At 55.5% G+C, this 442,543-nt stretch carries 441 protein-coding genes, 5 tRNA genes, 4 pseudogenes and 2 riboswitches (1 of these 452 only partly in view); of the genes and pseudogenes, 239 read left to right on the top strand and 211 right to left on the bottom strand.

Features of this window, described 5'->3' with window-relative positions; genetic code table 11:
• Positions 1-610 precede the first annotated feature (610 nt).
• Positions 611-1,222 carry a protein-methionine-sulfoxide reductase heme-binding subunit MsrQ gene (gene msrQ, locus AAC636_RS02535; RefSeq protein WP_340300296.1) on the bottom strand — a complete coding sequence of 204 codons (612 nt, stop codon included), beginning with the start codon at positions 1,220-1,222 and terminating at the stop codon, positions 611-613.
• A 1-nt stretch (position 1,223) separates the two neighbouring features.
• Positions 1,224-2,129 (bottom strand): protein-methionine-sulfoxide reductase catalytic subunit MsrP, encoded by a 906-nt coding sequence (gene msrP, locus AAC636_RS02530; RefSeq protein ID WP_340300295.1) that lies wholly within the window; start codon positions 2,127-2,129, stop codon positions 1,224-1,226.
• 324 nt (positions 2,130-2,453) lie between these two features.
• Between msrP and AAC636_RS02525 the strand changes: the two genes are divergently transcribed.
• Complete coding sequence (locus tag AAC636_RS02525) at positions 2,454-2,936, top strand: fasciclin domain-containing protein (protein ID WP_340300294.1); 483 nt, start codon at positions 2,454-2,456, stop codon at positions 2,934-2,936.
• 58 nt (positions 2,937-2,994) lie between these two features.
• Here AAC636_RS02525 and clpB read toward each other — a convergent pair whose 3' ends face one another.
• Together clpB and AAC636_RS02515 are read right to left on the bottom strand one after the other, a co-directional pair.
• Positions 2,995-5,610 carry an ATP-dependent chaperone ClpB gene (gene clpB / locus AAC636_RS02520; RefSeq protein ID WP_340300293.1) on the bottom strand — a complete coding sequence of 872 codons (2,616 nt, stop codon included), beginning with the start codon at positions 5,608-5,610 and terminating at the stop codon, positions 2,995-2,997.
• Between the two features lie 117 nt (positions 5,611-5,727).
• Entirely contained in the window at positions 5,728-6,501 is a 774-nt protein-coding gene (locus tag AAC636_RS02515) for a hypothetical protein (protein ID WP_340300292.1), read from the bottom strand.
• Positions 6,502-6,645: 144 nt separating this feature from the next.
• On the opposite strand from AAC636_RS02515, the gene pyrF reads away from it, so the two are divergent.
• Positions 6,646-7,341: an orotidine-5'-phosphate decarboxylase gene (gene pyrF, locus AAC636_RS02510; protein ID WP_340300291.1), complete on the top strand. Its 696-nt coding sequence runs from the start codon at positions 6,646-6,648 to the stop codon at positions 7,339-7,341.
• 11 nt (positions 7,342-7,352) lie between these two features.
• Positions 7,353-8,606, top strand: a complete 1,254-nt coding sequence (locus AAC636_RS02505) for a DNA polymerase IV (RefSeq protein WP_340300290.1) — start codon at positions 7,353-7,355, stop codon at positions 8,604-8,606.
• Here the strand turns inward: AAC636_RS02505 and AAC636_RS02500 are convergent, their stop codons facing one another.
• Entirely contained in the window at positions 8,607-9,491 is an 885-nt protein-coding gene (locus AAC636_RS02500) for an N-formylglutamate amidohydrolase (RefSeq protein ID WP_340300289.1), read from the bottom strand. It abuts the gene before it with no gap.
• A 174-nt stretch (positions 9,492-9,665) separates the two neighbouring features.
• On the opposite strand from AAC636_RS02500, the gene AAC636_RS02495 reads away from it, so the two are divergent.
• Both AAC636_RS02495 and ykgO read left to right on the top strand, forming a co-directional pair.
• A tRNA-Val gene (locus AAC636_RS02495) sits at positions 9,666-9,740 on the top strand.
• Between the two features lie 63 nt (positions 9,741-9,803).
• A complete protein-coding gene (gene ykgO / locus AAC636_RS02490) occupies positions 9,804-9,929 on the top strand; it encodes a type B 50S ribosomal protein L36 (RefSeq protein WP_012177066.1) in 126 nt (41 codons plus the stop codon).
• Positions 9,930-10,133: 204 nt separating this feature from the next.
• On the opposite strand, the gene AAC636_RS02485 is transcribed toward ykgO, so the two are convergent.
• Positions 10,134-10,526, bottom strand: coding sequence for a DUF4329 domain-containing protein (locus AAC636_RS02485; RefSeq protein ID WP_340300288.1), 393 nt, complete (start codon positions 10,524-10,526; stop codon positions 10,134-10,136).
• Positions 10,527-10,793: 267 nt separating this feature from the next.
• On the opposite strand from AAC636_RS02485, the gene AAC636_RS02480 reads away from it, so the two are divergent.
• Both AAC636_RS02480 and AAC636_RS02475 read left to right on the top strand, forming a co-directional pair.
• Complete coding sequence (locus tag AAC636_RS02480; protein ID WP_340300287.1) at positions 10,794-11,837, top strand: saccharopine dehydrogenase; 1,044 nt, start codon at positions 10,794-10,796, stop codon at positions 11,835-11,837.
• A 13-nt stretch (positions 11,838-11,850) separates the two neighbouring features.
• Positions 11,851-12,993 carry a saccharopine dehydrogenase family protein gene (locus AAC636_RS02475; RefSeq protein ID WP_340300286.1) on the top strand — a complete coding sequence of 381 codons (1,143 nt, stop codon included), beginning with the start codon at positions 11,851-11,853 and terminating at the stop codon, positions 12,991-12,993.
• Here the strand turns inward: AAC636_RS02475 and AAC636_RS02470 are convergent.
• The 4 genes from AAC636_RS02470 to AAC636_RS02455 are packed head-to-tail and all read right to left on the bottom strand — an operon-like array spanning position 12,990 to position 17,056.
• Positions 12,990-13,718: an SDR family NAD(P)-dependent oxidoreductase gene (locus tag AAC636_RS02470; RefSeq protein WP_340300285.1), complete on the bottom strand. Its 729-nt coding sequence runs from the start codon at positions 13,716-13,718 to the stop codon at positions 12,990-12,992. The genes AAC636_RS02475 and AAC636_RS02470 overlap by 4 nt on opposite strands.
• A gap of 30 nt (positions 13,719-13,748) precedes the next feature.
• Positions 13,749-14,987: an MFS transporter gene (locus AAC636_RS02465; RefSeq protein WP_340300284.1), complete on the bottom strand. Its 1,239-nt coding sequence runs from the start codon at positions 14,985-14,987 to the stop codon at positions 13,749-13,751.
• Positions 14,987-15,751, bottom strand: a complete 765-nt coding sequence (locus AAC636_RS02460; protein WP_340300283.1) for a DUF1365 domain-containing protein — start codon at positions 15,749-15,751, stop codon at positions 14,987-14,989. Before AAC636_RS02460 ends, AAC636_RS02465 begins: the two co-directional genes overlap by 1 nt.
• 12 nt (positions 15,752-15,763) lie before the next feature.
• Entirely contained in the window at positions 15,764-17,056 is a 1,293-nt protein-coding gene (locus AAC636_RS02455) for an NAD(P)/FAD-dependent oxidoreductase (protein ID WP_340300282.1), read from the bottom strand.
• Positions 17,057-17,393: 337 nt separating this feature from the next.
• Here AAC636_RS02455 and AAC636_RS02450 point away from each other — a divergent pair, with 337 nt between their 5' ends.
• From AAC636_RS02450 to AAC636_RS02425, 6 genes are all read left to right on the top strand, one after another.
• Positions 17,394-17,909 (top strand): sigma-70 family RNA polymerase sigma factor, encoded by a 516-nt coding sequence (locus AAC636_RS02450; protein WP_445322551.1) that lies wholly within the window; start codon positions 17,394-17,396, stop codon positions 17,907-17,909.
• Positions 17,906-18,565 (top strand): ChrR family anti-sigma-E factor, encoded by a 660-nt coding sequence (locus AAC636_RS02445; protein WP_340300280.1) that lies wholly within the window; start codon positions 17,906-17,908, stop codon positions 18,563-18,565. Before AAC636_RS02450 ends, AAC636_RS02445 begins: the two co-directional genes overlap by 4 nt.
• A 70-nt stretch (positions 18,566-18,635) precedes the next feature.
• Positions 18,636-19,502: an MBL fold metallo-hydrolase gene (locus AAC636_RS02440; protein WP_340300279.1), complete on the top strand. Its 867-nt coding sequence runs from the start codon at positions 18,636-18,638 to the stop codon at positions 19,500-19,502.
• On the top strand, positions 19,499-19,714 hold the full coding sequence (locus AAC636_RS02435; protein WP_340300278.1) for a hypothetical protein: 216 nt from the start codon (positions 19,499-19,501) through the stop codon (positions 19,712-19,714). Before AAC636_RS02440 ends, AAC636_RS02435 begins: the two co-directional genes overlap by 4 nt.
• A gap of 7 nt (positions 19,715-19,721) precedes the next feature.
• Complete coding sequence (locus AAC636_RS02430; protein WP_340300277.1) at positions 19,722-20,372, top strand: RluA family pseudouridine synthase; 651 nt, start codon at positions 19,722-19,724, stop codon at positions 20,370-20,372.
• Between the two features lie 113 nt (positions 20,373-20,485).
• Positions 20,486-21,139, top strand: coding sequence for a peroxiredoxin (locus tag AAC636_RS02425; protein ID WP_340300276.1), 654 nt, complete (start codon positions 20,486-20,488; stop codon positions 21,137-21,139).
• A gap of 35 nt (positions 21,140-21,174) precedes the next feature.
• Here AAC636_RS02425 and AAC636_RS02420 read toward each other — a convergent pair whose 3' ends face one another.
• From AAC636_RS02420 to rpsO, 3 genes are all read right to left on the bottom strand, one after another.
• Complete coding sequence (locus AAC636_RS02420; RefSeq protein WP_340300275.1) at positions 21,175-21,810, bottom strand: L,D-transpeptidase; 636 nt, start codon at positions 21,808-21,810, stop codon at positions 21,175-21,177.
• 168 nt (positions 21,811-21,978) lie between these two features.
• The gene (gene pnp, locus AAC636_RS02415; RefSeq protein WP_340300274.1) at positions 21,979-24,114 is read right to left on the bottom strand and encodes a polyribonucleotide nucleotidyltransferase; all 2,136 of its coding nucleotides are present in this window, start codon (positions 24,112-24,114) and stop codon (positions 21,979-21,981) included.
• A gap of 252 nt (positions 24,115-24,366) precedes the next feature.
• On the bottom strand, positions 24,367-24,636 hold the full coding sequence (gene rpsO / locus AAC636_RS02410; protein ID WP_317656736.1) for a 30S ribosomal protein S15: 270 nt from the start codon (positions 24,634-24,636) through the stop codon (positions 24,367-24,369).
• A gap of 354 nt (positions 24,637-24,990) precedes the next feature.
• Here rpsO and AAC636_RS02405 point away from each other — a divergent pair, with 354 nt between their 5' ends.
• A complete protein-coding gene (locus tag AAC636_RS02405; RefSeq protein ID WP_340300273.1) occupies positions 24,991-26,487 on the top strand; it encodes a calcium-binding protein in 1,497 nt (498 codons plus the stop codon).
• Here the strand turns inward: AAC636_RS02405 and AAC636_RS02400 are convergent.
• From AAC636_RS02400 to rbfA, 5 genes are read right to left on the bottom strand one after another with little or no spacing between them, the layout of a single operon-like run.
• Positions 26,484-27,377 carry an alpha/beta fold hydrolase gene (locus tag AAC636_RS02400; RefSeq protein WP_340300272.1) on the bottom strand — a complete coding sequence of 298 codons (894 nt, stop codon included), beginning with the start codon at positions 27,375-27,377 and terminating at the stop codon, positions 26,484-26,486. The two genes, AAC636_RS02405 and AAC636_RS02400, sit on opposite strands and share 4 nt — an antisense overlap.
• Positions 27,378-27,391: 14 nt before the next feature.
• Positions 27,392-27,898, bottom strand: coding sequence for a DUF1643 domain-containing protein (locus tag AAC636_RS02395; protein WP_340300271.1), 507 nt, complete (start codon positions 27,896-27,898; stop codon positions 27,392-27,394).
• Positions 27,895-28,800, bottom strand: a complete 906-nt coding sequence (truB, locus tag AAC636_RS02390; RefSeq protein WP_340300270.1) for a tRNA pseudouridine(55) synthase TruB — start codon at positions 28,798-28,800, stop codon at positions 27,895-27,897. Before truB ends, AAC636_RS02395 begins: the two co-directional genes overlap by 4 nt.
• A 33-nt stretch (positions 28,801-28,833) precedes the next feature.
• Positions 28,834-29,613, bottom strand: a complete 780-nt coding sequence (locus tag AAC636_RS02385) for a phosphodiester glycosidase family protein (protein ID WP_340300269.1) — start codon at positions 29,611-29,613, stop codon at positions 28,834-28,836.
• A complete protein-coding gene (gene rbfA, locus AAC636_RS02380; RefSeq protein WP_317656742.1) occupies positions 29,597-30,016 on the bottom strand; it encodes a 30S ribosome-binding factor RbfA in 420 nt (139 codons plus the stop codon). Before rbfA ends, AAC636_RS02385 begins: the two co-directional genes overlap by 17 nt.
• Before the next feature lie 112 nt (positions 30,017-30,128).
• Here rbfA and dapB point away from each other — a divergent pair, with 112 nt between their 5' ends.
• Both dapB and AAC636_RS02370 read left to right on the top strand, forming a co-directional pair.
• Positions 30,129-30,938 carry a 4-hydroxy-tetrahydrodipicolinate reductase gene (gene dapB, locus AAC636_RS02375; RefSeq protein WP_340300268.1) on the top strand — a complete coding sequence of 270 codons (810 nt, stop codon included), beginning with the start codon at positions 30,129-30,131 and terminating at the stop codon, positions 30,936-30,938.
• Between the two features lie 56 nt (positions 30,939-30,994).
• Entirely contained in the window at positions 30,995-31,357 is a 363-nt protein-coding gene (locus tag AAC636_RS02370; protein ID WP_340300267.1) for a dihydrodipicolinate reductase, read from the top strand.
• 15 nt (positions 31,358-31,372) lie between these two features.
• Here the strand turns inward: AAC636_RS02370 and AAC636_RS02365 are convergent, their stop codons facing one another.
• Positions 31,373-31,558, bottom strand: a complete 186-nt coding sequence (locus tag AAC636_RS02365; protein ID WP_340300266.1) for a DUF1674 domain-containing protein — start codon at positions 31,556-31,558, stop codon at positions 31,373-31,375.
• A gap of 91 nt (positions 31,559-31,649) precedes the next feature.
• Here AAC636_RS02365 and AAC636_RS02360 point away from each other — a divergent pair, with 91 nt between their 5' ends.
• From AAC636_RS02360 to AAC636_RS02325, 8 genes are all read left to right on the top strand, one after another.
• Positions 31,650-32,933: an RsmB/NOP family class I SAM-dependent RNA methyltransferase gene (locus AAC636_RS02360; RefSeq protein WP_340300265.1), complete on the top strand. Its 1,284-nt coding sequence runs from the start codon at positions 31,650-31,652 to the stop codon at positions 32,931-32,933.
• Positions 32,934-33,285: 352 nt separating this feature from the next.
• Positions 33,286-34,875 (top strand): bifunctional phosphoribosylaminoimidazolecarboxamide formyltransferase/IMP cyclohydrolase, encoded by a 1,590-nt coding sequence (gene purH, locus AAC636_RS02355; protein ID WP_340300264.1) that lies wholly within the window; start codon positions 33,286-33,288, stop codon positions 34,873-34,875.
• A gap of 10 nt (positions 34,876-34,885) precedes the next feature.
• Positions 34,886-35,359: a signal peptidase II gene (gene lspA, locus AAC636_RS02350; RefSeq protein ID WP_340252909.1), complete on the top strand. Its 474-nt coding sequence runs from the start codon at positions 34,886-34,888 to the stop codon at positions 35,357-35,359.
• 45 nt (positions 35,360-35,404) lie between these two features.
• On the top strand, positions 35,405-35,920 hold the full coding sequence (locus tag AAC636_RS02345; protein ID WP_340252911.1) for a DUF3035 domain-containing protein: 516 nt from the start codon (positions 35,405-35,407) through the stop codon (positions 35,918-35,920).
• A 107-nt stretch (positions 35,921-36,027) separates the two neighbouring features.
• Positions 36,028-37,371, top strand: a complete 1,344-nt coding sequence (locus AAC636_RS02340) for a M16 family metallopeptidase (RefSeq protein ID WP_340300263.1) — start codon at positions 36,028-36,030, stop codon at positions 37,369-37,371.
• A 2-nt stretch (positions 37,372-37,373) separates the two neighbouring features.
• Positions 37,374-38,693 (top strand): M16 family metallopeptidase, encoded by a 1,320-nt coding sequence (locus tag AAC636_RS02335; protein ID WP_340300262.1) that lies wholly within the window; start codon positions 37,374-37,376, stop codon positions 38,691-38,693.
• Positions 38,694-38,739: 46 nt separating this feature from the next.
• A complete protein-coding gene (gene mutL, locus AAC636_RS02330) occupies positions 38,740-40,611 on the top strand; it encodes a DNA mismatch repair endonuclease MutL (protein WP_340300261.1) in 1,872 nt (623 codons plus the stop codon).
• A gap of 3 nt (positions 40,612-40,614) precedes the next feature.
• Positions 40,615-41,754: a DNA recombination protein RmuC gene (locus AAC636_RS02325; RefSeq protein WP_340252919.1), complete on the top strand. Its 1,140-nt coding sequence runs from the start codon at positions 40,615-40,617 to the stop codon at positions 41,752-41,754.
• 1 nt (position 41,755) lies between these two features.
• On the opposite strand, the gene AAC636_RS02320 is transcribed toward AAC636_RS02325, so the two are convergent.
• Positions 41,756-42,205, bottom strand: a complete 450-nt coding sequence (locus AAC636_RS02320; protein ID WP_340252921.1) for a GAF domain-containing protein — start codon at positions 42,203-42,205, stop codon at positions 41,756-41,758.
• Positions 42,206-42,334: 129 nt separating this feature from the next.
• On the opposite strand from AAC636_RS02320, the gene AAC636_RS02315 reads away from it, so the two are divergent.
• From AAC636_RS02315 to AAC636_RS02305, 3 genes are all read left to right on the top strand, one after another.
• Complete coding sequence (locus tag AAC636_RS02315; protein ID WP_340252923.1) at positions 42,335-42,679, top strand: STAS domain-containing protein; 345 nt, start codon at positions 42,335-42,337, stop codon at positions 42,677-42,679.
• 22 nt (positions 42,680-42,701) lie between these two features.
• On the top strand, positions 42,702-43,172 hold the full coding sequence (locus AAC636_RS02310) for an ATP-binding protein (protein WP_340300260.1): 471 nt from the start codon (positions 42,702-42,704) through the stop codon (positions 43,170-43,172).
• A gap of 211 nt (positions 43,173-43,383) precedes the next feature.
• Entirely contained in the window at positions 43,384-44,964 is a 1,581-nt protein-coding gene (locus AAC636_RS02305; RefSeq protein ID WP_340301070.1) for a gamma-glutamyltransferase family protein, read from the top strand.
• 2 nt (positions 44,965-44,966) lie between these two features.
• Here AAC636_RS02305 and hspQ read toward each other — a convergent pair whose 3' ends face one another.
• Complete coding sequence (hspQ, locus tag AAC636_RS02300) at positions 44,967-45,293, bottom strand: heat shock protein HspQ (RefSeq protein ID WP_317656758.1); 327 nt, start codon at positions 45,291-45,293, stop codon at positions 44,967-44,969.
• Positions 45,294-45,484: 191 nt separating this feature from the next.
• Between hspQ and AAC636_RS02295 the strand changes: the two genes are divergently transcribed.
• Positions 45,485-46,069 (top strand): transglycosylase SLT domain-containing protein, encoded by a 585-nt coding sequence (locus AAC636_RS02295; protein ID WP_340300259.1) that lies wholly within the window; start codon positions 45,485-45,487, stop codon positions 46,067-46,069.
• On the opposite strand, the gene AAC636_RS02290 is transcribed toward AAC636_RS02295, so the two are convergent.
• The 4 genes from AAC636_RS02290 to AAC636_RS02275 all read right to left on the bottom strand — a co-directional run bounded on the left by AAC636_RS02290 (position 46,066) and on the right by AAC636_RS02275 (position 52,231).
• Complete coding sequence (locus tag AAC636_RS02290) at positions 46,066-46,665, bottom strand: LolA family protein (protein WP_340300258.1); 600 nt, start codon at positions 46,663-46,665, stop codon at positions 46,066-46,068. The genes AAC636_RS02295 and AAC636_RS02290 overlap by 4 nt on opposite strands.
• A 55-nt stretch (positions 46,666-46,720) precedes the next feature.
• Positions 46,721-49,606: a DNA translocase FtsK gene (locus AAC636_RS02285; RefSeq protein WP_340300257.1), complete on the bottom strand. Its 2,886-nt coding sequence runs from the start codon at positions 49,604-49,606 to the stop codon at positions 46,721-46,723.
• A gap of 8 nt (positions 49,607-49,614) precedes the next feature.
• Positions 49,615-50,796 carry an aminotransferase class I/II-fold pyridoxal phosphate-dependent enzyme gene (locus AAC636_RS02280; RefSeq protein WP_340300256.1) on the bottom strand — a complete coding sequence of 394 codons (1,182 nt, stop codon included), beginning with the start codon at positions 50,794-50,796 and terminating at the stop codon, positions 49,615-49,617.
• Positions 50,797-50,878: 82 nt separating this feature from the next.
• Positions 50,879-52,231: an amidase gene (locus tag AAC636_RS02275; RefSeq protein WP_340300255.1), complete on the bottom strand. Its 1,353-nt coding sequence runs from the start codon at positions 52,229-52,231 to the stop codon at positions 50,879-50,881.
• A 91-nt stretch (positions 52,232-52,322) separates the two neighbouring features.
• Here AAC636_RS02275 and AAC636_RS02270 point away from each other — a divergent pair, with 91 nt between their 5' ends.
• A complete protein-coding gene (locus AAC636_RS02270; RefSeq protein ID WP_340300254.1) occupies positions 52,323-53,549 on the top strand; it encodes a UbiH/UbiF/VisC/COQ6 family ubiquinone biosynthesis hydroxylase in 1,227 nt (408 codons plus the stop codon).
• On the opposite strand, the gene AAC636_RS02265 is transcribed toward AAC636_RS02270, so the two are convergent.
• The 5 genes from AAC636_RS02265 to AAC636_RS02245 form a co-directional block, all read right to left on the bottom strand.
• On the bottom strand, positions 53,546-53,734 hold the full coding sequence (locus AAC636_RS02265) for a Trm112 family protein (RefSeq protein ID WP_317656765.1): 189 nt from the start codon (positions 53,732-53,734) through the stop codon (positions 53,546-53,548). The two genes, AAC636_RS02270 and AAC636_RS02265, sit on opposite strands and share 4 nt — an antisense overlap.
• A complete protein-coding gene (locus AAC636_RS02260) occupies positions 53,731-54,375 on the bottom strand; it encodes an LON peptidase substrate-binding domain-containing protein (protein ID WP_317656766.1) in 645 nt (214 codons plus the stop codon). Before AAC636_RS02260 ends, AAC636_RS02265 begins: the two co-directional genes overlap by 4 nt.
• Positions 54,376-54,402: 27 nt before the next feature.
• The gene (locus tag AAC636_RS02255; RefSeq protein WP_340262178.1) at positions 54,403-55,305 is read right to left on the bottom strand and encodes a co-chaperone YbbN; all 903 of its coding nucleotides are present in this window, start codon (positions 55,303-55,305) and stop codon (positions 54,403-54,405) included.
• A gap of 71 nt (positions 55,306-55,376) precedes the next feature.
• Positions 55,377-56,165, bottom strand: a complete 789-nt coding sequence (locus tag AAC636_RS02250; protein ID WP_340300253.1) for an exodeoxyribonuclease III — start codon at positions 56,163-56,165, stop codon at positions 55,377-55,379.
• Positions 56,166-56,362: 197 nt separating this feature from the next.
• Positions 56,363-57,049: a response regulator transcription factor gene (locus AAC636_RS02245; RefSeq protein ID WP_317656769.1), complete on the bottom strand. Its 687-nt coding sequence runs from the start codon at positions 57,047-57,049 to the stop codon at positions 56,363-56,365.
• Positions 57,050-57,222: 173 nt separating this feature from the next.
• Here AAC636_RS02245 and ribA point away from each other — a divergent pair, with 173 nt between their 5' ends.
• Entirely contained in the window at positions 57,223-58,320 is a 1,098-nt protein-coding gene (gene ribA, locus AAC636_RS02240) for a GTP cyclohydrolase II (protein ID WP_340300252.1), read from the top strand.
• 50 nt (positions 58,321-58,370) lie between these two features.
• Entirely contained in the window at positions 58,371-58,838 is a 468-nt protein-coding gene (locus AAC636_RS02235) for a L,D-transpeptidase family protein (protein WP_340301069.1), read from the top strand.
• Here the strand turns inward: AAC636_RS02235 and AAC636_RS02230 are convergent.
• On the bottom strand, positions 58,829-59,488 hold the full coding sequence (locus AAC636_RS02230) for a YggS family pyridoxal phosphate-dependent enzyme (RefSeq protein WP_340300251.1): 660 nt from the start codon (positions 59,486-59,488) through the stop codon (positions 58,829-58,831). The two genes, AAC636_RS02235 and AAC636_RS02230, sit on opposite strands and share 10 nt — an antisense overlap.
• A gap of 253 nt (positions 59,489-59,741) precedes the next feature.
• Here AAC636_RS02230 and AAC636_RS02225 point away from each other — a divergent pair.
• Together AAC636_RS02225 and AAC636_RS02220 are read left to right on the top strand one after the other, a co-directional pair.
• Positions 59,742-59,816, top strand: a tRNA-Lys gene (locus tag AAC636_RS02225).
• Positions 59,817-60,200: 384 nt separating this feature from the next.
• A complete protein-coding gene (locus AAC636_RS02220; RefSeq protein WP_340300250.1) occupies positions 60,201-61,613 on the top strand; it encodes an L-serine ammonia-lyase in 1,413 nt (470 codons plus the stop codon).
• Between the two features lie 6 nt (positions 61,614-61,619).
• Here the strand turns inward: AAC636_RS02220 and AAC636_RS02215 are convergent, their stop codons facing one another.
• Positions 61,620-62,609 (bottom strand): LacI family DNA-binding transcriptional regulator, encoded by a 990-nt coding sequence (locus AAC636_RS02215; protein ID WP_340263039.1) that lies wholly within the window; start codon positions 62,607-62,609, stop codon positions 61,620-61,622.
• Between the two features lie 160 nt (positions 62,610-62,769).
• On the opposite strand from AAC636_RS02215, the gene AAC636_RS02210 reads away from it, so the two are divergent.
• The 4 genes from AAC636_RS02210 to AAC636_RS02195 all read left to right on the top strand — a co-directional run bounded on the left by AAC636_RS02210 (position 62,770) and on the right by AAC636_RS02195 (position 66,019).
• Positions 62,770-62,846, top strand: a tRNA-Arg gene (locus AAC636_RS02210).
• An 81-nt stretch (positions 62,847-62,927) separates the two neighbouring features.
• The gene (locus AAC636_RS02205) at positions 62,928-64,169 is read left to right on the top strand and encodes a Coenzyme F420 hydrogenase/dehydrogenase, beta subunit C-terminal domain (protein WP_445322550.1); all 1,242 of its coding nucleotides are present in this window, start codon (positions 62,928-62,930) and stop codon (positions 64,167-64,169) included.
• A complete protein-coding gene (locus AAC636_RS02200; RefSeq protein ID WP_445322532.1) occupies positions 64,156-64,812 on the top strand; it encodes a ribonuclease HII in 657 nt (218 codons plus the stop codon). Before AAC636_RS02205 ends, AAC636_RS02200 begins: the two co-directional genes overlap by 14 nt.
• Positions 64,813-64,912: 100 nt before the next feature.
• Positions 64,913-66,019, top strand: coding sequence for a site-specific DNA-methyltransferase (locus AAC636_RS02195; protein ID WP_340300248.1), 1,107 nt, complete (start codon positions 64,913-64,915; stop codon positions 66,017-66,019).
• Positions 66,020-66,114: 95 nt separating this feature from the next.
• Here AAC636_RS02195 and AAC636_RS02190 read toward each other — a convergent pair whose 3' ends face one another.
• A complete protein-coding gene (locus AAC636_RS02190; RefSeq protein ID WP_340300247.1) occupies positions 66,115-67,248 on the bottom strand; it encodes an alkane 1-monooxygenase in 1,134 nt (377 codons plus the stop codon).
• 78 nt (positions 67,249-67,326) lie between these two features.
• The gene (mutY, locus tag AAC636_RS02185; RefSeq protein WP_340300246.1) at positions 67,327-68,427 is read right to left on the bottom strand and encodes an A/G-specific adenine glycosylase; all 1,101 of its coding nucleotides are present in this window, start codon (positions 68,425-68,427) and stop codon (positions 67,327-67,329) included.
• 66 nt (positions 68,428-68,493) lie between these two features.
• Here mutY and AAC636_RS02180 point away from each other — a divergent pair, with 66 nt between their 5' ends.
• Genes AAC636_RS02180 through AAC636_RS02170 form a run of 3 tightly spaced genes read left to right on the top strand, consistent with a single transcriptional unit; the run spans position 68,494 to position 70,809 of the window.
• Positions 68,494-69,024 (top strand): DUF721 domain-containing protein, encoded by a 531-nt coding sequence (locus AAC636_RS02180; RefSeq protein ID WP_340262199.1) that lies wholly within the window; start codon positions 68,494-68,496, stop codon positions 69,022-69,024.
• Positions 69,025-69,043: 19 nt separating this feature from the next.
• Positions 69,044-69,667, top strand: a complete 624-nt coding sequence (locus tag AAC636_RS02175) for a DsbA family protein (RefSeq protein WP_340300245.1) — start codon at positions 69,044-69,046, stop codon at positions 69,665-69,667.
• On the top strand, positions 69,664-70,809 hold the full coding sequence (locus AAC636_RS02170; protein ID WP_340300244.1) for a CaiB/BaiF CoA transferase family protein: 1,146 nt from the start codon (positions 69,664-69,666) through the stop codon (positions 70,807-70,809). The genes AAC636_RS02175 and AAC636_RS02170 overlap by 4 nt, the downstream gene beginning before the upstream one ends.
• Here AAC636_RS02170 and lpxK read toward each other — a convergent pair.
• From lpxK to AAC636_RS02140, 6 genes are all read right to left on the bottom strand, one after another.
• The gene (gene lpxK, locus AAC636_RS02165) at positions 70,781-71,773 is read right to left on the bottom strand and encodes a tetraacyldisaccharide 4'-kinase (protein ID WP_340300243.1); all 993 of its coding nucleotides are present in this window, start codon (positions 71,771-71,773) and stop codon (positions 70,781-70,783) included. The two genes, AAC636_RS02170 and lpxK, sit on opposite strands and share 29 nt — an antisense overlap.
• Positions 71,760-73,070 carry a 3-deoxy-D-manno-octulosonic acid transferase gene (locus AAC636_RS02160; protein WP_340300242.1) on the bottom strand — a complete coding sequence of 437 codons (1,311 nt, stop codon included), beginning with the start codon at positions 73,068-73,070 and terminating at the stop codon, positions 71,760-71,762. The genes lpxK and AAC636_RS02160 overlap by 14 nt, the downstream gene beginning before the upstream one ends.
• A 13-nt stretch (positions 73,071-73,083) precedes the next feature.
• Complete coding sequence (locus AAC636_RS02155; RefSeq protein WP_317656784.1) at positions 73,084-73,320, bottom strand: DUF4170 domain-containing protein; 237 nt, start codon at positions 73,318-73,320, stop codon at positions 73,084-73,086.
• A 56-nt stretch (positions 73,321-73,376) separates the two neighbouring features.
• A complete protein-coding gene (locus AAC636_RS02150; RefSeq protein ID WP_340300241.1) occupies positions 73,377-74,189 on the bottom strand; it encodes a 3'(2'),5'-bisphosphate nucleotidase CysQ in 813 nt (270 codons plus the stop codon).
• Complete coding sequence (locus tag AAC636_RS02145) at positions 74,176-75,540, bottom strand: TldD/PmbA family protein (protein ID WP_340300240.1); 1,365 nt, start codon at positions 75,538-75,540, stop codon at positions 74,176-74,178. Before AAC636_RS02145 ends, AAC636_RS02150 begins: the two co-directional genes overlap by 14 nt.
• 89 nt (positions 75,541-75,629) lie before the next feature.
• The gene (locus tag AAC636_RS02140; RefSeq protein WP_340300239.1) at positions 75,630-76,985 is read right to left on the bottom strand and encodes a hypothetical protein; all 1,356 of its coding nucleotides are present in this window, start codon (positions 76,983-76,985) and stop codon (positions 75,630-75,632) included.
• A gap of 150 nt (positions 76,986-77,135) precedes the next feature.
• Between AAC636_RS02140 and AAC636_RS02135 the strand changes: the two genes are divergently transcribed.
• From AAC636_RS02135 to AAC636_RS02125, 3 genes are read left to right on the top strand one after another with little or no spacing between them, the layout of a single operon-like run.
• A complete protein-coding gene (locus AAC636_RS02135; RefSeq protein WP_340300238.1) occupies positions 77,136-77,903 on the top strand; it encodes an SDR family oxidoreductase in 768 nt (255 codons plus the stop codon).
• Between the two features lie 19 nt (positions 77,904-77,922).
• On the top strand, positions 77,923-78,579 hold the full coding sequence (locus tag AAC636_RS02130; RefSeq protein WP_340300237.1) for an enoyl-CoA hydratase/isomerase family protein: 657 nt from the start codon (positions 77,923-77,925) through the stop codon (positions 78,577-78,579).
• Positions 78,576-79,772 (top strand): TIGR03862 family flavoprotein, encoded by a 1,197-nt coding sequence (locus AAC636_RS02125; protein WP_340300236.1) that lies wholly within the window; start codon positions 78,576-78,578, stop codon positions 79,770-79,772. The genes AAC636_RS02130 and AAC636_RS02125 overlap by 4 nt, the downstream gene beginning before the upstream one ends.
• Here the strand turns inward: AAC636_RS02125 and holA are convergent.
• The 3 genes from holA to AAC636_RS02110 all read right to left on the bottom strand — a co-directional run bounded on the left by holA (position 79,769) and on the right by AAC636_RS02110 (position 83,966).
• Positions 79,769-80,794, bottom strand: a complete 1,026-nt coding sequence (holA, locus tag AAC636_RS02120; RefSeq protein WP_340300235.1) for a DNA polymerase III subunit delta — start codon at positions 80,792-80,794, stop codon at positions 79,769-79,771. The genes AAC636_RS02125 and holA overlap by 4 nt on opposite strands.
• A gap of 14 nt (positions 80,795-80,808) precedes the next feature.
• On the bottom strand, positions 80,809-83,367 hold the full coding sequence (gene leuS, locus AAC636_RS02115; RefSeq protein ID WP_340300234.1) for a leucine--tRNA ligase: 2,559 nt from the start codon (positions 83,365-83,367) through the stop codon (positions 80,809-80,811).
• A 110-nt stretch (positions 83,368-83,477) separates the two neighbouring features.
• A complete protein-coding gene (locus AAC636_RS02110) occupies positions 83,478-83,966 on the bottom strand; it encodes a DUF3576 domain-containing protein (protein WP_340300233.1) in 489 nt (162 codons plus the stop codon).
• Positions 83,967-84,271: 305 nt separating this feature from the next.
• Here AAC636_RS02110 and AAC636_RS02105 point away from each other — a divergent pair, with 305 nt between their 5' ends.
• The 4 genes from AAC636_RS02105 to mtaB all read left to right on the top strand — a co-directional run bounded on the left by AAC636_RS02105 (position 84,272) and on the right by mtaB (position 87,865).
• The gene (locus tag AAC636_RS02105) at positions 84,272-85,144 is read left to right on the top strand and encodes a porin (protein WP_340300232.1); all 873 of its coding nucleotides are present in this window, start codon (positions 84,272-84,274) and stop codon (positions 85,142-85,144) included.
• Between the two features lie 92 nt (positions 85,145-85,236).
• Positions 85,237-85,710 carry an acyloxyacyl hydrolase gene (locus tag AAC636_RS02100; protein WP_340300231.1) on the top strand — a complete coding sequence of 158 codons (474 nt, stop codon included), beginning with the start codon at positions 85,237-85,239 and terminating at the stop codon, positions 85,708-85,710.
• Between the two features lie 53 nt (positions 85,711-85,763).
• The gene (gene dapF, locus AAC636_RS02095) at positions 85,764-86,609 is read left to right on the top strand and encodes a diaminopimelate epimerase (protein WP_340300230.1); all 846 of its coding nucleotides are present in this window, start codon (positions 85,764-85,766) and stop codon (positions 86,607-86,609) included.
• Positions 86,606-87,865, top strand: coding sequence for a tRNA (N(6)-L-threonylcarbamoyladenosine(37)-C(2))-methylthiotransferase MtaB (gene mtaB / locus AAC636_RS02090; protein ID WP_340300229.1), 1,260 nt, complete (start codon positions 86,606-86,608; stop codon positions 87,863-87,865). Before dapF ends, mtaB begins: the two co-directional genes overlap by 4 nt.
• Here the strand turns inward: mtaB and AAC636_RS02085 are convergent.
• The gene (locus AAC636_RS02085; protein ID WP_340300228.1) at positions 87,862-88,422 is read right to left on the bottom strand and encodes a TlpA disulfide reductase family protein; all 561 of its coding nucleotides are present in this window, start codon (positions 88,420-88,422) and stop codon (positions 87,862-87,864) included. The genes mtaB and AAC636_RS02085 overlap by 4 nt on opposite strands.
• 41 nt (positions 88,423-88,463) lie before the next feature.
• Between AAC636_RS02085 and argH the strand changes: the two genes are divergently transcribed.
• The 4 genes and pseudogenes from argH to AAC636_RS02065 form a co-directional block, all read left to right on the top strand.
• Positions 88,464-89,855, top strand: coding sequence for an argininosuccinate lyase (argH, locus tag AAC636_RS02080; protein ID WP_340300227.1), 1,392 nt, complete (start codon positions 88,464-88,466; stop codon positions 89,853-89,855).
• Positions 89,855-89,980, top strand: a complete 126-nt coding sequence (locus AAC636_RS02075; protein WP_340262243.1) for a hypothetical protein — start codon at positions 89,855-89,857, stop codon at positions 89,978-89,980. The genes argH and AAC636_RS02075 overlap by 1 nt, the downstream gene beginning before the upstream one ends.
• A gap of 157 nt (positions 89,981-90,137) precedes the next feature.
• Positions 90,138-90,608 carry a transcription elongation factor GreA gene (gene greA / locus AAC636_RS02070; RefSeq protein ID WP_317656815.1) on the top strand — a complete coding sequence of 157 codons (471 nt, stop codon included), beginning with the start codon at positions 90,138-90,140 and terminating at the stop codon, positions 90,606-90,608.
• A gap of 129 nt (positions 90,609-90,737) precedes the next feature.
• Positions 90,738-90,971 (top strand): annotated as a pseudogene (locus AAC636_RS02065) (hypothetical protein); the annotation flags it as partial.
• Here the strand turns inward: AAC636_RS02065 and AAC636_RS02060 are convergent.
• A complete protein-coding gene (locus AAC636_RS02060; protein ID WP_340300226.1) occupies positions 90,968-91,843 on the bottom strand; it encodes a molybdopterin guanine dinucleotide synthesis in 876 nt (291 codons plus the stop codon). The pseudogene AAC636_RS02065 and the gene AAC636_RS02060 overlap by 4 nt on opposite strands.
• Entirely contained in the window at positions 91,840-92,442 is a 603-nt protein-coding gene (mobA, locus tag AAC636_RS02055; RefSeq protein ID WP_340300225.1) for a molybdenum cofactor guanylyltransferase MobA, read from the bottom strand. The genes AAC636_RS02060 and mobA overlap by 4 nt, the downstream gene beginning before the upstream one ends.
• 66 nt (positions 92,443-92,508) lie before the next feature.
• Here mobA and AAC636_RS02050 point away from each other — a divergent pair, with 66 nt between their 5' ends.
• Together AAC636_RS02050 and AAC636_RS02045 are read left to right on the top strand one after the other, a co-directional pair.
• Complete coding sequence (locus AAC636_RS02050) at positions 92,509-93,228, top strand: AzlC family ABC transporter permease (RefSeq protein WP_340300224.1); 720 nt, start codon at positions 92,509-92,511, stop codon at positions 93,226-93,228.
• Complete coding sequence (locus AAC636_RS02045; RefSeq protein ID WP_340253016.1) at positions 93,225-93,557, top strand: AzlD domain-containing protein; 333 nt, start codon at positions 93,225-93,227, stop codon at positions 93,555-93,557. The genes AAC636_RS02050 and AAC636_RS02045 overlap by 4 nt, the downstream gene beginning before the upstream one ends.
• Here AAC636_RS02045 and AAC636_RS02040 read toward each other — a convergent pair.
• Both AAC636_RS02040 and mscL read right to left on the bottom strand, forming a co-directional pair.
• The gene (locus tag AAC636_RS02040; protein WP_340253018.1) at positions 93,554-94,018 is read right to left on the bottom strand and encodes an Lrp/AsnC family transcriptional regulator; all 465 of its coding nucleotides are present in this window, start codon (positions 94,016-94,018) and stop codon (positions 93,554-93,556) included. The genes AAC636_RS02045 and AAC636_RS02040 overlap by 4 nt on opposite strands.
• 64 nt (positions 94,019-94,082) lie before the next feature.
• Positions 94,083-94,508: a large conductance mechanosensitive channel protein MscL gene (gene mscL, locus AAC636_RS02035; protein ID WP_340253020.1), complete on the bottom strand. Its 426-nt coding sequence runs from the start codon at positions 94,506-94,508 to the stop codon at positions 94,083-94,085.
• Positions 94,509-94,749: 241 nt separating this feature from the next.
• Here mscL and AAC636_RS02030 point away from each other — a divergent pair, with 241 nt between their 5' ends.
• Both AAC636_RS02030 and rnhA read left to right on the top strand, forming a co-directional pair.
• The gene (locus AAC636_RS02030; protein WP_340300223.1) at positions 94,750-95,214 is read left to right on the top strand and encodes a DUF3429 domain-containing protein; all 465 of its coding nucleotides are present in this window, start codon (positions 94,750-94,752) and stop codon (positions 95,212-95,214) included.
• On the top strand, positions 95,207-95,656 hold the full coding sequence (rnhA, locus tag AAC636_RS02025; protein ID WP_340244250.1) for a ribonuclease HI: 450 nt from the start codon (positions 95,207-95,209) through the stop codon (positions 95,654-95,656). Before AAC636_RS02030 ends, rnhA begins: the two co-directional genes overlap by 8 nt.
• On the opposite strand, the gene fmt is transcribed toward rnhA, so the two are convergent.
• Both fmt and def read right to left on the bottom strand, forming a co-directional pair.
• Positions 95,657-96,574, bottom strand: coding sequence for a methionyl-tRNA formyltransferase (gene fmt, locus AAC636_RS02020; protein ID WP_340300222.1), 918 nt, complete (start codon positions 96,572-96,574; stop codon positions 95,657-95,659). It lies immediately after the preceding gene.
• Positions 96,575-96,576: 2 nt separating this feature from the next.
• Positions 96,577-97,113 (bottom strand): peptide deformylase, encoded by a 537-nt coding sequence (gene def / locus AAC636_RS02015; RefSeq protein WP_445322531.1) that lies wholly within the window; start codon positions 97,111-97,113, stop codon positions 96,577-96,579.
• Between the two features lie 226 nt (positions 97,114-97,339).
• On the opposite strand from def, the gene AAC636_RS02010 reads away from it, so the two are divergent.
• Positions 97,340-98,509, top strand: coding sequence for a MalY/PatB family protein (locus AAC636_RS02010; protein ID WP_340300221.1), 1,170 nt, complete (start codon positions 97,340-97,342; stop codon positions 98,507-98,509).
• Here AAC636_RS02010 and AAC636_RS02005 read toward each other — a convergent pair whose 3' ends face one another.
• Positions 98,510-99,406 (bottom strand): DMT family transporter, encoded by an 897-nt coding sequence (locus AAC636_RS02005; RefSeq protein WP_340300220.1) that lies wholly within the window; start codon positions 99,404-99,406, stop codon positions 98,510-98,512.
• 213 nt (positions 99,407-99,619) lie between these two features.
• Between AAC636_RS02005 and AAC636_RS02000 the strand changes: the two genes are divergently transcribed.
• Both AAC636_RS02000 and AAC636_RS01995 read left to right on the top strand, forming a co-directional pair.
• Complete coding sequence (locus tag AAC636_RS02000; protein ID WP_340300219.1) at positions 99,620-100,579, top strand: L-malyl-CoA/beta-methylmalyl-CoA lyase; 960 nt, start codon at positions 99,620-99,622, stop codon at positions 100,577-100,579.
• A gap of 102 nt (positions 100,580-100,681) precedes the next feature.
• Positions 100,682-101,641: an acetyl-CoA carboxylase carboxyltransferase subunit alpha gene (locus AAC636_RS01995; protein ID WP_340300218.1), complete on the top strand. Its 960-nt coding sequence runs from the start codon at positions 100,682-100,684 to the stop codon at positions 101,639-101,641.
• On the opposite strand, the gene AAC636_RS01990 is transcribed toward AAC636_RS01995, so the two are convergent.
• Positions 101,638-102,303 (bottom strand): lysophospholipid acyltransferase family protein, encoded by a 666-nt coding sequence (locus tag AAC636_RS01990; RefSeq protein WP_340300217.1) that lies wholly within the window; start codon positions 102,301-102,303, stop codon positions 101,638-101,640. The genes AAC636_RS01995 and AAC636_RS01990 overlap by 4 nt on opposite strands.
• A gap of 44 nt (positions 102,304-102,347) precedes the next feature.
• Entirely contained in the window at positions 102,348-102,713 is a 366-nt protein-coding gene (locus AAC636_RS01985) for an FtsX-like permease family protein (protein WP_340300216.1), read from the bottom strand.
• A gap of 31 nt (positions 102,714-102,744) precedes the next feature.
• Between AAC636_RS01985 and AAC636_RS01980 the strand changes: the two genes are divergently transcribed.
• On the top strand, positions 102,745-103,470 hold the full coding sequence (locus AAC636_RS01980) for a zinc-ribbon domain-containing protein (protein WP_340300215.1): 726 nt from the start codon (positions 102,745-102,747) through the stop codon (positions 103,468-103,470).
• Here the strand turns inward: AAC636_RS01980 and AAC636_RS01975 are convergent.
• Both AAC636_RS01975 and lysA read right to left on the bottom strand, forming a co-directional pair.
• Positions 103,464-105,896, bottom strand: coding sequence for a DUF4175 domain-containing protein (locus AAC636_RS01975; RefSeq protein WP_340300214.1), 2,433 nt, complete (start codon positions 105,894-105,896; stop codon positions 103,464-103,466). The genes AAC636_RS01980 and AAC636_RS01975 overlap by 7 nt on opposite strands.
• Positions 105,897-105,947: 51 nt before the next feature.
• Positions 105,948-107,213, bottom strand: coding sequence for a diaminopimelate decarboxylase (lysA, locus tag AAC636_RS01970; RefSeq protein WP_340300213.1), 1,266 nt, complete (start codon positions 107,211-107,213; stop codon positions 105,948-105,950).
• 137 nt (positions 107,214-107,350) lie between these two features.
• Between lysA and AAC636_RS01965 the strand changes: the two genes are divergently transcribed.
• Positions 107,351-108,337, top strand: a complete 987-nt coding sequence (locus AAC636_RS01965) for a quinone oxidoreductase family protein (RefSeq protein WP_340300212.1) — start codon at positions 107,351-107,353, stop codon at positions 108,335-108,337.
• A 3-nt stretch (positions 108,338-108,340) separates the two neighbouring features.
• On the opposite strand, the gene AAC636_RS01960 is transcribed toward AAC636_RS01965, so the two are convergent.
• The gene (locus AAC636_RS01960) at positions 108,341-108,658 is read right to left on the bottom strand and encodes a DUF2834 domain-containing protein (protein ID WP_340253046.1); all 318 of its coding nucleotides are present in this window, start codon (positions 108,656-108,658) and stop codon (positions 108,341-108,343) included.
• A 181-nt stretch (positions 108,659-108,839) separates the two neighbouring features.
• On the opposite strand from AAC636_RS01960, the gene AAC636_RS01955 reads away from it, so the two are divergent.
• The 3 genes from AAC636_RS01955 (at position 108,840) to AAC636_RS01945 (ending at position 113,115) form a co-directional block, all read left to right on the top strand.
• Positions 108,840-110,492, top strand: a complete 1,653-nt coding sequence (locus AAC636_RS01955; RefSeq protein WP_340300211.1) for an electron transfer flavoprotein-ubiquinone oxidoreductase — start codon at positions 108,840-108,842, stop codon at positions 110,490-110,492.
• A gap of 110 nt (positions 110,493-110,602) precedes the next feature.
• Positions 110,603-112,294: a tetratricopeptide repeat protein gene (locus AAC636_RS01950; RefSeq protein ID WP_340300210.1), complete on the top strand. Its 1,692-nt coding sequence runs from the start codon at positions 110,603-110,605 to the stop codon at positions 112,292-112,294.
• A complete protein-coding gene (locus AAC636_RS01945; protein WP_340300209.1) occupies positions 112,291-113,115 on the top strand; it encodes a 4-(cytidine 5'-diphospho)-2-C-methyl-D-erythritol kinase in 825 nt (274 codons plus the stop codon). The genes AAC636_RS01950 and AAC636_RS01945 overlap by 4 nt, the downstream gene beginning before the upstream one ends.
• A gap of 3 nt (positions 113,116-113,118) precedes the next feature.
• Here the strand turns inward: AAC636_RS01945 and AAC636_RS01940 are convergent, their stop codons facing one another.
• Positions 113,119-114,120 carry a polyprenyl synthetase family protein gene (locus tag AAC636_RS01940; RefSeq protein WP_340300208.1) on the bottom strand — a complete coding sequence of 334 codons (1,002 nt, stop codon included), beginning with the start codon at positions 114,118-114,120 and terminating at the stop codon, positions 113,119-113,121.
• 68 nt (positions 114,121-114,188) lie between these two features.
• Here AAC636_RS01940 and AAC636_RS01935 point away from each other — a divergent pair, with 68 nt between their 5' ends.
• The 3 genes from AAC636_RS01935 (at position 114,189) to AAC636_RS01925 (ending at position 115,449) form a co-directional block, all read left to right on the top strand.
• Positions 114,189-114,404, top strand: a complete 216-nt coding sequence (locus tag AAC636_RS01935; protein WP_317656846.1) for a putative signal transducing protein — start codon at positions 114,189-114,191, stop codon at positions 114,402-114,404.
• Positions 114,401-115,168, top strand: a complete 768-nt coding sequence (locus tag AAC636_RS01930; RefSeq protein WP_340300207.1) for a tRNA1(Val) (adenine(37)-N6)-methyltransferase — start codon at positions 114,401-114,403, stop codon at positions 115,166-115,168. Before AAC636_RS01935 ends, AAC636_RS01930 begins: the two co-directional genes overlap by 4 nt.
• Positions 115,169-115,284: 116 nt before the next feature.
• Positions 115,285-115,449, top strand: coding sequence for a YdcH family protein (locus AAC636_RS01925; protein WP_340244221.1), 165 nt, complete (start codon positions 115,285-115,287; stop codon positions 115,447-115,449).
• A 58-nt stretch (positions 115,450-115,507) separates the two neighbouring features.
• On the opposite strand, the gene phbB is transcribed toward AAC636_RS01925, so the two are convergent.
• The 4 genes from phbB to AAC636_RS01905 all read right to left on the bottom strand — a co-directional run bounded on the left by phbB (position 115,508) and on the right by AAC636_RS01905 (position 118,574).
• Entirely contained in the window at positions 115,508-116,230 is a 723-nt protein-coding gene (phbB, locus tag AAC636_RS01920; RefSeq protein WP_340262303.1) for an acetoacetyl-CoA reductase, read from the bottom strand.
• A 142-nt stretch (positions 116,231-116,372) separates the two neighbouring features.
• Complete coding sequence (locus AAC636_RS01915) at positions 116,373-117,548, bottom strand: acetyl-CoA C-acetyltransferase (protein ID WP_340300206.1); 1,176 nt, start codon at positions 117,546-117,548, stop codon at positions 116,373-116,375.
• Between the two features lie 267 nt (positions 117,549-117,815).
• Positions 117,816-118,304, bottom strand: a complete 489-nt coding sequence (locus AAC636_RS01910) for an EAL domain-containing protein (protein ID WP_340301067.1) — start codon at positions 118,302-118,304, stop codon at positions 117,816-117,818.
• 21 nt (positions 118,305-118,325) lie between these two features.
• Positions 118,326-118,574, bottom strand: a complete 249-nt coding sequence (locus AAC636_RS01905; protein ID WP_340300205.1) for a hypothetical protein — start codon at positions 118,572-118,574, stop codon at positions 118,326-118,328.
• Between the two features lie 72 nt (positions 118,575-118,646).
• Here AAC636_RS01905 and AAC636_RS01900 point away from each other — a divergent pair, with 72 nt between their 5' ends.
• The 3 genes from AAC636_RS01900 (at position 118,647) to AAC636_RS01890 (ending at position 121,662) form a co-directional block, all read left to right on the top strand.
• Positions 118,647-119,219, top strand: coding sequence for a DNA-3-methyladenine glycosylase I (locus AAC636_RS01900; protein ID WP_340300204.1), 573 nt, complete (start codon positions 118,647-118,649; stop codon positions 119,217-119,219).
• Between the two features lie 81 nt (positions 119,220-119,300).
• The gene (locus tag AAC636_RS01895) at positions 119,301-120,320 is read left to right on the top strand and encodes an NAD-dependent epimerase/dehydratase family protein (RefSeq protein WP_340300203.1); all 1,020 of its coding nucleotides are present in this window, start codon (positions 119,301-119,303) and stop codon (positions 120,318-120,320) included.
• A gap of 37 nt (positions 120,321-120,357) precedes the next feature.
• Complete coding sequence (locus AAC636_RS01890) at positions 120,358-121,662, top strand: UDP-glucose dehydrogenase family protein (RefSeq protein ID WP_340300202.1); 1,305 nt, start codon at positions 120,358-120,360, stop codon at positions 121,660-121,662.
• Positions 121,663-121,666: 4 nt separating this feature from the next.
• On the opposite strand, the gene AAC636_RS01885 is transcribed toward AAC636_RS01890, so the two are convergent.
• Positions 121,667-122,638 carry a KpsF/GutQ family sugar-phosphate isomerase gene (locus AAC636_RS01885; protein ID WP_340300201.1) on the bottom strand — a complete coding sequence of 324 codons (972 nt, stop codon included), beginning with the start codon at positions 122,636-122,638 and terminating at the stop codon, positions 121,667-121,669.
• 158 nt (positions 122,639-122,796) lie between these two features.
• On the opposite strand from AAC636_RS01885, the gene AAC636_RS01880 reads away from it, so the two are divergent.
• Both AAC636_RS01880 and AAC636_RS01875 read left to right on the top strand, forming a co-directional pair.
• Positions 122,797-123,246, top strand: coding sequence for an NUDIX hydrolase (locus tag AAC636_RS01880; RefSeq protein ID WP_340262322.1), 450 nt, complete (start codon positions 122,797-122,799; stop codon positions 123,244-123,246).
• Positions 123,247-123,252: 6 nt separating this feature from the next.
• A complete protein-coding gene (locus AAC636_RS01875) occupies positions 123,253-123,453 on the top strand; it encodes an Hpt domain-containing protein (RefSeq protein ID WP_340300200.1) in 201 nt (66 codons plus the stop codon).
• Between the two features lie 10 nt (positions 123,454-123,463).
• Here the strand turns inward: AAC636_RS01875 and ilvA are convergent, their stop codons facing one another.
• Positions 123,464-124,702 (bottom strand): threonine ammonia-lyase IlvA, encoded by a 1,239-nt coding sequence (gene ilvA / locus AAC636_RS01870; protein WP_340253079.1) that lies wholly within the window; start codon positions 124,700-124,702, stop codon positions 123,464-123,466.
• 131 nt (positions 124,703-124,833) lie between these two features.
• Between ilvA and AAC636_RS01865 the strand changes: the two genes are divergently transcribed.
• Positions 124,834-126,054, top strand: coding sequence for an argininosuccinate synthase (locus AAC636_RS01865; protein WP_340300199.1), 1,221 nt, complete (start codon positions 124,834-124,836; stop codon positions 126,052-126,054).
• On the opposite strand, the gene galE is transcribed toward AAC636_RS01865, so the two are convergent.
• The 4 genes and pseudogenes from galE to AAC636_RS12485 all read right to left on the bottom strand — a co-directional run.
• Positions 126,051-126,701, bottom strand: coding sequence for a UDP-glucose 4-epimerase GalE (gene galE, locus AAC636_RS01860; RefSeq protein ID WP_340300198.1), 651 nt, complete (start codon positions 126,699-126,701; stop codon positions 126,051-126,053). The two genes, AAC636_RS01865 and galE, sit on opposite strands and share 4 nt — an antisense overlap.
• A 41-nt stretch (positions 126,702-126,742) precedes the next feature.
• The gene (locus AAC636_RS01855) at positions 126,743-127,063 is read right to left on the bottom strand and encodes a GDP-mannose 4,6-dehydratase (RefSeq protein ID WP_340300197.1); all 321 of its coding nucleotides are present in this window, start codon (positions 127,061-127,063) and stop codon (positions 126,743-126,745) included.
• A 75-nt stretch (positions 127,064-127,138) separates the two neighbouring features.
• Positions 127,139-127,816, bottom strand: a complete 678-nt coding sequence (locus tag AAC636_RS01850) for a glycosyltransferase (RefSeq protein ID WP_340301066.1) — start codon at positions 127,814-127,816, stop codon at positions 127,139-127,141.
• Positions 127,817-127,879: 63 nt separating this feature from the next.
• Positions 127,880-128,053, bottom strand: a pseudogene (locus tag AAC636_RS12485) (glycosyltransferase family 4 protein); the annotation flags it as partial.
• Positions 128,054-128,657: 604 nt separating this feature from the next.
• Here AAC636_RS12485 and hslO point away from each other — a divergent pair.
• The 7 genes from hslO (at position 128,658) to AAC636_RS01810 (ending at position 137,215) form a co-directional block, all read left to right on the top strand.
• Positions 128,658-129,659 carry an Hsp33 family molecular chaperone HslO gene (gene hslO / locus AAC636_RS01840; protein WP_340300196.1) on the top strand — a complete coding sequence of 334 codons (1,002 nt, stop codon included), beginning with the start codon at positions 128,658-128,660 and terminating at the stop codon, positions 129,657-129,659.
• Positions 129,660-129,666: 7 nt separating this feature from the next.
• Positions 129,667-130,275 (top strand): CoA pyrophosphatase, encoded by a 609-nt coding sequence (locus AAC636_RS01835; protein WP_340300195.1) that lies wholly within the window; start codon positions 129,667-129,669, stop codon positions 130,273-130,275.
• Positions 130,272-131,438 carry a CCA tRNA nucleotidyltransferase gene (locus AAC636_RS01830; protein WP_340300194.1) on the top strand — a complete coding sequence of 389 codons (1,167 nt, stop codon included), beginning with the start codon at positions 130,272-130,274 and terminating at the stop codon, positions 131,436-131,438. The genes AAC636_RS01835 and AAC636_RS01830 overlap by 4 nt, the downstream gene beginning before the upstream one ends.
• Before the next feature lie 44 nt (positions 131,439-131,482).
• Positions 131,483-133,741, top strand: coding sequence for a ribonuclease R (rnr, locus tag AAC636_RS01825; RefSeq protein ID WP_340300193.1), 2,259 nt, complete (start codon positions 131,483-131,485; stop codon positions 133,739-133,741).
• A 47-nt stretch (positions 133,742-133,788) separates the two neighbouring features.
• Entirely contained in the window at positions 133,789-135,129 is a 1,341-nt protein-coding gene (locus tag AAC636_RS01820) for a lytic murein transglycosylase (protein WP_340300192.1), read from the top strand.
• A 71-nt stretch (positions 135,130-135,200) separates the two neighbouring features.
• Entirely contained in the window at positions 135,201-136,892 is a 1,692-nt protein-coding gene (locus tag AAC636_RS01815) for a Y-family DNA polymerase (RefSeq protein ID WP_340300191.1), read from the top strand.
• 104 nt (positions 136,893-136,996) lie between these two features.
• A complete protein-coding gene (locus tag AAC636_RS01810; protein ID WP_340253096.1) occupies positions 136,997-137,215 on the top strand; it encodes a hypothetical protein in 219 nt (72 codons plus the stop codon).
• Positions 137,216-137,275: 60 nt separating this feature from the next.
• Here AAC636_RS01810 and AAC636_RS01805 read toward each other — a convergent pair whose 3' ends face one another.
• From AAC636_RS01805 to AAC636_RS01790, 4 genes are all read right to left on the bottom strand, one after another.
• Positions 137,276-138,136, bottom strand: coding sequence for a D-amino-acid transaminase (locus tag AAC636_RS01805; protein ID WP_340300190.1), 861 nt, complete (start codon positions 138,134-138,136; stop codon positions 137,276-137,278).
• 6 nt (positions 138,137-138,142) lie between these two features.
• The gene (gene dgcA / locus AAC636_RS01800; RefSeq protein WP_340300189.1) at positions 138,143-139,117 is read right to left on the bottom strand and encodes an N-acetyl-D-Glu racemase DgcA; all 975 of its coding nucleotides are present in this window, start codon (positions 139,115-139,117) and stop codon (positions 138,143-138,145) included.
• Positions 139,114-140,115, bottom strand: coding sequence for an N-acetyltransferase DgcN (dgcN, locus tag AAC636_RS01795; protein ID WP_340300188.1), 1,002 nt, complete (start codon positions 140,113-140,115; stop codon positions 139,114-139,116). The genes dgcA and dgcN overlap by 4 nt, the downstream gene beginning before the upstream one ends.
• Positions 140,116-140,269: 154 nt before the next feature.
• On the bottom strand, positions 140,270-140,614 hold the full coding sequence (locus AAC636_RS01790; protein WP_317656878.1) for a hypothetical protein: 345 nt from the start codon (positions 140,612-140,614) through the stop codon (positions 140,270-140,272).
• A 204-nt stretch (positions 140,615-140,818) separates the two neighbouring features.
• Between AAC636_RS01790 and AAC636_RS01785 the strand changes: the two genes are divergently transcribed.
• The 3 genes from AAC636_RS01785 to cbiB are packed head-to-tail and all read left to right on the top strand — an operon-like array spanning position 140,819 to position 143,718.
• A complete protein-coding gene (locus tag AAC636_RS01785; protein ID WP_340300187.1) occupies positions 140,819-141,799 on the top strand; it encodes a glutathione S-transferase family protein in 981 nt (326 codons plus the stop codon).
• 33 nt (positions 141,800-141,832) lie between these two features.
• Positions 141,833-142,792: a threonine-phosphate decarboxylase gene (locus AAC636_RS01780; protein ID WP_340300186.1), complete on the top strand. Its 960-nt coding sequence runs from the start codon at positions 141,833-141,835 to the stop codon at positions 142,790-142,792.
• The gene (gene cbiB / locus AAC636_RS01775; protein ID WP_340300185.1) at positions 142,789-143,718 is read left to right on the top strand and encodes an adenosylcobinamide-phosphate synthase CbiB; all 930 of its coding nucleotides are present in this window, start codon (positions 142,789-142,791) and stop codon (positions 143,716-143,718) included. Before AAC636_RS01780 ends, cbiB begins: the two co-directional genes overlap by 4 nt.
• Here cbiB and smc read toward each other — a convergent pair.
• The gene (gene smc / locus AAC636_RS01770; protein WP_340300184.1) at positions 143,715-147,179 is read right to left on the bottom strand and encodes a chromosome segregation protein SMC; all 3,465 of its coding nucleotides are present in this window, start codon (positions 147,177-147,179) and stop codon (positions 143,715-143,717) included. The genes cbiB and smc overlap by 4 nt on opposite strands.
• A 216-nt stretch (positions 147,180-147,395) precedes the next feature.
• Here smc and AAC636_RS01765 point away from each other — a divergent pair, with 216 nt between their 5' ends.
• From AAC636_RS01765 to AAC636_RS01750, 4 genes are all read left to right on the top strand, one after another.
• Entirely contained in the window at positions 147,396-148,478 is a 1,083-nt protein-coding gene (locus tag AAC636_RS01765) for a TsoY family (seleno)protein (RefSeq protein ID WP_340300183.1), read from the top strand.
• 308 nt (positions 148,479-148,786) lie between these two features.
• The gene (gene rsfS / locus AAC636_RS01760) at positions 148,787-149,182 is read left to right on the top strand and encodes a ribosome silencing factor (RefSeq protein WP_340300182.1); all 396 of its coding nucleotides are present in this window, start codon (positions 148,787-148,789) and stop codon (positions 149,180-149,182) included.
• Between the two features lie 6 nt (positions 149,183-149,188).
• Positions 149,189-149,659, top strand: coding sequence for a 23S rRNA (pseudouridine(1915)-N(3))-methyltransferase RlmH (gene rlmH, locus AAC636_RS01755; protein ID WP_340262373.1), 471 nt, complete (start codon positions 149,189-149,191; stop codon positions 149,657-149,659).
• Between the two features lie 70 nt (positions 149,660-149,729).
• On the top strand, positions 149,730-150,020 hold the full coding sequence (locus tag AAC636_RS01750; RefSeq protein WP_340300181.1) for a hypothetical protein: 291 nt from the start codon (positions 149,730-149,732) through the stop codon (positions 150,018-150,020).
• A 3-nt stretch (positions 150,021-150,023) separates the two neighbouring features.
• Here AAC636_RS01750 and AAC636_RS01745 read toward each other — a convergent pair whose 3' ends face one another.
• Entirely contained in the window at positions 150,024-150,278 is a 255-nt protein-coding gene (locus tag AAC636_RS01745) for a hypothetical protein (RefSeq protein ID WP_340300180.1), read from the bottom strand.
• 126 nt (positions 150,279-150,404) lie between these two features.
• Here AAC636_RS01745 and AAC636_RS01740 point away from each other — a divergent pair, with 126 nt between their 5' ends.
• The 5 genes from AAC636_RS01740 to AAC636_RS01720 all read left to right on the top strand — a co-directional run bounded on the left by AAC636_RS01740 (position 150,405) and on the right by AAC636_RS01720 (position 154,932).
• A complete protein-coding gene (locus AAC636_RS01740; protein WP_340297983.1) occupies positions 150,405-151,304 on the top strand; it encodes a D-amino acid aminotransferase in 900 nt (299 codons plus the stop codon).
• A 1-nt stretch (position 151,305) separates the two neighbouring features.
• Positions 151,306-152,013 (top strand): sulfotransferase-like domain-containing protein, encoded by a 708-nt coding sequence (locus tag AAC636_RS01735; RefSeq protein WP_340300179.1) that lies wholly within the window; start codon positions 151,306-151,308, stop codon positions 152,011-152,013.
• A 23-nt stretch (positions 152,014-152,036) separates the two neighbouring features.
• Complete coding sequence (locus tag AAC636_RS01730; RefSeq protein WP_340300178.1) at positions 152,037-153,521, top strand: AMP nucleosidase; 1,485 nt, start codon at positions 152,037-152,039, stop codon at positions 153,519-153,521.
• A gap of 129 nt (positions 153,522-153,650) precedes the next feature.
• Positions 153,651-153,941 (top strand): HU family DNA-binding protein, encoded by a 291-nt coding sequence (locus AAC636_RS01725; RefSeq protein WP_340244157.1) that lies wholly within the window; start codon positions 153,651-153,653, stop codon positions 153,939-153,941.
• Positions 153,942-154,047: 106 nt separating this feature from the next.
• Positions 154,048-154,932, top strand: coding sequence for a DMT family transporter (locus AAC636_RS01720; protein WP_340300177.1), 885 nt, complete (start codon positions 154,048-154,050; stop codon positions 154,930-154,932).
• Positions 154,933-154,974: 42 nt separating this feature from the next.
• Here the strand turns inward: AAC636_RS01720 and AAC636_RS01715 are convergent, their stop codons facing one another.
• Both AAC636_RS01715 and aroC read right to left on the bottom strand, forming a co-directional pair.
• Positions 154,975-155,565: a hypothetical protein gene (locus AAC636_RS01715; protein WP_340300176.1), complete on the bottom strand. Its 591-nt coding sequence runs from the start codon at positions 155,563-155,565 to the stop codon at positions 154,975-154,977.
• A 166-nt stretch (positions 155,566-155,731) separates the two neighbouring features.
• Positions 155,732-156,832 (bottom strand): chorismate synthase, encoded by a 1,101-nt coding sequence (gene aroC, locus AAC636_RS01710; protein ID WP_340300175.1) that lies wholly within the window; start codon positions 156,830-156,832, stop codon positions 155,732-155,734.
• 96 nt (positions 156,833-156,928) lie between these two features.
• Positions 156,929-157,037: riboswitch (TPP riboswitch) on the top strand.
• Positions 157,038-157,092: 55 nt separating this feature from the next.
• Here aroC and thiB point away from each other — a divergent pair.
• The 3 genes from thiB to AAC636_RS01695 are packed head-to-tail and all read left to right on the top strand — an operon-like array spanning position 157,093 to position 160,290.
• Positions 157,093-158,079, top strand: a complete 987-nt coding sequence (gene thiB, locus AAC636_RS01705; protein WP_340300174.1) for a thiamine ABC transporter substrate binding subunit — start codon at positions 157,093-157,095, stop codon at positions 158,077-158,079.
• On the top strand, positions 158,055-159,608 hold the full coding sequence (locus AAC636_RS01700) for a thiamine/thiamine pyrophosphate ABC transporter permease ThiP (protein WP_340300173.1): 1,554 nt from the start codon (positions 158,055-158,057) through the stop codon (positions 159,606-159,608). Before thiB ends, AAC636_RS01700 begins: the two co-directional genes overlap by 25 nt.
• A complete protein-coding gene (locus tag AAC636_RS01695) occupies positions 159,601-160,290 on the top strand; it encodes a thiamine ABC transporter ATP-binding protein (protein ID WP_340300172.1) in 690 nt (229 codons plus the stop codon). The genes AAC636_RS01700 and AAC636_RS01695 overlap by 8 nt, the downstream gene beginning before the upstream one ends.
• 69 nt (positions 160,291-160,359) lie before the next feature.
• On the opposite strand, the gene AAC636_RS01690 is transcribed toward AAC636_RS01695, so the two are convergent.
• The 14 genes from AAC636_RS01690 to AAC636_RS01625 form a co-directional block, all read right to left on the bottom strand.
• On the bottom strand, positions 160,360-161,160 hold the full coding sequence (locus AAC636_RS01690) for a cytochrome c1 (RefSeq protein ID WP_340297992.1): 801 nt from the start codon (positions 161,158-161,160) through the stop codon (positions 160,360-160,362).
• Between the two features lie 18 nt (positions 161,161-161,178).
• The gene (gene petB / locus AAC636_RS01685; RefSeq protein ID WP_340300171.1) at positions 161,179-162,528 is read right to left on the bottom strand and encodes a cytochrome b; all 1,350 of its coding nucleotides are present in this window, start codon (positions 162,526-162,528) and stop codon (positions 161,179-161,181) included.
• A gap of 15 nt (positions 162,529-162,543) precedes the next feature.
• Positions 162,544-163,122: a ubiquinol-cytochrome c reductase iron-sulfur subunit gene (petA, locus tag AAC636_RS01680; RefSeq protein WP_317656923.1), complete on the bottom strand. Its 579-nt coding sequence runs from the start codon at positions 163,120-163,122 to the stop codon at positions 162,544-162,546.
• A 222-nt stretch (positions 163,123-163,344) separates the two neighbouring features.
• Positions 163,345-163,800 (bottom strand): GNAT family N-acetyltransferase, encoded by a 456-nt coding sequence (locus AAC636_RS01675; RefSeq protein ID WP_340300170.1) that lies wholly within the window; start codon positions 163,798-163,800, stop codon positions 163,345-163,347.
• Complete coding sequence (locus tag AAC636_RS01670; RefSeq protein ID WP_340253181.1) at positions 163,797-164,405, bottom strand: glutathione S-transferase family protein; 609 nt, start codon at positions 164,403-164,405, stop codon at positions 163,797-163,799. The genes AAC636_RS01675 and AAC636_RS01670 overlap by 4 nt, the downstream gene beginning before the upstream one ends.
• A gap of 19 nt (positions 164,406-164,424) precedes the next feature.
• Positions 164,425-164,916: an RNA pyrophosphohydrolase gene (locus tag AAC636_RS01665; protein WP_340300169.1), complete on the bottom strand. Its 492-nt coding sequence runs from the start codon at positions 164,914-164,916 to the stop codon at positions 164,425-164,427.
• Positions 164,913-166,241, bottom strand: coding sequence for a S41 family peptidase (locus tag AAC636_RS01660; RefSeq protein ID WP_340244138.1), 1,329 nt, complete (start codon positions 166,239-166,241; stop codon positions 164,913-164,915). Before AAC636_RS01660 ends, AAC636_RS01665 begins: the two co-directional genes overlap by 4 nt.
• Before the next feature lie 56 nt (positions 166,242-166,297).
• A complete protein-coding gene (locus AAC636_RS01655; protein ID WP_340300168.1) occupies positions 166,298-167,014 on the bottom strand; it encodes a murein hydrolase activator EnvC family protein in 717 nt (238 codons plus the stop codon).
• 27 nt (positions 167,015-167,041) lie between these two features.
• A complete protein-coding gene (locus AAC636_RS01650; protein ID WP_340300167.1) occupies positions 167,042-167,257 on the bottom strand; it encodes a hypothetical protein in 216 nt (71 codons plus the stop codon).
• On the bottom strand, positions 167,229-167,408 hold the full coding sequence (locus AAC636_RS01645) for a hypothetical protein (RefSeq protein ID WP_340300166.1): 180 nt from the start codon (positions 167,406-167,408) through the stop codon (positions 167,229-167,231). Before AAC636_RS01645 ends, AAC636_RS01650 begins: the two co-directional genes overlap by 29 nt.
• Positions 167,405-168,931, bottom strand: a complete 1,527-nt coding sequence (gene gpmI / locus AAC636_RS01640; protein WP_340300165.1) for a 2,3-bisphosphoglycerate-independent phosphoglycerate mutase — start codon at positions 168,929-168,931, stop codon at positions 167,405-167,407. The genes AAC636_RS01645 and gpmI overlap by 4 nt, the downstream gene beginning before the upstream one ends.
• A 31-nt stretch (positions 168,932-168,962) precedes the next feature.
• Positions 168,963-169,289, bottom strand: a complete 327-nt coding sequence (locus AAC636_RS01635) for a UDP-galactopyranose mutase (protein ID WP_340300164.1) — start codon at positions 169,287-169,289, stop codon at positions 168,963-168,965.
• A gap of 57 nt (positions 169,290-169,346) precedes the next feature.
• Positions 169,347-170,600 carry an NAD(P)/FAD-dependent oxidoreductase gene (locus tag AAC636_RS01630; RefSeq protein WP_340300163.1) on the bottom strand — a complete coding sequence of 418 codons (1,254 nt, stop codon included), beginning with the start codon at positions 170,598-170,600 and terminating at the stop codon, positions 169,347-169,349.
• Between the two features lie 4 nt (positions 170,601-170,604).
• Entirely contained in the window at positions 170,605-170,892 is a 288-nt protein-coding gene (locus AAC636_RS01625; RefSeq protein WP_317657298.1) for a YggT family protein, read from the bottom strand.
• A 183-nt stretch (positions 170,893-171,075) separates the two neighbouring features.
• Here AAC636_RS01625 and AAC636_RS01620 point away from each other — a divergent pair, with 183 nt between their 5' ends.
• Positions 171,076-172,422: an MFS transporter gene (locus AAC636_RS01620; RefSeq protein WP_340300162.1), complete on the top strand. Its 1,347-nt coding sequence runs from the start codon at positions 171,076-171,078 to the stop codon at positions 172,420-172,422.
• A 13-nt stretch (positions 172,423-172,435) separates the two neighbouring features.
• Positions 172,436-173,350, top strand: a complete 915-nt coding sequence (gene mepA / locus AAC636_RS01615) for a penicillin-insensitive murein endopeptidase (RefSeq protein ID WP_340298005.1) — start codon at positions 172,436-172,438, stop codon at positions 173,348-173,350.
• A gap of 11 nt (positions 173,351-173,361) precedes the next feature.
• Here the strand turns inward: mepA and AAC636_RS01610 are convergent, their stop codons facing one another.
• On the bottom strand, positions 173,362-174,189 hold the full coding sequence (locus AAC636_RS01610; RefSeq protein ID WP_317656943.1) for an LOG family protein: 828 nt from the start codon (positions 174,187-174,189) through the stop codon (positions 173,362-173,364).
• 136 nt (positions 174,190-174,325) lie between these two features.
• On the opposite strand from AAC636_RS01610, the gene dapD reads away from it, so the two are divergent.
• Both dapD and AAC636_RS01600 read left to right on the top strand, forming a co-directional pair.
• The gene (gene dapD, locus AAC636_RS01605) at positions 174,326-175,156 is read left to right on the top strand and encodes a 2,3,4,5-tetrahydropyridine-2,6-dicarboxylate N-succinyltransferase (protein WP_340253205.1); all 831 of its coding nucleotides are present in this window, start codon (positions 174,326-174,328) and stop codon (positions 175,154-175,156) included.
• Between the two features lie 245 nt (positions 175,157-175,401).
• Complete coding sequence (locus AAC636_RS01600; protein WP_340300161.1) at positions 175,402-176,307, top strand: LysR family transcriptional regulator; 906 nt, start codon at positions 175,402-175,404, stop codon at positions 176,305-176,307.
• An 8-nt stretch (positions 176,308-176,315) separates the two neighbouring features.
• Here AAC636_RS01600 and AAC636_RS01595 read toward each other — a convergent pair whose 3' ends face one another.
• Together AAC636_RS01595 and AAC636_RS01590 are read right to left on the bottom strand one after the other, a co-directional pair.
• Positions 176,316-177,110, bottom strand: a complete 795-nt coding sequence (locus AAC636_RS01595) for a GNAT family N-acetyltransferase (protein ID WP_340300160.1) — start codon at positions 177,108-177,110, stop codon at positions 176,316-176,318.
• A complete protein-coding gene (locus AAC636_RS01590) occupies positions 177,067-177,795 on the bottom strand; it encodes a competence/damage-inducible protein A (RefSeq protein WP_340300159.1) in 729 nt (242 codons plus the stop codon). The genes AAC636_RS01595 and AAC636_RS01590 overlap by 44 nt, the downstream gene beginning before the upstream one ends.
• 126 nt (positions 177,796-177,921) lie before the next feature.
• On the opposite strand from AAC636_RS01590, the gene map reads away from it, so the two are divergent.
• Positions 177,922-178,749 (top strand): type I methionyl aminopeptidase, encoded by an 828-nt coding sequence (gene map, locus AAC636_RS01585; RefSeq protein WP_340300158.1) that lies wholly within the window; start codon positions 177,922-177,924, stop codon positions 178,747-178,749.
• A gap of 43 nt (positions 178,750-178,792) precedes the next feature.
• A complete protein-coding gene (locus AAC636_RS01580) occupies positions 178,793-179,473 on the top strand; it encodes a JAB domain-containing protein (protein WP_340300157.1) in 681 nt (226 codons plus the stop codon).
• A 2-nt stretch (positions 179,474-179,475) separates the two neighbouring features.
• Here AAC636_RS01580 and secA read toward each other — a convergent pair whose 3' ends face one another.
• Positions 179,476-182,178, bottom strand: a complete 2,703-nt coding sequence (secA, locus tag AAC636_RS01575; RefSeq protein WP_340300156.1) for a preprotein translocase subunit SecA — start codon at positions 182,176-182,178, stop codon at positions 179,476-179,478.
• Positions 182,179-182,387: 209 nt separating this feature from the next.
• On the opposite strand from secA, the gene AAC636_RS01570 reads away from it, so the two are divergent.
• From AAC636_RS01570 to mutT, 3 genes are read left to right on the top strand one after another with little or no spacing between them, the layout of a single operon-like run.
• The gene (locus tag AAC636_RS01570) at positions 182,388-183,218 is read left to right on the top strand and encodes a peptidylprolyl isomerase (protein ID WP_340300155.1); all 831 of its coding nucleotides are present in this window, start codon (positions 182,388-182,390) and stop codon (positions 183,216-183,218) included.
• A 22-nt stretch (positions 183,219-183,240) separates the two neighbouring features.
• Entirely contained in the window at positions 183,241-184,500 is a 1,260-nt protein-coding gene (gene argJ, locus AAC636_RS01565) for a bifunctional glutamate N-acetyltransferase/amino-acid acetyltransferase ArgJ (RefSeq protein ID WP_340300154.1), read from the top strand.
• Positions 184,497-184,895, top strand: a complete 399-nt coding sequence (gene mutT / locus AAC636_RS01560; protein ID WP_340300153.1) for an 8-oxo-dGTP diphosphatase MutT — start codon at positions 184,497-184,499, stop codon at positions 184,893-184,895. Before argJ ends, mutT begins: the two co-directional genes overlap by 4 nt.
• Here mutT and hemH read toward each other — a convergent pair.
• Both hemH and AAC636_RS01550 read right to left on the bottom strand, forming a co-directional pair.
• On the bottom strand, positions 184,892-185,953 hold the full coding sequence (gene hemH / locus AAC636_RS01555) for a ferrochelatase (RefSeq protein ID WP_340301065.1): 1,062 nt from the start codon (positions 185,951-185,953) through the stop codon (positions 184,892-184,894). The genes mutT and hemH overlap by 4 nt on opposite strands.
• Before the next feature lie 66 nt (positions 185,954-186,019).
• The gene (locus AAC636_RS01550; protein ID WP_340300152.1) at positions 186,020-186,868 is read right to left on the bottom strand and encodes a methyltransferase domain-containing protein; all 849 of its coding nucleotides are present in this window, start codon (positions 186,866-186,868) and stop codon (positions 186,020-186,022) included.
• A gap of 44 nt (positions 186,869-186,912) precedes the next feature.
• Between AAC636_RS01550 and AAC636_RS01545 the strand changes: the two genes are divergently transcribed.
• From AAC636_RS01545 to AAC636_RS01535, 3 genes are all read left to right on the top strand, one after another.
• Positions 186,913-187,668 (top strand): ComF family protein, encoded by a 756-nt coding sequence (locus tag AAC636_RS01545; protein WP_340300151.1) that lies wholly within the window; start codon positions 186,913-186,915, stop codon positions 187,666-187,668.
• A gap of 18 nt (positions 187,669-187,686) precedes the next feature.
• Positions 187,687-187,944 carry a glutaredoxin 3 gene (gene grxC, locus AAC636_RS01540; RefSeq protein ID WP_340300150.1) on the top strand — a complete coding sequence of 86 codons (258 nt, stop codon included), beginning with the start codon at positions 187,687-187,689 and terminating at the stop codon, positions 187,942-187,944.
• A 63-nt stretch (positions 187,945-188,007) separates the two neighbouring features.
• Positions 188,008-188,463 carry a MarR family winged helix-turn-helix transcriptional regulator gene (locus AAC636_RS01535; protein ID WP_340300149.1) on the top strand — a complete coding sequence of 152 codons (456 nt, stop codon included), beginning with the start codon at positions 188,008-188,010 and terminating at the stop codon, positions 188,461-188,463.
• Here AAC636_RS01535 and ubiG read toward each other — a convergent pair.
• The gene (gene ubiG, locus AAC636_RS01530; protein WP_340262426.1) at positions 188,460-189,203 is read right to left on the bottom strand and encodes a bifunctional 2-polyprenyl-6-hydroxyphenol methylase/3-demethylubiquinol 3-O-methyltransferase UbiG; all 744 of its coding nucleotides are present in this window, start codon (positions 189,201-189,203) and stop codon (positions 188,460-188,462) included. The genes AAC636_RS01535 and ubiG overlap by 4 nt on opposite strands.
• A gap of 70 nt (positions 189,204-189,273) precedes the next feature.
• Here ubiG and pip point away from each other — a divergent pair, with 70 nt between their 5' ends.
• Positions 189,274-190,263 carry a prolyl aminopeptidase gene (gene pip, locus AAC636_RS01525; protein ID WP_340300148.1) on the top strand — a complete coding sequence of 330 codons (990 nt, stop codon included), beginning with the start codon at positions 189,274-189,276 and terminating at the stop codon, positions 190,261-190,263.
• Here pip and AAC636_RS01520 read toward each other — a convergent pair.
• Together AAC636_RS01520 and dapE are read right to left on the bottom strand one after the other, a co-directional pair.
• On the bottom strand, positions 190,258-193,167 hold the full coding sequence (locus AAC636_RS01520) for an error-prone DNA polymerase (protein ID WP_340300147.1): 2,910 nt from the start codon (positions 193,165-193,167) through the stop codon (positions 190,258-190,260). The genes pip and AAC636_RS01520 overlap by 6 nt on opposite strands.
• 56 nt (positions 193,168-193,223) lie before the next feature.
• A complete protein-coding gene (gene dapE, locus AAC636_RS01515; RefSeq protein ID WP_340300146.1) occupies positions 193,224-194,378 on the bottom strand; it encodes a succinyl-diaminopimelate desuccinylase in 1,155 nt (384 codons plus the stop codon).
• A 281-nt stretch (positions 194,379-194,659) separates the two neighbouring features.
• On the opposite strand from dapE, the gene AAC636_RS01510 reads away from it, so the two are divergent.
• Entirely contained in the window at positions 194,660-196,216 is a 1,557-nt protein-coding gene (locus tag AAC636_RS01510; RefSeq protein ID WP_340300145.1) for a Hint domain-containing protein, read from the top strand.
• On the opposite strand, the gene AAC636_RS01505 is transcribed toward AAC636_RS01510, so the two are convergent.
• From AAC636_RS01505 to AAC636_RS01495, 3 genes are read right to left on the bottom strand one after another with little or no spacing between them, the layout of a single operon-like run.
• A complete protein-coding gene (locus AAC636_RS01505) occupies positions 196,213-197,661 on the bottom strand; it encodes a cobyric acid synthase (RefSeq protein ID WP_340300144.1) in 1,449 nt (482 codons plus the stop codon). The two genes, AAC636_RS01510 and AAC636_RS01505, sit on opposite strands and share 4 nt — an antisense overlap.
• A 6-nt stretch (positions 197,662-197,667) precedes the next feature.
• Positions 197,668-198,288: a cob(I)yrinic acid a,c-diamide adenosyltransferase gene (cobO, locus tag AAC636_RS01500; protein WP_340300143.1), complete on the bottom strand. Its 621-nt coding sequence runs from the start codon at positions 198,286-198,288 to the stop codon at positions 197,668-197,670.
• On the bottom strand, positions 198,285-198,662 hold the full coding sequence (locus AAC636_RS01495) for a hypothetical protein (RefSeq protein ID WP_340263050.1): 378 nt from the start codon (positions 198,660-198,662) through the stop codon (positions 198,285-198,287). The genes cobO and AAC636_RS01495 overlap by 4 nt, the downstream gene beginning before the upstream one ends.
• A 121-nt stretch (positions 198,663-198,783) precedes the next feature.
• Here AAC636_RS01495 and AAC636_RS01490 point away from each other — a divergent pair, with 121 nt between their 5' ends.
• From AAC636_RS01490 to AAC636_RS01465, 6 genes are all read left to right on the top strand, one after another.
• Positions 198,784-198,972, top strand: coding sequence for a YgaP family membrane protein (locus AAC636_RS01490; RefSeq protein WP_340300142.1), 189 nt, complete (start codon positions 198,784-198,786; stop codon positions 198,970-198,972).
• A gap of 98 nt (positions 198,973-199,070) precedes the next feature.
• Positions 199,071-199,784: a monofunctional biosynthetic peptidoglycan transglycosylase gene (gene mtgA / locus AAC636_RS01485; RefSeq protein ID WP_445322530.1), complete on the top strand. Its 714-nt coding sequence runs from the start codon at positions 199,071-199,073 to the stop codon at positions 199,782-199,784.
• A 57-nt stretch (positions 199,785-199,841) separates the two neighbouring features.
• On the top strand, positions 199,842-200,513 hold the full coding sequence (gene fzlA, locus AAC636_RS01480; protein ID WP_340300141.1) for an FtsZ-binding protein FzlA: 672 nt from the start codon (positions 199,842-199,844) through the stop codon (positions 200,511-200,513).
• Between the two features lie 20 nt (positions 200,514-200,533).
• The gene (queG, locus tag AAC636_RS01475; protein ID WP_340300140.1) at positions 200,534-201,544 is read left to right on the top strand and encodes a tRNA epoxyqueuosine(34) reductase QueG; all 1,011 of its coding nucleotides are present in this window, start codon (positions 200,534-200,536) and stop codon (positions 201,542-201,544) included.
• Positions 201,541-202,398, top strand: coding sequence for an SDR family oxidoreductase (locus AAC636_RS01470; protein ID WP_340300139.1), 858 nt, complete (start codon positions 201,541-201,543; stop codon positions 202,396-202,398). The genes queG and AAC636_RS01470 overlap by 4 nt, the downstream gene beginning before the upstream one ends.
• A gap of 88 nt (positions 202,399-202,486) precedes the next feature.
• The gene (locus AAC636_RS01465; protein WP_340300138.1) at positions 202,487-202,981 is read left to right on the top strand and encodes a L,D-transpeptidase family protein; all 495 of its coding nucleotides are present in this window, start codon (positions 202,487-202,489) and stop codon (positions 202,979-202,981) included.
• A 548-nt stretch (positions 202,982-203,529) separates the two neighbouring features.
• On the opposite strand, the gene rlmN is transcribed toward AAC636_RS01465, so the two are convergent.
• Both rlmN and AAC636_RS01455 read right to left on the bottom strand, forming a co-directional pair.
• A complete protein-coding gene (rlmN, locus tag AAC636_RS01460; RefSeq protein WP_340300137.1) occupies positions 203,530-204,717 on the bottom strand; it encodes a 23S rRNA (adenine(2503)-C(2))-methyltransferase RlmN in 1,188 nt (395 codons plus the stop codon).
• A 74-nt stretch (positions 204,718-204,791) separates the two neighbouring features.
• On the bottom strand, positions 204,792-205,322 hold the full coding sequence (locus tag AAC636_RS01455; RefSeq protein ID WP_340300136.1) for an invasion associated locus B family protein: 531 nt from the start codon (positions 205,320-205,322) through the stop codon (positions 204,792-204,794).
• A 173-nt stretch (positions 205,323-205,495) separates the two neighbouring features.
• On the opposite strand from AAC636_RS01455, the gene AAC636_RS01450 reads away from it, so the two are divergent.
• Positions 205,496-206,518, top strand: coding sequence for an asparaginase (locus tag AAC636_RS01450; protein WP_340300135.1), 1,023 nt, complete (start codon positions 205,496-205,498; stop codon positions 206,516-206,518).
• Between the two features lie 125 nt (positions 206,519-206,643).
• On the opposite strand, the gene serA is transcribed toward AAC636_RS01450, so the two are convergent.
• Together serA and AAC636_RS01440 are read right to left on the bottom strand one after the other, a co-directional pair.
• Positions 206,644-208,239 carry a phosphoglycerate dehydrogenase gene (gene serA / locus AAC636_RS01445; protein WP_340300134.1) on the bottom strand — a complete coding sequence of 532 codons (1,596 nt, stop codon included), beginning with the start codon at positions 208,237-208,239 and terminating at the stop codon, positions 206,644-206,646.
• A 78-nt stretch (positions 208,240-208,317) separates the two neighbouring features.
• Positions 208,318-209,472 carry a phosphoserine transaminase gene (locus tag AAC636_RS01440; RefSeq protein ID WP_340300133.1) on the bottom strand — a complete coding sequence of 385 codons (1,155 nt, stop codon included), beginning with the start codon at positions 209,470-209,472 and terminating at the stop codon, positions 208,318-208,320.
• 293 nt (positions 209,473-209,765) lie between these two features.
• Here AAC636_RS01440 and AAC636_RS01435 point away from each other — a divergent pair, with 293 nt between their 5' ends.
• Positions 209,766-210,200: a MarR family winged helix-turn-helix transcriptional regulator gene (locus tag AAC636_RS01435; RefSeq protein ID WP_340300132.1), complete on the top strand. Its 435-nt coding sequence runs from the start codon at positions 209,766-209,768 to the stop codon at positions 210,198-210,200.
• Here the strand turns inward: AAC636_RS01435 and AAC636_RS01430 are convergent.
• Positions 210,197-211,003, bottom strand: a complete 807-nt coding sequence (locus AAC636_RS01430) for an alpha/beta hydrolase (protein ID WP_340300131.1) — start codon at positions 211,001-211,003, stop codon at positions 210,197-210,199. The genes AAC636_RS01435 and AAC636_RS01430 overlap by 4 nt on opposite strands.
• A gap of 182 nt (positions 211,004-211,185) precedes the next feature.
• Between AAC636_RS01430 and AAC636_RS01425 the strand changes: the two genes are divergently transcribed.
• The 16 genes from AAC636_RS01425 (at position 211,186) to AAC636_RS01350 (ending at position 226,950) form a co-directional block, all read left to right on the top strand.
• Positions 211,186-212,130 carry a metal ABC transporter solute-binding protein, Zn/Mn family gene (locus AAC636_RS01425; RefSeq protein ID WP_340300130.1) on the top strand — a complete coding sequence of 315 codons (945 nt, stop codon included), beginning with the start codon at positions 211,186-211,188 and terminating at the stop codon, positions 212,128-212,130.
• 16 nt (positions 212,131-212,146) lie between these two features.
• The gene (locus tag AAC636_RS01420) at positions 212,147-212,938 is read left to right on the top strand and encodes a metal ABC transporter ATP-binding protein (RefSeq protein WP_340300129.1); all 792 of its coding nucleotides are present in this window, start codon (positions 212,147-212,149) and stop codon (positions 212,936-212,938) included.
• A gap of 11 nt (positions 212,939-212,949) precedes the next feature.
• On the top strand, positions 212,950-214,128 hold the full coding sequence (locus AAC636_RS01415; protein ID WP_445322529.1) for a metal ABC transporter permease: 1,179 nt from the start codon (positions 212,950-212,952) through the stop codon (positions 214,126-214,128).
• Positions 214,125-215,042 carry a metal ABC transporter permease gene (locus AAC636_RS01410; protein ID WP_340300127.1) on the top strand — a complete coding sequence of 306 codons (918 nt, stop codon included), beginning with the start codon at positions 214,125-214,127 and terminating at the stop codon, positions 215,040-215,042. The genes AAC636_RS01415 and AAC636_RS01410 overlap by 4 nt, the downstream gene beginning before the upstream one ends.
• 73 nt (positions 215,043-215,115) lie before the next feature.
• Positions 215,116-215,316: riboswitch (cobalamin riboswitch) on the top strand.
• A gap of 143 nt (positions 215,317-215,459) precedes the next feature.
• Positions 215,460-217,286: a TonB-dependent receptor plug domain-containing protein gene (locus tag AAC636_RS01405; RefSeq protein ID WP_340300126.1), complete on the top strand. Its 1,827-nt coding sequence runs from the start codon at positions 215,460-215,462 to the stop codon at positions 217,284-217,286.
• Between the two features lie 28 nt (positions 217,287-217,314).
• The gene (locus AAC636_RS01400; RefSeq protein ID WP_340300125.1) at positions 217,315-218,094 is read left to right on the top strand and encodes an ABC transporter substrate-binding protein; all 780 of its coding nucleotides are present in this window, start codon (positions 217,315-217,317) and stop codon (positions 218,092-218,094) included.
• On the top strand, positions 218,091-219,089 hold the full coding sequence (locus AAC636_RS01395; RefSeq protein ID WP_340300124.1) for a FecCD family ABC transporter permease: 999 nt from the start codon (positions 218,091-218,093) through the stop codon (positions 219,087-219,089). Before AAC636_RS01400 ends, AAC636_RS01395 begins: the two co-directional genes overlap by 4 nt.
• Complete coding sequence (locus tag AAC636_RS01390; protein WP_340300123.1) at positions 219,086-219,850, top strand: ABC transporter ATP-binding protein; 765 nt, start codon at positions 219,086-219,088, stop codon at positions 219,848-219,850. The genes AAC636_RS01395 and AAC636_RS01390 overlap by 4 nt, the downstream gene beginning before the upstream one ends.
• Complete coding sequence (locus tag AAC636_RS01385) at positions 219,847-220,518, top strand: adenosylcobinamide amidohydrolase (RefSeq protein ID WP_340300122.1); 672 nt, start codon at positions 219,847-219,849, stop codon at positions 220,516-220,518. The genes AAC636_RS01390 and AAC636_RS01385 overlap by 4 nt, the downstream gene beginning before the upstream one ends.
• Positions 220,515-221,129 (top strand): MotA/TolQ/ExbB proton channel family protein, encoded by a 615-nt coding sequence (locus AAC636_RS01380; RefSeq protein ID WP_340300121.1) that lies wholly within the window; start codon positions 220,515-220,517, stop codon positions 221,127-221,129. Before AAC636_RS01385 ends, AAC636_RS01380 begins: the two co-directional genes overlap by 4 nt.
• Positions 221,126-221,533 (top strand): ExbD/TolR family protein, encoded by a 408-nt coding sequence (locus AAC636_RS01375; protein ID WP_340300120.1) that lies wholly within the window; start codon positions 221,126-221,128, stop codon positions 221,531-221,533. The genes AAC636_RS01380 and AAC636_RS01375 overlap by 4 nt, the downstream gene beginning before the upstream one ends.
• A 35-nt stretch (positions 221,534-221,568) precedes the next feature.
• The gene (locus tag AAC636_RS01370; protein WP_340300119.1) at positions 221,569-221,955 is read left to right on the top strand and encodes an ExbD/TolR family protein; all 387 of its coding nucleotides are present in this window, start codon (positions 221,569-221,571) and stop codon (positions 221,953-221,955) included.
• Positions 221,952-222,704, top strand: a complete 753-nt coding sequence (locus AAC636_RS01365) for a TonB family protein (RefSeq protein WP_340300118.1) — start codon at positions 221,952-221,954, stop codon at positions 222,702-222,704. Before AAC636_RS01370 ends, AAC636_RS01365 begins: the two co-directional genes overlap by 4 nt.
• 64 nt (positions 222,705-222,768) lie before the next feature.
• Positions 222,769-223,437, top strand: coding sequence for an ABC transporter ATP-binding protein (locus tag AAC636_RS01360; RefSeq protein ID WP_340300117.1), 669 nt, complete (start codon positions 222,769-222,771; stop codon positions 223,435-223,437).
• The gene (locus AAC636_RS01355; protein ID WP_340300116.1) at positions 223,434-225,884 is read left to right on the top strand and encodes an FtsX-like permease family protein; all 2,451 of its coding nucleotides are present in this window, start codon (positions 223,434-223,436) and stop codon (positions 225,882-225,884) included. Before AAC636_RS01360 ends, AAC636_RS01355 begins: the two co-directional genes overlap by 4 nt.
• Positions 225,874-226,950 carry a lipocalin-like domain-containing protein gene (locus AAC636_RS01350; protein WP_340300115.1) on the top strand — a complete coding sequence of 359 codons (1,077 nt, stop codon included), beginning with the start codon at positions 225,874-225,876 and terminating at the stop codon, positions 226,948-226,950. Before AAC636_RS01355 ends, AAC636_RS01350 begins: the two co-directional genes overlap by 11 nt.
• On the opposite strand, the gene AAC636_RS01345 is transcribed toward AAC636_RS01350, so the two are convergent.
• Complete coding sequence (locus AAC636_RS01345) at positions 226,947-228,452, bottom strand: alpha/beta fold hydrolase (RefSeq protein WP_340300114.1); 1,506 nt, start codon at positions 228,450-228,452, stop codon at positions 226,947-226,949. The two genes, AAC636_RS01350 and AAC636_RS01345, sit on opposite strands and share 4 nt — an antisense overlap.
• 150 nt (positions 228,453-228,602) lie before the next feature.
• Between AAC636_RS01345 and serB the strand changes: the two genes are divergently transcribed.
• Entirely contained in the window at positions 228,603-229,478 is an 876-nt protein-coding gene (serB, locus tag AAC636_RS01340) for a phosphoserine phosphatase SerB (RefSeq protein WP_340300113.1), read from the top strand.
• Between the two features lie 43 nt (positions 229,479-229,521).
• Here the strand turns inward: serB and gltB are convergent, their stop codons facing one another.
• Genes gltB through AAC636_RS01325 form a run of 3 tightly spaced genes read right to left on the bottom strand, consistent with a single transcriptional unit; the run spans position 229,522 to position 236,266 of the window.
• A complete protein-coding gene (gene gltB, locus AAC636_RS01335; protein ID WP_340300112.1) occupies positions 229,522-234,060 on the bottom strand; it encodes a glutamate synthase large subunit in 4,539 nt (1,512 codons plus the stop codon).
• Between the two features lie 58 nt (positions 234,061-234,118).
• Positions 234,119-234,826, bottom strand: coding sequence for a hypothetical protein (locus tag AAC636_RS01330; protein ID WP_340300111.1), 708 nt, complete (start codon positions 234,824-234,826; stop codon positions 234,119-234,121).
• A 6-nt stretch (positions 234,827-234,832) separates the two neighbouring features.
• A complete protein-coding gene (locus tag AAC636_RS01325) occupies positions 234,833-236,266 on the bottom strand; it encodes an NAD(P)-dependent oxidoreductase (RefSeq protein ID WP_340300110.1) in 1,434 nt (477 codons plus the stop codon).
• Between the two features lie 214 nt (positions 236,267-236,480).
• Here AAC636_RS01325 and AAC636_RS01320 point away from each other — a divergent pair, with 214 nt between their 5' ends.
• Complete coding sequence (locus AAC636_RS01320) at positions 236,481-237,284, top strand: undecaprenyl-diphosphate phosphatase (RefSeq protein ID WP_340300109.1); 804 nt, start codon at positions 236,481-236,483, stop codon at positions 237,282-237,284.
• Between the two features lie 3 nt (positions 237,285-237,287).
• Here the strand turns inward: AAC636_RS01320 and AAC636_RS01315 are convergent, their stop codons facing one another.
• Positions 237,288-238,268, bottom strand: coding sequence for a complex I NDUFA9 subunit family protein (locus AAC636_RS01315; RefSeq protein ID WP_340300108.1), 981 nt, complete (start codon positions 238,266-238,268; stop codon positions 237,288-237,290).
• A 196-nt stretch (positions 238,269-238,464) separates the two neighbouring features.
• On the opposite strand from AAC636_RS01315, the gene AAC636_RS01310 reads away from it, so the two are divergent.
• Positions 238,465-238,551: transfer RNA gene (locus tag AAC636_RS01310), tRNA-Leu, on the top strand.
• 175 nt (positions 238,552-238,726) lie between these two features.
• On the opposite strand, the gene AAC636_RS01305 is transcribed toward AAC636_RS01310, so the two are convergent.
• The 4 genes from AAC636_RS01305 to AAC636_RS01290 are packed head-to-tail and all read right to left on the bottom strand — an operon-like array spanning position 238,727 to position 240,740.
• On the bottom strand, positions 238,727-239,308 hold the full coding sequence (locus AAC636_RS01305; protein ID WP_340300107.1) for a PepSY domain-containing protein: 582 nt from the start codon (positions 239,306-239,308) through the stop codon (positions 238,727-238,729).
• 5 nt (positions 239,309-239,313) lie between these two features.
• Positions 239,314-240,045 carry a hypothetical protein gene (locus AAC636_RS01300; protein ID WP_340300106.1) on the bottom strand — a complete coding sequence of 244 codons (732 nt, stop codon included), beginning with the start codon at positions 240,043-240,045 and terminating at the stop codon, positions 239,314-239,316.
• 6 nt (positions 240,046-240,051) lie between these two features.
• A complete protein-coding gene (locus AAC636_RS01295; protein ID WP_340300105.1) occupies positions 240,052-240,321 on the bottom strand; it encodes a hypothetical protein in 270 nt (89 codons plus the stop codon).
• On the bottom strand, positions 240,318-240,740 hold the full coding sequence (locus tag AAC636_RS01290) for a hypothetical protein (RefSeq protein WP_340300104.1): 423 nt from the start codon (positions 240,738-240,740) through the stop codon (positions 240,318-240,320). The genes AAC636_RS01295 and AAC636_RS01290 overlap by 4 nt, the downstream gene beginning before the upstream one ends.
• A 165-nt stretch (positions 240,741-240,905) precedes the next feature.
• On the opposite strand from AAC636_RS01290, the gene AAC636_RS01285 reads away from it, so the two are divergent.
• Positions 240,906-241,418 (top strand): helix-turn-helix transcriptional regulator, encoded by a 513-nt coding sequence (locus AAC636_RS01285; RefSeq protein WP_340262544.1) that lies wholly within the window; start codon positions 240,906-240,908, stop codon positions 241,416-241,418.
• A gap of 21 nt (positions 241,419-241,439) precedes the next feature.
• Here the strand turns inward: AAC636_RS01285 and AAC636_RS01280 are convergent, their stop codons facing one another.
• From AAC636_RS01280 to AAC636_RS01255, 6 genes are all read right to left on the bottom strand, one after another.
• A complete protein-coding gene (locus AAC636_RS01280) occupies positions 241,440-241,835 on the bottom strand; it encodes a DUF2147 domain-containing protein (protein ID WP_340300103.1) in 396 nt (131 codons plus the stop codon).
• A 42-nt stretch (positions 241,836-241,877) separates the two neighbouring features.
• Positions 241,878-242,738 carry a TauD/TfdA family dioxygenase gene (locus tag AAC636_RS01275; protein ID WP_340262549.1) on the bottom strand — a complete coding sequence of 287 codons (861 nt, stop codon included), beginning with the start codon at positions 242,736-242,738 and terminating at the stop codon, positions 241,878-241,880.
• Between the two features lie 3 nt (positions 242,739-242,741).
• On the bottom strand, positions 242,742-243,545 hold the full coding sequence (locus tag AAC636_RS01270) for an SDR family NAD(P)-dependent oxidoreductase (RefSeq protein ID WP_340300102.1): 804 nt from the start codon (positions 243,543-243,545) through the stop codon (positions 242,742-242,744).
• On the bottom strand, positions 243,545-244,972 hold the full coding sequence (locus tag AAC636_RS01265; RefSeq protein WP_340300101.1) for an AMP-binding protein: 1,428 nt from the start codon (positions 244,970-244,972) through the stop codon (positions 243,545-243,547). The genes AAC636_RS01270 and AAC636_RS01265 overlap by 1 nt, the downstream gene beginning before the upstream one ends.
• Complete coding sequence (locus AAC636_RS01260) at positions 244,972-245,550, bottom strand: thermostable hemolysin (RefSeq protein ID WP_340262556.1); 579 nt, start codon at positions 245,548-245,550, stop codon at positions 244,972-244,974. The genes AAC636_RS01265 and AAC636_RS01260 overlap by 1 nt, the downstream gene beginning before the upstream one ends.
• Before the next feature lie 228 nt (positions 245,551-245,778).
• On the bottom strand, positions 245,779-246,408 hold the full coding sequence (locus tag AAC636_RS01255; RefSeq protein WP_340300100.1) for a MarR family transcriptional regulator: 630 nt from the start codon (positions 246,406-246,408) through the stop codon (positions 245,779-245,781).
• A gap of 211 nt (positions 246,409-246,619) precedes the next feature.
• On the opposite strand from AAC636_RS01255, the gene AAC636_RS01250 reads away from it, so the two are divergent.
• The 6 genes from AAC636_RS01250 (at position 246,620) to AAC636_RS01225 (ending at position 250,377) form a co-directional block, all read left to right on the top strand.
• Complete coding sequence (locus tag AAC636_RS01250; RefSeq protein WP_340300099.1) at positions 246,620-247,231, top strand: ribonuclease D; 612 nt, start codon at positions 246,620-246,622, stop codon at positions 247,229-247,231.
• A gap of 9 nt (positions 247,232-247,240) precedes the next feature.
• Positions 247,241-247,834: an LPS export ABC transporter periplasmic protein LptC gene (gene lptC / locus AAC636_RS01245; RefSeq protein ID WP_340300098.1), complete on the top strand. Its 594-nt coding sequence runs from the start codon at positions 247,241-247,243 to the stop codon at positions 247,832-247,834.
• An 8-nt stretch (positions 247,835-247,842) separates the two neighbouring features.
• Positions 247,843-248,337, top strand: a complete 495-nt coding sequence (locus AAC636_RS01240) for an LptA/OstA family protein (protein ID WP_340300097.1) — start codon at positions 247,843-247,845, stop codon at positions 248,335-248,337.
• A gap of 3 nt (positions 248,338-248,340) precedes the next feature.
• Positions 248,341-249,102, top strand: a complete 762-nt coding sequence (gene lptB, locus AAC636_RS01235; RefSeq protein ID WP_340300096.1) for an LPS export ABC transporter ATP-binding protein — start codon at positions 248,341-248,343, stop codon at positions 249,100-249,102.
• Positions 249,103-249,306: 204 nt separating this feature from the next.
• Positions 249,307-249,873, top strand: coding sequence for a ribosome hibernation-promoting factor, HPF/YfiA family (hpf, locus tag AAC636_RS01230; protein ID WP_340262571.1), 567 nt, complete (start codon positions 249,307-249,309; stop codon positions 249,871-249,873).
• Positions 249,874-249,912: 39 nt separating this feature from the next.
• A complete protein-coding gene (locus AAC636_RS01225; protein WP_340300095.1) occupies positions 249,913-250,377 on the top strand; it encodes a PTS sugar transporter subunit IIA in 465 nt (154 codons plus the stop codon).
• Here AAC636_RS01225 and AAC636_RS01220 read toward each other — a convergent pair.
• The 3 genes from AAC636_RS01220 to cysQ are packed head-to-tail and all read right to left on the bottom strand — an operon-like array spanning position 250,374 to position 252,426.
• Complete coding sequence (locus AAC636_RS01220; RefSeq protein ID WP_340300094.1) at positions 250,374-250,835, bottom strand: hypothetical protein; 462 nt, start codon at positions 250,833-250,835, stop codon at positions 250,374-250,376. The genes AAC636_RS01225 and AAC636_RS01220 overlap by 4 nt on opposite strands.
• Positions 250,832-251,632, bottom strand: coding sequence for a 3-deoxy-manno-octulosonate cytidylyltransferase (locus tag AAC636_RS01215; protein WP_340300093.1), 801 nt, complete (start codon positions 251,630-251,632; stop codon positions 250,832-250,834). Before AAC636_RS01215 ends, AAC636_RS01220 begins: the two co-directional genes overlap by 4 nt.
• Entirely contained in the window at positions 251,629-252,426 is a 798-nt protein-coding gene (cysQ, locus tag AAC636_RS01210) for a 3'(2'),5'-bisphosphate nucleotidase CysQ (protein ID WP_340262580.1), read from the bottom strand. The genes AAC636_RS01215 and cysQ overlap by 4 nt, the downstream gene beginning before the upstream one ends.
• A 131-nt stretch (positions 252,427-252,557) precedes the next feature.
• Here cysQ and AAC636_RS01205 point away from each other — a divergent pair, with 131 nt between their 5' ends.
• From AAC636_RS01205 to dnaJ, 3 genes are all read left to right on the top strand, one after another.
• The gene (locus tag AAC636_RS01205) at positions 252,558-253,361 is read left to right on the top strand and encodes an ABC transporter permease (protein WP_340300092.1); all 804 of its coding nucleotides are present in this window, start codon (positions 252,558-252,560) and stop codon (positions 253,359-253,361) included.
• A gap of 187 nt (positions 253,362-253,548) precedes the next feature.
• Positions 253,549-255,447, top strand: a complete 1,899-nt coding sequence (gene dnaK, locus AAC636_RS01200; protein WP_340300091.1) for a molecular chaperone DnaK — start codon at positions 253,549-253,551, stop codon at positions 255,445-255,447.
• Between the two features lie 76 nt (positions 255,448-255,523).
• On the top strand, positions 255,524-256,675 hold the full coding sequence (gene dnaJ, locus AAC636_RS01195; protein ID WP_340243995.1) for a molecular chaperone DnaJ: 1,152 nt from the start codon (positions 255,524-255,526) through the stop codon (positions 256,673-256,675).
• 30 nt (positions 256,676-256,705) lie between these two features.
• Here the strand turns inward: dnaJ and AAC636_RS01190 are convergent, their stop codons facing one another.
• Positions 256,706-258,967 carry an NADP-dependent malic enzyme gene (locus tag AAC636_RS01190; protein WP_340300090.1) on the bottom strand — a complete coding sequence of 754 codons (2,262 nt, stop codon included), beginning with the start codon at positions 258,965-258,967 and terminating at the stop codon, positions 256,706-256,708.
• Positions 258,968-259,086: 119 nt separating this feature from the next.
• On the opposite strand from AAC636_RS01190, the gene mutS reads away from it, so the two are divergent.
• A complete protein-coding gene (mutS, locus tag AAC636_RS01185) occupies positions 259,087-261,720 on the top strand; it encodes a DNA mismatch repair protein MutS (RefSeq protein ID WP_340300089.1) in 2,634 nt (877 codons plus the stop codon).
• Here mutS and AAC636_RS01180 read toward each other — a convergent pair.
• A complete protein-coding gene (locus AAC636_RS01180; RefSeq protein ID WP_317657063.1) occupies positions 261,717-262,289 on the bottom strand; it encodes a nucleotide exchange factor GrpE in 573 nt (190 codons plus the stop codon). The genes mutS and AAC636_RS01180 overlap by 4 nt on opposite strands.
• Before the next feature lie 10 nt (positions 262,290-262,299).
• Positions 262,300-263,364, bottom strand: coding sequence for a heat-inducible transcriptional repressor HrcA (gene hrcA / locus AAC636_RS01175; RefSeq protein ID WP_340300088.1), 1,065 nt, complete (start codon positions 263,362-263,364; stop codon positions 262,300-262,302).
• Between the two features lie 116 nt (positions 263,365-263,480).
• On the opposite strand from hrcA, the gene rph reads away from it, so the two are divergent.
• The 3 genes from rph to hemW are packed head-to-tail and all read left to right on the top strand — an operon-like array spanning position 263,481 to position 265,955.
• Complete coding sequence (gene rph / locus AAC636_RS01170; protein WP_340300087.1) at positions 263,481-264,194, top strand: ribonuclease PH; 714 nt, start codon at positions 263,481-263,483, stop codon at positions 264,192-264,194.
• The gene (rdgB, locus tag AAC636_RS01165; protein ID WP_340300086.1) at positions 264,194-264,805 is read left to right on the top strand and encodes an RdgB/HAM1 family non-canonical purine NTP pyrophosphatase; all 612 of its coding nucleotides are present in this window, start codon (positions 264,194-264,196) and stop codon (positions 264,803-264,805) included. Before rph ends, rdgB begins: the two co-directional genes overlap by 1 nt.
• Positions 264,792-265,955 (top strand): radical SAM family heme chaperone HemW, encoded by a 1,164-nt coding sequence (hemW, locus tag AAC636_RS01160; protein WP_340300085.1) that lies wholly within the window; start codon positions 264,792-264,794, stop codon positions 265,953-265,955. The genes rdgB and hemW overlap by 14 nt, the downstream gene beginning before the upstream one ends.
• On the opposite strand, the gene AAC636_RS01155 is transcribed toward hemW, so the two are convergent.
• The 6 genes from AAC636_RS01155 to rho are packed head-to-tail and all read right to left on the bottom strand — an operon-like array spanning position 265,952 to position 272,751.
• Complete coding sequence (locus AAC636_RS01155) at positions 265,952-266,875, bottom strand: ParB/RepB/Spo0J family partition protein (RefSeq protein WP_340300084.1); 924 nt, start codon at positions 266,873-266,875, stop codon at positions 265,952-265,954. The genes hemW and AAC636_RS01155 overlap by 4 nt on opposite strands.
• Positions 266,876-266,884: 9 nt before the next feature.
• Positions 266,885-267,676 carry a ParA family protein gene (locus AAC636_RS01150; RefSeq protein WP_340300083.1) on the bottom strand — a complete coding sequence of 264 codons (792 nt, stop codon included), beginning with the start codon at positions 267,674-267,676 and terminating at the stop codon, positions 266,885-266,887.
• The gene (gene rsmG / locus AAC636_RS01145) at positions 267,669-268,295 is read right to left on the bottom strand and encodes a 16S rRNA (guanine(527)-N(7))-methyltransferase RsmG (protein WP_340300082.1); all 627 of its coding nucleotides are present in this window, start codon (positions 268,293-268,295) and stop codon (positions 267,669-267,671) included. Before rsmG ends, AAC636_RS01150 begins: the two co-directional genes overlap by 8 nt.
• Positions 268,292-270,166 (bottom strand): tRNA uridine-5-carboxymethylaminomethyl(34) synthesis enzyme MnmG, encoded by a 1,875-nt coding sequence (gene mnmG, locus AAC636_RS01140; protein WP_445322528.1) that lies wholly within the window; start codon positions 270,164-270,166, stop codon positions 268,292-268,294. The genes rsmG and mnmG overlap by 4 nt, the downstream gene beginning before the upstream one ends.
• Positions 270,167-270,176: 10 nt before the next feature.
• Positions 270,177-271,478 carry a tRNA uridine-5-carboxymethylaminomethyl(34) synthesis GTPase MnmE gene (gene mnmE / locus AAC636_RS01135; RefSeq protein WP_340300080.1) on the bottom strand — a complete coding sequence of 434 codons (1,302 nt, stop codon included), beginning with the start codon at positions 271,476-271,478 and terminating at the stop codon, positions 270,177-270,179.
• A 1-nt stretch (position 271,479) separates the two neighbouring features.
• Positions 271,480-272,751: a transcription termination factor Rho gene (gene rho / locus AAC636_RS01130; protein ID WP_317657073.1), complete on the bottom strand. Its 1,272-nt coding sequence runs from the start codon at positions 272,749-272,751 to the stop codon at positions 271,480-271,482.
• Positions 272,752-273,279: 528 nt separating this feature from the next.
• Between rho and AAC636_RS01125 the strand changes: the two genes are divergently transcribed.
• Genes AAC636_RS01125 through dnaQ form a run of 4 tightly spaced genes read left to right on the top strand, consistent with a single transcriptional unit; the run spans position 273,280 to position 275,979 of the window.
• The gene (locus tag AAC636_RS01125) at positions 273,280-273,876 is read left to right on the top strand and encodes a Maf family protein (protein WP_340300079.1); all 597 of its coding nucleotides are present in this window, start codon (positions 273,280-273,282) and stop codon (positions 273,874-273,876) included.
• Complete coding sequence (locus tag AAC636_RS01120; RefSeq protein WP_340300078.1) at positions 273,873-274,706, top strand: shikimate dehydrogenase; 834 nt, start codon at positions 273,873-273,875, stop codon at positions 274,704-274,706. The genes AAC636_RS01125 and AAC636_RS01120 overlap by 4 nt, the downstream gene beginning before the upstream one ends.
• Positions 274,703-275,293 (top strand): dephospho-CoA kinase, encoded by a 591-nt coding sequence (gene coaE, locus AAC636_RS01115; RefSeq protein WP_340300077.1) that lies wholly within the window; start codon positions 274,703-274,705, stop codon positions 275,291-275,293. Before AAC636_RS01120 ends, coaE begins: the two co-directional genes overlap by 4 nt.
• Complete coding sequence (gene dnaQ / locus AAC636_RS01110) at positions 275,293-275,979, top strand: DNA polymerase III subunit epsilon (RefSeq protein ID WP_340300076.1); 687 nt, start codon at positions 275,293-275,295, stop codon at positions 275,977-275,979. Before coaE ends, dnaQ begins: the two co-directional genes overlap by 1 nt.
• Before the next feature lie 3 nt (positions 275,980-275,982).
• Here dnaQ and secB read toward each other — a convergent pair whose 3' ends face one another.
• The gene (secB, locus tag AAC636_RS01105; protein WP_340262623.1) at positions 275,983-276,489 is read right to left on the bottom strand and encodes a protein-export chaperone SecB; all 507 of its coding nucleotides are present in this window, start codon (positions 276,487-276,489) and stop codon (positions 275,983-275,985) included.
• Positions 276,490-276,544: 55 nt separating this feature from the next.
• Positions 276,545-277,006 (bottom strand): FxsA family protein, encoded by a 462-nt coding sequence (locus tag AAC636_RS01100; protein WP_340300075.1) that lies wholly within the window; start codon positions 277,004-277,006, stop codon positions 276,545-276,547.
• Positions 277,007-277,152: 146 nt separating this feature from the next.
• Here AAC636_RS01100 and AAC636_RS01095 point away from each other — a divergent pair, with 146 nt between their 5' ends.
• The 3 genes from AAC636_RS01095 to AAC636_RS01085 are packed head-to-tail and all read left to right on the top strand — an operon-like array spanning position 277,153 to position 279,357.
• Complete coding sequence (locus tag AAC636_RS01095; RefSeq protein ID WP_340300074.1) at positions 277,153-277,812, top strand: Tim44/TimA family putative adaptor protein; 660 nt, start codon at positions 277,153-277,155, stop codon at positions 277,810-277,812.
• A gap of 21 nt (positions 277,813-277,833) precedes the next feature.
• Positions 277,834-278,769 (top strand): murein transglycosylase A, encoded by a 936-nt coding sequence (gene mltA, locus AAC636_RS01090; protein ID WP_340300073.1) that lies wholly within the window; start codon positions 277,834-277,836, stop codon positions 278,767-278,769.
• Positions 278,770-278,772: 3 nt separating this feature from the next.
• The gene (locus AAC636_RS01085) at positions 278,773-279,357 is read left to right on the top strand and encodes a Smr/MutS family protein (protein WP_340300072.1); all 585 of its coding nucleotides are present in this window, start codon (positions 278,773-278,775) and stop codon (positions 279,355-279,357) included.
• 3 nt (positions 279,358-279,360) lie between these two features.
• Here the strand turns inward: AAC636_RS01085 and hslU are convergent, their stop codons facing one another.
• Genes hslU through crtD form a run of 4 tightly spaced genes read right to left on the bottom strand, consistent with a single transcriptional unit; the run spans position 279,361 to position 283,685 of the window.
• Positions 279,361-280,674 (bottom strand): ATP-dependent protease ATPase subunit HslU, encoded by a 1,314-nt coding sequence (gene hslU / locus AAC636_RS01080; RefSeq protein ID WP_340300071.1) that lies wholly within the window; start codon positions 280,672-280,674, stop codon positions 279,361-279,363.
• A complete protein-coding gene (gene hslV / locus AAC636_RS01075; protein WP_340262636.1) occupies positions 280,671-281,225 on the bottom strand; it encodes an ATP-dependent protease subunit HslV in 555 nt (184 codons plus the stop codon). Before hslV ends, hslU begins: the two co-directional genes overlap by 4 nt.
• A gap of 46 nt (positions 281,226-281,271) precedes the next feature.
• A complete protein-coding gene (crtC, locus tag AAC636_RS01070) occupies positions 281,272-282,147 on the bottom strand; it encodes a carotenoid 1,2-hydratase (RefSeq protein WP_340301063.1) in 876 nt (291 codons plus the stop codon).
• Positions 282,144-283,685, bottom strand: coding sequence for a 1-hydroxycarotenoid 3,4-desaturase CrtD (crtD, locus tag AAC636_RS01065; protein WP_340300070.1), 1,542 nt, complete (start codon positions 283,683-283,685; stop codon positions 282,144-282,146). Before crtD ends, crtC begins: the two co-directional genes overlap by 4 nt.
• 132 nt (positions 283,686-283,817) lie before the next feature.
• On the opposite strand from crtD, the gene AAC636_RS01060 reads away from it, so the two are divergent.
• From AAC636_RS01060 to dxs, 13 genes are all read left to right on the top strand, one after another.
• Positions 283,818-284,690 (top strand): polyprenyl synthetase family protein, encoded by an 873-nt coding sequence (locus tag AAC636_RS01060; protein WP_340300069.1) that lies wholly within the window; start codon positions 283,818-283,820, stop codon positions 284,688-284,690.
• Positions 284,691-284,693: 3 nt separating this feature from the next.
• Positions 284,694-285,845, top strand: a complete 1,152-nt coding sequence (locus tag AAC636_RS01055) for a methyltransferase (protein WP_340300068.1) — start codon at positions 284,694-284,696, stop codon at positions 285,843-285,845.
• 133 nt (positions 285,846-285,978) lie between these two features.
• Entirely contained in the window at positions 285,979-286,914 is a 936-nt protein-coding gene (gene bchC, locus AAC636_RS01050; RefSeq protein ID WP_340300067.1) for a chlorophyll synthesis pathway protein BchC, read from the top strand.
• A complete protein-coding gene (locus AAC636_RS01045) occupies positions 286,911-287,915 on the top strand; it encodes a chlorophyllide a reductase iron protein subunit X (RefSeq protein WP_340300066.1) in 1,005 nt (334 codons plus the stop codon). Before bchC ends, AAC636_RS01045 begins: the two co-directional genes overlap by 4 nt.
• Positions 287,916-287,921: 6 nt before the next feature.
• Entirely contained in the window at positions 287,922-289,508 is a 1,587-nt protein-coding gene (bchY, locus tag AAC636_RS01040) for a chlorophyllide a reductase subunit Y (protein ID WP_340300065.1), read from the top strand.
• Positions 289,508-290,986, top strand: a complete 1,479-nt coding sequence (gene bchZ / locus AAC636_RS01035) for a chlorophyllide a reductase subunit Z (protein ID WP_340300064.1) — start codon at positions 289,508-289,510, stop codon at positions 290,984-290,986. The genes bchY and bchZ overlap by 1 nt, the downstream gene beginning before the upstream one ends.
• Positions 290,986-291,204 (top strand): cytochrome PufQ, encoded by a 219-nt coding sequence (pufQ, locus tag AAC636_RS01030; RefSeq protein ID WP_317657094.1) that lies wholly within the window; start codon positions 290,986-290,988, stop codon positions 291,202-291,204. The genes bchZ and pufQ overlap by 1 nt, the downstream gene beginning before the upstream one ends.
• 213 nt (positions 291,205-291,417) lie before the next feature.
• A complete protein-coding gene (gene pufB, locus AAC636_RS01025) occupies positions 291,418-291,570 on the top strand; it encodes a light-harvesting antenna LH1, beta subunit (protein WP_213674587.1) in 153 nt (50 codons plus the stop codon).
• Between the two features lie 10 nt (positions 291,571-291,580).
• Complete coding sequence (gene pufA / locus AAC636_RS01020) at positions 291,581-291,736, top strand: light-harvesting antenna LH1, alpha subunit (RefSeq protein ID WP_340262652.1); 156 nt, start codon at positions 291,581-291,583, stop codon at positions 291,734-291,736.
• 139 nt (positions 291,737-291,875) lie between these two features.
• Positions 291,876-292,736: a photosynthetic reaction center subunit L gene (gene pufL, locus AAC636_RS01015; protein ID WP_340300063.1), complete on the top strand. Its 861-nt coding sequence runs from the start codon at positions 291,876-291,878 to the stop codon at positions 292,734-292,736.
• Positions 292,737-292,739: 3 nt separating this feature from the next.
• The gene (gene pufM / locus AAC636_RS01010) at positions 292,740-293,741 is read left to right on the top strand and encodes a photosynthetic reaction center subunit M (protein WP_340262654.1); all 1,002 of its coding nucleotides are present in this window, start codon (positions 292,740-292,742) and stop codon (positions 293,739-293,741) included.
• A gap of 1 nt (position 293,742) precedes the next feature.
• Positions 293,743-294,843: a photosynthetic reaction center cytochrome PufC gene (pufC, locus tag AAC636_RS01005; protein ID WP_340300062.1), complete on the top strand. Its 1,101-nt coding sequence runs from the start codon at positions 293,743-293,745 to the stop codon at positions 294,841-294,843.
• Positions 294,844-295,008: 165 nt separating this feature from the next.
• Positions 295,009-296,958, top strand: coding sequence for a 1-deoxy-D-xylulose-5-phosphate synthase (gene dxs, locus AAC636_RS01000; protein ID WP_340300061.1), 1,950 nt, complete (start codon positions 295,009-295,011; stop codon positions 296,956-296,958).
• Here the strand turns inward: dxs and idi are convergent.
• The 6 genes from idi to AAC636_RS00970 all read right to left on the bottom strand — a co-directional run bounded on the left by idi (position 296,955) and on the right by AAC636_RS00970 (position 303,373).
• Positions 296,955-297,476: an isopentenyl-diphosphate Delta-isomerase gene (idi, locus tag AAC636_RS00995; protein WP_317657098.1), complete on the bottom strand. Its 522-nt coding sequence runs from the start codon at positions 297,474-297,476 to the stop codon at positions 296,955-296,957. The genes dxs and idi overlap by 4 nt on opposite strands.
• Before the next feature lie 14 nt (positions 297,477-297,490).
• Positions 297,491-298,675, bottom strand: a complete 1,185-nt coding sequence (locus tag AAC636_RS00990; RefSeq protein WP_340300060.1) for a geranylgeranyl diphosphate reductase — start codon at positions 298,673-298,675, stop codon at positions 297,491-297,493.
• 1 nt (position 298,676) lies between these two features.
• The gene (locus AAC636_RS00985) at positions 298,677-299,969 is read right to left on the bottom strand and encodes a BCD family MFS transporter (RefSeq protein WP_340300059.1); all 1,293 of its coding nucleotides are present in this window, start codon (positions 299,967-299,969) and stop codon (positions 298,677-298,679) included.
• Positions 299,970-299,973: 4 nt separating this feature from the next.
• Positions 299,974-300,888: a chlorophyll synthase ChlG gene (gene chlG / locus AAC636_RS00980; protein ID WP_340300058.1), complete on the bottom strand. Its 915-nt coding sequence runs from the start codon at positions 300,886-300,888 to the stop codon at positions 299,974-299,976.
• Positions 300,889-300,985: 97 nt separating this feature from the next.
• Complete coding sequence (gene ppsR / locus AAC636_RS00975; RefSeq protein WP_340300057.1) at positions 300,986-302,422, bottom strand: transcriptional regulator PpsR; 1,437 nt, start codon at positions 302,420-302,422, stop codon at positions 300,986-300,988.
• 21 nt (positions 302,423-302,443) lie between these two features.
• Entirely contained in the window at positions 302,444-303,373 is a 930-nt protein-coding gene (locus AAC636_RS00970) for a cobalamin B12-binding domain-containing protein (protein ID WP_340300056.1), read from the bottom strand.
• Between the two features lie 301 nt (positions 303,374-303,674).
• On the opposite strand from AAC636_RS00970, the gene bchF reads away from it, so the two are divergent.
• The 15 genes from bchF (at position 303,675) to AAC636_RS00895 (ending at position 319,535) form a co-directional block, all read left to right on the top strand.
• Positions 303,675-304,154 carry a 2-vinyl bacteriochlorophyllide hydratase gene (bchF, locus tag AAC636_RS00965; protein ID WP_340300055.1) on the top strand — a complete coding sequence of 160 codons (480 nt, stop codon included), beginning with the start codon at positions 303,675-303,677 and terminating at the stop codon, positions 304,152-304,154.
• Complete coding sequence (locus AAC636_RS00960) at positions 304,151-305,434, top strand: ferredoxin:protochlorophyllide reductase (ATP-dependent) subunit N (protein ID WP_340300054.1); 1,284 nt, start codon at positions 304,151-304,153, stop codon at positions 305,432-305,434. Before bchF ends, AAC636_RS00960 begins: the two co-directional genes overlap by 4 nt.
• A complete protein-coding gene (gene bchB / locus AAC636_RS00955) occupies positions 305,431-306,963 on the top strand; it encodes a ferredoxin:protochlorophyllide reductase (ATP-dependent) subunit B (RefSeq protein WP_340300053.1) in 1,533 nt (510 codons plus the stop codon). The genes AAC636_RS00960 and bchB overlap by 4 nt, the downstream gene beginning before the upstream one ends.
• Positions 306,953-310,513 (top strand): magnesium chelatase subunit H, encoded by a 3,561-nt coding sequence (locus AAC636_RS00950; RefSeq protein WP_340300052.1) that lies wholly within the window; start codon positions 306,953-306,955, stop codon positions 310,511-310,513. The genes bchB and AAC636_RS00950 overlap by 11 nt, the downstream gene beginning before the upstream one ends.
• Positions 310,514-310,524: 11 nt before the next feature.
• A complete protein-coding gene (bchL, locus tag AAC636_RS00945) occupies positions 310,525-311,487 on the top strand; it encodes a ferredoxin:protochlorophyllide reductase (ATP-dependent) iron-sulfur ATP-binding protein (protein WP_317657109.1) in 963 nt (320 codons plus the stop codon).
• Positions 311,487-312,179 (top strand): magnesium protoporphyrin IX methyltransferase, encoded by a 693-nt coding sequence (gene bchM, locus AAC636_RS00940; protein ID WP_340300051.1) that lies wholly within the window; start codon positions 311,487-311,489, stop codon positions 312,177-312,179. Before bchL ends, bchM begins: the two co-directional genes overlap by 1 nt.
• Positions 312,176-313,597 carry a PucC family protein gene (locus AAC636_RS00935; RefSeq protein ID WP_340300050.1) on the top strand — a complete coding sequence of 474 codons (1,422 nt, stop codon included), beginning with the start codon at positions 312,176-312,178 and terminating at the stop codon, positions 313,595-313,597. Before bchM ends, AAC636_RS00935 begins: the two co-directional genes overlap by 4 nt.
• Before the next feature lie 26 nt (positions 313,598-313,623).
• The gene (gene puhA, locus AAC636_RS00930) at positions 313,624-314,385 is read left to right on the top strand and encodes a photosynthetic reaction center subunit H (RefSeq protein ID WP_340300049.1); all 762 of its coding nucleotides are present in this window, start codon (positions 313,624-313,626) and stop codon (positions 314,383-314,385) included.
• Positions 314,386-314,415: 30 nt separating this feature from the next.
• Positions 314,416-315,054, top strand: a complete 639-nt coding sequence (gene puhB, locus AAC636_RS00925; protein ID WP_317657114.1) for a photosynthetic complex putative assembly protein PuhB — start codon at positions 314,416-314,418, stop codon at positions 315,052-315,054.
• Between the two features lie 13 nt (positions 315,055-315,067).
• Positions 315,068-315,541, top strand: a complete 474-nt coding sequence (gene puhC / locus AAC636_RS00920; protein ID WP_340300048.1) for a photosynthetic complex assembly protein PuhC — start codon at positions 315,068-315,070, stop codon at positions 315,539-315,541.
• Between the two features lie 3 nt (positions 315,542-315,544).
• On the top strand, positions 315,545-315,841 hold the full coding sequence (locus tag AAC636_RS00915) for a hypothetical protein (RefSeq protein ID WP_317657116.1): 297 nt from the start codon (positions 315,545-315,547) through the stop codon (positions 315,839-315,841).
• A complete protein-coding gene (acsF, locus tag AAC636_RS00910) occupies positions 315,838-316,956 on the top strand; it encodes a magnesium-protoporphyrin IX monomethyl ester (oxidative) cyclase (RefSeq protein ID WP_340298161.1) in 1,119 nt (372 codons plus the stop codon). The genes AAC636_RS00915 and acsF overlap by 4 nt, the downstream gene beginning before the upstream one ends.
• Positions 316,953-317,792: a putative photosynthetic complex assembly protein PuhE gene (gene puhE, locus AAC636_RS00905; protein WP_340300047.1), complete on the top strand. Its 840-nt coding sequence runs from the start codon at positions 316,953-316,955 to the stop codon at positions 317,790-317,792. The genes acsF and puhE overlap by 4 nt, the downstream gene beginning before the upstream one ends.
• A complete protein-coding gene (gene hemA / locus AAC636_RS00900) occupies positions 317,789-319,000 on the top strand; it encodes a 5-aminolevulinate synthase (RefSeq protein WP_340300046.1) in 1,212 nt (403 codons plus the stop codon). Before puhE ends, hemA begins: the two co-directional genes overlap by 4 nt.
• A 91-nt stretch (positions 319,001-319,091) precedes the next feature.
• On the top strand, positions 319,092-319,535 hold the full coding sequence (locus AAC636_RS00895) for a c-type cytochrome (RefSeq protein WP_340300045.1): 444 nt from the start codon (positions 319,092-319,094) through the stop codon (positions 319,533-319,535).
• A 52-nt stretch (positions 319,536-319,587) separates the two neighbouring features.
• On the opposite strand, the gene bchO is transcribed toward AAC636_RS00895, so the two are convergent.
• Genes bchO through crtA form a run of 4 tightly spaced genes read right to left on the bottom strand, consistent with a single transcriptional unit; the run spans position 319,588 to position 323,883 of the window.
• The gene (gene bchO, locus AAC636_RS00890; protein ID WP_340300044.1) at positions 319,588-320,457 is read right to left on the bottom strand and encodes an alpha/beta fold hydrolase BchO; all 870 of its coding nucleotides are present in this window, start codon (positions 320,455-320,457) and stop codon (positions 319,588-319,590) included.
• Positions 320,454-322,163, bottom strand: a complete 1,710-nt coding sequence (locus AAC636_RS00885; RefSeq protein WP_340300043.1) for a magnesium chelatase subunit D — start codon at positions 322,161-322,163, stop codon at positions 320,454-320,456. Before AAC636_RS00885 ends, bchO begins: the two co-directional genes overlap by 4 nt.
• Positions 322,160-323,164, bottom strand: a complete 1,005-nt coding sequence (gene bchI, locus AAC636_RS00880) for a magnesium chelatase ATPase subunit I (RefSeq protein WP_340300042.1) — start codon at positions 323,162-323,164, stop codon at positions 322,160-322,162. The genes AAC636_RS00885 and bchI overlap by 4 nt, the downstream gene beginning before the upstream one ends.
• Positions 323,161-323,883, bottom strand: coding sequence for a spheroidene monooxygenase (gene crtA, locus AAC636_RS00875; protein WP_340300041.1), 723 nt, complete (start codon positions 323,881-323,883; stop codon positions 323,161-323,163). The genes bchI and crtA overlap by 4 nt, the downstream gene beginning before the upstream one ends.
• Positions 323,884-324,053: 170 nt before the next feature.
• Between crtA and AAC636_RS00870 the strand changes: the two genes are divergently transcribed.
• From AAC636_RS00870 to tspO, 3 genes are read left to right on the top strand one after another with little or no spacing between them, the layout of a single operon-like run.
• Positions 324,054-325,643: a phytoene desaturase gene (locus AAC636_RS00870; RefSeq protein WP_340300040.1), complete on the top strand. Its 1,590-nt coding sequence runs from the start codon at positions 324,054-324,056 to the stop codon at positions 325,641-325,643.
• Complete coding sequence (gene crtB / locus AAC636_RS00865) at positions 325,640-326,662, top strand: 15-cis-phytoene synthase (RefSeq protein ID WP_340300039.1); 1,023 nt, start codon at positions 325,640-325,642, stop codon at positions 326,660-326,662. Before AAC636_RS00870 ends, crtB begins: the two co-directional genes overlap by 4 nt.
• 18 nt (positions 326,663-326,680) lie before the next feature.
• On the top strand, positions 326,681-327,151 hold the full coding sequence (gene tspO, locus AAC636_RS00860) for a tryptophan-rich sensory protein TspO (protein WP_340300038.1): 471 nt from the start codon (positions 326,681-326,683) through the stop codon (positions 327,149-327,151).
• Positions 327,152-327,198: 47 nt separating this feature from the next.
• On the opposite strand, the gene infB is transcribed toward tspO, so the two are convergent.
• Genes infB through rimP form a run of 4 tightly spaced genes read right to left on the bottom strand, consistent with a single transcriptional unit; the run spans position 327,199 to position 332,533 of the window.
• On the bottom strand, positions 327,199-329,688 hold the full coding sequence (infB, locus tag AAC636_RS00855; protein WP_340300037.1) for a translation initiation factor IF-2: 2,490 nt from the start codon (positions 329,686-329,688) through the stop codon (positions 327,199-327,201).
• Positions 329,685-330,323, bottom strand: coding sequence for an RNA-binding protein (locus AAC636_RS00850; protein ID WP_340300036.1), 639 nt, complete (start codon positions 330,321-330,323; stop codon positions 329,685-329,687). The genes infB and AAC636_RS00850 overlap by 4 nt, the downstream gene beginning before the upstream one ends.
• A 23-nt stretch (positions 330,324-330,346) precedes the next feature.
• Complete coding sequence (nusA, locus tag AAC636_RS00845) at positions 330,347-331,942, bottom strand: transcription termination factor NusA (RefSeq protein WP_340300035.1); 1,596 nt, start codon at positions 331,940-331,942, stop codon at positions 330,347-330,349.
• A gap of 6 nt (positions 331,943-331,948) precedes the next feature.
• Positions 331,949-332,533 carry a ribosome maturation factor RimP gene (gene rimP, locus AAC636_RS00840; RefSeq protein WP_340243892.1) on the bottom strand — a complete coding sequence of 195 codons (585 nt, stop codon included), beginning with the start codon at positions 332,531-332,533 and terminating at the stop codon, positions 331,949-331,951.
• 168 nt (positions 332,534-332,701) lie between these two features.
• On the opposite strand from rimP, the gene AAC636_RS00835 reads away from it, so the two are divergent.
• Positions 332,702-333,208: a GNAT family N-acetyltransferase gene (locus tag AAC636_RS00835; RefSeq protein WP_340300034.1), complete on the top strand. Its 507-nt coding sequence runs from the start codon at positions 332,702-332,704 to the stop codon at positions 333,206-333,208.
• Here AAC636_RS00835 and AAC636_RS00830 read toward each other — a convergent pair.
• Both AAC636_RS00830 and zapE read right to left on the bottom strand, forming a co-directional pair.
• Positions 333,205-333,822, bottom strand: a complete 618-nt coding sequence (locus AAC636_RS00830; protein WP_340300033.1) for a TetR/AcrR family transcriptional regulator — start codon at positions 333,820-333,822, stop codon at positions 333,205-333,207. The genes AAC636_RS00835 and AAC636_RS00830 overlap by 4 nt on opposite strands.
• A gap of 63 nt (positions 333,823-333,885) precedes the next feature.
• Entirely contained in the window at positions 333,886-334,968 is a 1,083-nt protein-coding gene (zapE, locus tag AAC636_RS00825) for a cell division protein ZapE (RefSeq protein ID WP_340300032.1), read from the bottom strand.
• Positions 334,969-335,097: 129 nt separating this feature from the next.
• Between zapE and AAC636_RS00820 the strand changes: the two genes are divergently transcribed.
• Positions 335,098-336,345, top strand: coding sequence for an MFS transporter (locus tag AAC636_RS00820; protein WP_445322549.1), 1,248 nt, complete (start codon positions 335,098-335,100; stop codon positions 336,343-336,345).
• Here AAC636_RS00820 and AAC636_RS00815 read toward each other — a convergent pair.
• From AAC636_RS00815 to AAC636_RS00790, 6 genes are all read right to left on the bottom strand, one after another.
• Positions 336,342-337,265, bottom strand: a complete 924-nt coding sequence (locus AAC636_RS00815) for an ornithine cyclodeaminase family protein (protein ID WP_340300031.1) — start codon at positions 337,263-337,265, stop codon at positions 336,342-336,344. The genes AAC636_RS00820 and AAC636_RS00815 overlap by 4 nt on opposite strands.
• Positions 337,262-337,888 carry an HAD family hydrolase gene (locus AAC636_RS00810; protein ID WP_340300030.1) on the bottom strand — a complete coding sequence of 209 codons (627 nt, stop codon included), beginning with the start codon at positions 337,886-337,888 and terminating at the stop codon, positions 337,262-337,264. Before AAC636_RS00810 ends, AAC636_RS00815 begins: the two co-directional genes overlap by 4 nt.
• 17 nt (positions 337,889-337,905) lie before the next feature.
• Positions 337,906-338,853 (bottom strand): AEC family transporter, encoded by a 948-nt coding sequence (locus AAC636_RS00805; protein WP_340300029.1) that lies wholly within the window; start codon positions 338,851-338,853, stop codon positions 337,906-337,908.
• A gap of 40 nt (positions 338,854-338,893) precedes the next feature.
• On the bottom strand, positions 338,894-340,168 hold the full coding sequence (locus tag AAC636_RS00800; protein ID WP_340300028.1) for a bifunctional folylpolyglutamate synthase/dihydrofolate synthase: 1,275 nt from the start codon (positions 340,166-340,168) through the stop codon (positions 338,894-338,896).
• A gap of 2 nt (positions 340,169-340,170) precedes the next feature.
• Positions 340,171-341,085 (bottom strand): acetyl-CoA carboxylase, carboxyltransferase subunit beta, encoded by a 915-nt coding sequence (gene accD / locus AAC636_RS00795; protein ID WP_340300027.1) that lies wholly within the window; start codon positions 341,083-341,085, stop codon positions 340,171-340,173.
• Positions 341,086-341,146: 61 nt separating this feature from the next.
• Positions 341,147-342,061, bottom strand: coding sequence for a CPBP family intramembrane glutamic endopeptidase (locus tag AAC636_RS00790; RefSeq protein WP_340300026.1), 915 nt, complete (start codon positions 342,059-342,061; stop codon positions 341,147-341,149).
• 156 nt (positions 342,062-342,217) lie between these two features.
• Here AAC636_RS00790 and ilvD point away from each other — a divergent pair, with 156 nt between their 5' ends.
• The 4 genes from ilvD to AAC636_RS00770 all read left to right on the top strand — a co-directional run bounded on the left by ilvD (position 342,218) and on the right by AAC636_RS00770 (position 345,942).
• Positions 342,218-343,951 (top strand): dihydroxy-acid dehydratase, encoded by a 1,734-nt coding sequence (gene ilvD / locus AAC636_RS00785; protein WP_340300025.1) that lies wholly within the window; start codon positions 342,218-342,220, stop codon positions 343,949-343,951.
• Positions 343,932-344,792 (top strand): hypothetical protein, encoded by an 861-nt coding sequence (locus AAC636_RS00780; RefSeq protein WP_340300024.1) that lies wholly within the window; start codon positions 343,932-343,934, stop codon positions 344,790-344,792. Before ilvD ends, AAC636_RS00780 begins: the two co-directional genes overlap by 20 nt.
• An 87-nt stretch (positions 344,793-344,879) precedes the next feature.
• Positions 344,880-345,656 carry a DUF6478 family protein gene (locus AAC636_RS00775; protein WP_340300023.1) on the top strand — a complete coding sequence of 259 codons (777 nt, stop codon included), beginning with the start codon at positions 344,880-344,882 and terminating at the stop codon, positions 345,654-345,656.
• Between the two features lie 16 nt (positions 345,657-345,672).
• On the top strand, positions 345,673-345,942 hold the full coding sequence (locus AAC636_RS00770; RefSeq protein WP_340300022.1) for a hypothetical protein: 270 nt from the start codon (positions 345,673-345,675) through the stop codon (positions 345,940-345,942).
• Positions 345,943-346,019: 77 nt separating this feature from the next.
• Here AAC636_RS00770 and pheT read toward each other — a convergent pair whose 3' ends face one another.
• The 6 genes from pheT to pyk all read right to left on the bottom strand — a co-directional run bounded on the left by pheT (position 346,020) and on the right by pyk (position 352,273).
• Positions 346,020-348,428 carry a phenylalanine--tRNA ligase subunit beta gene (gene pheT / locus AAC636_RS00765; RefSeq protein ID WP_340300021.1) on the bottom strand — a complete coding sequence of 803 codons (2,409 nt, stop codon included), beginning with the start codon at positions 348,426-348,428 and terminating at the stop codon, positions 346,020-346,022.
• 251 nt (positions 348,429-348,679) lie between these two features.
• Positions 348,680-349,750: a phenylalanine--tRNA ligase subunit alpha gene (gene pheS, locus AAC636_RS00760; RefSeq protein ID WP_340300020.1), complete on the bottom strand. Its 1,071-nt coding sequence runs from the start codon at positions 349,748-349,750 to the stop codon at positions 348,680-348,682.
• Positions 349,751-349,905: 155 nt separating this feature from the next.
• A complete protein-coding gene (gene rplT, locus AAC636_RS00755; RefSeq protein ID WP_317657149.1) occupies positions 349,906-350,265 on the bottom strand; it encodes a 50S ribosomal protein L20 in 360 nt (119 codons plus the stop codon).
• A gap of 12 nt (positions 350,266-350,277) precedes the next feature.
• Positions 350,278-350,478 carry a 50S ribosomal protein L35 gene (gene rpmI / locus AAC636_RS00750; protein ID WP_317657150.1) on the bottom strand — a complete coding sequence of 67 codons (201 nt, stop codon included), beginning with the start codon at positions 350,476-350,478 and terminating at the stop codon, positions 350,278-350,280.
• A gap of 112 nt (positions 350,479-350,590) precedes the next feature.
• On the bottom strand, positions 350,591-350,794 hold the full coding sequence (locus AAC636_RS00745; RefSeq protein WP_340300019.1) for a hypothetical protein: 204 nt from the start codon (positions 350,792-350,794) through the stop codon (positions 350,591-350,593).
• Positions 350,795-350,824: 30 nt separating this feature from the next.
• On the bottom strand, positions 350,825-352,273 hold the full coding sequence (gene pyk / locus AAC636_RS00740; protein WP_340300018.1) for a pyruvate kinase: 1,449 nt from the start codon (positions 352,271-352,273) through the stop codon (positions 350,825-350,827).
• Between the two features lie 195 nt (positions 352,274-352,468).
• On the opposite strand from pyk, the gene AAC636_RS00735 reads away from it, so the two are divergent.
• Together AAC636_RS00735 and AAC636_RS00730 are read left to right on the top strand one after the other, a co-directional pair.
• Positions 352,469-353,239 (top strand): N-formylglutamate amidohydrolase, encoded by a 771-nt coding sequence (locus AAC636_RS00735; RefSeq protein WP_340300017.1) that lies wholly within the window; start codon positions 352,469-352,471, stop codon positions 353,237-353,239.
• A gap of 23 nt (positions 353,240-353,262) precedes the next feature.
• Entirely contained in the window at positions 353,263-353,559 is a 297-nt protein-coding gene (locus AAC636_RS00730) for a DUF1244 domain-containing protein (protein WP_340262765.1), read from the top strand.
• Here AAC636_RS00730 and yaaA read toward each other — a convergent pair.
• Genes yaaA through AAC636_RS00705 form a run of 5 tightly spaced genes read right to left on the bottom strand, consistent with a single transcriptional unit; the run spans position 353,556 to position 358,915 of the window.
• A complete protein-coding gene (gene yaaA / locus AAC636_RS00725; protein ID WP_340262768.1) occupies positions 353,556-354,329 on the bottom strand; it encodes a peroxide stress protein YaaA in 774 nt (257 codons plus the stop codon). The two genes, AAC636_RS00730 and yaaA, sit on opposite strands and share 4 nt — an antisense overlap.
• 52 nt (positions 354,330-354,381) lie before the next feature.
• The gene (gene recQ, locus AAC636_RS00720; protein ID WP_340300016.1) at positions 354,382-356,424 is read right to left on the bottom strand and encodes a DNA helicase RecQ; all 2,043 of its coding nucleotides are present in this window, start codon (positions 356,422-356,424) and stop codon (positions 354,382-354,384) included.
• A 60-nt stretch (positions 356,425-356,484) separates the two neighbouring features.
• Positions 356,485-357,144, bottom strand: coding sequence for an HAD family hydrolase (locus AAC636_RS00715; protein WP_340300015.1), 660 nt, complete (start codon positions 357,142-357,144; stop codon positions 356,485-356,487).
• Positions 357,114-357,707 (bottom strand): 16S rRNA (guanine(966)-N(2))-methyltransferase RsmD, encoded by a 594-nt coding sequence (gene rsmD, locus AAC636_RS00710; protein ID WP_340300014.1) that lies wholly within the window; start codon positions 357,705-357,707, stop codon positions 357,114-357,116. The genes AAC636_RS00715 and rsmD overlap by 31 nt, the downstream gene beginning before the upstream one ends.
• Positions 357,707-358,915 (bottom strand): NAD(P)/FAD-dependent oxidoreductase, encoded by a 1,209-nt coding sequence (locus tag AAC636_RS00705; RefSeq protein WP_340300013.1) that lies wholly within the window; start codon positions 358,913-358,915, stop codon positions 357,707-357,709. Before AAC636_RS00705 ends, rsmD begins: the two co-directional genes overlap by 1 nt.
• A 92-nt stretch (positions 358,916-359,007) precedes the next feature.
• On the opposite strand from AAC636_RS00705, the gene AAC636_RS00700 reads away from it, so the two are divergent.
• The gene (locus AAC636_RS00700) at positions 359,008-359,496 is read left to right on the top strand and encodes a peroxiredoxin (protein WP_340262779.1); all 489 of its coding nucleotides are present in this window, start codon (positions 359,008-359,010) and stop codon (positions 359,494-359,496) included.
• Between the two features lie 37 nt (positions 359,497-359,533).
• On the opposite strand, the gene AAC636_RS00695 is transcribed toward AAC636_RS00700, so the two are convergent.
• The 3 genes from AAC636_RS00695 to AAC636_RS00685 all read right to left on the bottom strand — a co-directional run bounded on the left by AAC636_RS00695 (position 359,534) and on the right by AAC636_RS00685 (position 361,573).
• Positions 359,534-359,833, bottom strand: coding sequence for a 4a-hydroxytetrahydrobiopterin dehydratase (locus AAC636_RS00695; protein ID WP_340262782.1), 300 nt, complete (start codon positions 359,831-359,833; stop codon positions 359,534-359,536).
• Positions 359,830-361,017, bottom strand: coding sequence for a GNAT family N-acetyltransferase (locus AAC636_RS00690; protein ID WP_340300012.1), 1,188 nt, complete (start codon positions 361,015-361,017; stop codon positions 359,830-359,832). Before AAC636_RS00690 ends, AAC636_RS00695 begins: the two co-directional genes overlap by 4 nt.
• A gap of 88 nt (positions 361,018-361,105) precedes the next feature.
• Positions 361,106-361,573 (bottom strand): RidA family protein, encoded by a 468-nt coding sequence (locus tag AAC636_RS00685; RefSeq protein ID WP_340300011.1) that lies wholly within the window; start codon positions 361,571-361,573, stop codon positions 361,106-361,108.
• A gap of 216 nt (positions 361,574-361,789) precedes the next feature.
• Between AAC636_RS00685 and AAC636_RS00680 the strand changes: the two genes are divergently transcribed.
• Positions 361,790-362,626 (top strand): MlaA family lipoprotein, encoded by an 837-nt coding sequence (locus AAC636_RS00680; RefSeq protein WP_340300010.1) that lies wholly within the window; start codon positions 361,790-361,792, stop codon positions 362,624-362,626.
• 14 nt (positions 362,627-362,640) lie between these two features.
• Positions 362,641-363,243 (top strand): MlaC/ttg2D family ABC transporter substrate-binding protein, encoded by a 603-nt coding sequence (locus AAC636_RS00675; RefSeq protein ID WP_340300009.1) that lies wholly within the window; start codon positions 362,641-362,643, stop codon positions 363,241-363,243.
• Here AAC636_RS00675 and AAC636_RS00670 read toward each other — a convergent pair whose 3' ends face one another.
• Complete coding sequence (locus tag AAC636_RS00670) at positions 363,244-365,418, bottom strand: transglycosylase domain-containing protein (RefSeq protein WP_340300008.1); 2,175 nt, start codon at positions 365,416-365,418, stop codon at positions 363,244-363,246.
• A gap of 246 nt (positions 365,419-365,664) precedes the next feature.
• Between AAC636_RS00670 and AAC636_RS00665 the strand changes: the two genes are divergently transcribed.
• Entirely contained in the window at positions 365,665-366,003 is a 339-nt protein-coding gene (locus tag AAC636_RS00665; protein WP_317657167.1) for a P-II family nitrogen regulator, read from the top strand.
• Positions 366,004-366,034: 31 nt separating this feature from the next.
• Complete coding sequence (locus AAC636_RS00660) at positions 366,035-367,363, top strand: ammonium transporter (RefSeq protein WP_340300007.1); 1,329 nt, start codon at positions 366,035-366,037, stop codon at positions 367,361-367,363.
• A 103-nt stretch (positions 367,364-367,466) separates the two neighbouring features.
• On the opposite strand, the gene trxA is transcribed toward AAC636_RS00660, so the two are convergent.
• From trxA to regB, 7 genes are all read right to left on the bottom strand, one after another.
• Positions 367,467-367,787, bottom strand: a complete 321-nt coding sequence (trxA, locus tag AAC636_RS00655) for a thioredoxin (protein ID WP_340253718.1) — start codon at positions 367,785-367,787, stop codon at positions 367,467-367,469.
• Positions 367,788-367,849: 62 nt separating this feature from the next.
• Entirely contained in the window at positions 367,850-371,305 is a 3,456-nt protein-coding gene (addA, locus tag AAC636_RS00650; RefSeq protein ID WP_340300006.1) for a double-strand break repair helicase AddA, read from the bottom strand.
• Positions 371,302-374,280, bottom strand: a complete 2,979-nt coding sequence (addB, locus tag AAC636_RS00645) for a double-strand break repair protein AddB (protein ID WP_340300005.1) — start codon at positions 374,278-374,280, stop codon at positions 371,302-371,304. Before addB ends, addA begins: the two co-directional genes overlap by 4 nt.
• Complete coding sequence (locus AAC636_RS00640) at positions 374,277-375,956, bottom strand: phosphotransferase (RefSeq protein ID WP_340300004.1); 1,680 nt, start codon at positions 375,954-375,956, stop codon at positions 374,277-374,279. The genes addB and AAC636_RS00640 overlap by 4 nt, the downstream gene beginning before the upstream one ends.
• Positions 375,953-376,483, bottom strand: a complete 531-nt coding sequence (tsaE, locus tag AAC636_RS00635; protein ID WP_340300003.1) for a tRNA (adenosine(37)-N6)-threonylcarbamoyltransferase complex ATPase subunit type 1 TsaE — start codon at positions 376,481-376,483, stop codon at positions 375,953-375,955. The genes AAC636_RS00640 and tsaE overlap by 4 nt, the downstream gene beginning before the upstream one ends.
• Positions 376,484-376,576: 93 nt before the next feature.
• The gene (locus AAC636_RS00630; protein WP_340300002.1) at positions 376,577-376,867 is read right to left on the bottom strand and encodes a hypothetical protein; all 291 of its coding nucleotides are present in this window, start codon (positions 376,865-376,867) and stop codon (positions 376,577-376,579) included.
• A gap of 158 nt (positions 376,868-377,025) precedes the next feature.
• Positions 377,026-378,450, bottom strand: a complete 1,425-nt coding sequence (regB, locus tag AAC636_RS00625; RefSeq protein WP_340300001.1) for a sensor histidine kinase RegB — start codon at positions 378,448-378,450, stop codon at positions 377,026-377,028.
• A 93-nt stretch (positions 378,451-378,543) separates the two neighbouring features.
• Between regB and AAC636_RS00620 the strand changes: the two genes are divergently transcribed.
• Entirely contained in the window at positions 378,544-379,227 is a 684-nt protein-coding gene (locus tag AAC636_RS00620) for an SCO family protein (RefSeq protein ID WP_340300000.1), read from the top strand.
• Between the two features lie 139 nt (positions 379,228-379,366).
• Entirely contained in the window at positions 379,367-379,924 is a 558-nt protein-coding gene (locus AAC636_RS00615) for an ActR/PrrA/RegA family redox response regulator transcription factor (protein ID WP_340243822.1), read from the top strand.
• Positions 379,925-379,927: 3 nt separating this feature from the next.
• Here the strand turns inward: AAC636_RS00615 and AAC636_RS00610 are convergent, their stop codons facing one another.
• Positions 379,928-380,527, bottom strand: coding sequence for an HD family hydrolase (locus AAC636_RS00610; protein ID WP_340299999.1), 600 nt, complete (start codon positions 380,525-380,527; stop codon positions 379,928-379,930).
• Positions 380,528-380,690: 163 nt separating this feature from the next.
• Here AAC636_RS00610 and ahcY point away from each other — a divergent pair, with 163 nt between their 5' ends.
• Both ahcY and AAC636_RS00600 read left to right on the top strand, forming a co-directional pair.
• Positions 380,691-382,076, top strand: a complete 1,386-nt coding sequence (gene ahcY, locus AAC636_RS00605) for an adenosylhomocysteinase (RefSeq protein WP_340299998.1) — start codon at positions 380,691-380,693, stop codon at positions 382,074-382,076.
• 157 nt (positions 382,077-382,233) lie between these two features.
• Positions 382,234-382,574: pseudogene (locus tag AAC636_RS00600) on the top strand (DUF2853 family protein).
• Positions 382,575-382,800: 226 nt separating this feature from the next.
• Here the strand turns inward: AAC636_RS00600 and AAC636_RS00595 are convergent.
• The 4 genes from AAC636_RS00595 to tsaD are packed head-to-tail and all read right to left on the bottom strand — an operon-like array spanning position 382,801 to position 385,521.
• Positions 382,801-383,217: an EVE domain-containing protein gene (locus AAC636_RS00595; protein WP_340299997.1), complete on the bottom strand. Its 417-nt coding sequence runs from the start codon at positions 383,215-383,217 to the stop codon at positions 382,801-382,803.
• On the bottom strand, positions 383,217-383,489 hold the full coding sequence (locus AAC636_RS00590) for a YciI family protein (RefSeq protein ID WP_340299996.1): 273 nt from the start codon (positions 383,487-383,489) through the stop codon (positions 383,217-383,219). Before AAC636_RS00590 ends, AAC636_RS00595 begins: the two co-directional genes overlap by 1 nt.
• A gap of 5 nt (positions 383,490-383,494) precedes the next feature.
• Positions 383,495-384,433, bottom strand: coding sequence for an NAD(P)H-dependent glycerol-3-phosphate dehydrogenase (locus AAC636_RS00585; RefSeq protein ID WP_340299995.1), 939 nt, complete (start codon positions 384,431-384,433; stop codon positions 383,495-383,497).
• Positions 384,430-385,521, bottom strand: coding sequence for a tRNA (adenosine(37)-N6)-threonylcarbamoyltransferase complex transferase subunit TsaD (gene tsaD / locus AAC636_RS00580; RefSeq protein ID WP_340301061.1), 1,092 nt, complete (start codon positions 385,519-385,521; stop codon positions 384,430-384,432). The genes AAC636_RS00585 and tsaD overlap by 4 nt, the downstream gene beginning before the upstream one ends.
• Positions 385,522-385,612: 91 nt before the next feature.
• Between tsaD and AAC636_RS00575 the strand changes: the two genes are divergently transcribed.
• The 4 genes from AAC636_RS00575 (at position 385,613) to AAC636_RS00560 (ending at position 389,434) form a co-directional block, all read left to right on the top strand.
• On the top strand, positions 385,613-386,341 hold the full coding sequence (locus AAC636_RS00575) for a uroporphyrinogen-III synthase (RefSeq protein ID WP_340299994.1): 729 nt from the start codon (positions 385,613-385,615) through the stop codon (positions 386,339-386,341).
• Between the two features lie 113 nt (positions 386,342-386,454).
• Positions 386,455-387,714 carry a COG4223 family protein gene (locus AAC636_RS00570; protein ID WP_340299993.1) on the top strand — a complete coding sequence of 420 codons (1,260 nt, stop codon included), beginning with the start codon at positions 386,455-386,457 and terminating at the stop codon, positions 387,712-387,714.
• Between the two features lie 13 nt (positions 387,715-387,727).
• Entirely contained in the window at positions 387,728-389,299 is a 1,572-nt protein-coding gene (locus tag AAC636_RS00565) for a heme biosynthesis protein HemY (RefSeq protein WP_340299992.1), read from the top strand.
• Between the two features lie 59 nt (positions 389,300-389,358).
• Positions 389,359-389,434, top strand: a tRNA-Thr gene (locus tag AAC636_RS00560).
• A gap of 141 nt (positions 389,435-389,575) precedes the next feature.
• Here AAC636_RS00560 and AAC636_RS00555 read toward each other — a convergent pair.
• The 3 genes from AAC636_RS00555 to AAC636_RS00545 form a co-directional block, all read right to left on the bottom strand.
• Positions 389,576-390,289: a hypothetical protein gene (locus AAC636_RS00555; RefSeq protein ID WP_340299991.1), complete on the bottom strand. Its 714-nt coding sequence runs from the start codon at positions 390,287-390,289 to the stop codon at positions 389,576-389,578.
• A 253-nt stretch (positions 390,290-390,542) separates the two neighbouring features.
• Positions 390,543-390,965, bottom strand: coding sequence for a hypothetical protein (locus tag AAC636_RS00550; protein ID WP_340299990.1), 423 nt, complete (start codon positions 390,963-390,965; stop codon positions 390,543-390,545).
• A 576-nt stretch (positions 390,966-391,541) separates the two neighbouring features.
• Complete coding sequence (locus tag AAC636_RS00545; protein ID WP_340299989.1) at positions 391,542-392,942, bottom strand: amidase; 1,401 nt, start codon at positions 392,940-392,942, stop codon at positions 391,542-391,544.
• A 189-nt stretch (positions 392,943-393,131) separates the two neighbouring features.
• Between AAC636_RS00545 and AAC636_RS00540 the strand changes: the two genes are divergently transcribed.
• Positions 393,132-394,172, top strand: coding sequence for a glycosyltransferase family 4 protein (locus AAC636_RS00540; RefSeq protein ID WP_340299988.1), 1,041 nt, complete (start codon positions 393,132-393,134; stop codon positions 394,170-394,172).
• Positions 394,165-395,049 (top strand): UDP-2,3-diacylglucosamine diphosphatase, encoded by an 885-nt coding sequence (locus AAC636_RS00535; protein WP_340299987.1) that lies wholly within the window; start codon positions 394,165-394,167, stop codon positions 395,047-395,049. The genes AAC636_RS00540 and AAC636_RS00535 overlap by 8 nt, the downstream gene beginning before the upstream one ends.
• Here AAC636_RS00535 and aroQ read toward each other — a convergent pair whose 3' ends face one another.
• The gene (aroQ, locus tag AAC636_RS00530) at positions 395,050-395,487 is read right to left on the bottom strand and encodes a type II 3-dehydroquinate dehydratase (protein ID WP_340243793.1); all 438 of its coding nucleotides are present in this window, start codon (positions 395,485-395,487) and stop codon (positions 395,050-395,052) included.
• A gap of 150 nt (positions 395,488-395,637) precedes the next feature.
• Between aroQ and AAC636_RS12480 the strand changes: the two are divergent.
• Together AAC636_RS12480 and AAC636_RS12475 are read left to right on the top strand one after the other, a co-directional pair.
• Positions 395,638-395,850 (top strand): annotated as a pseudogene (locus AAC636_RS12480) (flagellar motor protein MotB); the annotation flags it as partial.
• 60 nt (positions 395,851-395,910) lie between these two features.
• On the top strand, positions 395,911-396,234 hold the full coding sequence (locus tag AAC636_RS12475) for a FlgD immunoglobulin-like domain containing protein (protein ID WP_445322527.1): 324 nt from the start codon (positions 395,911-395,913) through the stop codon (positions 396,232-396,234).
• A gap of 6 nt (positions 396,235-396,240) precedes the next feature.
• Here the strand turns inward: AAC636_RS12475 and ubiB are convergent, their stop codons facing one another.
• Both ubiB and ubiE read right to left on the bottom strand, forming a co-directional pair.
• The gene (gene ubiB, locus AAC636_RS00520; RefSeq protein WP_340299986.1) at positions 396,241-397,770 is read right to left on the bottom strand and encodes a 2-polyprenylphenol 6-hydroxylase; all 1,530 of its coding nucleotides are present in this window, start codon (positions 397,768-397,770) and stop codon (positions 396,241-396,243) included.
• Between the two features lie 3 nt (positions 397,771-397,773).
• Positions 397,774-398,538, bottom strand: coding sequence for a bifunctional demethylmenaquinone methyltransferase/2-methoxy-6-polyprenyl-1,4-benzoquinol methylase UbiE (ubiE, locus tag AAC636_RS00515; protein WP_340299985.1), 765 nt, complete (start codon positions 398,536-398,538; stop codon positions 397,774-397,776).
• Between the two features lie 88 nt (positions 398,539-398,626).
• Here ubiE and mutM point away from each other — a divergent pair, with 88 nt between their 5' ends.
• The 8 genes from mutM (at position 398,627) to gyrB (ending at position 408,258) form a co-directional block, all read left to right on the top strand.
• Positions 398,627-399,493: a bifunctional DNA-formamidopyrimidine glycosylase/DNA-(apurinic or apyrimidinic site) lyase gene (mutM, locus tag AAC636_RS00510; protein ID WP_340299984.1), complete on the top strand. Its 867-nt coding sequence runs from the start codon at positions 398,627-398,629 to the stop codon at positions 399,491-399,493.
• 64 nt (positions 399,494-399,557) lie between these two features.
• Positions 399,558-400,334 carry an enoyl-CoA hydratase gene (locus AAC636_RS00505; RefSeq protein ID WP_317657209.1) on the top strand — a complete coding sequence of 259 codons (777 nt, stop codon included), beginning with the start codon at positions 399,558-399,560 and terminating at the stop codon, positions 400,332-400,334.
• A 160-nt stretch (positions 400,335-400,494) separates the two neighbouring features.
• Positions 400,495-400,764 carry a 30S ribosomal protein S20 gene (gene rpsT / locus AAC636_RS00500; protein WP_317657210.1) on the top strand — a complete coding sequence of 90 codons (270 nt, stop codon included), beginning with the start codon at positions 400,495-400,497 and terminating at the stop codon, positions 400,762-400,764.
• Between the two features lie 618 nt (positions 400,765-401,382).
• The gene (gene dnaA / locus AAC636_RS00495) at positions 401,383-402,759 is read left to right on the top strand and encodes a chromosomal replication initiator protein DnaA (RefSeq protein WP_340299983.1); all 1,377 of its coding nucleotides are present in this window, start codon (positions 401,383-401,385) and stop codon (positions 402,757-402,759) included.
• Positions 402,760-402,897: 138 nt separating this feature from the next.
• Entirely contained in the window at positions 402,898-404,016 is a 1,119-nt protein-coding gene (gene dnaN / locus AAC636_RS00490; RefSeq protein WP_317657211.1) for a DNA polymerase III subunit beta, read from the top strand.
• Between the two features lie 39 nt (positions 404,017-404,055).
• Positions 404,056-405,132: a DNA replication/repair protein RecF gene (gene recF, locus AAC636_RS00485; protein ID WP_340299982.1), complete on the top strand. Its 1,077-nt coding sequence runs from the start codon at positions 404,056-404,058 to the stop codon at positions 405,130-405,132.
• 8 nt (positions 405,133-405,140) lie between these two features.
• Entirely contained in the window at positions 405,141-405,767 is a 627-nt protein-coding gene (locus AAC636_RS00480; RefSeq protein ID WP_340299981.1) for a LysE family translocator, read from the top strand.
• 73 nt (positions 405,768-405,840) lie between these two features.
• Positions 405,841-408,258, top strand: a complete 2,418-nt coding sequence (gene gyrB / locus AAC636_RS00475) for a DNA topoisomerase (ATP-hydrolyzing) subunit B (RefSeq protein WP_340298251.1) — start codon at positions 405,841-405,843, stop codon at positions 408,256-408,258.
• 37 nt (positions 408,259-408,295) lie between these two features.
• Here the strand turns inward: gyrB and AAC636_RS00470 are convergent, their stop codons facing one another.
• The 7 genes from AAC636_RS00470 to dapA form a co-directional block, all read right to left on the bottom strand.
• A complete protein-coding gene (locus AAC636_RS00470; protein ID WP_340299980.1) occupies positions 408,296-408,874 on the bottom strand; it encodes a hemerythrin domain-containing protein in 579 nt (192 codons plus the stop codon).
• Positions 408,875-409,116: 242 nt separating this feature from the next.
• A complete protein-coding gene (locus AAC636_RS00465; protein ID WP_317657216.1) occupies positions 409,117-409,740 on the bottom strand; it encodes a queuosine precursor transporter in 624 nt (207 codons plus the stop codon).
• Between the two features lie 68 nt (positions 409,741-409,808).
• The gene (locus tag AAC636_RS00460; RefSeq protein ID WP_340299979.1) at positions 409,809-410,999 is read right to left on the bottom strand and encodes an amino acid aminotransferase; all 1,191 of its coding nucleotides are present in this window, start codon (positions 410,997-410,999) and stop codon (positions 409,809-409,811) included.
• A 9-nt stretch (positions 411,000-411,008) separates the two neighbouring features.
• Positions 411,009-411,566 carry a GNAT family N-acetyltransferase gene (locus AAC636_RS00455; RefSeq protein WP_340299978.1) on the bottom strand — a complete coding sequence of 186 codons (558 nt, stop codon included), beginning with the start codon at positions 411,564-411,566 and terminating at the stop codon, positions 411,009-411,011.
• Entirely contained in the window at positions 411,563-412,411 is an 849-nt protein-coding gene (gene sseA / locus AAC636_RS00450) for a 3-mercaptopyruvate sulfurtransferase (protein WP_340298255.1), read from the bottom strand. The genes AAC636_RS00455 and sseA overlap by 4 nt, the downstream gene beginning before the upstream one ends.
• Before the next feature lie 86 nt (positions 412,412-412,497).
• Entirely contained in the window at positions 412,498-412,974 is a 477-nt protein-coding gene (gene smpB, locus AAC636_RS00445; protein WP_340299977.1) for an SsrA-binding protein SmpB, read from the bottom strand.
• A gap of 18 nt (positions 412,975-412,992) precedes the next feature.
• Complete coding sequence (gene dapA / locus AAC636_RS00440) at positions 412,993-413,865, bottom strand: 4-hydroxy-tetrahydrodipicolinate synthase (protein ID WP_340299976.1); 873 nt, start codon at positions 413,863-413,865, stop codon at positions 412,993-412,995.
• Positions 413,866-414,071: 206 nt separating this feature from the next.
• Between dapA and AAC636_RS00435 the strand changes: the two genes are divergently transcribed.
• Positions 414,072-416,051: a lytic transglycosylase domain-containing protein gene (locus AAC636_RS00435; protein WP_340299975.1), complete on the top strand. Its 1,980-nt coding sequence runs from the start codon at positions 414,072-414,074 to the stop codon at positions 416,049-416,051.
• Here the strand turns inward: AAC636_RS00435 and AAC636_RS00430 are convergent.
• Positions 415,966-416,928, bottom strand: coding sequence for a DMT family transporter (locus AAC636_RS00430; protein ID WP_340299974.1), 963 nt, complete (start codon positions 416,926-416,928; stop codon positions 415,966-415,968). The two genes, AAC636_RS00435 and AAC636_RS00430, sit on opposite strands and share 86 nt — an antisense overlap.
• Positions 416,925-417,602 (bottom strand): tRNA (5-methylaminomethyl-2-thiouridine)(34)-methyltransferase MnmD, encoded by a 678-nt coding sequence (gene mnmD / locus AAC636_RS00425; RefSeq protein WP_340262879.1) that lies wholly within the window; start codon positions 417,600-417,602, stop codon positions 416,925-416,927. Before mnmD ends, AAC636_RS00430 begins: the two co-directional genes overlap by 4 nt.
• Positions 417,603-417,682: 80 nt before the next feature.
• Between mnmD and AAC636_RS00420 the strand changes: the two genes are divergently transcribed.
• Positions 417,683-418,741: an NAD(P)/FAD-dependent oxidoreductase gene (locus AAC636_RS00420; RefSeq protein ID WP_340299973.1), complete on the top strand. Its 1,059-nt coding sequence runs from the start codon at positions 417,683-417,685 to the stop codon at positions 418,739-418,741.
• Here AAC636_RS00420 and AAC636_RS00415 read toward each other — a convergent pair.
• Positions 418,738-419,277, bottom strand: coding sequence for an NADPH-dependent FMN reductase (locus AAC636_RS00415; protein ID WP_340299972.1), 540 nt, complete (start codon positions 419,275-419,277; stop codon positions 418,738-418,740). The two genes, AAC636_RS00420 and AAC636_RS00415, sit on opposite strands and share 4 nt — an antisense overlap.
• 58 nt (positions 419,278-419,335) lie before the next feature.
• Between AAC636_RS00415 and AAC636_RS00410 the strand changes: the two genes are divergently transcribed.
• The gene (locus AAC636_RS00410; protein WP_340299971.1) at positions 419,336-420,988 is read left to right on the top strand and encodes a thiamine pyrophosphate-dependent enzyme; all 1,653 of its coding nucleotides are present in this window, start codon (positions 419,336-419,338) and stop codon (positions 420,986-420,988) included.
• Between the two features lie 192 nt (positions 420,989-421,180).
• Positions 421,181-422,584, top strand: a complete 1,404-nt coding sequence (gene leuC / locus AAC636_RS00405; RefSeq protein ID WP_340299970.1) for a 3-isopropylmalate dehydratase large subunit — start codon at positions 421,181-421,183, stop codon at positions 422,582-422,584.
• A 59-nt stretch (positions 422,585-422,643) separates the two neighbouring features.
• Here the strand turns inward: leuC and AAC636_RS00400 are convergent, their stop codons facing one another.
• Complete coding sequence (locus tag AAC636_RS00400) at positions 422,644-423,723, bottom strand: HupE/UreJ family protein (RefSeq protein WP_340299969.1); 1,080 nt, start codon at positions 423,721-423,723, stop codon at positions 422,644-422,646.
• A gap of 98 nt (positions 423,724-423,821) precedes the next feature.
• Between AAC636_RS00400 and AAC636_RS00395 the strand changes: the two genes are divergently transcribed.
• The 7 genes from AAC636_RS00395 to AAC636_RS00365 all read left to right on the top strand — a co-directional run bounded on the left by AAC636_RS00395 (position 423,822) and on the right by AAC636_RS00365 (position 430,419).
• On the top strand, positions 423,822-424,619 hold the full coding sequence (locus AAC636_RS00395) for a DUF4198 domain-containing protein (RefSeq protein ID WP_340299968.1): 798 nt from the start codon (positions 423,822-423,824) through the stop codon (positions 424,617-424,619).
• 73 nt (positions 424,620-424,692) lie between these two features.
• Positions 424,693-425,298, top strand: a complete 606-nt coding sequence (gene leuD, locus AAC636_RS00390) for a 3-isopropylmalate dehydratase small subunit (protein WP_340299967.1) — start codon at positions 424,693-424,695, stop codon at positions 425,296-425,298.
• Positions 425,299-425,512: 214 nt separating this feature from the next.
• Positions 425,513-426,124: a hypothetical protein gene (locus AAC636_RS00385; protein WP_340299966.1), complete on the top strand. Its 612-nt coding sequence runs from the start codon at positions 425,513-425,515 to the stop codon at positions 426,122-426,124.
• Between the two features lie 30 nt (positions 426,125-426,154).
• Positions 426,155-426,388 carry a hypothetical protein gene (locus AAC636_RS00380; RefSeq protein ID WP_340299965.1) on the top strand — a complete coding sequence of 78 codons (234 nt, stop codon included), beginning with the start codon at positions 426,155-426,157 and terminating at the stop codon, positions 426,386-426,388.
• Between the two features lie 60 nt (positions 426,389-426,448).
• Positions 426,449-427,555 (top strand): 3-isopropylmalate dehydrogenase, encoded by a 1,107-nt coding sequence (leuB, locus tag AAC636_RS00375; protein WP_340299964.1) that lies wholly within the window; start codon positions 426,449-426,451, stop codon positions 427,553-427,555.
• A gap of 181 nt (positions 427,556-427,736) precedes the next feature.
• Entirely contained in the window at positions 427,737-428,705 is a 969-nt protein-coding gene (locus tag AAC636_RS00370; RefSeq protein ID WP_340299963.1) for a DMT family transporter, read from the top strand.
• Positions 428,706-428,775: 70 nt separating this feature from the next.
• On the top strand, positions 428,776-430,419 hold the full coding sequence (locus AAC636_RS00365) for an ABC transporter permease (RefSeq protein WP_445322526.1): 1,644 nt from the start codon (positions 428,776-428,778) through the stop codon (positions 430,417-430,419).
• 140 nt (positions 430,420-430,559) lie between these two features.
• Here AAC636_RS00365 and AAC636_RS00360 read toward each other — a convergent pair whose 3' ends face one another.
• Complete coding sequence (locus AAC636_RS00360) at positions 430,560-431,579, bottom strand: extracellular solute-binding protein (RefSeq protein ID WP_340299962.1); 1,020 nt, start codon at positions 431,577-431,579, stop codon at positions 430,560-430,562.
• A gap of 176 nt (positions 431,580-431,755) precedes the next feature.
• Between AAC636_RS00360 and AAC636_RS00355 the strand changes: the two genes are divergently transcribed.
• The gene (locus AAC636_RS00355; protein ID WP_340299961.1) at positions 431,756-432,931 is read left to right on the top strand and encodes an MFS transporter; all 1,176 of its coding nucleotides are present in this window, start codon (positions 431,756-431,758) and stop codon (positions 432,929-432,931) included.
• 91 nt (positions 432,932-433,022) lie between these two features.
• Positions 433,023-434,045: an aspartate-semialdehyde dehydrogenase gene (locus tag AAC636_RS00350; RefSeq protein WP_340299960.1), complete on the top strand. Its 1,023-nt coding sequence runs from the start codon at positions 433,023-433,025 to the stop codon at positions 434,043-434,045.
• Between the two features lie 52 nt (positions 434,046-434,097).
• Here the strand turns inward: AAC636_RS00350 and AAC636_RS00345 are convergent, their stop codons facing one another.
• Genes AAC636_RS00345 through AAC636_RS00335 form a run of 3 tightly spaced genes read right to left on the bottom strand, consistent with a single transcriptional unit; the run spans position 434,098 to position 436,111 of the window.
• Positions 434,098-434,409, bottom strand: a complete 312-nt coding sequence (locus tag AAC636_RS00345; RefSeq protein ID WP_317657240.1) for a P-II family nitrogen regulator — start codon at positions 434,407-434,409, stop codon at positions 434,098-434,100.
• A gap of 4 nt (positions 434,410-434,413) precedes the next feature.
• Positions 434,414-435,403 carry a sodium-dependent bicarbonate transport family permease gene (locus AAC636_RS00340; RefSeq protein ID WP_340299959.1) on the bottom strand — a complete coding sequence of 330 codons (990 nt, stop codon included), beginning with the start codon at positions 435,401-435,403 and terminating at the stop codon, positions 434,414-434,416.
• Between the two features lie 57 nt (positions 435,404-435,460).
• Positions 435,461-436,111, bottom strand: coding sequence for a carbonic anhydrase (locus AAC636_RS00335; protein ID WP_340299958.1), 651 nt, complete (start codon positions 436,109-436,111; stop codon positions 435,461-435,463).
• A gap of 142 nt (positions 436,112-436,253) precedes the next feature.
• Between AAC636_RS00335 and AAC636_RS00330 the strand changes: the two genes are divergently transcribed.
• From AAC636_RS00330 to AAC636_RS00320, 3 genes are all read left to right on the top strand, one after another.
• On the top strand, positions 436,254-436,628 hold the full coding sequence (locus AAC636_RS00330; RefSeq protein WP_340299957.1) for a hypothetical protein: 375 nt from the start codon (positions 436,254-436,256) through the stop codon (positions 436,626-436,628).
• Positions 436,629-436,703: 75 nt separating this feature from the next.
• A complete protein-coding gene (locus AAC636_RS00325; protein ID WP_340299956.1) occupies positions 436,704-438,113 on the top strand; it encodes a leucyl aminopeptidase family protein in 1,410 nt (469 codons plus the stop codon).
• Positions 438,114-438,116: 3 nt separating this feature from the next.
• Positions 438,117-438,965: a C40 family peptidase gene (locus AAC636_RS00320; protein WP_340299955.1), complete on the top strand. Its 849-nt coding sequence runs from the start codon at positions 438,117-438,119 to the stop codon at positions 438,963-438,965.
• A gap of 7 nt (positions 438,966-438,972) precedes the next feature.
• Here AAC636_RS00320 and AAC636_RS00315 read toward each other — a convergent pair whose 3' ends face one another.
• Complete coding sequence (locus AAC636_RS00315; protein ID WP_340299954.1) at positions 438,973-439,311, bottom strand: DUF2794 domain-containing protein; 339 nt, start codon at positions 439,309-439,311, stop codon at positions 438,973-438,975.
• 99 nt (positions 439,312-439,410) lie between these two features.
• On the bottom strand, positions 439,411-440,280 hold the full coding sequence (locus AAC636_RS00310; RefSeq protein ID WP_340243737.1) for a branched-chain amino acid aminotransferase: 870 nt from the start codon (positions 440,278-440,280) through the stop codon (positions 439,411-439,413).
• A gap of 204 nt (positions 440,281-440,484) precedes the next feature.
• Between AAC636_RS00310 and AAC636_RS00305 the strand changes: the two genes are divergently transcribed.
• The 3 genes in view from AAC636_RS00305 to AAC636_RS00295 are tightly spaced (at most 1 nt apart) and all read left to right on the top strand, a layout consistent with a single transcriptional unit that may run on beyond the window.
• Positions 440,485-440,994, top strand: coding sequence for a MarR family winged helix-turn-helix transcriptional regulator (locus tag AAC636_RS00305; protein WP_317657248.1), 510 nt, complete (start codon positions 440,485-440,487; stop codon positions 440,992-440,994).
• A gap of 1 nt (position 440,995) precedes the next feature.
• Positions 440,996-441,709, top strand: a complete 714-nt coding sequence (locus AAC636_RS00300; RefSeq protein WP_340299953.1) for a response regulator — start codon at positions 440,996-440,998, stop codon at positions 441,707-441,709.
• A protein-coding gene (locus tag AAC636_RS00295) for a histone deacetylase family protein (RefSeq protein ID WP_340299952.1) crosses the window boundary here: on the top strand, positions 441,709-442,543 show its 5' portion. It continues 101 nt past the right edge of the window; only the first 835 of its 936 coding nucleotides appear in the window; it begins with the start codon at positions 441,709-441,711; the stop codon falls past the right edge of the window. The genes AAC636_RS00300 and AAC636_RS00295 overlap by 1 nt, the downstream gene beginning before the upstream one ends.

Here is a 442,543-nt window from a genome sequence, read left to right as displayed (position 1 = left end):
GTGCTTATGGTTTCATAAGAAACCGAAAGCCGTACAAACAGTGAAGCTGACACTCACATCATCGACCGAAGTCTAGTGAGCCGATATGCAGATTGTTGATCCATCGAATGAACCAAACCGCCCACATATCTCTTCAGTAACCAGCAATTTCAAAGAGCGAGAGACAAAATTTAACCGACTGCGCTAATTCTTTCTAACGCTGCCCGCCTCATTTATCTCAATTTTTGTTAGCCTTTAGGTCTGTCTGGCTGCTGCCGTTCGTTCCGTCTGGCGTCCCGTTAGCGCCTCAGCGCCGCCGGTGAGGGGGTATTTACGTATCGGCGCGGGTGGCCGCAAGGGCTTTTTTTCAGAAAGATGACATTTTTTGCAATTTTCTTTGAATATTTCTATTTTTCAATAGGTTAGCTTTTCACAAATCCTGCAATTTCTTTGAATTCGGTCAGAGTCCCTCATCCACGCTGTGGCTCGGACCATAGAATTTCTGGCCGTTTATCCCCACGCTTGTGGTTCCTTGCGCAATGACCGCTAGATTTAGCTTATCATTGCGCAGCACAGTCAACCGAACACGACTCGTGCGAGTCGGGATCTCGTAGAATCCCCCCGATTCACCCTAGGCCGTCTCCGATTTTCTGCCTCGAAGGCGCAAAGACAGTAGGAAAAGCAGAATCGCGGTATAGATCAGCGGCTCGAATTGCAGGCCTTTGACCAACCAAATGAAATGAATCGCCGCAAAGAGCGTGGCCAGGTAACCCAAACGATGCAATTGGCGCCAACGGATCACCCCTAATCGCCGCAAGGCGTAATCATTTGATGTCAGCGCAAGCGGGATCAACAAAAGGAGTCCTAGCATGCCCAAGGTCACATAGGGCCGCTTTATAATATCCGCGACAATCGCATCCCATGCGCCCAGATCCAGAATCGCCCAAACTAAGAAATGCGCCAAAACGAATCCAAAGGCGCTGACGCCCAAAGCGCGGCGAAACCGCAAAAGGGACAGCCCCGTGAATTGGCGCAGCGGTGTAACGGCCAAAACAGCAATCAGCATCTGCAGCGCCAATAGCCCGTAGCGATGCTCCAGGGCCTCAATCGGCTCGACCCCAAGCCCGCCCGTTGCGGCAAGATAAAACAACCACGCGGCCCACAACGCGCTCACTATATATATGGCTGCTGTGGGGACGCGCCGCAGCGCGCCATTTGCGCGACTAAGATCAAGCAAGCGCATCTTAATAATAGGCCGCCAAATCCATTCCCTCGTAAAGGGATGCCACCTCGGCCTCGTATCCGTTGAACATCAGTGTTGGCTGCCGCCCTGCAAACAACCCTGCGCCCACCCGCCGTTCGGTGGCTTGGCTCCAGCGCGGGTGATCCACCTCAGGGTTCACATTGGAATAGAAGCCATATTCACGCGGATTGGCGCGATTCCAGCTGGCGAATGGCTCATCGCGGGTCAAGGTGATCCGACTAATCGATTTGATCGACTTGAAGCCATATTTCCATGGAACCACCAAACGGATCGGCGCGCCATTCTGATTGGGGATAGGGCGGCCATAAATCCCCGTGGCCATAATCGTCAGCGGATGCATCGCCTCGTCTAGGCGCAAACCCTCTCGATACGGCCAATCCAAAACAGGGTAGCGCAGGCCAGGCATCTCGTCTGGTCGCATGACAGTTTCAAACGCCACATAATTTGCGCCCTCCTGAACACTGACCCGTGTCAGAATATCTGCAAGTTCGATCCCATTCCATGGAATGACCATCGACCACGCCTCGACACAGCGAAAGCGATAGATGCGTTCTTCAACCTCAAGACCATCAATCAACTCGGCCAGATCATAGGTTCCAGGGTTGTCCACCAACCCATCCACCTCAATCGTCCAAGGCGAAGTTGTCAGGCTGCCTGCATTATTGGCAGGATCCTCTTTGCCCGTGCCGAATTCGTAGTAGTTGTTATAAGAGGTAATCTCTTCCCAAGAATTCGGGATAAGCTCCTGCGCGTTTGCCCGACCAAGGCCAAGGGCGGTTGCACCAATCAAACCTGCCGCACTCGCCATGATTTGGCGGCGGTTGATATAGGCCGCATAAGGCGTGGCATCTGCAATGCTCAGATCATTTGTCCAACGTCTTGCCATCAGCTTACCCTTTCTGTCGTCACGGTTTGCGAAGAACATGGACGCAGATGCGCCATTTCCCAAGCCTTGTTGCACGATCTCACGAAACTGTTTGCAACGCGTGATCGCACTTCCATTCACATAGGCTCACACGCAATCACATCAAATTTATTGGAAGATCAAAATGCGCCGCGCTTAGGCGCGATGCGCCGCGCTTAGGCGCGATACGCCGCGCGTCAAGTCACGCGCATTCACATCTGCATTATTGTTATCTCTATTTTTGCATCCATTTCGCAGCGAGACGGCAACCTGAACTTTAACCCCATATTGATTAAGAGGCTAACCATGTTCAAACGCACTGCACTTGCACTTGCCACAACCGCAGCTTTTGCCACTTCGGCTTTTGCAATGGGTCACTCGAAGGATATCGTTGACACGGCCGCAGCCGCAGGCAGCTTTACCACGCTTCTGGCTGCTGCCGAAGCCGCGGGTCTGGTTGAGACGCTGAAAGGCGAAGGCCCTCTCACCGTGTTCGCACCAACAGACGAAGCGTTTGCCGCCCTGCCCGAAGGCACAGTTGAAACCCTCCTCTTGCCAGAAAACCGTGATCAGCTTGTCGCAATCCTGACCTATCACGTCATCGCAGGCGCGGTGATGTCTGGGGATCTTTCTGATGACATGACTGCCGCAACCGTTCAGGGCGCAGATATCACCATCGACCTTGATAATGGTGTAATCGTCAATGACGCCAATGTTGTTACCGCAGATATCGAAGCGTCAAACGGCGTGATCCATGTCATCGACAAGGTGATCATGCCTCCAATGTAATCCGCAGCACGGATTGCGCATAAAGAAGGCCCCGCAAGATGCGGGGCCTTCTTCGATCTTAATGCACCACGGCATCATCAGGTTTGGGGCGATTTGTGGCCGCCACCCTGTCACCGATGATCAGGCCATCCGCGCATGCACTGACAACAACCCGCGCGCCATCCTTGACCTCACCGGCCAAGATCATCTCTGCCAACCGGTCTTGCAGGCTGCGTTGGATGACCCGCTTCAAGGGCCGCGCCCCGAAGACAGGATCATATCCTTCGGAGGCCAACCAATCCTTGGCCGCATCATCCAGATCAACGGTGATTTTACGCGCAGCAAGGCGTTTCGCCAAAAGCCCAAGCTGGATTTCAACAATCCCACCCATATCGGCACGGCCCAAACGATCAAACACAATCATATCGTCTAGGCGGTTTAAGAACTCGGGGCGGAAATGTGCCCGCACCGCATCCATCACATCGCGCTTGGCGCCCGCAATGTCCCCACCATCTGGCAACTGACTGAGCGCTTGCGCCCCCAAATTTGACGTCAACACAATCAAGGTTTGTTTGAAATCAACGCGCCGCCCTTGGCCGTCAGTCAGGATACCATCATCCAAGACCTGCAACAGGACATTGAACACCTCGGGATGTGCTTTTTCGACCTCATCAAAGAGGATCACCTGATAAGGTCTGCGGCGCACGGCTTCGGTCAGAACGCCGCCTTCGTCATATCCGACATATCCAGGAGGCGCGCCGATCAAACGTGCAACCGCGTGTTTCTCCATGAATTCGGACATATCAATCCGCACCATCGCCTGATCATCGTCAAAGAGATATTCAGCCAAGGCTTTGGTCAATTCGGTTTTCCCTACACCCGTTGGCCCAAGGAATAGGAATGACCCAAGCGGGCGATTTTCATCCTGAAGCCCTGCCCGCGCGCGCCGCACCGCACGACTGACGGCAGAAACCGCCTCGCGCTGGCCGATGACGCGGCGGCCAAGCTCCTCCTCCATCCGCAAAAGCTTTTCCCGCTCCCCTTCCAACATTTTGGACATGGGGATCCCCGTCCAACGCTCGACCACAGCGGCAATTTGCTCGGGGCGCACAGCCTCTTCGACCATGACATCTTCTTCAGCATTCTCAGCCTCGGCCAATTGCCGCTCGAGATCAGGGATCACCCCGTAGGACAATTCACCTGCACGACCCAAATCGCCCCGCCGTTTGGCCTGATCCAATTCAGCCCGCGCTTGATCAAGCGCCTCTTTCAGCTTGCGCGCTGCATCAAGCTTGTCGCGCTCGCCCTGCCACTGTGCCGTCATTTGCGCAGATTGCTCCTGCAAATTGGCCAATTCTTTCTCAAGCTTTTCCAACCGTTCACGGCTGGCGCTGTCTTCTTCTTTCTTGAGCGCCTCAGCTTCGATCTGCATTTGCAGGATTTGACGATCAAGCGCGTCTAATTCTTCGGGCTTACTGTCGACCTCCATCCGCAAACGGCTTGCAGCCTCATCAACAAGGTCAATCGCCTTATCGGGCAAGAATCGGTCCGTGATATAGCGTTTCGACAAGGTGGCCGCGGACACAAGCGCCGCATCTGAGATCCGCACCCCGTGGTGAAGTTCATACTTCTCTTTGATCCCGCGCAGGATAGAGATTGTGTCTTCCACCCCAGGTTCTTCGACCATCAAAGGTTGGAACCGCCGCGCCAGAGCGGCATCTTTCTCAACATATTTGCGATATTCATCGAGCGTGGTTGCACCCACGCAATGAAGCTCGCCACGGGCAAGCGCAGGCTTGATCAGATTGGCCGCATCCATGGCACCATCAGATTTGCCCGCCCCGACCAGAACGTGCATCTCGTCAATAAAGAGGATGATTTCACCAGATGCAGCCTCGATTTCTTTCAAAATCGCCTTCAGCCTTTCCTCGAATTCACCGCGATATTTCGCACCTGCAATCAGCGCGCCCATATCCAAAGCCATCAAACGCTTATCGCGCAGGCTTTCGGGAACGTCACCATTGATGATGCGCAAGGCAAGGCCTTCGGCAATCGCGGTTTTCCCGACACCCGGCTCTCCAATCAGAACGGGGTTATTCTTGGTGCGGCGGCTGAGAACCTGCATCGCGCGGCGGATTTCCTCATCGCGCCCAATGATCGGGTCAATCTTCCCGTCCCGCGCAGCTTGCGTCAGATCGCGCGCATATTTCTTGAGAGCCTCATAGCCATCTTCAGCTGAGGCCGTATCAGCCGTGCGACCCTGACGGATGTCATTGATCGCAGCGTTCAGGGATTGAGCATTGACCCCGCCCGCCTCAAGCGCAGATTTCGCTGGCGATTTCACAAGGGCCAAGGCGGTCAAAATCCGCTCAACAGGCACGAAACTATCGCCCGCCTTGGTGGCAAGCTTTTCGGCTTCGTCCAAAACCTTTACGGTTTGGCTGTCTATATAAACCTGCCCCGCATCCCCTGTGACTTTGGGTAATTTGGCCATGGCGGCATCATTAGCGGCGCGCACTTCGCGCGCATCGCCCCCTGCCTTGGTGATCAGATTGCCTGCCATACCCTGCTCATCGTCAAGCAGGGCTTTCAGCATGTGCTCTGGTGCCAATTTTTGGTGATCTTCGCGCTGCGCCACTGTTTGAGCGGCCTGAATGAACCCGCGCGCACGGTCTGTGAACTTTTCAAAGTTCATCGTCTGTCTCCTTCATCTAAGCACCCGTCTCACACCACCCGCTTTGCGGCATGATGCATCTTTCGGGCCTTCTCTTTAAACTTGGGAGGTCAGCGCGCCTTGTTCAAGGGTTAAGGCTCAATCGCGAATGCGTTCTGACAAAAGTTTTGCGGGCCGCAAGCGCTCCGCCGCCTCAAAGCGCGAGAATGTTTGGTTGACGCAATTCGTCACTGCGGCAAGCTCATTCATATACCCCATCAATTCCGCTGTGCGGGCCGCCTCAACCAATTTAACTGCACGGGCGGGGTCATGGGTTTCCAACTGGACATAAAATAGAGGCTCCCCCAGCCTCAGCACCAAATATTTCTCCGTTTGGTGCCATTCGAACGCCCACATCAGCGGACGCGGCCAAATATGCAGCGGAAACCGCCCCCCAAAAATCGTGCCCGGAAGGGGGTCTGTGCGGTAGTGGGCAAAAGCGGCAAGTTGAGTCAGATAGATGGGCTCATCCGCAATGAAGCAGTAGGGCAGCGCAAGCTGAATGGTCGGGCGATCAGCATAGCGCCATTCCGCCTCGGACACCAAGGTCACCACTTGGGCAATCTTATTGCCACGGATTGCGCTGCTCGTGCCTGCGCGATTGATCAAGACGGCCTTCCCATCTTTGTCACGCCCAAATCCTAAATGCAGATCATAGGGGCAGCGCACCATAAAGTAGCGGCTTTCCATCTGAACCACGGCAGGGCAGCGCGCTGCTGATTTCGCATGCGCACGGTTGGCCCCGCGAGAGGCCACGCGTTCGGGCGCATCAAAAAGCACTGCGCCTTTTTCTTCGGTCAAAAACCACCCCACACGCGCAGGGCCCTGTTCGGGCTTTGCATCGTCACGCGACACTTCAATCGACAATTTCATGATCTGACGTTCCGTCCAGTTTAGCTATCTTGAGAATGAAGCTTGCAGAAGGGCGCGTCAATGCTGTCTTGGTCGGGCAATTGACCCACGGGCCAAGCATCGCTACCACGGGACTGGAGCCCAACCCATGAATAAGGACGTCCAATGACCGCTGCATCTGACCGCTTGATTGTTGCCCTTGATGTGCCACATGCGGTGGCGGGTTTAGAATTGGCCGTCAAACTTGGCAATGCAGTCAGCTTTTACAAAATCGGCTTGGGGATGCTGACGGGCGGCGGGCTTGCGTTGGCACAAGAGCTGAAAGACGAACACGGCAAGCGCATCTTCCTCGACATGAAGCTATTCGATATCGGCGCAACAGTCGAAGCGGCGGTGCGCGGGCTTGCCCAATTCGACCTCGATTTTCTGACTGTGCATGGTGATCCCCATGTGGTGCGCGCGGCAAAAGAAGGCGCTTCTGGTCACAAGACCAAGATACTGGCTGTGACCATCCTCACCTCACTGGATCGTGCGGATTTAGACGCAAGCCTGATCACCGCAGGCGACATTCCCGATCTGGTCACAACCCGCGCTGCGCGTGCCTTCGAAGCGGGCGCAGATGGGGTTATCGCCTCACCACAGGAGGCCGCAATGATCCGCGCCCTGCCCGAGGCCGCAGGACGCCTCATCATCACCCCAGGTGTGCGCCCCGCAGGCAGCGCGCTTGGCGATCAAAAGCGCGTTGCCACACCAGCCCAAGCCATCGCGGATGGTGCCGATCACATCGTGGTGGGTCGCCCAATCTGGCAAGCCGCCGACCCCGCTGCAGCCGCCCGCGCCGTGTTGGCGGAGATTGGCTAAGGGCGCCGCCCATGCCCGCCCTCTGCCGCGATTGTCTGAGCGAGTTTGAGGCAGGCAGCCGCTGCCCCGACTGCGGGCGGCCAAATGTGATCTCTCATCCTGAACTGTTCGATCTATCCATCGCGCATATGGATTGTGACGCATTTTACGCTTCGGTGGAAAAACGGGACAATCCCGACCTTGCGGATAAACCCCTAATCATCGGTGGCGGGCGGCGTGGTGTCGTCTCAACTGCCTGTTATATTGCCCGCATCCGTGGCGTGCGCTCTGCCATGCCGATGTTTCAGGCTCTTAAACTTTGCCCTGACGCGGTGGTGCTGCGGGGGCGGATGTCGCATTACGCGGCAGTCTCGCGCGAAATTCGCGCATTGATGAACGAACTGACCCCCGCGATTGAGCCGTTATCCCTTGACGAGGCCTTTTTGGATCTCTCGGGCACGGGCAAATTGCATGGTCACCCGCCCGCTGTGATGTTAGCGCGCTTGGTCAAACGAATGAAAACCGAATTGGGGCTGACGGGGTCGATTGGCCTCAGCCATAATAAATTTCTGGCCAAAATCGCCTCTGACCTCGACAAGCCACAGGGCTTTGCGGTGATTGGCCAAGCGGAAACACAAGATTTCTTGACCCAAAAGCCCGTGTCGATGCTGTGGGGAATTGGCGCAGCCGCACAGGCGAATTTGCAGGCGGCGGGCATTCACAAAATCGGTGATCTGCGCCGTTGGCCCAAAGATGAATTGATCGCACGTTTCGGCGCATGGGGCGCGCGACTGCATGATTTGTCTTTCGGACGGGACAACCGCAAAATCTCGGCTACGCGCGAGGTGAAATCAATCTCAAACGAAACCACCTTTCCCAATGATCTCCGTGATCCTGATTTGCTCGATGGACATATCTGGCGTCTGGCAGAAAAGCTATCGGCACGCGCAAAGGCGCAGGGGCTTGCAGGGCGTGTTGTGGTATTGAAATTGAAAACCCATGATTTCAAAACGCTGACCCGCCAGACCGCTCTGCCCGATGGCACGCAAATGGCAGACCGCATTTATGCGCAAGCCGCGCAATTGCTTGCGGCTAATCTGAAATTTGCGCCCTTTCGACTGATCGGTTTGGGGCTGGGGGATTTGATCCCCGAAGCTCAGGGGGATCGCGCAGGCAATCTGCTTGACCCACAAGAGGCCAAACGCTTCCAAGCGGAACGCGCCTCGGATGAAATTCGCAAAAAATTTGGCGATCAAGCGATCGTAAAGGGCCGCGCGCTGCGATGATCACTCAGCGGCAAGGGGCTGCGCGTCAGTTTCCTTAAAGGCCTCAATGACCTGAGCCAAAGCCGCTGTGACCCGCATACGGGTATCTTCGAACCCATCATTTTGGGCAATCGCCGCCTCATCCATATAAAGAGCGCGGTCAATTTCGATTTGCACAGCATGAAGCCCGCGGCTCGGCTTGCCATAGGCTTGGGCAATATACGCCCCTGCAAAGGGCGTGTTGCGCGCCACAGTGAACCCTTGCTCTTCAAAGGCGGTATGGACAAGATCAACAATCTCACGATCTGCGGCACCACCAAACCGATCCCCTATAATGAGATCGGGGCGCTTACTTTTGCTGCCCACCAAAGCTGCGCCCAAGGCGTCATGGGGCATGGAATGCATATCCAGCAAAATGGCGCGGCCAAATTGCGCGCGCGCCGCAGCCATCAAATCACTCAGACAGGCGTGATAGGGATGCCAAACACGGGCCAGACGCGCCTCAGCCTCAGCGAGGGTGATCTTACCGCGATAAATGCTGCGCCCATTGGCCACCACGCGCGGAATCACCCCAAGCCCTGCCGCAATGCGTGGCGATGCCGCCCCCCGCGCCACCCCGAAGATGACAGCGGGATCCAATTCATCCGCATTGCGATTGAGATCAACATAGGCACGCGGAAATCGAGCCTTTAAAAACGGAACCCCAAATTCAGCAGTGCGTTCCGCCAAAAGATGCACAAACGCATCTTCGGAACTGCGGATTTGGTGGGGATCAATATCAATCGCGCCCAGAAACTCTGCAGGATAGACATCACCAGAATGCGGCGAAGCCACAACAACAGGGGCCAGATGCACCTCTGGCAAGGTCAAATCATAGGCGGGACTGCTATTTTGTGCGTTTCTCATGTGTTGGATATAGCCCAGTTCTGGAAAATACCAAAAGCCCTTGAACCGCCCCGCGATTCCTTTTAAAGACCGCGCTACTGCGGAACGGGCTTGGCTCGTGACGTCCGTTTTTCTGTTTCATTTGGCTTTACCTTAAGGCCGCGTGGAACAAGCGGTGCGATCCGTAAGGACATCGGGCGGTTAGCTCAGCGGTAGAGCACTACGTTGACATCGTAGGGGTCACTGGTTCGATCCCAGTACCGCCCACCATCGGCACAATCCCGTGCCAAACGAACAAAGGCGCACCGCCGCGCCGCGAGAAGGAGAAGACCCATGAAGGTCAAGAATTCGCTCCGTTCGCTCAAGCAGCGTCACCGCGATTGCCGCGTCGTGCGCCGCAAGGGCCGCGTCTATGTGATCAACAAGACGCAGCGCCGCTTCAAAGCCCGTCAGGGCTAAGCCAAGCGCAAGAGCTTATGATCTAATGAAAAACGCCGCCCTCTTTTGGGGCGGCTTTTTTCTTTGAGCCTACCAACCAGATTGGCGATCTTCTAATTCGTCCAAACTATAGCTGTCTTGGATTTGATCTGAGACATCCTCACGATAACGCGGATCTTGGCCCATGCAATTCGGCCCACAGATCAGATAGGCGACCCCATCCCCTCAGTCATTGAACCATAGCCGCCCCCCCGGTGTGGCGACATATCCATTGACGCCTTCGTCTATGTCGCCCGCGAGATCCTCAACGGACGGCACCTCACTATCGGCATCAGGATCATAGCCTGCATGGGTGTGGAAGGATGCCGTAACCTCGACAAAGCGGCTTTCATCCCCACGCGACAGACAGGAATCCGATGTCCCCCGTGTCACCTCGGTCGCCATATAGGTGCCATCGGGCATCAGGCCAATATAGCAGCAATATTCACGATTCTCCGCGAAAGATCGGCTTTGCAGTTCTAACAATATCTCGCGCGCCGCCTCCATCTCGCCCGCAGGTTGGGCCGTGGCCATGATCGGACAAAGGCCAAAAGCCCCAAGCATCACTATGTGCCGCATCTTCATTTTTCATAAAACCCCAAGAAACCCCTCTTGTCGCAAATTTGCGGCCCGCACCAAAATGGGGCAAGTTTTCTGCGACACGGCACACCAAACGGCCCCACAATTCCCTAAAAAGAGGCATAAAAAACACAATAACACCGCCGCAGATACGATGATGCGCCGTCTTGCAACTCGCCCGCGCATATGCGCTTTTGTGCCAAAAGCGCGGTTACCGCAAAAAGCTGGCTCGCCTAAAGACAGACCCGCATTTGGAAGGAAGAGGGCATGACACATATCTGGCTGCGCGCCGAAGAACGCGAAAGCGAGGAGCGGGTGGGACTAACCCCCGAAGGCGCTGCCGCACTGATCGCCAAAGGCATGAAAATTACGGTTGAAGAAAGCCCTGCGCGCGTGATCCCTTTGGAGGGGTATATCAAGGCAGGCTGTGCAACCGCACCCTTTGCCTCATGGGCTGATGCCCCCCAAGATGCGATCATCTTCGGCCTCAAAGAATTGCCAGAAACCGATCAACCCCTGCACCATCGTCACATCATGTTCGGACATGCCTATAAGGGCCAACCTGCAGGACAAAGGTTGTTGAAACGATTCAAGGCGGGCGGCGGCACGCTTTACGATTTGGAATATCTGGTCGATGAAAATGGCCGCCGTGTAGCCGCCTTTGGATATTGGGCGGGGTTCGCGGGCGCGGCATTGTCGCTGAAGGCACTTATTGCACAACCCAACGTCATGGGGCCGATCCAAGGCTATCCCAACAAAGACACTTTGATTGCCGAATTGCAGCGTGAGATGACAGCAATTGATCTGCCCCGCGCCATCATCATCGGTGCCTTGGGGCGGGTCGGGACAGGCGCGCGCGATCTTTGCGCGGCACTTGGTATTCCAGTGACTGCTTGGGACATGGCAGAAACGGCCTCAGGCGGGCCATTCCCAGAAATTCTGGATCATGAAATGTTTCTCAATTGCATTCTCGCGGATCCTTCTGTGCCCGTATTTGTGCCGCAAAGCGCCAAAGAGGCCCCGCGCACATTGCGCGTCATTGGGGATATTGCTTGCGATCCAAGTTCCGATTTCTCGCCCATCAAGGTCTATGATCATGTCACCACATGGGGGGAACCTGCGTTGCGGGTGCATGATGCGCCACCATTAGATGTCACGGCGATTGACAATCTACCCTCTCTCTTGCCGCTAGAAAGTTCGGAAGATTACGCCGCGCAGCTTTTGCCATCTTTGCACGGGTTAGGGGATTTGACCCAAGGCGTGTGGGGCCGCGCCAAGGCCCGCTTTGACCACCATATCGCACAAGTTTAAGGGAGTTTAGATCATGACAATTCATTGGTGTGGAACAGGTCTGTCCTCCATTCCAGGCCTGCGCCATCTGATTGAAACCGAAGGCGATGTGGTCGTGTGGAACCGCAGTGTCGACAAAGCTAAGGCCGCTGTGGGGGATATCGCAAAAGACATCCGCGCGTTTGATATAGCAGCCCTCACCGAAGCCACGAAAAAGGGCGATGTGGTAATCTCAATGCTGCCTGCCGATATGCATGTGCCGCTTGCCACAATGGCGATTGCGGCAGGGGCACATTTTGTCTCCTCCTCATATATCGCACCTGAAATGCGCGCATTGGATGAGGCGGCACGCAAGGCTGGGGTTCGCGTGATCAATGAAGTGGGCCTTGACCCTGGCATTGACCATTTGATGGCCCATGCCCTTATGCATGACTATCGCAACAGTGCTGCTTTTGACCCGCAAAATGCGCATGATTTCATCTCTTACTGCGGCGGGATTCCCAAAATCCCGAACCCGTTTCGCTACAAATTCAGCTGGTCGCCGCTTGGCGTTCTCAAAGCACTGCGGTCGCCTTCGCGTTCCATTGCCGATGGCAAAGAATTGAACGTCTCGCGGCCTTGGGATGCGATTTCGCACTACACCGCACCCCTTGAAACGCCACAGGAATTTGAGGTCTATCCAAACCGCGATAGCCTGCCTTTCATGGCCGAATACGGGTTTGAAACCAATTGGAATGTGCAGCGCTTTGTGCGCGGCACTTTGCGGCTTGATGGGTGGTCTAAGGCATGGGCGCCCGTGTTCCGCGAAATAGAAACCCTCGAGGGGGCGGCGGGCGATGCGCGGCTGCGCGAGATGTCTGACCAATTCTGGCGCGAAAATTCCTATGAGGCAGATGAGCCAGACCGAGTTGTTTTATGCGTCTCTCTCAAGGCTGAGGTCGCGGGAACTGCGCAGTGGCACAAAACCTATGTGATGGATGCATGGGGCGATGCGCGTGGCACAGCGATGGCGCGGCTTGTCTCAACCCCTGTCGCACTGGCCGTCAAAGCGGCAATCACAGGGGCCGTGCCTGCGGGCGTGTCCGCAGCGCCGCATGATATCGGGCTTGTCCGCGACTGGATGGAGGTTGTGGGAACCCTTGCCCAAAGCCTGTCTGTGGTCGACCATCTCGCCTAGAAAATGCGGTAATAAAGCCAATCGGGGAAGAACTGACTGACCCTGAAAAACGCGCCAAAGCCCCATGGAAAACTGCAACTGAATTTCTTGCGCCGCATATGGCGCAAGAAAATATCTGCCGCAGGGGCGGCGTCCATGATGAACGGCATGGCAAAATTGTTCTTATCGGTCAGCCTTGTGCGGATGAAACCAGGGTTGACCAGTTGCACTGCAACATTGCTGCGCCGCATATCCACACGCAGGGATTCCGCCATATGCATCACCGCTGCCTTCGATGCGCCATAGCCCGTGGCCGAAGGGAGGCCACGAAAGCCCGACAGACTGCCCGTGATGACGATATGACCTGCATCCTTTGCCACGAATTGCGGCACGACATGGCCCAAGACGCGCGCCGCACCCATGACATTGATATCCATCATCGCCAAGACTTGGTCACTATCCCAAGCGCTGGCATGCATCGGCCAATAAACGCCTGCAAGATAGACTATCCCATCTATATCGCCGACATACCTAGCGGCTTTGGCCACGCTTTTCGCATCACTGACATCCATGGGCACAACCCGAGATGGGCCGTTTAGGCGTGTCGCAACCTCGTTAAGCCGCGCCTCAGATCGGGCGGATAAGATCACCTCCGCGCCCGCGCCAGATAATTTTTCAGCCAAGGCTGCACCCAATCCTTCGGATGCGCCGACAAGCCAATATGTCTTTCCTGCAAAATCTCGCATAAAATCCCCATCTCTCTCGCGAAGGTAAACCTAGCGCGCGCGTTCTTTTGGCAAAGGTGTGATGCTCAGAATCGTGATCGCAAGCAGCTTGAGCGCGCAAGGAACCGCCGCATAGAGCAGCACCAAGCGCGACAATGCCGCTTCGGGATTGGTGGCACCCGCCTCAAACCCTGCGGCCTCCAACAGGGGCAATAGGGTAACGGCGGCGAAGGCCAAGGTGAATTTGGTCGCGAAGGACCACAATCCGAAGGCTGCGCCCGCCTCGGGTGCGATTTTGGACAAATGACGCGAGAAAATGGCAGGCAGGATCGTCAAATCTGCCCCAAGCGCTATGCCCGAAGCCAAACAGATCAAAGCAAAAGCGACCACATCGCCCGCCCCCAAAGCGAGGGTGAAGGCGAAGGCCAAAATCGACAAAGCCATACCAAACAACAATATAGGCTTGGCCCCAAAGCGCATGGCGGCCCGTGTCCAAAATGGGGCGGAAAGCGCGGCAGCAAGGAAGAACAATAACAAAAGCGGCCCCTCCCATCCAAAGGCCTGCAACACCCCTTCAACGTAGAACAGGAAAAGGGTGGAGGTCACCGCGACTGGGGCGGCATTGATCAAAGCAATGCCCAACAAACGCCGCGCCGTCTGATCGCGCAAGATTGTGCCAAAGGCGGTTGGTGGTGTCGCCGCCGCCTGCCCCCAGTCAGGGCGCATCAAAACATAGGCAAGGGCGCAAAGACCCACAAAGCCAATCGCAAAACCCGTAAACGGGTTGGGCAAGAAGCTTGCCAATGCAATCGGGGCAACTGACGCCAAGCATACCCCTAACAACCCCCCCATTTCGCGCCATGTGGCAAGGCGCAAATGACCATCGTTTCCAAGCCGTTCGGCGGTTTGCACACCCTCGGCGTAAAAGCAGATCGTGAGGAAGGAGAAAGACGAGAATAATCCGATTAAGGTCAGCGCAAACCACCACATAGGGGCAATCGGGGGCGCAATGGCAAAGAGGCCATACATGGAGGCGGCAAGGATCGTCACAGCGCCCGCCACCATGCCCCCCCGATAGGCGCGAGTGGTGCGTGCCAACCATCCCAAAGCAGGGTCTTGCACCACATCAGACAACCGCAAGCCAAAAAGGATGCCCCCCAGCGCCGCAAGGCCCAAGCCATATTCATCGACATAGAATTTAGGGGCATGGATATAAATGGGCAGGCCCGCGCTCGACAGCATGGCGGCAAAAACTGCGTAGCCCGCCAAGGGCGCGCTGCGCTTAACCATCAAGACACCTCGCGTTCGGGCGGCTCAGGGCGCGGGCGATAGGGCGCGCCCTTGATCCATAATTTCAGCGCCTGCCAATGGATCAGACCCAAAACCCTGCGCGATCCAAAAGGCCGCCGCCATAAGGCGCGCAAGATATCGCCATTGCGCAACGGACGGCGCGCGCCGGTCAGCGTGGCATAAAGCCCCTCATTCCCCGTGGCATAATCAATGAAAATCCCCACCCGATCCGCACGAATATCAAAGCGGAATTCATAACCGCCCTCAATTTCTTGGAAGGGCGAGACGTGGAAGATCTTTTTCGCCCGCAAAATATCGTGACGGGTGATTTCCTCGAGATCTTCGCGATGGCAAAGATAGGAATGCCGATCACCGAAAGTATTAGACACTTCGGCAATAACAACGCGCAGGCGCGCTTGGGTATCATAGGCCAGCCAAAAACTGACAGGGTTGAACACATGACCCAAGAGACGCGGCTGCGCCAAAAGCATCAGTTGCCCTTGGGTCTGCTCGGCCAATCCATGCGCGGCCAAAACAGCGCGCGCCCAACTGGCCCCCGCTCCGTTTTTGGGCGCACCGCCATGGTCAAGATCCCGTAAGGCCGCAAGATTTCCCTTGTTCCGGCCAAACAATGCGGGGGCAATCAGATCATCCGCCTCTGCATCAAGCATCACGTAATCAATGGAATATCGAAACGCATTTTCCACAGCGCCCCTGCGGCCATGAAACGTTTCGCCTGCGATATAATCCACCGATGATGACACTGCTTTCTCCCGTCAGGCCGCCGCGACCATGCGATCCCGTTCGGCCATGGCATTGACCACATCAATCGCACTGGCCAACCCGTCCTCATGGAACCCATTTTTCATCCACGCCCCGCAGAACCAAGTATTTCCGGTGCCATTCATGGCCCGCACTGTGCCTTGCGCAGCTAATGCGGCCAAATCATAAACGGGATGACGGAAGGTTGCTGTGTCATAGATCAAATCATCTGCAATTTCACCGCGGCTGTTCAATGTCACAAACAGCGGGTCAGATTTTGGGATGGGTTGCAGGCGGTTCATCCAATAGGTCAGATCAATTGGGCCACCGCTATGGCCTGCGCGCTCGGTGTAATTCCAACTTGCCCATGTGACTTCGCGTAAAGGCATCGCGCGGCGATCTGCGTGCAACACCATTTCGTTGGGCTGATAGCGGACTGCGCCAAGGGCGGCTTGTTCTTGCGCGGTCGGATCCGCCAAGAGCGCCAAACTGTCATCAGAATGTGTTGCAAAGACCACCTCGTCAAAGCGCTGCCATTGGCCATCGCGGCGGATCTCAACACCGCCCGCCACGCGCTTGACCTTGTCCACGCCTGCATTGGTGACGATGGTCACACCACGCTCGCTCAACGCGCGCTCAAGCCGCGTGACATATTCAATAGAGCCGCCATGCACAGTCCACCATTGGTGTTGGCCTGACGCCTGCAGCAAGTTGTGGTTCTGGAAAAACCGCACAAGGGCCTGGGCGGGGAAATCCATGATCTCCTCTTTTGGGGTCGACCAAATCGCGCCAGAAATTGGGGTCAGATAGTAATCGCGAAACCACGCGCCCATACCCAACTCATCCATGAACTCGCCCAAGGTTTGTGAGCTGTCATTGGCCAAACTGGCCGCCTGCGCATTGAAGCGCATGATGTCGGCCAACATGCGCAGATATTGCGGCCGCATAAGGTTTTTGCGTTGCGCGAAGAGCGCCTTAAGCGAATGCAGGCCATATTCAATCGCCCCGCCCCCGATTGAGGCCGCAAAACTCATGTCACTCTCGACAACAGGAACCTTCAACTCTTCGAACAAACGCACCAAATTGGGATAGTTGACGTAGTTGAATACGATGAACCCCGTATCAACAGGCTGATCGCGGTGGCGGCCTGCCACCACAGTGCGGGCATGCCCTCCAAGGCGATGCTCCGCTTCAAACAAGGTTACGTTGGCATTTGGCGCAAGGTAATAGGCGGCCCCCATCCCAGAGATCCCTCCCCCGATGACGGCCACAGTGCGAGGGGGGGCGGGAGGTGTTTCAAATGGCACGGATGTTTTCCTTGTTAGTGTTCTTTCTCTGTCTAGCCAAGTTTACGCCCCCTGTCGCGCCTTGGATTAAAAATTGCCTCAATTTTTTCTAAGCGTGCGTCAAAGTTCGAAGGGCGGACGGCCCTCACGATAATTTTTTGATCCAACCCTGTAACCTGCGCGTAACCGTGTTATGCTCGACCTTGATGTTCATAATTTGACGGCAGGTAACCCTCGCGATGCACATTGCGCGCAAGGTCGGCATGAGTCAGCCCCCGCTGATGCGGAACCGCTGATGTCAAAACCGCTGACCCCTCCCCCCCTCAAAGCGCAGTCCTGCGAATGGATCGCCGAAGTGATGGCGATTGCGCAAGATCGTGATCAATCGGCCTTCGCTGCTTTGTTTCGGCATTTCGCGCCACGCGTTAAGGCCTTTTTGATCAAGTCAGGCGCGGATGAGGCGCTAGCGGAAGAATGCATGCAGGATGTGATGGCCACTTTGTGGCGCAAGGCACATCTGTTTGATCCCGCACGGGCCTCGGTTGCGACATGGATTTTCACCATTGCGCGGAACCGCAAGATTGACCTGTTGCGCAAATATGCACGACCAGAGCCAGAAGATTTACCATGGGGGCCAGAGGCAGAACCCGACCAAGAAGATGTTCTTGCCCTCCAACATGAGAGCCGCAAACTGGCCGAAGCCCTTAAAAGACTACCTCAGAAACAAAGAGTTTTGATCGAAAAAGCCTATTTTGGGGATCTCAGCCATGGCGAGATTGCAACGGAAACAGGCCTGCCCCTTGGCACGATCAAATCGAGAATTAGGTTGGCGCTAGAGAGATTGCGTCATAATATGAGCCAAGCGACCAAATGACCGAAGTAAAACACCATATCAGTGACGACTTTTTGATCGGCTACGCAGCAGGCAGTTTGCCTGCGGCTTTCGATCTTGTTGTCGCCACTCATGTCTCGCTCAGTGATGACGCCCGCGCAAGGCTGCATGCCTTTGATGCGGTTGGCGGCTGCATCCTAGACGAAATGGACGAGGCCCCCCTTGCACAGGAAAGCCTTTCCAAAACCCTGAGCCTTATCAATGAAAACGCCGCATCAGAAGCGGCCAGCTCGCAAAATCACACTCGGCCAGAAGATGGCATTTTCCCTGCCCCGCTGCGCGATATGATTGGGTGCGATCTGGCAGATGTGAAATGGCGCCCGATTGGAATGGGCTGCAAGCAAGCGATTATCAGCGAAGGCAAGGACGCCACCGCGCGGCTTTTGTTCATTCCAGCGGGCCAAGCGATGCCCCGCCACACACACCGCGGAACCGAAATGACCTTGGTGCTTCAAGGGGCCTATCGTGATGAAACCGACCGTTTCGGGCGTGGTGACATCGAAATTGGTGATGAAACCATGAACCACACCCCTGTGGCTGAGGCGGGTGAAGATTGCATTTGTCTGATTGCCACTGATGCGCGCCTGAAATTTGAAGGCCTCTTGCCGCGTATCGCGCAAACATTCCTGCGCATCTGATCAACTGGCCGCTTTCCATTCACGCCCTGCTTGGCTAGGCAGGGGCGTGAACAGGCGAAAGGGCGCTCTCATGTCCAACAAAGTCGTGCTTATGGGTGTAAAAGGCGGGCCTGCAATTCGCCCCAATGGCCCAATGCCCACCTCTAGCTTGCTTGAGATTGCAGGGCGCAGCTGTGTTGTGGATTGCGGACTTGGTGTGTCCAAGGGGCTTGTGCAGACAGGGCTTTCGCTCAAATCGCTTGATCTGATTTTCATCACCCATCTTCATTCAGACCATATTTTGGAATTGGGTGGATTGATCCACACCGCTTGGACATCTGGCCTTGCCACCCCTGTCCATGTTTACGGCCCCAAAGGCATTGGCGCAGTATGGGAAGGGTTCCTTGCGTCCCTCGCTTTCGATATTGACCTACGCATTGATGATGAGGGCCGCCCCGATTTGCGTGGGTTGGTGACGATCACCGAATATGATGAGGGCATCGTGGCAAATCTGCCAAATGGCCTAGTGGTGCGCGCGTTGCGGGTTGATCACCCCCCCATTCTTGATTGCTTTGCGCTACGCTTTGACAGCCCTGACTGGTCAGTCTGTTTTTCAGCCGATACCGCATATTTCCCACCTTTGGCCGATTTCGCCCGTGGATGTGATCTCTTGATCCACGAAGCCATGCTTGAGGCAGGGGTGGATCGCTTGGTCGCCCGCACCACGGGCGATGGGGCAAAACTCAAAGCGCATATTGTGCGCGCCCATACAGAGGCGCGTGATGCTGCCGAAATTGCACAAGCTGCTGGCGTGCCGCGTCTGGCCCTGCACCACCTTGTGCCCGCAGATGACCCCGAGATCACAGCCGATCACTGGCGCGCGGCCTGTGCAGATGCGTTCTCAGGCGAAATCATCATCGGTTACGATGGATGTGTAATAGAAGGGCCAAACCCATGAGCAAAAAGCGCAAATTCGGGCCCGATCGTGCCGAGCTTTGGTTTCGCTTCTGCTTTTCCTTGGTGGGTGTGGCCGCGCTTGGCGGTGCTGTCGCGTATCGCGGCCTGCCATCTGGCCCCGCAATGGCAGAGATTGGCATCATTGCGGGTGGGTTTTTCATTGGCAGCGCGATTTGGTCAGCATGGCGTTTGATTACGCGCGATCATCCCTAAGCCTCCCATGACCGAATTCGTCTACAGCCCCCCAAACACGCCCCTTGAATTGATCCATGAGGATCATGAACTGCTGGTCGTCAATAAGCCCGCTGGTCTTTTATCTGTTCCAGGCAAGGGGGATCATCTGAAGGATTGCCTGATCACCCGCCTTCAAGCCGCCTTTCCTGAGGCCCTGTTGGTGCATCGGCTGGATATGGATACCTCTGGCGTGATTGTCTTCGCGCGCACCCCCGCTGCGCAGCGCCATTTGGGGCTGCAATTTGAAAAGCGGATGATGAAGAAATCCTACCTCGCCTTGGTCTGGGGCCAAGTTGACCGCAAAGAGGGCGTGATTGATTTGCCCCTGATTGTGGATTGGCCAAACCGCCCCTTGCAAAAAGTCTGCCACGAGACGGGCCGCGCAGCGGTGACGGAATGGAAGGTCTTGCGGCATGACGAGACAAGCACACGGATGCGGCTGTTCCCCCAAACGGGCCGCTCGCACCAATTGCGTGTCCATATGCGGGAATTGGGACATCCAATTTTGGGCGATCCGTTCTATGCTACAGGGCCTGCACGCGACTTTCCGCGTCTCATGTTGCACGCAGAAACCCTGCGTCTGCGCCACCCTGATGGCGGGCGTAGCATGACCTTTCGTGCGAAAAACCCGTTCTAGGAACTGCGGCGCTTTGCCATGCCATAATTAGAATAATTCTAAAGATTGGGTCTGTAAGGCGCGAGGTAGCTTTCCTATATCGAGGGGGTAACGGCAAAAAAGGAACCTCCCCCATGGGCTTACGTATCAATGACATTGTCCCCAATCTTGAACTGACCACCGATCATGGCACCTTTAAATTCCATGATTGGATTGGCGATCAATGGGCCATTTTATTCTCTCACCCCAAAGATTTCACACCCGTCTGCACCACGGAATTCGGCGCAGTCTCGCAGCTTGGCGCAGAATGGGCCAAGCGCGGCACCAAAGTTATTGGCCTTTCCGTGGACAGCGTGGAAGAGCATGGCAAATGGAAATCAGACATTGAAAGCTTTGCTTCCGCCAAGGCCGAATTTCCAATCATTGCAGACCTTGATCTGACCGTGTCCAAAGCCTTTGATATGCTGCCAGCCGAGGCCTACCTGCCCGATGGTCGCACCGCCGCAGATAGTGCAAGCGTGCGCTCGGTCTTCATCATTTCGCCTGACAAGAAGGTGCAAGTGATCATGACCTACCCCATGTCGGTTGGGCGCAATTTTGCCGAAGTTTTGCGCGCTCTGGATGCGTTGCAAGCCACCTTCGGACAGCCAATTGCAACACCTGCAAATTGGCAACATGGCCAAGATGTGATCGTGGCCCTCTCGCTCAATGACGATCAAGCGCGTGAAAAGTTTGGCGAGATTGATGTGAAATTGCCTTACCTGCGCACCACGAAACAGCCAAGCTAATCAAAAAAGCCCCCGACACTCGGGGGCTTTTTATTTTACGCGGCAGTGCCGTTGCCTGTGATGGCGTAATTCGGTCTGTGCAGATGCACGACCGTTCCAATCTGCAATTTTTCATAAAGCTCGATGACATGCGCGTTGACCATACGCACGCAGCCCGATGACGCGCTGGTGCCAATTGACCAAGGCTGTGGCGTGCCATGAATGCGCAAATAGGTGTCACGATCCCCGTCATAAAGATAAAGCGCGCGCGCACCCAATGGGTTTTCTGGCCCACCGGGGACACCGCTTGCAAATTCTGCGTAAAGGTCTGGTTCGCGCGCAATCATCGCGGCTGTCGGTTGCCAACTGGGCCATTCAACCTTGCGGCGGATCGTATATTGCCCAGGCGCTTGCAGGCCCGAACGGCCAACAGCCACGCCATAGCGCATAGCCGTGCCATCATCGAGAATGTGGTATAGATATTTTGCAATCGGGTCGACATGCACATGACCTGGCACCATGCCACCCTTATGCACAATCCGTGTCGGCATCAGCCGGGGATGTAACCCCCACGGGTTTGGGCCTTGTGGTTCGGGGCGCTCAATCGTCTCGTCAAAGCCTACGGCATCTTGTGCCACGGCTGGGGTCGCAAGAAAAGCGGCGCTGCCTGCAAGAAACTGTCTGCGATCCATAGCAAAATCCATCGTTATGGGGCCAATTTATTAGCCGAAATATGCCGCAACTGCCCCTAGTGACACAAGAACATCACGCATTGGGGCGGTTAACATTTGCGTCAGTGACGCCTTGGTAAAAACCCCCGCAACCAAGGCTGCGGGGGTTTTCTTAGTCTCAGGCGGGGCTTACTCCGCTGATGCTTCTTCTTCGCTGCGTTCTTCGCCAGTCTCTTGGTCAACCATTTTCATGGCCAAACGCACTTTGCCGCGGTCGTCAAAGCCCAAGAGCTTCACCCAGACCTCTTGGCCCTCCTGAAGAACATCGCTTGGATGGTTCAGACGGCGGTTTTCGATCTGGCTGACATGAACGAGACCATCGCGCTTGCCGAAGAAATTCACGAAAGCACCGAAATCAACGATTTTGACAACTTTGCCTTTGTAAACCTTGCCTTCTTCAGGCTCAGCTACGATGGAATAGATCATATCATAAGCCACTTTGATGGCGTCTTGGTTCGCACTTGCGATCTTGATGATGCCATCATCATTGATATCAACCTTGGCGCCCGAGGTTTCCACGATCTCGCGGATCACTTTACCGCCAGACCCGATCACGTCGCGAATCTTGTCGGTTGGGATTTGCATGGTCTCAATGCGTGGGGCATGTGCCGAGAACGCATTGGCCGAAGACAATGCCTTGGCCATTTCGCCAAGGATATGCATCCGCCCTGCTTTCGCCTGCGCAAGCGCCTTTTTCATGATTTCAGGGGTGATCCCTGCAACCTTGATGTCCATCTGCAGCGAGGTGATCCCCGCTTCAGTGCCTGCCACTTTGAAATCCATGTCGCCAAGGTGATCTTCATCACCAAGGATATCGGTCAAAACAGCGTAGGAGCCATCTTCTTCCAAGACCAGACCCATGGCTACGCCCGCAACAGGGGCTTTCAACGGCACGCCTGCATCCATCATCGACAGGGAACCACCACAGACCGAAGCCATTGAGGAAGACCCGTTCGACTCTGTGATCTCAGAAACAACGCGGATCGTGTAAGGGAAATCGGTTGGCGCAGGCAGAACCGCCTGCAACGCACGCCAAGCCAACTTACCATGGCCGATTTCACGGCGACCTGGTGAGCCAACACGCCCAACCTCGCCCACAGAATAGGGGGGGAAGTTGTAATGCAGCAGGAAGTTTTCTTTGAAATTGCCATGCAGCGCATCGATGAATTGCTCATCATCGCCTGTGCCAAGCGTGGTCACAACCAAGGCCTGAGTTTCACCACGGGTGAACAGCGCCGAGCCATGCGTGCGGGGCAGAAGACCCGTTTCGCTGACAATCGAACGAACCGCATCCAAGGCACGGCCATCAATCCGCTTGCCGTCTTTCACAACCGAACCACGCAGAACCGAAGATTCCAGCTTCTTCAGTGCCGAACCAAGGTTTTCATCTGCCAATTCTTCTTCGGAAAGCTGCGCTTTGATCGCTTCTTTTGCGGCGGATACAGCGGCAACGCGGTCTTGTTTATCAAGGATCGCATAGGCGTCACGCATCTGCGCTTCGCCCAAGGACTTCACCTTTTCATACAGCGCGCTGTAATCGGGTGGGGTGAAATCAAACGGCTCATTCGCCGCAACTTCTGCCAGATCAATGATCAGATCAAGCACGGGCTGCATTTGCTCATGGGCAAATGTGACCGCGCCGAGCATTTCATCCTCGGTCAGTTCATAGGCCTCGGATTCAACCATCATCACGGCGTCTTTGGTGCCCGCCACAACCAGATCCAAACGCTGGTCGGGGTTGTTGCGCAGACCCTGCATATCGTCAACGGTCGGGTTCAGGATGTATTCCCCATCCTCAAAGCCAACGCGGCAGCCTGCAATCGGCCCCATGAAAGGCACGCCCGAAATGGTCAGCGCTGCAGAAGCGGCGATCATCGCAACGATGTCGGGATCATTCACCAAATCATGGCTGAGAACCGTACACATCACGAGAACTTCGTGCTTGAAGCCCGAAACGAACAAGGGGCGAATGGGTCGGTCGATCAAGCGCGCGGTCAGCGTCTCTTTTTCGGTAGGACGCGCTTCGCGCTTGAAAAAGCCACCAGGCACCTTGCCTGCGGCGTAGTATTTCTCTTGGTAATGCACAGTCAGCGGAAAGAAATCCTGACCTGGCTTAGCTTCTTTGGCGAAGGTCACATTTGCCATAACGCTGGTTTCCCCAAGCGTTGCGATCACTGTGCCATCTGCCTGACGGGCAACCTTGCCCGTTTCTAGGGTGAGGGTTTCCTCGCCCCATTGAATCGATTTTTTCACTTCGTTGAACATCATCATTTCCTGTGTGGAAGCACTCCCAAGCCTTCTCGGGTCTTCCGTTTCATTGGCGGCCCCATTGCCGCCGACCCCCTTCATCATCCCATGCGCCGGGGTCGTTGCGTCACGTCTCAGATGCGCGCCACATAGCGCAGATTGTGCGATATGAAAAGCATAGACAGAAATCGCGCCTGAAATATCCAATGATCAAATGAAAAACGCCCGCTGACGGGATCAGCGGGCGCTTCAAACTGATAAAGGCAAAGATTAGCGGCGGATACCTAAACGCTCGAGGAGCGACTGGTAACGCGCTTCGTCTTTCCCACGCACATAATCAAGCAACTTACGGCGCTGAGCAACAAGCTTAAGCAAGCCGCGGCGCGAATGGTTGTCTTTTGCGTGAGTTTTAAAATGCTCAGTCAGCGTAGTGATGCGCGATGTCAGGATCGCGATCTGCACCTCGGGGGAACCAGTGTCGCCCTCTTTGGTGGCAAATTCTTTGACCAAACGGTTCTTTTCTTCAGCAGTAATCGACATCGGGCTCTCCTTTACATTAGAGGGTTGCAGCACAGGCCGGGATGTCGTCCAGCAAGGCCATTTCCCCACAGCGCAAGCGCCATGGATTGCGGCCACATAGGGGGGAATCGCGGAAATGAAAAGGCTTTTTTGATCTGTGCCGCCCAGGTCCGTTAACCTTGAGCGCAAATTTTCATCCAAAACCGCGGGGATTTATGGCATCTTCGGGCCTCGCCATACGCCGTTCATCGGCGCTTGGCATCACGCATCTGCTGCTGCCATAGCATCAAATTTTGCCATTAGGGCAAGGTTCGCGCCACATCACGCAAATCCGGTGATCTTTTGAGGGTATCGCATAATGTGCGGGAGTGGGTGATGCTTGCGCTTACAGGTTTGATCAGTTTGATCGCGGCGGGCTATGCCGCTGCAGGTATGTTTGACCTGCAATTGGATGAGGCCGAAGACTGGCCTGCGGAAAATGATCCGCAGATCACACCCCTGACCCTAAATTCTGCCCCGCTTGGGTTTTTGATCATGGGGGGCGAACAGCCTGACGCATTGATCGGCAGCGATGGTAACGATGAAATTCTCGGCGAGGATGGTGATGACATTTTGCTCGGCGGTTTGGGACGGGACGTTCTATATGGCGGCACGGGCGATGACCTGATTGGTTTAGATCGCGATGATGTAGCGTTTGGTGGCTTCGGTGCAGATACATTCGCGCTGTCCATTGATCCGCTCAATGGCTCCGATCAGCTTCCGGAAATCGCTGATTTCTCCCGCGGCGCCGATAAATTGGTGGTGAATTTAGCAGGCGACTGGGGCAGCGCCCCGAGCGTCACCTATGACAACACTACCCTTCCTGGAAATATCACGCTCTATGTCAATGATATGCCGGTTGCATTTCTCAGCGACATCTCCGACCTATCCGTTGATGACCTTGAATTTAATCTCCCCGATGGCGTGAGCATCGCCGACATTGCGCCGCGTTTCCCTGATCTGCTTGGGCCGAACACGCCACCTGCGCCCACTGGGCCAGTTTCTTCCCCAACACTTAATCTGCCAGAGGCCAATACCCCAGACCCAAGCCTCTCCGATTTGATTGACGAAAGCCTCGCACCCGCCGTTGAGGCGCGCGCCGACATGGCCGACAAGCTTGGCCCCGTCTCAAACGATGCAATAACGGGCAGCGATGGGAATGACACAATCACAGGCGGCCTCGGCAATGATGCAATATTTGGAAATGACGGCAATAACATCCTCCAAGGCGGGGAAGGTGCGGATGAGTTGGTTGGGGATGGCGGTGATGATGGTATCCTTGGCGGCGCGGGAAATGACTTTATTGACGGCGGCGAAGGCAATGATGCGCTGATCGGTGAAACGGGGGATGATTACATTCTCGGCGGTGAAGACGATGACATCATTCTCGCGGGCCTCGGCAATGACAGCCTCACGGGCGGGGCAGGTCATGATCTCACTCTGGGCGGCGCTGGCAATGATGGCATTGACGGGATCGTTGATGAGGCCGCAGGGGGCAGCGCTGACGATTTATCAGGCGATGAGGGTGACGACACCATCATCGCAGGCGCGGGCGATACCGTATTCGCGGGCAGTGGCGCAGATTTAATTATCGCGGCACCCTTGCTGCAACAGGCAGGCACCGCCGCACATATCCTAGACTTCGACCCTCAAGAGGATCGGATTGAACTTCTCTATGATCCGACCACAAACCCTGACCCAAGCCTTGAACTGCGTGAAATAGATGGCAGGACAGATGTCTATCTTGATGGCAATCTCGCCCTAGCCCTGGGTCAGATAACGGGCCTAAATCCCGACAATATCCATCTGCGCGCAATTGGCGGCATGTCCTAAAGAAAATGCGCCCGTAAGGCGGCCAAAACCGCCTCGGGCTGTTCTTCGGGCATGAAATGGCCTGTATTGGCCACGGCCTGCCCCGTCACGTTTTCCGCCCATGCCCGCCAGATCCCCAAAGGATCACCCGTGCGCGCGGGAAAGCCTGCCTCAGCCCAGAGAAAGCAGAGAGGCGCCGTGATCATCCGACCCGCCGCCCGATCTTCTGCATCCAATCCGCGATCAAAAAATGCGCCCGCGCGGTAATCGTTGCACATTGCTGCAATGCGCGCAGGATCAGCCGCTTGGGCGCGATAGGCGGCCAAAGCCGCGTCAGAAAAGGCGCTTAGATCTTTGGCATATGTCCACGAGGCCAATGTCCAATCCATATAGGCCGGCCCATCTGTCGCGATCATCCGCTCGGGCAAAGGGGCGGGCTGCGCCAGGAACGTCCAGTGATAGGCCTTCATCGCCAATTCCGCATCCCATGCCGCCCAAAAATCAACGGTCGGAACGATTTCCAAAATCGCCAAACGCTCAAGCCTATCAGGATGATCCAAAGCAAAGCGATAGGCCACGCGTGCGCCGCGATCATGCCCCGCAATATGGGCCTTTTCGATGCCGAAATGATCCATCACGCCCGCCACATCCAAAGCCATCTCACGCTTGGAGTACATGCGATGTTCTTCATCGGCGGCGACAACTTCACTCTCACCATAGCCGCGCAAATCAGGGATGATCACATGAAAATCGCGGGCCAAATCGAGCGCGACTTTTGACCAGCACATATGGTTTTGAGGATAGCCATGCAGCAAAATCAAGGGCGCACCATGACCGCCATGATGCACTGAAAGCGTGATCCCGTTGGTTTTGATTTGTTCCTTCACAAAACCTGAAATCGCGCTGTCCATCGGTGCCTCCAAGATCAATTCCACAAAATTGGCGTGGTCGAATAGGGAATATAGAGCGGGTGTTTGGGATGACCTTCCTTCGACAATCCCAAATGGTAAAGCGGTTTTTCAACTTGGCGCAGCAATGCCGCCACCTGCGCCCCCCGCCCCAAAAACGCCCCATGCGCCCCCCATGCACAGATGATCTGATGCGCTGCAGTTGCGCATTCTAAAATGGCATCATCATTGGCAGGCCCAATCGGATCAGCGGCGGCACGCATCGCGCGGGGGTCTGTGTCGCGCCATGCGAAAATATTCACCACTGTGAAGCTGCCAAACCCAAGCGCGCGCGCACGGCGTTCGCAGCGCTCGACTGTGGGGTCGTTTTGCGTCTCGGTCGCGGTGGAGGGGTTCAGCATCACAAACCCCACGCGCTGGCCGTCCCCCTCCCAAATCCGCGTGAGGCTATAGCGATAGGCCTCGCAATCGGAATAGACCGCCTCTGACGCGGCATCACCCTTTTGGAACGCGCGGCGGATCACAGGTTGAACACGCGGCTCGGATGCAGCTCGCCCCCCATATACCGCCCAATGGCAACAGGCCGCCCCTCAAAACTGGCCCATGCTTGATCACCATAATTGGGTGCAGCATCCATCACCTGCCCAGGGTTTCCAACCCGCAGGCGCTGCGCGCCTTCTGAGGTTGCGCGCAAATGTGGCAAACCGTCCAACGCATGTTCGAGTGGCAAGAGAGCCGCATCAAGCGCCGTGGTTTTTGCGGCCAATTCAACCTGTTCCAAGCTCACAGCATCGTCCAAGTCAAAAGGCCCCGACCACAGACGGCGCAACCACGCAACATGGCCGTAACAGCCCAATGCGGCACCCAAATCGCGCGCAATCGCGCGCACATAACCACCCTTGCCGCAGACCATCTCTAAGACAGCAGACTCAGGGTTTTTGCGCGAAACCAGATCAAGCGTCTCAACGTAAAGCGGTCGCGCGGATAGTTCCAAATCTTCGCCCGCGCGCGCCAAGGCATAGGCGCGCTGGCCATCTATTTTCACAGCTGAATACTGCGGCGGAATTTGCGTGATATGCCCCCGAAACGTGGCTAGGCCCGCACGAATGTCGTCATCACTCGGCCTCAACTCAGAGCGCGCGGTCACCTCGCCCTCGGCATCATCAGTATTGGTCGCCGCGCCAAAGGTGACTTCAAACTCATAGGCTTTGAGGGCATCGGTGATGTAAGGCACCGTCTTGGTTGCTTCGCCAAGCGCCACCGCCAAGAGACCTGTCGCCTCAGGATCAAGCGTGCCTGCATGGCCCGCTTTATTCGCATCCAACGCCCATTTCACTTTGTTCACCACAAAGTTGGAACTCACCCCCGTAGGTTTATCGACAATCAACCAGCCTGAAATGTCGCGTCCCCGTTTGCGCCGTGCCATGCGTGATCCTTCCAAAATCCAAGAGGGGTCGCGTTACTCTAGGCCTGTTTGCGCGTCAACCACAGCCCCTAAGATCGGCCCAAGGGGCAAACCGAAATCCGCGCGCCCCAATTGCGGTGCATAGAAGCGGGATACGTTTCCGTCCAAAAACAGCGCGTTGTTGATGGCGAAATGATCCTGAAACACGCGGGCAAATTGGTGGAATGTGACAGGCGCATCAGAAATCACCGCCACGACATATGTCCCCTCCATCCGAACGCCAACGCCGTTGCGAATATATCGCGATGTGCTGTCGGGCAAAAAGGCGGGATGCAACGCACCATCAATCACCAACATCGGGCCAGATTGTGTCGCATATTCGCAAACGGGTGGCGCGGCTTCAAAGTTGCGCGCCTCAATCACCGCGGCCTTCCCTGCATTCAGGCAGAAAACGCCATTTGGCAGAAGGCCAAAATTACCTGGCCCGTCAGATGTTATGATCCGCATCTCCTCTTGGCCTTGCTCAACATAAAGACCGACAGGTCGGCGATCAGGGTGATACATCCCGCCATTCATCGCAAAGGCCAAAACCTGATTTTCAGGTAAGCTGTCTGCCACATTGAGGAAAGAACCAAAAATCTCGCCCGCACCATCGCGTAGAAAGAGCCGCATCTGAGCGCGGGTCAGATCAATTTCACAAGCGGTGAAGGGCGTTTCTTCAAAGCGAAAATCCGCGCAAGATACAGGCGCCTGATCCGCCCATAGGACTGCAGGCCCGCCTCCGCCCAGCGCACATAAGGCGCCCAAAAGCAGTGATTTAATCTTCCCCGTCATCGCGATCTGGGGCCTCGACATCGCGGCGCACTTTTTCATCGGCAAACATACGGCGCGTCTCGTCCATGCGATCAAAGGTTTCATCAATCAAAAACCGCAGGTCAGGTGCATATTTCAGCGTCATCTCACGACTGATGGCGCGGCGTAATTCGCCCGTGTTGCGCCGCAGCGCTGTCAGGGCTTCCTCGCGCTGACCACCGCCTAACGGCATCACGTAAACATGCGCCACTTTGAGGTCTGGGGTCGCGCGCACTTCGCCCACTGTGATTGACAGGCGATTAAGCTCGGCATCATGCACTTCGCCGCGGTTCAGCACATCGGACAGAGTGCGGCGGATCAATTCGCCCACGCGCAACTGGCGCTGTGACGGGCCTGGCCCCTCATGGAACTTGTTTTTTGCCATCCGCACTCTCCTAAGTCTCTCTCGCATCTAGGCGATCATGGCCCGCCTCGCAAGCGCGGGCTTTCCGATTTGCATCGCTTGGGGTAGAGGGAAGGGAACACAGGAGGATGGCATGAGCGAGTCAATCGGGATCATCATTACAGGCGCATCAGGCCGCATGGGGCGGATGTTGATCGAAACCGTAGAGGCCAACCCCGCCACCCATTTGGTCGGCGTCACCGAACGCCCAGGCCATACATGGATCGGTCAGGATTTGGGCGCAGCCATGGGGCGCGGTGAGATGGGTGTGCCAGTCGTGGACGACCTTCTTGAAATTTTGCCCAAAGCCAAAGCCATCATCGACTTCACATCGCCTGAAGCCACGGTGGCGCATTCAGTTTTGGCGGCCCAAGCCCGTGTGGCCCATGTCATTGGCACAACGGGCATGGATGATGCAGCGCTTGCAAAACTCAAGGCCGCCGCCCGCCATGCCACCATCGTGCGCGCAGGCAATATGAGCCTTGGGGTCAACCTGCTCGTGCAGATCACCAAACAGGTGGCCGCTGCATTGGATGAGGATTTCGACATTGAAATCGTGGAGGCGCATCACAACCGCAAGGTTGATGCCCCTTCTGGCACGGCCATCATGCTCGGCGAAGCCGCCGCAGAGGGGCGCGGGGTTTCCCTTGCAGATGTCCGCGATGCAGGCCGTGACGGGATCACGGGCGCGCGGGAGGCGGGCGCAATAGGTTTTTCTGCCATTCGAGGCGGCGATATTGTCGGCGAGCATGATGTGATCTTTGCGGCGGCAGGGGAACGTCTTATCCTGCGCCATATTGCAACGGATCGCTCCATTTTTGCGCGCGGCGCCCTTAAGGCCGCTATTTGGGCACAAGACCAAGGCCCAGGTGAATTTTCTATGCTGGATGTGCTTGGACTGTGATCTAAGTCGCTCTATCTTTCGTAACACAGCGATAGATGTTGGTTACGGAGCAGACTATGCTGAACAGATTGGCGCTCGGCACAATGCTTGGTGTCTTGATTGTGGCGAATGCCGCAGCGGCGGAAGGCTTTACGCCCGTGACGGATCGGGCAAGGTTCGTTTCTTTGATCGAAGGGCGCGAACTTACCCGTTTTGGCATTCGATTGACGGTTGAGCCTGATGGCGACATCACGGGACGCGCCTTTGGACGCCCAGTTACGGGGGATTGGGCGTGGCAAAATGGCTATTTCTGCCGCAATCTCAGCTTTGGCGCAGAGCCACTAGAATATAATTGCCAATTGGTGGAGGAGCGGGAGGGCACCCTGCGATTTACGGCTGATGAGGGCGCGGGCATCTATGCTGACCTGACACTGCGCTAGGTGGCAGGCCCCGCATCAAAAGTCAATGGCGATGCCTTTTTTCTCCCAATCGCCATAGCGCACGGGTTCGGGGCCATCGCGCCCCCCAAGCTCCTTGGGCAATTCTACCGCTCCCGCCTCAGCGCGGCGGGCTTCCGCCTCAGCCAAGGCCCTCTGTGCAGCGGGCGGCAGGTCACGCTTGTCCGTCTTAGTCTCACTCATAGCGGCCTCATAGCGCAGCAAAAGGGCTGCATGATTGATCTCTGTCTCCCCCGTGATATACGGCAGCGAAACCCAGAGACAAGGATAGAAAATGGCGCGGACACGCGAAGAGGGTCGCCAAGACACCCAAGGTTTAGGCCCCCGCAAGGCCGCATTGGCCATTTTGCGCGCGGTTTATCTTGACCGCCAGATGGTCGCTCATCTCGACCAACCGCGGGGTCTTGCCCCCGAGGATCGCGCCCGCGCCGAGCGTTTGGCCCAAACGGTGCTGCGCCACACAGGCCGCATTGACACCTTGCTGTCTGACTATCTCGAGCGCCGTCCACACCCATTGGCCCAAAATATTTTGCGTCTTGGGGTTGCAGAATTGTTGCTTGATGAAGCCGAAGCCTATGGCGTGGTCAACGCGGCTGTTGCCATCGCCAAACAAGGCCGCGCAACAGGCGGCGCGGCCGGTTTGATCAACGCTGTCCTGCGTAAGGTCGATCAAGAAGGGCGCGCAAGATGGGCACAACTGGCCCCACAAACTTTGCCCGTTTGGTTGCGCAAAGCAGTTGGGGGGGCATGGGGCGAAACCGCAACCCGCGCGATTGAAGCCGCGCATGAGGCAGCTGCGCCAATTGACATCACCTTACGCGACCAAAGCGCCCCCTTCGAGGCAGGTGAACCCTTGCCCACAGGCAGCATCCGATTGCCGCGCCAAACCCAAATATCCACGCTAGGCGGCTATGAGGCGGGTGCGTTTTGGGTGCAAGATGCCGCCGCCGCCCTTCCTGTGAAACTCTTAGGCGATGTGTCAGGGCAACCAGTGCTTGATCTGTGCGCAGCACCTGGCGGCAAGACCATGCAGCTTGCAGCAGCAGGGGCGAAGGTCACCGCTCTTGATTTGTCGAAACACCGTATGGGCCGCGTGCGTGACAATCTACGCCGCACAGGCCTGTCGGCGGATATGGTCACGGCTGACGCGTTGGAATTCGACAGTGGCCCTTGGCCTATCATCGTGCTTGATGCACCCTGCTCGGCGACAGGAACAATAAGACGGCACCCTGACCTACCCTTCGTCAAATCCGCCCGTGAAGTGGAAGCGCTGACAAAGCTGCAAATGCAAATGCTTGATCATGCTATATCGCTTTTGGACACAGGCGGGCGCATGGTGTTTTGCACCTGCTCGCTCTTGCCCAATGAGGGTGAAAACCAAATCAAAGCCGCGCTGAAACGACACGCTAATCTCGCCGTCTTGCCACTTGCTCCCAAGGCGCTTGGGGTTGATCCCGCATGGATCAGTGCCGAAGGCGGTCTGCGTATCTTACCGCATTACTGGCAAGATCGTGGCGGAATTGACGGATTTTACATGGCGCTTTTGCAAAAGCGGTGACAGCGCAGGTTCAAGCCGCTACACAAGACAGACCGCTTGGCCAGCTGCTTGAATTATACGCATAATGACATCACTCCCGCTCCCGATCAGGGGATCGCAATCGGTGCCTGCCCTATCCGTGTCGCAACCTCATCAGGCTGCGGGCCGTGTTCATTTGAGGCTCAGCATCGCGGATTTGCGCCCTTCGGTTTACTTTGACCCCGACCATCGAAATCCGCGCGCGACAAAACAGGTGGTTCTCTTTTCCACGCTGGCAGATTATGGGGGCGCCATCGGATGGTGTTTTCTGCGCGCCCAATAGCACGGGGGCATCATGCGACCCCGTGATTGATGCAAATGCCAAGGAAACTCCATGACCGATCTCGCCCCCCTCTCCCGCGCCCTGATCTCTGTTTCTGACAAGACAGGTCTGATTGAGTTTGCCACGGCCTTGGCCGCACGGGGGGTTGATCTTTTGTCGACAGGCGGCACAGCCAAAGCCCTGCGCGAGGCAGGTCTTGCGGTGCGTGATGTTTCCGAGGTTACAAAATTTCCTGAAATGATGGATGGCCGCGTCAAAACCCTGCACCCGATGGTGCATGGCGGCTTGCTAGCTTTGCGTGACAATCCTGATCACCAAGCCGCCATGGCCGAGCATAACATCGCGCCGATCGATCTATTGGTGGTCAATCTCTACCCGTTCGAGGCGACTGTCGCCAAAGGGGCAAGCTACGAAGACTGCGTTGAGAATATCGACATCGGCGGGCCCGCGATGATCCGCGCTGCCGCAAAGAACCACGGTTTTGTCAGCGTTGTGACCGATCCCGAAGATTATACTGCCCTTCTGGCCGAGTTGGATGCGCAAGGCGGCCAAACCACGCTGCGCTTCCGCCAAACTTTGGCGCAGACCGCCTATGCTCGCACCGCCGCCTATGATGCGGCTGTCTCAACTTGGATGGCAGATGCTTTGGGGGATCCCGCACCGCGCCGCCGTGCTGTGGCAGGGCGCTTGGTGCAGTCGTTGCGTTACGGCGAAAACCCACATCAAGCGGCGGCCTTTTATACCGATGGAACAGGCCGCGCGGGCGTTGCCACCGCGAAACAGCACCAAGGCAAAGAGCTGTCCTACAATAACATCAACGACACAGACGCAGCCTTTGAATTGGTCAGCGAGTTCTTGCCCGATGGCGGCCCTGCCTGTGCGATTATCAAACATGCCAATCCCTGTGGCGTTGCCCGCGGCGCAAGCCTGACCGAGGCCTATTTGCGGGCCTTTGACTGCGACCGCACATCGGCCTTTGGGGGGATTATCGCCTTCAACCAACCGCTTGATGGTGCGACCGCAGAGGAAATCACAAAGATCTTCACCGAGGTTGTCATTGCCCCCGGTGCAGATGAGGAAGCGCGCGCCATTTTCGCCGCAAAGAAAAATCTACGCCTCTTGACCACAGATGCGCTTGCAGACCCAAAAGCAGCCGCGATGACCATCCGCCAAGTTTCAGGCGGGTATCTGGTGCAAGATAAAGACAATGGCCAAATTGATCTGAGCAATTTGAAAGTCGTGACCAAACTCAAACCATCCGATGCGCAGCTCACTGATTTGCTGTTCGCATGGAAAGTGGCCAAGCACGTCAAATCGAACGCGATTGTCTATGTCAACGACGGCGCCACTGTTGGCATCGGCGCAGGCCAGATGAGCCGTGTCGACAGTTCGCGCATTGCCGCGCGCAAGGCGCAGGATATGGCCGACATCCTTGGTCTTGCGCAAAGCCCTGCGATTGGTTCAGTTTTGGCCTCTGACGCTTTCTTCCCCTTCCCCGATGGTCTGCTTTCGGCTGCAGAGGCAGGGGCCAAGGCGGTAATCCAACCGGGCGGCTCCATGCGCGATGACGAGGTGATCGCTGCCGCCGATGAGGCAGGCCTTGCGATGGTCTTTACAGGAATGCGCCATTTCCGTCACTAAGGGGGGCATGATGACCCGTTTAACACTTATTGCCGCACTGTTTTGGATCATCCTTGATCAGGCCAGCAAATGGATCATGCTTTTAGTGCTTGATCTAGATCGTGTCGGACAGGTCTCGGTCATGCCGCCCTATCTGAATTTCATCATGGGTTGGAACCGCGGGATAAATTTTGGCCTCTTCGCCAACAGCCCCGACCTTCTGCGTTATGGTTTGATTGCTTTGGCGCTTGCGGTTTCCGCGTGGATGATCCTGCTGGGCCGCAACAGCCAGAGCAAACTCAGTGCGATTGCGGCGGGCTCAGTGGCAGGTGGGGCTTTGGGAAATGCGTTTGACCGCCTCTATCACGGGGCGGTTGTGGATTTCCTGAACATGTCCTGCTGCGGGATCAATAACCCCTATACGTTTAATATCGCAGATATCGGTATATTTGCGGGTGTGTTCGGGTTGCTCTTGTTTTCGAATGACGAAAAGCCCAAGGTATGAGAGAAGCCTTGGCATGACGTGGTGCTTTGTGCCATGGAGGATTTTATGAGCCGCAAACCGCATATTCTCCTGACCTTTTGCGCCCTGATGGGCCTTGCCGCCTGTTCACAGGGCGACCCATCTTTGATGAATTTACGCGCCAACCAATCTGGCCCAGATGAATTTGCCATTTTGCCAACACGCCCCATTGAAATCCCAACGGATTTGGCGGCGCTGCCTGAACCAACACCCGGTGGCACAAACCGCACCGACCCGACCCCTGAGTCAGATGCGATTGCCGCGCTTGGCGGAAATGCAGCGCGCGGCGGTGGTGTAACCAACAGCCTTTTGGCCCACGCGACACGCTTTGGTATTGAAGAGGGCATCCGCGACCAATTGGCTGCGGAAGATTTGGCCTTCCGCCGTGACAATGATGGGCGGCTCTTGGAGCGGGTCTTTGGCGTGAATGTCTATTACCGCGCCTATCGCCCGATCTCCTTGGATCGTTATGCCGAACTTGAGCGTCTGCGCCGTGCGGGCATTCGCACCCCCGCCGCACCCCCCGAGCCGCAGCCGCAGTAAGCCCGCATTGATCATCACTTTGTGACCGCGCCCTTGCGCGCGGCTGATTGAACCCTGTGCAGCGGCGGCCTATCTGTTTTTGCACATAGGCCAACCTAGGAGGAGTTATGCGCAGGATCATTGCGGCTTTAGTGGGGCTTGCATTGCTGCCAATCGGCACAGGCTACGCGCAAACCTCTGGCGATGTGACGAGCTTTACCTTGGACAATGGCATGGATGTGGTTGTGATCGAAGATCACCGCAGCCCCGCCGTTGTGCATATGGTCTGGTATCGCACCGGTGCGGCAGATGAACCTGAAGGCAAATCAGGCATCGCGCATTTCCTTGAACATTTGATGTTCAAAGAAACAGAAACCCGCGAAAGCGGAGAGTTTTCGCGCATTGTCGAAGAAAATGGCGGCGATGATAACGCGTTCACCTCGTGGGATTATACGGCCTATTTCCAACGCGTGGCCGCTGACCGCTTGCCCTTGATGATGGAGCTTGAGGCCGACCGCATGGCCAATCTGCGCCTCAACCCTGATGAGGTAGAGACAGAGCGCAGCGTGATATTAGAAGAACGCGCACAGCGCACAGATAGCAATCCAGGCGCGCTGTTTAACGAAGAATTCCGCCAATTGGCCTATCCAAGCCACCCTTACGGCATTCCGGTCATCGGGTGGCGGACGGAAATGGAGACGCTCAGCCGCGAAGATGCGTTGGCCTTTTACGAAACCTATTACGCCCCAAATAACGCCATCCTTGTTGTGGCAGGTGATGTGACCCCTGAGGAGGTGCGCAGACTGGCGCAAACCCATTACGGCGCGCTCGCTTCTGCAGAATTGCCCGCCCGCGCACGGGTCGAAGATGCCGCCCTTCCACAAGATCAACGATTTGAATTTGCCGATGAACGTGTCGCGCAGCCTTATGTGATGCGCAGCTATCGCGCGCCCGAGCGCGACCATGGCGCGCAAGAAGACGCCGCAGCCCTCAGCCTGTTGGCTGAAATCTTGGGGGGTGCCCCTTCTACCTCCGTCTTGGGGCGCGCCTTGCAATTCGACACACAGCGCTCGGTCTTTGCGACTGCCTATTACTCGGGCCTCAGCCTTGACGACACGCAATTCACCTTGATCAATATGCCAAGCGCGGGCGTCACCCTTGCAGAGGCGGAAGCCGATCTGGATCACGTCATTGCAGAGTTTCTAGAGCGCGGGATTGATCCAAACCAGTTTGAACGGATCAAACTTCTATATGAGGCCTCGGATATCTATGCGCGCGATAATGCTTCGGGGCTTGCGCGGCTTTACGGGATGGCCCTGACCTCAGGGCTTGAAGTGGAAGATGTCCAAAACTGGCCAGATGTGATTGCGGCCACCACGATGGACAATGTTATGGATGCGGCGCGGGCACTGTTTGCAGATGCGCCACGCGTGACTGGCTATTTGACCCAAGCACAGGCGGCGGAGAATTAATCATGCATTTCGTCAAACATATCTCTGCCGCACTTTTTGCTGTTATCTCCCTCGTCACACCGCTGCGTGCGGAAATTCAAATTCAGCCCGTCCTCAGCCCCAATGGCCATAGCGCATGGTTGGTTGAAGATCATTCAATCCCCTTTGTGGCGCTTGATATTCGCTTTGAGGGCGGCACGAATTTGGATGAACCTGGCAAACGCGGGGCGACCTATATGATGACAGGCCTGCTTGAGGAAGGCGCAGGTGATCTCACGGCACAGGGCTTTGCCGAGGCTGTGCAGGGCTTGGCCGCAGAATTTTCATTTTCATCCTATCGCGATACTGTGGCCATCAGCGCACGCATGCTGACGGAAAATCGCGATGCGGCGGCAGCACTTTTGCACGAGACGTTAAGCAATCCTCGCTTTGATGCCGATGCCATTGAACGGGTGCGGGGGCAAATTCAGTCAATACTCGCAAGCCAAGCGCAAGACCCAAATGCAATTGCAGGCCAGACATTTAATGCCTTGGCCTTTGGCGACCACCCTTATGCTTCCGCCGAAGAAGGTACCCCAGACAGCATTGCGTCCTTGACTCGCGATGATCTGATCACGGCCCATCGCAATGCTTTGGTCACATCACGGGTGTCCATTGGCGCATCGGGCGACATCACTGCCGAGGAATTGGGCGATCTCATTGACCGCCTTCTTGAGGGGCTGCCACAGACAGGGCCTGCTTTGCCGAGCATGGCAGGGTTTTCACCAAACACACGCCAAGCCGTGATTGACTATCCAAGCCCGCAATCCGTGATCCTTTTTGGGATGGAAGGGATTGCGATGGATGACCCCGATTTTTTCCCTGCCTTCGTGTTGAATGAAATCATTGGGGGAGGGTTCCGCGCGCGGCTGATGGAAGAACTGCGCGTGAAGCGTGGGTTGACCTATGGGGTTGGCACAAGCCTCTCGACAGCCGATTGGCAGCCCATGTGGCTTGGACAATTCTCCTCATCAAACGCCACCGTTGGCCAAGCATTAGAACTGGTCGATCAAATCCTGCGCGATGTCGCAGAAAATGGCGTAACTGACGAGGAATTACTGCGCGCCAAACGCTATATGACGGGGGCCTATCCCCTTCGCTTTGACGGAAATGGATCCATTGCAGGGATCATGGCAGGGATGCAGCAAAGCGGGATGCCGATTGACTATATCGCGAACCGCAATGCCTTCGTTGAGGCGGTCACATCTGAGGACATCGCCCGTGTCGCAAAACGGCTTTTGGATGTTGATAAAATGCTAACCGTGGTTGTGGGGCAACCCGAAGGACTGAACACCGCCCCCTGACGCGTTCCATTTCCGAATCGTGCAGGCGCGTGCTACTGATAGTGGCATGGGAAAGCCTGACCACAACATAAATGCCAATGAAGCCGTAGCGCGCCCGGTGATCCGCCAGCTTGATGAAGCGGCAATCAACCGAATCGCGGCAGGCGAAGTCGTGGAGCGGCCAGCCTCCGCGGTCAAGGAATTGGTGGAAAACGCGATCGATGCAGGGGCACGGCGGATCACAGTAGAAATCGCACATGGCGGCAAAACCTTGATCCGCGTTAGTGATGATGGCTGCGGCATGGGGCCTGAAGATTTGCCCATGGCCCTCTCTCGCCATGCGACATCTAAGATTGACGGCTCAGACCTGTTGAATATTCAAAGTTTCGGCTTTCGTGGCGAGGCGCTGCCCAGTTTGGGCGCGGTTGGCCGCCTGACCATCACCAGCCGCGCAGCTGGTGAGGATGGTCATGAGATCTCTGTCTCGGGTGGACGGCAAGAGCGGATCAAACCCGCCTCCATGTCACTTGGCACGGTGGTAGAGTTGCGCGATCTGTTTTTCGCAACCCCCGCGCGACTGAAATTCCTCAAAACCGAACGCGCCGAAACCCAAGCAATCACCGATGTGATCAAACGCCTCGCCATGGCCGAGCCCAGCGTTGGGTTCCAATTGATTGATTGCAGCGATGGCCGCCGCACTCTGTTTTCCGTTGATCCCGAAATAGGGGATCTCTTTGATGCGCTTTCCAGTCGATTGGGCCAAGTAATGGGCCGCGATTTTGTGGATAACGCCCTTCAGATTGACGCATCGCGCGAGGAAATCCGCCTCATCGGTCTAGCAGCCCTGCCAACCTATTCTCGCGGCTCTGCGGTGGCCCAATATCTTTTCGTCAATGGTCGCCCAGTGCGCGACAAGCTTTTGATCGGGGCGCTGCGTGGGGCTTATGCCGATTTCCTCAGCCGCGATCGCCACCCTGCTGCGGCTCTCTTCATCGAATGCCCGCCTGAACGGGTGGATGTGAATGTGCATCCTGCAAAGGCGGAGGTGCGGTTCCGTGAAGCGGGTGTCGTGCGGGGGTTGATTGTCTCGAGTTTGCGCCATGCCTTGGCCGAGGCGGGCCATCGCGCATCAAGCACAGTGGCCGCAGAAACCTTGGGCGCCATGCGTCCCGAGGGTGGCGCGCCGCAGCAGCTCTATCAAGGTGGCTACTCGGCACCACAAACGCGGCCCAGCACCTATCGCAGCGCCGATGCGTTTCAAGCGCCTGAACAGGTTGGCCTCGCTGAAACAGCCCCCCAATTTGACGCCCCATCCCACCGCGTAGCAGATCCTGATCCTGCGCCCTCTTTTGCCGAAAAGAACCATCCTTTGGGGGCGGCCGCGGCGCAACTGCATGAAAATTACATCATCGCTCAAACCGCCACGGGCCTTGTGATCGTGGATCAACACGCCGCCCATGAACGCTTGGTTTATGAGCGGCTGAAAAAACAGATGGCCACCAACGGCGTGGCGCGGCAGGCTTTGCTGATCCCTGATATCGTGACCCTTGGGCCTGATGCCGCCATTCTTTTGGATCACGCTGACAGTCTTGCACAATTTGGTCTGATCATTGAGCCCTTTGGCGAACGCGCACTTGCCGTGCGCGAAACCCCTGCCATTCTGGGTGCGGTCAACAGCGAGGCACTGCTGCGCGATATTTTGGACGAGATTGCCGATATGGGCGAAAGCCAAATGGTGCAGGCTCGGATTGAGGCGATCTTGTCACGCGTGGCCTGTCACGGATCCATCCGTTCGGGGCGTGCAATGCGCGTGGAAGAAATGAACGCGCTTTTGCGCGAAATGGAGGCCACCCCGCATTCCGGTCAATGCAATCATGGCCGCCCCACATATGTGGAACTTGCCTTGAGCGATATTGAAAAACTTTTTGGTCGCAGGTAAGTGATGCAACTTGATCTGTCCAATCCAATAATCCTTGGCGCACTCATTGGAGGGGTGATCCTCATCGCCCTTTTTTGGGTGATCCTTGTAGGGGTGAAAGCGGCCAATCGATCGGCTGCAATGATGGAACCCTTGGCCCGCAACCTTGGCGGTCTTGAAGCACGGGTGCAATCTCTTTCTGATGGGCAACAGCAACTATCGGGCGGACTTGCGCAGGTGGTTGATCTGCAATCCAAGACCCAAGCACAGATGTTGCAAGCCATGGAGCGCCGCCTTGAGGAAGTGCAAAAGGGCATGAGTGAGACGCTGCACGGCACATCAACGCGCACCGCCCGTAGTCTTGGGGAATTGCAGCAGAAGCTCGAACAAATCGATCGGGCGCAGGCCAAGATTGAGAAACTGTCAGGCGATGTTTTGGGCCTTCAGGACATTCTTTCGAACAAGCAAACGCGCGGCGCATTTGGCGAGATCCAGCTCAATGATATTGTCTCAAAGGCGCTGCCCAGTGACAGCTATGCGTTCCAAGCGACCCTCTCAAACGGAAAGCGCGCCGATTGCTTGATCCATCTGCCTAAACCCCCCGGCCCGATTGTGATCGACAGCAAATTCCCGCTAGAGGCCTATGAGGCATTGCGCGCAGCAAAGACCGCACAAGAAACCCAAGACGCCGCCCGCGCCTTTCGCACATCTGTGCGCGGCCATATCAAGGCAATTTCTGAGCGCTACATTCTTGAGGGTGAAACTGCCGATGGCGCGCTGATGTTCCTGCCATCCGAAGCGGTTTATGCCGAATTGCACGCCAATTTTCCTGAGATTGTCCGCGAAGGGTTCGCGGCACGGGTCTGGATTGTATCCCCCACCACTTGCATGGCCACGCTCAACACGATGCGGGCGGTTCTCAAAGATGCACGGATGCGCGAGCAAGCAGGCGCGATCCGCAAGCAACTGGGCCTGTTGCATCGTGATGTGGAACTGGTGTTCGAGCGGGTGAATAAGTTGAACACCCATTTCGGGCAGGCGCGCAAAGATATTGATGATATTTCAATCGCCGCAGAACGCGCGGGCAAACGGGCGATCAAGCTTGATAATTTCGATTTCGAGGAAATCGCCCCTGACCCAATGCCACCGCTTCCCGATAAGTAGATCAACTCCGCGCGAAAACATCGGCGAGAATTTTGGTTAATTCCTGCACATCCGTTTCGGTAAAGGCATCCGCCTGATCGCTGTCGATGTCAAAAACCGCGATTAACGCGCCCTCGGCATCAAAAACGGGCAAGACCAGTTCGGACAAGGTGCTGCTTGAACACGCAATGTGATCTGGAAACGCGTTCACATCTGCCACCAATTGCGGGACGCGACTGCGCGCGCAGGCCCCGCAGACCCCGCGCGAGAACGGGATCACCAAGCACCCATGCCCCCCCTGATAGGGGCCAATTTTAAGAGTTTCGGGCGCTGTGACGCGGTAGAACCCAACCCAATCAAACCGCGCATCGGCGTGATACACCTCACAGGCGATGGTGGCCATCAGGGCGATTTGTTCAGTTTCACCATGGGTCAGGCTGTCAATCGTTGCGGCTAGGGTCGGATAATCCATCGGGGGCCTCTTAATGCTTCGCCTCGATATAGGCCATCCTGGGCGGCGAAGAAAGCTGCGCTTGGTAACCTTTCAGCAAGGAATTCGGACTAGCCTTTTGGTTGTGTTACCCTCTCCATAGGTGATGAAATGGATGTGCGTCTGGATATTGAACCCATCCCTAACGGGTTGATCGTAAAGGTTTGCGCCAGTCGGGTGGATGCTGCCGCTGCCTTGGCCTTCCGTGATGCCTGTCGACAAGCCACCGCAAAAACCGAAGGTGCACGGGTCATTTTAGATATGGAAGATGTGACCTTCCTAGATTCCAGCGGTCTGGGCACGCTTGTTGCCATGCGCAAATCCCTTGGGCAGGATCGGCAACTTGAACTGACAAGCCTCTCCCCATTGGTCGATAAGGTGTTGCGCCTGACGGCGATGGATAAAGTCTTTGCAATTCACCCAAATAAGACCGCAGCGCTGAACCATAGCGCATGACAACAGGGATAGATACTCAAGCATGCGGGGGCGCTACGATATGATGTGGAGTTTGACAAGCCATCCCCAGTCGGCGCGGCAAACATTGGCACAGATTTGCACCTATCTGCGCGAATGCGACCTTGATGAAGGCCAATGCCTAAACGTTGAGTTGGTCTTGGCGGAAGCGCTGAACAATATTTGCGAACACGCTTATGCAGGGGCCGATGACGGACGCATTTTAACGGCGATTTCCTGTCGGGGCGCACAGGTGCAGTGTCATATCACCGATAAAGGGCGCGCGATGCCGAACCTGACACCCCCTCTTGGTGGATTCCGCGACCCTGACAGCTTCGCCTTTGATGACCTGCCCGAAGGTGGATTTGGCTGGGGCCTGATCCGCGCGACTGCGCAAGACGTCCAATATGAACGGCGCGATTTAGAAAATCATCTTTTCCTAACCATTGCGGCTGAATTGGAACAAAGCCCGCAATTGGCCTGTGGGCTTGTCTAAATTTAGCCAACACTGCCACAAAATCACCTTGGTCTGATCATAGCCGCGGCCAAATTCGCAGCCATTAAAGCAGGGTAGCGCTTATGCTTCCCCCGATGGTGCGTTTTTATCGCCCTCACTTGTTACGCATCATCGGGGTTCTTGACCACTTGCAGCGCCCCCCATTCCCGCTAGTTTTGCTAAAATCTTTTCGGCAGGAGCAGGGACAATGATGCGTGATTTCCAGAGGCAAGGGCGCTCAGCCTTGATTACCACCCAAGGGGCGGTTGCAACCTCGCACCCGCTCGCCGCCAAAACGGGAGTGCAAATCTTGGAACAGGGCGGCAATGCGATGGATGCGGCCATTGCCACAGCGATCCTCTTGGGGCTCTGTGAGCCACAATCAACAGGGCTTGGCGGCGATTTATTCGCCATGGTGTCCTATGAGGGGCAGAAGGATATTATTGGCCTGAATGCATCGGGCCGTGCGCCAAAGGCGTTGGACCCAGCAGCGCTGCGTGCGGCAGGGCATCGCTCTATTCCGCTCGACAATATCAATGCTGTCACCGTGCCAGGGGCCGTTGATGGGTTTTGCCGCCTTCACCAAGATCACGGGACATTGCCGCTTGAAGACATCCTCGCCCCTTCGATCTTCTACGCTGAACATGGCATTCCCGTTGCACCGCGCGTGGCTTTCGATTGGGACGAGGCACGCGATACGCTCCGCGGTCGGGCCCGCGACATGTATATGTGGAACGACCAACCGCCCCAAATTGGCGCGCTGTTCACGGCCAAGGGGCAGGCTGAGGTGCTGCGCCGCATCGCGCGCGAAGGTCGTGCAGGGTTCTACGAAGGCGAAGTGGCCGAGGATTTGGTTAACTCCCTGCGTGCCCTTGGCGGCAGCCACAGCCTAGAAGATTTCGCAGCCACAGCCTGCGATTACGTCACCCCAATCTCGACCCGCTATCGTGATCATGACTTGATTGAATTGCCACCCAATGGTCAGGGCGCAACCGCGCTGTTGTTGGCCAATATCCTTTCCCAGTTTGACCTCGGCGCGATGGATCCTTTCGGTGCGGCCCGCGCCCATATCGAGGCCGAAGCAACCAAACTGGCCTATGATGCACGCAATCGTTTTATCTCTGATCCTGATCACCTGACCCGTTTGGATCATATGCTGTCAGATCAAACCGCACAGGCCTTGGCAGGCTTGATTGATCCCACGCGCGCGATGGCTGACCCACATCAGGCCTCGGGCGCAGTGCATAAAGATACGGTATATCTCAGCGTGGTTGATAAAAACCGCATGGCCGTCTCAATGATCTATTCGATCTTCCATTCCTTTGGCTCGGGCTATGCTTCTGATAAGTTTGGTATTTTGTTTCAAAACCGCGGCGCGGGCTTCTCACTGCAAGAGGGGCACCCGAATGAGGCCATGGGCGGCAAGCGTCCCTTGCATACCATTATTCCCGCCTTCTTACGCTACCCTGACCAAAGTTTGATGCCCTTCGGGGTCATGGGCGGCGCATATCAGGCCACGGGCCACGCGCGTCTGATCACCAATATCATCGACTATGGGATGGATATTCAAACTGCGATTGATGGTGCGCGCAGCTTTGCGGATCAGGGTAAATTGCAGCTTGAGCGGGGATATAGCCCGCATGTGGCCGATGATTTACGCAAATTGGGCCATGAGCTGATCGACCCCTATCGGGCCATTGGCGGCGCGCAAGCCATTAAAATTGACGCAAGCTCAGGGCTTTTGATCGCAGGTTCGGATCCCCGTAAAGACGGTCTTGCCTTGGGGTATTGAGATCAATTCAGCTGGTAATCCAAAGGATAGGCCCCGTTCTGAAACTCACCGAACAATTCGGGCAGATCGGGGTGATCCACGGGTTCGCCCGTATCGTCAATCTCAAGGTTTTGTTCGGAAACATAGGCCACGTAGTAGCTATGATCATTTTCCGCCAGAAGGTGGTAAAATGGCTGCTCCTTGATGGGCCGCTTATCTTCGGGGATGGAGTTATACCATTCCTCAGTATTCGAAAACTGGGTGTCGATATCAAAGATCACCCCGCGAAACGGGTGCTTCTTGTGGCGCACGACCTGCCCAAGATTGAATTTAGCATGCCGTTTGAGCATCTAGACCCCCTATGATCCAACGCGCACCGTAATCCTGTCGCCCTTATTTGTCCATGACCCGCAGTGCAGATCAGGCGAAACAGATTGTTGAAACAAAGGATGCCGATCATGCGGGAATTTATTTTCATTTCGGCGCAACTGGCGTATGATTTCCCCATAAAAAGAGAGCAGTCCAATAAAGGATCAGGCATATGAACCGCTTTGCGTTGCTTCCGCTGGTGTTGGCGCTCGGCGCCTGCGTGGGATCAGCCACCCCACCACGCAATGTGGATAATGCCTGCGCAATCATCGAAGAACGCCCCTATTATCTAAGCGCCATGCAGGCCACCGAGGCCAATTGGGGCGTCCCTATCGCGGTTCAGATGGCCACGATCTACCATGAAAGTAGTTTCGTCAGCAACGCACGAACCCCGCGCCGCTATGCACTTGGGGTCATCCCTGCAGGGCGGCAAAGCTCAGCGTTCGGTTACAGCCAAGCCCTTGATGGGACATGGGATGAATACCGCGATGACACAGGTCGGCGGTTTGCCAGACGCACCGATATCTCCGATGCCACCGATTTCATGGGGTGGTATATGAACCGCTCGCGCGAAAGAAACGGCATCGCGCTGACGGATGCGCGCAACCAATATCTGGCCTATCATGAAGGTCATCGTGGTTATTCACGCGGCACCTATCGCAACAAAGCATGGCTTATGCGCGTGGCAGATCGTGTCGAAGCGCGCGCCGCGCTCTATGATCGGCAACTGGCAAGCTGCACCGCGACCCAAGGCTAGCGGCTGCGCTGTTCCGCCTCAAAGGTCGGGCTGAACAGAAAATTCGAATAATCCTGCCCAAAGATGAAATCACCCAGCGCGACCACAACAGTCTCGCCATATTCATTGCGGGTCATCCATTGCACAAGGCGCACAGGCGCATCCACAAAGACCAGCGTCAATTCCCCCGCCTCTGGGCGGTCTTGATCACGGGCCACCACGCGGGTGGTGCCATCTTCGGCTTCTCGATGATCAACCACCAAATCCGAAGTCGCGAGAGACACGTTGCGACCCAAAATCAAATCAAGCGGGGTGACGCTTAACGGATATTGCAAGGGCTGCGCATCGGTCAGGTCTTCAAAAATTGCAACTTGCCCGCCGCCCACAACGACCAGAACATCGCTATTATCATACTCAAATCGCGCCCGCCCTGGGCGGTGCATGAAGAGACGCCCCGTCACCTCGGTGCCATCGGCGTTATACTGCGTGAATGGGGCTTCCGCTGTGCGAATGCCTGCAAAATAAGCCGACAAATCTGCCAAGGAAATCGGGGCCGCCGCCGCGGGCAGGGCAAAGAGCGCGGCCAAAACGGCCATGGTCACAATTGGTTTTTTCATGCCCCATCCATAGCGCGAAAGCACTCTCAATGACACGTCACATTTCAGCGAGGGCTCAGCCCTGTTCAGGCACTAAAATCTCACGCTTGCCGACATGGTTGGCGGTTGAGACAAGACCTGCCTCCTCCATCTGTTCGACCAAACGTGCGGCCTTGTTATAGCCAATTCCAAGCTTGCGTTGGATGTAGGAGGTCGAGCATTTCCGATCGCGCACCACCACGGCCACAGCCTGATCATACAGCGCATCTTCGCCGTCCGTATTGCCGCCAAGACCAAGCACCAGATCAATATCGCTTTCTTTGTCCTCATCAGGGCCATCCAAAACGCTGGCCGCGTAGGCGGGAGGGCCAAAGGATTTCAGATGACGCACGATTTCCTCGACCTCTTCGTCACTGACAAAGGGGCCATGAACGCGGGTGATTTTGGAACCGCCCGCCATGTAAAGCATATCGCCCATACCCAAAAGCTGCTCAGCGCCCATCTCGCCCAAAATGGTGCGGCTGTCGATTTTTGAGGTCACATGGAAGGAAATACGCGTTGGGAAATTGGCTTTGATCGTGCCTGTAATCACATCCACCGAAGGGCGTTGTGTCGCCATGATCAAATGAATGCCGCTCGCCCGCGCCATTTGTGCAAGGCGTTGAATGCAAGCTTCGATCTCTTTGCCTGCAACCATCATCAGATCGGCCATTTCGTCCACGATCACGACAATGAACGGCATGACCTCGGGCTTGAACTCTTCGGTTTCGAAGATAGGCTCACCCGTATCCTCGTCAAAGCCCGTTTGGACAGTGCGCTTGAACATTTCGCCTTTGGACAGAGCATCGCGCACGCGGCCATTATAGCCTTCGATATTGCGCACCCCCATTTTCGACATTATGCGATAGCGCTCTTCCATCTCACCCACGACCCATTTCAAAGCGACAACCGCCTTCTTGGGGTCAGTCACAACGGGGCTGAGAAGATGCGGAATGCCGTCATAAACCGACAATTCCAACATCTTGGGGTCAATCATGATCATGCGACATTCTTCAGGGCGCAATTTATACAACAGCGAGAGGATCATGGTGTTAATCGCCACCGATTTCCCCGAGCCTGTGGTGCCCGCAATCAGCAAATGCGGCATCTTGGCGAGATTGGCCACAACAGGCTCGCCGCCGATTTCTTTACCCAAAGCCAAAGGCAGCTTGTGATTTCCATCGCCAAAATCACGGCTCGACAAGATTTCGCGCAAAACCACTTTTTCGCGGTGCGAATTGGGCAATTCGATCCCGATCACAGAGCGCCCTGGAACGGTTGAGACCCGCGCAGAGAGCGCCGACATTGAGCGGGCAATATCATCAGCCAGACCGATCACGCGGCTGGCCTTTAGGCCTGGTGCGGGCTCCAACTCATACATCGTAACAACTGGGCCGGGGCGGACACTGACAATCTCACCTTTGACGCCGTAATCATCCAACACGTTTTCCAACATCCGTGCGTTTTCTTCGAGGGCCTCATCGGACAAATGAAAGCGTTCAATGGTGGTCGGGCTAGACAACAAAGAGAGTGGCGGGAATTCATATTCCATCTCGCGCGCCTCTAAGGGCAAGGAGGGCTGCGCATCCGCCATTGCCTGACGAGAGGGCGCGGCGGCCCTTTTGGGGCTGTGCTGCACCACGCGCCGCGCTTCTGCCCCAGTGCGGGCAGGATGCGAGGCAACAGGCGTATAGTCCTCATCTTGCGGCGACACGCTGAAGCTTTCATCATCGTCAAAACCATCGGCGAAAATATTGTCGCTGTCATCCTCATCGGCATAAGGGTCATAGTCTTGCGCAATCTGTGGATCCACCACACGCGCAGAGGTAGAAAGCGGAGGAACCTCGCGATAAATCTCGCCTGCAATTTGCGAGGGGCTTTGTGCAGTCAATGGTGGCGCCACGCGCTTGGCAGGATTGGGAATGCCATCGGTGACCCGCAACGCCTCAGGCCGTGCAGAGGTCGCACGATTGCGCACCGCGTTTGAGATTTTTTCGCGCAGGCGCGCATTCTCATCGGTCACAAGGGGCGGTTGCTGCGCCACATCTGCGGTGCGATCTTCGCCACCGCGGATGGCGCGCAAAATGGGCACGCGGTCAAACAATCCTTGTTGCGCAGGGGCTTCGGGCGCTGCGGCTTGAGGGGTCGAAAATGGCACCTGCAGCGCATTATCGTCATCCACCAATAGATCATTGGAGGAATATTGCGCCGCGCTACGCGGACTTGGCGCGCGCATGCGCCCGCCGATTTGGCCGCTCATTTGGCTGACGCCGCGACCGATACCTGCCGCCATTCCCGAAGCGCCATTGCTGGCGTGGAAAAGCGCAATCAATCCACCACGGGTAAAGAGGCGCAGTTCAGAGCGCGTCACCCCAAGCGCATAACCTGACAAACCAAGGCTTACCACGCCCATAGCGATCCCCAAAACGGCGATAGACATATTCATCGAAACGGGCAGGATATTGACCAAAACCCCCATAACAGTGTCGCCAAACAGCCCGCCCAAACTAAAGCTGTGCTGCCATCCCGAACCAGGAGGGAAGCTGACCATGAATACAGAACAGGCAGCAATCGCAAATGGCAGCATAATCAAGCGCGACAGCGCGCGCTCTTCGCCTTTGTGCAGGGTCAAGCGCAGACCCCAAACAACCAAACCCGCCGCCATCAAATAGGATGCATAGCCAACAATCATGATCAGAATTGCAGACATGGACGCCCCAAAGCGGCCAAGCAGGTTCTGTGGCGGCGTATCTGTTGCAACCATCCAATTTGGGTCATTTGGCGTATAGCTGACCAGCATGGCCCCAACCGCAAGCCCTGCAAGCACCAGCATAAGGCCAAGCAGTTCCTTGCCACGCCGTTCCAATGCCTCTTGCATCGGGGCGTCCAGAAGGGGGTCACGTTGTCTGGTTTGATACGCCATTCTTCACCTCACTGATACAAACAGCCATGCAGGCGCAAAAGCCCGCGCTGTAATTCTTGTTCTTCTGCCACCAAAGCCACGCGCAGGCGGTCTTGGCCTATGGCCTGACCCGCAACAGCGCGCGACAAATACGATCCAGGCAAGCAGCGCACGCCCGCCTCGCGCCACAGTTTCAAGGCTGCGGCCTCATCATTCTCAACAGGCAGCCAAAGGAAAAACCCCGCCTCAAGCGGCTGATACCCTGCGACATTGCCAAAAATCTCATCAGCCATTTGGTATTTACGGCGATAGATGGCGCGGTTTTCTTCCACATGGGCCTCATCGCGCCATGCAAGGGCAGCAGCCGCTTGCAGGGGCAAAGGCAAAGGGGCGCCTGTGTAATTCTTCAACTGCTTCATCGCTGCGATATTGCCAGAACCCGATGCAGCAAAGCCCGATCGCAATCCTGGAAGGTTTGAGCGTTTCGACAGCGAATGAAACACCACAACCCGATCAGGGTCTGCGCCCATGTCATGGGCCACCTGCAAAGCACCCACAGGGGGGATTTTGCGATAAATCTCGCTGTAACATTCATCCGCGAAAATTCGGAAATCATGTTTCTCGGCCAAGGCAATCAGATCACGCCAATAGGCCTCGGTGGCAACCGCACCTTGCGGATTGGCCGGCGAACAAAGATAGGCAATGGTCACGCGATCAAGAAGGGCCGCAGGCAGCGCGGCATAATCAGGCAAATCGCCCGTTTCAGCGGTTGCAGGCACATAGATTGGCTCTGCATTAATCGCGAGGCTTGCCACCGCATAAACCTGATAAAACGGGTTTGGCATCAAAACAGCGGGTTTTTGCCCCGCCTTTTCCTCAACCCCAAGCGCAAGAGCCGCATTGAACAAACCTTCACGCGTGCCGTTCAGGGCGAGGATATGCTGGTCTGCGTCAAGGTGAACACCGTAGCGGCGCGCGATCCAAGCCACAATCGCCGCGCGCAAATCTTCGCCCCCCTCATTGGGGGGGTAACGGCCAAAACCCTCAAGCGCCTCAGAAATCGCGCGTCCGATGAACTCAGGGAACGGATGACGCGGCTCACCGATAGACATGTTAATCGGATCGCCGCCCGCCTGATGGACGTCAAGCAATTTCCGCAAACGCGGAAAGGCGTATTCTGGCAGGTTCGAAAACCGCTCGGGAAACACCATGACTGCCTCAAATATCGGGGTCTGTTTTCGCCCCTTTGACAGTCAAATTAACCTCTTATGACGCAAACGTCCAGAAAAAGGATCAGGCTTGCAATGCGGCCTCTGCCGCCGCCCCAAGACGCAGAAGCCGTTCCTCCTGACCTGCGGGGCAAAGCAGCATTACCCCCGTAGAGGGCACCCCAGTGGGCAATGTAAGGCCGCAAGACCCCATCAAATTTCCAATTCGCGTGTTGCGCAAAGCCAGTAGATTTTCGGTGACATAATACTCCTCGTCCACCATCAACCGCGCGATATTGGGCGGCAAAATCGCGACAGTGGGCACAATCACCGCGTCATACCCTGCCGTCTCACGATGGAAATCTTCGCGCAAAGCCTCAAGCTTTTGCCAAGCTGCGATATAATCACTCGCCAAAACATCCGCCCCGCCACGGAAGCGCTGCAATATGGGGCCAAATATCTTTTCAGGATTGGCCTCAATCATTTCGCGCCAAGTCGCATAGGCCTCAGCAGCAAAAAGAATGGGCGAAAGCGCCATCGCCGCGTCAAGTGCCGCTGATTTATGCCGCACAATCTGCGCCCCTGCCGCAGCAAAGGCTTCAAGCGCACGAGCAAAGCCTGCGGCGGGCGCATCGCGCACATCCTCCGCATATGGTTCCATCACCAAAAGCCGCCGCCCTGCAAGGCTTGCGTTCTTGAGGTCAACGGCGCGCAGGCCCGCCAGAACGGCGAACACCTCGGCGCAATCTTCGACCGAGCGCGCAAGCGGGCCAACTGTGTCAAATTTCGCGCAAAGCGGAACAACCCCACGATTGGACAGGCGTCCATGGCTCGTTTTCAAGCCAACCAAATCGTTGAACGCAGCAGGCACCCGCACAGAACCGCCTGTGTCAGACCCAATGGCAACGGCAGCCAACCCAAAGGCCACCGAAGCGGCGGCACCAGAACTGGAGCCACCCGGCACGGCGTCTGGGTCATTGATGTTGGGCGGCGTTGCAGGCAAAGGATCAAGCCCTTCGCCAAACATCGGGTTCAACCCAAGGCCAGAAAACGCCAATTCTGACATATGGGTTTTGCCCAAACATACGCCCCCCGCCTGCGTGGCGCGGGCCAAAACATCGGCATCTCGTGTTGGAACGCGCCCCGCAAGCAAGCGCGAGCTGGCCTCAGTCGCGACATTGGCGCTATCAAATAGATCTTTCCACGAGACAGGCACCCCGTCCAGAATGCCCCGGCGCACCCCGTTGCGCGCCCGAGATCGGGCTGCTTCGGCCTCGGCTAGGGCGCGGGCCTCGGTCAGACGGGCATAAATACGCGCGCCTGCGGGATGCGATTTTATCGCGCTCAAATAGGTTTCGGTCAGACCCACTGGATCAATCGAGCCTTCGCCAATCGCGCGCCCTTGTTCACTTGCCGTGCGTGTCAACCATTCGCGCATCTTCATCCCTTTGCCGCTTTTGTCTCGCATGGGCAGAGTAATGACGCTATGCCGCGTGGACAATTCCATAAATTAGCCCATCATAACCTGCATGACATGTGACACAGATATTTTGATTGTAGGTGGCGGGCTGAACGGGCCGACCCTTGCGCTTGCGCTCGCGCAGTCAGGGTTTCGAAGCATCGTGATTGATGCAAATTCCCGCCCGAAGCGCGAAGCGGATACGTTCGATGGCCGCGCCTATGCTTTGGCCCGTGCATCGCAAAAAATGTTGGCGGCTTTGGGGTTGTGGGACGCTGTCGCAAAACAGGCGCAGGCCATTTCCGAAATCAAAGCCTCAGACGGTCATGCAGGCCGCGGGGCAGCGCCGCACTTCCTACATTTCCAAGCGGCAGAGATGGAAGAAGGCCCTATGGGCTATATGCTTGAAGACCGCTACCTCCGCCGCGCGCTGATCGCGGCGATGGAGGCCAATGATAAGATTACGCATCTCAGCGACAGCATGGTCGTAGATCAAAGCACCGATGGGGCTCTGGCCGAGGTTACATTGGCCGATGGTCAGCGTTTACAGGGGCGAATTTTGATTGGCGCGGATGGTCGCGCGTCAGGTGTGGCGGCACGCGCTGGCATTCGCCGCCAAGGTTGGGATTATGGGCAAACCGCCCTTGTCTGTGCCGTCAAACATGAATTGCCCCATAACGGCATTGCACATCAGTTCTTCATGCCATCGGGGCCTTTGGCGATCCTACCTTTGCCTGACAATCGTTGCTCTATTGTCTGGAGCGAAAAAACCGCCCGCGCCGCCCAAATTGCGCGCGCAAATGACGCTGAGTTTCTCAAGGCACTGCGCCCCGCATTCGGTGACTTTCTGGGTGAGATCGAATTGGCGGGCGTGCGGTTCAGCTATCCGCTGAAGCTCACCTTGGCCGAGCAGTTCATTGCCCCGCGCCTTGCCCTTGTTGGCGATGCGGCGCATGGCGTGCATCCTATCGCAGGTCAGGGGCTTAACCTTGGCTTTCGGGACATTGGGGCATTGACCGAAGTGCTCCACGAGGCACGACTGCATGGCGAAGATATCGCCTCGGAACTGGTGTTGGAGCGGTATCAGCAATGGCGGCGCTTCGACACCACCGCGCTTGCGCTTGGGATGGACACAGTCAATCGCCTGTTCTCAAATGACAACCCTGCCCTTCGGCTGATCCGCGATATCGGCATGGGCCTTGTCAGTGCAACGCCCGCGTTACGGCGTGGGTTCATGCGGCAGGCGGCAGGTCTAACGGGGGACTTGCCACGCCTCTTGCAGGGCGAGGTGCTTTAACCCTCAATCTCACGGGCTTCGTTCTCTAGCATGATTGGAATGCCTTCCTTAATCGGAAATGCCAATTTTGCTTTTTCGGAGATCAATTCTTGACGCTCTGCATCATAGCGCAGGCTCCCCTTGGTCAGCGGGCACACCAATGCCTCAAGCATATGTCTGTCAAACACGGGGCTGTCTGCGCTCATTGCATGGCCTCATCGGATGATCCACCCCGCAAGGCAAATTCGATCAAGGTTACAAGCGTCTCGCGCCGCGTAGACAGGGAGGGCGCCTCAAGCAAGGCTTGCTTTTCTTCTGGGTCAAAGGGGCATAGCATTGACAGCGAATTGATCAGCAATTCATCTTCGGCATCTTTCATACTGTCCCAATCGGTCGACAGTGACATGGCCGCAAAATAGCGCTCCAACAGATCCATAAAGACGGGACGATCAAAGCCCTGATCCTGCTCGACCTTGCCCAAATCATTCTCAAAGCCTGCCCAATCGACATCACCTTTGAGATACGGGGTAAAGCCTGACTGTTCGCGTTGCAGGCGAAAGCGCGAAATTCCCGTCAGCGTAATCATATACCGCCCATCCTCGGTTTCCGAGAATTGGGTCAGACGACCTGCGCAGCCAATGCTGTGCAACCGCTTAGCACTGCCTTTGGGCACCTCAAGCGGTTGGATCATACCAATCAATCGGTCGGGCGTGCGCATGCAATCTTGCAGCATGGCCAAATAGCGTGGTTCAAAAATGTGCAATGGCAATCGCGCCCGCGGCAGCAGCAACGCGCCGGGAAGTGGAAAGAGCGGTATCGTATCGGGCAGGTCGCTGTGATGGATCATGAAGTATGAAATAGCGGCCAAATGCGATCAGGCAAATATCATCGATGACAATCTTCTGCGGCCCTTTTGCACCAAAGGATCCGTGGGCTTAAGCGCATCGAAGATTGTAAAGAGCTGCGCCTTGGCAGCCCCGTCATTCCATTCGCGATCACGGCGGAAGAGATCAAGCAATTCTTCAATCGCCGCCTCCGCCTGCCCTGCCGCATAGAGCGCCTTTGCGTAATCGAACCGCGCTTGCAGATCATCAGGGTTGGCCGCCACGGCGGATTGCAACTCGGCCAAGGGCCCTGCCTCATCGGCTTGGCGCGCCAAGGCGATCTGCGCGCGTGCGGCCTCAATCTCGGGCGCGGCGGCGATTGCGGGGGCGGCGTTATTCAGCAAGGCCTCCGCCGTGTCCAAATCGCCCATCGCGATATGAGCGCGCGCCAAGCCACCCATGGCGGCTGCATTTTCAGGTTCTTCGCCCAAAATCGCCGCAAAGGTCTGCGCCGCATCGGCAACGGCCCCTTGAACAAGCATTTCTTCCGCGGCCTCAAGCGCCTCGCCCAAGCCACCATCGCCTGCAAGGGCGGCGATTTTTTCAACGAAGCGCTGCACATCCCCTTGCGAAAGCGCCCCTTGGAACCCGTCCACGGGTTGTCCCTGCCAAAACGCGTAAACGGTAGGAATAGACTGCACCTGCAATTGGCCCGCGATCATCTGATTCTCATCAACATTGACCTTGGCCATGCGCACCGCGCCCTTTTTGGCCTGCACCGCCGCCTCAAGCTGTGGCCCAAGCGTCTTGCAAGGGCCGCACCATGGCGCCCAGAAATCTACGATGACAGGAACCTCGCGGCTGGCCTCAACGACATCGGCCATAAAGGTCTGATCGGTGACATCCTTGATGACATCCGCGCCTGCGGGCTGTGCTTGACCAAATTCCAACATTTATTTCTCCGTCACTGATGAGATCTGCGCGCGCCCTCTATATGCGCGCTTCGAGCCCATTCTCCAAGGGGTCAGAGATCAATTGTCGCAAAAACCGGGGCGTGATCCGATGGCTGCTCCCACCCGCGAGCGGCGCGCAGGATTCGGCTTGAATGCGCAGCATTGGCGATATCTGCGGTGGCCCAGATGTGATCCAAACGGCGGCCTTTATCCGCCTCGTCCCAATCACGAGCGCGATACGACCACCAACTATAGAGCAACCCTTCGGGTATATCCTTGCGGGTGACATCCACCCAATTCCCCGCCTCTTGCACTTGGGCCAGATGATCCACCTCAATCGGCGTGTGACTGACAACCTTTAACAGCTGTTTGTGGCTCCAAACATCGTCTTCACGCGGCGCAATATTCAAATCGCCCACAAGGATAGATTTTTGCGGGGCATCCGCACGAAACGCATCGCGCATCTCCGTCAGAAAATCGAGCTTTTGGCCAAATTTTTCGTTGACCTCCCGATCGGCAATATCGCCCCCTGCGGGAATGTAGAAATTATGGATGACCACCCCATTGGGGAGGCGCGCCGCCACATGGCGAGCATGACCAAGCCCAGCCCAGTCTCGCGCGCCCGCCTCTTCAAGCGGCAGCTTGGACAGGATCGCCACGCCATTATACCCTTTCTGACCACGCGCGACCATGTGGGTATAGCCCAGCGCCGCAAAGCCTTCGGTGGGGATTTTTTCAACAGGGCTTTTGCATTCTTGCAAGCACAAAACATCCGGCGCTTCTTCACGCAGCAGTTTCAGCACCAACTCTTCGCGCAATCGCACCGAGTTGATGTTCCATGTTGCAAGTGTGAACGCCATTTTGCCATGCCCTTTGATGAAACCTGTCCCCTCTCCTAAGGGCTTGAGGGGCATGGTGCAATGCGAAGGAAACTGAAAAAGGCCCCCGCTTATGCAGGGGCCAGTCCAACAGGGAGAAACCACGGGGGGGGCGCGGGGGCTTGGGCAATCCCGCAAGGTTCCCCGTGCGACATCACAGCTGCAAATCTGATGCCAAGTCAGGCAACCAATCGGTAACCGCCGCCTTCGGTGACCAAAAGCTGCACATTGCTGGGATCGGGTTCGATCTTTTGACGCAAGCGGTAGATATGGGTTTCCAACGTATGCGTGGTGACCCCCGCATTATACCCCCAAACCTCGTGTAGCAGCACATCACGGGCCACGACCCCCTCTTGTGCGCGATAGAGGAATTTCAGGATATTCGTTTCTTTTTCCGTGAGGCGGATTTTCTTTTTATCTTCCGTCTCGAGCAATTTCATCGCGGGCTTAAAGGTATATGGCCCAAGTTGGAAAATCGCATCTTCAGATTGTTCGTGTTGGCGCAGTTGCGCGCGAATGCGCGCTTGCAACACCGAAAACTTGAACGGCTTGGTGACATAATCATTTGCGCCCGCATCGAGGCCCAAGATCGTATCAGCATCGCTGTCATGGCCTGTAAGCATAATGATCGGGCATTTGATCCCTTGCTTGCGCATCAAGCGGCACAAATCGCGGCCATCCGTATCGGGCAGGCCCACATCCAAGATCACCAGATCGTAAATTTCCTGCTTGGCCTTTTCCATCGCTTGCGCGCCCGTGCCCGCCTCGAACACATCGAAATCCTCAGTCATCACGAGCTGTTCTGACAACGCCTCGCGGATATCTTCGTCATCATCGACAAGTAGGATTTTTTTCAGGTTCGCCATGTCAGCCCTCCAAAGGCAAAATTGTGCCTGTCTCACATGGGTGTGATATACCCTATTTGAAAAGGGTTTGAAAAATATCCTCACGGCTCTGTGTTGTTCTGTGGCCAATTGTTTCAAATTCTGACAATCGGGGCTAAAGCTAATGCCCAGACCATAAGATCAGGACGGACAAGATGAGCCTTGCGCCAACCGCCAGTGAAATCGCCGCCCGCGCCCGCGCTGATTTGCGCGCAGGCTTGCCTGTGGTGTTTAGCGATGGCGCAAAGGGGTTGATCGCATTGGCCTCGGAGACAGCAAGCACGGATCGGGTAGAAGATTTCCGCGCACTTGGCGCGCCCTTTATCGTGCTGTCCGATTGGCGGGCGCGCATCTTGAATCTGCCACTTTATGAGGGCGATATCGCGCGCATCGCATTGCCCAAAGATGCAGGCAGCCGGATCCTAAAGGCACTGGCCGACCCGAAGGATGATTTGGATCGCCCGATGAAAGGCCCGTTCCAAAGCCTTCAAGGGCCGGAACACGGCTCGGCGGATGACGCGCGCACCGCCATTCATTTCGCCAAGTCGGCACAGCTTTTGCCCGCGATGCTTTGCGTGTTTCGGGATGACGCCGTGGCGATTGCACGGGAACATGGGCTGACCGTTCTGCCATTCTCGGTGGCGCGGTCACAATTGGCAGAAAGCCAACCCTTTCACGCCGTAGCCGCCGCGCGTCTGCCGATGGTTGCCTCTGAGGCGGGGCGCCTTCATGTGTTTCGGCCCGATGATGGCAGCGCCGAGCATTACGCCATTGAAATTGGTCGCCCTGATCGGGACAAACCCGTTTTGGCGCGTCTACACTCTGCCTGCTTTACGGGCGATGTATTGGGCAGTCTCAAATGTGACTGCGGCCCCCAACTTCACGCGGCATTGGCACAAATGGGCCAAGACGGCGCGGGTATCCTTCTCTACCTCAATCAAGAGGGGCGCGGGATTGGTCTGGCCAATAAAATGCGCGCCTATAGCCTTCAGGATCAAGGGTTCGACACAGTCGAAGCCAATCATCGTCTTGGGTTCGAAGATGATGAGCGTGATTTTCGTCTTGGAGCAGAATTGCTGGAAAAATTGGGTTTTGCCTCGGTGCGCCTGATGACCAACAACCCTCGAAAAGTTGAGATGATGCGCCAATCAGGCATAGAGGTCACAGAACGCGTGGCGCTCCATGTCGGCCAAAACGCGCATAACGCGCATTACTTGGCGACCAAGGCCGCGAAATCAGGACATTTGCTGTGACCCTGCCCGGCCCCAAAGACCTTGTGATCACCCATCAGGGTGCGCAGTTTATGGGACGGCGCTTTCCCTGCAGCATCGGGCGCGGCGGGATGAGCCGCAGCAAGCGCGAGGGCGATGGGGCCACCCCAGTCGGCATTCGCCGCATCGTTGGCTGCCTCTATCGCGCCGACCGCATGGCGCGCCCTTGTGATTGGGCCCTCAAAATTGGGCCGCGTGATCTGTGGTCAGATGATCCGCGCGATGAAGACTATAACCTCATGGTGCGTGCGCCCTACGCGCACAGCCACGAGAAACTGCGGCGCGCAGACCCGCTTTATGATTTGGTGCTGATCACCGATTGGAACTGGCCCTATGCGGAACGCGGGCGTGGCTCTGCGATTTTCATCCACCAATGGCGGCGCGCGGGCTATCCGACCGAAGGATGTGTTGCGTTCTCCCGTGCAGATTTGCGATGGATCACTGCGCGCATTACCTACGAAACACGTTTGATCGTGCGGGACGCGAAAAGCTATCCGTGAGGGGCGACACGCGCGCCGAATATGGCAGAGCCCACACGAATATGCGTGGCCCCTAACCGCAGCGCTGTTTCATAATCTGCGCTCATTCCCATCGACAATTCCGAAAGCCCGTTTCGCGCAGCAATCTTGCCCAAAAGGGCGAAATGCAGGCTTGGCTCCTCGTCCACGGGCGGGATGCACATCAAACCTTTCAGCGGCAAATCCATCGCGCGCGCAGTTTGGATAAAGGCATCTGCATCGGCAGGTAGGATGCCCGCCTTTTGCGGCTCGGCGCCTGTGTTGACCTGAATGAACAGATCGGGACACTGGCCCATCTCCTGCGCCATATCGGCTATGCGGCGCGCCAGTTTTTCGCGGTCGACTGTGTGGATCGCGTCAAACAGTTCCATCGCGGGACGCACCTTATTGCTTTGCAATGGGCCAATCAGGTGCAGATCCACCCCCTCAAATTGGGCTTTGAAATCGGGCCATTTGCCCTGCGCTTCTTGCACGCGGTTTTCACCAAAACTACGATGGCCCGCTTGCAGCACCGCCTCAACCCGCGCATTTGGCTGGACTTTCGAGACAGCGATTAGTTTTGCCGCACCAGGCGCGCGCCCCGCTTCGGTCAAAATTCGCGCCACATCTACATGAATATCCTCAAGCGCCATTTTACCCTCACCCGTCACCAAATGAAAAAGAGCAGGCCAAAGCCCGCTCTTTCCCTAGCAGATAATCCGTGAGGATTAGAAGCTGAATGTCAGACCGAAATCTGCTGTATTTCAGTAGACGCAGTATACACCAATTTAAACAAAACCGCCCGCGCAATAGCATAGAAATTGTAGGCTGATTATTATAATGACACTTATTCAGGTTTTTGGCTTGACGGGGGGCAGTCTCGTTTATATTACGCGGGCCTCAGGCGGGCCCGTAGCTCAGTGGTAGAGCAGTTGACTTTTAATCAATTGGTCGGAGGTTCGAATCCTCCCGGGCTCACCAATAGCCAGATATGACGCGTATCTGCTACCCCCAACCCAGACAGTCAGCGGCATTAATGTGCGCAGTTTATCTCACGAAAATTGATGTGTTGGCCGGCGTATTTCCCGCCTGGTCACTCTCAATCCGTTTAAAGTTGATGCCTCCAAACAAAAACTGTAGGTGCAGCCCACTGCCTTGCTAGAGGCTGGGCCTCTGACAAAGCGGATGCGCTCATAGGCTTGCGTCCCCATCGCAGCGCTATGAGCGGGCAGGGCATGATTTCTGATCACACGCCTTAGCGATTGGTCGCGCAGCGTGAGAAACGAGTCGGATTTATCACCATAGAAATCAGAAAAAATCGCATATCTTGACCCAAGGCGCAGCGCAGATCGGGGCAATTGCATTATGTTTCTGTCAGTTTTTGATATTTTCAAAATTGGGATTGGCCCCTCCTCCTCCCATACGATTGGGCCAATGAATGCCGCTGCGCAATTTCTCGACCGCCTGCGCCATGGCACTCGAGAGCCCGGCGCCGGCGAGGTGGCGGCCTTGTCATGTCATTTGCACGGATCGCTTGCCTTTACTGGCAAAGGTCACGCCACTGACCGCGCTGTAATTTTGGGCCTTGCTGGGTTTCGCCCCGATAAACTTGACCCAGACCAGGCGGATAGCGCCATTGCAGCGATTAAATCAGCAGGGCATGTTACCCCTGACGGGCTGCCGCAACTGCGCCTCAACCCAGAGGAAGATATCATCTTTGACTATGGCCCCGCCCTAGTGGGGCATGCCAATGGTATGATCCTCCGCGCTTATGACGCCAACGGGGCGCTCTATATGGAGGAAGTCTTTTACTCCATCGGTGGCGGTTTCGTAATGACCGCAAAAGAATTACAGGCGGCCAAAGCCGCCCGCAAGAATTCACTCGCCGCCCAAAAGGCGGATGCAGGATACCCCTATCCCTTTGGCACAGCTGAAGAAATGTTGATTATGGGGGCAAAGGCGCAGAAATCTATTGCGCAGATGAAATGGGAGAATGAATGCCACGGCGCGCCGCGCGCCGAGGTGCAAAAGCGCCTTGAGGCAATCCGAGATTCGATGCTGTCCTGCATTGAGCGCGGCTTGCGGATGGAGGGTGAATTGCCCGGCGGTTTGCGGGTCAAGCGCCGGGCAAAGGCGATCCATGATCAGTTAAAGGCAGAGGCGGGGCGCAACATCACCCAACCCCATACAATCAACGATTGGCTTTCGGTCTATGCAATGGCCGTGAACGAAGAAAACGCGGCAGGGGGCCGAGTGGTTACCGCCCCCACCAATGGGGCGGCAGGCGTGGTTCCAGCAGTTTTGCATTATTATCTAACCCATTGCATCGGCGCGACCGAAAAGGGCGGGTTGGATTTCTTGATGGTCGCGGCGGCAATTGGCGGGTTGATCAAGCATAATGCCTCGATCTCTGGGGCCGAAGTTGGCTGTCAGGGCGAGGTCGGATCAGCCGCAGCCATGGCCGCAGCGGGGCTTTGCGCGGCACTTGGCGGCACCAACGAACAGATTGAAAACGCTGCTGAAATCGCGCTTGAACATCACTTAGGCATGACCTGTGACCCCGTGGCAGGATTGGTTCAGGTGCCCTGCATCGAACGCAACGGCCTCGGTGCGATCAAGGCTGTATCGGCCGCTTCATTGGCGCTGCGGGGCGATGGCACCCATTTCATGCCGCTTGATAATTGTATCGAAGCCATGCGGCAAACGGGCCATGATATGAACCTGAAATATAAAGAAACTTCGCTTGGGGGCTTGGCCGTCAATCTGCCTGAATGCTGAGGCGGGTCAGCCGCGCTGACGCACGGTGTCACCCGCCAAGAATTCTGGTGACAATCCGATATCGGCCCCCGAAAGCGCGCGCCCTGCAATGATTTTGGCCGCCTCACGTCCAATATCTGCGCGGCGGCTGTCCATGGTGGCGATGCGCAAGGGCAGCCCGTCCAAAATGGCAAAGGAATTGAACCCCGCAATGCCAATTTGATTGGGAATATCATATCCCTTTTCCAACAGGTAAAGCAGGCCGCCCGCCGCGTTCATATCCGTATTATAATAGAGGAAATCAAGATCAGGGCTGCGGCTTAGCAAATCTTCGGTCATCGCGCGGCCTGTGCCAAAACCCGAGGGGCCTGCATAAAAAATCTTATCCGCCAAGGAGAGACCCGCCTCCTTCAGCGCATCCTCAAAGCCCTGCTGCCGCTTTTGCGACCGAAAATCGCGCAAAGAGCTAGAACCCAGATACCCAATTTTGCGATAGCCACGGGCAAGGATTTCTTCGGCCATGGCGCGACCTGCCGCCACATGTGAGATGCCTACGCGGGCCGCCACACTTGGGCCGTCAATGTCCATCACCTCGACAACAGGAATCCCCGCATTCTCCATCATCTTCCGCGCGGCATCTGTATGTTCCAACCCCGCTACGATCAGACCAGAGGGCCGCCATGACAGCATTTCGAAAATGACTTTTTCTTCCTGCCCTAAATCATAATTTGAGGTGCCAACAACGGGCTGCAAATCCGTTTCATGCAGACCCTCACCAATGCCTGTAAGGACATCAGGGAAGACCATGTTGGATAGAGATGGGATCACCACGCCAACCAGATTGACGCGGTTCGATGCCAAAGCGCCCGCGATTTTATTGGGCACATATCCCAAGGCGCGGGCAGCTTCAAAAACCTTGCTGCGCGTGCGCTCAGAGACATCCCCCCGATTGCGCAAGACGCGGCTGACGGTCATTTCCGAAACCCCCGCTGCCTCAGCCACATCGCGCAAGGTCATCTGGGGCTTGCCATCAAAGGGATTGCGTCCGCGCACGTCTGGTATCCTGTCTTCGGTCGTCTGGTTCCTATTGATACGCCGAACTATCCCTATTTGCCAAGCGTTCGGTTTTTTGGCTCGACTTGCGCGCCATAGCAAATTCCAGCAAAAAAGCAGACATGGCCCCGTGGCTCAACTGGATAGAGCAATCCCCTCCTAAGGGATAGGTTACAGGTTCGAGTCCTGTCGGGGTCACCATGCAATCTGTCTATTTTGATTGACAGTCTGGCTGTCGCGCCTGATCATTGATCTTGGACCATAGGAAAGTTGACAAAGATCATGTTGGATGCGCAGCGGGGAACACTCGCGCCTAAACTTGGTAAAGGGCCGCGTGCGGGGCTTTGCACCGATTGCGGGGTCAGTCGCATGTCTGATGATCGCGCCTGCGGGCGGGCCTGTCAGTTTATCGCCCCAGATTATCCGCACGCCGAAGTCCGCATTCATGGGCGTATAAGTGACCCTGCGCGTCATGAAGAAGCGTTTTTTGGTGTGACCGAAGCGATGTATCGCGCAAGGCTGACCCCTGTGGCCGAAGGCGCGCAGTGGACGGGCATTACCATTGCGCTCGCGGAAACCTTATTACGGGCGGGGGCGATTGAGGCGGTCATCACAGTGGCGCCTGACCCAGACGATCAGTGGCGCCCTGTGCCTGTGTTGGTCACCGAACCAGACGACTTATCCGCCTGCCGCGGAATGCGCATGGGCTTTGCCCCAAGCGTGGCCTTGTTAGAACTCGCAAAGGTGCGCGGGATCACGCGCTTGGCCTTTATCAGCATCCCCTGTCAGACCTATGCCCTGCGTGCGCTTGAGGCCGAGTATGGGTTCGAGCGGCTTTATGTCATCGGCACGCCCTGTTCGGACAACACCACAACCGCGCGGTTTCATGATTTCCTTGCGCTGCTTGATGCCAAGCCAAATAGCATCAGTTATCTTGAGTTTCGCGCGGATTACTCAGTCGAGCTACGCTTTTCAGATGGGCGCCCGCCCCGTTTCGTGCCTTTTTTGAAATTGCCAATCTCGCAATTGCCTGCGGATTTCTTTCCAATGACCTGCAAGACCTGTGTCGATTACACGAACCGCTTGGCCGATATCACGGTGGGCTATATGGGCGGCGATGGGGCGCAATGGATCTTGGTGCGCAATGCCCGTGGCGCAGAGATGCTTGATGGCATCAAAGATCGGCTCTGCCTGTCGCCCTTGACCGATAAGGGGGATCGCACAAGCGCGGTCAAAGGCTTTTTGGCCAATACGGAGCGTGCGGCGGGCGGTTTGCCCCTGCGGCGGATGCCCAACTGGCTGCGGCCATTGGTGGCCTATCTGCAGCCTCGTCTTGGGCCGCGTGGCTTGGAATTTGCCCGCGCGCGGGTCGAGATGAAGGCGATTGAAACCATCTTACATTTGCGCCGCAGTCATCCTGCCAAGATGAAGAATATGGTTCCCGCCCATGTCTGGAGCCTTGCTGCGCGCTATGGGGTGGGGCCCAATCCATCCGAGATTGCGCGCGAGGATGGTAATCCGTAATCTCGCGACTATGACCAAACCCAATCTCGCGCCAGATTTCAGTTTTGAGACGCAGATCGGCGGCCTTGTTGCGGGCGTGGATGAGGTGGGGCGCGGCCCATTGGCGGGGCCTGTTATGGCCGCAGCAGTTATCCTAAACCCAAGCGATATTCCCGAAGGTTTGCATGATTCCAAAACGCTCAGCCAAAAGCGGCGCGAGGCGCTGTTCGATGAGATCGCCGCGCGGGCCGAGGTCAGTATCGCAGAGGCGAGCGTTGCCGAGATTGATGAGCTGAATATTCGCAACGCCACTTTTTTGGCCATGCGCCGTGCGGTGCTTGGTCTCTCCCGCTGTCCAGATCATGCGCTGATTGACGGCAATGCCATTCCCCCTGATTTGCCCAGCCCTGCTACTGCAATCATCAAAGGTGATGCCCGTTCTGTTTCGATTTCGGCGGCTTCTATCATGGCCAAGGTAACACGGGATCGGCTGATGGTGACATTATCGCAACAGTTTGCGGGCTACGGCTGGGAGAAAAACGCGGGCTACCCCTCAAAAGCCCACCTTCAAGCCCTTCAAGATATTGGGGTGACCCCGCACCATAGACGTTCATTCAAGCCCGTCCACAATATCTTGTATCAACATCATCTTGTAAGTCGTTGATTCAAAAAATAAATTGACGGCGAATCAGTTTCGACTCATCTTAGGCCTCAAGATGAGCGTCAAAAAATGGCGCCGTGACGATTAAAAGTCAGAGGCAGTGATGAAGACGAAAACCAATCCCGCGGGGGCGCATGCCCTGCCGCTTAACCAGATATTGGCTGGTGATTGCATTGATGTGATGAACAGCCTTCCTGAAGGTTCGGTCGATCTGATTTTCGCCGACCCGCCTTACAACCTTCAGCTCAAGGGTGATTTGCATCGCCCCGACAATTCGCTTGTAGATGCGGTGGATGATCATTGGGATCAATTCGACAGCTTCCGTGCCTATGACGAATTCACGCAAACCTGGCTCGCTGCGGCGCGCCGTATCCTCAAGCCGAATGGCGCGATTTGGGTGATTGGCTCGTATCACAACATTTTCCGCGTGGGGGCCGAACTGCAAAACCAAGGCTATTGGTTGCTGAATGATGTTGTTTGGCGCAAATCCAATCCGATGCCCAATTTCCGCGGCAAGCGTTTGACAAATGCCCATGAGACGATGATCTGGGCTTCGAAATCTGACGCAGCGAAATACACGTTCAATTATGAGGCGCTCAAATCCCTAAATGAGGGGATTCAAATGCGCTCTGATTGGCTTTTGCCGATTTGTAATGGCGGTGAGCGTTTGAAGAACTCGCGGGGCGAAAAGGCACATCCAACGCAAAAGCCTGAATCGCTGCTGCACCGCATTTTGATTGCCTCAACAAATCCAGGCGACGTAGTTCTTGATCCTTTCTTTGGCACTGGGACAACGGGCGCCGTTGCAAAGAAATTGGGGCGCGATTTCATCGGCATCGAGCGTGAGGAAGAGTATCGCGAAATCGCCGAAAAGCGTATCGCCAACACGCGCCGTTTTGACAGTGATGCGCTTGAAACCAGCCTCAGCAAAAGATCGGAACCGCGTATTCCCTTCGGTCAATTGGTCGAGCGGGGCTTGCTGCGGCCTGGTGAGGAATTGCACAGCGGTAATGGCCGCCATCGTGCAAAAATTCGCGCCGATGGCACGCTTGTCGCTTTGGACACCAAAGGGTCGATCCACCAAGTGGGGGCGAAACTTGAAGGCGCACCTTCGTGCAACGGGTGGACATATTGGCATTTCCGCCGTGACGGGAAAACCGTGCCGATTGATCACCTTCGTCAACAATTGCGTTCCGAGTTGGGCGAGTAACGCCACCTCCAAAACAGCTTTCGATATACCGCCCGTGCCTGTGGCTTTTGCCTCGGGGGCACGCACCTTACCCTCGCCCATCAGGCGGGGGTTTTTTATTCCGTTTGAAGCAGCCCTTTCGAATAGGGCGTCCAATGCTTGACTTGCGGAGAATGTTGCTTGCGCCAAGCGCGCACCTTGGGGTTCATAACCCGCCGCCACAAAGGCGGGCAGAGGGCCAAAATCCCCATTACAGGATAGCCATAAGGCAGTTGCGGCGCGGCATCGTGATCATAGGTTTGTAACAGCGGATAGGCCCGATCTGGACGATAATGATGGTCTGAGTGACGCTGCAAGTTGATCAGCAACCAATTCGTGGCCCGATGATCCGCATTCCACGAATGGCGGGGTTTGACATGTTCATATTTCCCCGCGCCTTTGTAGGCCCGCGTGAGGCCGTAATGTTCGATGTAATTTGTGATTTCCAAATGGAACACCGCAACAAAGGCCTGCACAGCGAAGAAAGCAAGGCCCCATTTCCCGCCAATGGCATAGGCCAATCCCATCATGCCTGCCTGCAATCCCCCGTAACGCCAGAACGGATTGCTTCTATGCCATAGTGCAAGCCTGCGCTTTTCGAGGCGCTGCGCTTCGGCCCGCCATGCAGATTTGAACGACTGGATCAAAACACGGGGGAAAAAGCGGTGAAACCCCTCATTATATCGCGCAGAAGCAGGGTCACGCGGGGTGGCCACATGGATATGATGCACCAAAAGATGTTCGGTTTTGAAATGCGAATAAAGCGTCACCGCCAGTAGGATATCGGCCAAGCCACGTTCCAACCGCGCGGGGCGGTGCATCAATTCATGGCTGTAATTGATACCAATCATTCCCGGGACAACACCCAAAGAGGCCGCCAACCCGAATTGCTCGGTAAGCGTCAGATGTGCAGGATTGGTGGCGAGATATGCAATCAACCCAAAGACCAATCCGAATTGTGACGGTGCCCAGATCAAGGTGATTGCGCGATACCAAAACAGAGAGTTGAGGCGCGCGGCCTCATCAGGGTTGGTTGGATCGCGGCCGAATACTTGATCCAACAGCGGAAACAACCACCAAGTGGCCGCAAGCACCAAAAGGATGCTCCACCCGCCCCATTGGCTGACTGCGACCAAAAGAGGGATGAGCAGAAGCGAGACCCAAAACGGGGCTACATCACGAAGCGATGCCAAATAATTTGACCTGAACATGCCTCTACCTCACAGCTCATGCTGTCATCCTGAACGTAGATATAGAGAAATATTATATATGAAAATATACAATTATGCTCAGGGTGAAGGCCGCGTGTCGATGCGGCAAAGGTCAAACGCTTTGCGCATCACTGTTGGCATGTCCGCAACGCGGAACTTGGCGCGGGGCAGGAAATAACCTTGCTGCGGGCTCGCGTTTTCAGAGGCATGGCACAGATGCACGCGCAGGCGCAGATGGAAATGGGTAAAGGTATGGCGCACCTCTTGGCCCATGTCGTGCCATTCGCCCTCAATGGGAGGCGCAAGCGCCTCCACGATCGGCGTCGCGGGATCATCTACCCCCGCCCAAGGGCTGGTGACAAAGCCAAGCATCCCCCCCAAAAGACCCGTTTCGGGGCGTTGCTCGACCAAAACCGCACCATCGGGCCGAAAGGCTAAGTAAATATGACCAACCCGCGTTGGTTTGGGCTGTTTTGGCTCCTTTCGCGGCAATTCCGCCGCAATGCCCGCTTTTTGGGCGGCGCATTGAGTCATGATCGGGCAAATGCCACAGGCGGGGCTGCGTGGTGTGCAAATCGTGGCACCCAAATCCATGACGGCTTGCGCGTAATCCCCCGTCCGCTGTGCAGGGGTGAGGGCGTCGGCATGGGCTTTCAACTCAGGCTTTGCACGGGGCAGCGGGGTTTCCACTGCGAAGAGGCGCGCCATGACACGCTCTACATTGCCATCCATGACGACTGCGCGGCGGTCAAAGGCAATCGCCGCGATCGCAGCGGCGGTGTAAGGGCCAATTCCGGGAAGCGTCAAAAGCGCCTCTTCGGTTGTTGGGAATATCCCCGCGTGTTGATCAGTAACCACGCGCGCGCATTTGAGCAGGTTGCGCGCCCTTGCATAATAGCCAAGCCCCGCCCAAGCCGCCATGACATCCGCATCTTCCGCTGCTGCAAGATCCTCAATCCGAGGCCAGAGAGAGATGAACTTGGTAAAGTAGTCACGCACAGCTGCCACGGTTGTTTGCTGTAGCATCACCTCAGACAACCACACATGGTATGGGTTTGGACGCTCCCCTGATTTGCGCGCCGCGGGCCCGACCCGCCACGGCATATCGCGCGCATGGTCATCATACCACGCCAACAGGTCACGCGAGAGGTCATCCGTTATTTCAATCTCGTCACACAAGCTTTATCACCCTGTCTTCGGTTTTGATTGGTCAATCTGTCTCATACCCCCTAAATTGACCCGCAGATGAGAAAAGCAAGCGATCATATCCCGCCCAAAGAGGCAAGCCGCCGTAACCGTGGGTTTGAACCCGCGGCTAAGCTTGTTATGGCGCAAATAAAAAGCCCCGCAGAACGGCGTGGTTTCGCTGAGGCACGACTGATCACCCAGTGGCGGGAGATCATGGGGCCTGAGTTTGCAGATATCGCGCGCCCTGTAAAACTTTCCCATGGGCGTGATGGGTTTGGGGCCACCTTAGTGCTTTTGACGAGCGGGGCGCATGCCCCAATTCTTGAGATGCGCAAAGAAGATATCAGAACAAAGGTAAACGCGGCTTATGGTTATAATGCTGTGTCCAAAATATCCTTGACCCAAACGGCGGGACAGAGCCTTGCGCGTGACTTCATCGCACCACGCCCCCGGCCAGAATTGCCCCAAGAGGCAATAGAAATCGTGAACGCCAAGGCCAAGGCCGCAGCAGCGCACATCACCGATGAGGGGTTGCGCGATGCTCTTGAACGTCTGGCGCAGCGCGTCATAAGAAAACAGACATCCTAATTTACAGAGAGAGAATATTATGGATCGCAGACAGGCCTTGATCGCAGCATCCGCAGCGGCTTTTGTATCCGCCCTTCCCAGATTTGGCATGGCTCAAGACGCAAGCGCCGCCCCTGAGATTGCGGATTTTGCTCTTGGTGATCCTAATGCGCCTGTCGAGTTGATCGAATATGCCTCATTCACCTGTCCGCATTGCGCCACTTTTCACCTACAAGTTTTGCCTCAGCTAAAGCGCGATTACATTGAAACAGGCAAAGTGCGATTGGTTTATCGTGAAGTTTACTTTGACCGCCCAGGTTTGTGGGCGGCCATGGTGGCGCGTTGCGCAGGCGAAATGCGCTATTTTGGCGTGGCCGATATTGTTTACCGTACGCAGAGGGAATGGACCCAAGGTGATGCTGCGACCATCGCGGGCAATCTGCGGCGCATAGGTCTTTCTGCGGGTTTGACGGATGCAGAATTGGACGCCTGCATGCAGGATGCCGAAACCGCGCAGGCCATGATCGATAATTACGAAGCCAATCGCGTAGAATATCCGATTGAGGGCACCCCCGCCCTGGTCATTGACGGCACGCTGTATGGCAATATGGCCTATGAGGACATCGCGTCGCGGATCGAAGACGCGCTTGCCCGCAACCAATGAACAGAACCCCCCTTGCAGGTGTCAAAGTTCTAGAGCTTGCCCGCATTTTGGCGGGGCCATGGGCGGGGCAGGTTTTGGCAGATTTGGGCGCCGAAGTGATCAAGGTCGAAAGCCCCGATGGTGATGACACGCGCCATTGGGGCCCGCCCTTTATCTCTCGTGAGGGAGATGAAAGCGCGGCTTATTTTCATGGAACCAATCGCGGCAAAAAATCCATCATCGCGGACTTTAAATCTGCCAAAGACCGCGACCGCATGATTGCTTTGGCGCGCGAAGCGGATGTTTTGATTGAGAATTTCAAACTTGGTGGCTTGGCCAAATTTGGCCTCGATTACCCAAGTCTGGCCCGCGAAAACCCTGCATTGATTTATTGCTCGATCACGGGGTTCGGCCAAAATGGGCCATATGCGCATCGCGCGGGCTATGATTACATCATCCAAGGCATGTCTGGGCTGATGTCTGTTACAGGCGACCCCGAGGATCATCCCCAAAAGGTTGGCGTTGCCGTCACGGATATTGTCACTGGTCTTTATGCCTCAAACGCCATTTTGGCTGCGTTGCATATGCGCGCGCGCACAGGCCAAGGGCAGCATATTGATATGGCGCTTTTTGATGCCGCGACCGCGATGATGGCCAATCAAGCAATGAATTATTTGGCAACGGGGCAAGCCCCCAATCGTATGGGCAATGCCCATCCCAATCTCGCGCCTTATCAAACCTTTCCATGCGCGGATGGCTGGATCATCATCGCGGTTGGCAATGATGGGCAATTCCAAAAACTATGCGAGATTTTGGACTGTGCGGAGTTGGGACAGGATCCGCGATATCGCACCAATGCAGATCGTGTGAAGAACCGCGACAGCCTGAACGCCGCGCTTGAACTTAAGACGCGCAGCCTTAGCAAATCTGCCCTAATAGAGGCGTGCGAAGTGAAATCTGTGCCTGCGGGGCCGATCAATTCACTTGCAGAAACCTTCGCCGATCCGCAGGCCGTGGCGCGCGGGTTTCGCCTTGATCTTGAGGGCGTGCCAAGCACGCGGCCGCCTTTTCATTTTTCGGGGGCTGATTTGGCGCTTGAACGTCCCGCGCCGAAATTGGGCGAGGATGATGGCATCACGGGCTTTTCGAAAAAATCCCGCTAAGGCGATCCCGCAAAGGGTAGTCTTGGTCTAGCCGCAGGCGCACAGGCACCGTCAACACCTCACGCCGCAGCGCATCAGGCAGGCGCACCGCATCTTTTTCGGTTGTGACAGGCTGCGCCCCAAGGCTTTGCGCATCGCGCAAAATCCGCGCCATCAAGGCATCGCTTAAAGGTTGGTGGTCGCTGAGGGCCTCAGCCCGCAATATACGCGCACCCATTTTGCGCAATGTGGCAAAGAACTTTTCAGGATGACCGATCCCTGCAAAGGCCAAAACGGGCATATCTTGGAAGGACATCCCCATATTTAACGGCGCCAGATGGCCCGTAAGATGGGGGCAAAGGAGGTCTGGATGGCGCATTGAAAACGCCGCCTGCTGATCTGCCTCGCCAATGGATAGAACAAAATCCGCACGCGCAAGGCCTGTTGCAATCGGCTCACGCAGCGGGCCTGCGGGGATGACCAGACCATTACCAAATCCACGCGCGGCATCCACCACAATCAAGGACAGATCATAAGCCAGACTTGCATTTTGAAACCCGTCATCAAGGATCAAAATATCGGCCCCCGCCTCAATGGCCGATTTGGCACTTTGCAGACGATCTTGGCCCACCCATACAGGCGCAAAAGCTGACAAAAGCAAGGGTTCATCACCACAGTCAGCTGCGCTGTGACGGGTCGGGTCTACGCGTGTTGTTTGGGTGAGTGTTCCACCATACCCACGGCTGAGAATGTGGGGGGTGGCGCCAAGCCCTGCTAGGATTTCCCAAATGGCAATCACTGTGGGCGTTTTCCCAGTTCCGCCTGCGGTCAAATTGCCAACACAGACCACAGGCACGCCAAGTTTCGCCCGAGCGCCTGTTGCCAATTTGCGCGCCGTGCCTGCCGCATAAAGCGCGCTCAGTGGGCGCAAGGCATAGGCCACTGCATTAGGCTGCGCGCGATACCAAAATCTAGGTGCTTGCATTGCGCTGATCCGCTTCGCGTTGTTCCAACCGCTGTAGGATAGCATTGAGGGCACGATCCGTCACCGCAGCCCCTGTTGAGGATACTTCCCATGCGGCATTGGCCATAGCGGCTGCCCGTTCTGGGTTCATCAACTCATCCACTGCACGGGCGAGGCTTTCGGAATCGCGCACCTGCCGCGCGGCATCGACCGCCTGCAAGCGATCAAAAATATCGGTGAAATTGCTGACATATGGCCCATAGAGAATGGCCGACCCAAGGGCCGCAGGTTCAAATGGATTATGCCCCCCGATATCAACCAAAGAGCCCCCCAAAAAGGAAATCGGGGCAAGCCGATACCAAAGGCCCAACTCGCCCAAACTATCTGAAAGATACACTTGGGTGTCGCGATCAGGCAGAGCGCCAGTGCTGCGCTGTGCAAATGTCCAGCCATCGCTTTCTAAGAGTTTCGCAATATCTGCGCCGCGCTCAGGATGGCGTGGCACGAGCAACAGAATGGCCCGCGGGTTTGACCGCAACACGGCCCGATGCGCGGCCAAGACCAAGTCCTCTTCGCCCGCATGGGTGGAAGCCGCCACCCATGCGGGGCGGGTGCCAAGGCGCTGCGAGAGATCTTGGCGCTGCGCCTCATCATGGGGAAGCGCCGCCGCACCTTCCTTGAGGGTGCCTGTCACTTCGATGCGAGATGGCAACAAGCCCAACCCCCGCAATCGAGAGGCGGTCAGATCATCTTGCGCTTGCACCAAATCAAAGCGCGACAGCAGCGCGCGGGCCATTCCGCCCAACCACCGCCAATTGCGCGCTGACCCTTGCGAGATGCGCGCATTGAGCAACATCATCGGGCATCCTTGCCGATGCGTCTCAACGATCATGGCAGGCCACAATTCGGACTCTGTCCAGATGGCGAGGTCTGGCTGCCAATGGTTCAGAAAAGATTGAACAAAACCTACAATATCCAAAGGCACGAATTGATGGATTACATCAGCAGGCAAACGCCGCCCCATGACAGCCGCAGATGTCAGGGTGCCTGTCGTAACCAGAATCGTGAGGTCTTCGCGCTCTTCACGGATGCGGCGGATCAGCTCAAGAAGGGAAAGCGCCTCGCCGACAGAGGCCGCATGAAACCAGATCAATGGCCCATCGGGCCGCGCTTGACTGGCAATACCGCGCCGCTCATTGATACGCGCCGCGTCCTCTTTGCCGCGCGCCAAACGGCCCGCCAAAATCCGTTCCGCCAAACCCGTAGCATGACGCGAAAACAGAAGATAAAGCCAAAGCAGCAAGGAGCGTGACCGCATCTGATGCAATCCCTTACTCGCTTTGCGCGGAATTGGCCTGCTCCTCATCGCGCAGGCGATGCAAATGGGCGATGAAGTAGCGCATATGCGCATTGTCCACTGTGCGCTGCGCTTCAGATTTCCATGCGTTATAGGCGCTGTCATAATCAGGGAAAATTCCCACGATATGAATATCGTTCACATCGCGAAACTCCGTGCGGGCAGGGTCGACCAATTCGCCCCCAAATACCAAATGCAGACGCTGTGCCATAGATTATTTCCTTAACAAGAAGCCTTGAAAACCTGCGCGCACCCTAAGGTTTTGGCTCAGGCGGTCAAGCCAGTTTGACCCGAAAGCCGCGCCATGAATTTATCCACCAAGGCGCGTGATCCTGCAAAAACGCCCGCACTTCGCGGGTCGGGGCGGTTAAAGCGCAAATCCTGCCCCTCTCGGTCGCAGACCTTGGCACCTGCCTCGGCGGCAATAAGACTGCCTGCGGCGCTGTCCCATTCCCAAGTTGGGCGAAAGGTCAGCATCCCATCATAGCGCCCTTCGCCCACAAGGGCCAAACGATAGGCGAGAGAGGATCGAAAATGGCGGCTCACAGGTGGCGCGCCATGTGGCCAATAGCGCGGTTCAAAATTGACCTTGGTGGTCAGAATGCGCGCGCCCGCTTCTTCGGCATGACCTGAAATGCGCAAGGGCGTCTCATTGCACAGCGCGCCCCCATCGCGCGCAGCGGCATAAAGCCTGCCGACAGCAGGCAGATAGACCACCGCCGCACGCACGAGCCCATCTTCTACAACGGCCAATGCATGCGAGAAATCACCAGAGCCATCCATAAAGGCGCGGGTGCCATCGATGGGATCAACGATGAAACCCCGCTTCGCGGCCAGACGGGCAGGGTCATCATGGCTTTCTTCCGACAACCACCCGTAACTGGGACGCGCGGCCTGAAGATCGCGCGCCAACATCTTGTCGATTTCCAAATCCGCTTCTGTGACGGGGCCTGCCCCTTCGGATTTTTCCCAAGCCTTGGGGTCATTTTGCCAATAGCGCAGGGCAATCTCGCCTGCGGCACGGGCCGCTTCTATCAATAGGGTCAGATCATCGCGATCTTGCCGCTCAGGCCCCTGCAATCGTCATCTCCTCTACCAGAAGCGAGGGGATAACCCGCGACAGATGCGGGCGCGCATCATTTGCTGCACGGATCGTGCCAAGCATGTCGCGCAAATTTCCTGCAATGGTGCATTCATTAACCGCATAGGTGATTTCGCCGTTTTCAACCCAAAACCCTGACGCGCCACGCGAATAATCGCCTGTGGTTGGGTTGATGGAACTGCCGATCAAGGATGTCACCAATAGCCCCGTTCCCATCTCACGCAACAGCGTCTCACGTTCGACCTCTGGCCCGACCAAGGCGAGATTCCCAACGCTTGGCGAAGGCGGGCTAGTGAGACCGCGCGCGGCATTGGCGGTGCTGTCCAGACCCAATTTTCGCGCGGTCGCCAGATCAAGCACCCATGAGGCCAGCTTGCCATCTTGTATGAAGGCGCGCTTTTGTGCCGCCAAACCTTCGGCGTCAAAGGGGCGCGAGCCGCCTGCACGCTTGCGCAAAGGGTCTTCCAGCAGATCAAACCCAACAGGCAAAACCGCCTCACCCAATGCATCGCGCAACCAACTCGACCCGCGTGCAATCGCGCTGCCATTGATCGTGGCCAAGATGTGACCGATGAGGGTTGAGGAGACACGTTCATCAAAGAAAACGGGATATTTCCCTGTTTTTGGCTTTCGCGCCCCTGCGCGCGCAGCAGCACGCATCCCAGCTTCACGCCCTATTTCTTCGGGGCTAATCAGATCACTGCGGAAAATGCGGCCATCCCCGTAGTAATCCCGCTCCATGCCTGTGCCTTCGCCTGAAATTGCCACGCAGGAGAGGCCATAATCACTGCGGACGTAGCCGCCGGCAAACCCGTTGCTGCCCGCAAGAAAGATCGTGCGATGGCTGTAGCCTGCATTTGAGGACTGAATTTGGGTGACTTTGGCAACGGCACGGGCCGCAGCCTCGGCGCAGCGGGCTTCATCCTCCATCTCGGCGGGCAGAGGTGCCGCGCCGTCATCGCTCAACTCAAGACCTGATGCATCGCGCTTTGAGCTTAGTTGCGCGGGATCGGCCAAGCCAACGGTTGGGTCTTCGGGGGCAAGCCGTGCCATAGTCACCGCGCGCGCGGCCATGTCACGCAGCGTGTCTGGGCGTAAATCTGCTGCCGAAACACAAGCCTGCCGTTGGCCCACCATGACACGAAGGCCCATTTCCGTGCCCTCGGATCGTTCTGCCTGCTCTAACGCGCCATTGCGCAAGCTCACTGTTTGCGAGACCCCTTGCACCACCATCGCATCTGCCGCATCCGCACCCGCAGATTTGGCAATGTCCAAAATCTGTTCCGCCAGATCCCGCAGCGCCGCTGTGTTCGAAGGGCTGTCTGTCATCGCAAAGCATCCTTTCTGGCCAAAACAGCCCGTCAGGGGCTATGCGTGACCTAAGCGCTGCAAGGACGCAGCGCAAGAACCCTTAACCTTTATTGCAAAGGCATTCCGCCAATCATGATCTTTCCCTCTTGGGTCAGATCAATTGCGCTTTCAAGCTGATCTTGGTCTTCGGTTCGGGTGGCGAAAAGATCAATTGCGCCTGCGATCATCGCAAATTGGCTTGGATCAAGATGGCCTGACTGGGTCATCGCCTCCAGAAAGGTGAAAAGCCCGCGCGCGCTGATATCCACCCGCGATGGCCCTGCGCCAGATGTCAGATCAAGCCCACCTGTCGCACGGAAATCAAGGCCTGCACCCGTGAGGTTGGCCCTGTTAATTTGCAGCCGCGCCAATGACAAAGGCAGACGGATCCCAGTTTCGGGGGCAGGCCCCAGACCACCTGCAAGATCGAGCTCAATCGCACCAGTTTCGCGGGGCAAAAGACCTGCGCGATCTATCCAATCCCAAACGGGGGGTTCGGGCATGGCATCTGCCACTGACACTGTGATGGCAAACGGCCCGCCCTCGCGGTTCAATAATGGCAGATTAGCGGCCAAGCGGCTTGGCCCAATGCGCCACAAAATGGGGATTTCTTCGCCAAATTCGGCCCCCAAAAACACGCTATCGGTGCTGAGGCTTGCGCTAAGACTTTCGTCTGTTTCCCTGTAGCTGAGATTACCCGCCCCAAGCGCGAAGCCAAGCCGCCCTGCTTGATCCAGCCCCATCGGCTTTGCAAAAGCAGAAATCGGATTTCTGGCCACCAGTCCATTGGCCGCCTCAAACCCAAGTGAAGCTGTCTCGCCCCAGCCGTCAAGGGCAAGCGCAGCCCCCTCAAGCGCGAATTGGGCCAAAGCCCCGTCCCCGATTCCGCCTTGCACTGTGCCAAGGCCAAAACGATGCGCAATGGGTGTTTCCGAAAATACAGATTGTCCTTCAAAAGTAGTGCTGCGCAGGGTAAATTCACCCGCTTGGATCAACACGCCGCCCAAAGCCTGAAAGGCCAATTCTTCTGCTTCTGCATCCCACGTTAGCGTGATGCCGTTTGCACTTTGCACCGTCACCTCAGGCAATGCAGGCAGATCCACCACCAGATCCCGCGCGGGCCGTTCTGTAGGGGTCAGAGCGATCACAATCGTCTCAGGCAGTGTGATCACCACATCACCTTCCGCGTTTAGGGCAAAAAAAGCGCGGGCCGTTCTCATGCTTGTATCTACGGCCGAATGCGGATCATCCGCTTCGATAATTTGCAGGTTCTCTACCAACACCTGTGTGCCGATTACCTGTGGCGCGTCAAAGGGAAACTCATGCCCTGCATCTGCGGCGATTTCGCGGAACGTCTCAAGCGCCATGTCAACGGGCGCGAGGCTTTGTGCAAAGGCAGGCAGAGAGGACAGGACAAAAGCCATAGATAGAGCTGGACGCCAAATATATTTTGAATTCATCTTTGACATTCACAGGCCCAACGGCGACACCGACAGTATGTCCCAATGTTTCGCCCCCTGCGCTTAAGGTCAAGCGCCGATCCGCCTGCCCAAGAAATAGAAAGCCCCGCGATCATGTCTCATCTTTTTGAAACCGACCTATCGAGAAAAACCGTTGTAATCACAGGCGCAAGCCGTGGGATTGGGGCAGACACTGCCGCGCTCTTTGCGCAGTCAGGCGCAAAAGTTGCATTATTGGCGCGCTCAGGAGCGGATCTAAAAAACGTGGCAAACTCAATCGGTGAAGGGGCGCGGGCCTATCCCTGTGACTTAAGTGAGATAGGCAAGATTGCCCCGCTCTTTGACGAGATCAAAGCCGAGCTTGGCCACATTGATATCTTGATCAACAATGGCGCGCTGATTGCGCCCATCGCGCGCATGGGGGAAGCAGATTTGCAGGCGTGGGATAATCTGATGCGGGTGAATGTCACAGGGTTATTTGCAACCACACAGGCCTGTTTGCCCGATATGGTGGCGCGCGGTGCAGGCACAGTCATCAATATTTCGTCAGGGGCTGCGAAAAATGCGTATGAGGGGTGGAGTGCCTATTGTGCGTCAAAGGCGGCTGTGGCGATGCTGACACAAAGCCTTGATTTGGAATATCGTGATGCAGGTATCCGTGCGCTTGGGCTGTCACCGGGGACTGTCGCCACGCAGATGCAACGCGATATTCGGGCAAGTGGGATGAACCCTGTGTCGCAGATTGATTGGGCTGACCATATCGCGCCGCATTGGGTGGCGCGCGCTCTCTTGTGGATGACCACATCCGAAGCGGATGGGCATCTGGGCCAAGATATCAGCCTGCGCGATCCCACTTTGCGGAGCAAATTGGGGCTTGTGTGAGGCGAAAAGGAATTTTGCGATGATCAGGTTAGAGAGTTTCCCAGAAAGCTTGCCCCAAAGCCAAGCACCGCTGTGGCGCGTGACGCTTGATCGTCCCGACAAAGCGAATGCCCTGACCGAAGATATGCTTGCCACCTTGGTCAGCATCGCCAAACAGGCACAGGCGCATCCCAACTTGCGCGCGTTGGTTATTACAGGGGCGGGCGAAAAGGTCTTTTGTGCAGGTGCGGATTTGGACGCGGCCCGCGCGGGTCTAGCTACCTCGCCCCTCTGGGAGGCGTTGTCAGGCGCGATTGCCGCGCTGCCTTGCCTGACGATTGCGGCTCTGAATGGCACATTGGCAGGCGGCGCTATGGGGATGGCATTGGCCTGTGATCTGCGCCTCAGCGTTGATCGCGCCTCATTTTTTTACCCTGTCGCAAAACTTGGGTTTTTGCCGCAGCCCTCAGACCCCAAACGTCTGACTGCGCTCATAGGCCCTGCGCGCACAAAATTGCTGCTGCTGTCAGGCGCAAAATTTACCGCAAAAGAGGCCCTGTCCTTTGGGCTGATTGACAAGATCGTGCCACAAGAGGCGCTTTGGCAGGAGGCGCAACATATGGCCGAAGCCGCGATTTCGGGCAAAGCCGAGGTGCTGCGCGCCATCAAGGCGATGATCCCTGACGGCACGGCATGACGGGCGGACGCGACCCTATCACATTGGACGTGATGATCATCGGCGCGGGGCCGAGCGCGCTGATGGCTGCCGATTATTTGGCCCATACTGGGCGGCGGGTTGTTTTGATGGAGGGCAAAGCCTCCCCTGCGCGTAAGTTTCTCATGGCGGGAAAATCAGGGTTGAACCTCACAATGGATGAACCGCTTGAGGCGTTTCTTGCGGCCTATGGGCCATCGGTTGCGCCGCTTGCGCCGATGATCCGCGCCTTTGGCCCTGAAGAAGTTATACGCTTTACCCGCGATACATTAGGGCAGCCGATCTTTACAGGCAGCTCACGGCGTGTGTTCCCCAAGGCGATGAAAGCCTCACCCATGCTGCGCGCCTGGTTGCAGCGCTTGGGCGGGCAAGGCGTGGAGATTTGGCGCAATTTCACATGGGATGGATGGGGGTCAGACGGGGCGTTTCGCTTTTCTACAGCAGAAGGGCCGCGTGAGATCACAGCCACCACAACACTCTTGGCCCTTGGGGGCGCGAGTTGGCCGAATTTAGGCGGGCGCGGCGAATGGCTTGAATATCTGAGCGCGCGCGGGGTCGAAACGGTTCCGTTTGAGCCAATGAATATGGGGTTTCATATCAACTGGTCAGACCATATGCGCCCGCATTTTGGTCATCCGCTCAAATCCTTGATCTTGCGCGCGGGCGAAAAATCTGTGGCGGGTGAGATCGTGATTACCGCCAAAGGCATTGAGGGCGGCGGGGTTTACGCCCTCTCGCGCGAGATGCGAGAGGGGGCGATGCTCAGCCTTGACCTCTGCCCTGACCGCAGTCTGGACGATGTTGCAGCGCGTCTTAAAAAAGGGGGCAGGCGTAAAGACAGTTTGTCGAATATCCTGCGCAAATCCCTTGGGATAGACGGGGCAAAGCGCGCAGTTTTGTTCGAAATGTGCAAATCCCTGCCCACTGAGCCGAAAGCGCTGGCAGAGCGCATCAAAGCCTTGCCCATCCCCCATAGCGGTCCGTTTGGATTGGATCGCGCAATCTCTAGTTCGGGCGGGGTCGCATGGTCTGCGCTAGACGATACTTTGCAGCTTCGCGCCCTACCAAATGTCTATTGTATCGGCGAGATGGTCGATTGGGATGCGCCTACGGGTGGCTATTTGCTGACAGCCTGTTTTGCCACGGGCCTTTGGGCGGCGCGTGCAGCAGCCTAGCGGGCGTTGCGCGGCATCATGGCCAAGCGGATGAGACTGCGCTCCATCACTGCCAATTGCGGGGCTTGTGAACTTGAGCGGAGGGTCAAATCCGTCTCGATCAGGCTTTGCACCGCATCCTCAAGGCGTGTAACGCCCCAAGCCTGCGCTTGTTTGACCATGCGATCCCTGCGCGGGCCAAAGACCCCTGTTTTCGGAGAAAACCCCGCCGCTGGCCCCTGTGGATGACAGGCGGCCATATGCAGCGTGCGAAAATGGCGCAAGGCCGCGATACAAAGTGCAACCGCCGTGACCCCCTGACCACCAAGCCGTGCCATCAGGGCGCCGACACGCGCATGGGCGCCTTCGGCAGCGGCGTGTAAGATTTCGTCAATCTCCGCATCAATCGTGGCAGGCGCCAATGCAGCAACCTCCGCCGAAGAGAGAGGGCTCTCATCGCCCAGTTTATAGAGGGCCAGCTTTTCCAAGAGCTGCCTGAAATCGCCAGGATCAAGCGCGCGGGCGAGGGCGACCAAGTCACGAGAGGCATCTTGCGCGATTGCAGATAGCCCCGCCTTTTTCAATTCGGCCTCGACCTCAGCCTGACTGGGCGGATCATCATAAACGGCGATACAAAAAGCCGATTTTTGGGTTTCAAACAATTTTCTTAGCGCCGAGCGTGGTGTCAGTTGCCCCGCTGTCACAATGATTTGGGCGTCACCTGCGCCCCGTTCGTTTATGGCGGTTGTGATCGCGGGGGCGGCGGCATCTGTTGCATCTTCGACAAAGACGGCGCGCGGGCCTGGAAAGAACCCTGTCGCCTTAATCGCGTCCAAAAGAGCCGCAGGATCACTGCGCAAAGATGCCCCCATCATACGGGTAAGGCGCATTTCACTTTCGGCATCTGGCCCCAAAAGCTTGGCAAGCAGGTCTTGGCGCTTAATTGCCACCCGCATCGCATCTGCCCCATAAATCAGAACGCCTGCCGCCCCTGTATCGGGGCGGGTGATAAACCGCGCCGCCTCTGAGGTGGAAAGCTTCATCGGGTTACACTGCCTTAAATAACGACATTCACAATCCGCCCTGGCACAACAATCAGCTTGCGGGGAGCGCGACCTTCAAGCGCCTTTGCCACAGCCTCATCCGCAAGAACCAATTTTTCAACCTCTTGTTGCGGCATATCTTTCGCAACGGTCAGTTCCGAGCGGCGTTTGCCGTTGATCTGGATGGGTAAGTTGACGGTATCGGACACCAACATCGCCTCATCGGCTTTGGGCCACGGTGCGGTAGCTACCAAACCAGACCCGCCCTGGCGCGCCCAAATTTCTTCGGCCAAATGTGGGGTCATTGGTGACATGAGCTGCGCCAAGGTCAGGATCGCCTCACGCTGTGCGGCGGCCGAGGCGTTCGATTTCGCCAAAGTGTTGGTAAAGGCATAAAGTTTGGCGATCGCCGCATTAAAGCCAAAGCTTTCAATGCCGCTTGTCACATCAACAATGGCGCGATGCATGGCGCGCATTAGGTCTTGATCGCCTGAACCTGCCGCATCTTTCGGCATATCCGCGATTTTTTCGCTCAAGGCCCAGACACGGCCCAAATGTTTAAACGCGGCTTCGGCCCCCGCAGCCGTCCATTCCACATCACGCTCGGGCGGGCTGTCAGAGAGGACAAACCACCGCGCGGTATCGGCGCCGTATTGGGCTATGATCGCCACAGGATCGACCACGTTGCGTTTCGATTTCGACATTTTGGCAGAAGGGATGATCTCAACCTCCCGGCCATTCTTTAGGAAACCTTTGCCTTCGCGCAGCTCGACTTCTTCGGGGAAGTGATAGACGGGGCGACCATTTTGATCGCGGGTTTGATAGATCGCATGGGTTACCATGCCTTGGGTGAACAGTGCGTTGAACGGCTCGGCGCATTTTGCGGGCAAATGCCCCGTCTTTTGCATCGCGCGCGCGAAGAAGCGCGAATAAAGAAGGTGCAAAATCGCGTGCTCAATCCCGCCGATATATTGATCTACATTCATCCAATATTCGGCCTCGGCGGCATCGGTGGGTGTTGCCGCGCGCGGCGCGGTGAAGCGGGCGTAATACCACGAACTGTCCACGAATGTGTCCATCGTGTCGGTTTCACGCTGCGCAGGCGCACCGCAGCTAGGGCAGCTGCAGTCGCGCCAGGTCGGGTGACGATCCAGCGGGTTGCCCGGAATGTCGAAACTGACATCGCGCGGCAGTTCGATGGGCAGGTTTTCCTTTTTCTCAGGAACAATCCCACAGGTGGCACAATGCACCACAGGGATTGGACAGCCCCAATAACGTTGGCGGCTTAAACCCCAGTCGCGCAGTCGGAACTTGGTCACGCCTTGGCCCCAACCCCTCGCCTCAGCGAGATCAATTGCGGCATCCACTGCGGTGTCACCTGTTTGCACCGCCTCGCCTCCAAAGCCGCGAATATAGCGCACACGCTCGGCTTTGGTTGGCACGAAGGCTTCGGCCAAAGGGGCTTCTTCCGCGCCCTCGGCCACAAAAACGGGGGTGATCGGCAGATCGAACTTGCGCGCAAATTCAAAATCGCGCTGGTCATGGGCGGGGCAGCCGAAAATTGCGCCCGTGCCATAATCCATCAAAATGAAATTCGCGATCCAAACAGGCAATTCCCAGGACGGATCAAGCGGGTGGCGCACACGCAGGCCCGTATCACGGCCCTTTTTCTCGGCCTTTTCCAAGGCTTCGGCAGTTGTTCCACCCTTACGGCAGTCTTGGCAGAATGCGGCAATCTCAGCGTTTTCTGCTTCAAGTGCTTTGGCTAACGGATGATCGGGGGAAATGCCCACAAAACTGGCCCCCATCAGCGTATCCGGACGGGTGGTGTAAACATTGATCGTGTTATGACCATGCGCGGGCGCGGTCAGCTCAAAGCCGAATTGCAACCCGCGGGATTTGCCGATCCAATTCGCTTGCATCAGGCGCACTTTTTCGGGCCAATCGTCTAAACGATCCAATGCGCCAAGCAAATCATCCGCCATGTCTGAGATTTTGAAAAACCATTGCGTCAGCTCACGCCGTTCTACGTCAGCACCTGAACGCCAGCCTTTGCCATCGATGACCTGTTCATTGGCGAGAACCGTCATATCGACCGGATCCCAATTCACCACCGCGTTTTTGCGGTAGACCAAGCCCTGCTCTAGCATATCGAGAAACAGCGCTTGCTGTTGTCCGTAATATTCAGGATCACAAGTGGCAAATTCCCGATCCCAATCAATCGACAGGCCCAAGGGTTTCATCTGGCCGCGCATTGTGACGATGTTTTGATATGTCCAATCAGCAGGGTGGCCGCCATTTTCCATCGCTGCATTTTCGGCAGGCATTCCAAACGCATCCCACCCCATAGGATGCAGCACGTTAAAGCCAGTGGATGATTTGAACCGCGCAATGACATCACCCATAGTATAATTGCGCACATGTCCGATATGGATGCGCCCCGATGGGTAGGGGAACATCTCAAGCACATAATATTTTTCGCGCGCGGGATCGCATTTGGCCTTAAAGATTGCGGCCGCATCCCATGCCTGCTGCCATTTCTCTTCAATCTGGGACGGATCGTAGCGCGACATTGCGAACTCCTGAAACATGAGGCTTTCGGGGCCAAGCGGGTATAGTCGGGCGCGTGTTTATGCCGCCCGCCTGAAGAGGTCTAGAGGTATAGCGTGAATTCGCCGCGTGATTACAGGCTCGAGTCGCGGATGCGCAATTGGCGGGCGCGGGTCAAGATCGCATCTTCAATCTGTCGCGTGGTTTCGCGGCTGACAGGGCCACCACGCGTGGCCACTGCAACGCGCAGCGCACGCGCATCCAATGAAGGGTCGCTGACATAGACCGTTGCACGATAGGCCGTGCCACCGCCTGGTGGCGTGCCATAGCCAAAATTGATGATGCCGGAGAATGGGTCAGCTGATTCTATCGGAAGGAAATCGAACACCTCGAGGCTGGCAATCCAAATGAAGCGGTTCACTTCGACCGTTACGTTTGGATCATCAACGTTCTCAAACATATCCCATATCGTTTCTCGCCGATTTTCTTGCTCTGCAACTGTCGCATTTTCAACGACCTCGCCGTCATCGGTGCTGACTCGTCCGGTGACTAAGCTACATGCGCTTAGGACCGTTAAGGTGAGAGCCAAAAAACCTGATCGTCCGAAGGTCCATACCGCCATTTTACATTGCCTCTACTTTGATGTGGTACGGCGCATCTGTATAGCTCAGAAGCCATGGCGCGTAATAAATCTTATGTCGCTCTTCGTAACTGAGCAAAGACTTCGCAGCAATACCCTTGATCCCTCGAATTTTTACAGACCCTCCAGGACAGTGTTGCATCTCTGCATCACCACTTACGCAAGATTGTCAGTAAATGGCTGATTTCGTTGTAATCGTATTAAGAGTGGGCGAAGACAACCGTGTACATAGTGTGGACGCACCGCACGATGACGTTAATAGAAAAACAGAAATTGAGGAATAAACCATGAAAAAGGTTCTCCTGGCTACTTCTGCTCTCGTTGCCTCTGCAGGCATCGCATCTGCAGACATCACACTGACCGGTTCCGCAGACTTCGGTATCAAAGACACCGGTGCTAACGGCACTGATGCTTACATCCACAACGAAATCGATATCAACGTTGTTGCTTCTGCAACCACAGATGCAGGCTACACAATTGGTGCATCCTTTGACATCGACGATCAAACTGGCGCAACTGCCGGTTCTGTTAGCGATCAAGAAACTTACATCTCCGGTCCTTTCGGTAAAATTACCGTAGGTGACGTATCCGCTGCAGCCGATGGTCATGGCTTGGCTGATGTTGGTTTTGACTCGTTGGGCGTTGATGACGACGTGGAAGACATCCGCGCACTCGGCTCAGCAGATGTTGTATATTCCACAACATTTAATGACATGAGCGTAACGATTTCTTACGCGATGGGTACAACTGCTGCTGGCGCGGCGTCAGATGGCGACTATGGCATTTTGTTGGGCTTCAGCAACAGCGGCCTCGGCGTAACACTTGGCTATGATGTTGATGACAGCGCAACAGCAAATGATTCCCGCACATCGCTTGGGTTGACCTATGCCGTAGGCGGCATCAATTTTGCTGGTTTCTTTGCTGACAACAGCACCAACTCTGCAACAGGTTTCTCTGCCTCCTACGCTTTGGATGCTAACACGACTGTTAGCGCAGTGTATGGTTCTACTGACGTTGCTGCGGACAAGTCTGACTTCGGTATTGGCTTCAAAACCAATCTCGGCGGTGGCGTTTCCCTTGCAGGCGGTGTCGGTCGTGTTGACGCAACAGCTGGCACAAGCACAACTGTTACCGACCTCGGGTTCAACGTAGCATTCTAATCCTATTGGATTATTTGCATCGGAAAGAGCGGGTTTAGGCCCGCTCTTTTCTTTTTATGAAGGCTCCAATTATCAAAAAAGTGAGTTCATGCATGCACAACCACCTTATAAGCGCTCTCACAGCTCTACTTGCTACTTGCGGCATAGCATATGCAGATACTACTGTGCTTGGTGCTGTGCGTGACATTCATCGCGGCGGCTATGGAGGGGTCATTGAGTATCATTGGACCGATACCTTAGTTGCAAAGCCTGAATTTTCTGCAGGTTGGGCCGGGGCAGTACATAATGAATCTGACGATGATAGCTGGATCGGATTTGGTGTTAGTGGTGAGTACTCACTCAGCGATAGAATGTTTATCGAAGGCAGCTTCATGCCGGGATACTACAGCCAGGGAGCTACAGACTTAGGCGGCAACTTGCACTTTCGTTCCACACTTGGTGTTGGAATGAATATTTCGGATAACTATGCAATTTCATTTGCGCTGAGCCACTGGTCGAACGGCAGTATCGAGAGATGGAACCCGGGGACTGACATGGCGATGATCCGTCTATCGATCCGACATTAAACGGAAAAAAATTCGAGTCCCATTCGTCGCGCGCTTGCGCTATAGGCGCATCCATGTCTGAGCCGCACACATATATCGGCCTGCCCTTCATGAAAATGCACGGGCTTGGCAATGATTTTGTCGTCATGGACGCGCGCAAGCGCGAGGTCACCATGACGGCTGATTTGGCGCGCGCGCTTGCAGATCGTCATCGTGGGGTGGGGTTTGACCAATTGGCCTTGATCAAAAACGATCACGAGGCGGATTTAGCACTGACCTTTTACAATGCCGATGGGTCCCTCTCTGCAACCTGTGGCAATGCCACACGCTGCATTGCGGCCTATGAAATGGCGGCACAGGGCCTTAATCAAATCCGCCTGCGCACAGAACGTGGAGTTCTGATTGCGCAGGATCGCGGCAACGGCCTGACCGCTGTGAATATGGGGGCCCCGCTGTTGGAGTGGCAGGATATCCCTTTAGCCGCGGCGATGGACACGCTGCATCTGCCCCTCGAAGGTGATCCTGTTGGGACAGGCATGGGCAACCCTCACTGCAGCTTCTTTGTTGAAGATGCCGAAGCGGTGGATTTGTCCGCCCGCGGCCGACAAGTCGAACATCATCCGCTGTTCCCCGCGCGTACCAATGTGCAATTCGCCTCGCTCCTTGGGCCAGATCATCTGAGGATGCGGGTCTGGGAACGGGGAACAGGCATAACCCTTGCCTCTGGCTCATCCTCTTGCGCGGTGGCGGTTGCAGCGGCGCGGCGGGGTCTGACAGGTCGGGCGGTAAAACTGACCCTTGATGGCGGTGATATTTGGATTGAGTGGCGCGAGGATGGCGTTTGGATGACAGGGCCAACGGCCCATGTATTCACCGCTGAATTGACCGAAGATTTCATAAGTCGCCTGCAAAACCCATGACAAAGCCACCTGAATTTCGAACGCTTGGGTGTCGGCTCAATGCCTATGAAACCGAAGCGATGACCGATATGGCCACCGCAGCGGGCCTCAGGGATGCGGTGATCATTAACACCTGCGCCGTAACGGCCGAGGCCGTGCGCAAAGCGCGCCAAGAAATCCGCAAGGTGAAGCGCGACAATCCAAGCGCGCGGATCGTGGTGACGGGCTGCGCCGCACAGACCGAGCCCGAAACCTTTGCCGCAATGGGCGAAGTTGACCTCATCATTGGCAATCGCGAAAAGATGGAACCTGCAACATGGGCCAAGCTCAGCGGCCCTGATTTCATCGGCCAAACCGAAAAGGTCATGGTCGATGACATCATGTCCTTGCGCGAAACAGCCGAGCATCTGATTGACGGCTTTGGCACCCGCGCGCGCGCCTATGTGCAGGTTCAAAATGGCTGTGATCATCGCTGCACCTTTTGCATTATCCCATTTGGGCGCGGCAACTCACGCTCCGTGCCCGCGGGTGTAGTGGTGGATCAAATCAAACGCTTGGTCGACCGCGGCTATTTAGAGGTGGTGCTCACGGGGGTTGATCTGACCTCATGGGGGGCGGATCTCCCGCAAGCCCCCCATTTGGGCGATTTGGTCATGCGTATCTTGAAACTTGTTCCTGATCTGGCGCGCCTGCGGATTTCCTCTATCGACTCCATCGAAGCTGATCCAATGTTGATGGAGGCCATCGCCAACGAACCCCGCCTGATGCCTCATCTGCATCTGAGCCTTCAACATGGCGATAATTTGATCCTCAAGCGTATGAAGCGCCGCCATGCGCGCGAAGATGCCATTGCCTTTTGCGAGGAGGCGCGCCGCCTGCGGCCTGAGATCAAATTTGGCGCAGATATCATTGCAGGTTTCCCGACAGAAACCGAAGCACATTTCGAAAATTCCCTCAAATTGGTTGAGGAGTGCGGGCTAACCTGGCTCCATGTGTTTCCGTTCTCATCGCGCCAAGGCACGCCAGCGGCACGGATGCCACAATTGCAAAGCGCCACAATCAAAGACCGCGCGGCACGGCTGCGCGCCGCTGGGGATCGGGCCCTCGCCCAACATTTATCGGGCGAGATTAGCAAAACCCATCAGATTTTGATGGAAAATCCCCATCTTGGCCGCACCGAAGACTTCACTGAAGTCAGCCTCAATGAGGCGCAAGAAACAGGTCAGATCATCGCCGCCACAATTTCAGGCCACAAAGACGGACGGCTTTTAGCCTAGATTGCTTCCGCCAAAAGTGCCTCGAAAAAGGCAAATGCCTCCGGGCTGTCCCAATGGGCATCTCCCATCAGCCGCGCAATCTCGCGTCCTTCGGGATCAATCACCAGCGTAATCGGCAAGCCCATCACCGACATTTGGCGCGCGATCTGTTGGTTGATGTCACGAAACATCGGCAGATGTTCTACGCCAATTTCCTCAAAAAATCTGCGGATCGCCTGCGGGGAATTGCGCCCCGTGGCGAGCGTGACCACTTCCAACTGATCTGAGCCAAACTGACGTTGCAATGCCTCTAGGCTTGGCATTTCTTCACGGCAGGGCGCGCACCAACTGGCCCAAAAATTGAGAACCACATATTTCCCGCGATAATCGCTCAAGCGCCCTTCAACTTCATCCTCATCAACAAAAGGCAAATCCGACACAGGCACAGGCTCTGAGGCGATTACCAGACCGCGCATATCCCCATCACGGGGCAGCTGCGAAAGATCTTGCGCAAAGGCGGCATTTGCACAGAAACCCAAGGCAATGTAGAGCAGGGCAATGATACGGCGCGGGAGCATCCTAGCGGCATCCTTTCTTTGATCGGCGGATAAAACAGAACATGGCACAGAAATCTTCAAACGCAATGTGGGGCGGTCGCTTCGCCGCAGGGCCAGATGCTTTGATGGAGGCGATTAACGCATCCATCGGTTTTGACCAACGGCTCAGCGCGCAAGATGTCACTGGCTCACGCGCCCATGCTGCTATGCTCGCCGCCCAAGGCATCATCAGCAGTAAAGATGCCGAGACGATCAGGGAAGGCCTGCTCACGATCTTGTCAGAAATTGAGAGCGGCACATTCGAATTTTCTACCGCCCTTGAGGATATTCACATGAATATCGAAGCGCGGCTTAAAACCCTGATTGGTGAGCCCGCAGGACGTCTCCATACGGCGCGGTCACGCAATGATCAGGTCGCTACCGATTTTCGCCTATGGGTGCGGGATCAAATGGATGCGGCCATTGAGGGGCTGCAGGCCTTGATCCGCGCGGCATTGGCGCAGGCCGAAGCGGGCGCTGATTGGGTAATGCCTGGCTTTACCCATCTTCAAACCGCGCAGCCCGTAACATGGGGGCATCACATGATGGCCTATGTCGAGATGTTCGCCCGCGATTTATCGCGTTTTCAAGATGCGCGCGCGCGGATGAATGAATGCCCACTTGGTGCGGCCGCCCTTGCAGGCACATCTTTTCCAATTGACCGCCACATGACCGCAGAAGCCCTAGGTTTCGATCGGCCTATGGCGAATTCCTTGGATGCGGTTTCAGATCGCGATTTCGCCCTAGACTATCTCGGGGCGGCTGCCATTTGCGCGATGCATCTGTCGCGCTTGGCTGAGGAATTGGTGATCTGGTCTTCGGCACAATTCCGCTTTGTGACCCTGTCGGATCGGTTTTCAACAGGCTCCTCCATCATGCCGCAAAAGAAAAACCCTGATGCGGCGGAATTAATCCGCGCCAAAATCGGGCGGATCATGGGGGCGAATGTGGCCTTGATGACGGTCATGAAAGGTCTGCCCTTGGCCTATTCCAAGGATATGCAGGAAGACAAAGAGCAAGTCTTTGATGCCGCCGACAACCTCATGATCGCAATGGCCGCAATGGCGGGGATGCTGGGCGACATGAGCGCCAATAAAGACGCACTAGAGCGCACCGCCGCATCTGGCTTTTCAACCGCAACTGATCTCGCCGATTGGTTAGTGCGGGAATTGGGTCTGCCATTCCGTGAAGCGCATCATGTAACAGGCGCGCTTGTCAAAATGGCCGAAGATCGGGGCTGTGATTTACCTGATCTCAGCCTTGCGGATATGCAAACAGTGCAATCCAACATCACTGCGGCCGTGTTTGATGTTTTGGGGGTTCACAACTCGGTTGCCTCGCGTCAATCCTATGGCGGCACCGCACCCGATCAGGTGCGCCTGCAAATTGCACGATGGAAAGAAAGGTTGGCGTGATGGGGCGCTCTTTTGCATCATGGATTAAGCTGGGGCTATTGGCCCTGACTTTGGGTGGAACTTTGGCCGCCTGCGGCGCAGATGGCCCGCCTGAGCCGCCAAACGAAAACGCAGTGACCTACTAAGCCTGCTTGGCGTTTGGGTCATTTTCTTGCGCCGCGTGTGGCGTTCTGCGTCTTGCCCGTTGAAACTAGGGCAAAGAGCCCCTAACGTCTGGGGTCAGACTGCTCATTTTAAGACGATTGACCATTCCAAGACCTAAGTTTGAGGCCCCGAGTTCCAATGGAAAAAATACCGATGACCCCGACAGGGTATAGCGCCCTTGATGCCGAGCTGAAGCATCTGCGTAGTGTTGAGCGCCCTTCTGTCATCAAGGCGATTGCTGAAGCGCGCGAGCATGGGGATTTGTCGGAAAATGCCGAATATCACTCGGCCCGCGAAAAACAGTCCTTCATCGAAGGTCGCATCAAGGAATTAGAGGGGATTTTGGGCCTTGCACAGGTCATCGACCCCAAGACCCTGTCTGGCCCGATTAAATTCGGCGCCACGGTTGTGTTGATTGATGAGGATACTGAGGAAGAAAAAACCTACCAGATTGTCGGCGAATCTGAGGCCGATATCGAAAAAGGTTTGCTCAATATCAAATCGCCCTTGGCCCGCGCTTTGATCGGTAAAGATGAAGGCGATAGCGTAGAGGTCAAAACGCCCGGTGGCAGCAAGGATTACGAGATCACGAAGGTGACCTACGTGTGATGATCCCCGCAGCAGTGCCTCAACCCAGATTGACGCTTGCGCATCGCTTCACGCGGGACAAGCAGATTTGGGTGGGCCGTGCGGTTGGTTTTCTTCAATGCGCCGATGGCGCGATGTCCTTTGGACTGCGCGATTGCATCGCTTGGCGGTATTCGAGATCGGTCTTCCATCGCGCTTTCCACTGGTCGGATGCGGCAAGACACAACCTTCCGCGAAGCAGTGCATCAGTATTTGCGCGAATTTGATCGCGTTTTCTGTCAGTTCGAGCAGGCTGCAACCGATGAAGATATTGTCAAACTCAGTGCCACCCGCAGCGCACGGGCCTTTATGTTGCTCGGGCGTGTGACTGGGATTTTTGACTAGGGCCCCAAGGCCGCATGGATCGCAGAGCGCAACAGCACCTCATGCCCCGCACCCAAAACACCGCCCTCCTCGGCATCACCATCGACAAGCATTTTTGCAAGATCATCAGGGGCCAAAGCGGCCAAACTCGCGGCAATCACCCGCACCTGTGCGGCATCTGGGATTTCGCCCGCTAAAGCATAATGTGCGATCTCTTTCGCCATCAAAGACGGCCAACATTCTGCCAACACGATAGGCCGCTCGATCCCGTCATAAGGCGCCACGGCAAGCGCCGACCCAAACTGCCCGCGCAAGGACTGCAATCTTGCGATCCCAAGGATCGCCTGAGATCCCACAGATCCCGTGGTGTAAAGCTTCCACCCCGGCTGCATTTTGCCATAGGCCAATTCAACTTTGCGCCGTTCTGGCAGATGATGTCCTTGGCGTAGGTCGCGCGCGGGCAGATCAGGGCAGGCCTGTGTTTTTGGCACGCACCAAAAGGGGCCAACCCCAGGAAAACGGCGGTTAAGCGCGCGGGCCACATCGAACCGATTATTCGCGTTGTCTGGCCCATCCTCAACCATCTGTGCAAAAAGCGGCCAAACCGATAGCGCATCGGCCTTGCCTGTCAGGTGCTTTGCAAAGCCCGCAGGGTAGGCGAAGGAAAAGTCAAAGGTCGCCAAGATGCGTTCATCCCGCATAAGGGTGTCTGTCATCAGCTGCTCAAGCGCGGCCATCGCATCGGCGCGCGTGCGATAATAGCTCACCTGTGGCGTTGCACCATGCGCCGAATGGGCAATGAAAATCGCGTCCTTCGTGGGGGCTTTGGGGCTTGGGGTGGCCCGTGCCGACCAATCGACCACCACGATATGATCAAAGCGTCCCGCGCTCACAAGGCCATCTCAGCGGCCTGTTCCAAATCAGCCTTTGTATTGATGTTGAAAAACACCTGTTCATGTGCATCAAGAGGGGCGGAAACCCCGCCCAATCGCGCCATGACATCGCGCATTTTGCGGCCACCCCCGCGCAATTCTGCCGCCAATGGATCGGCCAAATCAACATCCCATAGCGCAAATGTTGGATGTATGCCCCCGCTTTGATCCTGAGCAAAAACCAATGTGCCATGCCCTTGTGCGGCGCATAATTGCGCCACGATATCGCTTGGAAAAAACGGGCTGTCTGAGGCAAAGCTCATCACCCGCTGCGCCCCATGCATCTTGGCCGTGCGCAATGCCGCCAAAACGCCGCCAAGTGGCCCCATCGCGGCGAATGCGCCATCAGCAACCACATCAAGCCCAAGATCAGCATAAAGCGCGGGGTCGCCATTGGCGGAGAGGATCAAATGATCCACCTGCGGGCGCGCGCGGTCAATAACATGCGCATAGAGGCTTTGGCCCCGCAGCAGCAGCCGTCCCTTGTCCTGCCCGCCCATGCGGCGCGCTTCCCCGCCTGCCAAGATCACGCCACAGATCATTGCTTTGCCCTTATCCATCCGCGCAGATTGCATCCTTCGCCCATCAAGGCTAGATCGCATGAGCAGAAACGACAATGGTGCAAGATGCGCAAAACCCCCTCAGACTCGGCCTATCTCTCTGGGATCATTGGTGGATTGCCGTTCCTATTGGTGCTCCTGCCATTTGGTCTGTTATTTGGGGTTCTTGGCACAGAAGCGGGTCTGCCCCTGTCGCAAGTCATGGGATTTTCTTTCCTTGTCATTGCGGGTTCGGCCCAATTCACCGCGCTGCAGCTGATGACGGAAAATGCGCCCGTCTTGGTGGTTTTGGCCTCTGCTTTGGCTGTTAATCTGCGCATGGCGATGTATTCAGCCTCGATCACCCCGCATTTAGGGGCCGCGCCTTTATGGCAGCGTGCGCTGTTATCCTACATGTTGGTCGACCAAACCTATGCAATGGCCATGCAAACCTATGAGGCACAGCCTGAACGCTCGGTCAGATGGAAAGTGGTCTATTTCTTCGGACTTGCGACCCCGATTTCCCCCCTGTGGTATGGCGCGACCTATGCAGGTGCAGTCTTAGGGGCAACCATATCACCTGAATTTGCACTCGATTTCGCAGTTCCGATCACCTTTCTTGCATTGGTAGCCCCCGCCTTGCGCACACTTGCGCATATCGCGGCGGCAATGACCTCGGTGGTTATGGCGGTCTTACTAAATTGGATGCCCTATAACCTTTGGTTGATGGTCGCAGGGATCACCGCCATGATCGTTGGCGCAGAGGTGGAACGGCGCATGAGCCGTGCAAAGGCGAAGCTGACATGAGCGCCTATTCCGAAACTACAGTCTGGCTGATCATCGCTGCGCTTGGCTGCGGCACCTATCTGGTGCGGCTGTCCTTTTTGGGAATTTTGGGTAACCGCGATCTGCCAGAATGGGTCTTGCGCCATTTGCGCTATACACCAGTGGCGATCCTGCCCGCATTGATCACGCCCTTGGTGCTATGGCCGCAAGCCACAGGTGGCGCGCTAGATGCCCCGCGATTGAGCGCGGCAATGGTGGCCTTGAGCGTGGGGCTCTGGCGCAAAAACGCCATCGCGGCTGTCTTTGCAGGCATGACCACGTTATACGGCGTGGGTTATTTCCTCGGCTAAATCGGCAAGGCAGTGGTTGAAAATACGTTTTTCAGAGCAAAGCTCGATTGCATCTTCGATACCCCTGGCAAACGGGCCAGATATTCGCGATGCACGCGCGCGAAATCTTCGCTGCCGCGTGCCACCACCTTTAGAAGATAATCCGCGCTGCCTGCCATAAGATGGCATTCCAACACATCTGGCACCCGCTTCACGGCCTGCTCGAAGGCCTGCAAAACCTCGTCTGCCTGTCCTGACAGGCTGATTTCCACAAAGACGGTTGTCATCCGACCAATCGCGCGGTGATCCACCAAGGCGACATAATCTCGGATGATCCCCTCCTGCTCCAAGCGCGTGATCCGCCGATGACAGGACGAGGCGGACAAATTCACCTGTTCGGATAGCTCCGCATTGGTGATGCGGCCGTTCTTTTGCAAAACTTCCAAGATTTTGCGATCCGTGATGTCCAACTCAAAACCCATATCATCTCTCGCTAAAACGGCTTGCGCCCCGCCATGGTGACGGGGACGCATGTTTTATTCGTGCTTACTTCTTGGCCAGAGCATCACGGATTTCAATCAGAATGTCCAATTCGCTTGGGCCTGCAGGGGCTAAAGCGGCTTCTTCCTTCTCTGCTTCTGTCATCGATTTGATGCGGTTGACCAAACGCACCAGCATGAAAACCACAAAAGCTACGATCAAGAAATTGATGACCGCCATCACAAATTTCCCAATCGCAAAAACAGGCGCGCCTGCTTCGAGCGCCACGGCAAGCGAGGTATAGTCATTTCCGTCTAAGGCGTAGAACCAACCCGAGAAATCAATCCCGCCCGTAAATATAGCGATCAATGGATTGATCAAGTCGCCCACGAGTGACGTTACAATCGCAGTGAAGGCAGCCCCGATGATAATCCCCACAGCCATATCCATAACATTGCCACGGGCAATGAAGCTTTTGAATTCTGCAAACATATCTTTCCCCTTCTTGGGCGCAGAGCGCCCTCTCCGTTTTTGAACCCATCCTGCCGCCGCATAGGTTTGCGGCAGATAGGGTCAGATTAGAGACAGCGGTACCAATGGAACAATGGGGTTTGTGCAAAGTTTCAAAGAATTCCAAAAGCTGCGCGATGCCCGCCACTGGCAATCGAATGCTCAGCCATGGATGGCCCAAATGCGCTTGCGCGCTGCGCAAAGATGCGGGACAAGCTGAGATATGAGCAGCAGCGATCACATACCAAAGGCGGCATTATATTTAGGCTTAGCGGGGGTTTTGCCCTTTGCCTATGCCGTGCTGTGCTTGGTGATCCCCTCCGCCGCTCCCCTTGGCGACTGGCTTCTACCGAATTTCGCACCCGATATGCTGCTGCGCAATTATGGGATCGTGATCCTATGTTTTATGGCGGGGGTCATATGGGGCTTTGCTGTGCATGCGCCATCACCGCAGATGATGGGATATGGCCTTGCGGCATCCACGATCCCCGCATTGGTCGCGTTTTTCCTTGGATTTGGCCCAACCCATCAGGCTTTGCCAATCCTGATCATGGGCTTCTTGGCGCTTTTGCCCCTTGATGCATGGGCGATGCGTGCGGGCCTTGCACCGAACTGGTGGCTGCGGTTGCGCGGGCTTTTGAGCAGCCTTGTCATTTTGTGCCTAACACTGGGCGTCCTCTATGCCTGAGCTGTTCGCCTATACGGATGGGGCCTGTTCAGGCAACCCTGGCCCTGGTGGATGGGGTGCGCTGCTGCAAGCCAAGACTGGCGATGCCGTTGTCAAAGAACGCGAGCTCAAAGGTGGTGAAGCAGACACCACCAATAATCGAATGGAGCTTTTGGCCGCGATCAACGCGCTTGAGGCGTTGGAGCGTCCAAGCACGATTACCGTGGTGACAGATAGCGCCTATGTCAAAGGCGGCATCACCGAATGGCTGCGCAGTTGGAAACGCAATAATTGGCGCACCGCCACAAAAAAGCCTGTCAAAAACGAAGACCTTTGGCGGCGTTTAGATGAGGCGGCAGCGCGCCATCAGGTAACGTGGACATGGGTCAAGGGCCACGCAGGCCATCCCGAAAACGAACGCGCCGATGCCTTGGCCCGTGCGGGCATGGCCCCTTTCAAATAATCATAAGCCCAAAATTGTCCCTGGGGGCAAATCTGTGCCACGCAAGAAATCGGCAGCGGCCATGCGCGGCTTGCCCTCGGGTTGCAGTTCGGTGATCTCGATCGCGCCCGTGCCGCACGCGATTGTCAGGCCATCAATGACCGACCCTGCGGCAGCCCCATCGGGCCGCGCCTGCGCCCTTCGGCAGGCAAGGAATTTTAACCGCCGCCCCGAATGCGTTGTCCATGCACCAGGAAAGGGTGAAAGGCCGCGAATTTGGCGGTCAATCTCTGCGGCATCATTCGACCAGTCTATAGCAGCCTCGGCCTTGTCGATCTTTTCGGCATAGGTCACGCCTTCTTGCGGCTGCGGAACAGGGGTGAGACTGTCAAACTCGGCAAGCGCGGCAACAATCGCCTCAGCGCCAAGCTGCGAAAGACGATCATGCAGCGCGGCCGTGGTATCCTCCGCGCCGATTGACAGGGTGCGGGTCAATAAAACTGGCCCCGTATCAAGCCCCGCCTCCATTCGCATAATGGAAATGCCTGTCTCATCATCCCCCGCCATAATCGCACGATGAATAGGGGCCGCGCCACGCCAACGCGGCAAAAGCGAAGCATGGATATTCACACAGCCCAAGCGCGGCGTATCAAGCACCGCCTGAGGCAAGATCAAACCATACGCCACAACCACGGCAATATCGGCAGCCCATGCTATGAATTCGGCCTGTGCCTCGGCATTGCGCAAGGTTTCAGGATGGCGCACTGGCAGGTGCAGATCTTCGGCCAAAGCCTGAACAGGGGTCACGCGGGGTTTCTTGCCGCGCCCCGCGGGACGGGGTGGCTGACAATAGACCGCGGCAATCTCATGCCCCGCCGCAATCAAGCCGCGCAAAGGCGCACAAGAAAATTCGGGCGAGCCCATGAAAACAATGCGCAAAGCTACACCTTATCGCGCGCGATATCGCGCTTGAGCTTTTGCATTTTTCGGGTGATCAGTTGCCGCTTCAAGGGCTTGAGATAATCGATAAAGAGAACTCCATCGAGGTGGTCAATCTCATGCTGCACGCAAGTGGCCCATAGCCCCGTAAATGTCTCGCGCTGCAAAACGCCATCGCGATCCAACCATTCCACTGTCACATCGCGCGGACGCTCGACATCAGCATAAACATCTGGGATCGACAAACAGCCTTCCTCGTGGATGTTTTTTTCATCCGAGGATTCCACGATCTTGGGGTTGAACATCGCGGTCGGGCGGGGTGTTGCCCCTTCCTCTTTGACGCAATCCATCACGATCACGCGCTGATCAATCCCAATTTGTGGCGCAGCCAGACCAATACCGGGCGCGTGATACATCGTCTTGAGCATATCATCTGCAAGAGCGCGCAACTCATCCGAGAGGTCGGGCACATCTTGTGCGATCTTTTTCAGACGAGGATCAGGATGGATTAATATTGGGTAAATCATGGCCTGTGGCATAAGCGAATTCTGCGCCCCGCGCAACCAGCGCGGCTTGGATTTGCACAGGGCAGGCGCGCCTGATAGGCTGATGTGAGAAATCTGGTAAAAACAGAACAAATATTCTAATTATACGGAAATTATAAAGACATTGTTCTAATAAATTTATTTGATTTAGAACATATGTCCATTTATATGATATATCGAAGAACGCGACGCACATGCCGCCAAAGAATGGAAAACACCGATGAACTTTGACGAAATCATCAATCGCCAAGGCACCCATTCATTAAAATGGGATATGATGTCGTCAATTTATGGGATTGGCCCAGAAGATGGGTTGTCTATGTGGGTGGCAGATATGGATTTCCGCCCGCCCCAATCCGTGCAAACCGCGCTGCAAAACATGCTCGATCATGGCATTTACGGCTATTACGGCGATGAACGCGCCTATCGCGCCGCCATTGGATGGTGGATGGCAAACCGCCACGGCTGGGAGATTGAGCCCGACTGGATTTTCACCACCCATGGCTTGGTCAACGGAACGGCCCTTTGCGTGGATACCTATACGCAAGAGGGAGATGGCGTGGTTCTAATGACGCCCGTCTATCATGCCTTTGCCCGCGTGATCCGCGCTGCCAATCGTCAGGTGGTCGAATGCCCCCTTGCACTGATTGAAGGCAAATATCACCTCGACATCCCCGCATGGGATGCGGCGATGACAGGGCGCGAGAAAATGTTGATCCTCTGCTCCCCCCATAATCCAGGCGGCAGGGTTTGGACTGTTGAAGAATTGCAGGCAATTGCCGATTTCGCGCGTAGACATGATCTAATCTTGGTTTCAGATGAAATCCACCATGACCTGATCATGCCCGGCCATACCCATACGCCAATGGCGAAAATTGACGGGATCATGGATCGTTTGGTGATGATGACCGCGACCACCAAAACCTTTAACATTGCGGGTGGCCATTCGGGCAATGTGATCATCCCTGATGCTGAGCTGCGCAAACGCTTTGCCGCGCGCATGGGCGCATTGGGGATTTCGGCCAATTCCTTTGGCCTTGCAATGGCCGAGGCGGCCTATAGCCCCGAAGGTGCAGAATGGGTCGATGCGCTTTGCGCCTATCTTGCGAAAAACGCAGAAACATTTGATGCAGGCATCACCAAAATTCCAGGCCTAAAGCCCATGAAATTAGAGGCGACCTATTTGTCATGGGTCGACTTTTCGGGAACTGGCATGAGCCATGAAGAATCCATAGCCCGTGTGGAAGGGGACGCGCGGATCGCCACCAATTACGGGTCAAGCTTCGGCTTGGGTGGCACGCCATTCCTGCGATTTAATCTCGGCATGCCCCATGCGCAGATTGAAGAGGCGGTTGTGCGGATGCAAAAGGCTTTTGCTGATTTGCAATAGTCACGCAGCGCGGGCTGCACGCCCCCGCGCAAAGCGCATGTGCAGCAAATATGTTGCCAGTGAGGCCACCACAATCGCACCGCCCACCATCATCAAAGGGGTCGGCGCCTCGCCCACGCCAACCCAGACAAGGATAGGGCCAAGCACTGTTTCTAACAGCATCAAAAGGCTGACATTGGCCGATGCCGTATATCGGTTTGCCAGCGTAAGCAGGAAAAAACTGGCAGGCAAAATCACCGCGCCTGTCACCAAAATCAAAAACACATCAAAGCTGCTTGCCCCGCTTGGCACGCCGAAGGCCCACCCCACCATGCCCGACACAAGAGCCCCAAGGCCCATACCGAGTAAAATCGGCAATTGATGGTGCTTGCGGATCAGAACAAAGGTCATGGCCAGAAACCCACCCATAGACAGGCCCATCAAGCCGCCCCAAAGCGTGGCTAAATCGAAGGGCAGGCCCGCATCGGATTTGCCGAATATCGCCAGAGCAATCCCGAAAAGAACCGCCCCAATCGTCAACCATGTGGCGCGGGTCGTAGGCTCGCCCAATATCAAATGAGACAACACCGCCGAGAAAATCGGAACGGTTGCAACGCCCATCAACACCACAGTGACGGGGGCCACCGCGATGGCCACGCTGAAAAGCGTCCCATTCAGCGCCTGACACAAAACCAACAAAGCACCTGCGCCCGTGGCAAGGGCTGACACTTCAACAAGATGCCGCCCACGCGCGGCTATCAGCCAAGCCGCAATCAGCACCAAACCCATCGCCGTGCCGCGCCAGCCCAACATCTCGAACCCGCCCATACCAGACAAGCGCATCAGCAACGTATCAGGCGCGATGATCAACGCGCCCGTTAGTGCAAGAAATAAGCCATACGCAGGATGCTGTTTCATTAGGTGGCTCCGCAAAATCTTTACTTCGCCGCTATAGGCCTGATCGCGTTCAGCGGCAACGGCACGGGGGTAAACGGGGTCTAATTTCCAGAAATTTCTATTTTGCCGCAGTGCAGCACTTGCGGAACTCCGCGTAATATCATACCCAAAGATCAACAAAAAACGAAACTTCCTTGCGCGATCCTAGCGCATCATCCGCCGAAGGAACATCTGATGAGCTTCCGCCTCCAGCCCCAACCTGTGGCCCGCCCAAACCGTTGTCAGCTTTTCGGGCCTGGCTCGAATGTGAAACTTTTTGAGAAAATGGCGGCCTCGGCAGCGGATGTCATCAACTTAGATCTCGAAGACTCCGTTGCCCCCAGTGACAAAGAAGCGGCCCGCGCGAATGTGATCGAGGCCATCGGTGCAGTTGATTGGGGCAAAAAGATCCTCAGCGTGCGGATCAACGGGCTTGATACGCCCTATTGGTATCGGGATGTGGTTGATCTGCTGGAAAACGCGTCCGACCGTCTGGATCAGATCATGATCCCAAAGGTGGGAAATGCCGCTGATATTTACACGGTCGATGCGCTTGTTTCAGCGATTGAAGCCGCCAAAGGCCGCCAAAAGCGGATAAATTTCGAGGTCATTATCGAATCTGCGGCAGGCATTGCCCATGTTGAAGAAATCACCGCCGCATCGCCCCGCCTTGTCGCCATGAGCCTAGGGGCTGCGGATTTCGCGGCCTCAATGGGCATGCAGACCACGGGCATCGGCGGCACGCAGGAAAATTACTATATGCTGCACGATGGGGCGCGGCATTATTCTGATCCATGGCATTGGGCACAGACCGCGATTGTTGCCGCCTGCCGCACCCATGGCGTCTTGCCCGTAGATGGGCCATTTGGCGATTTCTCGGATGATGAAGGCTATCGCGCGCAGGCCCGCCGCTCGGCCACTTTGGGTATGGTTGGAAAATGGGCCATCCATCCCAAGCAAATCGCACTCGCCAATGAGGTGTTCACCCCGTCAGAGGCAGCGGTGGCCGAAGCGCAAGAAATTCTGGCCGCTATGGAAGACGCTAAGCGCAGCGGCGCAGGGGCGACTGTCTATAAGGGCCGCTTGGTCGATATCGCTTCGATCAAACAGGCTGAGGTGATTGTCAAACAAGCACAGATGATTGCTCAAGGCTAATCAAGCGCGCTTGTTCGTTGCATCTTTGGTCAGGCTTAGCCATATAGGCATAAGCCAGTAACGACCCATGCCGCAGACGCGGCCATGCCCTGCGGAGGTGTGATGAACTATCTCGATTTCGAAAAACCCTTGGCCGAGATTGAAGGCAAGGCAGAAGAGTTGCGCGCAATGGCGCGTGGCAATTCTGAAATGGATGTCGAGGCAGAGGCAAAAGCGCTGGATAAAAAGGCGCAAGATATCTTGAAGGATCTCTATAAAAACCTCACCCCTTGGCGCAAATGCCAAGTTGCGCGTCACCCCGACAGGCCACATTGCCGCGATTACATCAACGCGCTGTTCACCGAATATACCCCGCTTGCCGGGGATCGGAACTTTGCCGATGACCACGCCGTGATGGGGGGGATTGCACGATTCAATGATCGCCCCGTTGTGGTGATTGGTCACGAAAAGGGCAATGACACCAAATCACGCATTGAACATAACTTCGGCATGGCGCGGCCCGAAGGCTATCGCAAAGCCGTGCGTTTAATGGATATGGCTGATCGATTTGGCCTGCCGGTTGTTACTTTGGTCGACACCCCTGGCGCCTATCCTGGAAAAGGGGCTGAGGAACGCGGCCAATCTGAGGCCATTGCGCGGTCAACGCAGAAATGCCTCGAAATTGGTGTGCCTTTGATCAGCGTGATTATTGGCGAAGGCGGATCAGGCGGTGCCGTGGCCTTTGCCACCGCAGATCACCTCGCCATGTTGGAACATTCGATTTACTCGGTCATCAGCCCCGAGGGCTGCGCCTCAATCCTCTGGAAAGACGCCGAACGGATGCGCGAAGCCGCAGAGGCCTTGCGCCTAACTGCACAGGACTTGCAAAAATTGGGCGTCTGCGACCGCATCATCCCCGAACCAATGGGCGGCGCGCAGCGCGACAAAGCGGCAACCATCGCGGCAGTTGGTCAGGCCATCGAGGCAATGCTTGCCTCAACAAAGGGCATGGATCGCAAAAAGCTGATTTCTGCACGGCGCAAGAAATATCTTGATTTGGGCTCGAAGGGCTTGGCAGCTTAAAGCCCCGTTTCGTCCATCAGTGCATCTGAGGCGGCCTCAATCTCGCGTTCGAGATGCGCCATCACCTGCTGCACATCTTGCCCTGCGGGGATCGGTGGCAAAAACTCAACCACCGCAAGACCGGATTTGCGTGCAATGCCGATGCGAGGCCAGAACAGGCCGACATTGGTGGCCGCAGGCACACATGGCATTTTTGTGCGTTCAACCAATACGCCCACCCCAACCTTATAGGGCTTACTGACACGTGGGGCCACGCGGGTGCCTTGCGGGAATATGATCAACTGCCCCTCATCGCCCATGCCCGCCAGCACACCATCGACCATAGCTTGAATGGCCTGCCCCCGCTTGCCGCGGTCAACCGCAACACAGCCAAGCCGCGCTGCATACCAGCCCAAAAAAGGCGCGTTTTTGAGGGATTTCTTCATAATGAATCGCGGGCGCGGAAGCACCGAGGTCAGGATGATAATATCAAAAAAACTTTGATGCTTTGAGGCCACAATCACCTCACCCTGAGGCACATCCCCCCGCACTTCTGAGCGCAGACCAACCAACAGCGCCGCCGTCCACCGCACGTAGCGCGCATAAAACCGCACGCCTGCCACAGCGCCTTGTCGCGAGACAATCGCCCATGGGGCGAAGGCCAGCGCGACGAACGGGATCATCAGATACATCTGACCAACAAAGATCAGGGATCTTACCCACTGGATCATGGCATGCCTCGCAAAGTTCGGAAGGCCGCAGCCTTGGTCGCTTGGAAAGACACAAAAGCGATCATCACGGGAATAATCAAGGGCAAGAGCCACTCAAGGCCCGAAAAGCTCAGACCCACCATAAAGCTTTGCGCGCTTGCTTGATTTGGAAAAACCAACAGCGCGCCTATCCCAAGCGCGGCGCCGCACCCGCCCCCAATCAAACTGCGCAAGGCAAATCTTCGCACGAAGGCCCCCGCGATATAGGCATCACGTGCACCAACCAATCGCAAGACGCGCATCACGGCCTTGGATTGCCCATGCAGCATTGCTAAATGGGGAAGAATACCGCCATATAGAGGCGGTACGCGGCCCCCGTGCAAAGATTGAACTCAAAGGGATTATACCACCCATATGCGCCTGACTTGTCCAAATTGCGGCGCGCGTTACGAGATTGATGACGCGCTAATCCCTGCTGAAGGGCGGGATGTGCAATGTTCCAATTGTTCAACAAATTGGTTCCAGTCTGGTGCGGTTGCGGTTGACCCGTTGAGCGCAGCACCTGCAAGCCCTGAACCTGCAGGCCCCGCGCCAGAGGCCCCACGCCGTGAGCTTGACCCAAGCTTGCGGGCACTCTTACGCGAAGAGGCGGAGCGCGAAGAACGCCTGCGCCGCGAAGAAGCCGAAGGTTTGGAGCGGCAGGATGAAATGGCGCTGCAAGACCCTGCGCCGACCAATGCCGCCGCGCCAGAGCCGCGAACCCCAGAACAGCAAACCAAAAACCGCGCAACGCTGTTGCCAGATATTGAGGAAATCAACGCTGCGCTTCAACCGCAAAAGGCTGCGCCACGCCCCGCGCCGAAACAGAAAAGCGCAAGCCAAGCAACGGCACCTGACGCAGCACGCCGCAAGGGTCGCAATGCAGGTCTATTGCTGAGCTTGGGACTGGGCATGATTGCAATAGGCGTTTACAGCAATGCCGCCCAGTTGGGCGAAGCTGTGCCCACCGCCGCGCCTTATCTAACCCAATTTGCCAAAGGTGTCGATGCACTGCGCGACCAAATCCTAGACTGGCTGCGCGAAACTTTGCCTGCGCTTGAGGCACAGATTATAGCCTTGATCGCCTCTTTCACTCAGTAAGGCTCAATCAGACGTCTGAGATAATCACGCTCTTGGTCTGGGCGCGTGGTTTCACCCGAGCGGCGGCGCAGTTCCTCAAGCAATTCCTCTGCACGCCGCGCGGCCTCTTGGCGGGACAATGGCCCGCCTGCCACACCTGCCCCTTCGCCCCCCGTGGCGCGACCAAGCGGGTCGGTCAATGGGCGCGCAGATCCTTGCTGCTGTCCACCTTGCTGCGCCTCACCCATCTGTGGCGCATCATCCTCGCGGGGGGCGCCACCCTCATCGGCAAAGGCGCGCCCCAACTGATCCATACCCTCGCGCAATGCATCCATAGCGTCCGCCTGACGATCCAAAGCACCCGCCATATCGCCCTCTTCCAAAGCGCGCGCCGCATCACGCATCGCGCGTTCCGCCTCGTCTAAACGATCCCGCGCCGCTTGGCCTTCTTCACGCCCTTGGCCCGGCAAGTTTTCTGCCTGCTCACGCAAGCTTTCGCGCAATACCTCTTGGCGATCGGCAAGGGATTGTTCCCCATCTTGGTCAGAAGGCTCGCCCTGACCAAAACTATCTTGGAAGGACCGAAAACTATCATCCGCCAAACCCTGCTGTTCACGCAACGTGTCGCGCAGATTTTCCATTGCGCGTTCGCCCGCGGAACCCTGCCCCTGCCCTTGGGTCACTTCCATATTTTCAAGCATTTGTGACAAGGCATCTAGCATCGCCTGCGCCTCGGCCATGCGCCCTTGCTCCATCAACTCCTGAATTTGATCCATCATCTGGGACAGATCATTCATCGACAACTCCATCCCCTCTTGTCCCTGATCGGGGCTGTCTGTGGGGGTGTCACTGGGTTCGGCAGATTGCGCCAATTCACGGATGTAATCATCCATGGCACGCTGTAAATCTTCCATCAGCTGAGCGATTTCTTCGTCACTGGCCCCGCGCCGCATCGCCTCGGATAAGCGTTCTTGCGCTTGGCGAAGGGCCGCTAACGCATCATCTAAATCAATCTCCTCGAGATCTACCGCCACCTGCCAGAGGATTTCCGCCAATTCATCACGGGTTTCACGAGCCAAGGGCGCAGGGGCCGCCTCTATGCGGCGAATGACACTGCGCAGGGGCAAATAGGTTGCCTCATCCTCCAAATAGGTCTGCGGCGCATAGGTGATGGCGCGCAAAACCTGCTCCACGCGCGGCGCATTTTCAACCGACCACAAAAGGTCACGGCGCTGTTCAATGAGGCTCGCCGCGAGCGGGTCAAAAAACCTTCGGGATGGCAAACGTGCCACCTGCAAGGTCGCGCGACCCGTTTGGCCCAAATCATCTTCGACTGTGACCGTGAGGGTCACCGGTAAGTTCGCCAAAACGGATTTTGAGAGATCTTCGATCAAGGTTTCCGAAAAAGCCGCCCGATCCCCCGAAAACGGCATCGGCAAATCAAAAACCAAATCATCGCGGAGTTCAGGCGGAACGTTCAGCCCATAGCGCCGCGTCACAGCTTCTAGATCAAGCGATAGGGTGGCCGCCCCGCCTAGAACCGCAAAATCATCTTCCGCGCGATAGGCAATCGCTGTTTGATCAGGGGCCTCAAGCTGCGGCACCCCTAATATCGTGACGCTTGGTGGTGCATCAGGGGTCACGATAAACCGCCATGCTGCGTCACCAATCGCGACATCCCCTGATTGCGAGATGATCAGATCATCGGCTAAAGCACCTGCCTGATCGCCAAAGCTATGGGTGACCTCCATCGCATCTGCGCTGTCATATATGCGCAAAATCAGACGCGTGCCCGTGACAACTTCGATCGCGCTTGCATCCGCATGTGGCAAATCCTGCAGGTAAAGCGTGGGTAGCCCTGTGTAACGCGGCGGCTCAACCCATGCTTCCCAACTGGGGCCTACACCAATCTGTGATCCTTGAGACGGTTGCACCTCACGCGCAGGGTTGCCAAAAATCAGCGCCATCGCCAAAGCGGTCAGCGCAATTAAGCGCAGCGCATAAGGATCACGGCGGGCTAAGTGTGGAGCGGGTTTAATCGGCTCAAACCCCGCAAGATCACGCTGCATCCGCGCCAAATGCGCCTGCCACAGAGCCGCAGTGCGGATTTGACCACGACCAACCGAAATCTCATCCAAATATGCGCTGATCGGGCGATGAGGGTGGCTGTGGTCAAGCCGCGCAAGGGCTGCATCACGGCGGGGCCATTGAAATGCGGCAACCCCGCGCCACACCGTTGTGACAAGTAAGCCCGCCAAAACAATCCAAATCGCAGGGTACAAAAGAGCCGCCCCCGCGAAAACCCAAACCGCATAGGACAGCGCAACAAGAGACAAAAACGGCCAAAAGGCACCCAAGCCGCGCTCCCAGATCAAGGCGGCCCATGTCAGGCGCAGGGGCCAGCGGATCTGCTGCATTACCTGTGCGGTTTTGTCGATCTCGTTCATCAGCCCCATCATCTGCGGCCTGATTCCAACCCAATCAGGCGGGTTCTGGCATTATAGCCATTCAGGAACGATATCGCGGTTGATGATTTCGTCAAACTCTGGACGTTTGCGGATGACGCTGAATTGATCATCTTTCACCAAAACCTCTGGGATCAGAGGCCGCGTGTTATACTCGCTCGACATAACCGCGCCATAGGCCCCTGCCGACCGAAAGGCCACAAGATCCCCCGCGACAAGTTTCGGCAAATTGCGGGCTTTGGCGAATGTGTCGCCTGTCTCGCAGACAGGGCCAACCACGTCATAGGGGCGCTGCTCGGCGGCAGCTTCGGCCTCAATCACGGGGATGATGTCATGCCACGCGCCATACATCGCAGGGCGGATCAGATCATTCATTGCCGCATCCAAGATCAAGAAATCGCGCCCCTCGCCCGACTTCACATAGATCACCTCGGACACCAAAATCCCTGCATTTCCTGAAATCAGGCGGCCAGGTTCGATTTCAACCTCAACACCCAAATCCCCAACACAGCGCTTGATCAAAGACCCGTATTCAACGGGCAAAGGCGGCGCAGAATTTGACCGCTCATAGGGGATACCCAACCCACCCCCCAAATCTAGACGGCGGATATTGTGCCCATCCGCACGCAAGGCGCGCGTCAAATCGGCTACTTTGTTATAGGCCAACTCGAATGGGGAAAGGTCGGTGAGCTGGCTGCCAATATGCACATCAACCCCGATCACATCTATAGCGGGCAGACTTGCCGCATAGGCGTAGACCTCACGGGCACGGGCAATGGGGATACCAAATTTATTTTCAGATTTACCTGTGGCGATCTTTTCGTGCGTTTTCGCATCAACATCGGGATTAACACGAATGGTAATCGGTGCCGTCACGCCAAGGCTCTGTGCGACCTCGGACAGAACGGCCAGTTCAGGCTCTGACTCCACGTTGAATTGCCGAATGCCGCCTTCGAGAACAGTGCGCATCTCTGCGCGGGTCTTACCCACGCCAGAAAACACGATTTTCGATCCATCAACACCCGCAGCGCGTGCGCGGGCATATTCGCCGCCAGACACAACATCCATACCCGCGCCCAAATTGCCCAAATGGCGCAATACCGCTTGGTTCGAGTTGGATTTCACCGCGAAACAAACAAGATTGTCCAAGCCCGCAAGCGCGTCTTTGAACAAACTATAATGGCGGGTCAGCGTGGCGGTAGAATAGAGGTAGAACGGCGTGCCAACCTGAGCGGCGATTTCGCGCACGGCAACATCCTCGGCATAAAGCTCGCCGTTCTTATAAAGAAAATGATCCATTGCTCGACCTCCGCACGGCATCTTTTGGGTGCGCCTCGCGCTTATCACCCTTGCGCGCGGTTTCAAACCCTCTCTGGACAGGTAGGGGTCTGCGCCCTAGGTTCCGTGCAACGATATTTCTCCAAAGGGGAACGCATATGAGCGATCTGGCAAAAACCATCATCATCGAGGCACATGGTGGATCTGAGGTCTTGAAGTTGGTTGAACGGCCCGTGGGTGACCCACAGACGGGCGAGGTTAAAATCCGCCACAAAGCCGTTGGGCTGAATTTCATTGATGTTTATCAACGCTCTGGCTTGTATCCAATGGCGCTGCCCCATGCTTTGGGTATGGAAGCCGCAGGGATTGTCGAGGCGGTTGGCGCAGGTGTAACCCATCTCAAAGAAGGCGACCGCGTGGCCTATGCCGCGCAACCGCCCGGGGCCTATACCGAGGCCCGCGTCATGCCTGCCGCACAAGTCTGCCCTCTGCCAGATGCGATTTCCTTCGAGGAGGGCGCGGCAATGATGCTGAAAGGTCTGACCGCGCATTACCTGTTTCGCCGCACCACCGAGATCAAGCGCGGGGATCGGGTGTTGTTCCACGCGGCGGCAGGCGGTGTTGGTTTGATTGCCTGTCAATGGGCACGCTCCGAAGGGATCGAATTGATCGGAACTGCAGGGTCTGACGCGAAATGTGCGCTGGCGCTTGCACATGGCGCGACCCATTGCATCAACTACAGCACCGAAGACTTCACCGCGCGCACCCGCGAGATCACTGGCGGGACAGGCGTTGATGTGGTGATGGATTCCATCGGCGCCGCCACATTTGAAGGCTCGCTTGACTGCTTGCGACCCTTGGGGATGATGATTTCCTTCGGCAATGCCTCAGGCCCTGTCCCGCCCGTATCCCTCGCGACATTGGCAGGCAAAGGATCGCTCAAAATCACACGCCCCACATTGTTCACCCATATCGCGGATCACGACACCTGCCAAACCATGGCGCGCGAGTTGTTCGAAAAAGTCACAGCAGGTGATGTGACAATCCGCATTGATCAGCGATTTGCGCTTGAGGACATTTCCAAAGCCCATGATGCGCTAGAAGCGCGGGCCACCACAGGATCAACCATCCTGACGTTGGATTAAGCCTCAGACTTCGTGGCGGGAGCGCAAGAACAAATAAAGCGGCAGGCCGCAGCTGACCCCGATCCCGTAAATAGCGGGGATTGCCAAAAGCGACACCCAATCGCGCCGCGCAATCCCCTCAACCAATATCCAAACGGTCAGGGTGACAGCGGCAATGGTCAAATCCCAGACCAAGCCCGATGAAGCATCATTGGCGTGCCACGCATCCACCATCGCCATAATCGACCAGTCATTCGCGGCCAACCAAGGCAGGAAATATTGCATTGGCAAAATCGTTCCCAAAATAGCAAAGCCTAGGTAGATCATTCGCAGTTTCGACATTCGGCTTCCCCTTTTGCCCATCTTCTGCGCAGCAGATAGCACGCGCGCAAGTTTTGCAAATTATTCAGTCGTAACGCGACAATATATTGTCGCGTATCAATTGACCCCCTGACCCAGATCGCGCTACCTGTTCCTGACAATTTACGCCCAGACCACCCGACTGTCGGAAGGAACGAGACCCATGGCGGATATAGAACGCGAATCCGTAGAATATGATGTCGTCATCGTTGGCGCAGGCCCATCAGGCCTATCTGCCGCGATCCGTCTCAAGCAACTTGACCCCGATCTCAGTGTGGTCGTGCTTGAAAAAGGGTCAGAGGTTGGGGCGCATATTCTGTCAGGTGCGGTGCTTGACCCCGCAGGGCTTGACGCGCTGATCCCTGATTGGAAAGCCAAAGGTGCGCCTGTTACCGTGCCTGTGCGCGAAGATAATTTCTACATGCTCGGCGAAGCGGGCGGCATTCGTCTGCCCAATATGCTGATGCCACCCTTGATGAACAATCACGGCAATTACATCGTTTCGATGGGCAATGTCTGCCGTTGGTTGGCCGAGCAGGCCGAAGGCTTGGGCGTTGAGATTTTCCCGGGCATGGCCTGTTCTGAATTGGTTTATGCGGATGACGGGTCTGTTAAAGGGGTCGTTGCGGGCGTGTTTGGTCTGAATGCGGATGGCACCCCTTCAGACGGCTTTGAACCGGGTATGGAACTGCACGGCAAATATGTCTTCTTGGGCGAAGGCGTGCGCGGCTCGCTGACCAAAGAGGTCATTTCAAAATTCGCCCTTTCCGAGGGCAAAGAACCGCAGAAATTCGGCCTTGGGATGAAAGAGATTTGGGAAATTGACCCCGCTAAGCACCGCGAGGGGACTGTGACCCATACGATGGGTTGGCCGCTTGGGAATAATGCAGGCGGCGGCAGCTTTGTATATCATCTTGATAACAATCAAGTTTATGTGGGTTTCGTGGTGCATTTGAACTATGAGAACCCGCATCTCTACCCCTACATGGAATTCCAACGCTTCAAACATCATCCGATGATTGCTGAGTTGTTGAAGGGTGGAAAACGTGTTGCCTATGGCGCGCGCGCGATTTCCGAAGGCGGCTATCAATCTATGCCAAACCCTGTCGCGCCAGGTGTTGCGATTTTGGGCTGTGGCGTGGGCCTTGTGAACGTGCCGCGTATCAAGGGCAACCATAACGCAATGCTCTCGGGCATTGCGGCCGCCGAAGCGGCGCATAGCGCGATCAAGGCGGGCCGCTCAAGTGACAGGCTGGACGATTACGCCACGGCACTCACCGATGGCCCGATTGGCAAAGACCTAAAGCGCGTGCGCAACGTCAAACCGCTCTGGTCAAAATTTGGCCTTTTGGGCGGCCTGAGCTTTGGTGGTTTGGACATGTGGGTTGCGAACCTGACGGGGTTCAATCTTTTTGGCACAATGCGTCACGGCAAAACCGATGCCGCCGCAACGGGCAAAGCCAAGGATTTCGCGCCAATCGATTATCCAAAACCAGATGGGGTTTTGTCCTTTGACCGCCTGACCAATGTCAGTTTCTCAATGACCAATCACGAAGAAAGCCAACCCGCGCATCTGCGTCTTGCGGATGCCTCGGTGCCGATTTCAATTAATCTGCCCAAATATGCCGAACCTGCACAACGCTACTGCCCCGCAGGGGTTTACGAAGTTGTGGAGGAAGCGGGTAAAGACGCGCGCTTTGTGATCAATTTCCAAAACTGCGTGCATTGCAAAACATGCGACATCAAAGACCCCTCGCAAAATATCACTTGGGTCACACCGCAAGGTGGGGATGGGCCAAATTACCCGAATATGTGATTGAAAATCGGATTAAGTCAGCAGGGCGCGGCATCTTTATCGGGTGTCGCGCCATTGTTTTCATCCGATCAAGCCCCTAATCTCAGTCACATATAGACGGGAGCCACCCTATGCGTCACCTGACAGCCTCAGCCTTGATCCTTGCCCTGTCTTTCGGCGGGCAAATACACAAGGCCGAGGCGCAGATTGTGAACCGTGACACAAGCGCGGGGGCCTATCTCGCTGCGCGCCATGCGCTGAACGAAAGCAACTATCGGGTTGCAGCGAATTATCTGGATCAATTACTAGCCTTAGATCGCACGAATGGGGATTTGGCCATCAATGCGATCCTTTCCCATGCGGCCTTGGGGGATTGGTCACGAGCCGCCGAGATTTCAACCACCATAAAGGACGACAATCCAAGCCGTGAATTGGCAGATTTGGCGATCTTGGTCGACCTTTTGCAGAGCGGCGATGTTGAGGCCGCATTCACCCGCATCCGTGCTGAGCGGGGCGCGGGTCTATTGGTGGACGATCTGATTGCGGGCTGGCTTTACCTTGCACAGGGCCAAATGGATCTCGCAAGCGACAGTTTTAATGGGCTTGCGGGGGATCAGGGACTTGCCGATCTCGCCTATTACCACTTGGCCCTCGCCCGTGGTGCGGTCGGCGATTTTGAGGGTGCCGCACAGATTTATGAGGGCGTGGAATTCAATCTGGGCGCAGCAGGATCACGCATCCTGCGGGCCTATGCGCAAACCTTGGTGCAACTTGACCGCGCGGATGACGCTGTGGCGATGTTGGACGGCATCTTGTCCCAAAATCGTGATCTCAGCCTTGCGGCCCTGCGGGATGACATCGCGACCAATCCAACCCGCAGCTATGATTTTGTCGTCACCCCGCAGCAAGGTTTGGCGGAGGTTTTCTTCACATTGGCCGAGGCCTTAGGGCGCGAGAGCGGGCCGACCCTGCCGCTGATTTACGCACGAGCGGCCTATCACATTGACCCCAATTATCTGGAGGCCGCGCTTTTAAGCGGTGATCTGTTGGTGGAAACGGGCCAGTTCGAGCTGGCGGTTGAGATCTATGGTGCCGTGCCTGCAGATCACCCCTTAGCCCTTGAGGCAACGATTGGCCGTTCTGATGCCTTTGCACGCACAGGCCGCAGTGATGAAGCGATCACAACCCTGCAAGACCTGATTGCCGCAGAGCCACAGCCCTTTGCCGTTCATGCACAGCTTGGCGATTTGCTGCGCCGTGACGAGCGGTTCACCGAGGCCGCAGCGGCCTATAGCCAAGCGGTAGAGCTGATTGATCAAGAAGATCCAAGGTTCTGGTTCCTGTTTTATGCGCGCGGGATTTGCTATGAACAAACCGATGATTGGGATGCAGCCGAAGCAGATTTCCGTAAGGCGCTGCGCCTAAGCCCTGACCAAGCGTCCGTGTTGAATTACTTAGGCTATTCTTTGGTAGAACAACGCCGCAATCTAGACGAGGCGTTGACGATGATCGAACGTGCGGTCGCGCTAGAACCCGAGTCTGGCTATATCGTAGACAGCCTTGCTTGGGTCTATTTCCGCCTTGGTCGCTATCAGGAGGCAGTCGCGCCAATGGAACGCGCGGTAGAATTGCTGCCCACTGACCCGATCGTCAATGATCATCTGGGCGATGTGTATTGGAAGGTTGGCCGTCAACGCGAGGCGCGGTTCCAATGGGAACGCGCGCTGTCCTTTGAACCGATCGAAGAAGATGCTGAGCGGATCAGACTGAAACTTGAGCTCGGTCTGGATGCGGTTCAGCAACGCGAGGTCGAAGGGAAATGACCCTGCGCCCCGCACGCGCCAAGCTCAATCTGGCTTTGCATGTGGTGGGCCAAAGGGCGGATGGGTATCACTTACTCGACTCGCTTGTGTGCTTTGTTGAGGTGGCAGATTACCTTGAAATCAGCCCAGCAGAGGAAGTTACCCTCACAGTTTCAGGCCCTTTTGCCGAGGGTGTGCCCACCGATCAGCGTAATTTGGTGCTGAAAGCGGCGGGTCTTTTCCCGCGCATAAAGGGCCAAGGTGCTGCAATCCATCTGGTCAAAAACCTGCCCCATGGCGCAGGTATTGGCGGTGGGTCTGCCGATGCGGCAGCCACTTTGCAGGGGCTTGCAGACCTATGGGGATGCGATCTGCCCCCGCGCGATGGGATTCTATCTTTGGGCGCAGATGTGCCAGTGTGCCTTGAAACTGCGCCCGTTTATATGCGCGGCATTGGCGATGAAATCACCGCCGCGCCCACGCTGCCGCCACTTTGGGCGGTTTTGGTCAATCCCAATCTGCCACTGGCCACACCATCTGTATTTGCCGCGCTGACCACCAAGACCAATCCCGCACTGTCGGCATGGCATGATGATTTTTGGACTTGGATCGCCGCGCAACGCAATGATCTACAAGACCCCGCCATCGCCCTTTGCCCAGAGATTGGCACTGTTTTTGCAGAACTGCGCCGCACCAAAGATATGCGTATGGCCCGTATGAGCGGATCAGGCAGCACCTGCTTTGCCCTTTATGACAGCGCGGTTGCCGCTGAAAAGGCCGCCGCAGACCTCGCGGCCAACAAGCCGCACTGGTGGGTCAAAACGGGTGCAGTTCTTCGTTAAGGATTACGCGATCCGCGCAACCACATAATCCGCTAAGTCGCGCATCATATCGCGCAAGGGATGATCAGGAAGGCCGGCCAAAGATGTCTTTGCGTGATCCGCAAACCGCAAGGCCTCAACGCGGGTTTCTTCAAGCGCACCATGGCGGGTCAAAATGGCAAAGGCCTGTTCCAAATCCCCTTCGCCCTGATCCCCGCGTCCAATCGTGCGCGCCCAGAATTCACGCTCGGTTGCATCGGCCTTAGCAATCGCACGAATGACGGGCAGGGTCATTTTCCGCTCACGGAAATCATCGCCCGTATTCTTGCCCATGGCCCCCGAAGCACCGCCCCAATCCAAAAGATCATCAACGATCTGGAAGGAAACGCCCAACGCATCGCCATATTGGGCAAGGGCCTCACGATCTGCATCACCGCGCCCCGCCAGAACGGCGCCCGACTCGGTGGCCGCCTGAAACAGGGCGGCAGTCTTGCCGCGGATCACCTGCATATAGGTGTCCTCACTGGTGGTGATATCCATCGCGGCGGTCATCTGCAGAACCTCGCCCTCCGCAATCGTTGCCGCCGCATTGGAGAGAATTTCCAAAACATCCAAATTTTGCGGCTCGACCATCAACTGAAATGCGCGCGCAAATAGATAATCGCCGACCAAGACCGAAGATTTATTATCCCAAAGCAAATTCGCAGTCGGACGACCACGGCGCTGGTTGCTTTCATCGACCACATCATCATGCAAGAGCGTAGCCGTGTGGATAAACTCTACGGTCGCGGCCAATTTAATATGGCCCTCGCCTTCGTATCCGCACAGATTGGCCGCCGCCAAAGTCAGCATCGGGCGAATACGCTTTCCGCCTGCATCAATCAAATGTGCCGTCATCTCGGGAATGCGTGGCGCGTGCCGCGAAGCCATGCGTTCACGGATCAACTGATCCACAGCGCCCATTTCCGCCTCAAGATGGGCGGCCAAACGCTCATGCGGTTTTGCACTGGCATGGTCTAGCGACATGAATTCTCTTTCTCCCGTGACCCGCAGCCTCTCTCGACAGACGCGATCGGGGGGCCTAAATCAACCTGATGCATGAAGTTCTGCGCAGCAACGATCCAACGGTCATCGCCTTTGCCTCCGTCATCTTATCTGGCGAGGGTATAGAGGTGTTCGAGTTTGACGTAAATATGAGCCTGCTTGAAGGCTCCATTGGCATATTGCCGCGCCGATTGATGGTGCGGCGGCAGGATTTGCACATGGCGCGCATCGCATTGCGCGATAATGGTTTAGAGGTCAGCCCATGAGCGTGCCTTTCTCGGACGATGATCTGACCTGCGATGGTTTTTTGGATGGCGCGCTTCAGATCTACCAGCCAAGCACAGGCTATCGCGCCGCCACAGACCCGATCTTTTTGGCGGCAGCCTGTCCGGCGCGCGCGGGTCAATCGGTGTTGGAATTGGGCTGCGGGGTTGGCACAGCCAGCCTAGCCTTGGGAAAGCGTGTTGCTGACTTACGCATGGTCGGGGTTGAGCGGCAGGAAAACTATGCGCAGCTTGCACGGCGCAATGCCGACAATGCCGCCCTTCCCTTAGAGGTCGTGGTTGCGGATTTAACCACCCTGTCACGGCATCTCACTGAAACTTTTGATCATGTCATGGCCAACCCGCCTTTTTTCGCGACAGGGGATGGAACAGAGGCCAAGGATGCAGGGCGTGAAGCAGCACGGCGCGAGGAAACAGGGTTAAACAACTGGATCAGTTGCGCAAAAAAACGCCTAAAGCCACAAGGATGGCTGACCCTCATCCACATCGCTGAACGTCTGCCAGAAATATTGGCGGCCCTTCAGGCCGAGAAATTTGGCGCGATTTCCATTTTGCCCCTGCAATCCCGCGCGGGGCAAACCGCAAAGCGCGTGGTGATCCGCGCGCGCAAATTGGCGAAAACACCTGCCACCCTCTGCCCGCCCTTCATCATTCATGCGGGCGCGGCCCATGAAAAGGATGGCGATGACTATTCGGATGCCGCCCGCGCTGTTCTGCGCCAAGGTGCGGCGATCAACTGGCCATAAGACCAGCATCGGCAAACTGCCGCGCATCATGACAGTTTTATGAAGGGAATGCGTGACACGACTCAAAATCCGTGGTGCACTGATCCTGTCGAACATCAACGAGAGGAGATTTGACCATGTCACTGAACGGACATTTGCAGCAACTCAAGAAGAAGCACGAAACCCTCTCCAAACGCGTGGAAGAAGCGCAACGAAGTCCAAGCATGGATGGATCAGAAATCCGCGAGCTGAAAAAGCAAAAGCTTAAAATCAAAGAAGAAATTGCCCGCCTAAACGGCTGAGCCAAAAGAAAACCGCCCCCCACCAGAGTGAGGGGCGGTTTTTTCATCAGCTTCGTGATTACACGAAGAACTGCGCCCCATTGGCAGAGATGGTAGACCCGTTGATGAACCCTGCATCATCAGATGCAAGGAAGGTCACGCAGCGGGCGATTTCGTCAGGTTCACCCAAGCGACCCGCTGGGATGCCTGCAACGATTTTCGCGCGCACCTCTTCAGGGATCGCCATAACCATTTCGGTTGCAATATAGCCGGGGCAAATCGCGTTGGCCGTAATGCCTGCGCGCGCGCCTTCTTGGGCCAGCGATTTCACAATCCCCAAATCTCCCGCCTTGGTCGCGGCGTAATTCACTTGGCCGAACTGGCCCTTTTGGCCATTGATCGAAGAGATCACAATGACACGGCCAAATTTGCGCTCGCGCATTCCAGGCCAAATCGGATGAACCGTGTTGAACACACCCGTCAGGTTAGTGTCGATCACCTCATGCCATTGTTCGGGCGTCATTTTGTGGAAAGGCGCATCGCGGGTGATACCCGCATTGGCGACAACAACATCAATTGGGCCAAGATCAGCCTCAACCTTGGCGATACCCGCAGCGGAATCTTCGTAAGAGCCAACATTCCATTTATAGGTTTTGATGCCTGTGGCCTTGGTGAATTCCGCAGCTTTCTCATCATTGCCCGCATAGGTTGCAGCAACCTCATAGCCTTCGGCCTTTAAACGCTTGGAAATTGCCTCTCCAATGCCGCGGCTGCCACCTGTCACTAATGCTACTCTTGCCATATCTTCCTCCGATCAGGCCTAGGTCTGTGTAACGCTGTTACGATGGATATGCTGCGCGCGCAACATTGTTTCGCATATGATTTTGCGGATGCAAAAAGGGGCGCCCGAAAGCGCCCCTTGCGAAATACCCCAATAAGTTACCTCAGGGGCGTTCAAGGCACATGGCCACACCCATGCCGCCGCCGATGCACAAGGTCGCCAGACCTTTTTTCGCATCACGGCGCTGCATTTCGAACAAAAGCGTGTTCAGGATACGACAGCCAGACGCACCAATCGGGTGGCCAATGGCAATCGCGCCGCCATTCACGTTCACAATATCAGGGTTCCACCCCATATCCTTGTTCACAGCGCAGGCCTGCGCAGCAAAGGCTTCGTTGGCTTCAACCAAATCAAGATCAGCAGCAGCCCACCCCGCTTTGTCCAATGCCTTACGTGACGCATAGATCGGGCCAACACCCATGATCGAAGGGTCAAGACCTGCAGTGGCATAAGAGGCAATGCGCGCCAATGGGGTTAGACCGCGCTTCTGCGCTTCTTCTTCTGACATCAACAACACCGCGGCAGCGCCATCATTGAGGCCCGAGGCATTGCCCGCTGTCACAGAGCCGTCCTTTGCAAATGCGGGACGCAAGCCTGCCATCGCTTCGACTGTTGCGCCATGGCGGATATATTCATCGCTATCGACAACGGTTTCACCCTTACGCGTTTTCAGCGTAACAGGGGTGATCTCATCCACGAATTTACCTGCCTTTTGCGCCGCCTCAGCCTTGTTCTGGCTCGCAGCCGCAAATTCGTCCTGAGCCTCGCGGCTGATTTGCCATTGATTGGCGACATTCTCGGCGGTCTGGCCCATGTGATAGCCATTAAACGCGTCCCACAAACCATCACGAATCATTGTGTCGATATAGGCCAAATCACCCATTTTCTGGCCCTGACGCAGGCAGGCTGCATGGGGGCTCATCGACATATTTTCTTGACCACCAGCGGCAACGATTGCAGCGTCACCCAGCATGATGTGCTGTGCCCCAATTGCGACTGAACGCAGGCCCGAACCGCAGACCTGATTGATGCTCCATGCGGCCGCTTCCTGTGGGAAACCCGCATTAATATGCGCCTGACGCGCGGGGTTCTGACCTTGTGCCGCTGTCAAAACTTGCCCCAAAATTGTCTCGGACACTTCGGATTTATCAATCCCTGCACGGGCCACAATGGCCTCAAGCACAACGCGCCCAAGTTCATGGGCAGGCGTATTTGCGAATGATCCCAGAAAACTACCTACCGCTGTGCGTGCAGCAGAAACAATCACCACGTTGGTCATTAGACGTCCTTTCCTGACCTATCCCTGCCGACCCCGTGGCGGAGAGGAGAGGGCCGCGGGGCCGAAATTCTTTCCTCCGGTTCTAGTGATAGGCCTTCATCGCTCAACCGACAACAGACTTTGTTGTCGCGCTTGCTAGACATCTGCGCAATTGACAGATTAACGCGACCCAGGGCGCACCCGCCGTGGCGCAGCAATAGAGGGGTGAATAGGGGCGGTTTCCTTCAGCCACGGCTTTTCCAAACTGGGCACGGCATATACATATCCTTACAACCCATCAAAGCCCGCCCGCGACAGCCAATCGGCATCGGCAGGGTTCTCAATCCCTTCCGCCACAATCAGCATATCAAAATGGCGTGCCACGGATTGGATCGCAGAACATAAAACCTGATTGTCGGGATCATCGGCGACATGCGCCACGAATTGCGCATCAACCTTCAGAATATCAAACGAGAAGTCCCGCAAATAGCGCAAGGCAGTATTCCCTGCCCCAAAATCATCCAAGGCAAAGCTGACCCCCTTCGCGTGCAGATCCCGCATAAACGGCGTCACCAATTCAGGCATCTGCATCGCGCTTGTCTCAGTGATCTCAAGGATCAAACGTTCCAAATCTTGCGGATGGGCAGCAATATGAGCGGCCAGAATTTTATGAAACGGCGCATAGCCGATAGAGCGGGCTGACATATTCACCGCAAGACGCAGATGCGGCGCTTCATGTATCGCTGCAAGCCCCATCGCAAGGGCCGCGCAATCCAGCCTGCGGCCAAGTTCTGTGGCCTAAACCTCCATGATAAAATCGCGGGCGGGGATCAGCCGCCCCGCCTCATCAAATAAGCGCACCAACCCCTCGTAAAAGGCAGGGCCTTTCCCATGGGCCCGCATAATCGGCTGAAATGCCAAGGCGACATCCCCCCGCCTCAAAGCCCCTTCGACTAGGGCGATTGCCCCGCGCCGCATATCGGTCATGGCAACCGCGAAAGGGCTGGCCAAATCAGGATTTGCAAAATCACTGCGCGGCACGGTCATGGTTATCTCCAATTGCTGCCTTGTAGATGTGCCGTGCCAACTCTTAATGTGAGGTGAACAAAAGGGCAGATTATGGATGATCAAACGATAATTCGCTGCACATGGTGTTTGGGCGATCCCGACTATATCGCCTATCACGACCAAGAATGGGGGCGGCCCCTCTATGACAGCCGCGGGCTGTTTGAAAACTTGTGTCTTGAAGGGTTCCAAGCAGGCCTAAGTTGGATCACGATCCTGCGAAAGCGCGAGAATTTTCGCGCTGCTTTTGCAGGGTTTGATCCCCATGCACTTGCCAAATGGGGTGCAGCGGATATTGAGCGATTGATGCAAGATCAAGGCATCATTCGCCACCGCGGTAAAATTGAGGCCACCCTTACAAATGCACAGGCCTATCTCAAACTTGAGGCTGAGGTTGGCTTTTCAAAATTTATCTGGGGTTTTGTGGATCACACCCCGCAGATAAACCGCCCCCAAACCCTTGGTGATGTTCCAGCACAAACCGCAACCTCTGCGGCGCTGTCCAAGGCCCTAAATCAGGCAGGGTTCAAATTCTGCGGCCCCACAACAGTTTATGCCTTTATGCAAGCCAGTGGGCTTGTGAATGACCATTTTGCAACCTGTGCCTTTGCGCTAAATATCACATAGCCCCCAAAAGCGCGGATTTGTCTCTTGGAGGTTCAAGGCTTTCCCTGTTAGGGAAACCCAAACGACAATCGAGGACATGACATGGCCACACGGCGCGCTTTGGTAACAGGTTCTTCTGGTTTTATCGGGTTTCACCTGTCGCAGCGTCTATTGGCCGATGGGTGGGAGGTTCTGGGCCTAGATGCCATGACCGATTACTATGATGTCACCCTCAAAGAACGCCGCGAGGCGATGCTGAACCAGTCGCCCAATTTCCACGTTGTGCATGATCAGGTTGAGGGTGCGGGTGTCATGGATGGGCTCATGGCCGATTTCCATCCTGACGCGGTGATCCACCTCGCTGCGCAAGCGGGGGTGCGTTATTCCATCGACAACCCCGAAAGCTATGTCGAAGCCAATTTGATCGGAACCTTCCGCGTGCTTGAGGCCGCGCGCCATCACAAGCCCGCACATTTACTGATCGCCTCGACCTCCTCCGCCTATGGCGCGAACGAGACGATGCCCTATGCCGAAACGCAAAAATGCGACACACAGATGTCTTTCTATGCGGCAACCAAGAAATCCAACGAAGTGATGGCGCATTCCTATGCCCATCTCTTTGACATCCCCACCACATTGTTTCGGTTTTTCACGGTCTACGGCCCATGGGGCAGGCCTGATATGGCGCTGTTCAAATTCACCAAGGCGATCCTCGAAGGTAAGCCAATTGATGTCTACAACCATGGCGAGATGGGCCGTGATTTTACCTATGTCACTGATTTGGTTGATGGGATTATGCGTCTGATTGATGCCATCCCGACCCGCCCCAACGCGGCTACTGAGATTGCTGAAGGCGATAGCCTTTCACCTGTTGCGCCCCATCGCATTGTGAATATCGGAAATTCACAATCAGTGCCTTTGATGGAATTCATCGCCGCCATAGAAGCGCGTCTTGGGATCGAGGCGCAAAAGAATTTCATGGATATGCAAGCAGGCGATGTGCCTGCCACGTGGGCTGATGCGAGCCTTTTGATGCGCTTAACAGGCTACAAGCCACAAACCGCAGTGCAAGACGGGGTTGCCGCGTTTGTGGACTGGTATCGCGATTATTATCGATGCTAGGACGAGAACAAGATTGGCCAAAAAAGGACATTAAACCATGCGGATTGCGATGATTGGCACAGGCTATGTTGGCTTGGTTTCCGGGGTCTGCTTCTCGGATTTTGGGCATGAGGTGATCTGTGTCGACAAAGCCCCAGAAAAAATTGCTAAACTGAATAAGGGTGAGGTTCCAATTTATGAGCCTGGCCTTGAGGATTTGATGGCCCGCAATGTCGAGGCGGGGCGGCTGTCCTTTACAACGGATTTGGCGCAAGCTGTGGATGGGGCAGATGCTGTGTTTATTGCTGTTGGCACGCCCACGCGGCGGGGCGATGGCCATGCTGATCTCACCTATGTCATGGCCGCCGCCGAAGAAGTCGGGCGCGCGCTAACAGGCTACGCCGTGGTGGTGACGAAATCGACTGTGCCTGTTGGCACCAACCGCAAGGTGCAAGAGGTTGTGGCACAGGCCAATCCAAAGGCGGAGTTTGATGTTGCCTCAAACCCCGAGTTTCTTCGGGAAGGGGCCGCAATTGACGATTTCATGAAGCCAGACCGCGTTGTGGTTGGCGTGCAATCAGAGCGCGCAGCCAAGGTTATGGCCGAGATTTATCGCCCCCTGTATCTGCGCGATTTTCCAATCGTGACCACCGATTTGGAATCGGCGGAAATGATCAAATACGCGGCCAATGCCTTTCTTGCGACCAAGATCACCTTCATCAATGAAATCGCCGCGCTTTGCGAAAAAGTCGGCGCAGATGTGAAGGAAGTCTCAAAAGGTATGGGGCTTGATGGGCGCATTGGAAATAAGTTTCTACATGCAGGGCCAGGGTATGGTGGGTCTTGTTTTCCCAAGGACACCCAAGCCTTGGCGCGGATCGGTCAGGATTTTGCAGCCCCCCAACAGATTGTGGAAACAGTGATCCGAGTGAATGACGCAGTTAAATTGCGCATGATCGAAAAACTGCGTGATCTGTGCGATGGCAGCTTCAATGGCAAGAAAATCGCTGTGCTGGGCGTAACCTTCAAGCCAAACACCGATGATATGCGCGATGCGCCTTCGCTTACCATTGTGCCCGCTATTGTGGGCGGTGGCGCGACCGTGCGTGTGGTCGACCCGCAAGGCCGCCGCGAAGGGGAACATCTGTTGCCAAATGTGACATGGTGCGATGACCCCTATACCGCTGCGGAAGCCGCCGATCTTTTGGTGATCCTAACCGAGTGGAACGAGTTCCGCGCGCTGGATTTAACCCGATTGTCCAAGGGCATGGCGCAGGCGCGCATGGCCGATTTGCGCAATATATACAGCCGCCAAGATGCGCTAAGCGCAGGCTTTGCCACCTATGACGCGATAGGACGCTAAGGGTTTAAGCCAAACCCGCCCGCAGGCAATCGTGCAAGTGCAACAGACCGACAGGGCGTTTATCCGTATCAAGGGCGAAAAGGGCCGTGATTTTATGCGCAGACATGACCGCCAAGGCCTCGGCGGAAAGGGCATCTGGGGCGGTCACGCGAGGGGATTTGGTAGCGACATCACCAGCCGTGCAGGACATTAGCCGCGCCATGTTGCGCCGCAAATCGCCATCCGAGATCACCCCATCAAGGCGACCTTCGCCGTCCAAGACCCCCACGATACCAAAGCTTTTCTCGGTCATCACCAACAGGGTCTCAGGCATCGGGGTGGTCACCTGAACCAAGGGCAAGGCCGCCCCCTCATGCATCAATTGCGCAACTTTTGACAATTGTGCGCCCAGTTTCCCGCCGGGATGAAACGTGCGGAATTGATCGGGTCGAAAACCGCGCTGCTCCATGACACAAACGGCCAATGCATCGCCCAAGGCAAGTGTCAGGGTCGTTGAAGTTGTCGGTGCCATCCCAATCACACAAGCCTCAGGCGCGGCAGGCAAGGTCAAGCGATACTGCGCCGCCCGCATCAATGTGCTGTCTTCGCGCCCTGATATGCCAATCATCGGGATTGAAAACCGCGCCACATGGGCCACGATATCGCCCAATTCAGCCGTTTCACCTGAGTTTGAGATCAAAATCACCAAATCCTCAGGGGTGATCATTCCTAAATCACCATGGCTTGCCTCAGCAGGGTGGACAAAAGCCGAAGGTGTGCCAGTCGAAGCAAGGGTTGAGCTGATCTTGCGCGCAATATGCCCCGATTTTCCGATACCAGATAGGATCACACGGCCTTTCGTGGCCAGCATGGCCTCAACTGCGCCGTCAAAATCAGCAGGCAAATGCGCGGCCAAAGCCATCACCGCATCCGCCTCAATTTTCAAAACGCGGGCGGCGGTGTCGCGGATCGCGGCCAATTTATCTTGCTGTGTCATAATCTCTTGCCCGATCTGGTTGGTGTGGCGTGCTGTGGTCTGACTTAGACAAAAAATCAAGCTTTGCACAGGGTCTGACATGCATTTGAGGGGTTTTGAGAACGGGATACACCTGTCAAAGTCGTGCTCAAAGCAAGTCGCACCTGAGGGGGGATAAAATGAACCGCCGTTTTGGCAATTGGCCAGATCCAAACCAGTATCACCGCCCCCGCGCAGGGGCCTATGCGATTATTGATGCAGGTGATGGCATTCTGGCCACATTCCAAGAGGATCCAGACCCCGAATTTCAATTGCCTGGAGGCGGGATTGACGCAGGCGAAACCGCCATCCAAGCCTTGCATCGCGAAGTTTTGGAAGAAACGGGATATCGCATCCATGGAATTCGCCGCTTGGGGATGTTTCATCGCCATACATTTATGCCCGATTATGGCTATCACGCACATAAACAATGCCACATCTTCTATGCCCAACTGGGGCGCCGCATGGGGGAACCAACAGAGGCAGGCCATAGCGCGATTTTCCTGCCGTGGGACGAGGCTGAAACGCTATTGGCCGTGTCAGGGGATCGGCATTTTGTGCGGCAACTCCTGGCCCATTATGGCCGATAAGCCAACATGGCGGCAGCGCGTGCATTTCATGCGTTGCGCGGGGCGGCCAGTAATCGTGGCCTAACCAGCTTTTGCGAATATTGCCACAGACTTGAACATCGTGAGTGGCTCGCAACACAGGCCGATCTCGACAGTTTGACCCGACTGCTTTCGACCGGTCTTGCGGCGCTGGCGCACCATATCCCCCAACTTGGCGCCGAGATTTAGACCGCGCTTTTCAAATCAAAAACTCAGCTAAAACCTCGTCATTGGTAATGTCGCGACAGGCAAATCCACGCGCCTCAATCCGCGCCATTAGATCAGGAAAATGCGCGGCGTCTTTTGTTTCAATCCCAATTAAAACCGACCCGAAATTGCGTGCGGATTTCTTCAAATACTCAAATCGCGCGATATCATCATCTGGGCCAAGCAGGTTCAAAAATTCGCGCAGGGCCCCGGGGCGCTGCGGCATACGCAAGATGAAATATTTCTTGACGCCCAAGAAGCGCATTGCGCGCTCTTTGACTTCGGGCAATCGCTCGAAATCGAAATTTCCGCCAGAGGTCACACAGACCACCGACTTACCCGCAATCTCATCGGCAATTTCAGGCAAAACATCAATCGACAAGGCCCCCGCAGGTTCTAGCACAATGCCTTCGATGTTGAGCATCTCTTGAATCGTCACGCATATCCGGTTTTCAGGTGCCAAATGCACGCGTTCAGGCTTGATATGATTGAGCCGCGCAAAGGTTTTTTCACCAATCCGCGCAACAGCCGCGCCATCGACAAACGTATCTTCAATTTTGACCGTCTTTGGCGCGCCCTCGGCCAATGCTGCGGTCAGACTTGGGCCGCCCACAGGTTCAACCAAGGTCACTGCCTGATCACGCCCGAGATACGACAACATACCCGCTGACAACCCCCCGCCTCCTACAGGCAGCACCAAGCAATCGGGGGCATGGCCCAGTTGCTCGACCATCTCAACAGCCACCGAAGCCTGCCCCTCAATCACATCTTCATCATCAAAAGGTGAAAGGAAATGAGCACCTTCGCGCGCGCAAAATCCCTGCGCTGCGGCCAATGTCTCATCAAAATAATCGCCAACCAATTCAATGCGCACATTGGCCCCCCCAAAGGCACGGGTTTTGGCGATCTTCTGCTGTGGCGTGGTGACGGGCATGAAAATCACACCCTCAACCCCAAAATGCTGGCAGACATAGGCCACGCCTTGTGCGTGATTGCCCGCACTGGCGCAAACGAATTGCCGGCGTGTGGCATCCACGGCCAAGGCCTTGCGCATTGCGTTAAAGGCACCGCGAATTTTATACGAGCGCACAGGACTAAGATCCTCGCGCTTGAGCCAAATATCCGCGCCATAGCGCTCTGACAGATAAATATTTTTCTGCAAAGGCGTGGGCGCAAACAAGGCGCGCATAGCCTGTTCGGCAGCTTTGGCATTATTTTTAAAATCATTCATTCCCTAGGCCTGCCTTAAAGATTGCCCCCTGTCTAGCCTGCGCAATGCGCCAAGCGGATACTGCACCAACTTGCGTCCCTCGCCAAAACCCGTTATCGCGCGCCAATCCCTTTCAAATTCGGAGCTAAACGATGTCTGCGCCCAAGAAAGTTGTTCTCGCTTATTCAGGTGGTCTCGATACATCCATCATCCTGAAATGGCTGCAGAGCGAATATGGCTGCGAGGTCGTGACCTTTACCGCCGATCTGGGTCAAGGCGAAGAACTGGAGCCCGCACGCAAAAAGGCCGAATTGCTGGGCGTGTCCGAAATTTTCATCGAAGATCTCCGCGAAGAATTCGTGCGCGATTTTGTTTTCCCGATGTTCCGCGCCAATGCGCTTTACGAGGGGCTTTATCTTCTTGGCACATCCATCGCGCGCCCGCTGATTTCCAAGCGTTTGGTTGAAATTGCCGAAGCCACTGGGGCCGATGCGATCTCGCATGGGGCAACGGGCAAGGGCAATGACCAAGTGCGTTTTGAATTGGCCGCCTACGCGCTTAACCCAGACATCAAAGTCATCGCACCGTGGCGGTTGTGGGATTTGACCAGCCGCACAAAATTGCTGGATTTTGCAGAAAAAAATCAAATTCCTATCGCCAAGGACAAACGCGGCGAAGCCCCATTTTCAGTGGATGCAAACCTGCTGCACACCTCTTCTGAAGGGAAAGTTCTCGAAGACCCCGCACAAGAAGCGCCCGACTACGTCTATCAGCGCAGCGTCCATCCTGAAGACGCGCCTGACACGCCCGAAATGGTGGAAATCACGTTTGAGCGCGGTGATGCAGTTGCAATCAATGGCACCGCAATGAGCCCTGCCACAATCCTGACCAAGCTTAATGAATTGGGCGGCAAGCACGGCATTGGCCGCCTTGATCTGGTTGAAAACCGCTTTGTTGGGATGAAATCGCGCGGCATTTATGAAACACCAGGCGGCACGATTTTGCTTGAGGCCCATCGCGGGATTGAGCAGATCACCTTGGATAGCGGCGCGGGCCATCTGAAAGATTCCATCATGCCGCGCTATGCGGAACTGATCTATAACGGCTTCTGGTTCAGCCCTGAGCGCGAAATGCTTCAAGCGCTGATCGACAAAAGTCAGGAGCATGTATCTGGCACTGTGCGCATCAAACTCTATAAGGGAGCGGCACGCACTGTGGCGCGTTGGTCTGATCACAGCCTATATTCCGAGGCCCATGTGACCTTCGAAGAGGATGCGGGCGCCTATGATCAAAAAGATGCGCAGGGCTTTATCCAGCTGAACGCGCTGCGCTTGAAACTGTTGGCCGCGCGCAATCGCCGCCTAAAAGGTTAATCGTTCCTGCGCTCTTGGGCCTGCATCCAAGCCCAAGAACTGGCGCACATCTCATCTAGCCCGCGCTTTGCTTCAAACCCAAGCAGATCGCGGGCTTTTTCTGTTTTGGCACAAGAAATTGGCACATCCCCCTCACGGCGCGCGACAATCTCATAGGGCAACTGGCGGTTCGTAGCGCGCTGATAGGCGGCGATCATTTCCAAGACCGAATACCCCCGCCCCGTCCCAAGATTGACCAAATGCCCGTGCCCCTGCCGCAACTGCGCCAAAGACAGAACATGGCCTTCGGCCAAATCTTCAACATGGATATAATCCCGAACGCCCGTGCCATCGGGCGTGTCATAATCATTTCCAAAAACCGAGATTTTTGCCAATGCGCCAGTGGCCACCTTGGCAATATAGGGCATCAGATTGTTTGGAATATCCGCAGGGTCTTCGCCAATCAGCGCCGAGCCATGCGCCCCAGCGGGGTTGAAATAACGCAAAACACCCACCGCCCATTCCGGATCAGCTGCGCACAGATCTTGCAACATTTCTTCGCAGATGATTTTGGTGCGCCCGTAAGGGTTCATCGCGCGGCGTGGCGCAGTTTCGGGCGTTGGGGTTTCATCAGGCTCACCATAAACTGTGGCGGATGACGAAAACACAAGGCGCTTACACCCTGCCCGCTCCATTGCGCCGAGGAGGTTCAAAAACCACCCACGTTATTATCAAAATACGCCAATGGCTTGGCAACGCTTTCGCCCACCGCTTTATGGGCAGCCAAATGAATCACCCCGCCAAATTCATGTGCCTGAAAGGCCTGATCAAGGCAGGCACTGTCGCGGATGTCCCCCTCAATAACGCTTGGGGCAGTGCCCATAATCTGCGCCAAACGCACAGGCACATCGCGGCGGGCGTTGTTAAAATTATCGAATATGACGGGGGTATAGCCCGCCTCATGCAAAGCGACCACGACATGCGAGCCAATATAGCCCGCCCCACCTGTTACCAGAATTTGCTCTGCCATGGATCACCCGTGCGGAAACTGCGGTATTGTCAATCCTGCTGTCAGAAAACACCCGCGCGGTCAAACCCCTGATCGCTATTTGGCTTTGGGCAAAGTGATCGCTTTGGCCTTTGGAACCAGCGCATTGATCTGGCGCAGATGCTGAGGCAGGCAGACTTTTTCAAAGTCATAGGACTTCACCACTTGGGCACGGGCGGCTTTGCTGTGTTTCTCACCGAGTTTGTAATCCGACAAAAGTTGGATCGCCTTTTCGGCGATCTCATCAGGGTTCAATAAATCCGCTAAAAGCCCCGTCTTGCCATCTTTAATCACCTCGCGCACGGGAGCCGTGCCAGAGGCCACAATAGGGGCCTGCATCGACATCGATTCAAGCAAAGACCAGGACAAAACAAAGGGCACCGTCAAATAGATGTGACAGCGCGAGAGCTGAATAATGGTGCGATAATCCGCATAAGGCACACGGCCTAAAAAGTGGACACGCGACCAATCAAGGTCTTTGCCCACTTCTTCCTCCATTTGCGCGCGATATCCCCCTTGGATATCCGATTTCTTGCCATATGAGGCCTCATTGCCACCAATGATCAACGCCCTTGCATTCGGCCGCGCCGCTAGGATTTTTGGCAAAGCGCGCATGAAGTGGTGGAAACCGCGCACAGGCTCCAAATTGCGCGCCATATAGGTGAAAACCTCATCCTCTCGCGTCAGTTTCTTCGCAAGCCGAGACAGCCCGATTGTGGCATCTGGATCAGCCATAAGCCTGTCCGTTCGGATGCCATCGTGGCAGGTGTAAAATTTAGAATGGAAGCTTTTGGGAAAGGTATCGTGCTGCCATTTCGTGGGCGTAACCGCTTGATCAACTGTTTCCAAATTGGCAAAGTTCATCGCGTTGCGCGCATGCATAATATAGGGCGTGTCTTTGGAAGACGGATATTCAGGATCAAAGCCAACGCTGCCGCCCTCATTGAGAAAGAAATATTCAAAATATCCAATGACAGGTCATGCGGGCCAAACCTGACGCACAAAGGTCAACTCACTCCAGCCGATATGTCCCAAGATGATGTCGGGTGTGAACCCTTCGGCCTTTATCGCCTGCATCGCAACGGCCGCGCCACAGCCATTTCCACAACATTCTTCCCAATATTTACTGAGGGCATAGGCGCCTTCAGAGGGTCTGTGATGGGTTGGATAGCTGACAATCTTGACCCCATCGCGCGGTGCAATGCCCTGTCTTTAGGTCAGAAACACAATTTCATGCCCACCTTGTGCAATCAACCAAGACAATATTTCTCGATACTGACCGGGATAATTTTGGTGAACCATCAAAATTTTCATATGCGCCTTACCCCGTTCGCAGCCTGAGGCGGTTTTTGCGCAAGCCACGCGCAATGAGAGCCAAATCAAAGTTATGACCCGCAAATGACCATCGAAATTTGCCCAGATTGTGGCAGCCGCATGGCGGCTTTGCGGCCCAAATCGTGGTTTGGGTCTTGCCCTTGGACGACCTATATGAAAGCAGACCGCGGTTGACGGGGCGCGGCCTTTGGCTGACCCTGACAAAAAAGGCGCGATAATTTTAGGCGAAGGACGAAAGAGAATGAGTGTTGGCGCGGATGCCGCTTGGGATGATGTGGTTTTACCATTTCAATTAGACGCTTCCGATATTCGGGGGCGCGTGGTGCGCCTTGATCAGACGCTGGATCAGATTCTTAGCCAACATGATTACCCGTCAGGTGTTGAGGCTATGGTTGCCGAGATGGTGCTTTTGACCGCCTTGATCGGACAGACCATAAAACTGCGTTGGAAATTGTCGCTACAATTACGCGGTGATGGCCCGCTGCGTTTGATCGCGACAGATTTTTATGCCCCTGAAAGCGAGGGGAAACCCGCCCGCATCCGTGCCTATGCGAGTTACGACAAAGACAAATTTGACAACAGCGCCGCACCCTTTCCACAGGCGGGCAAGGGCTATTTCGCACTTCTCTTGGATCAAGGCACGGGCAGCGCGCCCTATCAGGGCATCACACCTCTGACGGGCGATGCCTTGCGCAGTTGTGCCGAGGCTTATTTTGCACAATCCGAACAGTTACCGACACGGTTTATGTTGGGCTATGGTCGCTCCTCCACCCCAGGGCAGGAGGGAGAGAATTGGCGCGCAGGCGGCGTGATGCTTCAGCATATGCCCAAAGCAAGCCCGCATGTGACTGGCGAAGGCGGATCAGGGGAAGCGGGGCTTTTGGCCGCAACCGATCTTCTCAATGAGGATGAGGGCGAAAATTGGAACCGCGCCAATATCCTTCTTGATACTGTAGACACGTTTGAATTGATTGGCCCCTCTCTCAGCCAGACGGATCTCTTGCTGCGCTTGTTCCATGAGGAATCTCCACGCGTCTTTGATCCGCTACCAGTGCGGTTTGGCTGCACCTGTTCGGAGACGCGGGTGCGTCAAAGCCTGTCGATCTATTCGGCCAAAGATATCGCGCATATGACCACGGAAGACGGGCAGGTCTTGGCCGATTGCCAATTCTGCGGGGCGCATTATGAATTCGACCCCGAAACCCTTGGGTTCGAGGCGACAAAACCCGTGCCAGAGGCGTAAACGGCCAATGGCGGGGGCGGCGGGAAAGATCACTCTAGATCAGGTCATGGCGGCGCTTGAGCGGCCCGCCAAACCATCCTCCGATTATGATTTGAGCCCTGACATCAAATTACCTGCAGGACGCAAACTGCGCCCTGCCGCTGTGCTTTTCGGCATCGAAGCCTTTAGGGCCACGCCACAGGTTGTATTGACCAAACGCGCCTCGCATTTGGCCCATCACCCTGGACAAATCGCTTTTCCAGGCGGCAAGCAGGACGAAACTGATGCTAGCCTCGATCACACCGCCCTGCGCGAGGCGCATGAGGAAATCGGTTTGCCTGCGGCACAGGTCAATGTCCTGTCCCATCTGTTGCCACATGAAACAGTCACGGGCTATCTGATCACCCCTATCTTGGCTGAAATCACCGCGCCCTTTACAGCAATGCCAGAAGCGAACGAAGTAGACGAGGTGTTTCGCGTCCCACTTTCCTTCGTGATGGAGCCGCGGAATTTCCGTATCGAGGCCCGCCGCTGGCAGGGACAGTGGCGCAAATTCTATGCCGTGCCCTATGGCCCCTATTACATTTGGGGCGCGACCGCGCGGATATTGAAATCTCTTGCGGATCGGATCACATGAACCAATCCCCCATCATATCCGCAGATTGGCTTTCCAATAGCACCACGCAAGCGGCCTTGGCACTTTTGAGCGATGCGGGCCACCAAGCCTATGTTGTGGGGGGTGCGGTGCGCAATCACCTGATGGGTCACGCGGTGGGGGATATTGATATCGCCACAGATGCAACCCCACAGCAGGTGATCGAATTGGCGCAAGGGGCCTCTGTAAAATGCGTGGAAACGGGCGTTGAACATGGCACCGTAAACCTGATCCTATCAGGGGAAAGTTATGAAGTGACCAGCTTTCGCCGTGATGTCGAAGCCCATGGCCGCCGCGCGACCGTAGCCTTTGGCACAAGCCTGACCGAGGATGCCATGCGGCGGGATTTCACGATCAACGCACTCTATGTTGATGCAGGCGGCGCGATATCTGATCCCACGGGCCAAGGCTTGGACGATCTACGCAAGGGTCTTTTGCGTTTTATCGGGTCGGCGCATCACCGCATCCGTGAGGATTATCTTCGTATTTTACGCTTCTTCCGATTTCATGCGCATTATGCATCGCCAGATGCAGGGTTTGATCCCGACATACTCGCGGCCTGTGCGGCACTGGCAGACGGGCTAGACCAGTTGTCGCGCGAACGGATTGGGGCAGAGATGATCAAGCTTCTCCGCGCCCAAAACCCCGCACCCGCCTTGGCCGCGATGGAGCAAACGGGAATTTTACACCACTGCATCACAGGCGCAAATCTGCGCGCCTTAGGGCCAGTTTTGCATTTTGAGGCCGAGCGCGGCTTTGCACCTGATCACGCCCTTAGGCTTGCCGCGATTGGGGGTGAAGATCTGCAAACGGAACTCCGTCTGTCCAAATCTATGGCCCAAAATGTGGCAGTTTTGCGCGAAACAGCTACGGGCAACATAGCGGGCGGGGAATTGGGCTATCGCCATGGTGAGACAATGGCTCATGCGGCGCTGATGCTGCGCCATGCCTTCTTTGAAACCCCGCTTGATCTGTCGGAATGGGCAGCCGCAACATTGGGCGCACAGGCGGAGTTTCCAATTCGCGCAGCCGATCTCATGCCCAAATTGCAGGGGCCAGACTTAGGCAAAGCCCTTGCGGAGTTAGAAGCACGTTGGATTGCCTCAGGCTTTCGCCTGACCCGCAGTGATCTTTTGGCGCTTTAAGATTACCCCATGACGGCAGGCCCACACCATGCTAGGGCAGTGCCATGAGCGCGATCCCATCAAAAAGCGAAATCCTGCAATGGATTTCCGATCATCCACACGCCAGTTCAAAACGCGATATCGCGAAGGCTTTCGGTATCAAAGGGGCCGCGCGCATTGATCTGAAGCGCCTTCTCAAAGAGCTTGAAGAAGAAGGCCATCTGCGCCGCGCCAAGAAAACCTATGCCGACCCCGATAAATTACCACCCGTGGCCATCCTGACGGTTTTGGCCGAAGATAGCGCAGGGGATCAATTCTGCCGTCCGATGGAATGGCAGGGCGAGGGGGACGCGCCAAAAATTCTATATGTTCCCCGTGAGGCTGATCCTGCCTTGGGTGACGGCGACCGTATCCTTGCTCGTTTGCAAGAGGTTCATGGCAAAGATCACAGTTACCTCGCGCGCCTCATTCGGCGCATCGGCACCAATCCCCGCAAATTCATTGGTATTTTCCGCACGACCTCGGAAGGTGGGCGTATTTTGCCCGTCACCAAAGGCTCAGATAAAGAATGGCGCGTGGCCTCAGATGCCACCTTATCCGCAAAAGATGGCGAGTTGGTCGAGGCAGAGCTTGCAGGGCCAAAGTCCCGCATGGGCCTGCCGCAGGCGCGCATCGTGACACGGCTTGGCGATCCAAGCGCGCCGAAGGCGGTCAGCCTTATTGCAATCCATGAACATGGGCTGCGCGATAATTTCCCAGACGAGGTCATCGCAGAGGCTGACAAAGCCAAACCAGCGTCAAAATCAGGTCGCGAAGATTTAACCAATCTGCCTTTCGTGACCATCGACCCCTCAGACGCGCGCGACCATGATGATGCCTGCTATGCGCATGCAGACCCTGACCCGAAGAACAAAGGCGGTAATGTAATCTGGGTCGCGATTGCCGATGTCGCACATTATGTGCGCGCGGGCAGTGCGCTTGATCGCGAGGCAAAAAAGCGCGGCAATTCTGCCTATTTCCCGGATCGCGTTGTGCCGATGCTGCCTGACCGACTGTCGGGGGATCTTTGTTCTTTGCATGAGGGCGTTTTGCGCCCCTGTCTTGCCGTGCGCATGATCATTGATGCAACGGGTGAGAAAAAGGCGCAAAGCTTTCATCGCGGGCTTATGCGCTCGGTCGCATCTTTGTCCTACGAAGAGGCGCAGGCCGCCCAAGACGGCGCCCCAACCCCGCGTTGCGAGGCTTTGATGGAGCCTGTCATCGCGCCCCTCTTTGCGGCTTATGAGGCACTCAAAACGGCGCGGGCGCGCCGCCAACCACTTGACCTTGATCTTCCAGAGCGGCGTATCATTCTCTCCGAAGAAGGCGAGGTTGAAAGCGTGGCCTTCCGCGACAGGCTAGACGCGCATCGCCTGATTGAAGAATTCATGGTTTTGGCCAATGTCGCCGCAGCTGAAACTTTGATTGCGAAAAAATCGCCGCTGTTGTTCCGCGTTCACGAAGAACCCGATCCCGACAAGCTGGACGCTTTGCGCGAGACGGCCGCCACAGCGGGGCTTGTTTTGGCGAAAGGTCAGGTGTTGATGACCCGCCATCTCAATGCGCTTTTGGCGCAGGCCGAGGGCACGGATCACGATGAGCTGATCAATATCTCAACCTTGCGCTCAATGCAGCAGGCCTATTACCACCCCGAAAATTTCGGCCATTTTGGCCTTGCTCTGCGGGCTTATGCCCATTTCACATCCCCCATTCGCCGTTATGCCGATTTGATCGTGCATCGGGCGCTGATCTCGTCTCACGGATTTGGCAACGATGGCTTAAGCGCCGAAGATATCGAAACGCTGGACGCCACCGCCAAACAAATCTCGGAAGCTGAGCGCCGCGCGATGGTGGCCGAGCGAGACACGACCGACCGTTATCTGGCCGCCTATCTTAAGGATCGCGTGGGGGCGGAATTCACAGGTCGTATTTCAGGTGTGGCGCGGTTCGGCGCCTTCGTGAAACTGGACGAAACAGGCGCAGACGGCTTATTGCCCATGCGCAGCTTGGGCCGCGAGTTTTTCCATTTTGATGCAGACACCCAGACATTGATGGGTGCGGATACGGGTTTAACCTTAGGCATTGGGGATCGCGTCTTGGTGCGCCTGACGGAGGCCTTGCCCATCACAGGCGGCATCGGTCTTGAGCTACTAGAAATTCACGGCACGCAACACCGCCCCAACACGGGCGGCAAACGCGGCAAGCGCAGCTTTGGCGGGCGTAGATCGAGCCAAGCTGAAGCCAAAAAGCGCAAATTGCGCAAATTAAAAAAGCGAAAATCCTAATCTCGATTGCCCCTAGGCGGAATGCATTCTGCGCGCTAGGTTTGTCCATGAGCGGCAAAACCAAGCGCCAGCGGGCTGTTGCTGGTCTGTATCGGGGAAGAAAAATGCAGGTGAAGCAAAACGCCTTGCAATGGTGCGCGCCTATGGCCGCCATTTTCATATCGCTTGGCACAGAGGTAAGCTTGGCTCAGGGATTAGCGGTCAGCAGTTCACCCTTGCCTTACCCACGACCTGCCACGCTCAGCACCCAATCCAGCCCTGCACCCCGCGAAAGTTTTTCTCAATGGCGCGCAGATTTCGCATCCCGCGCCGTGGCACAAGGTATTTCGCCCGCAGTGGTAGATGCCGCCCTTGGCCGAATGACCCCGTTAGATGAGGTTGTGCGTCTTGATGGCAATCAATCCGAATTTGTGCGCCCCATTTGGGACTATCTCGACAGCGCCGTTTCCACGCAACGCATCGAAGGCGGGCGGGCCAATTATCAAAGGTGGCGCGAAGATTTGGCGCGGATCGAGTCTCAATTTGGCGTTCCTGGAGAGGTGGTTGTCGCCATTTGGGGGGTCGAGACATCCTATGGCAGTTTCCGTGGGAACACAGACACATTGCGCGCATTGGCCACGCTGGCATGGGAAGGGCGCAGGCGCGCCTATTTCGAAGCCGAACTTCTCGCTGCTTTGCAAATCCTAGAGATTGGGGCGGTCAGCCCCCGCGCCTTTGCAGGGTCATGGGCAGGGGCAATGGGGCATACGCAATTCATGCCAACCAGCTATCTGGCCTATGCGGTCGATTACACGGGAGATGGTCGCTCAGATATTTGGGGCGATGACCCGCGCGACGCCTTGGCCTCAGCCGCCAATTTCCTGAGCGAAGCAGGATGGCGGCGCGGGCAACCTTGGGCGTCAGAGGTGCGGTTGCCACAAGGATTTGACTATCGCCTTGCCAGCCGTGAGGAAAAACGCGGTGCCAGTTTTTGGCGCAACCGCGCAGTCACGCTCGCGGATGGCACGCCCCTGCCAGATCATTGGCCCTCTGCGCTGCTCCTCCCCGCTGGGGCGAATGGTGTGGCGCTTATGGTCTACGATAATTTTGGTGTCCTAGAGCGCTATAACCCCGCTGACAGCTATGTGATCGCGCTAGGTCATTTGTCAGATAGGATCGTGGGGCGTTCAAACGGATTTCGCGCCACATGGCCCCGCAATGACCGCGTCCTAACGCGGAGTGAGCGTGCAGAATTGCAAACACTACTCACCGCGGCAGGGTTTGATACAGGCGGGGTCGATGGGCGGATTGGCCCCAATAGCGTGGCAGCAATCCGCGCCTATCAAATTGCCAACGGCCTCCTACCTGATGGCTATGCCAGCCCCGATCTTTTACGCCGCCTGCAATAGGTGGGACTCGACTCTTTCTGGAGTGTGGACTAAATAAGAACAAAATGTGAACATTTGATGGATGATTTCGAATGTCCGCCCCCGCCCCCCAAATGGCCCGTACCAAAACGCGCCGCATTTTGTCGATCTATTTGCCGCATCTTGCTGCGGAGCAAATCTTGCGCCTACATCGCGGCACGAGCCTGCAACCACTTGCCGTGATTGCGGAAGCGGGCAATCGGCAAGTTCTCTCCTCGCTCTGCCCCAAAGCACAAGCCGCAGGGCTTTATCGTGGACAGGCGTTAAGCGCCGCTATGGCGCTATGTGCAAATCTGATCACCCGCAGTCAAAACCCTGCGCAAGAACAAGCCTTTCACAAGGCGCTGTGTCGATGGGCAGAGAAATTTTCGCCTTGGATCGCGGCGGAGGGGACAGATGGTCTGGTGATGGATATTTCTGGCTGCGCTCATCTTTTTAGTGGTGAAACCGCCATGGCCGAGACCATTTGCGCCGACCTCGCGGCATTGGGGCTAAGTGCGAAAATCGGGCTTGCCGATACGCGCGGGGCAGCTTGGGCCTTGGCCCGCTTTGGACATGGTCGTGGCAGAGCGCAACAAGCCCGTGGTGATGCCATCAGCCAAGAAGCGCGCGCTACGCGGGCACGCGCCGCTTTGCGCAGGCGTGACATGAGCCCAAAATTTGCGCCACTTGCCCGCCAAAGCAAAGAGGCGTCTATTCATATCGCACCCCCGTTAGAAACCCGCGCGGCAGTTTTGCCCTTGCCTATCGCCGCTTTGAGGCTTGGGGACGAAACGATAGACGGGTTGGCACGGCTTGGCCTGCATCAGATTCACCATCTGCTTGCGCAACCCCGCGCAGGTCTGGCACGGCGCTTTGGCCAATTTTTGCTCCAGCGCCTTGACCAAGCTTTGGGAAGTCTTGCCGAACCTGTCTCGCCCGCGCGCAGCACGCCCTATTTCGCGGTGCGCATGAGCTTTCCCGAACCCATTGGCACAAGTGATGATCTTCATGCAGCGATCCTGCGTTTAACCGAAGCGCTGTGTCAAAAGCTCGACAAAGCAGGGCGAGATCTGCGCAGCCTACGTCTTGATCTTGCCGAAATGACCGAAGCGCGCCGTCATATCACTTTGCGGCTTGCGCGCAGCCATACCGATGCGCGCACCGTTTACAGCCTGTTGAAATTACAGATGGAACAAGGCCTCAAAGATTTAGAACCTTCTACAGCCTTTGATATGATACGCCTTGAGGCGCTGCAAACCGAGGCGCGCAATGCCATCGCACATCAAGGCGGGGATAGTTCCGCGCGCGCCCATGCGGCGCGCAGCGCCTTGGACGATCTGATCACGCGCATTGGCACAAGGATTGGGCTAGAAGCAATCACCCGACCCCATCCGGCAGAAAGCCATCTGCCCGAAAAATCACAGAAGTCTCTTGCGGCCGCATGGTCAGACCCGTTTGGGAGCCTATGGCCACGCGCGCATCTTCCGCGCCCTTTAACCCTATTCAAGCCCGAATTTATTGATGCCCCCGACAGCCCAGAACCGCCATTTCGCTTTGCATGGCGGCGACAAAATTTCACTGTGAAATCCTATATCGGCCCTGAAAGAATCGCGCCAGAATGGTGGCTTGATGACCCCAATTGGCGCACTGGATTGCGGGATTATTGGTGCATTACCACCGAGCAAGGTGCCAGATTATGGCTTTTTTATGCCCATGGGGGCGCGATAACAGGCGGTTGGTTTGCCCAGGGTGACTTCACCTAAAAGGCGAAACTCAAATAATTTCAATGCATTGCTGATTTGCGAACAATCCGTTTCCAAGGATTGGATTTTTTTATTTTGTTAATAATGTCTAAAAATATAAGATTGTGGCCGATTTCACTGCGAACGAAACGCTACAAGTGCTGCTGACCAATGCAGATGGTTCTTCGGCTGATCTGACAGGGGCGAGTTTGCAATTGGTGGCAGACGGCGCGAACACCAATGTTCTTGTGTCCTTTGGTGGTGGGCCAGGCACATTGGTGGCGACCTTGCAAAACATTACGCCTACGCAAATTACCGCGGGATCAATTACCCTCACAAATTAAGGTACAATTCACTCCAACTGAAAAGGGCGCGATCTCTCGCGCCCTTCTTTATTGGCCTTTTCAGATTGCCGCTTTACGGCTTTCTTCAAGGTAAATCTCGCGCAAACGTGTCGCCACAGGGCCAGGTTTTCCTGTGCCAATAGGCGTTCCATCCAGTTCAACCACAGGCATCACGAAGGTTGAGGCCGAGGTGATAAATGCCTCATCTGCCGCTTGCGCCTCGGCGACTGTGAAGGGGCGTTCTTCTACCTTCATCTGTGCTTCACGCGCGAAACGCAGCACCGCTGCGCGGGTGATCCCATGCAAAATTTCAGTGCCAAGATTGCGGGTGATGATCGTGCCATCCTTGATGATATAAGCATTGTTTGACGTGCCTTCTGTCACAGCACCATCTTCCACCATCCACGCATCGTCACAGCCAGCCGCCTTTGCCATCATCTTGCCCATGGACGGGTAAAGGAGCTGCACAGTCTTAATATCGCGCCGCCCCCATCGCTGATCTTCAATAGAGATCACCTTCATCCCTGTCTTTGCCATTGGGCTTTGTGCCAAACCTGGTTTGGACTGGGTGAACAGCACCAAGGTTGGCTCTGTCTCGGGAGCAGGATAGGCAAAATCGCGATCATTGGGTGCGCCGCGAGTGATCTGTAGATAGATCATACCATCGACCAAGGCATTGCGCGTCACCAGTTCGCGATGAATTTCAAGCAAGCGGTCACTGTCGCATGGCGCGCGCATACCCAATTCGTTCAAGGAACGGGCAAGGCGTTTTGCGTGGCCTTCGAAGTCAATAAATTTGCCATCCAAGACGCTGGTCACCTCATAGACGCCATCGGCAAACAGAAACCCCCGATCAAACACCGAAACTTTGGCCTGATCCTCGGGCAGATATTCGCCATTCACATATACGATGCGCGTCATCTCAACTCATCCCCATAATTCTGGACGCGCAGGATGCACCCCGTCTGCGTCAAATGTCAAAGCGTGCTCACGGTCTTCTGCCAGAAGAAGCGGCCCGTCAAGATCGGTAATTGCCGCGCCTTGTGCCACGAGAAGCGCAGGGGCCATAGCAAGAGAACTGCCAACCATGCAGCCCACCATAATCCCATAGCCCTCCGCCACAGCCGCATCGCGCAACGCAAGCGCCTCTGTCAAACCGCCTGTTTTATCCAATTTGATGTTCACCATATCGTATTTGCCCACCAGATCAGGCAGGCTCGCACGATCATGGGCGGACTCATCGGCGCAAACTGGCAAGGGGCGGGCGATTTCAGCCAAAAGATCATCGGCACCCGCAGGAAGCGGCTGTTCCACCATCTCGACCCCGAGACGGATCAGATGCGGCGCAAGATCACTGTAGCTGTCCACAGTCCATCCCTCATTGGCATCCACGATGATCCGCGCGCGTGGCGCACCACGGCGCACCGCCTCAAGACGCGGCATGTCATCGGACGTGCCCAATTTAATCTTAAGCAGCGGGCGGGATTGGTGGCGCGCTGCCGCAGCCTCCATGCGCTCGGGCGTGTCAAGCGACAGGGTATAGGCTGTAATCTCAGCGCGCGGCGCGGTCGCAAGCCCCGCCAAATCCCAAACGGGCCGCCCCGTTGATTTTGCTTCCCAGTCCCATATCGCACAATCGACTGCGTTTCGCGCGGCCCCTGCGGGCAATGCGTCCTGCAAGCTTTTACGATCAATCCCTGCAGGCAGCCCCTCTATTTGCGCCACGACCGAGGCTATGCTCTCGCCATAGCGCGCATAGGGCACAGATTCGCCCCGCCCCGTGATCCCATCGCGGCTGATGTGGACTGTGACCACCTGCGCCTCACTACGCGAGCCGCGTGAAATCGTAAAAACCTCGGCCAAGCGAAAGGTTTCGGGCGTGGCCGTGATGGTAAAACTCATATCGCCTCCAATGCGTCACAAAGACGTGCAGCACCTTGGCGGAAAGGATCGACAGCAGGCAAGCCCATGCGCTTTTCAGCCTCTGCAAGATAGGCCAAGGCTTCATCCTCGCCAAATGCCGCTGTGTTGATTGAGATCCCCACCACTTGCGCCGCTGCATTAGACTGGCGTGCAAGTGTCAGGGCCAGATCACGCAGCGCCTCAAGGCTTGGCATTTCATAATCGGGCAGACCACGCATATGGGGGCGGGTTGGTTCATGGCACAAGATCAACGCATCGGGCTGACCCCCATGCACCAAAGCCATGGTCACACCAGAATAGGAAATGTGGAACAGGCTGCCCTGTCCCTCGATCATATCCCAATGATCTGGGTCATTATCAGGGGTTAACCATTCCACCGCCCCTGCAATGAAATCCGCAATGACCGCATCCAAGGGCACGCCTTCGCCTGTAATCAGAATACCTGTCTGGCCCGTGGCGCGGAAACTGGATTTCAACCCGCGCGCCTTCATCTCGGCATCCATGGCCAGCGCCGTATACATCTTCCCAACCGAGCAATCCGTGCCAACGGCAAGGCAACGCTTGCCGCTGCGTTTTACGCCATTAGCGATGGGATATTGCACATTTGGCACCCGCACATCATGCAGACTGCGCCCTGTCGCCTTGGCTACGGCGACCAAATCAGGCTCATCACGCAACAGATTGTGCAACCCAGAGGCCAGATCAAACCCTTCCTCTAGGGCCGCGATCAAAACCTTTTTCCATGCAGGCGAGATCACCCCGCCACGATTGGCAACGCCAATCACGAGGGTTTCCGCACCAGCGGCGCGCGCCTCGGCCAAAGTCATATCGGGCAAGCGCATATCGGCCTGACACCCTTCCATGCGGAATTGGCCTATTGCGTTCTCAGGACGCCAATCACGAATACCTTGCGCCACTTTGGCCGCCAAAGGGTCGGGCGCATCGCCCAAAAACAAAAGGCAAGGGGTCTTGATCATCTTGGCTCTCCGACAAAGAGGTGAAGCTTTGTCACAGGATAATCCAAGCCGTCAGAAATTCTTTCGCAAAATCACGCGACCTGCACGCAATTTTCGCACGAATTTCTTGAAAAATAGACCACAAGCGGCGGTTTATTGCGTTATTTCAGTCGAATCAGGTCAAGTATCCCGAAACCTGTGGCGTCACTTCTTCAAAATCCAAAGCGGCGCGATCAGAGGCGGCGGTGTTGCGCTTGAATTCATAGCGCATCAAATCACCATCTTGTTCTGAGGCGATAATTAACGCCTGACATTGGTGACGAGAGCCTTCGTAAACATCCACCAAACCGCGCAAATGCGGGGTGGTTTCCGCGTCAACCGCGAAACCTGAGGGCGTGAATTCTAGGATTGCATAAACATCATCCCCGATCTGAACCGAACGGGTCGCGCGGCGCTTGAGATCGCGCATCTTCGCGTGGCGCAGGCCATCTACGACATCTTTGGGCAAAAAATCGTTCATAACACACCTATCAACTCTCACTGTAACATGGATCGTGCTTGGTTTTGGTCAACATCGGGTTAACCAACCTGCAAATTCGTTGCCAATTTGCAACATGGGTTCTGTGCATATACGCAGAGTGCCTCTGCATGACCTAGGGTTGGACGAAAAGGCCACACGCATTAGGTCTGAGGCAACAGGAAACAGCGAGACGAGGCGGAACCAATGGGTCTTTTGATCGATGGCACATGGCAAGATGTTTGGTATGACACCAAAAAATCAGGCGGCGCATTCCAGCGCAGTGTGGCCTCGTTTCGCAACTGGGTGACCGAAGATGGCAGTGCAGGCCCCTCAGGTGAAGGCGGCTTCAAGACAGAATCGGGTCGCTATCACCTTTATGTTTCACATGCGTGCCCTTGGGCCAATCGCGCCATGATCTTCCGCGCCATCAAGGGTCTGACTGACCATATCAGCGTCAGCGTTGTGCACCCCGATATGCTCGGGGATGGGTGGACATTTTCCACAGATTTTGACGGCGCTACGGGGGATACACTCTACGGCCTGCCTTTCGCCCGTGATGTCTATCTCAAAGACACACCCGACATGACGGGCCGCGTTACAGTTCCAATCCTTTGGGACAAAGAGCGCGAGAAAATCGTCTCGAATGAGAGTTCGGAAATTATCCGAATGTTCAATTCGGCCTTTAACGGGATCACAGACGACACGCAGGATTTCTACCCCGAAGAACTGCGCCAAGAGATCGACCAAGTGAATGCGCGCATTTATGACGAGGTGAATAACGGCGTCTACAAATCAGGGTTCGCGACCTCACAGGCGGCCTATGATGATGCTGTGCATACGCTTTTTGAGGCGCTCGATTGGTTGGATGACGGCCTCAGTCGCAACCGCTATCTGATCGGCGCACGCATCACCGAGGCCGATTGGCGGCTGTTTACCACGTTGATCCGATTTGATCTGGTCTATCACCTGCATTTCAAGTGCAACCGCAAGCGGATCATCGATTACCCCAATCTTTGGGGCTACACGCGCGAGCTATATCAATGGGCGGGTGTGGCAGATACGGTGCATTTTGATCATATCGTGCGCCATTACCATTACAGCCACGATATGATTAATCCCGCACGCATCCTGCCGATTAACCCTGTGCTGGATTTCAACGCCCCACATGAGCGCGACCACCTCTAGGCGGGGCGGGACAAATCGCCTATCTAAGGCGGTATGACGACCAAAACCCAACATAGCCGTGACCATGGGGGCGGCATTGATGCCGCGGCTGCCCAATATGGTGGGGCGCGCGCAGATTGGCTTGATCTTTCAACAGGGATCAACCCCTGCCCCTATCCAATCGGTGACCTGCCTGCCGATGCATGGCGCGCCCTGCCCGATCAAGGGGCTGAGGCCGCGCTGATTGCCGCCGCGCGCGCATTTTGGTCGGTTCCCGCATATCTTGATATTCTGCCAACACATGGCGCCTCTGCAGCAGTTGCGCGATTGCCCACGATTTTTCGGGATCTGGACAAATCCGTGCAGATCACCATGCCCACCTATAATGAATGGGCGGCCAGTTTCGAGGGTGCAGGTTGGACGATATCCCAAGGCAGCGCCGCGCTTGAGATCTATGTCCACCCCAACAACCCCGATGGTCGCCTCGCGCCTGCACCAGTCAGTAACAAAATCCGCATCTATGATGAAAGTTTCTGCGATGTGATGCCTGAGGCAAGCCACCTGCCCAAAATCGCAGAAAACAGTCGCGATATTGTGCTTAAAAGCTTTGGGAAATTCTGGGGCCTTGCAGGTCTGCGCCTTGGCTTTGTCATCGCCGCCCCCGACACGATTGCCCGTTTGCGGGCGCTCATGGGCCCATGGTCTGTTTCAGGCCCCGCCCTTGTGATCGGGGCGCGGGCCTTGCGTGATCCCGCATGGGCCGAAGATACCCGCCGCAGATTGGCGCAAGATGCGGCGCGGCTTGATGCGCTGATGGCGGCGGCAGGTGCAAATGATCCGTGCGGCACAAGCCTGTTTCGACTGTTCCATGTTGGCAACGCTGCGGCCCTGCAATCCAAGCTTGCGCAGCATCACATCTGGACACGCATCTTTTCCTATTCCACCTCTATGATCAGACTGGGCTTACCCCATGCACCCGAAGACTGGACAAGGTTGGAAAAGGCATTGGCATGATCACGGAAACCGCTGCCCTCTTGGTTCTGGCGCTTGGCCTTGATGCCCTATTTGGCGAACCGCGCATGCTGTGGCAGCGCATCCCCCATCCTGCCGTGGTGATGGGGCGGATCATTGCTTGGGCAGATCGCCGCTACAACACCGAAAACGCGGCTGCACGCAGCGCAGGCGTGACGGTTATGGCGCTTCTGTCCCTTGGCGCTTTGGGGCTTGGGGCCACAATCGCGCTCTTGCCCTATGGAGAGGTGATCTCAATCCTGCTTGCAGCCATCCTTATCGCACAGCGCAGCCTCATATCCCACGTCTTGGCCGTGCGCGATGCTTTGGGCCTATCGCTGCCCGAAGCCCGCCGCGCGCTCAGCGATATCGTAGGGCGGGACACGGCTGAATTGGGTGAAAGCGAAATCAGCCGTGCCGCGATTGAATCTGCGGCTGAAAATTTTTCAGACGGGGTGATTGCACCTGCCTTTTGGTTTCTTATCCTCGGGCTACCTGGCGTGTTGCTCTACAAACTCGTGAACACAGCCGACAGCATGATTGGCCACCGCACCCCGCGACATGAGGAATTTGGGTTTGCTGCCGCCAAGTTTGACGACATCCTCAACTACATCCCTGCCCGTCTCAGCGGGGCACTGATTGCCGCTGTTTGCGGCAAACCTGCGGCTGGGGCGGTGATGCGCGAGGACGCCTCAAAGCACCCAAGCCCCAATGCAGGATGGCCCGAAGCCGCAATGGCAGGCGCGCTTGATATCACATTGGCAGGCCCGCGCAGTTATCATGGGCATCTCAGCGATCACCCAAGCCTGAACGCCGCAGGACGGGCAGAGGCCACACGCAGCGATATTTCGAACGCGGTTACGATCCTTTGGAAATCATGGGCCGCATTTGTGTTTGCTGTCTTACTTCTGGCGGTCTTGGCCACCTAGGCGACCAAGGCCTCAGCCTTTTTCAGATCAACACTGACCAATTGGCTGACACCTTGCTCGGCCATTGTGACGCCGAACAAGCGATCCATCCGCGCCATCGTCACAGCATGGTGCGTGATGATCAAGAAGCGCGTTTTGGTGCGGCGGGTCATCTCGTCCAACATATCGCAGAAACGGGTCACGTTGGCATCGTCCAAAGGCGCATCCACCTCGTCCAACACACAGATTGGCGCAGGATTGGCCAAGAATACCGCGAAGATAAGCGCAAGCGCGGTAAGGGTTTGTTCCCCCCCCGACAACAGTGACAAGGTCGAGAGTTTCTTGCCCGGCGGTTGGCACAGGATCTCAAGCCCCGCTTCCAGAGGGTCATCGCTTTCGACCAAAACAAGCCGCGCTTCACCACCGTCAAAGAGGTGACTAAACAACTGTCCGAAATTGCGATTGACCTCATCAAAGGCTGTCAAAAGACGCTCGCGCCCTTCTTTGTTCAAGGCCGCAATCCCCGAACGCAGCTTTGAAATGGCAGCCTCAAGATCCTGCTTTTCTGACAGCAACGTGTCATGCTCGGTTTGGACTTCGCGCGCATCCTCCTCAGCCCGCAGGTTAACCGCACCAAGCGCATCGCGCTGACGGCGCAGGCGCATAACATCGCCTTCAAGCTTTTCAGCCGAGGCCATATCGGTCGGGTCTGTCTCTAATTGCTCTAACAACGCGTCAGGGGTGACTTCCATCTCCTCATAGATGCGCTCTGCTGCATGGGCAACGGATCCTGCCGCACCATCGCGCCGCGCTTCGGCAGCCGCACGGGCTTCGCGGGCATCCGAGGCGCTGCGTTCGGCATCACGCTCGGCAGATGTCGCGGTGCGCGCAATACCTTCTGCAACGCCCAACGCATCTGCGGCAGCCGCCTTGCGTGCCTCAGCATCTTTGATCTTTTGCGCCAATTCTGCGCGCTGGCCCGCAAGATGGTCGGGTTTGTTCTTCGCATCTTGCAATTGAGCCTCGGCCTCAATGCGGCGGGTGTTCAACTCTGCCATGCGGGACTTGGCGGTATCAAGACGCTTTTGCCACCCATCTACTTCGCTTGCAATTTGGTCAATGCGGCGTTCCCGCGCTTCGCCTTCTCGTTTGATCTCGTCATGCGCCGTGCGTTTGGCCAACATCGTCAAGCGCGCAGCCTCGACTGTCGATTTCGCGCTTTCAACCCGCGCGCGCATTGTCGTGAGGTCTTCAAGGGCTTTTTGCCCCACCTCAGCTTCAACCAATTGCCGCTCGGCACTTGCGGCTTCCTCGCCATGGCGGCTGACGGCTTGGTTCAATGTCTCAAGACGACCCGCCAAAATATTGCGCTCTGCTTCGGCGCGCGACAAGAGGCGGCTGGCTTCGGCCATCGCGCTATCGGCGTCACGGCGCGATTGGCGGGCAGTTTTATCTGCCTCGCTTGCAGCAGTGAGGCGTGCTGAAATTTCGTCATGACGGCTGCGGGCGGCATCGGCGGCATCCTTGGCCGCAGTCAATTCCTGGTCTAACCTTTCCAGTTGATTGACCTGCTGCAAGCGCCGTGCAGCCGCGCTTGAGCTGTCCTCAGATGCAAGGCTATAGCCGTCCCACCGCCAGAGATCACCCTCACGGCTGACCAAGCGCTGACCTGGCAAAAGATCCTTTTGCAACCGCGCCCCATCTGCCGCATCGACAATACCGACCTGCGACAAACGCCGCGCCAATACGCGCGGCGCGCGGGTGACATCGGCCAAACAAATCGCTCCTTGGGGCAAGGGTTGGGGATTGGCATATTGATCCAGACCAAGCCACCCCGTCAGCCGTGTTGCCAGACCATCTGCGCGGATCGGGGCCTTGAGGTCATCGGCCAAGGCCGCCCCAACGGCGGCCTCAAAACCCACATCCACCTTCACATGATCCAGCAATTGCTCCGCCGCGCCCTGCTCACGCTCAAGCAGGCGGCGCAATGCGCGCACTTCGGACTCAAGCGTGCTGAGCGTGCCATTGGCCTCAGCCAAAGCCGCGCGGGCCTCGCCCTCTTCGCTTTGTGCGGTGGCGCGATCTGCTTCGGCCTGTGCCAATGCAGCCTCAGCTTGGTTTGCTTGCTCTGTCGCACTGGCCAAAGCGGTTTGTGCTGTGTCTACATCGTGGTTCACCTCGGCCAAGCGCGCTTCGGCTTCCGCCGCCGCAAGCCGTGCCTTTTCCGCCTCGGCGCGGTTCCGCTCAAGGGCCGCGCGGGCGTCAGAAACAATGCGCTCTGCGGATTGATGGCGCGCTGCAAGACGCGCCGCGTCTTCTGTCAGCTGACTGAGGCCCGTTTCACAATCGGCCAAAACCTCAGCGGCATCAGCGGCCGCAAGTGACGCTGCCTTCAGCGCCTCATCATGGCCTTTACGCGCCTCAAAGAGGGCTTCGCGCTCCTCCATCAGCTTGGCCACTGTTTCGCTTGCATCCGTGTTAAGGCTGTCCTCGCGACCAATGTCACGGGTCAGTTGTTCAATCCGTGCTTCCAAACCTTCAATCGCTTGACGAACACGGAAATCTTCGGCTTGCAGCGTTTCGCGCTCTACAGTCAGCCGCTGCAAAATTGCGGCGGCAATTGCCTCCTCCTCCCGTTTGGGGGGAAGGGCGGCTTCGGCCTCCTCACGCGCTTGGGCGGCCTTGACCGCGGCCGCCTCAGCCCGCGCCGCAGATTGCACGGCCAAGCGCAAGGTTTCCTCAGCGCGTGCGCGGGCCTGATCTGCCTCTCGCCACCGCAAATATAACAGCATCCCTTCGGCTTGGCGCAGCTCTGTCCCGATCTCGCGATACCGCGCGGCTTGGCGTGCCTGCCGAGCAAGCGAGGATAATTGCCCCGCCAGTTGTTCAATCACATCATCAACACGGGTGAGATTGGTTTCTGCACCCTTCAGCTTTAGCTCGGCCTCATGACGGCGCTGATAGAGGCCCGAGATACCCGCAGCCTCTTCAAGAACCCGCCGTCTTGCGCGTGGTTTTGCGTTGATCAGCTCCGAAATCTGACCCTGCCGCACCAAGGCGGGGCTATGCGCGCCTGTTGAGGCATCCGCAAACAGCATCTGCACATCGCGCGCACGCGTGTCTTTGCCATTGGCCTTGTAGGCGGATCCTGCATCGCGGGTAATACGGCGCACGACTTCAAGGGTGTCATCCTCGTTAAACCCTGCGGGTGCGAGACGGTCTTGATTGTCGATGCTAAGGGATACTTCTGCGAAGTTACGCGCAGGCCGCGTGGCCGCCCCCGCGAAAATCACATCTTCCATACCGCCGCCGCGCATCGCCGAGGCGCGGTTCTCGCCCATGACCCACCGCAACGCTTCCAGAAGATTAGACTTGCCACAGCCATTGGGGCCAACCACGCCCGTAAGACCGTCCGAAATCACCAATTCGGTCGGGTCAACAAAGCTTTTAAAGCCGTTCAAGCGTAATCTGGAAAACCGCACAGGCAGACCCTTCGGTGATTCTTATTCAGTGTTACTGTCTCGCCGCTGCCATCGCAGAGTCAATCACGAACCCCACGATGTGGATAAGTTTAACCAGTTTTCCACAAGATATAGTCAAATTTAGCCAATTTTCTGCCCTGCGACATTTTATCAATTTCTAAACTAAACCGACTAGTTCAGAAATCAGTTGACAAAGTTCATCAAAGGGGACTAGCAATGTCACTCGCTCAAAATCGATATTCACCGCTCTACTTCCTTGCTTCGCTAGGTGCGGGGGGATTGGCCGTTACGTTTTTTATGTGGCTGATGTTTTGGGTGCCGCATCCTGACCAACCCGTTCCGATCTTCGAAAACAACTTTGCGGTCTTGACGACAGGGTCAATTTTGAAGCAGGCTATGGTCTTGGGCGCCATGGCGGGGATCGCAGTTTTTGGGTTCTTGAACATCAAGCTGTTGATCTGGAACCTTGGGCGCTTATCTACGTTCCGCGCAGCGGCGTCTTATTCAGATTTTGCCGCTTTAAACGCAGGGAGCCAAGTTTTGGCGCTGCCTCTTGCCTTGGCGATGACGGCTAATGTTGGCTTTCTGCTGGGTCTTACCTTTGTCCCAGGGCTATGGAGCATTGTGGAATATCTATTCCCCGCAGCCATGGCCGCCTTCTTGATGATCGGCATTCTGGCATTCCGCATGATCGCTGATTTCCTCAAGGCGCGCTTTGCCAATGGCGGTTTAAAATGTCCCGCGAACAACTCCTTTGCCCAAGTTCTGCCCGCATTTGCGCTGTCTATGATCGGTGTTGGCCTTGCTGCCCCCGCCGCAATGTCGAACCTACAACTGACGGCAGGGGTCTCGATTATTCTGGGAACCTTCTTCATCACGGCGGCGCTGTTGATCGCTTTTGTCGCCGCGATACTGGGTCTCCGCTCAATCATGGAGAACGGCCTGAATGTTGAGGCCACCCCCACGCTGATGGTCATCATTCCGCTGATCACTGTTGTTTCGATTGCGATGATGCGGATCTCGCATGGCCTGCACGTTCATTTCGACATCCATGGCGGTGCGGGTGAAACATTTACCTTCCTGACACGCATGCAGTCGATTGAAGTTCTGATCGCACTCTTTGGCATCATGGCCTTGACCAGCGTGGGCTATCTCGGCCGCTTCATTAATGGCACCGAAGCCGCTGCAGGCTCATACGCCCTTGTTTGCCCTGGCGTTGCAATATCTGTCTTGGGTCATTTTTGGATCAACAAAGGTCTGGTCGCCACAGGCATGATTGCAAAATTTGGCGCAGCCTAGTGGGTGGTCAGCGCATTGGCCCTTGGCCTGCAATTCGCAATGATCGCCTTGGTTCTGATCCTTGCGCGCAAACATTTCGCGAAGAACAGCGCCGCAGCACTTGCGCCCGCTGAATAAACCACACCCCACGAGGTTACGGGCTGCGATGCACATCGCGGCCCGTTTCATTTGTATAAATCCCATATTATCCTTTGCATTGAGATCATCCCCAAGCAGTGGTATCCTTGGAGTATTCGTCAGCGCCAGATGGTTGCCCATCTTAGACTGACGCCATGAAACGGAGGGCCTTCGTCCTGACTGGACCGAGAATGGCGGTAACTGACACCGCAGAGATTGCGCCGCATGCCGACACGCATGCACCCCGCATTGGAGGCAAGGATTTGCTAGACCAAGTGCTTGACTCTCTGAGCGATGACAAAGCTGAAAACGTAATCACGATCGAGCTGGCGGGGAAATCCTCGATGGCCGATTATATGGTCGTGGCTTCGGGGCGTTCGACACGGCAAGTGGCCGCTATAGCGACCAATTTGGTGGATCGCCTCAAGCAAGATTACGGGCTTTTGTCCAAAACCGAGGGCAAAGATGCAGGTGATTGGGCTTTAATCGACACGGGCGATGTGATCGTTCATATCTTCCGCCCGGAAGTGCGGGATTTCTACCAGATCGAAAAGATGTGGCTGCCCAATGGCACGGCGCAGGCCTAATCGGCCATGCGCGTGTCCATCTGTTGTGTTGGTCGCCTGCGGCAAGGCCCCGAACATGATCTGATTACCGATTACCTCACGCGATTTGATCGCACTGGCCGCGCACTTGGCCTGACCTTAGGCGATGTCATTGAGGTGGAAGATAAAAAGAATCAGGGCATGAAAGCCGAAGGCGACTTGCTGCGCCGTGCTTTGCCAAAATCCGCGCTGATCTGGGCGCTAGACGAGCGGGGCGAGACCCTAAGCTCTCCAGAATTCGCCACAGGTCTTGGCCAAGTGCGTGATCAAGGAACAAGCGATTTGGCGCTGATCATTGGCGGGGCAGATGGCATTGAGCCAAACCTGCGCGGCGAAGCCGCACGGCGTATTTCCTTCGGCCGTATGGTTTGGCCGCATATGTTGGTGCGGGTGATGCTGTCTGAACAGCTTTACCGTGCCGCATCAATCCTTGCGGGCGCGCCTTATCACCGCGTCTGAAACCTTTCTTTAAGCAAAATATCCGAACTTGGCCGCGATTGAGATTTCGCGCGAGAGGCCAAGATTGGCGATGACCTGCCTGACACCCATGTTGCATTTGGGCAGCCCTGCACCCACGGGCCAGCACCCAAGGCCAGACGGGGATATGCCGCCTAAGGGTCGGTTGGTGGCGGTGATTGCAACGCATAATCGCCTCGCGTCTTTATCGCGCGCGCTTGATGCACTTCTGGAAAGCACATCTCGTGATCTGGCCGAACTGCGCGACTATTGCGATGCGGCGCTCATTCTAGAGGCGGGAAAGCTTAACTACTATGCAGACCTGAATGAGGCCATCAAGGCGCATAAGGCCATGCTGTCGTAGCGCTCAGATATCCCGCAAACGGGGCGCGTTCGCGTTCAGATCGCCTGTTGCGGGCAAGATCTGCGGGCCTTTGCACACCAGATCACAGGGCGCAATGTGCCCGAAGACAGGCATTTGCCCCTTCAACAGAGATTGCACAATCACCGCACCGCGATCCTGAGGCGAAACCATCTGCAACACAAATGCCAGCCCAATGGCGACACTCAAAGCGACCAGTTTAAACCCACTGCGCAGTGATTTATTGTCAGTCCGTGTCATAGCCTGCCTCCCATTGCTTTGGGAAAATGTGGAAACTGCCCGCACTAAACTGTGATTGATATTGCACATCAAGACGGCATCCTGTCTCCTCACGCGAAGGTGACTAGGGCAAGGGCAAGGCAAATCATGGTCAGCACACATCAAAGCGAAGAAGACGCGCGCAATGAACATATTCTGATCTGGATCAACGGAGCGCTCAAACCGCGCGCCGAGGCAATGGTCAGCGTCTATGACAGCGGCTTTATGCTTGGTGATGGCGTTTGGGAGGGGTTACGTCTCTATAATGGGAAATGGGCCTTTTTAGACGATCATATGGATCGCCTGTTTGAGGCTGCCAAAGCGATTGATCTTGATATCGGCATGACCCGCGCCGCGGTGATTGCGGCCCTCGAACACACCCGCCGCGCCAACGAGATGCAGACCGATGCCCATGCCAGGTTGATGGTCACGCGTGGGGTCAAGATGCGCCCCTTTCAACATCCTGCCCTGTCGCGTTCTGGCCCGACTGTTGCGATCATCATGGAGCATTCCAAACCCTCCATCCCGCGCCCCATTCGTCTGGCCACAGTGCCACATCTGCGCGGCTTGCCGATGACGCAGGACCCCAAGCTAAACTCTCATTCCAAATTGAATTGTATTCTCGCTTGCATCGCCGCGGAAAAGGCGGGAGCAGATGAGGCATTGATGTTAGACATCCATGGCTTTGTGAACACCACAAATGCGTGCAATTTCTTCATCATTCGCAAGGGCGAGGTTTGGACAAGCACAGGCGATTATTGCATGAATGGGATCACACGGCAGAAGGTCATTGACCTGTGCCGCAACAATGACATCCCCGTCTTTGAGAAAAACTTTTCCTTGGTGGAAACCTATAGCGCAGATGAGGCATTTTTGACGGGCACATTCGGCGCGCAAACCCCTGTAGGCAAGATTGACGGCCGCGTCATCGGCACAGGCGATTTGGGGCCACTGACCACGCGCATCCGCGCGCTTTATAAAGACATGATTGATCAAGGCACAGAATAGAATGACAAAAATTGCCATGTGGTCGGGGCCACGCAACCTTTCGACTGCGATGATGTATGCCTTTGGGGCGCGCGCCGATTGCGCGGTTTGGGACGAGCCATTCTACGCCCCCTATTTGGCAGAGACAGGGCTCGACCACCCGATGCGATCCGATATCCTTGCCGCGCATGAAAGCGATGCCAAGATCGTGGCACGGCGCTGTGCAGGTAGCCCGCCTGACGGAAAAGAGCATTGGTATATGAAACACATGCCCCACCATATGTTAGATGGGTTTGACCTGACTTGGGCTGAGGGCTGCGTGAATATGCATTTGATCCGTCACCCCGCCCGCGTCATTGCCTCCTACCTCGCCAAACGCGATATGCCGAGCTTGCTTGATATCGGCTATCCTCAACAATGGGCGCTTTATCAACGCCTCCCTGGCCCAATTTTCGACAGCACAGATATTCGCGCGAACCCAGAGGCCATGTTGCGGATGATCTGCGCAGCGGCCGGCCTTCCATTTGACGCGGCAATGTTATCTTGGCCTGCAGGGCCGCGGGCCCAAGATGGGATCTGGGCCAAGCATTGGTATGGGGCTGTGCATCGCTCAACTGGGATTTCTGATCCCGAAGGGCCATTGCCTGATTTGCCCAAAGAATATCATGGGCTGCTGACCGAGGCGCTTGAATATTACGAACAAATGCGCAGTCTAAAACACACACGCTAAGGTTAAATCAGGGGGAGTGCGCGATGCGAAAATCAGCCAAAGACGAACAAATCCTATCCCCCGCCGCACCTCACCCCAAGTATTTCAGTAAGGCCGCAGACGCAGTCGCCGAATTGCAACTGCTGTATCAGGCGGCCACAAAATTCCTTTACGATGCCTTTTCCGAGGCCCTAAACGCCCCGCGCGAGAACACCCGCTATCGCGCCTTTTATCCCGAGATACGGATTGCCACGACAGGTTTTGGCAAGATCGACACCCGCCTTTCTTTTGGTCATGTCGCAGAACCGGGCACCTATTCCACAACGGTCACGCGCCCCGATTTATTTGCCAATTACCTGACACAGCAAATCGCCCTTCTGATTGAAAACCATAATGTTGAGGTCGCGATTGGGGTATCCTCTACGCCAATTCCGCTACATTTTGCAGTGCTGACGGATCCCAATCTCAACGTCCCGCAAGAGGCAGCGCTAACCTTTCCCTTGCGCGATATGTTTGATGTGCCTAATCTGGGCGGCATCCATGACGAGATCGTCAATTCCTTTGGCTTTAAGCATCCAGACGGATCGGGGCCGCTTGCACCCTTTACCGCCGAACGGATCGACTATTCTCTGGCACGGCTCGCTCATTATACAGCGACTGATCCCGTGTATTTCCAGAACCATGTTCTGTTCACCAATTACCAATTCTATGTTGACGAATTCATTGCCTATGCGCGGGCAATGTTGGCCGACCCAAACAGTGGCTACACCGCCCTCGTTGGGCCGGGCAATCAAGTTTTGATGACGGCTGAGGCAGAGCTCACACATCCCGCAAAAATGCCCCAGATGCCAAGCTATCACCTCACCCGCAAAGACAATGCAGGTATTAGTTTGGTTAATATTGGGGTTGGGCCTTCAAACGCAAAAACCGCCACTGACCATATTGCAGTTTTGCGACCCCATGCATGGTTGATGGTTGGTCATTGTGCAGGTCTGCGCAACACGCAGGCGCTTGGCGATTATGTCTTGGCACATGCCTATCTGCGCGAAGATCATGTTCTTGATGATGACCTGCCCGCATGGGTTCCCATCCCCGCATTGGCCGAAGTTCAAATTGCCCTTGAGGATGCGGTGGCAGATGTTGCGCAAGTGTCTGGCTATGAATTGAAACGGATCATGCGCACAGGCACGGTCGCCACAATCGACAATCGCAATTGGGAATTGCGCGATCAATCTGGCCCCGTAAAGCGCCTCAGCCAAAGTCGCGCCATCGCACTTGATATGGAAAGCGCAACAATCGCCGCCAATGGATTTCGCTTTCGGGTGCCTTATGGCACGCTGCTTTGTGTCTCGGATAAGCCGCTGCATGGCGAATTAAAGCTGCCCGGAACGGCCTCAGAATTCTATAAAACCCAAGTGACGCGACATTTGTTGATCGGCATTCGCGCCATGGAAAAATTGCGCGAAATGCCGCTTGAACGCCTTCATAGCCGAAAATTGCGGTCTTTTGAGGAAACGGCTTTCTTATAAATATATAAATTTCTGTCAAGATGCATGTTTTCTGCACCAGTTTGTCTACTAATTGTTGTGTCCCTCCACAATATTAGGGTAATTTCGCACCAGCGAGCCCAAGGGTTCGGGGAGTAAAGGAGATAAAAAATGGCACAGAAACCGATGACAAAGACGCAGCTTGTTGCCGCGCTTGCCGACGAAATGGGCAGTGACAAGAAAACCGCAGCAGCCGCTTTGGATGCAGTGACCGCAGTGGTCACCAAAGAAGTCGCAGGCGGTGGCGCAGTAACCCTTCCTGGGATTGGCAAAGTATACTGCCGCGCACGTCCCGAGCGTATGGTGCGCAACCCAGCAACGGGTGAGCAGATCAAAAAGCCTGCCGACAAGGTTGTGAAGGTCACAATCGCAAAGGCATTGAAGGACAGCGTAAACGGCTAAGTTTTAGCAGTTTCGAAATTTTAAGGGCCGCCTTCTTGGGCGGCCCTTTTTCTTGGGCAGGTTTCATGCTTCTGTGTCGCAAGCAGGTTTCGGCAGGATGCATGACATGGATTTTCGTGCAATTGGAATGGGGCTGATTTTCGCCCTCATATGGTCTTCGGCTTTCACCTCTGCGCGGATGATCGTTGAGGCCGCGCCCCCCCTCTACGCATTGGTTCTGCGCTTTGGATTAGCGGGTCTGATTGGTGTGGCCATTGCCAAGTCTCTCGGACAACACTGGAAATTTTCAGCCAAGCAATGGCGCGGCATTTTGATTTTTGGCACCTGCCAAAACGCGATCTATCTGGGCCTGAATTTTATCGCCATGCAAACGGTCGAAGCGGGGCTTGCAGCCATTATCGCATCCAGTATGCCGCTGTTGGTGGCGACTGCGAATTGGACGTTTTTTCGCGAAACCCTCCCAAAGCTAGGGATTTTCGGCCTAATTGCGGGCTTTACTGGGGTGGCGCTGATTATGTCACAGCGATTAACAGGCGGGGCGGATGTCATGGGCCTTGCACTCTGCGTCATAGCTGCCGTGGCGCTGACCATCGCAACATTGGCCGTGCGCAGTGCCTCAGCCTCGGGCGGAAATGTGATCATGACCGTTGGCTTGCAAATGGCGGTTGGCTCGATTGTCTTGCTGCCCTTTGCCTTAATCTTTGAAACGCCAGAATTTGACATGTCGCAGCGTCTCTTTTGGGCCTTCACTTATACAACTTTAGCCCCAGGTCTTTTGGCAACGTGGATTTGGTTTTTGTTGGTCGCCCGCATTGGCGCAACCCGCGCCGCAACGTTTCATTTCTTGAATCCGTTTTTCGGCGTGGCGATTGCCGCGGCGCTTCTTGGGGAACAATTATCTTTGGCCGACCTCATTGGGGTTGCCATTATCGCAGGCGGGATCTTGGCGGTGCAATTGGCCCGCGTCACCCCAACGCCGCCAAGCAGCTAGGCCCCTTCAAGCGGCGTTTCGCTGACAATGACGCGCAGATTATCAATAGCAGCGATAGGGCGTATCCGTATCATCGCTGCCAAATAGGCTGATTTCTCTCTCTGCGTCATAGCTGCTGACCGCAATGCGCAAAGATAATCTTGTGGTGTCTTCCTCCGATTGCGCTGACCCATCGGGTTTGGGATGCGCGTCAAGCAATTGAAACCGCGTGCCTGTTGGGCTCTGCCGCGCGATCTCGATCACGGGGGCGTGCGCCTCGCCTGTAATGCGCAAGGCTGCATCGGCAAAGCTCAGTTCAACCGCTGCACCGTCCCATCCGTCAAGAAGCCATAGGTCTAACTCAAGCACAGCATTGCGAAAACCAAGTGGCAAAAGGATTGGTTTTTGGATCACCAACCCTGCTGCAACAGGGCCCAGAATACCGCCCGTTATCACGGATTGATTTGATTGAGCCGCACCACTAAAGCCGCCTTCGTTAAACTCGAAATCTTCGAAAGAGACCAGTCGGTCGTCTTGCGAGAACACCCGCAAACCCGCCGTGCTGTCATTGGTGCTTGCCCAGACATCGGGGGTCGGGCCGATCCGCCAAACCATCCCAATGAGGAGGCCAAGCGCCATGAGCGCGATGATCATCGTTCTTCCATACACCGGAAAGGATCTCGGAAGTGCCCATGTTCGCTTGGCCTGTCGCATAGTTAACCTCTTACTCGTTTACCCCCTCAAGATCGCAAGGAAACTTGGTTAAAAAGCGGCAAGGCCAAGAAAATTTTACGGAATTTGAAACTAATCTAAGAAACGATCAGCCGATGGTGCCACGATTTGCGCCGATTTGTCCGCGATGCAGCAACAAATGATCCAGAACCACACAGGCCATCATCGCTTCACCCACGGGAACAGCACGAATACCCACACAAGGATCATGCCGCCCTTTTGTGATGATCTCAGCCGATTCGCCCGATTTCGTGATCGTTTGGCGCGGTGTCAGGATTGAGGAGGTGGGTTTCACTGCAAAACGCACAACCACATCTTGGCCAGTGGAAATTCCACCCAAAATCCCGCCCGCGTGATTAGAGGCGTATTGTGGGCCATCTGCGCCCATCGTGATTTCATCCGCGTTTTCACTACCCCGCAAAGCAGCGGCGTTCATGCCCTCGCCAATCTCAACACCTTTCACGGCATTAATTGACATCATCGCTGCGGCCAAATCCGTATCAAGCTTGCCATAAATCGGCGCGCCAAGACCTGCGGGCAAACCGCGCGCGACCACCTCGATCACCGCGCCGACACTGTCGCCCGATTTACGAAGACCATCTAAATAGCTTGCCCAATCTGCCGCCGCCTTGGGGTCAGGCGTCCAAAATGGGTTCTGCTCAATCTGATCCCAGTCAAACCGCGCACGGTCAATCTGATGTGGGCCCATTTGCACCATGAAGCCCGTAATTTGCAGATCAGGCAGCAGCGTGGCCAAAACCGCGCGCGCAACCCCGCCTGCAGCCACGCGTGCAGCGGTTTCTCGCGCGCTTGATCGCCCACCCCCGCGCGGATCGCGGATACCGTATTTTTGCCAATAGGTGATGTCGGCATGGCCTGGACGGAATTTTTCGGCAATTTCAGAATAATCTTTCGACCGCTGATCCGTGTTGCGGATCATCAACTGTATCGGCGTGCCTGTCGTCTGGCCCTCGTAAACGCCCGAAAGAATTTCCACCTCGTCAGGTTCGCGGCGTTGCGTGGTGTATTTATTCTGCCCTGGTTTGCGGCGATCAAGCCAATGCTGCAGCATTGCGGCATCTATCGCGACACCTGGGGGGCATCCGTCAACAGTCGCGCCAAGGGCTGGCCCGTGGCTTTCGCCCCAAGTGGTAACCCGAAAAAGATGACCGAATGTGTTCATCGACATTGGCGTGACCTACATAATTTTAGCCTTCACAGGGGTTAGCCTTCCTGAGGCAAAATGCCAAGACCCTTGCCCTTCGCAGAAAACCTGCCTAGATCAGTCCTTGTCTCGGGGTGGCCCGTTATTGGGCCTGAGATGCGCAATCCTGCGTAGACCCGTTGAACCTGAACCGGTTAGGACCGGCGGAGGGAAGGCTTTGGAACAGGGGGCAATTTGCCCAAGCTCCATCTTCACTTCGCCCGTCGCAATGGAGGAGTGAGGAAATGAAACACACCATCATAGCAGCGGGTATGAGCATCTTTGCAGGGGCGGCTATGGCCGAAAACCCTGTTTTGCATGTCTATACCTATGATTCATTTGTCGCTGATTGGGGGCCTGGGCCCCAGATTGAGGCTGCTTTCGAAGAAAACTGTGGCTGTGATCTGCAATTCGTCAGCGCGGGCGATGGCGCAGCACTGCTGTCGCGGCTTCAGCTTGAGGGAAGTAGCAGCGAAGCGGATGTGGTCTTAGGCCTTGATACAAACCTGATGGCAGCCGCACGCGATACAGGCCTATTCGCCGCGCATGATATCTCCGCAGGGGGGCTGACCCTGCCAATCGCTTGGGATGATGCAGAATTTCTGCCCTTTGATTGGGGCTATTTCGCCTTTGTCCATAATGCTGATCTGTCCAATCCCCCCAAAAATTTTGAGGAATTGGCGACAAGTGATCTGCGCATCTTGATCCAAGACCCACGCAGTTCGACCCCAGGTTTGGGCCTCGTTTATTGGATTGAGGCCGCTTATGGCGATGGTGCTGCGCAGATTTGGCAGGATTTGGCGGATAACATCGTCACGGTTACACCAGGATGGTCTGAGGCCTATGGCCTGTTCCTAGAGGGTGAAGCCGATATGGTGCTTTCCTACACAACATCCCCCGCCTATCACCTCATTGCTGAGGAAGATCCCAGCAAATCTGCCGCTGCCTTTGACGAAGGGCATTATATGCAAATTGAAATTGCAGGCATCACTGCGGCAAGCGATCAACCCGATTTAGCGCGTGCGTTTATGACCTTCATGCTGTTGCCCGAATTCCAATCCGTAATCCCCACGACAAACTGGATGTATCCTGCGGCTTTGCCCGCTTCGGCGCTGCCCGATGGGTTTGAAACCTTGATTGCCCCTGAAAAAGTGCTGCACTTCTCGGGGGATGAGGCTGCGGCGCTTCGCGATGCAGCGATTGACAGATGGCAAACCGCACTAAGCCGCTAAGTGCCTTGGTTTGGGTCGGGACGGGCGCTTTGGCGCTTGTCCTGACCGTGACCCTTGCCCCGCTTGTGGCAATTGCCGTCACGGCGGACGATGGGTTTAAATTACGCGCAGCTGACTGGGCCGCAATTCGCTTTACGCTCCGTCAGGCATTCCTATCCGCAGGCCTGAGCCTTGCAATTGCCATTCCACTGGCCCGCGCTGTTGCGCGGCGGAGGTTTATTGGCAGGGGCATTTTCATCAGCCTTATGGGTGCCCCATTTATCCTTCCCGTCATCGTTGCCGTGATCGGGCTGATTGCCAGCTATGGGCATAACGGGTGGCTTGCGCGCGCCTTACAGGTCATTGGCCTAGACCTCCCCGAAATTTACGGGCTGCACGGCGTAGTTCTCGCGCATGTGTTTTTTAACCTCCCCCTTGCCGCGCGCTTGATCCTGCAAGAGTGGCAAACCATCCCACAGGAACGCATACGCCTTGCACAATCTTTGGGGCTTAAGGGCGGCGCTTTTTTTCGGCATATCGAATGGCCGATTGTGCGGAGCACTGCACCGGGCGCTTTTGTGGTGATTTTTCTACTCTGTTGCTCAAGTTTCGCAGTCGCGTTGATCTTGGGCGGTGGCCCGCGTGCAACCACGATTGAATTGGCCATTTATCAGGCTTTTCGATTTGATTTTGACCTTGGGCGCGCCGCAAGTTTGGCTTCCGTGCAGGCCCTGCTGTGCCTCGGCCTCGGCGCGTTTGCGCTGCGGCTGTCAGCCCGTGGGACGGGGCTTGGCACGGGGCTGGATCGCGCATTGGCCCTGCCCACTGAGGGGCGCGCGTTTGTCGATACTCTGGTGATCGTGGCTGCGGGTGGATTTCTCGCATTGCCCTTGGCGCGGATCGTAATCCTTGGCCTGCCAAATCTTACAGAACTACCCACAGCCGTTTGGATTGCGGCGCTGCGCTCGCTGATCATGGCGTTATCTGCGACCGCTCTGTCGATTGCGATGGCGCTGCCAATCGCCTTTGCCTTGCTCCGCTTGCGCCGCGCCGCAATGTTTGAGGCTCTTTGCCTTCTTGCCTTGGTGATTTCACCTTTGGCTCTTGGCACAGGATGGTTTTTGATCCTGCGCCCACTCACCAATCCCGTGACATGGGCCTTGCCCGTCACTATATGTGTCAATGCCCTGATGGCACTGCCCTTTGTGCTGCGTTCCGTTCTGCCCGCCCTTCGTGAAGCTGAAGCAAGCCAAGCCCGCCTTGCCACGGCGCTGGGCCTTGTCGGCTGGCACAGATTTCGACACGCGATCCTGCCGCGCCTTGTCCGTCCATTGGGCTTTGCAGCGGGTTTATGTGCGGCATTATCAATGGGGGATTTGGGCGTGATCGCCCTATTCGCGGCACCTGATCAAGCCACTTTGCCCCTAGAGATGCTGCGCCTGATGGGGGCCTATCGTATGGCGGATGCCCAAGGGGCTGCATTGCTGCTCTTGATCCTAAGCCTTGGCTTGTTTTGGATATTTGACCGTGGGGGCCGTTACCATGTTTGAGATCACAAACCTAACCTATCGCAGCGAGGGCTTTGAATTGAACGCCGCCTTCCGCGTGGAGCGAGGGGAACGGCTGGCCTTAATGGGGCAATCAGGCGCGGGGAAATCCACGTTGATCAGCCTCATCGCAGGGTTTCTCAGCCCAAATCTGGGAGAGATCTGGTTTGACGGCGCAAACCTCACCCAGTGCGATCCATCCAAACGGCCAATTTCAATCCTGTTTCAAGACAGCAATCTTTTCCCTCATCTGACTTTGCGGGAAAATCTAGGCTTGGCCCTCTCGCCGCGATTGGCGTTGAACGCGGCGATGGAGGCGCAGATCAGCGTCGCTTTGGCACAAGTGGGTCTGCGCGGCTTTGAGAGGCGCCGCCCCGCAAGCCTGTCAGGAGGTCAACAATCCCGTGCAGCCATTGCGCGCGTCCTTTTGCAAAATCGGCCAATCTTGCTGATGGACGAGCCGTTTGCAGCCCTAGATCCCGCTTTGCGGCGCGATATGGCGGAATTGATCCGCAGTTTGTGCCGCGATTTGGGTCTGACCTTGATCCTCGCCTCTCATGATTTCACGGATGCCGAACGGATGTGTGACCGCGTTATGCTTTTGTCTGAAGGGCAGATTACAGAAGATTGCCCCATCGCAGGCCTTCGCGCCGCACCCCCTGCGGGTTTGGTGCCATGGCTGTAGGCAAAAGAAAAAAGCGCCTCTGGGATCAGAGGCGCTTTTAGGTTTCTATCGTCCCTTCGGGGGCGTGGCTTATTTCGCCGCGCCCGCTTTGGCGCGCGATTTGATCGGCGCCCAGAGTTTCTTATTGGTCAGATACAGCATCACAGCGAGAATGCCGAGCATGATAATCGCGGTAAAGCCAAGCTGCTTACGCTCCATCATGCGGGGTTCTGCTGCCCAAGTCAGGAACGATGCCACATCTTTGGCCATGCTTTCGATATCATTGGGTGAGCCATCGGCAAACTCAACCGCACCATCCCACAAGGGAGGGGCCATGGCGATCAAGCCGCCAGGGTAAGTTTCGTTCTCATAAAAGTATGCCCCATACTGCTCTACCTCTTCGCCCGTATAATGGGTCAGAAGAGATGCAATATATTCCGGGCCGCCGATACCGTTAAACAACTGGTTGAGACCTAGGCCATATGGTCCATGAAAACCAGCGCGTGCCTTGGCCATTAGGCTCAGATCAGGCGCACCTTCAAAACCCGACTGGGGAAAGTGGTCATTCGGGGTCGCAGTGCGCCAATCATCAATCGATGGGTCATACACCTCGAACTGTTCCGCATAGGCGCGAGCCTGTTCGGGGGTATATCCCAAGCCATTTTCATCGGCGAGGTTACGGTAGGCCACATATTGCAGACCATGGCAGGCAGAGCATACTTCCGTGAAGACCTGAAGCCCACGCTGAAGCTGATCTTGGTCATAGCGACCGAATAGTCCTTGGAACGAGAATTCATAATTCTCGACATGGCCCGATGCACCTGCTGCAAGTCCCGCTCCGGTCGAGAGGCTCAGCGCAGCGATTGTGCTGATCACAAGTTTCCTGAACATGTCAGACTATCCTTTCTCTCATTCAGCAGGAATTTTCGCAGAGGCGGGGCCAGTGCCCACGCTTGCGTTGCCGTAATGGCTGTTGAAATCCTCTTCGATGGTCGAAGGCGGTATAGTTGGCTTTTCCAGAACCCCGAGAAGCGGCAGGATCACGAGGAAATAGGCGAACCAATAGGCCGACCCGATCAAAGCGATGTAGGGGTAAATCCCTTCTGCAGGCATTGCACCCGCCCACATCAGCACGAAGAAGTTGATCACGAAAACCCAGAACCAAGGCTTAAACATTGGGCGGTAGCGGCCAGAGCGCACCGAAGATGTATCAAGCCATGGCACCAAGGCCATCACAATGATCGCACCAAACATGGCGAGAACACCGAAGAATTTCGCGTCAACAATCCCGCCTGTCAGGAACTCCGCCGCAATCACAACCCAAACTTCACCGTCAAAGGCGCGCAGGATCGCGTAGAAGGGCAAGAAATACCATTCAGGCACGATATGTGCAGGCGTGACCATTGGGTTTGCCTCGATATAGTTATCGGGGTGACCCAGATAGTTCGGCATAAAGCCCACGATGGCAAAGAAAGCCACCAGAACAACCGCCAAGGCGAACAGGTCTTTGATCACGAAATAGGGCCAGAATGGCAGCGTGTCGGCTTCGGCCTCTTTCTTAGAGGCGCGGCGCACATCAACACCTGTTGGGTTGTTGTTACCCGTGGTGTGGAAGGCCCAAACGTGAACGATCACCAGACCCAAGATCACGAATGGCAACAGGTAATGCAGCGACAAGAAGCGGTTCAGCGTGGCGTTGTCCACCGCAGGCCCGCCCAAGAGCCATGTCTGGATCGCTTCGCCCACAAAGGGGATCGCGCCAAATAGGCCCGTGATCACGGTCGCGCCCCAGAAGGACATCTGACCCCAAGGCAGAACATAGCCCATAAAGGCTGTTCCCATCATCAGCAGGTAAATCAGCATACCGACAATCCATGTGACTTCGCGTGGCGCCTTGTAGGAGCCGTAGTAAAGACCACGGAAAATGTGCAGATAAACCGCGATAAAGAACAAAGACGCGCCGTTTTGGTGGATATAGCGGATCGCCCATCCCCCGTTCACGTTGCGCATAATGTGTTCAACGCTTGCAAAAGCGAGATCGACATGTGGAGTGTAATGCATCACAAGGATGATCCCTGTGACAATCTGCATGACCAAGCAGAACACAAGAACGATGCCCCAAATCCACATCCAATTCAGGTTCTTGGGGGTTGGGATCATCAATGTGTCATAAAGAAGGCCCACGATGGGAAGGCGCGAATGCAACCACTTCTCGGCGTTGGACTTCGGTTCGTAATGGTCGTGGGGAATGCCAGACATCGGTCGTTTCCTCCGTTAACCGAGCAAAATTGTTGTATCGTCTACGAAAGACGCGTTCGGAATGTGCAGGTTCTGCGGCGCGGGGCCTTTGCGGATACGGCCTGCCGTGTCGTAATGCGAACCATGGCAAGGGCAGAACCAACCGCCGAACTCGCCTGCGCCATCACCCAAGGGCACACAGCCCAAATGGGTGCAAACGCCCTGCATCACCAACCACTCGCCTGTGTTCTCACCCTCAGGGGTGGTTAGGCTGCGGTTTTCGTCATGCGCATCCGATCCTGCCGCGATGTTGGGGTTGCGGCTATCGGTATCGACAAGGTCATTCATGTCAACAGCGCGCGCCGCTTCAATCTCATCCTGCGTGCGGCGGCGGATGAAAACGGGCTTGCCGAGGAACAGAACGGTCAGCTGCGTTCCTTCCTGCACACCCGAGACATCAACGCGCATCGTGGATGCGGCTTGAACGTCTGCCGAAGGGTTCATTTGATTGACCAGCGGCCAGACGGCGGCGCCGGTTACAACAGCACCTACACCGCCTGTCGCATAGTACAGAAAGTCGCGGCGTGTGCTGGACTGGTCTTCTGCGTGTGACACTGAAAGCGTCTCCCTTGTCAGCGACCCACCAAACGGGGCCAATTGAATCGAAGCCACAGGAATCCCCGGCAGCTTTTCTCGGGCTGTTTATGCAATGAAATGATAAGCGTCTAGCGGACAAACGCGCGCAGTTTGGCCGAAATGTCGCGGTTTGTGATGAATTTTCAACCTCTGCGCGAAAAACATGAAGGTTTCACTCGAAAAAAATTTCGCAAAGCCCGCCTATTTCCCGAAGTTTAGGGACATTTTTCGGTGCAAAATACCCGATCCATCATCAAATTCGGGGCCTGTGGCGGTGAATCCCAGGCGCTCATAAAAGGAAATCGCGCTCAATTGCGCGTCCAATTCCATATGGTGCGGATCTGGTTCCGCGGTGATGTGGCGTATATGCGCCATCACAAACCGCATAAGTGCCGCACCATGGCCCGCGCCCCGCGCATCAGCGACAACCGCGATGCGTCCGATCCGCCACGCCTGCCCTGTGCGATAGAACCGCCCTGTCGCCACAGCCCGCCCCGCCAGACGACCCAAAACATGAGTGGCTTTTGCGTCAATCGTATCAAATTCCTCTGCAAGCGGCACAGATTGCTCGACCACAAAGACAGCGCGGCGGATCTCGTAGCACAGATCCAAATCAGCCTGTGTTTGCACAAGGCTAAATTCGGGCGAACCACTCATCCAACTGGGAATGTGTCTTTGAAAGAGGAACGCGCGCTTAAACGATCAAAAAAAGCGGTCAAATTCGGGCGTGTCGCGCGCCAATCAAATTGGCCTTGGCGAAAATCAAGATAGCCCAAGCCCGCACCAACCGCGATTTGGCCCATATCAAGCACCTGATCAAAACTCGGCACTTGGGTTTCGAAATAATCAAGCGCGCGCTCTACTTTGGCCCATTGGCCTTCATACCAAGGCTCATACCAATGTGTTTCGGGGCGGAAGCGTTTTTCATACACCATGGCCACCACAGCCTCGATCATACCATCTGCCGCCGCTTCGGTGGTCAGCACCTCCCAAAGGCGGCTTTCGGGATAAAGCCCCGCTTGCGCATGTTGATCCAAAAAGCGGGTGATCACACGGCTGTCAAAAATCGGGCTATCCCCTTCGCGCAAAAGCACAGGAATACGTCCTGAAGGATTGGCGGCATTGAGATGGGCATCCCCGCCCATGGGTGAGGCTTTGACAGTTTCGAACACCACATCTGTCATACCCGCCTCTTTGACCATCACAAGAACCTTCCGCACGAAGGGGGATGCAGCAGAGCCGAGAACCTGAAATTGCGCCATTTGTCTTGTCCCTTTGGGCTTAGATTAAACCAAATTCTTGAAACACGGCGGCATAGATATCGCGCTTGAACGGCACAACCTGCCCCAAAAGATCCTGCGCCCGCATCCATTGCCAATCGGAGAATTCAACATCCTGATAGCTGAGGTCAATCGCGTCATCGGGGGCGGTTAATTCAACCATAACCCAATGCTGCTTTTGTCCCCGAAATTTGCCGCCCCAACGATAGGGGATCACTTCTAGCGGCAGATCGTAGGTCAACCAATCAGCGGTCCGCCTTACAAACCGCGTTTGATCTTCTGAAATGCCAGTTTCCTCAAGCAATTCACGGGCAGCGGCTTGGCGAGGGGTTTCACCCGCATCAATACCGCCCTGCGGCATTTGCCATGCAGGTTTGTCCATGTCCGCGCGCGTGCCCGCGAAAACACCACCCGCGGCATTGACCATCACAATGCCAACACAGGGCCGATAGGGCAGCGATGCGATATCAGCAGGCGACAGCGCCGCGCTCATCGGGCGTTTGGCCCCAAGGCGTTTAGCCCCGTCAGAATATCAATCGCATAGGCCAATTGATAATCCTGATTGCGCAGGCGTGCGGTTTCCTCGGCAATCGCTTGCTCCTCATCGCGAAGACGCTGCTCATCTTCGGTCAGGGTGGTGTTGCGCAAGGCACCGCGCAAATCGGCTTCGGAACGGGTGAACCGATCTTCGGTCGGCGCATCTTCAACAGGGTCGCGCTGTTCCACCAGAATATCAGGGGCCACGCCCAATGCCTGAATCGAGCGGCCCGAAGGGGTGTAGTATAGCGCAGTGGTCAGTCGAATGGCCCCCTCGCCCTGCACAGGCATCACGGATTGCACCGACCCTTTGCCAAATGTGTTTGTGCCTACGACCACAGCGCGGCGATGATCTTGCAACGCGCCCGCCACGATCTCGGAGGCTGAAGCAGAGCCGCCATTGACCAGAACCACCATCGGCAATCCGTCAATCAAATCCCCTGCCGTTGCATTGTAGCGATCCCCATCCGCGCCATTGCGGCCACGGGTGGAAACGATTTCGCCCTGTTCCAAAAAGGCATCGGACACACGAATTGCTTGGGTCAATAGACCCCCAGGGTTGTTGCGCAAATCAAGCACGACACCGTTCAGATTTTCGATCCCGCCAAGCTCTGCGATGACATCAGACAAACCCTCCTCCAAATTGGGGTAAGTTTGATCATTGAAGGTCGAGACGCGCAAAATCGCGGTGTTCCCCTCTAGGCGCGTGCGCACGGCGGTAAGACGGATGCGGTCGCGGATGATGGAAATGTCAAAGGGTTCATCAACCCCCTCCCGCACGACAGTGATGACAATCTCCGAACCAACAGGCCCACGCATCAGATCAACGGCTTCTTCCAATGTCAGGCCAAGCAGTGCCTCGCCATCCACATGGGTAATGAAATCACCCGCCTCAACGCCCGCCTCCATTGCAGGGGTGTCATCCATTGGCGTGATGACGCGCACAAACCCGTCTTCTTGGGTCACTTCAATGCCCAGACCACCAAACTCGCCACGGGTCTGCACTTGCATCGAGTCGAAATCACGCGGCGGCAGATAGCTTGAATGCGGATCAAGCGAGGTCAGCATGCCATTGATCGCCGCTTCGATCAGCGCGGATTCATCGACCTCCTCAACGTAATTCGAGCGGATCCGCTCAAACACGTCTCCAAACAAATCAAGCTGCTCGTAAACGCTGCGCTGCTGTTCTTGCTCTTGCGCCAAGAGCGGGGCGGCAAATTGGGATGCCAAGATGACCCCAGCAACCGCGCCCCCTAAGCCCGCAATAACCAGTTTCTTCATCTTTATCCGTCCTTTCCGACCGCGTATCTGGCGCGGCGCACTTATTCCCAATTAAATCATGGTTGCGGATCAATCGCGCCGCCATCCTGTCTCACTTCAATATAAATAGTTTCTGAAAGCGCAGCGCCAGTCTGATCTGGTGTCTCAGTGATCAAATCTGCGCGCGCGCCTGCGGCGCTTGGCATCATTCCCAAGGGTGCGCCCTGTGCAATCACAGTGACCGCAGTCACATAAAGATCACCAAGCCCCGCGAGAATCATCAAAATATTGCCCTCAGGTTCAAGGATCACCACATTGCCATAGTCCAACAAAGGCCCCGCATAGCGCACTGTTCCAAACCACGGGGATGTCACAAGCGCCGCAGGGGCCGTGGCCAATAACAAACCGGGGCGGCTGATGCCTGCCGCATCTTGGTCCTCGAACCCATTGAGCAAAACCCCCAACACGGGCAAAGGCACTGCGCCGCGTGCATCACTGAACCCGCGCATAGCGCTATCTTCGGGCGCAGGGGCTTGCGCCAATAGATCAAGAAACGCGTCCAATGTGTCGACCGCTTCGACAATCTGGCGCAATGCGTCTTCGCTCAGCGCAAAGCGATCAGGGGCTTCACGCCTTTCCGCCACTGCGGCGGCGAGACTGGCGCGGGCGGTTTGCACTTCGGACAAAGCCACCTCCATCTGCAGCACCGCGCCCGATTGCAAACGGGACAAGGTGGCGATCTGTTCCAATTCCTGCCGCAACGCAATCGCTTCAGCCGCCAGCGCTGGGGTCACATCCGCAAGCACCATCCCCGCACGGGCCTAAGCAACAGGCCCATTGGGGTGCATCAAACCAACGGGGCTTGGCTCGGCTGCGATCCGCTGCATGGCCATCAACAGCCCTGATAATTCGGCGCTCTCAGTATCCAAACGCGATTCGATTGCCCTTTGTGAAAGCGCCGCACGGCGCACGGCCTCGCGCAGGGTCAATAAACCATGTTCATAGCCCTTAATCGTCTGCGGCCACAATGCGATCACTGGCACTCTCGGCATTGGCAAGGGCTGTGGCCGCGGCTTCCAATTCAAGGATAGCCGCTTCAGCCGCCTCGCTTGGGTCAATCTCCGCATGCAGCGCCACAGGCGCGCAAATCAAAAACACCGACAAGAGAAGGCTAAAGCGCGCTCTCATCGCAACAGCGACTGCCCCGTCATTTCAGGCGGTTGCGGCAGGCCCATTAGGGAAAGAACAGTTGGCGCCAAATCCGCCAACCGACCATCTGCAAGGCTTGTGCCTTCGGGCGCGCCATACACCACAACAGGCACGAGATTGACGGTATGTGCCGTATGAGGGCCACCTGTCACAGGGTCGATCATTGTTTCGCAATTGCCATGATCTGCCGTCGCAATCATTGCACCGCCTTTAGCCTCAAGGGCCGCCAAGGCCGCGCCAAGGCCCTGATCCACCGCCTCGCAAGCAGCGATTGCAGCGCCCAAATCCCCCGTATGCCCCACCATGTCAGGATTGGCGTAATTCACCACGATCAGGTCATACTCCGCATTAATCGCCGCAACCAAATTTTGGGTCACCTCGGCGGCGCTCATCTCGGGTTGCAGATCATAGGTCGCCACTTTTGGCGAGAGCGGCATAAACCGATCCTCCCCCTCAGCCGCACTTTCTTGGCCGCCATTGAGAAAGAAGGTCACATGAGGATATTTCTCTGTTTCAGCAATCCGAAATTGACGCAAACCATGGGCCGCAACCCATTCACCGAGCGTGTTTTTCAATTCCTGCTTGGGAAAAACCACCTGCATATAGCGATCATGGTCCGTCGAATAATTCACCATCCCCAATCGCGCCGAGAGATCAGGGCGAGGGCCACGCGCAAATCCTGTGAACTCAGGCGCGCAAATTGCGGCCAATATTTCGCGCGCGCGGTCTGCGCGGAAATTCACAAAAAACAGACCATCGCCTGCCGCCATGCCAGAATAGTCACCGATCACTGTTGCGGGCAGGAATTCATCGGTTTTCTCAGCCCCATAGCCTTGATCAATCGCCGCCTGCGCGGACGGGGCTTTTGCGCCTTTGCCTTCGACCATTGCGCGATAGGCGGTCTCGACCCGTTCCCATCGATTGTCGCGATCCATCGCAAAATAGCGCCCCGTGACAGTTCCAATGCGCGCGCGGTCGGGCAATCCCGCCTCAAGCCCCACGATCTGTTCTTTTGCGGATTTCGGGGCAACGTCCCGCCCATCGGTGATCGCATGGATCACCACCTCTAGCCCCGCATCTGCACAGGCCTGAACAGCAGCCAAAATATGCGCCTGATGGGCATGCACACCACCGGGGGAGGCAAGCCCCGCAATGTGAGCGCGTCCCTTCGCGGCTTTCACAGTCGCGATGAACTCTTGCAACGCTTGGTTGCGAAAGAAGGAGCCATCCTCAATCGCCAGATCAATTTGGCCCAAATCCATGGCCACCACGCGACCTGCACCGATATTGGTATGGCCCACCTCGGAATTTCCCATTTGCCCTGTTGGCAAACCAACATCCGGGCCGAAGGTCACCAAGGTCGCATTGGGGCAGGTAGACATCAGCCGATCAAAGTTTGGGGTTTTGGCCTGCAACGGCGCGTTGCCTTCGGCCTCTGTGCCGATGCCCCACCCATCCAAAATGCACAAAATCACGGGTTTTTTCTGGGTATTCACGCACATTGCGGTGCCTTTCTGCCAACCTACCCTGTTTCTAGGATGGGTTGGGCAGAGAGGCAAGTTTCAACCTCAGGCGCAAAGACGGGGGGAGCTGCCCCATGCGCAATGCGGCCACTGCCGAGCGCGCTAAACTGCGCGCTTCGCGGATAGCAACATCCATGTCTAAATAGCGATAAGTGCCAAGGCGACCCGCAAAACTGACGCTATGTTGACCCAAGGCCGTCGCGATATACCGCCCAAGCTGCGCCTTCTCGCGCGCAAGGCGCACAGGGTAATATGGGGTATCATTCGGCCCCGCCTCCGCACATTCACGCGCAAGCGTGGCCCCTGAGAACCCTGCACCAACCACCAAAACGGGCATTCTGCGCCTCCATATTGCCGAGGGCAGAATGAGGGTCAGGGGTTAATGGGCCATGAATCAAAGAAAAGAGCGTGCCGCCGATAATCCGCCAATCGCCAAATTGGGCTGCCGCCCCTCAAGGAGATCAGCCACAATCCGCCCCGTCACACCCGCCAAAGTGAGGCCCAAATGCTGGTGGCCAAAGGCGTGGATAATCTTTGAGGAGCTTGGGCTTGGCCCAATAACCGGCAAGGCATCAGGCAAGGTAGGCCTGCACCCCATCCATGTGGCATCAGGCGCGGGCAGATCGCCCCATAACTCGGCCCCTTTGCGCGCGATATAATCCAAACGGCGCGGGTTTTGTGGTGCGTTCAGGGCCGCAATCTCAACGGTTCCCGCCAAACGCAGACCTTGTGCCATAGGGGAGGTGTAGAACCCACCCTCAACCCAACCAACGGGGCGCGAGGCATAATGGCCAAGATCTTTATATATCAGGTGATAGCCCCGTTCGGTTTGCAAGGGCAGATGCTCCGCTCCGCCGCCTTTGATCTGCGCCGAATAGGCCCCTGCGGCCAGAACAACCCGCGCCGCAGTGACATCATCTTGCCCAAGATGCACTCGCGCCTGCACGCCTTCATCGCTGAGTTCGGTCACCGCTTTGGCGATCGTCTGCCCGCCCAATTCGGTAAATTTCTGATGCAGTCTTAGCGTCAAAAGCAGCGGATCGCGGATATGGCGCGCGAGCGGATAATAGACCCCACGCGCGGGCTGAAAGGCCAAGGCAGGTTCCATCGCATGTGCTTCGGCCCCGCTTAATTCCTCAAAGGGAATGTCTTGGTCGCGGCGAAACTTGAGGCCTGCCCGATCTGCATCGGCGGCAGTCGCGCTGCGCCAGACTGTCAATTGCCCATTTGCAATAATCAAATCCTCTGCCGCGGCGGCCTCAATCAGCGGGTTCAACCCCGCATCGGCATGGGCCAACAACGCCGCCAATTCCTGCGCAATCTGGCGGGATTTCGTAGCGCGACAATTGGCCAAGAATTTCATCATCCAGATCGGATGGCGCAGCGCATGACCCCAAGACAAAGCAAGCGGGCTGTCATTTGAAAACAGATAATAGGGCAGATTTGCAAAGACGGATGGGTCGTTGACGGGCAGGCAGGCATAGGTGGCTAAAGTGCAGGCATTGCCCGAACTCGCCCCTGATCCAACAGCAGCAGGATCAATCAAGGCCACCGATTGCCCACGCATCTGCGCCCAAAGCGCGCTGGCCACGCCCACCACACCCGCGCCAACAATAACGGCGTCAAAATGGGACCGGGGCGTGGACATAGGCCTACATGAACATCATGGCATTGTTGCGCAGGATGATCTCAAGCGCGTAGATCCCCAAGATCACAATCAGCGGTGCTAAATCTAGCCCACCCATTTGGGGTAAAACACGGCGAATGGGGCCATAAATCGGCTCAAGGAGGTTCGAAAGACCTTGCCAAATTTGATAGACCAAAGGCTGCCTAATGTTCAGCACACCGAAATTGATCAGCCAGCTCATGATAATATGGGCGATGATGATATAGGTCGCCACATTGAGCAGCAGCATCAAGATCATGAAGAGCGAAGTCACGGCAAAGGCCCCTTCCATCGGAAATCCCAGTTCGAATGATCTAAGCCCTGTCCAACCTAAGCGCAAGGGATCGGGCATTTTTGCCGATTTTTAAGCTGCTTTTATACCATTCTTTCGGATTCCCTTTGCCAAATCTAGAAAGCCCTCCACAGTAACGATAATAGAACGGCCATGGCGGGCAGGATGACCGAAAGTAAGAAACGCATCTATGGATGGTGGGCGTTTGACTGGGCAAGTCAGCCCTATAACACGCTGCTTCTGACCTTCATTTTCGCGCCCTATATCGCGCAAGTCTTAGGCGATGGCACCCACGCCCAAAGCCTTTGGGGCTATAGCATCGGGGCGGCAGGCCTATTGATTGCCATCGCTGCGCCCATATTAGGCAAAATCGCAGATCAAACTGGGCGCAAATTGCCATTCATTTGGGTGTTTTCCGCCTTTTACGTCATCGGCGCATGGGGCAGTTGGTTTGCTGCACCCGATGGAATGCAAATCTGGGTGGTTTTGATCCTCTTTGCCCTCGGCCTTTTTGGGATGGAATGCGCCACGATTTTCACCAATGCGCTGATGCCTGACCTTGCCCCACGCGCGCAAATGGGGCGCATCTCTGGGACAGGGTGGGCCCTTGGGTATCTGGGCGGATTGGTGGCGATGATCCTGATGCTCGGATTTTTCGCCGAAAACGCCGAAACGGGGCGCACGCTTTTTGGCCTATCACCCGCTTTTGGTCTGGACGCCGCCGCGCGCGAAGGGACACGCGCCGTGGGGCCCTTTACCGCGCTTTGGTATGTGATCTTTATGATCCCCTTCTTTCTTTGGGTGCGAGAACCGCACAGGCCCAAGCCGCACTCTGGCCCAAGCCTTGGTCAAACCATGCGCCAAGCACTGCCCGAGCTTGCACGCTCGCTGAAATCCTTGCGCCATCATCCAAGCCTGCTGCGCTATCTGCTCTCATCTATGTTCTACCGCGATGCGTTGAACGGTCTTTATGCCTTTGGCGGCATTTATGCGGCGGGTGTCTTGGGTTGGTCGATCACAGATATTGGAATTTTTGGGATTCTTGCCATCATCTCGGGGGCCGTTGCGGCATGGATAGGCGGCAAATGGGATGATCGTTTCGGGCCATACCAGATCATTTGGTGGTCAGTTCTCTGCCTAACCGGTCTATCTCTTCTCATCCCCTTTATCGGGCGCGATAGCCTATTTGGTCTTGCGCTTGCCGAAAGCTCAAACCTGCCAAGCCTGATGTTCTACCTGATCGGCATCGGCATTGGCGCGGCAGGTGGTATCGTGCAAAGCGCATCCCGCCATATGATGCTGCGCCAAGCGGATCCTGCCGCAATAACCGAGCATTTTGGCCTTTATGCCCTCGCAGGAAAGGCCACAGCTTTCCTCGCCCCATTTCTCATTGCGGTGATGACCTCCCTCACCAACAGTCAAAATTGGGGTGTAACACCGCTGATTATGCTATTCTTACTGGGGTTATGGTTGTTGCGCGGGGTGAATGCCGATCCGCGGCAGCATGAATAGGGGAAATCGGGCCATGCGCAAATATATCGCCTCTATAGGTTTGTGTCTCATCGCCATTACGGCCTGCGCCCCAAGCGCACCGCCTGTGGCCAATGATCTGCCGCAGGTGACACTCTCAAGTGCCGATCTGAGCCGCGAAGCACGGCTTGTCTTTGGCAATCTGCCAACGCCCACCACAACAACCGCAAATGTGTTCGGCGCCTATGCAGGGGGATGCGTGGCAGGGGCCGTGCAACTGGCCGAAACAGGGCCGACATGGCAGGCAATGCGCCTGTCGCGCAATCGCAACTGGGCCCACCCTGACACAGTGACGTTCGTCCAAGACCTAAGCGTAAGAATGGCGGCTGCAACCTCTTGGAGCGGTCTATATATTGGCGATATGAGCCAGCCGCGCGGCGGGCCTATGCTGTCAGGCCATGCCAGCCATCAATCGGGGCTTGATGCGGATATCTGGCTCTTGCCCGCGCGCAATCTGAACCTATCCCAAGCCGCGCGTGAAAACCTGTCCTCTATTTCGATGCAGGCGCAACGCGGGGCAGCCGTGAATGAAAATTGGACGGAGGAACACGCCACGCTGATCCGCCTTGCCGCCAGTGATCCGCGCGTGTCGCGCATTTTCGTCTTTCCAGCCGCAAAGGTCTGGATGTGCGAAAATGAGACAGGGGATCGCAGCTATCTGCGGAAAATCCGGCCGTGGTTTGGCCATCACTACCATATCCATTTGCGCCTAAACTGCCCGCTTGGCGCAAGCGATTGCGAGGCGCAAGATGCGCCTCCTGTGGGGGATGGCTGCGCGGATGCGCAGGCTTGGGTCAACAATATTTTGAACCCGCCGCCCCCTGACCCCGATGCGCCTGATCCCGCACCACGCCGCGCCCTGAGGCTTGGTGATTTGCCTGCGCAATGTCAGGCAATCAGTCAGTTGTAGCGCCCGAAACCTTAACGGCCTGGAATGCCGCCGCGCCGTCCTGATAGGGGCCATGTGTCGATGACGTCTAACGCCTCTTCCGCGGTTTCCACGAAGCGGAAGAGGTCGAGATCCTCAGGTGAAATCGTGCCGATCTCGACCAGCATGTCCCAATCGACAAGGCGCGTCCAATAATCTCGGCCAAACAGCAGCACGGGCACCTGCTCCATTCGCCCTGTTTGGATCAAGGTCAGGCTTTCGAACAGCTCATCCATCGTGCCAAAACCGCCTGGAAAAATCGCAAGCGCACGCGCGCGCAGCAGGAAATGCATTTTGCGAATGGCAAAATAGTGAAAATTAAAGCTCAACTCAGGTGTGACATAAGCATTAGGGGCCTGCTCGTGGGGCAGCACGATATTAAGCCCAACAGAAACACCGCCCGCCTCATGCGCGCCGCGATTGCCCGCCTCCATCACGCCCGGGCCACCGCCCGTGACAATGACATTCTCACCGCGCGCACCGCGCTGGGTGATTTGATAGGCAAAACGGCGGGCCTCCTCGTAATAACGAGCCATTGCCGCAATCGCGGGGGGTTTGCCGTCTGTGGCGTCAGGCGCAGGAATGCGCGCACCGCCAAACAGAACAATGGTTGACCGAATGCCTTCTGCATCCATCCCCATTTCGGTCTTTAAAAGCTCAAGCTGAAGGCGCACAGGGCGCAGCGCGTCCTGACACAGAAAATCTGGGTCTGCGAAGGCAAGCCTATAGGCGGGACTTTGGGTTTGCGGCGTGTCTGGCGTGCGGTCGGCTTCGCGCAGATCCAAACCTGCATCCCGCATCAGATGTTTCTTGCTGCTCATTGCTTGTCTCCCCCTGTTCTGGCCATATTTATCTCATACCAATATTCGCACCATGCGGCCAGAGGGCGGCGCGTTGCGCAAAGCCCCCCTTGGCGCTATAGCGCCTGTCAAACAGCCCGAGCTAAGGATAAAGCCTATGACCGATATTCAGAAACTGGAAACGGCGATTGAAGCCGCGTGGGACGCGCGCGACAGCATCACGCCTGCAACCACTGGCGAAACCCGTGATGCAATTGAAGAAACCCTCAGCACCCTCGACCAAGGCAGCTTGCGCGTTGCAGAGCGCGGGGGTGATGGCACATGGCATGTCAATCAATGGGCAAAGAAAGCCGTTCTTTTGGGCTTCCGTCTGAAGGACATGGAAATGCAGTCGGGCAGCCCTCAAGGCGGCAGTTGGTGGGATAAGGTCGACAGCAAGTGGAAGGACTGGTCAGACAGCGATTGGAAATCCGCAGGCTTCCGTGCAGTTCCAAATTGTATTGTGCGCAGGTCTGCCTATATCGCGCCGGGCGTTGTTCTGATGCCGTCCTTCGTAAACCTTGGCGCCTATGTCGACAGCGGCACGATGGTTGATACATGGGCCACGGTCGGGTCTTGCGCGCAGATCGGCAAGAATGTCCATCTGTCGGGCGGCGTAGGTATTGGCGGCGTTTTGGAGCCAATGCAGGCAGGCCCCACCATCATCGAAGATAACTGCTTTATCGGCGCGCGCTCCGAGGTAGTCGAGGGCGTGATCGTGCGTGAAGGCTCGGTTCTAGGGATGGGCGTCTTCATCGGCCAATCCACCAAGATCGTGGATCGCGAAACAGGCGAAGTCTTTTACGGCGAGGTTCCACCTTATTCGGTGGTTGTTGCAGGCTCTATGCCCTCAAAGAACGGGATCAACCTCTACTGTGCTGTCATCGTAAAACGCGTTGATGAGAAAACCCGCTCTAAAACGGGTATCAACGAGCTGCTGCGGGACTAAATCGTGAAGTAGGTATCACATTCAAAACGGGTCGCAGGTGCGGCCCGTTTTTTTGTGGCAATTGTTAACGATGCGGCAACAAAATCGGCAGGATTACGGCAAATCACGGAAATTACGCCCAAATTTGCCTTTTTGCCCTCAACACTCCCTCATAATTCCCGCCTTTAGTCCGTTCTTTTCCCCAATAGCGCCCCATTTGGAAACGATGCTGCGAGGGAAGTCGAACAATGCCCAAAGGACGAAAGATGGACAGATTGACCGAAATGGAAGCCTTCGCAATGGTTGTGAACCAAGGCGGCTTCACCGATGCGGCGCGTAAGATGGGTATCTCGAAATCCGCCGTGTCCAAGCATATTTCATCGCTCGAATCCCGTTTGGGTGCGCGGCTTTTGAATCGCACCACCCGCCGCGTCAGCCCGACCGAGATCGGTCTGGCTTATTATGACCGCGCCTGTCGCGTTATCAATGATGCGGGCGATGCAGATGCGATGGTCTCCTCTATGCAGTCTGCACCATCGGGGCTGTTACGCGTGACCGTCCCCACTGATTTTGGGTCTGGTCATCTCTCGCCCCTCATTGGCGGTTTCCTCAAAGCCTATCCGCAAGTGTCCGTGAGCATGGTTTTGGAGAATCGTCATGTAGAACTGATTTCAGAGGGGTTTGATGTCGCTATTCGCATGGGTGAGATGGAGGACAGCACACTCAAAGCCCGCCGTATCTGTGACACCACAATGCGCATGATTGGATCCCCTGCCTATTTCGCGGCACATGGTCATCCCGAACGGATTGAAGACCTCAATGAACATCGCTTGCTGCACTTCTCGAATGAAGCGCAGGGAAATGTTTGGAAACTCTTGGGCCCATCAGGGGAGCGGCGTTTTGTGCGCTCCACAGGCGCATTGACCGTCAATGATGGGCAAGCCTTGTTGAAAGCGGCAATCGGCGGTTTTGGTATCGCCTTTTTGCCAAGCTTCCTCTTCGGCGAGGCGCTGCGGGCAGGCGAAGTGGAAGAAGCGATGCCACATCTGCCAATGGAAATACAAAGCCTGCACGCAGTCTACCCACCTGGGCGCTATACACAGCTCAAATTGCGCGCCTTCATTGATTTTCTGGTTGATCAGTTCAAAGACAAAGGCCCAATGGATTGGTGATCAATCTCTCAGGCATCTTCGGGGTGGATTCGATAGTGATAAGCACCGACCACCTCGAAGCCCATGGATTGATAAAGCCCATTTGCCGCTTGATTGGCCTTGGTCGTCACAAGTGTTAACCACTGCGCCCCTTCCGCCTGCGCCCAATGCGCCATGTGCCACATAACACGCCGCCCCACGCCCTGACGGCGGGCCGATTGGGCGGTTTCGACCGCGTGCAGCATGGCGATATCTCCATCACAGGCGATAAAGCCAGTCGCTGCAATGCGATCCTGCTGCCGCGCAAAAACTGTGGTTTTCGGGGTGGGCGCCCGCGCCATCACATCTAGGCGCGCGGGCCCTATCCCGCCATCAGCCCAAATTGCCGCTTGCGCGGCCAAGGGCGGCCAAAGAGCAAAGCACTCAGACAGCGCAGACAGATCCCGCCCGCGCAGATCCATCGCGTAAAACCATACGGGATCTTTGACCTGATAGCCGCGCGCCCCAAGGGCGGCATCCAAAGCGGATTGGCTTTCGCGAATAATAAATAAGCGCGGCTGCCCCATAGCCTGCATACGGGCCTCGGCCTTGTTGAGCGTTGTCTCATCGAGCGCATCTTGGCCGTCCCAACTGGCCGCAGATACACGACTGCCGCCGCCTGCCCCCTCACGAAAGGTCAAAAGCCCATCAGTTTGGTAAGTTTTGGCGGGCCAAGTGGCATCTAACGCCATAAACAAACGGCCCTCATCAGGCAGCATGTCGGAACAGGCCGCGCCCATATCAAACGCCCTGCGGAAAAGCGCGCGCCATTTCTGCGATGGCACGTTGAAGCATCCCCTCATCAGAACTGCGCAGCACGATATTTGCCCCATACACCCCGTTCAATTGATAGGGGTAAGAGCCGATTGAAACATCGGGAAATTGGGCCGCAATTTGGCCCAATGGCCCTGCAATATCGCCTTCACCCATCTCTAGGCGGATGCTGTGACTGATCAAGGGCGCGCCACCTGTCAAGCGCGGCATGACCGAAGCCACCATCGCCTGAAAGACCGAAGGCACCCCCGCCATCACATAGACATTTTCGATCTGAAACCCGGGTGCGGTGGAGACGGGATTGTCGATCAAAGCCGCGCCATCAGGAATACGCGCCATGCGCAGGCGGGCTTCGTTTAACTCTTGCCCGCGGGCATCATAATGGGCTTGCAACAAGGCCCGCGCATCCGCCCGCACATCAATATGCACGCCAAAAGCCCCCGCAACCGCATCAGCGGTGATGTCGTCATGCGTTGGCCCAATACCGCCAGAGGTGAACACATGATCATAAGACCCGCGCAGCGCATTGAGGGCCTCAACAATGCCCGGATGATCATCCGAGACGATGCGCACCTCCTTCAGTGCAATCCCTTTTGCGGTCAATTCATTGGCCAAATGGTGCATATTCGCATCGCGTGTGCGTCCCGATAGGATTTCATCCCCGATCACCAACATCGCTGCGGTTGGTTGTGCCATTTTGAGAACCCCCACTTGTCATGCACCCTGCCTGCGGTATAGGCCAAGCCCTGTCATGCCGCAACGCGTCATCGCGTGGCGGGCTTGGCTAGAATTCAAGCGCCAAAAACCGTAATCTGGTGCGAGATGACAGGAGCAGATGTTTTGGACGATTTCAAAGGCCGCGTGACCAAAGACGGAATTCGCATTCACGATGATGCAGGCTTTGCTGGGATGCATGCAGCGGGCGCACTGGCCGCGCGCATTCTTGACGACATCGCGCCCATGGTAGAGCCAGGCGTCACGACCGAAGCCTTAGATCAAGCGATTGAGGATATGGTCAATGCGGCGGGCGCGAAATCTGCAACCATCGGATATCGTGGGTATAAACACGCAAGCTGCATCTCGGTCAACCATGTGGTCTGCCACGGCATCCCCAGCCCCAAAACCCTTAAGGATGGGGACATCCTGAACATTGATGTGACCGTCATCGTGGATGGGTGGTTTGGCGACACAAGCCGCATGTATGTGGCAGGCAATCTGAACCGCAAAGCAGAACGCCTGATCCAAGTGACCCATGACGCCCTCTTCAAAGGGATTGAAATCGCGCGTCCTGGGGCCACGTTCGGGGATATTGGCCATGCGATTCAAACCTATGTCGAAGCCAATCGCATGAGCGTGGTGCGTGATTTCTGCGGTCATGGGTTGGGTCAGGTCTTTCACGCACCGCCAAATGTTCTTCATTATGGCCGCGCGGGCACAGGCCCCGTCTTGGAAGAGGGGATGTTCTTCACCATTGAGCCCATGGTGAACCTTGGCCGTCCCGAAACCAAAGTTTTGGCAGATGAATGGACAGCTGTGACACGGGATAAATCCCTGTCCGCACAGTTTGAACATTCAGTTGGCGTGACAGCGGACGGGTTTGAAATTTTCACCCTGTCACCCTCTGGGAAATTCCACCCCACGTGGCGCTGACGCGTTTAATCGCTGATTAACCATTCTGATGGATGGTGCGGGTATGACAAAACCCGAGTTGACCCTTGCCCATGACCGCACCGTGCCCCCGCCGAAATTGCGCAGGGTTGCAGTTGATGCAGCACAGCATGATCTTCTCGCACGGCTATTGGCGGCGGCAGCGCCAAACGCACCCTCTGCGCGGATGGCGGCCACGCTGTTACGGCAACATGGCAGCCTTGCACGCGTTCTGTGCGCCAGTGACCAACGCCTGAAATCCGTCACCCATATGACCGAAGATACGATTGCCCATTTACGCCTAACGCAGGCTGTGGCGGAAACGATTACCCGCAAACAGCTTGATGACCGCCCGATCTTGGGCTCATGGCAAACTGTGATGGATTATTGCCGCGCGACCATGGCGCACCGTGATGTTGAGGAGGTGCGGGTTTTCTACCTTGACCGCAAAAACCACCTCATCGCCGATGAGCAGCACAGCCGCGGCACCGTGGATCACGCGCCCTTCTATCCCCGCGAAGTTATCAAGCGCGCGCTTGAGATGAGCGCCTCAGCACTGGTGGTGGTTCACAATCATCCGTCAGGCGACCCGACCCCAAGCACAGGCGATATTGCCCTGACCCGACATTTGGGAGAGGCAAGCAAAATGATGGGTCTGACCCTGCATGACTATATCATCATCACGCCAAGCCGCGAGGTCAGCTTTCGCGCGGAGGGTCTGATTTAAAATCAGGCCAAACGCCCGTGACAATGCTTGAACTTCTTTCCCGATCCACAGGGGCAGGCATCATTGCGGCCAAGATTGCCCCATGTTTCAGGACGCGTCTCATCAAAGCCTGTATCATTACCGCTTGCTTTCGCTTCAGCCTCATCCGCGGCTTTCAAGGCGGCTTGCTGCTGCGCTGCGGCCTGTGCTTGCAATTGACGGATCAATTCTGCCTGCTGCTCGGGGCTGAGCGGTTGGATGCGGCCAAGTTTCTGCGTCACTTCCTGACGAAGCCCATCTAACAGGCCCTCGAACAATTGGAACGCCTCGGATTTATATTCGTTCAACGGGTCGCGCTGCGCATAACCACGGAATGCCACGACTGAGCGCAAATGTTCCAATTTCAATAGGTGATCGCGCCATTTCTGGTCGATTGTCTGCAACAATACCTGTTTTTCGATATTGCGCATCTGCTCGGCACCAAAGGCAGTGGCTTTGTCGCTCATGAATTTTTCGGCGGCTTCCTCAAGGCGTTCAATCACCACGTCCTGATCTACGCCGTCTTCTTCGGCCCATGCGGGGATCGGAAGATCGAGTGACAATGTCTCACGGCAGGCCTGTGCCATCGCCTCAACATCCCACTGATCTGCATAGGATCGCGGTGGCATATAAGTGTCGACCATATCAGTGATCACCTCATAGCGCATATCCTTGACGATATCCTCAATATCATCGGAGGCCATGATATCCATGCGCTGGCCAAAGATGACTTTGCGCTGTTCATTCATCACATCATCGAATTTCAGCAACTGCTTGCGGATGTCGAAGTTGCGCCCTTCAACCTTGGCCTGCGCGCGCTCCAAGGATTTGTTGACCCAAGGATGCACAATTGCCTCACCTTCGGCCAGACCGAGCGTGGTCAACATCTTTTCAAGACGTTCTGACCCAAAAATCCGCATCAGATCATCTTCGAGCGATAGGTAAAACGCTGAACGACCCGGATCGCCCTGACGGCCCGAACGACCGCGCAACTGGTTGTCGATACGGCGGCTTTCATGACGCTCTGTTGCCAGAACATACAGACCACCTGCCGCCTTCACGGCTTCTTCATCGGCTTTGTGGGTTTCTTCAATTTCAGCGCGCAGTTTTTCAGGGTCAGCATCAGGATTTGCGGCGATGGCATCCATCACCTTCAACTCGACATTGCCGCCCAGTTTAATATCGGTGCCGCGCCCCGCCATATTGGTCGCAATAGTGATCGCGCCCAATTTGCCCGCATCTGCCACAATCTGCGCTTCCTGCTCATGCTGACGCGCGTTCAAAACATTATGCGGCAACTTTGCCTTGGTCAAAAGGCCGCTCAGCATCTCAGATTTCTCAATCGAGGTTGTGCCGACCAAAACAGGTTGACCCTTTTCATGCGCTTCGCGGATCGACTCTACGATGGCGTTATATTTCTCGGCGGCGGTGCGATAGACCTGATCATGGTCATCAATCCGCGCCACAGGGCGGTTGGTTGGAACCTCAACAACGCCAAGTTTGTAAATTTCAAAAAATTCTTCGGCTTCGGTTGCCGCTGTGCCCGTCATGCCGCCCAATTTTTTGTAGAGGCGGAAGTAATTTTGGAATGTCACCGAAGCCAAGGTCACATTCTCAGGTTGGATCGCAACGCCTTCCTTGGCTTCGATGGCCTGATGCAGCCCATCAGACAGGCGCCGACCTGGCATCATACGGCCCGTGAATTCATCGACCAAGACCACCTCATCGCCGCGCAACAGATAATCGCGATCTTTTAGATACACCTTTTGCGCCCGCAACGCGCAGGTCGCGTGATGCACAAGCGATGTGCTTTCAGGGTCATAGAGGCTTTGCCCCTCAGGCAAGAGGCCCGCTTCGGCAAGGCGCTGTTCGAGAAAGTCATTGCCTTCCTCGGTCAGGGTCGCGTTGCGCGTTTTCTCGTCCAGCGTATAGTGCTCTTCGGTCAGCTCAGGGATCACCTTGTCAATCGCCACATAAAGATCGGAACGATCTTGAGATGGGCCAGAAATGATCAATGGCGTACGCGCCTCATCGATGAGGATCGAGTCAACCTCGTCCACAATCGCGAAATTGTGACCACGTTGCGCCATCTCAGGCAGCGATCCGCGCATATTGTCCCGCAAATAATCGAACCCAAGCTCGTTATTGGTGGCGTAGGTGATGTCGGCGGCATAAGCCTCGCGCTTTTCAGCTTCGGGCTGGCGCGGGTAAACCACGCCCGTTGTCATGCCAAGCGCGGCGAAAACCTTGCTCATCCATTCCGCATCTCGCCGTGCAAGGTAATCGTTCACAGTGACAACATGCACGCCTTCGCCACTCAGAGCGTTGAGATAGGCGGGAAAGGTCGCAACCAAAGTTTTCCCTTCGCCTGTCTTCATCTCGGCAATATTCCCTTGGTGAAGGAAAATGCCGCCCATCAACTGCACATCAAAGGCGCGTAAACCCAAAGCGCGCTTGGCGGCTTCGCGGCAATTGGCAAAGGCCTCGGGCAATAGCGTATCAAGGCTCTCACCATTGGCATGGCGCTGACGAAATTCTTCCGTTTTTGCTATCAGCCCTGCATCATCGAGGGCGACAAACTCAGGCTCAAGTGCGTTGATCTTTGCAATAAGCGGCCTTTGAGCTTTGACCAATCGATCATTTGAACTGCCAAAAATCTTCTTTGCGATAGATCCAAGCCCAAGCATGCAAAACGCCTTATGTCAGAATTGATCCACGCGATGGCAGACCCAAAAGAATGTGATCTCCGCTCGGGTTGTTTGCATCCGCGCGGCGGTCTAGAAGACCCATCAAGGAAGCTGTGCCAACGTCCCCAACCGCAATGGGACATAAGCGCCCGCTTTTGGCCTGTCAACGTGGGCGCGAAGGATTACGCCCGTAATAAAAGGACTGTTCTATGAAACGCCTGCTTGTCTCCGCCGCAATTTCCCTCTCCCTCGCAGCCCCAGTGGCGGCGCAAGACGCCAGCACAGTCTTGGCAACGGTCAACGGCACCGACATCACTTTGGGTCATTTGATTGCAATGCGCGCGATGCTGCCCGCGCAATATCAAGAATTGCCAGACGAGGTTCTCTATAATGGAATGTTGGATCAGCTGATCCAACAGGAGGTTGTCGCAGACTCGCTGCGCGGCTCGGAAGACGCGCGCACAAAACTGACCATGGAAAACGAAGATCGTGCGTTTTTGGCCAGTGTCGCCATTGATGCGATTGCCTTTGACACAATCGCAGATGCGGATGTCCAAGCCCTCTATGACGCAAATTTCGCGGATGCAGGCGGTGATCAGGAATGGAATGCAAGCCATATTCTGGTCGCAACCGAAGAAGAGGCGCAAAGCCTGATTGATCAATTGAATGATGGCGCTGATTTTGTTGCTTTGGCGCAAGAATTCTCAACAGGCCCCTCTGGCCCAAATGGCGGCGCTTTGGGGTGGTTCGGCACGGGCATGATGGTGCCAGAATTTGAAACTGCCGTAGCAGGCCTAGAGGCGGGGGAAATTTCCGCGCCTGTCCAAACCCAATTTGGTTGGCACGTTGTGAAACTGAACGAGTCGCGCATCAGTGCGCCCCCCGCGCTAGAAGATGTGCGCGCCGATCTTGAGGAAGAACTGCGCCGTCAGCGCGTTGACGCCTATCTTGCGGAATTGACCGAAGCGGCCGAGATCGCGCGGCCAGAGGTTGAGATTGACATGAGCCTCATCCGCAACATTGATCTTTTGACACAGTAACCCCTCTCACATAGGCCCGATCATGGCAAAAGCCCCGCTTCCTGTCTCCCCCCTCGCCCCAAAAGGTGGGTTTCCTGCATTGCCCCGCATTGATGGGGTGCGCTTTGCCAGTGGCGCGGCGGGGGTGCGGTATCAAAACCGCACCGATGTCATGTTGGTCGAGATTTGTGCAGGGGCATCAGTCGCAGGTGCCTTTACCCGATCCTCCACGCGCTCCGCACCTGTCCTCGATTGTGAGCGCAAGTTGGCCGCTTTGGGGAAAAGCAGCGATCAAGGCTTTGGAATTGTTGTAAATTCTGGAAATTCCAACGCCTTTACAGGCCGCGCCGGCGATCAAACGGTCGAGGCGGTAACCGCCGAGGCGGGCCGTGTTTTGGGTATTCCTGCCACTCATGTGTTCAGCGCGTCAACGGGGGTGATTGGTGAGCCCTTCGCCCCCGAAAAAATTACGCATATCTTGGCGGAATTGGCGGGCAAACTGGATGCTGACGGGGCAGATGGTGCGGCGCGGGCGATTATGACCACCGACACTTTCCCCAAAGGCGCGACAGAAACCCTGACCCTCTCGGGCCATGAGGTGAAAATCGCGGGCTTTGCCAAAGGCTCGGGCATGATCGCGCCAGATATGGCCACAATGTTGGCCTATGTCTTTACCGATGCCGCGATTTCGCGTGGCGCGCTGCAATCCATGTTATCGCAAGCCACCAAACGCAGCTTTAACGCGGTGACAGTGGACAGCGACACCTCAACCTCGGACAGTTTGATGGTGGCCGCGACAGGCAAGGCAGGCAATCCCCAGATTGCCGATTTGGACAGCACAGATGCAAAGGCGTTTTATGCGGCCCTTGAGGCGGTTCTCAAAGACCTTGCCTTGCAATTGGTGCGCGATGGGGAAGGCGCAACCAAACTGATTGAAGTGCAGGTCACAGGCGCGGCAAATGACGCGGATGCAGATCGTGTTGCCCGCGCGATTGCCAACAGCCCACTTGTGAAAACCGCGGCGGCAGGCGAGGACCCAAATTGGGGTCGTGTTGTCATGGCGGTCGGCAAATCTGGCGCAGTCGCAGATCGTGACCGCCTGACCATCAAGTTCGGTGATATTTTGGTGGCTGAAAATGGCTGGGTCAGCCCCGATTACAGAGAAGAGCAAGGGGCCGCCTATATGAAACAGCAGGAATTGCGCATCACCGTGGATATGGGCCTTGGCATGGGGGCGGCCACAGTTTGGACCTGCGACCTGACCCATGGCTATATCAGCATCAATGCGGATTATCGCTCATGAAAACGGTGCTTGTCTCTGCAGCGGCGTTGATTGATGGCGAGGGCCGTGTGCTTTTGGCGCAACGGCCTCAGGGGAAATCCATGGCCGGTCTTTGGGAGTTTCCGGGCGGTAAGGTTGAAGAGGGCGAAACCCCCGAGGCTGCCTTGATCCGAGAATTGCACGAGGAATTGGGCATTGAAACGTGGCAAAGCTGCCTTGCGCCGTTATGCTTTGCCAGCCACAGCTACGAGAAATTCCATCTGCTTATGCCGCTTTTTGCCTGCCGCAAATGGGGCGGTATCCCGCAATCGCGCGAAGGGCAGGCGCTGAAATGGGTACGCGCAAAAGATTTGCGCGACTACCTGATGCCACCTGCAGATATCCCTTTGATTCCGATCCTGCGCGACTGGCTTTAGCCGCCAATCCACCCTTTGAGGTGATCCTGCGCGACAGCAACCAATGCCTTGATATGCGCGTCATCATCGTTGAGGCAGGGGATATAGGTAAACTGCTCGCCGCCTGCCTCTTCAAAGCTTTCGTGGATTTCTTCGTTGATCTCTTCCAAAGTCTCGATGCAATCGGCCGAGAATGCAGGGGCAATCACCGCAATCTTTTTCTTGCCCGCTTCGGCCAACCGCGCCACTTCTTCGACTGTGTAGGGCTTGAGCCACTCTTCGGGGCCAAAACGGCTTTGGAATGTCGTGACAATCTCACCGTCAGACCAACCCAAACGCTCTTTCAGCAGGCGTGAGGTTTTTTGGCACTGGCAATGATAGGGATCGCCCTCCATCAAATAACGCTTGGGGACGCCGTGATAGGAGGCCACCAAGACATCGGGGCGGTCTTCAATCTTTGCGTAGGACCGCTCAACCGACTGCGCCAAAGCCTCAATATAGAGCGGATGCTCGTAATAGGCCTCGACTGTGCGCACGGTCGGTTGCCATTTGATATCCGTCAGTGCGCGAAAGAATTGGTCGCAAGCTGTGGCCGAAGTCGCGCCCGCATATTGAGGATAAAGGGGGAAAAACAAGATTTTCGTGCAACCTTTTGCAACCATTTCATCCACTTTGGATTTGGTCGATGGGTTGCCATACCGCATACAGAAATCCACCTCGACCTGATCGCCATAAAGCGCCGCCATTTCAGACTTAATCTTTGCGGTCTGATCTTTGGTAATGGTCATCAGCGGGCTTTCGTCCTGCTCTTCATTCCAAATAGATTTATAAGCCGCCCCCGAAGAAAACGGACGCTTGGTCAAAATCACCAATTGCAAAAGCGGTTGCCAAATCCACGGGCTGTAATCAATCACGCGGCGATCTGAGAGGAATTCGTTCAAATAGCGGCGCATTGACCAGTAATCATAATGATCTGGCGTGCCCAAATTTGCCAAAAGCACACCGATCTTGCCGAACTTCACCTTTGGGTGATCAGCGGGTGCGTGCGGCGTAGCAGCTTCAGTCGCGTTTTGCATCATATTCATCTTTTATCGCACTTCTTTCTTCAGCCTGACTAACCCAGACAACAAAAAACGGCCACCCTTTTACGACCCGTTTTCCACAGGTCGGGCGGTTTCATCAAATTCGGTCACGCCAAGCGCGTCTGCCAATCTCGCCTGCGCCGAACCAGGTCGAAGCGGCTTTTGTTGACTGGCATCTGGTTTCCATCCTGAAAGGAATACGATCTCAACAGTGGATCGGATGCGATTTTCTTCGAATGGATAAGTTTTTTTGTAAATTTCATCGGCGCACGTGAATAAATCACGCGGGGGGGCGGCGCGGTGACGCGCGTCAAGCACATTGGTTTCCCCCATATCGCGCAAATCGCCAATCAGGTGAAAAATATCTCGATAACTGATGGTTTTGCGCAATGTATCGGCCACAGGCAGGGCAAAACCCGCACGCCCCAAGAGCCCGCCCATATCACGCAAGTCCCCCATCGGGGCCACGCGCGGCGACAAGCCGCCCATTACAGCAATTTCGGCTTGGCGCAGAACATCTCGCAATTCGGTCAGGCTTTCACCGCCAAAAAACACCCCGAGAAACAGCCCATCAGGTTTCAGCGCACGGGCCGCTTGCACAAGTTGCCCCACGGGATCATCGGCCCAATGCAACGCCATCGCGTGGATCACCAGATCATGGGCCCCTTCGGTCAAGCCCAAGTCCTCTTGGGGCAGAACGCGAGGGGCTTCGGGCATAAAATCTGCCCAATACGCCACAAAAGGCGCAATCAAAACGGGCGCGGTAAAGCGCCTGTTAACGTCTGCCAGTCTTTCTTCAAGCTCAAGCTTGACCTCGTCATGCAAGAACCCAGCCCGATCCAATCGCGCACGGGCGCGGGCACGGGCCAAGGCCTGCGGGTCGGTCAATTTTGGCGGAAGGGGTTCAGTCACGACTATGGTCTCAGGCTTTTTGAAAACTTAGAGGGGTTATGTAAGTGTTCGCGTCCCGTTTGCAAATCCTTGATCGGGCCAAAACATGGGCCTTTCCACCTGATTGCCTGCGCTGCGGTGACAGGGTTGAAATCCCTTATGGTCTTTGTGGCCCCTGTTGGGCGGAGGCTCAATTTATTGGCAAATCCTGCTGTCACGCCTGCGGCGATGAATTGATTGGAGAGGAGGCTGCGCCGAGTGATCTTTGTGATGCATGTCTCATGCGCCCGCCGCCATGGGATGCAGGCCGCGCCGTGCTGCGATATGAGGGGACAGGACGCGCGCTTGTGCTTGCGCTCAAACATGGCGACCGCGCCGATATTTGCCGTGCGGCCAGTTCTTGGATGGCCGAGAAGGCGCAAGAGTGGCTTGGTCAAAACCCACTTCTGGTTCCCATCCCCCTACACACGTTGCGTTTGCTGCAGCGGCGGTTCAATCAATCCGCTCTCCTCGCGCAGCATATCTGTAGAACGCCCCAGTTCCGTGAACACGCAATCACCTGCCTGCCTGATGCGTTATATCGTCTGCGCAGAACGGCCTCCCAAGATGGGCTGGGCGCGGAAGCCCGTTTTGCCAATTTAGACGAGGCGCTGGCCCTAACCCCGCGCCATAGTGAAAGGTTGCGGGGACGGGCGGTCATTTTGATTGATGATGTGATGACCTCAGGCACGACCCTTTGGTCTGCAACCCACGCCTTGCGCTTGGGCGGCGCAGGGCCGATATATGTGCTGGTTATGGCCCGCGCGACAAAAGCAGCGTAGCAGATAGGAGACAGGCAGATGGCACAGATTGAAATCTACACAAGCCCACTTTGCGGCTATTGCCACGCTGCCAAACGCCTTTTAGCAAGCAAGGATGTCAGCTTTGTCGAGACTGATGTCAGCCGTGACCCAAAACTGCGCCAAGATATGATGGCACGCGCCCATGATCGTCACACTGTGCCGCAGATTTTTATCAATGACCAACACATAGGCGGTTATGATGATCTCGCGGCACTTGAGCGTCAGGGCAAGCTTGATCCATTGCTTTCTGCTTAAATTTCTAGTGTTTTTAACGATTTCCCTTGCACCAAAAGGCTGGCATAGGGTCTAGTCCGCGCCATGAGTGACACCAGTGATCCCCTCTCTATCGCGCTGTTCAGCGAATTGTTCATGGCTGATCAATTGGCCCGAAACCGCCTGTCCAAGGCGCTGCCAAAAGGTATGGAACTGAGCCATTTTTCTGTGCTGAACCACTTGGCCCGTGCCAATGAGGAGCGCACACCTGCTCAGCTTGCGCGGCTGTTTCACGTCACCCGTGGTGCGATGACCAACACGCTGAACCGCTTGGAATGGGCGGGACATATCCATATCCGTCCCGATTGGGACGATGCCCGCCGTAAATTTGTGACCATCAGCCCCGCGGGGCGTTCCGCGCGCGATGCCGCGCTACAGGCGATTGCACCTATTTTGTCGGATACGATCGAAGCCATCGGTGCGGCCAAAGTTCGCGCAGCCCTGCCTGTTTTGCGCGAGATGCGGGTGCGCCTTGAAGATGATACCGACCTGCGCGGTTAGGGGCGAATGGATGCGGTGACGTAATTCACTGACAAATCGCGATCCGAGATCGACCAACCCCAAGAAATCGGATTGAACACATAGCCCTTGCGATCCACGGGCCTCAGCCCTGCAATCTCGATCATTTTGAATAACTCATCGGGCGTGATGAATTTTGACCATTCATGCGTGCCTTTTGGCAGCCAACGCATGATATATTCCGCGCCCACAATCGCCATGGCAAAGCTTTTGGGATTGCGGTTGATGGTTGAGCACAGCATCAGCCCGCCTGATTTCAGCAAATCATGGCAAGCAGTCAAATAGGCCTGTGGATCGGCCACATGTTCAACCACTTCCATATTGAGGACGACATCGAATTGCTCACCTGCTGCGGCAAGGGCCTCAGCGCTTGTGTGGCGATAATCAATCGTCAGGCCTGATTGCTCGGCATGAACCCGTGCCACAGGAATGTTGCGCTCAGCCGCATCTGCACCCACCACATCGGCGCCAAGCCGTGCCATGGGTTCAGATAGAAGCCCACCCCCACAGCCAATATCCAAGAGACGCAGCCCCTCTAAGGGTCGCTCAACCGTTAGATCCCGCCCGAATTCGGCCGCGATCTGGCGCGTGATATAGTCAAGCCGCACAGGGTTCATCATGTGCAACGGTCGGAATTTCCCGTTTGGATCCCACCATTCGGCGGCCATCGCCTCGAATTTTGCGATTTCCGCAGGGTCAATTGTGCCAGTCTTGTCCGTCATTCTATGCTCAAAGCCTTGCCAAGGGGTTTGGGACTGTTAGGTTGGGTCTTATGTCCTATATAGGAAGCTTATGGATAAGTTCACGGGCCAAAAGCGCGCAGTGCAGCATCTCTTTCCGCCGATCGACCCGTTCGATCAGCGAATGTTGGATGTTGGCGAAGGTCACCAGATTTATATGGAGCAATGCGGAAACCCAAACGGCCCTGCCGTTGTGGTGTTGCATGGCGGCCCAGGCGGCGGGTGTAGCCCTGCCATGCGGCGCTATTTTGACCCTTCGGTCTGGCGAATTATCCTGTTTGACCAGCGCGGTTGTGGCCGCTCGCGGCCCCATGCGGCTATCCGAGGCAACAGCACATGGCATCTGGTCGAAGATATTGAGCGCATCCGCAACACACTTGGCATTGAAAAATGGGCCGTATTTGGCGGCTCTTGGGGTGCGACCCTTGCCTTGATCTATGCGCAAACCCATCCGCAATCTGTGGCCTATTTGGCCTTGCGCGGTGTATTTTTGTCGATGCAACGCGAGTTGGATTGGTTTTATGGCGGCGGCGCGGGTCAATTCTGGCCAGAACAATGGCAGCGCTTCGTTTCGCTGATCCCCGAAGATGAGCGTGGCGATTTAATTACCGCCTATAACCGCCGCCTTTTCTCAGGCGATATGATGGTGGAAACCCGTTATGCGCGGGCTTGGGCCGCATGGGAAAACGCACTGGCGTCTATCGAAAGCGATGGCCAAGGGGGCGATTGCCCCGCCGATTACGCCCGCGCCTTCGCGCGGCTTGAGAACCATTATTTCGTCAATCGCGGCTTTCTCGAAGAAGACGGACAGATTTTAAAGAATATGCATCGCATCGCCCATATTCACGGCGTGATCGTGCAAGGGCGCTATGACATGATTTGTCCGCCCCAATCCGCCTATAGCCTTTCCGCGCGTTGGCCTTCGGGTCGTTTGCAGATGGTCAAGGCTGCGGGCCATGCCCTGTCTGAGCCTGGTATCAGCCAAGAATTGGTGCGGGTGATGAAATCTGTGGGCGCGCACGCCACAAAATTCGGCCTATAAGCGCGCCACCCAATTTGGGCTCAGTTTTCCACGCAAAAACGCAACGGGGTGACGTTTCAACGTCAACCGCAGGCTCGCGTAATCTTCGATCACGGCTTCACCTTCGGTCATCTGTGGCAAATTTGGCGTGGCCTCGTTATGCGCCTCGCCCTCAAGGTCACGGGCAAAAAGCGGCAAATCTTGTGCAGGGCCAAGCCCGCGCAATTCCCAAAGTGCCGCGCGGCGATCAAACCCAAGCGCGGCAAAAGCATCTGCCTCGGCCAAGGCCCGCAAAGGTTTTTGCGACAGACCCGCACGACGCCATAAATCACGCGGACTGAGATAGCCGTTGCCACGCGCGGCAATGACCCAATGCGCGTCCTCCTCGGACAGGCTTCTGATCTGCCGCAGCCCCAATCTTAGTGCAAGCGCGCCTGTCCCCTCTGGTTCGAGCGTGTGATCCCATGCGCTGAGATTGACACAGACAGGTCGCACCTCCACGCCATGCGCCTGTGCATCACGCACAATCTGTGCAGGCGAATAGAACCCCATCGGTTGGCTGTTCAGCAAAGCGCAGGCAAAAACGGCAGGGTAATGGCATTTGATCCATGCGCTGGCATAAACCAAAAGCGCGAAACTTGCGGCATGGCTTTCAGGAAAACCATAGGCGCCGAACCCTTCGATCTGCGCAAAGCAGCGCGCGGCGAAATCGGGATCATATCCGTTATTCTGCATGCCTCGCAAAAACCGCGCCCGAAATTCCGAGACATGACCCTTTTTCTTGAACGTGGCCAAGGCACGGCGCAGCGCATCGGCCTCGGTCGGGGTGAAACTGGCCCCGACAATTGCGATTTGCATTGCCTGTTCTTGAAACAAGGGCACGCCCAAGGTCTTGCGCAACACTGCGCCCAACGCATCAGAGGGAAACTCGACCGCCTCCTCCCCATTGCGGCGGCGAATGAAGGGATGCACCATATCGCCCTGAATAGGCCCAGGTCGGATGATCGCCACTTGGATCACCAGATCATAGAAAGAACGTGGGCGCATACGCGGCAAAAAATTCATCTGCGCGCGCGATTCCACCTGAAACACACCCAGACTGTCTGCTTTGCACAGCATATCATAGACGCGGCCATCCTCGGCGGGCAGGGTGGCCAGATCAAAATCCCGCCCATAATGACCCCGCAAAAGATCAAAGGATTTGCGCAAACAACTGAGCATTCCCAAGGCCAAAACATCGACCTTCAAAATGCCCAAGGCGTCAATATCATCCTTATCCCATGCGATGATGGTGCGATCCTCCATCGTGGCATTTTCTATGGGCACAAGCGCATCAAGCCGCCCTTCGGTAATCACAAAGCCCCCCACATGCTGGCTGAGATGGCGGGGGAAGCCGATAATCTGGCCCACCAAATCCATCACCAAGCGCAAATGGGGGTTATCAGGATCAAGACCGATTTCGCGCAGTCGGGCATCCTGCAATTCACCTGACCCCCATGATCCCCAAATCTGGCTTGAAAGTGCGGATAGGATATCTTCGCTCAAACCCATTGCGCGGCCAACTTCACGAATGGCACGCTTGCCGCGATAATGGATCACTGTGGCGCAAATCCCTGCACGGTGACGACCATAGCGGGTGTAAATCCATTGAATCACCTCCTCGCGGCGTTCATGCTCGAAATCAACATCAATATCGGGTGGCTCATCACGAGCCTCTGAGACAAATCGCTCAAACACCATCGTGCCAATTTCAGGAGAGACAGAGGTCACGCCCAAAGCATAACACGTGATGGAATTGGCCGCAGACCCGCGCCCTTGACACAAAATCCCACGCCCGCGCGCGAAAGCGACAATATCATGCACTGTCAAAAAATAGGGCGCATAACCAAGCTTATCGATCAGCGCCAATTCATGGGTCATGAGGGTCTGCGCACGCTCAGGGATACCCCTTGGATAGCGCCATGCAAGCCCCTTCCACGCCAATCGTTCAAGGCGGGACTGTGGGGTTTCGCCATCAGAAATCTCGGATGGGTATTCATAGCGCAATTGATCCAGTTGAAACTGGCAGCGCCGCGCGATCAAGCGCGTTGCCGCAAGAGCGCGGGGATAATCGTGAAACAAGCGGCGCATCTGCGACAGGCTGCGCAACCGCTGTTCGGCATTGACCTGCGCATGACGTCCGAGATCAACCAAACGAATGCCTTTGCGAATGGCGCTAAGGACATCCACCAAACGGCGGCGGCGGGCGTGATGCATCATCGGCGCACCAGAGGCCACAAGCGGCAGGGATAACGCCTCTGCCCGCCGTGCAATCGCGGCAAAACGTAACGCGTCCTGCCCGTCATAATAGGGGCTAAGGGCAAGCCAAATATGCCCCGCGAACCGCGCCGCCAATTGGGGCAGCGCATTATGCCAAGCCCCTGCATGATGCGGTGGGAAATGGGCGTTTCGATCACTGAGCACAACCAATTCCAGCCCTGCTGCATGCGAAAGCAAATCCTCGAGAGCAAGCAAGCACTGCCCTTTTTCTGCGCGCAACTGACCCTTGGACAGAATACGGCACAGATTTCCCCAACCTTCCCGCGTGCGGGCGAGGGCAACAATCTCTAGCCCATCAGGGAAAACCAATCGCGCGGCAGGCAAAAGCCGCGGACAGGTGAAAATTGGTGCGCGCGGGGCGGAGGGAATATGGGCGGGGCGCGGTGGCCCGTGCAAATCAGCATCCGCCGCGCGCCGCGCCGCAATCTCACGCGCGATACGGCGCAATTCGCTATGCGCCCGCACGATGCCCGAAACCGAATTCACATCAGCAATCGCCAAAGCATGAAGCCCCAAATCTGCCGCGCGCACAGTATATTCTTCAGGATGCGATCCACCCTGAAGAAAAGAAAAATTGGACAATGCGGCAAGCTCTGCGAATCCCATACCGCAAAGATATTCACGTTTTGTTCTTTTTTCGAGAGGGATTTTTGAGGCCAGCCTTAGCCTTCGAAATAGCGGCGCAAAATGTCGGAATAGATCACGGTCAGGCCTTGGATATCTTGACAAGATACCCGCTCATCAACCTCATGCATCCGATGGCCGACAAGACCAAATTCCACCACGGGGCAATGGCGCTGCACAAATCGGGCATCCGATGTGCCGCCTGTGGTCGACAAAATAGGCTGAAGTCCAGTTTGCTGCGCCACTGCCGCCGCGATCAGGTCAGAGAACGCGCCAGGCTCGGTCAAAAACGCCTCGCCCGAAATACGGGTTTCGCAGGCAATATGAACGCCATGCACAGCCGCAACTTCGGCGCATTCACGTTGCAACCATGCATCCAAAGATGCGCCTGAATGCAAATCATTAAAACGAATGTTGAGCCGCATTTCACTGCGCGCAGGGATCACATTGCTGGCGGGATTCCCTGTCTCAATCGCCGTAATTTGTAGGTTGGACGGGTCAAAATGCGCTGTCCCCTCATCCAGAACATGGCGCGACAGACGATCCGCAAGCGCGGCCATGGCAGGCATTGGATTTTGCGCCTTATGCGGATAGGCGACATGGCCTTGCTTGCCCGCCACTGTAATCTGCGCATTGATTGACCCGCGCCGCCCGATTTTGATCATATCGCCCAAGGTTTCTGGACAAGTCGGCTCGCCCACAAGGCAAACCGACATCGCTTCGCCTTGAGACTCCATCCACTCCAAAAGCGCCACTGTTCCATCCGTGGCGGGGCCTTCCTCATCGCCCGTAATGGCCAGAATAATCGCGCCATCAGGCGGGGCGGTTTGCACCATATCGACCGCAGCCGCGACAAAGGCCGCAACGCCCGATTTCATATCGGTCGCGCCACGCCCATAAAGCCAATCCCCCTCGCGCACCGCGTCAAAGGGCGGGTGGCTCCAATCCGCTTCGGCCCCAATTGGCACAACATCGGTATGTCCATTAAAGCCAAAACTGCGCGCATGACCTTTGGGCCCAAAGCGCGCAAAAAGATTTGCTGTGCCATTTCGATCTACGCGGCGGCACTCAAACCCTGCCGCCTCTAACACAGTTTGCAACAGCGCCAATGCGCCGCCCTCCTCTGGCGTGACAGAGGGGCAACGCAGCAAATCTGCGGTCAATAGAACAGGATCAAGGCGGGTGTCGGCCATATCCGATTTCTCCAAAGGCGTCAGGCGTTAGGGTTACGCGCCCCTTGGCCAAGAGACAAACAGAAAACTGATATCTTGGTCAAACCACTATATGCAGAAGAATTACAGGGCGCATCGCATAAATATATTAACAATAGAGATAATTTTGTGATAGCATCATACCAATAACAATAAGCCGAGGCAGGCCGAGCGGAAAATCCGCTGTAAATCAGACGGACATGAAGGTGCTTAGGGGCGCCTGATTTGCCTGAATTTACCATGCCTTGGCATGGGCTAGGGGTATGGGAAGCGCACAGGAACTGGCGCTCAATACAGGCGCATCTGCGCTCAAAATGGCGTATACCATCTTCCACGATGACGTTTCCATCCTGGATGCCCGCTATTATGGCAATAATGCCTCGTCAGCGATTTGGATGGGGGGTGACAGCACCTCATCGCGCCTGACCTCATCCGATACGGGCGTTGTTCTGTCTACGGGCTTTGTCAGCGATTTAACCAATGGCTCAGGGGCCACCAACCAATCCCTTGATACGACAGGCATAACGGGCGGCGGGCGTGATACCGATTTTGAAACCATCGCCGCGCGGCGCACATATGACGCAAGCATCTTGGAGGTGGATTTTATCCCCGACAATGCGCAAATGTCGCTGCAATTTACCTTCGCCTCAGAAGAATATCTTGAATTTGTAGGCTCGATTTTCAATGATCAGGTCGGCATTTGGATCAACGGCACCAAGGTCACGTCCCCTGTCTTTACCTTGGCCTCAATCAATTCTGTTTCTGACAACTCTAACAGCACGCTCTACATCGACAATGCCAGCGGCACCTATAATACCGAAATGGATGGGTTCACCGCCACGCTTCGCGTGAGTTTCCCTGTCTCGGTCGGTGCGATCAATACGCTCAAAATTGGCATCACCGATGTTGGTGATCCAACCCTTGATTCAGCAATCCTCATCGCGGGTGGCAGTATTCAAGGCATGGCGCTGAGTGCTGATGACAGCCTGCGCATCGCACAGCGCGCCACCAGCACTTTAGATGTTTTGGCCAATGACAGCGCAACAATGGCTGTCACCCAAATCAACGGCCAAGACATTCGCGCGGGGGAAACAATAACCCTTGCCTCTGGTCATCAGATCACACTCTTGCCCGATGGCAAATTGTCGGTCACAGCACCCGCCCTTCCCAAGGGTGACACAGTTATCCGCAATTTCACCTATACCGCGACCAATTCAGACGGCATCACCGACACCGCCTTTGTCACAATCACCACTGTGCCTTGCTTTGCCCGCGGCACAAAAATCAGAACGACCGAGGGGGATATTGCGATTGAAAAGCTAAGGGTCGGTATGATGGTCGAAACCCATGATGATGGCCCGCATCCAATCCGTTGGATTGGATGCCGCAAAGTGCCCGCGATCGGCAATCACGCCCCAATTGTCATTGAGGAAGGCAGCCTTAGGTTTCACGGCACGCTGGTGTTATCGCACCAACACCGTGTGCTTGTGCGCGATATTCGCGCACAATTAATGTTCGGCGAGGAGGAGGTCTTGGTTGCGGCCAAAGATTTGATCAATGATGTCACGATCTATCGCCACGAAGGCGGGGATGTGGAATATTTTCACATCCTGTTTGACCACCACCAGATCATCACATCCGAGGGGCTTTTGACCGAAAGCTTTTACCTCGGAAAACAGGTCTTGCCCGAATTTGATGATGCGATCCGCGCCGAATTGTTCGACCTCTTTCCTGCCCTGCAAGAGAGCTGTGGCGCGGGTTATGGCGAATTGGTGCGGATGCCGCTGCGCAGCTATGAGGCGCGGGCAATGATGGCCTAGCGGGCCAGATCAAAAATGGCATCAACATCCAAATGCGTCTCCAGATGCTGTGCCAAATCATCCAAGACTGCACCGATCTGCGCCCGATAGCCGCCCGTGCTAATCTTGGCACCAAGACCCGCGAAGAACGCGGTGCGAAACCCGTCCTCTTGGAAAAGCCCGTGCAGGTAACTGCCCATTACCCGCCCATCGGCACTTATCGCGCCATCCTGGTGACCGGCCAAAGCAGCGAAGGGACGGGTGCAATCAGGGCCTGAGGTTTCGCCCATATGGATTTCATAGCCCAAAACGGCGGCCCCCGTTGGAACATGGTGCGCCGCGCTGAGCGCCAGACGCTTTTGGGGTCGCATGAGGGTTTCAATCTCTAACAGACCCAAGCCGTCAGTCACCCCAACCGCGCCATCAAGCCCCTCAGGGTCGCTGATCCTGCAGCCAAGCATTTGATAGCCGCCACATAGGCCCAAGATCGCGCCGCCGCGCCGCCGATGTGCGGCCAGATCAACATCCCAACCCTGCGCGCGCAAAAATTCCAAATCGGCCCGCGTGCTTTTTGATCCAGGCAGGATGACCAAATCAGCATCCGCTGGAATCACACGCCCCGCTTCAACCCAAGTGAGGCGCAGCTTGGGATCTTGGGCAATCGGATCAAGATCATCGAAATTTGATATCCGTGGAAATGCGAGGGCCGCAACATGAAACGCGCCATCATGGGTCGGGGTTTTGCCCAGACCTACACCATCCTCGGCGGGTAATTTCCAAGCATCCCCAAACCAAGGCACCACTCCAAACCCAGGCCATCCTGTTTGCTCGGCAATATAGCGATAGCCCTCATCAAAGAGGCGCGGATCACCCCGAAAGCGGTTGATCAAGAACCCCGCAATTTGAGCGCGATCTTGGTCATCCAATACGGCTTTCGTCCCAACGATCTGTGCAATCACCCCACCACGATCAATATCGCCTGCGAGGATCACGGGGATATTTTCAGCACAGGCAAAGCCCATATTGGCTATATCACCTTTACGCAAATTGACCTCGGCAGCGCTGCCTGCCCCTTCGACAATCACAAGATCATGCTGCGCGGACAGCCGCGCAAAACTGTCTTGCACGGCCGCCAAGAGGCGCGGCTTCAACCCTTGGTAATCCTGCGCCTCGGCGCGGGTCAGACGCGCGCCTTGCACCACAATCTGCGCGCCTGTGCTGCTTTCGGGTTTGATCAGAACAGGGTTCATATCAACATGAGGCGCAAGATCTGCGGCCTCAGCCTGCACCGCCTGTGCGCGACCAATCTCGCCCCCTTCAGGGCAGACAGCCGCATTGTTCGACATATTTTGTGGCTTAAACGGCGCAACATTGATACCGCGCTTGCGCGCAGCACGGCACAGCCCCGCAACAAGCAATGATTTGCCCACATTCGACCCTGTGCCTTGGATCATGACAGCGGGCATAAGACCTTAGAACTCCACGCCTTTTTGCGCAACAATGCCTTGCTCACGGAATGGATGCTTGACCTCGGTCATCTCGGTCACAAGATCGGCAATCTCAATCAATTCGGGCTTGGCATTGCGACCCGTCAAAACAACATGGGTCATTTCTGGCTTCTCCGTGACCAAAAACTCTACCACCTCTAGGATCGGAAGATAATCATAGCGCAGAGCGATATTGATCTCGTCTAGAACAACCAATGACATATTGGGGTCTTTGATCATCGCTTTGGCTTCTTCCCAACCCGCACGCGCCGCTGCAATATCGCGCTCGCGGTCTTGGGTGTCCCACGTAAATCCTTCGCCCGACACAACAAACTTGCATTCATTCGCGAAATGTTTGCGTAGGAATTCCTTTTCGCCTGTCACCCATGTGCCTTTGATGAATTGCACGACACCGCAAGTCATCCCATGGGCGATACAGCGCATAATCATCCCAAAAGCAGACGAGCTTTTGCCCTTGCCATTGCCTGTATGAACAATCACCAGACCTTTCTTCTCGCGCTTTTTCCCCGCCATCATACGATCGCGCGCGGCCTTAATCTTCTGCATCTTTGCCTTGTGGCGCGCGTTAAGGTCTTCCTCGCTCATGTCTCATCATCCTCGGCAAAATAAGGTGTCATCTGCGCGACTATGACCGAGTTTTCTTCCAAAGCGCGCATCATCAAAGCGCGTTCTTCTTCATCAATCTCAAGCCCCTGCGCCTCGCGTTCGGTCAAGGTGCCATAGCCCGTGACCTCAAGCGGGTTCATATCCGCCGTTTTCAGCACTGCAACCGTCTCGCGCACCGCTTCGGCCTCGTCCACGCCTGACGCATAGCACAACAGCCCCGCCCCCGTTGCGCTGGCAGGCAGGCCATCCCCCTCGCGGCGACCTAGTTCAACAACAAGCGTATAAACATCCTGCGCGCGCTTAGGCTTGGCAGCGGCATCTTTGCTTGGCTTTGGTGTATTCTCTTTGCTCATGGCTGCGGCATGGCCTGATTTCACAGCACAAGTCAAGCAAACCAGCGCATGTGACATGGTCACAGACCATCAGGGGCCAGTATGCGATGATCTCGCGTCGGCTATAGAAAGGAGTTTATATATGACTCGCAATGCTGGGATGATCGACCGCGCGCTTCGCGTGATCGTAGGCGTGGCTCTTATTGCCATTGTATTTGATGGCCCGCAAACCGCTTGGGGTTGGGTGGGTCTGGTACCTCTCTTGACAGGTTTGGTGGGCAATTGCCCTCTTTATACGATCTTGGGCATCAAGACCTGTAAGGCCTGCTAGGGCGTTTTCCGCCAGACGAGACAAGGTAAAACTGTTTTACCTTGCGGGCTGATCCGCGTAGTTTGCCCAAAACCAGATAAATTGGCAGAGCAAGCAGGTTGGCCCGCAAACGCAAAGATAAAAAATCCCACGAAGATCGTGGCCTGACGCGGCGCGTGGGTCGCGTTTTGTGGCGTGTTGGGTTTTGGGCGGTCGCCCTAGTGCTGCTGTGGATCATTGCCTATCGCTTTCTTCCTGTGCCAACCACGGCCTATATGCTCAGTGAGGCGCGGCGCATCGGCACAATCGACCAGACATGGCGTCCGCTAGAAGAGATTTCCCCAAATTTACAACGGGCCGTGGTCGCGGCAGAGGATGCAAATTTTTGCGCCCATTGGGGGTTCGACATGAGCGCAATTCGTGACGCAATTTCAGATGGCGCACAGCGCGGCGCATCCACGCTCAGCCAACAAACTGTGAAAAATGCGTTTTTGTGGCATGGCCGAAATTGGGGGCGCAAGGCGCTTGAAGCGGCGCTGACCCCCGCGGTCGAGCTGATCTGGCCAAAATCGCGGGTGTTAGAGGTCTATCTCAATATCGCGGAATTTGATGCGGGCATTTTCGGGGCAGAGGCCGCCGCACAGCATTATTTTGGGGTGAGTGCCGCTGATTTGACATTGGCACAAGCCGCGCGCCTCGCAGCGGTGCTGCCAGCACCAAAGGATCGATCTGCTGCAAACCCCTCCCCATGGCTGTTGGAGCGCGCTGCAAGCATTGCCGATGGGGCGGCGACCATCGCCAATGATGGGCGCGATGATTGCTTTGCGAATTGAATTCCCCACCCAGACAGGGCAAAACCTTCGCAACCAATGAGTTAGAGCAAAACCCAAATGAACACGCCGCGCCTCTACCACTTCGCCCTATCGCCCTTTTGCCGCAAAGTGCGCTTGGTTCTGGCGGAGAAAAAAATCGAAGTCGAATTGGTGGAAGAACGCTATTGGGAAGGCTCGCCGGATCACATGCGCCGCAACCCTGCAGGTAAGGTGCCCGTTCTCAAGATTGACGGCGTCTTCCTGAGTGAAAGCCAAGCCATTTGCGAATATCTCGAGGAAAAGCATCCTGAGCCAGAACTGATCCCAGAAGACATCAAAGCCCGCGCCGAAGTGCGCCGCCTGTGTTTCTGGTTTGATGATAAATTCCACCATGATGTGACCAAGAACCTCGTCTATGAACGCGTGAACAAAAAGCTGATGCGCGCGGGATACCCTGATGGGCGGGCGGTCAAAACTGGCGCAAGCCAGATCAAATTCCATCTGGATTACATGGCATGGCTGCTAGATCATCGCCGTTGGTTGGCGGGAGATCGCATGACCTTGGCCGATTTCACCGCAGCGGCGCACCTATCTTGTCTTGATTACATCTCCGATGTGGATTGGAACCGATCTGAGATCGTCAAAGACTGGTATGCAAAGGTCAAATCGCGGCCTGCATTTCGTTCCATTTTGGCGGATCAAATCTCGGGTTTCCCGCAGCCGCCCCATTACGCGAATTTGGACTTTTGAGCGCACTGAAGCAGACCCTAATGACCGAGGCCAAAGCCATAGGTTTTGCCAAAATTGGTGTTTGTCGACCCACAGATATCGCTGAAGCAGGGGCGCGGTTGCACGCGTTTGTGGCGGCAGGGCATCATGGCCAAATGGAATGGTTGGCGGATCGCATTGAGTGGCGTTCTGATCCAAGCGCGCTTTGGCCCGAAGCGAAATCGATGATCATGTTGGCTGATCTTTACACGCCAAACCATGACCCACTTGCGATTTTGCAAGAGAAATCTCGCGCTGCGATTTCGGTCTATGCGCAAAACAAAGACTATCATGATGTCGTCAAGAAACGGCTCAAACGCCTCGGGCGGTGGCTGCTGGAACAAGCAGGCGAAGACCATCAGATCAAGGTATTTGTTGATACGGCCCCCGTGATGGAGAAACCACTTGCGCAGGCTGCAGGGCTGGGGTGGCAGGGCAAACATACCAATCTCTTGGCGCGGGATTTGGGCAATTTCTTTTTCTTGGGTGCGATTTTCACAACGGTTCCTCTCGAACCAGACAGCCCAGACGTCAGCCATTGCGGAAGTTGCACAGCCTGCCTTGATATTTGCCCAACACAGGCCTTCCCCGCGCCCTACCAATTGGATGCGCGGCGGTGCATTTCTTACCTCACAATCGAACATAAAGGCCCGATTGATCCTGACCTGAGATCAGCTTTGGGAAATCGTATTTATGGCTGCGATGATTGTCTGGCCGTTTGCCCTTGGAATAAATTTGCTCAAACGGCGACCGAGATGCGCTATGCCCCGCGCGATGATCTGCGCGCGCCCAATTTAGCGGAGTTGGTGCAGCTCGATGATCAAGGGTTCCGCGATAGGTTTTCAGGATCACCGATTAAACGCATTGGGCGGGATCGGTTTGTGCGCAATGTGCTTTATGCAATTGGCAATAGCGGCGATTCAGGCTTGATTGAAATGGCGCGCAGTTTGGTGGATGATCCTGACGCGGCCGTATCGGATGCCGCCAAATGGGCTTTGGAGCAACGACCATGATCCTCTTGTCTTTTGGCCACGGCTATAGCGCAAGCGCGCTTGAACGACGATTGCTGCCACAAGGCTGGGAGATTATCGCCACGACCCGCGACCCCAAAAAGGCAGGGGCACTGCGCGCGCGGGGGTTATCTGCTCGGGTTTGGGGGCACGATGATCTCTCTGGCGATATCGCGCGTGCTACTCATATTCTATCATCCATTGCCCCTGAGGGAGGTCGAGATCCTGTTTTGGGCGCATGGGGCGGGGCGCTTGCACCTTGCTTGGATGGAAAAGCATGGATTGGGTATCTGTCGACCACGGGCGTTTATGGCGATCACGGGGGGGCGTGGGTGGATGAAACCAGCCCGCTCACCCCCAACACGGATCGCGGACGCGCCCGCATTGCGGCGGAAAGCGAATGGGCCGCCGTTTGCCGCCAAACCAAGGCGCCGTTACATATTTTCCGTCTTGCAGGAATTTACGGCCCCCATCGTGGCCCGTTTGAAAAACTGCGAAACGGTACAGCGCGGCGCATTATCAAAGAGGGACAAGTGTTTTCACGGATCCATGTTGAGGATATCGCGATGGCGCTAGAGGCCTCGATGACGGCGCAAAAGCGTGGGGCTGTTTACAATATATGCGATGACATGCCCGCCCCTCCCGAAGATGTGATTGCCTATGGCGCCGAGTTACTGGGCCTGCCAATTCCACCTGCAATCGCGTTTGAACACGCCGATTTGGGGCCGATGGCAGCCAGTTTTTATTCAGAAAATAAGCGGGTCAAGAATGACCATGTCAAAACTGATCTTGGCCTTTCATGGCTTTATCCCGACTATAAATCAGGGCTAAAGGCCATTCTTGCGGCGGGGGGGTAATCTTTAGCGCGCAAAATTTCAGTTTTGCGAGCGCCCAAATTCAAGTATGCGCAGCCACAAGAGCAGCTTTTCATATTTCAGGCCCGTCATGAGTATACGCCGCGGTTTTATCGTGTTTGTCTTTGCCACTGCCCTGAGCGGGTGTGTGTCAAAATCAATTCCGACTTATACAGGCCCTGAGGTAACGCGCATTGTCCTCGACAAAAACGAGCGCGAATTGACGCTGTTCCATAATGACCAAGTGCTGCGCAGCTATGATGTGGAACTGGGCTTTGCACCCGAAGGGCATAAGCAATTCGAAGGCGATGGTCGCACGCCAGAAGGGCGATATTACATCGATCGCCGTAATCCCAATTCAGCCTTTTACCTGTCAATCGGGCTAAGTTATCCGAACGCCCAAGACCGCGCCTTCGCGCGCGCGCGTGGCCGATCACCTGGGGGCGATATCTTCATCCACGGAACCCCAGCGGGCGTGATGTTTCGCAATGATTGGACGGCGGGGTGTATTGCTGTCTCAAACGCTGAAATGCGCGAGATTTACTCAATGGTGAACTTGCGCACGCCAATTGATATCCTCCGTTGAGGCAAGAACCATTTATGTGTTGGTTTAGTGGCATGCAGGGGCGCCATAGATCGAAAATGTCATCTCTGATACTTCCGCCCCCCTAACACTCAAACGGTCTAACCAGGAAAACTTGAAACACAGGTCAAATTGACACTCTATTGAAAACGCTGTTGCTAATTTGACGACGCGCAACACTATAGGTGGTTTTTTGCCAAAATTACGTTGATAATTATGTGTGTTCATGTACGTATAACGCTGGAATTAGCGTTAATAACAGGTCTGATGCGTCACAACACCCATTTAAGCGTAAGTTTGAACATAATATGACAAAACTCGCATTCGCAGCATTTCTCTTATTTGTTGCAGGTGGCGCTGTTGCAAATAGTACTTCCGCTCCATCAATGGACCCTCGAGCTATTGCGAATGACACTTCGTCTTCTGCTGGTGGCGTTCTCGTTCCAGTTCTTTCTCTGATTTTGCTTGCAGCAGCAGCTTCAAACTAATTTTGCCTTCGGCTGCAGAACAAAGGGCGGCTTCCTGGTCAGGGAGCCGTCTTTTTTTGTGCCTTAGGCTTCGCCAATCTCGGCGGCAATTTCAGCGCGTGATTTGCGCGCGCGTTCAGTTGCAGATTTCAACTGACCACAGGCCGCCATGATGTCTTCACCACGGGGCGTGCGAATGGGGCTGGCATAGCCCGCCTTGTAAATAATATCTGCAAACCGCTTAATCCGCGCCCAATCTGACCGCTGATAAGGTGCGCCAGGCCATTCGTTGAACGGGATCAAATTGATCTTCGCGGGGATGCCTTTGATCAGCTTGATCAACCGGTGCGCATCTTCATCACTGTCGTTCACATCCTTGAGCATCACATATTCAAACGTAATCCGCTCAGAATTCGAGGCCTTTGGATATTTCCGCAAGGCCTCAAGCAACTCCGCGATAGGCCATTTCTTGTTAATCGGAACAAGACGATCGCGCACCTCGTCTGTCGTTGCATGAAAGCTGATGGCCAACATACAGCCGATTTCCTCGGCACAGCGTGCAATTTCTGGCACAACGCCACTGGTCGAAAGGGTAATGCGGCGGCGGCTTAGGCTGATCCCTTCGCCGTCCATTGCGATTTTCATCGCATCGCGCACCGCATCGAAATTATAGAGCGGCTCACCCATGCCCATCAGCACGATATTTGAGATCAAACGCGGCCGCTCGCCATAGGCCTCGCCTGGACGCGGCCAATCATCCAAATCATCGCGCGCCATCATGATCTGCCCAACAATCTCAGCCGCCGTCAGATTGCGCACCAGTTTCTGCGTGCCCGTGTGACAGAAAGAACATGTCAGGGTGCAGCCAACTTGGCTTGAGATACACAATGTGCCGCGATCTTCTTCGGGGATATAGACGACCTCAACCTCATGGCCGCCCGCAATCCGCGCCAGATATTTCTGCGTGCCATCGCTTGAGATTTGACGGCTGACCATTTCAGGCAGGCCAATGTAAAAATTTTCCGCCAATTCAGCGCGATAAGACTTGGCGAGATTGGTCATCCCGTCAAAATCCCGCGCCCCCCAGACGTAGACCCATTGCCAGATTTGATTAACCCGCATCTTGGCCTGTTTCTCGGGCGTGCCTGCTGCGATTAACGCCGCGCGCAATGCATCACGGCCGAGGCCAACGATATTTGTCAGGCCTGGTTCAGGCAGTTTGCGAGGAATGGTCAAAACATCCTGCGTGATCGGGGCGCTGGCTTGGGTCATTTTCTTTGTCCTTTGAGGCGGCGGCACACATAGCCGCAAATCCGCCTCAAAGCAAATCAAAGAACATGTTTGGCTTAATTGCCTTGGCAGCGTGTTTCCGCATCCTCAACCGCAGCGGTAAAGCCCAAGAGCGAAAATGTGTCCTCTGTCTGCGTGCCGCGGCTAGAACGAGCTGTCAAAACCGCTTCTGCGCCGCGCTTCATCGCGGTTACAATGGATTGGTCATCCTGCGGGGATGCGGCCCATGCCATCTCACCTTGGGTAAACAGCGAATAGGAAGCATCGCCAATTTCCATCTCAACAGTGGAATTTTCGGCAAAAGGATAGCCGCCGGTAAAGGATACCTCAAACCGGCGATCTTGATTCGGCCAGAAACTGACAAACAGCAAAATTTCGCCGCGGTTCACCGAAACTGGGTTTCCGTCACGCGTATTGACGGTTTCGCGCGGCGCACTCACAACCCAACACAAGGCAGGGTCAGATTGGACAAAGACACTCCAATCCGTTTGCGCGTTAACACGGTTATCCGATGTCTCTTGTGCGATGGCTGCGGGCGTGAAAGCCAATGCTGCTGCCACCAAAACTGCTATTATACGACCAGCCATTGCCGATACGCCTCCTGATCTGCTTGTTACTGCCTCAAGCGCGAGATGTATGTCGCCATCATCCCTTCTATTGCGCCTTTACCATTACTCGGACGCAGAATAACCTGAAATCACGATCACGCGAAAGCCCTTCGCGCGTGAAACTCCAAAATCTTGATCAAAAGGAAGCGCTCATGCCCCAGCCAGATGATACGGCGGAAATTCTCGTTGAATTGCATCGCGGCCCTTTTGCCGAAAGCCAACATCGCGGCCATGCTGTTGTGGTGGATCATGCAGGGACAATTTTGGGGGCGTGGGGCGATCCGTCCAAAATTATTTTGCCCCGCTCAAGCAGCAAGATGATCCAAGCCTTACCTCTCATTGAAAGCGGTGCGGCGGATCACTTTGGCCTGAGCCAAGCGCATCTGGCTTTGTCTTGTGCCTCCCATAATGGGGCAAAGGTGCATACAGATATGGTCGCAGGATGGTTGGATCATTTGGGCCTTCAAGAGGCAGATTTGCGCTGTGGCCCACAAATGCCCGATGATCGCGCCGCGCGAGAGGATTTGATCAAATGCGACTGTGCGCCAGATCAGGGGCATAATAATTGCTCGGGCAAACATTCAGGATTCTTGACTCTGAACAAACATTTGGGCGGCGGCAGCGAATATATTGAAGCTGATCATCCCGTGCAAAAAGCGGTTCTTGAAGCCTTTGAAGATGTGACAGGCGAAACCAGCGCAGGCTATGGGATTGATGGCTGCTCTGCCCCAAATTTTGCCTGCTCCCTTTTGGGGCTTGCTCGGGCGATGGCGCGTTATGCAGGTGCAAACCCTGATGGCGCGGCCCGCGAGGCGGCAATGGCAAAACTGCATCGCGCTATGGCCACCCACCCCATTTTGGTTGCGGGTGAAGGGCGCGCCTGCACGAACCTGATGGAGGCGATGGGGGGCCGCGTTGCGGTGAAAACAGGGGCCGAGGCCGTTTTTGTGGCAATCATTCCCGAAAAGAAAATCGGCATTGCATTGAAAATTGAAGATGGTGGCACCCGCGCCTCAGAAGCCGTAATCACGCAATTGCTGATCGGGGCGGGTGTGTTGGATGCAGCCAGCCCCGTTGCAAAGCGCTTAACCCATGGCCCAATCACCAATCGCCGTGATGTCGAAACAGGTTTTATTCGCCCTGTCGCAAGCGTCAAAGATTGGCGGTTATCCTGAGCCTTTGCCCAATTTTTAGGTAAAAAGGTCTGCGTTGGTTTGTACAGATTTATACAAAAAACTACTGAAAAACCCGCCTCCCAAGACGGGAGGCGGGACAGAAATTTCCAGATATCTAGTGCAGATTAATGTGCGCTGAAGCGAAGTGGGCGCACCTGTTGGAACAACCCAGTCGCTTTGAGTGCGTTAACCGCAGCAGCGGGGGGTTGTTCGTCCAGATACAGCATCGCAATCGCCTGATGCCCTTTTGAGGCGCGGCCCAAGGTGAAATTGGCGATATTGACGTTCATCTCACCCATCGTGCGGCCCAATGTGCCGATGATGCCTGGAACGTCCTCATTGGTGGTATAGAGCATATGTTCACCGATCTCAGCATCAATGTTGATGCCTTTGATCTGAATGAAACGTGGCTTTCCATCCGAGAACACCGTGCCTGCAATAGACCGCTCTTTCGAGGCTGATTTCACATTGAGGCGAATATAGCCGTCAAACACACCCGATTTATCCTGTGTGACAGTCGATAACTCAATGCCGCGCTCTTTGGCGATAATCGGTGCGGACACCATATTCACGTCAGGGTTGGTCGCCTTCATGACACCTGCAATCGCGCCACAATTCAGTGCCTTGAGGTTCATATCTTTTACAACGCCATTATAGGTGACTTCGATTGTCTCAATCGCGTCTTCGGTCAACTGACCGACAAAGCTGCCCAAATGCTCGGCCAGCTTCAACCATGGCCCCATGACACGCGCTTCTTCCGCCGTCACAGAGGGCATGTTCAGCGCATTGGTCACGGCACCTGTCAGCAGATAATCAGCCATCTGTTCGGCCACTTGCAGCGCCACATTTTCCTGTGCCTCAGTCGTGGCAGCGCCCAAGTGCGGGGTCACGACCACGTTTTCAAGATTGAACAATGGGTTCTCGGTTGCAGGTTCTTCTTTGAAAACGTCAAAGGCGGCGCCTGCCACATGGCTTGATTTAATCAATTCAGCCAAAGCAGCCTCATCCACCAAACCACCGCGGGCGCAGTTGATGATGCGCACACCTTTCTTGGTTTTGGCCAAATTCTCAGCCGATAGGATATTTGCCGTCTTTTCGGTGAAGGGCACATGCAGCGTGATGAAATCAGCGCGCGCCAACAGCTCGTCCAGTTCTACCTTGGTGACACCGATTTGCGTGGCGCGTTCTTCAGAGAGGAACGGGTCATAAGCCACAACCTTCATCTTGAGGCCAAGCGCACGTGAGCAGACGATCGCCCCAATATTACCCGCGCCAATAACGCCCAAGGTTTTGCCTGTCAGCTCAACCCCCATAAAACGGGATTTCTCCCATTTGCCAGCATGGGTTGAGGCGTTGGCCTCAGGGATTTGACGGGCAACGGCAAACATCATCGCAACCGCATGCTCTGCAGTGGTGATGGAGTTGCCGAACGGCGTATTCATCACGATGATGCCTTTTTTCGAGGCTTCGGGGATATCCACATTATCTACGCCAATCCCTGCACGGCCAATGACCTTTAGGTTATCGGCAGCCGCGATGATCTTTTCAGTAACTTTGGTCACAGAACGAATTGCCAAACCATCATATTGGCCGATGACCTCAAGCAGCTTGTCTTTGTCTTTGCCAATGCTTGGGTCAAAGGTCACATCAATGCCGCGATCTTTGAAAATCTGAACGGCTGCATCCGAGAGTTTATCGGAAATCAATACTTTAGGAGCCATGATAGGGCCTCATATGTTCGAAATGGGAAAGGGTCTGGCCGCAGGGATCACACCCGCATTGCGGCCAGAAAAAGGGGTTTAAGCCGCAGCAAAAAGCGCCGCGATTTCGGTTTCAAACGCCCAATCAAGCCATGGCAGCATGGCTTCGATATCGGCGGTTTCCACCGTGGCACCGCACCAAATACGCAGACCCGCAGGCGCGTCTCGGTAGGCCCCGATATCGAGCGCGATACCTTCTCCTTCGAGACATTTTGCAACCGCCTTGGCGAAGGCTGCGCCATCCGTGATGCGCGGATCCGTGAATTTCAGGCAAACGCTGGTGTTCGAGCGTGTCGCAGGATCTTCGGCCAGATTGTCAATCCAATCGCGAGACGCGCAGAAATCGAAAATCGCCTGCGCATTCGCGTTGGCCCGTGCCATCAAGGCAGGCAGCCCACCGATGGATTTGGCCCAATCAAGCGCGACCAAATAATCTTCAACGGCGAGCATGGACGGGGTGTTGATCGTTTCCCCCTTAAAGATACCCTCAATCAATTTGCCGCCTTTTGTCATGCGGAAAATCTTGGGCAATGGCCATGCAGGTGTGTAGCTTTCAAGCCGCTCAACCGCGCGCGGGCTGAGGATCAACATGCCATGGGCCGCTTCACCGCCCATGACCTTCTGCCAAGAGAAGGTGGTGACATCGAGCTTGTCCCACGGCAAATCCTGCGCAAAGGCCGCCGAGGTTGCATCGCAAATGGTCAAGCCCGTGCGATTGGCAGGGATCATGTCGCCATTGGGCATCTTTACACCCGAGGTCGTGCCGTTCCATGTGAACACAACATCCGTGTGATAATCGACCGCGCCCATGTCAACGATCTGGCCATAATCGGCGTTCAGAACAGTCGCATCGAGTTTCAGTTGTTTGACAACATCACTGACCCAACCTGCACCGAAGCTTTCCCAAGCGACCATTGTGCAGGGGCGCGCACCCAAGAGCGACCACATGGCCATCTCAACCGCGCCTGTGTCAGAAGCGGGCACGATGCCAATGCGATAGTCAGCAGGCACGCCCAGAATTTCACGAGTCTGGTCAATCGCGGCGGCAAGCTTTGCCTTGCCAATCGCAGCACGGTGCGACCGACCCAAAGGGGCGTCAACCAGTTTATCCAATGTCCAGACGGGGGGTTTGGCGCAGGGGCCAGACGAAAAACGCGGATTAGCCGGCCGCGTTGCCGGAGTGGTCAAAGCCATGATGTGATACCCTCACAGATATATGCCCCTCGTTGGGGAGGGGTGTCCCACCCGCGCTGCTATACCTATGTTGCACGGCGTGCAAGTCGGAAAATAAATCAAAAGAGTCGCAGTTGATGACTGGCGCAAACGGCCAAAAGCGGAGATACGCAGCGCAAAAATAAACAAGTAACCCAATGTCTCTAAATTGTGACAATCATATGTCAGATTTAATTTACAGTTTTTCCTTGCGCCAACGGGGTATTTCGCGCTAAAGATGAGTAGTAGATGCTTATTCACGCCTTGGGTGCAAAGTGGAAGATTTCTCACAAACACGCCAGTTTAGCCTCAAAGATTTTGTGCCTTTCCAAATGGCTGTCATCGCAAGCGCCCTGTTTCAGAACCTGATGCGGGATGTAGATTTACAGGTTCCAGAATGGCGCATCATGATGGCTTTGCCTGAGAATCAACCCTGTTCCTCGCATGATCTATGCATTTTGACCGCGATGGATGCCGCACGCGTCAGCCGCGCACAGCGCCGCCTCGAAGATCTCGATATGATTAATGTTTCGACCGATGCAGTGGATCGCCGCCGTTTGGTGGTGCGCCTGTCCGAAAAAGGGAATGAAGAAATCCGCCGCCTTCAAGCCGCCGCTCTAGAAGCCGAAACCGATCTTCTAGACCGCCTCGGCCCAGATGAACGCGCCCAATTGCGCACAGCCGTCTCTGATCTTTACGCGCGCGGCTAATCAGCCAAGATTTGCTGCAACAGCCGCCCGTCTGGCCGCTCCAATTCCTCGATCACATCGAAATGATGCAAGCCCGCTAGATGCATCGCTTCAATGTCAACACCAGCGCCATGCCAAATATTCGCCAAAAGATCATTTTGACGGATGAATTCGGGCCGCTCATCGCCCCCCACGGCGGCAACGAATCGCGCGGTCTTTCGCGGCAGCAACAATGCGGGGCTTTCGCGCATGGCTTCCTCTAGGGTCAAACGCAGGTCTTGGTTGATCTCTGTGTTCAGCAGAGGGCGTAAATCATGCACGCCCGAGATTGCCATCACCTGAACCACGCGAGCGGCGACTGTGTCGGGCAAAACGCCTTCGCACATCATGCGAGTGGCCAAATGCCCACCTGCCGAATGGCCCGTGATTCGGATTGGCCCCTCCACCAAACCCGCTGCATGGCAAACAGCGCGCATCATTTCATCGGCGATTTGAGCAATCCGCGCCTCGGGTGCGAGCGTATATGACGGCAGGGCCACCGCTTGCCCCGCGTCTCGCAGGGCGCGGGCCAAATGGCTAAATTCACGCGGCGAAAACCGCCGCCAATAGCCGCCGTGAATAAAAATTGTCAGACCTTTGGGGGCGCCATCGGGCATGAACAGATCAAAATACTGGCGCGGGCCTGTCCCATAGTGATGCGTGACGGGCGGATAGGCCGCGCGAAAACTGGCTGCGGCCTCTGTCCAACGTGTGATGAACCCATCTGCATCGGGAATATAGGCCCCGTTTTGATAGGCATCATCGAAATCTGTAATCTTAACCATGGCCGCCTCGTCTGCGTGAATTCGCCTCACTTTTGCACAGGATAAGAAATTGGCAAGGGCAAGCACTAGTTGCGAGTCATTCGCAACCTCTTGACTTTTTGCGAATGATTATCAATATCATCTTTTGTAGCAGCAATGATGGCCCGCAAGGGCCTATGTCTTTCGATACTGGAGAAACCTTCATGCGTTTCCTACGCATTTTGACAGTGATGCTGCCCTTTCTGGCCACCCCCGCCCTTGCGCAATCTGCACCCATCAAAGTGGTCGCTACCACAGGGATGATCGCAGATGCCGCCAGTCAGATCGGGGGGGATTTGATCGAACTAAAAACCCTCATGGGTGCGGGCGTTGATCCGCATTCTTTTCGGCAAACCCGTTCGGATATTCTAGCATTAATGAATGCGGATCTGATCCTATGGAATGGGCTTTATCTTGAGGCGCAACTTGAGCCGCTCCTGCTTGATCTTGCGCAATCCCGCACCGTTGTCGCGGTAGCAGAGGCTATCCCACAAGACAGATTGCGCAGTCATCCAGAGTATGAGGATCGATTTGACCCGCATGTCTGGATGGATCCGACCCTATGGCGCACAGTTGTTTTAGCCGTGCGCGATGCATTGAGCGCGTCATATCCCGAAGGCGCGGCGATATTCGAAGCGAATGCCATACAGCATTTGGCCGAAATTGATCGCCTAACCGCATATGCCCAAAGCAGCCTCTCAAGCGTTCCCGAAGCAACACGGGTTCTGGTCACAGCCCATGATGCCTTTGGCTATTTTGGCCGCGCTTTTGATTTAGAGGTTTTGGGCATCCAAGGCATCTCGACCGCATCAGAAGCAGGGCTTTTGCAAATCTCAACCTTGGTCGATACGCTGGTGATGCGCCAGATTGGGGCCATTTTTGTTGAAAGCTCTGTATCTGACCGCAATATTCGCGCCCTCCAAGAAGGTGCGGCTGCCCAGGGTCACGCGGTCGCCATCGGGGGCGAGCTTTATTCAGACGCGATGGGGCCAGAAGGCAGCTATGAAGGCGCCTATATCGGGATGTTGGATCATAACATCACCACCATCACCCGCGCCCTTGGGGGCACAGCCCCTGAAGGTGGGATGAATGGCGCATTAACCCCTTAGCGGCAAGGAATTGACCATGTTACGGCTTCATCAGAACGACCAACCCCTCGACCCGCAAAGCCCGCTGGCCATACGCGGCCTCAGCGTCAGCTATGGGGAAAAGCCCGCGCTTTTCTCGGTCGATCTCACGGTGGCGCCCCGCTCGATGACGGCCATCATCGGGCCAAATGGCGCGGGCAAATCGACCTTACTTAAAGCTGCGCTGGGGGTCGTTCCGCGTCTCTCGGGGCAAGTGTCGATTTTCGGACGCGCACTGGCCTCTGAACGCCACCGCATTGCCTATGTGCCACAGCGCGCCAGTGTCGATTGGGATTTTCCTGCGAATGTGCGCGATGTGGTCTTGATGGGCCTTTATGGAAAAATAGGGCTTATGCGCCGTATCCGCCGTGACGATCAGGCCATAGCCGAAGATGCTTTGGCACGGGTCGGGATGCAGGGCTTTGCCCATCGTCAAATCGGCCAATTGTCAGGTGGACAACAGCAGCGGGTCTTTCTGGCCCGCTCCTTGGCCCAGAATGCTGATCTTTACCTTTTGGATGAGCCTTTTGCAGGCGTTGATGCTGCGACCGAAGCGGCCATCATTTCGGTTCTCAAAAAGCTGAAAGATGAGGGAAAAACGGTTGTTGCGGTGCATCATGATCTTTCAACTATAACCGCATACTTTGACCATGTCGCGATGATCAACACACGCCTCATTGCAGAAGGGCCTGTGGCCCAAGCCTTTACCACCGCCCATTTGCAAGAGGCCTATGGCGGGCGATTGGCGACAGCGCAAATTGATCGATTGCGGGAAGCGGGTCACTATTAGACATGGGTATCATGGCCTTCACACTGACCTATAATGTCGCTTTGGTGATGTTTGGCGCGGGCGTGTTGGGCCTTGCCGCAGGGGTGACAGGAACATTTATGTTTCTGCGCAAACGCGCCTTGCTATCAGACGCGATCAGCCACGCCACCCTGCCTGGCCTCTGCGGGGGGTTTATGGTGATGGTCGCCTTGGGCGGCACTGGGCGCGCATTAGAGGGCTTATTGCTTGGCTCTGCGATCAGCGCGGCACTTGGCCTATTGGCGGTTAATTTTCTGAAATCCCGAACAAGATTATCCGAGGACGCCGCAATTGGCGCTGTCCTGTCGAGCTTCTTTGGGTTGGGGGTCGTCATGTTGACCCTGATCCAAAACATGAGCGCGGGCCGCCAAGCAGGCTTAGACCAACTCTTACTTGGCTCGACCGCTGCAATGCTGCGTGAAGATGCTGAAATGATTGCAATCGGGGCAGCGTTGGTTTTCATGGTGGGTCTTGTTCTTCATCGGGCGATGACCCTCACGGCGTTCGATGAAAACTTTGCCCGCGCGTTGGGATTGAACGTGCCCCTGATTGATGCGGCGGCCATGGCATTGGTTTTAGCCGTAACTGTTGCGGGGTTGAAAATCGTGGGTCTGATCTTGATCGTTGCGTTGCTGATCATCCCCCCTGTCACCGCGCGTCTCTGGAGCAACCGCGCCGCTTATATCTGGCCCATTGCAGGCGCAATTGGCGGGGCATCGGGCGTGATTGGCGCGGGCCTTTCAAGCCTTGCTCCCGATTTGCCCACTGGCGCCATTATCGTTTTGGTAGCAGCCGGATTTTTTCTCATTTCGCTTTTGGTTGCGCCGGCACGCGGGGTCTTGGCCTCCGCGATGCGGCACCGCAAATTTCAACGCCGCGTGCATCGCAGACAGGGCTTGCTTGCCTTAGCCCAAGGCTATCGCATTCTGGAGCCCTATACCCGCAAGCTTTTACAGCGCGAAGGTTATGTGCGTGCCGATGGGGTGATGACCGAACGCGGCCAGTCTGCAGCCACAGCAGCACAGCGCGATGAGGCGCGTCTGGCCTATTTGCGCAGCAAACCCGATTATGCCGAATTTTTGTCGCGCCATGACGGATTGAGCGACCTATCCCGCGCCTTCACCCGCGATGAGTTGGCCCATATCGACACGAGACTGGAGGGCGCGTCATGAGCGGCGCTGAATTCGTGCCCCTTTCGCTTCCACCGATTCTCATCGGCATTTTGGCGGCAATCGCCTGCGCCCTGCCTGGAAATTTTTTGGTGCTGCGCAAGCAGGCCTTGATTGGCGATGCCATCAGCCATGTGGTTCTGCCAGGGATCGTGCTGGCCTTTTTGGTGACACAAGCCCTAGACGCTTGGGCGATGCTTTTGGGTGCAGGTGCTGCGGCCCTCTTCGCGGTCGTGATGATTGATGTGATCAAACGTGTCTCGCGCATTGAGGTGAGCGCAATCATGGGCGTGGTATTCACCACCTTATTTGCGCTTGGTGTTTTACTTCTCGAGCAAAGCAGCGCGTCTTCTGTTCATTTGGATGTCGAACACGCACTGATGGGAAACCTTGAAAGCCTGATCTGGCTTGAGGCGCGGGGATGGGCCTCGCTGCTTGATCCTGTAGCGCTTGCGGGCCTGCCACCAGAACTGCCTCGTCTGGCCCTGACTTTGGCGCTGATTATTGTGCTTTTGATCCTCTTTTGGCGGCCTTTGACCCTATCAACCTTTGATGAAGGCTACGCCGAAAGCCTTGGCTTACCCGTGCGCGCCATCAGTCTTGGCCTTGTGATGGTCGCTGCTTTGGCCGCCGTCACGGCTTTTGATGCCGTAGGCTCTATCATCGTGATCGCGATGTTCATATGCCCCGCCGCCGCTGCACGTTTGATGACCGATCGTTTACGCAGTCAAATTTGGTGGAGCGTGGGTTTTGCCACGCTCTCGGCAAGTCTGGGATATGTTTTGGCGGGATATGGCCCGCTTTGGATCGGCCTCGAGAACTCCGTCAGCGCCGCGGGTATGATTGCAGCAGTTTCGGGATTGATCTTGGCGCTTACCGCCGTGTTCGGCCCAAAACGGCGCGCAGCAACAGCCTAAGCCTAAGACAGTTTGCCGCCGCTTTCCCGAGGCAGACAGTCGCTTTCACCCTTGAGTTGCAGGGCTCCAAAGGTTACACCGATCTCGCTTCGGTCTCAGTGTTAGTGACAACATTGGGTGAAAAGGGAACGCGGTGTAAATCCGCGACTGCCCCCGCAACTGTAAGCGGCGAGTGCGATCGGCATATGCCACTGCGGCCCCAGATGGGCCACGGGAAGGCCCGATCAAACAATGACCCGCGAGTCAGGAGACCTGCCGAGGTGATCACCCTGTCCAAGCGCGGTGGGCGCAGCGGGCAACGGACAATTCCGTAGTGGTGGCACAAATCGCCGTCTGCGGAAGGGCCAACCCTCCAATGACCATTCACTTTTGCGCAAGGCATGTGCCTTGCCACCCATTTGTAATTGGAGAGCCAACATGCGCCCCTCTTCCACTCTGAGCCTCGCCGCGCTTTGTGCAGGTCTCGCAGCCACACCCTTGGCCGCACAAAATGTATTCACCCTTGATGAATTGGTCTTTTCTGCAAGCCTCACAGATGTAGCGCGGGATCGGACGGGGGTGCGCGTCAACCGGATCTCAAGCACAGAAATGTTTAGACGCGGACGGCTGCAATTCTCTGAGTTTTTAGAATCTTTACCTGGCGTAAACATAACGCAAAATGGCCCCATTGGCACCTCGGCAACTATACGGGTTCGAGGACTGGACTGGAATTATATCCCCGTAAGAATTAACGGAATTGACGTGACGGACCCGTCTTCAGTGCAAAGCCGATTTGATTTTGGAAAGCTAACTTCAGCCGGTATCGCATCTGCAGAAGTCCTTTATGGAGCCCAATCTGCGATCCTCGGCTCTGGCGCAATCGCAGGTGCGGTCAATATTACCACAGTCGAGGCACCAGAAGAGATTGGTAGTGAACTAGGCTACAGCGCCGAAGTGGGCAGTTACAATACGGCCCGCACTGGGCTTACCTACGGTACTCGTTTCGAAAGTGGGTTTTTAGCGATGAGCCTCAGTCATATCAGTACTGAGGGATTCTCTGCAGCTGATGAAAATGTTGGAAACACAGAAGCCGATGGATTTGACTCGATTGACTTTAGCCTGCGAGGTGAGTTTCAAGCTTCAGAAATTTTTACCCTTGGTGCAAGCCTAGTCCTGCAAAATTCTAATTTTGAATTTGATAGTTCGGGCGGCGCTGGAGGAGATGCGCCACGTTATCAAGATTTTCAAATGAACGCAGGGCGTATATTTGCAACGGCCGCTCTAGACAGGTCCGTGCACGAATTTGGGATTGAGGGATCAAGAACTTCAAGAACTGATCCACTCTCAGGAAGTCGAATAATCTTTGAGGGCGAACGAGATAAAGCTACATATCTTGGTTCATACGATTTGAGTGCGGGAAATGTTTTAAGCATTGGAGCTGAGACAATGTCTGAACGATACTACTCAGCTACGGCTTCATCCCCGACCTACGCGGATTATCAAACACACTCAATATTTGGGGAATTACTATTTTCTCCAGTTTCAGCGATCGATATGTCTATCTCTGCTCGGCTTACAGACAACACAGATTTCGGCTCCAAGACGACTGGCCGTGTTGCCGTTGCCTGGCGAGCAGGTTCCAACACACTTGTTCGCACATCCATATCTACGGGTTTTCGGGCTCCATCTCTAAATGAAATGTACGGACCATTTGACAGTACACCCAACCCCGACCTGCAGCCAGAGACAAGCCAGTCCCTTGAATTTGGAGTTGAACATCAATTGGGGCACCTGACAGCCGATTTCGCAGTTTTTCAAACAAAGATCACCGACTTAATTTCTTGGAGCAGCGGCTATTCGCAAGTACCCGGCACAAGCCGTTCTGATGGCTACGAACTTGGGTTGTCCTATTCTTTTGTAAATGATGCTCAGATCGGGGCGAATTTCACTTCGACCGATGCACGGGCTGCTAATGGCAGCAGACTTAATCGGGTGCCGCGCCGAGATCTAAGCTTGTCTGCATCTACTCCGATCAACCATAACATGAATGCAGCAATTTCTCTACAATCTGTATCCGATCGACTTGAATCAGGAATACGGTTTGAAGATTATACTGTTGTAAACGCAAACATCAGCCACAGCTTGGCCAACGGTGCGGAACTTTTCTTGCGTATCGACAACGTTTTTGACGAAGAATACCAAACCACTCGCGGTTACGGCACATCGGACCGCGCACTCTATATCGGGGTTCGTGGCACGTTTTAGGCTGATATCGCTTTGCATGGCGGCGCTGATGGTTACCAGTGCCGCCGATGCCCAAACCGCACCTTTGCGTGTGGTGTCTATGAACCTTTGCACCGATCAGCTGGCCATGATGCTTGCTGATGAGGGGCAGTTGATCTCGGTGTCCGATATCGCGACCGATCCCAATATGTCACCTATGGCAGAGGCGGCGCGGGCCTATCCAATCAACCACGGGCAGGCAGAGGAAATCTTCCTCATGCGCCCTGATCTGGTCGTGGCGGGGCGATATTCCGATCCTGTGGTCTTGGATATGCTGCGCCGCCTTGGCATTGCCACAGCGCAGATTGATATTGTCTCCAATCTTGATCAGGTCAGCGACCGCATTCGCGAGATGGGGGAAATTCTTCACCAAACCGCCCGCGCGGGCGAGTTGGCAGGTGCATTCGAGGCAGATTTGGCACGATTACGCGCGGCCCCGACTGGCCCGCGTGCAGCGTTTTACTACCCCAACAGCTATAGCCTTGGCACAGGCACGCTCAGCCATGAAATCATCACGATTGCAGGGTTTCGTCACATTGCCGAAGAAATGGGGCGCAGCCGATCAGGGCGGCTTGATCTGGAATTGTTAACATTGGCGCAGCCCGATCTGCTCATCCATGCCGAGCTTTATTCAGGCAACTCCCGTTCCGAAGAGGTCATGTCACATCCCGCCCTCGCCCATCTTGGCGCGATGCGCACGCAATCCAATGCGGATTGGGTCTGTGGCACCCCTGTCGTCCTGCGCGCGATCCAAGATTTGCGCGGCTTTCGCGCGAGGATGGAGGGATGAGCGGGGTGTCGCAAAAACTGCTTTTCACGGGTCTTGGCCTGATTGTGGGGCTTTTGACCTTGGCTTCGCTCTTGATCGGCCCCGCCGGGTTTTCTATGGCCGACAGCCTTTCCGCGCTCTTTGGCGGCACAGGCGATGCTGTCAGCCTTGTCATGCAAGAAATCCGCCTGCCGCGCGCCTTACTTGCGATCATGGTTGGGATAAGTTTGGGGCTCTCAGGGGCAGCCTTGCAGGGCTATCTGCGCAATCCCTTGGCCGAACCTGGATTGATCGGTGTATCCTCCTCGGCCGCGTTGGGGGCAGTGGTCACCTTACAAACGGGTCTGGCCACACGGATGATGTTTGCTTTGCCGTTTTTTGGCCTGTTCGGGGCGGGCGTTGCCGTGGTGCTGCTGCTGCTTTTGGCGGGGCCACGGGGTGGGTCACTTACCCTTATCCTTGCGGGGATCGCAATCAGCGCTTTGGCGGCGGCCCTCACATCACTTGTTTTGAACCTGTCACCCAACCCCTTTGCAACTTCTGAAATCGTCTTTTGGATGTTGGGATCACTGGCAGACCGCAGCTTTTCTCATATCACCATTGCCCTGCCCTTTATGGCATTGGGATGGATATTGATCTTGTCAACGTCACGCGGGCTAGACGCGCTGATCTTAGGCGAAGATGCGGCCGCATCCTTAGGGATCAACCTGAACCGCTTGCGGTGGGTTTTGGTTTTGGGGGTCGCAGCCTGCACAGGGGCGGCGACATCCGTGGTTGGGGCGATTGGGTTTGTCGGGCTTGTTGTCCCGCATATCCTTAGGCCATTTGTGGGCGCACGCCCCTCACGGCTTCTGCCCGCATCGGCGCTTGGGGGCGCGGCACTTGTCTTGGCAGCAGATATCGCCGCGCGCATCATCTTGCCTGATCGTGACCTAAAATTGGGTGTGGTCATGGCCATCATCGGCGCGCCCGTTTTCCTGCATTTGATCTATCGCACAAGGCGGGCCGAGCTATGACCACATCATGTCTCAGCTTGCAGGGTTTTACGGTCTATCGCGGGGAATGCCCTGTTGTGGATCAGGTCAGCACTGAATTGCGGGCAGGCGATTTGGTTGGCCTGATTGGCCCCAATGGCGCAGGAAAGACCACCTTGATGCGCGGCGCGCTTGGACTTTTGCCGCATCAAGGCCACTCATCGCTGAGCGCATTGCCCGCCAATGCGCGCGCCCGTGCTGTCGCATGGCTGCCGCAAACCCGCGAAATTGCATGGCCTGTATCAGTGGAAACCTTGGTCATGTTGGGCCGCGTTCCACATTTGGGCGCGGGGCAATCCCCACGCGGCGAAGATCACGCCGCCGTCTCTGAGGCCTTGGCCGCAATGGATTTGACGGGGTTTGCCACCCGCCCCGCCACGGCGCTGTCAGGCGGTGAGCAGGCGCGCGTGCTCATGGCGCGGGCACTTGCACAAAACTGCCCGCTGATCATGGCCGATGAACCCGTTGCAGGGCTTGATCCGCGTCACCAGATTGCCACGCTGGCGCATCTGCAAAGCCTGACGCAAAGCGGCAAGGCCGCGCTGGTCTCGCTGCATGATCTGGGCCTTGCGGCGCGGTTTTGTGACCGATTGATACTCATGGATCGCGGCCAAAAAATTGCCGAAGGCCCGCCCGAGGATGTGTTGACCGAAGATCATCTTCGCCGTGTTTTCGGCATCACCGCGCATATTACCCAATCAGAACAGGGACTGATCTTCCAAGCCTTGGAGGTTGTCGAATGACCGCGACCCTGACCCATCCATGGCTGATTTGGGATCTCGGCAAACCGCATGCCTGTCTCAGCTTTGCCCCCTATCGGGGCGGTTTCGTCTCTGCCCAACAGATTGCGTGGCGCGAGGTGCGCAATGCAGATTTGCCGCCCGATTTTGATGTGATCTCGTGGTTGGAGGGCCAAGTTGACGAGAGACTCGACCAAGCGGATCAGGCAATCGCGATGCTGACATCGCGCGATATCCGCTTTCACCATTTTGACACGGCAGTGGTTGGTCAGACAAAAGCAGAGGCATTGGTGACCCTTGGCCTATCAAATGCCGAACGCATCGGCCACCGCCGCCTTGCCCGCCCCGAAGAGTATGGCACGATCAACGTTGCTGCCCGTCTCAATCGGTGCCTAAGCGAAACCGCGATGATTGAAGCACTGACCATCATGGCCGAGGCGCGCACAGCCGCCGTCATGGAGGCACGCTATGAGGTCATGGTCAGCGGCGCGCCCGTCATTGCCACAGGAACAGGCACGGATTGCCTGACCTTGGCCTGCGTCCAAGGCGAAGATCTGCAACACACGTATGCAGGACTGCACACAGAAATCGGTCACGCATTGGGACGCGTGGTTTATGATGCCGTGCGGACAGCCTGCGACACCTATCTCAGCGAAGAGGCAACGGCATGATCGAATTACTTCTCAAAGGCGGCCCAATCCTTATGTTGATTGCAGCGCTTTCGGTGGTCAGCCTCGCGGTGATCCTGTGGAAGATCAGTCAGCTCTTGCGCCTTGGCGCGCTTCGCTCAGGGCAAAACACCGATGCGGCAATCTCGCGGTGGTGCGCAGATGAGGATGTCAGCGCCGTGCTTGCGGCGCGCAGCGGGATGCGCGCAGAATTTGCCCGTGATGCAATCCGCCTGCGCGAAAGCCCCGACTGGGATGAAAGCAGCCGCAAGGAAGAAATTGCCCGCATCGCCCGCGCGCGGCTTCAAGAGATCAGCGCAGGGTTGCGTGCCCTGGAACTGGTTGTGACGATTGCGCCACTTTTGGGGCTGTTGGGCACGGTTTTGGGCATGATTGACGCGTTCCAAGCCCTTCAGCTTGAGGGCGGGAATGCCGACCCTGCCACGCTTGCAGGGGGGATTTGGGCCGCCCTTTTAACCACCGCCGCAGGCATGGCCGTGGCGATCCCAGTTGCGATGTGCCTGACATGGTTCGACACCATCCATGACAAAATGCGCCACAGCTTTGAAGATATCGCCACGCGTATTTTTGCAATCAAAAGCCCCGCGGCATGAGGTTAGACTTTCACCAACCCCGCATCGGCAGACGCAAGGTTAGCCTTGCGCCGATGATTGATGTGGTGTTCCTGTTGTTGATTTTTTTCATGCTCGCCGCACAAATGGGCCGCGACAGCACCGTATCTATGCGTCCCGCCGCACCCGCCGCAAGCACCACCATGATTTATGAAGGCCCGCCGCGTTTGGTTACACTCGGGGCCGATCATCTAATGCTAAATGGGCAGGTCATAGATGCCGTTGGTCTCATCCCCGCATTGCACAACCTGATCCAAGAAGATGCATCCGAAGCCGCACAAAAAATCATTCTGCGTCCTGAGGCGGGTGCAACGGTTCAACAGTTGTTATCCTTGATGGCCGCGTTGCGGGCGGGCGGTTTAGACAATCTTGCGGTGATTGAATGAGACTTGACCCCGCACAAGGCCGCAGCAGACGACACTTGGCCGATCTTGATATGGTGCCGATGATCAATGTCGTCTTTTTGCTTTTGATTTTCTTTCTCACCAGCGCAACCTTACGCGCCAAGGCGCCTGTGGAACTGACCCTGCCCGTGTCACCCTTAGCCGAAGCATCAGATTCCGCGCGCGAGGCGGTGCTGTATATCGCGGCGGATGGTTTGTGGCACTATGGTGCCGAACAGGGCCGCGCGGCTGTGTTGGCGGAACTTCGGTCGGCTCTGTTACAGGGTGCAGAGACTGAATTTACCCTGAAACTTGCGCTGGATGCCACCTTACCTGCCCAAGATTTGGCGCGCGCTTTGGTGGATTTTGCCGCGATTGGTGTGGGGCGTGTCGACCTCATCACCCGCGCAGGGGGTGCCCCATGATCCGACTTGGCGCGCAAATATTTGGGTTTCTTACCCTATCGCTTGGGCTGCATCTGGGTGCTGCAACTTGGATTGGCGCAGGGGCGCCGCAAAACATGGTCGGGGATGAAGCGGCAGGCGATCACGGGCATGCGCAACTGTCGCTTTCGGCGGCCCCACAAGATTTGGCGGCCCTTGTTGATCAATGGTCACGGCCGCCCGAACTCAGCCAAGTCATACCAGACGTCCCACCGATGGCCGCACCGCTTGCGCCCATGCGCCCAGAAATTGCTCCGCTTGCACCGCCAAACCTGACCGAAAGCCGTCCTGATTTGGCACCGCAACTGCAAGAAGCGGCACCCGCGCTAGAACCTGAGGTTCCAAACGCACCAACGCCCACCGCCCCCGCACCGCGCCCTGCAACACGCGCAAGCGGTGGGGCCGAGACCGCACCAACCACCACAACCGCCGCCACAAGCAGCGAAGATCAGGATGTGATCATGCGCTTGATGTCCCATTGGGGCAGCGGAATTTTGCGTCAATTGGAACGCAGCCCTAGCCGCCCACGCGGACGCGGCGCAGCAACCTTGCGGCTTGTGATTGATGCCGATGGCCGACTTCACGATGTTCGAATTCTGGCAGGCACGGGCCAAGCTGATTTGGACACAGCCCTCTTGGCTTTTGTGGCAGAGGCAAGCCCATATCCACCCGCCCCAGATGGGATTAGCGCCGCACGATATAATTTCGATCTGCCCTTGCGCCTGCGCTAGCCCGCCGCGCTGTGCAACGGGGCAAAACGGCCTATGTTTTGTCACGACAGCTCACGGGTGAATTATGCTATTAGAACTGCGCAATGTCTCAAAATCCTTTGAGAGCGGTGAAGGTCCGGTCACTGTCTTGAACGACCTGTCCTTACAACTGCGCGCAGGCAAGAGCCTTGCATTGACGGGGGAAAGCGGGGCGGGAAAGTCTACCCTGCTTCACTTGGTGGCAGGTCTAGAACGGCCCGATCACGGCGAAATTCTGATCAAGGGCCAAGATATTACGAAATTGGATGATGGGGGCTTGGCCGCCATTCGGCGTCAGTCGATTGGTCTGGTCTTTCAACAGTTCAACCTGATCCCCGCTTTGACCATTGGTGACAACCTTTCCTTTCAAGCGCGGCTCGCGGGTCGATATGATCGCGATTGGATCGCGCATCTGTCACAAAACCTAGGCTTAGAGACGCTTTTGACGCGCTATCCAGAGGAGATTTCAGGCGGGCAACAACAGCGTGTTGCCGTTGGCCGTGCCTTGGCACTGCGCCCTGACCTTATCCTTGCGGATGAGCCAACGGGAAACCTTGACGAAGAAAATGGCCAAGCGGTGCTATCACTTTTTTTACGACTGATCGCAGAAAGCGGGGCGGGTCTTTTGATGGTCACCCATTCAGCACGGATTGCCGCCGCCTGCGAGACGCGCCGACATCTCTCACGCGGGCAGTTGCAGGCATTCGATCCATGAACCGCGCCTTGATCCTGACCACCCTATCGGCGCTTTTGGGCCATTGGCGCAGACATCCTTTGCAGGTTTTTGCGCTGATTGCGGGGCTTGCACTGGCAACGGCACTGTGGTCGGGGGTTCAGGCCCTCAACGCTGAAGCGCGCGCAAGCTATGCCCGCGCCGCGAATTTATTGGGACAAGATCAATTTGACCGCATCTTGCGCCAAGATGGCCGCGCTATGGATCAAGCGATCTTTTCCGAATTGCGCCGCGCAGGCTATCTTGTTTCACCGATTCTTGAGGCACGGCTTGGCTCTGGCCCGAATGCCTTACGTGTGCTTGGGATTGACCCGCTAACCTTGCCAGTCGCAGCACTTCCCGAACGCCTGCAATCTGGCAGCATCCCCGTGACGGATATTCTTCTGGGCGGTCAGGTGTTGATGACATCAGACACGGCATCCCGCGGCCTGCCCCCTGATTTGACCGAACACGCGCGCACAATCTTGGGCAATGCCAGCTATGATGACACGCTCGCAACGGCCTTGGTCATCGGCGACATCGCAACAATCGCACAGCTTGTGGGTGAGATGGGGCCAACCGCGTTGATTGTCTCAGCACCCCAGCCTTTTGGCCTTGTGTCGATTGACACTTGGCTTGCCTTACGCGGTGACTTGATCCTTCAGCAGGCCGAAACCAGCAATGATCTGGCACGGCTGACAGATAGCTTTCATCTCAACCTAACGGCCTTTGGCTTTCTTGCCTTTGCTGTGGGTTTGTTCATCACCCACGCCACCATTGGTCTGGCCTTTGAGCAACGCCGCACAAGCCTGCGGGCCTTGCGCGCGCTTGGCGTGCCATTGGGTGGGTTGATTGTGCTTTTGGCTGCGGAACTTGGGGTTTTCGCACTTGGGTCAGGCATCCTTGGTCTTGGTTTAGGGTATGGTTTGGCCGCAACTCTTTTGCCAGAGGTTTCCGCAAGCCTTCGGGGGCTATACGGCGCCGATATCGGCGCAGTGATGCAATTTGATCCGATGTGGGCCGTTGCTGCCCTAGCCATGTCCGTGATCGGGGCCGCGATTGCGGGGGCATCTGCGCTTTGGCGGGTGGCGCGCTTGCCGATCTTGCGATCAGCGACACCGAATTCATGGGCACAAACCAGTGCCGCCTTACGCCTTATCCAAGCCCTTTTAGGGCTAGGCCTTTTGGCCCTATCTGGCCTTGTTGTGATCTTTGGCAGCGGCCTGATGATGGGTTTTATCGGTTTGGCTGCGCTCTTATTGGGGGGCGCATTGGTTTTGCCCTTTGGCCTATCGGTGCTTTTGGCGGGCATCGCAACACGGGTCAGGGCCCCGTTCATGCACTGGGCCTTAGCTGATATGCGTCTGTCTTTGCCTGCCTTATCCCTATCTTTGATGGCGCTTTTATTGGCGCTTTCAACGAATATTGGCGTATCCACCATGGTTGGCTCGTTTCGAGCAACCTTTACAGGCTGGTTGGATCAACGGTTGGCGTCCGAGTTGTATTTGACCACCGCTTCACCCGAACAAGCAGCGCGTGTCACCGACTATCTAACACCGCGTGTTGACGCGATTTTGCCCTTCGCCCTAGCAGATACGCGATTTAGAGGATTGCCCGCCGAATTGCATGGGCTGGTGGATCACGCCACATATCGGGATCACTGGCCATTTCTCGAGGCCCTGCCTGACGCGTGGTCACAGATGGCCGAAGGCCAAGCTGTTGTGATCAACGAACAACTCGCCCGCCGCGAAGGGTTGGAGCTGGGTCAAGATTTTGATGTAACCCCAAGCCTCACCCTGCCAATCCTTGGGATTTATTCAGATTATGGAAACCCCGAGGGGCAGGCGATCATTGGACTTGATCTGTTTAAGACGCTCTTCCCCGAATCCCCGCCTTTACGCTTTGCGCTGCGCACTGATCCTGCAACGGTCACAGATTTAGCGGCTGACATAACAGAGGCTACAGGCCTCTCTCCGCAATCCATGATCAATCAAGCGGCGGTGAAAGACATCTCGCTGCGGGTGTTCGAACAAACCTTTCAAGTGACCTACGCGCTGAATGCGCTGACCCTTGGGGTGGCAGGGTTCGCCATGTTCACAAGCCTCTTGACCCTGTCTGAAATGCGTCTTGCGCAAATAGCCCCGATTTGGGCTGCAGGACAACGGCGGCGGAACCTTGCCTGGGCCGAATTTTTGCGGGTTATCGCCTTTGCCAGCTTCTGCACCATTTTCGCGCTGCCTTTGGGTCTTGCTTTGGCACATTACCTTTTGGCCATCATCAATGTTGAGGCCTTTGGATGGCGCCTGCCACTGCAAATCTTTCCTGCGGATCTGATCAAACTATGCGCTTTGGCGGCAGCGGCTGCCGCGATTGCCGCCCTATGGCCCGCATGGCAATTGGCGCGTCTCTCACCCCATCGGTTGCTTGGACTATTCGCCCATGAACGCTAGGTCGCTACTTGCATTGGTTTTTATATGGATTGCCCCTGTCGCCCATGCTCAGGGTTTCGCGGGGCTTGGCCTCAGCGCCGAAGGATATGCGGCGGTCGATCCGAACCGACCGATCACATTTCCACAGGATCACACGGCTCACCCCGATTATCGTATCGAGTGGTGGTATCTGACCGCCAATCTAACCGATGCCGCAGGAAACCCGCTTGGGGCGCAATGGACTGTGTTTCGCAATGCAACCCGCCCCGCTGATGGCCAAAGCAATGTGTGGGAAGACGGGCAAATCTGGCTCGGCCATGCCGCTGTCACCCTGCCTGATCAGCATTACCACAGCGAACGCTATGCCCGTGGTGGCACAGGCCAAGCGGGGGAATTACTAACCAAAAATCTGCTTGAGGTCTGGATTGATGATTGGGGGTTACAGTCTCTAAACACTGCATCAGAGACAGATGTACTTGACCAGATCATTGTCAGCGCGCGCGGCGACACATTCGCATATGACCTCACCCTCACGGCTCATGGCCCGCTCGTGCGCCACGGGGTGAATGGGTTTTCGGTGAAATCGAATGAAGGTCAGGCAAGCTATTACTACTCACAACCGTTTTACGAGGTCAGCGGAACTATCACCTTGCCCGATGGGGCAAGGCAAGTGTCAGGACAAGCATGGCTTGATCGCGAATGGTCATCGCAACCATTGGCGGCGGATCAAGCGGGATGGGATTGGGTGTCGCTTCATTTTGAAACGGGTGAAAAGCTCATGGGTTTCTCATTGCGCAGCCGCGATGAGACCCGATTTACCTCGGCCACATGGATCTCGGCAAATGGCCAACCCACCGCTTATGGTGATGGCGCACTCCGCATGACGCCTATTGTGACACATGAGGTGGCAGGGCGGATTTTGCCTGTCGGGTGGCACATCACCCTGCCAGAACAGGGTCTAGATATCCGCACGAACGCGCTCAATCCCGATGCATGGATGGGCGGAACAATCCCTTACTGGGAAGGGCCGATTTTTAGCACAGGCAGCCATCTAGGGCGCGGATATCTGGAGATGACGGGGTATTAACCCACCTGAAACAGCGGGAAGCTGGCTGCCAGCGCCCAAGCCAAAGACAGCCCAAGCGCCAAACCCATGCCAAGAACTGCCGCCTGTCCCCGCCCCAATCGGCCATAGACAAAGCCAAAACTGGCATAAAACAATAGGATCACAGGCAAGATCAGGATCAAAAACAACATCCGATCAAAATCCAATGCGACCGCAAGGCTAAGCGATGCCAAAAAGACAAAACGCACCAAAATCCGTTTCCATATCGGCGCACGGGCGGCGGAAATCAGCGCCGCATCCGCAATCATCGCGGGCAATGCGCCGAATAAAATCATCACAAATGGCAACAGGCGTGCGCCCCCTGCCCAAAAACTGCCGACATAGCGATCCAGGTAAAGACCCATAAGACCAAGTGCGACAGCGCCAAACCCGATCCCAATCCACAGGCTGCGCAAAACCCGGCGCGGCGTTAGAAAAATCACCGAACCATGACCTGTGATCAACAAAATCGCAATCGCAAGTCCCCCATAAAGGGCAAGGTGCAGCGCAAGGTAATCGGCAAGAATGACAGGCAAAAATGGCAGAGATGCCCCCCGTAAAACCACAGGCGTTATGAGGGCGGGCAGAAGCGCCGCCAACCAAAAGGCGCGCGGCGCAATTGGCAAAACCCGCCTTGGTTTTCCGCTAAATCCCAATGTCGCAAGCCCACTGAGGGCCATCACAATCCCCGCAAACCCGCCCAAAATTATTGCACCATAGGGCGCGATAGAGGGCGGGCTTGCGCGGGTGATGCCAAATTCTGCATCATACCACGCAATCACCTCGGCAATGGCCGCGCGGGAATAGAGAATGCCGACATGCCCGGTCATCGGCGCAACAAGGGCCGCGCGGGCAAAACCTGTCACATCGCGAATGCGATCACCTTCGCTTGCTCCGATTTGTTGCATCATCGATTGCGCCGCCGCGCGCAATCCTGCCTCCCATTGGCCATTGATAATTAGGAGCGAGCGCGGCTCGTCAGGCGTAATCGCCAAGGAAAAGACCGATAATGCAGCGGTGGTCGCAACACGCGGATCCTCTATCGCTTGGCGGATGATGATATCACTGGCCATCGAATGGCCCAAATAGGCCAGCCGGTTTGCCTGCCCGACCGCGTCAATGGCGCGATCCGTGACGCGGGCCAGTTCCTCCATCAAATAACGGGTTGTGCCATCTATCGCGGTGACATCGCCGCGCATCGGTTGGCGATTGCGGCCATGCCCCTCAAAATCGAAACTAAAGGTCACATAACCCGCTTTGGCCAAAGATATTTGGTCGGCCTGCATCAGTTGGCGTGACCCTGCAAAACCATGCGCAATTATAATGACCGGCCCGGTGGATGCAGGGCGCTGCATCCAAGTCACTGGGGTATCACCCCATAGCATCTGCTGCTGCACGATATCTGCGCGATCCCGCTCGAGGACGATCACGGCGCTCAATGCGAGAAGCGCGCCCAGTATCAGGCCAATCACAGCGCGGATCATGCCAAGTCTGCCCCTTACCAAGCCAATCTTTGGCCCAAGCTAACGCAAAATTGCCGCTTGCGCACCCAAAGTGATTGTTGACTGGCCAAGACCAAGGACATTTCCTATAGGGTCAATGGACTTTCGCCATATCCCCAAAGAGACAAAGCCATGTTTGTTGTCACATTAATCACCAATCCCGCAATCCATTTGGAACCAGAATTGGTGGCAAGCCTCCGCAATGCATTGGGCGGCGGTGATGCGGTGTGGCTGAACCCAAACACTGCGGCAGAATTCACTATTTCGCAAGCGCCCACCAATTTCGAAGACATCTGGGCCAGCCTTCAGGCCGAAGGTGTGGATATGGTTTTGCAACCCCAAGAAGGGCGGCGCAAGAAAATGCTGCTGGCGGATATGGATTCGACCATGATCCGCCAAGAATGCATTGATGAATTGGCCGCCGAGGCGGGTGTTGGCCCGCGCGTGGCCCAGATTACCGCCCGCGCGATGAATGGCGAATTGGATTTCGAAGGCGCGCTTCGCGAACGTGTGAGCCTGCTCAAGGGCCTCGATGTCGCGGTGATCAACCATGTTTTAGAAAAGCGCATTCACCTTATGCCGGGCGGCCCCGTTCTTTTGGCTACTATGAAGGCAAATGGCGCCTATGCCGCGCTTGTATCTGGAGGGTTTACGGCCTTCACGGCGGCCATTGCAGATAGGCTTGGGTTTGACGAACACCGCGCAAACACGCTTTGCGCCGAAGGCGGTCAGCTAACAGGCAAGGTGACTGACCCAATCTTGGGACGCGAGGCCAAAGTGGAGGCCTTGAATGACATCACAGCACGGCTTGGGATTACCCCTGCCGATGTCTTGGCGGTCGGCGATGGCGCAAATGATTTGGGGATGCTGCAACTTGCAGGGGCGGGGGTCGCATTACACGCGAAACCTACAGTGCAAGCGCAAGCCAAGCATCGGATCAATCACGGTGATCTAACGGCGCTTCTTTACATGCAAGGCTACGCGGCAACAGATTTTATCAAGGCCTAAAGTAAAACCGCGCGCAAATCTCTTTGCGCGCGGTTTTTTTGGTTTATTCAGCAGGCACAGCCGCCGCTTCAAGGCTGATCGGATGGGCCAGCTTATTGAGCATTTCCTTGGGGCAAACCTGCAAGAATTTTGCCTTCTCACTCTCCCAATTCTTAAGGATCATATCCGCTTTCTGCGAGGCCGTTTCCGCATGATGGCGGGTGATCAGATCAAGCAACTGCTCTTCCCAATGTGCGACTGTGACAGGGCAAGTCACCAATGTCTCAGGGTTCATATTTATCAAAGCCTCGCCGCTTTGGTCATAGAGATAGGCCATACCGCCCGTCATACCCGCGCCGAAATTGGCCCCAATTGACCCAAGGATCACGGCAACGCCGCCCGTCATATATTCACACCCGTTCGAGCCACAGCCCTCAACCACGACTTTGGCGCCTGAGTTACGCACCGCAAAGCGCTCACCCGCGCGACCCGCTGCAAAGAGATAGCCATCGGTGGCGCCATAAAGAACAGTGTTGCCGATGATGACGTTTTCAGAGGCCTTCAGAGGGCTGACTTGAGCGGGTTTCACGACAATCGTGCCACCCGACAGGCCCTTACCCACATAGTCATTGGCATCACCCGACACCTCAAGCTTCAATCCGGGCGCTGCAAAGGCCCCTAAGGACTGCCCTGCCGAACCCTCCAATTTCACCGTCAGGTGATTTGGTTGAAGGCTGTTGCGCATCCCGAATTTCTGCACGATGTGGCTAGATGTCCGCGTGCCAATGGTGCGTAGCGTGTTCTGCACAGCGTAGGACAGTTGCATCTTTTCGCCATCTTGCAAAAAGCGCGCGGCATCCGCCACGATCTGTGCGTCCAACGTGTCAGGCACAGAGTTGCGCGGCTTATTGCGATCATAAACAATCTTATCCGCCCCATCGATTGTGATCAGCATGGGGTTAAGATCAAGATCATCAAGATGCGCCGAACCACGGCTGACCTGTGTCAACAAATCGGCGCGGCCAATGACGTCATCAAGACTGCGCGCACCAATCTCTGCCAGAATCTCGCGCACTTCTTGCGCGTAGAACGTGATCAGATTGACAACCTTATCTGCGTTTCCTGTGAATTTTGCGCGCAAGCTTTCGTCTTGCGTGCAAACGCCCACGGGGCAGGTGTTCGACTGGCACTGGCGCACCATGATACATCCCATGGCAATCAACGCAGCCGTGCCGATACCATATTCCTCGGCCCCCATCATGGCTGCCATGACAATGTCACGACCTGTGCGCAGGCCACCATCGGTGCGCAAGGTGATTCGATCGCGCAGGTTGTTCATCGACAAGACCTGATGCGCCTCGGTCAGGCCCATCTCCCATGGCAGACCCGCATATTTGATCGAGGTCGCGGGGCTTGCACCCGTTCCACCATTGTGGCCTGAGATTAAGATGACATCCGCCTTTGCCTTGGCGACACCCGCCGCAATCGTGCCAACGCCCGATGAGGCCACCAATTTCACGGTGACTTTCGCGCGGGGGTTGATCTGCTTGAGGTCATAGATCAGCTGCGCCAAATCTTCGATGGAATAGATATCGTGATGCGGCGGCGGCGAGATCAGCGTCACACCTTTGGTCGAGTGACGAAGGCGCGCAATCAAATCTGTCACCTTCATACCAGGCAACTGACCGCCTTCACCCGGCTTGGCGCCTTGTGCGACCTTGATCTCCAACTCCTCGCAATGGTTCAGATATTCCGCTGTAACGCCAAAGCGGCCCGATGCGACCTGTTTGATCTTGGCGCTTGGGTTGTCGCCATTGGGCTCTGGTGTGAAATGTGCGGGATCTTCACCGCCTTCACCACTATCAGATTTCGCGCCAATACGATTCATCGCCACGTTGAGCGTCTTATGGGCCTCGGGGCTAAGCGCCCCAAGGCTCATGCCCGGCGTGACAAAGCGCTTGCGGATTGAGGTGATGGATTCCACTTCTTCAATCGCAATGGGCCGACCCAAAGGCTTAATGTCCAACAAGTCGCGCAAATGAATGGGCGGGTTGGCGCGCATCTTGGCGGAATATTGTTTCCACAATTCAAACGAGGCTTTGTTGCAAGCCATCTGCATCATATGCATCGACTGCGCTTCCCAAGCGTGGGTTTCCCCCGAACGGCGGGATTTATAGAAACCGCCAATTGGAAGGATTCCATCGCCCTGCAACCAACCAAGCGCGTGAACTTCTTCACATTTTTTCTGAAGACCCGAAACTCCAATGCCCGAAATGCGGCTCGTCATGCCGGGGAAATATTCCGCAACCATGGCGCGGCTCAGACCCACAGCCTCGAAGTTCAAACCACCACGATATGAGGAAATCACTGAAATCCCCATTTTGGCCATGATTTTCAACAAGCCTTGGTCAATCGCGTTACGATAGCGTGCGACCGCTTCGGTCAAAGTGCCCTCCAACAGACCGCGCTCAATGCGATCCGCCAGCGAATCCTCTGCCAAATAGGCGTTCACTGTAGTTGCCCCACAGCCCACCAGAACCGCAAAATAATGAGGGTCAATACATTCCGCTGATCGGATGTTGAGCGAGCAGAATGTGCGCAAACCCTTGCGCGTCAGCCACGAATGCACCGCGCTTGTCGCCAAGATCATTGGCATCGCGACTTTTTCTGCGCTTTGGAACCGGTCAGTCAACACGATATGCGCAGCACCCGAACGCACTGCATCCTCGGCCTCTTGGCGAATGCGCTCCAGCCCATCACGCAAGCCATTTTTATCCGCACCCGCAGCAAAGGTCGCGTCGATCGTCACCACGGCATCGCCAAAATGCTTCACCATCGCGTCAAATTGCGCATTGCCCACGAAAGGACTGTCGAGAACCAAAATCTCGGTTTGGCTGCTATCTTCGTCCAACACATTCTTCAGGTTGCCGAAGCGCGTCTTAAGGCTCATCACCCGATATTCGCGCAAACTGTCAATCGGAGGGTTCGTCACCTGACTGAAATTCTGGCGGAAGAAGTGGCTCAATGGGCGATATTTCTTCGACAAAACCGCGCTTGGCGTATCATCGCCCATAGAGGCCAAGGCCTCTTTGCCATCTTCGGCCATTGGTGCAAGGATATGTTCCAATTCCTCAATCGTATAGCCCGCGGCCACCTGACGGCGGCGCAGATCTTCGCCTGAGAAAATCGCTGTTTCCGTAAGGCCTTCGGTTTCCTTGGCCAAATCCGTGATCTTGCCAACCCAGTCGCCAAACGGGCGCGCCGCAGCCAAGGCATCCTTGATCTCGGTATCGTGGAATAGCTTTTGCGTTTCCATATCGACCGCAATCATCTGACCAGGCCCAAGCGCGCCTTTTTCGATCACGCGCGCCTCGTCAACAGGCACCATGCCTGCCTCGGAGCCCGCAATCAGCATCCCATCGCCCGTCACCACATAGCGCATTGGACGCAGACCGTTTCGGTCAAGACCCGCACAAACCCAACGTCCATCGGTCATTGCAAGGGCGGCGGGGCCATCCCATGGCTCCATCACCGAATTGCAATAGGAATACATATCCTGCCATGCCTGCGGTAATTCGCTGGCGGTTTGGCTCCAAGCCTCGGGAACGAGCATGGTTTTTGCCATTGGCGCGTTGCGACCTGCGCGCACCAAAACCTCGAACACAGCGTCCAAAGCGGCAGAGTCAGACGACCCTTGCGGGATAATCGGCTTAATATCTTCGGCCATATCCCCAAAATAGGTGGATGCCATGCGAATCTCATGGCTCTTCATCCAGTTCACATTACCCTTGAGCGTGTTGATTTCGCCATTATGGGCCAACATGCGGAATGGCTGCGCCAACCACCATTGTGGGAATGTGTTGGTTGAATATCGCTGGTGGTAAATCGCGAAGGCGGATTCAAACCGCTCATCCTGAAGGTCGGGATAGAATTCCGATACCTGTTCCGCCAACATCATACCTTTGTAGATGATGGAACGGCAGGAAAGAGAGCACAGATAAAGTTGTCCCACGCCTGCGGCCGCAGCAGCTTTTTCAATGCGGCGGCGGATGACGTAAAGCTCGCGCTCGAATTGTTCGTGATCGATGCCCTTTTCGTTCCGGATCAAGATTTGCTCAATCTCGGGCCGCGTTGCATTGGCCTTTTCACCAAGGCAAGCGGTATCAACAGGCACATGACGCCAGCCGTAAATATAGTGCCCCATCCGCAAAACTTCGGTTTCGACAATCGTGCGGCACCGCTCTTGCGCGCCAAAATCCGAACGCGGCAAGAACACCTGACCGACAGCAATCAATTTGTCAGAAGCAGGCTCATGGCCTGTGCGGCGAATTTGATCATAGAAAAACTGCACAGGGATTTGCATATGGATGCCTGCGCCATCACCTGTCTTTCCATCGGCGTCCACAGCGCCGCGATGCCAAACGGCCCTAAGCGCGTTGATCCCGTTTTCCACCACGCAGCGTGAAGGTTTGCCATCGACAGCAACGACCAAACCTACGCCACAAGAGGAATGTTCCTCCTCAAGGGAATACATACCATGCTCAGCCATAAACGCGCGCTTGGCCTCTTCTGCGGCCACCCATTCGGCATCAAACTTGGTCATCACTCATACCTTTCTTTCGGAAGGGGCATCTTCGGGATGCGCGAAACGGGCCGAGGCCCTAGGATAAAACATCACCGCAATCATAAAGCGGCAGTGCATTCAGAAATCCCACCTCATTGGGACGGGCAAAATCAACGGGGCTTGCATCATAGGAGATTTCTTCCCCGCTTGGCAGGATCAGTGTCTCGGTGCCGCCAAAGAACATCCGCAAAGAAGGGCTTACATATTGGTTGCCCACAGTGCTGCGTGTGCCGTCTGGCGTGGTTTCGGTATAGGCAAATTCCGTGCGTGCCAAAACTTCACCGTCAATCTCAACTGGGTCTCCCGTAAGAGCGTCAAAACCGCTGTAATCGCGGGTAAAGGGCGCGTCCCTTTCTGAGACAGACAGCGAAAACGTGAAACTGTCCCGCCCTGTCTCAAGCAATTCGCTAAGGCTTGCGGGGTCAATTTCAGGTTGGACCAAGTGCGACCGAAGGCCCGTGCGAAGATCAAGCGATTCAAGCCACCGAAACTCACGATCCGTATGGGATAGCGACATTGGCCCATCGACATCTAGGCTGAGGCGCCAATGCTCGCCCGCAGGATCACCCTCACAGGTCCAATAATGCGAGACCATGCATCCGCGGCTTTGAACCGTGAGGAAGGCTTCGCACCCCGCAGGCGGTGTGATTTGCGCCGCTTGCGCCATCGCCGCAACACCAATGACCCCGCCTGCCGATGCGAGAAGGGTCAAGTGACGTGCGATGCTATGCGCAAGACGGGCCATATCGGATCACTCAGCCGCTATCACGCCGTGGCCTGCAACTTTTGCGAGGATCGCATCCGCCGCTTCACGGCCATCACGGATCGCCCAAACAACAAGGCTCGCCCCGCGCGCAATATCGCCAACGGCATAGACGTTTTCCAATGCCGTTTCATGGCTACGGAAATCGGTCTTTACCGTCCCCCAACGGGTGACAGGCAAATCTGCGCAATTCCAAAGCGTGGGAAGATCTTCTGGCTCAAAGCCCAAGGCCATGATCACCAGTTCCGCGTCCTCAACATAATCGGCACCCTCAATCACCTCGGGGCTTTGACGGCCTGTCGCATCAGGCGCGCCGAGGCGCATTTTGTGAACCTCGACACCTTTTACAGGATTGCCAACAAAACCTTTTGGCGCGGACAACCAGACAAATTCCACGCCCTCTTCTTCGGCGTTCTGAACTTCGCGTTGGCTGCCGGGCATATTCGCGCGGTCACGGCGATATAGGCATTTCACAGAGGTCGCACCCTGACGAATCGCACTGCGCACACAGTCCATCGCAGTATCACCACCGCCGATTACGACAACATTTTTGCCTTCGGCATTCAATGCGCCAGTGTCAAAATCAGGCACAGCATCGCCAAAGCTTTTGCGGTTGGACGCGGTGAGATAATCCAATGCTTTGACGATCCCCGAAGCCTCATGCCCCGCAACGTCCAAGTCGCGCGATTTATAGACGCCTGTCGCGATCACGATGAAGTCGTGCTTTTCGCGCAGCGCCTCAAAGGTGATGTCGCGGCCAATATCGGTGTTCAACTCGAACTTGACCCCGCCTTTTTGTAAAAGCTCATTGCGGCGCATCACCACGGGCTTTTCCAATTTAAACCCTGGAATCCCGTAGGTCAAAAGCCCGCCTGCGCGGTCATAACGATCATAGACTGTCACCTGAAGCCCTGCGCGGCGCAGACGATCTGCGGCCGCCAAACCGCCTGGCCCTGCGCCAATGATGCCCACGGATTCTGCCCGTTCGGTTGTGGCGGCAATGGGCATCACCCAACCTTCATCCCATGCGGTATCGGTGATATATTTCTCGACCGAGCCGATGGTGACCGTGCCATGCCCGGATTGTTCGATCACGCAATTGCCTTCGCACAGGCGATCTTGCGGGCAGATACGCCCACAAATTTCAGGGAATGTGTTTGTGGCTTGGCTGATCTCATAGGCCTCGCGTAAGCGCCCTTCGGCAGTCATGCGAAGCCAGTCGGGAATATTGTTGTGAAGCGGGCAATGCGACTGGCAATAGGGCACGCCGCATTGGCTGCAACGGCCTGCTTGCTCCGCGGCTTTTTGCTCGGCATACTCGGCATAGATCTCGCGAAAATCCGCACGGCGTTCTTCGGCGGATCTCTTCTCGGGCGTTTCTTTAGCCACGGAGACAAATTTTAACATCGGTTGCTTAGCCACGGAACTTCTCCCACCTTCAACGCGCTTCTCATATTCCGAAAGCGCACCACATAAAAGACAGCAATACTAACCTAAATAATGCTGTTTTCATTTCTGGCGGCCAATTTGCAACTTTGATTTACGAAAATAGGTATTGCACCATTACCTATTTCAAAAAACATCACATTAATTCAAGTCTTTAGAGAAGACTCGTTTTTATTGGGACATAGAACTCATGAGCCTGTTTTATCTTTTTATTCTCGCTACCATCCAAGGGATCACGGAATTTCTGCCGATATCCTCCTCTGGTCACCTGATTCTATTGCCCGCGCTGATGAATCATGCCGACCAAGGTCAGGTGATTGATGTCGCCGTGCATGTCGGCACCTTGGGCGCCGTAATCTTGTATTTCTGGGCCGATGTAAAAGAGGCGCTGTTTGGATTTTTCCGCCTCCTGCGCGGCCAGATTGACACACGCGGCGCGTTTCTCGCGCTGTGCCTAATCATATCCACAGTGCCCGTGGTTGTGGCAGGATTGGTGTTCAAGCTTACAGGCCTCTCTGACCTGCTGCGCTCAACTGCGGTCATCGGATGGACGATGCTCGGATTCGGAATTTTGCTTTATTGGGCAGACCGCACAGGCACAGAAACGAAGCCTGCCACGGCATGGACGCTAAAAGATGCGCTGGTTATGGGGTGTGCGCAAATTCTTGCACTAATCCCCGGCACATCGCGCTCGGGCATCACCATCACTGCCGCACGAAAACTAGGCTACGGGCGCGAAGATGCGGCACGGTTGTCGATGCTCATGTCAATTCCAGTGATCATCGCCTCAGGCGCACTATTGGGGCTCGAGGTCATTGGCACAGCTGACATGGCCGCCGCACGCGATGGTGCCATCGCCGCAGGGTTCGCCTTTGTCGCGGCGCTTTTGGCCCTGTCTGTGATGATGCGCCTTTTGAAAACCATCAGCTACACGCCCTATGTGATCTATCGGGTGATCTTGGGCGTGGTGCTGTTGATGATCGCGTATAGCTAGGGCTTATCGCAGCTTAGATGCGCTATCGCGGATTGCTGCATATTGGCCGCCATCGCGATAAGGCCACAAATATTCTGGCAAAACCGTATCAAGCGCAGTCGGTGTAACGCCAAAATCTGCCAAGGTTTTTGCCTTTGGCGACACGACATTATCCCGCTTGAGCTGACGGAGCTGATCACGGGTGAGGACACCGTTGGTGAAAAGGCCAAATGTCACCGCCTGCGCCATATCAAGGCCAAAGGCCAAAGGCGCCGCAGCAAGGCTTGGGACACTCAAGATCACACGGCGGCGGCCAATCACCTTGAGCATCTTTTCAATCAACGCGCGGAAGCTCAGCTGCTCTGGCCCGCCCAATTCGTAAATTCCGCTAAACCGATCATTAAGAATGGCGGTCACAGCCGCTTGGGCCACATCATCCACATAGACAGGCTGAAATTTGCTGCCCGCCCCCATCAAAGGCACGAAAGGCGACAGCCGCGCCATGGCGGCAAAGCGGTTAAAAAACTGATCTTCAGGCCCGAACACAATCGAAGGCCGCAAGATCACCGCCTTTGAGAAAGCCGCCTTAACGCCTGCTTCACCTTGGGCTTTGGATTGCGCGTAAAGGCTATCGCTGTCTGCATCCGCACCGATAGCGGACACATGGACAAGCCGCGCGGCGCGCTCCTCTTTCGCAATCCGCGCAATGCGTGCAGCCCCTTCGGCCTGAACGGCATCAAACTTGTTTTTCCCTGATTCAACGAGAATACCCACGCAATTCACAACCGCATCGGCCCCTTTGATCGCGGCACGCACCGAAGCATCATCGCGGATATTGGCCAAGACAGGCTCGACCTGACCAACCACACCATAAGGGCGCACAAAACCTGCTTCATTAGGGCGGCGCACGGCAACACGCACGCGCCAACCTTCCTTAGCCATACGTCTTGCGATGTAGCGCCCCACAAAACCTGAGCCGCCAAAAATTGTCACAAGCTTGGACATCGTTCTGCCTTTCGGTCGTCTGGTCTGGATTTGCGCGATTGATACGCGGCAAACCCAAGCGAAACAAGGCGCAATTATATCACGCTCAAGCGTCACATGCGCGCAATCCACATCACCCCATCCAAATCTGCCACAGCCATGCAACAGCCGTTGACAGCACCCATGCCGATATATAACAGACAGCCTCACGACACTGGCCCAGGTGGCGGAATTGGTAGACGCGCTAGCTTCAGGTGCTAGTGTCTGTATGGACGTGGAGGTTCGAGTCCTCTCCTGGGCACCAAAAAACGATTGAAAATATAATAAAACCAATTTTTTATAGGTTTATTAACTCCATACATCCACCCTTTTATCCACCTTTTTTGTTGCGCGTCCCACGCGCGCGCGGCTGCGTGTTTGCTCCCGCGCGCGTGCGCGCCGCTCCCGTTTGTGTGCAGTAGGTTAGTTTCATGCGGGGCTTATTTTGGCCAAAGGCCACCCAAAGCGCGCAAGTAGCGCTTGTGCCGTGGGAAGCCCCAGATAAACAAACCTGAAAATCCAAAAATAATCAGGGCCCAAGCGGTTATATCCGCTAAGATTGTGCCAAAGCGTGTATCGACCCAACCCAGATTGTGGAAGGTTGATAAAAATCGGCCCCAATAGATTTTGCGATGCAATCGGGTGCCATCAGGCGCAAAGGTTGTGCGGGTGAGACGGGTTTTGTGGTAGAAATGCCCTGTATCAGCGGCGACAATCAACTGTGCCCGTTCACCCAAAAACTGATAGGCACGAAAGCCATGATAGGTGGTTTGGTTGGCATCTGTGATGACAAGATCGGGAAAGTGATCTTCCACCACGGCCAGCGCCTGCGCCGCTGACATCGGTGCGTCAAGCATAGCTTCGGACAGGGCGGTCTCGTCATATGCGCCTGAGGGCAGCAGAGTTAACACCGCTTGTTGGTGATTGAAATAAAACCCCGAAAACCCAAACAAGATGATCCACGGCAAAATCAGCAACCCAAGCCAACTATGTATAGTTCGAATGAAGCGAAAAACACGCATTGGATTTACCCCTCTAGGGTTTCAGAGTGAAAATTCGTCAGCGATTTCGAGACTGAAAAGGCTTTGATCCGGGCCAAGAGTTGCGTCAAAGGAACTGGCGCAGGGGTCGGGGTCAGCTCGACAATTTCATCGGGGAAAAAGGCGAAGCCTGCAGGCGCGATGTCAAAAGCATCCCGCCGCGAATAGGCGATGGATTTGCCGGCGATGAAGCGCCGCCCAAGATTAGTGTCAAGTTTGGGCAGGGGGCGGCGCATCCTGAGCGGCAGACCAAGACAAATGAAGCGATTTTTGCTGCGATCCCAGAGCAGGAGGTCATCCGCGAATATGCGATCCCCGCAATAGGCGTGGTGAAAGGATAGGGTGGATTTACCAACGCCCTTTTTGCCGAATGCGATTTGTGTTGCCCCCTTTATCCCAAATGCGGCGCAATGCAAAAGCGTGGCATTTGGGGATTGTGCGGCACAACAATAGGCAAGATCCAAACAAAGATAATTCAGCGCATCAATCGGGTCTGAGCTGTGATTGATAATCGTCTGGGTGCGACCAGAAATCTTAAGCACCGCATCACTCTTGGTCACTATGATGTCCAATCGTGGTGGGTTTGTCGCCTCCACGATCTGCCAACCCGTAAGGCAGGTTTCAATTAACTGTAAGAAGGGGGCAGGGCAGCGCAAGTAAAGGCAAAAATCCCCGCCTTTGATCTTCGCTGTCCTTATAGTGCCCCAGTCTAGTGTCACGGCAGATTATCTCCACTCGCCGCCGCGGATCTTGCAGAAACTTTCTGTGTGAAAACGACCTTCCGTTTCGACATTGACAACACGGCAGAGGCGGCTCCCATCTGTTCGCGTAGACACAATTTCAAAGCGGCCCGCGCCTGATGCGAGGGCCCCGCTATAGCCATCAAGTTGGCTGTCCAATGCGGTGTAGAGGTTGGGCGTGGCGCTGCGATTAAATGTCGTTGCGACACATGCCGACAAAAGCGCCACGCTTAGGATCAGGACAGCCGCCCTCATTGGAAATCCGCCAAGACATTGGCCAGATTATCCATCGAAACAGGTTCAAGCCCGTCATCATTCAGGGACTGGTCAATATTTTGTGTTTGTCGAAGGCGCAAAAGATCGTCATTGGACGAACTGCCGCTAAGCGTGTCATCAGGGCCAGAGGGGCTATTAGGTGCAGAGCCGCCAAAGCTACCAGAGGTTCCATTGCTACTGTCACTTGAGAAACTACCAGAGGTGCCATCATCATTGCCACCAAAGCTGCCTGACGAGCTGCTGTCAGTTCCACCAGAGCTACCTGACGAACTGCTGTCAGTTCCACCAGAACTGCCGCCGCCATCGGAACTTGCGCGGGCTTGGCCTGCCAACATTGCTGTTATAGGCAAGGCTGCTGCGCCGCCCAAGAGAAGTTGTAAAGCTGTGCGTCTGATCATTTTGATACCTCGTAAATTACGTGCCTCGCGGCAAATTGATAGGTATTGAGTTAGAACCCACATTGAATTTTGTCGTTAAACTTTAGTTTAATGGCGTCTAACTAGAGTTTGATTGAGCTATGAGCCTTAGCAATCGGCGCGAGAATGCAAGTAAAGGTAATGAATATGAAAAATAACAAAATCCTGATCCTGGCCTCTGGTGCTTTGATGGCGATTAGCAGCATATTTTTCATTACCGATGTGGTAGAAGATTTTAATTCGCGTTTAGGTGCCAACTTGCCTTACTCTGACGCTGAGTTAGTGCATCTAATATTTGAGCTCACAGCCGTTTTGGCACTTGTGCTTGGGTTAGTCCAAATGGCGATGCATCTTCGAAGCTTGCAGCGCATAAACCGTGACCAAGCTAATTCCCTTCACCATTTGCGTGAAGATTTTGATGCGTTAATCCGCCAGAAATTTGATAATTGGGGCCTTTCTAAAACAGAGGCTGATATCGGTCTCTTGATAGTGCGTGGTATGAATAATGACGAGATTGCTGAAGCCCGCGGCGTGAAATTGGGGACTATCAAGTCACAGACCCACTCCTTGATGGGTAAGGCGGGTGTAAAGTCACGGGTTGAGCTTTTATCACTTTTCGTAGACGAGTTTATTGAGGTTGGCGTAAGTCCAAGAAAGTAGCCTCTTTTCTTGCACATTTGGCTACTCGACCCGCACCCATTCTCCGCCATTACGGCAGATCAAGCCACCAAGGACGCAGCCGTTTACAGTGATCTGGTTCGTCGCCAATTCAAGCCGCGATTTATATTCTTTACCGCGATCAGGTGCGTAGATGCGTCCCTCATAGGTGCCATTGGCCGCAGGGGTTAGATCCCATACTATCATCGTGCCGATCGTGTCGGGCGTAATGGCTTGGCCTGCGCTGTTTTCGGCCCGCTCCAACCTGCCGCAATAGGCCGCATCGCAGGCACTAATTCTGATATAGCCAACATCCCCATGATCATCGGGAGCGGTGCGCCATAGCCCTTCGATCGGGTCAGCGGCGGCCACACCTGTGGCCAAAAGAAAGATCATTGTCGCGTGTTTAAGGTATTTCATGTTGGGAAGTCTCCTAAGGCTAAAGGTCGAGCTCTGCGCGTGTCAAACGCTACCCATTCCAATAAAGAGTTGGCGGTTTGTATCCACGATCGCGCGCCGCCCATGCATCACGCGGGTGTTGTCCAAGATGGCAATATCGCCATCTTGCCAGTTAATCTCGTGGGTATGCGTCTCAGCCAGCTCAGCCAATTGGCCAATTTCCTCTGCGCTGACCACGTCATCTGCTGCGAAGTAGTAGCGTGGGGGGGCATAGTTATGAGATGGGCCAAGCACTGCATTGGCAAATCCCTGACCCCCGGACAGGTTTGAGGGGCGCACGGGCGATACGGTCAGGCGGTAATTCATACCGCCATCTTTCAAGAGGTCAAAATCTTGGTTTGGAATAAAGGCGCGGAATTCCTCAATATGACGTTCGGTCACTTCGTCAGGGCTAGAAATTGCGGGATGCTCGTTAGCAAGATAGCGTTTCCAAAGAGCCTCAGGCAAATAGCGTTCAACCACCATCGGTTGTTGCCAACGGGCTTTTTGATCCTCGGTCATGTCTTCAAACACGGCACGCCCGTCACAAATTGTTGTTTGCGAGCCTTCAAAGGCGGCGATTGGGCTGTAGAAGGCAACAATATCAGGGCAAACAGGTGTGTTGCCGTTTTCCGTATGCAGACCGATAGGCCCCGTGCCTGCATCAACCTTTTGCGTGTTTTTGTCGCCATATTCGCGGGCGGGGTCAAACGTGATCTTCTTGCACAAGGCGGTCGTGAGGGCACTGAATTTGGACATATCAGCGTCAAACCCGCGGAGAATGACCCACCCGTCACGGGTGAGATCTTCGCGCAGCTGTGTCAGAACAGCTGGGTCGGTGAGGGTTTGCGCCTCGGCTGTGGGGCGGATGATATTATAGCTCATGGATCAGACCTTTTCGTTTTCTGACGGCACATAGGGCAAGGGATGCGTGGGGATCCGTTTGGACTGCTTGATGAGGGCGTTATCCACCACCGCGGGAATGAGCGCATTGAGCCCTGCAAAAATCCGTTCAGCCATGCCTGGGTAAACAGTGCTGCGCCGTTTGGTGATGCCGCGCCATGCTTTGCGCGCGACGTGTTCGGGACTATCTAATTTCATCTCAAAGGGTGCGATGAGGTGGTCAAATTGCGATTGTGCCGGTGTCCGTGTGGCGCGCGGCGCGATATAGCTGACGGTGATGGAATATTCCTCTAATTCGCGGCGAAGTGCATCGGACAGGCCGCGCAAGGCAAATTTGCTCGCGGAATAGCTGGTAAAATAAGGAAACGCGATCATCCCAAACATTGAGCCAATATTGGCGATATGCCCTTTACGGCGCGCCAAGGTGGGGATCAGGTCACGCGTGAGCAAGATGGGCGCGATTAGGTTTGTATTCATCAGGCGCGTAATGTCTTCATCTTGTTGATCGGTGATCCGTCCTACGCTCAGGCAACCGGCATTGTTGATCAGTAGATCCAACCCATCCCCGATTGCATCACAGAGACGAAGGCGATCTTCGGGGCGGGTGATGTCAGCATCGATCACAGCCACAGAAACGCCTCGGATCTGTGCCGCTGTTTCCTCAAGTGCATAAAGACGGCGACCAACCAAAACCAGATCGTAGCCTGCTCGCCCCGCTTCGAGGGCAAGTGCGCGGCCAATGCCAGAACCTGCGCCTGTGATGACAGCTAAGGGTGGATGGGACGACATTAAGCATATTCCTTTGCTGGGTAGGTGAGGGGAAATTTCGGGGCGGTTTTCGACAAGTCCGACAGCATATTACGGGCAATGCCGCCGCCTGCTTTCAATAGATTTGGTAGATTGGCAGGAACTATGATCACCGAAGTTGGGCGGGCGTAGCTTGGCAATGCTGCGAGATGGGTTGCGATATGCTCTGGGGTGATGTCCCCGCGCAAAGCAGCAAGAATTTCCAACTCGCCTTGTGGGGTCTGCCATAAACCTGCTGCAACAATGCGCGGATCTGCACCAAGGCAGGCTTCGACCCATTCGGGGTTTATATTGCGGCCCGCCGGGGTGACGATCAGCCAGTCCTTGCGGCCCTCGATGATAAGATGCCCATCTTCAATGCGCCCCAAATCGCCTGTGCGCCATGGGGTTTCAGGGGCAGGGGCGCCAAGATAGCCCTCCATCACGCTTGGGCCAGACACAACGATTTCACCGTTATCAATCCAAGCGTTCACACCTGATAGGATTTTTCCAACTGTGCCGTGACGCAAAGCGCCCACACGGTTCATCGCCACGACCGAGCCGCATTCTGACAGGCCGTAACCTTCGTAGACGGGAAGTCCGAGATCGGCAGCCTGTTCGAGCAATGTGGGGGCAGTATGCGCGCCCCCGACTGCGACAAAGCGAAAGCTGTCGGGCGCTTTGATGCCTTTGGATTTTAGATATGCCACGAGGACTGATAGCAGAGCAGGCACGAGAATGGTTGTGCTGGGTTTGCTGGTTGTCATCGCCGTGATCACGGGCTGTGGATCGCCGCCCGACAGGGCTCCGAGCGCCGCTGCGCAAAATTCAATGCGCGCGCCACATAAGAGCGGCAAATAAAGACCCGCGATTTGCTCCAAAAGCTGCGCCATTGGCAAAAGTGAAAGATGCACATCCCGCGCATCAGGCGCGATCGCATCGCGTAGCCCTGTGATCACGGTTTGCATTTGTGTTTCGCCGATAACCACACCTTTAGGCGTCCCTGAAGAGCCTGAGGTGAAGATGATCCGCTTCGCGCCCTCGATTGGCTGAAAATCCTCCAGATAATCATGCGCGGCAGGTGGCGCGGGTAGGGTAATCTGCGGAAGGTCAGGCTGGTCTTGCCCAATAACCGCGGTCAGGCCTGCGGCTTGGATGATATGCGCTTTTTGCGTGGCGGAGAAAAACGGGGGCAGATGCACGCTGATGTGACCGCACGCGGTTAGCGCCAGATCTGCTAATGCAGCCTCTATTGGATCATATGTGGCAATGCCAATCACCTGTTGTGGCCCCTGCAAATAGGGGCGGCAGGCGGCAAGGAAACCCTGCAAAGCGCCATAAGTAATTGTTCGCGCCCCTTGCCCAAGTGCGATGGCCTCAGGCCTTTGTCTGGCCGTGGTGGCGATGGCTGCAAAGACTGACGCGACCATTACACAGCCCTCGCCGTGGTCAGGTCGTGACCCGCGACTTGGGCAGGATCACGGAACGCACAGACCCAAGGGTCTTGCTCGTAATAGCTGCCCCATTGGGACGCATGCGGCACGCAGGTAGCTTCAGCTTTGCTGAGCAGGATTGGGGTGATTTTAGCGCGCGACAAAAGCCGCCTAATCTGGCGGGTGGCCGTGAATATACCCCATCCAATCTGCTGTGACTGACCCCATTGGAACACTGTGCGCAAGGTTGGATAAATGGCGAAAGGTGACCGACAGGCAAGCCCCCCGACCTCTAGGACATCGTGCGGTTGAACATTGCATCCCGTTTGCAGGCTCAGGCGTTCATGAATGGGTTGGTCAAGATAATGCTGTGAAAAGAACCCTTCGTCATGGGTGCGAATGCCCGCTGCACAGGTGATTTGGTCGGCGTCGGCCATGGTTAAAACCAAGCGCGGCGGTCGAAAGGATATCTCTGCGCCAAATGCCGCACGATAGCTGTCACGCATATGCACGAGCCCGGATTCATAAAGCGGTGCAGTGCGGATATTATTTTGTTCAATCAAAAGTGAATTCACGACATGGCCTCCATTTGGCCGAAAAACTCATCGGTTGAGTTGCGTCGTATTGATTTGACGATTGAGAGTGAATTTGGCTATTGGACTGTGGTTATGTTTTGATCAAATATTCAAATTTATAACTTCAGTTCATACGTTGTGAAATTTGGTTGGCGACGTTACTATGTTTGTAAATCGTCCACCCTGCCAACCTTACCAAATCTGCCAACCAATAGTTGGCAGGTATCTTCAAGACGTTGCCATCGACGCGTCACGCTGATCTTTCTCCACCAATCCTCGTTCGATTAGCTTGGCGACCGCCCGAGAGACCGATCCTTTATCTGTGTCCAGGGCGTCAACGATTGCCTTTTGCATGCATCTTGGATGCTGCTTGATGAAGGCGTAGCATTTCTCTTGAAACGACCCGAGCGTTGCAACCTCTGGAGTGCCTTGGAAACTGAAGCCAGGGCTGTCCCAGCGGTATGCAAACTCACCGCCTTCAACTTCCTTGCCTACAACATGGGCGATTATATCTTTGGACCCAGGCCGCTGTTCTAAAACAATAGCGGTTTCAATCGTGGCACCAATCCCTTGCGAGCCCATTATGCGTTCGATCGGTGTTGACGGATTGCCGCTATCTTTGCGTGTGTGGTGAACATCCATGAGCGCGAGGTCGAGATCGTGTGCTAGCCGCCGCATAGGAGCAATTTCAGCCTCTGTCTCCTCATAGTTTTTTTCTGACAAGCTGGCGCGGCGGATAGAGGCTACTGTATCAACGATGATGCATTTTAGATCAGGCATTTCCGTTTTGATTGCCCTTAAAAACTCCAGACCGCTTTCGCCTCGCGGTAATGATACGTCGTTTACGAGGCAAGCCATCAGATACAGAGTGTGAAGCGGGAATGGACATAGGGCTTTGATCCGATCGCTCAGCGTGTAGCCTCTGCATCACTGGGCATAAATTCACAGATCATTGCCTTGACCCCAATGGGCACCGCCTATACCCAATTTTTATTCGTAATCAGATGGGAAATGGGCAAAGATGGCCGCTAGAGGGCATCACCATATCCGCCCGTGAAAGGCTAGACACGTGACCATCCATACTTATCTTGGCGACCTTCCTGACGGTCTGAAACTGGGGCCGATTGTGGCGATTGATTGCGAGACAATGGGGTTAAACCCACATCGTGACCGCCTGTGTTTGGTGCAATTGTCTGACGGGGATGGAAACGCGCATCTGGTGCAGATCACCCAGGATCAAACAGCAGCCCCAAATCTTTGCGCGCTTTTGACGGATCCGAACACGCTGAAATTATTTCATTTCGGGCGTTTCGATATCGCGGCAATGTATCATCGCTTTGGTGCTTTGGCCGCCCCTGTCTATTGCACAAAGATCGCCTCAAAACTGGTGCGCACCTTCACAGATCGGCACGGGCTGAAGAACCTCGCTCAAGAATTGATTGGCGTGGATATGTCAAAATATCAACAATCCTCTGATTGGGGGGCAAGCCATTTGACCGATGCCCAAAAGGATTACGCGGCCTCGGATGTGCTGTATCTGCACCAGATCAAGGATAAACTTGACGCCATGCTCGCCCGTGAGAACCGCCAAGAGATGGCGCAGGCGTGTTTTGATTTCCTGCCAACCCGTGCCAAGCTTGATTTGGCGGGATGGCCAGAGATTGACATCTTTGCGCATTGATCCAACCCCATGCCCCAAGGTGCCACCTATTCTCGGATCATAACATTCAGCAAGTTGGTTCTTCCGCTTGCTGCTTTGGTGGTGTTATCTCTGATGTTTCTGTTTTCGGGGCGCCCTGATCCGAACCAAGCTTTGCCTCTTGCCACGCAAAGCGCCGATGGCCAATTGGGCCAGAAAGGGATGACCAACCCCCGATTTGCGATGGTTACAGGATCTGGCGCTGAGGTGGAATTGATCGCATCTTCCGCTGAGCCAAGTGATGGAGATGCCAATCAAATTCTTGCCACCAATGTAACGGCAGAAATAACGCGGTTAACAGGCGGGCGCGATCAAATCACGGCTGATCAAGCCTTGTGGAATAGCCAAACCTCTGACACACGTTTAACTGGAAATATTGTTGCAACATCACCCGAAGGCTATAGGCTAGACACTGAGGAATTATCTATAAATGCCGCATCTGGTGACATTATCGCGCCCGCAGCGGTTTTGATCACATCGGACGGGATTCGCCTTGAAGCGGGGCAAATGGCAATCACTGGCCCGTCAGATCATCAGGTTGTGCATTTTCAGGGTGGCGTGCGGCTGCTATATGAGGGGAAATAGGGGGGCATATGCGGCAATTCTTCATCGCTATTTTCTTGATGGCCATAGGCCTACCTGCGCAGTCGCAGACACACGTGGGCTTTGGCGGCACCCCGCATGACAGCAGCGCCCCAATCGAAGTTGTCTCCGACAGTCTTGAGGTCGATGACACTAACGGAAATGCAATATTTCGCGGCAATGTGATCGCTGTGCAGGGCGATTTGCGCATCTCAGCGGCTGAAATCCACGTCCTCTATCAAACCAATGCCGAAACCGGCGGTCAAAACGATATCGACCAAGTGCAAGCTCTGGGTGGGGTTTTGATTACCCGCGGTGTGGACGCGGCCGAGGCTGAAACCGCCACCTATTTCGTAGCTCGCAACGAAATGGAAATGATTGGCAATGTTTTGGTCAGTCAACAAAGCGGTGTTATTGCGGGCGAGCGGATGCTACTTGATATTGCCACGGGGCAAGGCACGGTGGATGGGCGTGTGCGCACAACTTTGCAGGGGGCAAACCAGTAAGTCATGGCAAAGCGGGTGTCATTAAAGGTCGAAGAGGGCGCAGCGGGTTTGATCGTTTCAAGCCTCCGCAAAAGCTATCGCCGCAGACCCGTCATTCGTGATGTTTCCATGGAATTGCGCAGAGGTGAGGTCGTGGCATTGCTTGGGCCAAACGGGTCGGGCAAAACCACAAGTTTCTATGCAATCGCGGGCTTGGTCACGCCTGATGGTGGCAAAGTAATGTTGGATGGCCACGATGTGACGCGGTTGCCAATGTATCGCCGCGCACGGGCGGGCATCGGATATTTGCCACAGGAAATGTCGATTTTCCGCGGCCTATCAGTTGAGGCAAACATTCTATCAATCTTGGAGATATCCGAGAAAGACGCCGTAACACGGCGCAAACGGCTTGAAGATTTGCTGAGCGATTTCTCGATTGAACATTTGCGCCGCGCGCCCGCCCTATCCTTGTCAGGTGGGGAACGGCGGCGGGTGGAGATCGCGCGCTGCTTAGCATCAAATCCGCGCTATGTGTTGCTGGATGAGCCCTTCGCGGGCGTTGATCCGATTGCCGTGAACGATATCCGCAGCCTTGTTGCCGATCTCAAAACGCGCGGCATTGGCGTTTTGATCACCGACCATAATGTGCGTGAGACGCTGCAAATTGTGGATCGCGCCTATATCCTGCATGACGGCAAAATCTTAATGAGCGGCACCTCCAAAGATGTCGTGCAAGACGAGAATGTGCGCCGCGTTTATTTGGGCCAAAATTTCAAAATCGGCTGATCGTCTTCTGCTTTACGTTGACAGATGGCGGGGATTCGTCGCCAAATAGGGGTGATGTTTGACAGAGCCAACACCCTCTTCTTTCCTGTCGCGCTGCTGACCGCAGGCAGAAATAGATTTGGGCAGGCGGTATCCCTGACATCTTCTTTTATAGTGTAGCGTTGCAGCCTCGCTCCAACGCTATCTTTACATAATGGAGGTAACATGCGCTATCAAATCAGTGGGAAACAAATCGATATTGGCGAAGCACTCCAAACATATGTGAAAGACGGGCTTGGCGGGGCAGTTGCAAAATATGCTGAAAGACCAACGGATTCACATGTCGTTTTCTCAAAAAGTGGGCATGAGTTCGTGTGCGAATCCAATGTTCACCTTTCCACTGGACTCAGCGCATCTGCCAAGGGCAGCGATACAGAAATCTACGCGGCCTTTGATAAGTGCTGTGAGAAAATGGAAAAGCAACTGCGCAGATACAAGCGCAGATTGAAAGATCATCACCGCGAACGCGCAGAACCCGTTGAACATTTCGCTGCGGCCTCGTATATCCTCGCTTCAACAGACAAAGACGAAGATGATGCGGATGACACCTTGCAGCCCATCATCATCGCAGAAACCGAAACTAAAATCCCTTCGCTCTCTGTGGGTGAGGCGGTAATGCAGATGGAATTGGCGGGCGCCCCTGTCTTGGTATTCCGAAACGAAGCGAGCGCAGGCGTAAACATCGTCTATCGCCGCGAAGACGGAAATATCGGCTGGATTGATCCCCGCTAGACTGAAATAAAGACCCTGACGGGTAAGGAATACACGCGAATGGAACTTTCGATGCTCCTTGAGCCGCAAGGCGTGAAGGTTGTTTCTGATGTGACAAGCAAAAAGCGGCTTCTGCAGTCTCTTGCAGATGTGGCTGAGGGTTTGCTTGACGTCAGCGCCTCGGAAATTTTCGAAGCTCTGCAGGAGCGTGAAAGCCTAGGGCCAACAGGCGTGGGGCATGGCGTGGCCTTGCCCCATGCGCGTTTGTCGGCGCTCACGAAAATCACAGGCGTATTTTTCCGTCTCGAACGTCCCGTCAACTTTAATTCCGCAGACAGACGGCCTGTTGATCTGGTTTTTGCGCTATTTGCGCCTGCCGATACGGGCGTGGATCACCTCAAGGCGCTGGCGCGCGTGTCGCGCACATTGCGAGATGCGGAACTTTGCGAAAAATTGCGGGCAAATTCTGACCCAATGACACTGCACACCTTTTTGACAGGCGGCGCAGAAAGCCAAGCGGCCTAGGCCCAAGACCCAAATCCAAAACTGACATAGTCGCGCCGATAGGCCTCGGCGCAGACATCCTCAATTTCGGTCGTGTATACCTCAGAAAGCGAAATTGGATCGCAGGGATTGGGCAGAACGAAGGCCTGATCTTGTCCCGCCAAAGCAGGAAGGGCATTTGGCAATTCTTCGGCCCGCAACAAGAGATCAAGCAATTTCACCTGCGCCATGCCTTGCAAAATTGCAGTCTGGCTGGCCCAAGCAGGATCAACAGGAAGGCCCGTTTGCCCCGCCAGATTGCCCCGTAGAAATTTTAGAAATTGCAAGAATCCTGCGCGCTGCGCCTCAAGTGACCAATCTTGCACCCCACTTTGACTTGGCAAAACAAGCCCGTAGGTTTTGCTTAAAACGCGCCGCGCCGTTGCAAAATGAGGGCGTCCGTGGCTGACCACGATCACGCTGACGCGCGGCTGGCTCATTCTTTGCCCATCTCCGCAAGCATGACTTCGATCCGTGACACATCTTCAGGGTTGTTCAATTCCCAGAATTTCCGCCCTTTTGCTTCGACCTCGACACATAACACACGGCGACCAGACTCGAGGAAGCGCAATTGTTCTAACCCCTCAAGTGTCTCTAGCGGCCCTGTCGGCCATGTCGGATAGGCCAATAGCGCCTCGGGGCGATAAGCGTAAACACCCACATGATGAAAGACGGGGGTTTCTTCGGCGTCCTCAGAAATACCCGTGGTGTAGGGGATCACTTCCTTTGAAAAATAGAGTGCTTGGTGCGCGTTGCCAAAAACGGCCGTGGTCCCGCCAACGCGGCCTGCCTTACGATCCGCTTTGAATGCGGCCAAGGTTTCACCATCACAGCGCAAAACGGGCGTAGCAATGTCCGCAGATGGATCAGCGCGCAGGCCTGTGATCAACTCCTCCAAGAACCATGCAGGTGTCAGCGGCGCATCCCCCTGAAGGTTCACCACCATCTCAACATTTTGTCCAAGATTATTGAGGGCCTCTGCGCAGCGCTCCGTCCCATTCACACAATCGGACGAGGTCATCACAACCTGCGCGCCAAAACCTTGGGCCGCGTCTCGAATACGATCATCATCCGTGGCCACATAGACCGCGTCAAAACCGCTTACGGCACAAGCGGCGCGCCAACTGCGCTCAATCAGGCTCATAGATTTGCCCGAAACCCCGCGCAACTGCACCAAGGGTTTACCCGGATAGCGTGAGGATTGATACCGCGCGGGTATTACACAAATGACGCTCATGGCTCGATCAACTCCACGGTTGGGGCATAGGCGATGAAGAAGCTATTCTCAAAACCTGCCTTGCCATAGGTAAATTCCTGATGGGTTGAAAACTCCACCATCTGGCCGCCCGCACCGCGCAACACTGCATCGCCCGCAGCCGTATCCCATTCCATTGTGCGGCCAAGGCGCGGATAAAAATCCGCCTCACCCGAAGCAACCAAACAGAATTTCAAGGATGAGCCTGCGCTGCGCAAATCTGAAATTTCATAGGCACTGATATAGGCATCCGTGGCGGCATCGCGATGTGATTTCGAGGCGACAACGCGCAAGGCACTATTGTCGGCCTCTGCCACAGAAAGCAATTTCTGCGGGCCAATTTCATCGTGGTTAAAGGGCGTGAGTTCCTCAACCGATTTGCCATCCGCACGAGTGTAAAATAATCGCTGCTTCGCGGGCGCATAAACAACACCACGCTGAGGGCGACCATCCAAAACAAGGGCAATGTTGACTGTAAAATCCCCACGGCGCTGCACAAATTCCTTTGTGCCATCAAGCGGGTCAACAATGATGAAATCCCGCAAGGATTGCCGATGGGTTTCGGCCTGTTCTTCGGTCACAAGCGCAAGATCGGGAAAGGCTGCGCGCAGACCCGCAGAGATATAGGCATCCGCCGCCTGATCAGCGCGGGTCACGGGACTGTCATCTGATTTGCTTTCAACACCAAAATCATCTGAGGCATAAACCTCCATGATTTTTTCACCGGCCCCCAAGGCCAGACTTCGAAACACGCGCTCGATCTTGTCAAAATCCATTTTGTAACAATTTCCTTGACCAGATTGCCTTAAATGGCCTTTTGCGGTTATCCTAATCTCGTTGGATGGGGCAAGTAGATCATATATATCTTGCCAAACAAACCGACATCTATGGATCAAGGCCAGCATCCATGTTTGAAGCGCGACAAACGAATACGATGAGGCGTAGCCTCTTTTCCATGCTTGAGGTGACCTATCACGCCTCGGTTCAAAAGGTGCGTTCATCGCACCGCAATGCCGTTTGGGCCATCATGACCAGCATTTTACACGCGGGCATGTTTGTCGGCGGATTTTATCTGATGTTCTATATTCATCGGCGCGCGCGAGGCGAAACTGCGCGGCGATTTCATGATGTATCTCTTGTCAGGGATTTATTTATACCTCTGCCATATCCGCGCGGTGGCTGCTGTCTCTGCCGCAAAAGGCGGCACCTCATCCCTGATGCAACATGGGCCCATGAATCCAATTGTGGCGATTGCATCCTCGCTGATCTCGGCATTTTACGTGCAAACCATTTCGCTCTTGGTGATTTTATTCGCGCTGCACACGTTCAGCGGCACGGTGACCTTCCACAACTGGAAAGCCGCTTTGATGATTTACCTTTTGGCGTGGGGCTTGTGTTTCGCGCGATGCGCCCATGGTCCCCCGAAGTGACCCGATTTGTGCAACAGGCCTATATGCGGATCAATATGGTCGCGTCAGGCAAGATGTTTGTCGCCAATATGGTGCCGGGATTCATCATTTCGATGTTTGATTGGAACCCTTTGTTTCACATTGTCGACCAAATGCGCGGCGCCGTGTTCGTGAATTACTTTCCGCATCATACGAATTGGGAATACCCGCTTTATGTTGCCTGTGGCCTGTTGATTATTGGCCTGATGGCTGAGTTTTTCACAACCAAGCGGGCCTCAATGTCGTGGGATATGGGGCGCTAGCCAAGAATTTCGCAGAATTCCTTGTGATCTTTCCCAAATTCCTAGCGTTGCGCTGCTTGCAGGGGGCGATGTGCCTGCCTATATAGCCACCGAAACAGGCTGTTCTAAGCAGCCTATACATAAGCAGTGACGGAGCCGAGATCGGGCCGTTGCCGCATGTTCGCTTGAAGAAAAGGGACCAGAAAAGATGGCTAAAGTAATTGGCATTGACCTCGGCACCACAAACTCTTGTGTTGCGATTATGGACGGCGCGCAGCCGCGCGTGATTGAAAACGCTGAAGGCGCACGCACCACACCATCGATTGTTGGCTACACCGATGACGAACGTCTGGTGGGTCAATCGGCAAAGCGCCAAGCTGTTACCAATCCTGAAAACACAATTTTTGCTGTAAAGCGCCTGATCGGGCGTCGTTTGACCGATGCCGAAGTGGAAAAGGACAAGAACCTTGTTCCCTACAATATCATTGACGGCGGCAATGGTGACGCATGGGTCGAGGTAAAGGGCGAGAAATTCAGCCCCAGCCAAATTTCTGCACAAATCCTGACCAAGATGAAGGAAACTGCCGAGAATTATCTGGGCGAAGATGTGACACAGGCCGTGATCACTGTGCCTGCCTATTTCAACGATGCACAGCGTCAGGCGACCAAAGATGCGGGTAAAATCGCAGGCCTTGAGGTGCTGCGCATCATTAACGAGCCAACAGCGGCCGCTTTGGCCTATGGGTTGGACAAAAAAGACACCAAGACCATCGCGGTTTATGACCTTGGCGGCGGCACATTCGACATCACAATCCTTGAGATTGACGATGGCCTGTTTGAGGTAAAATCCACCAATGGGGACACGTTCCTTGGCGGTGAAGATTTCGACATGGCGATTGTGAATTACCTCGCGCAGGAATTCAAAAAGGAAAACAATGTCGATCTGACGCAAGACAAAATGGCGCTTCAGCGTCTCAAGGAAGCGGCGGAGAAAGCAAAGATTGAACTTTCCTCTTCGACCCAGACCGAGATCAACCAACCGTTCATCTCGATGGGGTCAAACGGCCAGCCCTTGCACCTTGTGCTGAAACTGACCCGCGCGAAATTGGAAAGCCTTGTAGGTGATCTGATCAAACGCTCGCTGAAACCATGTCAGGCCGCGTTGAAAGATGCGGGCCTCTCAAAAGGTGATATTGACGAGGTGGTTTTGGTCGGCGGCATGACCCGTATGCCTAAGGTAATCGAAGAAGTGTCTAACTTCTTTGGCAAGGAACCCCATAAAGGCGTGAACCCTGATGAGGTTGTGGCCATGGGCGCGGCCATTCAAGCGGGCGTATTGCAGGGCGATGTGAAGGATGTTGTTCTTTTGGACGTCACCCCGCTAAGCCTTGGGATTGAAACCTTGGGCGGTGTCTTTACCCGTCTGATCGACCGCAACACGACCATCCCAACCAAGAAAAGCCAGATTTTCTCGACCGCTGAGGACAATCAAAACGCGGTGACAATCCGCGTCTTCCAAGGCGAGCGGGAAATGGCCGCTGACAACAAAATGTTGGGCCAATTCAATCTGGAAAATATCCCACCTGCACCGCGCGGCATGCCACAGATCGAAGTGACCTTTGACATTGACGCGAACGGGATTGTCTCGGTTTCTGCGAAAGACAAAGGCACGGGCAAAGAGCAAAAGATCACCATCCAAGCATCAGGCGGCCTCAGCGATGAGGACATTGATCGCATGATCAAAGAGGCTGAGGAAAACTCTGATGCCGATAAGCAGCGCAAGGAATTGGTGGAAACCAAGAACCAAGCGGAAAGCCTGATCCACTCGACCCAGAAATCCTTGGAAGAACACTCTGACAAGGTTGATCCGACCACAGTCGAAGCAATCGAGTTGGCTATCAAAAACTTGGAAGAACAGATCGCGACCGATGATGCGGGCAAGATCAAATCTGGCATCCAAAACGTGACCGAAGCTGCAATGAAGCTTGGTGAGGCCATTTACAAAGCCCAAGCCGAGGATGGCGAAGGCGGTGATGAGCCATCTGGTGTCGATGATGACATCGTAGATGCCGATTTCGAAGATCTGGACGACAGAAAGCGCTCCTAATCGGGAAATTTGATCCCGATAGACCAGCTGGGGTGCGCCTTGGCTGGTCTGTGCGTTAAGAAAAGGGTGTCTACCGATGTCGAAGCGCGATTATTACGATGTTTTGGGTGTGGCGCGTGGCGCTTCACCTGAAGAAATCAAGAAAGCCTATCGTCAAAAGGCGAAAGAACTGCACCCCGACCGCAATTCTGACAATCCGAATGCGGAAGCGCAGTTCAAAGAAGCGAATGAAGCCTACGAAGTTCTGAAAGATGCTGATAAAAAAGCGGCTTATGATCGTTTTGGTCATGCGGCGTTTGATGGCGGTATGGCAGGTGGGCCCCGTGCAGGCGGCCCTCACGCAGGCGGTGATTTCGCCAGCGCCTTTTCGGATGTCTTCGAAGACCTTTTTGGCGATTTCATGGGCGGTGGCGGTGGCCGCGGTGGGCGTCAGCGCAGCACGCGCGGCTCTGATCTGCGCTATAATATGCGGATCACCTTGGAGGAAGCCTATGCGGGTTTCAGCCGCGAGATTACCGTTCCTACTGCCGTAACTTGTTCAAGCTGCTCGGGCAGCGGGTCAGAGGGCGGATCTGAACCCGTCACTTGCCCCACTTGTTCGGGCATGGGCAAAGTCCGCGCGCAACAAGGCTTTTTCACTGTGGAACGCACTTGCCCCACCTGTTCAGGCGTGGGTCAAATTGTGAAAAACCCCTGTCGATCCTGCGGGGGCGCGGGTCGCGAACAAAAAGATCGTCATCTTTCCATCAAAGTGCCCCCTGGTGTCGAAACAGGAACGCGCATTCGCCGCTCGGGCGAGGGCGAAGCAGGTCTACGCGGCGGGCCAGCGGGCGATCTCTATATTTTCATCGAAGTCGCCGAACACCCAATTTTCAAACGCGATGGCATTGATCTTTACTGCCGCGTGCCCGTGTCGATGGTCACCGCTGCCTTGGGTGGGGATGTCGAGGTGCCTTGCATTGATGGCGGACGCAGCCGCGTGAAGGTGGCCGAAGGCGCGCAATCTGGTCGCCAAATGCGTTTGCGCGGCAAAGGTATGCCCGCACTTCGCGGCAATGGCACAGGTGATATGTATATCGAATTGGCGCTTGAGACGCCTGTGAACTTGAATTCTGAGCAAAAAGACCTGCTTCGAAAGTTCGAGGAAAGCCTGAATAAGGGGAATAACCCCCACGCGTCAGGCTTTTTCGACAAGGTCAAAAGCTTTTTCGATGATCTGAAAAACTAATGTAAACCCCCGCTGTCGCGGGGGTTTTTGTTATTTTCCGATTTCGCAAGCCGCCATGACTGCCATATTCAAAATGTCATTCGCGGTCGACACAGTTGAACAAATCTGCACAGGCCGATCTGGCCCTGTCAAAATCGGGCCAATGACTGTAGCCCCCGCCATTTCTTGCATCAATTTCACTGAAATCGAGGCGGAGTGACGCGCAGGAACAACCAAAACATTGGCAGGGCCAGAGAGTTTGCAGAATGGATATTGCTGCATCGCGTCCCGATTAAGCGCAACATCCACCGCCATTTCACCATCAAATTCGAAATCGACCCCCTCGCGCGCCAAGATCGCAGGGGCATCCCCCATTTTTACAGCGCGCTCAGAGATTGGATAGCCAAATGTTGAAAAGCTGACAAAAGCTACACGCGGCTCAAGGCCCAAGATACGCGCAACATTTGCCCCGCGCTTGGCGATCAGGGCCAGATCCTCGGCTTCTGGCCATTCATGCACAAGCGTGTCGCCCACCAAAACAACACGACCCTTATGCATAAGCACTGTGATTCCAACCGCTCCATCCTTGGCGGAGGCGTCAAAAACATGATTGATCAAGCCCAAAGCATGCGCAGACTTTCGCGTGGCTCCTGTGACCAGACCATCCCCGTGTCCATGTGCAAGCATCAATGCCGAGAACACATGACGATCCCGCGCGGCCAGTCGATGGATGTCTTGGCGATCAAAGCCTTTGCGTTGGAGGCGGTTGTAAAGGAAATCCTTATAGGCATCTAAGTGGCGCGTTTTTGCGGCATTCACAATCTCAAGCTCGCTCACGGCATCCGCCAAACCCGCCGCTGAGAGTTTTTCCGCAACATCTGCCTCACGCCCAACGACCAGTGCTTTACCCAAACCATTGCGCTGATAGGCCACAGCGGCGCGCAAAACGCGAATATCGTCCCCTTCAGCAAAAATCATACGCGCCTGCGCATTACGGGCGCGGGCATAAATGCCCTGCATAATGGAAGAGGTCGGATCCATCCGTGCCTGCAAGTCATTGGCATAGGCATCGAGATCCAAAATTGGCCGCCGCGCTGCGCCCGTATCCATACCCGCGCGCGCAACAGCGAGCGGAATCGTATAGATCAATCGCGGGTCAAAAGGTGTGGGGATGATGTAATCGCGGCCAAAAGACAGCTTTTCACCATAGGCCATTGCGACCTCATCCGGCACATCTTCACGCGCAAGTTCGGCCAAGGCGCGCGCGCAGGCGATTTTCATTTCATCATTGATGGCGCGGGCGTGAATATCCAACGCACCGCGGAACAAATACGGGAAACCAAGAACGTTATTCACCTGATTGGGGTAATCACTGCGCCCCGTGGCCACGATCGCGTCAGGGCGCACCTCATGGGCTTCTTCTGGCGTGATTTCTGGGTCAGGATTTGCCATGGCGAAAATCACTGGGTTTTCGGCCATGGATTTCACCATGTCTTGCGTGACCGCCCCTTTTGCCGAAACACCAAGAAAAACATCAGCGCCGCGCATCGCGTCTTCAAGGCTGCGCAAGTCGGTTTGCACCGCATGGGCCGATTTCCACTGGTTCATCCCTTCCGTGCGGCCTTGGTAAACCACACCTTTCGTGTCGCAAATAATACAATTCTGATGCTGCGCCCCCATGGATTTCAGCAGCTCAAGGCAGGCGATCCCTGCCGCGCCTGCACCGTTCAAAACGATACGGACATCTTCGATTTTTTTGCCCGTCAAATGCAGCGCGTTGATCAAACCCGCCGCACAGATCACTGCTGTTCCGTGTTGGTCATCATGAAAGACAGGAATATCCATTTCTTCCTTGAGACGCTGTTCAATCATGAAACATTCGGGGGCCTTGATATCCTCAAGATTAATCCCGCCAAAGGTGGGCCCCATCAGGCGCACGGCGTTCACGAATTCATCGACATCTTCCGTGGCAAGCTCAATATCAATCGAGTTGATATCGGCAAAGCGTTTGAACAAGACCGCTTTACCTTCCATCACGGGCTTTGAGGCGAGTGCGCCTAGATTTCCAAGACCTAGAACGGCTGTCCCGTTTGAGATCACAGCAACCAGATTGCCCTTAGTCGTATAATCATACGCGGTTTCGGGGTTTTGCGCGATCACCTCGCAGGGAACGGCCACACCTGGCGAATAGGCAAGGCTGAGATCCCGTTGGGTCGACATCGCGGTTGACGCGGAAATGTCAATTTTTCCCGGGCGGGGTTCCAAGTGATAAGCCAAAGCCTCTTCACGCGTGACCTTTGGTTTATTTGCCATAAATTCGCCTCCTCTTTCATTCGGTTTACAATCCCTTGACCGTGGCGACAACGCATCTCTTTTGTCCCTTCAAACAATGCCGCAGAGACAGTAGGGTAAGCCCAAAGAAGGGGGCAGGAATGACAGGCCAAGTCACGCCAATGATGGCGCAATATCTTGAGGTGAAAGCCCGCCACGCGGATGCGTTATTGTTTTACCGCATGGGCGATTTCTATGAGATGTTTTTTGATGATGCTGTCGCCGCCGCCGAGGCATTGGACATCGCCCTAACAAAGCGCGGTCAACATCTGGGCGAAGACATTCCTATGTGCGGTGTCCCCGTTCATGCCGCTGAAAACTATTTGCTAACATTGATCCGCAAGGGATTTCGCGTTGCCGTCTGTGAACAGCTCGAAGACCCCGCCGAGGCGAAAAAGCGCGGGTCGAAATCGGTTGTTAAGCGCGATGTCGTGCGGGTTGTCACCCCAGGCACTTTAACCGAGGACAGCCTGCTGGACGCGCGGCGCCACAATTATCTAACGGCTTATTTTGAATCACGGGACGGATCAGCCGCGCTTGCATGGTGCGATATGTCGACTGGAGGGTTTTGGGTGATGCCCGTAACCCCCGCACGGCTTGGCCCAGAATTGGCGCGCCTTACACCGCGCGAAATTCTTATCTCGGAAAATCTTGATCCAAGCCGCATTGCCTTAATCGAAGAGACAGGCGCAAGCGTGACACGCCTTGCACCGTCAAGCTTTGACAGCAGATCCGCAGAAACACGGCTTACCGATTTGTTCAAGGTCGACAGCCTAGAGGCCTTTGGCCAGTTTGAGCGTCCTGATCTCTCCGCCATGGGGGCGGTGGTCGATTATTTGGACATCACGCAAAAGGGCAATCTGCCCCGCTTGCAGCGGCCACAGCGGCAATCTTTGACGCGGGTGATGTTGATTGATGCCGCAACGCGGAAAAATTTGGAAATTACACGATCGCTGTCGGGCGGGCGCAAAGGCAGTCTTTTGGCGGTGATCGACAAAACTGTGACCAGTGCAGGTGGGCGTTTGTTGGAGCGGCGCCTTTCCGCCCCGTCCACCGATTTTGACGAAATCACAGCCCGACATGATGCGGTCACCTTCGCGCTGTCGAATTCTTCGATTTCGGAAAGACTGCGCGAGATTTTGCGAAAAGTGCCTGACATGGAACGCGCGCTGTCACGCCTATCCTTGGATCGAGCCAGTCCACGGGATTTGGCCGCAATCCGTTCGGGTCTACGCCAAGCACAGGAGGTAGCAGCACAGCTTGGCGGGATCGAACTTTCCTCGTTATGGCTGAATTTAGTGACTGATCTGGTCGGTCATGAACCCTTGATTAGGCTGCTGACAGATGCCCTGATAGAGGAGCCGCCCCTACTCGCCCGCGATGGGGGATTCGTTGCGTCAGGCTATCACCCTGAGCTGGATGAGATGCGCGCCCTTCGGGATGAGGGGCGTGGAATTGTCGCAAAAATGCAAGCCGACTACGTCAGCACGACAGGCATTCCATCCCTAAAGATCAAACACAATAATGTGCTTGGCTATTTCATAGAAACGACCGCCACCCACGCGGAAAAGATGCTATCTGCCCCCCTGTCCGAGCAGTTTATCCATCGCCAGACCACGGCCAATGCGGTGCGCTTTACCACTGTTGACTTGTCCGAACTCGAAACGAAGATCCTTAATTCTGGCGCGCGGGCGATTGAAATTGAGAAACAAATCTTTGAGACGCTGCGCCAAGAGGTTTTAGCACAGTTTGATCCCGTCATGCGTGCCGCATTTGCCCTCGCATCAGCGGATTTTTATCTGGCCTTGGCGCATATTGCGCGGGCACAAGATTGGGTACGACCAGAGATCACAAAAGATCGCGATTTTGATATTGTCGCAGGTCGCCATCCCGTGGTTGAGGACGCGCTTCGCGGCAGCAAAGATCGCTTTGTTCCAAATGACTGCGCGCTATCTCCGCAGAGTGATGCCGCCGCCATACAATTGCTGACTGGCCCCAATATGGCGGGTAAGTCGACCTATTTGCGGCAAAACGCATTGATTGTGATTTTGGCTCAAATGGGCGGTTTTGTGCCTGCAAGATCGGCAAAACTGGGGTTGATCAGCCAAGTTTTCAGTCGCGTTGGGGCCTCAGATGATCTTGCGCGCGGCAGGTCGACCTTCATGGTCGAGATGGTGGAAACAGCCGCGATTTTGAACCAAGCCGATCATCGCGCCTTAGTAATCCTTGATGAAATAGGGCGCGGGACAGCCACCTATGACGGGCTGTCGATCGCATGGGCCACGTTCGAATTTCTACATGATGTTAATAAGTGCCGCGCACTTTTTGCGACCCACTACCACGAATTAACCGCGCTTGCGAGCACCCTATCAGGCGCGCGCAATGCAACCGTTGCGGTCAAAGAATTTGAAGGTGAGATCGTCTTTCTTCACGAATTACGCGAAGGCGCCGCGGATCGATCCTATGGGGTTCAGGTTGCGAAACTTGCAGGATTGCCGCCTGCGGTGATCCATCGCTCCGAAGAGGTTTTGAAGAAACTGGAAAAGAATGATCGTGAGGGCGGCGCGCAGAAATCGCTGATTGATGATTTGCCGCTCTTTACCGCGCAGCCTGCGCCACAAGCCCCCAAATCATCCCCGCTTGAGGATCGCCTCCATGCCGTGCATCCCGATGAGATGACGGCGCGCGAGGCACTCGACTTGATTTACGACCTAAAGGCGTTGATGAAGGATTAGGATTTTGGTGTTGATGACACACCCACCTGCGCAGGCCGCAAAAGGCGATCATGCAACAGGAATCCTTCGGTCATAACCTGAATGATCTGGCCCGCTGTCGTGCCTGGAACGGGGGCCTCAAACATCGCCTGATGCATTTGCGGGTCGAATTGGTCGCCCTCTTCGGGTTTCACGACTGTCACGCCATGTTTTGAGAAAACATTCAAAAGCTCGCGCAAGGTCAGCTCAATACCTTCGATCACGCTGCCCGCAACATCACGTTGCTCATCACCAACAGCAGATAAAGCGCGGTTGAGGTTGTCATAAACAGGCAACAAATCGCGCGCGAGGCGGGTGCCGCCATAATGCTCGGCTTCGCGGCGATCCCGCTCGGCACGTTTGCGCAGATTTTCGGAATCCGCCATGACGCGCAACAAACGATCGCGCAGTTGATCCCGCTCCTCAGTCAGTGCAGCAATAACGCCTTCGGGGCTTGTATCAACATCCTCGCCAATGCCTTCGGCAAGGTCGATATCTTCCTCAGGCGCGTCAATATCATCAAGGAATTGCTCTTCCTGTGGCTCTGCCATCTTTCACCTCTTATGCACGATCAGAGATTAATTTCCCAACCAACTGTGCCGTGTAATCCACAATCGGCACGATCCGACCGTAATTGATGCGCGTTGGCCCAATCACGCCCACAGCGCCGATAATTTTCCGTTCCGAGTTCATATAGGGAGAGACAACCAAAGAGGAACCCGTAAGTGAGAATAACTTGTTCTCAGACCCAATAAAAATGCGCACACCATCGCCGCGATCGGTCAAATCAAGAAATTCCGCGATGTCGCGCTTGCGTTCGAGATCATCAAACAAGGATTTGATCCGTTCGAGATCTGCAATTTCTGGCGCATTGTCCAACAGATTCGCCCGCCCGCGAACAATAAGGCGCTCGCCCCGATGACCAGAATTTTCCCAAATCGCCAAACCCTGTTCAATTAGGGATTTTGCAATTTCATCAATCTCGCGGCGGCGTGTTTTAACCTCTTGCTCCATCACCGCACGCAAATCTGTGACGGTGCGCCCTTCTGCCCATGCGTTCACAAAATTCGCAGCCTCGCGCATCGCACTTGGCGTCAATCCAGGCGGTGGGGTGAATAGCCGATTTTCAACATGGCCATCGGCGAACACCAAAACAACAAGGGCTTTTTCGGTTGAGAGGGATACAAACTCAACATGTTTGATCGGCGCCTCGTGTTTCGGGGCAAGCACCAAACTGGCGCCATGGGTGATGCCCGACAATGCCTTTCCAATTCGATCCAAGGCCGTTGAAACCGTGTTGGAATTGCTTTGAACGGTCGCATCAAGGTGGGTTTTGTCGTCTTCGCCGAGTTCGGTAACCTCAAGCAGCCCATCCACGAACATGCGCAGTCCCAAATGGGTCGGAACTCGCCCCGCCGAAATATGGGGGCTGTCGAGCAGGCCGAGATATTCCAAGTCCTGCATCACATTGCGAATAGTGGCGGCTGAAATCTGTTCGGTCATATTGCGGGTCAGGCTGCGTGATCCAACGGGCTCACCGGTGGAAAGATAGCCCTCAACCACGCGGCGAAAAACTTCGCGCGATCTCTCGTTCAACTCAGCGAGAATTTGTGATGTTTCACTCATTCTTCAGCCCCAAATCATCACCTAATTTCGCCGCATGGGCCGCAGATGGTCAATCCTGCTTGCAACTGCCCCTTTACTGCGACTATCCCACAGAGGTGGATCACAAGGAGATATTTATGCGTCCTTCAGGCAGAAACCTAGATGAAATGCGGAAAATTTCTATTGAAACTGCCGTGATGCGCCATGCGGAAGGGTCGTGTTTGATCAAATGCGGCGATACCCATGTTCTGTGTTCCGCCACAATCGAAGAGCGCGTGCCGCCATTTTTGAAAAATTCTGGTTTGGGATGGGTCACCGCAGAATATGGGATGCTGCCACGCGCCACGCATACGCGGGGGCGGCGTGAAGCTGCGGTTGGCAAACAATCGGGCCGCACACAGGAAATTCAGCGTCTCATTGGTCGCGCGTTAAGGGCAGGCGTGGATCGCTCCGCCTTGGGTGAACGTCAAATTACCATCGACTGCGATGTTATGCAGGCGGATGGTGGAACGCGCTGCGCCTCTATCACAGGGGGCTGGGTCGCATTGCGGCTTGCTGTGAACAAGCTGCTTGCCTCTGGCGCCATTAAATCTGACCCGATTTTGGATAATGTCGCCGCCGTCTCTTGCGGCATTTACGCGGGCCAACCTGTTCTAGATCTCGATTATCCCGAAGATTCAGAGGCTGGAACCGATAGTAACTTTGTTATGACTGGCGCAGGCAAGCTGATCGAGATTCAAGCCAGCGCAGAGTCAGCGACTTTTTCCTTGGACGAGTTCGCAGAATTGCAAAAACTTGCTCAAAAAGGCGTTACAGAGCTTGTTTTGGCGCAAAACGCGGCGGTTGCGTGATGCGGAAATTCACCTCAAACACTTTGCTTGTGGCGACCCATAATCAAGGCAAACTTGAAGAAATATCTGCGCTTTTGACCCCATTTGGCATCAAGACCGTGTCCGCCAATGATCACGATCTGCCCGAACCCGAAGAAACAGGCACAACTTTTGTCGAGAATGCGCGGATCAAGGCCCATGCTGCCGCCAAGGCAACAGGCCTACCCGCTTTGGCCGATGACAGCGGTATTGAAATTGACGCGCTTGGCAATGCACCTGGGGTTTATACGGCTGATTGGGCCGAAACCCCGAACGGGCGCGATTTTGTAATGGCCATGCAGCGCGCCCATGATGAGCTAGAGGCTGCAGATGCCCCACATCCACGCCTTGCGCGGTTTTGTTGCACACTTGTGCTTGCATGGCCCGATGGCCATGACGAGATATTCGAAGGCGTGATGGCGGGCCAGGTGGTTTGGCCAATGCGCGGTGACCAAGGTCACGGCTACGACCCGATTTTCCAACCCGAGGGCTATGACATCACTTTTGGCGAGATGGATCGTTGGGAAAAAAATAAGATCAGTCACCGCGCTGATGCATTTGCGAAATTGGTGAGCCTGTTTGAACAAGCGTGAAGATTGGGAAAATGGCGGCTTTGGGATTTATATCCACTGGCCCTTCTGTCAGGCTAAATGCCCCTATTGCGATTTTAACTCGCATGTATCGCAGTCCATTGATCAATCACGCTGGAAACATGCCTATCTGATTGAAATTGATCGATTGGCGGCTGAGTGCGGCGGGCGCGTTCTAAAGTCGGTGTTTTTTGGCGGCGGGACGCCATCTTTGATGGATGGGGATCTGGTCAACGCCATTATCGTGCGAATTTTACAACACTGGCCCGCGGCAAATAATCTGGAGATTACCCTAGAGGCCAATCCGACCTCTGCGGAGGCAAGTCGATTTAAACAGTATCACGAAGCGGGCGTTTCGAGACTATCTATGGGCATCCAAGCCCTAAATGACCCCGATCTCAAAGCGCTGGGTCGCCTGCATAGCGCCGAGGAAGCCTTGCGCGCCTTTGACATCGCGCGCGGCATCTTTCCCCGTGTCAGTTTTGATTTAATCTATGCGCGGCAGCATCAAAGCCTAGATGATTGGCGCGCAGAGTTACACCGCGCCCTCTCTTTAGGGTTAGATCACTTATCCGCCTATCAGCTCACAATCGAAGAAGGCACCGCCTTCGGCGCTCGTGCCAAGATCGGCAAGCTCGATGGCCTACCCACTGAAGACTTGGCCGTTGATATGTATGATGTGACGCAAGAACTCTGCGATAGTGCGGGATTGCCGGCATATGAGGTGTCCAACCATGCGAGCGATTTGGCGCAGTCTCGGCATAACTTGGTTTATTGGCGCTACGGCGATTATCTCGGCATAGGGCCTGGGGCCCATGGGCGTTTAACGCTCGGTGGTGTGAAATACGCGACAGCGACACAGCTTTCGCCAAATCTGTGGCTGGATCAAGTGAACCAAACGGGTTCAGGTGAAACCGCACGGGAAGAAATTTCCTCGTATGATCAAGCCGTTGAGGCGCTAATGATGGGGTTACGCCTCAGCGAAGGCGTATCTCTTGCACGGATCAGAAACCTATCAAATACTGCGGTTAATATAGAAAAGTTAAATGAATTCAAAGATTTAGGATTAATCGACCTAAATGGAGACAGGCTGAGTTGCACTGCGTCTGGACGGCCCGTGCTGAATGGGGTGTTGCGCGGCTTATTGGCCTAGGCCCCGCCACCCAAAAGGCGCATCAGCTCGTCCAACGCTTCGAGATCTTTATAGCTGATTGAGATCTTACCAGCCCCAGACCCTGAATCATGACTGATATCCACCTTCATGCCCAAAGCGGCTGACAAATCCGCCTCAATCGCGCGGGTATCAGCGTCTTTGGTTGGTGCTGTTGGGCGCGGAGATTTAGGTTTATCGCCTGCCGCGCTTGCCAGTTTCTCTGCCTCACGCACCGATAACCCTTTGGCAATGATCTCGCGTGCCAGTTCCGAAGCATTGGGTGTTGTGATCAGGGCGCGCGCGTGACCCGCTGACAGGCGGCCTTGGCGCAGCATGGCCTGCACATCATCAGGCAACTGCAAAAGACGCATTAAGTTTGCGATGTGACTGCGGCTTTTCCCCATCGCCTCAGCCAGTTTTTCTTGGGTATGGCCAAAACGATCAATCAGCTGCCGATACCCCATCGCCTCTTCGATTGGATTGAGATCAGCGCGCTGAATATTCTCGATAATCGCAATCTCGAGAACCTCAACATCTGTGAAATCCCGAATAATGACGGGCAATTCATGCAATTGCGCCATTTGCGAGGCGCGCCAGCGGCGTTCGCCAGCAACAATCTGATAATCACCATCGTGGTTTGGATCGGCGCGGACGATAAGGGGCTGAATAATGCCCTTTTCCTTAATCGATGCGGCCAGCTCCTCTAGCGCTTCTGGGGTGAAATTACGGCGCGGCTGTTCGGGATTGGGGCGAATACGCTCAATCGGCAGTTTGGTATCTGCACGGCGCACTGGGGCGGGCTGCGATCCCTCGATATCTTGCGCTGGCGCGGCATTTACAGCTGGGCTCGTCCCCACATCAATGTCTTGCATCAACGCAGACAGACCACGCCCCAAACCGCGTTTATCCCGTTTACTCATTATCTTCTCCTAGCGCGACTTTACCACATCGTGGCGCGCCACGATTTCTTCTGCAAGCGCCTTATAGGCCAGAGCGCCCGTTGAGGCTGCATCATAATCCAAAACAGTTTGCGCAAAGGATGGCGCTTCGGACAGGCGAACATTGCGCGGGATTTTGGTTTCATAAACCAATTCCCCTAAGGTTTGCCGTGCATCATCTTCAACCAATTTTGAAAGGTTATTGCGCAAATCATACATCGTCAAAACCACACCTTCGATGCGCAATTCCAAATTTGCACCTTCACGCACTTGGCGCACGGTCAACATGAGCTGTGACAAACCTTCCAATGCGAAAAATTCAGCCTGGAGCGGCACCAACACAGAATCCGCAGCGACCAAAGCGTTCACTGTCAGAAGACTTAAGGATGGCGGGCAATCCATAAAAACATAATCATAGGCACGCAAATCCGCCGCGCTAAACGCATTGCGCAATAGGACAATACGTTTTTCATTATCGCTGAGTTCAACATCCGCGGAGCTGAGATCGGTTGTTGCGGGGACAACATCAATGCCATCAACCTTGGTTTTCTGGGTCACATCCGCAAGTTTCGCGCCCTCAATCAGCAAATCATAGCTTGAGAGATCACGATCTTCGACACCCAAGCCAGTCGAAGCGTTGCCCTGTGGGTCAAGGTCAATGAGCAAAACGCGTTTGCCCATTGCGGCCAATGCGGCGCCAAGATTGATTGTTGTGGTTGTTTTTCCAACCCCGCCCTTTTGGTTGGCAATCGCGATAATTCGTGGTGAGGCGCGTTCAGACACGGCGTAATTCCTTTATTTCTATGATTTGACCGTCGTCACTGGTTACGCTCGGATGAGTCTTGATCGACGTCTGCCACGATTCCTTTGCGGTGTCGATTTCTTGCGCGGCAGATTGGCCCTTTAAAAACAAACATTGGCCATCTGTTGCTAAATGGCGATAGGACAGCGTGCAAAGCTTGGACAAATCGCTAAGCGCACGGGCTGAAATGATGTCGGCATTTTGGGGCGGCGCGTCTTCGATCCTGCGGGACATCACATTTATTGATATCCCGGCCTGCCGGGCGACATCCCGCAAGAACGCGCATTTGCGCAAATCGGATTCAATGAAATGAAAGCTGATATCTGGGGATTTTTCTGCTGCAATAATTGCACAAACCAACCCAGGAAAACCGCCGCCACTACCCATATCTAGCCATTTTCCACTGGTTTTTGCCGCCAATGGAAAGATTTGTGCAGAATCTACAATATGGCGCGACCACGCATCAGGTAATGTTGCAGGGGCAACCAAATTGATCGCCTTTTGCCATTTCACCAACATATCAACGTAAATCTGCAATCGATCCAATGTTTCACGTGAAACAAAGGTGCTAAGATATGCCTGCGCTTCGCCTTCGGTCATGCGGATTTCCGTTGAATTTGGCGCAGTTTTGTCAGGATCAATGTCAAGGCGGCTGGGGTCATACCATCAATTCGGCCCGCTTGCCCTAAATCGCGAGGCTGCACTTTGGTCAATTTCTGCCGCAATTCTGTTGATAGCCCCTCGATCTCCATAAAATTAAGGGTTTCGGGGATTAATTGCGCCTCGTCCCGCTTGAGCGCCTGAACATCGCGTTCTTGGCGCTCAATATAGGCGGCATATTGCGCCTCTCGGTTAATCTGCGCCTTTGTCGCCGCGCTGTAGTCGATTAATTCGGGCCAAATGGCCTCAAGATCGGAGAATTCTATGTCCGGGAAGGCCAAAAGCTCGACCCCGTTGCGGCGCTGACCATCCTGGTTCATATTTAGCCCGTACTTCTTTCCCTCAGATGGCGTCAGATTATGGTTCCGCAGGACGGTGTAGCAGGCGTCAATCTGGGCCATCTTATCTTCGAATAAACGCTTGCGCGTCTCGTCCACTGTGCCGAGATCAATACCAAGCGGTGTAAGACGCTGATCCGCATTGTCCGCGCGTAAAGAAAGACGAAATTCGGCGCGAGAGGTGAACATGCGATAGGGTTCGCTGACACCGCGGGTCACCAAGTCATCAATCATCACGCCGATATAGCTTTCACGGCGCGAGAGTATCACGGCATCCCGCCCCTGCGCGGAACGCGCTGCATTAACACCCGCAACAAACCCCTGTGCGGCCGCCTCTTCATATCCCGTTGTGCCGTTGATTTGACCTGCGAAATAAAGGTTTTTTACAGTCTTAACCTGCAAATCGGCCCCAAGCGCGCGGGGGTCTACAAAGTCATATTCAATCGCATATCCTGGTTGAAGGATCTTAACCGCCTCTAACCCAACCATCGAGCGGACATAATCCACCTGAACGTCGGCGGGAAGCGAGGTTGAAATCCCGTTTGGATAAATAGTGTGATCCTCTAGACCTTCAGGCTCAAGGAACACTTGATGCGAGGTTTTATCGGCAAAGCGCACAATCTTATCTTCAATAGAAGGGCAATACCGTGGCCCGATCCCCTCAATATGCCCGCCATACATCGCCGAGCGCCCAAGATTGTTGCGGATAATCTCATGCGTTTTTTCATTGGTATGCGTAATACCGCAGGCAATTTGGCGCACATGTGGCTTATCCGATAGGAAAGAGAATAGAACAGGATCATCATCCGCGGGTTGGGTTTCCAAAATATCCCAATTAATCGTGCGCCCATCCAAACGTGGCGGCGTTCCTGTCTTCAAGCGGCCAAGTGGCAGGGCAAAACTGTCGATCCTCTCCGCCAATTTAACCGAAGGCTTGTCACCCATTCGGCCGCCAGGCATGCTTTTGTCGCCAATATGGATAACCCCACGCAGGAATGTGCCTGTTGTCAAAACCACTGATTTCGCTGAAATCTCGGCACCATCCACCAAAACAACGCCTGACACGGCCTCGTCAGTGCCAAGAAAATCGGCTACCTCGCCTGCAATAATTGACAAATTCTCGGTTTGGGCGAGCAGATCTTGCATCGCAGCACGGTATAGTTTGCGGTCAGATTGCGTGCGCGGGCCCTGAACCGCGGGGCCTTTACGGCGATTCAGCAAGCGAAACTGAATACCTGATCGATCCGCAGCCAAACCCATAACACCTCCTAGGGCATCAATCTCACGCACCAGATGGCCTTTACCCAAGCCGCCAATGGCTGGATTACAGGACATAACGCCAATATTATCGAAGGATAATGTGACAAGCGCGGTTTTTGCGCCCGCCCGCGCGGCTGTATGAGCGGCCTCTGCACCTGCATGGCCGCCCCCAATCACAACAACATCGAAATCATGATGTTTCACGTGAAACACTCCGCTTTTCTCATTTACCGAGGCAAAACTGCGAAAAGATTTCGCCCAAGACCATTTCAACATCGACACGGCCAATCAGCGAATCCAGCTTTCTTATAGCATATCGCACATATTCCGCAGCAATGTCTGTGTGACTGTCGCCTTTTCCGAGGGCAATCAACGCATCAGCCAGACCTTGCCGCGCATCAAGCATCGCTTGGCGATGGCGCATATGCGTTGCTGTGGCAACATTCGCGGCGCGATCCGATAAGCGCGCTGAAACTAGCGCGATCAACTCATCCACGCCCTGACCCGTCTGTCCTGACACAGAAATCCCGCCGCCGCTCTGCATGTCGGCCTTACCCAATATGGATATATCATCAGCACCCAAATCAAAGGGCGGCTGTTCGTCTGGGTTAGATTTCAGAAAAACCCGCAAATCTGCGGATTTTGCGCGATTTATTGCTCGCTCAACACCGATGGATTCAATCGTATCCGTGCTATCACGAATCCCCGCGGTATCGAGTAACGTCACAGGCAGGCCACCAAGATCAAGGCGCACCTCTATCACATCGCGGGTTGTTCCCGCGATTTCTGAGGTAATGGCGATGTCCCGCCCAGAAATAGCGTTCAACAGCGTGGATTTCCCTGCGTTTGGCGCACCGATTATAGCAACCTCAAACCCATCACGGATACGTTCAGCCACCAAACTGCCCGCAATTTCGACATCCAAACTCTGCACCACCTGCGTGATAAGGCCCTGCACCTCAGGGGTCACATCAGTGGGCACATCCTCATCCGCGAAATCAATCGTGACTTCAATAAGTGCTGTCGCGCGCAACAAATGCTGCCGCCACGCTTCAACCAGCTTTCCCAAATGTCCCGAAAAAACACGGCTAGCTTGGCGTCTTTGCGCCTCTGTTTCTGCATTAATCAGATCGCCCAGACCTTCAACCTGAGCGAGATCAAGCTTGTTATTTTCAAGGGCGCGGCGGGTAAACTCGCCAGGTTCGGCCATACGGGCGCGGCCAGTTTCTGACAAAGCCGCAAGAACGGCTTTCACAACTGCGGGGCTGCCATGGCAATGCAGCTCAATCACATCCTCGCCTGTAAAACTATGCGGCGCCTGAAATCGCAACGCCAAAACATGGTCAATAATTTGGCCTTTGTCCTTGAAGGGTCGAAGCCGAAATTGACTAACATCTGGAAGGCCGCCGAGAAATTTTGCGCATAAATCGACAGCCTCCGCACCCGATACCCGAATAACGGAAACGCCCGCCCGACCATTGGCCGAGGCGAGCGCGAAGATGGTATCCGCAATGAAGCCTGACATCTTAGGTGTTCATGGAGTCGAAGAATTCCGAGTTCGTTTTGGTCTGTTTCAATTTAGAAATCAGGAATTCAATCGCGTCTGTAGTGCCCATTGGGTTCAAGATGCGGCGCAAGACATAGGTCTTTTGCAAATCGCCCTTATCGACCAAAAGGTCTTCCTTACGGGTGCCAGATTTCAAGATATCCATAGCTGGGAAGACCCGCTTATCCGCCACTTTACGATCCAGAACGATTTCCGAGTTACCCGTGCCCTTAAATTCTTCAAAGATCACTTCATCCATACGGCTGCCCGTATCGATCAAGGCGGTTGCGATAATTGTCAGCGATCCACCTTCTTCGATGTTACGCGCCGCACCAAAGAAACGCTTAGGGCGTTGCAGAGCGTTCGCGTCAACGCCGCCTGTCAAAACCTTGCCCGACGATGGGACAACAGTGTTATACGCGCGCCCCAAACGGGTAATAGAATCGAGCAAAATAACAACATCGCGTTTATGCTCGACAAGCCGCTTTGCTTTTTCGATGACCATTTCCGCCACCGCAACGTGACGCGTTGCAGGTTCGTCAAAGGTTGACGATACAACCTCACCCTTAACCGACCGCTGCATATCCGTCACTTCCTCGGGGCGTTCATCAATCAGCAAAACAATCAAATAGCACTCTGGATGGTTCGTTTCGATAGAATGTGCAATGTTCTGCAAAAGCACGGTTTTACCCGTGCGTGGGGGGGCAACAATCAGGGCACGCTGGCCTTTACCAATGGGCGATACCAAATCAATGATGCGTGCAGAACGATCTTTGATTGTTGGATCTTCGATCTCCATCTTCAACCGCTCATCAGGATAAAGCGGCGTCAAGTTATCAAAGGCAACCTTATGGCGCGCCTTTTCTGGCACCTCAAAATTGATCTTGGAAACTTTGGTGAGGCCAAAGTAATTCTCTGTCTCGCGTGGTGCAGCAATCACACCCTCGACTGTGTCACCCGTGCGCAAGCTGTGCTGACGGATCATGTCAGGCGATACGTAAATATCGTCCGGGCCTGGGAGATAATTGGCCTCGGGTGAGCGTAAGAACCCGAACCCGTCTTGTAAAACTTCCAGAACACCATCGCCGTAAACATCCCACCCTTCTTCAGCGCGCTCTTTGAGAATGGCGAACATCATGTCGCCTTTGCGCATGGTCGAGGCGTTCTCGATCTCCAGCTCTTCTGCCATAGACAGAAGATCTTTAGGTGATTTTGCCTTTAGATCAGCAAGGTTGAGAGAGTTAACTGTCATGAGAGTTCCATATGCCTCTTGAGACGCATCGCGTTTAAGGGCTCTTGCACAATTGGGAAGGATAGAGATCGGACGACCGCTTAGCCTGTCTTCTACGCACAGATGGAACTCAAGTCAATCTGCAGCTGAGCGTGTAGAATTTTGCCAATGTAAAAAAGAAAATAATAATTTTAAGAAAAGGGTGATGATTTAGTTGTGCGGTGCAAAACCTTGGAAACTTAGTTATCATTATCTTATCAACAAGCTCTCCATTGGGGATGATATTTACCCCCACAAATCTAAATTCTATAAAAATAAATAATATCAGTTAGTAAGCGAAAAAATGCGAATGAAAAGCTGTGGAAAAAATTGGGATATGTCCGTGTCTGTCGCATTTTCTCCGATCCACTAGGATAGAAATTACACCCGTGGATAACCGAAAGATAATTTTTCGCCTCGCAGCAATGACCTGTGGTTGAAGCGGCGCATGCGACTATGTCATCACTTGATCCAAAGGGTTATCCCCAAGACTTCCCACGGAATTATCCAATGCAAAAAATCATCTTGGCGTCCCAATCGGCAATCCGACAGCAGCTTTTGCAGAACGCTGGGGTGTCATTTATCGCAGAAAATGCGCGAATCGATGAATCGTTATTAAAGACATCATTGTTGGCCGAAGGTGCCCCGCCACGCGATTTGGTAGATCAATTGGCCGAGGCGAAAGCCGCCAAACTTGCGCGAAAAAATTCTGACGCTGTTGTTATTGGCTGCGATCAGGTTTTGGAATTTGAGGGTAATGTTCTATCAAAACCAGACAGTCTGGAGGACGCGCGCGCGCAATTGACGATGCTCCGTGGAAAATCGCACAAACTTATGTCCGCCGCGGTGATCTATCACGAGGCTCATCCAATTTGGCGCCATATTGGTGTCGTGCGTCTCTTTATGGCAGAATTTAGTGACAGCTATCTTGACGCCTACCTTTCCCGCAATTGGCCCGATATCGCACAGGCAGTTGGCGCTTATATGCTTGAATCAGAGGGCATTCGCCTGTTTTCTCGGATCGAGGGCAGCTATTTTGACGTTCTGGGCCTGCCACTCACCGAGGTTTTGAACTTCTTGGCACTGCGAGGTTTTATAGAAAGATGACAGCATCGGTGCCACTTGCGGCCGTTATTGGTGACCCAATTGGTCATAGCAAATCCCCCGTGTTGCATGGGTTTTGGCTGCGGGCCTATCAGATTTCGGGCCATTATGTGCCGCTGCATGTAACATCTGCCGACTTAGAACAGGTTCTGGCTGCGATGCCGCGGATGGGGTTTGTTGGCGCAAATGTGACGATTCCCCATAAAGAAACCGTTTTGGATTTGGCCGATATTGTCACTGATCGCGCGCGTGCGATTGGCGCCGCCAATACCCTAACCTTTCACAAAGATGGCAAAATCGAGGCTGATAACACCGATGGCTACGGATTTCTTGCCAATATTCAACAAAACGCGCCCGCATTCGATGCAAAGGATGGCCCTGCTGTTATTCTTGGCGCGGGCGGGGCGGCAAAAGCGGTCATCTATGCTTTGCTAGAGGCAGGCGCACCGCAGGTGCGGGTGCTGAACCGTAATCTTGATCGTGCGAAAAACCTATCTGCCCGATTTGGGGATCGTGTTTCTCTGCATGAGGTGTCAGATCTTCCAAACCTTCTTGGGGATTGTAACCTTCTGGTGAACTGCACATCCCTGGGCATGATAGGCCAGCCACCCCTTGCGGCGGATTTGAGTAATTTGCTAAAAACCGCCGTTGTGAACGATATCGTTTATGCCCCTCTTGAAACGGATCTCTTAAAACAAGCGCGCGCCATGGGCGCAGTCGCAGTTGATGGTTTGGGGATGCTGTTGCACCAAGCCGCGCCTGGTTTTGCGAAATGGTTCGGAAAAGAGCCCGCTGTGACCGATGATCTGCGCCGCGCGGTTTTGGCGAAATGAGTTTTCTTCTTGGTCTTACGGGCTCAATCGGGATGGGCAAAAGCACCACCGCAGATATGTTTCGTGAGGCGGGTGTTCCTGTGTGGGATGCCGATGCGACAGTAGCCAAACTATATGCCAAAGGTGGCGCTGCGGTGGCACCGCTTTCAGCGTTGAATATGGGGTTGATTCAAAATGACGCGGTGGATCGTGTAGCATTGAAAAATTGGGTCAAAATAGACCCGAACGCGCTCAATCGGCTAGAATCTCTTATTCACCCCCTCGTCGCCGCAGATCGGGCTAAATTCATTGACGACCATGCAGAGCAGTCCCTGATCGTTTGTGACATTCCGCTTCTTTATGAAACAGGTGCGGATCAATGGCTGGATGCCGTTTTGGTTGTGACCACTGATGCCCAAACGCAGAAAGCCCGCGTCATGGCACGGGCGGGAATGGATCCTGAGCTATTTGATCAAATTCTTGTGCGCCAGATGCCAAGTTCTGAAAAAACTGCCCGCGCGGATTATGTGATAGAAACAAATAGCTTTGAGGGCGCGCGCAAAGCCGTGCATGATTTGATCAACGATTTAACGGCAAGGGCAACGTGATGCGCGAGATTGTTCTAGACACCGAAACCACAGGGTTTGAGCCGTCTGAAGGCCACCGCATTGTCGAAATTGGCGCGGTTGAATTGTGGAACCACCTGCCAACAGGCAAGACATACCACCAATACATCAACCCCGAACGCGCGATGCCGCAAGAGGCGTTTAACGTGCATGGATTGGGCGATGAGTTTTTAGCCGATAAACCAGTTTTTGCCGCCATTGCGCAAGATTTTCTGGATTTTGTCGGTGATGCAAAGCTGGTCATTCACAATGCAAGCTTCGATATGAAGTTTTTGAATGCAGAACTTGGATGGGTGAACAAACCGCTTTTGCCAAATGATCAGGCGATCGACACTTTGGCTATAGCGCGGCGCAAATTCCCTGGATCACCCGCAAGTCTTGATTCCCTATGTCGCCGTTTTGGTATCGATAATTCTATGCGCGAAAAACACGGCGCGCTTTTGGATTCGGAAATCTTGGCCGAGGTCTATCTCGAGTTGATCGGGGGCAAGCAGCCTGACTTTGCCCTCTCGCCAGATGATCAAGACAAAGATCGTGATGTTGTGCGGCCAATGCGGCGCGCCTCTGCGCGGCCAGAACCCCTTAAGCCGCGTTTAACAGATGAGGAAACCGCCGCCCATCAAGACTTTATCTCCGAGATGGGCGACAAGGCTGTTTGGATGCGTTAACGCTTAGGCATCTGCCTTTTGTTCGGTCATTTTGCGCGCCAATTCATTGCGATAAAGCGCAACAAAATCAATTGTGTCGAGGTTCAGCGGCAAATACCCACCGTCTCGCGTGACGTCTGAAACGATGCGGCGGATGAACGGGAAAAGCATCCGAGGGCATTCGATCATCAGATACGGGTGGAGCTGTTCTTCGGGCACGTTGTCGATGTGGAAAATGCCAGCATAATCAAGGTCTACGCGAAAGATTGGTTCAGGGGCGTCCCCTTTGGTTTTCGCTTCAATCGTCACTTTTACGATGACGTCATACTGCTTTTCCGTGGGCCGCTTTCCGCCATCGAGCGCGACACGCAATTGAATGTCGGGCTGACCCGCGCCTTGAACCGATTTTTGCGCTGCGATGTTCTCAAACGACAAATCTCGCACGAATTGCCCCAAGATTTTCATTTGCGGCATTACGGGTTGTTGTTGTGCTGCGCTGTCCTGCGCTGCATCCGCATCTTTTTTCGCCATCTTTCATCTCCCAAAGGCAAATTTTAAGGCGTCTTAACAGCCCGATCCAAAAGCCTCAATGCCGTGTCCACCCCGATGGGTCATGCGGGTCTGTATCTAAGATCTCGCCATCTTCATCTATGATTGTGCCAGATTGGCTGCGAAAATTGGCTTGGCTTTGAAAACTGGTGGTTTTTATGCGTGATTTGACCTGAAGGATCAAAAATTGTCGAACGGGCGGCACCAACAAGGAAAATCCAATCGCATCGGTGAAAAATCCAGGTGTTAGCAACAGGGCGCCCGCAATTAGGATCATCGCCCCATGGGCCAGCGGTTCGGTTGGGTCATTTAATTCGTTAAAGCTGGTGCGGATTTGCGACAGCGCCAGTGATCCTTGTGATCTGACCAACCATGTCCCCAAAATTGCCGTTAAAACGACCACAGCCAAGGTTGGCCATAACCCAATAAATCCGCCAATTTGTATGAACAAGCCAATCTCAATCAGCGGAATCGCTAGAAAAAGAACAAATAACCACATTTTTTCAGCCTTTCCCGCAGATAGTCGGTAAAACCGCGCCCAGCTTCATGGACTTGGCCCCCTTCCCTCCCTACATATGAACCTCAAGCGCAGTCTAAAACCCCTGCGGCAACATTAGCCTGTATCAAAATTGGATTGAGACCCACATGAACTCATCATTTCTTTCCCTTTTGGTTCTCGCGGCAATCGCGATCTTTTTGATCCTGCGGTTGCGCGCCGTTCTTGGCACGCGTGAGGGGTTTGAGAAATCGCCCGGAGTCGTAAAAACCTCAAAATCTGCACAATCCCGTAATTTTGAGGTGATCGAGGGCGGCCCTGATCGGGATATCACCGATCATGTTCCCGAAGGATCAGAAAGCGCCCGTGCCTTGGCCGCGATGAAATCCGCAGAGCCCAGTTTCGCGGTGGGAGAATTTTTGACTGGTGCGCGCGGCGCCTATGAAATGATTCTCATGGCGTTTGAACGTGGCGATATTTCCGAAGTGCGCGATTTCCTATCCCCCGAGGTTGCCGAGAGCTTTGACGAGGTTATTGAAGCGCGCCGTGCGCAAGGCCTTGAGATTGAAGCAAACTTTGTGGGCCTCAATGATATCGCTGTTCAAGAAGCCCAGTTTGACGTCACCTCGCGCGAGGGTGAGGTCACGGTTCGCTTCGCTGCAGAACTGACCTCTGTGGTGCGCAACTCCGATGGTGAAATTGTCGAAGGCAGCGCAACCGAAATCAAACGCCAGCGGGACGTTTGGACCTTCGCCCGCGAAATGGGCAGCCGCAATCCAAATTGGGTTTTGGTTGCCACAGGCGGCTGATCCTAGCGTAAGGACTGCGTGGTGACTTATCCCCAACCCATAGGATTTTCCGATCTTTTGGGTTGGGATGACGAGGATTACGCCGAAATCCTTTCAATTTTCCAATCTCAAACGGATTTGGCGATAGCTGATCTTGTGACAGCCGCCCGCAGTGTTCGCCCCTCACACGCCCGCGCGTTTTTTCAATCAAATTTTCAGCCTCTCAGACTTGGCCCCGCCTTTGCAGGACATATCACGGGATATTACGAACCCGTTTTGCCCGCCCGCGCCGCGCCAGATGCTGAATACAGGTTCCCGCTCTACGCCGCCCCAAAAGATATGCCGGAGATTTGGGCGACACGCGCCGAAATCGAAGCGGGCAATTTGCTTTCGGGGCAAGGATTGGAACTGGTCTATCTCAACTCGCGCATAGACCAGTTTTTTTGCCATATCCAAGGATCTGTTGCCGTGACCTACCCAGATGGTGAGACGCGCCGCTTTGGGTTTTCGGCAAAAAACGGACATCCCTATCGTTCCATTGGGGCTGAATTGGTCGCGATGGGCGAAATCAGTGCGAAACAGATCACCGCAGATTGGGTCAAAGATTGGCTGAGGCACCATCCCGACCAAATGGACGCGCTTTTACAGAAAAACCCCTCCTATATCTTCTTTGAACCGCGTCACAAAAATGGCGCGGTCGGTGCCACAGGGCAGGTTTTGACCGCGAACCGCTCGCTTGCGATTGATCCCGCATATATCCCTTATGGTCTGCCCGTCATGGTTGTGGGCGAGACGTGTGCGGCGCGGATTTATTTTGCCCAAGATTGTGGTTCTGCCATTAAAGGCGCGCAGCGGGCCGATATTTTCTGTGGATCAGGTGATGCTGCGGGCAGGAGTGCGGGCGAAATAAATGAACCCGCCAGCTTGACCGTGCTTTGGCCCAAGGGTCATGATTTGCCCAATGGATGGGCAGGATAAGCCATGGCAAAAAAACCAAAAAACCTAAGCAGCGAAGACCGCGTTTTATGGGATCGCGTTGCACGCAGTGCTAAGCCATTGAAACGTGCCGCCGCCAATTTCTATCTTGCAAAACCTGACACGGCGGCCATTCCCCCGCGTGAGATTGTCGATTTTACGCCAAAGTTGGATCTCAGTGACTTTGACATTGGGCTGACAGCCCCATCTGAGAAACCGCAAAACCCGCCTGAAAAGCGCCCCGTTCGTATGGATAAAAAATTGCATGGCCGCATGGTGCGGGGAAAGTTGCAGCCAGAGGCGAAAATTGACCTTCACGGCATGACACAGGCCCAAGCCCATCCTGCGTTGCAGCGATTTATCCTTGATTGCCATGCGCATGGATATCGTTTGGCCCTTGTGATTACGGGTAAGGGCAATCTGTCTAGCGGCCCCCATTATGACCCGATTGTGCCCGCCCGTGGGGTATTGCGGCAAAACGTGCCACGGTGGCTGCGCCACCCATCAATCGCGGGCTATATCCTTGATATTCGTGAGGCGCATATTCGCCATGGCGGGGCGGGTGCGCTCTATGTCTATCTCAGGAAATAGAGACTATAGCACATAGCGGCTAAGATCGGCCTTACCTGCCAAGTCGGCGAGATAGGTTTGCACATATTTTTCATCAACGACCACGCTTTCGCCGCTTCTGTCAGGCGCGGTAAAGCTCAGCTCCTCGAAAACACGCTCCAGCACGGTATAAAGGCGCCGCGCACCGATATTCTCGACCGATTTATTCACATCTGCCGCGATTTTGGCCAAGGCTTTGATCCCATCTTCGGTGAACTCAACAGTCACGTTTTCGGTCGCCATCAAAGCGGAATATTGGCGGGTCAGGGCATTATCGGTTTCTGTCAAAATGCGGGTGAAATCATCCTCAGTCAGTGCCTGCAATTCCACCCGTATGGGCAAACGCCCCTGAAGTTCTGGCAACAGGTCAGAGGGTTTTGCGATGTGAAATGCGCCAGAGGCAATGAACAGGATATGGTCTGTTTTCACTGGCCCATGTTTTGTCGAGACTGTTGTCCCTTCAATCAGAGGCAATAGATCACGCTGCACCCCTTCGCGGCTGACATCCGCCCCGCGGGTTTCCGCGCGCGCGGCGACTTTGTCAATTTCGTCAATAAAGACGATGCCATTTTCTTCAACGGCCCGAATGGCCTCTTTCGTGACTGTTTCTTGATCCAAAAGCTTATCAGCTTCTTCACCGATAAGGATTTCATAGCTCGCCGCCACAGTCATCTTCTTGCGGATTTTCCGCCCGCCAAAGGCCTTGCCGAATATATCGCCAAGGTTCATGCCGCCGCCCATTGGCCCCATTTGCGGCTGGCCTGGAACTTCAAACACGGCCATTGGGTTAGATTGATCCGCAACTTCCAATTCAATGACAGTGTCGTCCAATTCCCCTGAGCGAAGTTTTTTGCGGAACATCTCGCGGGTTTGGTCGCGCGCATCGGTGCCTGCAAGCGCCTCGATCACACGATCTTCGGCGGCTTTGTGCGCTTTGGCGGTAACTTCTTCGCGCATATGGTCGCGCACCATAATTTGCGCGGCATCGACCAGATCACGGATGATCTGCTCGACATCACGACCGACATAGCCCACCTCTGTAAATTTTGTCGCCTCAACTTTGAGAAACGGGGCGCGGGCCAGTTTCGCCAAACGGCGGCTGATTTCTGTTTTACCCACCCCAGTCGGCCCGATCATTAGAATATTTTTTGGGTAAACTTCATCACGCAAATCATCCCCGAGTTGCTTGCGCCGCCACCGATTGCGCAGGGCAACCGCCACCGCGCGCTTTGCATCGGCTTGCCCAATGATGAAACGATCCAATTCCGATACGATTTCGCGGGGGGTCAGGTCGGTCATTTTGTGATCCGCTCTACTGTGAGGTTGCCATTGGTATAGACGCAAATATCAGCCGCAATTTCCATTGCGCGGCGGGCCACATCTTCGGCGGACTTATCGCTATCCATCATCGCGCGGGCCGCGGCCAATGCGTAATTTCCGCCCGACCCAATCGCGGCAATCCCGTGTTCTGGTTCTAAAACATCGCCCGCGCCCGTGATGACATAGAGCTCGGATCCATCTGTGACGATCAACATCGCCTCGAGCTTTTGTAAATACTTATCCGTGCGCCAATCTTTCGCCAATTCAACACTGGCGCGCTGTAATTGGCCTGGTGTTGCCTCAAGCTTTGTTTCGAGACGCTCAAGCAGGGTAAACGCATCTGCTGTCGACCCTGCAAATCCTGCGACCACCTCATACCCGCCCGGGGAAAGGCGGCGGACTTTGCGTGCTGTGCCTTTGATCACGGTTTGGCCAAGACTGACTTGACCATCACCTGCAACCACAACCTCGTTACCCTTGCGCACACCGATAATGGTTGTGCCATGCCAATCTGGAAAACTATTCGACATGTTTGCCCTTTCATGTTCCGCCCAATATGGAAGCGGCACGATCAGATCACAACCACCGCTTCGGCCAATTTTTGCGGCGGGGCACACGAAAGGCCAGCATCGGCATCATCCATGCTTTGCGAAATCTATTAAGATCAAGCGATTCATGAACCCCTGTCACGGTCTCAGCATTGATTTTGGTTCGCACCATAGCACGGTTGTAAAATGGGGCGTCCAACATGGGCCGAACCTCATGTGGGGCAAAATCTGGATCCGCGCGGGTTTCACGGCGCACCCCCCAAAATGCGGATTTAAACCTTGCAGTGCGCGGCGCATCAACGGGTGATGCCTTGCCCGTTTCATCAAAGGCAATGGCGGCCGCAAGATTGCTGCCATCGCAGCGCGTTGCATCATAGAAGCAACAAGCGCCCTCTCGCGTTGGAAAGCGGCCCCATGTCCAGTAATCAAAATCTTCCTCTAAGGCGCGAGTGCCAAAATTGGCATCAAAATATCCATGCCCAGACCATGACCAACCTGCATTTTCGAGACGAACCTGGATATCGGCAACGGGTGCGAAAGGGCGCCAAATATGCGCACCATCATCGCAGAGCGGCAATTCCACATTCGTCACTGCGCGTGGGGTTAGTGTCACTTTGCCGCGCAACCGCCCGCCATGTGGTGTTGTGCGTTCATCAATATGAATGGTGAGGGCTGAACCGTCCCAAGACAGGTGACTAGGGCCTATTTTCATTTCTGTTTCCGAAAGCTCTAGCGCATCTCGGCCCCGATCTGTCATCGTCCAACGGCCGCCTTTGCCATAGGTGACAACATTCAAGCAGCAATGATCTTCGGGGTCTTTGCGCCCCGACCAACGATACCACGGCGAGAAAACTGAACCGATGAAGGCGATGATCGAAATAGCCTTGGTTCCGTCATCGCTTATGCCGTCGATATACCACCACGCATAGCCGTTGGGCGGGACGGCAAGGTTAAAGCATGGTCCGTCAAGATCGCCTCGGCCGCGTGCCGTCCTGAGAGGCAGGCCATCGGAATTCCCGCCCCCGGATGGGTGCCGCCCCCCGCCAAGTATAGACCCTTGAGAGAGGTCCGCGCCCGTGGCCGTTTCAATGCTGCCGTCATTCCATGTGGGCTCAGCCCGTAAAGGGATCCGCGCGAGGCGGGAAACATCGTTGCGAAATCCTGTGGTGTCATCAATGCGCTGTCGGGGATCGGGTCGGGAAAGATCAACCCGCGATCCGCTAATGTTTGGAATGTCAGATGACGACATGCGGCCACCTCCCTTTCTGTTGGGGCCTCGGTCGGCGCGCCGTTCATGATAATTTCAAATCTTTGCAGCGCCGTATCTGTGTTAGAGTTGAGCCCAGAATCCTGAGCGCAGATATAAAGCGTTGGATCACGCGGCAGCGCACCATTTTCGATAGGGTCAAATTCGCTGCGTTGGTCATCACCAAAAAATACGTTGTGATGGGCCAGGGTCTTGCCCCAAGCGCGGGAGGCGAAACTCCAAACATAGGCAGATAGGCTGCGCGGTTCGACCTGTGCGCGGGTGACACGCGGCGCGTGGTCTTGGCCCAAAAGCCCAATATGAATCGCGCGCGGGTCACCATTAAACACCACAATATCTGCCGCAACATGCCGACCATCTGAAAGGGTGACGCCAGTGACATGATCCGCATCTTTTGTAACGGCCTCGATGGATTGCCCAAGCTGAAACTCGATACCCATGGATTGCCCGATATTTTGCATCGCGCGGGCCAGTTGATGCACGCCGCCTTTGACCCGCCACACACCCGCCGCCTCGGATTGCCAAATCAGCGAAAGCAGCGCGGGGCTAAGATAAGGGTTGCCGCCGACATAAGTGGAATAGCGCGCAAAAACTTGTGCCAAACGGGGATCGCTGAACCGCTTAAAAACCGCTTGCGCCAAAGTTTGGTGCGGGGCCATTGCGCGCATCAGATGGGGTGATTTCAAGACCGTGAGCGTCAAATCCGTTTGTCGCGGATGAGCGCGCAGCATCATTGGCCCCTCGAATGCCGAAAAAAGCGCGGCCGTATCTTGGTGGAATTTGAGAAACTCGCCGCGTGCCTTGGAACCTGAAAAGTGATCAATAGCTGTAAGCGTTTCTTCGAGATTAGCATGAAAATCTAACTCGCTGCCATCTGGCCAGAAATGGCGGGCAAGGATGTCATCCTGTGTTAGGGTCACATGATCCTCAAGCCTCAAGCCTAATGTTTGAAACAGCTCGTCAAACACATGGCGCATCGTCACCACTGTTGGCCCCGCATCAATCGGCCCCGCAGCAGATGGCACTTGCCGCATTTTGCCGCCGACATGGGGCATCGCATCAAAGACTGCGACCTGACATCCCGCATGCGCGAGGCGCAGCGCGGTTGAAAGACCGCCCATACCTGCACCGATCACCACGGCGCGGGGCCTGACAGGTGCAATAGGGCGGGTCACAGTGTTGCGTCTTTCATTAGGGCCACTCTCGAGATTATGTCAGATATTGTTGACATATTCCCGTAAACTGTCCAGTCTAATTTACATATGCGTGGGATCCTCCGCGCAAACCTCGATTAAGGCTGAGTGACCATGTCCCTGTCCGCCCGCATAGAATCAGCGATCTCTTCTGCCCTCTCTTTAGCCATGAAAGAGCCTGCACCGCGCAAATTGGCGCAAGCCTTGGATCATGCCGTCAATCCGGGCGGTGCGCGGATCAGGCCGACAATCTCCCTTTCTGTGGCGAAGGCCTGTGGGGATGATAAGCCGAATCTTTCCAATGCGGCATGCGCGGCGATTGAGCTTATCCACTGCGCGAGCCTCGTTCATGATGACCTGCCCTGTTTTGACAATGCGGATTTGCGGCGCGGAAAGCCCACGGTGCATATCGCTTATTCGCAACCCATTGCGGTTCTCGCAGGTGATGCGCTGATTGTTTTGGCCTTTGAGGTCTTGGCTCGTGCCGCGGTGGATGATCCATTGCGGGCAGTTGAGATGATCAAAATCCTAAGCCAAGCCACAGGCATGCCCAATGGAATTTGCGCAGGCCAAGGCTGGGAAAGCGAAGATAATATAGACCTGTCCGCCTATCATCGGTCGAAAACAGGCGCGCTGTTTGTTGCCGCCACCAAAATGGGTGCCGCTGCTGCGGGGGAAGATCCCGAACCTTGGACAGAACTGGGCGCTCGGATTGGCGAAGCATTCCAAGTTGCCGATGATCTGCGTGATGCGCTTTACGATGAAAAAACCTTGGGTAAGCCTGTGGGTCAGGATGATCTCAACGGGCGACCCAATGCTGTTTCACAACTGGGCGTGCGCGGCGCTGTTTCGCGGTTGGAGGATATTTTATCTGGCGCGATTGCCTCGATCCCGTCTTGTGCGGGTGAAGCGGCGCTGTGTGATATGGTGCGCGTATATGCAGAGCGGCTTACGCCTGTTTTGCCCGCACATCACGCGGCCGAATGAGATATGGCCGCTATTTCCCCAAGTGACGAACCGCCCCCAAAATTTTGGGATAAATGGCGCGCGCGCTATCTGGATTTGGTGGGTACGGCTGCATTTCAATCATGGGCCGCGCGTTCCCTCTTTACGCGTGGGACTGCAAAACGGGATGGCGAGCGGCTCTTTGATTTGGTGGCAGGCTTTACTTATAGCCAGATTTTGCAGGCTTTTGTTGCGCTTGATCTGCAACGCCATTTGCGCGCCCGCCCTGCCTATCCTTCTGAATTGGCCGCAAAGATTGATGCGCCCGAAAGACGGATTTCTGTTTTATGTCAGGCCGCTGCCAGTCTTGGGCTTTTGACCCGTTTGCGGGATGGGCGCTATGCCTTGGCGCGGTTAGGCGCAGCGATCAATGGCGTGGGTGGCCTGCGCGACATGATCTTGCACCACGATATTCTATATCGCGATTTGGGCCCTGCCGAAGGGTTTTTTCGGGGGGAAACAGACCCAGACCTTGCACGGTTTTGGCCTTATGTTTTTGGGGCCGCCGCCGCGGAAGATCCTGCTACGGCAGAGCGCTATTCGCATTTGATGTCAGAGACGCAAAATCTTGTAAGTGACGAAATCCTCTCAAGCCTGTCCTTTGGGAAGGCGCAGCATGTCATGGATATCGGGGGTGGCACGGGTGTGTTCTTGGCGGCCTGTGCCAAGGCGCATCCAGATGTTCAGGTGACCCTTTTTGATTTGCCGCAGGTGGCGGCACTGGCCCAAGATCGGTTTGAGCGCGCAGGCATTGCCGCGCGGGCCACGATTGTCTCGGGCAGTTTCCGCGATGATCCTTTGCCACTTGGGCCAGATCTTATTACCCTCATCCGCGTTCTTTACGATCACGAAGATGAAACCGTCCTTCGATTGCTGAAATCGGTTCACGCCGCTTTGCCTGAAGGCGGTAAGATCGTCATCGCCGAGCCGATGTCGGGCGGGGAAGCGCCAGATCGCAGCGCGGATGCGTATTTCGCGCTCTATTGTATGGCGATGGGCACAGGCACAGTCCGCAGTGCCGCCCAAATTGGCGAATTATTGTCGAAAGCAGGGTTTGCGCGGGTTTCGCCCGTCAAAACGGGGCGTCCATTTGTGACGCGGATCGTTACAGCTGAAAAGACTGTCAACAAAAGCTGACAATCTTTTTGTATAAACTGTCCATTTTAATTGACATACAGTGCTGTAATATTAAACTGACACATGACTCACAGTGGAATCTCATTGCGCCTTGAGGCGCGATTTGATCCGAAAACCAAGGGGAAGTGCGACCGTGCACGCGACCGCCGTCATACTCGAAGGGCCAAAGAAAATAGGGCTCGGACAGGTTAGCCTCGTGGCGCCTTCGCCAGAGGATATGGTTGTGCGCGTGTGTCACTCTGGCATTTCCACTGGAACCGAAAAACTGTTCTGGTCTGGCCGCATGCCGCCCTTCCCAGGCATGGGTTACCCCCTCATCCCGGGCTATGAAGCCGCTGGTGAGGTCGTTTCAACACCGAAAAATTGCGAATTTTCAGTTGGTGATCATGTTTTTGTACCGGGCGCGAATTGCTATGGCGATGTGCGTGGCCTGTTTGGCGGCGCGTCTTCCATGTTGGTTACAGCGCCAGAGCGCGCCGTGCGCATTGATCGTGCCAGCGGCCCTGAAGGCGCGCTTTTGGCTTTGGCTGCCACAGCCTATCATGCGCTCTCGGGCCATGACTTGCCTGATTTAATCGTGGGTCATGGCGTCTTTGGTCGTCTCTTGGCGCGTCTTACTTTGGCGCTGGGCGGCCCTGCCCCGACTGTATGGGAGGTTAATCCTGCCCGGGTTTCAGGCGCAGAGGGATATCTCGTTACCAATTCCACCGATGATACGCGCCGTGATTATCGCTGCATCTACGATGCTTCGGGCGTGGCGGCGTTGTTGGATGAAATGATCGGGCGCCTGACCAAGGGCGGTGAAGTCGTCTTGGCAGGTTTCTATCCCGAATCTCTCGAATTCGCCTTTCCGCCTGCCTTCATGCGTGAAGCGCGGCTGCGGATCGCGGCGGAATGGACGCGCGCCGACTTGGTTGCCACCCGCGATTTGATCGAAGCGGGACAGCTCAGCCTTGGTGGTTTGATCACGCATCAACTGCCCGCCGCAGAGGCAAGCCTCGCTTATCCTCAAGCCTTTAAAGATGCCGCTTGCCTGAAAATGATTTTGAATTGGGAGAAGCCAGAATGACCCTCGATGTTCCCAATCTTAAGGATTTCGATGCCCGCCTGCGCGATGAGGCGCAGCAAGAGCCGACCCTCGAAGTGCCTCAGGGCGAACCCACTAAGAAAACGCAGATCATTGCGATTTATGGGAAAGGCGGCATCGGTAAAAGTTTCACCCTTGCCAATCTCAGCCATATCATGGCCGAGCAAGGAAAGCGGGTTCTGTTGATTGGTTGTGATCCGAAATCCGATACGACCAGCCTACTTTTTGGCGGCAAAGCCTGCCCAACGATCATCGAAACCTCGACCAAAAAGAAATTGGCGGGCGAGGAGGTGAAAATTGGGGATGTCTGCTTTAAGCGTGGCGGTGTCTACGCGATGGAGCTTGGCGGGCCAGAAGTTGGCCGCGGCTGTGGTGGGCGTGGGATCATCCACGGCTTTGAGCTGCTTGAGAAGCTGGGCTTCCATGACTGGGATTTTGACTATGTCCTGCTCGACTTCTTGGGCGATGTGGTCTGCGGCGGGTTTGGCCTGCCGATTGCCCGTGATATGGCGCAGAAGGTGATTCTGGTTGGATCAAATGATCTGCAATCTCTGTATGTGGCGAATAATGTTTGCTCGGCGGTGGAATATTTCCGCAAAATGGGTGGCAATGTAGGTGTCGCGGGTTTGGTCATCAACAAAGATGACGGCACGGGCGAGGCTCAGGCCTTTGCCAATGCGGTAAATATACCCGTTTTGGCCTCGATCCCTGCGGATGATGATCTGCGCAAGAAATCTGCGAATTACCAAATCGTTGGGACGAACCAAAGCCAATGGGGCGCCCTCTTTGCGGCTTTGGGTGAAAATGTCGGCGAAGCGCCGCCGTTACGACCAACGGCACTGAGCCAAGATGAATTGATCGGCCTTTTCGATGGCAAGGATACAGGTGCGGGCATTGTCCTAGAGCCTGCAACCGAAGCCGATATGCGCGGCAAGAACGCCGCGCCGAAAAAGTCGCTTGAAGTAATTTATGACGAGGTCTGAGGAAGAATGTCCGAAGAAGTGAGATATGATGCTGCCGATGAGGCCGAGGTAATCCTCGGCCAAGATCGCGCTGATGCATCTGCCGCTTCGGATGGGCAGACTCCGCCCGAATTGGGGCAGGGTATGGGTTGCCACGCAGGGGCGGCCGAAATGGAAGCCGCCGCACGCATGGCGGGGAAATCCGAAATCCTTGATCAATATGCCCGCGATTACCCGCAGGGGCCGCATGACAAACCCCAAAGCATGTGCCCTGCCTTTGGCAGTTTGCGCGTAGGGTTGCGGATGCGCCGCGTGGCATCGGTTTTGTCTGGCTCGGCCTGCTGTGTCTATGGCCTCAGCTTTGTCAGCCATTTTTATGGCGCGCGCCGTTCAGTCGGCTATGTGCCTTTCAACTCGGAAAGTTTGGTTACGGGCAAACTCTTCGAGGATATTCGGGATGCTGTTCACGAGATGGCAGATCCCGCGCGCTATGATGCGATTGTGGTGACCAATCTTTGCGTTCCGACCGCCTCTGGTGTTCCGCTGCGTCTCCTGCCGCAGGAGATTAACGGTGTTCGGATCGTGGGCATTGATGTGCCAGGATTTGGAATTCCCACCCATGCCGAAGCCAAAGATGTGCTTGCAGGCGCTATGTTGAATTATGCCCGTAAAGAGGTGGAGGCTGGCCCCGTCCAAGCCCCTGTTTCGGGCAAATCAGATCGCCCGACAGTGACCCTGTTGGGCGAGATGTTCCCAGCCGATCCCATTGGGATTGGTGGGATGCTCGCGCCGCTCGGTCTGGCGGCAGGTCCGGTCGTTCCCTGCCGTGAGTGGCGCGAGCTCTATTCTGCCTTGGATAGCGAAGTGGTGGCAGCAATCCACCCGTTTTACACATCCGCCATCCGAGAATTTCAGGCCGCAGGCCGCACGATTATTGGCAGCGCCCCCGTTGGATATGACGGAACAGCCGCATGGCTGTCTGCGATTGGTGCGGCTTATGGTGTTGCGGCGGATCAGATTGCTGCTGCGCAAAACGCCTTTTTGCCCGCGATCAAGGGTGCGCTTGCCGCCCAAAAGATCAACGGAATGATCACCTTGTCGGGCTATGAGGGGTCAGAGCTTTTGGTCGCGCGCCTGTTGATCGAGAGTGGGGCCGATGTGCCCTATGTTGGCACGGCCTGCCCGAAAACACCTTGGTCAGAGCCTGATTTGGACTGGCTAACAGCCAAGGGTGTTAAGGTTAAATTCCGCGCAAGTCTCGAAGATGACTGCGCCGCGATGGAAGCAATCAAACCTGATCTTGCCATCGGCACGACCCCTGTTGTGCAGAAGGGCAAAGAGCTTGGCATCCCAAGCCTGTATTTCACCAATTTGATTTCCGCGCGTCCTTTGATGGGGCCAGCGGGTGCGGGGTCTTTGGCGCAGGTGGTCAACGCTGCCATGTCCAACAAAGATCGCATGGATCATATGCGCGCCTTCTTTGAAGGTGTCGGTCACGCGGATACGGCAGGCATTTGGGAAGGCAGCCCAAATGAGCGGCCTGATTTCCGCGCCACGCATCAGAAAAAACTCGACAAAGCGGCCCGTGCCGCCAAAGCGCAGGAGATGATCTGATGTTGATCCAAGATCATGATCGCGCGGGCGGATATTGGGGGGCGGTTTACGCCTTTACCGCCGTCAAAGGGTTGCAGGTGGTCATCGATGGCCCAGTGGGTTGTGAAAACCTGCCCGTCACATCGGTTCTGCATTACACCGATGCGTTGCCACCCCATGAATTGCCGATTGTGACCACGGGTCTTGGCGAGGAAGAATTGGGCCGTGATGGCACTGAGGGCGCGATGAAACGCGCTTGGGGCACGCTAGACCCCGCGCTTCCTGCCGTTGTTGTCACGGGCTCGATTGCCGAGATGATTGGCGGGGGGGTCACACCGCAAGGCACCAATATTCAACGCTTTTTGCCGCGCACCATTGATGAAGATCAATGGGAGGCCGCAGATCGTGCCATGACGTGGATTTTCACGGAATTTGGCATGACCAAGGGGCGTATGCCGCCCGAGAAACAGCGTGAAGAAGGTTCTGCGCCGCGGGTCAATATTCTTGGGCCGATGTATGGCACCTTTAATATGGCTTCTGATCTGCATGAAATTCGCCGCCTTGTGGAAGGTATCGGGGCCGAAGTGAATATGGTCATGCCATTGGGCAGCCATTTGGCCGAAATGCGCAACTTGGTTAATGTCGATGCCAATATCGTGATGTATCGCGAATTTGGGCGCGGTTTGGCCGAGGTTTTGGGCAAGCCCTATTTGCAAGCGCCCATTGGGGTTGAGTCGACCACGAAATTCCTGCGACAATTGGGCGAGATGCTTGGCCTAGATCCCGAGCCTTTTATCACCCGCGAAAAGCATTCGACCCTCAAGCCTGTTTGGGATCTGTGGCGGTCGGTCACGCAAGATTTCTTTGCAACGGCCAATTTTGGCATCGTGGCGAATGAAACCTATACCCGTGGCATTCGGCATTTCCTTGAAAGTGATCTTGGTCTGCCCTGTGCCTTTGCGGTGGCACGCACAGCAGGCAAAAAAACCAACAATGACGAAGTGCGCAGCCTGATTTCTGCAAAGCGTCCCTTGGTCTTGATGGGATCCATCAACGAGAAGATGTATCTCGCGGAAATGAGCGCGGGCCATGGCCCTCGCCCGTCTTTCATCCCTGCAAGTTTCCCTGGCGCCGCAATCCGCCGCGCCACAGGCACGCCCTTCATGGGATATGCAGGCGCGACTTATCTTTTGCAGGAAATCTGCAACAGTCTGTTTGATGCCCTGTTCCATATTCTTCCGCTTGGCAGCGAGATGGACAGCGCCAAAGCAACCCCGACAACACTGCGCCGCGATTTCCCATGGGACGCTGATGCGCAGGCGTTGCTTGATAAAATTGTTGCCGAACACCCCGTTTTGACACGGATTTCGGCGGCCAAAACCTTACGCGATGCCGCAGAAAAAGCCGCGCTTGAAAGCGGGGCTGAGCGGGTCGTGAAAGAAACGGTGGCGCAACTCGCGCCGCGCCGTTTTGAGACGCTGAACGAGGGAGGCGTATAATGACAGATATTAGCTCCAACACCCAGATTGCGCGGTCAAAGCCGCCCAAAACGGAGTTCATGATTTACTTCGGGATCATTTTTCTCGCGACCTTGCCGCTTGCCACGCTCACTTGGGGCTTGGCTGCGCTGCGCACAGGAAGCTTGACGGAAAAAGGCCCCGTAAAGCGCGCTTGGAGCCAAGCGCGGATTATCACGCCGATGATTTTTTCGGCCTGATCCTCTCGCTAAGCCGCCGTTCGAGACCGATTAGACCCGGTCGAGGCACATAGGTGAGACGATAAAATTTTCGGCGTGACGACCGGAGCCGACACAAGTTCGCCAATGCGGGTTGACTACCCGCGTGGGTGGAATGCCGACAAGACAATGAGGTTTTGTCGGGGCCCGGCCGCAGGGTGTGCGGCACTAGTCAAACGTTCCGGAGGAAAGTTCATGGCTGGTAACACCGATCTGTCCTTTACAGGTCTGACCGACGAGCAGGCGCAAGAGCTCCACTCGGTGTATATGAGCGGCCTTTGGCTGTTCGCAGGTATCGCCCTGCTTGCTCATATCGCCACGTATATCTGGCGCCCGTGGTTCGGCTGAGGAGTAAGACATGTCCAAATTTTACAAAATCTGGCTGATCTTCGACCCGCGCCGCGTCTTCGTGGCTCAGGGCGTCTTTCTCTTCTTGCTCGCTGCAATGATCCACTTGGTGGTTCTGAGCTCGGGTCTCAACTGGTTTGAGAGTGCAGCTGCAGCAGGCATGTAAGAGTTAGGCCTGCCGCCTGCGGCGCGCCTGATATGCCTTATGACATCGCTGCGGGCGGGCTGCCCGCCCGCAGCTAACCGACCAATAACGGACGGCTCAGTGGAGATGATCCAAAGCCGCCAAACGCGGAGACAGACGCATGGCTTTGCTAAGCTTCGAAAGAAAATATCGCATCCGTGGAGGGACGCTGATTGGCGGCGATCTGTTCGACTTCTGGGTTGGCCCTTTCTATGTGGGCTTCTTTGGGGTGACTACGATCTTCTTCGCTGCCCTTGGAACCATCCTGATCTTCTGGGGGGCGGCCACGCAAGGCACGTTCAACCCTTGGACGATCAATATTGCCCCACCTGATCTCTCTTACGGGTTGGGCATGGCCCCGCTGCTCGAAGGCGGCCTTTGGCAAATCATAACGATTTGTGCCGTTGGCGCCTTTGTATCCTGGGCCTTAAGAGAAGTTGAAATCAGTCGAAAGCTTGGCATGGGCTATCATGTTCCATTTGCCTTTAGCTTCGCGATTTTGGCTTATGTTACATTGGTTGTTGTGCGCCCCTTGTTGCTTGGCGCATGGGGCCATGGCTTCCCTTACGGCATCTTTAGCCACCTCGATTGGGTATCCAACGTTGGGTATTCCTATCTGCATTTCCACTATAACCCAGCCCATATGATTGCGGTGACCTTCTTCTTCACCACGACCCTCGCATTGGCGCTGCATGGTGGTTTGATCCTATCCGCGGCGAATCCTGAAAAAGGTGAAGAAGCGAAAAGCCCTGATCATGAAGATACGTTCTTCCGTGATTTCATCGGCTATTCTATTGGCACTTTAGGGATACACCGCTTGGGTCTGTTGCTGGCTTTGAATGCTGGTTTCTGGAGCGCGGTTTGTATCGTGATCTCTGGCCCCGTTTGGACAAGCGGTTGGCCTGAATGGTGGAATTGGTGGCTGACACTGCCGATCTGGCCAGATCCAAGCCCGATCCACGCGGTTTCGGGAGGGATGTAAACCATGGCGTATTTCGAATATCAAAATATCTTCACGCAGGTGCAGGTGCAAGGCCGTCCCGAGATGGGGATGGACAATGAAAACAATCTGGCGGCTGAGCGCACTAAGTCGGCCTCCTTCTCGACCCTTGCAGGTTTGATCGGCAACGCGCAGCTTGGCCCCGTATATCTGGGTTGGGCAGGGACCATCAGCTTGGCGACAGGTTTGCTGTGGTTCAATATCGTTGGCCTCAACATGCTGTCCCAAGTGGGTTGGTCGATCCCCGAGTTTATTCGTCAACTGTTCTGGTTGGCGCTTGAACCTCCTGGGCCTGAATATGGTCTGAGCATTCCACCGCTAAACGAAGGCGGCTGGTATATAATCGCAAGCTTCTTTCTACTTGTTTCGGTAATGTCATGGTGGTTGCGCACCTATCTTTTGGCTGAACAGCATAAGATGGGCAAACATATCGCTTGGGCCTTTTTGGCAGCGATTTGGTTGTTCCTTGTGTTGGGTCTGTTCCGCCCCGTTTTGATGGGCCAGTGGAGTGAGGCGGTGCCTTATGGCATTTTCCCACACCTAGATTGGACGACAGCCTTCTCAATCCGCTATGGGAACCTCTATTATAATCCGTTCCACGCACTTTCGATTGTGTTTCTTTATGGCTCGGTTCTGCTCTTTGCGATGCATGGCGCGACCATTCTGGCGGTGTCGCGCTTTGGTGGCGACCGTGAATTGGAACAGATCTATGATCGTGGCACGGCATCCGAACGCGCCGCTTTGTTCTGGCGCTGGACGATGGGCTTTAACGCCACAATGGAGGGGATTCACCGTTGGGCTTGGTGGTTTGCGGTCTTAACCCCGATCACAGGTGGCATCGGCATCCTTTTGACAGGAACCGTGGTGGATAATTGGTTCATCTGGGCGCAGGAGCATAATTTTGCACCAGAGTATCTCGCGCCCTATGGTTATGAAGCTTACGGTAGCTACGAGGGCTTCCTTGGTCAAACCACGGGAGGAAACTAAGATGTTGCCTAAATGGTTCAACGAATGGAACGAGAAAAATCCAACTAATGTATTTGGCCCTGCCATTTTAGTTGGTGCGGCCGGAGCTGCGGTCTTTGTAGCAGCAATGCTGGTGAATTTCGGTCAGCCGTTCAAAACAGACACGCTGCAAACTGGCCCGCGCGGGACAGGGATGGGCGTGCCTGAATTCCAAGCTGACTTGGCGGCCTCTTATCCTGACGCGGATAATTTCTACACCACCGAGCCAATTGTTCCCGAAGCCAATGCGCGTCCGATCCGTATCGTGCGTGCAGATGCAGAGCCAACCTTGGGTTATTTGACACCTGAGAATTATGATCGATTGGTCGAGGCAATGCGTATTTGGACAGGTATCCCCGACCTCTTTGCAGGCGAGGAAAACTACCAAACTGTGGTGGCGCGGAACATGATCGAGATGACCCAGAATATTAATGAATTCTGGGGGGGTCACGTTAACGCCAATGCGGAAGTGGGTGTCACCTGCTACACCTGTCACCGTGGTCAGCCCGTGCCAAATAATATCTGGTTCGAAGTGTCGCCTGTGAATGAAAACGCAGGCGGTTGGTCAGCAAACCAGAACCGCGTGACGATGGTGTCAAACTCGACATCATTGCCCTCGGATTATCTGGAAACCTACCTGCTCTTGAACGAAGATGGCCAGTATAACCGCATCGGTGTGCATGATCTAGCTTCGCGCGTGCAGCAGATGGACGGGGATCCGCTGATCCAACATGCAGAACGCACTTATGCCTTCATGAATTACATTGCGAATTCTTTGGGCGCGAACTGCACCTTCTGTCACAACACGCGGGCCTTTTACGATGCGGCACAGGTCACCCCACAATGGGCGACCGCAACGCTTGGCATTCAGATGGTGCAAGAGGCGCTTGACCTTTACGTCCTGCCATTGGCTGATGTTCTGCCTGCAGAACGACTTGGGCCTGTGCATGGTGATGTGCCTAAACTGGCCTGTCGCACCTGTCACCAAGGGCAGCAGCGTCCACTGCGTGGCTTGAACGTGATCGCGAATTGGCCTGAGCTTGCCACAACATCAGGCGAGCCTGACTATTCGGCCTTTCAGTGATGTTTGGCTGCGGCCAAAATAAAACCCTGTTCTGCGGTATAGATACTATATCGCAGAACAGATCAGACCATCAGAACTCACCTATCGTCCCTTCGTAGGTGCGCCTTACCACGGGTTTGGGGTTTACCCACCCGTGGTTTTTTCTGGCTTGGGAGGGCTGGAAAGATGACACGACCAACGACCGAGCTTCTAAACCGCATTCATAGCCCCGCAGATTTGCGCCGCATGAGCGATGACGAATTGGCCCGCCTTGCGGATGAGTTGCGCGCTGAGACGATTTCCGCTGTGTCGGAAACGGGTGGCCATCTGGGATCAAGCCTTGGTGTCGTTGAGATCACTGTGGCAATCCACGCGGTGTTCAACACTCCTTATGACAAGCTAATCTGGGATGTCGGGCATCAATGCTATCCGCATAAGATCCTGACAGGTCGGCGTGATCGCATCCGCACCTTGCGCCAAGAGGGTGGTTTGTCGGGTTTTACAAAACGCAGTGAATCGGCTTTTGACCCGTTTGGTGCGGCACATAGCTCCACCTCAATTTCTGCTGCGCTGGGCTTTGCCATGGCGCGTGAATTGGGTGAGGCCACTGGAGACGCTATTGCCGTCATCGGCGATGGATCGATTTCCGCAGGTATGGCCTATGAGGCCATGAACAACGCGGGCGATTTAGGGCGGCGCTTATTCGTGATCCTGAATGACAATGATATGAGCATTGCGCCCCCAGTTGGGGCTATGTCCCGCTATCTGCAAGATTTGGCGAAACATTCGCCGCTTTCGGCATTAAAGGATATTGCCGATGGCGTGGTGCCCCTTTTGCCCGAGCCATTTCGTGCGGGCGCGACCCGTGCGCGAGAATTGGTAAAAGCGCAAATTGGCGATCTGCCGCATGGGGAAAACCTGTTTGAGCATTTGGGTTTTGACTATATCGGCCCGATTGATGGTCATGATATGAGTGCGCTCCTAGAGACGCTGCGCCATGCGAAAACCCATGCTACTTGCCCTGTTTTAATCCATGCGGTGACAGTAAAGGGCAAGGGATATGCGCCTGCCGAAATGGCGAATGATTGCTATCATGGTGTGGCGAAATTTGACCCGAAAACTGGTGTTCAGCAAAAGGCTACCGCCAATGCGCCTAGTTATACGGGCGTCTTTGGCAAACGCCTTTTGGCTGAGGCGCAAAATGACCCCAAAGTCGTTGGTGTCACAGCGGCCATGCCAGGCGGCACTGGTCTGAACGTAATGCAGCAGGCCATGCCACATCGTATTTTCGATGTGGGTATTGCTGAACAACATGCGGTGACATTTTCCGCCGCTTTGGCCGCAGGTGGCCTCAAGCCATTTTGTGCGATTTATTCTAGCTTCCTTCAGCGCGGTTATGATCAGATTGTGCATGATGTGGCGCTGCAAAATTTACCTGTGCGATTTATGATTGATCGCGCAGGATTGGTGGGCGCCGATGGCCCGACACATGCAGGCGCATTTGACATCAATTACCTCGCGGCCCTGCCCAATATGGTGGTGATGGCTTGTGCGGATGAGGCGGAGTTGGTCGATATGATCGCGACTGCTGTCGCCTATGACGATGGGCCAATTGCGCTGCGTTATCCGCGCGGTGAGGGCACTGGCGTTGCCATGCCTGAAAACGGGCAGATATTGGAAATTGGTAAGGGTCGCATTCTGCAAGAAGGCAGTGATATTGCCCTGCTGAGCCTTGGGGCGCATTTGTCCGAAGTGCAGGAAGCTGCCGCCGCCTTGGCCGCGCGCGGCATCTCTGTCACCATCGCGGATGCAAGATTTGCCAAGCCGCTGGATACAGATTTGGTGAATGATCTGGTCGCCCATCACAAGGCTATTGTCACCGTTGAACAAGGCTCTGCACTCGGGTTTGGTGCCTTGGTTTTACATCATCTTGCCGCCACAGGCCGTTTGGATGGTGGCGTGTCTATCCGCACCATGCATCTGCCTGATCGGTTCATTGAACATGCAAGCCCCAAGGCGATGTATCGCGATGCGGGATTGGCGGCTGATGATATTATGCGCGCAGGCTTGGCCGCGCTTGGCATTGCCGCGCCGAATTTTGAGCAAGACAGCAAAGTCGCAAAATTGAAACGCTAGACCTTTGCGTCAGCGCCAAAAATCTTTGCCGCGTGTTCCTCAAGATAGATCCTGAGCCAAGGGGTAAAGCTCTGCGGCGCTGCTTTGACGCGGGCGGATAGACCATCGAGATCCATCCAAGCAATATCGACCACCTCATCGGGATTGGGTGTTGGCTCAATCTGAGGGGGCAACGCGCCGACAAATATATCGACAAGTTCATGCTCGATGAGCCCGCCGCCAACATCCGCGCGGTATTCCACGCGATCGCGTTTTTCCAACGCAATGATGGGTAGGCCCAGTTCCTCGCCCAATCGGCGTTGCGCACAGCTAAGTGCATCTTCGTTCCAATGTGGGTGGGTGCAGCAGGTGTTCGTCCAAAGTCCAGGTGTATGGTATTTGGACAAGGCGCGCCGCTGCATCAATACCTTTGTCCCGCGCATCAGAAAGACGGAAATCGCCTTATGACGCAGTCCGCGCTGATGCGCCAACAGCTTGTCTACGGGTTTTAGCTCATCCCCGATCCATGCAGGGATCATGACATCATCCATCGCTACACACGTGTCGCAGAAATTAAACCCGTCAAATGGGCCAGATTTTTAACACCGATCTTGATATGCGCCAAAGGCCGCGCTTTGACCAGCTTCTTGTTCATATAGGCCTCGAAGGTCAGGCGCTGCACATCAATATCGTGACACAGGCTGACAAACCGCTCACGCCGCTCATCGGATCGGTAATAGGCGTTTTGCATCGCACCCAAAACTTTGAACACGCCCTTATGTTCGCGCATGAACAACCGCCGCGCCAGATCTAGGTCTTTGATACGGCCTGATTGCAGCTTTGCTGTGGCGGCTGTGGCCGCCACACGGCCACCCACCATGGCATAATAAATTCCCTCGCCCGAAGAGGGGGCAACCACCCCTGCTGCATCGCCCGCAAGCACGACATCGCGCCCATTGTCCCAACGGTCGAGCGGTTTGAGGGGAATAGGCGCCCCCTCGCGGCGAATGGTTTTACAATTGGCCAGATGTGAAAACGCGCGCAAATCAGCGGTGGCTTTTTTCAAATCAACCTCTTTATCCATCGACCCCATACCAATGGATGCGGATTTCCCATGTGGGAAAACCCAACCATAGAAGTCAGGGCTGATCCGTCCGTCATAGACCACATCACAACGATCCGGGTCATAAGCATCGGTGCCGCCTTCGGGGGCCTGGACAATTTCGTGATAGGCAATGACGTAAGGAATGCGATCACCGCCCTTGACCTCGTCCCGCGCTACGTTCGAGCGCGCGCCATCCGCCCCAATGACCACCGCACAGGTCAAACGGCGGGTGTCGCCTGTTTCTTTGTCGCGATAGATGACATGTGTGCCTTGTGCATCGCGTTCGATCTTTGTGTAGGTACCTGTGAAACGCTCGGCCCCTGCGTCGGCGGCGCGGACACGCAGAAATTCATCGAAATTTTCCCGATCCACCATGCCAACAAAGCCGTTTTCAATCGGGATATCCACTTTGCGCCCTGTTGGTGAGATCATCCGCGCCGTTGTGATCTTCGCAACGATCTGCGCGTCTGGAATGTCGAAATCAGCGATTAAGCGGGGTGGGATTGCGCCGCCGCAGGGCTTGATCCGTCCTGCGCGATCCAACAAAGCAACACGATGGCCGGACAGCGCCAGATCATGTGCGGCGGTCGCCCCTGATGGGCCACCCCCTACTACTACAACATCATAATCCATTTTATTCTCCTGGCACTGAAAGGGGCGTGGAAAGTCTTGGTTGCGCGGGCCCTGTAATCACGCGTGCCGCCATAAGGGCGGATGCGATATAAAGCGCGGCCTCGAATAAAAACACGGCGGCAAACCCATCGGCATCGCCCATCACAGGGCGCGCCAGATCAACAAGGGCGGCGCCGATCAGACCACCAAACCCTGCGGCAATTGCTTGGGCTGCCCCCCAAAGGCCCATTCTTGTGCCTTCGCGGGCGGTGCGGCCTTCGCCTGCAAGCGCCATCATAGATCCGATGGCCGCAACAGCGAAAACGCCGTTGAAAAACCCCATGGCCACCACAGTGGGCAAAAGCGGTGCGCTTGGCCCGATTTGACCAAGCCATGCAATCACGAGGAGCGCGGCAGCAGACCCTAAACACCCCCCCACCACCCATTGGCGGAGGCTGCCAAGGCGCAGCGCGGTTCCCGCAACGCCCACTAAGACCATACCCAAAAACACGCCGCCATTTTGTGCGCCAGAGAGGGAGGTTGATTGACCTGGGGTGAAGTGAAACACGAGGCCCGAATAGGGTTCTAGGATCAATTCCTGCATGAAATAGGCAGACATGCTGAGGAACACGAAGATCGTGAAATGGCGCGCTTTGCGCTCGGCCCAAATTTCGCGCACGCCCTCCAAAAAGGGCGCGGATTGTTCTTCGGCGCGGGCGGTGACCCTCGCTTCAATACCCCAGATCGACAAAATCGTCAGACTCACCGCGCCAAATGATACCACGCTGACCACAGCCATCAGTCGCGTATGGCTATAGGGGTCGAGGAATTGACCAGCGACCCCAGCGGTTACGGCAATGCCGAATATCATCAAAAGCCATGTGATGGTGGCCGCAGCAGGACGGCGCGCAGGGTCGGTTGCGGTTGCCAAAAGCGCCAAAAGTGATGTGCCAGATGCCCCAACCCCAACACCGATCATCACATAGGCCAAGATGGAGACGGATAGGCCGAGCATGTAATGGCTTGCAAAAAGCGACAGCGCATAAGCCGCCAAAACTGCGCCGCTCGCCAAAATAGCCATGCCCCCGATGATCCAACGGCTACGTGACCGGCCTGTATCGGAGCGATAACCCCATTGGGGTCGAGTGATTTGAATGGCGTAATGCAACCCAACCAAGAGGCCGGGCAGGATCGCAGGCAGGGCCAATTCCACAACCATTAGGCGGTTTAGGGTCGAGGTTGTTAAAACCACAATTGCGCCAAGACACAGCTGAATAAACCCAAGTCGAATAATCTGCACCCATGTCAGGCTCATGCCGCTATCCCCCCAAGCCGCGCAGGCCAAAGGCCGTAATCATCATGCCCGAGACATAAAGCGAGACGCCTGTGGCATTATACCAAGGCGCGCGTTCTTTTGGGTTTTGCATTAAAACCTGCATCGCGGCGATTTGCGCCAACAGCGAGGCCGTTATGAAAAAGCCGAACCAAGGCCTGTCCCAGTGGAACATCAAAAGAATGACGATGAATTGGGGAATGGCCATCACCCATGCCGCCACCAATGCGGCGCGGCGTGGGCCAAGGGTTACGGGCAGCGAATTCACGCCCATTTGGCGGTCGCCTTCCAAGGCCTTAAAATCGTTGAGCGTCATGATCCCATGCGCGCCAATCCCGTATAGAAGCGCCGTTATCACGATGGGCCAAGACGGCGCACCTGCCGATAAAACCGCAGCGCCCGTGAACCAAGGCAAGCTTTCATAGGACAGACCAACCAATCCAGGCCCCAAAATGCCAGATCTTTTCAGGCGCACAGGCTCGGCGGAGTAGGCCCAAGCAGCGGCGATCGCCACAAGCGTTGCGCCAAATCCCCAAGGGCCAAGCGCAAGCCCGATGATAGCGGCGGCGCCTGACATGAGAATTGCAATCCACAATCCCCATTTTCCAGGGATGCGCCCCGAAGGGATGGGGCGATAGGGTTCGTTGATCGCGTCCACATGTCGGTCGCACCAATCATTGGCTGCTTGGCTCATCCCGCAGACAATCGGCCCTGCCAAGATAATACCCAAAGCCAAGCCCAACCAATGGCCCGAAGTTGCCGCTCCTGCGGAAATTGCCCCGCAAAGATAAGCCCACATTGGGGGAAACCATGTAATGGGTTTAAGGAGCGTCAAGACGGCGCGTGGTTCAGGAAAGGCACGCGGGGTCTGGCGGGTATGCGTGTCGGTCGTTACGCTCATACTGTCAAGTTACACTGACAGTAAGCGACTCGGCAAGTGTAAACTATACTTGACGCACGCGCCAAAAGGCGCGCTATGCCCAAGTTTTAAGGCGGATTTACTGGCCGTTCTTGTTCAAAAGCCCGTATTTGCGCAGTTTCACATAGAGTGACTGACGCGACAGGCCTAACATCTCGGCGGCTGCAACGCGGTTGTTATCCGTCAATTCTACGGCGGTTTCGATGCACATCTTCTCAACCACATCGGTGGTTGCTGCGACAATTTCTTTGAGGGGTGCGGAGCCCACCAAGTCCATCACATTGCGCATCGCATCATCACCTACAGGCGCGCCTGCAGGAAGCGGTGATCTTGGCTCGCGCACAACTTCCATTCGAGATGTGTCACGGATCACAAAGGCAAAACCGCCCATGGATTGACCCATCATGTGGGTTGCAGAAATCTCGACCGAAAGCTCTGAGCCATAGCTGCCCTCAAGCCGCGTGGAATAAACTCGCATTTTCCCCGCGCGCGAGGCGTTGTCGATCAACACTTTCATGTCAACGCTGCCGCGGATCAAAAACTCACTGAGGGATTTTCCGCGAATATCGCTCAGCCGCGCTGTATCGCAGAGGCCAAGGAACGCGTCATTCGCAGATTTTATGGTGCCGTGGTTATCTGTAAAGACAATCGCATCTGCACCATGTTGATAGAGGATTGCCATCGCCTCAGACAGCTCGGCAGCGATCACCTCAGAGGTGCCATCAACTTCAATCCGACAGAGCAATGTATTGTCGCCCGCAGCACGGAACAGCGATGGATAAAGCGATACAGATTTATTCTGTCGCTTGGTCGTGACAATCATCGGCCCACCGATGCTGTCACCTGCGCGCGCCACCAAGGTTTCGATGAATTCAACCCGCCGTTTGCCTTCAAATTCAGTGGCAAAGGTGGCGCCAGTTAGACTATCAGCTGTGCCACCCAGCGCCTGCGCGGCGGCGGTGTTAAGATCGGTGATCCGACCAGAATTCACATCCACCAAAATAAGCGCATCGCGCGCGGCTTCCATGATCACGCGGTAGCGTGTTTCGTAATCGCGGTGGGTTTCGTAATCTTTTTCAAGGGCAAGCTGTGCTTTGACCAAGCGGTGCTGCAATTCCGCAATTGGACGCAGATCGCGGCCAAGCATGAGAATAACATCATCCCGCCCCGTTTTGTGGAGCGTGTAGCGAATTGGGAATTCCCAACTGGCATTGTCGTAGTGATTGACCTCAATCGCTTCGACTTTGTTTTTCTTGCCGCCCCGATAGGCCTCGAGCTGTGCCTCTAGTTTGGATAGCGAATCTTCGGCCATGAATTCGCGAATATCGCGGTCTTTCCAATGGTCGAGACGGCCCAAACTGGGGTTCAGGGGATTGGTGATAACCGAACGCACAAGACCAGATGTGTCTAGCACAATCGCTAAATCCGCCGCAGTCGCGACAATATCGTTAAAATGCTCAGGCGCGATAGGCGAGCCTGCGGGCTGATCCCAAAAATCTGTTCCGCGCGTGTTCATACGACGTTCCGTCCGTTTCCGTTACCTGTTCTCGGTCGCATCGTTTCGTTCAGTGCCTTGCAACGCTTCGGCGGGCCCAACGTCTGTTTTTGTTAGCCCACAAAATTCAAGCGCAGCTTCGATATCAGCGGTCGCGAAGTCCGCCCCTGTGATGCCGACCGTATCGAGGCCAGAGTCAATAATAGACCCCCCCACGATGATGGGCGTTATACAAGGAACGCTCTGCTTTATTATTTCCACCAAATCCCTTACGGATGCAAGCGTTCTGCGTCCAGCCGCCGTGACACCTATCATGTCATACTTAAAACGCTTCACCCGCTCGGCAACCTGCCTTGCGTGTTGAGACACGGAAATATGAACATCGTAACCACGCCGTCTAAGCTGATCGGTAACAACAAATACACCGAGCGTATGATGCTCAGGATACGGAACAACCAATAGAATCGTGCCGCGGTTTTTGACAATTTCGCGGCGTTGCTGCGTGGTCAATCCACGCACTGTTTCCTGCAATCGGGCCGAGCCGATGGAAACCTCGGCAAAGCTCAAACTGTCATTCGCCCATCGGAACCCCATCAAACGGGCGGTCGCTGGAATGACATAGTCAATGGTATCCTCGATGCTGACACCTTCTTGTGCCAGCTTGGTGAGGGCGTCGTGACGATGCGCCTCTTCGGGCGAGATGAATGCCTCTGATAAGGTTTCAAGGCGGCGCGCGAGGCCCTCGGGGGTGGGTGCTGATTGACGCGCCAAAACAGAAATCGCGGCCTTGGCCAGCGAAGTAATTTCTGCCTTGCGTTTTTCCGTCCCTTTGCGGGACGTAGTGTCACCGTCTTGGGTCATTCGGCTCCTCACCACCAACAAGACTGAAGAGAAGGCAGTCTTACTGGCCTGTGTTAAAAGATCGGGGCGATCTTTTTCCTTGTATTGGCCGCTATAGTCGCGGCCCGTCATCTGTCTGCCGCGTGTGTTGCACAACCGCTGCCCTGTCTCAAGGGCAGTTGTTTCGCCTGCAAGTGTCTCGCAAACGACCGCATCTGTCAAAGAAAATTGACAATTCCCTTGCGTCAACAAGCGCCAAAGCGCCGATGGGCGCCTTGGATGCAAAAAATATTGGGAAATTAGCGCTCGTGTCACAGGGCCATTGCCCTTGCAAAACTGGCGACTGTCAAGTTCAAGACTGTAAGTTTTAATTGACACTTTACCCCTTTGAGGGCTAGCCTTTCCTTAATTGACAGACTGGAATCAAAGACAAATGCCATCGGATAGTCTGACAGCAAGCCCGTCACGCAAGCTTTACAGCGTGGATGAGCGCGCAAGGCGTGACGCAACCATCTGGACATTGGTTCAGGGGATTCTTGCGCCGATTCAGTTTGTTGTCTTTCTTGTATCGCTTGCGCTGGTCGGACGATTCTTGATCACGGGCGCGGGCTATGACCTCGCCACATATTCCATCATTGCCAAAACGGCGGTGCTTTTGACCATCATGGTGACAGGCGCGATTTGGGAAAAAGTGGTGTTTGGCCAATATCTTTTCGCCCCCGCATTCTTTTGGGAGGATGTGGTCAGCTTTCTCGTGATCGCATTGCATTTGGCCTATGTGGCGGCTTTGATCCAAGGGGTGCCTGCGGTTCAGCAAATGTGGACCGCGCTCGCGGCCTACGCGGCCTATGTAATCAACGCGGCGCAGTTCCTCTATAAGCTGCGCCGAGCACGGCTGGAGGGGGACAGATGAACACCCCTGCACCAATCAAGACCCAAAGCTGCGCCGATGCGCCCGTTCTAAAAGAGCGCGGACAGCGCGAGGTATTCTGCGGCCTCACGGGCATCATCTGGCTTCACCGTAAAATGCAGGATGCGTTTTTCCTCGTTGTCGGCAGCCGCACCTGCGCGCATCTTTTGCAATCTGCCGCGGGTGTGATGATTTTTGCCGAACCCCGTTTTGGCACAGCAATCCTCGAAGAAACCGATTTGGCGGGTATGGCAGATGCCAATGACGAATTGGATCGCGAGGTCGCACGGCTGTTGTCGCGCCGTCCCGATATAAAGCAGCTTTTCCTTGTGGGCTCGTGTCCTTCTGAGGTGATTAAGTTGGATCTCGCCCGCGCGGCCGAGCGTTTGACGACCGCCCACGCCCCCCATGTGCGGGTGCTGAATTATTCGGGCAGCGGGATTGAAACCACATTTACCCAAGGCGAGGATGCTTGCCTTGCCGCGATGGTGCCTGTTCTGAAGGAAAGCAAAGCGCGGGAATTGGTCTTGGTTGGCGCCTTGCCCGATGTGGTCGAAGATCAGGCGATCACGCTTTTGTCGGAGATGGGCATTGGCCCGATCCGTGTTCTGCCGTCCTCGCGTGCTGAGGGTGCGCCTGAGATTGGTGAAAATACCGTCTTTGCCTGCCTCCAACCGTTTTTGGGCGACACGACAGCCGCACTTGAGCGGCGCGGCGCGCGGCGGATTACGGCGCCGTTTCCCTTTGGGGAGGAAGGCACAACCCTATGGCTGCGCGCCATCGCCGATGAGTTTAGCGTAGATGACGCCACATTTGCCCGTGTTACGGAGGCCCCCCGCGCGCGCGCGCTCAAGGCCATTGAGAATGCAGGCGCGGCTTTGCGTGGGAAATCCGTGTTCTTCATGCCCGACAGCCAGTTGGAAATCCCACTTGCGCGTTTCTTGACCCGTGAATGTGGAATGGAGGCCGTTGAGATCGGCGCGCCCTATATCCATCGTGGCTTGGTTGGCCCTGATTTGGCGTTGATCCCTGAGGGGCCGCGCATTTCAGAAGGGCAGGATGTTGATGTCCAACTTGACCGCGTGCGCGCTGCGCGACCCGATTTGACGGTTTGCGGTCTGGGTTTGGCAAATCCCCTTGAGGCCGAAGGTCTGAGCACAAAATGGGCGATTGAGCTGGTCTTTACCCCCGTCCATTTCTACGAACAGGCGGGGGATTTGGCAGGGCTCTTTTCACGCCCCTTGCGCCGCCGCGCGATCCTCGAGCAGGGGGCCGCGCGATGAAATTGACCGTCTGGACATATGAAGGCCCACCCCATGTTGGTGCCATGCGTGTCGCGACCGCGATGCGCGGTCTGCATTATGTGCTGCACGCGCCGCAAGGTGATACCTATGCGGATTTGTTATTCACGATGATTGAGCGGCGCGACCACCGCCCGCCTGTCACATATACAACATTTGAGGGGCGCGACTTGGGCGCAGATACCGCGGGTATCTTCCGCGATACCTGCCGCGCGGCCTATGAGCGGTTTGTGCCTCAAGCCATGATTGTGGGGGCCTCTTGCACCGCGGAATTGATTCAAGATGATCCCGGTGGCTTGGCTGAAACCATGGGTCTGCCTATCCCTGTGATCCCATTGGAACTGCCGTCTTATCAGCGCAAAGAAAACTTCGGCACCGATGAGACGTTCTTTCAAATCGTAAAAGCCTTGGCCAAACCTATGCCGCGCAGTGCGGAGGTTTCGGTCAATCTTATTGGCCCCTTGGCGCTTGGGTTTCGGCATCGAGACGATATTGACGAAATCAAACATCTTCTGGCACAAATGGGCATTGCCGTGAATGTTGTTGCCCCATTTGGTGCAACGCCTAAGGATATCACGCGATTGGGCGCGGCCCATGCCAATATCCTGATGTATCCTGAACATGCCGAGGCTGCGGCACGGCATCTTGAGCGGGTCTGCGATCAACCTTACACAAAAACTGTGCCGATTGGCGTAGGCGCGACCCATGATTTCGTGAATGAACTGGCTCAAATCTGCGGTGTAGAGCCACAAATCGACACAACCCGCCTGCGCCAACCTTGGTGGAGTAAGTCAGTCGATAGCACCTATCTGACCGGCAAGCGCGTGTTTCTATTCGGGGATGCGACCCATGTGCACGCCGCCGCCCGCATCGCCCGTGATGAGATGGGGTTCGAGGTGGTTGGGCTTGGCTGCTACAACCGCGAATTTGCCCGCCCCATCCGTGCTTTGGCCAAAGAGTTTGGTCTAGAGGCCCTGATCAGTGACGATTATCTCGCCGTTGAGCAAGCCATCGAAGAAGCCGCGCCCGAGATGATCCTTGGCACGCAGATGGAGCGCCATATCGGCAAGCGTTTGGGTATCCCCTGCGCCGTGATCTCGGCCCCGGTTCATGTGCAAGATTTCCCTGCCCGCTATTCGCCCCAGATGGGATGGGAAGGCGCAAATGTCATTTTCGATACATGGATTCACCCCCTTGTGATGGGTCTTGAGGAACATTTGCTGACCATGTTCCGCGAGGATTTCGAATTCCATGATGACGCAGGCGCCAGTCACCACGGGGGTAAGGCTGTGGCCCCCACTGCCCCTACGCCAGAGGTTCACGAGCGCGCACAAGACACGGGCTCCGATGTCATGGTTTGGCTCGCTTGTGCGGAAAAAGAATTGAAGAAAATCCCGTTCTTTGTGCGGGGTAAGGCCAAGCGGAATACCGAAAAATTCGCAGCCGAGCGCGGCATGTCTGAGATCAGCGTAGATACGCTTTATGAGGCGAAGGCCCATTATGCGCGGTGATGGCGATCATATCCCCGGCTATCGCGTGGTCATTGTCACGTTGGATAGCCACGCGGCAGGCCCTGCCGCCCGCGTCAGCGAACGGTTGTCGGGCGAGTTTCCAGGGCTGTCTGTCTCCGTCCATGCCAGTGCCGAATGGGCCGAAAACCCCGCCGCCTTGGAAGAGGCGCGTTTGGCTGTGCGCCATGGCGATATCATTGTCGCCAATCTTTTGTTCATTGAGGAACATATCACCGCAATCTTGCCCGACTTGCAGGCCCGCCGTGATGCCTGTGATGCGATGATTGGGGTGATCTCGGCTAAAGAGGTCGTATCGCTGACCCGTATGGGCGAGTTGGATATGCTCAAGCCCGCCTCAGGCGCGATGAAGCTTTTGAAAAAGCTGCGTGGCTCATCCAAACCAAACGCGAATTCTGGGCATAAGCAGATGACTATGCTGCGCCGATTGCCGAAAATTCTGCGCTTTATTCCCGGCAAGGCGCAGGATTTGCGCGCATGGTTTTTGACGATGCAATATTGGTTGGGTGGCTCGGATGATAATGTCGAGCAAATGATCCGCTTCTTGGTGGGTCGCTATTCCAGCCAATCTGATCTCCATGGCGCAGAGGCTGAAGCGCCGATTGATTACCCAGAACTTGGGCTCTATCACCCTGACTTGCCGCATAATGGCATCACCACCGATCTTGCTGATTTGCCCCAGCCTGAAAATCCGATTGCGACAGTCGGCTTGTTGATGATGCGCTCTTACATTCTGGCGTCTGACACCGCCCATTATGATGGCGTGATCCGTCAAATGCAGGCCGCAGGTTTGGCCGTGGTTCCCGCCTTTGCGGGTGGGTTGGATGGCCGTCCTGCAATTTCCGAGTATTTCACGAATGATCGCGTGGATGCGATGGTGTCGTTGACGGGCTTTAGCCTCATTGGTGGCCCTGCCTATAATGACAGCGCGGCGGCGGTTGAGGTGCTGCGCGATCTCGATCTGCCCTATATCGCGGCGCATCCGATTGAATTTCAGACATTGGGCCAATGGGCAGCATCAGGTGGCGGGCTTGGCCCAGTTGAGACTACGATGCTGGTTGCGCTGCCCGAGATTGATGGCGCGACAAATCCCACTGTTTTTGGTGGTCGCCATGGTGCGGAAGGCTGCCAAGGGTGCAGCCATATGTGCCAAGCCAGTGCCTGTCAAAAGGCGATGGCCCCGTGCCATGAGCGTATCGCGTCATTGGTTGAAAAAACCGCACGTCTGGCGGTTTTGCGGCGTAAGGCGAACCGCGACAAACGGATTTCGGTTGTTCTCTTTGGTTTTCCGCCCAATGCGGGCGCTGTGGGCACCGCGGCCCATCTCAGTGTCTTTGAAAGTCTCTATAACACACTTTCGACCCTGAAATCCGAAGGCTATCGGGTCGACCTGCCCGCTTCGGTCGATGATCTGCGCGCAGCGGTTCTCAAGGGCAACGCGGCGCAATATGGGCAAGAGGCCAATGTAGCCGATATTGTTGATGCAGACACGATCTTGCGCAACACACCTCCCTTGGCTGCGATTGAGGCGGCGTGGGGCCCCGCGCCCGGTAAGGTGCAGTCAAACGGCCGCGGTGTGTTCATTTTAGGCGCCCATTTCGGCAATGTCTTTGTCGGTGTGCAGCCCACCTTTGGCTATGAAGGTGATCCAATGCGCCTGTTGTTTGAGACAGGTTTTGCGCCCACCCATGCCTTTGCGCAATTTTATCTTTGGTTGCGCAACACGTTTAAGACAGATGCGATTTTGCATTTTGGCATGCATGGCGCGCTTGAGTTCATGCCTGGAAAACAGGCGGGGCTTGGCGCGCGTGATTGGCCTGATCGTTTAATTGGCGAAGTGCCGAACATTTATCTTTACGCGTCAAATAACCCGTCCGAGGCAACTTTGGCCAAGCGGCGCTCTAATGCCGTTACAGTCACGCATTTGACCCCGCCTTTGGCGGCTTCGGGTCTGTATAAGGGCCTGTCCGAGCTAAAAGACAGCCTGTCGCGCTATCGCAGTCTTGCCCCTGATGCGCATGAGCGTGCCGACCTTGCCGCGCTGATTGCGATGCAGGCCGAAGCGGTTGATTTGGATGGCAGCGACCCCGATCATCTGTGGTTGACCCTGCTTGAAACGGAAACGGCGCTGATCCCAGACGGCTTGCATGTCATGGGCCGCTCCATTGGGGATGCGGAGCGGGCCGAACATTTGCGCGTGATGGCCGAAACAGACCCTGAAACGCTGGCTCGGGTCGATCAATTGCTGCAAGAGGATCACGAATTGCCTGCGCTGATGCGCGCCCTATCGGCGCGCTATATCGCGCCTGTTGCAGGTGGCGACATCATCCGCAGCCCTGATGTTTTGCCAACGGGGCGCAATATTCACGCCTTTGACCCGTTCCGTATGCCCACCGCGTTTGCGATGCAGGACGGTGCGAAACAAGCGCAGCGTTTGCTCGATGCGGCGGGTGATTTACCCCGTTCGGTGGCGATTGTTCTTTGGGGGTCTGATAACATTAAATCTGATGGTGGGCCGATTGCGCAGGCGATGGCGCTCATGGGCGCTGCCCCCCGATTTGATGGATATGGGCGCCTCTGCGGGGCTGATTTGATCCCGCTTGCCGAATTGGGCCGTCCGCGCATTGATGTTGTGATGACGCTGTCGGGTATCTTCCGCGACCTTCTCCCCCTTCAGACACGGATGTTGGCAGAAGCGGCCTATAAGGCCGCAACGGCGGATGAGCCTTGCGCAGAAAATTTCATCCGCGCCCATGCCCTCGATTATGCGCAGAAAATGGGCTGCGATATCGAAGACGCTGCCTTGCGCGTGTTCTCAAATGCCGAAGGGGCCTATGGGTCGAATGTCAACGCCTTGGTCGATAGTGGCGCATGGGGTGAAGAGGACGAACTGGCCGATGCCTATGAGGCCCGCAAAAGTTTTGCCTATGGCCGTGACGGGAAAGCCAAGAAAAACGCAAGCCTCCTTCAGGCCGCTTTGGGCGATGTTGATTTGGCCTATCAGAACCTTGAATCGGTCGAATTGGGGGTCACCACGGTTGATCACTACTTCGACACTTTGGGCGGCATTTCGCGTGCTGTTAAACGCGCAAAAGGCAGCGATGCGCCCGTGTTCATCGGCGATCAAACCCGCGGTGCGGGCATCGTGCGCAGCCTGCAAGACCAAGTGGCGCTTGAGACGCGGTCGCGCAGTCTGAACCCGAAATGGTTCGAAGGGATGTTGAAACACGGCCACGAAGGCGTGCGCCAGATTGAAGCGCAAGTGACCAACACACTTGGGTGGTCGGCGACCACAGGACAGGTCGAGCCTTGGGTGTATCAACGCCTGTCCGAAACATTTGTGTTGGATGAAGAGATGCGGCGGCGTTTGTCGGCGCTGAACCCGCAGGCTTCTGTGCGGATGGCAAACCGCCTTCTTGAGGCGTTTGAACGCAATTACTGGCAGCCCGATGATGAAACTTTGGCCGCGCTTCAGGCCAGTGCCGATGAGTTGGAAGACCGACTCGAAGGCCTGGATGTTGCAGCGGAATAGGAGAGACCACGATGCTTGACCATAAAAATCCCCCAGCCGCCCGCGCGAACGCGCGAGAGGCCGAAGGACTGGCCAAGCGGGGCTTGGCCACCCCCCCAATTTTGCGCAAGGGCGAGGATGGGGATGGCTCTGTGCAGGTGCATCAGGATGCAAGCCTGAAGATCGAAGGCGCGCAGGTCTTTGCGGTTTATGGCAAGGGTGGGATTGGCAAATCCACAACCTCCTCAAACCTATCCGCTGCGTTCAGCAAATTGGGCAAGCGTGTTCTGCAAATCGGCTGTGATCCAAAACATGACAGCACATTTACCCTGACGGGGCATTTGCAGCCGACTGTGATTGATATCTTGAAGGATGTCGATTTTCACGCCGAAGAACTGCGCCCCGAGGATTTCGTGACCACGGGTTACAATGGCGTGATGTGTGTCGAGGCGGGCGGCCCCCCCGCTGGCACGGGCTGCGGCGGTTATGTTGTGGGTCAAACAGTGAAACTGCTGAAACAGCACCACATGTTAGACGATACGGATGTCGTCTTGTTTGATGTTCTAGGCGATGTGGTCTGCGGCGGTTTTGCAGCCCCTTTGCAGCACGCAGATCGTGCCTTGATCGTCACAGCGAATGATTTTGACAGTATCTATGCGATGAACCGCATCATTGCGGCTGTGCAGGCCAAATCCAAGAATTACAACGTCCGCCTTGCGGGGTGTGTCGCGAACCGCTCGCGCGACACCGATGAGGTGGATCGTTACTGTTCAGAGGTCGGGTTCCGCCGCATTGGCCATATGCCTGATGTGGATGCCATTCGCCGTTCCCGCCTCAAGAAAAAGACACTGTTCGAGATGCCCGATGACGAGGATATTGTGCAATGCCGTGCAGAATATATCCGTTTGGCTGAAACGCTTTGGGCTGGCACAGAACCACTTGCGCCTGAACCCTTGGAGGATCGGCGTATCTTCGAATTGCTAGGGTTTGATTGATGGTCGCAACGCCGACATATGGCGCGACCCGCGCCCGTGTTGAAGAATATTTCGACAGAACCGCCACCAAAACATGGGAGCGGCTGACCTCGGATGCGCCTGTCTCGCGCGTGCGCCAAACTGTGCGCGAAGGGCGTGATCAGATGCGCGCGATAATGCTTGGGCAATTGCCTAAGGATTTGACGGGATTGCGCATTTTGGATGCGGGCTGTGGTGCGGGGCAGATGACCGCTGAACTGGCTGCGCGGGGTGCATATGTAGTCGCGATTGATATCTCGCCCTCTTTGGTTGAAATCGCGAAAAAGCGCCTTCCAGAAACTTTGCAATCTCAGGTCGAGTTCCGCGCAGGCGATATGCTGTCCCCTGATTTGGGCAGCTTTGATCATGTGATCGCGATGGACTCGATGATCTATTACGAGGCGCCAGATTTGGGCCGCGCCTTGGCGCAGCTCTGTCCGCGCGTTTCTGGTAAGGTGGTGTTCACTGTTGCGCCGCGCACAGCGTTCCTAATGGCCTTTTGGGGTTTGGGAAAATTGTTCCCGCGCTCAGATCGCTCGCCTATGATGATCCCGCACACGGCAAAATATTTGCGTCATCATACGTCACAAACAGGGGCAACAGGCTCGATTTCCGAGGTCGCGCGGGTCTCGCGCGGGTTTTATATCTCCTCTTGTTTGGAGTATGTGAAATGAGCGCCTTGTCTCGCATCTCCACAAAATTCTTGCCCTTTGCAGATGCCGCGAGTGACGCGTTGCCTTTGGCACAATTGCTACGCTTGTCCCTGTTTCAGATCTCGGTTGGGATGGCGGGGGTCATGCTTTTGGGCACGCTGAACCGCGTGATGATCGTAGAGCTGTCATTGCCTGCAACATTGGTGGCGATCATGGTCGCCTTGCCTGTGTTGATTGCGCCGTTTCGTGCCTTTTTGGGTCACAAATCGGATCACCATCGCAGCGCGTTGGGGTGGAAGCGGATACCTTATTTGTGGTTTGGCACGCTGTGGCAGTTTGGTGGTCTCGCGATCATGCCTGCAAGCCTGTTGGTTTTGGGCGGTGATGTTGTGCACGAGTTACCCTTTGCGGGTGAGGTTCTTGCGGGGCTTGCCTTTGTCATGACGGGGTTGGGGATGCATATGACCCAAACCGCAGGGCTTGCTTTGGCTGCAGATCGCGCGACCGAGGACACACGGCCACGGGTCGTGGCGTTGCTCTATGTCATGTATCTGGTGGGCATGGCGATTTCAGCCCTCGTGATTGGCTGGCTGCTGCGCGATTTCTCGGGCTTGACCCTGATCCGTGTCGTGCAAGGCGCGGCTGTTGCGACCTTGGTTCTGAATATGATTGCCCTTTGGAAGCAGGAAAGAGTCCGCCTGATGACCAGGGCCGAGCGGGAAGAGCCTGCGCCAAGTTTTGGCGATGCATGGCGCGATTTTGCGCGCGGTGGCCCTGCGGGCAGGCTTTTGGTTGTGGTGTTCCTTGGCACCATGGCCTTCAACATGCAGGATGTCTTGCTCGAACCTTATGGCGGCGAAATCCTTGGGTTGAGCGTATCGAAAACAACGCTTTTGACCGCGACATGGTCAGCGGGGGCCTTGGTTGGTTTCGCGTTGGCCGCGCGGTGGCTGTCAGATGGCATCAACCCCTATCGGATGGGCGCGCGCGGGATATTGGCGGGGCTTGCCGCGTTTTCCGCTGTGATTTTTGCAAATCCGATGGCGTCTGAATTTATGTTCTTCTTGGGCGCCTGCCTCATTGGTTTTGGCGGCGGCTTGTTTTCAGTTTCAATGCTCACCGCCGCAATGACCATGCCCGCCGAGGGCAGCGCGGGCCGTGGCTTGGCGCTTGGCGCATGGGGCGCGGCTCAGGCAACGGCCGCAGGTTTGTCCATCGCAATCGGGGGTAGCCTGCGTGACACGATTAACCAGATCGCCATCTCTGGCGGCTTGGGCGAGGCGTTGAATAGCCCCGCCACGGGCTATTCGGTCGTCTATCATTTTGAAATTTTGCTTCTGTTTTTCACCCTTGTCGCTTTGGGCCCGCTTGTGCGGACGCAAAGCACATACTCGCGCGGGGAGGCCGGCAAGATCGGGCTCGCCGACCTGCCCACGTAACCGCCGAACCTAGGAGGATAAAATCCATGGAAAATGCATTTTTCGGCAATTTTGATCTGGCCAGCCTGTCTATATGGCTGTTTTGGATCTTCTTCGCTCTACTGATTTACTATCTGCAAACTGAAAATATGCGGGAAGGTTATCCGCTGGAAAATGATGATGGCAGCGTTGCCGCTAATCAGGGGCCTTTTCCTTTGCCAAAGGAAAAGACGTTCAAACTGATGCATGGCCGCGGTGAAGTCACTGTTCCAGGCAAGGATGTGCAAGCGCGTGACAATCTGGCCCTGCGTCAGACCAATGCTGCGAATGGCTATCCGTTTGAGCCCACTGGCGATCCAATGGTTGATGGTGTTGGCCCTGCAAGTTGGGCAAAGCGCCGTGACCTGCCCGAATTGGACGGCCACGGTCATCCGAAAATTGTCCCTATGGGGCAGATGGACGATTACCGCGTTTCAGCGGGTCGTGATCCGCGTGGCCTTACAGTTATCGCGGGGGATGGCGCTTCAGCAGGCACTGTGACTGATATGTGGGTCGATGCGCCCGAGCAATTGGTGCGGTATCTTGAGGTTGAAGTTGCTGACGGAACCGCCCGCTTGGTTCCAATCCAGATGGCCAAGATCAAATCTGACCGCGTTGTCGTCAATTCGATCTTTGCAGAGCATTTCACTAAAGTCCCTGTCACCAAGTCACCCAATCAAGTGACCTTGCTTGAGGAAGATAAAATCTCAGGCTTCTTCGGTGGCGGCACGCTCTACGCTTCCCAAGAGCGGACAGACCCGCTTTTGTAATTTCTTACCACCTCTAAAGGAGGACGACCCATGCCACATGACGACTTTCAGACCGAGCCTGTTCGTGGTTTGCCCGAAAAGCCCCCTGCTGGAGAAGAAATTCTTTGGCAGGGCGCACCCCATTGGTTTGCTCTGGCGAAAGATGCGCTGAGTTTCTGGTGGGTCGTTGGATATTTCCTATTCCTCTTCGCTTGGCGCACCACATCTGGGGCGGCCGTCACCTCATGGGCCGACAGTGCGATTGCTGCATCCTTCTTCTTGGTGCTTGGCGCGATTGTGGCGGTTCTGCTTTTAGGTGTGGCCTATGTCCAAGCCAAAGCAACGGTTTACACCATCACAAACCGCCGTGTTGCCATGCGGATTGGTGCGGCTTTGACGATGACGTTGAACCTGCCCTACCGTCAGGTGGCCAATGCGAATTTGGGATTGCGCAAGGATGGGACTGGCACGATTGCCTTGGAATTGATGCCATCCAATGTGCGGTTATCCTATTTGAATACATGGCCCCATGTGCGGCCATGGGTGATGAAAAACACCCAACCTGCGTTGCGTTGCATTCCTGATGCGCAAAACGTGGCTGCGATCCTGTCTGAGGCGGCAGAAACCGTGGTCAGCCAACCCGTTGTCAAACGTGATCCTGCGCCAAGTGGCGCGGTTGCGGCAGAATAAGGGGGATCTGATTATGGCAATGAGCCCTGAAGATAAACTGGTCGAACGTGACCGCGAAATGGTGCCCAAGGTTCTGGTGCGCGCAATGTTTGTGCTGTGCATGAGCGTTCTTGTCATCGTGACCTATGCCAAGCTGACGGATCGCCCGCTCGCGGCAATGCCCCCATCCGCGGATGAACTGCCCGTTGTGGAGGAGCGGTTGATCCAGATTTTCGGCTCTATGGATGGATCAGCACGCGTGATGGATACCGAAGGCAATGTGATTGTCACCTTGAGCAAAGAGGAAGGTGGCTTTGTCGCGGGGATTTATCGCGTGCTTGAACGCCGCCGCGGCGCTGTTGGCGCATCTGGCAGCGATCCAATCCGTTTGGTTCGGATGGCCGATGGCCGCCTCGCCCTACGCGATGATCTGACGGATTTCCGCGCCGAGCTTTATGGCTTTGGCGCGGATAACGAGCGGGTTTTTGCCCGCATCATGGAGGAATGACCCATGGGATGGATGACCAGAACGACCGAAACGGCCCCTTGCGAGGTTGAGGTGAGCCACAAATTCGAAAGCCTGCACGCGCATGTGAAATTCTTGAACGGCGCAACCATTAATCCAGGTGACGAGGTATTGGTGCATGGCGCGCCGGTAATGGCGCCTTATGGCGAGGTGGTGTGTGAAACCCGCACCGCCACGATCACCCGCGCCAGCAAAATCGAACAGCTTTGGACAAAAATGACAGGTGATTTCGAGTTCATGGAACTGTGCGAATTTAGTTTCTCAGAGGAGGTTTCGCTATGAATGTCCAAGTAAAACATTCCGCAGATGCGACCACCGTTGAAGACGCTTTGGCGGCACGCAATTACGAACAAGCGGTGGTTGACAGTGAAAGCGCAACCGCGCTTGCGATGCAAAACACGCTTTTGACCCCGCGGTTTTACACGACCAATTTTGACGAATTGGATGCGATTGATGTTTCATCAGTCCGCAGCGATTGGGATCAGCTGATTGATCAAATGAAATCCGACCCCAATAAGGGCCATTTCAAGAAAAACGAAGATTGGGATCACATCGATTGGGATGGGATGGAGCCAAAGCTGAAAAAGGAATTCATTGATTTCCTTGTTTCCTCCTGCACGGCCGAATTCTCGGGCTGTGTTCTCTACAAAGAAATGAAACGGCGCGGCAGCAATGAGGATATCACCACATTGTTCCAGCTGATGGCCCGTGATGAAGCCCGCCATGCAGGTTTTATCAATGACGCGCTGCGGGAAGCTGGGATTGCGGTGAATTTGGGCTTTTTGACCCAAGCCAAGAAATACACCTATTTCCAGCCGAAATTCATTTATTACGCCACATATCTGTCCGAAAAGATCGGCTATGCGCGCTATATCACCATCTTCCGCCATCTTGAGGCGCATCCTGAACATCGGTTCCATCCGATTTTCAAATGGTTCAAGGAATGGTGCAATGATGAGTTTAGCCATGGCGAGGCATTCGCGCTGTTGATGAAAACTGATCCCAAGCTGACGCGCGGCGTGAATGTCTTGTGGATCAAATTCTTCCTCACCGCCGTTTTCGCAACGATGTATGTGCGCGACCACCAACGCCCCGCCTTTCACGAGGCTTTGGGTGTAGATACCGATTGGTATGGCCACGAAGTGTTCCGCAAGACTAGTGACATCTCAAAGCAGATTTTCCCAATCACTTTGGACATTGATCATCCCCGTTGGCAGAAAGGTCTAACGGCCTTGCAAGCCGCTAATGCGGATTTGGCCGATGCCAAGGCGCATGGCAAATTCTTCAAGCGAATTGGCGCTAGCATTCGTGCGGGTCTGGCCTTTGTGAACCTGTTCACGATCCCTGCGAAATCTCATGCCGTGCCTGTCAGCACGCGGATGGAGCCTGTCTATTGATCGCGGCTGCGCTGCATAACCCTTGGGTGGCGGCCTTGGTCGCCTTGTTCCTGTGGTGGTTTTCCACAGGGGCAATCCTTTTGGTTGTGCGGCGCGCAGATCAGGCAGGCCGTCAGGCCCGAATTTGGGCCGTTTTGATGAACCTGCCCTTTTTGATCTTGGGGGTGGTTGGGTTCTTGGAATCCCGCTATGACGAGAGCCTAGCCGGGGTTTATGTAGCGTTTTTATCTGCTATCGCGCTTTGGGGGTGGATCGAGCTTGCCTTTTTGACGGGTGTCATCACGGGCCCCAATCGCAACCGCCTGAGGGATGGGGTTCCTGAATGGGAACGCTTTATCCGCGCATGGGGCACCATTGCCTATCATGAGCTTCTGTTGGTGTTCATGATGGTGACGATGATCCTGTTTAGTCTGGACGCCGTGAACCCCTTTGGGATGTGGACATTCGCAATTCTGTTTTTCGCGCGGATCAGCGCCAAGCTGAACCTTTATCTTGGGGTGCGAAAAATCAATGTGGAATTCATTCCCGAACCCTTGAACCATTTGCCAAGTCACTTTCGCACCGCGCGGATGAATTGGCTGTTTCCGCTCTCGATCACGGGCCTCAGCTTTGCCGCTGCCTGTTGGATGGAGCGGATTTGGAGCGCGCAAACCATGTCGCAAGAGATTGGTTTCGCTTTATTGGCAGCCCTGACCGTGCTCGCTTTGTTAGAGCATTGGTTCATGGTTCTGCCCCTTCCTGATGAACGGCTGTGGCGGTGGATGCTTCCGTCTCGCCAAAGCAATGGCCAAGACGGCCCCCAGATCGCCATTTTGCAAAATGAGGACGTGCGATGAATTTTGACAAACTCTTTCAGAGCCAGTTGGACACCCTGAAACAAGAGGGCAATTATCGCGTCTTCGCAGAATTGCAGCGCAAATGTGGAGATTTCCCCCGCGTCCAAAATCACGGCGAAGGTCAAGAAGAAGTCACTGTTTGGTGCTCGAATGACTATTTGGGCATGGGCCAACACCCCGATGTGATCAAGGCAATGATCGACACAGTCGAGGCCTGCGGCACAGGTGCAGGCGGCACGCGCAATATCTCGGGCAATGCCTATCACCACAAATTGCTCGAGGCGGAATTGGCTGACCTGCACGGTAAGGAAGCGGCCCTTCTGTTCACTTCGGGCTATGTTTCAAATTGGGCCGCCTTGTCGACTTTGGGCAGCCGTCTTCCGAATGCGGTGATTTTGTCGGATGCGTTGAACCACGCCTCGATGATTGAGGGCATCCGTCATGCACGATGCGAAAAGCGGGTTTGGAAGCACAACGATGTCGCCGATTTGGATCGGCAATTGGCAGAATTGCCTGCCAATGCGACCAAGATTGTCGCGTTTGAGTCGGTCTATTCGATGGATGGCGACATTGCGCCGATCCGCGAGATCGTTGAAGTGGCGGAAAAGCATGGCGCGATGACCTATATTGACGAGGTTCACGCGGTCGGCATGTATGGCCCGCGCGGCGGCGGTGTGGCCGAGCGCGAAGGATTGATGGATCGTATCACCCTGGTCGAAGGCACGCTTGGCAAGGCCTATGGTGTGGTCGGTGGCTATATCACGGGCAGCCATGCCTTGGTGGATTTCATCCGCAGCTTTGCTAGCGGGTTTATCTTTACAACGGCGCTGCCCCCTGCTGTTGCGGCGGCTGCGCGCGCCTCGATTCATCATCTGAAAAACTCAAGCTATGAGCGCGAGATGCAGCAACGCCAAGTTGCCCGTTTGCGCGCCCGCCTTGATGCCGAAGGCATTCCGCATGTCAACAATGCCAGCCACATCATTCCTGTGATGGTGAAAGATCCCGTGAAATGCAAAATGCTGTCGGATATTTTGATGGAACAATTCGGCATTTATGTGCAGCCGATCAATTACCCCACAGTTCCCAAAGGCACCGAGCGCCTGCGCTTTACCCCTGGCCCTTTGCACACGGATGAGGACATCGAATATCTTGTTTTGGCCCTGAAAACACTCTGGAAACAATGCGCTGTTTCGCATGCAGTCGCGTAGATGTGACAAGTTTTCTGCAAATTGCCCTTGGAGCGGCTTGAAAAAGGGCTAGGTTGCTGAGCGGTTACCTTTAACCGAGGGAGAGAGAACCATGAAAAAATCTGCAATCATCGCAGCAGTCGCAGGACTATGCGCTGCAACGTCCGCCTTCGCGGATGGCCATGGCGCATCGGGTGATGCGGCTGCAGGTGAGCGTGTCTTCAATCAATGTGTCGCCTGCCACATGGTGGTAAACGATGCAGGTGAAACTCTGGCAGGCCGCAATGGCCGCACAGGCCCAAATCTTTACGGCGTTGCAGGTCGTCCTGTGGCATCGATCGAAGATTTCCGTTATTCTCCATCTATCACCGCGGCAGGTGAAGCAGGGGTTGTTTGGACGGAAGAGGCGTTTGTGAGCTATGTGCAAGACCCAACCGCCTTTTTGAAAGAAGCAACCGGTGACAACCGCGCACGCAGTGCTATGGCGTTCCGTGCTCGTAACGAAGATGACGCGAAAAACGTCTATGCATATCTCGCAAGCCTTGCGGCGCAGTAACCGCATCGTTTTGTGACGGCATTGAGAAGGGCAGACATTGATCTGCCCTTTTTCATTTTTTGCGAAGCGATTGGACGAAGTCGGTGATCGCAGCAACCGCCTCGGCGGGATGTGATTCAGGCAAAAGATGCCCTGCATCCGAAATCACCTTCATGGTGCCCTGCGGCACCATCCCTTGGGCGCGCTTGGCGACCTCTAGTGCAACTGCTTGATCCTTAGCGCCATGCAAGAACAGGATTGGCGCAGTGATCTGGGGAAGGCTGCGGTGCAGCGCCTCTAAATCCCACTGCGCCATCATTGCTAAAGTTGCCTCGATATGCGCGCGCCTGCGCATCAATTTGTGATAATGGCCCAAGGTTTCGGCGTCAGGTTCTGAGCCTGTTGTTTGCAAAATGGCAATCAGCCTGCGGTCACTCATCCCCGAGCCTAAGAAAAGCCCCGTAAGCGGGTTCATCGCCATCATTTTTGCCATGATCGGAAAGAGCCAACCCGCAGCACCAGAGAAATTCTCAAGCGCCCCGTTGATCGCCACGACCCCTTGTGCAGTATCAGGCGCAAGCAGCATCAGTTGCAAGGCAATCGCGGCCCCCGCAGAATGGCCAATAATCACCTCAGGCGTGATGGCTTGGCCCTGCAGCAGCCGCAAAACGTCTTGCGCCATCAAGGACAGGGATGACCGACTGCGGGTGCCAGCACGGCTAAAGCCCTGACCTGGTAGATCAAAGGCAATGACGCGATGAGTTTGTGCCAAAAGTGGCATCATGGCCCGCCAAGAATGCGTAGATGCGCCTGCACCATGGATCAAAACCAGATCAGGGCCTGTGCCCATAATCTGCACATGCCACCGATGCGGATGTGACGCGATGATTTGGCTATCGGCGCGCCATGGCCAGTTGCTTGGAATATCCGCAAGCCCGCTCATGCGCTTGGCAGTGCCGCCTCGACAGCGGCGCTGAGGGATTTGGCATCTGCGCGCGGAAGCGGCACATAGGCCGCGCCCATCACCTTGGCCAGATCATCCAGCACTCGCGTTGGGCGTTGCCCCGTGTCGATGACAATCGCGCGAACACCGCGACCGCGCAGGGCCTTTGCCATACTGTTTGCATCTTCGCCCGCCTGCGCGCGATTTGCGCTGCCATCAAGACTGACATTCGCGCGCCCATCCGTCAGAACCGCGATGGACGGTGTCATTCCCTTTCCACTTGTGAGAACCGCCAGATCAAGGGCCGATTTCAGCCCTGCGGCAAGCGGTGTGCCCCCCCCACCTGGTAAGTCTTCTAAGCGGCGTTTGGTCTGCACGAGGGATCGCGTGGGGTTCAGCAAAATATCTGCACCTGCGCCGCGAAACGCAACCAAGGCCACATGATCGCGCCGCGCATAGGCCTCTGCCAACATCAACTCAATCGCCCCCTTGGCCTCGGCCATGCGCGACATCGCGCTAGAGCCAGACGCATCCACCACAAAGATAATCACCCTGTCAGAGCTTTGTTCAAACTGCTTTACGCGGATGTCACTTTTGCGGATATGGAGGCCGCGCGGCTTGGGCGCTGTCGTTTGGGCGCGCAGCCCTTGCCATGGGGCAGCGGAGCGCAAGGTTGCCATTAAATCAATCCGCGCGCCGCCCCCCAATTCGCCACTGCGCGAGGCAACGGGGCGGCCACGATGATTGCCCTTCTTGCGGTTGCCCGTTCCTGAGCTGCCCTTGCTTTGCCGTGCGGCGCGCTGTGCTGCCAATCGTGCCAAGAGGTCGGGCGGAAGCATGGCTTTTGCCGCCTCGATCAACGCCTCAAAGGGAGGAAGATCCTCCCCCTCCTTTTGCGGATCTTCGGGGTCGGACGGGTTTTCTTGCGCCTCTGGTTCTTGTGGTTGTGGTGGGGGCGCTTGTTCAGGCGGGGCTGGTTCTGGGATTTGCGTGGCGCGTGGGGCAAGGGCCAATTCCACAGCCAGTTGCAAATCCGCCTGTTCGACCTGATCCGACCCGATCAAGGCCGCCGAATGGCGGGCAAGGCGCAGTGCGTGCTGAACGGCGCGCAAGGATGTGACGCCAAGCGCCTCAGCCACCAAGCAGAGATCACGATAATCGTCAGGCGCATGTCGCACATGGGGTAAGCGCGCACGCGCCCCGGCCAAAGCTGCGCTGTCAAATTCCATTTCCTGCGCCGCCGATTGTGGAATGGCATCAAGCTGCAGATGCAGCGCAAGGCGATCACTAAGGCTATGCCCCAACCCTTCGCCTTCTTCGGCGGCTTCATCTAGGGCAATAATTGATAGGCCCGTCTCAGCATCCAACGCCCCCGCCAATCGTGCCAAAAGCGCGGATTCGGCACGTTCGGCCATTGTCAGGATTACTGTGCCGCCCTTGTTGAGAAGTCCCTCTGTTTGAATAGGGCGGCCGGTTGCCAAGGTTGCGCTTAGGTCTAACCCGCCAAACAGGGCCTCATCACTGATATTTGGATGGATACGCGGAAAAAAATCAGTTTCTAACGCCTTGTTTAGAGCCTGAATAATCCGATCCCGAACGGGGCCAACGCGGGCCCGAAGCCAAATACCCCCAAGGGGTGCGGGATCAATCGCAAACAGGGCGATGGCCAGATTGAAACTGGCCCATCTGTCCTGTGCTGGTGTCATGGGAGCACAGCCTCAACTGTGCGCATCACGCGCGTGGTTGAGCCTGCCTCATCGAGCGGGTCGCGGCGCAAGCGGTGTGACAGCGCCATCGGTGCAACGGCCCGCAAATGCGCGCGTGTGATTTCGGAGGATCCCTCGAACGCGGCTTGCGCGCGGGCGGCGCGCAACAGGGTTAATTCGCCGCGCAACCCGTCTGACCCAAGTTCAAGGCACAGGGCGGCGCAATCCTTCAAGATCTCATCACTTGTGCGGATTTTTGACACGCGTTTGCGCGCGGCAATGATGGATTTGCGGATAGCCTCATCCGATTTCGCCCATGATTTCACAAATTTTGCACGATCTTGATCAAAGGCATCGCGGCGCTTGATGACCTCAATGCGTGTGTCGATATCCTTTGGGCTTTTCACTTCGACTGAAAGGCCGAAACGATCCAAAAGTTGGGGCCGCAATTCACCTTCTTCTGGGTTGCCCGAACCCACCAAAACAAATCGGGCAGGGTGGCGGATTGAGAGGCCCTCTCGCTCGACCAGATTTTCGCCAGACTGCGCCACATCCAACAAAAGATCGACCAAGTGATCTTCGAGCAGGTTGACCTCGTCAATATAGAGATAGCCGCGATTGGCCCGTGCAAGAAGCCCTGCTTCAAAGGCCTTTTCACCTTTCGCGAGCGCCTTTTCGATATCCAAGGCCCCGACCACACGATCCTCTGTGGCGCCAAGCGGCAGGTCGACCACGGGTGTGGGTTTTTCGACCACCTCGCGATCCGCAACATTGGCCCAATCAGGTATGTCAGCCTCACTGGCAGAATTCACAGGGCACCCCTTTATCGCCGCAATCGGAGGAAGCAAAGCGGCCAAGCCCCGCACAGCGGTTGATTTCCCCGTGCCGCGATCCCCGAAAACCAAAACGCCGCCAATACCCACATCAATAGCGGTCAAAAGCATGGCTTGTTTCATCGTATCTTGGCCTACGATGGCAGAAAAAGGAAAAGCGTGGCTCATATAATGGGCCTTTCATAGGTCGGGATACGGGATTGCAGGGGACAGCCGCCCTCCCACGTGCCTTCTATATTATTTAGGGCAAAGCGGGCGTAGAGTTCTTCTTTGAACCATGCGCCATCGCGCACGGCTTTTATGGCGCGGGCATGCGGGCCGTCATGCCGTGCAAAACGCGCCATGGTTTGCGTGTCTGGCCAAATTGAAAACGTGACCTGATGCAGGAGAGGCACTTCGCCAACGCCGATCTTGAACAGAACGTTAGGATCATCGCCAATGACCTGCGAAATATCGGGGACGCGCCGCCAAAAGCGCAGCGCATTTAGGGGCTTTACTGTGGCGCGGGTCAACGCCGCAATCGGGCCGTTTGTTGGCTCAGCATCGGTCACAAACGGCGCTTGCCCATCCCATTCCCCCCGCGCTGTGCTGGGGGTGAGATACAGGGTGCAATCTTCGACTGCATGTGCGCGATAGCGGCGGAAGGTTGGACTTTTTGCAATCTGAGATTGTGCGGTCACATGGTCGGGCCAAGTGGCAAGAATGGCATAAACCGAAACATTCGGAATGGGCGTAAATCCCTCACCCGTGCCTGAGCCAAGCAATTTGAAAAAGCCGATCCCTACCTCACGGCGCAAGGCGAATCGTGCCGTTGCCATTTGGGCAAAGGCCCACATCCGTGCGGAGACGGTTCCAAATCGAAATAAGCTTAGCGTTACAGATTGCATGGTCGATCTTTTTATCTGTCAACTAATAGTGACAGATTTAGCCAATAAAGGAAAGAGAACAATATATTTCAATGATTTCTTTTGTTTAATTGGGCGCTTCTATTCGTGATCAACTTTAGCTGTGAATTCGTGTTGTAAATTAAACTAGACAGTTTACGATAGGGCCTATGATGGATGACCACCGAGTGCATAGCGATCCTCAATCAGGCTTTGCCCCAAATGCGGGTGATGCTCGCCCCCATGCGATTGTGATTGGTGCGGGGTTGGGTGGATTGGCCTCGGCTATGCGGTTGGGGGCGAAGGGCTATCGCGTCACGGTCATTGATAAATTGGATATGGCGGGGGGGCGTGGTTCTGCGCTCTACCAGAACGGGCATCGCTTTGACCTCGGCCCGACCATTGTCACAGTGCCGCAAGTGTTTCGGGAATTATGGGCGGCCTGCGGGCGCGATTTCGATCAGGATGTTGATCTGCGCCCGATTGAGCCATTTTACGAAATCCGTTGGCCAGACGGGTCACATTTTACCGCCAGCCAAAACACCGATGCGATGCGCGCCGAAGTGGCGCGCCTCTCGCCGCAAGATGCCAAGGGCTATGAGCGGTTCTTGCAAGACAGCGCCGCGCGATATTGGTTTGGGTTCGAAGATCTTGGCCGCCGTTCCATGCACAAGCTGTGGGATTTGATCAAGGTTTTGCCAAAATTCGGCATGCTGCGCGCGGATCGCTCGGTTTATGCGCATGCGGCAAAGCGGTTTAAGGATGAACGACTGCGGATGGCGTTTAGCTTCCATCCGCTCTTTATCGGGGGGGATCCGTTTAACGTGACCTCGATGTATATCTTGGTCAGCCATCTCGAAAAGGAATTCGGTGTCCATTATGCGATGGGCGGTGTCGCTGCGATTGCCAAGGCCATGGCCCGCGTTGTTCAGGATCAAGGCGGCGCGCTTCGCTTTCATCACGTTGTGGATGAAATCACCTTTCACGATAACCGCGCCACTGGTGTGCGCCTTGCCACGGGCGAGACTGTTGCGGCGGATATTGTCGTCTCAAACGCGGATGCGGGCCATACCTACAAGCATTTGATGCGCAATCGCCCCCGCCGCCGTTGGACGGATGGAAAATTAACCCGCGCGCGTTGGTCGATGGGTCTTTTTGTGTGGTATTTCGGAACACGCGGCACGCGCAACAAATGGGCGGATGTGGGTCATCATACGATCCTCAACGGCCCGCGGTATCGTGGGTTGGTCAAAGATATCTTTATCAAAGGCAAACTTAGCGAAGATATGAGCCTTTATGTTCATCGCCCCTCGGTGACTGACCCAAGCTGCGCGCCAGAGGGGGATGATACGTTCTACGCCCTTTCACCTGTGCCGCATCTGGGATTTGATGATCCTGTGGATTGGGCCAAGATGGGCGAAGCCTATCGCCAAAAGGTGCAGCAGGTTGTGGAAGATCAACTTTTGCCTGATTTGGGCGCGCATCTTTCCGCCTCCGAGGTGCTGACCCCCGCAGATTTTGAAAGTCGCTATCTTTCCCCCAACGGGTCTGGCTTCTCAATCGAGCCGCGTATCCTGCAAAGCGCCTATTTTCGTCCCCATAACGTGTCGGAGGAGGCGGAGGGTCTCTATCTCGTTGGGGCAGGCACGCATCCTGGGGCGGGTTTGCCTGGGGTCATTTCATCGGCTGAAGTGTTGGCAAAACTGGTGCCAGATGCGGTCTCCGTCTCATCTGGCCATGAGATAAAGATGGCCGCAGAATGATTGACGATCAGGATCTTGCCTATTGCCGCGAGGCAATTGCCGAAGGGTCACATTCCTTCGATATTGCATCGCGCATCTTGCCGCGCACTGTGCGCGATCCTGCGCTGGCACTTTATGCTTTCTGTCGCATTTCCGATGATGCAGTGGATTTCAGTCAGAACAAGGCACATGCCGTTCTTGATCTTAGTAATCGGTTGGATCGTATCTATCGTGGGCGGCCTGTCGACTGTCCCGCTGATCGTGCCTTTGCTGCGGTGGTGCAGGATTTCGAAATGCCACGCGCCTTGCCCGAAGCCCTGCTTGAGGGCCTCGCATGGGATGCAACCGAGCGGCGCTATGACACGCTGTCAGATTTGCGTGGTTACTCGGCACGGGTTGCCTCGGCTGTCGGGGCGATGATGTGCGTATTGATGGGGGTGCGTTCGGGCGATGCATTGGCGCGCGCCTGTGATTTGGGCGTCGCCATGCAATTAACAAATATCGCCCGCGATGTGGGCGAAGATGCCCGCGCGGGGCGCGTTTATTTGCCCCTAGATTGGCTTGAGGAAGAAGGTGTTAACCTTGATCGCTTTCTCTCCGATCCGCGTATTTCGCCGGCCCTTCGGCGGATCAATCGCAGGCTCTTGGCTGAGGCGCGCAGGCTTTATGAACGCTCCGAGGCGGGTGTGTCCCAACTGCCCTTGATCAGCCGTGCGGGGATTTTGGCGGCGCGGCACTGCTATGATGCGATTGGCGGTGCTGTGGCGCGGCGCGGGTATGATGGTGTCACGCAACGCGCTTTCACAACGGCGCGACAAAAATTTGGGTTGCTCAGCTATTCTGCGATTCAGGCCGCAATCATCACTTTGGCGCCGCGCAGCCCGATGCTTTATGCCCCCCCTTTGGAAGAAACCCGATTTTTGGTCGATGCCGCCGCCAAGCGGCAACCAGATCGCACAGGATGGAGTGATCAGGTCATATCCGTTCTGACGCAATTAGAGGCGCAAGATCGCGTGCGCATACTGGAACCGAACCCATAACGCGCTAACTGACCCATCATGGATTGGTCTGTTTTCATATTATTTTTTGCCGCCTGCGCTGCTGCTGCGGTCACGGGGTCGATGTTTCCCCCAGGCGCTTGGTATCGGGATTTGCGAAAGCCATTTTTCACGCCGCCGAATTGGCTCTTTCCCGTTGCTTGGACAGTGCTTTATATCGCCTCCGCCTATGCAGCGGCGCGCGTGGCATTGGTGGCGGAGAATGGCCATGCGATGGGGTTTTGGGCGCTGCAAATCGCGCTGAACACGCTATGGAGCCCCGTTTTCTTTGGTTTGCGCCGCATTCGTGCGGGCATGGTCATCCTCGGCGCGCTGTGGGTTGCGGTTTGCGGCACAATGCTGAGTTTCTGGGCGCTTGATCCGGTCGCGGGCGTATTGATTGCGCCCTATCTGCTTTGGGTCACTATTGCAGGCGCTTTGAATTTTGAGGTTTGGCGGTTGAACCCTGAGGTTGCCAAAGGATCGGCATAAAAAAACGCGCCTCGGGGGGCGCGCTTTTTTGTCATGTTCCGAACAGCTTAGCTGAGCTTACGCTCGACTTCTTCGCGTTCGAAAATCTCGATCACATCGCCTTTGCGGATGTCATCGTAATTCTCAAAGGCCATGCCGCATTCCTGACCCGATTGCACTTCTTTGACTTCGTCTTTGAAGCGCTTCAGCGTTTTCAGCGTGCCTTCATGGATCACGACATCATCGCGCAACAGGCGCACACCCGCCGAGCGGCGCGCGACACCTTCGGTGACCAGACAGCCCGCAACCGAGCCAACACCAGAGACGCGGAACACCTCTTTGATCTGGGCATAGCCGATGAAGTTTTCACGAATTTCAGCACCAAGCAGACCTGAGGCTGCCGCCTTCACATCATCCACAAGGTCATAGATCACGCTGTAATAGCGGATTTCCACTCCCTTTTGGTTGGCGGAATTGCGCGCAGGGGCATTAGCACGGACGTTAAAGCCCATGACAGGCGCACCGGAAGCCTCGGCCAAGCCGATATCGGATTCTGTGATCGCGCCCACCCCGTAATGCAGAACGCGCACGCGCACTTCGTCATTGCCGATTTTTTCCATCGCCTGAACGATGGCTTCGGCCGAACCTTGAACGTCAGCTTTGACCACGATGGGCAATTCTTTGACGTTTTCATCCGCCTTGGCCTTCGCCAAAAGCTGATCCAAGGTTGTTGCAGCACCTGCTGCGGCGCGTTTGTCTTTGGCAACTTGGATGCGGTAATCCGCAATCTCGCGGGCTTGTGCTTCGGTTTGCACCACGTTCAAAACGTCACCCGCTTCGGGTGCGCCGTTCAGGCCCAGAACCTCAACAGGAACGGATGGCCCCGCTTCTTTAACGCGCTCGCCCTGATCGTTGATCAGCGCGCGGACTTTACCCCATTGCTCGCCCACAACGAAGATATCGCCTTGTTTCAGCGTGCCGCGTTGCACCAGAACAGTCGCAACAGGGCCACGGCCCACATCCAACTGCGCCTCGATGACGGCCCCTTCGGCTCCGCGGTCAGGGTTCGCCTTCAGGTCAAGCAATTCGGCCTGAAGTGCGATGGATTCAAGCAATTGATCCAAACCTTGGCCAGTGGCGGCGGAAACTTCGACATCCTGCACCTCACCTGACATCTTCTCAACGATCACCTCATGTTGAAGCAAATCGGTGCGCACTTTGTCAGGATTGGCAGCGGGTTTGTCGATTTTGTTAATCGCCACGATCATCGGCACTTTGGCCGCCTTGGCGTGGTTAATCGCTTCGATGGTCTGCGGCATCACCGCGTCATCGGCGGCAACCACAAGCACCACGATATCCGTGACATTCGCCCCACGCGCCCGCATGGAGGTAAAGGCCGCGTGACCCGGCGTATCAAGGAAGGTCAAAAGCGCGCCGCTTTCGGTGCGCACCTGATAGGCCCCGATATGCTGCGTGATCCCGCCTGCTTCGCCAGAGACGACATTTGCCTTGCGAATGCGGTCAAGCAACGAGGTCTTGCCGTGGTCAACATGGCCCATGATGGTGATGACGGGTGGCCGTGGTTGCAGCTCGGTTGGGCTGTCCTCTTCGACCTTGATCACATCTTCCACATCCGCGTCAGATACACGCTGCACGCGGTGACCGAATTCGCTGACGATCAATTCCGCCGTATCGGCATCGATGGATTGGTTCTGCGTGACCATCATGCCCATTTGCATCAGCGATTTAACCACATCGGCCACGCGCTCGGCCATGCGGTTGGCCAATTCGGAAACCACGATGGTTTCTGGAATTTGCACATCGCGAACGATTTTTTCGCGGTCACCTTGGGACGCCATCGCCTTTTGGCGCTGACGCTCCTGCTTGCGTTTCATGGCAGCAAGGCTGCGCTGACGCCCGCCTTCGCCATCAGAGAAAACCTGATTGACGCTCAGCTTGCCAGAACGGCGGCCATCATTGGCGCGATCACCCTTCGAGACGCGCTCGCGCTTATCGTCCCGATCCGTATCGCGGCGCGCAGGCGCTGCGGCTGATTTCGCGCGGGCAGCCGCGACCGCAGGATCAGGCAGATCTGCGGGGGATGTCACCACAGGGGCACTGTCCGCTTTACGGGACTTTGCGGCCTTTGATTCCTCAAGGCGGCGGCGCTCTTCTTCTTCCTTGGCGCGGATGGCCTCTTCGCGTTCACGCTCCTCGCGTTCGCGGGCTTCGGCCTCGGCGCGGCGGCGTAGACGCTCTTCTTCGCGTTCTTGCTCTTCGCGCTGGCGCTGTTCTTCTTCGTCGGCCTCACGGGCCTTGGCGGCCATTACGGCCTTCATACGGCGTTCGAGTTCTGGATTGGCGGAAGCGTTGCCCCCCTCCATATCACCCGTGCCATCGTCTTTGCCGCCTGCACCCGATTTGGGAACCATCACGCGCTTGCGCTTGGTCTCCACAACAACCGTTTTCGTGCGTCCACGCGAAAAGCTCTGGTTCACGCGTCCGCTGCGGGCGCCGCCAGATAGTCCGAGTGGTTTTTTTCCGTCTTGATCGCTCATGCGTCTTTCTTGTCCTTCCCAACGGTCTTGCCGTTGTTCAAGCTGGTTTTGGGCCTCAGCCCTTGCAGCTTTGCTGCTTCCTCTACAACACGATCGCCGAGTCCGCCAGTCGCCAGCGCGCCATGTATCACAGTTTCTCGCCCAAATGCCAAACCTAATTCAAAAGCGGTCAGGCAATCGAAGTAACGCGCGCCCTCAGGCGTCCAAAGCTTGGACTTGCCTCGTTCAGACCCGTCCGAAGCTTGCAGCAGCACCCGCACAGGGCGCGTGGCAAGCCAATCTTTGACCTTTTCGAACCCTGCAACGGCATCGCCAGATTTGCGCGCCAAGGCAATCAAATCGCCAATGCGCCGCGCAAGCAGGGTTTCAAGCGTGCCCACCAAATCATCTGGCACAGTCACCTGCGCTTTGGCTGAGCGGGAGAAGAGGTTTTTCTTGACCGCCAATTCCACCGCCACGCGATCAGCGCTGCACCATATGCCTCGGCCTGGTAGGCGTTCTAGGATATCGGGCGTCACCACATTCTCAGGGCTGACCACAAAACGCAACAGCCCCGCCTTTGGCGCTGTGTCGCCTGTTGCGATACAGCGCCGCTCGGACGTGTCTTTGGTTTTGGTGGCACCGCCACGGGACATGGTTTTGGCTCCTGAAATCGGGCTTACTCTTCTTCTTCGCCTGCGTCTTCTTGATCAGATGCAAGGTCTTCTTCGGTCACCCAACCCAAGGCCAAACGGGCGGACATGACCATATTCTGGGCTTCTTCGAGGCTGACATCGAATTTCTCAAGCACGCCTTCATCTTTGACGCGCTCGCCGTTTACGGTTGTCCAACCGCCTGCCAATTCCCAATCAGCACAGGTTGCGAAGTCTTCCAGCGTTTTGACCCCATCTTGGCCAAGCGCCTCAAGCATCTGTGGCGTTAGCCCTTCGAAATCGATCAAGCTTTGCTCGACACCAAGCGCCTTGGCGCTTTCGAGGACTTTGCGATTTTGCTCTTCGATATAGTCACGCGCACGGGCCTGAAGCTCGTCTGCGGTTGCTTCATCGACACCATCAATGCCAAGCAATTCTTCTTGCTCGACATAGGCAACCTCTTCCAAAGAGGTGAAGCCTTCGGATACCAGAAGTTGGGCAAAGAATTCGTCCAAATCCAATGTGTCCATGAACAGCTTGGTGCGTTCAGCGAATTCGGCCTGACGGCGCGCGCTTTCTTCTTCTTCGGTGAGGATGTCGATATCAAGGCCTGTCAACTGGCTTGCCAAACGCACGTTTTGACCACGGCGCCCGATGGCAAGAGACAGCTGTTCGTCAGGAACAACAACTTCGATTTTCCCTGCATCTTCGTCCAAAACCACCTTGGTCACTTCGGCAGGTTGCAGCGCGTTCACAAGGAAGGTTGGGGCGTCCTCATTCCATGGAATGATGTCAATTTTTTCGCCCTGCAACTCGTTCACCACGGCCTGCACGCGGCTGCCGCGCATACCCACACAAGCACCAACGGGATCAATTGAGTTATCATAGGAGATCACCGCGATCTTCGCGCGAGAGCCTGGGTCACGGGCAACGGCCTTGATATCGATGATGCCATCGTAAATTTCAGGCACTTCCATCTTAAACAATTCCGCCATGAATTCGGGCGCGGTGCGGCTGAGGAAAACCTGAGGGCCGCGCGCTTCGCGGCGGACATCTTTGATATAGCAGCGGATGCGCTCATTGGGGCGATAGCTTTCGCGCCCAATTTTTTCATTACGGCGCAAAACGGCTTCGCCACGGCCAATATCGACAATCACATTGCCATATTCTTCGCGCTTTACCATACCATTAATGATTGTGCCTGCGCGGTCTTTGAATTCTTCATATTGGCGATCACGCTCAGCTTCGCGCACTTTTTGCAGGATCACCTGCTTGGCGCTTTGCGCGGCGATACGGCCCATTTCAACAGGGGGCACTTCGTCAATGATCTCGTCACCGATTTCTGCATCCGCCTTATAGGCACGCGCATCGCGCAGTGTCATTTCAACGAAATGGTTTTCGATTTCCTCAACCACAGTGCGGACGCGGGAAAATGTCGCGCGGCCTGTCTTGCGATCAATCGAAACGCGGATATCCAGTTCCGAGCCGTAACGCGATTTCGCGGCGCGGGCGAGGCTTTCTTCCATTGCCACGATGACCAGATCGGGGTCGATCATCTTTTCGCGGGCAACGGCCTCTGCTGTTTGCAACAGCTCAAGTTGGTTTGCTGATGTAATAGCCATGGATTTTCAGTCCTCCGCCTCTTCGGGCTCTTGCGTGATTTCATCAAATTGGGTTTCGTCAATGACCCCCGAGGCTTTGCGCTGGCGCAGCATCTCGGCGATCAGGTCATCGGTCAGAACGAGCTTCGCATCTGAAAGCCAATCAAAATTGAGGCCAAGGGTGACTGTCTCGCCACCTTGTTCAACATTGATAAGCACTTCATCGTTTTCGATCCCCGCCAAAACACCCTTAAAGCGTTTACGGCCATCGATCATTTCGCTTGTTTCAAGTTTGGCTTCATAGCCCTGCCAGATATCGAAATCCTTCAACCGCGTCAGCGGGCGGTCGATACCGGGGCTAGAAACTTCGAGGTTATAGGCCCCCTCAATCGGGTCTTCGACATCAAGGCTTGCCGAAATCGCCGTTGAGATATCGGCGCAATCATCCACATTGATCCCGCCATCAGGGCGGTCTGCCATCACCTGCAGGGTTTTTGTCTCGCCGCCCATCAGGCGCACGCGCACCAGTTCAAACCCCATATCTTCGATGACAGGGGTAATGATCTCAGCCATGCGGCGATCAATGCTCGATTTTGCGATCAGGTTGGACATAAGACCTATGGACATAAAAAAACGGGCCACAGGGCCCGCGGAAGCATCTAGGGTGGAGCGTGGAGTTTGGACCCCCAAGCACCTGTTGAGCTGTCATATAGAGAGAATCGGGGGTTATAGCAAGCTGCCATCTTGCGCTTTGGGGCGCGGCGTGGCCATTTGCACAACATGAACGCGAAAACCGAAATCACAATTCGACCAAAAACGGCCCAAGATGATGCGGCGCTTGTTTCCCTGTTGCTGCCCGTGTTTCGGGCGGGTGATACATATACAGTCGACCCAGACATATCCGAGGCCGATGCCTTGGCCTTTTGGACGGCCCCCGAAAAGTCCGTATTCATAGCGGAACAGGGGGGTGAGGTCGTTGGCACCTATTACATCCGTCCCAACCAGGCGGGCGGCGGCGCCCATATCTGCAATTGCGGCTATATCACTGCCACAGCAGCGCAGGGGCGCGGGATTGCGCGCGTGATGTTGGCGCATTCGCTGCAGACTGCCCGCGCCGAAGGTTATCGCGGGATGCAGTATAACTTTGTCGTCTCCGAAAACAGGCGCGCGGTTGCGACATGGCAAAAGGCAGGTTTCGGGATTGTGGGACGTTTGCCACAAGCCTTTGATCATCCAAGCAAAGGATTGGTGGACGCCCTTGTGATGTTCAAATCTCTTGTAGATTAGGCCTTGCGATACCGTGCCATAAATGTAGCCACCACCTCATCTGCGGCTTCGGACACTTCTTGATGGGTGGCTTCGCTGCTGACACATAAAAGACGGCGCAGCATCAGATCACCACGGCACAGCTTCATGAACAAATCCGCCGCCTTCATCGGGTCATCTATATCAAGCATATTGTCCACCTTTGGCGTGCTGAGATAGCCTGCGACATGGGACATGGCCGTTGAAGGGCCTGTTTCATAGAAAGCACGCCCCAATTCGGGGAACCTTTGGGCCTCAGCCACGCAGACGCGGAAGATCGAGACACCTTCGTCTGACATCAGGAATTCAAGCATCGAATAGGCCAAATGGTGCAAGGCATCGCGCACATCGCGCTGCAGAAATTCGATATCCATTTGCGCGCGGCGTTGCAGGTCGCATTCTTGGTTCAGAACCGCCATAAACAACGCTTGCTTGTCGGGGAAATACGAATAAAGCGTGGCTTTGGACACGCCCGCTTGGCGCGCGATCACATCGACACTTGCCCCTTCGAACCCTTGGCTTAGGAAAATATTACGCGCGCCATTAATGACTTGATCGAATTTCCGACCTTTGCGTGTCTGTGCTTGCATGTTCATGGCGCATACTCCCTGACCTGATTGTAAACCGATCAGTTCAGTTTTTGCAAGCCTTGCCGCAATCTATTGGCCCCAATCCGCCGATTGCATCTCGCGCAGGCGGCTGGCGGTGCGTTCAAATTCGAAACTGCCCGTGCCCTCGGCGTAAAGATGTTCTGGCACATCATCGGCAGATAGGATCACCCGGATACCTGCCTCGTAAAGCGCATCGATGAGGGTGACAAAGCGTTTTGCCTCGTTGAAATTGTCGATGCCAAGACGCGGGACGTTTTCCAACATCAGCAATTTCACCGCCCCAGTGAGCGCCAGATAATCACCCGCGCCTAAAGGTTTGCCGCACAGCTCCCAGAAATCGGCGCGGGCCATGCCCGCCCAATAATGCGGGATGACGACATGGCGGCCTTTGATCTCTAAATCGAGGGGTTCTTCCTGCCCATGGGTCAGATCGTGCCAAATCTTATCAAGGCTTTGGCGCGTGGCCGCGGTGATGGGCGTGAAATAGGTGGTTTCGCCTGACAATCTGTCTTGGCGGTAATCGGTGGGTGATTGCATTTCAATCACCTCTAATTCCTGCTCTAATAGCGTGATGAACGGAACAAACAGCTGTCGGTTCAACCCGTCTTTATACAAATCTTTTGGGGGGCGATTGGAGGTGGTGACGATGCTCACCCCTGCCTTGAACAATGCCTCAAAAAGGCGGCCTACGATCATGGCATCGGTGATATCGGTGATTTGCATCTCATCAAAACACAGCAGGCGCAGGTCTTTTGAAATCGCCTCAGCCACGGGTTTCAACGCATCATCTGTGCCTGTTTTGCGCGCCTCGTGCAGGGCTGATTGGATTTCTTGCATAAAGGCGTGAAAATGGACGCGGCGTTTCCCTTTAATCGCCGTGTGCGCAAAGAACAAATCCATAATCATAGATTTCCCGCGCCCAACCCCGCCCCAGACATAAAATCCGCGACTATGTTGGCCAGATTGCGGTTTTTCCTGAAAGAAACGCGCAAGAAGCCCTGATTTTGGCCGCGCCTCAAGCGTTTCGCGTAACGCTTCAAAGCGGTGCAAAACCTCGCGTTGGGCGGGGTCTGCGCGCAGTAAGCCTTCGCTGACGCGGGTGTCGTATATGGCGGTTAAATGTTGCGACATAAGCGCCTCATAGGACATCTCTGGCCCCTCTGGCCAGAGGGATTGCGTGCGCAATCAGCATTGACGCCCTTGGGCTTGCGGCGCAATCTCTGTCGCAGCACGACAGGCCTGCGGCCTTTGACAGGACAAATGAAGATGCAGCGCAATTCGATTTTCACCCCCGTCCTCATCGGGGGCTGTTTTATCATTATGATCAGCTTTGCCATTCGGGCAAGTTTTGGGGTTTTTCAAATTCCCATAGCGGACGAATTTGGTTGGCTGCGCGCCGAATTTTCCTTGGCCATTGCCATTCAAGGCCTAGCTTGGGGCGTGGGGCAGCCGATTTTTGGCGCGATTGCTGAGAAATTCGGGGATCGCAAAGCCATTATCATTGGCGCTTTGATGTATGCGGCGGGTTTGGTGTTTTCGGCTTATGCAATTACGCCCGGCGCGCATCAGCTTTTGGAAATTCTTGTGGGCTTTGGCGTTGCGGGCACGGGCTTCGGCGTGATCTTGGCGATTGTGGGCCGCGCCGCATCGGATGAGCATCGCTCACTCGCGCTTGGGATTGCGACTGCAGCGGGCTCTGCGGGTCAGGTCTTTGGCGCGCCTGTGGCTGAGGCGCTGTTGGCGGTGATGCCATGGCAAAGCGTCTTTTTGATCTTTGCAGCGGCAATTTTGGCTGCGCTTTTGTTTCTCCCCATGCTGCGCGCGCCTGCTCCCCGATCCAAGGCAGAACTTGAAGAAAGCATGAGCGCGATTTTGGGCAAAGCATTTCGCGATCCCTCTTTCAGTCTGATTTTTATCGGCTTCTTTTCCTGTGGGTATCAGCTTGCCTTTGTCACCGCGCATTTTCCCGCCTTTGTGACCGAACTTTGCGGCCCGATCGAGCCTGGATCTTTCCTACATTCTTTGGGCATCACGACCACATCTGCGCTTGGGGCGGTGTCGATCTCGCTCATTGGCTTGGCCAATATTGGTGGCACGATTTTGGCGGGCTATTTGGGCAAACGCTATTCTAAGAAATACCTGCTTGCGGGAATCTATTTTGGCCGCACCATTATTGCGGCAGCGTTCATTTTAATGCCGATCACGCCACTGACCGTGATTGTGTTTTCGGTCACGATGGGCGCGTTGTGGTTGGCCACAGTGCCGCTCACCTCAGGACTTGTGGGGTATATTTATGGGCTGCGCTATATGGGCACGCTTTATGGTATCGTGTTCTTTAGCCATCAATTGGGCAGCTTCATCGGGGTTTGGCTTGGCGGTTGGATGTATGACCTGCATGGCACCTATACCACGGTTTGGTGGGTGGGTGTTGGCGTGGGGCTGCTTTCGGCCATTGTCCATTTGCCCGTGAAAGAAAGCCCCCTGCGCGAGCGGGCGCTGGCCGCCTAACCCTTCACCGCGTCACGGATATAGGCGGCGGTCATCAGGTCAAGATGTGCGCCGCCGCCGTTTTTGAACAGCGTTATTTCTGCGTCATTGCCCCGCGCAAAGGTGCCAGAGGCGATGTCGTAATAATCGGCCACAACATCATCTGCTGTGATGACCCCCGCCGCGATGGGGCGTTTCAATTCGCCAATATGCTCAATCGTGGTGGCACGGCTGTCGACAAAGATACGCGCCTTTTTGAGCGCAGCATCATCCGCCTCGCGCATGTCGGGGCGATAGGCCCCGATGAGGTCAATATGCTGTCCCGCCTTGAGCCATTCACCCCGCAAGATGGGCTCTGTCACCATGGTTGCACAGGTGACAATATCGGCCTGCTGCACGGCATCCGCTAGGCTTTCGGCGACATCCGTATTGGAGAAATCGCGGGCAAGGGCCTCGGCCCGCGATGTATTGCGGTTCCAGATCAGGAAACGCGCTTCAGGAAACCCCGCGCCATATGCCGCGCGCAGAGAGCGGCCAACTGTGCCTGCGCCAACGATCAAAATGGTTTCAATCCCAGGTCGCGCCAGTTTCATCGCGGCAAACAGGCTATCGCCTGCGGTCTTATATTTGGTCAAAAGATGGAAATCGACCAAAGCCTCAAGAAGGCCATTCTTATCGTTGTAAAGCGCCGCACCGCCATTCACAGCCGGCAAATTTTGCGCGGCGTTCTCAGGAAAGATTGTGGCTGATTTCACCAAGAGGCCAAGCCCGTCAATCCATGCGGCACGATTGAGCAACGTGTCCTTGCCGCGATAGAGAAAACTATCCGAAATTTCCGCACGCGGTAGCATATGCCCCGCTTCCAACGCCACGCCAAGTTTGAGCCAATCAAGCTTGGCTTCGGCGTCAGGCCCGATGATTTGGAAGGGGCTTTGTGTCATAGTCCTGCTTCATCCTTGGTGAGAAGGCCATGGTCGACCAAGACTTCGGCCCATCCGTGCGGCGCTGTAAACAGATGCGCATTCCATCCGCGCGCCTTGGCCGCGGTGATGTTGTCAGGGCGGTCATCTGCAAACAAAAGCGCCTCTGGTGCGATTTTGCAATGATCCTCGACCATTTGATAAATGGTTGGGTTGGGTTTGATCACCCCCATAAGGCCAGAGACATAGGCGTGGTCGAATTCGTTCAGAAAATCGAAATGCTCTTGCGCATAGGCAAAGCTTTCGATCCCGAAATTGGTCAATGCGAAGACGGTCACATTCTTGGAACGCAGGCGGCGCAAGAGCATCACGGAATGATCAATCACAGGGTTTGCCAATTCCAACCAGTGATCATGCCACATCCGAATTTCCGCGCGAAACTCAGGATAGGCTTCTGCCATTTCATAAATGATATCGCGGAACCCTTCACCTAAATCCACGCGGTCATTCATGCCGTGCAAATCCACAGTGGCAAACATCTCGCGGCGGCGCGCTTCCCCGATGGTGCGGTCGTAGAACCGCTCGGGCTGCCATTCGATCAGCACATTGCCGATGTCAAAAATCACCGCTTCAATCTTGGACATGATCAAACCTTTCGCGATCAAGGCAGGCTTAGGCCCGCCATTTGAGACAGCCATCCGATCACAAGTGACACAGTGAGGATGGAAATGGTGGTCGACATCAGAATCGAGGCAGACACCCGTTGCGGGGCCACGTTGTAATGCTGCGCCAGCATGTAGATATTTCCTGCCACAGGCAGCGAGGAGGCCGCGATCATCACCGCAGCCGCATAGGGATCAACCTCGAAAATTATAAGCGCACCAATGGCGACAGCGGCAGGGTGTAAGATCAGCTTGGCGAATGACAGCCAAAGCGCGACCGAAGCCCGCTCGGTTGATTTGCCTGCCAATGACGCCCCAATTGCGAAGAGCGCACATGGGGTCGCCGCCGCGCCCAAAAGCGTCATAAATTCATCCACAGGTGCAGGAAGGCTTAGCCCCGCGGCAGAGACGGATAGCCCCGCGACCATCGACACAATCATCGGATTTTTTACCAACCCAATCGCGATTGAGCGGAAAATTGTCAGGCTCATGCGGCCATCGCGGCTTGCCGTGATAATGATCACGATCAAGCTTGAGAAAACGATCAAATCAGTGGCCAAGATCATCAAGACAGGCCCCGCCGCCGCAGGCCCCATCAAAACCACCAACATCGGCACGCCCAAGAACCCTGTATTCCCGATCACGGCACATTGCGCTTCAATCGCAGCTTCCGAAGTGGGCCGCTTTCGGATCAAGGCAACGACAGTCGCAAGCGCATAAATCGCGAAACATCCAAACAGATAGGCCCCGATGAAATTCCAATCAAAAATATCGCCAAGCGATAAGGTCGAGGCAAAGCGAAACAACATGGCCGATAGCGCGAAGTAAAACACGAATTTTGTCAGATAGGCGGTCGCGCTTTGCGTGAAAAACCCACGATACGCGGCGAGGAAACCCACACCGATCAGCGCAAAAAATGGAAGTGTTTTGAGGAATATCGCGAGCATGAAATAGGGCTAGGCCAGAGTGCAGGCGCTGTCTAGTAGCCTAGCCGTTTTCTTTTAGAATTTCGCCCGCCAAGTAAAGGGAACCACAGATCAAAACCCGCGCATTCGGGGTTGTGGCGCAGATGTCGCGCAAGGCGCTGATCACATCTGGTGCGGTTTGGGCCGCTATACCTGCACGGGTTGCGGCTGCCTTTGTGTCCTCGGCACTCAGTGTTGCGGCTTGGCCGTGGATTGAGACAGCGTGCAGCGATGAGGCGAAGGGCGCAAGCGGGGCCATGAAGCCTGTCACATCTTTTGTGTTCAGCATGCCGCAAATCAAATGCGTCTCGCGTTGGGGCAAGCCTTTGAGCGTGGCCGCAATGGCAAGCGCGGCATGGGGGTTGTGCCCCCCATCAAGCCAAAGTTCAGCATCGGGTGCAGTGTCAAACAGCGGCCCTTGGCGCAGGCGCTGCATGCGCGCGGGCCAAGTGACGTTGCGCATGGCACCCTCGCAGGCCGCCTCGTCCAAACCCAATGCCCGCATTGCGGCAAGGGCCGTGCCTGCATTTTGGATTTGATGCGGGCCCGCAAGGGCGGGCAGCGGCAAGTCTAAAAGGCCTGTTTCATCTTGGAAAATCAATCGCCCCGCTTCGGTCGTAACATGCCAGTGTTGGCCATAGGCATAGATGGGCGCGCCAAGCCGCGCGGCGCGTGCCTCGATCACCTCCAGTGCGGCCTCTTGCTGCGGGGCAACAATTACGGGGCGCCCGCGCTTGATAATGCCTGCCTTTTCGCCCGCGATGTCCTCGATTGTATCGCCAAGATATTGTTGATGGTCGAGATCAACGGGGGTGATCACGCTTAATGCGGGGCTGTCGATGACATTGGTTGCATCTAAACGTCCGCCCAAACCCACCTCTAACAGCGTGTAATCAGCAGGATTTCTGGCAAATGCCAAAAGCGCGGCGGCGGTGGTGATTTCGAAATAGGTAATCGCATCTGGGCCATTGGCCGCCAAACATTCATCAAGAATGTCAGATAGGTGGTTTTCGTCAATCAGCGTTCCCGCCAACCGAATGCGTTCATGAAACCGTGCCAAATGCGGTGATGTATAGGCATGTGCGCTTTTCCCTGCCGCCTCAAGCCCCGCGCGAATATAGGCGAGGGTCGACCCTTTGCCATTGGTGCCCGCGATATGAATGACAGGCGGCAACGCCTGTTGCGGATCACCAAGGGCGGCCAAGATCCGCCACATTCTATCGAGCGTCAGGTCAATGATCTTTGGGTGAAGCGCCATCATGCGCTCCAACAAGAGATCCGAGCGGGGGGTGCTCACTTTTATTTTGCCTCCGCCTCGTTTGGCGCAGCCTCAGTTGGGGCGGGCAGATCCCCTTTGACTGGGGGTTCCATGCCCATCAGCATCCGAAGGATCGAGATCAACTCATCGCGCAACGCGGTGCGATGGGTCACGCGGTCAAGCATCCCGTGATCCAACAGATATTCGGCGCGTTGGAACCCTTCGGGCAATTTTTCACGAATGGTTTGCTCAATCACTCGTGGCCCAGCAAAGCAGATCAGCGCATTTGGTTCGGCAATCTGCACATCGCCAAGCATCGCATAAGAGGCGGTTACGCCCCCAGTGGTTGGATGGGTCAGAACCACGATATAAGGCAGGTTCGCCTCTTTGAGCATATTTACTGCAACTGTGGTGCGGGGCATTTGCATCAGGCTGAGGATACCCTCTTGCATCCGCGCGCCACCTGCGGCGGAGAACAGGATCAGAGGGCGCTTTAATTTAACCGCGCGCTCGGCAGCAGCAATGATGGCATTGCCAACATACATCCCCATCGAGCCGCCCATGAAGCTGAAATCTTGCGCACAGGCCACGATGGGCGTGCGCCCCATTTCACCCTCGGCCACAAGCATCGCATCGGTTTCGCCCGTGGATTTCTGTGCCGCCTTCATGCGGTCGGGATAGCGCTTTTGGTCGCGGAATTGCAGCGGGTCTGCAATTGGCTTTGGCACTTCGACCTCGGTGAAAATACCACCATCGAACAAGGCATTGAACCGCTCTCGCGGGGTGATGACCATGTGATGATCGCAATTTGTGCAGACATTCAGATTGTCGCTCAATTCACGATGGAACAGCATGGTTCCGCATTCATCGCATTTCGTCCAAAGGTTCTCGGGCATATCGCGCTTCGAGAACATCGAATTGATCCTTGGGCGGACGTAGTTGGTGATCCAGTTCATTGGGTCTTTTCCATTGGCCGATCCTTACACTCGCAATAGGCAATGGCGCGGCAGATTGCAATCAGCGATGGGCATTTTCGCGCCTTATCAGGGCAAAACGGATGCCCAGCCAAATCACAATTGTAACAGCAATGTCGCGCAAGATGAGGGGAACCATGGCCTCGGCATCATTGGCTGCAATCGGTAAATGATAAAGGGCAAGCCCCCCCAAAGCACCGGGCAGCGAAACAGCCAACATTGCCATCACATTATTCGCAAAGTGAAATCCCCACGCTGGCCCGATTGTGCCAAAGCGATGGGTCAAATCAGCGGCGCAAAGCCCGAAAACGCCTGTGGCCAACACAAGATACCACGCCGCGCTGCCATGTACTTCTGGTGCAAAATGGGCAAGACCAAACAGAACGGACGGCAAAACCGCCCAGATGATTGGGGATTTGAACCGCGCGGCCAGTTGGCTTTGAAGATAGCCGCGAAACAGAAGTTCTTCAGCCCCTGTCTGGATGGCAATCAGCCCAAGGGCGAGAGGCAGCACAAGCAACCATTGTTTGAGGCCCAGACTTTTCACAAGGGCAAAATCGGTCGGGATCAGCGCGCTGAGTGTCGCGAGGGCAGAAAACACCGCCACCGCAATCCAGACCTGTCGGTGCATTTGGCGCAATGGGCCAAATAGTGACAATGGGCTACGATCATGCAGCAGCCATGCCACAAAAAACGGGCCGACCAGCATGGTCACGAAACTGCCCAGAAGGATCAGCGTCAGGCTCGGGCCAGATGTTTGCGGATCAGCCGTCCATACGGCTTCGAATTTTGTGCCGATCACATGCGACATTGCATAGAAATAGGCTAACAGCCCCAAGACATAGGTCAAAAGGCAGATGACCATGCCCACAATCACCCGCCACAAAGCAGGTTGCGCCCGCGCGGCTTCGACCATCAAGTTGGGCTGATTTTGTGGTGCAAAAAATCCCCGAAGCATCAGCGCTTTAAATCCCCATTCCGCTTGAACCCATAAATGGCCCTTCTATAGTCTGAAACTTAGGTTTCATGGGTCTTTTTCCAATCGCGCTTGTGCCGCAGGGGCCCAAAGTTTATGCCGAGTGTAACATTTCTATCGACCCCAAGGGAGGCTGCCATGTCGCAGAGCAAATTCAATAAGTCCAAGCTGCCAAGCCGTCACGTGACGCAAGGGCCTGCGCGCGCACCGCATCGCTCGTATTACTATGCGATGGGCTTGACCGAGGACGAAATCGCGCAGCCTTTTGTGGGTGTCGCCACCTGCTGGAACGAAGCAGCGCCTTGTAACATTGCGCTCAGCCGTCAGGCGCAGGCGGTGAAATTGGGTGTAAAGCACGCCAATGGCACGCCGCGCGAATTTACCACCATCACTGTGACCGATGGGATCGCGATGGGGCATGAGGGGATGCGTTCCTCTTTGGCATCGCGTGAAGCGATTGCGGATACTGTCGAATTGACCATGCGCGGGCATTGCTATGACGCGCTGGTGGGTTTGGCGGGCTGTGATAAATCCCTGCCTGGTATGATGATGGCCATGGTGCGCCTCAATGTGCCATCGGTGTTTATCTATGGCGGGTCCATCCTGCCGGGTCGGTTGGACGGCAAAGATGTGACCGTGCAAGACGTTTTTGAGGCGGTGGGTCAACATCAGGCGGGCAATTACTCTGACGAACAGCTCGCTATTTTGGAACGTGTGGCCTGTCCTTCGGCAGGTGCCTGTGGCGGTCAGTTTACGGCAAACACCATGGCCTGTGTATCTGAGGCCATCGGTTTGGCCCTGCCCAATTCAGCAGGTGCGCCTGCGCCTTACGAGTCCCGCGACCAATATGGCGTGGCTTCGGGCGAAGCTGTGATGAAGCTTATCGAAAAGAACATCCGCGCCCGCGATATCGTGACCCGCAAAAGTCTTGAGAACGCGGCGCGCGTTGTGGCTTGCACAGGTGGCTCGACCAATGCAGGCCTTCATTTGCCTGCCATCGCCCATGAGGCGGGTATTGATTTCGACCTGTTTGATGTCTGCGAGATTTTCAAAGACACCCCCTACTTTGTCGACCTCAAACCCGGTGGCCAATATGTGGCCAAAGATATGTATGAGGCGGGCGGCGTTCCTGTCGTTCTCAAAGAATTGTGGAAAGCAGGTCTGATCCATGAGGATTGCTTGACCGTAACAGGCCGCAGCATTGGTGAAGAGATCGACATCATCACCCGCGAAGCAGATGGTCGCGTGATCTATCCCATCGAGAAACCCCTGTCGCCAACAGGCGGCGTGGTCGGCCTGAAAGGGAACCTTGCCCCAGATGGCGCCATCGTCAAGGTTGCGGGTATGGCAAAAGAGCAGCTTGTATTCACAGGCCCTGCCCGCGTGTTTGAATCAGAAGAAGACGCTTTCGCGGCTGTTCAAACCCGCGATTACAAAGAAGGCGAAGTCATTGTTATCCGCAATGAAGGCCCATCTGGCGGGCCAGGTATGCGTGAGATGTTGGCAACCACGGCGGCCCTGTCTGGTCAGGGCATGGGTAAGAAAGTGGCGCTGATCACTGATGGCCGCTTCTCGGGTGCGACCCGTGGTTTCTGTGTCGGTCACGTTGGGCCAGAGGCCGCCCATGGTGGGCCAATCGGTCTCTTGAAAAACGGGGATATGATCACGATTGACGCGATCAATGGGGAGATCAGCGTTGATCTGTCTGACGCCGAATTGGAAGCCCGCCGCACCGATTGGCAAGGCGCAAAGCCAACAATCTACGCCACAGGTGCGCTTTGGAAATATGCGCAGCAGGTGGGTTCAGCGCGCTATGGGGCGGTCACGCATCCAGGCGGCAAAGAGGAGAAGCATGTCTATATGGACATCTAAATCCGTTCAGGCCTGCACCCTCTTGGGTGCGGGCCTTTTTCTTTTCGGCTGCTCGGGCGGTGGGGCGCCTTATGCTGGGCCCCCTCCAGATGTGGATACAGAAATTGCTGTAACCAGTGACCGCTTGGTGGTCACTGGGCCTGATGGGTTTTGCATAGATCCGGCGGCGACCCAAGATCGCGGCATAAGCGCCTTTGTGCTTTTGGGAAATTGCGCTGCTATTGGAAATTCACCGCGCCTGCCACAGCCAGAACATCCCTCAATCCTGACGGCCGCCATTTCCGAGGCAGGGCCAGAGGGCAGTTTGCGCAGCAATATCCCTGCAATGGCTGCATTTTTCACCTCCGAGCAAGGGCGTGGCTTGTTAAGCCGTGACCAAGATCCAAATTCGGTTGAAATTCTGGATATGTTTCATCAAGGAGATGTGTTTTTCTTGAATGCGCGCGACAGTTCGGCCAGCAGCATTCGGGGTGTGAAAGAGGATTACTGGCGCGTCTATATGGATGTGGGCAACCGCATCGCCACGCTCAGTGTTCTTGCGCTCGAAGACAGTAACCTCACCGAGGCGCAAAGCCTTGAGACGTTGCGCGCGTTTGCGGGTCAAATCGCTACGGCCAATAATCAAACAAGTTTACAGCCCGCGATTCTGGCCGAGGCGGAACCAACCCCTTTGCCTGATGGCCCGTATGATAGCGATCAAGCCACCGCGCAAAGTGGCGATGGTTCAGGAAGCAGTGCCCAAACCCGCCCAACCACCCGCACCGTGTCACCCGCACGGGCCGCGCGCACCGTTGTGCGCACACTTGATACGGTTGGATTGCTGCGTAGGCTTTTCAATTAGAGAAAATCCCCTTACCTCTATCTCTGCTAAACTGGAAAAAGGCCCCCCTCTGACTGGGAGGGGCGGGCCAAGCTTGAGGGCAATCGGATGGGGTTCTGGCGCAGGCCGTCATTTTCGCAGGCCAGATGGATAAAATTCAACGCCGATATTACGGCTTTGAAAGCGCGGCTTGGCAAACTGTCCCTATCGGATTTGCAAAAGCGCCGCGCTGAGGCCATCGCCTATGCAGGTGATTTGATGACTTTGGCGCGATTGGCGGATCAGGATTTGCGCCGCCGCGCCATTGGACAAGACCGCCAAGAGGGTTTGCCTGAAATTGCGCATTGGGGGTATCGCCCTGATGCCTTGTTTCAAACGATTGAACCCGCGACCACAGTTGCGGTGCAAAGCCCCTTTGATCTGATAGGGGGGCTCAAGATTTTTCATGATTGCACGCAATCAGAGATTATTTTGCGCCAAACGCCGCGCAATGATCCTCACGCAAGCGCCCTTTTTGCCATTTCCTTAGAAGTTTTTCGGTTTGATGGATCGTTTTTATCCATGGCCCTTGATGTGCCCCGCGCGCGGGCGGCGAGCGTTAAGCTGTCGGATATTCTTCAAGTTTCGCTCGATATCAGCATGGATTTCCCGATTGATCTTTATGCGCGGGTCAATGTGATCCATGGCCCGAATTCCGAGCAAATGGAGCGCAAAATGGAATGGCACAACGGCAGGCTCAGTGCCGAATTCGACATGGCCTATTCCAAAGTAAACGACAAACGGATCGAAAAAATCAGGATTGATCTGATTTTTGAGCGCCCCAGCATGAACTTATTGCAGATGGGCGATTTTCTCGTGGTATGCATGCCGCGCGCCGAACTTTGAGTAAGGGGATCAAAGCATGACGGAACTGACGCTTGCGGGGTTGGGCCTTAAAGATGGGGTTTATGAGGCCACAGTGGCCCATGTGACCGAGGACGCATTGCGCTTTGAGGCTGTTGTGAACGGGCAGGCCATTGCCATTGGAACAGCCACGCGTGGCACGGGTCAAGCCTGTCTATTGCGCCTTGAGCTGCCAGCACATCTGATTGGGGCGCAGGTGCAAATTGTCGACATCCGCCACGAGACAGGGGCGGTGTTAGATCGGTTTTCTGTGGTCTGTGATCCGTAGATTGCGGGGGATCTGCGCGCAGAATTTGATTTGCTGAAATCCGCCTTTCGCCGCCATTGCAGCGAAACGGGCGCAGATTAACCGCGCAAGGTTGCCCCTGTCGCCTTACCCACTTTTTCAATGATTTTGGCGGCAGTGGCTTCGATTTCGTCCTCGGTCAATGTTTTGTCGCGCGGCTGCATCCGCACAGTCAGCGCGATTGACTTGCGCCCTTCCCCAAGTGAGCCGCCGATGAATTCGTCAAAGACGCTAACATCGGTGATCAAAGCCTTATCTGCACCAAGGGCCGCATTGACCAGATCAAGAGCAGCGGTCGTGACATCGGTGACAAAGGCGAAATCGCGCTCCACGGGTTGTAGATCGCTGATTTCCAAGGCGCCACGGCTGGCCGAAACGTTCTTGGGCAATGGAATTTCAGCTGGATAAAGAACAAACCCCATCGCAGGGCCTTTCACATCCATCTCGCGCAAGATTTTGGGGTGAATTTCACCAAATACGCCCAAGATTTTCTTAGGGCCAAGGCACAGAACCCCATGCCGTCCGGGATGCCACCAAGGATCATCGCTGCGCATGATTTGCATCCGCGCAGGCGCACCCATGGCCGAAAGGGCGGCTTCAGCATCGGCTTTGGCATCAAACACATCCACAGCGCGGCGTGCCCCATGCGGATCACGCGGGCCCGTTTGACCGATTAAAAGACCAGCGGCCTGCGTATGCTGTTCTTCGGGTTCCCCGCCATGGAACGCGGCCCCCATTTCAAACAAGGCCAAATCTGTCATGCCGCGCGCCTGATTGCGGGCCGCTGCCTGCAAAAGGCCAGGCAAAAGCGCGGGACGCATATGGCTCATTTCCGAAGAAATCGGATTTTCCAAACGCACCGCATCCGTGCCGCCGCCAAAGAGCGCCGCAGATTTTTGATCAATAAAGCTATAGGTGACACATTCATTATACCCCAAAGCGGCAAGGGTGCGCCGCCCTGTGGCTTCACGTTTTTGCATTGGGGTTAGGACGGCGCGGGTCACGCCTGTGCTGAGGCGGGGCAAGGGCTTAGGCGCCAGTTTGGTGAGCGAAGCGACACGCGCCACTTCTTCCACCAAATCCGCCTCACCTTGAACATCGCGCCGCCACGAGGGCACCCAAACCTCAAGTGTCTCGCCACTGCCGCTGGCCGAAAAACCAAGCGCGGTCAGGATGCGCACCTGTTCCTCGCGCGGGATGTCCATACCGACAAGGCTGATCACGCGCGCAGGGTTCAAGCTGTAGCTGCGCGCCGTTTTCAACGCCGCGCCCGCCTCAACCACATCTGAGGCTTCACCGCCGCAGAGATCAACAATCATCTGCGTTGCCGCCTCAAGCCCGTCACGGGTGAATTCAGGGTCAACCCCCCGCTCAAAGCGATACCGCGCATCCGAATGGATTTTCAGATCACGCCCTGTATAGGCGATTTGCACAGGATCCCACCAAGCCGATTCAAGAAACACGTTCACGGTTTCATCCGTGCATCCCGTTTCTTCACCGCCCATGATGCCCGCGATGCTTTCGGGACCATTGTCATCGGAAATCACCATATGGCCCGCGCCGAAGCGGTAGGTTTTCTCGTCCAAGGCCAATAATTCTTCGCCACCTTTGGCGCGATGAACACGCAAGCCGCCTTTGACCTTATCGGCATCAAAAACGTGCAAGGGTCGGTTTTGGTCATAGGTGAAGAAATTGGTGATATCGACCAAGGCGGAGATGGGGCGCAGGCCGATGGCTTTGAGCTGCGCTTGCAACCATGCGGGCGATGGCCCGTTCTTTACGCCACGGATCACGCGGCCTGTGAAATGCGGCGCGCCATCAAGCGTATCGGTGTCAATCGTCACGGAGATCGGGCAGGGGTAACTGCCTTTGACGGGGGCGACCTCATAGGGTTTCAACGTGCCAAGACCGCGCGCGGCCAAATCCCGCGCCACGCCACGCACGCCAAGCGCATCTTGGCGGTTCGGGGTGATGGCAATTTCAATCACAGGGTCAATCTTTTCTGGATCATGCTCTGCCAACCAATCCGCAAAGCTTTGACCCACCTCGCCTGAGGGCAATTCGATGATGCCGTTATGTTCGTCCGAAAGCTCTAATTCCCGCTCGGAACACATCATCCCGTGGCTTTCGACCCCGCGGATTTTACCAACCGAAAGCGTCACATCAATGCCCGGCACATAGTCACCAGGGCGTGCGACAACCACAGTGATGCCCGCACGCGCATTTGGCGCGCCGCAGACAATTTGCTTGTCCCCCTCATCGGTGGCCACAGTGCAGACGCGCAGACGATCCGCATCTGGGTGCTGTTCGGCATGGGTGACGCGGCCCAGACGAAACCCTGCCAATTTCGCGGCGGGGTTTTCGACCCCTTCCACCTCAAGCCCAAGATCGGTCAGCGCATCGGCGATGTCCTCAACCGAAGCGGTGGTGTCGAGATGGGTTTTCAGCCAAGACAGCGTGAATTTCATGGCGTGGGCCTCCGTTTAAGCGGTCGGATGTCGATTAAACCACGGCGCGCGTGATTGGAAGGGTGGAATGAGGGCGCGCGCCTGCCCGTGGGGTGGCGCTGATCCGTTTTGGGGTCAGCACTTTATCGTTTCAAGATCGGGCGACCCCTGAGCGCGCGAAGGCGGTGCCATAGCGCCAGCCCGGTGGGGCGGGCAGGCGCTCGCCCGGCGCCTTCGGCGCTATTCGGGCGGGGCGTGGGGATTGATCCCCCTCACCCCCGATGCAAATTCGGCATATCCAAGGCGGCAAAGCCATAATGGCGCAGCCAGCGCAGGTCTGAGTCGAAAAACGCGCGCAGATCGGGGATGCCGTATTTCAGCATTGCCAAGCGGTCGATCCCGATGCCAAAGGCAAAGCCCTGCCATTCATTGGGGTCAATCCCGCCTGCTTGCAGAACCTTAGGATGCACCATGCCTGACCCCAACACCTCGAGCCAGTCATTGCCTTCGCCCACTTTGACCGTGCCGCCTTCCCATGAACATTGGATGTCCACCTCGGCAGAGGGTTCGGTGAAGGGGAAATGCGAGGCGCGGAAGCGCGTTTTGACTGCCGTGCCGAAGAAGGCCGAGAAGAACTCCTCCAAAACCCATTTCAGATTGGCCATGGAGATATCTTTATCAATTGCTAAGCCCTCGACCTGATGGAACATCGGTGTATGGGTCTGGTCGTAATCGGCGCGATAGACGCGACCAGGTGCAATGATGCGGCAAGGCGCGCCATTGGCCTCCATATAACGAATTTGCACGGGGCTTGTATGCGTGCGCAGCACATGGGGCGGGCGGTCATCCCCTTCGGCGCGGTGGGTGTAGAATGTGTCCATCTCAGCGCGGGCAGGGTGATGGCCTGGAATATTCAGCGAATCGAAATTGTAGAAATCCGTTTCAATCTGCGGACCTTCTGCCACGGCAAAGCCCATATCTGCGAAAATCGCGGTGACTTCTTCGGTGACTTGGCTCACGGGGTGGATGCTGCCCTGACGGCGATGGCGGGCGGGCAGGGTCACATCTAGCCATTCTGCCTTGAGCCGTTCATCTAGTGCGGCATCGCCAAGCGCGGATTTCTTCGCCACAAGCGCGCTGTTGACCTCATCCTTCAGCGCGTTCAGCGCGGGGCCTGCAACCTGACGCTCTTCGGCGCTCATCTGCCCAAGCTCGCGCATCTTCAGGCTGATCTCACCTTTTTTGCCAAGGGCAGCCACACGCAACTCTTCAAGCGAGGCTTCGTCTGAGGCCTGAGCAATGCGATCAAGCCAAAGGTGGCGCAGGTCATCAAATGCGGTCATGGGTTTGTCTCCGTAGAATTGCCGCTTGAGCTATCACAAGAACCCTCAAATGCAAGGCCTGCAACAGGGGCAACGGCTTTTGGCTGCGTGTTGAGCAAAGAAAAACCCCCGCCAAATCGTTGGCAGGGGCTTCACTGACCAAATTTTGGCGCAGATTAGAGCGCGGCTTTCGCCTGTGCAACAATCGCCCCAAACGCTTCTGGCTCATGCACAGCGAGATCAGCCAGAACCTTGCGGTCGACTTCAATCCCTGCTTTTGCAAGGCCATTGATGAAGCGCGAATAGCTCAGATCGGCGTCAAAGCTGCGCACGGCAGCGTTAATGCGCTGAATCCACAAAGCGCGGAATTGACGCTTACGCGCCTTGCGGTCGCGGGTTGCGTATTGGTTGGCTTTATCGACCGCCTGCGTTGCAGTGCGGAAGTTGCGCGAACGCGCGCCATAATAACCTTTTGCCGCGTCAAGAACCTTCTTGTGACGGCGATGGGTGACGGTACCACCTTTTGTGCGGGACATCTCAGCGCCTCCTTAACGAGCGTATGGCATGTAGGTTTTGACGATCTTCGCGTCAGGGGCCGACAATGTTGTCGTGCCGCGCGCGTCGCGGATGAACTTGGTTGTCCGCTTGATCATGCCGTGGCGCTTGCCAGCTTGGCCAGCTTTGACCTTGCCACTCGCCGTCATTTTGAAGCGCTTTTTGGCGCTCGACTTCGTCTTCATCTTGGGCATTTTCGTCTCCTTCTTAGGCAACGTTCAAGCGCGATTCGGCATGCCACTTTTGGCCGATCGCACCGTTGGAAAGCGCCGCTTACCCCCAAAACGGTGAAAGCGCAACCCCTCTTCAGCGGAGTATAAGTGCCGCCACCTCAACAAAACTTGCTGCAAATGGCGCCCATCCGATGGGAAGGCCGCCGAGGGTATAAACCGCAATCAGCATCGCCAGCCCTGCCCCCAAAACGCCCGCCGCGGTGACTTTTCGTTTGCGATTTGCCCAAGCTGAGATCACCGCAACCGCGCCGAACCCTGCACACAGTGTCCCCGTCACCAAAAGTAGGTTTGCAAGGGCCATTCAAATTTACTCAGGATCGGCAGAATAAATCAGCCGTTCATCACAAGGGGCGACCCGCAGAATATTTGTTGTGCCTTGCACGTTAAACGGCACGCCTGCGGTCACCACAATCTGATCCGTAGCCTCGGCAAACCCACCTTCACGCGCGGCGCGCGCGGCGCTGATGACGGCGCCTTTGAACCGCTCGACCTTTTCGGTCAGCACGCAGGTTGTTCCCCATGTCAAACACATCCGCCGCGCCACGCGTAAGACGGGCGTCAGGCCAATCACGGGCACGCAAGGCCGCTCGCGCGCCACAAGGGCGGCGGTGGTGCCTGATTGGGTGAAGCAGCAAATCGCTTTGATGTTGGTGGTTTCGGCGATTTCCCGCGCGGCCACCACGATTGCATCCGCAACACTGGCGCGGTTCACACGGCGGGACGCGTCAATAACTTCGCGATAGGTCTGATCACTTTCCACTTCGTGCGCGACCGCGTCCATCGTGCGCACGGCCTCAATCGGATATTGGCCCGCCGCTGATTCAGCGCTGAGCATGACAGCATCCGCACCCTCATAAATCGCGGTTGCCACATCCGAGACTTCGGCGCGGGTTGGCACGGGGCTTTCGATCATGGATTCAAGCATCTGGGTTGCCACAATCACCGGCTTGGCCGCAGAGCGGCATTTGCGCACCAGACGTTTTTGGATGGGCGGCACGTTTTGCACTGGCAATTCCACGCCCAAATCCCCGCGTGCCACCATGATCCCATCTGAAGCGGCAAGGATTTCATCAAACGCCTTCACGGCCGCGGGCTTTTCAATTTTCGACAAGATCGCCGCACGGCCCTTCGCCAATCCACGGGCCTCTTCAACGTCAGCGGCACGCTGCACAAAGGACAGCGCCAACCAATCCACCCCCAATTCGCAAGCAAATTCCAGATCACTGCGGTCTTTTGCCGAAAGCGCCGCCAAAGGCAGCACCACATCAGGCACGTTCACGCCCTTGCGGTTCGAAATTGTGCCTGCATTGAGCGCGACACAATCGGCAAAATCCTTGCCGCATTTGGTGACGCGCAGTTTAAGCTTGCCATCATTGACCAAAAGATGCGCGCCAACTTCCAAGGCTTCGAAAATTTCTGGATGGGGTAGACAAACGCGGGTCGCATCGCCCGGTGTTTTGTCGAGGTCAAAACGGAAGGCAGCCCCCTCTTCGAGATCTTGCGCGGCATCGTCCTCAAACACGCCGCAGCGTAGTTTTGGCCCTTGCAAATCGGCCAAGATTGCTATGGGGCGGCCTGTTTTTTCTTCGATACGGCGAATGATCGCATGGCGGGCGGCGATGTCGTCCTGCGTGCCATGACTCATATTAAGGCGGAACACATCCGCGCCTGCTTCAAACAGCGCCTCAATTGTCGCTTCGTCACTGGAGGCAGGCCCCAATGTCGCAACAATTTTCACATTCCGCATCCGTTTCATCCGATCTTCCCCTCTGGCCGCTCTCTTGGTTTGGTTCTGCTTTGCGCGAATGTTAGCGCTCACATCTTGCGCCTCTTATAGACGAAGCGCGAATAAGAGCAATCTATCTTCAATTCGAATTGATGACCTAGCCCTTTGTCAGTTCGATTGATATTCAACCCCAATCTGACAAACAAGTGTGAGCATTTCGTGACGATGGCTAAGTCAAACCTGCAAATATCGGATCCTGATTTTGTGCCTGTCACAGTCGAGGGGGAAATGCGTCCCTCTCGTTGGGTAATTTCGGTGGATCATGCGTCCAATACGGTGCCGCCTTGTGTCAACGGCGGTGATCTTCAAATCGCGCCCGAAGATATGGCGCGCCATATCGCCTATGATGTCGGTGCTTTGGGTGTCGCGCGCCATTTGGGTGTGCTGATAGATGCGCCCGTTGTCGCCTCGACTTTTTCACGTTTGGTGATTGATCCCAATCGGGGCGAGGATGATCCGACCTTGGTGATGAAACTGTATGATGGAACCATTATTCCGACCAATCGCCATGTGGACGAAGTTGAAGTTGAGCGCCGCTTGGCGAAGTTCCACCGCCCCTATCACAACGCTTTGGCCCAAGTGATTGCGGGGCGGCCCAATCCTGTGCTTTTGGCGGTGCATTCCTTTACCCCGAAATTCCGCGGTCGCGCCCTGCGCCCGTGGCAAGTTGGGGTGCTCTATGCACAAGACACGCGCTTGGCTGCGCCACTGCTTGATCTATTGCGTGGCGAAGCGGATCTTTGTGTGGGTGATAACCAACCCTATTCAGGGGCCTTGGGTGGGGATGCAATGGATCGCCATGGCCTACAGACAGGGCGACCCCATGTGTTGATTGAATTGCGCAATGATTTGATTGAACGCCCTGAGGATCAAAAAGCATGGGCCGTGCGATTGGCCCCTTTGCTTGACCAAGCCCTTCGGGATGCCCAAGTTTAGTGTAAGATAAAGGAGAGGGCAGAATGGATCAGCATACCCGCACCGAACTTGAAGCCGCCGCATTTCGCCGCCTGTTGGCGCATCTTGATAGCCGCAAAGATGTTCAGAATATTGATATGATGAACCTGACAGGGTTCTGCCGCAATTGCCTCTCGCGGTGGTATCAAGAAGCGGCTGAGGAACAGGGTCTTTCCATCGACAAAGAAACGGCCCGCGAAGCAATTTACGGAATGCCCTACGACGATTGGAAAGCGCAGTATCAATCCGATGCGAGCGCCGCGCAATTGGCTGATTTCGAAAAGAACAAACCCGCCGATTAAGCCGCCTTTGCAGCGGCCTCATCCCGCAGGAAAGTCGGCTTTTCTGCTGTGCTGAGCTCTGGCGCGAATTTATAGCCGCCAAGATCAAAATCCTTGAGGCCTTCAGGGTCGGTGATGCGGTTTTCAACAATAAACCGTGCCATTGCACCGCGTGCTTTTTTCGCGAAAAAACTCACAATTTTTGGCCCTGCGGGTTTGTCCTCCATGAAAACGGGGGTGATGACCTTCAGGGCGAGGCTGCTTTCATCCACCGCGCCGAAATATTCGACCGAGGCGCAGTTAACCAAATATGTGCTGCCAGTGGCTTGTGCCTGCTCGTTTAAGGCTTGTGCCAAACGATCGCCCCAATAGGCATAGAGGTTGGCCCCTTTGGCGTTTTTCATGCGGCTGCCCATCTCAAGGCGATAGGGCGCAATGGCGTCCAGCGGGCGCAGAACACCATAAAGCCCCGATAAAATTCGCAAATGGTCTTGGGCATAGCGCAAACCATCGTCAGAGAGGCTTTGCGCCTCTAGTCCCGTATAAGTGTCCCCTGCAAAAGCATAGATTGCGGGGCGCAGATCGGTTTCGGCCTCAAAATTCTGGAACCTCTCATGGTTCAGCTTTGCCAAATCGTCAGAGATGGACATCAGCTTTTTCAGATCAGCGGGTTTCAGTTTCTTAGCCACGGCCGCCAATTCGCGCGCGTTCGCGGCAAAGGCAGGTGTGGTTGTGGCTGCCTCTTGCGCAGCCCAATCAAGACGCTTTGCGGGGGAAATGACGACCAGCATATCAAACCTCCTGAACCAGAACTTGACCCTAACTTAGGCTTAGGTGCGGTGATTATCCACCCGTGCGCAAAATTTCGAGAAAAGCGTCACCAAATCGTGCGATACGCTTTTCATCCAGAATCCGCGACAGGCTCTGCGAATCTCGCGGACGCATTTGCGCAATTTTCGCGATTTGCGCAGCGGTGCAGCTTAAGGGTTTTTCGGTGTTATCTGCCCCGTAATAGAGCCCCGCCTGACACTCGAGCAATTGATCATAGAGATCAGCCCCTGCCTGTCCCGCCAATTTGCGGCGTGCAGGATGCAGCTTGGCGCTGCTTTCCCCTGTAATGATGGCCAGAAAATCTGTGCCATAGCGTTCCAGTTTAACCGCGCCTACGCCTGAGATGCGTGCCATAGCGTCAAGGTCTTGGGGCCGCGTTTGCGCCATTTCGATCAGGGTTTTGTCGGTGAAAATGACATAGGGTGGCACGCCGCCCGCCTCGGCCAATGCACGGCGCTTGGCCTTGAGGGCAGATAATAGGGGCGCATCATCCTCGGAAACGAGTGTTTTGACCTGTGGTTGGCGCGTTGTTTTTTGCACGGTATCGCGGCGCAGTGTGATGCCCTGTTCCCCGCGCAATATCGGTCGCGCGGCCTCAGTCATCCGCAAAGCGCCCATCCGTGTCGGGTCAGGGCGCACCAAATCATGGCCCATCATTTGCCGAAAAACGGCTGACCATCCCCGCGTATCAAATTCGCGCCCGACCCCAAATGTGGGCAAACTGTCATGGCCCCGCTCGCGCACTTTTTCGGTGGGATTGCCGACCAGAATATCGGTTAGATGGCCAACGCCGAAACTTTCGCCTGTGCGCAAAATTGCCGATAGCGCCTTTTGAACGGCCTCGCCCGCTTCGAATAACGCGGGCGGGGTTTGGCACAGATCGCAATTCTGGCAAGGCGCGCTATCTTCCCCAAAATAACGCAGCAAGACCTGCCTGCGGCAAGAAATAGCCTCAGCCAAACCCAAAAGCGCGTTCAGCCGTGCGTGATCTGCCGCTTTGCGGTCTGGCGGGGCAAGCCCCTCGTCAATTTGGGTGCGGCGAAATCGGATATCATCGGGGCCGTAAAGTGTGAGCGTATCCGCAGGTGCGCCATCGCGACCTGCGCGCCCAATTTCTTGGTAATAGCCTTCAATGGATTTGGGCAGATCGGCATGGGCCACCCAACGGATATCGGGTTTATCGACCCCCATTCCAAAGGCGATGGTGGCAACCACAACCAAACCATCCTCATTGGCGAAGCGGCTTTCAACGATGCGCCGATCTTCGGCCTCCATCCCGCCATGATAAAAGCAGGCATTGTGTCCCGCCTCGCGCATGGCTTGTGCCAAGGTTTCTGTCTTTGCGCGTGTGCCGCTATAGACAATGCCTGACTGTCCTTTGCGCGCTGCTGCAAAAGATAAGATTTGTTGACGTGGTTGATTTTTCACCTCGAAGGCAAGGCTCAAATTTGGCCTGTCAAAGCCGCGCAAAAAAGTTTGGGGGGCTTGGTCATCAAAGAGCCGCGTCACAATCTCGGCACGGGTTTCGGCATCCGCTGTCGCGGTGAAGGCAGCAAGCGGCACATCAAGGCTGCGCCTGAGAGCGCCAATTTTCAGATAATCAGGCCGAAAGTCATGGCCCCACTGGCTGACACAATGGGCCTCATCCACGGCAATCAAGCTGACATTCGATTTTGCCAAAACCCGCTCCATCCCGCCCGAGGCCAAGCGTTCTGGCGCGATATAGAGAAGTTTCAATTCGCCTTTGGACAGACTGTCCCAGACCGCATCGGTTTCTTCGGCCGTATTGCCTGAGGTGAGCGCGCCTGCATTGATCCCTGCCTCGCGCAAGCCCCGCACTTGGTCTCGCATCAATGCAATCAGGGGCGAAATGACCAAAGTGACGCCATCACGCATCAAGGCGGGCAACTGAAAGCAAAGGGATTTCCCCCCACCTGTCGGCATAATGGCAAGGACGTTTTCACCTTTGGCCACGGCCTCGACAATCTCCGCCTGTCCAAGGCGGAAACTTTGGAAGCCGAATACACGGGATAAAAGGGCCTCTGCGCTGCTCATGCCTGATTATTTTTTGCTGCTTTGGTCCTTCTGTCCCATATCGGGGCCAAAGGCACAAGGTTAAGGCAAGCGCAAAAGCGCAGGCAAATCCGCCATATCGTGGAACACATAGGCCCCTTCCGCAGCAAGGCGCGCGCCGTCATCATGTTCCGCATAGCCAAAGCAGGGAATATGCGCCCGCGCGGCCGCTTTTGCGCCTGTGGGGCTGTCTTCGATCACTGCGGCATGGGCGGCATCGCCCCCCATTTTCTCAGCCGCAATCAAAAACAAGCGCGGATCAGGTTTGGCCACGCCAAGCGTATGGGCCGAAAAGCGATTGCCCTCAAAGCGGCGCGCAAGCCCCGTTGCGCCAAGGGTGATCTTCATCTTTTCCTCACTGCCATTTGAGGCCACACAATAGGGAATATCTGCCGCCTCTAGCCGATCAAGCACGGCTTCGATTCCGCGAACGGATGGCAGGCCTTGGCGCAGGCGCGCGTAAATATCGCCGTAAATCTCATCAATCCAATTTTTGGGCAAGTCAGCCCCCAATTCGCGCGCGCGGGTCTCTACCCCCCGCATCGTGCCGCCCACAAAAAGCGTCATGCAATCGGCAAGGGACACCTGCAAACCATAACGCGCCAGATTGTCGACCAAGATTTGGTTCGTGATTGGCTCACTATCCACCAAGACGCCATCGCAGTCGAAAATCACAAGATGAGGGGCAGCAGAGAGGGACATGATTTAATTCTTTGGGCTAGGGTAATCAGCGTGCCACCATAGCTGCGCTGATCAAGAAGGGTGAATTCTGGTGGCAAAACAGGGGGGGTGCTTTCCTCCCAAACCACAATGGCCTCGGGCGCGATCCAACCGCCCGACAGGGCTGCGGCAAGGGCTTCTTCACCCATGGATTTTCCATAGGGCGGATCAAGGAAGATAAGGGTCGAGGGGGGCAATGCCGCGCGCCCCAGTTTCAGCGCATCCATTCGGTGAAGGTGGGTGGTCGCTTCGGCGCGGCAGGCAGTGACATTCTCGCGCAGAATGGCGTTTGATTTTGCGCCATTTTCCACAAATTGCACATAGCTTGCACCGCGACTATGCGCCTCCAACCCCAAGGCGCCCGTCCCCGCAAAAAGATCAAGGACGCGGGCCTCCGACACAAGATTTCCGCGCGCCCCGTTGATCAAAAGATTGAACAGGCTTTCGCGGACGCGGTCAGAGGTCGGTCGCAAATGTGCGGCCAGATCACCCGCGCCAAGCTCGGCCAATTTCTTGCCGCGCAATGTCCCGCCAATAATCCGCATCAGCGCAGGAGCGATTTTATATCGCCGCTTGTATCTTGAATGGCTGCTGAATCGGGGCTTTTGCCCGCTTCAATCAATCGCTTGCCCACCATATAAGCGCGGGGGTCATTCATCGCGTCCACCGCCAAGAGCGTGTCGCCCTGATAATACCAATGCGAGCACGCACCCTCGCCATTGTCGCGAATGACAATGCGATCATAGCCCGTGTTCAATCCTGCAATTTGCAGTTTCGTGTCATATTGATCCGACCAGAACCAAGGCTTTGGGACATAAGGTGTTGCGGCCCCAAGCATGTTACAGGCCACGGCCTCGGCCTGATCAATCGCGTTTTGCACCGATTCAAGGCGGATACGTTCCCCCCGATAGGGTAGGCTTGTGCAATCCCCAGCGGCCCAAATATGCGGAAGCGAGGTTGCCCCCATCTCGTCTGTTGCGATCCCCCGATCCAGCGCAACCCCTGCGGCTTCGGCCAGTTGGGTTTCAGGTATGATCCCGATGCCAACCAAAACCAAATCCGCCGCCAAAGTCTCGCCCGAGGTGAGATGCACCGCCTGCACCACATCGGTGCCACTGAGCCGATCAAGTCCCACGCCTTCGCGGATGGTGACACCATTGCCCTCATGCAAATCGCGGAAATAGGTGGCGGTTTCTTCACAAGCGACACGGCCCAAGATGCGTGGGGCGGCCTCGATCACGGTAACCTGCATCCCGCGCTTGGCGCAGACGGCGGCGGCCTCTAAACCGATATATCCGCCTCCGATAATCACAGCGCGTTTGCCGTCCTCCAATAGGGGCGCAAGCCTATCGGCATCATCCATGCTGCGCATGGTCAAGACATTACCCAAACCGCCCCCTTGTTCGGCACTAAGGCGGCGGGGTTCTGCACCCGTGGTAAAGGCAAGTTGGTCATAGGTGAAAACCGCCCCCTCAGCAGTGGTGATGCTTTGTGCTGCGGCATCAATTTTGGTGATGGTCTGGCCAAGATGCAGGCTGATGTTCTGATCGGCGTAGAAGGTTTCAGGGCGAAGAAAGAGGCGCTCTTTTGGGCTTTCTCCCAAAAGATAGGCCTTTGACAACGGCGGACGCTGATACGGAGGCACGCGCTCACGGCCAAAGAGCGCAATTTCTCCCTCATACCCTTCGCTGCGCAGTTTCGCGGCAAGCGCCGCCCCTGCCTGCCCGGCCCCGATAATTGCAATCCCTGCCATTTACGCGCCCTTCATCAGATTTGGTCTGGCGTTGTTTTGACTTCACCCTATAAAGTTACGTAGAAATTTTACAAGCGAAGGACGCCTAAAAAATGTCGATCACCGTTGGCTCTAAACTACCACCAGCAACCCTTCTGCAAATTGGTGGAAATGGTCCTGAAACTATCGCTTTGACCGATAAACTGGTGGATCGAAAAGTTGTGATCTTCGGTCTGCCTGGCGCATATACTGGCACCTGTACCTCTGCCCATGTGCCGAGCTTTATTCGCACTAAGGCAGAATTTGATAAAAAAGGTGTGGACGAGATCATCTGCATCTCTGTGAATGATCCTTTCGTGGTCAAAGCATGGGCAGAGACAACCGGGGCAAAGGCCGCAGGTTTGACAATGCTTGCTGATCCAGCAGCAACATTTACCAAATCAGTCGGTATGAATTTTACTGCTGAACCTGTGGGCTTTTACGACCGCTCAAAACGTTATGCGCTTTATGCGGAAGACGGCATCGTGAAAGTATTTCATCCCGAAGAAAGCCCTGGCACCTGCGAAATCTCAGGTGGCGAAGCCCTTTTGGCGGCGATCTAAAAGACAAGCGCGCCCTGCCTCGCGTTGGGCAGGGCGTTCAGCTTGCAAGGCGATCCATGGCGCGGGCCAATTTGATATCCAAACCTGTCAGGCCGCCTGCATCATGGGTGGACAGAACCACTTCGACACGGTTGTAAACGTTGAACCATTCGGGGTGATGATCCAGTTTCTCCGCCTGTAGCGCAGCGCGGGTCATCCAACCGAAAGCGGCAATAAAATTGGAAAATTGATAGGTTTTCGCGATTGCATCGCGGTTATCCACAAGTGACCATCCGTTTTCTATAAGGCTAGCCAGATCACTATCGCGCTCGGCTTGGGTCAGTTTTGCAATGCTCATTCCTGTTCCTCCACGGCTGTTTTCCGAAACGGGCCATAGCTGGTGAGGATCTCGATCTCCTCCTCCATCGCGCGGGCCTCGGCCTTGAGATATTCCGCCACAGCGCGCGAAAAACTGGGCTCGCGCATCGCATGCAGCGAATAGGTTTCAACGGGCAGATATCCGCGCGCCAGTTTATGCCCGCCCTGTGCACCCGCCTCGACCCGTGACAGACCTTGCGCAATTGCCCAGTCAATCGCCTGATAATAGCACAGCTCAAAATGAAGGCAGGGATGGTCTTCGACACAGCCCCAATAGCGGCCATAAAGCGTCTCGCGTCCGATGAAATTCAGCGCCCCCGCCACGGGCTGCCCCGCGCGCATGGCAAGGGCCAACAGCATATCGTCACGCAGGGTTTCATGGGCGATATCGAAAAAGCGCCGTGTTAGATAGGGCTGCCCCCATTTGCGCGCTCCCGTGTCTTGGTAAAATTCCCAGAATGCATTCCAGTGATGCGGTTCGATCTGATCACCCGTCAAAAGCACAATCTCGCCCCCAAAATTCTGTGCTTCTGCCCGTTCTTTGCGGATGTTCTTACGCTTGCGCGAGGAGAGCGCGGAAAGAAAATCATCGAAGGTTTGATAGCCCTGATTGTGCCAATGAAATTGCTGGGTCTTGCGTGGCAGGAGGGTTGCATCGGCATGGGCGGCCACCTCGTCCTTGGTGCAAAAGGTGATATGAAGCGAAGATAGGTGGTGATCTTCCATCACCGAAAGCGCACCCGTGATCAGCGCGCGATCCCCAACACCTTCTGCTTCTGGGGCGACAAGCAATCTCCGACCTGTGGCGGGGGTAAAAGGCACGGCGATTTGCAGCTTGGGGTAATAGCGTCCACCCGCCCGCATATAGGCATCGGCAAAGGCATGGTCGAAGATATATTCGCCTTGGCTGTGCGACTTGGCATAGATCGGCGCGCAGGCGATGATTTTTCCCTCAGATTTGACGCTGAGATAGAGCGGCTGCCATCCTGTACCCGTCCCAACGGAGCCGCTATCTTCAAGCGCCGCAAGAAATCTGTGGGTTGTAAAAGGGTCGAGGGGCCTGCCTCCATCGCGCGCTTCTGGGCAGGCGCAACGATCCCAATCTTCGGCATCAATTGCGCTGATCCGATCATGCGTTTCGATGGTGAGATTGTCGTTGCTCATTGCGCGCGCTGTGACCCTGTTGTCAGAGTATGAGATGTGGCGCATGGCCCGCGTGGGTCAAGGCAGACCCGCGCAGCACGAGTCCGCTTTAGGCGGAGATTTCGAAAATCGCTTCGATTTCAACCGCCACATTCAACGGCAAAGCCGCAGCGGAAACCGCAGAGCGGGCATGACGCCCTGCATCCCCCAAGGCCTCAACCAGAAAATCCGAGGCGCCATTTACGACTTTGGGCTGATCGGTGAAATCTGGGGTAGAGTTTACAAACCCCGTCAGTTTCACCACGCGGCGTAGACGCTGAAGATCACCGCCACAGGCCGCCTTAAGTTGGGCCAATAGGGCAATGGCGCAGCATTTGGCGGCAGCCGCGCCTTCGGTCACATCAAGATCGGCACCCAATTTGCCGGTAATCAGCGCGCCATCTTTCATCGAGATTTGGCCCGATACATAGACCATGTTGCCCGATTGCACGAATGGCACATAATTGGCGGCAGGGGCGGGCGCGTCTGGAAGGGTCACGCCCAGTTCGGCAAGACGGGCTTCGTAGGTTTGGCTCATTGCAGTATCCCTTGTGATAACATTGCTTTGACCCTACCGCTGCCACAGCCGCCGCCAATTGGCAATTGCGATGCATTTTAGTGCAGCTGCAAATAACTTGGCCAAATGGGCACACATTGGTGATTAAATCTAAAAAATATTGTTTCTGACCTTGGGCTGGTCAACAGGCAGCACTAATCTATTATCCTCATGATGCGACTCATAGGATTTTGGTAAGTGGCGGCTGTGAAGACCTTTACATCGCAAAAGCGGGGAGCAAGAGCTGTGCTTGCCGCAGGTCTTTTTGCCATTCTGGCAGGCTGCTCGACCGTGGGCGATGGTGCAGCAAGCCGCAGCGCAAATGATCCTTTGGAACCCGTTAATCGCGGAATGCACGCGGTTAACAAAGGTGTCGATACGGTTGTTTTACGCCCTGTTTCGATGGTCTATGGCACGGTTATCCCTGCGCCTGTGCGCACGGGTATCGGTAATATGGCCTCGAATTTGGGCGAGCCTTCGAATTTCGTGAATAATCTTCTTCAGGCCCGTTTTGATCAGGCGGCAACCAATGGGGCGCGGTTTTTGATCAACTCGACCATCGGCGTGGTCGGTCTGTTTGATGTCGCAACCCTAATGGGGATCGAGGGGCAACCCGCCGATTTCGGTGAGACCCTCCATGTTTGGGGCACGGGCGAGGGGGCGTATTTGGAATTGCCTTTGTTCGGCCCGTCAACCACACGGGATGCAACGGGGCTTATTGTTGACTTTGCTATTAATCCCTTGGGGCATCTCAGCCCCAGTGATGATGCCCTGTCTGCTGCGCGGCGGGTGCGCGTGGCTGACACTGTTGGCTTGCGCTACGCGTTGCGCGGCCCAATTGATACAGTGCTTTATGACAGCGCGGATAGCTATGCGCAGTCACGACTAATTTATCTGCAGAACAGACGGTTTGAGTTGAACGATTTCGCAAGTGGTGATTTGGAAACCGTGAGTGGCGAGGGGGAGGCTGCATCCGCATCTGACCCCCATGCTGATTCATATCTGGATCCCTACGCGGATCCTTATGCACAGTGAAAGGTGGCCGCGCTATGTTTGACCGTCCAAACCGCCGTGCTGTGTTGACAGCCTTGATTGCGGCCTCGTCCTTTGCGCTTTTCACAGCGCATATGGCGCAAGCCGCGATGACCGAGGGCGATGCGGCTGCATTGATCCAGACAGTCAGCGCCGATTTAAACGCCATTGCATCGGGCAGTGCCGCGGCTTCGCCCGCACAATTCGAGCGCATTTTGGATCGCTATGCGGATATGCCGATTATTGCCCAAACTGTCTTGGGGGTGGATTGGCGCAGTGCGTCAGATGCGCAGCGGCGCGGGTTCACACAGGCCTTGCGCGGGTACCTTGCCCGTAAATACGGCGCGCGTTTCCATGAATTTGAGGGCGGCTCAATCGAAGTGACGGGTGCGCGTCCGATCCGCAGCTTTTTCGAAGTGCGCTCCCGCGCGCGTCTTGCGGGGCAATCACCTGTTGAGGTAATTTGGCTTGTGTCTGATGGATCTGGGCAGCCGCGCATCTTTAATATCTTGATTGAAGGCATCGACCTTCGCAGCACCGAAGGCCAAGAAATGCGCTCGATTCTCGATGCCAATGGCGGCAGCATTGACGCCCTCATTGCGGCGCTCAACGCCAGCTGATTATTGGTCGCCGCGCCCCAAAAGTCCGCCCAAAACCTGCATCAAAATTTGCTCTGCGAGATCAGCCGCGCCGTCTAGGACTTGGCCTGTGCCCTCATTGGTGCTCAACACACGACTTGGCCCGCGGCTGCCTTCGGCGATTGGGTCAATCATTGGCAAAGGCGAGGCGGGTTGATTTGCTTGGATACGCTCCATTGTTTGGCGCCACAACTCAGCGGGTAATCCGCCGCCTGTGACACCTGTTAGAGGGCGGTTATCGTCATAACCCATCCAAACGCCTGCGACATAATCGGAGGTAAAGCCAATAAACCAAGCATCCCGCGCTGAGTTGGTGGTGCCCGTCTTTCCCGCCACTTCAACATCGGCAAGATTGGCCCGTTGCCCTGTGCCATTTTCGACCACTTGGTTCATCATATAGATCAATTGGCGCGCTGCATTATCCGTGATCACGCGCTCACGAATACCGCCTGTTTGGCCCATTAAGGGAGTGTCCTCCCCCATGAGGCGCAATTCCAACAAGCCATAAGGCGTAACCGCAGAGCCACCATTCAAAATACCTGCATAGGCGCCCGACATTTCCAAGAGGCTTGATTCAGAAGCCCCAAGCGCCAAGGCAGGGCCAGCCGCCAAATCGCTGTCTATGCCGAATTCACTGGCCACCTGCCGCACCAAATCGCGGCCCACCTGTTCAGACAAACGCACTGCAGCGGTGTTGAGCGAGGCTTGAAGCGCCTCGGTCAGGGTGACCTCGCCATAAAATTCCCCCGAGTAATTCTCAGGTGACCATGCGCCAGAGCCTGGAATGTTCAATGTCAGCGGCGCATCAAGAATAAGGTCGTCAAAACGCCATCCCAAATCCAGCGCGGTTGCGTAGACAAAGGGCTTGAACGCCGAGCCTGTCTGGCGCTGTGCCTGTGTTGCGCGGTTGAACAAACCTGCCCCCCGCAGATCGCGCCCCCCGACCATGGCACGCACAGCCCCATCGGCGCTCATCACAACAATTGCGGCTTGCGCCTCTGATCCTTCGCGGACTTGGTTGGTAAAGACATCATTGATTGCGTCTTCAGCGGCGCGCTGCATGGCGGGGTCAAAGGTGGTGCGCAGGATCACATCTTCTGTGGTGTCGCGTGTCAGAAAGCTTGGCCCTTCGGACATGATCCAATCGGCGAAATATCCCCCCATATTGTCGCGGGCTGCATCCGAAAGCGTGGCAGGGTTGGCTCGCGCGGCGGACAATCCAGAAGCCGTCAAATAATCTTCGCGCGCCATGAGGCCCAAAATCACATTGGCCCGCTCTTGCGCACGCTCCAAGTTGCGGGTGGGCGCGAAATAGGAAGGTGCCACCAAAAGCCCTGCCAACATTGCGGCTTGGGGTGCGTTAACTTCGGCGGCGGATATTCCAAAATACCGCTGCGCTGCCGCCTCAAACCCCCGAGTGCCCGCACCCAGATAGGCGCGATTGAAATAGATGCTCAGGATTTCATCTTTGCTGTAGCGCCACTCCATTGCGAGGGCGAAGGGCACTTCTTGCAGTTTACGGGCGATGGTTGTTTCGCGGCAATCCGCCTCATAGGCGGCTTCGCTGTCCCAGAGTTCTGGATCATAGGGTGTGCCCAAACACATCAGCTTGGCCACCTGCTGCGTGATGGTTGAGCCACCATGCCCCTGCAAGGGCCCGCGCCCCTCGCGCATATTAATGATCATTGCGCCCAAAATGCCGCGCGGGCTCACGCCAAAATGATTGTAAAAACGGCGATCTTCGGTTGCGACAACCGCATGCAAGAGGTGAGGGCTGACAGTGTCACGTGTGATTGCGCCGCCAAATTGCTCGCCGCGCCATGCGAAAACTTCGCCGTAGCGATCCAACATCGTCACGGAGCCGCGCGCGCGCGCGTCTAACAGGTCGGACACGGGGGGCAGCTTGCTGTAATAGTAGAAGGTGAAGCCAAATAGGATCAGCGCAAGGAAAAGCGCGCCACGCCACGCCACGGCAAACACCATACGCCCAATCCAACGGAAAAACCGCCCAAGCAGCGAATGATTGCCGCTTGGTTTTTTCTTCTTCTTGGAACTGCGCCGCGCAGGCCGAGCTGCACCGCTCCCACTGCGTAATGCAGAAGCGGAATTGCGGCGTGGGGCCACGAGGGGCCGTCTGCCTGAAGGGAGTTTGCTCATTTTGACCTGCCAATTTTCTACAAAATAGGCCTTTTCGACTCACTTGTGGAGGGGGGAGGGGCCAAAGAAGTCATAAATCATGTGATTAATAATTGGGCAGATACCAAAATTTGCGCAAAATTTTTGCATTTTTCCCGTTCCAGCCCCTTGGAAACCGCCCGTTTTATTGTCGCCACCCCCGTCTCACAGTGTTGTGAGAGCCGTGACGTCCTTAGGGGACAGCATCAACCGCAAGGGGTAAATGACGTGAAACTCATCATTGCAGCAATTAAACCGTTCAAGCTGGAAGAAGTGCGCGAGGCGCTCACTTCGATCGGCGTGCGCGGCATGATGGTGACCGAGATCAAAGGCTTTGGCTCGCAATCTGGTCATACTGAAATCTATCGCGGCGCGGAATATGCCGTGAACTTCGTGCCGAAAGTCAAACTGGAAATCGTGGTCGCTGATGGTCTTGCTGACCAGGTGGTCGACACCATCCACAAAACCGCCAAAACCGACAAAATCGGCGATGGCAAGATTTTCGTTCTGGACGTTGCGTCTTCGTTGCGCGTGCGCACGGGCGAAACAGGCGACGATGCGCTTTGAGCGCTCTTTCGACAAGAAGGACATCATTTCAATGAATACCAAATTCCTCTTTCCCATCGCCGCCGTGGCCGCTTCGGTCGCGCTGCCTTCGATGGGGCTTGCACAGGACGCCACCGTTGCTACGGGTGAACCTGCGCTTCACACATCTTATATTTTGACGACCCTTCTTTTCTTGATGGGTGGTTTCCTCGTGTTCTGGATGGCGGCAGGTTTCGCCATGTTGGAAGCGGGTCTGGTGCGTTCCAAGAATGTCACCATGCAGCTGACCAAAAATATCGCGCTCTTTTCTTTGGCTGCGATCATGTATTGGTTGGTTGGCTTTAACCTGATGTATCCAGGCGATGGTTGGAGCATCGGCGGTTGGCTTGGGGCCTTTGCGCCAACCTCACTTGAGCCTGTCGGCGTGTCCCCCGAAGATACCGCATTGGATTACGCATCTGTCGGTTCCGACTTCTTCTTTCAGTTGATGTTCTGCGCCACGACGGCTTCGATTGTTTCGGGCACATTGGCCGAGCGCATTAAACTATGGCCGTTTTTGGTCTTCGTTGTCGTGCTGACTGGCTTCATCTACCCGATTGAAGCATCTTGGCAGTGGGGCGGTGGCTGGTTGTCTGAACTTGGGTTCTCCGACTTCGCAGGCTCGACCCTTGTGCACGCAGCAGGTGGCTTTGCCGCACTAGCAGGTGCTATCGTCCTTGGCCCCCGTTTGGGCAAGTTCAAAGACGGCAAGACGAACCCAATGCCTGGTTCTAACCTTGCCTTGGCCACGCTCGGCACATTCATCCTGTGGTTGGGTTGGTTTGGCTTTAACGGTGGTTCGCAGTTGGCCATGGGCACTGTGGGTGACGTTGCGGATGTAAGCCGTATCTTCGCCAACACCAATATGGCCGCAGCAGCAGGTGCCGTTGCCGCCCTGATCCTGACACAGGTTCTATTTGGTAAGGTTGACTTGACCATGGTGCTTAACGGCGCTCTCGCAGGTCTGGTGTCGATCACTGCCGAGCCTCTCGCTCCGTCCTTGTTCGGCGCTCTGCTGACTGGTGCTGTGGGTGGTGTCATTGTGGTCTTTGCGGTGCCAATGCTCGACAAAATGAAGATCGACGATGTCGTGGGTGCAATCCCTGTTCACCTTGTAGCAGGTATCTGGGGCACACTTGCCGTTGCCTTCTACACAGGAAACTGGGGCGCGCAGATCATCGGTATCGCGGCAATCGGTGCCTTCGTCTTTGTAACCTCGCTGATCGTCTGGATCATCCTCAAAGGCATCATGGGTCTGCGCCCATCCGAGGAGGACGAGATCCGTGGCCTTGATGTGGCAGAGCTGGGCATGGAAGCCTATCCTGACTTCACCAAAGGCTGAGTAAAGAACGCTACCTCTGCCTGATCCTCCCTCCCTTCAGGCAGAGGCATACGAAAAAGGGCGCCCCATCAGGGCGCCCTTTTGATCATATCTGAGAAGTGAATTAGATCGTGTCTTCGATCCATTTCTGAAGCGCGGCTTTAGGCGCTGCGCCGACCTTGTTTGAAATCACTTCGCCATCTTTGAACATGAACAATGCAGGGATGCCGCGCACGCCCAGCTCCATCGGCGAGGATGGGTTCTCATCAACATTCACTTTGACGATTTTCACCTTGCCCTCAAACTCAGACGAAAGTTCTTCCAAAGCGGGGCCAATTTGGCGGCAAGGGCCACACCATTCTGCCCAAAAATCAACAATGACGGGGAGAGAGGATTGGCGAACTTCGCTATCGAAGGTCGCATCGGTAACTGCGGTCGTGGCCATGATATAGCCCTCCTTGGGATGACAGTGGTTAACACGGAACCTATGAATGCCGTTGCCCCGCGTCAAGAACCCACGCCTTTCCCTGCGGCTCTTTGCAGCGCTTGTTCTAAAAGATTATCGGGCAGCTCCATCAAGCTTGGCCCACTTGTCCACAAAATAGCCAATTTCACGACCCGTGTGGGATATAGCGCCCTTAGCATTTCGCCATAGGCCGCCATTTGGCGCAAATAACCTTCGGAAACCTCAGCAGGGCTTTGCGGCACGATTTGATTGGATTTGAAATCCACCGCCAACACTTCTGCATCGCGCAGGATCAAGCGGTCGATTACGCCATAGACCTGATGGTTCAATGTTTTGTTAAAGGCTGTCAGCGGCACTTCGGCCAAGGCATCCTCTACAAACAGCTCACGCAAATTGGGGTGGGTCAAGACGCGCTCTGCCTCTCTCAAGAGGGCGGCGCATTCCTCTGGGCTGTAATCGCCCTCAGCCGCCAAAATCATGGGCGCGGTTGCAGCCCATGCGGCGGGTGTTGTTTTGGGCAAATGCTCTAACAACAGATGCAGACGCCGCCCCCGCAGTTTGGCTGCCTCCGCATCGCGCCATTGGGTCTTGAGGGCGGCCTCTTGCGGGCTAGGTGCGGGTGTCTCCCCCAAATCTGAAGGGCTGAGCGCAGGTTTGTCTTTTGCCTTTGGAGGCGGTGCTTGTCGCACCCATGAGGCGAGGGCTGCTTTCACCTGTGCAGAAACACCTTGAGGCGAGGCGGGTTCAGATGTTTCGAGAGCGTGACTATCCCAGTTGCCATTCTCCAGTCGCAGCCCCGTTTGCCCCGCCATGTCTATGGCTTTCACATTGGGCAGGTTTTCTGCGGCGGCGCGAATTTGATCATACCAACATAGTTTGTCCCCCGACTTTGCTGATAAATCACCTGCGGCTGCGACGACCAACCAAGTCTCTGCACGGGTCATTGCAACGTAAAGCAGGCGGTTTTCTTCCTCATTCTGCGCGGCTTTGCGCGCCTCGTGGACTTCGCGCAGATCGGTATCGAGGTCGTCTGACGAATTCGCCCAAATCAGTGGCCCGTCTTTGGGTTGAAGCAGATTAACCCCACCCCCGCCACGACTATTCTGTCGCGCTGTATCGGGCAGGATCACAATCGGGGCTTCTAAACCCTTGGCCCCGTGAATGGACATGACGCGGATTTGTTCATCATCCCCTGACATGTCCCGCTTGATGGTCACATCCCCGCGCCGAAGCCATGCAGCAAAGCCCGCAATGCTAGGCACATCGTGGCGCTCATAGCTCATCGCCTGTTGCAGCAGGCTGTTGATCCCATCCTCGGCCTCTTGACCCAACCGCGCAATCAAAGCGCGCCGGCCATCTTTTTGGGTGAGGATATTTTCCAGAATCTCGTAGGGCCTCTCAAAATCAGCTTTGTTCCGCAACTCCCGCAGCGTGGACACGATCCCCGCGTAAGCAGAGTGGTTAGAGAGCGCCTGCCACAGCGTGCCCGCCCTGCCATGGGCTAACACGTAAAGTTGGTCTTCGCTCAAACCGCCAAGGGGAGAGCGCAAAAAAGCAGCCAGTGAAAGATCGTCTTCTGGTGTCGCAAGAAAGTTCATCAATGCCGTGAGATCGCGCACAGCCAGTTCTGCGCTGATGCGCAGGCGATCCGCGCCCATGATGGGCAAATTCCGTGACTTGAGCGCGCGGATGATTTGGTGAAACAAATCACTGCGCTTGCGCAGCAAGATCAAAAAATCACGCGGTCGCACAGGACGCGGGTCTACCCCTTTCAGGCGGATCATCTGCTTTGAATTGATTTTCTGCGAGATGAAATCAGCGATTTGATCAGCCAAAATCACGGTGTGGTGGCTGTCATGAACCAAATCCACGGGGCTGTCCCACTCGGGGATATCCGCTTTTTCGGTTTTTGGAATTGCGGGCCAAATATCCACCCGCCCGGGAAGGTCGCTAAAATAGGCCGCGTGTTCCACATCTTGACCCAAACCTGCATAGGCTTGATCGGCGGCTACGCGGTCAACCAATTGCAAAATGCTTGGCGCCGAGCGGAAGGAATATTTCAGCACGTTTTTATGGAGTTTCGACTGCACTGCGGCAAGGCGATGATCAAACTCATCGCGCATGCGATCAAACCCTTCGGGATCGGCCCCTTGGAAAGAATAGATGGATTGCTTTTTGTCCCCCACAACGAAAATTGTGCGGGTCAAACCATCGCGCGCGGATTGGCCCGCCGCAAATTCTTCTGCCAGTTTTGCAATGATCTGCCATTGCGCGGGAGAGGTATCTTGCGCCTCGTCGACAAGCATATGGTCGATGCCGCCATCAAGGCGGAACAACACCCATTGGGCCAGACTGGTTTTGGTCAAAAGTCGATTGGTCAGACGGATCAGGTCGTCAAAATCAAGCCAACCGCGCCGTTCCTTGGCGCGATCATATCTGGTGAGAAACTCTGCCGCAAATTGATGAAGCGCGTTTGATTTTTCAAACATGGTCAAGGCGCGGCGGGTCTGCCGCGCTGTTGCAAGGCGCTCCATGAAATCGCAGAGCGCAGGGAAATCATCCCCCATTGCCTTGCGCACATCTGTGTTGAAAATTGTGGCGCCTTTGGCCTGATCTGGATTGGTTTTCGCCGTTGATCCGTTGACGAAAACATCTTCTATCGCAGCGATGGAAGCAAGGCTGTGTTTTGACCAATCATAGGTTTCGAGCGTGATCTTGGCCCTTTTTTGGCGAGTGTTGTCATAGGTCAACAGCTTGGCCAATTTATCGCAAAGTGCCTGTTCATCCCCCATGAATGTCTCAGCGATCAGATCTGCAAAGGTCTTGGTTCCAAGCTCAAAAAACTGGCGCAGTTGGGCTTCTGTGGCGGCAGGATCAAACGCCTCTCGCTTGTTGATGACCGCCTTGGCCAGTTCGTGCCCATCGAGGTCAGACACAAACGGGGCGACCGCATCCAATGCGATACGGCCATGTCCAAGACTATCGGTGGCCATATCTTCGAGGATTTCCGAAATGAGGTCGGTCTGGTCGCGATCGTCCATTTCCTCAAAGGCGGGCGAAATGTGCGCCTCAACAGGAAAGCGCCGCAAAACTGAGGCGCAAAAGGAGTGGATTGTCTGGATTTTCAAACCGCCCGGTGCCTCAACCGCCCGCGCAAACAGCGTGCGGGCATGGGCGAGCGTGTCTGTGCCAAGGTCGTCTTCGGCTACCCCTAATTTTGCCAAGGCTTTGATTAACTCGGCATCGGCTAACATCGCCCATTTGCCAAGTTGCGCGAAAAGGCGGTTTTGCATCTCCGCCGCGGCAGCCTTGGTATAGGTTAGGCATAAAATCCGTTCAGGCGGCACAGATTGCAGCAAGAGGCGCGATACGCGATCTGTCAGAACCCGCGTCTTTCCGGATCCAGCATTGGCCGACAGCCAGGTCGAGCGCAAAGGATCCGCTGAAATCACCTGAGCCAGTGTGGCTTCATCAAATTTTTGCGGGGTCAGGGTCATTCTGGGTCAGCCTCCTGTGGTGGAAGTTCTGTTTCGTCCCATTCCCCGTAGCGTGCGAGGTGATCATAATCGCCGCCAAAATTCTGATCAAACACAGCGCGCCGTGAGATATAGCCTTTATCGGGCGACTGATAGGCGCGGATGAGTGTCAGGAAGCTTTCATACATGCCGCGCAGATCATCTGCAGTGATGTAATCGCTGCCATCCGATTGTTTCCCAAGTGCAAGATAGCCATGCCCTACAACGGTTTCAGGTTTGCCCGTAAACGCGCCCGCTTCGGCCATCAAAGCCTCAAGCCAAAGTTGCTTCGTAAAGTTCGCTTCTTGCTTGGGCGTTGGAGCGGATCCTGTCTTATAGTCGTAAATCCATAAATTCCCGTTTTGATCGCGGTCAATTCGATCTGCACTGCCGGTGAGGGTGAAATCAATCTCGGCAATCGGCCAAGATCCTTTGGCCTCAAGCAATTCAGGCGTTTGGGTTTGGCGCCGCTTCGCTTCTCCTTCAAGAAACCAATCGGCGAATTTAACGAGCTTGGCGCGCCACATCCGTTGGGCCGAGGGCCATGGGACATCTATGGCAAATACCTCATCGGCCATGGTCAAAAGGTTTGTTCGGGCGGATGTCAGGTCGCCGAAATCTTCGGCACTGCGGCATTGGTCAACGAAGCGCTCCAACACGCGGTGCAGCGCGGTTCCCCGATCTGCGGCATTGGGCAGGGCGTTTAATTCGCCCAATTTATACAGACCCAATACATAGCGGGCGTAAATCGCATAAGGGTCGCGCACGAGGGTCTCTATGCGCGTCACCGAAAGGGATTTTGGTCGCGCATCGGCGGGGGGCTTCGGGGCAGGTCGTTTGGCGCGTGGCTTTAGGTCTTGTGCCTCTGGTCTGTCGATCTCTGCGGCAAGGCTTAACCAAAACGCGCCTCGTTCGGTCATTTCACTCAAGGCCGCGCGGCTTGCATCGCTGCTGCCACGAAGGAGGTTCACCAAGCGGTTGAGCCATCGGGACGGGATGGTGGCGGACTCTGCATCGCGTTTTGCACGGGTGAGCCAAACTTCTTGCGCGCCGAGTGCCTGTTGGAAATCATGCGCGGCAAGGCCGATGCGCCGATCTGGGAGGCGCAACCCCGCCTCAGCCCGCATGGCGCGATTAAGCCATGGATCAGCGCCGCTTGAATTGGGCCAAACCCCTTCGTTCAAGCCTGCAAGGATTAAAAGATCTGCGCCTTGCACCCGCGCCTCCATCGGCCCCCAGATCAACAGATCTGCATGTGGTCGGACGGGGTTGCGCAAAAGGGCCTCGCTGAGGATGCCAGAAAAGAGGTCACGATAATCACGCAAGCTCACTGCGCCTGCGGCATCGGCTTCTTCGCCTAAGCGGTTCATCAGGCGTAGCGCCTCTTCGCCCGCATTTTGGCGCCAAAGTGCGCCCGATGCTTCGGCCTCGGTTGTAGCCTGAGGGCCCGCTGCCAAACGCTCGGCCCAGGCGATATGTGCGCGCACGAACTCAACCATCGCACCTGATTGTGGCAAGACGGGCCGATCTATCAATTCGCGGCAAACCCAGTCCGCCCAGATCATCAGGTCTGGATCATCGGTTTGCTCAGCCGCCCAATCCATAATCTGAGATCGTTTTGGGAACGCCCACAGACACCGCCGCATCTTTTGTTCTAGCTCACGGGTGCGGCGCAGATGCGCGCCCCGATCTTCGCCGCCAGAATGACAAAGCGGGTGTTTGAGCATGATCAACAACTGCTCGCCCGTCAAAGGCGCAAGCATCAGATCACTGACATGGCGCAAGAAGCGCCCCGATGCTGTTTCCCCCAAGGGCACGCCCGCAGAATCATCAGGGTAGAGCGACCATCTGGCAAGGATGGCACAGGCCTGACGCACCAAAATCCGATCAGGGCATATTAACGCGACCCGTTTGTCCGCCTCGATGGCGTGACGCAGTCCGAGGGCGATGCTCATCGCCTCCTCGCGCGGGGTTTCAGCTTCAATCAAGTTCACATCGCGCAGAGCGCCTTGGGGATCGTTAAGTTTTGGCCCTTCCTCAAGCCATTGATCCGTTTGTGGGGCAGGTCTCAGGGCAAGGGATACAAGGCGATTGCGGTTTTCATTATGGGGCGTGGTTTCAATCCAACGGGGGATTTCCCAAGGGTTCACATTCAAGTCATGCGCAAATTTTGCCAATCGGTATTGCGGATGGTCTTGCCCCGTCAGGCCGCCCGTGGGGCCATCGCCCGACAAAAGCGCCTGCCAAATGTCATGCGGCAGATCATAATCCAATCCTGGCAGAACCACCGCGCCGTGATTAAGCCCTGCAACCACCTTCATCAGACGCGCGGTGGCCCCGCGTGACCCTGTTGAGCCCGCAATAATCACGGGATGGTCAGGTGGGTTATCCTGCCAATGTTGCGCTAAACGATCAATCAAACTGCTTTGGCGTGCAGCTTGGGTGAGCAGCTCGGGGTTGTCCTCAAAATAGTGCCGTAGGATTTTGATGAACTCTAGATTGCGCTGCCAATGTTCTGAATGTCCTTCGACATTCAGACGCTCTAGTACCTCGGGCGCGACCCGTTCTTCGTGCATTTCCGCCAATAAATCGGCAAGGCTATCGGCAAGCGACCAGATTGAGGCACGCGGTGCTAAATCAGGGGCTGCATCCAAAAGCCGTCCGACCAGTTGCGCCAGATGCAAACGCAGCCGCAAATCTGAGGCGGGTTGTGCCATACCACCCAAATCAGGCAGATGCGCCATGGCCTCGAAGGGCCGAATGCGGGGCAAAAATGCCGCCTCCTTGCGCAGATATTGGGCGCGCAGATTTCGTTCCATTCGGGCGGAGTTCACCCAAATTTCCACGCGTGCAATCCCCTCGAGTGGCTGCCCTGCAAGCCGTGCGTCCAGCCCTGCAATCAATGCTGAGGTAAACTCTACCCCAATGGGGGTGGCAAAGAGGTTTCGCCCGCTCATGTGAGGGCGATCTTTTCGGTGGCAAGCAATTCTTCTGCTGACGTGATCCCCTCTGGATGCCCAACATCGGCCCATCCGCCCTGATGGATGACACCAAACAGCCGCGCCTTTCGCGCAAGGGTTTCCCACAGCATCCGGAGTCCGAACTTGGGGATATCCATTGCGGCGATTGGTGCGGTCTTTAGGATTTGTGCGCCTGTGAACACATAGGGCTTTTGGGGATCGTCAAACAAAATCCGCCCCGATGCATCAAGGCCCAAGTCACCATCCCCCTGACGGCCTGTGGCCTTGTCCCGTGGGATGAGCAGCATCAGCGCATCCATTTCTGTGGGCCGCCAAGCAGCAGACAGCGTGGCAAAGGGGTTTAGGCCCGTCCAAACATTGTCAGAATTCAGTGTAAAAATCGCAGTATCCGAGAAGTAGCGCAGGGCATAGCGAATACCGCCGCCTGACTCCAAAATCTCTGGCTGCTCTTCGCTGAGGATGACCTCGTCTTTGCGCAGATGGTGGCGCATTTGATTGGCGTGATAATGGGTGTTGATCACACATGGCGCTGCATGCCCCGCGTGTGCAACATCAAGCGCATGGTCAATCAAGGCTCGTCCCGCCACCCGCAGCAACGGCTTTGGCGTGGTTTTGGTTAACGCCCCCATACGCGTGCCAAACCCTGCGGCCATGATCATTGCACCGCGGGGGGCGTGATTGGCGGTGGATTGCAGATAATGCGCGCAGATCGCACGCGCTGTTGCGGCCAAGGGCGCAAGCGTTGGATGGTCTAAAGCGCGAAGAATATGGGCGGCAACCCGTGGCATATGCCGCAGATACCCTGGTTTCCCTGTCCGCGCGAGGCGGTGGAACAGCCCCAAAATACGGAAGTTGCGTTGCAGCGAGAGCAGGCTTGTCCTCAGGATCATATCATCTTCGCTGATGTTCAAAATATGCGCATGATCGCGGATCAATGTGGTGCGCAATTCCAGCGACAGATCGCGCCGTGCATCATCAATCAGCGAGACGAGATCATAGCCTTTGGGGCCGCAGAGTGCGTCTTGAAAATCAATCACGCCCGCACGTTGCAGCCCTGTGCGGTCAGGTAGCCAAATCAAATTTCCTGCATGGAAATCGCGCAACACCGTCACAGGCACGCCCCGCAAGATCCATGTTGCAAGGCCTTGTAGGTCGTTTTGAAAGGCGGCTTGTTCAGATTTCAGCGCGTGGTCTTCGGGCAATTCTTCAAAGGTGACTGCGGTCAATCGCGCCAATTCAGCGGCGGCCAAAATGGGTAACCCACCCATTGCGCCCGTCCGCGCCAAAACCGCCAAAAGATCATGCGTGGTGCGATAAAGCTCAACCTCAAGGGTCAGGCCTTGATCCAAAATTGCGCTGTAGGTTTGATCACCAAAATCCTCAACCAAGAGGAGGCCTGCATCAGCATCTTCGCCAAAAACTGTGGGCGCCGACAAGCCCAAGCCGCGCAAATGGGCGGCCACATCGCGAAACGCCGCTTGGCTTTTGATTTTGCTTTTAGGCGTCTGCATCAGAACCGCACTATAGTCGTCTGAGAGATGCAGGCGGGTATAGCTGCGCGCCGAAGCATCGCCTGCAACTGGGCTTGGCTTGGCCATGCCCCATCCCATGCGGTCGAGAAAAGCGCGTGCCTCTGGTGAGAGCATGGTCATGGATACCTCTCAGCCAAGGCGCAAAGTTGCGGAAGTTTGGGATGATCTTGGGACGCACAGAGCCTGATGTGACGCTGATCAGGGGCGCTTTGGTCATATATAAACGAAAGCCAGATTGTGCGCGTTGGGAGATCGGCCATCATCCGTTCGGGCCATTCGATCAGGCATATTTCGGTTTCAAACGCATCTCTAAGGCCCAACTCATCCACATCACGCGGATCACCGAGGCGATACAGATCAACATGCCAAACCTCACAGGGGCGGGCCTCGTAGATTTGCACCAGCGTAAAACTTGGGGAGGGGATGTCCTCCACGCGTCCGATTTGCGCGAGTCGGGTTCGGATCACCCCACGCGCGAAATGGGTTTTACCTGCGCCAAGATCACCAGAAAGCGCCAAAACATCACCTGGCTCCAAAAGCGGTGCGAGGGCCTCTGCAAATTCTGACATGGCTTTGGGCGAAGCCAAGCGCAGATGCGCATGGCAAGGCGGCAAATCAGAGAGGGGTGCAGCGGATCCATCAGACATTGCGCCAAGTTTACAAGGGATCAGACGGGGCGCAAGCCATAGAGAAGGGATCGGCCTTCGATATTTACCCGTTTTGTGATGTGGCGTAATTCATCAGCATTGTGATTGGTGCAGATGCTCTAAGCCTAGGGCAAGATTGCGCCAAGCGCCTGCGCGATCCTCGGGATCGGCCAAATACCAATCAGTCGCTTCGACATCTGAAATCAGGTAATTTTCGCGAAACACATATTTCCGCATTGCATCTTGCGGGATGCGATCCATCCGCTCCCCCAGTTTGCGGCCTTGTTGCAAAATGACAAACTGAACCATCAGGCTAGCCACCAAAGCCGCCAAGAAGCTGACACCACCGACCATGAATAGCGGGTTTGCGCCGATTGCGGCCATACCCTTACCCCCCAGAGATGTGCATCGTCCAATTAATATTGGCGCGCTCACTGTTCAGAATGAACGCGCGCTGCGTGAAGGGCATAAACACCCCTTGTGGATAACACTGGGGATTAAATCTTAATATTCTGTTAATTATCGTAAATTTTGAGGGTTTTTCACGGAGAAAAAGGTTTGTTTTGTCCTAGGGGCGTATTTCGTTCCTCTTCAGACAAACAAATCCGCGACTTTGGCCAAACAACTTCAACCACCGCGCCGCGCTTGGCGCCTTTTTCCGCTGCTGTCAGGAATGGGTCGCTGGAATTGCGAAAGCTAACCCGCGCGCCCGAACGCTCTAATAGGGTTTTGGCGATAAATAGGCCAAGTCCCATGCCTTCATACCCGACACGTTGCGGGCTGTTGGATTGTCTGGTGCGGCGGCGTAAAAATGGATCGCCCAGCCTGCTTAACACCTCAGGGGGAAAACCCGCGCCATCGTCAATGACGCAAAGACGGATTTCGGCCAAATCCCATGTTGCCTCAATCCAGACTGTCGCATTGGCAAAGTCTACGGCGTTTTGGACAAGATTGCGAAGGCCGTGGATGATTTCAGGCTTGCGATAGATCACAAGCGGGGTACTGTCCTCATCGCCGACATCGGGTAGGGCGGGTGCCAGATCATAGAGCAGGTCAATACCCCGATCAGCATGGGGTTCCGCCGCTTCGCGGAGCACTTCGCCAAAGGGGGCGGACCGCATTTGCAAATCATCCTTGCCCGCTCGCCCCATGGAATGAAGGATATCACGGCACCGATCCGCTTGGTCACGGATCAATTTTGCATCCTCGAACAGATCGGGCCGGCTTGATAACGCCTCAGCCAGTTCATCGGCCAATTCGCTAGAGACAAGTTTTATCGTGGCTAAGGGTGTGCCCAGTTCATGGGCCGCTGCAGCGACCACGCCCCCAAGATCGGTGAGCTTTTGTTCCCGCGCAAGGGCCATTTGCGTGGCCAAGAGAGCCTGATTCATCGAATGCGTTTCTTTGGTCACGCGCCGCGCATAGGAGGATAGAAAGACGATGCCGATGACAATCGCAATCCAAAACCCAAGCAAAAAAAGCTGGGGGATTTGTAGAACTGATCCGTCCAAACTGCGTAGTGGCACATGGTAAAAGGCCAAAACTGTAATCAAACCAATGGCAATCCCGCCAAGCATGACGGTTGAACCTAGCGTCAGTGCGGTGGCCGAAATGGTTACAGGCGCCAAGATCAACAAGGCGAAAGGATTGTTTAACCCCCCTGTCAGAAACAGCAAAAACCCCAACTGTGTAAGGTCAAAAAGAAGGGTAAGCATCGCATCGCGATCAGACAATCTCTGGCTGCGTGGGAAAATAGCCATCGCGACAAGATTGGAGATGACACTCGCGCCAATGGCCAAAAAGCACAGGCCCAATTCCACCCGAAGGCCAATGAAATAGGCGGCAATGGCGACAGTGATCGTCTGGCCAATGATCGCCAACCAGCGCAACAGCAACAGCGTCTCTAATCGCACCCAATCGCTGCGCGCATCATCGGCAAATAATCTTTGGGCGGGGTCTTTGGTCATTGGGGCTTTCTGTCACAGTCAGGTGGGGATGAATTTCTGCGGGTCTCGCAATAGATTGCTCCACATGGGACTAACGCGGTGAAAGGCTGCTTCATGACACGGTATTTTGCAATTGGTGCCTTTGCAATTCTCGTTCTGGTTTTGGGTGGGACAACGGCATTGATCTTGCAAGGGCGCTCGCCTTTGACATTGTTTCAACAACCAAGCGCGCTTGGCGGCACGGGGCTTGTTCAAAACGAGGATGCCTATGCGCAATGCCGCTCAACCGTTATCGCGGGCGGGTCTGATACCATTGGCGGCCCGTTTGAATTGATCACTGAGGACGGCGCGTTGGTCACAAGCGAGGCGCTGATCACTGAGCCAACCTTGCTTTATTTTGGCTACACGTTTTGTCCTGATGTTTGCCCGCTGGACACGGTGCGCAATGCAGAAGTGGTGGATATTCTCGCCGCACGCGGTGAAGCCGTCTTGCCGGTTTTTATTTCAATTGATCCCAAGCGCGACACGCCCGAAAGGCTGCGCGAATTTACCGAAAACATTCACCCCGATATGATCGGCCTGACGGGGAGTGATGCACAAGTTGCCGCTGCAAGCCGTGCGTATCGCACCTATTACAACAGCCATGACGATGGGAGCGATCCATATTATTTGGTGGATCATTCGACTTTTACCTATTTGGTGTTGCCTGATGCAGGGTTTGTCGAATTCTTCCGCCGCGATACTGCCCCTGCAGAGATGGCAGATGCGGTGCAGTGTTTCCTCGATGCAAGCAGCTAAACCATTGCTTGCAAATCACTTTGCGTGGGTCACGGACATCGTGCATTTGACCCGCGCAGATTTTCTCCCTAATTAAGCTATATAGACCAATTTTGGCCGCCAGAGCCTTGGGCAGACTGGCTCCATGGGAGGAACGCCAATGTCGCAAGAGCGCAGTTTACGGGATATCGGGCCTGATAAGTCACTTCTCTTGGTGGATGATGACGAGCCGTTTCTGCGCCGATTGCAGCGCGCCATGGAAAAGCGTGGCTTTGAGGTCGAAGCCGCCGAAACTGTGACAGCAGGGAAAGCCATCGCGATGGCCCGCCCGCCTGCTTATGCGGTTGTCGATTTGCGGCTTGAAGATGGCAATGGCTTGGATGTTGTGGAAACACTCCGCGCGAAACGGCCCGATGCGCGAATTGTCGTCTTGACGGGTTATGGCGCGATTGCAACTGCGGTCGCTGCGGTAAAGATTGGCGCGACTGATTATCTGTCGAAACCAGCGGACGCAAATGACATTACCGCCGCGCTTTTGGCCAGTGATGATGATCTCCCCCCACCGCCCGAAAACCCGATGAGCGCTGACCGCGTGCGTTGGGAGCATATTCAACGCGTGTATGAGCTCTGTGATCGCAATGTGTCCGAGACGGCACGGCGCTTGAATATGCATCGCCGCACGTTGCAACGGATTTTGGCGAAGCGCAGCCCTAAGTAAGTCTTAAATCCGCGCGATGAGAGCGTTGTACCGTGCGGTGAAATCTGCGCGCACCTCTGCGGGTGGGCGCAGCGCAAGGGTGATTTGCGACAGAAGCTTGGCTTCGGGCTTGCCAAAAAATTGATCTGCTTCGGCTTCTGAAAAGCCTGCGATTTGCACGGCTTCGATCCACGCGCTGATGCGATCCGCTTGTTTGATCCGTGTTTTGACAGTTCTGGGCAATTCAGCAGGCAGGCCAAACCGCAGATGAATTGCAGCGGTTAAGCGTGCGTCCAACTCCCCATATCCGGGCCCTACGGCGGATTTAACGGGGCTTATCATATCGCCAATCACATATTCGGGCGCATCGTGCAAAAGCGCAGCCAGATTCCATTTCACGGGGCCGTTGGGATGTTGCAGGTCGTAAATCTGTTCAACCAACAGCGAATGCTCAGCCACGGAATACGGATAATCGCCGCGCGTTTGGCCGTTCCAACGCGCTACGAACGCGAGGCCATGGGCAATGTCCTCGATCTCGATATCAACGGGTGTGGGATCAAGCAGGTCTAGCCTTCGACCCGATAGCATTCGTTGCCAAGCACGGATGGGTGTTGAGCGCGGCATAGGTTCTTTTGTCCTTCACGTTTTGCGAAACCATAAAGCCCCTCGCTTCAGATGCAACGCATCCCGCGCGAATGGGCGCAGCGCCATTGCCGTGCGGCCGCAAGGCTGCTATGGCCACGCCAAATTAGAGACATGATTATCCGCCCTCAAGGAGGCTGCACTCGTGATCGATTACATCGTCAAAGATATCGCCCTTGCCGATTATGGCCGCAAAGAATTGGACATTGCTGAAACGGAAATGCCAGGCTTGATGGCATTGCGTGCAGAATATGGCGCAGAAAAGCCCCTCAAAGGCGCGCGCATTGTCGGCTCCTTGCATATGACCATTCAGACCGCCGTTTTGATTGAAACATTGGCGGCTTTGGGTGCCGATGTGCGTTGGGCAAGCTGCAATATCTTCTCGACCCAAGATCACGCGGCCGCCGCGATTGCCAAGGCCGGCATTCCTGTTTTCGCGATCAAAGGCCAAACCTTGGAAGAGCATTGGGATTATCTTGATAAATCCTTCCTCTTTGAGGATGGCCCCAACATGATCTTGGACGATGGCGGCGATGCGACCCTTTACGTTCTTTTGGGCGCGCGCGCTGAAGCGGGCGAGGACATCATCCCCGTCCCGCAATCTGAAGAAGAAGAAGTGATCAAAGCGCAGATCAAAAAGCGCATGGCGCAAAGCCCGGGCTGGTTTACCAAAGTGCGCGACCAGATCAAGGGCGTGTCTGAGGAAACCACCACAGGCGTGAACCGCCTTTATCAATTGGTGCGTGAGGGTCAGTTGCCCTTCCCTGCGATCAACGTCAATGACAGCGTCACAAAGTCGAAATTCGACAATAAATACGGCTGTAAGGAATCGCTCGTTGACGGCATCCGCCGCGCGACTGACACGATGATGGCGGGTAAGGTTGCTGTCGTCTGTGGGTATGGCGATGTGGGCAAAGGTTCCGCCGCGAGTTTGCGCGGCGCGGGCGCGCGCGTCAAAGTCACCGAGGTTGACCCGATTTGTGCGCTGCAAGCGGCCATGGATGGCTTTGAAGTGGTGCTTTTGGAAGATGTGGTCGCAAGTGCCGACATCTTTATCACCACCACGGGCAATAAGGACGTCATCCGCATCGAACATATGCGTGAGATGAAGGATATGGCCATTGTGGGCAATATCGGCCATTTCGACAATGAGATCCAAGTTGCGGCTTTGAAAAACCACAAATGGACGAATATCAAAGAGCAAGTGGATATGATCGAAATGCCCTCGGGCAGCCGCATCATTCTTTTGTCTGAAGGCCGCTTGTTGAACCTTGGCAATGCTACAGGCCACCCCTCTTTCGTGATGTCCGCCTCTTTCACCAATCAGGTGCTTGCGCAGATTGAACTGTGGAAGAATGGCGGGAATTATAAGAACGAGGTTTACATTCTGCCCAAGCATTTGGACGAGAAAGTGGCCCGTCTGCATTTGGATCGGATTGGCGTGAAGCTGACCAAGCTGGATAAATCCCAAGCGGATTATATCGGCGTTCAGCCTGAAGGTCCGTTCAAGCCAGAGCATTACCGCTACTGACGCGCGACCCCGCGCGATATGGCTGAAAAGATTGAAAGATCGAGCAAAACGCCCGATCTTTTATTTTTAGGTTTATTTTCTATATGCGACTTGCCAGTCTACCCTTAGCCCGATGGGATTACCCTTCGGGCCAATGTGTCTTTAGGGGGAGTTTGTGATGGGCAAACGTGATGATTTAATCGCACATATGCGGGCGATTTGAAAAACAAATGTGGCATGGATGCGGATATGGATCTTCTGACAAAGGTGACGATTGGTCTAGGGCCATCCATTTACAATGCGGATGCCTCAACAGTGGCAGGCAGCCAACCGTCCGAATTGGAAACGGTGAAGAATAATTTTTTGATCAAGAAACTGGGTCTGGCCGATGGCCCTCAGTTGATGGATGCGATCAATAGCGTCATCGAAATCTATGGTCGCTCAGAGCGGAACAAATACCGCGCTGTGATTTATTACATGCTGGTCAAGCATTTTGGCAAAGAAAGCGTCTATCGCTGACCCTGACCGCTTTATCAGTCAAACAGGCCCCCAACTGCCACGGCGCTGTTGGGGGTCTTCATATGTGATCGATAAAATTCGAGGTGCTTTTTCTTTGATTGCTTGCAGGCGGTTATGTTATCCACACCCTGCCTGATCAGTATGGCGGGCCCTCATTCGAACACGTGCGGAGCGAGAAGAGCGCGTGGGTGGCGGAGGGTTCCGATCTGATCGGGGCCCTCCTTTTTTATTCCAGCCCACCCATTTTACAGATGATATCCCAAGCCTCTGGTGTCACGGGTTGCACTGAGAGGCGCGATTGGCGCAGCAAGGCCATTTCTGCAAGACGGGGCTCGGCTTTAACCATTTCCAAACTCACAGGTCGGGGCATGGGATGGAGGGCTTTTATGTCCACGCAGTCCCAACGCGGGTCGTCCGTGGTGCTGTCGGGGTGGCTTGTGGCGATGACTTCGACAAGGCCCACCACGGCCTTTTCGGTCTGGGAATGATAGAAAAACCCCTGATCCCCAATTTCCATTTGCCGCATGAAGTTACGCGCCTGATAATTGCGCACGCCGTTCCATTCCTCTCCTTGATCCCCGCGGGCACATTGCTGCGCCCAACTCCACGTGTCGGGTTCGGATTTGAACAGCCAATACGCCATCAGCCGATGACCTTTTTCCATGCTTCGATGCGGGTTTTCGCAAAAAGACCTGCTTTTGCGTAAGGATCATTTGTGGCCCAAGCTTCGGCATCTGCGCGGGTTTCGACCTCGATGATGATGAGCGATCCGATCATCTTGCCCGCCTCATCCAAAAGTGGGCCTGCCATTTCAACCACGCCTGTCTCGGCGATATAGGCCAAATGGGACTCGCGGTTATCAAGGCGGGTTTGTAGGGCTTCGGCCTTGTCTGTGCACATCAACGCGTAACGCATTTTCTTTACTCCATTGTCAAAGGGCGCGCCAAAAGCGCCTCTGTTATTTCGTCAAACTCTACTTCACCTGCGCTCAGCTTAGCCACAGCATCGACAAGGGGTGTGTCAATCTCAGCCCGCGCGGCCAAGCCCCGCGCGGTCGCAACCCCCTCAACTGTGCTGTCCTCCGACCAAGCTGTGCCTTGGGTCAGGGAGAGGCCAAAGCGCATATTGCGCGATTTTTCCGAAGTGCAGGTCAGGATTAAGTCGCCAAGTCCCGACAGTCCTGAAAGCGTTTCATCTATCGCGCCAAACCCGTGTGCGATCCTACGCATTTCGGCAAAGCCGCGGGCCATAAAGGCGGCGCGCGCGCTCTCGCCCAAGCCCCGCCCTATGACTGCACCTGCCCCAATGGCGATTACATTTTTAAGGGCGCCCCCCATCTCTGCCCCGATAACATCTGTGCTTCCATAAAGGCGCAAATTGGGCGTGGATAGCGCCTTTTGCAGCGCAGTCACGGCGGTCGCATCCTGACACGCCAAGGTCAGGGCAGTTGGCAGGCCGCGCGCGATATCGACCGCGAAACTGGGACCCGTGAGCTGTGACGCAACTTTGTCTGGAAATCGTGCGCTCAGCAGGGATGCAGGGCCAAGACCCGTGGTCAAATCAATCCCCTTCGCGCAGGAGACAAGATGACCCGCGCGCGGCCTATAGCCATCTAAAAATAACCCAAGCTTTTGCGTGGGAATGGCCACTAGCAAAATATCGCTTCTCAGCGCGTCTAAATCCTCCGTGACCTCTACTTGGTCAGGCAAGCGGATATCGGGCAGACGTTTCGCATTTTCGCGGGATTGGCGCATGTTTTCGGCACCATTGCGAGCCCAAAGGCGAACGGGCCGACCCGCACGGGCCAATGCTATGGCAAGGCTTGTGCCAAAGGCGCCTGCGCCTGCGATATCAATCATGCCTTCGCCCCCTTTTTTCCTGAGCCAAGCATGGCATGGGCGCTTTGGTCCAAGGGCCAGCGTGGGCGTGCGGATAACGTCATGTCATCCCGCGCCCCTTCGAGATAGCGTTCTAGCCCCGCCATAGCGATCATAGCAGCATTGTCTGTGCATAGGGCCAATGGTGGCGCGACAAATGGCGTATTGGCCTCATCCGAGACAGCCTCAAGCGCCTTGCGCAGGGTTTGATTTGCGGCCACCCCACCCGCCACAGCGAAGCCCGTGATCCTATCTGCCAAGGCCAAGGCGCGGCGTGATTTCTCGGCCAAAACATCACGCATTGCAGCTTGGAAACTGGCACAAATATCCGCGCGGTCTTGTTCAAAAAGCCCATCTTGGGCGGCAACCAATTGATCACGTTGGCGCAGCACAGCCGTTTTTAGGCCTGAGAATGACATATCGCAGCCCTCGCGATCCAAGAGCGGACGGGGAAGTGAAAATCGGCGGGCATCCCCAGATTGTGCCGCCTTTTCCACTGATGGCCCACCAGGTTGAGGCAATCCCATGATCCGTGCAACCTTATCGAAGGCTTCGCCTGGGGCATCGTCAATTGTGCTCCCGAGGCGCGTGAAATTGTCAGGGCCTTTGACATGTAAAAACTGGCAATGCCCCCCTGAAACCAAGAGCATCATATAGGGGTAACGCATCCCATCTGTCAGGCGTGGGGTCAGGGCGTGGCCTGCCAAATGATTGACCCCAATCAAGGGCTTGCCGAGACCATAAGCCAATCCTTTGGCGGCCATCACGCCTGACAAAACGCCGCCAATGAGACCAGGGCCCGCAGTGACCGCGATGGCGTCTATGTCGGCTAAGGGGATATCTGTCTGCGCCAAAGCCTCTTCGACCATGTGATCCAATTTTTCAGCATGGGCGCGCGCGGCCAGTTCGGGAACCACGCCACCGAATTCGGCGTGCAGGGACGTTTGACCTGCCACAACAGAAGACAGAAGAACAAGATCCCCCGAAGCCTCGCGGCGCAGCACCGCAGCGGCCGTATCATCGCAGCTCGATTCCAGCCCCAAGATGGTTAGTCTTTGCCCTGCGGTCATGCCCCGTGGATCCTTCGCCCATTGCAGACCAAAGATATCTGCGATGGAAGCCAATTGTAAGCGCTCCGTAAGGCAGGTATCATTGCAGACTATGGCTGACAATGCTTGCCCCTTGATCCTTCTGACCCGTTCTGCTGCGCAATCGCAGCGGTTTGCTGATGAGATGACGGCGGCTTTGGGTCAGCGGCCCGCGCTTTCGATCCATCCGCTGATGACGATGTCTGTGATCCCAGTGGATGTGGATATCTCGCGCTATGATGCGGTCGTGTTCACCTCGGAAAACGGCGTTTCTGCCTTTGCTGAATTGTCAAAGGAACCTGACGCAGCTTTGGGGGTCACAGCCTATTGTGTTGGGCAAAAAACCGCGCACGCGGCGCAGGCTTTGGGTTTCGTGGCGCGATCTGCGGAGGGTGATGTCACCGATCTTTCAGCGTTGATCTTGGCCGATCTGCCGCGCTCGGCGCGGGTGATCCATCTGCATGGGCGCCACCAAGCGGGCGATCTGTGCGAGGTCTTGCAAGCTGCAGGCCAGACTGCTGATCACTTGGCGATATACGAGCAGGTTGCACTGGCGCCTGATATTGAATTTACCTCACTTTTTCAAAGTGATAGGTCGATTGTTGTCCCGCTGTTTTCACCCCGCTCTGCAGCCTTGTTTTTTGCGGCTTTGCCAGAAAACATGCGTGCGGATTTGCGGCTTGTTGCGATCAGTGCAGCGACTGCTGACGCCATCCCTGCCGCGTTTCAAGCGCGGGTATCTGTGGCGCAATCCCCTAATGCAGGCGCGATGATTGATGCGCTAGCGAGATATCTTCGCTAGAGGCGCGATCGGGTCGCCTGCAAGGCTTGAGCGCATGGGATGGCTGCTCTAAGCTGCTGAAAAACGCTGTCAATGTAACTGGACAGCATGATTCTGACGGGTAAGAGGTCTGTATGGCGGAAAAAAAATCAACATCTTCGCAGGCTTCGACAGGGTCGCGTTCAAAGCGAACACCATCACAGGCGCGCAAATCGACCTCAGCGAAGGCGACACCCAAAGCGGCTGTAAAGACCACGACAAAGGCCACTGCAAAACCTGCGCCGAAAGCGACAGCGAGACCCGCAACGGATGCTGTTCCAAGCCAATCCGATACAGCGCCTGCTGCCCCGCCTTTACCAAAGCCGCGCAATTCGGTCTGGCCGATGGTTTTAGGGGGTGGCCTTGCTGCAGGGCTTGGCTTCGTTACGGCCAGTCTTTTGCCAAGCGCGGAGCCCTCCAATGATATTGCTGCGCGTCTCTCTGCTATTGAGGCAACACAGGATGAACTGCGCGCAGGCCTCGCAGGCCAAGGGGCAGCCACAGTCGATCTTGCTCCGCTTGAGGCGGGTTTGGCCGATCTTCGTACGGATCTTGATGCAGTCTCGGTGCCGCAGGTTGATTTGACCCCAATCACCGCCAAGCTTGATGCGCTTGACGCCGATCTTGCGGCGCAAGCCAATGCGCTCTCCGATCTGCAATCGCGCATTGCCATGCTTGAAGCCCGCCCCGAAGGTATAGATGTTTCACTTTTAGGGGCAAATGGTGTCGCGTTGGATCAGCAGATTGCCACATTGCAGGCCCTAGTAGACAGCCAGCGGGGCGCGCTTGAGGCCGTTTCAGAAGATGCTGAAACCGAACTCGCCGCGTTGCGTGAGACGATCACCAGTGAAGTGGCACGCCTGCAGGCCAGCAGCGCGATTGTGCGCCTGACATTGGCGATGGAAAGCGGTGCGCCATTCGCAGCGGCGCTATCTGATGCGGAGGCAGGATCAGGCATCTCCGCCCCCGCCCTGTTGCACGCTGCGGCCGAGACGGGGCTAGTGCGCCTGTCGCAGCTCCGCACGGAATTTGCGTCCTTTGCGCGCGATGCGCTGCCAATTGCCTTGCGCGAAACGGCAGGCGATACAATGAGCGCGCGCGTCGGGGCGTTCCTGCAAGGCCAAATTGGTGGTCGGTCGCTCAGCCCGCGTGATGGGGATGACCCAGATGCAATCTTGTCCCGTGCGCAAGGGGCCGTTGATCAAGGCGATTTGTCTTTGTCTTTGGCCGAACTTTCGGCCCTGCCTGCCCCTGCCCAAGCCGTATTTTCGGATTGGGTCGCTCAGGTTGAGGCGCGTCTCTCTGTGACTGAGGCCTTCGAAACCTATCGCGCCGCAATCGGTCAAGCGGGTTAAGGGGGGCGATGTGATGTTGTGGTCCATGCTCAAGGCGCTGATTTTCGTAGCCGCCACCGCCGTTTTGGCGATTGGGGCCACCTATCTCCTTGAGATCGGTGATGTGGCGCTAATCACGGTGGCAGGGCGCGAATTTGTTCTGACACCTTTTGTCTCGGTGTTGTTGGCGCTGGCCGCTTTGGTTTTGGTGTGGATCTTGATGCGCCTCACGGGCTTGATCGTGGCGGGTATCCGTTTCCTCAATGGCGATGAAACTGCATTGACCCGTTATTTCAATCGCCGCAGTGAAAAACGTGGGTTTGAGGCATTGTCCGACTCGATCCTCGCCCTTGCAGCGGGTGAAGGGCATTTGGCCATCCGTAAAGCAGAGCGCGCGGCGAAGCTGCTGGCGCGGCCAGAGGTGACGAATTTATTGATTGCCCAAGGGGCGGAAATGGCGGACGACAAGGCCCGCGCGACCGAAGCATTCAAAGCCTTGGTTCAAGATGAGCGCACCCGTTTTGTCGGTGTTCGGGGCTTGTTGCAGCAGAAATTGGCCGCAGGAGACACCGACACCGCTTTGAAACTCGCCGAAAAGGCCCTCGCCCTGCGACCCAAAAATGCGGATATGCAGGACACCTTGCTGCGTCTTCAGGCGCAATATGAAGATTGGGCAGGGGCACGGGCCACATTGAATGCAAAACTGCGGTCAGGCACTTTGCCGCGCGATGTGCATAAGCGCCGTGATGCTGTCTTGGCCCTTGCCGATGCGCGTGAGGCTTTGGCAGATGGCCAAATTGCCCGCGCGACAGAGCTGGCAAAATCCGCCAATCGGCAATCTCCAAGCCTTGTGCCCGCCGCAGTGATGGCGGCGCGCATGTCGATTGCCGAGGGTAAGGCAAAGCAGGCCGCATCGGTGATCCAAAAAGCATGGGGTCTTGTGCCGCACCCTGATCTAGCCGCGGCCTTTGCCGAAATCGTTCCCGAAGAAACGCCAGAGGCGCGGATCAAACGCTTCCGTCCTTTGTTAAAGCAGCATCAAGGCCACCGTGAGGCGCGCCTTTTGGAGGCGGAATTGCAAATCGCCGCCAAGGAATTTGATGAGGCCCGCAAGGCCCTTGGCAGTTTGGCACAGGATGAGCCAGATGCGCGTAGCCTGACTGTTATGGCTGCCATTGAGCGCGGCGAAGGCGGTGAAGATCGTCTGGTGCGGGCTTGGCTTGCAAAAGCAGTTACAGCATCGCGTGGGCCGCAATGGTTGTGCGAGGCCTGTGGCCATGTTCATGCCGAATGGCGCCCAACCTGCACCCATTGTGATGGGTTCGATACATTGCATTGGGCGGTGCCACCGCAAAGTGAGGCCGCGCTCCAAGGGCCTGAACAGATGCTGCCTTTGATCGTGGGTGCCTTGGATGGCCCAAGCCCTGCTGCGGTGGAAACGCCTGAAACAGTTGCAACCCCGCAGCAGACAGCCCCATCTGAGCCTATCGTCGAGCCCGTATCGGGCGAGGATACGTTAACTTTGGGCCCTGAATTCCGCATTGATGATGAGGAGGACGCCAGTAAGGGCGCAGACGCGGTGCAGGCCGCCCGTGGCGTAAATTAAACACGGATCACATTAAGGTCTACACAAGCGCGCGCAACCTTGCTAAGAGCGCGCCCGTGGCCGCTGTAGCTCAGCTGGTAGAGCACGTCATTCGTAATGATGGGGTCGGGGGTTCGAGTCCCTTCAGCGGCACCACTCTCAGACCAATTATCATTAAATATCATTGTCTTCGTGGTTGATGCGTGGCGATCATCCACCCTTTTATCCACCTTTTTTGTTGCGCGTCCCACGCTCGCGTGGCTGCGTGTTTGCTCCCGCGCGCGCGCGTTGCTCCCGTTAACTAATTCGGCTATCCAACAACATCCTTTTTATTTTTGTTAATGGAATTGGTTTGAAAACCCCAACACTTTTAGCGAACAAAATTTCTTCGGGAATAAAAACATAACCTGCGGGTGCTATGGCGATAATTGAATTTCGAGTGTATGCGAGGTGCTTACCTGCAATGACACCTTTTTTGACTAGTCCGGCGTTACCATGCCAACGGACTGGACGCCTGAGCCGCACTGGCAGACCTAAACATTCAAATTCACCAGTTAATTGGTCCCACAGTAAAATATCATCCGCTAAAACCGTGCCGCCGTAGCACGCATTTTTCCAAGTTAAAGATGACTTGCCTACTTTTTTAGAGCCTAGGACTAGAGTGCTAACACCGCTATCCGTAACGAAAGCGGCACAATGAATCATCGTCTTCGTAGAAATACGCTGCCAGTAAATTTTGGCTAGGATGTTAAATAAAACGTTTAAGACGTCCATTAGATCTGAGTATCTAGAAACAATACCCAGCCGTTCTGAAGCTACCCGAAAGACGCCATCGGAAAACGTTATCGTGACGTCCGGCTTTTTTTCAATTCTTGCCCGCTCAATTTCCCAGCCCGATAATGTCGCCGAAAGTAGTCGCGCGAAAAGAGGCGGACAGCTAACTTGGATTTCACCGCCGCTCGACCTTAATTGATATCTCTCTACTGACTGAGCGACTCCGCTCAGCGCCACTCGCCGCCCCTCACTTTACAAAAACTTTCTGTAACGAAACGGTCGGGTTGATCTATGTTTACAACGCGGCAAAGCCGCGTACCATCAGTGTGTGTTGATACGATTTCGAACGATGAGCTACTGCTTAACGATGCTGTGTAACCGTCACGCTGTGTATCTAAAGCCGAGTAAAGCTCCGGAGTAGAAGAGCGGGAGAAGTTTGAGGATACGCAGCCTGCCAACAGTAATCCTGCAAAAAGAAGAGAGAAGTGCCTCACTGGAAGTCCTCCAACACTGCATCAATATTATCTTGTGAGACGACCTCGAGGCCATCATCTGCAAGCTCTGCTTCAATGCCATCAAGTTGTCTTTGCCTCAGTAGAAGATCGTTAGCATCCTCACCTTCAAGCTCATCGTCCGGACCAGATGGCGCACTCGGGGAAGATGGTGCACTTGGTGCGGATGGCGCGCTTGGTGCAGATGGCGCGCTTGGTGCAGATGGCGCGCTTGGCGCGCTTGGTGCGGATGGCGCGCTTGGAGCCGACTGCGCCCACAAACTTGATGCTGCGACTGTGCTGATGGAAGTAGTCGTTAGCGCCAGTTTTACGAATTTCCTACGAAACATGATTGCCTCCAATTTTTTCATCAAAAAGAGCATAAATATTCGTTGTATGTTTTCAAGTAAACTATCCGTCAACCCTATCAACCTTGTCCACCACCGTTGATAGGGTTGATAGAGTTGATAAGCTAAGTGTTAGGAGTCAATGTCCCATCGTCTAATCGCTGAACCAAACCAGATTGAATCAACCGTCTCATACGCGCGTGGCTGCGTGTTTGCTCCCGCCCGCGCGCGCGCGCTTTGCCTTCAAATATTTACACTCCAGGCCACCACGCAGATAAATCAATTGGATATAACTATACGCGAATGAGAAATTCGGCCTTGTTCGGACGTTCTTAAACGCCAAGTTGCTATCGGCCCGCCATTATTTTGTTCAATCAGAAGTGTATTCACGAGATGGCCTCCATCTGGCCGAAAGACTCAAAGCTTGAGTCGCCTCGTGTAGATTTGCGGCTTAGGCCTGCCGTGGGCTATTGGACTATGGTTATGTTTTGATCCAAACTTTGAATTTATAACTTCGGTTTACGGCGGCCTGAAAGTGATATGGCCCACATATTCGCCGCCCCCAATCCAAAGCCCCAGTTGGACGGGTTGGAAGGCGGCGTTAGATATTGCCTTCATCGCTTGACGCGGGTCTTGATTGAGTGGTGGCGGTTACAGTGTGGGGCGTTTGTCCTTCCACGGATTGACGCTGTGATAGGCATTGGCGAGCGCCAGAAGCTGCGCGTCTGATCCTTTTGGCCCGATGATTTGAATGCCCGCGGGAAGGCCTGTTTCACCAAAACCAGCTGGCAGGGTTAGGGCGGGTAAGCCGCCAAGGCTTGCGGGTGTGACGACCGCCATCCAGTGGTGATAGGTATCCATTGCACGGCCATTGATCGCCTCGGGATAGCGTAGCTCTGCCGCAAAGGGCCATGTCTGCGTTGCGGGGAGGGCTAGGAAATCAAAGCTTTCAAAGCTGCGCGCAGCGGCGCGTAGCCAGTCAGATCGATCCGCACTTGCGGCGAGAATATCGGCAGGGGTTAGAGATTGACCGCCCTCAATCTCCCAAATCGCTTCGGGTTTTAGCAGGTCGCGTTGGAGAGGATTGGACGCATAGCCCCCCAATTTTCCCAAGATTGCAAAATGCCGAAGCCTGCACCATGAGGCCCAAATCTTCTCGAATGGGAAAGGTGGTTTGTCTGGCGCAACTGTGGCACCTGCTTCGGACAGAATTGCCAAAGAGGCCTCGAGATGGGTGATTAGGCTAGGCTCCAAAGCTAAGGCCCCACCCCAATCGCCAAGCCATGCAATTTTGGCCCCAGAGAAATGCGGCAGGTTTTGAAAGTCACATTTGGGCCAATGATACGGCACGCGCGGATCAGGCCCTGCAAGGACATTCAACAAAAGTGCCAAATCTTGTGGGTTGCGTGCCATTGGCCCATCGGTAGACAAGGGATGCATGACCATTTCGCCTTGGGGTTCGGCGGGCACCAGACCATGCGTGGGCCTTAGGCTATATAGATTATTCCATGCGGCCGGATTGCGCAGGCTGCCCATCATGTCTGATCCATCGGCAAGACTGACCAAACCCGCCGCCAAAGCCGCACCTGCGCCGCCCGATGACCCGCCTGCCGATTTTTCTAAATCATACGGGTTTTTGGTTGTGCCGTAGAGGGGATTAAAGCTGTGCGATCCTAAACCGAACTCAGGCACATTCGTCTTGCCGATTAAAATCGCACCAGCGGCCCTGAGGCGCGCTGCAAGAAGGTCGTCTTTGCTCGGTACGAAATCTTTGAAAATCGGTGATCCCCAGCTGCTTGTGATCCCTTTGGTGGCAACCAAATCTTTCACAGCAAAAGGCAGGCCATGCAGTGGCCCTTTTAGAGGGGCCGCGTCCATGGCGCGGGCCTCGTCCATCAAGGCAGCTTCATCACGGAGCGCCACGATGGCATTGATCTTGGGATTGATCGCCGCGATGCGCGCCAAGCTTTCTTCCATCAGCGCGCTTGGAGAAAGACTGCCTTTGGCGATTTCATCCATCAATTCATGGGCGGGGCGATAAGCTGTCGTCATGATCCATCTCGCAAAATATGGTTGCCCCATAAAGACCGAAGCCTGCGCTGTTGTGAAGATATAGAAAATCTCAGAAATTTTTGGCTTTTTGCACAAGTTGACACGCACCTGTCACAAAGACGCGCCATCTGGGACGAAGTTTGATGGCGGATCAGCGGGGCGACTATGGGCGGCACCTCAACAGCGCCAATGCCAAAACGTGTTTTGATCATTTCGGACGCATGGGGCGGCCAGATCAATGGTGTGGTGCGCACTTACCAAAATATCATCGCTGCGCTTGAAGCGCGCAATGTGGATGTTCAGGTCATTGGCCCAGAAGATTTTCGGCGGATTGCGCTGCCGTTTTACAAAGAGATTGAACTGGCAATCTTACCCGCGCGCCCTTTGCGCCGATTGATTGAAGAGTATGCGCCAGATGCAATCCATATCGCGGTTGAAGGCCCACTGGGTTGGGCGGCTTGGCGCTATTGCACGGCGCGCGGCGTTCCATTCACCACGGCCTTCCACACCGATTTTGCCCGATATATTGCGCTGCGCGTTCCCAAATTTTTGAGCAGTTTCGCTGAGCGGAGTGTCATGTCCGTTTTGCGTAAATTTCACAATGCCTCGACCTGTGTATTTGTTGCGACTGCGCGGATTGAGCAGCAGTTGCGAGATAGCGGGTTTACCGCGCCGATGGTGCGGTTGTTGCGTGGTGTAGATTATGATCTGTTCTATCCCGTCCCCCATCCAAAGCGCGCCGAGCCTCCAAGGCTTCTCTATGTGGGGCGCGTATCTAAAGAGAAGAATATCGAAGCTTTCCTTGCGCTTCCCATTGCAGCGGAAAAAATCGTTGTGGGGGATGGCCCGCTTTTGTCACATCTCCGCAAAGCCTATGGCAGCGTGCGGTTTACAGGCAGCTTAACAGGGCGCGCTTTGGCCGATGCCTATCGGGATGCGGATGTTTTCGTATTTCCTTCGCGCACTGACACGTTTGGAATTGTTTTGATTGAGGCGTTGGCCTCAGGCTTGCCAATTGCGGCCTTTGACGAACCAGGCCCATCCGACATTATGGGTCACGATCCGACCCTTGGGGCGATCAGTGACACTGATCTTGCTGATGCTGTGCGCCGCGCTCTTGCTGCCAAAGGTAGCCCGCAAGAACGGCATGACAAAACCAAGGCGCGCTATTCATGGCCGGAAGTGGCCGATGTGTTCCACAAGAACCTTGTCTGCGAGAGCCATGGCTGATCCGCGCCGTCAGCCAATCAAGATCAGAAGTTTGTTTCTCTCTGATCTGCATATGGGCCACAAAGCGGCTGATCTTGCAGCCGTTCGGAGGCTCTTGGCGCGCTATGAATTCCGCAACCTGTTTTTGGTTGGCGATGTGATTGATGGCTGGAAATTAGAAAAGCGTTGGTTCTGGAATGACGATTGTCAGAACGTGTTGAGCGAGATATTACGCCTGCGCCGCGATGAACGTGTGCGGGTGACGGTCATCACGGGCAATCATGACGAAAAGTTGCGCGAGATTTTACCCACGGTTCTCCGACCATTGATTTTGCGAAAATTCGGGCTTCGGATTGAGGAGCGGGTGATCCATTTGGCGGCTGATGGGCGGCGGTATTTGGTCATGCACGGCGATCAATTTGACAATCGTCTGGTCAAAGGGTCGTCTAAATCCTTGGATAATCTTTGGTCGTGGTTGACTGAGAAAGGCTATGTTCAGCCTATCAACCCGCGCCGTATCTCAGAGGTGGCCAGCCGAAAAAAACGATGGTCTTTGCGCAAATCCATTGAAGGGGGGATGCCGCTTTTGGGTCAGTCCTTCAAACGGCTCGCGCTTGAGCGCGCTGCGCGTGACGGGTTGGACGGCATCATTTGCGGCCACAGTCATATGCCTGAATTGAACCAAGCCGGCGGGGGTGTGTTCGCCAATTGTGGCTCATGGGTGCGCCGTGACGGGCCGCATCACGCGATTGCCGAACATGAAAATGGCCAGCTTGAGTTGATTGAAACAGCGCCAACAGGGGACACGCAGTCAGATTTGCCCCGCCGCAATGATATGCTTGGCGCGACTGTGGAAACCTATATCCGAAAGCTATGGCATGACCGTCGCGTGGGCTAATTACGCGCCATTTAGGGTCACGATGCGCCGCGTGGCGGCCTCATATCCGTCAAGCCCAAGCCCTGCGATCACGCCTTCGGCACGCCCAGAGACATAGGAATGATGGCGAAACGCTTCACGTTTATGAACATTCGATATATGCACCTCAATCACTGGCCCCTCATAGGCACAAAGCGCATCATAAATTGCGATTGAGGTATGGGTATAAGCGCCTGGATTGATGACAATACCACAGGCGGCTTCGCGCGCCTCATGGATCCAGTCAATGAGTTGGCCTTCGTGATTTGATTGGCGCAAAGAGAGATCAAACCCTTCGGGAAGCAGCGCCTTACACCGCCGTTCAACATCTTCAAGGGTTTCATGCCCGTAAATATGCGGCTCTCGCTTGCCCAAGAGATTAAGGTTTGGGCCATTGAGAATGTAAATCATCCGCGCCATCGTTATGCCATCCTATATGAGCAGATTGTTCTTTCGCGCAGTTAACCACGGCTTAGGGGGAAGTGCAAAAGCCGTTTACCCGATCCTAAAGTTTCTCGCATTACGCTATGGGCTCGTGAGGCTTTGTCTTTGGGAATGTGGATGCCGCCTATGGCTGATGATCTGAAAAATCGCCCCATTATCATTAAACGGAAAAAGGTTGTTGGCGGGGATGGTCATCACGGCGGCGCGTGGAAAGTGGCCTATGCGGATTTTGTGACCGCGATAATGGCGTTCTTTATGTTGATGTGGCTTTTGAACGCCACAACCGAGCAGCAGCGCAAGGGTATCGCAGATTATTTTAGCCCCAATGTTCCAATTGCCTGAGTTTCTGGTGGTGGCGAGGGCGCATTTGGCGGCGAAAGCCCCTTTTCCGAGCTCTCCGTGGCGCAAAATGATCGTGCCGCGCGGATGGAATTGGTGGTGATGAATTCCGGGGGCCAAGTTGTGCAAACCCAAGCAATTGACCCTGCAGGGGGACGGCTCAGATGGACGGGTGAAACAGAGGCAGGCGCCGCTTTGCCGAATGGCACCTATCGATTTGAGACGCGCGCCTATATCGAGGGGGAGGAGGTTCCAAAAACCGAACCTGTCCCCGTATTTGCCCGCATTCATGAAGCGCGGATGGAGGGGGATCAACTGCGCCTGGTTATGGCAGGTGGGGTTGAAATCGCCGCCGATCAGGTTGAGGCGCTGCGCATGCCATAAAGACGCCTATAGAAATTCAGCGATTGCCAAAATTCCCCCCGCCAAACCAAAGCCGAGCGCGCCATAGGCCACACGCTCCTTCCACCTTGAGACAGGCTTTGTGGGTTTGGTGTTGACCTGCGCAAGCAGCGCCGCCTCAGCTAAATCTGGCAAGCGTGGCCCGAACCGCGCGAGCACCTTTGCCGTTTTCAGAAGGTCGGCGATTACGGCTTTAGGCCCAATGTTGCGGGCGATGTAATCTTCGACCACGGGCTTTGCCACATCCCAAATATTGATATGTGGATCAAGGGAGCGCGCAACCCCCTCAACAACAACCATTGTGCGTTGCAGCAAGATCAGTTCAGTGCGCGTTTCCATGCCAAATTTTTCAGTCACATCAAAGAGATATGACAGAAGTCGTGCCATGGAAATGCGGCTTGCATCCATGCCGAAAATTGGCTCGCCAACCGATCTGAGGGCTTGCGCGAATTGATCAACATCGCGATCGGCGGGCACATATCCCGCTTCAAAATGCACCTCTGCCACGCGGCGGTAATCTTTGCGAATAAAGCCCATCAAAATTTCGGCGTAGACGCGGCGCGTGTATTCATCGAGCCGCCCCATGATTCCGAAATCCAAGGCCACAATGTCACCCACAGGTGAAACTTTGAGATTTCCTTGGTGCATATCGGCATGGAAATAGCCATCCCGCAGAGCGTGGCGTAGGAACATCTGCAGCACGCGCGCAGCTAAGGCGCGGCGGTCAAAGCCTGCCGCGTCAATCGCTGCGACATCGCCAAGCGGCACACCTTTGGCCCAACTCATCGTCATCACCTGCCGCGATGACAGGCCCCATTGAATTTGAGGCACATCAAAGCCTTCGTCATTTGCCGTGTTGGCCGCAAATTCCCCTGCTGCGGCAGCTTCGATCCTCAGATCAAGTTCCTGCAGAACCACACCTTCGAAATGCTCGACCACTTCACGTGGACGCAACCGCCGCGTGGCAGGTGCAAGGGTTTCGACCAGCCACGCGATCAGGTAAAAGGCATCGATATCTTTGCGAAAGGCGCGCACGATTTGGGGGCGTAACACCTTAACTGCAACCTCTTGTCCTGTCTCAGCCAAGGTCGCTTGATGCACTTGCGCGATAGAGGCGGCTGCGACTGGCTCGGAAAAGGCGCTGAATAATTGGTCGACAGGAATTTCCAATTCATCGGAAATGACCTTTTTGGCGCGCTCTGTCGAGAAGGGTGGCAGCTTATCTTGCAGCACGCGCAATTGTTGCGCCAATTCTGAACCCACCACATCAGGGCGGGTCGATAGAATTTGCCCAAATTTGATATAGGCAGGGCCAAGGGCCGTCAGCGCCCGTGTTACAGGTGGTAGGGCGGGGTCACCGCGATGCCCCAGCCATGTAAACGGCAGGCCCAAAACCCTTGCTGCAATGCGCAAGGATCGCGGCGCCTTCAGCGCCTCAAGCGCCACACGCATCGCACCTGTGCGCTCGAATGTGGCGCCTGTGCGGATAACACGCCAAATATTATGTGGCCCGCGCATCGGTTAAATTTTCCAACCAGAATGCAGCGCGGCGATGCCAAAGCTGAGATTACGATAGGATACTTGCTCAAACCCAGCGGTGCGGATCATCCCTGCAAAGGTCTCTTGATCGGGAAATTTACGGATCGACTCGACCAAATATTGATAGCTGTCGCGATCATTGGCAATCATCTGACCCATGCGCGGGATCACATTGAATGAATAGAGATCATATAGCTTTTGCAAGCCCGTATTCGGCAATTGGCTGAATTCCAAAACCATCAGGCGTCCACCAGATTTGAGGACACGAAACGCCTCATTCAGCGCATCCTGCACTCGGGTCACGTTACGGATGCCGAAGCTGATGGTGTAGACGTCAAAACGATTGTTTTCAAAGGGCAGCGCCATGGCATCGCCCACAATCCAATTCAGGCTGTCGGCCATATGCTCGGCTTCAGCGCGCTTTTGCCCCTCGATCAGCATGGATTGCGTCATATCAAGCACTGTTGCCTTCGCAGAAGGCGCGCGTTTGAGAAAGCGGAAAGCGATATCGCCCGTCCCGCCCGCAACATCGAGCAAGTCCTGACCCGCGCGCGGGGCAAGCCAATCCATCATCGCATCTTTCCAAACGCGGTGAATACCTGCGGACATGACATCATTCATCACATCATAGCGGCTTGCCACATTGGAAAACACGCCATGCACCATGCCTGCCTTTTCATCCTCGCCCACGGTTTGGAAACCGAAATGGGTGGTGCGGCTGTCTTGGCTTTCATCTTTCGATGTCATCGGGCCTTGCCCTCCTTCTCAACTCCCCTCTCTTATAGGCAGCAAGGGCCGGCTGACAATGCGACGCTTGGAACAAGGAGTGAAGAATTTGCCAGAACTTCCCGAAGTGGAAACAGTGCGTCGTGGTCTTATCCCCGTCATGGAGGGGCAGGTGATCACAGAATTGCGCCTCAATCGTGAGGGTTTGCGTTGGCCATTCCCTGCCAATATGGCGCGGGATGTTTCTGGAGCGCGTATCCTGCGTTTGCGGCGGCGGTCGAAATACATCTTAATGGATTTAGATCGCGGCACGACTGTCTTGATCCATTTGGGCATGTCGGGGCGAATGTTGATTTCGCTGGCTGAAGGCGCGCGCGAGACACTTGCGCAGTTCGTGCATGGCCATCCTGCCCCTCAAAAACATGATCACGTTGTTTTCGAAATGGCACAAGGCGCGCGTGTCACCTTTAACGATCCACGCCGATTTGGTGCGATGGATTTGTTTGCGACTGCGGGTGAGGCGGATCATTGGTTGATCCGCGAGATCGGCCCAGAACCTTTGGGTAACCAGTTTGATGAACGCTATTTGGTCGATGCGCTGTCTGGGCGCAAAACACCGATCAAGGCGGCATTGCTCGACCAGCGGATCGTGGCGGGCTTGGGAAATATCTATGTTTGCGAATCCCTGTTTCGCGCGGGGATATCCCCAACCCGTCAAGCAGGTCGAATTGCACCCGCGCGTGTTGCGTCTCTTGTCCCAATCATTTGCGAGGTTTTATCCGAGGCACTTGAAGCGGGCGGGTCATCCTTGCGTGACTATCGCCAAGCAGATGGGGAATTAGGATATTTCCAGCATGGATTCCAAGCCTATGACCGCGAAGGCCAGCCTTGCCTCAAGTCGGGATGCGCGGGCGTGATCCGCCGTATTGTGCAATCGGGGCGGTCAAGTTTCTACTGCCCTGCCTGCCAAAGGTAGTTTCAACTTTTGGCTTATCCTGTTAACCCTGCCGCGAATGCGAACCTGCGAGGATTGACTGGCGATGGCCTATGAAACCCTGATTGTGGACATTGAAAACCATGTCTGCCTAATCAAGCTGAACAGACCTGATGCGTTGAACGCGCTGAACATTCAGTTGCTCGGCGAATTGTCCAAGGTCATTAAATCCGCCAATTCTAATGATAAGGTTCGTGTAATCGTTATTACTGGCTCGGATAAGGCCTTTGCCGCTGGGGCAGATGTCAAAGAAATGTCCGAGAAAAGCTTTGTCGATGTATTCGCAGGCGATTTATTCACAACTGAGACCGAAGAATTACTGCGCTGTCGCAAGCCCATTATTGCCGCCGTTGCGGGTTATGCCTTGGGCGGGGGATGCGAATTGGCGATGATGTGCGACTTCATCATTGCCGCGGACACGGCAAAATTCGGACAGCCTGAGATCAATTTGGGCATTGTCGCGGGGATCGGCGGCACGCAGCGCCTCACCCGTTTTGTAGGTAAGTCGAAAGCGATGGATATGCATCTGACAGGCCGCTTCATGACCGCTGAAGAAGCAGAGCGGGCAGGTCTTGTCAGCCGTGTTGTCCCTGCCAAAAAATTGATGGAAGAGGTCATGGGGGCGGCGGCCAAGATTGCTGAGAAATCCATGGTCACTGTGATGGCTGTCAAAGAATCGGTCAATCGCAGCTATGAAACCACGCTTCGTGAAGGCGTTTTGTTTGAACGCCGCCTGTTTCATGCGCTATTTGCCACTGAAGATCAAAAGGAAGGCATGGCAGCCTTTCTTGAAAAGCGCGAAGCCCAGTTTCGCGACAAGTGATTCAGGGCTTCACATTCTGTCAGAATTCCCGTAATGCGCGCCTTAGACATGCGTGTGAGGCCCGCTTTGGCCAGAGGACCCGGTTATAAACCCGTGGTTGGTGCTGGGCAGGCGCGCGTTGCATTTTAATTGATACGAGCCTGAGAGAAGGGATCAACCGATGGCAAATACGCCTCAGTCCAAAAAACGCGCCCGCCAGAATGAGCGCCGCTATGAAGTAAATAAAGCGCGCCGTTCGCGTATTCGCACTTACCTGCGCAAAGTTGAAGAAGCGATTGCAACAGGCGATGCATCTGTTGCTGCAGCCGCGTTGCGCGATGCACAGCCTGAGCTGATGCGCGGTGTGACAAAAGGTGTCCTGCATAAAAACACGGTTGCGCGGAAAATGTCGCGTCTGTCGGCCCGTGTTAAGGCGCTTTCGGCCAAGTAATATTGGGCTTTGACCTAATTATTATGACAAATTCGCCCGCCTGTGCGGGCGTTTTTTTTGGAAAAATCTTTGTCGATCAAGGCCGTTCTGCGGATGCATCAGATTCGGGTTTGAAAAAGAATTGTGTCAAGCGTGAAGTTCTATTGCGAGGGGGGCGCGACTCCCGCTAGCCTTGCAAGGTGATTCAGATTGTCTGGGGGGACAGCTGACAGGTGTAAAAACCAAAGCGCGCAAATTTTTGTGCGCGGCGCAGGGTGGATTAATCTGCCTAGAGGTTGAGTGATGCTATTGCGTTTCTACGCATGGTTATCGCTCTGATCTATGGCTGAGTTGCCAAGCGTCTGCACCGAACGTATTTGTGTTCCCTCGAGAGAGTGACCGTATTTTAAGAACGGCAAAATAGGATCTCGCAAACTGCGAGTGGGCACCTTTTTTGCAAAAATCGTTCAAGACGGTTCGCTGTCGCGGTTTGGACGTTGCAAGCGGGCATAATTATGCCGTTGGACTTGCAATGGGTCAGGCAGATTTTCTGAAAACGTTAAGCGGGGATGATCCGCGTGGGAGCTGCCAGAAAGGCGGTTCTCATGCGGCAAAATTAAAAATAAGCGTAGGTGCATAATGACGAACGACAAGTGGGTGGATGTGTGTAATGAACTGCAATCGGCGATTGGAAAAAATAACTTCAAATCTTGGATTGAGCCGATTGAGTTTGACCGCATCGATGCCCGCATCGCGCGTTTCCGTGTCCCCACGAATTTCTTTGGCACTTGGGTTTCGCAAAAATTTGGGGATGTAATTTTGCGCCACCTGCATGGCGCAGGGCTTGCAGTAGACCGCTTGGAATTCTTGGTGCAGAGCACGCCCCAAACACCTAATACACCGCAAACGCCTGCAGTTGGGGCGCCAGTGCAATCTGCGCCTGACCTCTCGGCCGCGATCAGCGCCGATGCGGACATTCCTTTGTCTAATTTGAACCCTGCCTATACGTTCGAGAATTTTATCGTGGGCAAACCGAATGAGTTGGCCCATGCCGCAGCGCGCCGTGTTGCCGAAGGTGGCCCCGTGGCGTTTAACCCGCTGTTTCTTTACGGCGGTGTTGGCCTTGGCAAGACCCACTTGATGCACGCGATTGCTTGGGAGTTGACCAAAAACAAGCCCAACCAGCGCATTCATTACTTATCTGCTGAACAGTTCATGTATCGCTTTGTCCGTGCGCTGCGGGAAAAAGATACGATCGGCTTTAAGCAGATGTTCCGTTCGGTTGATGTTTTGATGGTTGATGATGTGCAATTCATCGCGGGCAAGAATTCTACGCAAGAAGAGTTCTTTCACACGTTCAACGCTTTGGTGGAACTTGGTAAACAGATTATCATTTCAGGGGATCGTGCGCCTGTTGATATGGAGGATCTCGACAGTCGGATCGCCTCGCGTTTGCAATGCGGCTTGGTGGTGGATTTACATCCAACCGATTACGAATTGCGCCTTGGTATTCTGCAATCCAAACTGGAGACACAGCGCCAACGCTATCGTGATTTGAAAATCGCAGACGGGGTTTTGGAATTCATTGCGCATCGTGTCTCATCGAATGTGCGGGTGCTTGAAGGAGCCTTGACGCGTCTTTGCGCCTTTGCTGATCTGGTTGGTGCCGAGATCACGCTAGATCTGACCCAAGAATGCCTTTCTGACATTTTGCGCGCGACCAGCCGCAAGGTGACGATGGATGAAATCATCAAAAAAACCTGCGACTATTACAAAGTGCGTCCAGCAGATTTGATGAGCCCCAATCGCGCGCGCAATATTGTGCGCCCTCGGCAAATGGCGATGTATTTGTGTAAGAAATACACAACGCGATCCTTGCCAGAAATCGGGCGCAAATTTGGGGGCCGTGATCATACGACCATTTTGCATGGCGTCCGTAAAATCGAAGAATTGATGAGCACGGATAGCCAATTCGTGGAAGATGCAGAATTGCTGCGCCGTCTTTTGGAGGCGTGATTTTCCGCACTAAGCCATGCCAATCGAAAGATTGTCATTGACCCCGGCTGTGCCAATCGAAACATTGCTGATAAAATACTTGTGCTGCGGCGCAGAGATAGTAACCTCTGCGCCCCGCTATATGTTGGAGACGAGGCTATGAAATTTTCGATCGAGCGCGCGGCCCTGCTCAAAGCTGTCAGCCAAGCCCAATCTGTTGTCGAACGCCGTAACACGATCCCTATTTTGGCGAATGTGTTGATCGAGGCGGATGGTAGCCATGTTTCCTTTCGTGCCACCGACCTTGATATTGAGGTGGTGGACAAGGTGGATGCCCATGTTGAACAAGCGGGTGCCACCACGGTTTCGGCGGTCACACTGCATGAAATTACGCGCAAACTGCCTGACGGGGCCTTGGTGCAAATCAGTGATGATGCAGCCTCGGGTCGCTTAATCGTACAGGCGGGCCGATCGAATTTCTCTTTGGCGACATTGCCCAAGGAAGATTTTCCTGTGATGTCCTCGTCCGAATATAGTGCAAATTTCTCGGCCAAAGCGCCGGCGCTGCGCCGCTTGTTCGATAAATCCAAATTCGCGATTTCGACTGAGGAAACACGCTATTATCTCAACGGCGTTTATTTCCATATTGCCGAAGGTGAAGAGGGACGGATGCTGCGCGCGGTTGCCACAGATGGTCACCGCTTGGCGCGCGTGGATACCGAGTTGCCCACAGGTGCCGAGGCCATGCCCGGCGTGATCGTTCCGCGCAAAACCGTGGGTGAAATCCGCAAATTGTTGGAAGATGACGATGCGGTGATTGCGGTTTCCGTATCTGAGACGAAAATTCGGTTCGCTACACCTGAGATCACGCTGACCTCGAAGGTGATTGATGGAACCTTCCCTGATTATCAGCGCGTGATCCCATCGGGAAACACTCGCAAATTGGAGGTGGATGCCTCTGAATTCGCGCGTGCAGTTGATCGTGTTGCCACAGTGTCGTCCGAGCGCTCACGCGCGGTGAAACTGTCCCTTGATGAGGATCGTTTGGTTCTGTCGGTGAATGCCCCAGATGCAGGCGCGGCCGAGGAAGAGTTGGCGGTTGCCTATGCGGATGAAAAGCTTGAGATCGGCTTTAACGCTAAATACCTGCTTGAAATCGCCAGCCAAGTGGATCGCGAGAACGCTGTGTTCATGTTCAATTCATCGGGTGATCCAACCTTGATGCGCGAAGGGAACGACACCAGCGCGATCTATGTTGTAATGCCGATGCGGGTCTGAGGCGCCGCGCGCGCCAAGTAGATTGAAAGAGCGCGCGGGATGAGTGCCTATATCTCGAATTTACATCTGTCGCATTTTCGCAGCCATCGTGGTTTGCGGCTGTCTTTCGATGGGCGGCCTGTTGCGATTTATGGGCCAAATGGGGCGGGTAAGACAAATATCTTAGAAGCGATTTCGATGCTGTCCCCTGGTCGGGGGCTGCGGCGCGCCCCGTCCGAGGATTTGATCCGCCGCCCAGAGGTGATTGGGTGGCGCGTGGCGGCGACCCTGCAGATTGACGAAACTGTGCATGAGATCATCACCCGCGCCGAGCCAAGCAGCCCCCGTCAGGTCGAGATAGATGAGAAATCCGCGCCCCAATTGGCGCTTGCGCGCCTTTTGCGGATGGTTTGGCTGGTGCCATCGCAAGATCGGCTTTGGATTGAAGGAGCCGAAGGGCGCAGGCGGTTTTTGGATCGCATTACGCTGAGCTTCTTTCCAGATCATGGTGAGGCGGTTCTGGCCTATGAAAAATCCATGCGGGATCGCAATCGCTTGCTAAAGGATCAGGTGCGCGATGCGGGTTGGTATGCGGCGCTTGAACGTCAGATGATGAGTGCCGCAGAGCAAATATGTGCCAATCGCAACGCCGCCTTGACCCGCATTGCTGCCGCGCAAGAGGAGGCGGAAACCAGTTTCCCTATCGCAGATCTGACCTTGGAGGAGGGAGAGGGTTTTACCGCGCCCACCGATTTGGTCACGTTGTGGTCTGACACGCGGTCACGGGACATGGCAGCAGGGCGCACGTTGGTAGGCCCGCATCGCACTGATCTTGGCGCGATTTATCGCGTCAAGGATGCCCCAGCGCGGCAATGCTCCACGGGTGAGCAAAAGGCCCTTTTGGTTTCTCTTATTTTGGCCAATGCCCGCGCATTAAAGCAGGACACGGGCCGTGCACCTTTGGTGCTGTTGGATGAAGTGGCGGCACATCTTGATGCAGACAGGCGAGCAGCCCTCTTTGACGAAATATGCGCGCTAAATGCCCAAGCTTTCTTGACAGGCACAGGCGCAGAATTGTTCATGGAATTTGGCGCGCGTGCGCAAGAGGTGCCGCTCGGGGTGGAGGCGGCCAATTAGGTAGGACAATGACAATAACGCTGGCCCAAACGGCGCTCTATGCGGGCGCGCTTTTCGTGCTGTTTCTCACCCCTGGCCCTGTGTGGTTGGCCTTGACCGCGCGCACATTGGCGCATGGGATGCGTGGGGCGTTTCCCCTGATGCTGGGGGTGGCACTGGGGGATACCGCATGGTCAGTTCTGGCCTTGGTCGGGCTTGCATGGTTTGTCGCAAGCTATGATTGGGTGATGGAGGCGCTGCGTTGGCTCGCTGTGGTTGTTTTTGCAGGTATGGGGGTCATGCTAATCCGTCATGCAGGCCACCAAATCAGTGCCGATAGCCGCCTTAATCGCAATGGGGTCTGGGCAGGGTTCATTGCAGGCCTTGCTGTGATTTTAGCCAACCCCAAAGCGATTTTATTCTACATGGGGATGCTGCCGGGGTTCTTTGATCTCAGCACGATTAACGCGACCGATATCGCCCTGATTGGGGTCATCTCCATGTTTGTGCCATTGGTTGGAAATACGTTTTTTGCGCTTTTTGTGGATCGTGCGCGCCGCCTTGTGACGAACCCAGTGGCGCTGACACGGATTAACAAGATCGCGGGCGGCCTGCTGATCTTGGTGGCTATAGCGATTGCGGTGTTCAACCGCTAAATATTGTGGCAAAGGCGTGACATTCCCACAATAACGCGTTATAAAACCGCGTAAGAAACAGGCAGAGGTCCCCATGGCCGAAAACGCGCCCGCGCCGCAGGAATACGGCGCAGATTCCATCAAAGTTCTCAAGGGCTTAGAGGCAGTTCGCAAGCGTCCCGGTATGTATATCGGTGACACTGATGATGGCTCTGGCCTGCACCATATGGTGTATGAGGTTGTCGATAACGGCATTGACGAGGCATTGGCAGGTCACGCCACGCAAGTTTCCGTCAAAATTCATGCCGATAATTCAGTTTCTGTGCGCGATAATGGCCGTGGTATCCCTGTGGATATGCATGCTGAGGAAGGCGTATCTGCTGCCGAAGTGATTATGACCCAGCTGCACGCAGGCGGCAAATTTGACCAGAACTCTTATAAGGTTTCTGGCGGTCTGCATGGTGTCGGCGTGTCGGTTGTAAACGCCCTTTCCGATTGGCTGGAACTGCGCATTTGGCGCAATGGCAAAGAGCATTACGCCAAGTTCGAACGTGGCGAAACGGTCGAGCATTTGCGCGTTGTGGGGGACTCCGATGGTGAAAAGGGCACGGAAGTGCGTTTTCTCGCCTCGCTGACCACATTTTCGAACTTGGAATATAGTTTCAAAACCCTAGAGACGCGTCTGCGTGAATTGGCTTTTTTGAACTCGGGCGTCAAAATCGTGCTTGAGGATGAACGCCCAGCCGAACCTTTGCGCAGCGAGATGGTCTATGAGGGCGGTGTGCGCGAATTCGTGAAATATATCGACCGCTCCAAATCAGGAATGCTGGAAGATCCAATTTTTATGTCGGGCGAACGCGATGGCATCGGCGTTGAGGTCGCGATGTGGTGGAATGACAGCTATCATGAGAACGTGCTGCCCTTCACCAATAACATCCCACAACGTGATGGCGGCACGCATTTGGCAGGTTTTCGTGGTGCGCTGACCCGCACGATCAACCACTACGCCAATACATCGGGTATCGCTAAGCGCGAAAAGGTCAATTTCACAGGCGATGATGCGCGCGAGGGGCTGACCTGCGTGTTGTCTGTCAAAGTGCCTGATCCAAAATTCTCAAGCCAGACCAAAGACAAATTGGTGTCCTCAGAAGTGCGCCCTGCGGTGGAGAATTTGGTCAACGAAAAGCTTGGCGAATGGTTTGAAGAACATCCCCAAGAGGCCCGTAATATCGTGGGCAAGATTGTCGAAGCGGCTTTGGCCCGCGAAGCCGCGCGTAAAGCGCGCGAGTTGACCCGCCGCAAAACGGCAATGGATGTGGCCAGCCTGCCCGGTAAATTGGCGGATTGTCAGGAAAAAGATCCCGCCAAATCTGAATTGTTCTTGGTCGAGGGTGACAGCGCCGGCGGTTCCGCCAAACAGGGCCGGTCGCGGCACAATCAGGCGGTTCTGCCTCTGCGCGGGAAAATCCTTAACGTGGAACGCGCGCGCTTTGATCGCATGTTGTCAAGCCAAGAGATCGGCACGCTGATCACCGCGCTTGGCACAGGCATCGGGCGGGACGAGTTTGACCTATCAAAACTGCGCTACCACAAGATCGTCATCATGACGGATGCCGATGTTGATGGCGCGCATATCCGCACGCTGTTGTTGACCTTCTTCTTCCGCCAGATGCCGCAGATCATTGAGGCGGGAAATCTCTTTATTGCGCAGCCGCCGCTTTACAAGGTGGCGCGCGGTAAATCCGAGGTCTATTTGAAAGATCAAGCAGCGCTTGATGATTACCTGATCCAAATGGGCGTTGATGGCGCGGTTCTGCGTATGCCCTCTGGCGAAGAAATTGCAGGCGCAGATTTAGCGCGTGTTGTTGATGGCGCGCGTGCCTTCCGCCGTGTTCTTGAGGCCTTCCCAACCCATTATCCCCGTCACATCCTTGAACAGGCCGCGCTTGCGGGCGGCTTTGATCAAGACCGCTTGAACAGCGATCTTCAGGGTGTTGCGGATCAAATCGCGGCGCGCCTTGATTTGGTCGCCGTGGAATACGAGCGCGGATGGCAAGGGCGTATCACCCAAGATCATGGGATCCGCCTTAGCCGCGTTTTGCGCGGGGTGGAAGAAATCAGAAACCTTGATGGTGCGGTTCTGCGCTCTGGCGAGGCGCGCAAGCTCTCCTCCGTCAGCGCCGAAACACGCGAGATTTTTGCAAAGCCAGCGCATCTTGCCCGTAAAGAACGTAGCCAAATCATCCATGGCCCGACCGAATTGCTGGATGCCATTTTGGCGGAAGGTGAAAAGGGCCTGACCCTGCAACGCTATAAGGGTTTGGGTGAGATGAACCCAGGCCAGCTGTGGGAGACAACCCTTGACCCAGAGGCGCGCACCTTGTTGCAGGTCAAAATTGACGATCTGGCCGATGCGGATGACATTTTCACCAAACTGATGGGCGATGTCGTAGAACCCCGCCGCGAATTCATCCAAGCCAACGCTCTGAGTGTTGAGAACTTAGATTTTTAAACTCTCCCCCAAAGCCCCCAAGCGCGGGGTCTTTGGGTTATCCGTCTAGGCCCGAAGGGCCGAATTTTAGAATGACGGGAACCACCAGTTCCTCTTCATCTTGCAAATGCCGATCTAACAGACGGGACAGGCGGGCCATCTCTCGCTCAAGAGGGGCAATTGCATCTGGTCCTTTACCCGCAAGCGCGCCCCTAATCGCCCCATTCGCTGCCGTAGCAAAATCCGCCAACAGCGGATCAAGCGCGTGGTGGTCACGGTCAAGAATATCAAAACCACGTTCAAGTTTGGGCTCTTTTTGCACAAGCAACGGAAAATAATGCTGATCTTCGATCGTGTGATGGCCGTGCAATTGCTCAAGAAGCATCCCACCAAAGCGAGACAGGTTGCGCGCAAAGTTTTGCGGATCATTGTTGCGATCTAGCGCCTGTTGCACAGCATCGGTCAACATGGCGTCAAGTCTGCGGAACATAAGGTGGCGATCCAACCAGAATGCGACCAAGCCACCAAAATTTGGATGCGCTTGCCATGTCTCGCGCGGGTAATCCTGCAACAGAATGCGCAGCGCATCGGGCAGGCCCTCGCGGTGGGCCAATGCAAGATGATCTATCTCAGTCATGGGAAACCTCTCATCGAAAAGGGCCGCTCTTGCAAGCGGCCCTTCGAGAAATCAGGAGGTGGGCGCGGTTAGGAAATCATCGCCCAGCCATTTCGGTTATCACCCTTAAGGCTGCTTAAAGGCGCACCTCCATCGCTGTCCCGAACCCTTTCTCCAATACCTCTCTAGACACTGGATCACCTCCTTTCATTACGTTACTGTTATACACAGGTTGCCACATATTTTGTGTTTGTCAAAAGTTTTTACGCAACCTGTGCCAAAACTTTGCGGGTAATCAGGCGGAATGGCACAAGCGCTATCAGCGCGAGCGCGAGCTTGACCAACCAGTCAGCAATGGCAAGGGATACCCACAGCGGCGCTTCGGGGCCGTGGCCCAAGATGGGCAAGATATCGCCCGCCCAAGAGACATCATTGGCAGGTTCAAGGAAGCTGAGGCTTGCTGAAAATGCGATGGTGAAGAACAGCGCGGTATCAAGGCTAGACCCAACCAAGGTCGAGACGACAGGCGCGCGCCACCATGCGCCTGCGCGCAGGCGGTCAAATATGGCCACATCCATCAACTGCGCCACGAGGAACGCAAGGCCAGAACCAAGAGCAATACGCAACGTCACCAATGGCCCAAACTCGCCCATGATTTGCGTGCCGATGAGAGAGCAGATCACGCCCGTCACAAAACCCGCAAACACAACGCGCCGCGCGGCGGCGACACCATAGACGCGGTTCATGATGTCAGTGACCAAAAAGGCCAGTGGATAGGTAAAGGCACCCCATGTCAGCCAATTTCCGAATAGAAACTGCACAAGGATATTTGAGGCCAAAACGATGGCCGCCATGGCAAGGATGCCAGGAAGATAGGAAGATTTCATAATGTTCATCCGTTTTGACAAGGTAGTCGGAGACTTGGCCCCGCGCGCATCGCGGGACAGGGCGCGCTCTATTCTGATTGCCCAGCTTGTGCAAGCGTTGAAATGGCTTCTGCCACGATGCGGCTGGCCGTGGGTGTCATTGCCGCAAGATTGACGCGACTGTCCTCAACCAGATAAATCCCCCGCGTTTCGTGCAGCTGACGCACGTCATCGGGGCTGAGGCCCAGCAGCGAGAACATCCCGCGTTGTTCCGCGATTTGATCTGCGAGGCGACCCATTTGGTGCTGACGTAAATCATTGGCAAAGCATTGGCGGTTCGCGTCGATCTCGTGACGCATCGCCGATAGCTCGGCCACCCAGTTGGCACGCAGTTCGGGATCATCCAAAATCACTTGCACCACCCGCGCCCCATGATCTGGGGGAAAGGCGTAATTCTGGCGATTAAGCCATGTCAGCAAGCCTTGCATCTCAGATTGAATGGCAGGGCTGTGGCATTGAGCCAGAACCGCACCCACGCGATCCCGATACAGCCCAAAGGATTTAGAGGCTGAAAACCCCACCAAAACTTCAGGGCATTCAGCGCAGATCACATCTAAACCTGCACGATCTTGTTCAATCCCACTGCCAAATCCCAGATAGGCCATATCAATCACGGGCAAGGCCCCGCGCTTGGCCAGTGTCACGGCGATGTCGTGCCATGTGTCTGGGGTTGGTTCAATCCCCGTTGGATTGTGACAGCAGCCGTGGATGACCACGGCATCCCCTTGTGCCACTTGTGCCAGATCCGCCATCAGGCCTGCGTGATCCAACCCGCCTGTTGCCTCATCGCGGAAGCGATAGGTCTGAACCTGCAGACCCAAATAGCGCAGGATTGAGGCGTGGTTGGGCCATGTTGGTTCTGGCAGCCATACCGTCAGGTCTGGGCGCAGATATTTGAGCGCCTCAAAACATTGGCGCAACGCCCCCGTTCCACCAGGTGTTGCAATCGTGGCTTTCGCCCCGCGTGTGGAAAATAGCAACTCTTCGACCGCCTCAAGATAGGCCTTATCGCCTGCAAGCGAGACGTAGGATTTGCTGTTCTGTGCGTCCCAAATCCGCCGCTCGGCATCTTTGACCGCTGCCATGATTGGGGTCTGTCCTTGGCCGTTTCTGTAGACCCCTACGCCAAGGTCGATTTTTTCAGGGCGCGGGTCAGCGGCAAAAATTCCCATCAGACGGATGATTTTATCAGCCTCGGGGGCGGTCAGCGTTTCAAACATCATAGGCCTTTAGGCAGGGTGAAGCGATGTGTCTCTGTCGCGGGTCAGAATGCGACTGCGATCCTCGAACCGCTCAGCCATGAAACCCGCCGATTGATAGAGCGCCAGTGCGCGTGGATGGTCAAGCGTGCAGGTGTTTATTGTGACGGATGTGACGCCTGCGCCATCCCATGCTTGTGCCAATGCTTGGTTAAGAAGGGCGCGGCCCAACCCTTGGCCAACGGCATTTGGCATAAGGCCAAAATACGCCAGATCGCAGATCGGCGGGTCGGTGAAATCAAGCATGAAAAACCCATGCGGCACGCCGCCACGTTTGGCGACCCACAGCTCGACCAATGGGCTTTCGAGAAAGGCGCGCAGTTCAGCCTCGGGGCGATTATGTTGATCTACCCATTCGTAATCGCGTCCCACCGCGTCATAGAGCGCAAAAAAATACCAAAGTGGCGGATCCATAACGCGCTCAAGCGTGATGTCTTGGGGCAGCGCTGTTTGGGTGTCAGGCCGCGCGGTCATACGCAAAAAAGTGACGCGATAGGGAACCTCGGTTCCTGCCTTAATCAGGCTCATCCCGTCTCAACTTTCAGCTGATCGAATTGGCCCCATTCGGCCCAAGATCCATCATAAAGCGCATGATCGCGATGCCCAAGGATCTCTAGCCCCAAGGACAAAATAGCCGCCGTTACGCCAGAGCCGCAGCTTGTGATAATCCGCCGCTCCAGATCAACGCCTTGATTGGTAAAAGCGGCGCGCAAAGCCTCGCCTTTTTTCATGGTGCCATCGGAATTGAGCAGCGTGGCATAATGCACGTTCAATGCACCTGGAATATGGCCAGCGCGCAGTCCTGCCCGCGGTTCAGGTTCATCACCGCGGAACCGCGCGGGACCGCGCGCATCAACAATCTGCCAATCGCGCAATTTCACGGCAGCAGCGACTTGGGTCACATCCTTGACCAAATTTGCTTGGCGTTGTGCGGTCATGTGGCGGTCGCGCAGGATTGGTGCCATATCCTCCAATGGGCGACCCTCGGCCTTCCATTTTTTCAATCCCCCATCAAGAACGGCGATGTCCGTTTTGCCCATCAGGCGGAAAAGCCACCACACGCGGGCGGCTGAAAATATGCCCGCCCCGTCATAGACCACGACCTGATGCCCATCACCCACACCCATCGCGCGCATCCGTGACATGAATTTCTCAGAGGGTGGTGCCATATGGGGCAAGGCAGATTGGGTGTCGCTAATCTCGTCAATATCAAAGAAACGAGCACCGGGAATATGGCCCGCGTCATATTCCGCGCGGGCATCGCGGTTCATATCTGGCAAATACCAAGATGCATCCAAAATCCGCAGGTCAGGATCCGACAGATGGGCCGCAAGCCATTCGGTTGAGACAAGGGTTTTAGGATCATCAGTCATAGCAAACTCCACGGCGCGGTTGGGTCAAGGCGACCTCCAAAAAGACCTAGCCCAAATTGGTGATCAGGCAAAGGGCGCATGACAGCTTACCCGTTTTGTTTAAGAATCCGCTGCTTTTGGCGGTTCCAATCACGCTTGGCGCTGGTTTCGCGTTTATCGGCGACTTTTTTACCTTTGGCGATGCCAATCTTGAGCTTCACAATGCCGCGATCGTTGAAATACATGACCAAGGGCACAAGGGTCATGCCTTCGCGTTGCGAGGCGTTCCACAGACGCGTGACCTCCCGTTTTGAGCAAAGAAGTTTGCGTTTGCGCCGCTCTTCATGACCCCAAGTTTTGGCTTGGGCATATGGTGCGATATAGGCGGCCACCAACCACAATTCGCCATCCTCAACCGCCGCATAGCTGTCGGCGATGTTGGATTGGCCTTGGCGTAGCGACTTCACCTCGGAGCCTTGCAAGACGATTCCAACCTCAAGGTCAGATTCAACAGCATAGTCAAACCGCGCGCGGCGGTTCTCGGCAATGACCTTGTAGTTTTTATTTTCGTCTTTCTTTGCCATACCGGCCCTTCTTGCCGATCAGGCGATCAGACCCGCGTGCTGCATGGCCGATTTGACCCGCGCTTTTGTCGCATCGCTCAGCGTGGTCAATGGCAGCCGTACCTCATCATTTGCGCGCCCCAACAGAGACAGCCCATATTTTGCACCGGCGACACCTGGCTCAAGGAAAATGGCCTCATGCAGCGGCATGAGCTTGTCTTGATATTCAAGCGCTGCCGCGTAATCGCCGCGGAGAGTTGCCTCTTGCATCGCGGCACAGAGCGCGGGCGCAACATTCGCTGTGACGGAAATACAGCCCACGCCGCCTTGTGCGTTAAAGCCTATGGCAGTGGCATCCTCACCTGACAACTGCACGAAATCCGTGCCACAGGTAATGCGTTGCTTGGGCACACGGCTGAGATCACCAGTGGCATCCTTCACCCCGATAATATTTGGCAACTTGGCGAGTGCGCCCATCGTATCAGGCATCATATCCACCACAGAGCGGGGTGGAATGTTATAGATAATGATCGGAATGCCGACTTCATTTAATGCCTCGAAATGGGCAATCATGCCTCTTTGCGTGGGCTTGTTGTAATAGGGCGTTACCACCAAAGCGGCCTCCGCCCCCACATCCTTGGCGAATTGCACAAAGCGCAATGCCTCGACTGTGTTGTTGGATCCTGCCCCTGCAATAACGGGCACGCGCCCTGCGGCGGTTTTCACAACCGCCTTGATCACGGCCTCATGTTCTTCATGGCTCAGGGTTGGGCTTTCGCCTGTGGTGCCAACAGGCACAAGCCCGTGGCTGCCTTCGGTGATTTGCCAGTCCACGAGTTTTTCAAGCGTGCCGAAATCAACAGCGCCGTTTGTGAACGGCGTTACCAATGCGGGCATAGAGCCTTTGAACATGACACGCTTCCTTTTTTCGTTTCTGGACAGATGATCTGTCTTGCCGTCCCAACATAAGCGCAAGACCGCGCGGACACTAGCGATCTTCGACAGAATTGCCAAGTTACTCTCTTGCAGATGTCGAGGGAAGATATAGCTTGGGGGTCAAAGAGGCGCATAACAGCGCTCGAGCAGGTTTTGATCTTTTAAAATATAGGGGTTCACCCGTGACAGGCGCGATAGGCACAGGACGTAGATGGCATAAGATCATTATGGCCGTTGGTTTGGCTTTGGTCGCATTCGCGATGCCAATTCGCGCTGCGTTGGCCCAAAGCCCCCTCAGCGAGGCTATTGCGGCGGCAACAGAGCGCGATTTTGAGCGCGCGCGCGCGCTTCAATCGGGTCTGGCTGACGCTGTTGCCCGCGATGTTGTGCAATGGGTTATTTTGCGCGCCGAAGGGGGCACAGCGGCAGAATATCCCAATTTTCTAGAGCGCCGTAGCGATTGGCCAGGTCTGCCATATCTTCACCAACAAGGTGAGGGGGCCATGGCCGAGGGGGGCAGCCCTGATCAGGTTATTGCTTATTTTGGCGGTGCTATGCCCCTGACCACCGATGGGCTGCGCGGTTTGTTGGCGGCCCATGAGGCGCGTGGAAACAACACAGCCTATCAGCAAGTGCTGCGTGAGGCTTGGGTGACCATGCCACTGTCCCGCGATTTGGTTGCAGATCTCTTGGTGCGGCATCGTTCGGATCTGGCCGCGCTGAGTTTTTCGCGGCTTGATATGTTGCTCTGGGAGGGTGAAACCGCCCTTGCCGAGCAGATGATGGCCGAAGTGGAAAGTGGGGCGCGTGCCTTGGCGGTGGCGCGTTTGGCCCTTCGGGCTGGGCGCAGTGATGGGATCAACGCGCTGATTGATGCTGTTCCAGCGCAATATGCAGATGATGCAGGGCTTGCTTTTGAGCGGTTTCGATGGCGCGTGGAGGCGGGGCTTTGGGATGGCGCGCGTGAGATGATGTTAGCGCGCTCAAACTCGCAAGACGGATTGGGTCGCCCTGAATATTGGTCGTGGCGGCGTGCCTCATTGGCCCGTGATGTGATGCGCGAAGGGGATTTTGCGCAGGCCTACCAATTGGCCGCGCCGCATTTCCTCTCGCCCGAACGCGATGCAAGCGATTACGCGGAATTGGAATGGTTGGCGGGATATAATGCCCTGAAATCTGGCAATGCTGCCCGCGCCTTGACCCATTTTGAGGCCATGAGATCGGTTGTGGATTCACCCATTTCGTCAGGGCGTGCGGGCTATTGGATTGGACGCGCGCATGAGGCCTTGGGCAACACAGAGGCGGCCCGTTCTGCCTATGCCCATGGCGCTGAATTCCAATCGAGTTTTTATGGTCAATTGGCCGCAGAGCGCGGAGGTTTCCCGCAAGATGAAGGGTTCCTAGGCCGCGAGCAATTTGGCGATTGGCGGCAGGCTTCCTTTGCGAATTCTTCGGTGTTTCACGCGGCGTTGTTGCTACATCAGGCCGGCGAGGGGGATTTGGCGGAACGCTTTATGACCCATTTGACCGAAAGCCTGAGCCGTGCCGAGGCGGGTGCGCTGGCGCAATTCGCGCTTGAACTGCGCGAGCCGCATTATGCGGTCATGATTGCAAAACGCGCGGCTTTGGATGGGCATGAGATCATGCCTGCCTATTTTCCCGTGACCGATTTGGCATCGGCAGATTTGGGGTTTGACCCTGCTTTTGTTCTGTCTATCGCGCGGCGCGAGTCCGAGTTTAACCCCACAGTTATCAGCCCTGCAGGGGCGCGCGGTTTGATGCAGGTGATGCCGCGAACGGCCCAATCCGAGGCGCGCCGACAAGGCATTGCTTATGAAGAGCAGCGCTTGCTGAGCGACCCCGCCTATAACGCGCGGCTTGGCGCAGGATATTTGCAATATCTCAGCGAAGATTTCGGGACGAACCCCGTGCTTTTGGCTGTAGCCTATAATGCGGGGCCTTCACGCGCGACTTCTTGGATCGAGCGATTTGGTGATCCGCGCGATCCCTCCGTTGATATTGTGGATTGGATCGAAGCCGTGCCTTTTACCGAAACGCGCAATTACATCATGCGCGTCACGGAGAGCCTTCAGATTTACGAGGCGCGTCTGACGGGGGCGTTGCAGCGTCCGCATTTGTCGGAACTGCTGCAACGGCGTTGATTTGCTCCGCTTTTTCTTTGACGCGGGCGCGGAAGAGGGTGAACAACCCTGCCGCAACCACAAGCCCTGCGCCCAGTGCCACGTTTTCCCGCAGCACATCGCCGAAGATTAATATCCCGATGATCGAGGAAAACGGCATCTGCAAATAGGCGAAAGGCTGCACGGCACTGGCTTCGGCCACTTCATAAGCGCGGATCAGTAAATAATGCCCAAGCGCGCCTGTCATGCACAAAAAACCCATCCAGATCCAATCGGTTGGGGCCATGGCCTCCCAAAACCAGATGCCCACTGCGGTCATAAAGATCGCACCCGTGATCCCCGTCCAAAAGAAACTGGTTGCCGCGCTGTCTTGGCGGGACACATAGCGCGTCAAAAGCCCATAGACCGCGAACATCAGCGCCGATGCCAATGGGATTAGCGCCTCAATGGCAAAAACAGTCACGCCAGGTTCAAGGATGATGAGGATGCCGATAAAGCCCGTGCCAATGGCCACCCATCTGCGCCAGCCCACCTTTTCACCAAGGATTGGCCCAGATAGGGCCGCGACCAAAAGCGGATAGCAGGCAAAGATCGCGTGGCTTTCGACCAGACCGAGAAGCGTGAAGGACAACACCGCCACGCAAACTTCGGCTGCCAACAGAATCCCACGGAAGGCCTGCAAAAAAGGTTGGTTGGTGGCGGCAGCCGCCTTGAGCCCGCCTGCCTTGCGGGCGGATATGGCGATGACGAATGCCGCAAAGAACCAATAGCGGATCATCACGACCATCATGACATTGTATTCACCCGCCAAATGGCGGCTGATCCCGTCTTGAATGGCAAAGACGATGGTCGTGGCAATCATCAGGAAAATGCCCTTGCGGGTGTTCTGCTCGATCAATTCTTGCGCCCCTTCGTCATATGGCGTTTGCGGCCAAACCCTTGCGCCCTCGTGATAGAAAACCCCGCGCACTCAAGGGCGCGGCGCACTGCGCCTGCGGCGGTGTAGGTCGCACAAGTGCCGCCCTGTTTGGTATGCTCTGCCACGGTTTGCATAAGATCATCTTCCCAAAGCTCGGGGTTTTTGGCAGGTGAAAACCCGTCAAGAAACCACGCATCTGCGACCCCATCCCATTGGGGCAATGTCATGCGCGCATCCCCGAAAACAAGCTGCAAAACGTAGTCAGGGCCTATGATTTGTGGTGGCAAATTAGGGGTTTGGGTCAGCGCGGCACAGGCATCGGCGGGCAAATTCGCGCGATGCGCCCCCCATGCGCGGGTCAAGTCATCACTTTGCAGCGGGAAGGCTTCAAACGATGTGAAATGTAAAACGCCCGCGGTCTTGGCCGCGCGAAACGCGGCAAGGCTGGCCAGAAAATTCAAGCCGGTGCCAAAGCCAAGTTCCGCAATGTGAAACCCATCGCAAAACCGTTCGGGTAGGTCATTGCCGCTGAGGAAGACATAGGTGGTTTCCGCCAATCCGTTATCGAGCGAAAAGAACGGATCATCGAATTGGCGCGAGACGGGAACATCACCCGTCCGCCATTCAAGGGGATGTGGCTGGCTCTTATTCATGGCTTGCCTTAAAAGACCCGCGACATTGCGGGCTTGTGGCAAACTGAGCCTGTCGCCGAAATTTGGCAAGGGGCGAAATCATGCGCTACGATGTGACAGTTTTGGGGGCAGGGATCTTTGGGCTTGCCATTGCATGGGCCTGTGCCGCGCGCGGCGCAAAGGTGCAAGTTATCGATCCTAACGGCATTGGCGCAGGTTCTTCTGGCGGTGTTGTGGGGGCCTTGGCCCCTCACGTGCCCGAACAATGGAACGCGAAAAAACAATTCCAATTCGAAGCTCTTGATGGGGCAGCCGTATTTTGGGCAGGTGTCGCTGATGCCGCAAACCTGCCTTCTGGCTATGCGCGGGTCGGACGCGTGCAGCCGATCATGGATCAGGCAGGGCTTGATCTAGCGCGCGTGCGTCAAAGCGGGGCCAAGACCCATTGGCAGGGCCGTTATATCTGGGACATCCGCCCTGCCGCCGATTATGCGCCATGGATCACAAGCCCCACCGCGCAGGTTATTTTCGACAGTCTCAGCGCAAGGCTTGCTCCGCGTCAGGGTTTGGTCGCCTTGGCCGCAGCTTTGCGGGCCAAGGGTGGGCAGATCGTCAGTGATGCCCCGCTGATGGGGGCCGTGGTTGAGGCTACAGGTGCCGCAGGTTTGGCAGAGCTATCCGATGCTTTTGGCGCGGTGGTGGGCGCGGGCCAAAAGGGACAGGCGGCAATCCTTGATGCGGATATGGGCAGCCTTCCACAGCTTTTTATAGATGGGGTGCATTTCGTGCCGCATGAAGGGCCGCAGGGGCGCGGGCAGGTTGCCATCGGGTCAACGTCAGAGCGCTACTTTAACGACCCATCCACCACGGACGCCAATCTAGATCTTTTGATTGAAAAGGCGCGCAGCCTGTGCCCTGCGTTGGCAAAGGCGCAGGTTGTCACGCGTTGGGCGGGTCTGCGCCCCCGCGCCAAAAGTCGCGCGCCAATGTTGGGGCGGCATCCGCTTCGGACGGATCACTTTATTGCCAATGGTGGCTTTAAGATTGGGTTCGGCATTGCCCCCCGTGTTGCCGATGTCATAGCAGATTTGGTGCTAGAGGGGCGCGATACTATCCCCTCTGATTTCGCACCCGTTGTGTCCTTGCCAGCACAGGCCTAAAGCCCCGCTGCACGCCGCAATTCACCCATCAATTCATAAAGGGTTTTTTGAGCGCGCGCATTGATTAGAACCTCGCCATCAAATTGATCTGGCCCTTGCGCCAAACAAAGCTCGGGCCCAGTCAAAAGATGTGGACGAAATGGCGTTAGACAGAGGCGCAGTGAATATTGCGCCCGCTCACCGCCTGCGCGCCCTGCTGCTGAAGACATAATCGCAACGGGTTTATCACGCCACGGGTTGCTGTCGGTGCGACTGATCCAATCAAGCGCATTTTTCAAAACGCCTGACAACGCCTTGTTATATTCAGGGGTCGAGATGATCACCGCATCCGCCGCTGCGATTTGATCGCGCAGGCGGATCACCGCGTCAGGGATGCCTTGGCTGCCTTCAACATCCCCATCATAGAGCGGAAGCTGCAAATTCGCCTCAATAAATTCAGCGGGGTCAAAGCTCTGCGCAGCCGCGTTCATCAGTTTTCGATTGCTTGATCCTTTGCGCAACGCCCCGCACAGCCCGATTAATCTTCCTCTGGACATCTCGCACCCTTCTTCGTCTATGCTCCTCGCAAAGATAGTTAGGATAGAGATTGAAACAATGACCCCCACTTCACGCCATGGTGGCAAAATCCTTGCAGATCAACTTGCAGCGCATGGGGTGCGGCGTGTTTTCTCTGTTCCAGGTGAAAGTTTTCTGGCCGCATTGGATGGGCTTTACGATCGCAAAATCGAGAACATCGTGTGTCGCCAAGAGGGGGGTGCGGCCATGATGGCCGAGGCCCATGCAAAAACCACTGGCGAGGTGGGCGTTTTATTCGTTACCCGTGGGCCTGGGGCCAGCAATGCCGCCTCTGGTCTGCATGTGGCCATGCATGACAGCACCCCGTTGGTCTGTTTTGTCGGGCAGGTTCCGCTGGCGCATCGGGATCGCGCAGCTTTCCAAGAGGTTGATTATCGTGCGTTTTTCGGCCCGCTCGTGAAATGGGTCGCGGAGGTGGAGCAAACTGACCGATTGCCAGAATATATCGCGCGCGCTTTTCGCGTGGCGCAATCGGGCCGCAAGGGGCCCGTGGTTTTGGCTCTGCCCGAGGATATTCTTTCGGCGGTGGCGGACTGTGTTGATTTGGTCCCTTCGGGTGTTTCGTCCTCTTTGCCTGATCCGCAGATTGTTCGGGAATGGCTTGGCGCCCTCGCCGCGTGCAAATCACCCATGATGGTGGTGGGTGGCAGCGATTGGTCACAACAGACCCGCGCGGATGCTGAAACGATTGCAGCACATTTGGACATCCCAATCGCCACCAGTTTCAGGCGGCAGGATTACGTTGATAATCATCACCCTTGCTTCGCGGGGTATTTGGGTGTCGGGGCCTGTCCCGCAACCATGCAAAGTTTTGCCAAGGCGGATCGGGTTCTGGCCCTAGGCACCCGCATGGGTGAGGTGGTGACAGGCGGATATGTATTGCGCGATCCGCGCAAGGGTTGGCAGGGGCGGCTTTATCACGCGCATACTGATCCGGATGAATTGGGTCGCGTCTATCGCCCTGATGCAAGTATGGTTTGTGACATCCCCGCTTTTCTGCGGGTGGCGCGGGCGGTTCTAGATGATATCCCCGCACAAGATCAGGGTCGCGCCGCGCGCGCGCATGCGGCCTATCGCGCGTGGCAAAACCCCCAAACCACAACGGGTGATGTGCGCCTTGAGGAAGTCGTGCTTGAGATGTCCCGTATTCTTGGGGGGCGTGGGATCGTGACCAATGGCGCAGGCAATTACGCGGCTTTTGTGCATCGCTATTTCTCTTATCGCCGCTACGGTCAACAGCTTGCGCCGACTTCTGGCTCGATGGGATATGGATTGCCTGCGGCGGTCGCGGCCAAATTGGCGCATCGTGAAACCCCTGTGATTTGCATGGCGGGGGATGGTTGCTTGCAAATGACCTTGCAGGAGCTGTCGACCGCGCGGCAATTTGGGGCGGATATTGTCGTCGTGATCGCCAATAATGGCCGCTACGGCACCATTCGGATGCACCAAGAGAAAACCTATCCAGCGCGCGTGTCTGGCACGGATTTATTCAACCCTGATTATGTCGCCTTGGCAAAGGCCTATGGCGGGACGGGTCATTTGGTGACCCGCACAGCTGAATTTGCGCCTGCCTTTGAGGCGGCTTTGGAGGGAGGCTTGCATCTGATCGAATTGCGGCTTGACCCAGATATGCTGGCGCCATCCTTTAACCTCTCTGATCTCAAAGGCTAGGTGGCGCGCTCACCGCTTGCGCCGCAGCCTCAAGCGCAGTAAATGGCCCATATGACACGGGTGTTTGACATGGATGATCGCGCGCGCCTGCCGTGGCGCTTTTTTGGGCGTGCCTCTGGCGACAGGGGGCGTTTGCCGTCCTTGTGACGCAAACCGATTTCCCTGATCCAATCGCCCGTAAGGAGTAAAGACATGACCGCAGGAAAAACGCTTTATGACAAAATCTGGGATGCCCATCTCGTCCATGAGGCTGAGGATGGCACCTGCCTTTTGTATATTGATCGCCACCTTGTGCATGAGGTGACAAGCCCACAGGCCTTCGAGGGTCTGCGTATGGCAGGGCGCACTGTGCGTGCGCCAGAGAAAACCATCGCTGTGCCAGATCATAACGTCCCCACCACACCTGATCGTTTGAAAGGTGGGATGAATGAGGAAAGCCGCATTCAGGTTGAGGCGCTTGATAAAAACGCCAAGGATTTCGGGATACACTATTACCCCGTTTCTGATGTGCGTCAGGGCATTGTGCATATTGTTGGCCCTGAACAGGGCTGGACATTGCCAGGCATGACCGTGGTTTGTGGCGACAGCCATACCGCGACCCATGGGGCCTTTGGGGCGCTTGCGCATGGGATCGGCACATCTGAGGTTGAGCATGTTCTGGCCACCCAGACCCTGATTCAGAAAAAATCCAAGAATATGAAGGTCGAGATCACAGGCAGTCTGCGCCCAGGCGTGACGGCCAAGGACATTACCCTATCCGTCATCGGCCATACGGGCACGGCGGGCGGCACAGGCTATGTGATCGAATATTGTGGCCAAGCCATTCGCGAATTGTCGATGGAAGGGCGCATGACGGTCTGCAACATGGCGATTGAGGGCGGCGCGCGCGCGGGCCTGATCGCGCCTGATCAAAAGACCTTTGACTATGTCATGGGCCGCCCCCACGCGCCAAAGGGCGCGCAATGGGAGGCCGCTTTGACATGGTGGAAGACCCTGTTCTCGGATGAGGACGCACATTGGGATCAGGTCATCACCATCAAGGGCGAGGACATTGCGCCCGTGGTGACATGGGGCACTAGCCCTGAGGATGTATTGCCAATTACCGATTTTGTCCCTGCACCCGAAGATTTCAAAGGCGGCAAGGTCGATGCTGCGCGCCGTTCCTTGGAATATATGGGCCTCAAACCGGGTCAGCGTTTGCAGGATGTCGAGATTGACACGGTGTTTATCGGGTCTTGCACAAATGGCCGCATCGAAGATTTACGCGCGGCAGCTGAAATTCTCAAGGGTAAGAAAATCGCTGTAAAGCGCGCGATGGTTGTGCCCGGCTCTGGCCTTGTGCGCGCGCAGGCTGAAGAAGAAGGTTTGGCTGATATCTTCATCGAGGCAGGTTTTGAATGGCGTCTCGCGGGATGCTCCATGTGTCTTGCGATGAACCCTGACCAACTTCAGCCCGGTGAACGCTGTGCAGCAACATCAAACCGCAACTTTGAGGGGCGTCAGGGGCGCGGTGGTCGCACCCATTTGATGAGCCCTGCAATGGCTGCGGCTGCGGCGATAACAGGACGCCTCACTGATGTGCGCGAGATGATGTAATTTCGCCCTTTGTGAATTTCGAAAAAGCCCCGCCGATTTGGCGGGGCTTTTTTGCTGCCTCAAAGCAAGGTGCGCTCGACCACCCAATAGGCCCCAATGGCGGAGATGACGACCGAGGCGGGGATTGCGATGAAGGGGCGATACCAATCGCGCTTGCCAAACCAGAGGCCAACCGCAAGGAAGGCCAGACCGATTACCGCAAGCTGACCAAATTCGACTCCAATATTGAACCCGACCAATGCCACGCCAAAGCGGTCTGCGGTGATCCCAAAATCCCCAAGAACCGAAGCGAAGCCAAGCCCGTGCAGCAGGCCAAACCCGAACACCAAAGCCGTGCGGGCGCGTAGGTTTTCACGGTCAAGAATGTTTTCGACACCCACATAGACGATTGAAGCAGCAATTAATGGCTCGACCACCGAGGCGGGGACGCGCACAATCTCAAGACTTGCAAGGGCGAGCGTAATGGTATGGGCCAAGGTAAATGCGCTGACCTGAAGCAACAAAGGCTTGAGGCGCAGTGAGAAGAAAAACAGGCCCAAAACAAACAGAATATGATCTATCCCCAAGGGGATAATATGCTCAAACCCAGCAACAACATATCGGGTAAAGACGGGCCATGCCCCCTCGCTGAGGGCAGTCCCGCGGGGCAAAGGTGCTGATAATTCGCCATTGGTGAGAAAGCCTTGATAGGCATCCGCGCCGCCGCCCACCTGACGCAGCACCAATTCGCCATAAGAAGCGCTCCAGCCAATTTGAACGGGCGCATCCCCCATAGGTAAATCGGCGCGCAGGGTCAAAGTGGTGTCGCGTGGTAGTTCCAAATCGGGATTGGGGGTGATGCTGACACCCACAAATTCAGGGGGCAGTGTCACCCCATCCACGATAATCTGGATATTGTCCTGAATGCGCGGCCATGCCCCCTCGAACGCGGCGCGCAGGGCCTCGGGCGATTGCGCGCGCAATTGGTCATAGATCAAAGCCTCTGGCGCGTCATTGGTATTTTCTAGACCCGCTAGATTAATACCTGCAATCAGCGGCTCTAGCGTCAGGGAGATGCTCATCTCCACCGCATCGGCGGTGACAGACACATCGGCCACTGCGGGGCGAATTTCATGGGCCCGCGCTGATGTGCTGAACATCAAGCACAGCATCGCCAACAAAAAAGTGATTTGGGAACTGTTTGACAAAACGCGTCTTAAGATCATGGTCAGTGCCTAGGTTCAGGGGGAGAGATGCAATGAAACTGGCCGTTTGTTTGAACATTGGCGCAATTTTGTTGGCGGGCAAGCTATTTGCGCATGAATTTTGGATTGATCCCCTCGAATACATGGTTCCGTCTGGCGGGGAAATTCGCGCTGACTTGCGTGTGGGCACTGAATTTCGAGGTGCGCCGATGGTATATCTGCCGCGAGATTTCACGCGGTTTGAAATTGCTGATGCCAATGGCTTGCAGCCCGTTGAGGGGCGTTTTGGGGATCGCCCTGCTGCCCATGTTGCGGGTGTTGCTGATGGTTTGGTGGTGATGATCCACGAAAGCACGCCGAAATTGGTCACATGGTCAGAGTGGGAAACATTTGCAGCATTTGCCGCGCATAAAGATTTTGGCGCGGCCGAAGCGCGCCACAATGCGCGCGGCCTGCCCCGTTCGGGTTTTTCCGAGGCCTATACCCGCCATGTAAAGGCGCTGTTCGCCGTAGGAGAGGGGGCAGGACAAGATCAGCGATTTGGTCTGTCGACCGAATTCGTTGCATTGGAGAACCCCTATCTTGACGATGTGAGCGATGGGTTCTTGCTTCAGCTTTTTGATCAAGACACGCCGCGCGCCGCTGTTCAGGTTGAGCTGTTTGCCCGCAGCCCTGAAGGTGAGGTCACGATCACGCTGCATCGCACCAATGATCAAGGCGAGGTGAACTTGCCTGTCATGTCAGGTTACGCCTATTTCGCCGATGCTGTGGTTTTGGATGAGATTACACCCCAAGAAGATGGCCCCGTGTGGGGCACGCGTTGGGCAGGTACGAGTTTTATGATCCCATGAGCGCGGGGTGTGAGTATGGCTTGCCCCTGCGGGCCAGATTGGCTAAAGCCTGATCGATCTCAAGGAGAGGCCCATGGATAAGTTTACAACCCTGACGGGGATTGCAGCCCCGCTTCCGCTGATCAATATCGACACAGATATGATCATCCCCAAGCAGTTTTTGAAAACGATCAAACGCTCTGGTTTGGGTAAAAACCTCTTTGACGAGATGCGCTTTGATCAGTCAGGCAATGAACTCCCTGAGTTCGTTCTGAATAAACCCGCCTATCGGGACGCGCAGATTTTGGTCGCTGGCGACAATTTTGGCTGCGGCTCCTCGCGCGAACACGCGCCTTGGGCCTTGTTGGATTTTGGCATTCGTTGCGTGATTGCACCGAGCTTTGCTGATATTTTCTTCAACAACTGCTTTAAGAACGGAATTTTGCCGATCCCTCTGCCGCAGGAAGATGTCGATAAACTGATGGATGACGCGTCAAACGGCGCGAATGCCACTTTGACCATCGACCTTGAGGCTCAAGAGATCACCCGCCCCGATGGCCAGAAGATCGCCTTCGAAATCGACCCGTTCCGCAAACACTGCTTGCTCAATGGCTTGGATGATATCGGGCTGTCCTTGACCAAGGTTGAGGCCATTGACGCCTTTGAAGCAACCGCGCAATCCGCGCGTCCTTGGGTCTAGTTTCAAGCGCGCCTGCGCTTTTGCCCTGATCTGACTGGATAAATTTCAGACCCCTGCATCCTTATCGGTGTGAGGGTCTTTTTTAATGTGTTTTATTAGGTATTAAATTTAGGCAATATTGTGGAAATTGAGGCGGCCTTATCGTCAGAATGAGGCGAAATTGTGGAATAAGGGGCAGGCACGAACCGACCCCATCCAGAACGAGGAAGAGCAGGTGCTTTCACAGCTTTTTGGCGCTGTGCTTAGCGCAGTATTGGTGTTTTTTGTTATCGCGACACCATCGCTTGTCCTTGGCGATACATCCCGCGGGGATGTGGAAGGCGTTATGCTGTTTGGATTGATTGCGGCCCTCTTTGTGGTGTTTGAATATAGCGCTCGTCATCCCGCTATCATCGAGTTTCGAGATGCGCCCCCCTATAATCGTCTGCGCATTTTGGCCTTGTTTTCGATGTTATTCTTGCTGAGCCTTGTTTCAGCTGACCCTGTTCATTTGCAGCAGTTCAACGGGCCAGAGGGTGCAGTCAGTGCAATGGCCAATAGAGCGCACCATTGGGGTGGAGTGATGTTTGACAGCGGGCTTTCGCACCTTAGCCCTGACTATTTGTTGCAACGCTTGTTTGGGGCAGCGCCCCGGTCCGTGCAGGCCATGGATCACGTCCGGATCATGGCCCCTTTAGCCCTGACCATCGCCCTTGGCACATTGTTCATATTCGCCCTGTTCATACGTTTTAGCAAATGGCCTGGTCGGGGAATGTCGATCAACATGTGGGTAAACCTGCCCATGTTCGACCCGACAGTGGGCAGCGATGTGACCCATCGTTTATAATGTGATGCGCGCAGAAATATCATATGGGGCTTGGGCCTGCCGCTGATATTGCCGCCTGTCTTGGGTTCTGTGTTTTCGCAGACAGGCAGCACCCTTGCCTATGATGGGCAAGGCGCGGTTTGGGTTGTGACCCTATGGGCCTTTTTGCCAATGTGCCTGTTGGTCAGGGCAATGGCCCTGCTGCGGTCGCGCTACATGATCCGCAGCTATCAAAAGAGGATCATCGCGGCGCTGACACCTGATGAAAGACTGGCCCTTTCTTGACCCAGACGCAGTCAAAGGATAGGGCGTGTGCAATCAGGATTTTCAAGACGGATTAGTTCCATGAGCAACCCATCGCTTCTCATTCTTCCCGGTGACGGGATCGGCCCCGAGGTTATGACCGAGGTGCGCAAAATCATCGACTGGTATGGCGCAAAGCGTGGCCTGACTTTTGATGTCACCGAAGATTTGGTGGGCGGTTGCTCATATGATGCGCATGGCACGCCTTTGACCGATGAGACGATGGAAAAAGCGCAAAGCGTTGATGCGGTATTGCTTGGCGCGGTCGGCGGCCCGAAATATGACAATCTCGATTTCAGCGTAAAGCCCGAGCGCGGCCTGCTGCGCCTGCGCAAAGAGATGGATCTCTATGCGAACCTTCGGCCTGCGCAGTGTTTCGATGCCCTCGCGGATTTTTCTTCGTTGAAGGCGGATGTGGTCGGCGGTCTGGACATCATGATCATCCGCGAACTGACCAGTGGGGTATATTTCGGTGAGCCACGCGGCATCCATAAAGAAGGCAATGAGCGCGTTGGCGTGAACACCCAGCGTTACACCGAGAGCGAAATCGCCCGCGTGGCGCGGTCGGCCTTCGAGCTGGCGCGCCGCCGCAACAACAAGGTCTGCTCAATGGAGAAGGCCAATGTTATGGAATCGGGCGTGTTGTGGCGTCAGGTTGTGACCGAAGTGCATGCTGCTGAATATTCTGATGTGGAATTGTCGCATATGTATGCTGACGCTGGCGCAATGCAGCTGACCCGTTGGCCAAAGCAGTTTGATGTGATCGTGACTGATAACCTCTTTGGTGATCTGCTGTCGGATTTGGCAGCAATGTTGACAGGGTCTTTGGGCATGTTGCCTTCGGCAAGTCTGGGTGCGCCGATGGCAAATGGCCGCCCCAAAGCATTGTATGAGCCCGTTCATGGCTCTGCACCTGATATTGCAGGCCAAGGCAAAGCAAACCCGATTGCGTGCATTCTCAGCTTTGCGATGGCGCTGCGCTATAGCTTTGATCAAGGGGATGAGGCGACTCGTTTGGAAAAAGCGGTTGAGGCCGTTTTGGCCGATGGCCTGCGCACAGCCGATTTGATGGGGCCAGAGGGCGGATCACCCGTTTCGACCGCTCAGATGGGCGATGCCATTGTCAAAGCGCTAGACGCGTCTTTGTAAGTTTCGGCTCTGTTCTGATTTTCACCCGCTTGACCGCAAGGTTGAGCGGGTGTTTTTGTGCATATACGCCACCCGATGCAAAGCTGCAGCATCGGGGGCAGGAATATCGCCATCTCTCATATTCAATCTTGGCAAGCGGCTGTGCCGATGCCTTGATTGAGGAAGAAGCCAAGGAAATGCCATGTCGAAAGATCGCAACAGCACCAATATCAAAGGCGCATTGATCGCATTGGCGGCATTCGGAATCTACGCTACCCACGATGTGGTGATCAAATATCTCGGCGCAAGCTATTCGGTTTTTCAGATCGTGTTCTTCTCGGTTTTGTTTGGCTTTCCCGTCACAATGTTGTTGCTGATGGGCGAGCCCAAGCCAGAAACATTGCGGCCCAAATACCCGTTCTGGACAGCATTGCGGTCAATTGCGGTGGTGTTTACGGGGGCGACTGCATTTTACGCATTCTCAGCCCTGCCCTTGACCCAGACCTATGCGATCATTTTTGCGATGCCAGTTCTGATCACATTGCTGGCCATCCCTATGTTGGGCGAACGCATTGGCATTCGGCGCGCAAGCGCGGTGGTTCTGGGGCTTGTCGGTGTTTTGATCGTGCTTCGACCAGGGGCGGCGGATTTGAACCTTGGGCATTTATCGGCGTTGGCGGCGGCATTTGGCGGCGCCTTAGTCTCGGTGATTTTGCGCAAGATCGGGTCTGAGGAACGCTCCGTGACCCTGATGCTTTATCCGATGATGGCCAATTTTATCGTCATGGGCGCGCTTTTGCCTTTCGTCTACGAGCCGATGCCGCTGTTGGATATGGCGTTGATGGCGTTGGTCGCAATTTTGGCCTTGCTTGCGATGTGGCTTGTGATTTTGGCATATCGCATGGCGGATGCGGTGATCGTTGCGCCCATGCAATATTCGCAGATCCTTTGGGCCGTGTTCTTTGGCACAATGTTTTTCGGCGAAGGGGTGGATCAAGCCACAGTAATCGGTGCAGCCGTTATCATAACGTCAGGTGTTTATATCGTGCTGCGCGAAGATAGCCGTCCGGCGGATAGCCAAAAGCCTGTCTTACGCACCCATGGCCGCATTGGGGCACCAAGCGTGCCGCGGATGACGGCAATTTTGCGCGGCAAGGAAGAAACAGACTAGCGGTGCATATTTCCGACTGTTTTAATCGGATGTCTTCCCTCAGGTCTGAAAATCACATAAGCCCTCTCTCATGACTGAGAAAATGCGCATCACGGGGGATCATTGGTTTGGCCTTTTGGGCAAGCTTGTGGTCGCAATATGCCTTCTGCCGATGATTGCTGTGGCGATTGCCGCGCTTTCGGGTGGTTTCGACACAATTGTTAGTCTTAGCCAAAGCGTTCTGCCCCGCTATGTCGGGGCGACCTTGCAACTCAGTGTGATCGTAGGGCTAGGAACGGCTGTAATTGGGACGGGTGCCGCATGGCTTGTCACCATGACGCGGTTTTTTGGGCGGCGGGTGTTGGAAATTGCCCTCGCCCTGCCTTTGGCCTTCCCAGCCTATGTTCTGGCTTATGCCTATACGGATTTGCTTGATCATCCAGGACTCGTGCAGTCCACCTTGCGCGCCTTTATGGGATGGGGCCCTCGCGATTACTGGTTCCCTGAAATCAGATCACTTGGTGGCGCGGCGGCAATGTTGGTCTTGGTGCTTTACCCTTATGTATATCTTCTGGCGCGCGCAGCGTTTCTGCGCCAAAGCGCTACCGCCTATATCGCGGCGCGCACGTTGGGGCAGGGGCCATGGGGCGCATTCTGGCGCGTCAGTCTGCCTGTTGCCCGCCCGGCGATTGCAGGGGGTGTGCTGCTTGCTTTGATGGAAACCTTGGCTGACTACGGAACCACCGCCTATTTCGGTGTGCAGACCTTTGCCACGGGCATCTATGTCAGTTGGTTTGGCTTGTTTGACCGCGCGGCGGCTGCGCAGCTTGCCCTGTGCCTGTTGGTTGTGGCCTTGACCCTTGCGACATTAGAACGCCGACAGCGCCGCCATTCCCGTCATCATGACGCGGGCCGTAGATTTGAGGTGATGGAGCCTGTCACCCTCAATGGCCGCGCTGCTTTGGGGGCTATTTTATTCTGCGGTTTGCCCGTTCTCTTTGGCTTTGTTTTGCCCGTGTGGATCTTGATCTCACTTGCGGCTGACCAAGCGCATATCCTTTTCACAGAGCGCTATTTGGGCTTCTTGCGGCATTCTTTGACACTTGCAGCGATTGCGGCTTTCCTGACTGTAGGGGCGGCCATCGCGCTTGGATTTCGAGCGCGCTTGCGGCCCACGCCGATGTCAAAGACGGCCCTTAGGGTTGCGGGCATTGGGTATGCGGTGCCCGGTGGTGTGATTGCGGTGGGCCTGCTGTTTCCCTTTGCGGCCTTTGACAATGCGCTTGACCATTTTATGGAGACGAATTTTGGCATTGATACGGGCCTTTTGATCAGCGGGTCGATCTGGCTGATGATCATGGCCTATATGGTGCGATTTATGGCGGTGGCGCTAAACACCTATGAGGCGGGCATGGCCACCCTGAACCCGAATATGGACGCGGTGGCGCGCACATTGGGGCATGGGCCTGCACCTATGTTGCGGCGGATCCATGTGCCGATCCTACAGCCTTCGATCTTGACTGCGCTGCTGATTGTTTTCGTGGATGTGATGAAGGAGCTGCCCGCCACCTTAATCCTGCGCCCCTTCAACTATGATACGCTCGCCGTGCAAGCGCACCGATTGGCAGCGGATGAACGACTGGCTGAGGCCGCAGTTCCCAGTCTGATCATTGGCGCCGTTGGTTTGATCCCAGTTGCCATCTTATGTTGGAGCCTGAGCCGAGAAGATAGGTGAACGGGTTAGTCATACCCCGCGCCCATAGGTGGGCAATGTGGGGTCAGGACATAACACGCCTCAGCGCCCCAAAAGCAAACGAGCGCCACTTGATAGGGCGCTCGTGAGTTGTTTGGTGGTTCGTGGTCTGTTGCGCGAACCTATTCCCAACCTGCGGTGTTCAGAACCTCAACCGCTGCGCCGACATTTTCGGCAATATCCGACAGATCAATCGCATCAGGGCGGAAGATGCCCAGTGCCGCGACCGATGGGGCGAGGCCAACACCTGGAACGGCAGGGTATTCATCATTGCCCGCTGAGAAATACTGTTGAGCCTGATCCGAGGTCAGATATTCCAGAAAGGCAATCGCGTTCTCGCGGTTCGGAGCATGGGCCACGACCCCGCCGCCAGACACGTTCATATGCGCGCCGATATCGTTCTGGTTTGGAAAGACCCATCCGATATTTGCTAGTTGCTCGGGGGTGATTTGGTCATCCCCTTGGCGCAGGATACGGGCGAAATAGTAGGTGTTCGACATCGCAATATCACATTCACCAGAGGCAATGCCGCGCAACTGATCCGTGTCGCCGCCTTGTGGCGCGCGGGCGAAATTTTCAACCACGGCGTTGGCCCAGTCCTGCACAGCATCGACACCCAAATGTGCGATCAAGGCTGCTGTGAAGTTCTGTGTATAGACGTTCGTGGCAGAGCGGATGCAGATCTGGCCTGCATATTCGGGCTTCGCCAAGTCCTGATAGGTTTGGGGCGGGTTGGCGACATCGGTTTTGTCATAGAACAAAATCCGTGCGCGCTGCGAGAACGCGAACCATTGGTTGCTGTCATCTTGAAGATAAGAAGGAATGCGGGCTTCTAGCACATCGCTTTCCACGGGCTGCAACAGTCCCATTTCGGCAGCCCGCGCCAAGCGCACTGTGTCAACAGTCAAAAACACATCTGCAGGGCTATTGGCGCCCTCGGCCTGCATCCGCGCGATCAGCTCATCTGCATTGCCTTCGATGCGGTTGATGGTGATGCCTGTTGCAGCGGTGAAATCAGAATATAGCCGCTCATCCGTGTCGTAATGGCGGGATGAATACAGATTCAATTCCTGCGCCTGTGCCGCGGTTAGGGTGGTTAGAAAAACGACGCTGCCAAGCAGCAGGGAGAGGGGTCGCGTCATCCTAAAGCTCCTGTTCGAGTTATTCCGACAATTTTAGTCGGGATGCCGCTTTTGACCACGATTCACGCAACGGGTCAAATAAATTCTGACAAAAATTATCAGATTTAACTTCTGGCTTGCCCTTGCCTTGGTGCTGCGGCATCAGTTTGCCTTAGGGATGAGGAGGACAGACAGCCATGAAAGCGGGCATTGCTTTTCTTGTGCTCGCCTATGTGCTGAGCCAGTTTTATCGTGCGTTTTTGGCCGTCATGGCCCCTGTTTTGGCATCGGATATCGGGGCTACGCCGCAAAGCTTGGCGACAGCTTCGGGCGTTTGGTTCGCCGTTTTTGCCGCGATGCAAATTCCTGTGGGTATCGCACTTGACCGCATTGGGTCGCGCCTGACCGCATCGGTGTTGCTGCTTGTTGGCGGTGCGGGGGGTGCTGCCCTGTTTGCGACTGCGGCGGATGTGCGCGATGTGCAAATTGCAATGGGGTTGATCGGATTGGGCTGTTCGCCCGTTTTGATGGCAACCTATTACATCTTTGCGCGGGTTTATTCTGCGGCCATCTTTGCCACGCTGGCAGGTGTGACGATTGGCATTGGATCAATGGGCAACTTGGCAGCTGCAACACCCATGGCTTGGGCGGTTGAGGCCGTGGGGTGGCGCGAAACCGTTTGGGGCTTGGCGCTTGTGACGGGTCTTGTTGCGCTGGCTTTGCTTCTCTTGATCAAAGACCCCGCCAAACCAGAAGGGGATCAAAAAGGCAGCTTGATGGATCTGCTGCGCATTCCTGCGCTTTGGCTTATCTTCCCGTTGATGTTCGTGGGCTATGCCCCGTCAGCGGGGGTGCGTGGCCTGTGGGTTGGGCCTTATATGGGGGATGTCTTTGGCCTAACTGTTGCTGAGATCGGCACAGTGAGCCTGATCATGGGGGTTGCGATGGTGGTGGGCAGTTTTGCCTATGGCCCGCTGGATCGGTTCTTTGGCACGCGCAAATGGGTTATCTTGATTGGGAACCTGTTGGGGGCCTTCGCCTGTTTGGCGATTTGGGCTGTGCCCGAAAGTAGTATTTTGACAGCCACCATCTTGGTTGTGGCCTTGGGGTTGTTCGGGGCGTCCTTCCCTGCCCTTGTTGCCCATGGACGTAGCTTCTTTCCCCCGCATTTGGTTGGGCGTGGTGTGACCTTGATGAATTTGTTTGGCATCGGTGGGGTGGGTGTGATGCAATTCGCCTCAGCCCCTTTCTTCACCGCGCTGTCAGGCACGATGCCCTTGCCTGCCGCCTATGGGGCCTTGTTTGGGGTCTTTGGGCTTGCCGTTCTGATCGGATGCGCAATTTACCTCTTTAGCGAAGATCGCCTTGACTAAGCGCGACCAGATTGCGCGCCAAGTGCCCCTTTCGCTTTGGTCGCACATGATTTAAGGGCATGCGCAGTCGTAAGCCTGAAGGATATGGAACATGGGTTACAAAGTTGTCGTTGTCGGCGCCACGGGCAATGTGGGCCGCGAAATGCTCAACATTCTGGACGAGCGTCAATTCCCCGTTGACGAGATCGCCGTGCTTGCCTCGCGTAAATCGCTTGGCACAGAATGCAGCTTTGGTGACAAGACCCTAAAGACCAAGGATCTCGATACATTCGATTTCACAGGCTGGGATATCGCATTTTTCGCGGTTGGGTCTGAAGCCACAAAAACCTATGCACCTATTGCGGCATCGCAAGGTTGTATCGTGATCGATAATTCCTCGCTCTATCGCTATGATCCTGATGTGCCTTTGGTTGTCCCTGAGGTGAACCCTGAGGCGGTTGAGGGCTATGCGAAGAAGAATATTATCGCGAACCCCAATTGCTCCACCGCTCAGATGGTTGTTGCATTGAAGCCGCTTCATGACCGCGCGCGGATCAAGCGTGTTGTGGTGTCGACCTATCAGTCTGTGTCTGGCACAGGCAAAGATGCGATGGATGAGCTGTGGAACCAGACCAAGGGAATGTTCGTTCCAGGTCAGGAAGTTGCCCCGAGCGTTTACCCCAAGCAGATTGCCTTCAACGTGATCCCGCATATTGATGTGTTCATGGAAGATGGGTCTACTAAGGAAGAGTGGAAAATGGTCGCTGAGACCAAGAAAATCCTCGATCCTTCGGTTAAGGTAACTGCAACCTGCGTGCGTGTGCCTGTCTTTGTGGGCCATTCCGAGGCGATCAACCTTGAGTTTGAAGATTTCCTAGACGAGGAAGAAGCCCGTGACATCCTGCGCGAGGCCCCAGGTGTGATGGTGGTCGATAAGCGTGAGGAGGGCGGTTATGTGACCCCCGTGGAATGTGTCGGCGATTATGCCACCTTCATCAGCCGTATCCGTCAGGACAGCACGATTGAGAATGGTCTAAATATTTGGTGCGTCAGTGACAACTTGCGCAAAGGTGCTGCGTTGAATGCGGTTCAGATTGCAGAAACCTTGGGCAATCGGGTTCTGAAAAAAGGCTGACGCACGGCGTTGCGCATCAGATATATCGGGGGGCCATTGGCCCCCGTTTTTCTTAAAATCGCTCGGCGCGGAGGACTTCGCAGTCAGTCACGCTGACCACGCCGATATGCCGCTCCACCACCGCGAATGCCGCTTTGAGCAGCGCCTCTAGCTTTTCTGGGCGAATGATGCAGACCACGTTGATCATTCCGCCTGCGCGGCTGACCTGACCCTCGCGGCTCCATTGTCCTGAACGGCCCGACCCGCCCAACACGGGCAGGATGGTGAAGCCTGTCACCCCCGCCTTGACCAATGCATCCGTGAGGCGGGTTTCCATGACCGCTTCAATTGTGATCTCGACCCGCTTTGCCTTATGCGTTTCCATTGCCTTAGCCTCCCGTGGCGGCGCGCGCCAATGCCAGATAAATCGGTATGCCCAATGTCAAATTGAACGGGAACGTAATCCCAAGTGACAGGGTGAGATAGATTGAAGGATTGGCCTCAGGCAGGGCCACGCGCATTGCAGCAGGCACCGCGATGTAAGAGGCCGAGGCGGAGAGCGTCATCATCAACATCACGCCGCCTGTCGACAGACCCAAGAGCAACCCGGCTCCAAGGCCAAGACAACTGCCAATTAAGGGCATCAGCACGCCAAAGGTAAAAAGCCCTGGCTTCAGCAAATGCCGCGCATCCCGCAGGCCGCGCCCCGCTACAAGGCCCATATCCAAAAGGAAAAGGCACAGCACCCCTTGGAAGGGGGATACGATGAAAGAGGCGATTTTATCCAAGCCCTCTTGGCCCGTGACCCCGCCAATAATGAAGGATCCGATGAGCAAAACAATAGAGCCATTCAGCAGGATTTCCCGCAGCAGACCCGCATCCATACCGCCGCCTTGACCCGCTTTTGCATCCGCCCGTGCCACAAGCCACAGGGCTGCTAAGATTGCAGGGGCCTCCATCGCGGCGGCGACCGCGACCATATAGCCTTCGCTCATCAAACCTGCGGTTTGCAGCACTGAACTTGCCGCGACAAAGGTCACGATCGAGATCGAGCCGTAATGTGCCGCCACTGCGGCGGCATCAATGGCCGTTAGCCCCGTCATCACGCGCAGCAAAGCGAAGGCTATGAAAGGCAGAACAAATGACAAAATCACCCCAGCCAAAATTGAGAAGATCAGCGTTTGGTCAATGCCATGCGCGGCCACGCTGGCCCCGCCTTTGAAGCCAATGGCAAAGAGCAAATAGAGCGACATCCCTTTCGCTACGGCCTCAGGTACGCTGAGGTCAGAGCGCGCAAAAGCAGCTGCAAATCCTAAGATGAAAAACAAGATGATGGGCGAGATCAGGTTCTGCGCCGCGAGCGACAGGATCGAGTCCATGAACACCTCCAGATTTTGCTCAGCGTTGCCTAACGAAGCGGGGCCAAGTGGTAAAGTTCAGACTTTGACAAAATGGCGCAATGTGCCGTCATAGCTCTCGATCTCCATCTCCGCGATATCGGCCCAAATCCCATGCAAGGTCAGGTTTTTTGAACCTACAGCCTCGGCCACCACGGGATAGCTCATCAGGTTTTCAAGCGAGACTTGTATCCCCTCTTTTTCAAGCATGGTTTGTTGAACCTCAGGCGGGGTGATATCTTTGACCCTCTCAAATCCTGGCCGCAAAACATCCAACCAACGGCCCACAAAGCTTTCTTTCTTTTCCAAATCGGGGGCGCGGCCTTGGCACATATCAATACACCCCCGCACGCCGCCGCAATTGGAATGGCCCATGATGATGAGATGCTCGATTTTGAGGTTCTTGATTGCAAACTCGACCGCGGCAGCGGTGCCGTGATGCTGCCCGTCAGGGGTAAAAGGGGGCACCAGATTGGCGATGTTGCGGTGAATGAATAATTCACCTGTGCGTTGTCCAAACACGGATGTCACAGCAACGCGGCTGTCGCAGCAGGCTATGACCATGGCCTTTGGATTCTGCCCTTCGGTTGCCAATTTGCGAAACCAATCACGGTTCTCAGGAAAGGATTTCACTTTCCAATCCTGATAGCGTTCAAGCAAATAACTTGGCAGTGATTTAATGCGGTGCATCCATAACGTCCCTTCAGAGCACTTGATCACAATCTCTGATATTTTTCTATAAACTGTCTTTTCATTCCTGCCTCAAATCAACCTTTTCTTCACCCCCAAATATCACCCTGTGACCACATGCAGCGCATGGTGGGATGGGAAAATGACGGATGTGGTGACCGTCTTGCGTTTTGAAGAACCTGCGCGGTTTGATCCCGACAGGTTAGAGCGGCTTTGTCGCGATATTGGCGAGACGCAAGTAGAATATGAAGTGGCTGTGGGGCTTGAGCGTATCATGATCGCGCTCGCGCAGATTGACTGTGTCGACAGCACGCTTGAACGGAAAAAGATTGTTGCTGAGATTGCCGACTCTGCCAACAAGATCGGTATGGCGACCTTGGCGCGGGTGGCGCGCGATGTTCATATCGTGATGGCGCGCCAAGATATGGCCGCAATCGGCGCGACTTTGGCCCGTTTACGCCGTGTGGGTGAGCGATCTGTCTATGCGATTTACGATATTGAGGATATGAGCGTGTGATCGCCCTTGCGGCGCGGGATGGTGTTGTTACTTTGCGGTGCAGCGATATTGCCCTGACCTCAAAGGAATGACGGAATGTCCCACGCGCTGCGATTTGCCCGCCCAGATGAATTTCCTGATACGGACGCAATCCCTGTTCACGTGATCAGCGCCGATGGGGCTGATGCAGCTTTGGCTCAGTTGGGCGCTGCCTTACGGCAATGGGCCGTGACCCATGGCTTTAGCGGGGCACTGGGCAAAACCTGTCTTCTGCCCAATGAGGCGGGTGGAGTTGCCGCCGTTTTGTTGGGGGTAGGAACGTCCGCTGATCGGATCAGGAAACGGTTCGCTGCAGGTGCCGCGATTTCTGATTTGCCAAAAGGTCTTTATGAGGTGGCCTCAGCCTCATTGGAGGGCCACCCGCAAAACCTTCGCGAAGAAATTGCACTGGGGTATTTATTGGCGGGATATCGGTTTGACCGCTATCGTAAAAAATCGGGTCGCGAGGCGGCCTTGGTGGCGCTTGCGGGCATAGATGCCCCGCATTTCGAACGGCTCGCCCAAGCCGAGGCCATGGTGCGTGATCTGGTCAACACCCCTGCGCAAGACATGGGCCCCGAAGAATTGGAGGGGGCCGCCCGCGAGTTGGCGGCGCGCTATAACGCAAAGATTTCCGTGATCCTTGGGGACGATCTATTGGCGCAGAATTTCCCGATGATCCATGCGGTCGGTCGGGCCAGTCCCCGCGCGCCTCGTTTGATTGATATGACTTGGGGCGAAGGCGGGCCGCAAATCACCTTGGTGGGCAAGGGCGTGTGTTTTGACACAGGCGGTTTGAACCTGAAACCTGGATCATCCATGGGCACGATGAAAAAGGATATGGGGGGGGCTGCCAATGTTTTGGGCCTTGCTCAGATGATCATGGATGCAGGTCTGAAGCTGCGGTTGCGGGTTTTGATCCCTGCAGTTGAAAATGCCGTTGATGGTTCGGCCTTCCGGCCAAGTGATATTTTGACCGCCCGCAACGGCATGACGGTCGAGATCAATAATACCGATGCAGAGGGGCGGCTGGTCTTGGCTGACGCCTTGGCGCTTGGGGCTGAAGGCGCCCCTGATCTTATGATTTCTATGGCAACATTAACTGGCGCTGCGCGGGTCGCAGTGGGGCCAGACCTTGCGCCATTTTACACAGATGATGAGGGTCTTGCCGCGCAGATTACTGCCAAAAGCCCTGATCAGTTCGACCCTGTTTGGCGTATGCCCTTTCACGCCCCTTATGAGGCTATGATTGAACCGGGCATTGCCGATCTGGATAACGCGCCCTCTGGGGGCATGGCGGGGTCGATTACGGCGGCCTTGTTTTTGCGCCGCTTCACCCAAGGCGCCGCGCGCTATTGTCACTTCGATATTTTTGCTTGGCAGCAAAGTGATGCACCTGCGCGCCCAAAAGGGGGTTTGGGTCAGGGCATTCGTGCGCTATACGCGGTGCTGTCTGAAGGGGTTTAAGACATGGCAAGCGATCCACGGATCACGGCAAGCAATGGACGGGTGGCGCTTCGGGCGTTGCAAGGTCAGGTTATGGCGGATGAATTCTTGGACGGCACATGGATGACGGTGCAGCAACCGTTGGCCAATATCATGACCGAACCAAAGGGCACGCGGGCGAGCCAATTGTTTTTTGGCGAGCGGTTTTTGGCGCTTGAAACGCGCGATGGGCAAGTTTTTGGTCAAGCAGAGCGGGACGGCCAAGTAGGTTATATTTTATTGCAGGCCCTTGCGGCAGAAACGCCCGTCACCCATTGGGTCACCGCCCCCGCAACCCATCTCTATCCGCGCCCCGATGTAAAATCGTCGCCCGATGTGTCGATCTTTTTCGGCGCACGTGTGAACGTGGTTGAGCCTGCGAAAGAGGGTGAAAGCTTTCATCGCATCCAGACGGGGCATCATGTTCCAAAATCCCACCTGCGCCCCTTAACGGCGCGGTTTTCGGATACGGTGGGCGTGGCTGATCTATTCCTTGGAACCCCCTATCTTTGGGGCGGCAGCAGCCGATGGGGCATTGATTGCTCTGGCCTGATCCAATTGGCGATGCGCGCCTGTGGTCAAGACTGTCCACGGGACAGTGACCAACAAGAGGCAGCGCTCGGCGCGCTTTTGCCCGAGGATGCACCACTGCGCCGCGGGGATTTGGTGTTTTGGAGGGGCCATGTCGGGATCATGGCCGATGAAGAGATGCTGTTGCACGCAAATGCCCATCACATGGCGGTGGCCTATGAGCCGCTTGCCCATGCCGAGGCGCGCATTCGCACGTCTGGCGGCGGCGAGATCACCGCGCGCAAACATGTTTTGATAGAATGACGGGGTATTAATCGTCTACGGCGCGGATCAATTTGCGCTCTAGCACGCGCAGCACATTGCGCAGATCATGCCCGCGCTTGAGAATGCGCCCGTCCATCCCAATCACGGAATACATTCCCTGCTTGCCTGCCAATTTGGGGCGCTTTTCAATCCGATAAATGGGGTGTTCGGCGGTGCGGCGGAAAACTGAGAAAATCGCAACATCACTCAGCAGCGACATTCCATAATCGCGCCATTCACCTGCAGCCACCATGCGGCCATAAATCGACAGGATCGCCGATAATTCGCCACGATCAAAGGCGACCTTTTCGGGAATATGGGAAGCGCCAAAGGATTGAGTAAGCATCACCATAGCCTGATGGTGGCATGAATTCTAAGAAATGCAAGGGAGATCATAAAAAGGCCCGCAAGGTCAGCTGATCTTGCGGGCCGTGATGCGTGTCGCTTAGGCGCGAACCAGTTTTTCGTAGGCGTCCGAGATGTCCCGCGTCAGGGCGCCAACCTCGAAATTATAGCTGCCAATCTGACCCACTGGAGTGACTTCTGCGGCGGTTCCCGTCAGCCAGCATTGTTCAAACCCTTCCAATTCTTCCGGCATGATATGACGCTCATGCACCTTGATTTGGCGATCGTTCAACATACCGATAACTGTCTGGCGGGTTAGGCCATTGAGGAAGCAATCTGGCTTTGGCGTATGCACTTCGCCATCTTTGACGAAGAAGATATTTGCGCCTGTCGCCTCGGCGACATAGCCGCGATAATCAAACATCATGGCATCCGAGCAGCCTTTGGCCTCGGCCTCATGCTTAGACATTGTGCAGATCATATACAGGCCTGCGGCCTTGGCATGGCTTGGCGCCGTTTCGGGCGAGGGGCGTTTCCAACGCGCTATATCAAGTTTGGCGCCTTTGGTTTTTGCATCCCCATAGTAATTGCCCCAGCCCCATGCCGCGATGGCCAAACGAACGGGGTTACGGCGAGAGGAGACACCCATATCCTCACCCGCGCCGCGCCACGCAACCGCGCGTACATAGGCATCGCTCAGGCCATTGGCCGCGAGAACCTCGGCCTTGGCTGCCTCAATTTGGTCAACAGTAAATGGAATTTCGAAGTCCAATTGGCCTGCGGAAAAATGCAGCCGTTCGGAATGAGCGCGGCTGAGGAAAATTTTGCCACCATAGGCGCGCTCGCCCTCAAAGACGGAAGATGCATAATGCATCGCATGGGTCAGAATATGCACATTGGCCTCGCGCCAATCGACCAAAGCCCCATCCAGCCAGATTTTCCCATCGCGGTTATCGTAGGTGCCGCTCATCTTTCCAATCCCATCTTTCCTTCAGGGCGCATATCTGCGCCAGTTTGCAAATGTTGTGCAAAATACGGCCGTTTCGGACATAATATTTCGCAAAACTGGCAATTCGGTAACAATTGATTCTTGGAAAGTCAACAAGGCTGACATAAACTGTGAAGTGTTCCTTGGTTCCGATGCCAAAGACCCAAAAAGATGCGGGAGATGAAGATGGCAGAACGTGCAGTCAATAACCCTATCGGCACGGGCGAAAGCTTGCTCTTTTTGACGGATGAGCAGCTGCGCCGCGGGATTGAGGCTATGTTCTTCGCCTATCGGGGATTTACCGCTGATCCTGATCGTATTTTACAAAATTACGAATATGGTCGCGCCCATCATCGTGCCATCCATTTCATCAACCGCACCCCTGGAACGACAGTCAATAACCTGCTGAATATTCTGGGCGTGACCAAGCAGTCCCTCAATCGCGTTCTGCGGAGTCTGATCGCTGATGGTTTGGTCGAAAGCCGCGTTGGGGTGCAGGATAAGCGCGAACGGCATCTTTATCTCACCGAAACAGGCGCCAAGCTTGAACGCGAATTGTCAGAGGCGCAGCGCAACCGCATGCGCGCGGCCTATCGCAATGCGGGGCCAGAGGCCGTGGCAGGATTTCGTGCTGTCCTTGAGCAGATGATGGATCCTGAGATGCTGCGCCATTTCCAAGCAGGTTTGGATACCTAAAATGGCAGACACCAACCCGCATATCCTGATCGTGGATGATGATGAACGCATCCGCGGGCTGTTGCAGAAATTTCTGATCCACAACGGGTTTCTGGCCAGTGTTGCGCGCGATGCTGCGCAAGCCCGCCGCCTGTTGCAGGGGTTGGATTTCGATTTGATTGTGCTTGATGTGATGATGCCGGGTGAGGATGGTATTACCCTGACACAAGATTTGCGCAAAACGATGGATTGCCCAATCTTGCTTTTGACGGCCAAGGGCGAGGCGCAAGATCGTATTGCAGGTTTTGAGGCGGGGGCAGATGATTATTTGCCAAAACCCTTTGAGCCCAAGGAATTGCTATTGCGTATCGGCGCGATCCTGCGCCGTATGCCGCAACCCGAAGCCAGCCAAAACCTGCCCAAATTGCTGCATCTTGGTGCCATGCGCTTTGACATTGATCGTGGCGAGTTGTGGCAGGGTGATCAGCCTTTTCGCCTGACTGCAACCGAGGCCGCATTGATGCGGATCTTTGCAACCCATGTGAACAGTTCTGTGACCCGTCAGCAGTTGGTCGAAGAATTGGGCCGTGACAAGATGGCAGGCGGCGCCCCTGCGCAAGAGCGCGCGATTGATGTGCAAATCACCCGTCTACGCCGCAAGATTGAAGCTGACCCGAAACAACCCCGTTATCTGCAAACTGTCCGCGGCGCGGGCTATATGTTGGTGCCTGACTGATGGCGACATGGCTATTTGAAAACCCATTTGCGCAAGATCATCTTACGCTAGAGGGCCATCCCGAACAGGTGGCGCGCATTGCGGCCATAAAGGCCCATTTGGATAGCGTAGATTTCGTGGGGCTTGAACGCCACGCGGCCCCATTGGCCACGGAAGAAGATCTGCGATTGTGCCACCCCCAAGCTTATATTGATCAACTAAAAGGGGCTTTGCCCACGCAAGGGCAAGTTGCGCTTGATGGCGATACCTTTTTGTCGCCCGCGTCATGGCAGGCCGCGCTTTCGGGTGTAGGGGGTATGATCGCAGCAATAGATGCCGTGATGGAGGGCCGCGCCAAAAACGCATTCGTCCTCACGCGGCCACCTGGACATCACGCCGAAACTGCAACAGCCATGGGGTTTTGTCTCTTTGGGTCAGTGGCGATTGGGGCCAAACATGCACTCGAGCGGGCGGGGGCCGAACGGGTGGCCGTGATAGATTTCGATGTGCATCACGGCAATGGCACGCAAGATTTGCTGTGGGATGAAACCCGCGCTTTGTTTGTCTCGTCACACCAGATGCCGCTTTATCCAGGATCGGGGGCGCGTGGCGAACGTGGCGTGGCGGGTAATATCCTGAATGTGCCCCTTCCACCCAATTCAGACGGGGCCTTGATGCAACAGGTCTATCTTCGCGATGTATTTCCGCGATTGGTTGAATTTGCGCCTGACCTTATCCTGATTTCCGCAGGTTTTGACGCGCATCAGGCCGATCCATTGGCCAATCTAAATTGGGATGAAACGGATTTTGCATGGCTGACGCGAGAAATTTGCGCATTTGCCGAAACCCAATGCG

This window comes from Roseobacter sp. HKCCD5988, from assembly GCF_037830355.1.
Classification (GTDB): domain Bacteria; phylum Pseudomonadota; class Alphaproteobacteria; order Rhodobacterales; family Rhodobacteraceae; genus M30B80.
The sequence above is the reverse complement of the archived record's forward strand: the minus strand, read 5'-3'. Positions and strand labels throughout refer to the sequence as shown.

Bases quoted from the DNA above. Each gene is read 5' to 3' on its own strand.
- AAC636_RS01125 (WP_340300079.1), top strand. From the start codon at position 273,280: ATGCAAAAAATCATCTTGGCGTCCCAATCGGCAATCCGACAGCAGCTT.
- AAC636_RS02200 (WP_445322532.1), top strand. From the start codon at position 64,156: ATGGTAATCCGTAATCTCGCGACTATGACCAAACCCAATCTCGCGCCA.
- AAC636_RS00770 (WP_340300022.1), top strand. From the start codon at position 345,673: ATGACGGAACTGACGCTTGCGGGGTTGGGCCTTAAAGATGGGGTTTAT.
- hrcA (WP_340300088.1), bottom strand. From the start codon at position 263,364: ATGAGTGAAACATCACAAATTCTCGCTGAGTTGAACGAGAGATCGCGC.
- AAC636_RS01350 (WP_340300115.1), top strand. From the start codon at position 225,874: ATGAACGCTAGGTCGCTACTTGCATTGGTTTTTATATGGATTGCCCCT.
- AAC636_RS00610 (WP_340299999.1), bottom strand. From the start codon at position 380,527: ATGCCGCGCTCAACACCCATCCGTGCTTGGCAACGAATGCTATCGGGT.
- bchO (WP_340300044.1), bottom strand. From the start codon at position 320,457: ATGAGCGGGCTTGCGGATATTCCAAGCAACTGGCCATGGCGCGCCGAT.
- AAC636_RS01820 (WP_340300192.1), top strand. From the start codon at position 133,789: ATGAGCGGCAAAACCAAGCGCCAGCGGGCTGTTGCTGGTCTGTATCGG.
- hemA (WP_340300046.1), top strand. From the start codon at position 317,789: ATGAATTTTGACAAACTCTTTCAGAGCCAGTTGGACACCCTGAAACAA.
- AAC636_RS01305 (WP_340300107.1), bottom strand. From the start codon at position 239,308: ATGCGTGTTTTTCGCTTCATTCGAACTATACATAGTTGGCTTGGGTTG.
- AAC636_RS02515 (WP_340300292.1), bottom strand. From the start codon at position 6,501: ATGAAATTGTCGATTGAAGTGTCGCGTGACGATGCAAAGCCCGAACAG.
- mutT (WP_340300153.1), top strand. From the start codon at position 184,497: ATGAAAACGGTGCTTGTCTCTGCAGCGGCGTTGATTGATGGCGAGGGC.
- AAC636_RS01995 (WP_340300218.1), top strand. From the start codon at position 100,682: ATGAACTATCTCGATTTCGAAAAACCCTTGGCCGAGATTGAAGGCAAG.
- AAC636_RS01880 (WP_340262322.1), top strand. From the start codon at position 122,797: ATGAACCGCCGTTTTGGCAATTGGCCAGATCCAAACCAGTATCACCGC.
- AAC636_RS01495 (WP_340263050.1), bottom strand. From the start codon at position 198,662: ATGAGCAAAGAGAATACACCAAAGCCAAGCAAAGATGCCGCTGCCAAG.
- AAC636_RS02230 (WP_340300251.1), bottom strand. From the start codon at position 59,488: ATGGCGCTTGAGGATATTCATGTAGATGTGGCGCGAATTTTGACCGAA.
- AAC636_RS00850 (WP_340300036.1), bottom strand. From the start codon at position 330,323: ATGTCCCGTGGCGGTGCCACCAAAACCAAAGACACGTCCGAGCGGCGC.
- AAC636_RS01415 (WP_445322529.1), top strand. From the start codon at position 212,950: ATGGCCTTCACACTGACCTATAATGTCGCTTTGGTGATGTTTGGCGCG.
- AAC636_RS02040 (WP_340253018.1), bottom strand. From the start codon at position 94,018: ATGGGTTTTGAGTTGGACATCACGGATCGCAAAATCTTGGAAGTTTTG.
- AAC636_RS00315 (WP_340299954.1), bottom strand. From the start codon at position 439,311: ATGCTTACTCAATCCTTTGGCGCTTCCCATATTCCCGAAAAGGTCGCC.
- AAC636_RS00465 (WP_317657216.1), bottom strand. From the start codon at position 409,740: ATGAAATCTTCCTATCTTCCTGGCATCCTTGCCATGGCGGCCATCGTT.
- AAC636_RS00345 (WP_317657240.1), bottom strand. From the start codon at position 434,409: ATGGAAACGCATAAGGCAAAGCGGGTCGAGATCACAATTGAAGCGGTC.
- AAC636_RS00320 (WP_340299955.1), top strand. From the start codon at position 438,117: ATGGCAAGCGATCCACGGATCACGGCAAGCAATGGACGGGTGGCGCTT.
- AAC636_RS01950 (WP_340300210.1), top strand. From the start codon at position 110,603: ATGCGTCACCTGACAGCCTCAGCCTTGATCCTTGCCCTGTCTTTCGGC.
- accD (WP_340300027.1), bottom strand. From the start codon at position 341,085: ATGAACTGGATCACCAACTACGTCCGCCCAAGGATCAATTCGATGTTC.
- argH (WP_340300227.1), top strand. From the start codon at position 88,464: ATGGCACAGAAATCTTCAAACGCAATGTGGGGCGGTCGCTTCGCCGCA.
- AAC636_RS00415 (WP_340299972.1), bottom strand. From the start codon at position 419,277: ATGTCCAGAGGAAGATTAATCGGGCTGTGCGGGGCGTTGCGCAAAGGA.
- secA (WP_340300156.1), bottom strand. From the start codon at position 182,178: ATGCTTGGGCTTGGATCTATCGCAAAGAAGATTTTTGGCAGTTCAAAT.
- rlmH (WP_340262373.1), top strand. From the start codon at position 149,189: ATGCGCGTGTCCATCTGTTGTGTTGGTCGCCTGCGGCAAGGCCCCGAA.
- pyk (WP_340300018.1), bottom strand. From the start codon at position 352,273: ATGAAACGGATGCGGAATGTGAAAATTGTTGCGACATTGGGGCCTGCC.
- AAC636_RS01805 (WP_340300190.1), bottom strand. From the start codon at position 138,136: ATGACGCGCATCGTATATGTGAATGGCGAATATCTGCCCGAGGATCAG.
- AAC636_RS00675 (WP_340300009.1), top strand. From the start codon at position 362,641: ATGTTTGACCGTCCAAACCGCCGTGCTGTGTTGACAGCCTTGATTGCG.
- chlG (WP_340300058.1), bottom strand. From the start codon at position 300,888: ATGAGCGTAACGACCGACACGCATACCCGCCAGACCCCGCGTGCCTTT.
- AAC636_RS00330 (WP_340299957.1), top strand. From the start codon at position 436,254: ATGACGGATGTGGTGACCGTCTTGCGTTTTGAAGAACCTGCGCGGTTT.
- AAC636_RS00870 (WP_340300040.1), top strand. From the start codon at position 324,054: ATGGATGACCACCGAGTGCATAGCGATCCTCAATCAGGCTTTGCCCCA.
- petB (WP_340300171.1), bottom strand. From the start codon at position 162,528: ATGTCTGGCATTCCCCACGACCATTACGAACCGAAGTCCAACGCCGAG.
- dgcN (WP_340300188.1), bottom strand. From the start codon at position 140,115: ATGATCAAGACCCCTTGCCTTTTGTTTTTGGGCGATGCGCCCGACCCT.
- AAC636_RS01180 (WP_317657063.1), bottom strand. From the start codon at position 262,289: ATGGCAGAGCCACAGGAAGAGCAATTCCTTGATGATATTGACGCGCCT.
- AAC636_RS00355 (WP_340299961.1), top strand. From the start codon at position 431,756: ATGAAAGCGGGCATTGCTTTTCTTGTGCTCGCCTATGTGCTGAGCCAG.
- AAC636_RS00455 (WP_340299978.1), bottom strand. From the start codon at position 411,566: ATGAGCCTGATTAAGGCAGGAACCGAGGTTCCCTATCGCGTCACTTTT.
- AAC636_RS02335 (WP_340300262.1), top strand. From the start codon at position 37,374: ATGCATTTCGTCAAACATATCTCTGCCGCACTTTTTGCTGTTATCTCC.
- AAC636_RS02470 (WP_340300285.1), bottom strand. From the start codon at position 13,718: ATGCGAGATTTTGCAGGAAAGACATATTGGCTTGTCGGCGCATCCGAA.
- AAC636_RS01900 (WP_340300204.1), top strand. From the start codon at position 118,647: ATGGATGATCAAACGATAATTCGCTGCACATGGTGTTTGGGCGATCCC.
- leuS (WP_340300234.1), bottom strand. From the start codon at position 83,367: ATGTCGCGCTACGATCCGTCCCAGATTGAAGAGAAATGGCAGCAGGCA.
- mutL (WP_340300261.1), top strand. From the start codon at position 38,740: ATGGGAAAGCCTGACCACAACATAAATGCCAATGAAGCCGTAGCGCGC.
- tspO (WP_340300038.1), top strand. From the start codon at position 326,681: ATGGATTGGTCTGTTTTCATATTATTTTTTGCCGCCTGCGCTGCTGCT.
- rdgB (WP_340300086.1), top strand. From the start codon at position 264,194: ATGCGGAAATTCACCTCAAACACTTTGCTTGTGGCGACCCATAATCAA.
- AAC636_RS00535 (WP_340299987.1), top strand. From the start codon at position 394,165: ATGGCTGATCCGCGCCGTCAGCCAATCAAGATCAGAAGTTTGTTTCTC.
- regB (WP_340300001.1), bottom strand. From the start codon at position 378,450: ATGACCAAAGACCCCGCCCAAAGATTATTTGCCGATGATGCGCGCAGC.
- AAC636_RS01215 (WP_340300093.1), bottom strand. From the start codon at position 251,632: ATGAGCGTCATTTGTGTAATACCCGCGCGGTATCAATCCTCACGCTAT.
- dnaN (WP_317657211.1), top strand. From the start codon at position 402,898: ATGAAATTTTCGATCGAGCGCGCGGCCCTGCTCAAAGCTGTCAGCCAA.
- dnaK (WP_340300091.1), top strand. From the start codon at position 253,549: ATGGCTAAAGTAATTGGCATTGACCTCGGCACCACAAACTCTTGTGTT.
- AAC636_RS01420 (WP_340300129.1), top strand. From the start codon at position 212,147: ATGTTACGGCTTCATCAGAACGACCAACCCCTCGACCCGCAAAGCCCG.
- AAC636_RS01915 (WP_340300206.1), bottom strand. From the start codon at position 117,548: ATGACCAACGTGGTGATTGTTTCTGCTGCACGCACAGCGGTAGGTAGT.
- AAC636_RS02340 (WP_340300263.1), top strand. From the start codon at position 36,028: ATGCGCAGGATCATTGCGGCTTTAGTGGGGCTTGCATTGCTGCCAATC.
- AAC636_RS02130 (WP_340300237.1), top strand. From the start codon at position 77,923: ATGATCAGGTTAGAGAGTTTCCCAGAAAGCTTGCCCCAAAGCCAAGCA.
- grxC (WP_340300150.1), top strand. From the start codon at position 187,687: ATGGCACAGATTGAAATCTACACAAGCCCACTTTGCGGCTATTGCCAC.
- AAC636_RS01600 (WP_340300161.1), top strand. From the start codon at position 175,402: ATGGACAGATTGACCGAAATGGAAGCCTTCGCAATGGTTGTGAACCAA.
- pheT (WP_340300021.1), bottom strand. From the start codon at position 348,428: ATGAAATTCACGCTGTCTTGGCTGAAAACCCATCTCGACACCACCGCT.
- AAC636_RS00805 (WP_340300029.1), bottom strand. From the start codon at position 338,853: ATGCTCGCGATATTCCTCAAAACACTTCCATTTTTTGCGCTGATCGGT.
- AAC636_RS01470 (WP_340300139.1), top strand. From the start codon at position 201,541: ATGATCCTCTTGTCTTTTGGCCACGGCTATAGCGCAAGCGCGCTTGAA.
- AAC636_RS01855 (WP_340300197.1), bottom strand. From the start codon at position 127,063: ATGGCAGAGCAAATTCTGGTAACAGGTGGGGCGGGCTATATTGGCTCG.
- pip (WP_340300148.1), top strand. From the start codon at position 189,274: ATGGATAAGTTCACGGGCCAAAAGCGCGCAGTGCAGCATCTCTTTCCG.
- AAC636_RS00570 (WP_340299993.1), top strand. From the start codon at position 386,455: ATGGCGGAAAAAAAATCAACATCTTCGCAGGCTTCGACAGGGTCGCGT.
- AAC636_RS02525 (WP_340300294.1), top strand. From the start codon at position 2,454: ATGTTCAAACGCACTGCACTTGCACTTGCCACAACCGCAGCTTTTGCC.
- AAC636_RS01740 (WP_340297983.1), top strand. From the start codon at position 150,405: ATGGTCAGCACACATCAAAGCGAAGAAGACGCGCGCAATGAACATATT.
- hslO (WP_340300196.1), top strand. From the start codon at position 128,658: ATGAGTGTTGGCGCGGATGCCGCTTGGGATGATGTGGTTTTACCATTT.
- AAC636_RS02110 (WP_340300233.1), bottom strand. From the start codon at position 83,966: ATGGCGGTATGGACCTTCGGACGATCAGGTTTTTTGGCTCTCACCTTA.
- AAC636_RS01670 (WP_340253181.1), bottom strand. From the start codon at position 164,405: ATGGCGCAATTTCAGGTTCTCGGCTCTGCTGCATCCCCCTTCGTGCGG.
- pufL (WP_340300063.1), top strand. From the start codon at position 291,876: ATGGCTTTGCTAAGCTTCGAAAGAAAATATCGCATCCGTGGAGGGACG.
- AAC636_RS00590 (WP_340299996.1), bottom strand. From the start codon at position 383,489: ATGCGTTACGCGTTGATGTGCACAGACAAGGCCGAAGCCCTACAAACC.
- cbiB (WP_340300185.1), top strand. From the start codon at position 142,789: ATGATCACGGAAACCGCTGCCCTCTTGGTTCTGGCGCTTGGCCTTGAT.
- gltB (WP_340300112.1), bottom strand. From the start codon at position 234,060: ATGACCAAGTTTGATGCCGAATGGGTGGCCGCAGAAGAGGCCAAGCGC.
- leuD (WP_340299967.1), top strand. From the start codon at position 424,693: ATGGATAAGTTTACAACCCTGACGGGGATTGCAGCCCCGCTTCCGCTG.
- pufA (WP_340262652.1), top strand. From the start codon at position 291,581: ATGTCCAAATTTTACAAAATCTGGCTGATCTTCGACCCGCGCCGCGTC.
- AAC636_RS01865 (WP_340300199.1), top strand. From the start codon at position 124,834: ATGTCTGCGCCCAAGAAAGTTGTTCTCGCTTATTCAGGTGGTCTCGAT.
- AAC636_RS02405 (WP_340300273.1), top strand. From the start codon at position 24,991: ATGCTTGCGCTTACAGGTTTGATCAGTTTGATCGCGGCGGGCTATGCC.
- mutS (WP_340300089.1), top strand. From the start codon at position 259,087: ATGACAGGCCAAGTCACGCCAATGATGGCGCAATATCTTGAGGTGAAA.
- AAC636_RS01045 (WP_340300066.1), top strand. From the start codon at position 286,911: ATGACCCTCGATGTTCCCAATCTTAAGGATTTCGATGCCCGCCTGCGC.
- AAC636_RS01675 (WP_340300170.1), bottom strand. From the start codon at position 163,800: ATGAGTGGTTCGCCCGAATTTAGCCTTGTGCAAACACAGGCTGATTTG.
- AAC636_RS02250 (WP_340300253.1), bottom strand. From the start codon at position 56,165: ATGGCGTTCACACTTGCAACATGGAACATCAACTCGGTGCGATTGCGC.
- ppsR (WP_340300057.1), bottom strand. From the start codon at position 302,422: ATGAACACGCGCGGAACAGATTTTTGGGATCAGCCCGCAGGCTCGCCT.
- AAC636_RS02220 (WP_340300250.1), top strand. From the start codon at position 60,201: ATGTTTCTGTCAGTTTTTGATATTTTCAAAATTGGGATTGGCCCCTCC.
- puhA (WP_340300049.1), top strand. From the start codon at position 313,624: ATGGAAAATGCATTTTTCGGCAATTTTGATCTGGCCAGCCTGTCTATA.
- AAC636_RS01885 (WP_340300201.1), bottom strand. From the start codon at position 122,638: ATGACACAGCAAGATAAATTGGCCGCGATCCGCGACACCGCCGCCCGC.
- pufC (WP_340300062.1), top strand. From the start codon at position 293,743: ATGTTGCCTAAATGGTTCAACGAATGGAACGAGAAAAATCCAACTAAT.
- leuC (WP_340299970.1), top strand. From the start codon at position 421,181: ATGACCGCAGGAAAAACGCTTTATGACAAAATCTGGGATGCCCATCTC.
- AAC636_RS00365 (WP_445322526.1), top strand. From the start codon at position 428,776: ATGACTGAGAAAATGCGCATCACGGGGGATCATTGGTTTGGCCTTTTG.
- rsmD (WP_340300014.1), bottom strand. From the start codon at position 357,707: ATGCGGATTATTGGCGGGACATTGCGCGGCAAGAAATTGGCCGAGCTT.
- coaE (WP_340300077.1), top strand. From the start codon at position 274,703: ATGAGTTTTCTTCTTGGTCTTACGGGCTCAATCGGGATGGGCAAAAGC.
- AAC636_RS02190 (WP_340300247.1), bottom strand. From the start codon at position 67,248: ATGTTCAGGTCAAATTATTTGGCATCGCTTCGTGATGTAGCCCCGTTT.
- AAC636_RS02290 (WP_340300258.1), bottom strand. From the start codon at position 46,665: ATGAAAAAACCAATTGTGACCATGGCCGTTTTGGCCGCGCTCTTTGCC.
- AAC636_RS01270 (WP_340300102.1), bottom strand. From the start codon at position 243,545: ATGTCGTCCCATCCACCCTTAGCTGTCATCACAGGCGCAGGTTCTGGC.
- hpf (WP_340262571.1), top strand. From the start codon at position 249,307: ATGCGCTATCAAATCAGTGGGAAACAAATCGATATTGGCGAAGCACTC.
- AAC636_RS00985 (WP_340300059.1), bottom strand. From the start codon at position 299,969: ATGAGCCTGACATGGGTGCAGATTATTCGACTTGGGTTTATTCAGCTG.
- AAC636_RS00470 (WP_340299980.1), bottom strand. From the start codon at position 408,874: ATGACTGAGATAGATCATCTTGCATTGGCCCACCGCGAGGGCCTGCCC.
- lpxK (WP_340300243.1), bottom strand. From the start codon at position 71,773: ATGCAAGCACCTAGATTTTGGTATCGCGCGCAGCCTAATGCAGTGGCC.
- AAC636_RS01365 (WP_340300118.1), top strand. From the start codon at position 221,952: ATGATCCGACTTGGCGCGCAAATATTTGGGTTTCTTACCCTATCGCTT.
- mepA (WP_340298005.1), top strand. From the start codon at position 172,436: ATGCGCAAATATATCGCCTCTATAGGTTTGTGTCTCATCGCCATTACG.
- bchL (WP_317657109.1), top strand. From the start codon at position 310,525: ATGCTTGACCATAAAAATCCCCCAGCCGCCCGCGCGAACGCGCGAGAG.
- AAC636_RS01785 (WP_340300187.1), top strand. From the start codon at position 140,819: ATGGGTCTTTTGATCGATGGCACATGGCAAGATGTTTGGTATGACACC.
- dapD (WP_340253205.1), top strand. From the start codon at position 174,326: ATGACCGATATTCAGAAACTGGAAACGGCGATTGAAGCCGCGTGGGAC.
- fzlA (WP_340300141.1), top strand. From the start codon at position 199,842: ATGAACACGCCGCGCCTCTACCACTTCGCCCTATCGCCCTTTTGCCGC.
- AAC636_RS01590 (WP_340300159.1), bottom strand. From the start codon at position 177,795: ATGGCACAACCAACCGCAGCGATGTTGGTGATCGGGGATGAAATCCTA.
- truB (WP_340300270.1), bottom strand. From the start codon at position 28,800: ATGGCACGGCGCAAACGGGGACGCGACATTTCAGGCTGGTTGATTGTC.
- AAC636_RS01280 (WP_340300103.1), bottom strand. From the start codon at position 241,835: ATGAAATACCTTAAACACGCGACAATGATCTTTCTTTTGGCCACAGGT.
- AAC636_RS00360 (WP_340299962.1), bottom strand. From the start codon at position 431,579: ATGACGCGACCCCTCTCCCTGCTGCTTGGCAGCGTCGTTTTTCTAACC.
- AAC636_RS00815 (WP_340300031.1), bottom strand. From the start codon at position 337,265: ATGACACAAAGCCCCTTCCAAATCATCGGGCCTGACGCCGAAGCCAAG.
- phbB (WP_340262303.1), bottom strand. From the start codon at position 116,230: ATGGCAAGAGTAGCATTAGTGACAGGTGGCAGCCGCGGCATTGGAGAG.
- AAC636_RS02085 (WP_340300228.1), bottom strand. From the start codon at position 88,422: ATGCTCCCGCGCCGTATCATTGCCCTGCTCTACATTGCCTTGGGTTTC.
- AAC636_RS02435 (WP_340300278.1), top strand. From the start codon at position 19,499: ATGAGCAAAAAGCGCAAATTCGGGCCCGATCGTGCCGAGCTTTGGTTT.
- AAC636_RS01330 (WP_340300111.1), bottom strand. From the start codon at position 234,826: ATGGCCCGTCTTGCGCATAGCATCGCACGTCACTTGACCCTTCTCGCA.
- dgcA (WP_340300189.1), bottom strand. From the start codon at position 139,117: ATGAGTTTTACCATCACGGCCACGCCCGAAACCTTTCGCTTGGCCGAG.
- AAC636_RS01945 (WP_340300209.1), top strand. From the start codon at position 112,291: ATGACCCTGCGCCCCGCACGCGCCAAGCTCAATCTGGCTTTGCATGTG.
- AAC636_RS01850 (WP_340301066.1), bottom strand. From the start codon at position 127,816: ATGGCTGATCCAGATGCCACAATCGGGCTGTCTCGGCTTGCGAAGAAA.
- hslV (WP_340262636.1), bottom strand. From the start codon at position 281,225: ATGTCGAATAGTTTTCCAGATTGGCATGGCACAACCATTATCGGTGTG.
- AAC636_RS02145 (WP_340300240.1), bottom strand. From the start codon at position 75,540: ATGACAGACAGCCCTTCGAACACAGCGGCGCTGCGGGATCTGGCGGAA.
- AAC636_RS01730 (WP_340300178.1), top strand. From the start codon at position 152,037: ATGCGAAAATCAGCCAAAGACGAACAAATCCTATCCCCCGCCGCACCT.
- AAC636_RS01645 (WP_340300166.1), bottom strand. From the start codon at position 167,408: ATGAGAGCGCGCTTTAGCCTTCTCTTGTCGGTGTTTTTGATTTGCGCG.
- AAC636_RS02280 (WP_340300256.1), bottom strand. From the start codon at position 50,796: ATGGTGTTTCCCGAGCGGTTTTCGAACCTGCCAGAATACGCCTTTCCG.
- AAC636_RS01960 (WP_340253046.1), bottom strand. From the start codon at position 108,658: ATGTCGAAACTGCGAATGATCTACCTAGGCTTTGCTATTTTGGGAACG.
- AAC636_RS00895 (WP_340300045.1), top strand. From the start codon at position 319,092: ATGAAAAAATCTGCAATCATCGCAGCAGTCGCAGGACTATGCGCTGCA.
- AAC636_RS02100 (WP_340300231.1), top strand. From the start codon at position 85,237: ATGCACAACCACCTTATAAGCGCTCTCACAGCTCTACTTGCTACTTGC.
- rnr (WP_340300193.1), top strand. From the start codon at position 131,483: ATGAGCGCGATCCCATCAAAAAGCGAAATCCTGCAATGGATTTCCGAT.
- AAC636_RS01380 (WP_340300121.1), top strand. From the start codon at position 220,515: ATGATCGAATTACTTCTCAAAGGCGGCCCAATCCTTATGTTGATTGCA.
- AAC636_RS00325 (WP_340299956.1), top strand. From the start codon at position 436,704: ATGTCCCACGCGCTGCGATTTGCCCGCCCAGATGAATTTCCTGATACG.
- AAC636_RS01345 (WP_340300114.1), bottom strand. From the start codon at position 228,452: ATGATCCGCGCTGTGATTGGCCTGATACTGGGCGCGCTTCTCGCATTG.
- AAC636_RS00620 (WP_340300000.1), top strand. From the start codon at position 378,544: ATGACACGGTATTTTGCAATTGGTGCCTTTGCAATTCTCGTTCTGGTT.
- AAC636_RS01455 (WP_340300136.1), bottom strand. From the start codon at position 205,322: ATGGCTGGTCGTATAATAGCAGTTTTGGTGGCAGCAGCATTGGCTTTC.
- dnaJ (WP_340243995.1), top strand. From the start codon at position 255,524: ATGTCGAAGCGCGATTATTACGATGTTTTGGGTGTGGCGCGTGGCGCT.
- map (WP_340300158.1), top strand. From the start codon at position 177,922: ATGACAGGAGCAGATGTTTTGGACGATTTCAAAGGCCGCGTGACCAAA.
- lysA (WP_340300213.1), bottom strand. From the start codon at position 107,213: ATGGATCATTTTCTTTATAAGAACGGCGAGCTTTATGCCGAGGATGTT.
- AAC636_RS00595 (WP_340299997.1), bottom strand. From the start codon at position 383,217: ATGGCGTATTGGCTGTTCAAATCCGAACCCGACACGTGGAGTTGGGCG.
- AAC636_RS01410 (WP_340300127.1), top strand. From the start codon at position 214,125: ATGAGCGGCGCTGAATTCGTGCCCCTTTCGCTTCCACCGATTCTCATC.
- rph (WP_340300087.1), top strand. From the start codon at position 263,481: ATGCGTCCTTCAGGCAGAAACCTAGATGAAATGCGGAAAATTTCTATT.
- AAC636_RS01505 (WP_340300144.1), bottom strand. From the start codon at position 197,661: ATGCCCGCTGTCATGATCCAAGGCACAGGGTCGAATGTGGGCAAATCA.
- AAC636_RS02295 (WP_340300259.1), top strand. From the start codon at position 45,485: ATGAACCGCTTTGCGTTGCTTCCGCTGGTGTTGGCGCTCGGCGCCTGC.
- AAC636_RS00565 (WP_340299992.1), top strand. From the start codon at position 387,728: ATGTTGTGGTCCATGCTCAAGGCGCTGATTTTCGTAGCCGCCACCGCC.
- AAC636_RS02285 (WP_340300257.1), bottom strand. From the start codon at position 49,606: ATGGCGTATCAAACCAGACAACGTGACCCCCTTCTGGACGCCCCGATG.
- AAC636_RS00950 (WP_340300052.1), top strand. From the start codon at position 306,953: ATGCGCGGTGATGGCGATCATATCCCCGGCTATCGCGTGGTCATTGTC.
- AAC636_RS02500 (WP_340300289.1), bottom strand. From the start codon at position 9,491: ATGAGAAACGCACAAAATAGCAGTCCCGCCTATGATTTGACCTTGCCA.
- AAC636_RS02475 (WP_340300286.1), top strand. From the start codon at position 11,851: ATGACAATTCATTGGTGTGGAACAGGTCTGTCCTCCATTCCAGGCCTG.
- AAC636_RS02195 (WP_340300248.1), top strand. From the start codon at position 64,913: ATGAAGACGAAAACCAATCCCGCGGGGGCGCATGCCCTGCCGCTTAAC.
- leuB (WP_340299964.1), top strand. From the start codon at position 426,449: ATGAGCAACCCATCGCTTCTCATTCTTCCCGGTGACGGGATCGGCCCC.
- AAC636_RS00350 (WP_340299960.1), top strand. From the start codon at position 433,023: ATGGGTTACAAAGTTGTCGTTGTCGGCGCCACGGGCAATGTGGGCCGC.
- cysQ (WP_340262580.1), bottom strand. From the start codon at position 252,426: ATGGATTTTGACAAGATCGAGCGCGTGTTTCGAAGTCTGGCCTTGGGG.
- AAC636_RS01240 (WP_340300097.1), top strand. From the start codon at position 247,843: ATGCGGCAATTCTTCATCGCTATTTTCTTGATGGCCATAGGCCTACCT.
- AAC636_RS01385 (WP_340300122.1), top strand. From the start codon at position 219,847: ATGACCGCGACCCTGACCCATCCATGGCTGATTTGGGATCTCGGCAAA.
- AAC636_RS02485 (WP_340300288.1), bottom strand. From the start codon at position 10,526: ATGCGGCACATAGTGATGCTTGGGGCTTTTGGCCTTTGTCCGATCATG.
- AAC636_RS01360 (WP_340300117.1), top strand. From the start codon at position 222,769: ATGCTATTAGAACTGCGCAATGTCTCAAAATCCTTTGAGAGCGGTGAA.
- AAC636_RS02305 (WP_340301070.1), top strand. From the start codon at position 43,384: ATGCGTGATTTCCAGAGGCAAGGGCGCTCAGCCTTGATTACCACCCAA.
- AAC636_RS01635 (WP_340300164.1), bottom strand. From the start codon at position 169,289: ATGCCCGTTTTGGTGGTTGGTGCAGGGTTCTCAGGGGCCACGCTTGCG.
- dapE (WP_340300146.1), bottom strand. From the start codon at position 194,378: ATGGCCGACACCCGCCTTGATCCTGTTCTATTGACCGCAGATTTGCTG.
- AAC636_RS00370 (WP_340299963.1), top strand. From the start codon at position 427,737: ATGTCGAAAGATCGCAACAGCACCAATATCAAAGGCGCATTGATCGCA.
- bchI (WP_340300042.1), bottom strand. From the start codon at position 323,164: ATGAGCCACGCTTTTCCTTTTTCTGCCATCGTAGGCCAAGATACGATG.
- gyrB (WP_340298251.1), top strand. From the start codon at position 405,841: ATGGCCGAAAACGCGCCCGCGCCGCAGGAATACGGCGCAGATTCCATC.
- AAC636_RS01440 (WP_340300133.1), bottom strand. From the start codon at position 209,472: ATGGCTTTGACCACTCCGGCAACGCGGCCGGCTAATCCGCGTTTTTCG.
- AAC636_RS02160 (WP_340300242.1), bottom strand. From the start codon at position 73,070: ATGCGGTCACGCTCCTTGCTGCTTTGGCTTTATCTTCTGTTTTCGCGT.
- pufQ (WP_317657094.1), top strand. From the start codon at position 290,986: ATGACAGATATTAGCTCCAACACCCAGATTGCGCGGTCAAAGCCGCCC.
- crtA (WP_340300041.1), bottom strand. From the start codon at position 323,883: ATGCAATCTGTAACGCTAAGCTTATTTCGATTTGGAACCGTCTCCGCA.
- def (WP_445322531.1), bottom strand. From the start codon at position 97,113: ATGCCACAGGCCATGATTTACCCAATATTAATCCATCCTGATCCTCGT.
- aroC (WP_340300175.1), bottom strand. From the start codon at position 156,832: ATGTCGATGAACACATTCGGTCATCTTTTTCGGGTTACCACTTGGGGC.
- rsfS (WP_340300182.1), top strand. From the start codon at position 148,787: ATGGCGGTAACTGACACCGCAGAGATTGCGCCGCATGCCGACACGCAT.
- AAC636_RS01055 (WP_340300068.1), top strand. From the start codon at position 284,694: ATGGCCGCTATTTCCCCAAGTGACGAACCGCCCCCAAAATTTTGGGAT.
- AAC636_RS01790 (WP_317656878.1), bottom strand. From the start codon at position 140,614: ATGAACGATTTTTTGCCCAAAGATGTCGTAGATGGCCTGCGCCACGCG.
- dapA (WP_340299976.1), bottom strand. From the start codon at position 413,865: ATGTTCAAAGGCTCTATGCCCGCATTGGTAACGCCGTTCACAAACGGC.
- pufB (WP_213674587.1), top strand. From the start codon at position 291,418: ATGGCTGGTAACACCGATCTGTCCTTTACAGGTCTGACCGACGAGCAG.
- AAC636_RS01695 (WP_340300172.1), top strand. From the start codon at position 159,601: ATGTTTGAGATCACAAACCTAACCTATCGCAGCGAGGGCTTTGAATTG.
- AAC636_RS02245 (WP_317656769.1), bottom strand. From the start codon at position 57,049: ATGGCGAACCTGAAAAAAATCCTACTTGTCGATGATGACGAAGATATC.
- AAC636_RS00640 (WP_340300004.1), bottom strand. From the start codon at position 375,956: ATGACCATGCTCTCACCAGAGGCACGCGCTTTTCTCGACCGCATGGGA.
- AAC636_RS02260 (WP_317656766.1), bottom strand. From the start codon at position 54,375: ATGATCCATCACAGCGACCTGCCCGATACGATACCGCTCTTTCCACTT.
- AAC636_RS00670 (WP_340300008.1), bottom strand. From the start codon at position 365,418: ATGAGCAAACTCCCTTCAGGCAGACGGCCCCTCGTGGCCCCACGCCGC.
- AAC636_RS00705 (WP_340300013.1), bottom strand. From the start codon at position 358,915: ATGGCAGGGATTGCAATTATCGGGGCCGGGCAGGCAGGGGCGGCGCTT.
- AAC636_RS00960 (WP_340300054.1), top strand. From the start codon at position 304,151: ATGAACACCCCTGCACCAATCAAGACCCAAAGCTGCGCCGATGCGCCC.
- AAC636_RS01780 (WP_340300186.1), top strand. From the start codon at position 141,833: ATGACGACCAAAACCCAACATAGCCGTGACCATGGGGGCGGCATTGAT.
- AAC636_RS00585 (WP_340299995.1), bottom strand. From the start codon at position 384,433: ATGATTGATATCGCAGGCGCAGGCGCCTTTGGCACAAGCCTTGCCATA.
- rpsO (WP_317656736.1), bottom strand. From the start codon at position 24,636: ATGTCGATTACTGCTGAAGAAAAGAACCGTTTGGTCAAAGAATTTGCC.
- ribA (WP_340300252.1), top strand. From the start codon at position 57,223: ATGAGCCTTGCGCCAACCGCCAGTGAAATCGCCGCCCGCGCCCGCGCT.
- AAC636_RS01395 (WP_340300124.1), top strand. From the start codon at position 218,091: ATGAGCGGGGTGTCGCAAAAACTGCTTTTCACGGGTCTTGGCCTGATT.
- AAC636_RS02360 (WP_340300265.1), top strand. From the start codon at position 31,650: ATGGCGCGGACACGCGAAGAGGGTCGCCAAGACACCCAAGGTTTAGGC.
- AAC636_RS01190 (WP_340300090.1), bottom strand. From the start codon at position 258,967: ATGGCAAATAAACCAAAGGTCACGCGTGAAGAGGCTTTGGCTTATCAC.
- AAC636_RS01955 (WP_340300211.1), top strand. From the start codon at position 108,840: ATGGCGGATATAGAACGCGAATCCGTAGAATATGATGTCGTCATCGTT.
- AAC636_RS00660 (WP_340300007.1), top strand. From the start codon at position 366,035: ATGAATACCAAATTCCTCTTTCCCATCGCCGCCGTGGCCGCTTCGGTC.
- recF (WP_340299982.1), top strand. From the start codon at position 404,056: ATGAGTGCCTATATCTCGAATTTACATCTGTCGCATTTTCGCAGCCAT.
- AAC636_RS01535 (WP_340300149.1), top strand. From the start codon at position 188,008: ATGAGTGACACCAGTGATCCCCTCTCTATCGCGCTGTTCAGCGAATTG.
- AAC636_RS01720 (WP_340300177.1), top strand. From the start codon at position 154,048: ATGGATTTTCGTGCAATTGGAATGGGGCTGATTTTCGCCCTCATATGG.
- idi (WP_317657098.1), bottom strand. From the start codon at position 297,476: ATGATCCCTGCATGGATCGGGGATGAGCTAAAACCCGTAGACAAGCTG.
- AAC636_RS01940 (WP_340300208.1), bottom strand. From the start codon at position 114,120: ATGTCGCTAGACCATGCCAGTGCAAAACCGCATGAGCGTTTGGCCGCC.
- acsF (WP_340298161.1), top strand. From the start codon at position 315,838: ATGAATGTCCAAGTAAAACATTCCGCAGATGCGACCACCGTTGAAGAC.
- AAC636_RS01510 (WP_340300145.1), top strand. From the start codon at position 194,660: ATGGGAAGCGCACAGGAACTGGCGCTCAATACAGGCGCATCTGCGCTC.
- AAC636_RS00300 (WP_340299953.1), top strand. From the start codon at position 440,996: ATGGCAGACACCAACCCGCATATCCTGATCGTGGATGATGATGAACGC.
- sseA (WP_340298255.1), bottom strand. From the start codon at position 412,411: ATGACTGATGATCCTAAAACCCTTGTCTCAACCGAATGGCTTGCGGCC.
- AAC636_RS02440 (WP_340300279.1), top strand. From the start codon at position 18,636: ATGTCCAACAAAGTCGTGCTTATGGGTGTAAAAGGCGGGCCTGCAATT.
- AAC636_RS01225 (WP_340300095.1), top strand. From the start codon at position 249,913: ATGGAACTTTCGATGCTCCTTGAGCCGCAAGGCGTGAAGGTTGTTTCT.
- trxA (WP_340253718.1), bottom strand. From the start codon at position 367,787: ATGGCCACGACCGCAGTTACCGATGCGACCTTCGATAGCGAAGTTCGC.
- AAC636_RS02255 (WP_340262178.1), bottom strand. From the start codon at position 55,305: ATGTTGGAATTTGGTCAAGCACAGCCCGCAGGCGCGGATGTCATCAAG.
- argJ (WP_340300154.1), top strand. From the start codon at position 183,241: ATGGCAAAAGCCCCGCTTCCTGTCTCCCCCCTCGCCCCAAAAGGTGGG.
- AAC636_RS00690 (WP_340300012.1), bottom strand. From the start codon at position 361,017: ATGAGCAACGACAATCTCACCATCGAAACGCATGATCGGATCAGCGCA.
- AAC636_RS01890 (WP_340300202.1), top strand. From the start codon at position 120,358: ATGCGGATTGCGATGATTGGCACAGGCTATGTTGGCTTGGTTTCCGGG.
- AAC636_RS00885 (WP_340300043.1), bottom strand. From the start codon at position 322,163: ATGACACCAGCACAGGACAGATGGGCCAGTTTCAATCTGGCCATCGCC.
- AAC636_RS01930 (WP_340300207.1), top strand. From the start codon at position 114,401: ATGAGCGTGCCTTTCTCGGACGATGATCTGACCTGCGATGGTTTTTTG.
- AAC636_RS01120 (WP_340300078.1), top strand. From the start codon at position 273,873: ATGACAGCATCGGTGCCACTTGCGGCCGTTATTGGTGACCCAATTGGT.
- AAC636_RS01875 (WP_340300200.1), top strand. From the start codon at position 123,253: ATGGCGGCAGCGCGTGCATTTCATGCGTTGCGCGGGGCGGCCAGTAAT.
- AAC636_RS01905 (WP_340300205.1), bottom strand. From the start codon at position 118,574: ATGACCGTGCCGCGCAGTGATTTTGCAAATCCTGATTTGGCCAGCCCT.
- AAC636_RS02400 (WP_340300272.1), bottom strand. From the start codon at position 27,377: ATGGACAGCGCGATTTCAGGTTTTGTGAAGGAACAAATCAAAACCAAC.
- AAC636_RS02445 (WP_340300280.1), top strand. From the start codon at position 17,906: ATGACCGAAGTAAAACACCATATCAGTGACGACTTTTTGATCGGCTAC.
- dnaA (WP_340299983.1), top strand. From the start codon at position 401,383: ATGACGAACGACAAGTGGGTGGATGTGTGTAATGAACTGCAATCGGCG.
- AAC636_RS00575 (WP_340299994.1), top strand. From the start codon at position 385,613: ATGGCTGACAATGCTTGCCCCTTGATCCTTCTGACCCGTTCTGCTGCG.
- AAC636_RS01465 (WP_340300138.1), top strand. From the start codon at position 202,487: ATGAGTATACGCCGCGGTTTTATCGTGTTTGTCTTTGCCACTGCCCTG.
- ubiG (WP_340262426.1), bottom strand. From the start codon at position 189,203: ATGACGGACAAGACTGGCACAATTGACCCTGCGGAAATCGCAAAATTC.
- AAC636_RS02235 (WP_340301069.1), top strand. From the start codon at position 58,371: ATGGGACGGCGCTTTCCCTGCAGCATCGGGCGCGGCGGGATGAGCCGC.
- lptB (WP_340300096.1), top strand. From the start codon at position 248,341: ATGGCAAAGCGGGTGTCATTAAAGGTCGAAGAGGGCGCAGCGGGTTTG.
- greA (WP_317656815.1), top strand. From the start codon at position 90,138: ATGGAAAAAATACCGATGACCCCGACAGGGTATAGCGCCCTTGATGCC.
- AAC636_RS02265 (WP_317656765.1), bottom strand. From the start codon at position 53,734: ATGAGCGCAGACAGCCCCGTGTTTGACAGACATATGCTTGAGGCATTG.
- AAC636_RS01490 (WP_340300142.1), top strand. From the start codon at position 198,784: ATGACTCGCAATGCTGGGATGATCGACCGCGCGCTTCGCGTGATCGTA.
- serA (WP_340300134.1), bottom strand. From the start codon at position 208,239: ATGGCTCCTAAAGTATTGATTTCCGATAAACTCTCGGATGCAGCCGTT.
- lptC (WP_340300098.1), top strand. From the start codon at position 247,241: ATGCCCCAAGGTGCCACCTATTCTCGGATCATAACATTCAGCAAGTTG.
- rimP (WP_340243892.1), bottom strand. From the start codon at position 332,533: ATGTCCAACCTGATCGCAAAATCGAGCATTGATCGCCGCATGGCTGAG.
- AAC636_RS00615 (WP_340243822.1), top strand. From the start codon at position 379,367: ATGTCGCAAGAGCGCAGTTTACGGGATATCGGGCCTGATAAGTCACTT.
- thiB (WP_340300174.1), top strand. From the start codon at position 157,093: ATGAAACACACCATCATAGCAGCGGGTATGAGCATCTTTGCAGGGGCG.
- AAC636_RS01205 (WP_340300092.1), top strand. From the start codon at position 252,558: ATGTTTGAAGCGCGACAAACGAATACGATGAGGCGTAGCCTCTTTTCC.
- AAC636_RS02005 (WP_340300220.1), bottom strand. From the start codon at position 99,406: ATGAAACAGCATCCTGCGTATGGCTTATTTCTTGCACTAACGGGCGCG.
- AAC636_RS02505 (WP_340300290.1), top strand. From the start codon at position 7,353: ATGCCCGCCCTCTGCCGCGATTGTCTGAGCGAGTTTGAGGCAGGCAGC.
- AAC636_RS01425 (WP_340300130.1), top strand. From the start codon at position 211,186: ATGCGTTTCCTACGCATTTTGACAGTGATGCTGCCCTTTCTGGCCACC.
- gpmI (WP_340300165.1), bottom strand. From the start codon at position 168,931: ATGTGCGTGAATACCCAGAAAAAACCCGTGATTTTGTGCATTTTGGAT.
- AAC636_RS00820 (WP_445322549.1), top strand. From the start codon at position 335,098: ATGAAGATGCAGCGCAATTCGATTTTCACCCCCGTCCTCATCGGGGGC.
- bchY (WP_340300065.1), top strand. From the start codon at position 287,922: ATGTCCGAAGAAGTGAGATATGATGCTGCCGATGAGGCCGAGGTAATC.
- secB (WP_340262623.1), bottom strand. From the start codon at position 276,489: ATGGCGAAAAAAGATGCGGATGCAGCGCAGGACAGCGCAGCACAACAA.
- nusA (WP_340300035.1), bottom strand. From the start codon at position 331,942: ATGGCTATTACATCAGCAAACCAACTTGAGCTGTTGCAAACAGCAGAG.
- AAC636_RS01630 (WP_340300163.1), bottom strand. From the start codon at position 170,600: ATGTCCACGCCCCGGTCCCATTTTGACGCCGTTATTGTTGGCGCGGGT.
- rho (WP_317657073.1), bottom strand. From the start codon at position 272,751: ATGACAGTTAACTCTCTCAACCTTGCTGATCTAAAGGCAAAATCACCT.
- AAC636_RS01620 (WP_340300162.1), top strand. From the start codon at position 171,076: ATGACCGAAAGTAAGAAACGCATCTATGGATGGTGGGCGTTTGACTGG.
- AAC636_RS01450 (WP_340300135.1), top strand. From the start codon at position 205,496: ATGCCCCAGCCAGATGATACGGCGGAAATTCTCGTTGAATTGCATCGC.
- bchB (WP_340300053.1), top strand. From the start codon at position 305,431: ATGAAATTGACCGTCTGGACATATGAAGGCCCACCCCATGTTGGTGCC.
- AAC636_RS01220 (WP_340300094.1), bottom strand. From the start codon at position 250,835: ATGAGCCAGCCGCGCGTCAGCGTGATCGTGGTCAGCCACGGACGCCCT.
- mtaB (WP_340300229.1), top strand. From the start codon at position 86,606: ATGACAAAGCCACCTGAATTTCGAACGCTTGGGTGTCGGCTCAATGCC.
- AAC636_RS02045 (WP_340253016.1), top strand. From the start codon at position 93,225: ATGAGCGCCTATTCCGAAACTACAGTCTGGCTGATCATCGCTGCGCTT.
- AAC636_RS01275 (WP_340262549.1), bottom strand. From the start codon at position 242,738: ATGAGCTATAATATCATCCGCCCCACAGCCGAGGCGCAAACCCTCACC.
- AAC636_RS01690 (WP_340297992.1), bottom strand. From the start codon at position 161,160: ATGTTCAGGAAACTTGTGATCAGCACAATCGCTGCGCTGAGCCTCTCG.
- AAC636_RS01295 (WP_340300105.1), bottom strand. From the start codon at position 240,321: ATGAGGGCGGCTGTCCTGATCCTAAGCGTGGCGCTTTTGTCGGCATGT.
- AAC636_RS01700 (WP_340300173.1), top strand. From the start codon at position 158,055: ATGGCAAACCGCACTAAGCCGCTAAGTGCCTTGGTTTGGGTCGGGACG.
- AAC636_RS00460 (WP_340299979.1), bottom strand. From the start codon at position 410,999: ATGTTTGAAACGCTGACCGCCCCCGAGGCTGATAAAATCATCCGTCTG.
- zapE (WP_340300032.1), bottom strand. From the start codon at position 334,968: ATGTCGCAACATTTAACCGCCATATACGACACCCGCGTCAGCGAAGGC.
- AAC636_RS01390 (WP_340300123.1), top strand. From the start codon at position 219,086: ATGACCACATCATGTCTCAGCTTGCAGGGTTTTACGGTCTATCGCGGG.
- rpsT (WP_317657210.1), top strand. From the start codon at position 400,495: ATGGCAAATACGCCTCAGTCCAAAAAACGCGCCCGCCAGAATGAGCGC.
- dnaQ (WP_340300076.1), top strand. From the start codon at position 275,293: ATGCGCGAGATTGTTCTAGACACCGAAACCACAGGGTTTGAGCCGTCT.
- AAC636_RS01320 (WP_340300109.1), top strand. From the start codon at position 236,481: ATGAGCCTGTTTTATCTTTTTATTCTCGCTACCATCCAAGGGATCACG.
- mnmD (WP_340262879.1), bottom strand. From the start codon at position 417,602: ATGAATAAGAGCCAGCCACATCCCCTTGAATGGCGGACGGGTGATGTT.
- AAC636_RS01745 (WP_340300180.1), bottom strand. From the start codon at position 150,278: ATGACACGGACTGACAATAAATCACTGCGCAGTGGGTTTAAACTGGTC.
- AAC636_RS02135 (WP_340300238.1), top strand. From the start codon at position 77,136: ATGTCTCATCTTTTTGAAACCGACCTATCGAGAAAAACCGTTGTAATC.
- mobA (WP_340300225.1), bottom strand. From the start codon at position 92,442: ATGGATAAGGGCAAAGCAATGATCTGTGGCGTGATCTTGGCAGGCGGG.
- serB (WP_340300113.1), top strand. From the start codon at position 228,603: ATGTTTGTTGTCACATTAATCACCAATCCCGCAATCCATTTGGAACCA.
- rpmI (WP_317657150.1), bottom strand. From the start codon at position 350,478: ATGCCCAAGATGAAGACGAAGTCGAGCGCCAAAAAGCGCTTCAAAATG.
- msrP (WP_340300295.1), bottom strand. From the start codon at position 2,129: ATGGCAAGACGTTGGACAAATGATCTGAGCATTGCAGATGCCACGCCT.
- AAC636_RS02000 (WP_340300219.1), top strand. From the start codon at position 99,620: ATGAGCTTCCGCCTCCAGCCCCAACCTGTGGCCCGCCCAAACCGTTGT.
- AAC636_RS02125 (WP_340300236.1), top strand. From the start codon at position 78,576: ATGACGGGCGGACGCGACCCTATCACATTGGACGTGATGATCATCGGC.
- AAC636_RS00340 (WP_340299959.1), bottom strand. From the start codon at position 435,403: ATGGACTCGATCCTGTCGCTCGCGGCGCAGAACCTGATCTCGCCCATC.
- puhC (WP_340300048.1), top strand. From the start codon at position 315,068: ATGGCAATGAGCCCTGAAGATAAACTGGTCGAACGTGACCGCGAAATG.
- AAC636_RS02205 (WP_445322550.1), top strand. From the start codon at position 62,928: ATGTTGGATGCGCAGCGGGGAACACTCGCGCCTAAACTTGGTAAAGGG.
- AAC636_RS01895 (WP_340300203.1), top strand. From the start codon at position 119,301: ATGGCCACACGGCGCGCTTTGGTAACAGGTTCTTCTGGTTTTATCGGG.
- dapF (WP_340300230.1), top strand. From the start codon at position 85,764: ATGTCTGAGCCGCACACATATATCGGCCTGCCCTTCATGAAAATGCAC.
- AAC636_RS01265 (WP_340300101.1), bottom strand. From the start codon at position 244,972: ATGGTCGCGTCAGTCTTTGCAGCCATCGCCACCACGGCCAGACAAAGG.
- AAC636_RS01285 (WP_340262544.1), top strand. From the start codon at position 240,906: ATGAAAAATAACAAAATCCTGATCCTGGCCTCTGGTGCTTTGATGGCG.
- ubiB (WP_340299986.1), bottom strand. From the start codon at position 397,770: ATGCGCGGGCCACATAATATTTGGCGTGTTATCCGCACAGGCGCCACA.
- AAC636_RS02325 (WP_340252919.1), top strand. From the start codon at position 40,615: ATGCAACTTGATCTGTCCAATCCAATAATCCTTGGCGCACTCATTGGA.
- AAC636_RS01610 (WP_317656943.1), bottom strand. From the start codon at position 174,189: ATGAGCAGCAAGAAACATCTGATGCGGGATGCAGGTTTGGATCTGCGC.
- AAC636_RS00695 (WP_340262782.1), bottom strand. From the start codon at position 359,833: ATGAGCATTGCAAAACTGACCCAAGCCGAGCGCGATAGTGATCTGGCT.
- AAC636_RS00410 (WP_340299971.1), top strand. From the start codon at position 419,336: ATGACCCCCACTTCACGCCATGGTGGCAAAATCCTTGCAGATCAACTT.
- AAC636_RS01520 (WP_340300147.1), bottom strand. From the start codon at position 193,167: ATGGGATTCGCAGAGCTTGCCGCATTGTCCAATTTTTCTTTTCTTCAG.
- AAC636_RS00685 (WP_340300011.1), bottom strand. From the start codon at position 361,573: ATGAGCCAAACCTACGAAGCCCGTCTTGCCGAACTGGGCGTGACCCTT.
- AAC636_RS02180 (WP_340262199.1), top strand. From the start codon at position 68,494: ATGAGAAAAGCAAGCGATCATATCCCGCCCAAAGAGGCAAGCCGCCGT.
- AAC636_RS01375 (WP_340300120.1), top strand. From the start codon at position 221,126: ATGAGGTTAGACTTTCACCAACCCCGCATCGGCAGACGCAAGGTTAGC.
- AAC636_RS00730 (WP_340262765.1), top strand. From the start codon at position 353,263: ATGGATCAGCATACCCGCACCGAACTTGAAGCCGCCGCATTTCGCCGC.
- AAC636_RS02155 (WP_317656784.1), bottom strand. From the start codon at position 73,320: ATGGCACAGCGTCTGCATTTGGTATTTGGGGGCGAATTGGTCGACCCT.
- AAC636_RS02345 (WP_340252911.1), top strand. From the start codon at position 35,405: ATGAGCCGCAAACCGCATATTCTCCTGACCTTTTGCGCCCTGATGGGC.
- crtB (WP_340300039.1), top strand. From the start codon at position 325,640: ATGATTGACGATCAGGATCTTGCCTATTGCCGCGAGGCAATTGCCGAA.
- AAC636_RS00915 (WP_317657116.1), top strand. From the start codon at position 315,545: ATGGGATGGATGACCAGAACGACCGAAACGGCCCCTTGCGAGGTTGAG.
- lspA (WP_340252909.1), top strand. From the start codon at position 34,886: ATGACCCGTTTAACACTTATTGCCGCACTGTTTTGGATCATCCTTGAT.
- AAC636_RS00335 (WP_340299958.1), bottom strand. From the start codon at position 436,111: ATGCACCGCATTAAATCACTGCCAAGTTATTTGCTTGAACGCTATCAG.
- pheS (WP_340300020.1), bottom strand. From the start codon at position 349,750: ATGACCGCATTTGATGACCTGCGCCACCTTTGGCTTGATCGCATTGCT.
- rbfA (WP_317656742.1), bottom strand. From the start codon at position 30,016: ATGGCAAAAAACAAGTTCCATGAGGGGCCAGGCCCGTCACAGCGCCAG.
- AAC636_RS01665 (WP_340300169.1), bottom strand. From the start codon at position 164,916: ATGAGCGCGGCGCTGTCGCCTGCTGATATCGCATCGCTGCCCTATCGG.
- AAC636_RS02465 (WP_340300284.1), bottom strand. From the start codon at position 14,987: ATGGTTAAGCGCAGCGCGCCCTTGGCGGGCTACGCAGTTTTTGCCGCC.
- AAC636_RS00305 (WP_317657248.1), top strand. From the start codon at position 440,485: ATGGCAGAACGTGCAGTCAATAACCCTATCGGCACGGGCGAAAGCTTG.
- yaaA (WP_340262768.1), bottom strand. From the start codon at position 354,329: ATGCTGGTCGTCATTTCCCCCGCAAAGCGTCTTGATTGGGCTGCGCAA.
- AAC636_RS00790 (WP_340300026.1), bottom strand. From the start codon at position 342,061: ATGCTTCGGGGATTTTTTGCACCACAAAATCAGCCCAACTTGATGGTC.
- pnp (WP_340300274.1), bottom strand. From the start codon at position 24,114: ATGTTCAACGAAGTGAAAAAATCGATTCAATGGGGCGAGGAAACCCTC.
- AAC636_RS01815 (WP_340300191.1), top strand. From the start codon at position 135,201: ATGTCCGCCCCCGCCCCCCAAATGGCCCGTACCAAAACGCGCCGCATT.
- AAC636_RS02215 (WP_340263039.1), bottom strand. From the start codon at position 62,609: ATGACCTTGCGCGATGTGGCTGAGGCAGCGGGGGTTTCGGAAATGACC.
- AAC636_RS01980 (WP_340300215.1), top strand. From the start codon at position 102,745: ATGCGCCTGACTTGTCCAAATTGCGGCGCGCGTTACGAGATTGATGAC.
- holA (WP_340300235.1), bottom strand. From the start codon at position 80,794: ATGAAGCTTTCCACCTCAGAGGCGGCGCGGTTTATCACCCGCCCCGAT.
- smpB (WP_340299977.1), bottom strand. From the start codon at position 412,974: ATGGCAAAGAAAGACGAAAATAAAAACTACAAGGTCATTGCCGAGAAC.
- AAC636_RS01715 (WP_340300176.1), bottom strand. From the start codon at position 155,565: ATGATCATCGCGCTCATGGCGCTTGGCCTCCTCATTGGGATGGTTTGG.
- aroQ (WP_340243793.1), bottom strand. From the start codon at position 395,487: ATGGCGCGGATGATTTACATTCTCAATGGCCCAAACCTTAATCTCTTG.
- AAC636_RS01430 (WP_340300131.1), bottom strand. From the start codon at position 211,003: ATGGTTAAGATTACAGATTTCGATGATGCCTATCAAAACGGGGCCTAT.
- AAC636_RS01935 (WP_317656846.1), top strand. From the start codon at position 114,189: ATGCATGAAGTTCTGCGCAGCAACGATCCAACGGTCATCGCCTTTGCC.
- cobO (WP_340300143.1), bottom strand. From the start codon at position 198,288: ATGAGCGAGGAAGACCTTAACGCGCGCCACAAGGCAAAGATGCAGAAG.
- AAC636_RS02030 (WP_340300223.1), top strand. From the start codon at position 94,750: ATGAGCAGCAGCGATCACATACCAAAGGCGGCATTATATTTAGGCTTA.
- AAC636_RS00715 (WP_340300015.1), bottom strand. From the start codon at position 357,144: ATGTCCCTCTCTGCTGCCCCTCATCTTGTGATTTTCGACTGCGATGGC.
- AAC636_RS00780 (WP_340300024.1), top strand. From the start codon at position 343,932: ATGTCTATATGGACATCTAAATCCGTTCAGGCCTGCACCCTCTTGGGT.
- AAC636_RS01400 (WP_340300125.1), top strand. From the start codon at position 217,315: ATGGTTACCAGTGCCGCCGATGCCCAAACCGCACCTTTGCGTGTGGTG.
- AAC636_RS00775 (WP_340300023.1), top strand. From the start codon at position 344,880: ATGGGGTTCTGGCGCAGGCCGTCATTTTCGCAGGCCAGATGGATAAAA.
- AAC636_RS00540 (WP_340299988.1), top strand. From the start codon at position 393,132: ATGCCAAAACGTGTTTTGATCATTTCGGACGCATGGGGCGGCCAGATC.
- purH (WP_340300264.1), top strand. From the start codon at position 33,286: ATGACCGATCTCGCCCCCCTCTCCCGCGCCCTGATCTCTGTTTCTGAC.
- AAC636_RS00630 (WP_340300002.1), bottom strand. From the start codon at position 376,867: ATGGCCGCAATCGGCGCAAACCCGCTATTCATGGTCGGTGGTGTCAGC.
- AAC636_RS01355 (WP_340300116.1), top strand. From the start codon at position 223,434: ATGAACCGCGCCTTGATCCTGACCACCCTATCGGCGCTTTTGGGCCAT.
- tsaD (WP_340301061.1), bottom strand. From the start codon at position 385,521: ATGACCGCAGGGCAAAGACTAACCATCTTGGGGCTGGAATCGAGCTGC.
- AAC636_RS01830 (WP_340300194.1), top strand. From the start codon at position 130,272: ATGAACCAATCCCCCATCATATCCGCAGATTGGCTTTCCAATAGCACC.
- AAC636_RS01315 (WP_340300108.1), bottom strand. From the start codon at position 238,268: ATGTCCAAGCTTGTGACAATTTTTGGCGGCTCAGGTTTTGTGGGGCGC.
- AAC636_RS01290 (WP_340300104.1), bottom strand. From the start codon at position 240,740: ATGATCAGACGCACAGCTTTACAACTTCTCTTGGGCGGCGCAGCAGCC.
- AAC636_RS01255 (WP_340300100.1), bottom strand. From the start codon at position 246,408: ATGGCTTGCCTCGTAAACGACGTATCATTACCGCGAGGCGAAAGCGGT.
- AAC636_RS01925 (WP_340244221.1), top strand. From the start codon at position 115,285: ATGTCACTGAACGGACATTTGCAGCAACTCAAGAAGAAGCACGAAACC.
- clpB (WP_340300293.1), bottom strand. From the start codon at position 5,610: ATGAACTTTGAAAAGTTCACAGACCGTGCGCGCGGGTTCATTCAGGCC.
- AAC636_RS00835 (WP_340300034.1), top strand. From the start codon at position 332,702: ATGAACGCGAAAACCGAAATCACAATTCGACCAAAAACGGCCCAAGAT.
- mscL (WP_340253020.1), bottom strand. From the start codon at position 94,508: ATGTTTGCAGAATTCAAAAGCTTCATTGCCCGTGGCAATGTTATGGAT.
- tsaE (WP_340300003.1), bottom strand. From the start codon at position 376,483: ATGTCTGATGGATCCGCTGCACCCCTCTCTGATTTGCCGCCTTGCCAT.
- AAC636_RS02315 (WP_340252923.1), top strand. From the start codon at position 42,335: ATGGATGTGCGTCTGGATATTGAACCCATCCCTAACGGGTTGATCGTA.
- AAC636_RS01095 (WP_340300074.1), top strand. From the start codon at position 277,153: ATGAACTCATCATTTCTTTCCCTTTTGGTTCTCGCGGCAATCGCGATC.
- ilvD (WP_340300025.1), top strand. From the start codon at position 342,218: ATGTCGCAGAGCAAATTCAATAAGTCCAAGCTGCCAAGCCGTCACGTG.
- AAC636_RS00700 (WP_340262779.1), top strand. From the start codon at position 359,008: ATGTCGATCACCGTTGGCTCTAAACTACCACCAGCAACCCTTCTGCAA.
- addA (WP_340300006.1), bottom strand. From the start codon at position 371,305: ATGACCCTGACCCCGCAAAAATTTGATGAAGCCACACTGGCTCAGGTG.
- AAC636_RS02450 (WP_445322551.1), top strand. From the start codon at position 17,394: ATGGCGATTGCGCAAGATCGTGATCAATCGGCCTTCGCTGCTTTGTTT.
- AAC636_RS01990 (WP_340300217.1), bottom strand. From the start codon at position 102,303: ATGATCCCGTTCGTCGCGCTGGCCTTCGCCCCATGGGCGATTGTCTCG.
- hemH (WP_340301065.1), bottom strand. From the start codon at position 185,953: ATGATGCAAAACGCGACTGAAGCTGCTACGCCGCACGCACCCGCTGAT.
- AAC636_RS02420 (WP_340300275.1), bottom strand. From the start codon at position 21,810: ATGGATCGCAGACAGTTTCTTGCAGGCAGCGCCGCTTTTCTTGCGACC.
- hspQ (WP_317656758.1), bottom strand. From the start codon at position 45,293: ATGCTCAAACGGCATGCTAAATTCAATCTTGGGCAGGTCGTGCGCCAC.
- AAC636_RS01060 (WP_340300069.1), top strand. From the start codon at position 283,818: ATGTCCCTGTCCGCCCGCATAGAATCAGCGATCTCTTCTGCCCTCTCT.
- ubiE (WP_340299985.1), bottom strand. From the start codon at position 398,538: ATGACATCGAAAGATGAAAGCCAAGACAGCCGCACCACCCATTTCGGT.
- mnmE (WP_340300080.1), bottom strand. From the start codon at position 271,478: ATGTCAGGCTTCATTGCGGATACCATCTTCGCGCTCGCCTCGGCCAAT.
- puhB (WP_317657114.1), top strand. From the start codon at position 314,416: ATGCCACATGACGACTTTCAGACCGAGCCTGTTCGTGGTTTGCCCGAA.
- dapB (WP_340300268.1), top strand. From the start codon at position 30,129: ATGAGCGAGTCAATCGGGATCATCATTACAGGCGCATCAGGCCGCATG.
- AAC636_RS00830 (WP_340300033.1), bottom strand. From the start codon at position 333,822: ATGAACATGCAAGCACAGACACGCAAAGGTCGGAAATTCGATCAAGTC.
- AAC636_RS02480 (WP_340300287.1), top strand. From the start codon at position 10,794: ATGACACATATCTGGCTGCGCGCCGAAGAACGCGAAAGCGAGGAGCGG.
- rlmN (WP_340300137.1), bottom strand. From the start codon at position 204,717: ATGACCCAAGCCAGCGCCCCGATCACGCAGGATGTTTTGACCATTCCT.
- AAC636_RS01580 (WP_340300157.1), top strand. From the start codon at position 178,793: ATGACAAAACCCGAGTTGACCCTTGCCCATGACCGCACCGTGCCCCCG.
- AAC636_RS01965 (WP_340300212.1), top strand. From the start codon at position 107,351: ATGAGCGATCTGGCAAAAACCATCATCATCGAGGCACATGGTGGATCT.
- AAC636_RS00935 (WP_340300050.1), top strand. From the start codon at position 312,176: ATGAGCGCCTTGTCTCGCATCTCCACAAAATTCTTGCCCTTTGCAGAT.
- AAC636_RS01155 (WP_340300084.1), bottom strand. From the start codon at position 266,875: ATGAGTAAACGGGATAAACGCGGTTTGGGGCGTGGTCTGTCTGCGTTG.
- AAC636_RS00505 (WP_317657209.1), top strand. From the start codon at position 399,558: ATGGCCTATGAAACCCTGATTGTGGACATTGAAAACCATGTCTGCCTA.
- AAC636_RS01100 (WP_340300075.1), bottom strand. From the start codon at position 277,006: ATGTGGTTATTTGTTCTTTTTCTAGCGATTCCGCTGATTGAGATTGGC.
- AAC636_RS01570 (WP_340300155.1), top strand. From the start codon at position 182,388: ATGAAACGCCTGCTTGTCTCCGCCGCAATTTCCCTCTCCCTCGCAGCC.
- AAC636_RS02430 (WP_340300277.1), top strand. From the start codon at position 19,722: ATGACCGAATTCGTCTACAGCCCCCCAAACACGCCCCTTGAATTGATC.
- dxs (WP_340300061.1), top strand. From the start codon at position 295,009: ATGACACGACCAACGACCGAGCTTCTAAACCGCATTCATAGCCCCGCA.
- AAC636_RS00735 (WP_340300017.1), top strand. From the start codon at position 352,469: ATGGCTAAGTCAAACCTGCAAATATCGGATCCTGATTTTGTGCCTGTC.
- AAC636_RS01750 (WP_340300181.1), top strand. From the start codon at position 149,730: ATGACCTGCCTGACACCCATGTTGCATTTGGGCAGCCCTGCACCCACG.
- AAC636_RS02425 (WP_340300276.1), top strand. From the start codon at position 20,486: ATGGGCTTACGTATCAATGACATTGTCCCCAATCTTGAACTGACCACC.
- recQ (WP_340300016.1), bottom strand. From the start codon at position 356,424: ATGAGCAGCGCAGAGGCCCTTTTATCCCGTGTATTCGGCTTCCAAAGT.
- AAC636_RS01085 (WP_340300072.1), top strand. From the start codon at position 278,773: ATGGCAAAAAAACCAAAAAACCTAAGCAGCGAAGACCGCGTTTTATGG.
- AAC636_RS00545 (WP_340299989.1), bottom strand. From the start codon at position 392,942: ATGACGACAGCTTATCGCCCCGCCCATGAATTGATGGATGAAATCGCC.
- pyrF (WP_340300291.1), top strand. From the start codon at position 6,646: ATGACCGCTGCATCTGACCGCTTGATTGTTGCCCTTGATGTGCCACAT.
- AAC636_RS02385 (WP_340300269.1), bottom strand. From the start codon at position 29,613: ATGACGGGGAAGATTAAATCACTGCTTTTGGGCGCCTTATGTGCGCTG.
- AAC636_RS02270 (WP_340300254.1), top strand. From the start codon at position 52,323: ATGACATGTGACACAGATATTTTGATTGTAGGTGGCGGGCTGAACGGG.
- infB (WP_340300037.1), bottom strand. From the start codon at position 329,688: ATGAGCGATCAAGACGGAAAAAAACCACTCGGACTATCTGGCGGCGCC.
- rplT (WP_317657149.1), bottom strand. From the start codon at position 350,265: ATGTCCCGCACAAAAGGTGGTACCGTCACCCATCGCCGTCACAAGAAG.
- addB (WP_340300005.1), bottom strand. From the start codon at position 374,280: ATGAGCGGGCGAAACCTCTTTGCCACCCCCATTGGGGTAGAGTTTACC.
- AAC636_RS02140 (WP_340300239.1), bottom strand. From the start codon at position 76,985: ATGGCTTTTGTCCTGTCCTCTCTGCCTGCCTTTGCACAAAGCCTCGCG.
- AAC636_RS02310 (WP_340300260.1), top strand. From the start codon at position 42,702: ATGCGGGGGCGCTACGATATGATGTGGAGTTTGACAAGCCATCCCCAG.
- AAC636_RS02010 (WP_340300221.1), top strand. From the start codon at position 97,340: ATGAACTTTGACGAAATCATCAATCGCCAAGGCACCCATTCATTAAAA.
- rnhA (WP_340244250.1), top strand. From the start codon at position 95,207: ATGCCTGAGCTGTTCGCCTATACGGATGGGGCCTGTTCAGGCAACCCT.
- AAC636_RS00310 (WP_340243737.1), bottom strand. From the start codon at position 440,280: ATGAGCGGCACCTACGATAACCGCGATGGGAAAATCTGGCTGGATGGG.
- AAC636_RS00395 (WP_340299968.1), top strand. From the start codon at position 423,822: ATGAAACTGGCCGTTTGTTTGAACATTGGCGCAATTTTGTTGGCGGGC.
- hslU (WP_340300071.1), bottom strand. From the start codon at position 280,674: ATGACCGACCTGACCCCCCGCGAAATCGTATCGGAATTGGATCGTTTC.
- AAC636_RS02075 (WP_340262243.1), top strand. From the start codon at position 89,855: ATGGGGCGCTCTTTTGCATCATGGATTAAGCTGGGGCTATTGGCCCTG.
- bchF (WP_340300055.1), top strand. From the start codon at position 303,675: ATGCCATCGGATAGTCTGACAGCAAGCCCGTCACGCAAGCTTTACAGC.
- queG (WP_340300140.1), top strand. From the start codon at position 200,534: ATGACCGAGGCCAAAGCCATAGGTTTTGCCAAAATTGGTGTTTGTCGA.
- AAC636_RS01725 (WP_340244157.1), top strand. From the start codon at position 153,651: ATGGCACAGAAACCGATGACAAAGACGCAGCTTGTTGCCGCGCTTGCC.
- AAC636_RS00420 (WP_340299973.1), top strand. From the start codon at position 417,683: ATGCGCTACGATGTGACAGTTTTGGGGGCAGGGATCTTTGGGCTTGCC.
- AAC636_RS01405 (WP_340300126.1), top strand. From the start codon at position 215,460: ATGCGCCCCTCTTCCACTCTGAGCCTCGCCGCGCTTTGTGCAGGTCTC.
- AAC636_RS00990 (WP_340300060.1), bottom strand. From the start codon at position 298,675: ATGGATTATGATGTTGTAGTAGTAGGGGGTGGCCCATCAGGGGCGACC.
- AAC636_RS02370 (WP_340300267.1), top strand. From the start codon at position 30,995: ATGCTGAACAGATTGGCGCTCGGCACAATGCTTGGTGTCTTGATTGTG.
- AAC636_RS01765 (WP_340300183.1), top strand. From the start codon at position 147,396: ATGTCACTCGCTCAAAATCGATATTCACCGCTCTACTTCCTTGCTTCG.
- AAC636_RS00400 (WP_340299969.1), bottom strand. From the start codon at position 423,723: ATGTTCAGCACATCAGCGCGGGCCCATGAAATTCGCCCCGCAGTGGCC.
- ykgO (WP_012177066.1), top strand. From the start codon at position 9,804: ATGAAGGTCAAGAATTCGCTCCGTTCGCTCAAGCAGCGTCACCGCGAT.
- AAC636_RS02175 (WP_340300245.1), top strand. From the start codon at position 69,044: ATGGATCGCAGACAGGCCTTGATCGCAGCATCCGCAGCGGCTTTTGTA.
- ilvA (WP_340253079.1), bottom strand. From the start codon at position 124,702: ATGAATGATTTTAAAAATAATGCCAAAGCTGCCGAACAGGCTATGCGC.
- AAC636_RS01735 (WP_340300179.1), top strand. From the start codon at position 151,306: ATGACAAAAATTGCCATGTGGTCGGGGCCACGCAACCTTTCGACTGCG.
- AAC636_RS02105 (WP_340300232.1), top strand. From the start codon at position 84,272: ATGAAAAAGGTTCTCCTGGCTACTTCTGCTCTCGTTGCCTCTGCAGGC.
- AAC636_RS00810 (WP_340300030.1), bottom strand. From the start codon at position 337,888: ATGTCCAAGATTGAAGCGGTGATTTTTGACATCGGCAATGTGCTGATC.
- AAC636_RS00480 (WP_340299981.1), top strand. From the start codon at position 405,141: ATGACAATAACGCTGGCCCAAACGGCGCTCTATGCGGGCGCGCTTTTC.
- bchZ (WP_340300064.1), top strand. From the start codon at position 289,508: ATGTTGATCCAAGATCATGATCGCGCGGGCGGATATTGGGGGGCGGTT.
- AAC636_RS02320 (WP_340252921.1), bottom strand. From the start codon at position 42,205: ATGGATTATCCGACCCTAGCCGCAACGATTGACAGCCTGACCCATGGT.
- AAC636_RS00970 (WP_340300056.1), bottom strand. From the start codon at position 303,373: ATGACGGGCCGCGACTATAGCGGCCAATACAAGGAAAAAGATCGCCCC.
- AAC636_RS02050 (WP_340300224.1), top strand. From the start codon at position 92,509: ATGCGCAAAACCCCCTCAGACTCGGCCTATCTCTCTGGGATCATTGGT.
- msrQ (WP_340300296.1), bottom strand. From the start codon at position 1,222: ATGCGCTTGCTTGATCTTAGTCGCGCAAATGGCGCGCTGCGGCGCGTC.
- rsmG (WP_340300082.1), bottom strand. From the start codon at position 268,295: ATGACCGAAGGCGAAGCGCAGGCATATCTTAGCACCTTTGTTTCACGT.
- AAC636_RS02170 (WP_340300244.1), top strand. From the start codon at position 69,664: ATGAACAGAACCCCCCTTGCAGGTGTCAAAGTTCTAGAGCTTGCCCGC.
- AAC636_RS01975 (WP_340300214.1), bottom strand. From the start codon at position 105,896: ATGAACGAGATCGACAAAACCGCACAGGTAATGCAGCAGATCCGCTGG.
- AAC636_RS02365 (WP_340300266.1), bottom strand. From the start codon at position 31,558: ATGAGTGAGACTAAGACGGACAAGCGTGACCTGCCGCCCGCTGCACAG.
- pufM (WP_340262654.1), top strand. From the start codon at position 292,740: ATGGCGTATTTCGAATATCAAAATATCTTCACGCAGGTGCAGGTGCAA.
- AAC636_RS01660 (WP_340244138.1), bottom strand. From the start codon at position 166,241: ATGAAGAAACTGGTTATTGCGGGCTTAGGGGGCGCGGTTGCTGGGGTC.
- AAC636_RS02275 (WP_340300255.1), bottom strand. From the start codon at position 52,231: ATGCGCGAATGGTTGACACGCACGGCAAGTGAACAAGGGCGCGCGATT.
- AAC636_RS01835 (WP_340300195.1), top strand. From the start codon at position 129,667: ATGGCGGGGGCGGCGGGAAAGATCACTCTAGATCAGGTCATGGCGGCG.
- bchM (WP_340300051.1), top strand. From the start codon at position 311,487: ATGGTCGCAACGCCGACATATGGCGCGACCCGCGCCCGTGTTGAAGAA.